Consider the following 363,884-nt stretch of genomic DNA (forward strand, 5'->3'; position numbering starts at 1 on the left):
CGGGTGTTCGCCGCCAACGTGTTCGGCAGTTTCCTCTGCTGCCGCGCGGCTATCGCCCGTATGTCCACCCGCCAGGGCGGCCAGGGCGGCGCCATCATCAACGTGTCCTCGATTGCCGCCCGCCTCGGCGCACCGGGCGAGTACATCGACTACGCCGCGGCCAAGGGCGCCGTCGACAGCATGACCCTGGGGCTGGCCAAGGAAGTGGCGGCCGACGGCATCCGGGTGAACGCCGTGCGCCCGGGGGTGATCAAGACCGAGATCCATGCCAGCGGTGGCGAGCCGGACCGCGTCAACCGGGTCAGCCAGAGCGTGCCCCTGGGGCGCGGCGGTGAAGCCGACGAAGTGGCGGCGGCGATCCTCTGGCTGGCCAGCGAACAGGCCTCTTACACCAGCGGCGCCCTGCTCGACGTCAGCGGCGGACGCTGATCAGGCGATCGACAGGCGCGGCGTATCGGGCACCTCGATGCCCAGCAGGGCGTCGATGCGCTCGCAGTCGTTTTCCCGCCGCAGCAGATTGAACAGCTCGGTGGCCTCGGGGTAGCTGCGGGTGAGCATCGCCAGCCACTGCTTGAGCCGACCGGGCGCGTAGCGCGGGGAAATCTTGCGCCGGGCCTGCAACCAGAAGTCTGCCAACACCGGCTGCAGCTCCGCCCATTGCATCGGCGCCACCTCGTCTCCAGCCCGCGCCGCAGCAATCTGTCGCGCCAGGTCCGGGCGCGCCACCAGACCACGCCCGAGCATGATGTCTTCGACACCGCTGACCTCACGGCAGCGGTGCCAGTCGTCCAGGGTCCACACTTCGCCATTGGCGAACACCGGCACCTTGACCACCTCTTGCACCCGCGCCACCCACTCCCAGTGGGCCGGCGGCTTGTAGCCCTCGACCTTGGTTCGCGCATGCACCACCAGTTGCGCTGCGCCGCCGTCCGCCAGGGCTTCGGCGCACTCCAGGGCATGGTCCTTGTGATCGAAGCCCAGGCGCATTTTCGCCGTGACCGGGATCGACGCCGGGACAGTGCGCCGCACCTCGCGCACGATTGCATGCAGCAGTTCGGGCTCTTTAAGGAGGATCGCCCCGCCCCGGGACTTGTTGACGGTCTTGGCCGGGCAACCGAAGTTGAGGTCGATCACCGGCGCACCCAGGGTGCAAGCGAACGCCGCGTTATCCGCCAGGCACTGCGGATCGGAGCCGAGAAATTGCACGCGCAGGGGGGTACCGGCCGCCGTCCGGGCGCCACTGAACAGCTCGGGGGCGAGCTTCTGATAGGTGCCAACCGGCAACACCCGCTCGGAGACGCGAATGAACTCGGTCACACACCAGTCGATGCCGCCGATGCGGGTCAGCACGTCGCGAAGGATTTCGTCGACCAATCCCTCCATCGGGGCCAGGGCGATTTGCATGGTCAGGCTCTCGAAAAAACGGCGGCCAGTGTACGCGCCAAGCCCCGGGCAATGAAGAGCCTCCCGAGGGAACGCAGACTGGCGCGCGACAGTCCACACTGCACGGACCTGTCGTCAAGGAGAGCGACCCGCATGCGCATTGTCCCACCGCTGATCGGCCTGCTGCTGAGCCTGGCCACCCTGCCTGCCCTGGCCGGAGCGCGCCCCGCCGAAGTGCCCCAGTTGTTGCAAAGCCCGGATGAGCTGGCCCGCCTGGTCATCAGCCGCGACCGCGACGCACCCAACGCCTGCAACGTGGAGGTTCGCCTGGGGGAACAGGTGCTGGTGCCAGTGCCGCTGGGCGAGTCGATCACCCTGGAGCTACCACCGGGCGAACACAGCGTGCTGCTGAACATCGAGCCAGGCGGCTATTGCGCCGACATTGCCCTGAGCAACAGCCAGTCGATCCTCATCGAACCGGCCAGTACCCGTTATTTCCAACTGGTGTACCAGGACGACGCACTGTTTCTCGCGCCACAGGACTGAGGTTCACAGTTCCAGCGGGTACGGAGCACGCAAGGCGCGGCCGTAGCCCTCGACGAACTCGGGCGGCATGCGCTTGGGCCTGCCCGAGGACAATTCGATGCAGACGAAGGTGGTCTTGGCCCGCAGCAGCGTGACCCCGTCCGCCGGACGCACCAGCTGGAATTGCCGGTCCATTTTCAGGCGCTGGTCGGATTCGACGATCCAGGTGCCCATCTGCAGGGTCTGGTCTTCGTAGGCCGCCGCCAGGTAGTCGATTTCGTGACGGACCACGGCCATGGCCCGGTCCAGCCGACGGTATTCGGTCAGGTCCAGGCCCAGGAACTGGGAATGACGCCAGGCACAGCGCTCCAGCCAACTGACGTAGACCGCATTGTTGGCATGCCCCAGGCCGTCGATATCCTCGGCAGTGACGCTGATATCGATCACGAACGGATCGGCTAGGTCCCAACTCATGCAGGCAAACTCCAGTCTGGCGACCGGCTGCGGGTATCGCGTTCGGTCAACGGGGATAAGGGCGGAGCGCGCTTCGACCAGCCCGCTCGCCGGACCATTCTAGGCGCTATCGCGGTCAGGCTCTACGGCCGCGCGCGAGCGCAAGCCATGGCGAGATGCCAGCAAGCTCTCGCCGATTCGCGCCCAGTCGCGTAATAATGCGCAACAACTTCGCCTTCTATCGAGAGCCTTTTGCGCTTGATTGCCGTTCTCCGCGCGCTGTTGCTGCTGTTGATGATGATGCCTGCGCTCAGCCAGGCAGACGTCATGCCCCTGCCCGCAACGGCACAATCCCTGCTGCCCGGCCCCTACATGGATGTCTGGGAAGACGCCGTGGGGAACGCGCGCATCGAAGACGTGCGTGACCTGCCGGACAGCGCCTGGCAGCCCGTGGCCCGCCGCGACGCCAGCTTCGGCTATGGCGGCAAGGCCTACTGGCTGCGCCTGACCCTGTACAACCCGGAAGACCGGGCCATGGACTGGATCCTGCTCGTGGCCAACCCCCTGCTCGATCAGCTGGAGGCCTACGGTCTGCAGGCCGACCGGGTGTTCCAGGCCGGTGACCAGTACCCGTTCGACAACCGCTGGATCGAACACCGGCAGCTGGCCCTGCCTCTGACCCTGGCCGCCGGCGAACAGCGCCAGCTGATCCTGCGCATGCAGACCGACGGCTCGGCCAACCTCAGCGCCAGCCTGATGACCCGGGAGCGCTTCCACCACGACGAGCAGCGGGCGCTGCTGCTGCAGGGCCTGTTCTTCGGCGCCCTGGCCGCCATGTTCATCTACAACCTGTCGATCTTCCTGATCACCCGGGACCGCAACTACCTGTGGTACAGCCTGTTCGTCGCCAGCTACAGCCTCTACCAGTTCATCCAGCTCGGCTTCGCCCTGCAGTGGCTGTGGCCGAATGCGCTGGCGTGGCACCAGTTGAGCTTCCCGCTGAGCTCGGCGGTGGCCACCCTGTTCGGCATCGTGTTCACCTATGGGTTTCTCGAACTCCGGCAAGGCCCGCCGTTCGCCCGATGGGCCACGGGACTGCTGGTGGCCTGCACCCTGCTGGTCATCCTGCTGGCGCTGGCAGGTCCCTACAGCGTGGCGCTGATCGGCAGCTTCGTGCTGGTGATCGCCTGCGCCGTGCTCGCCTGCCTGTTCACCCTGCTGCGCTGGCGCGACGGCTACCAGCCCGCCAAGCTGTTCGCCCTCGGCTGGTTCGTACTGATCACCGCCAGCCTGTTCAGCATCCTGAGCGGTACCGGTGTGCTGCCCTACTCCCAGTACACCCTGCACGCGCAGCAGGTCGGCGGCCTGATCGAAATGGTGGTGTTCTCCATCGCCCTGGCGGCACGTATCCGCCAGATCCAGCGCGAGCACCAGCAGGCCCACGACCGCCTGTACACCAATGAACACCAGCTGCGCCTGGAGCAGGCCAGGACCCTGGACCTGCAGAAACAGATCAACAGCGGCCTGGAAATCCGCGTCAAGGAGCGCACCGCCGCCCTCGAGTACGCGCTGAGCGAACTCTCCACCGCCAACAACAAGCTCTCCGAGAGCAACCGCCGCGATGGCCTGACCGGCCTGTACAACCGCCAGGCCTTCAACGACGCATTCAGCCGTGCCTTCGCCCAGGCCGAGCGCAGCCAGCGCCCGCTGGCCGTACTGATGATGGACCTGGACTACTTCAAGCAGGTCAATGACCAATACGGCCATGCCGCCGGCGATGCCTCCCTGCAACACGCGGCCGACCGCCTGCAGCAACGCCTGCGCGAAAGCGACATCCTGGCGCGCTATGGCGGCGAGGAATTCGTGGCCGTGCTCTGCGACACCGACCTGGCCGGCGCCCACGACCTGGCCAGGCACCTGTGCGCCGATCTGGTGGACGCCCCCTGCCCGTTCGAGGATCAACGCATCGAACTGAGCCTGAGCATCGGCATCAGCGCCGGCACGCCAGGGCCCGAGCTCACGGCAGAACGTCTGCTGCGCCAGGCGGACCAGGCCCTGTACCGAGCCAAGCACGCCGGGCGCAACCGAGTGGACTGTTACGAAGCGACCGCCCTCGACGACGCCTGATGCACCTCGCCCAGCAACTGCAGGATCGCCGCCTCCAGGCGTGGGTCGGCCAGTACCCGTTGGTGGCCGCCTGACGCCAGCAACAACAGACGGCTGTCGAACCAGGCCTCGTGGATCACCTGGGCTTCGCTGGCCGGTACCACGGGGTCGTCCGCGGCATGGACGACCAACCCCGGCACATCCAGCTGGTAGCGGTGCACGTCGAGCTGCCGCGCCGGGATTCCAGCCCGCTCCTCGACCAGCCGCACGAAATGCGCACCGGCCTCGGTCGGCAGCCCGGCATGGCGGGCAAAACGCCGCAACACGGTGCTGATGCGGCTCGGCGCGGCAATGCTCACCAGGGCATCGGTACGCAGGCCCATCTGCAACGCCAGCATCGCGCTGGCCCCGCCCATCGAATGGCCGATCACGGCACGCAACGGCGGCAACTCACCGGCGGCTTCGAGCAGTGCCCGGGCGAACAGCACCACATTCGCCTCCCGACCCGGCGAACGCCCATGCGCCGGCGCGTCCAGGGCCACCACACCATAGCCGGCCCGCACCAACGCGCGAATCAGCCCGGCGAACTGGGTCGGGCGCCCTTCCCAGCCGTGCATCAGCAGCACCGCCGGGCCACTGCCCCAGCGCAGCGCCGACAGGCCGAAGCGCAAGGTGATGCGCTCGGACTCCGCCAGCAGCGGCAATTCCCAGTCCCGTGGCGGCAACTCCCGTGGCGTCATGAAGGCGCGCCGCAGCTTGCTGGCCACCGCCTGTGGCGCCACCCGGCCGACGGCCGCATTGAAACCCCGAACCCACGTCATGTTGTTCATCAGCCGTCTCCTCAGACAATCGCCGCCTTGGCGGCTCGCAAGACCCGGTCGGACAGCTCGCTCGGGCCAAGCGCCCGGGCCAGCGCCACCCCGCCCACCATCAACGCCATGTCAGCCAGCACCTCGGAGGCGTCCTCCGGCGTCGCTGACAGGTGTGCCACCATCAATTCCACGTGTTCGGCCAGGGCCTGGCGAAACGCCTCGGGCAACCGGGCAATCTCCCCCACCGTGCTCGGCAGCGGGCAACCGTCGTCCGGGGTGTCGCGGTGCTTGCGCGACAGGTAGAACGCCGCCAGCAGCGCGCGCTTCTGGGCGGCCGGCAGATCGCTGTCGACCTGCGCCAACAGGCTGCGCCGGTGGCCGAGCAGCTGCCGGAACGCCTCCAGCATCAAGGCGTCCTTGCTGTCGAAATGGGCATAGAAGCCACCGACCGTCAGCCCGGCCGCGCCCATCACCTCACCGACACCGGGCTCCACCGGCCCACGCTGGAGCAAGGCAGCAGAGGCTGCCCTCAGGATGCGTTCGCGGGTTCTGGCCTTCTTCTCGCTCATGTCGACCTCCATTAGATTACAGTCACAATATTACGACTGTAATTTAATTAGGCAAGCGTTGATCGCGGCCATCGGTCGGTCAGGGAAAAATTCAGGAGGCTGAAAAACAAAAGGGCCATTCCGTAGAATGACCCTTAAAAAGCCCGCATAGCGGGTAAACTGGCGTCCCCTAGGGGACTCGAACCCCTGTTACCGCCGTGAAAGGGCGGTGTCCTAGGCCACTAGACGAAGGGGACGAAACCTTCGAAGAACAAGGCCAGCACCTGGCTGGTCTGTCGTGGAATTGGTGGAGCTAGACGGGATCGAACCGTCGACCTCTTGCATGCCATGCAAGCGCTCTCCCAGCTGAGCTATAGCCCCGGATTTAACGTCTCTCGACACGCATCGCCGAAGCAATGCGGCTGGAAATAGTGGCGTCCCCTAGGGGACTCGAACCCCTGTTACCGCCGTGAAAGGGCGGTGTCCTAGGCCACTAGACGAAGGGGACGCAAAAACCCTTCAAACGCAGCTGACATCAAGTCAACTGTGGCAAGCCTTTCGGCTTTGAGATTGGTGGAGCTAGACGGGATCGAACCGTCGACCTCTTGCATGCCATGCAAGCGCTCTCCCAGCTGAGCTATAGCCCCATCTCAAGGACGGGGCGCATGTTAAGTGCGCCCCTGGGCACTGTCAACAAAATTTTAACGCTCGAGCAGTTTTTTTTAGCTGACAGAACAATCACTTACCTGATTGCCGGGGAGATTGCCCTCGCCCTCCCCGACAGAAGGCCGGTCAGGCGATCGCTGCCAGCAGCTTTTCCCACTCCTTGTTTTCCTTCTTCGACACGCCACCGAGCAGCTCGATGGCCTGGCGCAGGCGGAAACGGGTGAGATCCGGACCGAGGATTTCCATGGCATCGAGCACCGACACGGAACTGGCCTGGCCGGTAATCGCGGCGAACATCAGCGGCATCGCATCGCGCAGCTTCAGTTCCAGGTGTTCCACCACCGACTGGATGCTGGCGGTGATGCGGTCCTTTTCCCACTGGCGCAGCGCTTCCAGCTTCCACAGGATCAGTTGCATGACCTGGCGTACCTGGTCGGCGGACAGTTTCTTGTGCTCGAACAGGCTCGCATCAGGGGTCACGCCGCCAGCGAAGAAGAAACTGGCCAGGGGCGCGATCTGGCTGAAGGTTTCCACCCGGCCCTGCACGTGCGGTGCGATGCGCATCAGGTAGTCGCTGTTGAACGCCCACTTCTGCGCACCGGCGGCGAATTCCTCGACGCTCAGCTCACGCATCCACTGGCCGTTGAGCCAGGACAGCTTCTCCAGGTCGAAGATCGGTCCGCCCAGGGAGACACGCTGGATGTCGAAGTGCTCGACCATCTCGTCCAGGGTGAACTTCTCGCGCTCGTCCGGCATCGACCAACCCATGCGGCCGAGGTAGTTGAGCATGGCCTGGGGCAGGAACCCCATGCGCTCGTAAAAGGTGATCGAGGTCGGGTTCTTGCGCTTGGACAGCTTGCTCTTGTCCGGGTTACGCAGCAGCGGCATGTAGCACAGCTGCGGCTTCTCCCAACCGAAGTACTCGTAGAGCAGGATCAGCTTGGGCGCCGACGGCAGCCACTCCTCGCCCCGCAGGACGTGGGTGATGCCCATCAGGTGGTCATCGACCACGTTGGCCAGGAAGTAGGTCGGCAGGCCATCGGTCTTCATCAGGACCTGCATGTCCATGCGATCCCACGGAATTTCCACCTCGCCGCGCAGCATGTCCGGCACCACGCAGACGCCCTCGGTCGGCACCTTCATGCGCACCACGTTGGGCTCGCCGGCCGCCAGGCGACGCTGCACCTCATCGGCCGCCAGGTGCATGCAGTGCCCGTCATAACGCGGGGTCTGCTTGGCTTCGGTCTGTTCGGCGCGCAGCTTGTCGAGGCGCTCGGCACTGCAGAAGCAATGGAAGGCATGGCCCTTGTCCACCAGCTCGGCGGTGTACTGCTTGTAGATGTGGCCGCGCTCGCTCTGCCGGTACGGACCGTGGGGGCCCCCGACGTCCGGCCCTTCGCTCCACTCGATGCCCAGCCAGCGCAGGGCGTCGAAAATCTGCTGCTCCGACTCGCGGGTCGAGCGCACCTGGTCGGTGTCTTCGATGCGCAGGATGAATTCACCACCGTGCTGGCGAGCGAAGCACAGGTTGAACAGCGCGATGTAGGCGGTGCCTACGTGCGGGTCGCCAGTGGGGGATGGCGCGATACGGGTACGAACGGTGGTCATGAAAGTTCTCGGCGAAGTGAAGCGAAAAAACGGTGTCGGCCCTGCGGCAAGCGGCCCCTGGGGGGCACCTCTGAAAACGTAGGCGAGGCAGTCAGCGCAAGCCTGTTTTTAACGCTGCGATGACAAAGTAGGTAGTTTTTAGAGGTGCTCCATGGGCGGTGATGTTACCAGCCCGACCATATCGGGCTCCAGCAGCCGACCGTCCTGGAACGGCAGACTCTGCATGAGGAAATCCAGAAAGGTTTTCACCTTCATGGCCTGGAAGCGCCGGGACGGATACACCGCGTACAACTCCCCGGCCGGCAGCCGGACCTCGGGCAGCAGCTCCACCAGACGCCCCTCCTGCACCGCCCGTTCGCAGAGCATGATCGGCAGCCCGGCGATCCCGGCGCCAGCGAGCACCGCCTCGCGGGCAAAGGTGATGTTGTTGCACGCCATCACCCGCTGGCAGTTGATGTTCTCGTCGATCAGCGGCCAGTAGCGCAGGCCGTCCTGGGGCAGCAGCACGGCGCGGTGCCCGGCCAGGTCTTCCACACTCCGCGGGCGGCCGTGCTGGCGCAGGTACTCGGGACTGGCATAGAAGCGCCGGCCGCTGCCGAACAGCTTGCGGGCGATCAGCGTGGAGTCCTGGGGCTGGCCCACCAGAATGACGATGTCCATACCCTCCTCCACCGGATCGACATGGCGCGAGGTCAACTCGACCTCGGCGGTGATCTGCGGGTACAGCCGCATGAAGTCACCCAGCACACGCCCGAGGAAGAGCTGGCCGAACTCGATGGGCGCGGAAATGCGCAACAGCCCGGACGGCTCCTGCTGCAACTGCATCACCGCCTGCTCGGCCTCGGCGAAGTCCAGCATGATCTGCCGACAGCGCTCGTAGTAAGCCTGCCCCACTTCGGTCAAGCGCAACTTGCGGGTGGTGCGGTTGAGCAGCCGCACACCCAGGCGTTCCTCCAGCAACGCAATTCGCCGGCTCACCGTGGATTTCTGCATCCCCAGCCCCTGGGCCGCCAGGGTAAAGCTGTGGCACTCGACCACGCGGGTGAAGATCAACGCATCATCCAGACCCATCATTGTTCCTCACAAGCAACAAAGTTTCTGAAGTCTACCGGCTACTATGGATAAAGGAACACTGATAAATTTTCTTACACTTTTACCCTGACTCGCTGAGCGACCATGCCTGCCCAACTGCAACGCCGCCTGTTCATCTTTCTGACCCTCCTCTGCCTCATCGCCGCCGCGCTGATCGGCCACTGGCTGCTGGTCGGGCGCTACCTGCAGAGCACCGACAACGCCTACGTCCAGGGCGAGATCACGCGCCTCTCCAGCCAGCTCGGCGCCCGGGTCGACAAGGTCCTGGTGAAGGACAACCAGCACGTCGAACAGGGTGAGCTGCTGCTGACCCTGGAACGCGCCGATTTCGAACTGGCGCAGCAGCGCGCCCTGGCCACCCTGGCTACCCGCGAAGCGGAACTGGTCCAGGCCCGCAGCGCCCTCGACCAGCAGGCCAGCCTGATCGCCGCCAGCCAGGCCGATGTCTCGGCCAGCCAGGCCACCCTGGGCCGCACCCAGATCGACCTGTCCCGCGCCCAGACCCTGCGCAAGCCCGGCTTCGTCTCGGAAGAGCGCGTCACCACCCTGGCCGCCGACAGCCGCATCGCCCGCTCCCAGGTGGCCAAGGCCGAAGCCGACCTGCAGGCCCAGCGCCAGCAGATCAGCACCCTGCAAGCCGAGATCAAGCGCCTCGAGGCCCAGATCACCAGCGCCCGCAGCGATGTGGCCCAGGCCGAGCTGAACCTGGAACGTACCCAGATCCATGCGCCCATCAGCGGCTTCGTCGGCCAGCGCGCCGCGCGCAACGGCCAGTTCGTCCAGGCTGGCGCTTACCTGCTGTCGCTGGTCCCGGACCAGGACATCTGGATCCAGGCCAATTTCAAGGAAACCCAGATCGGCCAGATGCGCCCCGGGCAAACGGCCGAGCTGCTCTTCGACAGCTTCCCCGACAGCCCCATCGAAGGGCGGGTCGAGAGTCTGTTCGCGGCGTCCGGCGCGCAGTTCAGCCTGTTGCCGCCGGACAACGCCACGGGCAACTTCACCAAGGTGGTGCAGCGCATCCCGGTGAAACTGACCTTCGCCGCGGATAACCCGCTCAAGGGCTTGATCCGCCCCGGCATGTCGGTAGAGGTCACGGTCGACATCCAGGCCGACCCGCACCATGGCGGGTGATACCCTGATCCGCCCCACCGGGGAGCCCAGCCGGCGCGACTGGATCGCGGTGATGAGCGCCATGCTCGGCGCCTTCATGGCGGTGCTGGATATCCAGATCACCAACTCCTCGCTCAAGGACATCCAGGGCGCGCTGTCGGCCACCCTGGAGGAAGGCTCGTGGATCTCCACGTCCTACCTGGTCGCCGAGATCATCATGATTCCGCTGACCGCCTGGCTGGTGCAGCTGCTGTCGGCGCGGCGCCTGGCGGTGTGGGTCTCGGTAGGTTTCCTGTTCGCCTCCCTGCTCTGTTCCATGGCCTGGAGCCTGGAGAGCATGATCGTATTCCGCGCCCTGCAGGGTTTCACCGGCGGCGCGCTGATTCCCCTGGCCTTCACCCTCACCCTGATCAAGCTGCCGGAACACCACCGCGCCAAGGGCATGGCCCTGTTCGCCCTGACCGCCACCTTCGCCCCGTCGATCGGCCCGACCCTGGGCGGCTGGCTGACCGAGAACTTCGGCTGGGAATACATCTTCTACATCAACGTGCCGCCCGGCCTGCTGATGATCGCCGGCCTGCTCTACGGCCTGGAAAAGAAAGCCCCGCATTGGGAGCTGCTCAAGCGCACCGACTACGCCGGCATCGTCACCCTGGGCCTGGGCCTGGGCTGCCTGCAGGTGTTCCTCGAAGAAGGCCACCGCAAGGACTGGCTGGAGTCCAGCCTGATCGCCGGCCTCGGCAGCGTCGCGGCGATCAGCCTGGTGCTGTTCGTGATCCTGCAGCTGTCGCGCCCCAACCCGCTGATCAACCTGGGCGTGCTGCGCGAACGCAACTTCGGCCTGTCGAGCATTTCCAGCGTCGGCCTGGGCATGGGCCTGTACGGCTCGATCTACGTATTGCCGCTGTACTTGGCGCAGATCCAGGGTTACAACGCCCTGCAGATCGGCGAAGTGATCATGTGGATGGGCGTGCCGCAGCTGTTCCTCATTCCGCTGGTGCCGCTGATGATGAAGAAGGTCTCGCCCAAGTGGCTGTGCGCCGCCGGCTTCGGCCTGTTCGGCCTGGCCAGTTTTCTGTCCGGAGTACTCAACCCGGATTTCGCTGGCGAGCAGTTCAACCACATCCAGATCATCCGCGCCCTTGGCCAACCGTTGGTGATGGTGACCATCTCGCTGATCGCCACGGCCTACGTCATGCCCCAGGATGCAGGCTCGGCGTCCAGCCTGTTCAACATCCTGCGCAACCTCGGCGGCGCCATCGGCATCGCCCTGCTGGCGACCCTGCTCGACGCCCGCGCCAAGGTCTACTTCGACTACCTGCGCGAGGCCCTGGTGCCGAGCAATCCGCAGGTCGCCGAACGCCTGGCACTGCTCACCGAGAAGCTCGGCAGCGAGCAGGCGGCCCTGGCCAAGCTCAGCGAAATCACCCACCAGCAGGCGGCGATCATGGCCTACAATGACGCCTTCCATTGCATCGGCATCGCCCTTGGCATCAGCATGCTCGCCGTGCTGCTGACACGAAAGCTGCCGGCGGGTGCCACCGGTGGCGCCGCACACTGACTATCCCCCACGCGCCGCCCTGCGGCGCGTTCTCGTTCCAGGTCGTCCATGCCTTCCATTATCCCTCGCACCCTGCTGCTGATCGGTGCATTCGCCATCCTCTACATCGGCTGGGGCACCACCTACCTGGCCAACCACTTTCTGCTGCTGGAGCTGCCGCCCTTCGTCATCGGCAGCCTGCGCTTTTCCTTCGCCGGGTTGCTGGCGCTGATCGGCGTCATTGTCAGCGGCCAGTTGCGCATGCAACGCAGCGACTGGACCGGCGTGGTGATCGGCGCCCTGGCGCTGATCGCGGTCGGCCAGGGTGCTCTGATCTATGCCAACCAGTACCTGCCCACCGGCATGCTGGCGATGCTCTACACCACCCTGCCGCTGTGGAGCGTGGCGCTGGAATGGCTGCTCGGTGAACGGCCGCCTTTGTGGGTGTTGTGCGGGCTGGCCCTGGCCTGTGGCGGCATCGTCCTGCTGATGAACAACGGCCTGGGCAGTGCGGCGTCACCCGAACAATGGCTGGCGGGCTTGCTGGTGGTCCTGGCGACGCTGCTATGGGCGGTGGGCGCCTGGCTGCTGCGCCAGCGGCCGCCCTTCCGCTCGAGCTGGCTGGGGCTGAGCCTGCAGATGCTGATCGGCGCCCTGCTGCTGGCCCTGCTCGGCCTGTGGCACGGTGACTGGCAGGCGCTGGACCTGGCCGGCATGAGCGCCCAGGGGTGGCTGTGGCTGGCGTACCTGGTGCTGCCGGTGAGCCTCGGGGTCTATCCGGCGTATTTCTGGCTGCTGCGCGAAGTGCGCCCGAGCCTGGTGGCGACCTTTGCTTTCGTCAACCCGGTGGTGGCGCTGCTGCTGGGGTACCTGCTGCTGGGCGAACGCCTCAGCCTGCTGGCGATGCTGGCCTGTGGCGTGACCCTGGGCGGGGTGATGCTGATCATCTTCGGCAGGCGTTGAGCCGAACGCAGCGGCGTTCGCACAAAGGGCGTCGACTGCATTCAAGAGCTCAAAAGCTCGCGGCTGAAGCCCCAGTGCCTTGTGGGAGGGGCTTCAGCCACGACGGAGCGTCCAGTTCACGCCCTGATCACACCTGCAGCAACCGATCCCGCAGTTTCTGGATTTCGTCGCGCAGCTGCGCCGCGGCTTCGAATTCCAGGTCGCGGGCCAGCTGGTACATCTTCTCTTCGAGCTGGCGGATACGCTTGGTGATCTCGCTCGGCGAGCGCAGTTCGTTCTCGTAGCGCGCGCTTTCTTCCGCGGCCTTGGCCATGCCCTTGCGCTTGTTGCTGCGCGAGCCCGGCACGGTAGCGCCTTCGAGGATGTCCTGGACGTCCTTGAACACGCCCTTGGGCACGATGCCGTTGGCTTCGTTGAAGGCAATCTGCTTGTTGCGGCGCCGCTCGGTTTCGCCGATGGCGCGCTCCATCGAGCCGGTCATGCGATCGGCATAGAGGATCGCCCGGCCATTGAGGTTACGGGCCGCACGACCGATGGTCTGGATCAGCGAACGCTCGGAGCGCAGGAAACCTTCCTTGTCCGCATCGAGGATCGCCACCAGCGACACCTCCGGCATGTCCAGGCCCTCGCGCAGCAGGTTGATCCCCACCAGCACGTCGAAGGCGCCGATGCGCAGGTCGCGGATGATCTCGACCCGCTCCACGGTGTCGATGTCCGAGTGCAGGTAGCGCACCTTGACCCCGTGGTCGCCCAGGTAATCCGTCAAGTCCTCGGCCATGCGCTTGGTCAGGGTGGTGACCAGCACACGCTCTCCGAGCGCCACGCGCTTGTTGATCTCCGAGAGCAGGTCATCGACCTGGGTCAGCGCCGGGCGCACCTCGATCTGCGGGTCGACCAGGCCGGTCGGCCGCACCACCTGCTCGATGACCCGGCCCGCGTGCTGCTCTTCATACGGCCCGGGGGTCGCCGAGACGAAAATGGTCTGCGGGCTGGCCGCCTCCCACTCTTCGAAACGCATCGGCCGGTTGTCCAGCGCCGAGGGCAGGCGGAAGCCGTATTCCACCAGGGTTTCCTTGCGCGAACGGTCGCCCTTGTACATGGCGCCGACCTGGGGCACCGAGACGTGGGATTCGTCGATCACCAGCAGCGCCTGGTCCGGCAGGTAGTCGTACAGGGTCGGTGGCGGCTCGCCCGGGCCGCGCCCGGACAGGTAGCGGGAGTAGTTTTCGATGCCGTTGCAGTAACCCAGTTCGAGGATCATCTCCAGGTCGAAGCGGGTGCGCTGCTCCAGGCGCTGGGCTTCCACCAGCTTGTTGGCACTGCGCAGGTACTCCAGGCGCTCGGCCAGTTCGACCTTGATCCGGTCCACCGCCTCCAGCAGCGTTTCACGCGGGGTGACGTAGTGACTCTTGGGGTAGAAGGTGAAGCGCGGCAGCTTGCGGATCACCTCACCGGTCAGCGGATCGAACGCCGACAGGCTCTCCACCTCGTCGTCGAACAGCTCGACGCGAATGGCCTCCAGGTCGGATTCCGCCGGGAAGATGTCGATCACGTCGCCGCGCACCCGGAAGGTGGCGCGGGCGAAATCCATGTCGTTGCGGGTGTACTGCAGGTCGGCCAGGCGCCGCAGCAGCGCACGCTGGTCCATTTTGTCGCCGCGGTCGACGTGCAGCACCATCTTCAGGTACGACTCGGGGCTGCCCAGGCCGTAGATGCACGATACCGTGGTGACGATGATCGCATCGGGGCGTTCCAGCAGCGCCTTGGTCGCCGACAGCCGCATCTGCTCGATGTGATCGTTGATCGAGGCATCCTTCTCGATAAAGGTGTCGGACGACGGCACATAGGCTTCAGGCTGGTAGTAGTCGTAGTAAGAGACGAAGTACTCCACCGCGTTGTTGGGGAAGAAACTCTTGAACTCCCCATACAACTGCGCCGCCAGGGTCTTGTTCGGCGCCAGCACCAGGGTCGGCCGCTGCACCTGGGCGATCACGTTGGCGATGCTGAAGGTCTTGCCCGAGCCCGTGACGCCCAGCAGGGTCTGGTGCGCCAGACCGGCTTCCAGGCCTTCGACCATTTGCCGGATCGCCTCGGGCTGATCGCCGGCTGGCTGGAATCGGGTGACCAATTGAAAGGTGGACATGACTGACCTCGACAAACGGTTGTGACGCACCCGCAAAGACTACGTCAAACCAGGCGAAAAGCGTGTCTGCGCTGTCGCAGCACTCGGTAGGGCTCGTTATACTACCGGGCCACTTACGCAACCCCTAGCCCCAGTCGTAGCGGGTGTTGCCTGATACTCACCTCTCCTCTTCGAGCTGCCGCATCCATGAGTCTGTTCTCTGCCGTCGAAATGGCTCCGCGCGACCCCATCCTGGGCCTCAACGAAGCGTTCAACGCCGACACCCGTAGCACCAAGGTCAACCTGGGCGTGGGCGTCTACACCAACGAAGAGGGGCGAATTCCGCTGCTCCGTGCCGTGGCCGAGGCAGAGAATGCGCTGACCGCCGCCCACGCACCCCGTGGCTACCTGCCGATCGAAGGCATCGCCGCCTACGACAAGGCCGTGCAGACCCTGCTGTTCGGCACCGACTCGCCGCTGATCGGCGAAGGTCGCGTGATCACCACCCAGGCCCTGGGCGGTACCGGCGCCCTGAAGATCGGCGCCGACTTCCTCAAGCGCCTGCTGCCCGACGCCACCGTCGCCATCAGCGACCCCAGTTGGGAAAACCACCGCGCCCTGTTCGAGTCCGCTGGTTTCCCGGTGCGCAACTACCGCTACTACGACGCCTTCAGCAACGGCGTGAACCGTGGTGGTCTGCTCGAAGACCTGAAGAACCTGCCGGCCCGTTCGATCGTCGTGCTGCACGCCTGCTGCCACAACCCGACCGGCGTCGACCTGACCCTGGAAGACTGGAAAGCCGTCCTCGAGATCGTCCGCGAGCGTGAGCACGTGCCCTTCCTCGACATCGCCTACCAGGGCTTCGGCGATGGCATCGAGCAGGATGCCGAGGCCGTGCGCCTGTTCGCCCAGTCCGACCTGACCTTCTTCGTCTCCAGCTCGTTCTCCAAATCCTTCTCGCTGTATGGCGAGCGTGTCGGCGCCCTGTCCATCGTCACCGGCTCGAGCGATGAAACCGCTCGCGTGCTGTCGCAGGTCAAGCGCGTCATCCGCACCAACTACTCCAACCCGCCGACCCACGGTGCCAGCGTGGTTGCTGCCGTGCTCAACAGCCCGGAACTGCGCGCCATGTGGGAAGCCGAACTGGGCGAAATGCGCGACCGCATCCGCGGCATGCGCCTGGCCATGGTCGAGCAACTGGCGGCACTGGGTGCCAAGCGCGACTTCAGCTTCGTCGCCGAGCAGCGCGGCATGTTCTCCTACTCCGGCCTGACCACCGAACAGGTCGAGCGCTTGAAGAGCGAGTTCGGCATCTACGCAGTCGGCACCGGCCGCATCTGCGTGGCGGCGCTGAACCAGCGCAACCTGCCGGTCGTGACCCGCGCCATCGCCGAAGTGCTCTGAGGCCATCAGGGGAAGTCGGCGAAGGCTTGACTTCCCCTTTTTAATCAGTAGGATACGCGTCGTTGTTCCGCGATAGCTCAGTCGGTAGAGCAAATGACTGTTAATCATTGGGTCCCTGGTTCGAGTCCAGGTCGCGGAGCCAAGTTCAAGAAACCCGGCCACTAGGCCGGGTTTTTTATTGCCTGCAGGACTCTCACCAGAGACTACTTCCCCGGTTATTCGCTGCGCTCACCCTTTCGGGGCCGCGCTGAAGCGCGTTCAGCTGCGCTGTCGAGTCCAGGTCGCGGAGCCACGTTCAAGAAACCCGGTCACTAGGCCGGTTTTTTTATTGCCCGCCGGACGCTCGCCAGGGACTGCGTCCCCGGTTATTCGCTGCGCTCACCCCTTCGGGGCCGCGCTGAAGCGCGTTCAACTGCGCTGCCGAGTCCAGGTCGCGGAGCCACGTTCAAGAAACCCGGTTACCAGGCCGGTTTTTTTATTGCCTGCAGGACGCTCGCCAGGGGCCGCTTCCCCGTTTGCTCGTCAGCCACGCCTCCTGATTTACCTCTCCCGCTTCGCCCCTCCCAGCCTCCCTAAAACCTTCAAAGCGATAAATGGCGCCACCTCACTCATGACACCTCATAAGTTCTCTGATAGTTTTTTACGTAACTCGTAAAGTTTCAATAACAGCCATGAGGTTCCATCATGCAACGTGAAGAAATCGAGGCGCTGTTCGACCAGCACGCCGCATCCTATGACGAGCAATGGGCCAACCTGGCCCCCATGCGCGATGCCCTGAACCTGCTCATCAGTTCGGCGCTGTCCGCCTTGCCAGCCGATGCCCATGTCCTGTGTGTCGGGGCGGGAACGGGCAGTGAAATCCTCTACCTGGCCCAGCAATTCCCCGGGTGGCGGTTCACGGTGCTCGAGCCCTCTGCCGCGATGATGGAGGCGTGCCGGCGCCGCACGGAAGCACACGGGATCGCCGCTCGCTGCGACTACCACACCGGCTACCTGGAAACGCTGCCATCGGGGCGGCGCTTCAACGGCGCGACGTCGCTGCTGGTGTCGCAGTTCATCCTGGACCGAGAAGAACGCACGGGCTTCTTCCGCGAGATTGCCGAGCGGCTTGTCCCTGACGGCTACCTGTTCTCCGCCGATCTTTCGGCCGATCAGGGAACGGACGACTACCGACGCCTGCTGGACGTCTGGCTGCGGATGCTGACACGGGCGGAGGTGCCGAAGGAGCGCGTGGATCAGATGACCCGGATGTATGCCCGGGATGTCGGGGTGCTGCCGCCCGAGCAGGTCGGCACGATCATCCGCGACGGCGGCTTCAATCCACCGACGCCGATTTTCCAGGGCGGACTGATCCACGCCTGGTTCACCACCCTCGCTCCTTTACCTGACTGATCGTTGCCGCCGGGCTTGTACCCGTACAAGCCCCTGGAAAGCAGAAAGGCCGGTCAGTGACCGGCCTTTCGTTTGTCAGTTGACGCTCAACTTGCTGCGGTTGCGCTCCAGGATCGCCTCGCCGATCCCCTTCACCTCCAGCAGCTCATCCACCGAGGTGAAGTTACCGTTGGCCTCGCGGTAGTCGACGATAGCCTTGGCTTTCGCCGCCCCGACGCCATTCAGCTCGCGGTCCAGGGTCGCCACGTCGGCGGTGTTCAGATTGACCATGGTCACGCTGACAGCCGATGGCGTTTCGCTGGTGGGCGCAGTGCCCTGCCCGGTTTGCGCCGAGACGGCCAGGGAGGTGCCGACCAGGCAGGCGAACAACAGGGTGCGGAGAGTGTGCTTTCGCATGATTGAACATTCCTTTGTATGAGAGATGACGCGACGTGAATGCGGAACATCCATGCGCCGCCTCTATCAATCTAGCCACGCTAAAAGTTTTGTCAAATAACAGTGCACTCATGATCGATCCACAGACTCTATCTCGATCATTCAAAAGATGCATTTCTTCAATCGAATGCCGCGCACTACCCTGAGCCTCACAGATAACAATTCTCATCCGAGGTGCGCCATGCTCAAGACCCTGACCTTCACCATCATGCACTTCTGCATCGCCTTCGGCGTGACCTACGCCTTGACCGGCAGCGTGGCGGCCAGCGGCCTGGTAGCAGCCATCGAACCGCTGTGCAACTCGGTCGGCTTCTACTTCCACGAGAAAGTCTGGCAGCGCATCGAGAAGGCCCCGAGCCGCGCCGCCGAGCGTCCGGCCCACGCCTGGTTGCACCACCAGGCGTAACCGCCGCAGCCGATCAATTCACCTCGCCACCTCTTTATCGAAGGGGGCTATCCCGCCCCCTTGAGCAATCCGCTAAGATGCCCGGCTTTGCCACCATGCGCGCCGATCATGCCAGCTACCGTCCGCTTTCCTGCCGTCAGCTACCTCATTGCCTGCTGTTTCGCCCTGCTTGCTCTGGCAGGCCTGTGGTACGGCATCGGCCGTCCCGTGGAGCTCGCCGATGCGGCGACGCCCACCCATAAACTGCAGTGCGCCTCGTACACCCCGTTCGACAAGGACCAGTCGCCGTTCGACCAGCCCCTGGCGATTCGCCCGGAGCGCATGGACGCCGACCTGGCCTTGCTGTCCCAGCGCTTCGAATGCCTTCGCACCTATTCGGTGACCGGTCTGGAAGAACTGCCGAACCTGGCGCGCAAGTACGGGCTGAAGTTGATCGTTGGCGCCTGGGTCAGCCGCAACCCGCAGGACACGGCCATCGAGATCGAAGGGCTGATCAAAATGGCTAACCGCCATCCCGACATCATCAAGGCGGTGATCGTCGGCAACGAAGCGCTGCTGCGCAAAGAGGTCACTCCGGGCCAACTGATTACCCTGATCGAGCAGGTCAAGGCGAACATCGCGCAACCCGTCACCTACGCGGACGTCTGGGAATTCTGGATCAAGCACCCGGAAGTCGGCCCTGCCGTGGATTTCGTCACCATCCACCTGTTGCCGTACTGGGAAGACAACCCCGCCGGTATCGACACCGCCCTGCACGAAGTAGCCGAGGTTCGCCAGGTATTCGGCAAGACCTTCGCGCCCAAGGACATCCTGATCGGCGAGACCGGCTGGCCGAGCGAAGGCCGCCAGCGTGAAACCGCCGTGCCGAGCCTGGTCAACCAGGCGAAGTTCGTGCGCGGCTTCGTCGCCATGGCGGAGCAGAACGGCTGGAACTACAACCTGATCGAGGCCTTCGACCAGCCCTGGAAACGCGCCAGCGAAGGCGCGGTGGGCGGTTACTGGGGGCTGTTCGATGCCGACCGCCAGGACAAGTCGATCCTGGCCGGTTCCGTTTCCAACCTGCCGCACTGGCCCCTCTGGCTCGGCCTGAGCCTACTGCCGTTCGCCATGACCCTGCTGCTCGCCGGGCGCCCGCACTCCACCCGCGCCGCCTGGCTGCTGCCGGCCCTCGGCGCCGTGGGGGCAGCGAGCATCATGCTGTGGGCCGAACTGGCCTGGGTGACGAGCCGTTACCTGGGTGAATGGCTGTGGGCAGCGGCTCTGCTGGGCTTGAACCTGATCGTGCTGGCCCATGGCGCCCTGATGCTGTCCGAGCGCAATGGCTGGCGTGCAGGGCTGTTCGAGTGGCTGGACCGCCGTGGCGCGTGGTGGCTGGCGGCAGCCGGCTTCGCGGGTGCGGTGATGATGCTGGCACTGGTGATGGACGCTCGCTACCGCAGCTTCCCCAGTGCCGCCCTGCTGTTGCCGGCGCTGGTCTATGCGTGCCGCCCGCCGTACGGGCTGCGCCGCGAGGTCGCCCTGCTGGCCCTGCTGATCGGCGCCGGCATCGCACCGCAGCTGTTCGAGGAAACCCTGGATAACCTGCAAGCCATCGGCTGGGCGCTGGTCAGTGCCCTGCTGGTGGCCGCCCTGTGGCGCAGCCTGCGCCGCCGGGCCGCCTGATTCCCAGGCTCAGACAGCCGCAGGACGCGGCGCGCGCACCAGACGCAACAGTGCCAGCACGATGGCGAAGACCGCCAGGCTGGCGCTGTACAGAATCAGCGCCGGCAAGCCAAGCAGCAGGCCGGGAACGGCCAGCCGGACGCCCCAGGTCCCTGGCAGCACGAAGGCCACCAGCGCACACAGCAGCGCGCCCCAGGCGATCACCCGGTGGTGGATCAACCAGCCCATCTGGCCTCGGATCTCACACGCCAGCACATCCGGGGTATCGGCGCAGATGCCGACCCACTGCGCCCCTTCCATCAGGCCATAGCGCAGCGCATAGCTGCCAACCACGCAAAGCACGGCGGCAACCGCCAACAGAATCCAGGGCAAAGGGCGAGACATGCGACACTCCGGCATGATGAACGGCGCCCAGAATAATCTTCACCACGGCGGATGCAAGCCCTTGTGAGGGCTCGGGCGCTTGCCATCGGCCCAACTGCCAGCGGTTCTCTCACCAGCGGCTGGCAAGCCGCCGACGTTCGCCCACCTCAAGAACAGCGAACAGACGCCAAGGTGTAGGATCCATAGCCCTTGGGCGGCTTGCGAAACACCATCCGGCAAAAAATTTATACCGGCAGGCACTTGGTTATCATCACGCGGTCATAGATGATCTGTTCATTAAGCACGTTCTCTTCTAAAGGGACTTAGCCATGTCGTTGTTCCCTCGCCTTGCTGTGTTCATTGGCGGTCTGATTCTCGGTGCGCCTCTCTGGGCCGCGGATATCGATGCCCAGACCTACGGCTACCCGCTGACCAATCCCTTCGAAGCCACCATCGCCACCACGCCGCCCGAGCTGCGCCCGCAGGTGCCGGCGGACGCCGATATCCGGCAGAACGATTACCAGCTCAAGCTGCGCCCCGAGCGCGAGTTCCAGCTGCCGGACAACTTCTGGCCGGTGACCAAGCTGCGCTACCGCCTGGCCGAGCAGGACGGCGCGGCGCCGCTGATCTTCATCATCGCCGGCACCGGCGCGCACTACGGCAGCACCACGGCCGAATACCTGAAAAAGCTGTTCTACGGCGCGGGCTACCACGTGGTGCAGCTGTCGTCCCCCAGCAGCTACGACTTCATGGCCTCGGCCTCGCGCTACGCCACCCCGGGCATCAGCAGCGACGACGCCGATGACCTGTACCGGGTGATGCAGGCGGTGCGTGCGCAGCACCCGCGCCTGGCCGTCACCGAGTTCCACCTGACCGGCTACAGCCTGGGCGCCCTGCATGCCGCGTTCGTCAGCCAGCTGGACGAAACCCGCCGCAGCTTCAACTTCAAGCGGGTGCTGCTGCTCAACCCGCCGGTCAACCTGTACACCTCGATCACCAACCTCGACCGCCTGGTGCAGACCCGGGTCAAGGGCATCGACAACAGCACCACGTTCTACGAGCTGGTGCTGGCCAAGCTGACGCGCTACTTCCAGGACAAGGGCTACGTCGACATCAACGACGCCATGCTCTACGACTTCCAGCAGTCCAAGGAACACCTCACGGACGAACAGCTGGCCATGCTGATCGGCACGGCGTTCCGCTTTTCCTCGGCCGACATCGCCTTCACCTCCGACCTGATCAACCGCCGCGGCCTGATCACCCCGGTGGAGCACCCGATCACCGAGGGCACCAGCCTCACGCCGTTCTTCCGGCGCGCCCTGCAGTGCGACTTCGACTGCTACATCACCGAGCAGCTGATTCCGATGTGGCGTGCGCGCTACGACGGCGGCAGCGTCAGCCAGCTGATCAACCAGGTCAGCCTGTACGCCCTCGAGGACTACCTGAAGAACAGCAGCAAGATCGCCATCATGCACAACGCCGACGACGTCATCCTCGGCCCCGGTGACCTGGGTTTCCTGCGCCGTACCGTGGGCGATCGCCTGACCGTCTACCCGCTCGGCGGGCACTGCGGCAACCTCAATTACCGCGTCAACAGCGACGCCATGCTGGAGTTCTTCCGTGGCTAAGACCTTCAACCGCATCGCGCTGCTGAGCCTGCTGTTCGCCGCCGGCCTGGCCCAGGCGCAACCCGTCGACGACGATGGCTTCAAGCAACCCCTGCAGAACCTGCAGTTCAACCCGGGCCTGGATCAGCGCGAATTCGAGCGCTCGACCCTCAGCGCGCTGGAGGTGCACGACCCGCTGGAGTCCTGGAACCGCCGCGTGTACCACTTCAACTACCGTTTCGATGAGTGGGTGTTCCTGCCGGTGGTCGATGGCTACCGCTACGTCACCCCGACGCTGGTGCAGACTGGCGTCAGCAACTTCTTCAGCAACCTCGGTGACGTCCCGAACCTGCTCAACAGCCTGCTGCAGCTCAAGGGCAAGCGATCGTTGGAAACCACCGCTCGCCTGCTGCTCAACACCACCATCGGTGTGGCGGGCCTGTGGGACCCGGCCACCCGCATGGGCCTGCCTCGGCAGCGGGAAGATTTCGGCCAGACCCTGGGCTTCTACGGCGTACCCAGCGGCCCCTACCTGATGCTGCCCCTGCTCGGCCCGTCCAACCTGCGTGACACCGGCGGGCTGGTGGTGGACTTCAGCGCCGAAAGCGCGATCAACTTCCTCAACGTGGCGGAAGCCAGCAGCAACCACCCCGAAATCACCCTGCTACGGGTGGTGGATCAGCGCTCGACTACCAATTTCCGCTACGGCCAGCTCAACTCGCCGTTCGAGTACGAGAAAATACGCTACTTCTATACCGAGTCGCGCAAGCTGCAGATCGCGGAGTAAGCCCGAGCACGCCTGAAACAAATCGATTTAATCGATAGGAATCAGGCGAATTTCGCACCCAACGATCTGTTTGATCCACGTAGCATGGGCACCACATGATCAATGAGGTGTCCCATGCAATCACCACGTCGCGTACTCGCCATCCAACCCGGCCAGCCGGCCTCCGACGGTGCGGGCGTTCGCCTGAACCGGGTGATCGGTGGCGCCGGCATCGAGCGCTTCGATCCGTTCCTGATGCTCGATGAATTCGCCTCGGAAAACCCGGACGACTACATCGCCGGCTTTCCGCCCCATCCGCACCGCGGTTTCGAAACCATCACCTACATGCTCGAAGGCCGCATGCGTCACGAAGACCACCTGGGCAACGTCGGCCTGCTCGGCAGCGGCGGTGTGCAGTGGATGACCGCCGCACGGGGCATCATTCACAGCGAGATGCCGGAGCAGGAAAGCGGTGCCATGCGTGGCTTCCAGATCTGGCTCAACCTGCCAGGCAAGGACAAACTGGGCGAACCGGGCTACCGCGACATTCCGGCCAGTGAAATCCCCCGCCTGACCACCGACCAGGGCGTCGAGGTGGTGGTGATCGCCGGGCAGTTCGACGACGGTCAGGTGCAGCAGGCCGGCGTGGTGCAGCGCCCGCATACCGAGCCCCAGCTCTTCGACCTGCGCCTACCGGCCGGCGCGCAGATCAGCCCGCACCTGCGCGATGGCCAGCGGGTGATGCTGTATGTCTACGAAGGCACGCTGGAACTGGCGGGCAGCAGCCCTCAGAGCGTCGGGGCCGGGCGACTGGTGCGCCTGTCGGATGAAGGCCTGCTGCAATTGAGCAGCGCCAAGGGGGCGAAGGTGTTGTTGCTGGGCGGGACGCCGCTGGGCGAACCCATCGTGCAGTACGGCCCGTTCGTGATGAACTCGCGGGAAGAGATCGAACAGGCCCTGCGGGACTTCCGCGACGGGGTGCTGGCGTGAAGCCCCGGGAGGGTTCGCGCCCTCCCCTTACTGCGCGTACTGGCGGTACAGGCCGGGCGGGATACCGCTGCTGTCGGTCGGCTGCCACGGACCATTGGGGTTGGTGGCCCAGCTCCAGCCCTTGTTCCACCGGTAGTAGGTGCGTTCGCGGTAGAACAGGTCGCGCTCGCTGCTGATCACGTAGACGCCCAGGCTGGCGTCCCAGTGGCTTTGCACGCCGGGTGGTGGTGCGAAGCGCGGATGGGACTTGGTGACGGGCACATCCTTGATCGGCGCGGTGGTCGGGGTGGTACAGCCCCCCACGACCATCAGCGCGGTCGCCAGCAACAGCGGCTTCAACGCGTTCATTGCCCTTTGACCTCCGCGGTATCGATCACCAGTTGCTGCGCCTCGCGGGTGCTGCTCGCCAACGGCGCACTGTTGCCTACCCACTCCCCGGCGGTTGCGTCGCCTTTGCGGGAGATGCGTGCCACCAGTTGGACCTGGTCGAAACCGGACAGTTTCAGTTGCGGCATCATCGCGTCGCTATCGGACAGGCTGACCTCGGCCGGCAGGTCGGCCACGGTCAGGCGCTTGACCGCCAGCGGCATGGGCGGGCCGGAGGCCGCACGGGCGAACACGAACACGCTGTCACCGGGCTGGACCTTGTCCTTCAACGCCGGCGCCAGGTACACCTGAACGGTCAGTTGCCCTTCTGTGGTGGCGGCTTCGGCGGTCGGTGCCTGAGGCGCTGCAGCAGCGGCGTCCGGGTTCACCTGGCTACGGGCGCGGTCGATGCCGCCCTGGATCGCCTGGCGAGACGGGTCCTGCTCAGGTAATACGGCCACCAGACGCTCCCAGAAACCGATGGCCTCGGCGAAACGACCGTCCTCGTAGGCGGCGATCCCCAGCAATCCCAGGCTCGTGGCATCTTCGGGGTCGGCCCGCAGCGCTTCGTCGGTCAGGCCCTGCAGTTGCTCGGTCCATTGTTTGTTGCCACCGAAGTACAGGGCCTGGGCCCATTGGCCCAGCAACTCGGGCTGACGCCCGGCCAGGGCCACGGCGCGCTCGAAGGCACGGGCGGCATCGCTGGCGCGCTCCTGGGCCATGTAGGTGCGACCCAGGAAGTACCAGCCTTCGGCCGAATCGGGGTTTTCCTTCAGCGAGGCTTCCAGACGCGCGGTCATCTCTTCGATGCTCTTGGGCTGCTGGACGAAGGAACGAACCTGCTCGACCTCTTCGATGGCGCCCCAGTGCAGGTACAAGGCACAGCCCAGCAGCGGCACCAGGATGGCCGAGAACAGCGGAATCTTCCCGCCCAGCACGCCCACGCCAACCTGGCGCTGCGTGCCTTCGGTGTCGGCCAGCAGTTCGCGGGCGGCTTCGTCGCGGCCCGCCTGGGCCTGCTCGTCGGTGAGGGTGCCGGCCTCGCGCTGGGCTTCCAGCTCGCGCAGGCGCTCCTGGTACAGCGTCACGTTGAGGGCGGTACGGTCTTCTTCAGCCTGGGCCTTGCGCCCACGGAGCACGGGGATCAGCAGAAAAGCCAGGGCGACCAGCAACAGCAGGCCGGCGGACAACCAGAAATCGATCATCAGTCTTTCTTATCCTGAGGCGTTTGAGGGGTAGACGGCTGACTGAGCAGCGCATTCAGGCGCTCCTGCTCGTCGTCCGACAGGCCCGGGGCGACGCTGGCCTTCTGGCCACGGCGACGCAGGACGATGAAACCGAGCAGCACGAAGCCACCGCCCAGCAGCACGGCCGGGCCGTACCACAGCAGCATGGTGCGGGGGGTGACCGGCGGCTTGTAGAGCACGAAGTCGCCGTAGCGGGCCACCAGGAAATCGATGATCTGCTGGTTGTCCTTGCCCTCTTCCAGCATGCGGTAGATTTCCGCCCGCAGGTCCATGGCGATCGGCGCATCCGAGTCAGCGATGTTCTGGTTCTGGCACTTCGGGCAACGCAGCTCTTCGATCAGGTTGCGGTAGCGTTCGCGCTCGGCCTGGGTGGCGAATTCATAGGTATCGATGGCGGCCTGGGCAGTGCCGACCACGGCCAGCCCCAGCAGCGCAGCGGCGAGCCAGCGTTTCATTGCGCGCCCTCGTCGACCAGTTCGCTGTAGATCGGCGCCAGTTGCTCGCGCCAGACGCGTTCATCGATGGTGCCCACGTACTTGTGGCGGATGATGCCCTTGGCGTCGATGAAGAAGGTCTCCGGCGCGCCATACACGCCCAGGTCCAGCCCCAGGCTGCCCTTGGCGTCTTCGATGTTGAGCTGATACGGGTTGTGCAGGTCGCGCAGCCACTTCTGTGCCGGTTCGCGCTCGTCCTTGTAATTGACGCCGTGGATCACCACGCCGGCTTCGGCCAGCTTGTTGAGCACCGGGTGCTCATGGCGGCAGGCCGGGCACCAGGTGGCCCAGACGTTGACCAGCGCCGGCTTGCCCTTGAGGTCAGCCTCGGTCAGCGTGCGCCCCGGCTCGTCCAGCGACGGCAGGGAGAACGCCGGGAACGGCTTGCCGATCAGCGCCGAGGGCAGCTCCGACGGATCGAGGAACAGGCCGCGGTAGAGGAACACCGCCACCCCGAGAAAGAGCACCAGGGGCAACAACAGAATCAGTCGTCTCATGCTTGCGCTCCAGCCATGCCCAGCGCGTCACGCACGCGGGTGCGGACCTTCATCCGGTAGCGTTTGTCGGCGGCCGCCAGGAAGCCACCCAGGCCCATCAGCAAGGCGCCCAGCCAGATCCAGCGAACGAACGGCTTGATGTGTACCCGCACGGCCCAGGCACCGTCTTCCAGCGGCTCACCCAGGGCGACGAACAGGTCGCGGGTGATACCAGCGTCGATGCCCGCTTCGGTCATCACCGCCTGCTGCACGGTGTACAGGCGCTTCTCGGGATGGAGCACGGCGATCTGCCGCTCGTCCTCGAAGATGCGAACGGTGCCTTTGTCCGAGGTGAAGTTCGGGCCTTCGTGATGGACCGCGCCTTCGAAGACGAAGCGGTAGCCGCCCATCTCGACGGACTCGCCCGGCGCCATGCGCATGTCGCGCTCGAAGGTGCCGACGCTGGTCAGCACCACGCCCAGGGCGCAGACCGCCATGCCCAGGTGCGCCAGCTGCATGCCCCAGTAGCTGCGGGTCAGCGAGCGCAGGCCCTTGAGCAGGCCGGCATGGCGGGTCTTGTCGAGAATGTCGCGCACCCCGGCCAGGATCACCCACGCCGACAGCAGCCAGACCGCCAGGACCGCCCAGTTGAAATCACCGACCAGGAAGGTCGCCACCACCGCCATCACCACACTGCCGATCAGCACCGGCGCCAGCATGCTCAGCAGCCATTTCACCGGCGTATCCTTCCAGCGCACCAGCACACCGACGGCGATCACCGCCATCAGCAGCGCCATCAGCGGGATGAACAGGGCATTGAAGTAAGGCGGGCCAACCGACAGCTTGGCGCCCGTCAGTGCGTCGAGCACCAGCGGATAAAGGGTACCGAGCAGGATCATCGAGGCCGCCACCACCAGCACCAGGTTGTTGACCAGCAGCAGCGTTTCCCGGGACCACAGGGCAAAGCCGACCTGGCTCTTGACCACCGGTGCCCGCAGCGCGAACAGCGCCAGCGAACCGCCGACCACCAGCAACAGGAAGGCCAGGATGAACACGCCACGCTCAGGGTCGCTGGCGAAGGCATGCACCGAAGTCAGCACGCCGGAGCGCACCAGGAAGGTTCCCAGCAGGCTCAGGGAGAAGGCGGCGATGGCCAGCAACACAGTCCAGCTCTTGAAGACGCCGCGCTTTTCCGTGACAGCCAGCGAATGGATCAGCGCCGTGCCGACCAGCCAGGGCATGAACGAGGCGTTTTCCACCGGGTCCCAGAACCACCAGCCGCCCCAGCCCAGTTCGTAGTAGGCCCACCAGGAACCGAGGGCGATACCGATGCCGAGGAAGGCCCAGGCGACGATGGTCCACGGGCGCGACCAGCGTGCCCAGGCGGCGTCCAGGCGCCCGCCGAGCAAGGCGGCGATGGCGAAGGCAAAGGCCACGGAGAACCCGACGTAGCCCATGTAGAGCATCGGCGGATGGATGATCAGGCCGAAGTCCTGCAGCAGCGGGTTGAGGTCACGGCCATCGGCCGGGGTGTTCATCAACAGGCGCTCGAACGGGTTCGAGGTGACGATCAGGAACAGCAGGAAACCGATGCTGATCCAGCCCATCACGCCCAGCACGCGGGCCAGCATCTCTTCCGGCAACTGGCGCGAGAACACCGACACGGCGAAGGTCCAGCCGGCCAGGATCAGCGCCCACAGCAGCAGCGAACCTTCGTGGGCGCCCCACACGGCACTGAACTTGTAGTACCAGGGCAAGGCGGTGTTGGAGTTGTTGGCCACGTAGGCGACGGTGAAATCGTCCACCATGAAGGCGTAGGTCAGGCAGATGAAGGCGAACAGCAGGAAGGCGAACTGCCCCCAGGCGGCCGGCTGCGCCAGGCTCATCCACTGGCGATCGCCGCGCCAGGCGCCGATCAGCGGCAGGGTGGCCTGTACCAGGGTCAGGCACAGCGCCAGGATCATGGCCAGGTGGCCCAGTTCAGGAATCATTTCGCGGCTCCCTGGGTGGCGGCATCATGCTGTTGCTTCATCCCGCTCTTCTCGAGCGCCTGCATCACTTCCGGTGGCATGTAGTTCTCGTCGTGCTTGGCCAGCACTTCATCGGCCACCAGCACACCTTCGGCGTTCAGGCGACCGAGGGCGACGATGCCCTGCCCTTCGCGGAACAGGTCAGGCAGGATGCCGGCGAAGCGGATGGTCACGGACTTGGCACCGTCGGTGACCACAAAATCGGTTTCCAGGGAGCTGTTGGAGCGCTTGACCGAGCCTTCCTCGACGAGGCCACCGGCGCGGATACGGGTGTCCTGAGGGGCTTCGCCGTTGGCGATCTGGGTCGGTGTGTAGAACAGGTTGATGTTCTGCTGCAACGCGCTCAGGGCCAGGGCGACGGCAATGCCGACACCGGCGAGAATCGCCAGAATGATGTACAGGCGCTTCTTGCGGACAGGGTTCACTTCGACTCCTCCCGGCGCAAACGACGCGCCTCGTCTTGCAGATAACGGCGGCGCGCCAGGACCGGCAACGCGACATTCAGAACCAGGATCGCCAGGCTGATGCCATAGGACGACCAGACATAGGCACCGTGGGTGCCCATGGCGAAGAACTCGGACAGCGAGGCGAAACTCATGCGGACCTCCCGACCTGGGCCTTGATCTCGGCCTTGGCCCAGCTGCTGCGGGCTTCGCGGCGGAGCACCTCGAGGCGCATGCGCAGCAACAGCACGGCGCCGAAGAAACAGTAGAAACCCAGCACCATGATCAGCAGCGGCAGCCACATTTCCATGGGCATGGCCGGTTTTTCGATGACGCTGAAGGTGGCGGGCTGGTGCAGGGTGTTCCACCATTCCACCGAGTATTTGATGATCGGGATGTTGATCACGCCGACGATCGCCAGCACGGCGCAGGCCTTGGCGGCGCTGTCGCGGTTGGTGATGGCCTGGGACAGGGCGATCACCCCGAAGTACAGGAAGAGCAGGATCAGCATCGAGGTCAGGCGCGCGTCCCAGACCCAGTAGGTGCCCCAGGTCGGCTTGCCCCAGATGGCGCCGGTCAGCAGGGCGATGGCGGTCATCCAGGCACCGATGGGGGCGGCCTGCTGCAAGACGACGTCGGCCAGTTTCATCTTCCAGACCAGGCCCACCACGCCGGCGACCGCCAGCATCACGTAGATCGACTGGGCGAGGAACGCAGCGGGAACGTGGATGTAGATGATGCGGAAGCTGTTGCCCTGCTGGTAGTCCGGCGGCGCGAACGCCAGGCCCCAGACCAGGCCGACGGCGATCAGCAGCACAGCCGCGATGCTCAGCCAGGGCAGCCAGCGGCCGCTGATCTCATAGAACCACTTGGGCGAGCCCAGTTTGTGAAACCACGTCCAGTTCATCAGTCTACTCACCAATCTCCGGGGTAAGGATCACACGCGGTGGCGCGACCGTCCCCGATAGCACGGTTATGGGTTACTCAGCGACGCTGATCGTCAGACCGGCGGCGATGGCAAAGGGTGTCAAGGTCACCGCCAGCGCGGTGAGGCTGGCCAGCCACAACAAGTGACCGACCGCCGGCAATCCCTGCAGGCTGGCCTGTAGCGCCCCGCTGCCAAGGATCAGCACCGGGATGTACAGCGGCAGAATCAGCAGCGCCAGCAGCAAGCCGCCGCGCTTGAGGCCCACGGTCAGGGCCGCACCCACGGCGCCCAGCAGGCTCAACACCGGGGTTCCGAGCAGCAGCGACAGAAGCAGTATCGGCAGGCAGCGCCCGGGCAGACCCAGCATCAGGGCCAGCAACGGTGCCAACAGCACCAGGGCCAGCCCGGAAAACAGCCAGTGTGCCAGCACCTTGGCCAGAACCAGAAGAGGCAGGGGGTGCGGCGAAAGGACCCACTGCTCCAGGGAGCCATCCTCGAAATCACTGCGGAAAAGCCCGTCCAGCGAGAGCAGCACGGCCAATAGCGCCGCCACCCAGACCAGGCCCGGAGAAAGGGTTTGTAACAACTGGGTCTGCGGGCCGACCGCCAGGGGGAACAGGGCGATCACGATGGCGAAGAACACCAGCGGATTGGCCAGCTCGGCTGGACGGCGGAACAGCAGGCGTGCCTCGCGGGCAACCAGCAGGGTGAAAACACTACTCATGGCTGGCGTTGCCCCAGGTCAAGCTCGCGGTAGCCGGCCGGTTTGACCGTCAGGGTGTGGTGCGTGGTCAGGACCACCAGGCCGCCCTGCTCGCAGTGCGCCGCCAGGTGGTTCTCCAGTTGCGCGACCGCCTGTTTGTCCAGCGCGGTGAAAGGCTCGTCGAGAATCCACAGCGAAGGGCCTTTGAGGTACAGGCGCGCCAGACCGACGCGGCGCTGTTGCCCGGCCGACAGGGTGTGGCACGGCACGTCCTCGAAACCGCGCAGGCCGACCGCCTCCAGCGCTGCCCAGATTTCCTCCCGGGAGGCCGGCTGGTGCAGGGCGCAGAGCCAGGCCAGGTTTTCTTCGGCGGTGAGCAGGCCCTTGATGCCCGCCGCATGGCCGATCCACAGCAGGTTGCGCGTCAATTCGCCGCGCTGCCGGGCCAGGGGCTGGCCGTTGAGAAGAATTTCACCCGCGGTGGGTTGCATCAGCCCGGCCAGCAGGCGTAGAAGACTGGTCTTGCCACTGCCGTTGGGCCCTGCGATCTGCAACATCTCGCCGGCTGCCAGGCGCACGTCCAGGCGCTCGAACAGCATGCGCCAGTCCCGCTCGCAGGTGAGCGCGACGGCTTCGAGAAAAGGGCTGGTCAAGGCATGGGTACCTAAAACGGTTCAAGTCGGCAGTGCCCCGGCCGCTATACTGATGCACGTTGAATGCATAGCCGGCCCGGACGGGGCGGCATTATACATGCCACGCCCTGCCCGTCGCAGCGGGCTTTTTCGACAGGTTGTAACCCGTCAATGAGCGAAATCAGCAGTCCCCGCCCGCTTCCCCCCACCGCACCGAGCAGCCGCCCCAATGCGATGGCCGCCGACATGGCGGTGAAACTGCTGCAACCGATGCAGGGCCTGCTGGCCAGCGGCGAAACCGCCAGCGCCGAGGTGATCACCGCCAAGGAAGTGGCCCAGACGTTTCAGGTGCTGCTCAAACTGACCCTGGAAAACGGCCGCCAGGCGACTTTGCAGGCCAGCAGCACCCGCCCCCTGGAGCAAGGCACCACCCTGGCGGTCACCGCCCTCTCGGACACGCGCCTGGCCATTGCCCTGCAACCCGGCGGCGACAAGGCGCTGACCAGTCTCGACCTGGACCAGTTTCCCGTCGGCACGCTGCTGCAGGGCAAGGTGATCGCCCGTGAGCAGATCGCCCAGGGCAAGGCCCAGGAAGCCGTGTACAAGGTGCTGGTCAACCTGCTGAACACCCCGCTGGCCGGCAGCAAACTGTCGCTGGAAACGCCGTTGCCATTGCCCTTGGGCAGTCTGCTGAGCGCCCAGGTCCAGGGCAGCCAAGCCCTGGCCTTCCTGCCCCTGAGCGGGCGTATGGACCAGTTGGAGCTGACCCAGCAACTCACCGCACAGCAGGGCCGCCAGGGCTCGCTGGAAGGCCTGTTCAAGGCCCTGCAGGGCATGCGCGGCCAGGAAGGCCTGCCGGAAGGACTGAAAGGCAGCATCGACCGCCTGTTCGCCGCCATGCCGACTGCCGACCAGCTGAGCTCCGGCAAGGGCCTCGGCCAGGCGCTGGAGAACAGCGGCCTGTTCCTCGAAAGCAAATTGCTCGGCGGCCAGGCCAGCGCCCTGCCCGCCGACCTCAAGGCCAACCTGCTGCGCCTGATCAGCCAGATACTGCCCAACCTGCCGGGCGGCACGCCACTGGCATCGGCCAGCGCCAGCGCGTCGCTGGCACAGGCCCTGCCGGCATTCGCCCGCAACATGCTGGGCAACATCGGCCAGGCCGGCGCACGCCAGCAGGCCCTGAGCTTCCCGCTGCCCTCGCGCGTGCTGCAGAACATGGAAGAGGAAGCCGACCTCGAAGCGCTGCTGAAACTGGCCGCCGCCGCGATCTCGCGCCTGCAGACCCACCAGCTCTCCAGCCTGGCCCAGACCCAGGTCGGCCCGGACGGCAACCTGCTGACCACCTGGCAGCTGGAAGTGCCGATGCGCAACCAGCAGGAACTGGTGCCGCTGCAGGTGAAGATCCAGCACGACGAACCCCAGCAGACCAGCAAGAACGAACAGAAAGAAGCGGTCTGGCGCATCGAGATGGCCTTCGACCTCGACCCGCTGGGCCCGCTGCAGGTCCAGGCCCAACTGATGCGCGGCAGTCTCTCCAGCCAGCTGTGGGCGGAGCGCCGGGAAACCGCCAGCCTGATCGACAGCCAGCTGAGCAACCTGCGCGAGCGGCTCATTGCCGCCGGGCTGCAGGTCGGCGAACTGGCCTGCAGCCAGGGCACGCCGCCCCAGGGGCCGCGCACCTCACTCGAACAACGCTGGGTGGATGAAACCGCATGAGCAGGAAAGCCGCCCCCCGCCAGGCCATCGCCCTCAACTACGACGGCAAGAGTGCCCCCAGCCTCACGGCCAAGGGCGACGACGAACTGGCCGAAGCCATTCTCGCCATTGCGCGGGAGTACGAAGTGCCGATCTACGAAAACGCCGACCTGGTGCGCCTGCTGGCGCGCCTGGAGCTGGGCGAGGCGATCCCGGAACAGCTGTACCGCTGCATCGCCGAAATCATCGCGTTCGCCTGGTACCTCAAGGGCAAGTGCCCGCCGGGCTTCGAGCGGGGTGACCGTGACGTGACGCCGCCCCGCCCCCTGCTTACCGGCCCCCGGACGTAAACGCCAGCGCCTGGGTCGCCTGCCCCTTGCCCAGGGGGTAATCGAGCAACTGCCAGGCGAAGTAGCCGCTGCGGAAGTAGAACACCTGCTGATAACCCCAGGTCACCGCCAGGTGCGATGCCAGCGCGCTGTGTGGGCAGACCTCGCTGTCGCAGTAGATCACCAGCGGGTACTCACGGGGCCAGTGCGGCTGCGCCAGGGCACTGAAGCGGTCGGCGAGGTCCAGGTGCACCGCCCCTTCCACATGCCCCCACTCCCACTCACGGGCAGAGCGTACGTCGACGAACAGCGCGCCGTAGTCGTAGAGAATCTTCGCCTGCCGGGCGTTGATGGTCATGGCCCCTTCCACCACCTGCGGCGCCTCCTGGGCCTGGGCCGTTGCGCCAAGCCAGATTCCCAACAGGAAAACCCAATGTGCGCGCATGGCCAGCCCTCCGCGAAATACCCAGCTTGAGCTTAGGTAGTGCGGCGCGACGGACTAGGAACGAATGGGCGCGGCGAACACGCCGGTAAAAACCGCCAGCGCTATGGACAGGTTGAAGGCAGGCTCAGCGCTTGGCCTGGTGCAGCTTGCTGACCAGCTCGGCCTCGGCCTTGGTCAGGCCGCAGGACTGGGTCAGGTCGTCGACGCTGGCACCCAGGCCCACCAGGCGGGCCGCCTGGGTGAACGACAGGCTGCTGGGGTCACGCTGCTCCATCTGGGTCAGCTTGTCCGGCAGCGGCGCCACGGTGCGCCGCAGCTCCTGGAGCTCTTCGCCCATGCGCACACTGCCGGTGAGGTAGGTGTCCAGGCGTCGGCTCAGGTCACGGATGCGCTGATCGCGTACGGCGTCACGCTCGGCCTGCAACTGCGCCGCATGGCGGAGTTGCGAAGCCAGCCAGACACAGGCGCCGACCAGCCCGAGGCAGATCAGCGCGAGTACGATCAGCACCACTTCGAGCACTCAGATGTTCTCCAGCTCGGACCACTCTTCTTCGCTCATCATCTTGTCCAGTTCGACCAGAATCAGCAGCTCGCCGTTCTTGTTGCAGACGCCCTGGATGAACTTGGCGGATTCGTCGTTGCCGACGTTCGGCGCGGTTTCCACTTCGGATTGGCGCAGGTAGACCACTTCAGCCACGCTGTCGACCAGGATGCCGACGACCTGCTTGTCCGCCTCGATGATCACGATGCGGGTGTTGTCGGTCACGTCGCTGGAGTCGAGGCCGAAACGCTGGCGGGTGTCGATCACCGTCACCACGTTGCCACGCAGGTTGATGATACCCAGCACGTAGCTTGGCGCACCCGGCACCGGCGCGATCTCGGTGTAGCGCAACACTTCCTGGACCTGCATCACGTTGATGCCGTAGGTCTCGTCGTCCAGACGGAAGGTCACCCACTGCAGAATCGGGTCTTCAGCGCCTTGTGCAGAACTTTTCTTCATGTCCCTAGCCTCGTCATTAGCCGCGCGGGCGGCGTGCGCGGATCAACCCGCTTGTCATCATCGACCGGGCCAACCCGGTCGTCATTCAATCAGTGCAGCTGGCCGTTGACCATCCGCTTGGCGGCGCCACTGGCGATCAGCTCCGCCAGCGAAGCGACGTCCAGCAAGGCACACATGTGTTCGATCACCGTACCGGCCAGCCATGGACGCTGGGTGCGCTGGGTGCGCCACTTGATCTCGCTGGGGTCCAGGCGGATGGAGCGGCTGACCTGGTGCACCGCCAGCCCCCACTCGTAGCCTTCCACGGAAATCACGTACTGCAGGCCCTGGCGGAAATCTTCGCGGTAACGGTCCGGCATCACCCAGCGGGCGGTGTCCAGCACCTTCAGGTTACCGGCCTGGCTCGGCAGTATGCCGAGAAACCAGTCCGGCTGGCCAAATAATGGCGTCAGGTCCTGCCCCGCCAGCGGGTAGATCGAGCCCAGGCACACCAGCGGTACGGCCAGGGTCAGGCCGGCCACGTCGAACAGCAGGCACTCGAACGGCTCCTCGGCCCATTCCGGCCGGCCATCGAGGTGCAGGCGAGGTACGACCGGCTCCTGGGAGGCCGGGCGATGCACCTCGGCCAACGGTTCGATCAGGGCTACCGGTGCCACCAACTCCAGTGCCGTCGCCGGCTGCGTTTCAACGATCACCGGGGCGACCACAGGCTCTGCCTCGACCCGCGCCTCGACCTGAACGGTCGGCATGAACACGGTTTCCAGGCGCGCATCACGCACCTGCTCCTCCAGCACGGCCGCTTCGAATTCATCCAGGCTGGTGGATTCCGCCAACTCGACCGCAGCGTCCTGCAGCAGGCCATCGAGATAGGACTGCAGGGCCAGTTGGGGACGGGTAGCGGTAGCGACAGAACGGCTCATGGGTGGAATCCGCAAAATGGGTCTGTACAGCCTATCGGCTGCACAGGGGACAGACTTGAGCGACAGCCTTCAGCATAGACGTTCACCTCAGGCGACCTGTGCCGAAGGCTGCTGGGCCAGCAGGTGCTTGAGCAACGCGCGGTAGGCGATGGTACCGCGGCTATTGTTATCGAATTGCGACGGCGTGAGCCCGGCACGGCTGGCATCGCGCAGGCGCGTGTCGACCGGAATGTAGGCTTGCCAGAGGTGCTCGGGGTAACTGTTGCGCAGCACTTTGAGGGTGCTCATCGAGGCCTGGGTACGGCGGTCGAACAGCGTGGGCACGATGGTATAGGGCAAGGCCTGCTTGCGCGACCGGTTGATCATCGCCAGGGTGCTAACCATGCGCTCCAGGCCCTTGACCGCGAGGAATTCGGTCTGCACCGGGATCACCAGCTGCTGGCTGGCGGCCAGGGCGTTGACCATCAGCACGCCCAGCAACGGCGGGCTGTCGATGATCGCGTGGTCGAAGTCCTGCCACAGCTGCGCGAGGCTCTTGGCGATCACCAGGCCCAAACCATTCTGTCCGGGGGACTGACGCTCCAGGGTGGCCAGCGCGGTGCTCGAGGGCAGCAGGGAAATCCGCTCGTGGCTGGTCGGCAGCAGCAGTTGCTGCGGCAGGCCCTGGGGCACGTTGCCCTGGTTCAGGAACAGGTCGAAGCAACTGCGCTCCAGCGAATCCGGGTCATGCCCGAAATAGCTGGTCATCGAGCCATGGGGATCGAGGTCGACCACGACCACCCGCTTGCCGGCATCCGCCAGCAGGCCCGCCAGTGCGATGGATGAAGTGGTTTTGCCGACTCCACCTTTTTGATTGGATACTGCCCAGACTCTCATCTTCTTCGTCCTCCCGGCCCGGGCTCAGCCCGACCGAGACTTGGTGCCCGCCCTCATGGGGCTGGCGACGTAGGATTGGCGGCACCCGATGACGGGGCCGGCGTTGCTGGCGTTGGTGCAGGTTGCGTGCCAGCCCGCTGCAGCGCGCCATCGGGGCTGGCGTTGGCACTGCCCACGCCGCTGACACTGCGCCGAACATCCAGGTTGCGGGAAATCACCAGCACCACCCGGCGATTGCGCGCCCTGCCCTCCGCCGTGGCGTTGTCGGCCACCGGCTGAAATTCTCCATAGCCCACGGCGGCCAGGCGCCCGGGGTCGACCCCGTCCATGGCCAACATGCGCACGATGCTCGCCGCCCGTGCGGCTGACAACTCCCAGTTGGTCGGGTACTGCGCCGTGCGAATGGGAAGGTTGTCAGTAAAGCCTTCGACGTGCACCGGGTTTTCATAAGGCGCCAGAATCTTGGCGACCTTCTCGATGATCTCGAACGCCGCGTCATCCGGCAGCGCATCACCGCTGGGAAACAGCAGGCTGGAGCTCAGTTCGATCTCGATCCACAGCTCGTTGCCGCGCACCTTCAACTGATCGCTTTCGATCAGGTCGCCAAACGCCTGGCTGACGCTGTCGGCGATGCTCTGCAGGTTGTCCGCCGACATCTGCGTCAGGTCCTCATCGACCATCGAGCGATCTGGCTCGGTGGTCCGGGGGCGTTCATCGCCCACTGGGATCGGCTTGATCGAGCGATCCGGCTGGTTGAACACCCCGGTCAGGGTTTCCGACAGAATCTTGTACTTGCCTTCATTGATCGACGAAATCGAGTACATCACCACGAAAAAGGCGAACAACAGGGTGATGAAGTCCGCGTAGGACACCAGCCAGCGCTCGTGATTCTCATGCTCCTCGTGGTGACGCCTGCGGGCCATGGCTTGCCTCCATCAGTCCATGAAGCCTTGCAGCTTCAACTCGATGGAGCGCGGGTTCTCACCCTCGGCGATCGACAGGATGCCTTCGAGCAGCATTTCCCGGTAACGGGACTGACGCAGGGCGATGGCCTTGAGCTTGTTGCCAATCGGCAACAGCAGCAGGTTGGCCAGGCCGACGCCGTAGATGGTCGCGACGAACGCCACGGCAATGCCACTGCCGAGCATGCTCGGGTCCGCCAGGTTGCCCATGACGTGGATCAGGCCCATCACCGCACCGATGATGCCGATGGTTGGGGCGTAGCCACCCATGCTCTCGTAGACCTTGGCGGCCTGCATGTCGCGGCCTTCCTGGGTGAACAGGTCCACCTCGAGGATGCTGCGGATGGCCTCGGGCTCGACGCCGTCGACCAGCAGTTGCAGGCCCTTGCGCGCATAGGGGTCGGCCTCGGCATCGGCCACGGACTCCAGGCCCAGCAAACCTTCCTTGCGCGCGGTCATGCTCCAGCCGACCACGCGGTTGATCCCACCCACCAGATCGATGTGCGGCGGAAAGAATATCCAGCGCAGGATAGCCAGCGCTCGTTTGAAGACGTTCACCGGCGCCTGCAGGAACGCCGCCCCCAGGGTGCCGCCGATGACGATCAGCGCCGCCGGACCATTGAGCAGCGCGCCCGCATGCCCGCCTTCGAGGTAATTGCCACCCAGAATGGCGACGAACGCCAGGATGACCCCGATTAGGCTCAGTACATCCATGCAGTCACGCTCTCGACGAGGCTCATCACATGCACGCCTCGGTCAGGTGCCGACCGATGTCATCCAGCCCGTAGACCGCATCCGCCAGGTTGGCCTTGACCACTGCCATGGGCATGCCATAGATCACGCAGCTGGCTTCGTCCTGGGCCCAGACCTGGCTGCCGCTCTGTTTGAGCAGGCGAGCGCCTTCTCGGCCGTCGGCGCCCATGCCGGTGAGCACCACTGCCAGCACCTTGTCGTGGTAAGACTTGGCCGCCGACCCGAAGGTGATGTCGACACAGGGCTTGTAGTTCAGGCGTTCGTCACCAGGCAAGATTTTGATCGCGCCACGGCCGTCGACCATCATTTGCTTGCCACCCGGCGCCAGCAGGGCCAGGCCCGGGCGCAGGATATCGCCGTCTTCCGCTTCCTTGACCGAAATCCGGCACAGCTTGTCCAGGCGCTCGGCGAAGGCCTTGGTGAAGGCCGCCGGCATGTGCTGGATCAACACGATCGGCGCCGGGAAATTGGCCGGCAGCTGGGTCAGGACCCGCTGCAGCGCCACCGGGCCACCGGTGGAGGTGCCGATGGCGACCAGCTTGTAGGATTTGCGCTTGGGCGCCGACGAGGTGCTGGCATGGGCATGGGCCGTGCTGCTGCTCGCGGGCGCAGACACGCTGACGCTCGGGCGGCTGAGGCTAGTCGGCGCTGCCGGCTTTCCCAGGGTGCTGGCACTCGGGGTCGGGGCTGGCGCCGGCATGCTGATGCTGCGGCGGTTGCTGCGCGCGATGCTGTGGACCTTCTCGCACAGGAGCTGTTTGACCTTCTCCGGGTTGCGCGAGATGTCTTCGAAGTTCTTCGGCAGGAAGTCGACGGCGCCTGCGTCGAGCGCGTCCAGGGTGACGCGCGCGCCCTCGTGGGTCAGCGACGAGAACATCAGGACCGGTGTCGGGCAACGCTGCATGATGTTTCGCACAGCGGTGATGCCGTCCATCATCGGCATTTCGTAATCCATGGTGATCACGTCGGGCTTGAGCGCCAACGCCTGATCAATGGCCTCACGCCCATTGGTAGCGGTGCCAACCACCTGGATATTCGGATCGGCCGAGAGGATCTCGGACACCCGCCGGCGGAAGAAACCGGAATCATCCACCACCAAAACCTTGACAGCCATAAACACTCCTAAACGGCGCTGGCCGTCGCCAGCGCCGCGAACAATCAGATGCGGCGTGCGTAACGCTTGAGCATGCTCGGTACGTCGAGAATCAGCGCAATGCGCCCGTCACCGGTAATGGTAGCGCCAGACATGCCCGGGGTGCCCTGCAGCATTTTGCCCAGGGGCTTGATCACCACCTCTTCCTGGCCGACCAGCTGGTCGACCACGAAGCCGATGCGCTGGCTGCCGACGGTGAGGATCACCACGTGGCCCTCCCCTTGCTCCTCGTGGGCGGCGCTGCGGATCAGCCAGCGCTTGAGGTAGAACAGGGGCAGCGCCTTGTCGCGCACGATCACCACTTCCTGGCCGTCGACGACATTGGTGCGCGACAGGTCGAGGTGGAAAATCTCGTTGACGTTGACCAGCGGGAAGGCGAACGCCTGGTTGCCCAGCATCACCATCAGGGTCGGCATGATCGCCAGGGTCAGCGGCACCTTGATGACGATCTTCGAGCCCTGGCCCTTCTGCGAGAAGACGTTGACCGTACCGTTGAGCTGGGAAATCTTGGTTTTCACCACGTCCATGCCAACACCGCGGCCGGACACGTCGGAAATCTCGGTCTTGGTCGAGAACCCCGGGGCGAAGATCAGGTTGTAGCATTCCAGGTCGGTCAGGCGATCCGCCGCGTCCTTGTCCAGCAGGCCCTTCTCCACGGCCTTGCCGCGCAGAATGTCGGCGTCCATCCCCTTGCCGTCGTCGGTGATCATCAACAGGATGTGATCGCCCTCCTGCTCGGCGGACAGCACCACGCGACCGGTACGCGACTTGCCGGCGGCCTCGCGTTCTTCCGGGGTTTCCACCCCGTGGTCGACGGCGTTGCGCACCAGGTGGACCAGCGGGTCGGCCAGGGCCTCGACCAGGTTCTTGTCCAGGTCGGTCTCTTCACCGACCAGCTCCAGGTTGATTTCCTTCTTGAGCTGGCGCGCCAGGTCACGGACCAGCCGCGGGAAGCGGCCGAAGACCTTCTTGATCGGCTGCATGCGGGTCTTCATCACCGCGGTCTGCAGGTCGGCCGTCACCACGTCCAGGTTGGACACGGCCTTGGACATGGCTTCGTCGCCGCTGTTGAGCCCCAGGCGCACCAGGCGGTTACGCACCAGCACCAGTTCGCCGACCATGTTCATGATCTCGTCCAGGCGCGCCGTGTCGACGCGAACCGTGGTCTCTGCTTCGCTGGCGGGCGCCTTCTCGGCAACCGGCGCAGGCGCGGCTTTCGCCGGCTCGCGGACAATCGGCTTGGCCGCGGCCTTGGCAGGCGCAGCAGCCGCAACGGGTTCAGGAGCCTTGGCAATGGCGGCGGGCTCGACGAACTTGCCCTTGCCATGCAACTGGTCGAGCAGTGCTTCGAATTCGTCGTCGGTGATGTCATCCCCTGCCGGAGCGGCAGCGGCACTCACCGGCGCAGCAGGTGCCGGAGTGGCCGGTGCAGCGAACTGCCCCTTGCCATGCAACTGGTCGAGCAGCGATTCGAACTCGTCGTCGGTGATCTCGTCACTGGCTGGCGCAGCGGATGCCGAGGCAGCAGCGGCCGGTGCCGCGGTCACGGCCGGCGGCACGAACTGGCCCTTGCCATGCAACTGGTCGAGCAACGATTCGAACTCGTCGTCGGTGATTTCGTCACTGGCGCTGGTCGGGGTGCTTTCGGCCGGCGTTTCACCCAGCGCGTCGAGCAACTGTTCGAACTCGCTGTCGGTGATGTCACCGGACGCCACGGCAGGCTCCGGCTCAGGTGCCGGCACGGGCGCGGGCGCTGCGGCCTGCACCGGGGCGGCTGTCGGGGTCGCACCGGCGGGCTCTGCCAGGCGCGACAGGGCCGCCAGCAACTCCGGCGTGGCCGGGGTGGGCTCGACCCGTTCGCGGACCTGGCTGAACATGCCATTGACGGCATCCAGTGCTTCGAGCACGACATCCATCAGCTCGGCGTCCACGCGCCGCTCACCCTTGCGCAGGATGTCGAACACGTTTTCGGCGATGTGGCAGCACTCCACCAGCTCGTTGAGCTGGAGGAAACCGGCCCCACCCTTGACGGTGTGGAACCCCCGGAAAATCGCGTTGAGCAGGTTCATATCGTCCGGGCGGCTTTCTAGCTCCACCAACTGCTCGGACAATTGCTCGAGAATCTCGCCGGCCTCTACCAGGAAATCCTGGAGGATCTCTTCATCGGCGCCGAAGCTCATATAGCGTGCTCCCTAAAATCCTAGGCTGGACAGCAAATCATCGACATCATCCTGATTGGATGCGACGTCCTCACGCTTATCGGCATGAATCTGCGGACCTTCACCCCGTGAAGGTTCTTTTTGTTTTTCCTGTTCGGCGCGCAGCACGTCGTGGTTGTGCTCGATACCGGCAAAACGGTCGACCTGGCTGGCCATCAGCACCAGCTTCAGCAGGTTGCTCTCGACGTCGGTCACCAGCTGGGTGACGCGCTTGATCACCTGGCCGGTCAGGTCCTGGTAGTCCTGGGCCAGCAGAATGTCGTTGAGGTGCCCGGACAGCTTGCTGCTGTCACGCTCGCTGCGGGCCAGGAACAGCTCGATGCGCTTGGCCAGCTCGCGGAAACCGTCGGCACTCATTTCCCGGCGCATGAAGCGGCCCCACTCGGCGCTCAGGCTCTGGGCCTCGTCGCTGAGGTCGTTGACCAGCGGCGCGCTCTGCTCGACCAGGTCCATGGTGCGATTGGCCGCTTTCTCGGTCATCGTCACCACGTAGTTCAGGCGCTCGGTCGCATCCGCGATCTGCGACACTTCGGTGGCATGCGGCACACGCGGGTCGAGCTGGAAGTTGACGATCGCGTTGTGCAGCTCGCGCGTCAGCTTGCCGACTTCGTGGTAGAGCCCACGGTCGCGTGCCTTGTTGAGTTCGTTGATCAGCTGCACCGCTTCGCCAAAATTGCCGTTTTCCAGGCTATCGACCAATTGGCGCGCGTTGGTTTTCAGGGTCGACTCGAGGTCACCCTGTGGGGAATCATCGTGTTCCATAACAACCTCGCGGCCGACATCAGCCGTTGACCCGCTCGAAGATTTTCTCAATCTTTTCCTTCAGCACCTGGGCGGTGAAAGGCTTGACCACATAGCCGTTCACGCCGGCTTGAGCGGCTTCGATGATCTGATCGCGCTTGGCTTCCGCCGTTACCATCAGCACCGGCAGATGCTTGAGGCGGTCATCGGCGCGCACGGCGCGCAGCAGATCGATACCGGTCATACCCGGCATGTTCCAGTCGGTCACCAGAAAATCGAAACTGCCGCTTTGCAGCATGGGCAGTGCGGTGGTGCCGTCATCGGCTTCCGCGGTGTTGGTGAACCCCAGATCACGCAGGAGGTTCTTGATGATCCGTCGCATCGTCGAAAAATCGTCAACGATGAGGATTTTCATGTTCTTGTCCAAGTCGACCTCCGTACAGTCCCAAACGCACCCAGCTCCTGGATACGCCCTTAATCGTGAAACCGGCCTGACGCGCCGCAACAGACCGCAGCACCTGGTATCAGGCGCGACGCTCGTTCACGATCCGTTTTATTCAAACTACTCAGTGTGCTCGCCACTCACCCAGCCGCGCCCGCAGACGTGCCGCACACTGACTGTGCAGCTGGCTGACGCGTGACTCGCTGACCCCCAGCACTTCGCCAATTTCCTTGAGATTCAGCTCTTCATCGTAATACAGCGACAACACCAGGCGTTCGCGCTCGGGCAGGTTGGCAATGGCATCGGCCAGGGCCGCCTGAAAGCGTTCGTCTTCAAGATCGCGTGAAGGCTCGAGATGATTGGTGCTGGCGTCTTCGCGCAAGCCACCGTGTTCACCGTCCTGCAACAAATCGTCGAAGCTGAACAGGCGACTGCCCAAAGTGTCGCCAAGAATGCCGTAGTAATCCTCGAGACTCAATTGGAGTTCGGCCGCAACTTCTTGATCTTTAGCGTCTCGGCCCGTTCTGGCCTCAATTATCCGAATGGCGTCACTGACCATCCGGCTGTTGCGGTGCACCGAACGGGGCGCCCAATCCCCCTTGCGCACCTCGTCCAGCATGGAACCGCGGATGCGGATGCCAGCGAAGGTTTCGAAACTGGCGCCCTTGCTGGAATCGTATTTCTTCGAGGCTTCGAGCAGACCGATCATGCCCGCCTGGATCAGGTCATCGACCTGCACGCTGGCCGGCAGACGCGCCAGCAGGTGGTAGGCGATACGCTTGACCAGCGGTGCATAGCGCTCGATCAACTGGTGTTGGGAGTCTTGTGCCTGCGCCTTGGTATACATACGAAGTCCAGAGGCTGCCGTCATATGGCCGTGTCCGCGGTCGGTTGCTGCACCAGACGCTCCACGAAGAATTCCAGATGACCGCGTGGGTTGGCCGGCAGCGGCCAGGCATCGACTTTCTGGGCGATGGCCTTGAACGCCAGCGAGCATTTCGAGCGCGGAAACGCTTCGTAGACCGCGCGCTGCTTCTGCACGGCCTTGCGCACGGATTCGTCGTACGGGACGGCGCCCACATACTGCAGCGCAACGTCAAGAAAACGATCGGTGACCTTGGTCAGCTTAGCAAAGAGGTTTCGACCTTCCTGCGGGCTGTGCGCCATGTTCGCCAGCACGCGGAACCGGCTCATGCCGTGGTCACGGTTGAGCAGCTTGATCAGCGCATAGGCGTCGGTGATCGAGGTCGGTTCGTCGCAGACCACCACCAGCACTTCCTGGGCGGCGCGCACGAAGCTCACCACCGAATCGCCGATGCCGGCTGCGGTGTCGATGATCAGCACGTCGAGGTTGTCGCTGATGTCGCTGAAGGCCTGGATCAGGCCGGCATGCTGCATGGGCGAGAGCTGCACCATGCTCTGCGTGCCCGAGGCGGCCGGCACGATGCGGATGCCGCCGGGGCCCTGCAGGACCACGTCGCGCAGGTCGCACTCGCCGCTGATGACATCGGCCAGGGTGCGCTTGGCGCTGAGGCCGAGCAGGACGTCGACGTTGGCCAGGCCAAGGTCCGCGTCCATCAGCATGACGCGTCGGCCGAGGTCGGCCAGCGCCAGCGACAGATTCACCGACACATTGGTCTTGCCGACGCCACCTTTGCCGCCGGTCACCGCGATCACCTGTACGGGATGCATACCCATGTTCTCTTTACACCTTGTCTACTTCGACTGGAGCCAGGTGGCCCATTGTGCCCTGTCAATCCACCGACGGGCCAGTTGTCGCCACCGTGCTACTGAACACCCTTCGTCATGCCGCTCAACCGGCGCGTCGTGCCGGCTGCTGATAGAGGCCGGCAAACATGTCGGCCATCGTGTCCTCGCTCGGATCTTCCGCCGACTGCAGGCCAACGGCGCGGCTCACCAGCTGGTGGCTGCGCGGCACGTGCAGGTCGTCCGGAATCCGCGGACCGTCTGCCAGATAGGCTACCGGTAGACGCTGGCCAATAGCCAGACCTAAAACCTCGCCCAGGCTGGTGGCTTCATCCACCTTGCTCAGGATGCAGCCCGACAAACCACAGCGCTTGTAACTATGGTAGGCGGCCTTGAGCACTTGGCTCTGGCTGGTTGCAGCCATCACCAGATAATTTTTCGCTTTCACGCCACGGCTGGCCAGGGCTTCGAGCTGCATGCGCAGCGCCGGATCGTTGGCGGGCAGGCCCGCGGTGTCGATCAGGACCACGCGCTTGCGCGCCAGCGGTGCCAGGGCCTGGGTCAGCGACTGGCCCGGATCGACCAGGGTCACCGACACGTCAAGGATACGCCCGAGCGTCTTCAATTGCTCCTGAGCGCCGATGCGGTAGCTGTCCATGCTGACCAGGGCGATGTGCTGCGCGTCGTACTTGAGCACGTAGCGGGCCGCCAGCTTGGCCAGGGTGGTGGTCTTGCCCATGCCGGCCGGACCGACCAGGGCGATCACGCCGCCCTCTTCCATCGGCTCCTGCTTGGGGGTCTGAATCGCGTGAGCCAAGTGCGCCAGCACCATGCGCCAGGCCTGACGCGGGTCGGCGATCGAGCCGACACGTTCGAGCAGCACGCGCGCCAGTTCGGCGGGCAGGCCCATGCGCTGCAGGCGGCGCCAGAGGTTGGCCTGCTGCGGACGACGGTTCTGCATCTGACCCCAGGCGATGGAGCCCAGTTGCACTTCGATCAGCTCACGCAGACCGTGCAGTTCGAAACGCATGGCGTCCAGGGCACGCTGGTCGGTGGCCGCCGGAGCGGCAACCGGGGCGGCCTGCGGTTTGCGCACGGCAGCCGCCAGGTTGTCGGCGGGTAGGCTCGGCTCGGCGCCAAACAGCTGACGATCCTTGCCAGCATCGACCTGGGCACGGGTGGTCAGCTCGGCCTGGGCCGAGGCGATGCGCGACTGGGTCTTGCGCAGCTCGGCTTCCAGCGCCGGGTTGGGCTGACGAACCGGGGCGGCCGGGATCTGGTAATCCAGGGCAGCGGTCAGCTCGATGCCGCCCGCGACCCGGCGATTGCCAATGATCACGGCATCGGCGCCCAGCTCATCGCGGACCAATTTCATGGCTTGACGCATATCGGCGGCGAAAAAGCGTTTGACCTGCATGGCCTGTAACCTCGGTTAGTTCTGCCCCACCGTCGCGACGATGGTGACCTGCTTGTTGTCCGGAATTTCCTGGTACGCCAGCACGTGCATGTTCGGCACCGCCAGTCGTGCAAACCGCGAGAGCATCGCCCGAACCGGTCCGGCTACCAGCAGGATCACTGGTTTGCCGAGCATTTCCTGACGTTGCGCCGCCTCCACCAGGGATCGTTGCAGCTTCTCGGCCATGCCAGGTTCCAGGAGGATTCCCTCTTCGGCGCCCTGACCGGCCTTCTGCAAGCTATTGAGCAATATCTGTTCCAACCTTGGGTCCAGGGTGATCACAGGCAGCTCCGGCTCTAGTCCCACAATGCTTTGCACGATTGCACGGGCCAGCGCGACGCGCACCGCCGCCACCATCGCGGCGGGATCTTGACTCTTCGGCGCCACGTTCGCGATGGCCTCGGCGATGGTGCGTATGTCGCGCACCGGCACCTGCTCCTGCAGCAACACCTGCAACACCTTGAGCAGGGTCGACAGAGAAATCAGGCCGGGCACCAGCTCTTCCGCCAGCTTCGGCGAGCTCTTGGCCAGCAGCTGCATGAGTTGCTGGACTTCTTCGTGCCCCAGCAGCTCGTGAGCGTGCTTGTGCAGGATCTGATTGAGGTGGGTGGCGACCACGGTACTGGCGTCCACCACGGTGTAGCCCAGCGACTGCGCCTGGTCGCGCTGGCTGGGGTCGATCCACACCGCTTCCAGGCCGAACGCCGGATCTTTGGCGGCCACGCCGTTCAGGGTGCCGAACACCTGGCCCGGGTTGATGGCCAGCTCGCGATCCGGGTAGACCTCGGCCTCGGCCACGCTGACGCCCATCAGGGTCAGGCGATAAGCGTTGGGTTGCAGGTCCAGGTTGTCGCGGATGTGCACCGACGGCATGAGAAAGCCCATCTCCTGGGAGAGCTTCTTGCGCACGCCCTTGATCCGCGCCAGCAACTGGCCGCCCTGGTTGCGGTCCACCAGCGGAATCAGGCGATAGCCGACTTCCAGGCCCACCATGTCCACCGGGGTCACGTCGTCCCAGCCGAGTTCCTTGACCTCCTGGGCACGCTGGGCCGGGATCAGCTCCTGCTGACGCTGGACCTCCTGGACCTCTTCCTCCTTGGCCTTGCGCTGCTTATGGGCGATCCAGTAGGCGGCACCCGCGGCCACCAGGCCCAGGCTGATGAACGAGAAATGCGGCATGCCGGGCACCAGGCCCATGGCGATCATGATCGCGGCAGCCACGGCCAGCGCACGGGGCGAGGCGAACATCTGGCGGTTGACCTGGGCGCCCATGTCTTCGGAACTGGACACGCGGGTCACCATCACGGCGGATGCCGTGGAGAGCAGCAGCGACGGAATCTGCGAAACCAGGCCATCACCAATGGTCAGCAGGGAGTAGATGCGCCCGGCCTCAGCGAACGGCAGGCCGTGCTGCAACATGCCGATGCCGATACCGCCGAGCAGAGTGACGAACATGATCAGCAGGCCGGCGATGGCGTCGCCGCGCACGAACTTACTGGCACCGTCCATCGAACCGTAGAAGTCGGCCTCCTGGGCCACTTCGACCCGGCGCTTCTTGGCTTCCGCCTGGTCGATCAGGCCAGAGTTGAGGTCGGCGTCGATGGCCATCTGCTTGCCGGGCATGGCGTCCAGGGTGAAGCGCGCGCTCACCTCGGAGATACGCCCCGCACCTTTGGTCACCACGATGAAGTTGATGATGATGAGGATCGCGAACACCACGATACCCACCACGTAGTTGCCGCCGATCACCACCTCACCGAAGGCCTGGATCACCTTACCGGCCGCGTCGTGGCCATCCTGACCGTGCAGCAGCACCACCCGGGTGGAGGCGATGTTCAGCGCCAGGCGCAGCAACGTGGCGGCCAGCAGGATGGTGGGAAACACGGCGAAGTCCAGCGGGCGCAGGGCGTAGATGGCGACCAGCAGGACCACGATGGACAGGGCGATGTTGAAGGTGAACAGCACGTCCAGCAGGAACGCCGGGATCGGCAGCATGACCATGGCGAGCATGACCAGCAGCAGCAGGGGAATACCCAGGCTGCCGTTGCGCAGCCCGGACAGGTTGCTGCGTACGTCACCGATGATTTGCGCGCGATTCACTGCCACTTCCGTACCCCGAGCCATTCAATCTTTTGACGCCCAAGGCGTCGCTACGCCGGTGTTTGCAAGAAGCTTTCCAGTTTTGCCAACTGGCCGCAATCACTGGGCTGCAGGCTGACAAGGACCGATCTTGGAAGGTTTGATCGCCGCCTCGGCCAGGGTGGGCAGCGGCCGCGTCATGAAAACAGCGAACCTCAGCGGCAAACGCCAGTCCCAGCACAGTGAGGCGCGCCACGCCCGTCGCGCCTTCCTGACAGCTACCAAGGAGTCAACGATGAAACGATGGATGATCGCCGCACTGGCCGGCTGCTGCGCCGCAAGCCTGCAGGCCGCCGACCGCTCGGTGGAACTCAATGCCGTGGATGCCAAGGGCCAGGGCGCCTCGGTCGGTACCGTGAGCATCAGCGAAAGCCCGTACGGCGTGGTGTTTACCCCCCAGCTGCACGACCTCGAACCCGGCCTGCACGGCTTCCATGTGCACAGCAAGCCCAGCTGCGACCCGGCACCCAAGGATGGCCAGCCCTCGGCCGCCGAAGCCGCCGGCGGCCACTGGGACCCGCAGAACACCGGCAAGCACGGCCTGCCCTGGGGCGATGGTCACCTCGGCGACCTCCCCGCCCTGCTGGTCACCGCCGACGGCAAAGCCAGCCAGCCGGTGCTGGCACCGCGGATCAAAAGCGTCGACGAGCTGAAAGGCCTGTCGCTGATGGTCCATGCCGGTGGCGACAACCACGCTGACCACCCGAAACCGCTGGGCGGTGGCGGCGCACGCGTGGCCTGCGGCGTGATCGAGTAACGCCCAGCGTGCAGCCGGGCCCGCCGGCTGCACCCGATCACTCGTCGCGGCGCAGGTCCGGCGGGATCGGCAGGTCCGCCAGCGGCGCCGGGCGCTTGCCCTTGCCGGCCTGATACTGGCGAATCTGGTAGACGTAGGCCAGGACCTGGGCCACCGCTAGGTACAGGCCGGCAGGAATCTCCTGGTCCAGCTCGGTGGAATAGAACACCGCCCGCGCCAGCGCCGGCGATTCCAGCAGCATCACCTGGTGTTCCTGGCCGATTTCACGGATCTTCAGGGCCGTGAAGTCAGCCCCCTTGGCCAGCAGCACCGGCGCGCTGCCCTTGGTCGGGTCGTATTTCAGCGCCACGGCGAAGTGCGTCGGGTTGGTGATGATCACGTCGGCCTGGGGCACGGACTGCATCATCCGCCGCTCGGCCATCTCGCGCTGCAACTGGCGAATGCGCTGCTTGACCTCGGGCTTGCCCTCGCTGTCCTTGTACTCGTCGCGCACTTCCTGCTTGGTCATCATCAGCTTCTGCTTGTTGTCCCAGAGCTGGAACGGCACATCCACCGCCGCGATCAGGATCAACCCGCAGGAGATCCACAACGCGCTCCAGCCCACCACCTGCGCCGCATGCAGAATGGCCGCCTCCAGCGGCTCATGGGCGATGGCCAGCAGGTCGTCGCTGTCGGCAGACAGCACCAGCAGGGCCACTGCCAGGATCACCACGAACTTGGCCAGGGCCTTGAGCAGCTCGATCAACGCCTTGAGCGAGAACATCCGCTTGAGGCCCGCCAGCGGGTCCAGGCGGTTGAGCTTGGGCGCCATGGCGTCGGCGGTGAACAACCACCCCCCCAGGGCAATGGGGCCGACGATGGAGGCGATCAGCAGGGCGACGAACAGCGGCAGCACCGCCTCGATGGCCGCCTGTCCCGATGCCAGCAGCCAGATGCCCATGGCGCGTTCGTCCATGATGGCCTCGCGCGGCAGGGAGAAATTGCCGCGCATGATGTCCAGCAGGTCGCTGCCCAGGCTGCCCCCCGTGGCCAGCAGCCCGCCGGCACCGGCCAGCATCACGGCCAGGGTGTTGAGTTCGCGGGAACGGGCGATCTGACCCTTCTCTCGGGATTCACGGAGACGTTTCTCCGTGGGTTCCTCGCTTTTATCGGCACCGCTTTCGGATTCGGCCATGGCTCATGCCTCCTCAGGGTGCCCGCGCGAGTTCGCGCAACAGTTGCAGGGCCTCGGTGGCGAAGACCTGGTATTGGGACAGGATATCCGCCATGCCGATCCAGACGATCGCAAACCCCAGCACCAGGGTCAGTGGGAAACCGATTGCGAAGATATTCAATTGTGGCGCCGCGCGGGTCATGACACCGAACGCCACGTTGACCACCAGCAGCGCGGTCACCGCCGGCAGCACCAGGATCAACGCCGCCCCCAGGACCCAGCCCAGCTTGTTGGCGATTTCCCAGTAGTGCCCGGTCAGCATGCCGCTGCCCACCGGCAGGGTGACGAAACTTTCGGCGATTACCTCGAACACCACCAGGTGGGCGTTCATGGCCAGGAACAGCAGCGTCACCAGCATCAGGAAGAACTGCCCGATGACCGCCACCGACACGCCATTGGCGGGGTCGACCATGGAGGCGAAGCCCAGGCCCATCTGGGTGGCGACGATCTGTCCGGCAATCACGAAGGCGTGGAAGAACAGCTGCAGGCTGAAACCGAGCATGGCGCCGATGAGGATTTCCTGGGCGATCAGCAAAAACGTCGACACGCTGATCGCGTCGACTTCCGGCATCGGCGGCAGGTTGGGCATGAGCACCATGCACAGCGCCAGGGACAGGTACAGGCGTACCCGCGTCGGCACCAGCTGGGTGCCGATCACCGGCATGGTCATCAGCAGTGCGGCGATGCGAAACAGCGGCAGCAGGAAGCTGCCGACCCAGCCGCCGATCTGCGCTTCGGTCAGCTCGAGCACGTCAGCCGATCAGCTGCGGAATGTTCATGATCAGGTTCTGCGTGTACTCCATGAGTTCACGCACCAGCCAGGGGCCGGTAAAGATCAGCGTCAATAGAACCACTATCAGACGCGGCAGAAAACTCAGCGTCTGCTCGTTGATCTGGGTCGCCGCCTGGAACATCGCCACCAGCAGGCCCACCAGCAGGCTGGGCATGACGACCACCGCAACGACCATCGAGGTCAGCCACAGGGACTCGCGAAACAGGTCGACCGCTACCTCGGGTGTCATGGTCAGGTTCCTCCGAAACTGGCAGCCAGCGTGCCCATGATCAGCGCCCAGCCGTCGATGAGGACGAACAGCATGATTTTGAACGGCAGGGAGATGATCAGCGGCGACAGCATCATCATCCCCATGGCCATGAGGATACTTGCCACCACCAGGTCGATGATCAGGAACGGAATGAAGATCATGAAGCCGATCTGGAACGCAGTCTTCAGCTCGGAGGTGACGAACGCCGGGACCAGGATGGTCAACGGCGCATCTTCCGGACTGGCGATGTCGGTGCGCTTGGACAGCCGCACGAACAGTTCGAGATCGCTTTCGCGGGTCTGCGCCAACATGAAGTCCTTGATCGGGATTTCGGCCCGGGCAATGGCGTCCTGGGCGCTCAACTGCTCGTTGAGGTAGGGCTGCAGGGCGTCGGTGTTAACCCGATCGAACACCGGCGCCATGATGAACATCGTCAGAAACAGCGCCAGACCGACGAGAATCTGGTTCGACGGCGTCTGCTGCAGGCCCAGGGCCTGGCGCAGAATGGAAAATACGATGATGATCCGGGTGAAGCTGGTCATCAGCATGACGAACGCCGGGATGAAGCTCAGCGCCGTCATGATCAGCAGGATCTGCAGGCTGACCGAGTACTCCTGCTGCCCTTCGGCGTCGGTGCTCAGGGTGATCGCCGGGATCGACAGCGGGTTGCTGCCCTGCTGGATCAGCGAACTGGCGGTCGGCGCATCCTGGGCGAATGCCAGGGAAGCGCCGACGCTCAACACCAGCAGCAGAAACAGACGCACCATCAGGATTTGTCCTTCTGATCCTTGCCCAACAGCTCCATCAGGCGCTGGGCAAACTCCGTGGTGGCCGGCTCGCCATCCGGCAGGTGCACCGGCTCGTTCATCACGTGCAGCGAGGTGATCCGCCCGGGCGACAGGCCGAGCAGCACCTGTTCGTTGCCCACTTGCACCAGCACCAGCCGATCACGCGGACCCAGCGCCTGGCTGGCCATGATGCGAATCACCTGGCCGCCACGGGGCCCCACCTGCTGCACGCGGCGCATCAGCCAGGCCAGCAGGAAGATCAGGCCGATGACCAGCAGCAGGCCGAGCAGCAGTTGCCCCAGTTGGCCGGCGATACCGCTGCCGGCCATGGGCGTCGCCGCCTGAGCCGCCGGTTCGGCAGCCAGGGCGGTCAGGGGCATAGCCAGGATGAAGCCGAAACGCTTGAACATGGGCGGGCCTTAGCGCAGCTTCTTGATACGTTCGCTGGGGCTGATCACGTCCGTCAGGCGAATGCCGAACTTCTCGTTGACCACCACCACTTCGCCGTGGGCGATCAGCGTGCCGTTGACCAGTACGTCCAGCGGCTCGCCCGCCAGGCGATCGAGCTCGATCACCGAACCCTGGTTGAGCTGCAGCAGGTTGCGGATGGTGATATCGGTGTTGCCGACCTCCATGGAAATCGACACCGGGATATCCAGGATCACATCCAGGTTGGGGCCGTCCAGGCTGACCGGCTGGCCGCCCTTGGGCGCACTGCCGAACTCTTCCATCGGCGCACGGGGCGCGGCGGGTTCGCTGACGCCGCCGGCGGCGAGCATCGCATCGATATCGTCCTGCCCGGCATCGCCGGCCTCCGACAGCGCGGCGGCCCACTCATCGGCCAGCGCCTGCTCCTCGGGGGAGGTGTTTTCGTCATCTGCCATCGTCTGTCCTCGGCTGGCTGAAAAAGGGTGCGCCGCGCATCAGCGCTGGCGATCGATCGGTTCAAGCACCTGCAGCGCCAGGTTGCCCTTGTGCGCGCCGAGCTTGACCTTGAAAGACGGCACGCCGTTGGCGCGCATGACCACATGCTCGGGCAACTCCACCGGGATCACGTCGCCCGGCTGCATGTGCAGGATGTCCCGCAGTTTCAGCTGGCGGCGCGCGATGGTGGCGCCGAGCGGCACGCTGACATCGAGGATGTCTTCACGCAGTGCCTTGATCCAGCGCTCGTCCTGGTCGTCGACATCGGACTGGAAGCCGGCGTCGAGCATCTCGCGAATCGGCTCGACCATGGAATACGGCATGGTCACGTGCAGGTCGCCGCCACCGCCGTCCAGTTCGATGTGGAAGGTCGAGACGACGATCACTTCGCTCGGGCTGACGATGTTGGCCAGCGCCGGGTTGACCTCCGAGTTGACGTACTCGAAGTTGATGTCCATCACCGCGTGCCAGGCTTCCTTGAGATCGATGAAGGCCTGGTCCAGCACCATGCGCACCACGCGCAGCTCGGTGGGGGTGAACTCGCGCCCCTCGATCTTGGCGTGACGGCCATCGCCACCGAAGAAGTTGTCCACCAATTTGAACACCAGCTTGGCGTCGAGGATGAACAGGCCGGTACCGCGCAGCGGCTTCATCTTCACCAGGTTGAGACTGGTCGGCACGTACAGCGAGTGCACGTACTCGCCGAACTTCATCACCTGCACCCCGCCCACCGCCACGTCGGCGGAGCGGCGCAGCAGGTTGAACATGCTGATTCGGGTGTAGCGGGCGAAACGTTCGTTGATCATTTCCAGGGTCGGCATGCGGCCCCGGACGATCCGGTCCTGGCTGGTCAGGTCATATTGCTTGACGCTGCCCGGTTCAGCGGCATCCTCGGTTTCGACCAGGCCATCGTCGACGCCATGCAACAGCGCATCGATCTCATCCTGGGAAAGCAGGTCTTGCACGGCCATGGGAGCTCCTGACTACTGCAACACGAGGTTGGTGAACAGCACTTGTTCGATGGCCAGCTTGCCGGTTTCCTTCTCTGCCAGCTCCTGAACACTGGCCGTGGCCTGCTGGCGCAGCATTTCCTTGCCCACCGGGGTGACCAGGGAATCGAAATCCTGACTGGAGAACAGCATCACCAGGCGGTTGCGCAGCACCGGCATGTGCACCTTGAGGGCGTCAAGGGCGGCCTGGTCGCGAGCCATCAGCGCCACGCTGACCTGCATGTAGCGACGGTTGTTCGACGAGAAATTGACCACGAACGCCGGGGCCAGCTCTTCGTAGATGGCCGGCTGTTTGACTGGCGCGGCGCTCTCGGCGGCCTCTTCGGCGGGCGCTTCGCTGCTCGCGCCCTTGTTCAGGAAGAACCAGGTACCGCCCACCGACAAGCCGACCGCGAGGATGAAGGCCACCGCGATCAGGATGATCAGTTTCATTTTCCCGGCCGGTTTAGCCTCGGCGCCAGCCGAGTCCTGCGGGGCGTTTTTCTTAGCCATGCCAATAATCCGTCACAGATCGGAGTTCTATCCGTTTTCAATGGGTTGGGAGCAAGTGTTATGCCAGCTTGTAGAAGACGACGGTAGCGCGCGTAACGCCAAACAGGTCCCATGCGCGGCATGCAGCCGCATGAGCACGGATATAAACAGGCATTTCCCTGACTGTCACCCGAAAACGACATCGCCCGGTGCGCACATGCGCACCGGGCGATAGGCAGTTTAGATCAGTGGCTGACCGGACTACAGCGTTAACGGCCTCAGGCGTAGAAATCGACCATCCCGCGGCCGCCGCTCAAGGGCGTGCTTCTCACCTCGGCAACCGGGTGCAGCGCGTCGTCCTCGTGACTGCCGAGCAGTTCATTGGAACGACCGCCCTGCCCCCTGCCGTTACCCTCCTGCCCCTGCCAGCCGCGGTTCGACTGGTCGGAGACGTTGACGTCGGCCAGGTTCATGCCCTGCTGCGTGAACATGTCGCGCAGGCGGTGCATCTGGCTTTCCAGGGCTTCGCGAACCCCGGCGTTGGCGCTGGCGAAGGTCACCTGGGCCTGGTCCTGGCTCATGTTGATCCGCACCTCCAGGCGCCCCAGCTCGGCCGGGTCCAGCTGGATCTCGGCGGATTTCAGGTTCTGACTGGACATCAGCATCACCCGGTCCACCACCGCTTCGCTCCAGCCGGCCTGCTGCATGGCCACGGGCTGGCCGACCATCGGGCGCGTGGCCGCGTTGGTCTGCTGGCCGATGGCCTGGCTCAGGGCGCTGAGCTTGCTGACGAAATTCTCCGGACGGTTATCGGCCACGCTCTCCTTCATCGTCTCCAGCACCTCCGTCGTCACCTCCAGGGTGGACAGATCAAGCGCGGGCTCCGTTTCGGTCTCGGCCTGCTGCACCCCCATGGCGGCCATGGCGCTGGCGAAACTCTGGCCAGTGGACAGCAGTGTCTGGCCGCTCGCCGTTCCCGGAGTGCCCTGTTCGGCGCTGGCGGCCTTGGCCTTGCCCATTTCCAGCGCCATCTGCACCGCCGGCATCTGGTTCAGGGCATCCAGTTCAGGGTCGAAGCTGGCCTCGGTCATGCTCGCCGGGCCGGAGCCCACCAGGCTGCCGGCCGGCACCTGCACGAGATCCCCCTCGGCCTCGCCTTCCGGTAGCAGGCCCGTGCCCTCGACGACATCCGTCGGGGGCTGGCCGGTGATACCGAACAGCAGCAAGGGATCGACCACGCCCTCTTCGTCCGTGGTGTCGGACGGCAAGGGCTTGCCGCTATCGGCAACCGCCGGTTGCGCAGCGGCATCGGCGGGCGGGGTCGGGGCATTGGCCGCGGGCTCGGGTCGAGTCTCTCGGCTGTGTTTGGCAGACGCATCATTGCGCTCTGCAGCTTTTGCCTGACGCTCCTTGGCATACACCTGAGCGAAGCTGGAGGCCTCGTTCTTGCGAGGTTCAGCCGAACGATCCGGGGCTTTGGCCGCGGAGGTTTTCGGCTTCATCTCGGGTGCAGGCTTGAGAAGCAGATCGGGGGCAACGGACATGGGCACTCTCCGTTAGGGTTGGGTCGTGCCAGGGAGACTGCAAAGGCTGGGCCAACTCGCTCAGAGGCGATAACGCTGGCGTTCGGACTTGAACAGAATACGTACGATGGCGAACTCGCGCTCGACCTGCTCGATCAGTTCGGGGACTTCGTCCAGCTGCTCGCGGCGGCCAAATTCCTCGAGCTGCTTGCACAACCCGGCCAGCATCGGCGCGCCCATGTTGCTGCAGCTGCCCTTGAAGCTGTGGGCCGCCAGGCGCAAGGCCTGGGCATCGCCGGCGTCCGCGGCCACATGCAGCAGGCGCAGGCGTTCTTCCGAGTCCGCCAGGAAGGTGTCCAGCAGCACCGGGTACTCTGCTTCCATGACATCCTGCAAGGACGCCAGCACCGTACTGTCGAGATGAATGTCGGACACTGCGAACTCCTGATCAAGGCGTGGATTATGCCCCATGCACCCAGGAAAACTCCACGTTGACCCCACGGCCGTCGGCGGCCCAGGAGCAACGCTCACTCAATTGCCGGACCAGCGTCAGCCCGCGCCCACTCAGCTTGTTCAGCCGCTGGCAGGCCAATATCGCCGCCCCGTCGAACCCCGGCCCGCTGTCCTCCACCGTGACCAGCAGGCGCCCGCCATGGCCTTCCGGCAGCAGCCGCAGGTGAAAGCGCACATAGCCGTCATCCAGCACGCTCAGGCGCTGACCGCGTTGCCGGTAATACTCGGCGAACCCCTCGGCATCGCATTTCAGCGTCGAATCCAGGCCCAGCACACCGTGTTCCAGGGCATTGGTGTACAGCTCGTTCAACACGCTGTACAGCGCGCCGCCCTGGGGACGCAGGCCCTTGACCTCGAGCAGGATGTGCAGGAGAAACGGAATCGGGTTGAAGCGCTGCAGGGTCTCGCCGCGAAACTCGAAGGTGGCCGACCAGTCCTGGGGGCTGCTCTGGTCGCTGTCGGCAAAGGCCAGCGGCGGCCGCTTCAGGGCCCCCTGCTCGACCATGCCGACCTCCACCAGGCTGACGTCATCCTGCAGCTCGCCACGAAAATCCGTCAGCGCCTGGACGATATCGGCGAACAGCTCGCCCGGTTGCCGGTTGTTGGCGAACACATCGAGCAGGCGCTCTTCACCGAACAGCTCGTCGTCGGCGTTGCGCGCCTCCAGCACCCCATCGGACAGCAGCACCACCCGGTCGCCCAGCTCCAGGGGGTAGACCTCGTAGGCATCGCTGAACTTGTGGGGCTCCAGTACCCCCAGCGGCAAGTGGCGCGAGACCAGCGGCATTCGCTGGCCGTCCGCCTGCAGCAGGTAACCGTCCGGCAGACCGCCGTTCCAGACCTCCACGACGCGGCGCTGGAAGCTGATGTTGATCAGGGTCGCGCAGCAGAACATGCCCAGCGGCAGGATGCGCTTGAGCTTGGCGTTGACCTCCCGGAGGATTTCCCGCAGCGAATGGCCCTTGGCCGTCATGCCATAGAAGGCTTCCGCCAGGGGCATCGCACCGATCGCCGCCGGCAGGCCGTGGCCAGTGAAATCGCCGAGCAGCACGTGCATGTCGCCCGAAGGCTGGAAGGCCGCCAGCAGCAGGTCGCCACTGAACAGCGCATAGGGCGATTGCAGGTAGCGGATGTTCGGCGCGTCCAGGCAGCCGGAATGGGCCACCCGGTCGAATACGGCCTTGGCCACCCGCTGCTCGTTGAGCAGGTAGTCGTTGTGCTTGGCGATCAGGTCGCGCTGGCGCAGGACGGTCTCCTGCAGGCGGCGCAGGCGGTCCATGGCCTTGATCTTGGCTTCCAGGATGACCCGGTTATAGGGCTTGGCCAGGAAATCATCGCCGCCGGCCTCCAGGCAACGGACCAGGGCTTCGTTTTCGGTGAGCGAAGTGAGGAAGATGATCGGCACCAGCGCGTCGCCGGCCGCCTGCTTGATCCGCCGGGCCGCCTCGAAGCCGTCCATGGTCGGCATCAAGGCATCCATCAGCACCAGATGCGGTCGCTCCTGCTGGAACAGGGCGACCGCTTCCAGTCCATTGCTGGCCGTCAGGACGCGGTGTCCCTGACGGCTCACGATGGTGGATAGCAGCATCCGATCAGCCGCGTTGTCCTCGGCAATCAGAATGGACAAACGCTTGGGCATCGCCGGCTGCTCAGGCTATTTGGAACAGCTGTTCGAAATTGGAAATGGCGAGAATCTTGCGCACGTCCGAATTGCAGTTGAGCAGACGGATCTGGGCATTGTCGCCACCGGCGTGATCACGCAGCAGCAACAGCATGCCAAGGGCCGAGCTGTCGAGATAGGTCGTCCCCTTGAGGTCGACCACATAACGCTTGGGGGTAAGGCTTACTCGCTCGTACGCGTCGCGAAACTCCTGGTGCGCACCGAAATCGAAACGTCCCTGAATCACAATGGTCAACTCTTGCCCGTCGTTCGACGGTTGCGAGGTGATGGCCATGAATCACTCCTTTTACCAGCCAGAACAGCGATCACGCAGCGGAGCGGTGCCCCGCCCACATACGCAATCCGTGTGAAGAAGATTTAGCATCCAGAACCGCGGGCGGCAACTGGCAATCAGCGGGAATCGCGTACCGGCAGGCGCTGAGCCAGCTCATCGAGGAGCTTCTGCTCGCGTTTGTCCTCCGCCATGCGCGCTTCTTCCTGATAACGCTGCACCAGCTTACGCAGGCCTTCCAGGCGTGCATAGCGCTGTTGCCAGGCCTCGCGGACCTTGTCCAGGTTGGAGCGGTGCCAGGCGACACTCTGCCGCTGCTGACCGATGGCGCTTTCCAGCTGCGAGAGAAATCGCTGGTAGTTCATCAGCCATTGGCCGGACACGCCGCGCTGCCCTTCGGTGATCCACTGCTGCTGGTAATCGGAGCGGTAGCGCTCGAGTTCGCCCAGTTTCACTTCCGCCTGGTTCACCAGCCCCTGGCAGCGTCCCAGCTGCACGGCGGCCTCGCGCTCGGCGCGTTCGGCCATGTCGACCACGGGCGCCAGACGGGCGGCACGGCTTTTCGACATGGGTTACTGGCCCGGCGCGGCGGGGGTGAAGGTCGCGGTCAACTGGCCGCTGCTGCTCGCCAGGTTGTCGCTTTCGTCCAGCCCCTGGTGCAGGTACTTGAGCATGGACGGGCGCCGGGCGATGGCCAGGTCGGTGTCCGGGTCGCCCCCGGCCACGTAGGCCCCCACGCTGATCAGGTCGCGGCTCTGCTGGTAACGCGACCACAGCTGCTTGAAGCGTTGCGCGCCGCGCAGGTGCTCCTTGGAGACCACCTGCGGCATCACCCGGCTGATCGAGGCTTCGATGTCGATGGCCGGGTAGTGACCTTCCTCGGCCAGGCGGCGCGAGAGCACGATGTGCCCGTCGAGCACACCCCGCGCGGCGTCGGCGATGGGGTCTTGCTGGTCATCGCCCTCGCTGAGCACGGTGTAGAAGGCGGTGATCGAACCACCGCCCTCTTCCGCGTTGCCGGCGCGCTCCACCAGCTTCGGCAGCTTGGCGAACACCGAGGGCGGATAGCCCTTGGTGGCCGGCGGCTCGCCGATGGCCAGGGCGATTTCCCGCTGGGCCTGGGCGAAACGGGTCAGCGAATCCATCAGCAGCAGGACGTTCTTGCCCTTGTCGCGGAAGTATTCGGCGATACGGGTGCAGTACATGGCCGCGCGCAAGCGCATCAGCGGCGCATCGTCAGCCGGTGAGGCGACCACCACGGAGCGCTTGATGCCCTCCTCGCCGAGGATCTCGTCGATGAATTCCTTGACCTCACGACCCCGTTCACCGATCAGCCCCACCACGATGATGTCGGCCTCGGTAAAGCGGGTCATCATGCCCAGCAGCACCGATTTACCCACCCCGGTACCGGCGAACAGGCCCAGGCGCTGGCCGCGGCCGACCGTCAGCAGGCCGTTGATGCTGCGAATGCCTACGTCAAGCGGTTCGCTGATCGGGTGGCGGTTGAGCGGGTTGATCGAGGGGCCGTCCATCGGCACCCAGTCCTCGGCCTTCATGCCACCCTTGCCGTCCAGTGCCCGGCCGGTGCCGTCCAGCACCCGACCCAGCATGCCCATGCCCATGGGCAGGCGCCCCGTGTCGGGCAGCGGCACCACCCGGGCGCCGGGAGCGATACCGGCCAGGCTGCCGACCGGCATCAGGTAGATCTTGCCGCTGGAAAAGCCCATCACCTCGGCCTCGACCTGCACCGGGTGATAGCTGTCATCGTTGATCACCAGGCAGCGGCTGCCCAGTGCGGCGCGCAGGCCTTCGGCTTCCAGGGTCAGGCCGACCATGCGCAACAGGCGGCCTTCGACGATCGGCTTGCCCGGCAGCTCCACCGCTTCGGTGTAGCCGGCCAGGCGCGTGGCGAAGCGCGTGCGCTCAAGGCGCATCGGGGTTCTCCGGCTTGCTCGGGACGGCGTCGAGGTCGACGCTCAGGTCGGCCGCGATCGGGTGCGTCGCCTGCTCGCGCTGCTGCTCGAACAGTTGCTTGATAGCCTGGTTCATGCGCGTCTCGACGCTGGCGTCGATGCGGGTGTGCTCGCTCTCGACCCGGCAGCCGCCGGGCAACAGCGAGTCGTCTTCGAGGATGCGCCAGGTTTCTTCGTGGCGATCACGCAGGGCCTTGATCATCTCGAAGTCCTGCGGGTTGATGTGGATGCGCACGTTCTCCGCGCCCATGGGCAGCAGCTTCAGCGCTTCGCGCAGTACGTGGCGGATTTGGCTGGAATCGGTGCTCAGCTCGCGCTGGATCACCTGGCGGGTCATGTGGCTGACCAGGGACACCAGGGCGGCCTCCAGTTGCTGATCCTGCTCGGCGATGGGGTCCAGCAGGTGGCTCATCACCTGTTCGAGGCTGGCCAGCTTGCCACCCAGGGCGGTATCGGCTTCCTGCTTGGCTTTCAGCTGGCCGGCACGAAAACCGTCCTTCTCGCCAGTGGCGAAACCTTCGTTGTAAGCGTCCTGGCGAATCGCCTCCAATTCGTCGAGCGTCAGGGGCTTGACGTCTTCGATGGCAACTTCTTCGCTCTCGACCGGGGCTTCTTCGACCGCAGCCGCTTCTTGCGCCGGGTGCTCGGCCTCGGGGTCCTGCTCGGGGGGCTCGACGTGTTCGTCGAAGCTGGGCAGCGCCCAGCGGTCGATCGCCCCGATATCCTTGGCGCGAATCAGCTCACTGGACACATCCTTGGCGGTCATGGAATCAGGGCCTGAAGAAATTGATCATGGGGCATGGCGCCCGTTGGGGCGCTTATACCATTTCCTCGCCGCCCTTGCCGCCGAGAACGATTTCCCCGGCCTCGGCCATGCGGCGTGCAATGGTGAGGATTTCCTTCTGCGCCGCTTCCACGTCGCTGACGCGCACCGGCCCCTTGGCCTCCAGGTCGTCGCGCAGCAGCTCGGCCGCCCGCTTGGACATGTTCTTGAAGACCTTCTCCTTGATCGCCTCGTCGGCGCCCTTGAGCGCCAGCACCAGCACGTCGGAGGACACTTCGCGCAGCAGCGCCTGGATCCCGCGGTCGTCCACGTCGGCCAGGTTGTCGAAGACGAACATCAGGTCTTCGATCTGCGACGACAGGTCCTCGTCGACTTCGCGGATCGAGTCCATCAGCTGGCCTTCGATCGAGCTGTCGAGGTAGTTCATGATGTCCGCGGCACGCTTCACCCCGCCCATGGTGGCGCGGGTGGTGTTGGCACTGCCGGAGAACTGCTTCTCGAGAATCTGGTTGAGTTCCTTGAGCGCCGCCGGTTGCACGGTGTTCAGCGACGAGACGCGCAGGACGATGTCCAGGCGCACCTTGTGGTCGAAATGGCCCAGCACTTCACCCGCCTGGTCCGGATCGAGGTAGGCGACGACGATGGCCTGGATCTGCGGGTGTTCGTAGCGGATCACGTCGGCCACGGCGCGCGGTTCCATCCACTTCAGGCTGTCCAGACCGCTGGTGCTGCCACCGAGCAGGATGCGGTCGATCAGGTTGCCGGCTTTGTCTTCGCCGAGGGCCTGGGTCAGCATCTTGCGGATGTAGCCGTCGGCGCCGACGCCCAGGCTGGTCTGGTCGCCGACGATCTCGACGAACTCGCCCATCACCTGTTCGACCTGCTCGCGGTGCACGTTGCGCATGCCGGCCATGGCCACGCCGACGCGCTGCACTTCCTTCGGCCCGAGGTGACGCAGAACCTGCGCGGCATCGGTCTCGCCAAGGGACAGCAGGAGGATGGCGGCCTTGTCGACCTTGGTCAGCTTGGCGGCGGTACGGTTATCATTCATCGGCGTTGATCCAGTCTTTCACAACCTGCGCTACACGGCCCGGGTCTTCGGCTACCAGGCTCTTGATCGCATTCAGTTGTGCATCATACCCCTCACTCGGGCTGGGCAGGAGGATGCTTTGCGGGCCGCCAATGCTGACCCGGTCGGCAGACAACTCGCCATCCAGTCCACCCATTTCACCCAGGTCGACATCGCCTTCACGGCCACCCGCTGCCAGCTCGCGGCCCTTGCCGCCACCGGTGATGTTGTTCAGCACCGGACGCAGCACGCCGAACACCAGCACCAGGATGAACAGCACGCCGAGCACCTGCTTGACGATGTCCCAGAACCACGGCTGGGTGTAGAACGGAATTTCGATGATCTCTTCGCCCAGGGCGGCCGAGAACGGGGTGTTGATCACGCTCACGCTGTCGCCACGGCTGGCATCGAAACCCACCGAGTCCTGAACCAGGCGGGTGAACCGCGCCAGGTCGTCGCTGCTCCACGGCACCCGGGTGGTTTCCCCGGTCGCGGCATCGACACGCACCTGGTCATCGACCACCACCGCCACCGACAGGCGGCGCAGACGACCCTGCTGCTGCTTGGTATAGCTGATCGACCGATCGAGCTCGAAGTTCCGCGTGGCCTGTTCACGTTTGTCGGCCGGATACGGTGCCAGCATCGGCAGGCCGGTCGCCGGGTCCATGATCTGCTCGCCATTGGCGTCCACCAGTGGCTGGCCAGGGGCGACCGGGCCGGCAACGGCGGCGGCACCACCGGCTTCCTCGGGAGCGGCCGCCGCACCAGGCGGCTGGTTGCTCAGGGCACCCGGCACGCCTTGCGGCGGCAGGCTGCTGGAGCGTTGTTCGTTGACTTGCTGCTCGCTGCGCAGCGCCGGCTGGTCCGGGTTGAACATCTCGGAGGTGGATTCCACCGCGCTGAAGTCGACGTCGGCCGACACTTCGGCCTTGTAGCGACCGGAGCCCAGCACCGGCTGCAGGATGTTGTGCACGCGCTGGGTGAACAGGCTCTCCATGCGGCGGCTGTAGTCGAACTGCTTGCCGGCCATGGTCAGTTCGGACATTTCCTGCTGATCGGACAGCAGGTTGCCCTTCTGGTCCACCACGGTGACCTGGCCCTTGTCCATCTCCGGCACGCTGCTGGCGACCAGGTTGACGATGGCCATCACCTGGCTCGGCTCCAGGCCGCGACCGGAATACAGCTCGACCAGTACCGAGGCGCTGGGCTTGCGCTCGTCACGGACGAACACCGAGCTCTTCGGAATCGCCAGGTGCACGCGGGCGGCCTTGACGTTGTTCAGGCTGGAAATGGTCCGCGCCAGCTCACCTTCCAGGCCGCGACGGTAGCGGGTGGCTTCCATGAACTGGCTGGTCCCCAGGCCTTGCTCCTGGTCGAGGATCTCGAAACCGACATTCTTGTCGCTCGGCGCCACGCCGGCGGAGGCCAGGCGCATGCGGGCCCGCGCCAGGTCATCGGCCTTGACCAGCAGCGCACCGGAGTTCGGCTCGACGGTGTACTTGATGTCGGCGGCGTTCAGCGTCTCCATGACCTGGGACGCATCCATGCCGTCCAGGCTGCCATACAGCGGACGGTAATCGGGCTGTTGCGACCACAGCACCACGGCAAAGCCGATGGCGACGCTGGCAGCCAGGCCGACCAGCAGGCCGATCTGGCGCAGCATCGACATGTCGGAGAGGTTCTCCAGGAACGTCAGGCCGAAGAGCGGTTTCTTCGGCTCGTTGCCTGTGGAGACGGGAACGTTTGTGGCAAGCACCTCGGCCATGATCTCAACCTACCCTTAAACCGGCATCTGCATGATGTCTTGATACGCCTGGACCAGCTTGTTGCGCACCTGGGTCATCGCCTGAAACGACACGCTGGCCTTCTGCGACGCGATCATCACATCGGTGAGGTCGACGCCGCCGGTGCCCATTTCGAAGGCGGTGGCGAGCTGGCTGGAGGCCTGCTGGGTCGCGCTGACCTTGTTCACCGCCTGGCCGAGCATGTCCGAGAAGCTCGGGGCTCCCGGCTCCGGTGCGCTGACGGCCGGCTTCTGGCGCGCCATCGCTTCGGTCTGCATGGACCGCATTTCCAACATCAGGCGATTGAACTCGACACCCTGGCTCATCACATATTCCTCCACTGCCCGCAGATTTTTGACGCTGTGCGGCGCTATGCAAGGGTATTTGCAACAAGGGTGCCAGGTATGCGATCAGGGCGTGAATGCCCCGGGAGACAAGGGCTCGGAGGACGCTGCCAGAAAACGGACAGCGGCCCGCCTTCCCGAGAGAAGACGAGCCTGCAGGGAATGGCCGCCGGGAACCGGCGGCGCGTCAATCAGCTGGCGTACAGGTAGGCTTCGACGTCCATGCCGGCATCACGCATCTGCGCCAGCTTGTAGCGCAGGGTGCGCGGGCTGATGCCCAGGCGCTCGGCGGCCTCCTTGCGGCGACCGCGCTCGGAACGCAGGGTGTCGATGATCATCTGGAACTCGCGACGACGCAGGTCTTCACCCAGGGCGCCCGCCTCGGCACCGACATTGCCACTGTCCACGGCCACCGGCTGGGGAATGCTCGGCACCACGACCAACTGCGGGTGGTGAACCGGCGCCGGTGCGGCGGGCGCGAAACCGATGGGCGAGGTCAGGCACAGGTCCTGGGGCTGGATGAGGCCACCCTGCTGCAGGATCAGCGCACGCTGGATGGCGTTGTCCAGTTCGCGCACGTTACCCGGCCAGGTGTGCTGCACCAGGCTGGCCTGGGCCTGCGGCGAAAGGCGGATCGGCGAGTGATTCATTTTTTTGACGTGCTTGGCCAGCAGCCGCTCGGCCAGCGGCACGATGTCGGCCGGACGCTCGCGCAGGGGCTTCCACGCCAGCGGGAAGACCGAAAGCCGGTAGTACAAGTCCTCGCGGAAACGCCCCGCCGCCACTTCGCTGGCCAGGTCCCGGTTGCTGGTAGCCAGCACGCGGATGTTCAGGGCGATCGGCTTGCGTCCGCCGACCCGCTCCACCTCGCGTTCCTGCAGCACGCGCAGCAGCTTGGCCTGCAGCCCCAGGGGCATTTCGGAAATTTCGTCGAGCAGGATGGTGCCGCCGTCCGCCAGCTCGAACTTGCCTGGCGCACTGGCGATGGCGCCGGTGAACGAGCCTTTCTCGTGGCCGAACAGGGTGGCTTCCAGCATGTTGTCCGGAATCGCCGCACAGTTGATGGCGATGAACGGCTTGGCGGTCCGCGGCGACTGCTGGTGGATATAGCGCGCCAGCACTTCCTTGCCGGTGCCCGACTCGCCGGTGATCAGCACCGTGGAATCGCTCTGCGCCACGCGGGCAGCCAGGTCCAGCAATTGCACGCTGGCCGGCTCCAGGGCGACCGGGCCGCCCTCCTCGCTCGCCCCCAGACGTCCCAGGGCATGGCGCTCGACCAGCGCCAGCAGCGCCTTGGGCTCGAACGGCTTGACCAGGTAATCCGCCGCGCCCTGGCGCATGGCATCCACCGCACGCTCGACCGCGCCATAGGCGGTCATCAGCAGCACCGGCAGTTGTGGCTGGGACTGACGAATCTGCGCCAGCAGCTGGTGCCCGTCCATGCCGGGCATGTTGACGTCGCTCACCACCAGGCTGAACGGTTCTTCGGCGATCGCCAGCAAGGCGGCTTCGGCGCAATCCACCGCGCGGTAATCGTGACCACCGATCGACAGGGTGTCGGCCAGGGCTTCGCGCAGGGCGCGGTCATCTTCGACCAGCAGGACTTTGGCAGCCATGGGTGGTTACTCCTGAATCATGGGTTGTGCCGCGCGGATCAGCGGCAGAATCAACAGCGCGCACGTACCGCGACCAGCGCGCGAGCGCAGCTGCAGCTCGCCCTGGTGGGCACGTGCCACCGCCTTGACCACAGCCAGGCCGAGGCCGGTACCGGTGGTCTTGGTGGTGAAGAACGGTTCGCCGAGGCGTGCCAGGGTGGCCGGCTCGATGCCCGGGCCGTTGTCGCTGACGCACAGGCGCAGGGTGTTGTCGCGGGTGTACAGGTGAATCTTCAGGGACGCTTCGCGGCCGCCGGCCTGGATGGCGTTTTCCACCAGGTTGAGCACGGTGCCGACCAGGGTGTCGCGATTGCACAGCAACTCACCCTCGCGGGCGTCGCACTGCCAGCGCACCGCCATGCCCTGGACGTGGACTTCGCCGGCCGCCCGCAGGCTGTCGAACAAGGCGCTGGGTTTCAGACGATCCGGCAGCGGCAGCTCGCCCCGGGCGAAGATCAGCATGTCGCGGACCTGGTGTTCCAGCTCGTGCAGGCGCTCTTTCAGGCGCCCGGCAAAACGCTGCTGCTGCTCGACTTCCAGCACCTGCTCGCTGAGGTGACTGGCATACAGCAGCGCGGCGGACAGCGGCGTGCGGATCTGGTGGGCCAGGGACGCGACCATGCGCCCCAGGGCGGACAGCCGCTCGTGGCGCGACAGTTGATCCTGCAGGCGACGGGTTTCCGTCAGGTCGGTGAGCAGCACCAGTTGGCCCGGCTCGCCGTGCAGCGACCGGGTGGCGATCGACAGGCGTCGACCGTCCTTCATGGAAATTTCATGGCCGTCGTCTTCACGGGGCGCGAAATTGCGCGCGATGACCTGGCGCCAGAGCATGCCCACCAGCGGTTGGCCCAGCAGGCTGCGCGCCACCGGGTTGGCCTCGCGCACCACGCCCTGGCCATCGATCACGATCACCCCGCCCGGCAACAGGTCCAGCAGACTCTGCAGGCGGTGGGCCAGGCGCTCTTTCTCCGCCAGCTCCTGCATGCGCTGGGCACTGACCAGGGCCAGTTGCCCCTTCAGCTCGCTGACCCGTGCCTCCAGCATGCTGTAGGACTCGCTGAGCTGGGTCGACATCTGGTTGAACAGGGCGAACGCCTGCTCCAGGCCGGCACGGCTGGCCTGCTCGACAGGTGCCGATGGCAGCTGTTCGGCAGTGGGGATCGGTTGGGTGTTGGCGTTCATATCATCTCTCGCGCAGCGAGCCGTCATAAGACAGTCAGTTGCGAGAGTGATAGCAATACCCGTGCCTAAAAAAATATTCTTTAGAAACAGGCGCTTGAAAAAACAAAGCCGGAGATCGTGTCAAATCTCCGGCTTTATCGGGGGACGCGGCGCCAAGGCCCTGACTGAACTCAGTCGTCGAACTGGCCTTCGTCGTCGCGGCGGCTCATGCCGTACTTGCGCATTTTCTCCACCAGGGTCGTGCGGCGAATGCGCAGGCGCTCCGCGGCACGGGCCACCACACCGCTGGCGTCGTCGAGTGCCTGCTGGATCAGCCCCTGCTCCAGGTTGCCCAGGTAGTCCTTCAGGTCCAGGCCTTCCGGCGGCAGCATGGCCGGCGTGTCCAGGCCCGGCAGGCCGGCCACGATGGCGGCGCGCTCTTCCAGCTCGTCGCGCAGGCTGGCCGCCAGTTGCTCATCTTCATCATCGACGTGGCGGAATTTCTTCGGCAGCTCGCCCACACCGATCACGCCGTAGGGGTGCATGATCGCCATGCGCTCGACCAGGTTGGCCAGCTCGCGCACGTTGCCCGCCCAGTCGTGGCGGCACAGCGACATGATGGCCGCCGAGTTGAAGCGGATGGAACCGCGCTTCTCGTGCTCCATGCGCGAGATCAGCTCGTTGAGCAGCAGCGGAATGTCCTCGATGCGCTCGCGCAGCGGGGCCATTTCAATGGGGAATACGTTCAGGCGGTAGTACAGGTCTTCGCGGAAGCTGCCGTCCTCGATCATCTTCTCGAGGTTCTTGTGGGTCGCGGCGATGATGCGCACGTCGGCGGTCTGCGTCTTGTTGCTGCCCACGCGCTCGAAGGTGCGTTCCTGCAGCACGCGCAGCAGCTTGACCTGCATCGGCAGCGGCATGTCGCCGATTTCGTCGAGGAACAGCGTACCGCCGTTGGCCAGTTCGAAGCGGCCGGCACGGCTGGTGATCGCACCGGTGAAGGCGCCCTTCTCGTGGCCGAACAGCTCGCTTTCCAGCAACTCGGCGGGAATCGCCCCGCAGTTGACCGGTACGAACGGTGCCTCGCGGCGCTTGGAATGGTAGTGCAGGTTGCGGGCGACCACCTCCTTGCCGGTTCCGGACTCGCCCAGGATCAGCACGCTGGCCTCGGTATCGGCCACCTGCTGCATCATCTGCCGGACCTGCTGGATGGCACGGCTGGTGCCGACCAGGCTGCGGAACAGGTTGGGCTCACGCTGGCGGCCGCGGTCGCGGGCCTGGTCGTACATCTCGCGGTAGACCTGGGCGCGGTGCAGGGAATCGAGCAGCTTGTTGTAGCTGGGCGGCATTTCCAGGGCGGCCAGCACCCGGCGACGCAGGTCTTCCGGCCACTCCGCGGGCGCGTGCTCGTCGAGCAGCAGCACCGGCAGGAACTCGTCCCAGGCCGCCAGCAGCTTCAGCTGCTCTACCGCACCGCCTTTGGCCTTGATCTCACCGAGCAGGACGCTCAGCACACCCCGGCTGGACTCCAGCTGAGCGACCGTGTCGCGCCAGTCGTCGCTGCTGCAGGCGAGGTGCTCTTCCCCCAGGAAATTCAAGATGACCGCCAGATCGCGGCGGCGCTCGCTGTTATCGTCAATCAGTAGGATTTTGGTTTCACGCCACATAGTGTTCAGTCTGATCCCGGGAGTGAAAGAAGCGCTGCGTCAAAAGCACGATATCGCCAGCATTTGGCCAGTAGTAAAGTCAATTTTTTGGACGCAGTCAATTTTATGACGTGAATTTTTTGCGTCGCCCGACGGGCTGTGCTGGCGGGAAGGTGAAGCGGGGAAATCCTGCCCGTCACGGGCGGCGTGCCCGACGCAGAGCGTGTCGGGCGACAGGCCCCGCTGTCGGGCAAGGCCTGGTGAAGCACCACGGGTCGATCAACCGAAGAGCTGATAGACCTTCGCACCCTGCTGAGCCTGGTTCAGTTGCACCAGCTCCTGGGCGATGCGGTGCTGTTCGGACTGGCAAACGCTGACCAGCTCGCGGTACAGCTCCAGCAGATCCTGCATGCGGGTGCGCAGCAGGTCTTCGTCCTGTACGGCTTCGACCATCGCTTCATCGATGGCCTGCCGGCACTGTGCATCCAGCTCGCCAATGGCCGACCAATCCTGATTGGCCAGCGCGACGCGCAATGCGCTGCCGGTCTGTTCGAGACGCTGGACAGGTGAATTCATCGACATGTGCTCCTCAAGCGCCGGGGGCGATCAACCGATCGCGTCCCACCCGGACTTCACATTACGCAGCAGACCGGCCACTTCGTCCAGCGGCTCGGCCTCATTTTTCATGTTGGCGTCCATCAGACGGGCAATCATGTACTCGTACAGGGCGTCCAGATTCTCCGCCAGTTCACCGCCCACTTCCATGTCCAGCGCGGCACGCAGGCCGGCGATGATGCCGATGGCCTTGCCGATCAGCTCGCCCTTGAGGCCGACCTGGTTGCGCTCAATGGCGCCACGGGCCTGGGCCAGGCGGGTCAGGCCGCCTTCCATCAGCATCTGGATCAGACGATGGGGGCTGGCATCGACTGCCTGGGCCTGGGTGTTGACGGTTTGGTACTGCTTGAGGGCCGCCATGGCGTTCATCGTCGTGCTCACTGAGTTGCTGACTGGATACCCTAGGTATCGGCGTCAGCCACCAAAGCTTTAACGAAAAATCAGTCCACGGTGGCCAGGGCGGGCTCCACTTCCGGGCCGATCGCGTCCCAGGCGTCCTTGATATTGCCCAGCAACGCCATGACTTCATCCAGGGTACGCGGGGTGTCGTCCAGCGGCACCCCCACCAAGCGGCGGGTCATGTAGTCGTAAAGCGCATCGAGGTTCTCGGCGATCTCGCCGCCCAGCTCCTTGTCCAGGCTGGCCTGCAGCACGCCCAGGATGGTGATGGTGCTGCCCACGGCCAGGCCACGGATCTCGGTGTCGCCTTCATTCATGGCCTGCTTGGCCAGCAACAGGCGCTCGAATGCGCCGTCCAGCAACAACTTCACGGTGCGGTACGGCGAAACTTCCTGGCTGGTCTTGACCTGCTTGTAGGTGTCGATCGGCTTCTTGCTCATGGGTCAGTCCTTCTTCACGGAGCCGGGCAGGTTGGCCAAGGCAGTTTCCAGGGCACCACCCGTGCGATTGAGGCTGGCCACCAGGCTTTCCATCGCGGTGTACTGCTTGACCAGACGATCCTGCAACCGTTCGATGCGCAGGGCCAGTGCCTCACGCTGATCGTCGATGCTGTTGAGCGTGCCCTGCAGACTGTCCGTACGCTGTTCGATCACCCCGCCAGACTTCGAATAGCCGTCTGCCGTTTTGCTCAAACGTCCCATCAGGCCGTTGTCACCCGTCAGGTAGCCGGCCAGTTCATCGAAGTTTTTCTCCAGGGCCTCGTTGAGTTGGTCACTGTCGATAATCAACGTGCCATTGGTGCCGGACTTGTCATTGGGTGAGAACTTCGAGCTGATACCCAGGTTGGCCAGGGCCTTGATTGTGCCGTCACCGGTCATCGCGACCATTTCGTTGCGCAAACTGGCCAGCACACTGCGCACGGTCGAGTCGCCCACCAGCGCCGCCGTCGCGGGGGCGTTGCCCTCGCCCATGTCGGCCACGGCGGTCAATTCCGCTGCTTTCGTGATCAGGGCGTTGTAGGCATTGACGAACTTTTCGATGCTGCCCTTAACCCCGGACTTGTCCACACCCACGGTGACCGTCAGGGTCTTGCCGTCGGCCAGGTCGGTGCTGGACTGGGTGCCCGCCAGGTTCAGGGTGACCCCTTCGATGGCATCGGTGATGGTGTTCGACGTGCGCACCAACTCGAACCCGTCGACGGTCAACTTGGCGGATTTGGCAGTGGTGATCACGCCCGCCGAAGTACCCGTCGGGCTGGGTGGCAGGAAGACGCCCGGTTTATCCGGGTCCGCGACCGGCGCGAAGGCCTGGGTCGTCAATGCATTGGGCCCCGTCGTCACGCCGTCCTCGGTGACCGCGACCTTGATGTCGTTGCCGTCGCCGGACTTGGTCGAGGTAAGGACCAGGCGCGAACCCGCGGCATTGGTCTGGATGGTGGCGCTGATGCCACTGTCCTTGCCGGCTGCGTTGATCGCATCACGCATACCCGCCAGGGTGTTGTTGCTCGACGTGATGTCGACATCGATGCTGGTCGAGCCGGTCGAAATGGTCATGGTGCCGCTGTTGAATTTCGCATCGGCGCCACCTTGCACCGCCTGCAGCGCCACTTTGCTGCCCGACGCCAATTGCTTGACCTGGACATCATAGACGCCGGCCGGCGCAGTTGCGCTGCCCGTGACCTTGAGCAGGCTGCTGTTGGAGCTCGACGCCGTGCGGGCGTCGAACAGCGACGCCTTGTTGAGCTCGTCAACGGCCGTCTTGAAGGTGCTGAGGGCCCCTCTGAGCTGGCCCAAGCCGGTAAATTTCGCGGTGGTCGCGGTTTCGAGGCGATCAAGCTGTTTGGTCTTGGGCGCTCTCTCTGCATCGATAAGTGCCGCGATGATCGTGTCAGTCGGAATATTACTTCCGCCTAAACCCAAGATTCCAACCATGGTTCACCTCGCCAAAATTATGACTTCTTAACGCGTCTGGAGCGTTAAACAATCAAAAGACATGCCAACCTGTCAGGCTTCGGCCTTGAACAACAGACTACGAACTTCCGAGAGATTCTCCGCGAGCTGCAGCGCTTCTTCCGAAGGAATCTGCCGAATCACGTCACCTGAGCCACTGTCCGTCACCTTCACCACGACCCGACCGCTGCCCTCTTCCAGGGAGAAGTTAATGTCACGGCGAACCGACTGGACGAAATCCTGGATGGTGGCGACTGCCGCCTCTACCTGGTCACGGGTTGTTGCCGCCCCCTGCTCCGTCTCGCTGGCCTTGCCGGCGACTTGCTCGCTGGCCGCCTCGCTGTCCGAGGGCTTGCCGCTGGCGGGGGCTCGGTCGAGCTTGGTGCCGGCAGCCGCGGTAGGGTTGAGCGAATTCTTGATTGAACTGACGTCCATTTTTTCACCTCACAATGAGGAAGCGGGGAGAAAGGCTGAGCCCGTCTCCCCGCAGTCTAGTGCCTCTAACCTTAGCCGAGGAGGCTCAGAACAGCCTGCGGCAACTGGTTGGCCTGCGACAGGATCGCGGTGCCGGCTTGCTGCAGGATCTGATTCTTGGTCAGTTCCGAGGTTTCGGCAGCGAAGTCGGTGTCGCGAATCCGGCTACGGGCAGCAGACGAGTTCTCCGCGATGTTCTGCAGGTTCGAGATGGTGTTCTCGAAGCGGTTCTGCACCGCACCGAGCTGGGCGCGCTGGCTGTCGATGTTCGAGATCGCACCGTTGATGATACCCAGAGCGTCCTGAGCACCGGTAGCCGTGCTGATGTCGATGTCCTTGACCGAGTCCAGGGCACTGAAGGTCGCGTTACCCAGACCACCAGTGGTCCCGGTTACCTGGAACGCATCGGCAGCTTCAAGCTGAACCTGACCGTCGACCCGTGCACCGCCGCCCGCTGCGATGGTAGCAGCAGTACCCACGTTGTTTTCATTCTTGAAGTCACGCGCGGTCAGTGTAGCGGCTTGCGACGCCTCACGGATCATGATCGCGTCACCGCGGTCGTTGACCAGCTCGATGGTCGAGCCTTTGGAAACAGCGGAGATACCGGTTTTGCCAGTTTCCTTGTTGATCGCGTCAGCCAGGGCCTGCAGGTCGCTCGTGTCGGAGACCACCGCCGAAACGGTCGACTTGTCGGTCTCAACGGTCTTGCTGTTGGCACCGTAGAGCGAGAAGGAGATGGTACCGGTAGCCGCGAAACCACCCAGGGTCGCCACGGTGCGGGCATTGGCGGTCACGCCGGTGGTGTCGCTCTTGGCGTTGATGGACTTGGCCACTTCACTGGCCGAACCGCTGGCGGTCAGCGCGATGGCTTCTGCGCCGTCGGACAGCTTGGAGGTGATGCTGAAGCCGGTGGAGGTGTAAGCACTGCCGGAAGTGGCGCTGAACGCAGCACCGCTGGCGATGGCGCCTGCGGCACCACCCGAAGTGGTCACACGGTTGATACCGATACGGTCGGTTGCTGCGGAGCCGATCGAAACGTTGATGTTTTCGTAGGCGTTGGCACCGACCTGGAAGCTCTGCGAACCGAAGCTGCCGTCGAGGATCTTGCGACCGCCGAAGCTGGTGGTGTCGGAAATACGGTTCAGTTCCTGTTGCAGCTGAGCCACTTCACCTTGCAGTGCCGCACGCTCGGTCGCACCGTTGGAGCCGTTGGCGGACTGCAGGGCCAGGTCACGCATACGCTGCAGGATACCGGTCGACTGTTGCAGAGCACCTTCAGCGGTCTGCGCCAGGGAGATACCGTCCTGGGCGTTACGGCCGGCAACGGTCAGGCCGTTGATCTGGCTGGTCAGGCGGTTGGTGATCTGCAGGCCAGCAGCGTCGTCTTTGGCGCTGTTGATGCGATAACCGGTGGACAGGCGCTGCAGCGAAGTGTCCAGGCCTTTGGAAGAGCTATTGAGGTTACGCTGAGTGTTCAGCGAGGCAACGTTGGTATTGACGGTAAGGGCCATGGTGATTTCCTCCAAAGGACCTGAATTAGTTTGTCTGAGCTTGCGAGCTCCGGGCCTGCATTGCTCAGACGCCCCATAAAGTTCGCATTCGATCTTTGTATCGGCGGTCTTTTGGGGAGCTTTAGGGAGATTCTTCGAAGATTTTTTCTTTAGCCAAAACAGAGAGTTAACTAAAGAAAACCAGAAATTCTGCCTGTTTGCCGTGTTTCCGACAGGCCTTTTGCAATCACCGCCCCTGTTGAAGAGGCCGGAAGCTGGCGCCCTGGCCCTGTGCCAGGACGCCAAGGGCACTCAGTCGGGGAGCCAGGCCTTGCGCCAGGCATCGACATTGGTCCCTTCGAGCATCCAGTCGCGATACACCTGCGACCGCAGCTCATCGCCCATCCGGGCCGTCGCATCCAGGTCATAGATGTGCGCACGAATCGCGTCCACCCAATCCTTGAAGCGGTTCTTCACCCGCGTGACCGGCAGATCACCCTGGTAGCACAGCAGATCACTGCAGACGACCGGAAAGCCACAGGCCCCGTACTCCAGCAGACGCAGGTTGCTTTTGCACTCGTTGAACAGGTTTCGCTCAACGGGCGCCAGCGCCAGGTCCAGGTCCAGGGCGGCGAGCGCGGCCGGGTACAGGTCTATATCGACGCCGCGGTGAACTTCATGAACGTAAGGGCGAATTTTTTCCGGGCACATGCCGAAGAACACCCACTCCACCTCGGAGGCCAGTTCCTTGACCACATCGGCGATCAGCTCCAGATCCCCCGTGTGGCTGACCCCGCCGGCCCAGCCGACCCGCGGCTTGCGGCCGCGGCGGCGCTGACTGCTTAGGCCCTTCCACCACTCCACCGGCAGGCGGTTCTCGACCACCCGGATGTCGTCGTGCAGGCCGCTGAAGGCGTCCGCCAGCGGCGCCGTGGACACCACGAAGCGGTCGACGAAGCTCAGACCGCGGCGCAGGGACTTGAGCACATCCCGGGGCATGTGCTCCCGGTGCAGGCTCTTGATGGGCAAGTTGGGCAGGTAGTCGTCCAGCTCATACACCTTGAACGCCCGGGAGAAAGCCTTGATCCGGCTCATCGCCTCCAGGCGCTCCTCGCCCAGCTGCCGCTGCAGGACCAGCACATCCGGGTCAAAACGCTGCAGATCGACCACCTGCAGCAGCCCCTCGGAAAGCAGGCCGTCGACCTGGCCTTCCCGTTGCAGCGCCTGGAACGGCTTGATGACCCGGTAGTTGCCGCAGCCCCAGGGGTCCGCCGGGTGAGCCAGGACCACCGGCACCGGCCGCCACGAGAGCGGGCGCCAGGTCAGTCCAGGGTCCGTCTCCAGCTCGAAGCCCGGGCCCGACAACGACAGGTTGCGGTTGTAGGCCGGGTCAGCGGCCAGCACGGGCAGCCATTTCTCGTACATGGCGTCCTGCTCAGCGACGAAGCGCTTGCGCTTGGCCTCCTGGGCACTGGTGTCGACCTTGGTCTGGCTGACGCTGCCTTCATGCAGCACCACCGCGTGCGGCGTCCAGACCGTCAGGTAACCGAGCTCACGTACCTTCAGGCACAAGTCGATGTCGTTATAGGAGACCTTGAAGCGGACCTCATCCAGGCCGCCCACTTCCTCATAGATGTCCTTGCGAATCATCAGGCACGCCGCCGTGACCGCGCTGTAGTTCTGATCCACCTGCAGGCGGTGCATGTAACCCGCGGCATCGATGGCCTCGCCGATGAACGGATGGTCAGCCGGCCCCCGCAACCCCAGGAGCACACCCGCATGCTGGATGCGTGCGTCCGGGTAAAGCAGCTTGGCGCCAACGATGCCGACCTCGGGCCGTTGCGCATGGTTGAGCAGCTCATCCAGCCAGGACTCGCTGATGACCGCCGTGTCGTTGTTCAACAGGACCAGGTATTCGCCCCGCGCTTCCCTGGCCGCCATGTTGTTGATGGCCGAGTAGTTGAAGGGGTGTGGGTAGCGAAGCACCCGCACCTTCTCCTCCCCCATGCTCTCGACACCCACCAGCCAGGCCTTGGCCTCCGGCGTTTCGCTGGCGTTGTCGACGATGAGCAGCTCGTAGTGGGCGTAGGTGGTTTTCTCCAGCAGGCTCTCGACACAGCGCTGCAGGATCGGCAACTGATCCTTGGTCGGAATGATGATGGAGACCAGCGGCTGGGCCGGGTGGCCGTAGTTGATCCGGTAACGCCCCGGCAGCGCTTCGCGCACCGTCCCGTTCTCATAGCCACGCCTGGCCAGGTGGCGCGTGATGGCAGACAGCTCTTGCGCGTTATCCGCCAGTGGCGACGCTTCAGAAATGACCAGTGGCTCGCTGATATGCCCCAGCCCGACCATGCCCCCCTGCTCGAGCAGCCGCAACAGCAGCTCGAACTCCAGGGCCTCGTCGTACTGGGCATCGAACCCGCCCGCGGCAATCAGGCAATCGCGTCGGTACAGCCAATGCCGGGACAGGATCGCCGGCATGCTGAGCAGCATGTCCAGGTTGAAATCCGGCCGGAAAACGGCGCCGAGAGAACCATCCGGCAAACGTTGCAGCTCATCGCCGTACACCGCCCGGCAATCATCCGGCACGCCCGCCAGCTCGAGTACGGCCATCATCAGGCCGCTGGCGGTGAACACCTCGCCCGCCCGAACCAGCATGAGCCAATCACCGGTGCCGTCGGCCACCAACTCGTTGAGCAGTTCGACCGGGTTGCGGGAGGCGATGCGGACAAAATGCAGCTTGTCATCCACTTGCGTCCCGGGTGCGTCGGCCATGGTCAGGACAACGATATTCAGCATGACCTGCAGTTGGTCGTCGCCAACCAAACTCTTGATCGTCTTCATCAGACCATCCGAGTCGCCCGCCAGATCGAGGACGTACACCGTGATGCGTACGGCTTTCTGCTCTTTCAGGTAACTGGCGATGAAATCACGCTGAACCGGGGTCGCCTGCCGGTGCGACAGCCACTGTTGAATATTGTCCACGGACGTATGCCGCGGCGTGTCCCCTTCATTCAGGGAGGCCAGACGGGCAAATTTGTTGCCGACCTGCGTCGCCCCCGCCAGGAGCCGGCTCCATGCCGCCAGGTCCGCCGACTCGGTGATACGCGCGAACAGACTGGCCAACTCCGGGTGAAACGGGTTTTTCCCGAACGCGGTTTCCAGCCGGGCTCTGAACCCAGGATCTTGAGGGTCGGCTGAGGCACCCTCCTCCAGCAAGGCGTCCTGCTCGACGAGGACATCCTTCAGTTGACTGACCTGCAGCTTTCCGACTGGCCGTACACGCATCAACAGGTCCAGCACCTCCAGGACGTTGAAGAAATGCCGGTTATAGAACGGCATTTCAACAAACTGCTCTGGCTGGAAACGCCACGCGGGCTTGTCGGAGAAGACCGCCCATTCGGAGTGGAATATTTCCTTGGCAGTCAACGAGTGCTGGTTGGCGAGGCAGGTTGCCAGCGACTCGATCGCTCCGCCGATGAGGCGATTGGCCACGGAAGAGGGAAAGCCCATGCCATCGAGCAGCGGGCCCATGAAGTCCCGGAAGCGCTCGCGCTCCTGGCTCAACGCACCCGACTCGGCAACGAGCGCAGCCAGCAGGTCCGTGCAGTGGTCAGAAACCGGGTAGTTGATCTCCCGGATCACGTAGGGTCTGTTGAGGATTTTCGCTTTGGCGCGAATCAGCAGGTAGAACGCGTGGCCGAACTCCTGAAACTCCATGCCCATCTCGTCAGGAATTTCGTCGTACCACGCCTTGATGATGTCGGTTCGCGAAACCGCGTACCACGGCGGAATGTAATTCGCCATGAAGGACAGCAGACGCTCGCCCGGCACATCACTGGAAAAGTCTTCAACGACCTTCTTGTCCCGCAGGAAGTAGTGGACCTTGTCGGCTTCCGGCAGGTACATCAGGCAATAGCCGTGGCACACACCGTAGTCAGGATGGTTCTTGAGGAATGCCACCGACTCGGCAAAGGCGTCATGCAGAACGAAATCATCGTCTGAGACGAACACCATGTAAGGCGTGCGAACGAGCGACACCCCTTTCTTCAACTTGTCCTTGAAGCCCTGATAGCCCAGTTCCGGACAGTGGACGTACTGGACATTCGCGTAGGGCGCGCAACTGTCTGCCGACGAGACGGCCGATGAATCCAGCACAATCAGGTCCACTTCCAGGCCGGCGTAGTACAGCAAGGATCGCTGCAGGAATTCCGGGCGCCCGTGCGTGCAAACCAGCAACGTCAGATCATGTCTCACCAGCACACCGTTCATCGCCAATCCCCGCTATCTTTTTTCGGCACTATAACCTTTTGCAACGGCAACCCCACTTCACAGGCCAGCGCATTCTCGTCTCCCCAGGCAGAGCGGGAAAACAGTCGCGAGACAGGATGGAAATCAATCAGGCAGCCAACGTTATCGGCTGCAACGACACGGCCTCTCATAACCGGAAAAAATCGGAAAGGATGTCGTGTTTCGGCGGTTTCATCACCAGCCGTCCTTCAGCGCCCTGGTACACGCAGGTGCCTCCGGGAAGATCCGTATTAATGACACTGACGCCTTGCGAGATGATGCTACCCGCGCCGACATGACAGCGACCAATGATCGCCGTATTGGGGTACAGGATGACCCCTTCGCCGAGCACCGGCGCCACACCGTGGTTCTTTCCAACGGTTGAATTCTGGTACAGCACGAGGAATTCGCCATAGGTCGCCTTGGCCAGCACGATGCCCACGGAATGGCCGATGAAGAACACCTCCGGCATCTCGATCTCATAAAACATGTCGATGCCGTTCAGCGTCTTGTTCAGGTAGAACAGCTTGGCGCACACCCGTAAATCGCCATCGGCGCGCCAGATCGAGTTGGACAGGTAATAGAGAAACAACGTGTATTGGGTGGAATGCAAGTAATCGAAGCTGTCCTGCTGCCAGACCCGTACGCCATTGATACAACGTCCTACCCGCGCCAATCCCTCGTCCAGGTGACGATCGAGCTCGGGTCGCACCACGGCACCATCGGGAAAGAAGGTATTCAACTGTTGGCACAGGTAGTCCAGCAAACCGGTGCGGTCCGTACCCTTAAGCTTCATGGGGGCTCCTGCGCAAGTGTTCGAGCATGGCTGGCAGGTGGTCGAGCAGTTGCCGCGGCCGGTATGCAAAATCGCGTTGCGCCTTGTCGATGGACACCGGTGCCGCCAGTTGGCGTTGCCGATGGCTGCAGCTTATCAGGCTGCCCGTGTGCGCCCGTATGGCGTCCAGCAGGTCTGCATTGTCGGTGTTGCTGCCTGCGGCGACGTTGTAGATACCCTGCGCATCATTTACCAGCAGTGTGCACAGCATGCTCACCACGTCCTCGACATGCACATAATCGCGGGTGAAATACGGCGAGCTCTCGATGGCAAACGACTCGCCCGTCGCCGCTCTGGGTAGCACCTGCGCGAGAAACCCGCCTTCCTTAAGCGCATCGCTGTAGACACAGGACAAACGTGCCACGCAGGCTCGACCTGCCGACTGGGTCAGGCAGAGGTTTTCCCCCAGCGCCTTGGACAGGTCATACAGGTGCCGGGGGCTCGTCGGATCCAGGCGCAGCACCGCCGCTTCCTCTCCGACGCCCTCCTCCAAGGAGTCATACAGACGGGTGGAAGACAGGTAGACCAGGCGTTCGAAGCGCCCTTCCCGCAGCAGACGGGCCAGCAGTGACACATGCCCCTCCACGGTATCGAAGGGACGGGCATGGTAGTCATTGGTCAATCCGGCACAGTAGAAGACATGGCCAAGGTCTTCTTTCAGCCAGCTTTCGTCATGTCGAGCCGGGGCGTACACCGTGCTGCCTTGTTCCTGCAGCCGCTTGAGCAGGTGCGACCCGACAAAGCCCCCGGCCCCCAGAATAGTAAAGTGCATCGCGGTGCTCAGTTCAGCGGATGGTGCAGCAGCGGGTTCTTGTGCCACAGCAGTTTTGGACTGACACCTGGGCAGTAGACCACCGGGAGCCCCGTCAGCACCTTGGGGTCCTTGACGGCGAGCACGTTGAAGCCATGGGGCGGGCCTTCCAGATAGACGTCGTCTACCGGGACCAGCTCAACCGGGCGGCCGCGCATGTCCGTGTTCGAGTTGAAGTCACGGATCGCATACAGCGTGTAGCCGAGGTCGGACAGGAAACGCGCAATCGGCGTTTTATCCAGCCCCTCGGACCAGTCGACATAATGCCGGTGCACTTCAAAGACAATGCTCGGCGCCTCGGGGGCCGGACGTGAGAGCTGCTCGATGGCACCGTTCAACACCTTGCTTTCCGCCCCCTCGATATCGAGCATGATCAGCCCGAGGCGCTCAACGCCGTGCTCACGGCAATAATCATCGATGGTGACGGTGGAGAAACTGTCTTCAGCGTCCCCGGTCGCCAGTTCGGAATACGCAAACGAGTCGTTGCCGACCAGGCGCAACTGCGCACTGCTCTCGGACCACAACCCCATCTGCCAGCCCTGGATGTTCTGGAGTCCGTTCAGTTGTGCGTTATGACGCAACATGGCGAACTGGTCCTTGTTCGGCTCGAACGCATGGCAACGGCCGTTCCCAGCCTGCATGGCACGCGCCATGAGCACGACCTGATCGCCAAAATACGCCCCACCCACCAGCACATCCGAGCAGGATTTCGCCAGATGAACGAGGAGCTTGGTGGTTTGCGGCTCCCAGACATGATCAGGGATGGCTGGCGTACTGAGGACAAAATCGCGCGCGATCTTCGTGCGGTAGAGAAAATCGAACACGGCACCGTCGGACAGCACCTTGCGCACCACCGTGTCCTCGTCGTGCAAGGCGTCGACCAGCGGGCCGACAACGTCGTCGCGCACGACACCCGGGTAGTCCGTCAGGTCCTTTTCAATGGCCTTGCAGAGCACCAGAAATTTTTCCCGCGCCGCCTCGTTCCCGCCAATCGCGCGCAACGCTGGCAGCAGCTGCTCAATCTCGAACTTCTCATTGCTCATACGCTTCTCCTTTGAATGCGCGGGCGCCAGTCTGTCTTACCACACCTGAATGTCTGGCATCGCGATCACCAGCTTGCCGCCCCAACTGCGTACATAGCTGAGCTGTTCTGAAACTTCGCTGCGCAAATTCCACGGCAGCACCAGCACATAATCCGGTTTTTCGATGGCGATCTGCTCAGGCTCTACGATCCGAATGCGGCTGCCTGGCAGAAACTTGCCCTGCTTGTGGGGGTTGGCATCGGCCACCCACGCCAGCAGGTCATCACGTACACCAGCATAGTTGAGCAAGGTGCTCCCCTTGGCCGCCGCACCGTACCCCACCACGGTCTTGCCCTCGGCCTTGGCCTGGAGCAGAAAGCGCAGCAACTCGAACTTGATGCGCGCAGCCGCCGGGGACAGGCTCGCGTAGAAGGCCTGGGTCTTGACTCCCCGTGCCTCCTCCCGAGCCAGCAGCGCACCGACTGCCGTCGATACAGGCTGCACGCCGTCGCTTCGCTGCGCGAACACCCGCAGCGAGCCACCGTGTGTCGGCAGCTCCTCGACATCGAACACGACCAGGCCATTGGCCGCGCACAACGTCTGCACGGCCGTCAGCGACAAGTAGGAATAGTGTTCGTGGTAAATCGTGTCGAACTGGTGTTCCTCCACCAGGCGCAGCAGGTGGGGAAACTCGAAGGTGGCCACCCCATTCGGATTGAGCAAGGCGACAAAACCGCGAAGGAAGTCATTGATGTCCGGTACGTGAGCCAGCACGTTGTTGGCCGCGATCAGGTCGGCACCCCAGCCTTCGGCTGCCAGCTGTTGCCCGACCTGCTCGCCAAAGAACAGCTCGCGAATCTCCAGCCCCTTCTCCCGCGCCGCCCGTGCGGTGCTGGCGGTCGGTTCGATGCCCAGGCAGGGAATGCCCCGCGCCGCCACGTACTGCAGCAGGTAGCCATCATTGGCGGCGACTTCCACCACCCGGCTGTGGGCCCCCAGGGCAAAGCGCTCGCTCATCGCGGCGACGTAGCGCTCGGCATGGGCCAGCCAACTGCTGGAGTAGGAGCTGAAATAGGCATAGTCGGCATCGAACAGGCTGTCGGCGCTGCGGTAATCCTCGGTCTGTACCAGCCAGCAGGCATCGCAGACCAGCACCCGCAGCGGCACCCACTGCTCGGCCTGGTTCAACTGCTCGGGGCTGATGTAGGCGTTGGACGGTGGCGCCGTGCCCAGATCGATCAGCGGCAGGTGCAAGGGCGCCCCGCAACCACGGCAGTTCATAGACGGACTCCTTGGAAATGCTCATCCACCGGAGGATGGCTGGCATCGCGGGTGGACAGATTCTTCACGGACAGCGGCCAGTCGATGGCGATGCGCGGGTCGGCGGCGGACAGCCCCCCTTCATGTCCCGGCGTGAAGTCGGCGCTGTGCAGGTAGAGCAATTCGGCGTCCTCGCTCAGTACCTGGAAACCATGGGCGAAGCCGGGTGGCAACAACAGGCTGCGGCCGTCGCCGGCCTCCAGGCGCTCGGCGTGCCAGCGCAGGAAGGTCGGTGATCCCTCGCGCACGTCCACCGCCACGTCCCAGACGGCCCCTTTCAGGCAGGTGATCAGCTTGCTCTCGGCATGCGGTGGGTACTGGAAGTGCAAGCCACGCACGGTGCCGCACTCATGGGTCAGCGACTGGTTGATCTGCCGCACGTGGAACGGTTGGCCCAGCCCCTGCAGGCTGCCTTCGCAAAACAGCCTGGCGAAGCGGCCACGCGTGTCCTGATGAACCTTGTGTTGCACGGCAAACAGCCCCTGCAAAGGCAGTTCGATCATGTGCAGGTCGCTCATGCTTGCCCTCGGTAGTCGGCCAACTGCGCCAGGGTCGCCACGCGCATATCGTCGCCCCGCTGCCAGGCCGTGTGCCAATCGACGGTGCGTCGCAGGCATTCGTCCAATGACCAGTGCGGTTGCCAGCCCAGCAACTGCCGGGCGCGGCTGCTGTCCAGCCGCAGCAGCCCGGCCTCATGCAGTTCGCTCGGCTCGATCTTCAGCCCGGCGGCCTGCGGCCAGCAATGGGCCAGGCGCGCCACCACGTCACCGACGTTACAGGTGTCGGCATCGCTGGGGCCGAAATTCCAGGCGCCGGCCATCGCGGGCCCCTGCTCGTACAGGCCCTGGGCCAATTGCAGGTAGCCGGCCAACGGCTCCAACACATGCTGCCAGGGACGTACGGCCTGCGGGTAGCGCAAGGTCACCGGCTCGCCCCGCGACCAGGCCGCCAGCACATCGGGCACCAGCCGATCGGCAGAGAAATCGCCGCCGCCCAGGACATTCCCGGCACGCGCCGTTGCCATGGCCACGCCATGTTCGGCGTGACGAGCCGCTGGAAAATAGGACGCGGCATAGGACTGGCTCAGCAGTTCGCAGCACGCCTTGCTGCTGCTGTAGGGGTCATGGCCGCCCAGTGGCTCGTTTTCCCGGTAAGGCCAGGCCCATTCGTTGTTGGCGTACACCTTGTCGGTGGTCACCACGACGCACGCACGCACGCCGCCAGTCCGGCGCATGGCCTCGAGCAGGTGCAGCGTACCCATCACATTCGTGGCGTATGTACCCAGTGGATCGCTGTAGCCTTCACGCACCAGCGGCTGTGCGGCCAGGTGCAGGATGATCTCCGGTTGCGCATCGGCCATAACCTGTTGCAGCGCGGGCAGATCGCGCAGGTCGCCGATGCGGCTGTCGATACCCTCATGGACACGCGCCAGTTCGAACAGGCTGAAGCGGGTCGCAGGCGCCAACGCAAAGCCGGTGACCTGGGCGCCCCAGCTCTGCAGCCAGAGCGCCAGCCAGCCCCCCTTGAAACCGGTATGCCCGGTCAGCAGAACGCGCTTGCCGAACCAGAATTCGGGACTCAGCTCCACTGCTTCCACGGGGCCTCTCCGCTCTGCCACAGTTGCTCCAGGTAATTCTTGTCGCGCAACGTGTCCATCGGGTGCCAGAAGCCTTCGTGCTGGAACGCCATCAACTGGCCTTCGCGTGCCAGGCTGTCGAGCGGGTCAGACTCCCAGGAGGTGGAGTCACCTGTGATGTAGGGCAGCACCTTGGGAGACAGGACAAAGAAACCACCATTGATCCAGCCACCATCCCCGAGCGGTTTTTCGACGAAGCCCGTGACCTGGTTCCCGTCACGCGCCAGGGCGCCGTAGCGTCCCGGCGGCTGTACGGCGGTCACGGTGGCGTGCTTGCCGTGCTGCTTGTGAAAGGCGACCAATGCGCTGATGTTCAAGTCGGTGACACCGTCACCGTAGGTGAAGCAGAACGCCTCGTCCTGTTCGAGAAAACGCCCGACCCGACGCAGGCGTCCCCCGGTCATGGTCTCCTCGCCGGTATCGACAAGGGTCACCCGCCAGGGCTCGCTGTAGTTCTGATGAACATCCATCTGGTTGTTGCGCATGTCGAAGGTGACGTCCGAGGTGCGCAGGAAGTAGTTGGCGAAGAAATCCTTGATCGCGTACCCCTTGTAGCCCAGGCAGATCACGAAGTCCTGAATGCCATGGGCCGAGTACTGCTTCATGATGTGCCAGAGGATCGGCTTGCCACCGATCTCGATCATCGGCTTGGGCTTGAGGTGCGATTCCTCACTGATGCGGGTACCCAGGCCACCAGCCAGGATCACAGCCTTCATTCTCACTCTCCTTGCGGGCAAAGGTACTGCCAGATACTGCATTGAACCCCATTCGCAGAGGCCGGAAAATCATCAGGTCACAACGCAGGTCGTCCCCCTCGCTCGACCCCGGGCGAACGGGAATCGGCAGGGGCTCATCCGGCGCTGAATCAGTCCTGCTGCCAAGGCTACCAATTAGCAAGCCCGGGATGTAGCCATCAATAGGCTATATCGCCGGGTAGCGCCAATAAGAACGCGTGCTAGCGCAACTGGTTGAACAGGTTCAACCCGGCGATCTTCACGTAGCTCTGCTGCGCGGCCTCCAGGATGATGGTCTGGAACGACAACCTGGAGAGCGCTTCGGCGTAGTCCAGCTCGCGCAGATCGGCCTGCACGGACTTGTTGACCAGGGTCACGTCCTCGTTGTCGATCTCGGTGGTGTCGATGAGGTTGAGGCGAGCGCCGATTTCCGTGTGGACTTCGTGCACCTGGCCCATGCCGTTGTCGAGGTTCTTCAGGGCGATGGCGACCTCGTCGCGAACGGCGAAGTTGCCGGCCTGGGAGCCCGGCGAGGCCTCCAGGGTCTGGCGCAGCCGGGAGATGGTGTTGAGGATGCTGCGCTGCTCCTGGAACTGCGGCTGCACCGCGAACTGGTCCCCGGTCGCCGGCGTGCCGGTCACCTCCAGGCTCACCCCGAACACGTTGATGGTGTCCGGGGGCCCCGCCGTTACCGGCGCGGTGGCCAATACCGGATTACCGGCCTTGTACGGCTGCGAGTAGACCTCGTAATCGGTGCCGTTGAAACGCAGCATCACCCCGGAGGTCGGGAAGCGCGCGTTGAAGTCCGCCTGATCCGCCGGTGTGGCGATGGCCGGGCTGGCCGGGCTCATCACCGCGCCTGGGGCGTTGGTCGAGGAGCGGGTCACGGCAAATTCGGTGGGTGCGACTCCCAGGGTGAAACTGTGGGTCCCCAGGCCCGGCGAACCCGGCAACGCCGGTGGCTGGATGTCGGCCACCAGATTGTCCAGGTCCTGGGCGTTGTCCCCTTCCTTGAGCACCACGTCGAGCTGGAAGCGAATACCGCGGAAGTTGATGGTGTTGCCGCCGCTGGCGTTCGGGTCGATGACCCCGCCGCCGGCGATTTCCGAGGTCACGTCGACGCCGTTGGCGTCGTACATGCGAAATTCCTTGCCGCTGACGAAGGTCAGGGAATAGGGCTCGCCACTGCGGAAACCGTTGGTGGCGTTGTTGAAGTCGCTTTCGTTTTCCACCAGGCCCGGGGACATGAACACCCGCTGTTCGTTGGCCGGCACACCCGGGATGTTGGTCGCCGGCAGCGGCGGCGTCGGCAGGTTGGCGTTGTTGACGCCGCCGTTGCCGGACACCCGGTTGGCATTGGTCACGTCTTCGAACAGGCTCTTGCCATTGTCGTTGATGGCCACCTGGGTGGAGCCCGCCACCTGCAGGCTGCGCTGGCCCTCGTCACCGAGGTAGGAATAGGTGCCGTCCGGGTTGCGTTGGAAGGGCTCGGTCTTGCCCAGGAAACCGCCAAACAGGTACTCGCCCCGGGCGTTCTTGCTGTTCATCAGATTGAGCAGCTCGTTCTCGCGCTGCTCCAGCTCCTGGGCGATGGAGCGACGGTCTTCCGCCGACAGCGCACCGCCACCGGCACGCACGGCCAGCTCACGCACGCGCTGCAGCACCCCGGTGACCGAGTTGAGGGTGGTTTCTTCCTGGGTCAGGCTGTTCTTGGCCGCCGTCAGGTTGCTCTTGTACTGGCCGAGCATGGCTTGCTGCTGCTCGAGCTGCAGCAGGCGCACCGAGGCGACCGGATCATCGGCCGGCGTCAGGATGCGGTTGCCGCTGCTGATCTGCTCCTGGGTGCGGATCAGGTTGGAGTAGTTGCGTCCCAGGCCGCCAACCCCATTGTTGAACGCCTGTACGGACGAAATGCGCATGACCATGAACGTAACCTCATTAGCGGGCGGCGTGTGCACCGCCGCCCTCTCTGCCCTGATGACCAGGGAACGGAATCATCAGAACGTGTTGATCAACGTATCGAACAAGTTGCGCGCAACTTGAATGATCTGGGCTGACGCCTGGTAGTACTGCTCGAACTGGATCAGCTTCGCCGCCTCCTCGTCGAGGTTCACCGCCGAGACCGAGTCCCGGTTGTCGGTGGCCTGTTTGAGGATAGACCCGGTGGCCTCGCCGTCGACCCGGGCCTGGCTGGTCAGGGTCCCCACCCGCTCCACCAGATCGCCATAGGCGTCGGTGAAACTGGCGCCAGTGGTTTCCGGGGAGGCCGGGTTGATACCGATCACCGTCTTGCCTTGCAGGTCCGCCAGCTTCTGGGCGTTGCGGTTGTCCGACACGCCGTTGGTGTTGAACGCCACCGAGAAGTTGTCGCCCGCCGTCGGACGGCCGTTGATCGTCACCTCGTACTCGAAGCTGCTGGGCACCGGGGGTGGCCCTGCGCTCGCCGGCACGGTGATCTTCACGGTGTTGTTCTGGCCGGGGGTGATGCTGCCGGTGTCGACCACGTTGCCGTTGATGTCGACCACTTCATAGGTCTGCGAGGCCCCACCGGCCGCGCCCATGACGATCCGCAGCGGCGGCGCGTTGCGCAGGCTGGTCTCCAGGTTGGCTCGCGCCACCGGGTCATAGATGTCGATTTCGGTGACCAGGCTGGGCTGGTTGATGGTGCCGGTCCCGGTGTTGGCCGGGCTCTTCTCGGCCTTGAGCGGACCGGCGAAGGCCAGCTCTTCCGGGCGCTTCATGTCCGCCCGGATATCGCCAGCGGCGTTGCGGGTCGGCATCAGGCGGAACTTGTCACCGTCGGCGAAGGTGCCGGCCGCGATGTTCAGGGTGAAGCCATCGATCTCTGCCGGCGGCACGCTGGTGATGTCGAACGGGCCGAAGTTGGTACCGTCGGACATCCGGCGCACGGTGTAGCCGGTGGCACTGTTGAACTCCACCTCGTAGTCGCTGGTGGTCAGCTGCGTGGTGTCGGTGATCAGTACGTTGAGGTTGGCCGAGGTGTCGCTGTTGCCGACCCGCGCCAGGCTGCGCTGGCCGACCAGCAACGGGTCGTTGATCGGGCGGAACAGCCCTTTGCCGAAGTTGCCGTTGAGGTCGAGCCCCTGGCCCATCTGGCGGTTGAACTGGTCGGTCACCGACATCGCCAGGCGACCGATGGCGTTCATGCTGGAATCGAGCACATCTTCGCGGTAACGCAGCAAGCCACCCAGCTCGCCGCCGGTGATCTGCGAGGTCACGCCCTGCCGGGAGTTGCCGCTGACGAACTGCACTTCGGCGCGCAACGGGTCGGCGGTGCCGGGCACCACCTCCAGGCGCGAGGCCTGGGCGCCCACCACCAGCGGCTGGCCGGAGCCGATGAACAGGTTGTAGCTGTTCTGGTCCTGGGGCACCACGGTGACGCCAACGAAGGTCGACAGCTTGCGCACTGCTTCTTCGCGAGCGTCCAGCAGGTCGTTCGGCGCCTGGCCGTTGGCCGAGGCCACGGCGATCGCCTCGTTGTAGCCGGCAATCGAGGTAGCCAGTTGGTTGACCTGGTCAGTGACCGCCGACAACTGCTTGTTGAGGAAGGCGTTCTGCTCGTTCAGCCGGTCGTACATGGTGTTGAAGCGCTTGGCCAGGCCCTCGGCCTCGGACAACACCAACTGACGTGCCGGAATATTGGCAGGGTCTTCCGCAGCGGTCTGCAGAGACGCGAAGAGCTTCTGGATGCTCGGGGTGATCCCCGTGGTGCTGCCGGCCAGCAGCGAGTCGAGCTGGTTGATCTGCCCCAGGTAGGATTGCACGTCGCTGTTGAGCGCCGTGCTGCTGCGCACCTGGGTATTGAGGAATTCGTTGTAGATGCGCCGAACATCGACCAGGGTGGTACCCGAGCCGACAAAGCCCGCCCCGGTGAACTGCGGGTTGCGCGTGGCCTGAATCGTCTCCTGGCGGGAGAAGCCGGGCGTATTGACGTTGGTGATGTTGTGGCCGGTGACCGCCAACGACGTCTTGTGTGCCGACAGGCCCGACAGGCCGATGTTCAATAAGCTAGCCATTGTTCAGCCTCAACTCCTTGTGGTGGGGCTATCGGCAGCAGCCACGGCTTGATAGGTCTGCATTTGCCGAGCGATCTGCGCCACTTTGCGGGCGTACTGCGGGTCGGTGGCGTAACCGGCCTGCTGCAACTCGCGCACGAACTGCTCTGGGTTATCGGTGGAACTCAGCGCTTCCTGGTAACGGCCATTGCCCTGCAGGAAACGCACGTAGTCATCGAAGCTGTGGGCGTAGGACTCGTAGGCGCGGAACGAGGCCGCTTCCTTCACGGCCTTGCCGCCCTTGTACTCGGTGGTCAGCACCCGGGCGGACTCGCCGTCCCAGTTGCTGTGGGTCTTGATGCCGAACAGGTTGTGGCTGCTGGAGCCGTCCTGCTGGCGAATGATGGATTTGCCCCAGCCGGTTTCCAGGGCGGCCTGGGCCACCAGGTAACGGGCGTCGACGCCCAGTTTCTCGGCGGCCTGCTCGGCCATCGGCAGCATGGTGGCGACGAACTCCTGCGGCGAACTGAACGCGGCCTTGCCCGGCGCCAGCGGCGGCTGGGCCAGACGGCGACCGGTGATGGCGTCGCTGCCATTCAGGCTCAGGGCCTTGTCGTTCGGGGCGGCGAAGGACCTGGCCGGAACCCAGTCGTTCTTTGCCAGCGGCTGGCCATCCACGCCGGTCGCGGCTTCGGCGGACGGCACGATGCCTGCCAGCAGGCGGTCGGTCAGCTTGCCCGGCAGCGACAGGCGACGCTGGTTGAGGAACGCCGAGTCATCACGCTGGCTGTCAACGTGGGCCAGGGGCTTGCTCGGCGCGCTCGGCACCGGCTTGTCGACCTGAGCGAACGGGTTGGGACGGTCGCTGACGTCCTTCATCTTCGACATCTGGCGCACCAGCACGTCGGCCAGGCCAATGCCGTTCTTGTTGCCCGACATGCTCACGGACAACTGCTGGTCGTACATGTCCTGGTAGGTCTTGCTCTCGTTGCTGTTCATGAAATTGCCCTCGCCGAACACTTCGTTCGCCGAGCGCATGGCTTTGAGCATTTCATTGAGGAACAGCGATTCGAACTCCTGGGCGACCTTGCGGATGTTCTTCTCGCTGTCACCGCCCACCTTGAACTGGTTGAGTCGGTTCAGGTCGGTGAACGCGCCGCTGTCGATGGCGTTGTGCGTACCGCCGAGCAGGCCTGCTGAGAGTCGTGAGTCCATGCTGTTCCCCTCCCCTTAGATCACGATCAGATCGGCTTGCAGCGCGCCGGCCTGTTTCAGGGCTTCGAGGATGGCCATCAGGTCGGATGGGGCTGCGCCCACCTGATTGACCGCCCGGACGATCTCATCCAGCGAGGTGCCCGGGGCGAACTTGAACATCGGCTTGGCCTCCTGCTCGGCGTCCACCCGCGAACGCGGTACCACCGCGGTCTGGCCGCCGGACAGCGCTTCCGGCTGGCTGACGATCGGGTCTTCGGTGATGGTCACGGTCAGGCTGCCGTGGGTCACGGCAGCGGGCTGCACGCGCACGTTCTGGCCGATGACGATGGTGCCGGTCCGGGAGTTGATGATGACCTTGGCCACCGCCTGGCCGACATCGACCTCGAGGTTTTCCAGGATCGACAGGTAATCGACGCGCTGGCTCGGGTCCAGCGGCGCGCTGACCCGGATCGAGCCGCCATCCAGGGCCTGGGCAACACCCGGGCCGAGCAGTTCGTTGATGTGGTCGACGATGTTCTTGGCGGTGGTGAAATCCGGGCGGTTGAGGTTCAGGGTCAGGGTATTGCCCTGGTCGAAACCGCTCGGCACCGGACGCTCGACCGTGGCCCCACCGGGAATACGGCCGGCCGACGGAACGTTGACGGTGATCCGCGAGCCGTCGCCGCCTTCGGCGTCGAAACCACCGACCACCAGGTTGCCCTGGGCGATGGCATAGACGTTGCCGTCGATCCCTTTCAACGGCGCCATCAGCAGGCTGCCGCCGCGCAGGCTCTTGGCGTTGCCGATGGAGGAGATGGTGATGTCGATGGTCTGGCCCGGCTTGGCGAACGGCGGCAGGTCGGCATGGATCGACACCGCTGCGACGTTCTTCAGCTGCACGTTGCCGCCCTGCGGCACCTTGATGCCGAACTGCGCCATCATGTTGTTGAAGGTCTGCACGGTGAACGGGGTCTGGGTGGTCTGGTCACCGCTGCCGTTGAGGCCGACCACCAGGCCGTAGCCGATCAACTGGTTGCTGCGCACGCCCTGGATGCTGGCCAGGTCCTTGAGTCGCTCGGCCTGGGACAGGCTGCTGAGCAGCAGCAGTGCGCAGGCGAACATCCATTTGCTCATGGTCATCGCATTCATCCTCAGAACGGCCACATCGGGCTGAGGAAGAACCGGCTCAACCAGCCCGGCTGGCTGGCATCGGCGAAGGCACCGGTGCCGGAATAGGTGATGCGCGCATCGGCGACCCGGGTCGAGGCCACGGTGTTGTCGGTGGCCACGTCGTCGGCCCGTACCAGGCCGGAAATCCGCACCAGCTCGTCACCGGTATTGAGGGTCATCCACTTCTCGCCGCGCACGGAGAGGATGCCGTTGGGCAGCACTTCGGCGACAGTCACGGTGATCGAACCGGACAGGCTGTTGCTCTGCCCCGCCTGGCCGGAGCCGCTGGCATCGCGCTGGGAGTTCCAGCTGGAATCCATGCTCAGGTTGTTGTTGGTCATGCCCAGGGCGCTGAGGCTGCGCAGCGGGTTATCCGGCGCCACGGTCATGCCGAACAGCGTGGGCGAACCCAGGTTGCCGCTGCTGTCCTTCTGGATGTTGCTGTTGGCGTTCTTGCTGGCCTGGGTCCGCTCGTTGAGCGTGATGGTGATGATGTCGCCGACGCGGTAGGCCTTGCGGTCATCGAACAGGTTGTTCTCGAACCCGGACTGATAGATGGAGCCGTTGTTCTGCGCGGCAGGCAGCGGGGTGCGCGGCAGTACCGGCGCGTAATAGGGGTCGTTCGGCTTCGCTGGCGGTGCCATGCAGCCGCTCAGGGCTGCCATGCCAAGCATCGAGAAAACACATACAAGCCGGTTCATAACCACTACCTCACGGCGTATCAGGCCAGGACGCTCAGGCGCCCGGAGCCATTAAAGATTCTGAGTAACGAAGGACAGCATCTGGTCGGCGGTGGAGATGACCTTGGAGTTCATCTCGTAGGCGCGCTGCGTGGTGATCATGTTCACCAGCTCCTCGACGACGCTGACGTTGGAGTTTTCCAGGGTGCTCTGCTGGATGGTGCCGAGGCCGTTGAGGCCGGGCGTGCCGACTTGCGGCGCGCCGCTGGAGCCGGTTTCCAGGAACAGGTTGTTACCGATGGCTTCCAGGCCAGCGGGGTTGATGAAGTCGGCGGTCTGCAGGTTGCCGATGATCTGCGGCTGGGCGTTGCCCACCGTGGTCACCGACACCGTGCCGTCTTCACCCACGGTGAAGGTCTTGACCTCGTTGGGCAGCACGATCGCCGGTTCCAGGGCGAAACCCTGGGAGGTGACCATCTGGCCGTCGGAGTTCAGGTGGAAGCTGCCGTCACGGGTGTAGGACACCGTGCCGTCGGGCAGCAGCACCTGGAAGAAACCGCGACCGTTGACCGCCATGTCCAGCGGCTGCTCGGTGGTCTGCAGGCTGCCAGCGGTGAAAATCTTCTGCGTTCCGACCACGCGCACACCGGTACCCAGCTGCAGACCGGACGGCAGTTCGCTGTCCTGGCTGGACTGACCGCCGGGTTGCCGGCGGATCTGGTACAGCAGGTCCTCGAACTCGGCGCGATCGCGCTTGAAGCCGGTGGTCGAGACGTTGGCCAGGTTGTTGGAAATGGTGGTCAGGTTCATGTCCTGGGCGGACAGACCGGTCTTGCTGACCCACAGTGCCGGAAGCATATCGATTCTCCTCGGGTGCCGTTTTCACGGCGCCGCGTGCTGATAATTAGCTAATCTGCAAAACTCGCGCCATCGCCGACGCATTGTCTTCGGCGGTACGCATCATCTTCACTTGCAACTCGAACTGGCGGGACAGCGAGAGGATCGCGGTCATCTCTTCCACGGCGTTCACGTTGCTGGATTCGAGAAAGCCGGAGGTCACCTGGACGGTGGCGTCGGCCTGCAGGGGCTGGGGCCCCTTGTAGCGGATCATGCCGTCGCTGCCCTTCTCCATCTGCTTGAGATCCGGGTTGACCAGCTTCAGGCGGTCGACCTCGGCCAGCACGTTCGGCGCTTCGCCGAGTGCACGGATGGTGATGGTGCCGTCCTGGCCGATCTCGATTTTCTGCTCGGGCGGTACGGCGATCGGCCCGGCATTGCCCATGACCGGCAAACCGTTGCCGGTACGCAGGATGCCCAGGGCATCCACATTCAGGCTGGCGGTACGGACATAGGCTTCGCTGCCGTCGGCGGACTGCACGGCCAACCAGCCCTTGCCACCGATGGCGACGTCCAGGTCACGGCCGGTTTCCTGCAGCGAGCCCGGACGGAAGTCGGTACCCGGGCGCTCGCTCATGGCGTACACCCGCGTCGGGTAGCTGTCACCGAACACCGGCATCGAACGCGCCTGCTCGAAATCCCGACGGAAACCGCTGGTGGAAATGTTCGCCAGGTTGTTGGCGTGGGCACGCTGGGCCAGGGTGTTGTTGTGGGCCCCAGTCATGGAAACGTACAGCATCTTGTCCATGGTCATTCTCCGAGATGGGCGTGTCGCCCGTGACTCTATGCAGGGTATTCAGCAAGCACCGTGCCAGACTCGAAAAATAACAATAAACAACTGATATAGAAGGGATTTTAAAAACAGAAAAGACCCCGAGCGGAGCCTTTTGCCGGAAAGTCGGCGAGCCGTTGCCGCCTGCGGCAACGGCCTGGCCGCCCCGGAAGCGGCGACACCTTGCCGGAGTGGCCGGCAAGGTGTCCCTGGTTCATCAACGCAGGTTGATGATGGTCTGGGTCACCGCGCTTTCGGTCTCGATGGTCTTGGCGTTGGCCTGGTAGTTGCGCTGGGCGACGATCAGGTTAACCAGCTGGTCCGACAGCTCGACGTTGGAGTCTTCCAGCGCGCCGCCCTGCAGAGATCCCATGGTGCCACTGCGCGGGGTGCCCACCACCGGCTCGCCCGACTCGAAGGACTGGACCCAAGCGGTCTTGCCGACCGGGGTCAGCCCCTGGACGTTGGCGAAGTTGGCGAGGATCACCTGCCCCTGCACCTTCGACTGCTTGTTGGTGTAGCGGGCGAAGATCACGCCACTGTCGTCGATTTCCAGGCCGGCCAGCTGGCCGGTGGTGTAGCCATCCTGGTCCACGGCGTTGACCGCGAACGCGCTGGAGAACTGGGTGGAGGAACGCATGTCGATCCGCACCCCGGTGGCGTTGGCAAGGGCGCCGTTCGGGCCCCATACCGGCGGCACGGAGTCATCCGCCGCGGCCGGCGTCCAGCCGTTGAGGGTGAAACGACCGGTGGCCGCGTCCACGGTGAAGTCCGGGCCGCCCGCACCGTCATAGTTGCCCGACACCAGGGTGGAGGTGTCCAACTGGCCGCTGGCGGTGAAGCCCACGGTCATGGTGTAAGGCGCGGTGGACGTCGGGTCAGCGGGGTTGCGGCCGTCGACCAGCACGTTCATCTGCCAGGTGTTGGCCCCGGTCTTGACGAAATACTGGGTCATGACGTGGGCGTTGCCCTGGGTGTCGTAGATGTTGGTCGAGGTCGACGAGTTGTAGGTGGTCGGGTCCGTCGGGTTGAACGTGGCGTTACCAGCCGCCCGCGCCGCCGCGATTTCCGCCGGCGTCGGGTTCGCCGGGTCGACGGCACCGGCGATGCTGGCGTCATAGGCCCCCTGCCAGGCCGTCGGCACGGTGTTGTTGGAGTTCAGGTTGAACGTTTGGTCCACGGTGCTGGTGGCACGCGGCGCCTGGTTCGTGGTGTCGATGCGCAGGTCACCGACCACCCCGTTCTGCAGGTTGCCGTTGCCGTCGACCGGGTAGCCCTGCAGGCGGTAACCGAAGTTGTTGACGATGAAGCCCGAACGGTCCGTGCCGAAATAACCGGCGCGGGTGTAGCCGATCTCGCCGTTGTTACTGGTCTGGAAGAAACCGTTGCCGTTGATGGCCAGGTCCAGCGAGTTCTGCGTGTAGTTGATGTTGCCCTGGTTGAACAGCTGCGACACGTTGGCCAGCAGCACACCGCTGCCCTGAGCGTTCTTGCCGGTACCCAGCATCGAAGACGCATAGAGGTCGGCGAACTCGGCGCGCGACTGCTTGAAGCCCGCGGTGCCGGCGTTGGCGATGTTGTTGCCGGTCACGTTGAGGTCACTGGTCGCGGAGCGCAGGCCACTCAAGCCAATATTGAAACCCATGGAAGTCTCCTTTACCGGGAAAACCGGCGGTTAAAACCTGTTGATTACTGACCGATGATCTGGACCTGCGAGAGCGGCACAGTGCCAAGCCCCGCCAGGTTGAGCATCAATTCGTTGCCACCGAGGGTCACGCTGTCGACGTTGGCCGGAAGCATGGTGTACAGCCCCTTGGTCTCCGCCCCGTAGGTGGCCTGCGCCTCGAATTTGTAGGTGCCCGGCGGCATGACTTTGCCGTCCGCGTCCTTGCCGTCCCAGATGAAGCTGACGTTGCCGGCTTCCTGGGCATCCAGGTTGATGCGGTTGACCACCGCGCCCGCGCTGTCATAGACGTTGACGTAGACGTTGCTGCTGCTGACCGGCAGCACCACGCTGCCCTTGAAGCTTTCGCTGGTGTCGACCACCGCCTTGTCGCTCGGGATGATGACCTTGCGGCCCACCAGCGACGAGGCCTGCAGGGCCTGGGAGGACTGGTAGCCGGAGAGCAGCGACTCCATGCTGGTGTTCAGCTTCTCGATCCCCTCGACCTGGCTGAACTGCGCCAGCTGGGCGATGAACTCGCCATTGCCCTGCGGCTCCAGCGGGTTCTGGTTGTTCAACTGCGCCACCAGCAGGTTGAGGAACTCGTTCTTGCCGAGGTTCTTGTTCTGCGTGGTGTCCTGCTTGATCTGGTACTGATCCAGTACCGAACCCGCGCCATTGACGGTGGTCATTCGCTATCCCCTTGTGGCTGCTTACTGACCGAGGGTCAGTACGCGCTGCAGCATCTGCTTGGCGGTGTTCATCATTTCGACGTTGGTCTGGAAGGCCCGGCTGGCGGAAATCATGTCAGCCATCTCTTCAACCACGTTGACGTTGGGGTAATACACATAACCGTTGTCGTCGGCGGACGGATGGTCCGGCTCGTAACGCGGCATCAGGCTGCTCTGGTCCTCGATGACACCGAGCACCTGCACGCCGCGGCCGGCTTCGTCCTGTTCGGCGAACAGCGAACCGCGGTCACCGTTCTGCGCCTGCTGGAACACGGTGGCGAACACCGGGTGACGGGCGCGGTAGGTCTGGTCGATGCTCGAAGAGACCGTCTCGGCGTTGGCGATGTTGCTGGAAATGGTGTTCAGGCGAGTACTCTGGGCACTCATGCCGGTTCCGGCGATGTTGAAGACACTGGCGAGTGACATGGCATCAGGCTCCTTTATTCGCCGCGCAGGGCGCTGACGAGCCCTTTGAATTTGCTATTGAGGAAAGTGAAGCTGGCCTGGAAATTGACTGAGTTTTCCGCGTAGTTCGACTGCTCCACCTGCAGGTCGACCGTGTTCTGGTCGATCGAGGGGTGGAACGGCGTGCGGTACTGCAGGCTCGCATCGGCGCCGGCAATGCCTTCAGCGGCAATGTGGCGGCTGTTGGTCATGTTCAGGTTGACCGGGCCACGCTGGGCCTTGGCGCTCTGCTCGGCCAATACCGACGCGAAGTCCAGGTCACGCGCCTTGTAGTGCGGCGTGTCGGCGTTGGCGATGTTGTTGGCCAGCACCTCGGCACGCTGGGCGCGGAAGCCCAGTGCTTTTTCGTGGATGCCGAGTGCGCTTTCGAAACTGATGCTCATGGTCAGGAACCTTTGCCTTGTGGCTTGCCTGTTTTCCGTGCAAGACATTTAGCAAGGGCCATGCCAATTTATTTAACCCTTTAAAATCAGCAATTTACAAAAAAACGCAGACCGTTTCCGGTAGAAAGCGGCAACGCCTTACCGCCCCCTGGCAAGCAAAGCGGCAATCCCCTCCGGTGTGGCTTGCCGCTCGAGCGGCAACCCTTCGCCACGCCATAACGCAAAACGGGAGGCCACTGGCCTCCCGTTTTTGTCACGGCATTCGCTGTTACTTGGCTTTATAGATGATGCCCGGGCTGCACTGGACCATCTGGTACTTCTCGGGCAGGCCGTTGAGCGCCTCGGACGCCCCAAGGAACAGGTAGCCACCCGGCTTCAGGGTCGCGTGAATACGGCTGAGGATGTCCTTCTTCACGTCGGCGGAGAAGTAGATCAGCACGTTGCGGCAGAACACGATGTCGAACTTGCCCAGCGCCGCGTAGCTGTCCAGCAGGTTCAGCGGGCGGAACTCGACACGGCTCTTGATCGCCGGCTTGACCACCCAGCGCCCCGGGCCCTTGGGGTCGAAATAGCGCTGCAGGCGGTCCTGGGACAGCCCCCGGCCCATGGCCAGGCTGTCGTACTCGCCGGATTTGCAGTTGATCAGCATCGAAGGTGACAGGTCGGTGGCGACGATCTGCACCCCGGCCTTGAGCTGACCGATGTTGGTCTTCTCGAATTCATCGATGGTCATCGACAGCGAATACGGCTCCTGCCCCGACGAACAGGCGGCCGACCAGATGCGCAGGCGCTGGCCGGGGCTGGCCTTGATCATCTCCGGCAGCACCCGGTTCTTCATCACCTCGAACGGGTAGGTGTCGCGAAACCACAGGGTCTCGTTGGTGGTCATGGCGTCCACCACCTGCTCGCGCAGGCCGCTGCGCGGCTGCGTCTGCATGCGCTGCACCAGCTCACCCAGGGTCTTGATGCTGTTCTGCTCCATCAGCTTGTTCAGCCGACTGGAAACCAGGTACTGCTTGTTGCTGCCCAGCAGGATGCCGCAGGCTTTTTCCAGGAATGTCCGGAACTGCTCGAAATCCAAATTACCTGAAGACACTCGCGAGGCCTCGCCAATCATGATCCTGTGCCGAGAAGCATGTCCTCGACCCCCATCGTGGGCCAGGTGAGTCACTCACACTGGCCGTTCCTTTATATAGCGTTACTGCTGGTCTGCCGCGTTGATCCGCTCGACCACCCGCGACGCCAGGTCATCCGGGCGAAACTTGGCCAGGAAGTCATTGGCACCGACCTTCTTGACCATCGCCTGGTTGAACACCCCGGACAACGAAGTATGCAGGAGGATATGCAACTTCTGCATGCGCGAGTCACCGCGAATTTCCGCCGTGAGCGTATAACCGTCCATTTCCGGCATCTCGATGTCGGAAATCACCATGAGCAGTTCCTTCTCCGGCGCCCGCCCCTCGTCGGCCATCTTACGCAGGTAATCCAGCGCCTGACGCCCGTCGTTGAGTGCGGTGACCTCCACGCCCACGGTCTGCAGGCAGCGCATCACCTGTTTGCGCGCCACCGACGAGTCGTCGACGATCAGCACGTGCTTGGTGACGGCCTTGTCCTGGGTGGCCACATCGATGACACCCGCCGAGATGACCTCGGAGGTCGGCGCCACTTCGGCGAGGATTTTCTCCACGTCGATGATCTCGACCAGTTGCTGATCCAGGCGGGTAACCGCCGTCAGGTAATGGTCGCGCCCGGTGCCCTTGGGTGGCGGATGGATGTCTTCCCAGTTCATGTTGACGATGCGTTCGACCGAATGCACCAGGAAGCCCTGCACCTTGGTGTTGTACTCGGTGATGATGACGAAGCTGTTTTCCACGTTGCTCAGCGGCGTCTTGCCGGTGGCCATGGACAGGTCCAGGATCGGAATGGTGCCGCCACGGATGTTCGCCACCCCACGCACCACCGGGCTGGATTTCGGCATGATGGTGAGCTTGGGGCACTGCAGCACCTCCTTCACCTTGAACACGTTGATGCCGTACAGCTGCTTGCCGTCCAGGCGGAACAACAGCAACTCCAGACGATTCTGCCCCACCAGCTGAGTGCGCTGGTTAACCGAATCCATTACACCGGCCATGCCCGATCCCCTTCAAATTCGAGTAGTGCGCAATTAATGCTTAGCGTAGCAGGCGGCACGAGCCTTGCTTTTCATTCTGTATGAACACTGAAACGACGTTTTTTCGACGCCTCACGGCCAGCGCTCGTCACCTGACGACCGCCCTGCCGGTTCTGGCACTGCTCGGCCACAGTTTGCCGGCCGCGGCAACCGCTACGTTGCCTGAAGACCTTATCGGCGCGAGCGAGCGCTTTCTTGAGGAGCTGGTCACTGACTATTTGCAGCGCAGCGACATTCAGGGGCGGCACGAGATCCGTATCAATCGCCTGGACCCTCGCCTGCGCATGCCGCTGTGCGACAGGGAATTGACGACCGCCCTGGAAAGCCCCGCCGAACCGATCGGCCGGGTGACCCTGCGCGTGCGTTGCGAAGGCAGCGCCCCCTGGACGGTCTTCGTGCCTGGCCAGGTGCGGCTGTTCCGCGACGTGGTGATCGCCGCCCGCCCGCTCAAACGGGACTTGGTGCTGTCGGAAACCGATGTCAGCCTGGCCGAACGTGACGTGGGCTTGCTCAACCAGGGCTACATGACCGCCCTCAAGCAGGCTGTCGGCAAAAAAATGACGCGTCCGCTGTTGCCCGACCAAGTGGTGACGCCCAGTGTGGTCCAGCTGGCCGAAGTGATTCGCCGCGGCGATCAGGTGGTGATCACCGCCCGTGGCTCGGGTTTCAACGTGCGAATGCCCGGCGAAGCCTTGTCGGACGGGGCTGTCGGGCGGCAGATAAATGTACGCAACCAACGCTCGCAACGGGTGGTCAAAGCCCGTGTGGTCGGTCCGGGGCAGGTGGAAGTGGCGATGTAGGCACGATTCTTGTTAGCCATTTAGCTGACGATTTTCGCACCGTGCTTTAGACTGAACGACGACAGATAATTTAATCGCCCATTAACGCTAAAGTTTTCCCGGGCATGGCCGACAAGCTAGGCAAGCGTCCAAATACTGCTCGAGGTTTTGCATCATGGTCATCGACTTCAACCGGCTTAACAATGCCGCTACGCCAGCCAATTCGGGGCGTACCGGCAGCACCCAATCCGGTACGGGTAATGAAGCCATCGGCAACAAACCGAATGCGGCTCCGGCCACACCGACTGCTCCGGCCGAAACCAGCAAGAGCGGTGAATCCGTTCAGCTGAGCCGTGAAGCACAACAATTGCAGAAGATCAGCGAAAAACTGCGTGATCAGCCAAGCGTCAATAAAGAGCGCGTGGCGCAGCTCAAGCAAGCGATTGCCGACGGCAGCTACCAGGTCGACAGCCAGCGCGTTGCGAGCAAGCTGCTCAATTTCGAATCCCAGCGCTAAAAGCCCCAGGGCTGCGCTGGGGGTGTTGGACGCCTAACCCCCAAAAGGCCCGCAATGAACGACACGACCCTGCTGCAACTGTTCAATGACGATATCGGCACCGCCACCCGGTTGCTTGAACTGATCGACATCGAATACCAGGCGCTGACCGATCGCGACCTGCCCCACCTGCAAAGCATCCTGGCGGACAAGCAACCCCTGCTCATCCAGCTCGATCAAAACGGCAAACAACGCACCCAGATTCTCCTCGGCCTCCAACTGAGCGCCGACCGTGCCGGCCTGCAGGCCCTGGCCGAGCGTTCGAGCGTGGGTGCCGACCTGCTGGCCCGCGGCGATGAGCTGAACGCCCTGCTGCAGAGCTGCCAGGCCGGCAACCTGCGCAACGGCCGGCTGATTCGCTCCGGCCAGGCCTCGACCCGCAGCATGCTCGGCATTCTGCGCGGCGGTGAAACGCCCAGCCTCTATGACAGCAGCGGCAGTGCCGCTAAAATCGGCCAACAGCGCCCGCTCAGCCAGGCCTGAAACCAACAACAAGGCACAGGGGACATACTGTCGTAATGCCAGTATGCTAGTGCCGTAGTATCTGCCTGGAGAGTCTTGGACCGTGTCCAGCCCCTTTACCGAGGGCGATGGCCCGCAACCCCCCAAGGTGCTGAAAGCACCTGTGGAAATCGTTGCCAACCTGCGCCTGCTGCAACAGCACCACGATCCGCTGATCATCACCTTCCACGAGCGCAACCAGCGCTTCCAGAGCTACGTGATCGACGTCGACCGTGATCGCAACCGCGTGATCCTCGACGAAATGATCCCCAGCGACGGTGAACGTTTCCTGCAGAACGGCGAACCCTTCCGTGTCGAGGCCTTCCATGAAGGCGTGCGCGTGGCGTGGGAATGCCTGAGCGCCGTACAGATCACCGAACACCAGGGCGAACGCTGCTATTTCAGCCCGATGCCTGACGAGGTGCTGTACCACCAGCGCCGCAACGCCTTCCGGGCCACGCTCAAGCAGGGTGAACAGATCAAGATCGAACTGGCGGGAGAAAAACTGCGCACGGCGCTGCAGGGCGTTTTGCTGGATATCTCGGCCACCGGCTGCAAGCTGCGTATGCCCGGCGATGTCAGCAGCAGCCTGCAAGCTGGCCAGGTCTACGAGCGCTTCACCGTGCGCCTGCCCTTCGGCGCGATGACCACTTCGATCGAATTGCGCCACGTGCAGTACGAAGAGAAGCTCGACATCACCTTCGCCGGCGCCCGCTTCTACCGCATGAGCGGCCTGGAACAACGCCAGGTCGAACGCTTCGTCTACCAGTTGCAGCGCGAAGCGCGTCGCTTCGAAAGCGACGGCCTGTTCTAGCACTACACCTCGACGAAAATCCCCAGCTCCGCCAGACGCGGCAGGTCTTCCGGCCTGTCGATGTCCCACAGCACCGGCAACAGCTCATAGCTCCAGTCCAGTTGCCGCAGGCGGACCTGGGTCATCGCCAACACCTGGTCGGTGCCCCAGGGCATGGCCTGGAACAGCGCCGGGTCCACGCGGCGCAGGCCCAGCAGCACACAACCGCCATCCTCCGCCGGCCCGAGCACCACGGGCTGACCGCTCAGCGCCTCGCACGCACCATCCAGGTAATGCGCATCCAGCGCTGGGCAATCGTTGCCGATCAGCATCACCGCATCACTCTCGGCCAAGCCCAGGGCCGCGATGCGCCGCATGCGCTCCCCCAGGTCCCCTGCCGGCTGCTCGACCAGCGTCCAGTCGAGCGCCGCGGCCAATGCCTGCAGGTCATCGTCGGAGCCGTCATCCAGCCACAGGAAGCGTTCGCTGAAACCTTCGGCGGGCAGGTGCAGGGCGCGTTCGAGCAACTGGCGCTGCAGGTCACAGGCGCCCTCCTCGCCCAGAGCCGGGATCAATCGGGTCTTGACCCGCCCGGGGACCGGCGAGTGCGCCAACAGGTGCAAGGAAATCGACAGACTCATAGCGTGGTCCTCGATGATGCAGGTGCGCCTGACGGCACACCCTGGCGCCACAAGCGTAGGCCAGCTGCAAGATCCTCATCGCCACCACGCTACGCCGAAAAAACCGAGACGCCCAGCATCATTTGCGGCCAGCCGCCCCGCCGAGGCCTGGGGCGGGCATCGCGGGCCTCAAGCCCGCGCACCATTGCCCCAGCCATTCAGAATACTGACTGACCAACGGTCACCCGATCAGGATCGCGGCACCGGCTCCTCCGGCCCGGCAGGCCCGACCACCTCTTCGCTCGGCGGTGCCGGCGGGTTGCCCTCCTGCATCTGCTCGTGCACCACCTGTTCGTCGACCCGGGGGTCGAGCGCGGCCACCAGGGGCGAGCTGGTCATGTTGTCCGGCATCGGAATGTGATGCAGCGGCGCGTCGTCGACCTGGTGCTGATGGGTGACCTTTTCCGGCCGAACGCGCCATACCGGGATCAGCGCGCAGAGGCAGAAGAAGGCATACAGCATGTTGGCGCCGTAGAAACGCATCAGCACCCCGGCCAGCAGCGGCCCGATACTGGCCCCCACGCCGAAGGTGACCAGCAGCATGGCGGTCAGCGACACCCGCCGCTCGCCCTCCACGTGGTCGTTGGCGAAGGCCACGGCCAAGGGGTACAGGCTGAACAGCAGCAGGCTGACCACAAACCCGACGCCGATCAGCATCGCTAGCGGTGCCTCCGGCATCAGCGCCAGCGGCAGCGCTGCCACCGCCAGCAAGGCCGCCGTGCCGCGGATCAGGCGGGCGCGGTCGTAGCGGTCCGACAGCCAGCCCAGCGGCCACTGCACCACCAGCCCGGCCAGGATGCAGCTGCCCATGAACACACCCACCTGCTCGGTGGGCAGGCCCATTCGCGTGGCGTACAGCGGCGCCAGGCCGTAGAACGAGCCGATCATCAAACCTGCCACGGCAATGGTGGTCAGGGACATCGGTACGCGGGAAATGAAGAAGCGCAGCTCCAGCGGCGCCGGATGCAGGGGGGCCGGGTGCAGCCGGCGGGTCAGTGCCACCGGCACCAGGCACAGGGCGAAGCACAGCGCCACCAGCATCAGCAGCTCGAGCCCCAGGGTTGGGTGCACCACCAGCACCATCTGCCCCAGGATCAGGCCCAGGTAGGACGCCGCCATGTAACCGGAGAAGACCTTGCCGCGCTGGCTGGTTTCGGCCTGCTCGTTGAGCCAGCTCTCGATCACCATGTACTGGCACATCATGCCCAGGCCGACCAGCATCCGCAGCACCAGCCACACCGGCAACCAATCGATCAGGCCATGCCCGAGCACCGCGGCCGTCACCACCCCGGCGCACGCCACGTAGGCACGAATATGACCGACCCGGCCGATCAGGCGGTGCCCCAGCTTGCCGCCGAGCACCAGGCCCAGGTAGTTGGCCGCCATCAGGGCACCAACCCACAGGCCGTCGACCCGATCGGCCAGGCGCAACGCTAGGTAGGTGCTCAGCAGACCGGACCCCAACAGCATCAGCACGGTGGCGAAATACAGCGAACCGAAAGACTTCCAGATCAGGCGCATAAGGCTACGGACATCTCCTTGTAACGGGCGCCAGCACCCCACGGGCACTGGACTCGGGTACCGGCAACGGCGTGTTCAGCAGGCGGCGAGTACACGCCGCTCCCACGGGGTGATCTCGTCGAGGAAGCTCTTGAGTTCCATCGCCTTGCTCGCCAGGTAGCCGTCGATGAACTCGCTGCCGAACAGCTCGACGGCCAGCTGGCTTCGTTTCAGACGCTCGATGGCGGCCTGCATGCTACAGGGTAGTAACAATTCGTCCGGGACCACGAACTCCCCTTGGACCGGTGCCGTCGGCAACAGTTGCTGCTCGATGCCATACAAACCGGCCGCCAGGCTGGCAGCCAGCGCCAGGTAAGGGTTGGCATCGGCACCAGGCAATCGGTTCTCCAGCCGGCGGGCCGCGGGCGAGCTGGCCGGAACCCGCAACCCCACGCCCCGGTTGTCCTCCGACCAGCAGGCGTTATTGGGCGAAGCGAAGGGGTGGCAGAGGCGCTGGTAGGAATTCACATGGGGCGCGAACAACAGGGTGAAATCCGCCATGGCCGCCTGTTGGCCGCCGATGAAATGCCCGAATGCCGGCGTCGCCTGGCCATCGGCCGCGGTGAAGATATTCGCCCCGCTGCCCTGCTCGATGACGCTCTGGTGAATGTGCATTGAACTGCCGGCCGTGTGGCCCAGCGGCTTGGCCATACACACGACGTTGAGCCCGTGCTTGAGGCCCACTTCCCGGAGCAGGTGCTTGAACAGAAAGGTCTGGTCGGCCAGCAGCAACGGATCCCCGTGCCACAGGTTGATCTCGAACTGGCTGACGCCCATTTCGTGCATGACCGTGTCACGGGGAATACCCAGCGCCGCCATGCAGGCGTAGACCTCGTTGAAGAACGGGCGCAAGCCGTTGCTGGAGCTCACGCTGAATGCCGAACTGCCATCCTCGCGTCGCCCATCGAGTCCCAGGGGCGGGCGGAAGTCCTGTTGCGGGTCCGGGTTGGGCGCAAAGATGAAGAACTCCAGCTCGGTCGCCACCACCGGCTGCCAGCCCCGGCTGGCGTAGCGCGCCACCACGCGCTTGAGCAGCCCGCGCGTGGACAGCCCGGAGCTTCGACCATCCAGCTCATCGGCATCACAGATGGCGAGCGCCCGGGGCTGATCGCTCCAGGGCAGCCGATGCACCTGGCTGGGTTCGGCGTTGAGCACCAGGTCGCCATCGTCACCGCCATAGAAACGGGCCGGCGGGTAGCCGCCCATGATGCATTGCAACAGCACGCCCCGGGCCAGCTGCAGGCGCCGCCCTTCAAGAAAACCCGCCCGGGTCATGACCTTGCCCCGTGGCACGCCATTGAGATCGGGCGTCACGCATTCGATCTCGTCGACATCACGCAGCCGTTCTTCCAGTGCCGGGCCGTCCATACGACTCATCGATCTCTGTCCTTGTCCGCGTAGCCGCGCGCTGCGGCCAGCCAAAAGGACTATGTACCACGCCCTCGAAACCCGAGCACCCATAGCCTTGGCCACAGGGGACGATACATAAAATCAATCGACTAAATCGATCATGTTTATCGATTTAAAAACACGCCAAAAGACCCACTAAAAGCGGACACAAATAAATTCATGCCATTGATAAATAACAATAAAATCAACTATCGATCACGTCGATTATTACCATGCCTGATTCGAACTTCTTGATCGAAATATTCTGAGTAGTATGGGTCCCGTACTCACTTACCGCCCCCTACGAGGAGCCCGACATGAAAAAGCAGATTCTTACCAGCCTCATCCTGGCCAGCCTCTCCGCTACCGTTCTGGCTCTTCCGCAAGCCAGCACCCTGGCCGAAGGGGGCGCTGACCGCCTGATCGAGAAGCGTGTTGCCGAAGGTGGTTCCGACCGCCTGATCGAGAAGCGTGTTGCTGAAGGCGGTTCCGACCGCCTGATCGAGAAGCGTGTTGCAGAAGGCGGTTCCGACCGCCTGATCGAGAAGCGCGTTGCCGAGGGTGGCTCCGACCGCCTGATCGAGAAGCGCGTTGCCGAGGGTGGCTCCGACCGCCTGATCGAGAAGCGTGTTGCCGAGGGTGGCTCCGACCGCCTGATCGAGAAGCGTGTTGCCGAGGGTGGCTCCGACCGCCTGATCGAGAAGCGTGTTGCTGAAGGTGGTTCCGACCGCCTGATCGAGAAACGTATCGCCGAAGGTGGTTCCGACCGCCTGATCGAGAAACGTGTCGCCGAAGGTGGTTCCGACCGCCTGATCGAGAAGCGCGTTGCCGAAGGTGGTTCCGATCGCCTGATCAACAGCCGCACCAGCTAACGATCCGTCCCCACAAAAAAGGCGCCTTTCGGCGCCTTTTGTTTTTCCGCAACGCTACGCCTCCAGCCGGGCCAGCCGCGCTTCGAGTTCGGCGACCCGGGCTTCCAGTGCCTCCAGACGGCTGTCCTGCGCCGCCCCGCCAGCCGGGCGGTCACCGTCCGCCGCGCGCTGCTCCAGCAAGGCCTGAAGGTCTGCCGCCTCGCCCAGTTGATGCATGTAGCGGTCTTCACGCTGCCCTGCCTGGCGCGGCAGCAGCAAGCCCAGGCCCCGAGTGATCAGGCGCTCCAGGTGATGCTGCACCTGCTCAGTGTCATCGAACGCGTGCATGCGGCTGCTGCGGGTCAGCAATTCATTGAGCGTCTGCGGGCCGCGCAACAGCAGCAGGCCGAGCAGCACGGTCTGCGGCGCCACCAGTTCCAGGGCCTTGTCGGCACGCTGCTCCCAGCGGTCGGCACGGCTGCCCATTACCAGACGCGCCAGGCCGCGCCCTTCCAGCGAGCGCAGGGCCTGCCCCACTTCGCCAGGATTGAGGTTCATCAGCGGCTCGCGGCTGGTTTTCTGGTTGCAGGCCAGCACCAGCGCGTTGAGGGTCAGCGGATAGACTTCGGGGGTGGTCGCCTGTTTCTCGATCAGGCTGCCGAGTGTCCGCACTTCGACGGCGGTCAGAGGGGCTTCGCTGAACGGGGTAGCGATCTCGTTGGACATGGCGGTGCTCTCAGGCTCAAAGGTGCTGCTAGCCTAGCCGGACTCGACGCCCGTGACCATTGAGCCGGATGCCTGCCGCCAGGCGCGTCGGTGTGCTAGAGTCGCGCGCTGTTTTTTCCAGCTCGGGCGCCGTTGAACCAAGGCCCCGATCATTCGCAGCCCATCCGTGTAGCCATCGGCCTGTTCGCCCAGGAGCACTTTGCACCGGCGGACCTGCCATTGCGGTGGATACAGGGACAGCCTGCGCACACCTGTCGAGACGCTCGTTATGACCGCTGCCCAACGCCCCCTTCTGCACCTGCTCACCCGCACCAGCCTGGTGTTGCAGATTCTGATCGGCCTGATCGCCGGTATCGCCCTGGCGCTGATCTTCCCCGCCGCCGCACTCAGCCTGGCCTTCCTCGGCACGGCGTTCGTGTCGGCGCTCAAGGCCGTCGCGCCGGTGCTGGTCTTCATCCTGGTGGCGGCCTCCATCGCCAACCACCAGCACGGCCAGCAGACCCACCTGCGGCCGATCCTGTTCCTGTACCTGATCGGCACCTTCAGCGCCGCGGTGATTGCCGTCATCACCAGCTTCGTCTTCCCCTCGACCCTGACCCTGGTCAGCGGCAGCGCTGAACTCAGCCCGCCCGGCGGCATCGGCGAAGTCCTCAACAGCCTGCTGATGAATGCCCTGGACAACCCGATCAATGCCCTGCTCAACGGCAACTTCATCGGCATCCTGGCCTGGGCCATCGGCCTGGGCCTGGCCATGCGTCACGCCGCACCGAGCAGCAAACAGATGCTCGCCGACCTGTCAGGCGCCGTGACCTCTATCGTCAAGATCGTGATCCGCCTGGCTCCGCTGGGGATCTTCGGCCTGGTCGCTGCCACCCTGGCCGAATCCGGCATGGGCGCGCTGCTCGAATACGCCCACCTGCTGGCGGTTCTGGTGGGCTGCATGCTGTTCGTGGCGCTGGTGGTGAACCCGGCCATCGTGTACTGGAAGATCCGTCGCAACCCCTATCCGCTGGTGTTCCTGTGCCTGCGCGAAAGCGGCATGACGGCCTTCTTCACCCGCAGCTCGGCCGCCAACATCCCGGTCAACCTGCAGCTGTGCCAGCGCCTGGGTCTGCATGAAGAAACCTATTCGGTCTCCATCCCGCTGGGCGCCACCATCAACATGGCCGGCGCGGCCATCACCATCAGCGTGCTGACGCTGGCCGCCGTGCACACCCTGGGCATCAGCGTCGACCTGCCGACCGCGATCCTGCTCAGCATCCTGGCGTCCGTCTGTGCCTGTGGCGCTTCCGGCGTGGCCGGTGGTTCGCTGCTGCTGATCCCGCTGGCCTGCAGCCTGTTCGGCATCCCCAACGATGTGGCGATGCAGGTGGTGGCGATCGGTTTCATCATCGGCATCGTCCAGGACTCGGCGGAAACCGCGCTGAACTCCTCCACCGATGTGCTGTTCACCGCTGCGGCCTGCATCGCCGATGAACCGCAAACGGCGTCCGAAGCGACCCGATAAGCAGTTCATAGCCGTACGAAATGAAAAAGGCCTGCGCACTGCGCAGGCCTTTTTTGTATGGCGTCCCCTGCTGGAATCGAACCAGCATCTAGCCCTTAGGAGGGGCTTGTTCTATCCATTAAACTAAGGGGACGTGCAGCGTGGGCCGGCAGGGCAGCCGACCGGGCGGCATGTTAACCAGCGCAGACGGATTTGTCATGCCGCTGCCATCTGCCGCTGGCCATACTGACCTGGAATTCGCCCAGGAGATCGCCATGTCCACGAATGCCGCGCAGTCCCTTCCCGATTCGCCCTTCAGCCACGTCGACGTCCGCAGCGCCTGTTCGAACGATGCCCCTGCCCTGGCCGACTTGCTGCAGCAACTGGGCCCGGACGAACCCCGGCCCGACACCGCCCTGCTCGCGCTGCGGCTGGCGGAGTTGCCACATGACCGCGTGGTGCTGGTGGCCGAACGCAACCGGCGTCTGGTCGGTACCTGCACCCTGCACCTGATCGAACACCTGGCCCATGGCTTCGCCCGCTCGGCGATTCTCGAAGACGTGGTTGTCGACCAGGATGCCCGCGGTCTGGGCATCGGCCAGGCGCTGACCGGCGCCGCCCTGGAACGGGCCCGCAGCTGGAGTTGCTACAAGGTGGCGCTGTCCAGCGCGCAGCACCGTGAAGACGCCCACCGTTTTTACCAGCGCCTGGGCTTCAAGCCCCACGGCATCAGCCTCACACTGACCCTGCACGCCTGAACCGTCGTTAGGGGCGGCGCCTGGCGCCGCCCTTGCGTTACAGCCCCTTGCCCAGGGTGAAACGCTGCTCGGCGAGCTGGTCCGCCACGTCCGTGGTGCTGCGCCCTTCCAGGTCGGCGCGCTGGAAGATCTGCGCCAGGGTGTCGCCAATGCCCTCGATATGCGTCTTCAAGGCCGCCGCACTGCCGCCGCTGCGTTCGTAGTACACGTCCATGATGCCGCCGGCGTTGATGGCGTAGTCCGGCGCGTACAGGCAGCCGTTGCGCTTGAGGGTGTCGGCCAGTTCCGCGTCCGCCAGCTGATTATTGGCTGCGCCAGCGATGATCGGTGCGTGCAGCGCTTCCAGGGTCTGGCGGTTGATGATGCCGCCCATGGCGCAGGGCGCGAACACGTCGACGTCCAGGCCATAAATGTCCTGCTGACTCACCGCCCGCGCGCCGAGTTGCTCGACCGCCCGCCGCACGTTGGCCTCGACGATATCGCTGACCCACAACTCGGCCCCGGCCGCCTTCAGGTGCTGCGCCAGGTGAAAGCCCACCTGGCCCACGCCCTGGATCGCCACCCGCAGACCGCTCAGGCTGTCACGGCGCAAACGGTGCCGCACCGCCACCTGGATACCGACGAACACCCCGTACGCCGTGGACGGCGACGGATCACCGTTGCGCACCCCGCCGCCGAAGGCTTCGCGCGGCACGGCGCCGGCCACATGGCGGGTGCGCTCGGCCATGATCTGCATCTCCGTCACGCCGGTGCCGGAGTCCGCGGCGGTGATGTAACGCCCGCCCAGGCTCTCGACGAAATCCCCCATGGCCTGGAACAGCGCCTCGCTCTTGCCGGTGTGCGGATCGCCGATGATCACCGCCTTGCCGCCGCCCAGGGGCAGGTTGGCCAGGGCCGATTTGTAGGTCATGCCCCGGGACAGGCGCAGCACATCGCGCAGCGCCTGCTCGTCGTCGGCATAGGGCCACATGCGGCAACCACCGAGCGCCGGGCCGAGGTTGCTGTTGTGGATGGCGATGATCGCCCTCAGGCCACTGGCCTTGTCATGGCCAAAGACCACTTGCTGGTGATGATCGAATTCGACATGGGAAAACACAGACATGAGTGCCTCGGGATTCTTGTTATAGGGGAATGAAGGCAGGTGCCCGCCGTCAGCGCCGGCATGCATCACATGCCAGCGCTGTTCAGCGGGTTCTACCAAGGGGAACGATCAGGCCGCGGGTTCGAACAGCTGCACCGCCTGAATTTCACTGACCAGCAGGCGCGCCCGCAGCTGGGTCGCCTGCTCCCGGGCGGATGCCACGGCGTGTTCCTTCACATGGCCATAACCGCGGATCTGCTCCGGCAGCTCCGCCAGGGCCACCGCGGTGCGGTAGTTGTCCGGGCGCAGCTCGTCGAGCACGTAGTCGATGTGCTGTTCGTACTCCGAAATCAGCTCCAGTTCCAGGCGGCGCTCGGCGCTGTAGCCGAACACGTCCAGCGGCGTGCCGCGCAGGCCCTTGAAGCGGGCCAGCACCGCAAAGGCCTTGAGCATCCAGGGACCGAAGCTGCGCTTGCGCGGCTCACCGGTGACCGCATCGGGCTTGCTCAGCCAGCTCGGGGCCAGGTGGAACTGCAGTTGGTAGTCGCCCTCGAACTGTTCCTCCAGGCGCTTGCGGAAGGTCGGCTCGCTGTAGAGGCGCGCCACTTCGTACTCGTCCTTATAGGCCAGCAACTTGAAGTAGTACCGCGCCACCGCCTTGCTCAGCAGCTGCTCGGGGTCGCGGTCGGCCTGGCGCACGCGCTCGACCAGCGCCCGATAGCGCTGGGCATAGGCGGAGTTCTGGTAGTCCGTCAGGCGCTGCACGCGGTCCTCGACAATCTCCTCCAGTGTCCGGCAGTGCGGTGCTTCCACCACTTTCGGCGCGGCCAGTTTCTCCACCGCGGCCAAGTCATGGGCGGCACGACGCCCCCAGAGGAACGCCTGCTGGTTCAGCGCAACCGACACACCATTGAGCTGGATGGCCTTGTCGATGGCCTCGGCCGACACCGGCACCAGGCCCTTCTGGTAGGCGTAGCCGAGCATGAACAGGTTGGTGGCGATGCTGTCGCCCAGCAGCCGGGTGGCCAGGCGAGTGGCGTCGACGAAGCGGGTCTTGTCCACGCCCACCGCCTCGCTGATCGCCTCGCGCATGGCAGCGCCAGGCACCTCGGCATCCGGGTTGCGGGTGAATTCGGCGGTGGCCGCCTCGTGGCTGTTGATCACCGCGTGGGCGATCTTGTCGTTGAGCTTGGCCAGCGCTTCTTCGCTGGCGGATACCACCAGATCGCAGCCCAGCAGCAGGTCGGTTTCACCGGCGGCGATACGCACCGCATAGATGTCACGCTGCCGTGCAGCAATGCGAATATGGGTGATCACCGGGCCGAACTTCTGCGCCAGGCCGGCCTGGTCGAGCACCGTACAGCCCTTGCCTTCCAGGTGCGCGGCCATGCCCAGCAACGCGCCAACGGTGGTCACGCCGCTGCCGCCGACGCCCGGCAGCAGGATGTTCCAGGGCCGTGTCAACGCCGGCTGCTTCGGCTCGGGCAGCGCGATGAACAGCGCGCCCAGGCCCACGGCTTCGGGCTTGCGCAGGCTGCCGCCGTGCACGGTAACGAAGCTCGGGCAGAAGCCTTCCAGGCAGCTGAAGTCCTTGTTGCAGGCGCTCTGGTCGATCTCGCGCTTGCGCCCCAGTTCGGTTTCCAGCGGCAGCACCGACAGGCAGTTGGATTTCACGCTGCAATCGCCGCAGCCCTCGCACACCGATGGGTTGATGAAGGCGCGCTTGGCCGGGTCGACCATCTTGCCGCGCTTGCGCCGACGGCGCTTCTCGGTGGCGCAGGTCTGGTCGTAGAGGATCACCGACACGCCCTTGAATTCGCGCAGCTCGCGTTGCACGGCGTCCAGCTCGCGACGGTGGTGGAAGGTCACGCCCGGCGCGAAGGTGGCACGGGTCGGGTATTTGTCCGGCTCGTCGCTGACCAGGGCAATGCGTTTGACGCCCTCGGCGTGCACCTGCTGGCTGAGCTGGTCGATGCGCAGTTCGCCGTCGATGGGCTGGCCGCCGGTCATGGCCACGGCATCGTTGTAGAGAATCTTGTAGGTGATGTTGACCCCGGACGCCACCGCGGCACGCAAGGCCAGGTGGCCGGAATGGAAATAGGTGCCGTCGCCCAGGTTCTGGAACACGTGCGGGGTGTCGGTGAACGGTGCCTGGCCGATCCAGGTAGCCCCCTCGCCGCCCATCTGGGTGAAGGTATCGGTGCTGCGGTCCATCCACTGGGTCATGTAGTGACAACCGATGCCACCCAGGGCACGGCTGCCTTCCGGCACCTTGGTCGAACTGTTGTGCGGGCAACCGGAGCAGAAGTGCGGGGTGCGCGCGGTCTTGTGCTTGGGCGCGGCCAGGGCTTTTTCCTTGGCATCGAGAAAGGCCAGGCGCTCTTCGATGGTCGGGCTGCTGTAGATCGGCGCCAGGCGCTTGGCGATCACCCGGGCGATCATTGCCGGGGTCAGTTCACCGAGGTTGGGCAACAGCGAATTGCCCTGCTCGTCGAACTCGCCGACCACCCGCGGGCGCTTGCCCACCGGCCAGTTGTAGAGCTGCCCGGTGAGCTGGTCCTCGATGATGCTGCGCTTCTCCTCCACCACCAGGATTTCGTCCAGCCCTTCGGCGAAACTATGCACCGACACCGGTTCCAGCGGCCAGCTCATGCCGACCTTGAGCACCCGCAGGCCGACCTTGGCGCACAGCGCTTCGTCCAGGCCGAGGTCGTCCAGGGCCTGGCGCACGTCCAGGTAGGACTTGCCGGTGGTGATGATGCCCAGGCGCGGGTTGGGCGAATCGAGCTTGACCTGGTTCAGGTTGTTGGCCAGGGCGAACGCCCGGGCGGCGTAGATCTTGTAGACGTTGAGGCGCTTTTCCTGCGCCAGGGGCGGATCCGGCCAGCGGATGTGCACGCCGTCTTCCGGCAGCTGGAAGTCCTCGGGAATCTTCACCTGGATGCGCAGCGGGTCGACGTCCACCACGGCGGAGGAATCGACGTTCTCGGCAATGGTCTTGAGCGCCACCCAGCAACCGCTGTAGCGCGACAGCTCCCAGCCGATGATGCCGTAGTCGAGCACTTCCTGGATGTTGGCCGGGTTCAGCACCGGCATCGAGGCGGCGATGAACGCGTGCTCGCTCTGGTGGGCGATGGTGGACGACTTGCACCCGTGGTCGTCGCCAGCCAGCACCAGCACACCGCCGTGCTTGGACACCCCCGCCGAGTTGCCGTGCTTGAACACGTCGCCGCTGCGGTCCACGCCCGGGCCCTTGCCGTACCACATGGCGAACACGCCGTCGTAGCGCGCGCCGGGAAACAGGTTGGCCTGCTGGCTGCCCCACACGGCAGTAGCGCCCAGCTCTTCGTTGACGCCGGGCTGGAAGTGGATGTGGTTGTCCTTGAGGTACTCGCGGGCATCCCACAGGCTCTTGTCGAGCCCGCCCAGGGGCGAGCCGCGGTAGCCGGAAATGAAGCAGGCGGTATTCAGGCCGTGGGCTGCATCGCGTTGCTTCTGCAGCATCGGCAGGCGGGTCAGGGCCTGGGTACCGGTGAGGTACAAGTGGCCCGTGGCAAGACGGTATTTGTCATCCAGGCGGATTTCGGCCAGTGACATAAGCGCTCCTTTTATTGTTATGGCGAGCACAGGGAACGCGACGGTAGGCACGTTCCATCGGGTAGCCGCCGCAGGATCACTGCGACAGATTTGCCTAAATCATGACCGGACGGTTCGGCTTTTTTCTTTCTATTTTTCAGCCGCAGCGGCAATACTGCGCATGATCCTTCCAATAATCACAAGAATAGGGAAACAGTCATGCAGGACAAGCTGAGCCCCATCGACCGGCGGATTCTTCGCCTGCTGCAACACAACGCCGACCTCTCCGCCGCCGAGATCGCGGAAAAGGTCGAGCTGTCGCAATCGCCCTGCTGGCGACGTATCCACCGCATGCAGGAAGAGGGATTGATCGAGCGCAAGGTCGCCCTGCTCAACCACAAGCGCCTGGGTTTCGGCATCACCGTGTTCGTCGACATCAAGCTGTCGGCCCACGGCCGAGGCAACCTGGATGAGTTCGAACAGGCGGTGGTGGGCTATCCGCAGGTGCTGGAGTGTTACAGCATGGCCGGCGGCTCGGACTACATGCTGAAGATCGTGGCCCGGGACATCGCCGACTACGAACGCTTCCTGCGCGACCACCTGCTGCAACGCCCGCACGTCCAGGAAGCGCACTCGCACATTGCGATGAGCGAGGTGAAGAGGACGACGGAGTTGCCGTTGGATTGAGCTCGGTGTGCATCACGTGATGCCGCCGCTGTCGGCAAGTCGGAAAACCTGACCCAGTCGATGGAATCGGGTTGGCAGCCTTGACCACCCACAAGGCCTGTCACTAGATTCATCCATCCTCTTCTCGCTGGGCCTGTTGCCCGGCGGTGGTCACACCCGCAAAGGATTGTCCTGCCATGCGTGCATCTCTGAGGCATGTACTGCCTACCCTGCTCCTCTGCACTGCGTTTACCGCCCAGGCGGATGTCCCGCCTACCGGCGATTTCTGGATCGTCCATCAGGAGACGGCGGAGTCTGGCTACCGCCACAATTACTACATCGATGATCGTGCCGGGAACACTGCCAGCCGCCCAGGGGGAATTCGCACGGCAGGCGTTTTCCAAGCGGAAAGTCGGGAAGGCGGAGCAGCGTGGGTCGGTTTCCTCGATATCGAAGTGGACTGTGCCAAGCAACGAGCACGCGTCACCAACATCCAGGTGCATAACAGCTGGGACAACACCTGGTCCGGCAAGGATGTAGAGGGTGAATGGCTCAAGAAACCGGAAGACTGGATGATCAAGAGCCGGGACTTTGTCTGCAAGCCACAGGGACGCGCATCGAGCGGTGCGTACCATCTTGGAAAAATGCACGTTTCGGCCTTGCACGAGCAGTCCCGCGCGCTGTTCATCGCTCAAGGGCGTCAACTGGCAAAAGAGGCCATCCTGAAGAAAATCGATGAAGCTTTCGACATGATGCCTCAGCAGGGAGCTAGCGGCTCGAAGGAGAAGGTGCAATGAAAAGGATCATCGCGCTCGGAATGACGAGCATGCTGCTGAGCGGCTGCGCGGGTATGAACGTACCGGATACCCTGGCCCGGAATTACTGGAAGGATCGACCGGTGTCCGAGGTCATCGATTACTTTGGCGCCCCGCACCAGATAGGCGGGATGGTCGACAGGCAGTGGGTCGTATTGGTGTATGGCTACGACACCTCGTACACGACTCGCCAAGCCCTCGGCACTTACACAGGCCCGGTGAATGGGCAAGTGGTGCATCAGGAATACTGGGGAGACGTGTTCACGTCGGCCAACTGTGAAATGCGCGTCGCGATCAACCGGGACCGGCGGGTCGATATGATCGCCACCAAGGGCCGCAACTGCGGCAGCGTCGACCTGGTTCCGCCCAGGTAACCTCGGCGACCGTCGCTGACACAAGGGAGCAGGTTCGCTGCGCGAACCCTCCCTTTTTGCCCGGCACGGCCATCTCCCATCCGCTCCCTGCCCCGCCGCGGGTGTCGCTCCGATAGCCGTCAGCGTGTCCCACGCTGAATGGCTTCGTTCTCCAGTTGCCGCTCGCCCCCTTCTTCGCCTGAATCAGCCGCAGTCACCTCCACACCAACCCCGGACCATCCGTTGCTAGAGCCGCATGCCATCGCTGGCGAGGGTGACGCCGGGGGGCAAGGCATCGGGGTGATCGAGCAGCCAGGCGTCGAAGCTGTGGCCGATATGCGTGAGCACGGACTTCACGGGCCGCAAGCGATCGATCACCTCCAGCGCTCTGGTCAGGTCATTGTGATTGCGCGGTGCGGTGGGCTGCGGCGCGGTGGAGCAGTCGAGCACCAGCAGATCCAGCGGTGCGCGCTGCAGTTCCGCACAGCTGGCCTCGGGCACACCAACGGTGTCGGTGAGATAAGCGATACGCCTGCCCAGCCCTTCGACCCCCTGCCCCTCGAACCCCTGCCCCTCGAACAAATAGCCGAAGGTCGGCTTCGAATGCGTCAGCGGCAAGGCGGTGACCTTGAGTTCCCCCAGCTGGCGCCGCTCGAAGGCGACAAAGGGCTGGCTGAAATCCAGGATACCGGGGTGCTTGTACAGATCGGCCAGGCCGTCCGGATCATCCGGGCCATGCACAGGAATCACCAGCCCCTGCCCCCAGCGCAGGTGCAGCAGGCCCTGGGCGTGGTCAGCGTGGTAATGGGTCTGCAGGATGCCGCTGAGGCTGTGCGGTGGAAACTGCTCACCGAGGTCCATCAGGCCGCTGTCGATCAGCCAGCGCTGATCGCCGCATTCGATCAGCGCACAACAGGGGCCGCGCCGCCGCGAGGGGTAGACGCGCGCCGCATCGCAGGCCGGGCAGCTGCAGTTGTACACCGGCACCTGGCGGGCATCACCGCTGCCGAGCAGGGTCAGGCGCATCGCTGCTCCCGCTCCAGCAGGCGCAGCAGCTTGGCAACGGTGTTTTCCAGCGGCCCGGAATTATCGAGGATTGCCAGGAACTCCCCTGTGGCAGGGGCTTTAGCCGCGACAGTCGCCGCTGAAGCGCCTCCCACAGGGGTAAAGCTGCGGCTACGCGCCAAGCGCTGTTCGATCTGCTCCGGCGTCTCGCGGCCGCGCGCCAGCAGACGCTGGCGCAGAACCGCTTCATCCACCTGCAGAAGTACCGGCAACAGGTGCGGGTAGCGCTGCCGCGCCACCTCCAGGTAGCCCCGCGAACCATTGACCAGCACATCCTGGCCGGCGGCCAGCCAGTCGTCGATCTGCCGGGGAATGCCATAGGCCAGGCCGTTGGCACGCCAGGCCATGGCGTAGGCGCCGGCCCGTTCCTGGGCGTCGAACTGGTCGAGGGAAACCGCCAGCGCCTCCTCGCCGACGGCTTCGGCGGAACGCGTGATCACCCGCCGGGCGATCTGGCAGCCTCGGGCCGCCAGGCGCTCGCGCGCCGCATTCAACAGGCTGTCCTTGCCCGAGCCCGAAGGGCCCATCAGATAGATCAACCGGCCTTGCATCAGAACACCCTTTTCGCTTGTCGCCAGACCTGCTGGATCATCGCCTGGCCGTCATGCACCCGTGCGTGCACGAGGTCGGCGCGCAGGCCGACACGGATTTCGCCGCGATCGTCCAGCCCCGCCGCCCGGGCAGGTACCCGGCTGACGGTGGCGATCGCCTGGGGCAGATCATACCCGTTGTCCTGGCCGGCCAGCAGCAGCGCGGCTTGCAGCAGGCTCGACGGGTAGTAGTCGCTGGAGAGGATATCCAGCACACCGTGACGCGCCAGTTCGGCGGCGGCGATATTGCCCGAGTGGGAGCCACCGCGCACGATGTTCGGCGCCCCCATCAGCACCTTGAGGCCCAGCTCATGGCTGGCCTTCGCAGCTTCAAGGGTAGTCGGAAACTCGGCGATGGACATGCCGAAGCCCGCCGACTCCTGCACGTGGGCCAGGGTCGCGTCGTCATGGCTGGCCACCGACAGGCCACGCGCGCCGCAGTCCTCGACGATGGCGCGGCGGTGGCGGTCGCTGAATTCCCGGGAGTTGGCCATCTGCTCCTCGATGAAGCGGTCCATCTCCTCGGTACTCAGGTGGTACTTGCCCATGTAGTACTCGCGGTACTTCTCTTCCTTGGCGAACTGGCGCTGGCCCGGCGAGTGGTCCATCACCGACACCAGTTGCACCAGCGGGTGCTCCACCAGGTCGCGGAAGGCGGCGAGGGTGTCCGGGTGGCCCAGCTCGCAGCGCAGGTGCAGGCGGTGCTCGGCGCGGGTGTGCCCGGCCTGCTCGGCAGCGGCGATCGCCTCGAGCATGGCCGGCAGTTGCTGCATGCGTTTGCCCCGGGGGTTGATGTCACCGATCGCCAGGGCGTCGAACACCGTGGTGATGCCGGCGGCGACGATCTGCGCATCGTGGGTCAGCACCGCCGACATCGACGGCCAGTCCACTCCCGGTCGCGGGCTCATGTGCTTTTCCAGGTTGTCGGTGTGCAACTCGATCAAACCGGGCAGCAGATAGTCGCCACCCAGGTCGAGGGCACCTGGCACCTGGCAGGGCCCCTCCTCCACCGCGGCGATCAGCCCGTCGCGCAGCAGCACGCTGCCGAGGAACTCGCGATCGGCGGTGACGATGCGGGCATTGCCGAGAATCTGTTCAGCCGACATAGACGTACTCCTGCTTCGGCGCCGTGGCCGCGCTCATGTCCAGGTAACGGTCCGCCACCGCCTCGCGGGCGGCGCGGTCATGGAAGATGCCGATCAGCGCACTGCCCGCCGCCTTGGCCTCGGCGATCAGTTCCAACACCACCTGGCGGTTGGTTTCATCCAGGGAGGCAGTGGGCTCGTCGAGCAGCAGCACCGGCCACGCGACCATGAAGCCGCGGGCGATGTTGACGCGCTGCTGCTCACCGCCGGAGAAGGTGCCAGGCGCCAGTTGCCACAGCGCCTCCGGGATGTTCAGCCGGGCAAGCAGCGCCTTGGCCCGGGCCTCGGCATCTGCTCGCGCCCAGCCCCGCGACAGCGCCGGCTCCATCACCACGTCCAGGGCGGAGACCCGGGGGATCACCCGCAGGAACTGGCTGACGTAGCCCAGGGTCTGCCGGCGCACCGCCAGCACCTGGCGCGGCTCGGCACCCACCAGTTCGGTCCAGCCCTCCTGATGGCGAACACGGATGCTGCCGCCCGCCGCCAGGTAATTGCCGTACAGGGTGCGCAGCAGAGTCGACTTGCCGGCCCCGGACTGGCCGTGCAGCACCAGGCATTCGCCGGCCCGCACGCTGAAACTCAGGCCGTCCAGCACGTTGAGCACCACGCCGTGCTGCTGGTGCAGGGTGAAGGTCTTGCTGAGGTCGGTGACCTCGATCAGGTTGTTCATGTGAAGGTCGCTCCTACAAACGGGTTTTGCCGCTAGCCGTAGGGTGGATGGCGCTTTTTCCATCCACCGTTTGCTGGTTCCCGATCAGGGCTGCAGCACCGACGACACCAGCAGCTGCGAGTACGGATGCTGCGGGTCGTCGAGGATCTGGTCGGTGAGGCCGGCCTCCACCACATGGGAGCGACGCATCACCATCAACCGGTCGGCCAGCAGGCGCGCCACCGCCAGGTCGTGGGTGACGATCACCACCGCCAGGTCCAGCTCGCGCACCAGGCCGCGCAGCAGGTCAAGCAGGCGTGCCTGCACCGACACGTCGAGGCCGCCGGTGGGTTCGTCCATGAACACCAGGCGCGGGCTGGACACCAGGTTGCGGGCGATCTGCAGGCGCTGCTGCATGCCACCGGAGAAGGTGCGCGGCAGGTCGTCGATGCGCAGCGGGTCGATTTCCACCTGCCGGAGCCAGTCGATGCCGGCCGCCCGCAGCTCGCCGTAATGGCGCACGCCCTGGGCCATCAGCCGCTCGCCGATGTTGGCACCGGCAGACACCGCCATGCGCAGGCCGTCCCGCGGGTTCTGCTCGACGAAGCCCCATTCGGTACGCAGCAACGTGCGGCGCTCGGCCTCGCTGGCGCGGTACAGGTCGACCGCGGTGCCGTTGCGGTGGCGGTAGGTCACCGTGCCCCGGTCCGGCTGGCCGCGTCCGGACAACAGGCTGAGCAGGGTCGACTTGCCCGAACCGGACTCGCCGACGATGCCCAGCACCTCACCGGGGTACAGGTCGAAGCTGACACCCTGGCAGCCCTTCTCCGGCCCGTACAGGCGAGTCAGGTCACGCGCGCTGAACAGCGGTTGCGCCGGCTCCGGGTGCGGGTTCAATCGTTCGGCGGCGCTCATTGCAGGACCTCCCCGGCAGCACCCTCATCGTCGCGGCGCTGCATGCAGTAATCGGTGTCGGAGCAGACGAAACGCTTGCTGCCGGCGTCATCGACGATCAGTTCGTCCAGGTAGGAATCGCGGCTGCCGCAGAAGGCGCAGCACTCCTCCCACTGCTGGACGGCGAACGGGTGATCGTCGAAGTCCAGGCTGACCACCCGGGTGTAGGGCGGCACGGCGTACAGGCGCTTCTCGCGGCCGGCGCCGAACAGCATCAACGCCGGGCTCATGTGCAGCTTGGGGTTGTCGAATTTGGGAATCGGCGACGGGTCCATCACGTAGCGGTCGTCCACCGTCACCGGGTAGGCGTAGCTGGTGGCGATGTGGCCGAAGGTGGCGATGTCCTCGTACAGCTTCACGTGCATCACCCCGTAGTCGCCGAGGGCGTGCATGGTGCGCGTCTCGGTTTCCGAGGGTTCGATGAAGCGCAGCGGCTCCGGGATCGGCACTTGGTAGACCATGATCTGGTCGCCGGTCAGCGGGGTTTCCGGAATCCGGTGGCGGGTCTGGATCACCGTGGCTTCCGGGGTACGCAGGGTGGTGCGGACGCCGGCAGTGCGGGCGAAGAAGCGGCGGATCGACACGGCGTTGGTGGTGTCGTCGGCGCCCTGGTCGATGACCTTGAGCACATCGTCGGCCCCCAGGATCGCGGCGGTCAGCTGCATGCCGCCGGTGCCCCAGCCATAGGGCAGCGGCATCTCGCGGCCGCCGAACGGCACCTGGTAACCGGGTACCGCCACGGCCTTGAGCAGGCCGCGGCGGATCATGCGTTTGGTCTGCTCGTCGAGGTAGGCGAAGTTGTAGCCACGCTCGGGGGCTTGGGTGATCGGCATCTGGACGGTCATCGGGCAGGCTCCTCGGCGCGTGGCGTGCGCAGTTTGCGGATCAGCTCCAGCTCGGACTGGAAGTCGACGTAGTGCGGCAGCTTCAGGTGCGAGACGAAGCCCGCGGCCTCGACGTTGTCGCAGTGCATCAGCACGAATTCCTCCTGCTGGGCCGGCCCCTCCACTTCTTCGCCGTACTCCGTGGTGCGCAGGGCGCGGTCCACCAGGGCCATGCCCATGGCCTTGCGCTCGGCGTAACCGAACGCCAGGCCATAGCCGCGGGTGAACTGCGGCTCGATGCCCTTGCCGCCGACGAACTGGTTGACCATTTCGCACTCGGTCACCTCGATATCCCCCAGCGGCACGGCGAAGCCCAGTTCCTCCGGCGCCATCCACACCTCGGCCCGGCCGATGCGGATCTCACCGGCGAACGGGTGGTTGCGCCCGTAACCGCGCTGGGTGGAATACCCCAGGGCCAGGAGAAAGCCCTCGTCGCCACGGGCCAGGGCCTGCAGGCGCTGGGCGCGGTTGGTGGGAAAGTCCAGGGGCTCGCGGGTGATGTCCGCCACCTCGCCGCCCTCTTCCGTTTCGCGCGTCATCAGCCCTTCATCGGCCAGGAAATCCAGCACCCGCGGGCAGTCGGTGGGCGCTGCCGAGACTGCTGCCTGTGGCCCAGGGTGTTCGCCCTCGGCCAGCAGGGCGAAGTCCAGCAAGCGGTGGGTGTAGTCGAAGGTCGGCCCCAGCAACTGGCCGCCCGGCACATCCTTGAAGGTGGCGGAAATGCGCCGGCTCAGGGTCATCGCCGTGGTGTCCAGCGGCTGCGTGGCCCCGAAGCGCGGCAAGGTGGTCCGGTAGGCGCGCAGCAGGAAGATCGCTTCCATGAGGTCACCGGCGGCCTGCTTGATGGCCAGGGCCGCCAGTTGTTCGTCGTACAGCGAGCCTTCGCTCATCACCCGGGCCACGGCCAGGGGCAGCTGCTGGCGCACCTGCTCCACATCGAGCTCGGGAATGGAGGTATCGCCGCGGCGCTTCTTCGCCAGCAGCAGGTGGGCGTTGTCGATGGCGCGTTCGCCACCTTTGACGGCGACATACATCAGGCGGCCTCCTCGGCAGGGGTCAGCACATGGGTGCTGCGCGGCAGGCCGATGATCTGGCTGCCCGCAGCGAAGAAGGCATCCAGCCCGCGTGGGAAGGCACTGCGCGCCTGGCGCTGCTGCCAGAACACCGCTGGCAACGGCAGGCTCACGCTGCGCACGTCCTTGATTCCCGGGCCGCGCCAGCGCAATGGCGCGCTGCCGTCGAGGGCCTCGAGTTGGATCAGCAAGGTGCAGGACTGGTCGGGGTAGCGTTCGCTGCCGTTGTCGAAGTCGCTCAGGTCGTGCAATTGCGGCTCATCGAGCAAGGCGAACAGCGCCAGCTCGCGCGCTTCGACGATCGGGCAACCGCAGTGGAACGCCAGGTTGGCGCGGATCAGCGGGGTGTCGAAGGACGGTGCCAGCCACAGCGGCGTGTCGCCGTCGAGAAACGCCAGGCACAGTGCATAGGTCGCCGGCGCCAGGCCGTCCAGGGCCAGGGCGCGGTCCAGCGGCTGGACCAGGCCGGGCTCGGCCAGCGCCTTGAGCGCCACGCGGAAACTGGCCTGGGCATCCAGCACCGGATCGTTGAAGGCCGGTTGCAGCCATTCGGAGCTGTAAAGCGCAGTCATCAATCCTCTCCTCTGACCAGGGTGAAGAATTCCACCTGGGTTGTTGCGGTGTCCGCCTCGGTACTGGCCCGTGCCGCCTGCTGCTCGGCCGCCAGGGGTTCGATCAGTTGTTCCAGCCAGTGCTGTTGCTGCGCGCCCTGCAGGTGGGCGTCCGCCAGGGCGGCGAGTTCGGCGTGGCGCTTGTCGCGCCCCGCCACGTAGCTGTAGCCGGTGCGTCCGTCCCCCAGGCGTACCACGCAGCGGGTCACGGTCATTTCGCCGAGGTTGAAGGCGCTGCCGGTGCCGCCCATGCGGCCGCGTACCAGGGTCATGCCGACCTCGGGGGCGCGAATCAGTTGGTAGTCAGCGTCCATCAGGGCCGCCTCGAAACGCGGCAGGTGCTGGCCGGCGCGGGCGAGCACGCCCATCCAGCGCTGGCGAAGGGCGATCTGCGGGTCGTGGTGCATGGTCGGGTTCTCCATCAGGGGGCGACCTGGTACTGGAAGCGGTCGGCACGGCTGGTCGACAGCGCCAGCTCCACCGGCCGCCCGGCAACGTCGCGGGACAAGGTGAGTACGGTGAGCAGCGGCGCGTGCTGTGGCATCAGCAGGCGCGCGGCCTCTTCGCGGCTGGGCAGGCGCGCACCGATCAGGCTGAAGGTGCGGGTCAGGTGCAAGTCGCGCTCGGCCAGGTGCTGGCGCAGCGAGCCGCCCTGGTAGTCGGTGAGCAGGCCGGCGCGGCTGGCACAGAAGCGGTGGCGGATCAGGCTGACCGGCTGGCCGTCGAGCAGGCGCAGGGTGCTCAGCTCGATCAGCGGCGCGGCGTCTGGCAGTTGCAGGTGCTGACACTCCTCCTGGCTGGCCGCGCGCTGGCGGCGCTCCAGCAGCTGCGCCTCCACACGGTGCCCCAGGGCAGACAGCGATTCGCTGTAGGCACTGCCCGCCTCCACCGGGTAGATCAGCGGCTTGGCCAGCACCCGCGTGCCCTTGCCCTGCTGGCGCAGCAGGCGGCCTTCGAGCACCAGCTCGTCGACGGCCCGGCGCACCGTGTGGCGGTTGACAGAGAAGCGCGAGGCCAGCTGGATTTCCCCCGGCAGGTAATCGCCCGGGGCCAGGTGACGCAGCTCCTCGCGGAGCACGGCGGCCAGCTCGCGGTACAGCGGTTCGGTTTGTCTAGACAAGTGCATGCTTGAAAAAAGGCGCTCACCGCGCCCCCTCGATCAGATGAACTGTTTGCGCAGGCGCTGCGACAGGATGTCGATCAGGCTGACCACCACGATGATCACGATCAGCAGGGCGCAGGTCTGGGCGAACTGGAACCCGCGGATCGCCTCCCAGAGGATCACGCCGATGCCGCCGGCACCGACCATGCCCACCACCGTGGCCGAGCGCACGTTGGACTCGAAGCGGTACAGCGAGTAGGAAATCCACAGCGGCAGGACCTGGGGAATGACCCCGAAGATCACTTCCTGCAGGGCGCTGGCGCCGGTGGCGCGCACCCCTTCCACCGGGCCCGGATCGATAGCCTCCACCGCTTCGGCGAACAGCTTGGCCAGCACCCCGGTGGTGCCGATGAACAGCGCCAGCACCCCGGCGAACGGCCCCAGGCCGACCGCGACCACGAACAACATGGCGAACACCATTTCGTTGATCGACCGGCAGGCGTCCATCACCCGCCGTACCGGCTGGTAGACCCACCAGGGCACGATGTTGGCGGAGCACAGGATGCCCAGCGGGATGGCGCAGACGATGGCCAGCACCGTGCCCCACAGGGCGATCTGCACGGTGATGATCATTTCCTTGAGGTACAGCTCCCAGTTGCTGAAGTCCGGCGGGAAGAAGTCGGCGGCGAAGGTCGCCATGTTGCCCGCGTCACGGATCAGGCCGAGGGGGTTCATCTCGGCGCCCTTCCAGGACCAGGCCAGCAGGGCGAAGAACAGGCCCCAGCCGATCAGTTGAGGCCAGGAGCGCTTGGCGCTGGCATCGAGGCCGGAAGCGGAAGTCAGAGTGGTCATGACAAAGTCTCGACGAAAAAGGCGAAGTCAGCCGCCCTGCCCGGCTGGGCAAGGCGGCTAGCGGAATCAGCCAGCGTTGGCAGCGTTCTTCTGCTCACGCTCGGCCATGCGCTGTTCCAGCGTGGCCAGTTGTTCGTCCAGCTCCTTGAGCTTGGCCTGCTTGTCGCCGTCGGACAGCTTGTCGTTGTTGGCCACGTCGCTGCGCTGCTTGAACAGCTCCAACTGGCGAACCGGCAGCAGCTGGTCGTCATCGGCAGCGCGGAACTTGCCCCACTGCAGGCCCTCGAGCACTTTCAGCTCATCCGGCTGGTCGCCGTAGGTCATGAAGAATTCACGCAGGGTGGCCTTGTCGCCGGCGCTGAGGTTCTTGCGCCAGACCATCGGGTCGGACGGAATCAGCGGCGAGGTCCAGATCACCTTCAGTTGCGCGGCCTTGTCCGGCGCGGTGATTTCCAGGCGCTCCATGCCTTCGCTGTTGAAGGTGCCGATGTCCACCTGCTTGTTGGCCACCGACAGGGCGTTGACCTCGTGGCTGCCGTTCAGCGCGCGCTTGAAAATGCGGTTGGCGTCGACCTTGTTCTGGGCGAACACGTAGTAGCCGGGCACCAGATAACCGGACGTGGAGTTCGGGTCGCCGTTGGCGAAGGTCAGGTTCTTGGCGTTCTTGAGCATGTCCTCGACCGAATTGATCGGGCTGTCCTTGTGCGCCACCATCAGGCTGTAATAGCCCTGCGAGCCGTTGGCCGCGACGGTCTGGGCGAACACCTCGCCACCCGCCCGGTCCACCGCCTCCATGGCGGCCTTGTTGCCGTACCAGGCCACGTCGACCTTGTCGAAACGCATGCCCTGGATGATCCCGGCATAGTCCGGGGCGAAGAACGCCTTGATCTTCATCCCGGTCTTCTCGCTCATGGCCTTGAGGAACGGGTCCCAGGTGCTTCTCAGGTTCTGCGACGACTCGGTGGAAATGATGCCGAAGTTGATTTCCTGGTCGGCGGCCTGGGCAGTGCCCAGGACCGAGCCGGCCAGCAGCGCCGACGCGGCGAATACATGGCTGATGCGTTTGAACATGCAAAGCACTCCTGCGAAGGATGGGCGTTCGGGAACAAGCGGAATTCGGGGGCGGTCAGGCTTTCGCCAGGGTCAGCGACACGTCGCGGGGCCGTGGGCGGCGCGCGGCGTCGCTCAGCAGCAGGCTGGCGTCGAGGTCGGCGCCATAGAGGTCATTGAGGAAGTTCGGACTGAGCCCGGCGGTCGGGCCGTCGAAGTGGATGCGCCCGCCTTTCAGGGCCACCGCGCGCTGGCAATAGCGCATGGCATAGTCCACCTGATGCAGGGTCACCACTACGGTCTTGCCGTCTTCGCGGTTGATGTCCGCGAGGATGTCCATGACCTTGCGGGCGGACTCGGGGTCCAGCGAGGCGATCGGCTCGTCGGCCAGGATCACCTCGGCCCGCTGGCACAGCGTGCGGGCGATCGCCACGCGCTGTTGCTGGCCGCCGGACAGGGTGGAGGCGCGCTGCTGGGCCAGATCGACCAGGCCGACACGCTCCAACGCATGCAGCGCGCGCTGCTTCTCCTCGACGGTGAACAGGCCGAAGGTGCCGCGCCAGCGCGGCGTGCGCCCCAGGCAACCGAGCAGCACGTTCTGCAGGACGCTCAGGCGCCCCACCAGATTGAACTGCTGGAAGATATAGCCGATGTCGGCACGCAACCGGCGCACGTCGCCGTTCAGCCGGCCCTGGGCCTGCACTTCACGGCCCAGCACCTCGATGCGCCCGCCGTCCGATCGGTCGCAGCAGGCCAGGCCCGCCACATGGCGCAGCAGCGTGGATTTGCCGGAGCCCGAGGCGCCGATCAGCGCCACCATTTCGCCGGGCTGGATCGACAAGGCGAGGTCGAACAAGGCTTGCTTGCGACCGAACGATTTGTTCAGCCGCTCGACCTGGATCACTGCGCTCATGGGATGCCCCCTCTTGTTTTAACGGTTGCTCGGCGACGCCAGGCCACCTGCTGGTGTAGACCAAGCTAGGCAAATCCTGTGTCAGCCCCGTTAACGGGCCATGACGCTTGAGTGACGATTCGTTGAAGGTTTTTCGGAATAGGCGGAACGTTTTGTCGAGTTTGTGTCCAACTACACGAATTTCGGATAACTGGTGCTGGCAAAAAGCCGGTACTGGCGTCAGAATTCGACACGTATTTGACGTCAAAGAATTGTTTGCGTGACCAAAAGGTTATAATGCGGCAAATGGCGAATCTGGTTGAACGGCTAGTGCTAAAGATGGTCAAACCGGTGACAATCTCGACGCTCATGCCAGCATCGCTTCCCTGAACTAACCGGTTTAATGTATGCGCCCTATGAAACAGGCTATCTATTCCAGCCGCACGGCTGACAAGTTCGTCGTTCGTTTGCCCGACGGCATGCGTGAACGCATTGCTGATGTAGCGCGTAACCATCACCGCAGCATGAATTCGGAAATAATCGCCCGCCTGGAGCAGAGCATGCTTCAGGAAGGCACGCTGGGTGATGACGTCAACCTGCGTCTGGACAGCCCCGAGCTGTCCCTGCACGAACGCGAATTGCTGCAACGCTTCCGCCAGTTGTCTCGCCGTCAGCAGAATGCCCTCGTGGCATTGATCGCTCACGACGTCGAAATGGCTGCCGAAGAAGCCTAAACAGCAGCAACAAAAAAACCGGCTCTGGAGCCGGTTTTTTTGTTGCCCGCGTTTTTTGCCTACAGCGCCAGGCCACGCTCCGCGCCCACCGCCGGGGCCAGCGACAGCAAAGCCTTGAGATGGCGCACCTCGTGCCCGGGTGCTCGGCCGAACAACCGCTTGAACTCGCGACTGAACTGCGACGGGCTTTCGTAGCCGACCCGCTGCGCCGCACTGCTCGCACTCAGTCCTTCGCGAATCATCATCAGCCGCGCCTGGTGCAGCCGCACGGTCTTGAGGTACTGCAACGGCGAGGACGACGTCACCGCCTTGAAGTGCACGTGGAAGGCCGGCACGCTCATGTTCGCCGCCTCGGCCAGCGTGGTGACATCCAGGCTCTGGTCGTAGCTCGAATGAATGCGCTGCAGCACCCGGGCGATCCGCCCGAAGTGCCCGCCCTGTGACAGGGTAGCGCGCAGTCCCCCGCCCTGCTCCCCCATCAGCACCCGAAACACGATCTCCCGAATGATCGACGCCCCGAGCAAGCGCGCCTCTTCCGGCGAACTCAAGGCCTCGAGCAGGCGCAGCGTCGCATCGGCCAGCCGGCTGTCCATCGGCGTCGAATGCAGGGTTTGTGGCAGGGGCTGGGTCGCGCCGCGGACTTCCTCCAGCCCCATCGCCAGCTCGGCAACCAGTTGCGGGTCGACACGCAAGGCCAAGCCCAGCAGCGGCTCCGCCTCGCTCGCTTCGGTCTCGATGGTGAACGGCAGCGGCACCGACAGCACCAGGTAGTGCTGGGCATCGTAGACATAGAGTTTGCCGCTGTGCAGGCCGCGCTTGCGCCCTTGGATCACGATCACGATGCTCGGCTCGTACAGCGCCGGCGTGCTGGGCAGCGCGCGGTTGGAGCGCATGAAGGTTACGCCGTCGTGCAGGGCACGGGTGTAGCCCTCTTCGGGCGCCAGGCGCAGCATCAACTCGACCATGCGCCGCCGCTGGTCTTCAGGTATCACCGTCATCGTTCAGGCAACCGCATCGCTCAGGGATGAGACGGCATTCTAGGGGTCACTCGATAGAAACAGGCAAGGTCGAAAGAGTAACCGGACTTAGCAACCAGCGCGCCCCTGCCTAGCATGACCCTGACGACCACAACAGGAGAACCACCCCATGCGCCCATTCCACCACGCGAGTGCCTTGCTGCTGAGCGCCCTGTTGAGCCTGCCGACCTGGGCCGGCAGCAGCGAGTCCGAGAACACCGCCCTGGTGCAACAGGCCTTCGACAATTGGCGCAACGGCACAGGCAGCGTGTTCGACCTGCTGGCCGACGACGCCGAATGGACCGTTGCAGGCAACAGCCCGGTGTCCGGGATCTATCGCACCCGGGAATCCTTCATGAACGATGCGGTCAAGCCGATCACCGACCGCCTGGCCACCCCCATCACGCCCACCGTGCGCCAGATCGTCGCTCAGGGACCGCACGTGGTGGTGATGTGGGATGGCAGCGCGACCGCACGGGATGGCAAGCGCTACGAGAACAGCTACGCCTGGCACCTGCAGTTCGAGGAAGGCCGCATCACGCGGGTCGTGGCCTTCCTCGATACCTGGCGACTGGTGGAGCTGATGGAATAGGCCTTACAACAGGAAGATCGAGGCCAGGCCGAGGAAGATGAAGAAGCCACCGCTGTCGGTGACGGCGGTGATCATCACACTGGCCCCCATGGCCGGGTCGCGCCCCAGGCGCGCCAGGGTCATGGGGATCAGCACCCCCATCAGGGCGGCCAGCAGCAGGTTGAGCGTCATCGCCGCGGTCATCACCACGCCCAGCGACCAGCTGTCATAGAGCACGTAGGCGACCACCCCGATCACCCCACCCCACAACAGGCCGTTGATCAATGACACACCCAGCTCCTTGCGCACCAGGCGCTTGGTGTTGCCAGTGCCCACTTGGTCCAGGGCCATGGCGCGCACGATCATGGTGATGGTCTGGTTGCCCGAGTTACCACCGATACCCGCCACGATCGGCATCAGCGCCGCCAGGGCCACCAGCTTCTCGATGGAGCCCTCGAACACGCCGATCACCCGCGACGCCAGGAATGCCGTCATCAGGTTGATCGCCAGCCAGGCCCAGCGGTTTCTCACCGACTTCCAGACCGAGGCGAAGATGTCTTCTTCCTCGCGCAGACCGGCCATGTTGAGGACTTCGCTTTCGCTTTCCTCACGGATCAGGTCGACCATTTCGTCGATGGTCAGGCGGCCGATCAGCTTGCCGTTCTTGTCCACCACGGGCGAGGAAATCAGGTCGTAACGCTCGAATGCCTGGGCCGCATCGTAGGCGTCTTCGTCCGGGTGGAAGCTCACCGGGTCGGTGGCCATGACTTCGGCCACGTGTTTGTCCGGGTCATTGACCAGCAGGCGCTTGACCGGCAGCACACCCTTCAGCACGCCGTCGTAGTCGACCACGAACAGTTTGTCGGTGTGGCCAGGCAGTTCCTTCAGGCGGCGCAGGTAGCGCAACACCACTTCCAGGGTGACGTCTTCGCGGATGGTGACCATCTCGAAGTCCATCAGCGCGCCGACCTGGTCTTCCTCGTAGGACAGGGCCGAACGCACGCGCTCGCGCTGCTGGGCGTCGAGGGACTCCATCAGCTCATGGACAACGTCGCGCGGCAGTTCGTGGGCCAGGTCCGCCAGTTCGTCGGCGTCCATCTCCTTGGCGGCCGCGAGGATCTCGTGATCCTCCATGTCGGCGATCAGGGTTTCACGAACCGCGTCGGACACTTCCAGGAGAATGTCGCCGTCACGCTCGACCTTGACCAGTTGCCAGACGGTCAGGCGCTCTTCGAGCGGCAAGGCTTCGAGGATGTAGGCCACGTCGGCGGAGTGCAGGTCATCGAGCTTGCGCTGCAGCTCGGCGAGATTCTGGCGATGGACCAGGTGTTCGACCCGGTCATTGTGCTGGCCTTCCTGACGGTGCGTCAGGTCCTCGACCAGCTTGTGACGATGCAGCAGCTCGACCACCTGAGCGAGGCGGTCCTGCAGGCTTTCTTGCGGTTTTTTGGCGTCTACTTCAGTCATGGCGCGCTCCACCCCCAGTGGCGGCGCACGCCAGAGAGGGTCAATCAGTCAATACGCGATTGCACAATCGGGATTCAGAGTAACTACTGGGTAAGTCCATGGTGGTGTTCCACAAGCCCCGGCGGGGCTGACGCGGCAAATGATAACACTGCCAAGCCGCTTTGCACGTGACAAAAGCGCGGCAAGAACAAGTGCTTGCAACACACTCTTGAGCACGATTTAAAACTTCGCAACTGCGACGCCCGCCAACCGCACCAAGACACCCTGGCGAACGAAAGAGGCGCGACTATGCTTGAGGAGCAATCGTCAAGGAGGACGACCCCATGCATGGACTACAGTGCGCAGCCTTTGTCTGCATCATCTCGCTCTACCCCACCACTTCCCTCTCGGCAGCCACCGTCTTTCGCTGCGAAGACGCCAACGGCCATATCACCTTCACCTTTCACGGGTGCCCGACCGACCAGCAGCAACAGCTGCAGGACGCGCGCAATCACACACCCAGCAGCGGCGAAACCATCCCCTTGGCCGACACCAGCAGGCCCGAAGGCGCTCGCCAGCAACCGCGCGAGCGGCTTACCAGTTTGACTGTAGTCGGTGAGCGCACCGACGGCTGCGGCGACGTGCTGACCGGCCATGCCCGTCGCGACGCCATGGTGAAGCGACAGGTACGCAGCGGCATGACCCAATCGGACGTGGAAAGCATGTTCGGCAAACCCGACCGGGTCAGCAGCCGCAACGGCGAAACCCGCTGGCACTTCCTCGACCCCAAGGGCAATACGCGCCAGGTGAGTTTCGACGAAGCCGGCTGCGTGAAGAACTGACGGCGAAAAATCGCGGGCAAAGAAAAAGGGCCTGCATTTCTGCAGGCCCTTTCGGTATGGCGGACTCAGGAGGATTCGAACCTCCGACCGCTCGGTTCGTAGCCGAGTACTCTATCCAGCTGAGCTATGAGTCCGTTTGGCGCTTTTAGACCAGATCACCACTGGTTGAAACAACATGACCCGCATCGCTGCAGTGCCATTCGATATGGCGGACTCAGGAGGATTCGAACCTCCGACCGCTCGGTTCGTAGCCGAGTACTCTATCCAGCTGAGCTATGAGTCCGTTTGGTGTTTTTAGACCAGATCACCGCTGGTTGAAACAAAATGGCTTGCACTGCTGCAAGCCATTTCAATATGGCGGACTCAGGAGGATTCGAACCTCCGACCGCTCGGTTCGTAGCCGAGTACTCTATCCAGCTGAGCTATGAGTCCGTTTGGCACTTTTAGACCAGATCACCACTGGTTTTTTTCAACCTGACTGACAGCCAGATTAGTCAAATAATGGCGGAGAAGGGGGGATTCGAACCCCCGACACCCTTTTGAGGTGTACTCCCTTAGCAGGGGAGCGCCTTCGGCCACTCGGCCACCTCTCCGCAACACGGGGCGCATGATAACCATGTTTTCCCCGTTTGCAAAGCCAAAATTTCGATAAAAATTAGTGGCTTGGTTCTTCGCCTTTCTCTTTCTGGATGCGCTGGTAAATCTCCTCACGGTGCACGGCAACTTCCTTCGGCGCGTTAACGCCAATGCGCACCTGATTACCTTTCACGCCCAACACGGTGACAGTGACTTCGTCACCCACCATCAGGGTCTCTCCGACCCGGCGAGTCAGAATCAGCATTCCTTTCTCCTTACGGATTTAAGTTCAGGACAACAGCAGTCTGCAAAGATGAAATGGTGGCAGCTCCCTGCAATATCAAGCAGAGCTTACACCCAAGTATTGACCAGAGTGGACAGAAAGAAAGTTCCTTCCCTACCAGCCAAAAAAGACAAAAGGCGCGGATGAGCCGCGCCTTTTGGGTATACCTCGATCAGTCGCCCTGTCGAGCAGGTGCGTCGAGCTCGAAAGCGGTGTGCAATGCACGCACTGCCAGCTCCAGGTATTTCTCCTCGATCACCACCGATACCTTGATCTCCGAGGTGGAGATCATCTGGATGTTGATGTTCTCCTTGGCCAGGGCTTCGAACATGCGGCTGGCAACGCCTGCATGGGAACGCATGCCCACGCCGACGATGGAGACCTTGGCGATCTTGGTGTCACCGATCACTTCACGGGCACCCAGCTCGCGCGCGGTGTTTTCCAGCACTTGCTGAGCGGCGGTGTAATCGTTGCGGTGCACAGTGAAGGTGAAATCGGTGGTGTTATCGTGGGCCACGTTCTGCACGATCATGTCCACTTCGATGTTGGACGCACTGATCGGGCCGAGAATCTTGAAGGCCACGCCCGGGATGTCCGGCACGCCACGGATAGTCAGCTTGGCTTCGTCGCGGTTGAAAGCGATGCCGGAGATGATCGGCTGTTCCATGGATTCCTCTTCATCAAGGGTAATGAGGGTGCCCGGCCCCTCTTGGAAGCTGTGCAACACGCGCAGCGGGACGTTGTACTTGCCGGCGAACTCCACCGAGCGGATCTGCAACACCTTGGAGCCCAGGCTGGCCATTTCCAGCATTTCCTCGAAGGTGATCTTTTCCAGGCGCTGAGCCTGGGGCACCACACGCGGGTCAGTGGTGTAGACACCGTCCACGTCGGTATAGATCTGGCACTCATCGGCCTTCAGCGCGGCAGCCAGGGCCACACCGGTGGTATCGGAACCGCCACGGCCCAGGGTAGTGATGTTGCCGTGCTCGTCGACGCCCTGGAAACCTGCCACCACCACCACGCGACCTGCCTTGAGGTCGGCACGCAGCTTCTGATCGTCAATCTGCAGGATGCGCGCCTTGTTGTGCGCGCTGTCGGTGAGGATACGCACCTGGTTGCCGGTGTAGGACACCGCCGGCACGCCACGCTTGATCAGCGCCATGGCCAACAGGGCAATCGTCACCTGCTCGCCGGTGGAAACCATCACGTCCAGTTCACGCGGGACCGGCTGGTCGTCGCTGACCTGTTTGGCCAGATCGATCAGGCGGTTGGTCTCGCCACTCATGGCCGACACCACGACGACGATGTCGTCGCCTTTCTCGCGGAACTTCTTCACCTTCTCGGCCACTTGTTGAATACGCTCAACGGTGCCGACGGAGGTGCCCCCGAATTTTTGTACGATCAAAGCCATTTCAAAGCCGCCTCAGCCCGTGAAGGGCGCCCATTAAACATTCAACTCGAGAGACTGCCAAGGCCCACCGGGCGTGATCCGGGCCTTGGCAGCCTGCGTCCGGGTACCGGACGTTACAGGCCCTGCTCGGCGAAGGTCTGGGCCAGGCCCAGCGCTTCGTCCAGCTTGCCGGCTTCGGTGCCGCCGCCCTGAGCCATGTCCGGGCGACCACCGCCCTTCCCGCCCACGGCTGCCGCCGCTTGCTTCATCAGGTCGCCGGCCTTGAGCTTGCCGGTCAGGTCCTGGGTCACACCGGCGACCAGTACGACCTTGTCGTCCTGTACACCGCCGAGCAGGATGACGGCGCTGCCCAACTTGTTCTTCAACTGATCGACCATCGCCAGCAGCGCCTTGCCATCCAGGCCGTCGAGGCGCGATGCCAGGACCTTGACGCCTTTGACGTCCACGGCCGAGCCGGCCAGGTCGTTACCAGCCGCGCTGGCGGCCTTGGCCTTGAGCTGCTCCAGTTCCTTTTCCAACTGACGGTTGCGCTCCAGCACGCCGGCCAGTTTGTCCAGCAGGTTGTCGCGGCTGCCCTTGACCAGTGCGGCGGCTTCCTTGAGCTGCTCTTCGGCACCGTTCAGGTACGCCAAAGCCGCTGCGCCGGTGACCGCTTCGATACGGCGCACGCCGGCGGCCACGCCGCCTTCGCTGGTGATCTTGAACAGGCCGATGTCGCCGGTGCGGGAAACGTGGGTACCGCCGCACAGCTCCACGGAGAAGTCGCCGCCCATGCTCAGCACGCGAACCTGGTCACCGTACTTTTCGCCGAACAGCGCCATGGCGCCCTTGGACTTGGCGCTCTCGATGTCGGTTTCTTCGGTCTCGACCTCGGAGTTCTTGCGAATCTCGGCGTTGACGATGTCTTCCAGGGCCTTCAGTTGCTCCGGCTTGATCGCCTCGAAGTGGCTGAAGTCGAAACGCAGGCGCTGGCTGTCGACCAGCGAGCCCTTCTGTTGCACGTGCTCGCCCAGTACCTGACGCAGCGCAGCGTGCAGCAGGTGGGTGGCGGAGTGATTGAGCGCAGTGGCCTGGCGCACGGTGGCGTCGGCCTCGGCCTTGACGCTGGTGCCGACGTTGAGGCCGCCCTTGGCCACCACGCCGTGGTGCAGGAACGCACCGCCGGCCTTGGTGGTGTCACGCACGTCGAAACGCACGCCAGCGCCTTCGAGGTAGCCGCAGTCACCGATCTGACCACCGGATTCGGCGTAGAACGGGGTCTGGTCCAGCACCACCACGCCCTCTTCGCCTTCAGCCAGGCTGTCCACGGCCGCGCCGGCCTTGAACAGCGCAATGATCTTGCCGTTGCCGCTGGTGCCTTCGTAGCCCATGAAGCGGGTATCAGCGTCGACCTTGACCAGGTTGTTGTAGTCCATGCCGAACGCGCTGGCCGAACGCGCACGCTCGCGCTGGGCTTCCATCTCGCGCTCGAAGCCGGCTTCGTCCAGGGTCAGCTCGCGCTCACGGGCGATGTCGCCAGTGAGGTCCATCGGGAAGCCGTAGGTGTCGTACAGCTTGAAGATCACTTCGCCTGGGATGACGGAGCCTTTGAGCTCGGCCAGGTCCTGCTCGAGGATCTTCAGGCCCTGTTCCAGGGTCTTGGCGAACTGCTCTTCTTCGGTTTTCAGCACGCGCTCGATGTGCGCCTGCTGCTGTTTCAGTTCTGGGAAGGCTTCGCCCATCTCGGCGACCAGGGCCGCAACGATCTGGTAGAAGAAGCTGCCCTTGGCGCCCAGCTTGTTACCGTGGCGGCAGGCGCGACGCACGATGCGACGCAGCACGTAGCCACGGCCTTCGTTGGACGGGGTCACGCCATCGGCGATCAGGAAGCCGCAGGAACGGATGTGGTCAGCCACCACTTTCAGCGAGGCCTGGCCTTCGTTGGCGCAGCCAATGGCCTTGGCTGCCGCGTTCAGCAGGCTCTGGAACAGGTCGATCTCGTAGTTCGAGTTGACGTGCTGCAGCACGGCGCTGATGCGCTCCAGGCCCATGCCAGTGTCCACGCTCGGTGCCGGCAGCGGGTGCAGCACGCCGTCAGCGGTCCGGTTGAACTGCATGAATACGTTGTTCCAGATTTCGATGTAGCGGTCGCCATCTTCCTCGGGCGAACCGGGCGGGCCGCCCCAGATGTGGTCGCCGTGGTCGAAGAAAATCTCGGTGCACGGGCCGCACGGGCCGGTATCGCCCATGGTCCAGAAGTTGTCGGACGCGTACGGCGCGCCTTTGTTGTCGCCGATGCGGATCATCCGCTCGGCCGGTACGCCGATTTCCTTGTTCCAGATGTCGTAGGCTTCGTCGTCGGTGGCGTAGACCGTGACCCAGAGCTTGTCCTTGGGCAGGTTCAGCCAGCGATCGCCGGTGAGGAATTCCCAGGCGAAGTGGATCGCGTCGCGCTTGAAGTAGTCGCCGAAGCTGAAGTTGCCCAGCATTTCGAAGAAGGTGTGGTGACGCGCGGTGTAGCCGACGTTTTCCAGGTCGTTGTGCTTGCCGCCGGCACGCACGCACTTCTGGCTGGTGGCCGCACGGGTGTAGCTGCGCTTTTCCAGGCCGAGGAAGCAGTCCTTGAACTGGTTCATCCCTGCGTTGGTGAACAGCAGCGTTGGGTCATTGCCCGGAATCAGGGAGCTGGAAGCGACACGGGTGTGCCCTTTCTCTTCGAAGAAGCTCAAGAAGGCTTCACGGATTTCTGCGCTTTTCATAGGGTTTCCCACGGAATCAGGCGGCCACGGCAAAAGCCGGCAAAGGGCCGCATTATATCGGGCCTAACGCCCGCGGCTAGTGCCTTTATCGATAGATGGTGGCTATTGCGCGGGGCGGGCATGGCGGCGTCTCGCCCCTGGCCTGTCGCCGGGACAGCGAACCTACCCCGGCATTGGGGAAGCCTCAGCGGCGTACGAAGGCGGCAAATGCCTCGATGACGCGGCCGATGTCGTCGCTGCGGACATCCAGGTGGGTCACCATGCGCAAGCGGGCGGCGGCAGAAAGGGTGATGCCCCGCTCGGCGCAGAACGCCTTCAGCGCGCCGGCCTGCTCACCCACCTGGACGTACACCATGTTGGTTTGCACCGGCTCCACCGAGAAGCCCAGTTCGCGCAGCCCGGACGCCAGCTGCTCGGCATGGCGGTGGTCATCGGCCAGGCGCTCGACCTGGTGCTGCAGGGCGTACAGCCCCGCCGCCGCCAACCCGCCGGCCTGGCGCATGCCGCCGCCGACCATCTTGCGCAGGCGACGTGCCTTGGCAATCAGCGCGACGCTGCCACACAACACCGAGCCTACCGGTGCGCCGAGGCCCTTGGACAGGCACACCGACACCGAATCGAAATGCCGGGTGATCTCGCGGGCGTCCACGCCCAGCTTGACCGCCGCGTTGTACAAACGGGCGCCATCCAGGTGCAGGCCCAGGCCACGGCGGGTGGTCAGTTCGCGGGCGGCCGCCAGGTAGTCCAGGGGCAGCACCTTGCCCTGCATGGTGTTTTCCAGGGCCAGCAGGCGGGTACGGGCGAAGTGGAAGTCGTCCTGCTTGATCGCCGCCTCGACCTTGGCCAGGTCCAGCGAGCCATCGGCTTCACCCTCGATCGGTTGCGGCTGGATCGAGCCGAGCACCGCGGCGCCACCACCTTCATATTTATAGGTGTGCGCCTGCTGGCCGACGATGTACTCGTCGCCGCGCTCGCAGTGGGCCATCAGCCCCAGCAGGTTGCTCATGGTGCCGCTCGGCACGAACAGCGCGGCGGCGAAGCCCAAGCGCTCAGCCAGGTAGGCCTCCAGGCGGTTGACCGTCGGGTCCTCGCCGTACACGTCGTCGCCCAGCTCGGCCACGCGCATGGCCTCGCGCATGCCGGCGGTGGGCTGGGTAACGGTGTCACTGCGCAGATCGATAAGTGCCATGAAGGATTTCCCTGAACCGGTCGAAAACACCGATGCTAAGGCCCTCGCTGGTGGCAGACAAGCGACAGATCGCAACGATACGGGGCGAACAGTTCGAGCGGCAGCAACAGGCCGTCAGGCCAGGTAATCGCCATCGGCCGGCACGATCAGGATGCCGGCCCGCAGGCCGTTCTTGACCTTGGGATTGGGGAAGATGATGCGCGCGCCCTCCTCCTCCACCACCCAGCGGGTGCCGGCCACGTCATCGGCCAGCAGGTAGCCCACCGGCAATTCGCTGAAGTTCTCGATATCGGCCGGCAGGTGCAAGTGGAAGGCGTCGCTGTGCTTGATGATTTCCCTTGCGACGGAAAACAGCTGCAGGCCATTCAAGTCGTGGTCGTCCGATTCCGGCTCACGCCCCTCGATGATGGCGTGCAGGCGCGCTTCCAGCAGGTCGAGGTTGACCGCCTCGTTCTGGCCGAAGGCGCGGGCCTTGCCCAGCTCCAGGGTGAAGGCCTCGGCGCCGAGCTGCGAATAGGTGTAGGCACTGAAGGTAATCGAGCTCTTGTTCTGCAGCAGCACCGCGTCGATGCCCGCCGCATTCAACCGCGCCAGCTCGCGGCGCGAATGCACGCGCCCCTCGTGCCAGGGGTAGAGGGCGAACTGTTCGATCTTCGAGGCGCGGATCGCCGTGTGCAGGTCGTAGTGCAGGCGGGTGCGCTCGGGTTTGCTGAAGAAACTCGCAGCCAGGTGTTCGAGCTCACAGGCGCGAATGGCCTCGAAGCCACTGGTCTGCTCGTGCCGGCCATTGAACAGCCGGTTGATGTCCTGCTCGATGTAGCGCTCGCCCTTGCGGATCGCGGGCGGGTTGCCCAGCAGGAACAGAATGCGCACCCGGGGTTTCAGTTCATTGCGCGCGATGCTGCGCAGCAAGCGGTCGAGCAATTCGATGGGGGCGGTTTCGTTACCGTGTATCCCGGCGGACAGCAACAGGTCCAGGCCGTTGTCGCTGGCCACCGGCGGCGTCACTTCCAGGGCGCCTTCGGCCAGCCAGCGCAACCGCGAACCCTCGGGGGTCAGCTGAATCTTCGCTGCCGGCTCGTAGCCGGCGAGTGTCAGGTCGAGCAGTTTGCCGAGGGCGAGCATGGGAAGTTCCTCAGTCGTGATTGCAGTCAGGGCCATGCACGTGGCCGTGCTCCTCATCGCCGCCGTCAGCCGGCTCCATTTCCAGCTCCAGGCTGACCAGGTTGGTCGCCAGCGGGCGCAGCAGCAGGTTGGCGTACTCGGTATCGCCTTCCGCCACATCGACGCCGATCATCAGTTGGCCGTTACCGACCTGCTGGATCCACACTTCCTTGCCCTGCCAGATCACGGCGAACCGGGTGCAGGAGGTTTCCAGCTGGGTGCCGTCTTGGTCTTCGAGGATCAGTTGCAGGGCATCGGACATGGGTGCGAAATCTCTTCAGGGCAATGGGAAAGGCAGGCTGTCGGGGCGGCCGCTACGGCGACCCGCCCGACTACGCTAATTGAAAAGGATAGACGGCGCCCAGTTCAAGGATCTGTGTCAATTCATCCAGTGCCGTCCGGCACTCGATCAACAGCTGGGGGTCTGCCAGGTCGTTCTCGCTGAGGCGATCGCGGTAATGCTTGTCGACCCAGGCATTGAGGGTGTCGTACAGGCTCGGGGTCATGATCACCCCCGGATTGACCGCCGCCAGCTCGCTGTCCTTGAGCGCCACCCGCAGGCGCAGGCAGGCCGGGCCGCCGCCGTTCTGCATGCTCTGCTTGAGGTCGAACACCTGCACGTCGCGAATCGGGCCGTTGCTGCTGGTCAGTTGTTGCAGGTAGGCCCACACGTTGGCGTTGTTGCGGCACTCCTCGGGCACGATCAGCAGCATGCTGCCGTCGCCGCGGCTGAGCAATTGGCTGTTGAACAGGTAGGAGCGCACGGCGTCTTCCACCGCCACGGCACTGCGCGGCACGCACACGGCGGTAAAGCCAGCACCGCGACGGGCGAGCTTCTCGGCCAGTTCGGCCAGCACGCGGTCGGTGTCGAGGAAGGCATCCTGGTGGTAGAACAGCACCTCGCCATTACCCACCGCGATCACGTCGTTGTGGAACACCCCCTGATCAATGACCCAGGGGTTCTGCTGGGCATACACCACACCGTCGTCGCTCAGGCCATGCAGCCGTGCCACGGCCTGGGAGGCCTCCAGGGTCTGGCGCGCCGGGAAGCGCTCGGGCTGTGGCAAGCGGCTGTCGAATGCGCTACGGCCGAACACGAAGAACTCCACGCCGGCATCGCCATAGCCCTTGCAGAAGCGTGTGTGGTTGGCCGCGCCCTCGTCGCCGAACTGCCCCACCGCCGGCAGGGCCGCGTGGTGGGCGAAATGCCGGTCGTTGGCGAACATCGCCTCCAGCACGCGGCTGGTGGTCGGGTGTTCGATGGAGCGGTGGAACTTGCAATTGAGGTTGGCGGCGGTGAAATGCACGCGACCATCGGCGGTGTCGGCGCTGGGGCTGACGGTGCAGGCGTTGGCCGTCCACATGCTGGAGGCCGAGCAACTGGCGACCAGCAGCGGCATCGCCGCCTTGGCGGCCTTTTCGATCACCTGGGCATCGCTGCCGCTGAAGCCCAGACTGCGCAGGGCCGCGACATCCGGGCGTTCCTGCGGGGCGAGCACGCCCTGCTTGAAGCCCATGTCCATCAGCGCCTTCATCTTCGCCAGGCCCTGGCGTGCCGCCTCCCGGGGGTTGGACACCGCCTGGCTGTTGCTCTGCGACGCCACGTTGCCGTAGGACAGGCCGCCGTAGTTGTGCGTGGGCCCGACCAGGCCGTCGAAATTCATCTCATAGGCGGACATCACAAGCTCACTCCCGGGGTCAGGGTGGTGGGCAGGCTCAGGCTGTCGCTTTCCAGCGAGGCCACCGGGTAGGCGCAATAATCTGCCGCGTAATAGGCACTGGCGCGGTGGTTGCCGGACGCGCCGACGCCGCCGAACGGCGCGCTGCTGGCGGCGCCGGTGAGCTGCTTGTTCCAGTTGACGATGCCGGCGCGGCTCTGCAGCCAGAACTGCTCGTAGCGCGCCTTGGAGTCGGACAGCAGGCCGGCCGCCAGGCCGAAGGCCGTGGCGTTGGCTTCGGCGATGGCCGCATCGAAGTCGGCGTAGCGAATCACCTGCAGCAGCGGGCCGAAGAATTCGTCATCCGGACGATCCTCCACGTCAGTGACGTCGATGATGCCCGGCGTCAGCAGCGCCGCGCCGACCAGCGGCTGGGTCATCTCCAGCAACGGCGCCGCGCCCTTGGCGATCAGATGTTCCTGGGCCTTGATCAGGTGTTCGGCGGCCGCCAGGGAAATCACCGCGCCCATGAATGGCGCCGGCTGGGCATCGAAGGCACCGACCTTGATGCTGGCTGCCACACTGACCAGGCGCGCCAGCAGGGCGTCGCCCCAGGCGCCCTGGGGCACCAGCAGGCGACGCGCGCAGGTGCAACGCTGCCCGGCGGAAATGAAGGCCGACTGGATGATAGTGTAGACCGCCGCGTCGATGTCCGCGACCTGGTCCACCAGCAACGGGTTGTTGCCGCCCATCTCCAGGGCGAGGATCTTGTCCGGGCGCCCGGCGAACTGCTGGTGCAGCAGGTTGCCGGTGCGGCTGGAGCCGGTGAAGAACAGGCCGTCGATGCCCGGGTGAGCCGCCAGCGCCGCCCCCGTCGTGCGCGCGCCCTGCAGCAGGTTGAGCACGCCCGCCGGCAGGCCGGCCTCCTCCCAGCAGCGAACCGTGAACTCGGCCACCTTGGGCGTCAGTTCGCTGGGCTTGAACACCACGGCGTTGCCGGCCAGCAGCGCCGGCACGATATGCCCGTTGGGCAGGTGGCCCGGGAAGTTGTAGGGGCCGAACACCGCGACCACGCCATGGGGCTTGTGCCGCAGCACGGCGGTGGCGTCAGCCAGGGGCCCGCTCTTCTCGCCGGTGCGCTCGCGGTAGCTCTGCACCGAGATGGCCACCTTGTTGACCATGCTGGTCACTTCCGTGGCCGACTCCCAGAGTGGCTTGCCGGTCTCTTCGCCGATGCAGTGCGCCAGCGCCTCGCTTTTTTCCTTGAGCAACGCAGCAAAGCGCTCGAGCACGACTATGCGCTCGTCCAGGGAGCGCGAGGCCCAGGCCGGGAAGGCAGCCCGCGCCGCCTGCACCGCAGCATCCACCTGCTCGGCGCTGGCGGCACGTCCTTCCCACAGCGCCTGCTGGCTGACCGGATTGAGCGATTCCAGGGTTTCACCCAGGCCCGCGAGCCAGGTACCGGCAATGAAATGAGTGCTCATGGTGGTTTTATCACTCCCAGCGTGTTCAGCACCCGGCAGGCCAGCCGGGTGGGCTATTTCGTACGCGGCGCCAGGCAGCGCGCCGTTGCCGGCTCAGCCGCCGGCGGACAGCGGCACGGCGCGGATCTGGTCGCCGGCGGACAGGCGCAGGCGCTTGGCGGTCAGCGGATCGACCACCAGGGTGCCCGCCGCCAGGCGCGCAGGCGCCGCCGTGATGCGGCAGTCCTCGCGCTTGCGGTTGTGCATCAGGTAGGCCGGGGCATCGTCGCCCGGGGTGCCGATGGCCAGCACCAGGGTCTGGCTGTCGCGCACCGCGCGGATCTTCGCGGTCTCGGCCTCGATCGCCGGGCCGGCGTCAAAGATGTCGACATAGCCCTGGTAGCTGAAGCCTTCGGCCTTGAGCATGGTCAGGGCCGGCTCGGTGTCGTGGTGCACACGGCCGATGACGCTGCGTGCGTCCTCGGACAGGAAGCAGGTGTAGAGCGGGAACTTGGGCATCAGCTCGGCGATGAACGCCTTGTTGCCCACACCAGTCAGGTAGTCGGCCTGGCTGAATTCCATCTTGAAGAAGTGCCGGCCCAGGCTCTCCCAGAACGGCGAACGCCCCTGCTCGTCGGACATGCCGCGCATCTCGGCGATGATCTTCTCGCCAAACAACTGGCGGAACTCGGCGATGAACAGGAAACGCGCCTTGGACAGCAGGCGGCCGTTGAGGCCCGTGCGGTGGTCGGCGTGCAGAAACAGCGAGCACAGTTCGGAGTTGCCGGTCTGGTCGTTGGCCAGGAACAGCGTCGGAATCTGCCGGTGGATGTTCAACTCCTGGGAGGCGCTGACCGTCAGGCCCACCCGGTAGTTGTACCAGGGCTCGCGCAGGCCGACCGCGCCGGCCACGGCGGAAATCCCCACCACCTTGCCGTCATCCGCTTCGAGGACGAACAGGTAGTCGGCGTCGGCCCGCTCGGCCTGGCCGTGGAATGCCTTTTCCGCCCACTGCACGCGGTGCGCCAGGCGCTCCTCGTTGGCAGGCAGGGTGGTCAGGCCGGCACCCGTGCTGCGCGCCAGGTCGATCAGGGCCGGAAGATCGGCACTGCGTACGGGACGAACGATCATACGGGCTCCTTAAACCGCGACCAGGCGCACGCTGGCGCCTTCACCGACGCCCAGGGCATCGGCGGTGGCAAGACTGAGGGTGACGGGCTTGCCGGGCACCCAGTCGAGTTCGGCGACCACGGCGCGGAAATCCTGCAACTGGCTGTTGCTCACCAGGTACTGGCGGCCGCCACTGCCCGGCTCGCCGATGCGCACCGGCACCATGCGGCTCTGGGCGATGGAACGGATGCCCGAGGTGCGTGCATGCAGGGTCGGACCGCCATCGAAGATGTCGATGTAATGGTCGGTCTCGAAACCCTCGCGCATGAGGATGTCGAAGGTGATCTGCGCCCGCGGGTGCACCTGGCCCATGGACTCCTGGGCCTCGTCCGGCAGCAGCGGCACGTAGATCGGGTAATGGGGCATCAGTTCGGCGAGGAAGGTCCGGCTCTTCAACCCGCACAGGCGCTCGGCCTCGGCATAGTTCATGTCGAAGAAATTGCGCCCCACCGCGTCCCAGAACGGCGACTCGCCGGCGTCGTCACTGTGACCGACGATCTCCACCACCACCGCATCGGCGAAACGCTCCGGGTGGTTGGCCATGAACATCAGGCGCGCCCGGGAATTCAGCTCCGACGCCGCGCTGCCCACCAGCGGTCGCTCGACGTAGAAGCTGGTCAGCAGGCTGTTGCCGGTCAGGTCGTGGCACAGCGAGAGCACGTGGATCTTGTTGTGGATCTTCAGCTCGCGGGAGTTGTGCACGAAGGTTTCGTTACGGAAGCTGTAGAACGGCTCGGAATAGCCGGCCGAAGCGACGATGCCGGCGCAGCCGACCAGGCGGCCGCTTTCGACATCCTCCAGCACGAAGAAATAGGTTTCCTCACCGTTGAAGCTCACCTCGGCGGAGAACGAAGCCTCCGAGGCGGCGATCTTGTCGCGCAGGCGGCCGGCGTCATCCGGCAGCGAAGTCACACCAACCGGGCTGTCCGCGGCGAGACGCTGCACTTCCGCAAGGTCGGCCATTTGCGCGGGGCGCATCACCAGCATGGTGTCACTCCTTTATTGATCTCGAAAAACACCCGGTCACTCGGACCGGGCAGGCCCCGGCAGACGCCGAGGCCGACAGAACCGTCATCCCTGGGTAGAACACGGCGCGTCCCTGCGCCGGCTTGCGAATCAGGCCTTCTGGATCAGACCCGCGATGGCCTTCTCCAGGCGTGCCAGGCCTTCGTCGATATCGGCATCCTCGACCACCAGGCTCGGGGCGAAACGCACCACGTCCGGGCCGGCCTGCAGCACCATCAGGCCTTCGGCCGCGGCGGCGTCGAGAATGACCTTGGCCTTGCCTTTCCATTCGTCCGACAGCACCGCACCGATCAGCAGGCCCATGCCCCGGGTCCCGGTGAACACGCCGTACTGCTCGCCAATCTGCTCCAGCTTGCGCTTGAAGCGCTCGTGCTTGGCCTTGACGCCTTCGAGCACCTCGGGGGTGTTGACGATGTCGATGACCGCCTCGCCCACCGCACAGGCCAACGGGTTGCCGCCGTAGGTGGTGCCGTGGGTGCCGACCGTCAGGTGCTTGGCCAGCTCGGTGGTGGTGAGCATGGCGGCGATCGGGAAACCGCCGCCCAGGCTCTTGGCGCTGGACAGCACGTCAGGCACCACACCGTAATGCTGGTAGGCGAACAGCACACCGCAACGGCCCATGCCGCTCTGCACTTCGTCGAAGACCAGCAGCGCGTTGTGCTTGTCGCACAGCTCGCGCGCGCCCTGCAGGTAGGCCAGGTCCGCCGGCAGCACGCCGCCCTCGCCCTGCACCGGCTCCAGTACCACGGCGCAGGTCTTGTCGGAAATGGCGGCCTTCAGCGCATCCAGGTCGTTGTACGGGATGTGGGTGATGCCCTGGATCTTCGGGCCGAAGCCGTCGGAATACTTGGGCTGACCACCGACGCTGACGGTGAACAGGGTGCGCCCGTGGAAGCTGTTGGTCGCGGCGATGATTTCGTATTTTTCCGGGCCGAACCGGTCGTGGGCCACGCGGCGGGCCAGCTTGAACGCGGCCTCGTTGGCCTCGGCGCCCGAGTTGCAGAAGAACACACGCTCGGCAAAGGTCGCGTCGATCAGCTTCTTGGCCAGGCGCAGGGTCGGCTCGTTGGTGAACACGTTAGAGATGTGCCACAGCTTGTTGGCCTGCTCCGTGAGGGCCTTGACCAGCGCCGGATGGGCATGACCGAGCACGTTGACGGCGATGCCGCCGGCGAAATCGATGCGTTCACGACCTTCCTGATCCCAGACTCGGGAGCCCTCGCCTCGCACCGGAATGAACGCGGCAGGCGAATAGTTGGGCACCATGAACTGGTCGAAATCGGCGCGTTGCACCGGGTCGTGCTGAACGGACATCGGAACTCTCCTCACGGAAAACACCGCCTTGAACGGCAGGTGATGAAGGGATTGTAGGGACTGAACCAGGGGCGGCATTGCCGCCATGCGACAACTTCTTATAGCGCCAACCCCAGGAAAACCGGAGCTTTCGCAAATGCGACAGAAAGCGTCGGGAAGGCGCAGTTTAAACACTGTTCACCCGGTTGGCGTACAGGTCTGCGTAATTTATCCATGGGCTGACCGCCGGGTATTCGACAACCGCCCGGCATGGACGCAAGCAGGCGGCTACCGGGCCTCAGGCCGTGACCGGCTGCTCCGGGGCCACCGCCGAACTGGACAGCCCGAGGAAGCTGCTCAGGGCCGCCTTCTGAGCCATGGCGTCCTGGTACCCGAGTTCGATCAGCTCGTTGCAGTAGCCCGGCTCGAACAGCAGGTAGCTGAGCACCCCGGCGCCGCTGGCCTTGGTCGCCCCGGGACCGCGCAGGAACATGCGCAGGGCCGCCGGCAATTCGTGGCGATGGCGAGCGGCGATGACATCCAGCGGCTGGCTCGGCGACACCACCAGCACCTCCACCGGGTTCAGCCCCAGGCCACGCGGGCGCTGCTCCGGCGGCACCAGGCGGCTCATCTGGTTGAGACGTTCGAGCAGCTCGATGTCGCCTTCCAGGCTGTCGATGAAGGTGCTGTTGAGCATGTGCCCGCTGATCTGCGCCAGGCTGGGCGGCTTGTTACTCACTACCCGCGGTATCGGCGAGGACGCATGCAGCCCCTGCGGGTTGCCGCTGACGCCCACCACCAGCACCTTGCTCGCGCCCAGGTGCAGCGCCGGACTGATCGGCGCGGACTGGCGCACGGCGCCGTCGCCGAAATACTCGCGACCGACCTTCACCGGCGGGAAGATCAATGGAATCGAGGCGCTGGCCAGCAGGTGCTCCAGGGCCAGGCGGGTCGGCACCCCGACACGGCGGTGGCGGAACCACGGGTCAATGGCAGCGCGCCCCTGGTAGAAGGTCACCGCCTGGCCGGAGTCATAAGCGAAGGCCGTTACCGCCACCGCCCGCAGCTGGCGCTGCCGCACGGCAGCGGCAATCCCGGAGAAATCCAGCTCACTGGCCAGCATCTCGCCCAGGGGCGAACTGTCGAGCAGCGCCACCGGCGCCTGGCCGCCCAGGCCGAGCAGGCTGTGGCCGACGAAGCGCCCGGCCTGGCGCAACACGCCGGGCCAGTCGCTACGGTACACCTGATGGGTATGGAAGCTCTGCCAGACCGTGGTCAGCCGGCGGATCGCCTCGCCGAAGTGCAACGCCCCGCAGGCCAGGCTGACGGCGTTGATCGCCCCGGCCGAGGTGCCGACGATCACCGGGAAGGGATTGTGGGTCGCATCCGGCAGCAGGTCGGCGATCGCCGACAACACCCCGACCTGATAGGCCGCCCGCGCGCCACCGCCTGAAAGAATCAGCCCGGTCACGGGCTGGGTTGCGGGGGCGATCAACGTCATGGGCAGGTTCCGTCTTTTTTATCCAGTATAGAGAGCAGCGCCCCCGCCCTTGCAACACCGGCTCCGATCAGGGCCGGCGCTTGCCGTAGAGCTTGGGCTCGCCTTCAGGGCGGGTCTTGAAGCGGCGGTGGGCCCACAGGTACTGCTCGGGGCAGGCCGACACCGCCTGCTCGACCCACTGGTTGATCAGCAGGCAGTCGGCCTCTTCGCTTTCCGCCGGGAAGCCGGCCAGCGGCGGGTGGATCGTCAGGCGATAGCCGCTGCCATCCGCCAGGCGCTCCTGGGTGAACGGCAGGACCCGGGCACGGCCCAGGCGGGCGAACTTGGTCGTCGCCGTGACCGTGGCGGCCTGGATGCCGAACAGCGGCACGAACAGGCTCTGCTTGCGGCCGTAGTCCTGATCCGGCGCGTACCAGATCGCCCGGCCGGCCCGCAGCACCTTGAGCATCGCCCGCACGTCCTCGCGCTCGATCGCCGTGGCGTCCAGGTTGTGACGCTCGCGGCCGGTGCGCTGGATGTAGTCGAACAGCGGATTCTTGTGCTCGCGGTACATGCCGTCGATCGTGTGCACCTGGCCGAGCAGCGCCGCGCCGATTTCCAGGGTGGTGAAGTGCAGGGCCATGAGGATCACCCCCTGCCCTTCGGCCTGGGCCTGCTGCAGGTGCTCCAGGCCTTCTATATGGGCGAGTCGCGCCAGCTTGGCCTTGGGCCACCACCAGCTCATGGCCATCTCGAAGAAGGCGATGCCGGTGGAGGCGAAATTCTCGCGCAGCAGCCGCTCCCGCGCCGGCTCGGACAGCTGTGGGAAGCACAGCTCCAGGTTGCGCCGGGCAATCCGCCGCCGCGAGCCGGCCACGCGGAACATCAGCGCGCCCAGCACACGCCCCAGTCTGAGCAGCGCCGGGTACGGCAACTGCACGATCAGCCACAGCACACCCAGGCCCAGCCACAAGGGCCAGAAGCGCGGGTGCAGGAAATAGCCACGGAAAGCTGGACGATTCATGAACGGTCCCGGACAAGGCATAAAGCGCGGCATTCTATCAGGACTTGCCCGCCGCCGACGTGCGGCACGCCCCGCTCCAACCCCCTCGCCGCGGGGCGCAGCTCCCACACGCCAATCACGGGCGCCCGCGTCACCTTTTTGCTATTGCTCATGAACCCCGGCATCCGCACGTGTTTCTGTAGGAGCCCCGCCCCGGGGCGAATCGGGAATACCCGGCATAATCGTACCGGGCCACATTTCGCTGCGGGGCGCAGCTCCCACAAATCCTCTCCTGACTCGAATGGCGCCCCATACCGGTAGTCCCTCGGTCTGACCGACAGCCACAAGCCCACCAGCTTCCGCCACACAAGCGCCTGCCGGCCGGCAAGCCGCTTGCGGCTCACCGGCGTTCTCGCTATAAGTCCCGGCTATCTTCGTTACCGGCCGTATCAGGCAGACCATGAGCCAAGCTGACCTCCTCGACAAAGACCCCGTGTTCCAACTCAAAGGCAGCATGCTGGCCATCACCGTGATGGAGCTGACGCACAACAACCTCGAGCGCCTCGACCAGCAACTGGCCGAGAAAGTCGCCCAGGCCCCGGCCTTCTTCAGCAACACCCCGCTGGTCCTGGCCCTGGACAAGCTGCCCGAAGGCGAAGGCGCCCTTGACCTCAGCGCGCTGATGGCGGTCTGCCGTCGCCATGGCCTGCGCACCCTGGCGGTGCGCGCCAACCGTGCGGACGACATTGCGGCCGCCACCGCCCTGGACCTGCCGGTCCTGCCGCCGTCCGGCGCCCGCGAACGCCTGCTCGAAGTCGGCACGCCGGCGCCGAAGAAACCGGAAAAGCCCGTCGAGCCGGAAGTCAAACCCAGCAAGGTGATCACCTCCCCCGTGCGCGGCGGTCAGCAGGTCTATGCCCAGGGCGGCGACCTGATCGTCCTGGCTCCGGTCAGTGCCGGGGCGGAACTTCTCGCCGATGGCAATATCCATGTTTACGCACCGATGCGCGGCCGGGCGCTGGCCGGCATCAAGGGCAACACCAAGGCACGCATTTTTTGTCAGCAAATGGGTGCGGAACTGCTGTCGATCGCCGGCCAGTACAAGGTCGCCGAAGACCTGCGCCGCGACCCGCTCTGGGGCGATGCGGTACACGTCAGCCTGTCGGGTGATGTGTTGAACATCACCCGCCTTTAACGGATACTGCCGCCAATTTTCAGGGACACAAAAAGGGCATCTGGAAGCCTCTTTCGGCTACGGATTACCGCTTTTATCTTCACATTTTGGGGTGAATCACCTTGGCCAAGATCCTCGTAGTCACTTCCGGCAAAGGTGGCGTCGGTAAAACCACCACCAGCGCCGCCATCGGTACCGGTCTCGCCCTGCGCGGCCACAAGACAGTCATCGTCGACTTCGACGTCGGTCTGCGTAACCTCGACCTGATCATGGGCTGCGAACGCCGCGTGGTGTACGACTTCGTCAACGTCGTCAACGGCGAAGCCACCCTCACCCAGGCCCTGATCAAAGACAAGCGCCTGGAAAACCTCTACGTCCTGGCCGCCAGCCAGACGCGCGACAAGGATGCCCTGACCCAGGAAGGCGTCGAGAAAGTCATCACCGAGCTGGGCGAGAACTTCGAATACGTGGTCTGCGACTCCCCGGCCGGTATCGAGAAAGGCGCCCACCTGGCCATGTACTTCGCTGACGAAGCGATCGTCGTGACCAACCCGGAAGTCTCCTCGGTCCGCGACTCCGACCGCATGCTCGGCCTGCTGGCCAGCAAATCGCGCCGCGCCGAGAAAGGCGAAGAGCCGATCAAGGAACACCTGCTGCTGACCCGCTACAACCCCGAGCGCGTCACCAAGGGCGAAATGCTCGGCGTGGAAGACGTCGAAGAAATCCTCGCCATCCGCCTGCTGGGCGTGATCCCCGAATCGCAAGCGGTGCTCAAGGCCTCCAACCAGGGCGTGCCGGTCATCCTCGACGAGCAGAGCGACGCCGGCCAGGCGTACAGCGACGCCGTTGACCGCCTGCTGGGCAAGGACGTGGCCCACCGCTTCCTCGACGTTAAAAAGCAGGGCTTCCTGCAACGGCTATTTGGAGGTCGCGAATGAATATTTTCGACTTCTTGCGTTCGCGCAAGAAGGAATCCACGGCCTCGATCGCCAAAGAGCGCCTGCAGATCATCGTCGCCCACGAGCGCGGCCAGCGCAGCCAGCCGGACTACCTGCCGGCCCTGCAACAAGAGCTGGTCGAAGTGATCCGCAAGTACGTCGCCATCGACTCGGACCAGGTCCAGGTCGCCCTGGAAAACCAGGGCAGCTGTTCGATCCTGGAGTTGAACATCACCCTGCCCGATCGCTGAAAATCTATTTGGGCTTGCTGCGCGTCGGCCCTGCTGCGTTAAAAACAGGCTCGGAATGCTCATGTACAACAGTACACTCCGCTTCCTCAACTGTTTTTGCCTTGCAGGGCTCTAGCTCGCAGAGCCCAAGATAGATTTTTTGCCAAGTTGAACGAATGGCGGCCTCGATGGCCGCCTTTTCGTTTTCACTGCCCCACACAGCCAGAACGCCCATGCCCCTCAGCCAGATCGAAATTATCCACCAGGACGCCGCCCTGCTGGTGATCAACAAGCCCACCCTGCTGCTCTCGGTGCCAGGCCGTGCCGAGGACAATCGGGATTGCCTGGTCACCCGCCTGCAGGAAAACGGCTACCCCGAAGCCCGCATCGTGCACCGGTTGGACTGGGAGACCTCGGGCATCATCGTCCTGGCCCGTGATGCCGACAGCCACCGCGAGCTGTCCCGTCAGTTCCACGACCGCGAAACGGAGAAGGCCTACACCGCCCTGTGCTGGGGCCACCCGGAGCAGGACAGCGGCAGCATCGACCTGCCCCTGCGCTACGACCCACCCACCAAGCCGCGGCACGTGGTCGACCATGAGCGGGGCAAGCACGCCCTCACTTATTGGCGCGTGCTGGAACGCCATGCCGAGCATTGTCGGGTGGAGCTGACGCCGATCACCGGCCGTTCGCACCAGCTGCGCGTGCATATGTTGTCCATCGGTCACCCGCTGCTCGGCGACGGGCTCTACGCCCACGAGAAAGCCCTCGCGGCCTACCCGCGCCTGTGCCTGCACGCCAGCATGCTCAGCCTGACCCACCCGCAAAGCGGCGAACGCCTGCGCTTCGAGTGCCCCGCGCCGTTCTAGATGCGACAGCCCCTATCTGTAGGGGGCTTTAGCCGCGACAATCTCGAAATCGATGGTGCCGCCAACGCCCTGAAAGCTCGGGGCTGAAGCCCCTCCCACATCCGAGCACCAGCCGTCAAAGCTGCCCTTATGCCTGGCGACGCGGCCAGACCAGGCTGAAGTGCGCACCGCCCAGGGCTTCGCTGCGGCCGAGTTGGGCGCGGCCGCCGTGCCAGTAGATGATGCGCCGCACGATGGACAGGCCGAGCCCGTGGCCGCCGGAGGCGCGGGTGCGGCTGTCGTCAAGACGCAGGAACGGGGTGAAGATATGCTCCCAGGCCGATTCCGGCACGCCCGGGCCGTCATCCTCGACATCCAGCCGACAACGCTGCCAGCCCACCTGGTAGCTGATGCGCACCCGGGATTCGGCATGGCGCATGGCGTTGGTCACCAGGTTCTGCAAGGCCCGGTGCAGGTAGCGCAGCTCCGCCTCGACCACCGCCCCGCCGCCATCCTGCGCATGCAGCGACGGCCCGCGCTCGACCCGGACACTGGCACGCAGCGGCGCCAGTTCGGTGATCACCTGGTCGATCAGGCCGTCGAGGTCCACCTGCTGGAAATTCAGCGCCGGCGAGCCCTGCTCCAGGCGCGCGTAGGTCAGCATCTCGTCGACCAGCTTGTCGAGGTCCTGGATGTCGTTGTCCATGCCCTCCATGTACTTGCGCCGGGCGGTTTCCGTTTCGGCGTCGCCGATCATTTCCAGGCCGAAGCGCAGGCGCGCCACCGGCGTGCGCAGCTCATGGGACACCGCCCGCACCATCTCGCGCTGGATGCTCAGCGAGCGCTGCAGGTGTTCGGCCATGGCGTTGAAGGCGGCCGCCAGGCGCCCCACCGAGTCGGTCCCCGGCGAGGGCACCCGCGCGTCCAGACGACCGCTGGCGATGCGTGTGGCCGCCCCTTCCAGCTCGCGCAGGCGCTGCTCCAGGGGGCGCACCAGCAGGTACAGCATCAGGCCGATCAGACTCAGGCCCACCGCCCCGATCAGTACCAGCAACTGCGGCGGATAGGGATTCATCTGGTACAGCGGGCCGATCTCCAGCACCCAGGGCGTATCGACGATGCCGGAGTACACATGGATGGTGTCGCCACCCTTGCCCAGGGCCATCACCGTATCGCCCTCGTCCACCCGGCGGCGCTGGTCGACGTCCAGGTTGGCCTCGTCCAGCCGCACCAGACGCAGGTCGAAACCGAACTGCTTGGCTTCCTTCAGCTCGGCCAGGCGCTGCGGCTGCTCCTCAACCGGGTAGCGGACCAGCTCATCGACCAGCAGGTAGATGGTGGCGCGGGCCAATTGCTCGCTGACCTGCTGAACTTCGCCGGTCAGCACCAGTTGTTCGTCTTCGCTGATCAGGCCGTAGACCTCGGCCGCATGGGGGCCGGTCTGCTGCACCAGCACCTGGCCGCGCTGCACCGCCGCCCGCGCGCCGCTGTCGGTCACCGCCTCGGTCAGCGGCTGGATGGTCAGCGGGATGCCCAGCAGGCGCCCCCAGACCGTCACCGCCATGCGCCGCTCCACCTCGCTCATGGGCTGCAGGTTGTCCGCCATCAGGCGGAAGGTGCCCCGGGCCAGGCGCTCGCGGTACTGGTCCGAACGCACCTCGTTGACCAGGTGCAGGGCGCCCACGCCCAGCAGCGCCACCAGCACCAGCACGCTGAGCATGCCGCCATAGATGCGCAGGAAGATCGAGTTCATCGGGTAGGCCGCCCGCACAGGCTGCGCCGCAGGGTCATTGCGCGGTACCACTTCATTCGTTCGACCACAGGCCCTCCTTAATAAGCGCCCGATTGCGGCTTACGCCTCGGCAATCCCCAGGGCCTCGGCGGCTTCGGCGACGAACAGGTAGCCCTTGCTGCGCACGGTCTTGATCAGGCGCGGGTGCATGGGGTCGTCGCCGATCTTGGGGCGAATCCGCGAAATGCGCACATCGATGGAGCGGTCCTGGCCGTCGTACTCGATGCCGCGCAGGGCGTTGAAGATTTCCTCACGGGAGAGAATGCGCCCGGCATTGGAAGTCAGCAGCCACAGCAGGTCGAACTCGGCGCTGGTCAGCTCGATGCTCTGCTCGCCCAGCCAGGCCTCGCGCATGGCGCTATCGATGACCAGAGGGCCGAATTCCAGGCGCCGCTGCTCGGCCGGAACCGCCGGCTCATTGCCCTCGCGGCGACGCAGCAGTGCACGGATGCGTGCCAGCAGCACCCGCGGGCGCACCGGCTTGCACACGTAGTCGTCGGCGCCCATTTCCAGGCCCAGCACCTGGTCCATGTCGTCGGTGCGGGCGGTCAGCATCAGGATCGGCCCGTCGTAGCGGTCACGCACCTTGCGGCAGATCGACAGGCCGTCTTCGCCCGGCAGCATCAGGTCGAGGATCACCAGGTCCGGGCGCAGCGACAGAATGCGTGCGGCGGCCTGGCCGCCATCGGCCTCGATGCTGACCGTCAGCCCGTTGCTCTGCAGGTACTCACGGGTCAACTCGGCCAGGCGCTGGTCGTCTTCGACGATCAGGATGTGCCACGACTCTTGCTCCACTCCTACCTCCCGGGCGACGGCAATCGAAAAATGCCCGGCATTGTAGCAACGCCGCACCGCCAGCGGCGCTCAATCTGTGGCCCACACCAGGGCCACGGCACCGTTGCATAAAGCAGGCCCATTGCCCTGAAAAAACCCTACATGTTGTGTTCCTGTGATCGACTCAGAAACTTGCGCGATGAAATGTAAAAAAGCGTCGGTAGACTGACCGACGGTGTAAAACGACGTATCCCAGCAGCCATGCGGCCTTGGGCGCCTTACCCCAAGATAACCCACAGATTATCCACAGGCGAACCCACGTTTTGTTGACTTGCCATCCCCAGACGACCGCACTATCTTGTATCCCCATCGCGCCAAACCCCTACATCTTGGGTTTTGATGACGAAAACGACACAAGCACATCTGCACCGTAAAGGTCCAGACAAAGAACTAGAACAGTGCAGGTGGAACGCTTCAATGGTCGCATCGTGCGTCACAACGTCGACACAGGCCCTCTGGCGTGATGATCACGCCCCGTCGCGTCGATCACCGCATGAAACCCTTGCAGCGATACCACTACATATAGTAGTGCCGGCCATGACCGGTCACGACTCGAAAAGCCAGGGACGGGCTTCAAGCAACACCCTTCCTGCCCAGTTTGCAAGTCCCAGCCGCCCGGCCGTTTCCGGGCGTCTGGCGTTGTGGAAATGGAATGAACGGCCCCTGTGCCCCGGCACTCAAACGGCTTAGCGCTCAATCAAACGTATAAAGAACACGGAGACATCCATGCATACCGACACAACTCGCGAGAACCCGCAGGCCACAGCGCCGCAGGCCGCCGATGCCAGTCAGGAGCTCAGCGCCACCGCGCCGGGCCAGCTGCGTGTGATCAAGCGTAACGGCACCGTCGTGCCGTATACCGATGACAAGATCACCGTTGCCATCACCAAGGCGTTTCTCGCTGTTGAGGGCGGCACTGCCGCCGCGTCGTCGCGTATCCACGAAACCGTGGCCCGCCTGACCGAGCAGGTCACCGCCACCTTCAAGCGCCGCATGCCGTCCGGCGGCACCATCCACATCGAAGAAATCCAGGACCAGGTCGAACTGGCCCTGATGCGCGCCGGCGAGCAGAAAGTCGCCCGCGACTACGTGATCTACCGCGAAGCCCGCAGCCAGGAGCGCAAGAGCGCGGGCGCCGGCAGCGAGATCGCCCAGCCGCACCCGAGCATCCGCATCACCGCCGCCGACGGCAGCCTGCAGCCGCTGGACATGGGCCGCCTGCAGACCATCATCCGCGAAGCCTGCGAAAGCCTGGCCGAAGTGGACGGCGGCCTGATCGAGCGCGAAACCCTGAAGAACCTGTACGACGGCGTTAACGAGAAAGACGTCAACACCGCCCTGGTGATGACCGCCCGTACCCTGGTCGAGCGTGAGCCGAACTACTCCTACGTGACCGCCCGCCTGCTGATGGACAACATCCGCGCCGAAGGCCTGGGCTTCCTGGGTGTCGCCACCAGCGCCACCCACCACGAAATGGCCGACCTGTACGCCAAGGCCCTGCCGGCCTACATCGAGAAAGGCGTCGAGTTCGAACTGCTCGATCCGAAGCTCAAAGACTTCGACCTGGAAAAACTGGGCAAGGCGATCAACCACGAGCGCGACCAGCAGTTCACCTACCTGGGCCTGCAGACCCTGTACGACCGTTACTTCATCCACAAGGACGGCATCCGCTTCGAACTGCCGCAAGTCTTCTTCATGCGCGTGGCCATGGGCCTGGCCATCGAAGAGAAGCAGAAAGAAGACCGTGCGATCGAGTTCTACAACCTGCTCTCCTCGTTCGACTACATGTCGTCCACGCCGACCCTGTTCAACGCCGGTACCCTGCGTCCGCAGCTGTCCTCGTGCTACCTGACCACCGTGCCGGATGACCTGTCGGGCATCTACAACGCCATCCACGACAACGCCATGCTGAGCAAATTCGCCGGCGGTCTGGGCAACGACTGGACCCCGGTGCGCGCGCTGGGCTCCTACATCAAGGGCACCAACGGCAAATCCCAGGGCGTGGTGCCGTTCCTGAAGGTGGTCAACGACACCGCCGTTGCCGTGAACCAGGGTGGCAAGCGCAAGGGCGCTGTCTGTGCCTACCTGGAAACCTGGCACATGGACATCGAAGAGTTCATCGAGCTGCGCAAGAACACCGGTGACGACCGCCGCCGCACCCACGACATGAACACCGCGAACTGGATTCCGGACCTGTTCATGAAGCGCGTGTTCGACGACGGCCCATGGACCCTGTTCAGCCCGAGCGAAGTGCCGGACCTGCACGACCTGACCGGCAAGGCCTTCGAAGAGCGCTACGAGTACTACGAAGCCCTGACCCAGTACGGCGGCAAGATCAAGCTGTTCAAAACCATCCAGGCCAAAGACCTGTGGCGCAAGATGCTCTCCATGCTGTTCGAGACCGGCCACCCGTGGCTGACCTTCAAGGACCCGTGCAACCTGCGCAGCCCGCAGCAGCACGTGGGCGTGGTCCACAGCTCGAACCTGTGCACCGAGATCACCCTGAACACCAACAAGGACGAGATCGCCGTCTGCAACCTGGGTTCGGTCAACCTGCCGAACCACATCGTCGACGGCAAACTGGACCTGGCCAAGCTGGAGAAGACCGTCAAGACCGCGGTGCGCATGCTCGATAACGTCATCGACATCAACTACTACTCGGTCGACCAGGCGCGCAACTCCAACTTCAAGCACCGTCCGGTCGGTCTGGGCATCATGGGCTTCCAGGACGCGCTGTACCTGCAGCACATCCCGTACGGTTCCGATGCCGCCGTCGACTTCGCCGACAAGTCCATGGAAGCGGTCAGCTACTACGCCATCCAGGCCTCCTGCGACCTGGCTGACGAGCGTGGCGCCTACTCCACCTTCGAAGGCTCGCTGTGGAGCAAGGGCATCCTGCCGCTCGACTCCCAGCAGATCCTGATCGAGGCCCGTGGCCAGAAGTACATCGACGTCGACCTGACCGAGTCCCTGGACTGGGCACCGGTCCGCGCCCGCGTGCAGAAAGGCATTCGTAACTCGAACATCATGGCCATCGCGCCGACCGCGACCATCGCCAACATCACCGGCGTGTCGCAGTCCATCGAGCCGACCTACCAGAACCTGTACGTGAAATCGAACCTCTCGGGCGAATTCACCGTGATCAACCCCTACCTGGTTCGCGACCTCAAGGCGCGCGGCCTGTGGGACAGCGTCATGGTCAACGACCTGAAGTACTACGACGGCTCCGTGCAGCAGATCGAGCGCATCCCGCAAGACCTGAAAGACCTGTACGCCACCGCCTTCGAAGTCGAAACCAAGTGGATCGTCGATGCCGCCAGCCGTCGCCAGAAGTGGATCGACCAGGCTCAGTCGCTGAACCTCTACATCGCCGGCGCCTCGGGCAAGAAGCTGGACGTGACATACCGCATGGCCTGGTACCGTGGTCTGAAAACCACCTACTACCTCCGTGCCCTGGCCGCGACCAGCACCGAGAAATCCACCATCAACACCGGCAAGCTCAACGCCGTGTCCAGTGGTGGCGGCGAAGGCCTGAGCGCGGCTCCGGCCAAGGCTCCGGCGGCAGAAGCGGCGCCGGCACCGGCTCCGGTTCCAAAGGCGTGCGCCATCGACGAACCAGACTGCGAAGCCTGCCAGTAAGGTGTTCGGCAACGCGCGGATCTGAGCGGCGCCCGCGTTGTTGCCGTGTGAACCGACCCCGGTCATGTACAGACGTACACTCCCGGGGCCGGCCCACCCGGCGCCTAGCGCTCACTCGCTCAGCTTCGCGCTCGGGCGTCGAGCCAAAGCTAGAGTCAACTGAGCGGTATCCCCTCTCCTTCTGGAGCGGGCGGGAGGCAAGCCTCCCACGAACAATCTGCCCCTGCCCGTCGCGGCGGGGGTATCGGGAGCCGGAGCGGCAAGCCGCCCGCCCCGATCCGTTTTGCCCTTGCGCGCAGTACGCAACGCAGAATTACGACTATCCATACCGACCGGCCCCATTCGCCGGTCCTCACGCAGGAGCCAAGCCATGCTGAGCTGGGATGAATTTGACAAGGAAGACGGCGCCGAAGCGGCTGCCGCCACCAAGAACACCAACGCCCAACAGGCGGACATGAGCCTCGACAAGCTCAACCAGGTCGGTGGCAACGCTGCCATCGAAGCACGCGCCGTGTCCTCCGAGGACTCCGACGCCGTTGCCCGCGCCAAGAAAGCCCTGAACGACCTCGACATCCAGGAAGGCCTGGACGACCTCGAAGGCGCCAGCGCCCGCGTGCACGTCGGCGACAAGCAGATGATCAACGCCCGTGCCGACCTCAATCAGCTCGTGCCCTTCAAGTACGACTGGGCCTGGCAGAAATACCTGGACGGCTGCGCCAACCACTGGATGCCGCAGGAAGTGAACATGAACGCCGACATCGCGCTCTGGAAGAGCACGGACGGCCTCACCGAGGACGAGCGCCGCATCGTCATGCGCAACCTCGGCTTCTTCTCCACCGCCGACAGCCTGGTTGCCAACAACCTGGTGCTGGCCGTGTACCGCCTGATCACCAACCCCGAGTGTCGCCAGTACATCCTGCGCCAGGCCTTCGAGGAAGCGATCCACACCCACGCCTACCAGTACTGCATCGAATCGCTGGGCATGGATGAAGGCGAGATCTTCAACATGTACCACGAGATCCCGAGCGTCGCGAAGAAAGCCTCCTGGGGCCTCAAGTACACCCGCTCGATCTCCGACCCCGAGTTCAAGACCGGCACCCCGGAAACCGACCGCCAGTTCCTGCGCAACCTGATCGCCTACTACTGCGTACTGGAAGGCATCTTCTTCTACTGCGGCTTCACCCAGATCCTCTCCATGGGCCGCCGCAACAAGATGACCGGCACCGCCGAGCAGTTCCAGTACATCCTGCGCGACGAATCCATGCACCTGAACTTCGGTATCGACGTGATCAACCAGATCAAGATCGAGAACCCACAGCTGTGGGACGCCCAGATGAAGGACGAAGCGACCCAGATGATCCTCCAGGGCACCCAACTGGAAATCGAATACGCACGCGACACCATGCCGCGCGGCGTACTGGGCATGAACGCCGCGATGATGGAGGACTACCTCAAATTCATCGCCAACCGCCGCCTGACCCAGATCGGCCTGAAAGAAGAATACCCTGGCACCACCAACCCCTTCCCGTGGATGTCGGAAATCATGGACCTGAAGAAAGAGAAAAACTTCTTCGAGACCCGTGTGATCGAGTACCAGACCGGTGGTGCGTTGAGCTGGGATTGATACCAGTTTGAAATCACGCTAGATTCCTAAGCACAACTAGGGCTTAGTGACATCTTAAAAGCCCCCGTTAATCGGGGGCTTTTTTATTACTACATTTAAAGGAATATAAAAATGGCTATAGTTCCCGGAGCCAGAAAAAAAGATGTATTCACAGATTCACTCACAGGAAGTTATGGTCGATTTAAAACAAACCATAGTTTCAGACTCGACTACTTAATGACCAGCGTACCAATAAAAAGAATCAACACCCTATATACAGCATCAGACATATTTCCTATAGAAGAAATCAACTTTGAAGCACTGATACAGCGAAGCATTGACAAAAGGCGCGTACAAAAAATAGCAAATGAATATCTTGAACAAGGTGCAGGGAAAGTCGTTTTCTTCCCTCCTCTCCTAGCATGCGTAATTTTATTAGACAAGGAAGAGGCAATAAAAGAAAGATATGAAAAAATCGATTTTTCGCACACATCAACTGTAGGCGACCCCTTAAAGATCACGTGGGATATTGACGGATTTCAGTTTGAACTCCCGATCGCAGAATCGACAGAATCTGACAGGCAGGCTGAATTTGATGGATGTAACTATCATTATTTTGAATACGCAGCCTCATTAAAGCTAAATCCAACAAGAGCCAAGCTGGTAGTTCTAGATGGTCAACACAGACTTGAGGCCATAAAGCTGCTCTGGGGAAATAAAGAAAAAAAACATATCGTTTCCGAGATAGAAGTTCCGATATGCGTTGTTTGGGCGCCGAGTGCTGATCACTCGACTATAGAGTCGATGAGCAAAGACTTCCGAGAACTGTTCGTAAGAGTCAACCACGAAGCCAAAACTGTTAGCGGGCACTTCATCACGCTATTAAAAGACAACAGCTACTCTGCATGCACCATTCGAAAACTTGCCGACCGCTGGAAAAATCAATATTCACCTGGAAACTGGAATCGCTTACATTTACTGGAATGGAACGAACGGGAAGACAACAAAGTAGATCAAAGGACTCGTCAATTTTCCATCACAACCATATCTATAATATCTAGATTTCTTGAAGATTACATATTCAACAATAGTAAGGCCGCATCAATACTTGAACTTACAGAAGTGCGCGAGTCTCTAGAGTCTATAGAGCCAGAAGTAAACTGGGCAGAAATAAATGACGCCACCACATCTAAAGAATTCGACAAAATCATAGAGACTCAAATAGACAAGACTTTGGTAAGCGCTCTTAACACAATCTTCCGATTATCAGCCCCCTATCTAAAACTGGAGTCCAACGTAGGCAATGCATTTGAAAAATTACAAAAAAAGGTAGACGAAAATACAGAGTCCTTTATCTCCCTAAAACAAAACTATCTAGGCAAATATATTTACAAAAAAGCTGAGTATTTTGAAGCACCTGCACTAGGCGCACTAGAAGAGTTCCAAAGCTGGATAAAGACGGATGACTCGGATAGAATTTTTTTCTATCAAGTATTTCAGCAAGCCCTCCTGCGACTATGGGCCAACGTCGCCGCTGACCTACATAATTACAACATATCCACAGAGAACTCCACCCAGGCGCTAATAAACTCTTTAAACAACTTCATTTTCAGCAAGGGAAAAGAGTTCTTAACATCCGGAAAAAGATACACAAACCGCATGCTTTGGCGTAACGAGTCAATACTGCAGGGGACTACCGGCGCAAGGAACAACTGGCTAAATGCACTAACAGCGACTCTATTAAGAGAAAGCTGTAGAGAAGATATACACTCATACCTTGAATCAAAAACTCAAGACTATAGACGTGCAGAGATAGATAAATGCCTCCAATCACTGGCAGCAAAATCAACCAGAGATTATGTCAGTGCATTACGAATTGAAATACTGAAAGAAACAGATAAAAATTTTGACGATTACTTTGAGAGTGAAGAAAAAATCAGATCCCTGCAACTCTTAAAATTATCAAACAAAAAAGAAGACAAAGAAAATTTCAAAGAAGAAATAAACAAAAAATCCGAACAACGTCTATTCCTAGCCCTAACCGAAATGAGCAACAACCTAGGAATTGCCATTGAAGAAATTTCAGATCAATGAATCTATTTTCTCCAATCCAACTTTGGACTCCGGGCGATAACTTTGTCGCCCCGGAGGTTGTGTTTCATAGCGATGACCACAATCAACTAAAAAGACTGTATCGTAGAGCCACTCAAAAAAAAGCTTCAATTCAACACTGTCGTTTTTATAAAATTCTCCCAAATGGAAAAAATTATGAAAACTTAATACAAGCATACATCCTGCATAAAAATGAACACAGCATCCAATGGATCAACTCAACAGCTTCCGCTTTAAGACACTGGAAGATTAATCTTGAGCTAGTAAACGATCTATGCAGGGCTTTCAACGAGCTAAACCATGAAACCTATACTAACTTAGCCGGAAAAATAGACAAAGAAACAATACTACCAGAGACTGGCACAGCAATAGATTTACTTAATGAAATATGCAATGAGATTATTTATATACTTTGCGATAAGACGCCATATTGCTTTACAAAATTCGACCACAACCACAAGGCGTGGTGGTTATACCAGACGTCTATAAAATCCAAAATCAAAGACACCTTAGCAAGAATCAATAAGACATATCAAAAAAAACCGCCAGAGCGCCTAACTCCGTTAGTCGCATGGCTAACAGAACTTGAGAAACAATTTGACAAATTTCTAGCAAATGAAGCAATGAACTGGCCACGCCAAGATGCAATTAAACATGCATCAGCATACTGCTGGGCACTTTGCGAGAGGCAAATTTCCTCCGGAAATCCTAGCCTAGCTCTATTGATGGCTCATCGAAGCATTGATCTTCTTCTACTTTCAGAATGCATATCGAACAATCTTATAAGCTTCGCGAAAGACAAATCGGGATCATACACAACAAGCACTGAAAAAATATCAATATCGGAATCCCTAAGAGTCCTGAACAATTATCTTTCACCCAACGCCAAGAGGGACGAGCTTTTCACAAAAATAAACTCCTGGAGAAATCAGCTTCTATACACTCATTATTTCACAGGAACAGAAGAAAGCCATACATTACAGATGCTATTAACAGCTAGACTCCATATGGAAAGCATTGGGGGCAGAGCCTGGAAAAGGACACAAGAATTCTTCTTATCCCCACCGACCATACTGCCTTTCAACCTACTAAACGTGGAAAACAACCTAGATAAAATGTATGAAGAAATAGAACTAAGCTAAGATAAGCGAATCAACAATGTAATCGTCATATTTACCTGCAAGATACGACAACCCTCTATGGAGATGAGAGAAGCATGCTTTCTTCACATCCTCAATCCCTATGCCTAATCCGTCCTGCCTGAGACGGAGCATCAATAAATTCAAATAAAGTTCCTCGTTCCCGCCTGTAAAAGTACGCCAATCTATTTCAATACCACCATGAAAATTAAACTCTTCTTCTGGCGGCATCGACGGATTAGCAAGTGAAATACATAACGCATGCCGACAAATCGAGTTGTAATGCTCGATACCCGTCTTGCGCTTGAGGGTCGATAGCTGGATCTTGGCGGCAGCCGTCAGGCGAATTCGGTCGATCATAATGCGGCTTCTAACTGGAACTGATGGGCTTTTACGCTGGCAATACTGCGGCGGCTTTCGTCGTCGAAGGTCAGGGCGTATTCACGGTTCATATGCTGTTCAAGTGCGGTATGCACGCTGCCTTCCACCTCCTCGTCGGTGGAAAGTACCAATACCTGGTGCGAGACCTTGGCGAAGAAGTTATGGATCAATGCCTCACGGTGCGAGCGATCCAGACGAGCCAATGGCGTGTCCACCACCACAGGGAAGCGGCCTTTGCGCTCACGGATCAATGCACTGAGTACAGCAACGGCCAGGATCTGCCGCTCACCAGCAGACAAGCGCTCCATGGCCAGGCTGTGTCCGTTTACGTCCTCGATGGATACGGCGTAGGTTTGCGGCTCCACCAGTACGCGCGATATCAGGTTACGCTTACGCAGCAGTTGCTTGAATTCGGCGGTGATCATCTCCGATAGCCACTGCGCCTTCGAAGCCAACAACCGCTCACGGAATATGGCCAGCGCCTTCTTGGCGCGCTCTGCAGCTTCAAACGCCTTGAGCTGGAACTCGCTCTCACGCGATTCGGTACGCAGCTTTTGGCGCGCGGCATTCACGCGGCTCTCGACATGCTTCTGGCTTGTACGGGCCTCTTCCAGGCCACGCGACAACTCTTTCAGTTGCAACTCTGAGCTAGATACTGCTTGGGTATATGCCTCCATCCGCGCAAACACATCGGCGAGCTGCCCTTTCTCTGGAATCTGATCAACCGCCTTCTGAGCCTTGTCGACCTCGTGCTGAGCCTCTTCGACGGCCTGCTGCGTCTGCTTGAGGCGGGCCTTGGCCTGCTGCAGGCGCGGCTCTATCTCTGCAGGGTCACCGCCCGGCAACAGCAGCGGCTCATGTTGCTTCGCTGCCTCCAACGCTTGGAGATCCTGGGCAAGCAACGCAGCTACGGCCTGCCTGGCTTGTGGCGCTTGAGTGTCGAGCAAGGCCAACACGCGCTGATCGCGCTTACTGAATTCATCGCTCAACAAGGCCGCATGCTGCGCCTGTTTGTCCTGTTGCCACTGAGCTTTGTAGCTATCCCACAGTGGTCCCAGCCAGGCCAGCGGCAATGTGGGGTCTTCGAGGGCGGCCACTCGCTCGCTCTTCGCGGTGGCATAGCGCTCCTGGCACAGTTTCAGTCGCGCCTTGAGTTCGGCGGCCTGTTGATAGGCCTGCAGACCGCTACGTTGCGCCTCGACCGAGAAGGTTTGCAAAGCGCGTTGGGCATTGTCCAAATCGGTTCGGGCTGCGCCCTGCTGTTGTGTCAGGAGGGCAATACGCTCGTTGATGGCATCCAGTTGCGTCTGGTGCTGCTCAAGCTGCGTTTGCACCTCGCTGATCTCGCCCGAGATCGACTTCTTACCGCCGGCCCGCTTCTCGACTGCCTTGAGATCAGTGGCCAACGCATCGATACCGCCCAGCCCCAGAAAGACTTCCGTGGCTCGCCGAAGCAGTTGCGGCAGACGCTCGGGGTTGGCCAATGCTTCAATCTTCTCGCCGTCGAACAGGAACAGGTGCACCAGCTCGACCGGCAGAATGCCATTGATAAAGTCATCCCACTCTTCGGCTAGCGCGATATCCTCACGGCTCTGCTGGTACACGCGGAACACTTCACGGAGCGATGCGCCCTTAGCGATCCACTCGCGGCGGATCGTCAGCACCTGTCGCTCATCACCTCGTTCGATGGTGAGGACTATCTCGATACGCGAGTTGCCCGTTGCATCCTGCCGCTGCAAGCCGGCAATGAGCTGTTCGTACTCGGAACGCCGGGCAATGTTTACGGCTTTGTAGCCGTACAGGCCAACTTGCAACGCAGTCAGCAAGGTCGTCTTGCCGCTGCCGTTAAGGGCCTTGATAAGGATGACCGGGCGCGTTTCCGCAACGCTGAAATCGAAGCTTTGTTGCTCGCGGAATGGCCCCAGGTTCTCGATGGATATGTGGTTAATCGTGAGCTTGGCCATGGTTACTCTTCAACTTCTTCTTCGACCAGCGGGATCAGCTCCAGCTCTTTGTCTTCATCAATGTCTTGTTCATGGCTCGCCTCGTCGGGCGCTATCTGGTCGCGGTGACTGAGCGCAAACGCCAAGGCCTCGTCTTCGGTGCGGAATGCATTGGCCTTGAGCACGGCATCGAGCCGATCCAGATGCAGGGAACGCTTTTGCGACTGCATGGACTGAAACTGTACGGCCAACAGATTGCGAGTAAGCCGATACAGGCGATCAGCCGCCTCGGGGTCGAGCTCAGCCGCGACCGCCTTCAAGAGGTCAAGGTCTTCGTTTTCAAGGGGGTGTTGTTCCAAAGGTTTACCCGGATATGGCTCACCGAAAACACGCTCATAGATCTGCGGCACCAGATCTTCGATTTCCCCTTTTTCCTCAACCCAGATACGGCGAATGGCGTCCATCTCATCGAGCGGGATAAGTTCGATTTGGTCATGCCCCGGCACTTTTGCATCGCGCACGGTCTTCTGAGTACGCAGCAACTCTTCCAGCAAGGTGGCGCGGTATTCCTGAAGGTAAGGACCGTGAATCAGCTCATCGCGCTCGTTCATAACCTTGATGCGGCCATTCATACGCTGGAAGTCGCGCTTGTCCCAATCCTTGATCGTCAGGTAGGTGTTGCGGAAATCAAGGATCGGCTGCATCCACGACTTTTGCTCGTCGTTCTGAATCATTGCGGCCATGGATTTGTCCTGCGACACCATGGTGCAGACATAACAGCCAAAGCGGCTATCGCCACAGCTCGGCGTAGATTTGTCGACCACCACCGGGCACTCGGCATCGGGCGTCGCGCCCTTGTAGATGTCGAAAAGATCCTGGTTATCGACGCCCCAGGGATTCGGAGAAGTGAGGACGTACATCCACACGTCATCACTAGTCCAGGTTTCAATCGGCAGGTAGACCCATACCCGGGACAACTTGGGGTTGGCATTACGGCTCAGGCGATCGCGGGAGCTACCGCTGTAGGCGTCCATTACCTTGTCACGCGCGGCGCTTTCCCCACGGCGCTGACCAAGCACCAGAATCGCTTCGTTGTTGGCTTCGGAAAGCTCCTGGATGAACTTCTCGGAGGCACTGATTTTCAGGCGATCGGTGCACCAGCGAAAACGATTGCGGGGGGTCGGGTACCCCTTGCCAATCAGGTTTACCCAGAAGCGGCTCTCCAGATCAGGCGTCAGACGATGAGGGTGGATTGGGAGCTTCTGGCGCTGCGCTTCGTACTCCATGGTACGCAGCGAGCTGACTACCCATGCGGCAATCACCGGGTTTTCCACCAGCGTGTCAGTGCTGATAACGTGAATATCTTTGGTGCGCTGCTCGGCCGGCAAGGCTGCGACCGCTTTCCAGATCAGTTGCAAAGAGGCAGTCGAGTCCTTGCCACCGCTGTAACCGACAATCCACGGCAGGGAGTCGGAACAGTACAGTGACTGGATTTCTTCGATAATGGCCTCGGGTGGAGTGCTCATGTGGGCTTCCGCTTAAAACTCAAGATCTTTCCCGCTGAGCAGCGAGAAAGGCATTTTCGATTTCCTGCTCTTCCTGGGTCAGGGGTAACCCAAGGGAGCACTTGATTTGGTTGCAGGTCAGGGTGACGTTCTGGCTGTTCTTGGTCATGCGCCCGCCAGTCATCGCCCTGCCCTCCCAGGTGCCGATATTCTTGCGTGACCAGTCGATCTCACCAAGCTTGCTCAGCGCCTGCTGCAGATCGGATTGGCCGCTTTGGTAAACGTACTTGCCTACCCGCCCCAGCGCCTGCAGCACAATGGCGTGCGAATGGATAAAATCCTGCCGTACCTCGCCAGCCGTCATCTTGCCGTTACGCACATGTACCCACTCGGGGATCAGCTCGCCGACGGTTTCCCAGTAGGCCAGACACTTTTGAGAGGCGCTGGTGAAGTCCTCCAGCTCTTTTTCGCTGAGCATTTCCAGAATGGCAAAATGTAAAGCGCTCAACGTGAACAGTTTCCGTGACCGCGCCGAGAGAGAAGAGCGCTCGCTCTCAATCAGGTTACGGAATACGCGAGATGTAAGCCCGAGGTGCTTCGCTACATTGGCAGCGGCACTACGGTGCTCATACAAAACCCCCAAGGAAGGAGACGGCTTGACCGCATGCCGGTTGAGGTCGGCAAACATCTGCTGGCAACGCTGTAAGCCGCGATCATGGAAGAACACGACCGCTATGGTTTCGTCACCAAGCTCCGGCTTGGCTTCAAGAGCCTGCTCAATGGCGGCTCGCCGATGCTGACCATCGTTAACGATGAATCTGGCATCCAGATCCACCTTGAGGGTGCCCATACGAAAGCTATTCGTATCTCCAGCCCCGACAGGCTCGAAGGTCACCTTTCCGTCAATGGACGCAGTGATCGCCGAAAAGGTGTAGTTATCTGGGTTCGCAACGATGTAACGAGCGATCTCAGGCACTCGAGCCTTGTTGATTGAGCGCTGGGCACGCAGCTCAGGCATGAGCTCTTCGTTATCGAACACAAAAATCTTGGCGAGCAGCCTGAGGGGGCACATCGAGACGTAGAACTCACGCCCCGCCTGCACACCGCGAATTGCTGGAAAGGTATAGAAAAAGGCGCTGGTCATAGGGCGCAAACTTTAACAGTTTTGTTTGTAGCCCCACAAACAAACACCCCTAAAAATCAGACAAACAGCTACTAGCCAAATTGCCATCATCTACCACAGCTTGACCCCCTCCCACATGCCTCATACCCTAGCCGTCGGCGCCTAAGAAACGCCTTTTCACACAGCGGCCCGCCCGCATCCGACATTCGCGGCTTTTTTGTGCCTACGGCTTGCCCGTGCGCGCAAAAAAACACCTCTGATATGTCGGGAGTGGGCTAATACAAAACCCGAAAGGGGAATATGTCCGGCCCTCTGTGTGGGGTTTCTTAGCTCCCGGCACCCAGCCCTAAGAAAGCTGGCCACATCACACAGAGGTAATGGATATGCCTATCACCCCAAGCCTTCGGCCCGAAGGCACTTCGCTGCACGCCCCCTCCATCGTGGAGGTGCGCCATGCCTGAAGACCTGCTGACCCCCACCGTATTCACCCGCCACAAGCGCCAGCTACGCGCGGTGCTGCTGGAAGACCAATGCTGGTTCTGCGCCCACGACCTGGGCCGACTGACCGGGTTTGCACAACTGGCCGAGCGGGTCACGCGCAACCTGGACGATGACCAACACCGCCAGGCCTGGGTGCGCGACGGCAATGGCGACTATGTAGACGAGCTGCTGCTCAGCGAATCGGCGGTGTACGCCACCCTGGTGCACTTCTTCCACCCGGAGAACCGCTGCATTCGCCAATGGCTCACGCAACACGTCATCCCCACCCTGCGCGACCAACACCGAACGGCGCCTGACCAACCCCGCCGGGAAACCCTGCACGGCCCGACGCAATCGCTCACGCTGCTGCGCTGGCAAGGCGTGCTGTGGGTGCCCTATCGGCAATGGCCAGAACTGAGCGCCAGCGCTGAACGCTGACGTAGGATGGGTGGAGCGGAGCGATACCCATCGCTCCGCCGCCCGAGGACTTAGTAGAAAGCCCAGGCACTTTTAATGCGCGATTTAAGCCGTATGCCTAGCATCAATACCCTTTATCCAGCTCGCGCAAAATATCACGCACGGGTATACGAAGAACGTCAGAGTAATAGGCTTTGAAACCGTAAGCAGTAAATCTCGCAATACAGGGTACTGACTGCTTAGCGCTGAGAGCCATACGCAACTCTTGCGCTTCCAACGGGCGCTGAGTGCGCCCTTCATTAATATTTTCAACAAACGTAAGTGACGAATAAAACACGAAGGATTCAGACCTAGGCTGAATGGCATGAACCACTCCATCTGCTCCGTATCGCTCAACCCCATATTCCTTTGGTGCGTTATCGCCATCAAGCGAACAGAGCAGCAGGCCACCTATAAGTGAACCCTCGGGTTTGAAAACACTTAAAAGTTCGGTATCAGAAGAAAATTTGACTGTATAAGAATATTCATGCGTCCTTGAAAGCTCAAGATAATCAAGTTCTGCGGGGGTAACGTTATGGCCTTTGGCACACCCCCATAAGAAAGGCAACTTCACCATCCACATGTATCTAGGCACGATAGTACCCCAACACACTTTCCACTCCGAATATTTTCAACCTTATTTATCCAGCTCGCGAAATATATCCGCAACAGGTATCTGCAAAATTCCAGAACGATATGGTTTGAAACCGTAAGCAGCAGCCCAATACACGCAAGACACTGATTGCCTAGCACCCAATATCTCCCGCAAATCCTGCACTTTCAAATCTCGATAACTACGCCCATCATTAATATTTTCGACGAACAAAAGTTCTGACTGAAAGACAAACGGCGCCATACTTTCCCCAGATGTAGCGGCGGAAATCAATCCTTTTGCCACATACCGTTCAGAGCTGTGTTCATTTGGCGTATCGCTAACGAGCGAACACCTTAACAGACCGCTTACAGACGACCCCTTGGACTTGAACACATTCGAAATATCGGCATCAGAGGTAAAGAGGACTTTATAAATATCTGCACTCCCCCTCGAGCTATCAAGATAATCAAGCTGCGCGGGAGGAATATTGTGGTTTTTAGCGCACCCTAAAAAAAACGGCAATGCCATCAACCATAAATACCTAAACATGACAACCACCTACGATATAACTGGTAACTGACTCGAAAAGAATATCCGCTGCCGACACACCGTCTCGAACAGGACTCTTGAACATGCTGAGTGCATCTTCATGATTAATATCCACACGAGCATTGATATCTGGCCCACTTACGACCTGCCATTGCTCACCGAACTTGGCAATCGCATCAGAGGCATTTGGATTTGTAGAGGCAGCTCGAACATTTATCCAAAATCCACTCACTGGCTCAGGCTTGCTGAAATAAATGTCAGAGCCTAGCCAAACCAGGGCGCCCTCCCCGACAGGATCCAGGGTAATGAGCATTTCAACCTTATACCCCTTATCACTGAGATTTTTTGAAAGGTGTGCCCCATTCCACCCCCCAAGACTGTGCCCAACAATATAGACAGGGGCCGAAATATCTGGAATACCCTTATACACATACTTATCAATATCCCAGCCGCCGCGAACGTCACTATATCCCAAATAATGGGATGTATAGGAATCCAAGTGGCCAGCACCTTTAATACGCGCTTTAAAATAATCATGCGCTGATTCAATATTATGATAGGCACCAGCAAAGTAATACGACTCCGTATCCCCTGCCCCACCAACGAAGAAAACAACTACCCGACAGTTATTGACCTCAACGACCTTGGGGGTCTGGTTTTGCGGTGGCGTCAGCATGACGGGTGTCGTCATGGTGCCGGTTTTTCCGTTTGGGAATACCAGTTTGTAAGCTTCCATGCTCAGTCCTCGATATAGATTTCCACGGTTTCACGAACGGAATTGGTAATCAGCTTGGTAAAGCCTTCTGCGTCCGACTGGCCGTATTCGATGCGTCCGTCTTCATGCTTGACCGCATAGTTGCGGTAGGTGAGCGGCCTGCCGCTGCGTTTGTCTACCAGCTTGAATCGATCTTTGAAGGCGGCCTGAATATCCAACGGCAACACCGGGACAAACGGCGCACCGCCGCCGCTGTTGCCGATGATGACGGTACCCGAGCCCGCAATGACGGTATTGCCATGCCCGCCCACGCTGCCGAGGGTGGCGGCGTTCAGGCCATTGATGAACACGGTGGAGGACACATTGCCCGCGATCGGGCTGCCGCAGGCCGATACGTCGCTGAGTCGCGCGGCGCTGAGACCGTCGAACAGCACATCACCAGAGCCGGTAACGATGGGGTTGATGCCATGCCCGGGGATTGGGCAGGCGGTGGGGTCGCTAAGACGCGCAGCTGGTTTGCCGCTCATTCATGCACTCCTTGGTCCGAGACCTTCGATGAGAAACGCTGTACTCCAGCCGGCCATTGTACGGATGAACGGCATCACTCGGTATTGAAGCGCTGCACAAGCCAGGCATTGATGTGCAACAAACCTGTACGGTTGCAGCGCCAAACGCTCAAGAACGACAGGCGTTACAATGCCCCGCCGTTTTATCAGAGCCCGTCCCTCGATGTTCACCCTCACGCACCTGACCACCCCGCCGCCCGAGTCCCTGAAGAGCCAGGTGCTGCAGATGGTGGTGGACTATTTCAGCGATATCAGCCCGGTGCCGCTGACGCCCAGCAACCCGCTGTATCAGCTGTACCAGTACGTGATCGGCTACGAGGTGCACCTGTATCTGCAGGCCATGAACGGTGCGGAGGACAGCCCCACGCAGCTGATGCTGGCCCTGGATGACCAGGACCCGTCCCAGGTGCTGGGCTTTGCGCTGTACCTGCCGAGCCAGGATGACTCCGAGGCGTGTACCTTGGCCTACATGGCGGTGCAGGCCAGCCACCGGCGACGCGGCATCGCGCGTGCCATGCTGCAGCAGGTGGTGGCCGAGCGCCCCCACGTCGAGCTGGCGTGCGTGGCCGGCAAGGTGCCCTACTTCGAGGCCATGGGCTTTCAGGTGTTGGCGGCGAAGGGACCACAGGTGCTGATGAACACCCGCGCCCAGCGCTCGGACGGCATGGTCGCGGTGCAGGACCTGGCGCCGGTCTTTCAGTCCATCGAGGTGCGGCAGATCCATGCCTACCTGGTGAAACAGCACGGCCAGAAGGCCATGGGCGAGGCCGAGAAGAAACGCGACCGCCACCTGGATCAGCTGGCTTACCAGGCCGAGCAACTGGTCCGTGAACGCCTGACGCCGACCCTGCACTGAGCAGGATACCCCGCCGACCTAATCGCGGACGGCAGGCGCCTGGGTACCTTCGGTGGAAAACGCTTCGCGGTTTTCCACCCTACGCATTGGTGTCCATCACGTGCCGCGAGCTGATCCGCAGCGTTTTGCGTGGCCGGTCACGCGGCCCCGCAGGCCGATGCCCTACCCTGCTCCGATTCCCCCGGAGCAGACCGCGATGAACGACGGTAGCAACCTGATCCTCTTCCTCGCCACCCAGCTCCTGCTGCCCGCTGACCTGGGTTACGCCTATTGCCGGAGCAAGGGCAGTGCCACGCAGTCCTCGCAGGCAGGCGGTATGGCGATGGGCTTTCTTGCACGGCGTTTCGAGAACCCAGGCAAGTAGAACCGGCAGCAGCCTGCCCTTTTCCGAACTGATCCGCACACTGTTCACGCTGGCAAGGAACCTGAAGATGGACATCCGCTTTCTGACCCTCATGGAGTTTCAACGGGTCTATTTCTACCGATTCATCACGCTGGCCATTCTGGCGGCGATTGGTCTGGTGATCCTGTTCGGCGCTGCCACCGCGCCTGTTTCCGATCTGCTGTTCGTCGGGGGCGTGCTGCTGCTCATGGGCTGGCGTTTCGGCGTGGAATGCCTGCGCCTGAAAAAATGCGGGCCGGCCTTTATCCACAACGATGAGCTGGTTATCTCCCGCGACGCCAATCGCCGGCAGATTCCGCTGACGAACATCCGCTCGGTTACGTCGAAGCACAGCTTCTTCATGGTCCGGCGTTACCAGTCCTGGAGCGATCACCTGGCGTTTCTGGAGTTCACGCTGAACACCGGGGAGCGTGTCTACACGCTGGTCGAAAGTGCCGTTTTCGAGCGACCGGCAGCCAAGCAGAGCCTGGCCGCCCTTCAGGCCGCGGTGCTCGCCGCCAAGGTGAAAAACACCTGACGGCTACTTCTTCACGCAGGCAAACAGCGCGTTCCCGGACGCGTTATCCCAGGGAGTCAGCTTCTCGTAGTCATGCGCCAGCACGTGCACCTCGAAGTACGGTTCCAGCAACGTCTGCAGCTCGGTGAAGCTCACGGCGACCATGGGGTGCTCGTCGTGCCAGACCTGGGTTTCGCCTGCCACGGTGCGTTCGATACGCAGCCTGAGCGATTGCCGCTCGCCCTCCCCAGCGTAGTGCCAACCGGAGCTGAAGCTGAACAGACCGTCTTCGTGCCGGGCGGTGTGGGTAACGAACGAGGCATTGTCGATCCGCCGCTTGTCGACGGCGTTGAAGCAGAACACGCCGCCCGCGGCCAGCGCCTCATGCACGCTGGCGATGCAGGCCTTTAGCCGGTCGAGGCTGCCGCTGTAGTGGATGGAGTACAGGAAACAGGTGATCAGGTCCGCCGGCTCATCCACGGTGAAACCGCACATGTCCTGCCGGGCGAAGCGCGCTTCCGGGCAGCGGATGGCAGCCCTGTCCAGCATGGGCTGGTTGATGTCCAGGCCGCCGCTCGTATAGCCGGCATCGATGAAATGCCGGACATGGGGGCCGGTGCCGCAGGCCAGGTCGAGGTGGCGCTTGCCGCCATTGCCGAACAGCTGGTGCAGCCGGTGCACGCAATGGCTTTGCGCTTGGTAGTCGATATCGGCGCACATCAGGTCGTAGTAACCCGACAGGTCGGTGTAGAGGGCATTGCCAGACATGGGAGACCTGAGGGGGGTGTTAACCGGGGTGCGGCGGGCGCGCATCATATATCACGCCATGGCCGGGAGGCACCGGTGGTGGAAAACGCTTCGCGGTTTTCCACCCTACGGGAAGATCACCCATCCCGCTGACACCGCCGCAAACGGTGCACTAGACTGCCACGGCAGCGCCCCTCGGCCTGTCTTGTATCCCTTTGCCGGCTGACATCCGATGCCCAAGCTCCACCACTACCTGATCCGCTACCCCTCGGCGAGCCTGCTGTTCGTGCAGTTGCTGGGGATCGTGCTGTACCCGTTCATGGAGACGCTGTCTGAAGGCCGTGCCATCATCGGCGCCTTCGGCATCGTGGTATTGGCCATGTCGCTGCGCATGGTGCGGCGCGGCCCGACCATCAAGTGGATCGCCTTCACCCAGGCCGCGTGCATCCTGGCATTGACCGTGGCCGCCGAATTCGATGACAGCAAGCCGCTGGTATTGCTGCTGGCGGCCCTGGAATCGAGCTTCTACTTCTACGCCGCCGCCAGCCTGATTGCCTACATGATGGAGGACCAGCGCGCGAGCACGGACGAGCTGTTCGCCGTCGGCGCCACCTTCACCCTGCTGGCCTGGGCCTTCGCCCATGCCTACTCGGTCTGCCAGTTGCTGATTCCTGGCAGTTTCACCGCCGCCCTCAACCCCGAGGCCGCACGCACCTGGGTCGAATTGCTGTTCCTGAGCTTCAGTACCCTGTCCGGCGTGGGCATGGGCGACATCCTGCCGATCAAGCCCTTCGCCCGGGCGCTGGTGATGCTCGAGCAGTTCACCGGGGTCATGTACATCGCCCTGGTGGTCACCCGCCTGATCGGCCTGACGATTCGCACGCGGCAATACTGACCCACTGATGCCGTCGCGTCGCCCGCTCTTCGCTTGCTGCATGCAAAGCAGGCGGCGCTGCAGGTTGCCATCACCAAGTCATCACACAACCACACCAGCACCCGAGTCATAGCGGTATCCAACAAAAATTATTAATTCATTAAATATCAGATAGTTAAACAACAGCCAGCTGCTGTGTTTTTATAAATCAGACGAAAGCACGCACAAAGTCATCGTACATCTTGTAGGTTTATTGGCGCCGCGTACGCGGCTCGACAACAACAATAAGGACTACCTCCCATGCACGATGAACGACATCCTGACGACTCGCGTCGCCGGTTTCTCAAGCAATCGCTGGTCTGTTCCGTCGCCGTTGCCGGTGCAGGCATGCTGCTCCCGCGCCTGGCCGCTGCCGGCGATCCCCTGAGCCTGCGCTACCCAGATCCCTCGGTCAGCGTACTGGACGACAGTTTCCTGGACTTGCGCCTGTTTAACGCCAGCGTCGAGAAGCTCGCCGATGGTTTGCGCTGGGCCGAAGGTCCGGTGTGGTTTGGCGATGGCCGCTACCTGTTGCTCAGCGACATTCCCAACAACCGCATCGTGCGCTGGGACGAGATCAGCCAGTCGCTGGGGGTCTATCGCGAGCCATCGAACTATTCCAATGGCCTGGCCCGGGACAACGAAGGCCGTCTGATCGCCTGCGAGGGCTCGACGACTCAGGGACTGGGCCGCCGTATCACCCGTACCGAACACGACGGCAGCATCACCGTGCTCGCCGACAACCACGAAGGCAAGCGCTTCAACTCACCCAACGATGTCGTGGTCAAGCGCGACGGTTCGATCTGGTTCACCGACCCACCTTTCCAGGCCGGCAACGAATACGAAGGCCACAAGATCCAGACCGAACTCCCCCATGGCGTGTACCGCATCGACGGCCAGAGCCTGAAGGTCACCCGCGTCATCGACGATCTCGCCGGCCCCAACGGCCTGTGCTTTTCCCCGGACGAGGCGACCCTTTACATCGTGGAAGGTCGTGCCAAGCCCAATCGCCTGGTCTGGGCCTACCCGGTCAATTCAGACGGCACACTGGGTCAGCGCAAAACGCATATCGAGGCGAGCGCCTTCGGTGCGCTCGATGGCATCAAGTGCGACGAGGCTGGCAACCTCTGGTGTGGCTGGGGCAGCAACGGTTCTCCCCAGGCCAAGCCGGAAGAGCTCGACGGCGTTCGCGTATTCAACCCTCAAGGCAAGGCCATCGGCCACATCAGCCTGCCGGAGCGCTGCGCCAACCTGTGCTTCGGCGGGGCGAGTGGTAATCGGCTCTTCATGGCCAGCAGCCACTCGATCTACTCGCTCTACGTGAACACCCGCGGCGCCACGTTCATCAAGTAAGGCCGGTCTGTTACGGCGAACCAGAGGCCGCTTTCCTGGTTCGCCGTGCCTGGGACCAGGCGTGCGCGGCAACAACCCACCCTCTCCGCTAGGCATGACGAGCAGCCCTGCGTACCATCCGACGCACCACACGCTGTCGACAAGGATGTTCGTAGATGACCCGCTGGATAGACAAACCGTCGCTGGACAGCAGCGATCTCATTGATCAAACCGTCGAAATCTCGCAGCGCTTTCTCAAGCGCTACGCATCCCTGATCATCAAGGCGGGCCCGCCCCTGATGGGGTTCGCGATCTTCCTGTTCTACTTCCACCAGCACCGTTTTTACCCGACCTTCGACCTCTTTCAGTTTTCTTCCCTTTTGCTGGCGGCATCGGTCATCGGGTTTGCTGTGGTAGGAACATCGGTTGCGCTGCTGTTCATCGCCGGCAGTTGGATGTTTCATGGCTATCTCAACTCACCGACAATCAAGGAAGAGCTGAAGTACCAGCGTCCTCGCGATGATCGGCAAAGCACTCACTTTGTCTTGAAGCTGTTTGTCTTACTTTATTTCCTGCCTTTTGCTGGCACGGCAGTGACGCTTACTTATGTGACGTTCAACCACGCATCGTTATTCAACAGCGCCCTTCTTATCCTTCCAGCCCTGATGACGCTGATTTCAGGACTGATTCTACAAAAGCTGTTCGCACTGGACCGCTTCAGTTTTCTGCGTTTCATGTGGGCGAGCTACTTCTCAACGCTGGTCATCGCCTTTTTCAGCATACTGACCATTCGTGATGCCTCCAGCCATCTTGAGACTATATCCAACGACCTGTTCCAAGTTGCATCCGTATACGCCGTCCCGCTCGCCGTCAGCGTGGTGGCCAGCGTATGTGCGCTGAGCTATGTCGCAGGCTGGAACTATGCGTTGCATGTCTGCTGTTTTTTCGGACTGTTAATCGCCTTCTACAGTGGCGCACTCACCGTCCTGCCCGAAAGAACCGTCAGCAGTCTGGGCCTTGGCCATTACCAGGCCGAACAGATCATTTTCAACGACGCCTACTGTGATACGCCCACCCGGCAAACATTGGCGTTAAGCGAAAGCTGCACGCTAAAAGATGTGCACGTTGTCTGGCTGATGGGCGACACGCTCTCCTACAAGGCCACCAAGACAAGCGAGCAACTGATCCAGGTGCCGACGCGGTTCATCAAGGCGGTGATCAAGGCGGTGGACTGACGCACAACACCACTGGCCGGAAGATCGTTCCCACGCTCCGCGTGGGAATGCAGCCCCCGACGCTCTGCGTCGGCTACGCAGCTCAAGGCTCGGCGCGTCCCAAGAAGCGCACCTACACAGAGCCTGAGCACGATCAGGCGATTTCCAACGCCCCACCTACCCAATCACCACCGTCCGGCACATGCCGGATGCCGTGCTGGCGGTAGGTCGGTACAATGCGCGTCTTGACCGTGCCTCAGCCCCTATAAAGAAAAATCATGTCCTTGCCCAAACACCACCTGGAACTGCTCAGCCCTGCCCGTGACGTGGCCATCGCCCGCGAGGCGATCCTGCATGGGGCGGATGCCGTGTATATCGGCGGCCCGAGCTTCGGCGCCCGTCACAACGCCTGCAACGAGGTGAGCGATATCGCCGGGCTGGTGGAGTTCGCCCGGCGCTACCACGCCCGCGTGTTCACCACGATCAACACCATCCTGCATGACGACGAGCTGGAGCCGGCGCGCGCGCTGATCCACCAGCTCTACGACGCGGGTGTGGACGCGCTGATCGTGCAGGACCTGGGGGTGCTGGACCTGGACATTCCCCCCATCGAGCTGCATGCCAGCACCCAGACCGACATCCGCACCCTGGGCCGGGCCAAGTTCCTCGATCAGGCGGGCTTCTCCCAGCTGGTGCTGGCCCGTGAGCTGAACCTGCAGGAAATCCGCGCCATCGCCGATGAAACCGATGCGGCCATCGAGTTCTTCATCCACGGTGCGCTGTGCGTGGCGTTCTCCGGGCAGTGCAACATCTCCCACGCCCAGACCGGCCGCAGCGCCAACCGCGGCGACTGCTCCCAGGCCTGCCGCCTGCCCTACACCCTCAAGGATGAGAAAGGCGGGGTGATCGCCTACGAGAAGCACCTGCTGTCGATGAAGGACAACAACCAGAGCGCCAACCTGCGCGCCCTGGTCGAGGCCGGTGTGCGCTCGTTCAAGATCGAGGGGCGCTACAAGGATGTGGCCTACGTGAAGAACATCACCGCCCACTACCGCCGCGAACTCGACGCCATCCTCGAAGACCGCCCGGATTTGGCCCGCGCCTCCAGCGGCCGTACCGCGCACTTTTTCGTGCCCGACCCGGACAAGACCTTCCACCGGGGCAGCACCGATTACTTCGTCACTGAACGCAAGGTGGACATTGGCGCCTTCGACTCGCCGACCTTCACCGGCCTGGCGGTCGGCCATGTGGAGAAGGTCAACAAGCGCGACCTGATCGCCGTCACCCATGAGCCGCTGTCCAACGGCGACGGCCTCAATGTGCTGGTCAAGCGCGAGGTGGTGGGTTTCCGCGCCAACATCGCCGAGCCCAAGGGCGAGTTCGAGGAAGACGGCGAGAAGCGCTACCGCTACCGCGTCGAGCCCAACGAAATGCCCGCCGGCCTCTTCCGCCTGCGCCCGAATCACCCGCTGAGCCGCAACCTCGACCACAACTGGCAGCAGGCTCTGCAGAAGACCAGCGCCGAGCGCCGCATCGGCGTGCAGTGGAAGGCCGAGCTGCGCGAAGAGCGCCTGACCCTGACCGCCCTCAGCGAAGACGGCGTGCGGGTCAGCGTCAGCCAGGACGGTCCCTTCGGCGCCGCGAACAAGCCGGAGCAGGCGCTGGAAGGCCTGCGCGACCTGCTGACCCAGCTCGGCACCACCATTTACCACGCCCAGGGCGTCGAGCTGGATGCGCCGCAAGCGTTCTTCGTGCCCAACTCCCAGCTCAAGGCCCTGCGCCGCGAAGCCATCGATGCGCTAACCGACGCCCGCGTCGCCGCTCACCCGCGCGGCAGCCGCAAGGCCGAAAGCAGCCCACCGCCAGTGTACCCGGAATCGCACCTGTCGTTCCTGGCCAACGTGTACAACCACAAGGCCCGCGAGTTCTACCATCGCCATGGTGTACAGCTGATCGATGCGGCCTACGAGGCCCACGAAGAGCCAGGCGAAGTGCCGGTGATGATCACCAAGCACTGCCTGCGCTTCTCCTTCAACCTGTGCCCGAAACAGGCAAAGGGCGTTACCGGCGTGAAGACCAAGGTCGCGCCGATGCAGTTGATCCACGGCGACGAGGTGCTGACCCTGAAATTCGACTGCAAGCCGTGCGAAATGCACGTGGTCGGCAAGATGAAGGGCCATATCCTCGACCTGCCGCAACCCGGTAGCGCGGCAACTCAGGTAGTCGGGCACATTTCGCCGGACGACCTGCTCAAGACCATCCGCCCCCGCGCGCCGCACTGACCGCACCGGGGCGGCCCAGGCCGCCCCGCCTTGCGTAACACCCTGGACGCGAACCACCTCGTAAAATCGCCACCCGACTTTGGGCAACCGCGGCGATTACGGGTATAAACACCGCCGCAACCGGCCCCTTCCCCCGACATCAGCATGGAGCGCTATGTACTACGCACGCGAAGCCGAAAGAGACCACCTCTACACCCGTTCGATCTGTTCGATCCTGTTGATGATCCCGCTGCTGGTCATCATATTCCTGTCGAAAGACCACGGCATCCGCTATGGCCTGGTCACCGCCAGCCCAGTGCCTGTTACCGGGGTGGTGACAGAAGTGGAACTCCCGGAAGGCATGGATACCCAGAAGCACGTCTTCTACACCTACACCACCGCTGACGGCGACACGCAGGAAGGCAGCTACCGCTACCCCAAACGCCTGGAAGAAAGCGTCTTCGAAGTGGGCCAGCCGCTGGAGATTACCTATTCGGGCTGGAGCGCGATCCAGAGCTACCCCAGCGACCAGATCGAAAACCAGGACGTCAACTTCTACCTGCTCGTCGGCTGCTTCATCGGCCTGCTGATCCTCGCCCTGACCTTCGCCCGGGGCGTGGCCGCCATCTTCACCCACAAGGAAGAAGATCGGCGGTACTGAGGCAGGGGTTCTAGCACCAGGACCTGAGAGTCGTCCGGATCTAGAAGCTCGCGGGCAAGCCCGCTCCTACAAAGGCGACCGGGCCCGACTGTAGGAGAGGCCTTGGCCTCGAGCTTGATCGTTCCCACGCTCCGCGTGGGCACGCATCCAAGGACGCTCTGCGTCCGCTACGGAATGTCGGTTGCCCGATCTACCGCTTGTGACGCAGACCGTCACGGGATTTTGGCTACCACGCAGAGCGTGGGAGCCATCAGTTATCCGCCACCCCTTCATCTGATCGTTCCCACGCTCCGCGTGGGAATGCAGCCCCGGACGCTCTGCGTCCGCCACGGATTGCAGGTTGCCAGCTCCTGCGTTGGTGATAAGCAATGCATGCCGGCAAACCTCTCATGTCAAGGTTCGCCGGCGAGAAACCCTTGATCTAGAGCCTCCAGACAAACCATTGCCGGCGTCGATGTTTACCATCACCCCAATGAAGTTCTCTTAAAAATCCACGCCCGTAACATCTGCTCCATACCAACCCAATACACCCCGGAGCACACCATCATGAAACGCCAACTCATCCTCAGCGTTGCTTTCACCGTACTGGCCGCCAACGTATTCGCTGCCTCTTCCGCTCAACCTGTCGTTGTCGAAGGCGGTGCTGATCGCCTGATCGAAAGCCGTGTTGCTGAAGGTGGCTCGGATCGCCTGATCGAAAACCGTGTCGCTGAAGGTGGCTCGGACCGCCTGATCGAGAACCGCGTCGCTGAAGGTGGCTCGGACCGCCTGATCGAAAACCGCGTCGCTGAAGGTGGCTCGGACCGCCTGATCGAAAACCGCGTCGCTGAAGGTGGTTCGGATCGCCTGATCGAAAGCCGTGTTGCCTGAGAACGTACCGACCCGTGATAGAGACTTCAGCATGATCCCAGCGCAGTGGCTGACATAAAAAAACCGGCTTATTCAGCCGGTTTTTTTATGTCCCGCCCGTAGGATGGGTTGAGCGAAGCGATACCCATCGCTGCCCTCACGACCTGCAACGCCGTCAGACGTAGATACTTACCCCGCCCTTCTCTTGCAGCCACTGGCGGTAGGTTTCCAGCGAGTCGGTTTCCTTGCCTTGGTTGGTACCGGTGAAGTTGACCTTCTTGTCCAACCCCAGGTCGATCAGTTCCTGCACCTGCCCCAACAGCTTGTTGGCTTCGTCGCGGTCCAGGCTGGCCACGTCCGGCAGGGGGATGGTCAGGGTCGTGTTTTCCGTTTCCGGCTTCGGTTTTGGCACGACGCCAGACGACGCCGCTGGCGCGCTGCCGCCGTGCAGGGCGCGCAACAGGCCACCTTCGCTGCGCGCAACCACCTGACTGGCGTAGCGGCGCAGCTCGGCAATGGGGTCGCGGCTGGCCTCGCTGCCGCTGCTGCCACCGGCGTTGGCGTTCGCCGCCTGGGCATTCGCCTGGCTGGAGTAGTAGCTGACCATGGCGGGCATGCTGTTGTTGATGCTGGTCATGAGGTGCCTCCTGGCAAAGTCATGCCCCTGCGTAGCAGGATATGGGCCAGCTTCTGCAGCCCAGTAGTTACGGGGCTTTCAGCACACATGGGCGGCATCAGGTTGCCACCTGGGGCAAGGCGTTGCCGGTCAAGAGCGGGAAGAGCCGCGTGGGCGAAGAGCTCGCGGACAAGTCCGCTCCTACAAAAGCGACCACGCCCCACTGCAGGAGAGGCCTTGGCCTCGGCTTGATCATTCCCACGCTCCGCGTGGGAATGCATCCTCGGACGCTCTGCTTCCGCTACGGAATGTCGGTTGCCAGATCTACCGCTGGTGACGCAGAGCGTCACGGGATTCTGGCTACCACGCGGAGCGTGGGAGCCATCAGCTATCCGCCACTCCGTCATCTGATCGTTCCCACGCTCCGCGTGGGAACGCAGCCCCGGACGCTCCGCGTCCGCTACGCACTGCAGGCTTCCAGCACCTTCATGTAAAGGTTCAATAGACAAAGAACCCCGCACTAGAGCCTCCCGACCAACCATCTCCAGCGTCGATGTTTACCATCATCTCAATGAAGTTCTCTTAAAAATCCACACCCGTAACATCTGCTCCATACCAACTCACAACACCCCGGAGCACACCATCATGAAACGCCAACTCATCCTCAGCGTTGCTTTCTCCGTACTGGCCGCCAACGTATTCGCTGCCTCTTCCGCCCAACCTGTCGTCGCCGAAGGCGGTGCTGATCGCCTGATCGAAAGTCGCATTGCCGAAGGTGGCTCGGACCGCCTGATCGAAAACCGCGTTGCCGAAGGTGGTTCCGACCGTCTGAACGAAAACCGCGTTGCCGAAGGTGGTTCCGACCGCCTGATCGAGAATCGCGTCGCTGAAGGTGGCTCGGATCGTCTGATCGAAAATCGCGTCGCCGAAGGTGGCTCGGATCGCCTGATCGAAAATCGCGTCGCCGAAGGTGGCTCGGATCGCCTGATCGAAAACCGCGTTGCCGAAGGTGGCTCGGACCGTCTGATCGAGAACCGCGTTGCCGAAGGTGGTTCCGATCGCCTGATCGAGAATCGCGTAGCTGAAGGTGGTTCCGACCGTCTGATCGAGAATCGCGTAGCCGAAGGTGGTTCCGACCGTCTGATCGAGAATCGCGTTGCCGAAGGTGGCTCGGATCGTCTGATCGAAAGCCGTGTTGCCTGAGACCTCACCGACCACGTGATCGAGACTTCAGCATGACCCCAGCGCAGTTGCTGACATAAAAAAGCCGGCCCACTCAGCCGGCTTTTTTATGCCTGCAGCATTCAGCAGCCCGTAGGGTGGACAACGCGAAGCGTGTCCACCGGCACTCGCGGTTGTTCGAGCCCCTACCGGCCGCCTTATGGCATGCCGAACATGGCCGTCCAGTAGATGCCGGCATCGCTCTTGGGGTCGGTGGCGTAGGCGGCGCCCAGTTCGGTGAACTGGGGGTTCATCAGGTTGGCGCAATGACCGGGGCTGGCCAGCCAGCCGTCGACCACCTTGTCGGAAGCGTCCAGTCCAGCGGCGATGTTCTCGCCGATACGCTGCCCCACATAGCCCGCCAGTTCGGCCCGGTCCCCCGGGGTGCGGCCGTCGGCGTCCTGGTGGCCGAAGAAGTTGCCGTTGGCCATGGCCCGGCTGTGGACTTCGGCAGTGCCGCCCAGGGTGGCGTTCCAGGTCAGGGGGGCAGCGGCCGAGAAGGATTGGTTGCCGCATTGCCGCGCCTGGGCGCGCACGGCGTTGATCCGTTCGAGCAGCTTCTGCCCTTCCGCCTGCCCGTCGCCCAGGCGACCCACCATCAGCGGGCGCGCCAGCACGATGCGCCAGTCGCGAACGTTGCGGCTGATGCCGATGTCGACGAACTGCGGGTCGAGCACCACCTGGCAGAAGCTTTCACGCAGCACCTGTATCGCGGCCGTGGCATCACGCGGGCCGGACAGGCGGATCGCCTGAACGTTGACCATCGGGTACCCCGTGGCACTCAGCGCCTCCTGCAACCCCGGGCCTTCCACCGGCAGAGCCAGGCGGGAATCGGGCGTCAGGGGCGGCAGTTCCTCGGAGGCCTGGGCCCCGCAACGCTGCACCTCGCTGCGGTAGGTATTGATCGCCTCGACCAGCAGCGCCTCTTCACTGGCGCTGGCCAACGCGGCCGACAGTGCCAACGGCAACACCACCAGGCGGACGAGCCAGGTTCTGACGCCCATGGAAATCTCCTTCATCCTCGCGGTTCCTCATGCTGAGTGCTCGGGCAATGGACAACGTCGGCCATCGAAAGTCGCGTGCGGCCCTGTCTCCAGGCCGTTATCCGATGCCTTACACAATAGCGGCCTTGTGCTAGCATCGCGCGCCCTCCCACCACTCCCGAAAGGACTCACATGCTCAAGCACCTCGTGCCGCTCGCCATCATAACCCTCGTTCTGCAAGGCTGCGGCGTCGCCATGCCGCGCTACGAACCGAATTTCGACAACGTCCAGATGCTGAAAAAGGAAGCGCCGCTGGCCAAGCTCGCGTCGCCAAGCGTCACGGCCGACAAGGGCCAGGATTCGGTGTCCACCCGCAACAACCCGCTGCGCAGCCCTGAAGGTTCGCTGAGCAAACATGTGCAGAAAGCCCTGGCGGACGAACTGCGCCTGGCCGGCCTGCTCGATCCCAACGCCTCGCGCCACCTGGACGTGCGCCTGCGCCAGAACCGCCTGAGCGCCGGCATGGCCACGGGGGATGGCGAGATCGCCGCCGAATTCAACCTGCGCGATGGCAACACCTCGCTCTATAACAGCCGCAAGACCGTGACACATGTCTGGGACAGCAGCTTCATGGGGGCTGTGGCAATCCCGGCAGCCGCCAACGCCTACAACCCGCTGGTGCGCAAGCTGCTGGCAGAGCTGTACAGCGACCCGGCGTTCATTCGGGCCATGCAGCAGTAACCGGAGAAAGATGGCGCGCCGTGCGGCGCGCCAGTCTGATCAACCGCGTGGCGGTTGTACGCCTTGCGCGTAGTGCAGGACCTGCTTGTCCAACAACTGCTTGAGCAACGCGTTGAACTGACGGCGGAAGCTGTCCTTGACTGCGTCGGCCGGGGTGTAGGCCATCATCGGGATGAACACCAGGCCGATCCAGGTGCGCACCGACTCATTGTTCTGCCCGCTCTGCAGCGGCTTGCCCTCACCATCCAGCACTTGCAGGGTCATGGTGTACTCATCCTTGCCGGTGGCCGGGATGATCAGCAGGGTGAAGCCCGAGATGAAACCACCGACTGCGGCCGCCGCGGACGAACCGCCGTTGTACACGTCCAGCTTGAGGGTGTAGTCACCCGGCTGCTTCTGGAATTCGTCCAGGGTGTAGCGGCTGAACATCCCCGATTCACGCAGCGACGCTTCGAGCTGTGGCTTGAGCAGATCGCGTGCTTGCGGCATCTCCACGGCCTTGGCGCTGCCGGCTTCACCCTGGTAGAAGGTGAAATCGACGAACACACCGGGGCGTTCCTTGTAAGCGGCCATCGACGGCAAGGTGGTTTCCGGCACCTGATCACCCGGGAAACTGGCACAACCGGCAAGCGTCAGAACCAACGCGATGCCCAACATCTTCAACTTCATACGGACTCATCCTTGTTTACGAGAACGCCACCCTCGCGGCGGCGGGCGACACTCTATGCAAAGCGTCGCGCCATGGCAATTTGCCTCTATCTATTGATAGAGCGCCCCGTCGCTTGCCAGCTCTCACCCGCCTTTGTAGGGTGAACGGCACCACTGCCCGCCAAGGACCCTCGCGCCCATGAAGTTCGATACCGCCTACTGCATCAGCCTCGACGACAAGCTGTCGATCTATGACGTACGCGACCTGAACTTCGACGAAACGGTGGCCTTCGATTCGGACCACGAATACTTCCTCTGCCCGCATGATGCCTGCCGCGCCGCCTTTGCCGACGAGAACAAGCTGGGCACCTTCAACGCCAAGAACGTCAGCTACATCCGTACCCCGCACTTCAAGGACCTGCCCAGCACCCAGCACATCGTCGGCTGCCCCTACGGCAATACCCGTGTGTCCGCCACCGGGTTGCCGGAACAGGGCGCCGAGGCGGAGGTCGAGCGCGAGGAGCACTTTCCCAGCGAGTTGCTGCTGACCCGTCGCCAGTACGTGCGCAACCCCGTGAGCACCGCAGCCGCCCAGGACCTGCCGCCGCTGACTCCGCCCGCCCCGAGCACCACCCCGCCCGCGCCCCGGGCCACCGCCAGTACGCCGCTGGACAAGACCAGCGTGTTCGCCCACCCGGTCGAGTGCTTCGTCTCCAACTACGACGACAAGGAGCGCCTCAAGCGCATGCCGCTGAAGATCGGCGAGCAGACCGCGCCCTACTCCGGGTTCTTCAAGAAGATCGAGTACCTGCAGGACAACAAGGGGCTGATCTACTGGGGCAAGGTCAAGGAAATAAAGGATTACACCCACAGCTTTCGCGTGGATTTCGAGAAGAAGGTCTGGTTCGAGGGCAGGCCGTATTCGGTCAACGTCTACCTGAGCAAGCAACTGATCGAGGGTTACCGCAAGCGCAAGGCGTTCATGGAGGAAATCCGCCTGGCGATCGCCAACGAGCGGCAGCTGTACTGCTTCTTCTACGGCGTCACCCCGGCCCTGAAGCAGGTGCCGAGCAAGAAGGACCCGAGCAAGACTTTCGGCGTGTTCAGTGCAGACATCCCCAACCTGGACCATTTCCTCATCCGCGAGGCGCCGGGGCTGGATGAGAAGTAGCCGCTGCGCATGAATAACGAGGCCATCAGGGAACCTTCGGCCCGCTGACGGCACTAATCTCGCACCGTTTTCCCCCACCGGACCTGCCACCATGCACACCCTTCTTCGCCTGTTCCTGCTGGGCTCCATCGCCCTGTCCCTGTCGGCCTGCTTCAAGGATGACGCGCAGAACACCCAGAGCAACCTGTGTACCTTCAACACCGACCCGCAGGCCGAACGCTGCAAGGCCGGGCAGATGGCCTGGTTCCGCCCGGACGACGGCCAGCTGATCAGCGAGCAGATGGCCCTGAGCGTGGCCGCCGCCTACTGCGACTTCAACCACCCGGTGATGCACAACCGCGCCGGCGTGCTCTGCGTGTTCACCGACCAGCGCCTGCACACGGTCAAGTAAGACCGCCCTGCCTCACCCGTGGCGCTCTGCTGAAAGGCAGGGCGCCAGCGTCCGTCGCGGCTGAAGCCCCTCCCACGGACAGTCGCCAGCCCAAGCACCGTCAAACGCGCCCACGAACTCAACCCCGCGAGCACGGTCATTAGTGAAAGCACCGCCGTTGGCGGGCAGCATCCGCCAATGGCCGGCCCAGACACGGTTAACCCTGTGGAGGACGCGCCATGTTCCAGGTTATGCGTAACGGCAACGACCGTATCGATGTGGAAATGTCCGGCCAGCTCGACAGCAACGAGATGCGGGCCGCGCTGGATGAGCTGAGTCAGAAGTCGGAAGGGATCGCCCACGGCCGCCTGTTCTGCCGGGCCCACGACATCCACCTGCCGACCCTCGCCACCATGGGCATCGAAGTCTCGCGCCTGCCGAAGATGTTCACCTTCGTCCGGCGTTTCGAGCGCATGGCCGTGGTCGCCGACCAGGGCTGGGTACGCAAGACCAGCGAAATCGAAGGCGCGCTGATCCCCGGCCTGACTATCAAGGCCTTCGACCCGAAGCAGGTGGTGGAGGCGGAGCGGTGGTTGTACCAGTGAGGGCAACGGGCCTGTGCGGTCGACCTCGGCTCACAGGCTGAAACCACATGCACCGTTGGGACGCGGAGCGTCCCGGGAGGCATTCCCACGCGGAGCATGGGAACGATCGGTGCCGCCCCGCCCCCTGTTGGAGCGGACTCGTCCGCGAGCTTTTTAGCCACCGAACGCAGATCGTTCCGGCGGCATCCCCACGCGGAGTATAGGAACGATCGGTGCCGCACCGCCTCTTGTAGGAGCGGACTCGTCCGCGAGCTTCTGCCGTAGGGTGGACAGCACGAAGCGTGTCCACCTGCGCCAGCCTCACCCCAACTGATCGACCATCACGGCGTTGGTGTACACCAGGCTGCCGTCACTGGCGCGATGGCCGACGAGGTGGAACTGCCCGCGCATGTCTTCGCCGCCGCGGTACACACGGATCTTGCAATCGGACAGCGGGCCGCATTCCGGCGGGGTGCTCAGTTCGATTTCCTCGGCGTCGACGTCCACCATGATTTCGGTTTCATCGCTGCTGGCCAGGCGTTCCTCGGCCTCTTCCAGGCGCCGGTGATGACGCTCGTTGAGGTGGAAGCTGAAGGTGCCCATCGGGCTGGATTTGGTAGCGCCGATGCTTTTGCACCAACCCTCGGCAGTCACATTGTTCATGGCAAGACCTCCTGAGTGTTTTGCCGGCTGAATGTGCCGTTGCCCAGGGTTAGACCCAGCGCAGCGGCACTTTACTCCCCGCTGCGTACCGTCAGGCGCACCAGCACCATGACCAACGGACGAACGAACATCACGCAGCAGAAGGCCACCGGCATCGCCAGCTGGTACGCCGTGAGCACCCGCAGCACGTAACCGTCGGCAAAACCGGTGTTGGCGGCGGTGATCACCAGGCACATCAGGAACGCCATGATCCCGGACATGAAAAACGCGAAGATCACCGGGGTCAGGCGGGGCGACAGTTTCCAGCTGGAACGCGTGGTGTTAGAAATCTCAGGCATCAGGCAATCCCATCAAATGAACAGAAGCCACGACTGTAGCGGCGCACCCGTTGCCGCAGTAGAGGCCTGCGGCTATGTTGAGCCACAATCAAAACTTACGAATAGCTCAGCCATTAGAAACCCTATCCATGGAAAACCTGCGCGGCATCGAGAGCTTCGTCAAAGCGGTGGAACACGGCAGCATCGCCTCGGCTGCCCGCCAGCTCGGCATCAGTGCGGCGGCGGCCAGCCAGAACATTGCGCGCCTGGAAAGCCAGCTGGGCGTGCGCCTGCTGACCCGCACCACCCGCCGCCTGGCGCTGACCGACAGCGGCACGCTGTATTACGCCCGGGTGAGCGGCATCGTCCGCGACCTGGAGCTGGCCCATGCCGCCGTCACCGCGCAGCACACCCAGCCCCAGGGGCGGCTGCGCATTGCCGCCAGCGCCGCGTTCGGCCGGCACGTGCTGGCACCGCTGATTCCGGCGTTCAGTCGTCTATACCCACGGGTGATGTGCGAGGTGGTGACCACCGACCGGGCGGTGAAACATATCCAGGAGTCGGTGGACATCAGCATCCGCATCGCCCAGCAACTGGAGGACGGCCTGGTGGCCCGGCACCTCGTCACCGTGCCGTCGATCTACTGCGCCTCTCCCGCGTACCTGGAGCGGGCCGGCCGCCCGCAGGAGCCGGAAGACCTGCGCGACCATGATTGCCTGGTGTTCCGCATTCCCGTGGACGGCCGCCTGATGCGCTGGGGCTTCGTGCGCGACGGGGTGCCCTTCGAGGCGCCGGTGCGCACCAGCATGATCAGCGACGACATCGACGTACTGGCCAAGGCAGCGGTCGCCGGTGGCGGCATCACCCGCCTGGCATCGTTCGTCGCCCGCCCCTACCTCAGCAGCGGCCAGCTGGTGGAGGTGTTCCCGCCCCGGGGCACGACCGGCAGCCAGGCGCAGACCGACCCGCTGGAGTTCTACCTGTGCGTGCGCGACCGCCATGAACTGACGCCCAAGGTGAACGCCTTCATGGCGTACTTCGCCAGCGCCCTGCCCAGGGAATGGTGAGGAAGGGGCGCGGCGGTCGGGAGAGTTTGACTGAGGCGGCGATTGCGGTAGGCTCGGCACCTTCTATGAAAGGAGGTATCCCCAATGGCCCGCGCCACTGCCCGTCACATCCTGGTTGCCACTGAAGACAAGTGCAACGAACTGAAAGCCGCTATCGAAGGCGGTGCCGACTTCGCCCAAGTCGCCAAGGACAACTCCACCTGCCCGTCCAGCCGCAACGGCGGTGACCTGGGTTCGTTCGGCCCGGGCCAGATGGTCAAGGAATTCGACACCGTGGTGTTCAGCGCCCCGGTCAACGTGGTGCAAGGTCCGGTGAAGACCCAGTTCGGCTACCACCTGCTGGAAGTCACCAGCCGCCAGGACTGATCACCGTCCTGCTGCATCGCGGCCCTGCCTATCAGCGGGGCCGTTTTGTTTCCGGGCCTCGAAGTTTCGAGCGCGCGGAGCCGGTTTCCCCGGGTATCGTTTCGCTCAACCCAGGCTACGCTGCGGCCACAATTCGCCGCGGGGCGCGGCTCCCACAATCATCCGTGCCCGCCACCAAGGTGTAGGAGCCCCCGACCCGGGGCGAAGTTTTCGCGGGCAACAGGGTGCAGGAAGGCCTACGCGGCCACCCGCGGCCGCAGGCGCTCCAGCAGTCGCCCGCCCAGCACATTGACCAGCAGCCCAAGCATCACCAGCAAGGCGCCGGCCATCTGCAGGCTGCTCAGGCGCTCGTCCAGCAGCACGGCCGAGGAACTCAGGCCGACCACCGGCACCAGCAGCGAGAACGGCGCCACCTGGCTGGCCGGGTAGCGCGACAGCAGCCGGCTCCACAGGCCGTAGCCAAGAATGGTCGCGCCGAAGGCCAGGTAGGCCAGCACCAGCACGCCGTTGAGGCTCAGGTCGCGCACGGCGGAGACCATCAGCTCCGGCCCTTCCAGCCACCAGGACAGCGCCAGGAACGGAATCGGCGGAATCAGGCTGCCCCACACCACCAGGCCGACCAGGTTGACCTTGCCGATCTTGCGCGTGACCACGTTGCCCAGCGCCCACATCACCGCCGCGCAGAGGGTCAGGGCGAAGCCCGCCATGGTCATGCCGCGGTCGCCCTGCAGGCCGATCAGCACCAGGCCGCTGGCCGCCACCAGCAAGCCCAGCAGGTTGACCAGGCGCAGGCGCTCACCCAGCAGCATCGCCGCGAAGAACAGGGTGAAGAACGCCTGGGATTGCAGCACCAGCGACGCCAGCCCCGCCGGCATGCCCACCGACATGGCGTAGAAGAGAAAGGCGAACTGCCCCAGGGAAATGGTCAGGCCGTACAGCAGCAGCCAGCGCAGCGGCAGGTCCGGGCGGCGCACGAAGAGGATCGCCGGGAACGCCGCGAGCATGAAGCGCAAGGCGCCCATCAGCAGTGGCGGCATGTCGTGCAGGCCGACCTTGATGACCACGAAATTCAGGCCCCAGACCACGACCACCACCAGTGCCAGCATCAGATCCTTGGGCGACATGACAGACTCTCGACAGAAACAGACGCCCATTAGAGCAGGTGCCGGGTGCGCCCCATATGCACAGTCGGCCGCTAAAAAGGCCAGACAGTAGCCTCTCCCCAGCGCCCCCGCCGCTTTGCTACCCTGCGCGCTTTGCCTGCGTAGCCCACCGCGATGACCCTGACCGATTTTCTGCTGTTCGCCGTGCCGGCGGTGTTCCTTACCGGTTTGTCCAAGGGCGGCTTCGGCGGTGCCCTGGGCGGTATCGCGGTGCCGTTGCTGGCCCTGGCCGCCACCCCGATGCAGGCGGTGGCGATCATGCTGCCGATCCTGTGCCTGGCCGACGTGGTGGGACTCAAGGCCTATTTCGGCAAGTGGGACACCGCCAATCTCAAGGTGATGATGCCCGGCGCCCTGATCGGCATCGTCATCGGCTCGCTGACCTTCGAGCTGCTCAACGAGAACACCATCGGCCTGCTGATCGGCATCATCGCCATCTCGTTCGTGCTGCTGGGACTGATCAACACCAACCAGGAACCGCGCCCGTTGCAGAAAGGCCGTGGCACCGTGCTGTCGACCCTGGCCGGTTTCACCAGCTTCGTCGCCCACGCCGGCGGCCCACCGGTGATGATGCACCTGCTGCCGCAGCAACTGGACAAGGTGCGCTACGTGGCCACCATCAACATGTTCTTCCTGCTGACCAACGCCCTGAAGCTGATCCCCTACACCGCCCTGGGTCAGTTCACCGCGGACAACCTGCTGATGAGCCTGGCGCTCGCGCCGATCGTGCCGCTGGGGGTCTACAGCGGCCTGTGGCTGCAGTCGCGCATCAACCACACCTGGTTCTACCGCATCGCCCGCCTGGGCATGCTGCTGGCGGGTATCCAGCTGATCTGGCACAACATCTGAGCCGCACGGAGCCGTCATGAGCCGAGCCGAACTGCACCAGCAACGCGCCGCCGAGGCCGAAGCAGAAGCCCGTCGGCTGCTGGCCGACCGTGACGCAATGGGGCCGCGCTGGCTGCCCTGGGTGGCCAGCGAACTGTACCGCCTGAGCCCTGCGCCCTATGCGGCGATGGTGCGGCGCGAGCTGGAGCGGCTGAGCGCGAACAACCCCTGATCGTGACCGCTGGGGATTTGCAGGGTGCCAGGAACGCGCGAACAGACTAAAATCCGCCACCAACTTTGTCATGCCGGCTTTCGGCGGGTGCCAGCCCTCGGGTTCGTACCGCCGCAGAACCGGGCCATCGACCCCCTTACCGACCCGCACAGATCGAGAGAACGAGCATGGGCGCACAGTGGAAAGCCAAACCTAAAGAAGCCGCCGCCAACGCCAGGGGCAAGATTTTCGGCCGTCTGGTGAAAGAAATCATGATCGCCGCGCGCAACGGCGCCGACCCGGACATGAACCCCAAGCTGCGCCTGGCCGTGCACCAGGCCAAGAAAGCCTCGATGCCCAAGGACACCCTGGAGCGCGCGATCAAGAAAGGCGCGGGCCTGACCGGCGAGACCGTCAACTTCGAGCGCACCACCTACGAAGGCTTCGCCCCGCACCAGGTGCCGGTGATCGTCGAGTGCCTGACCGACAACGTCAACCGCACCGTGGCCGAAGTCCGCGTGCTGTTCCGCAAGGGCCAGATGGGCGCCAGCGGTTCGGTGACCTGGGACTTCAACCACGTCGGCATGATCGAAGCCTCCAGCGACAGCGGTGCCGACCCGGAAATGGCCGCCATCGAAGCCGGTGCCCAGGATTTCGAGCCGTCCGATGAAGGCAACACCCTGTTCGTCACCGACCCGACCGACCTCGACGCCGTGTGCCGCGCGCTGCCGGAGCAGGGTTTCACTGTCAACTCGGCCAAGCTCGGCTACATGCCGAAGAACCCGGTCAGCGGCCTGAGCGCCGAGCAGCTGGAAGAAGTCGAAGCCTTCCTCGAAGGCCTCGACGGGCACGACGACGTGCAGAACGTCTACGTCGGCCTCAGCGGCTAAACAGGTTTCAACGCACCGCGTGGTCTGCGGACCGCCCGGTGCGCGTTTGTGGACATTGGTCACAGGCCATCGAGCATGATGGCGTTACAATGGCCAGCTGCCGTGTCGCCACCCCAACGAAACAGGCGACACCGCACGCATACATGGATGTAGTCATTCAGGAGTGTCACCGTGCATAAGTTCTTTACCCTGGCCGCGTGCCTGCTGCTGGGCGCCTGCGCCAGCAACCCCCAGGCGACCTACGAGCAATCCGTGCAGTCGGGCACCAGCCCGATCGCCAAGAGCACCCTCGAGGCCATTCACAACGCCGAGGCGATCCCGCTGCCGGTCAATCCGGGCCTGCTCGCCCCCCGCTGGAGCATCGACGCGGACCAACCGCGCATGGACTTCGGCAGCTCCATCTCCAACTACCGCGTGTTCTCCCTGGAACTGAAAAAGGGTGAGCGCTACACGCTGAACGTCAATTCGCTGTGCAACGACGCGTGCCTGGGCATCAACAAGTTCGCCCTCAAGCCCCGTGCCCTGCTGCTCGACGCCTATGGCGTGGTGATCGCCAGCAAGCCGACGCGCACCTCCGCCGTGGTCGGCGTGGTGAGCATGGGCTGGGACGGCGAGGCACCGGAAGACGGTACCTACTACCTGCTGGTGGCCGCGGACAACGAAGATGTCGGCAAGACCATCGTGATCGACGACGTGTGGGTCAACAACTCCCCACTGATGGCGGTCAAGGTCGGCATGAACAGCGCTCCGTTCGGCAAGATCAGTGCGTTCTCCAGCACCCACTGACCGCCCGACCCTGAGTATCGCAGCGGCCTGCCTGTTCGACAGCGCAGGCCGTTTGCTGCTGGTACGCAAGCGCGGCACCTGCGCCTGGATGCTTCCGGGCGGCAAGCTCGAACCCGGCGAAGACGCCCTCAGCGCCCTGAGCCGCGAACTGCAGGAAGAGCTGGACCTGCACCTGCCGGCGGATGCCCTGGGCTGGCTCGGCCATTTCCAGGCCATGGCGGCCAACGAGGCCGACACCTGGCTCGACGCCCAGGTCTACCACGCCCACCTGCCCCACCCCGTGCACCCCGCCGCCGAACTGGAAGCCCTCAGCTGGCTGGACCTGCGCGCGGAACTGCCGGCGGACCTGGCGCCGCTGCTGCGTGAACAGGTATTGCCGCGCCTCGCCGATAGCCACTATCGAGCCGAATGATTTCTGCCTGAGCCTGCCGCCCTCTAGCCTGTGCGTACTCCATCAACGCGCTCGCCTACAGGTGCTCCGATGCAACGCTCACTCGCCCTTACCCTCGCTGCTTTCGCCCTCGTCCTCACTGGTTGCGCCAGTCAGCCCGAGCCTTACGAACGTCCGTACACCGACGCCGAGATCAAGCAGTTCGCCCTGGAAATGCTCAGCCGCAGCAACCTCTCGTACGAAGACTACGAGAAGATCCGCGCCGCGCTGATGAAGCCCTCACACCGCATGTCCAACGCCATCCGTGACGTGGAACCGCAAGAGCCAGCCGGCGCACGCCGCGGCTGATAGCCCGCCTGATCGCCCGGGAGCGGCTTCGGCCGCGACGGCCCACTGTAGGCTCAAGGGCCTATCGCCGCTAAAGCGCCTCCCACGGGCGTGCAATTCCTCACAAACCGCACAACCACGGGCCACCACGAACCTGTGGGAGGGGCTTTAGCCGCGAGCGATCGCTGCCGGCTCAAGGCCAATCGCCGCTGAAGCGCCTCCCACGGGCATGCAACTCCGCGCACGCCGCACAACCACGAACTCCACGAATCCGTGGAAGGGGCTTTAGCCGCGAGCAGTCGCTGCCGGCTCAAGGCCAATCGCCGCTGAAGCGCCTCCCACAGGGGTACCGTCCTTACTGAAAACGTTTCCCATCTGCAGCACGCTCCATTGATCCGGAGCAAGGTGTGATGCGCGGGAAGCCGTAGCCTGTGATGCCCACCCACCGTCACTGCGAGGTTCCCATGAGCATCACATCCGCCGGCATCTGCGAGGCTGCCGATCAGTTGCAGGGGTTTGTCGGTTTCAATGCCAAGACCGGCCAGTATATCGTGCGTTTCAGCGAGGATTCCTTCGGCCTGGATGTGCCGGAAGGCCGCATCACGCCGACCTGCGAATTCGTCTGGCAGGAACAGTCGGACAACCTGATGAACCTCAAGCGCGAGCGCATCCAGCTGTTGCTCGACCTGCGCATCGATGAGCGCCTGAACATCACCGAACCGTTGCGGGTGTACATGCGCCGCCAGGACCTGCCGGAAATCAGTGCCGAACGTCGCCTGCTGAGTCAATGAGCCGCCACGGCACCGGGCTAGAGCAGAAAACTGGCGGCCGCGCCGCCGATCACCAGCACCAGCAGCGCCAGCAACCACAGCCGCCCATTGCCGGCGGCCTTGGCCGGTGCCCGCGCCGGGTTGGCGGTGGCCGTTGCACGCAGCGGGTTGGCAGCGCTGACCTGCGGTTTCGGCGCAGGCGGCGCCGCGGGTTTGATCGGCTTGGGCACGTCCACCGCACGCATGAACACCGTGGCGTCTTCGTCCACCACCGGGGCGGCCTCGGTTTTCGGGCCGATCACCAGCAGCGTGACCGAACCCATTTTCAGCTGGTCGCCCGGCTGCAGCACCGCCATGCCGACTTTCTGCTGGTTGACCAGCACGCCGTTGGCCGACGCCAGGTCCTTCACCTCCAGCACGTCACCCTTGAGGATGAACTCGCAGTGGCGGCGCGACAGCTCCATGTCGCTGAAGCACAGCTCGCACTTCACCGAACGGCCGAAGGTCATCGAACCGCTGATGTGGAATTTCTTGCCCTCGTGCTCGCCCTTGATCACCTGCAGGAACCAGCGCTGGGTGGCGCCGGCCTTGGCCTTGCTCTTGGCAGGGTCGACGAACAGCAGCTCGACGCCGCCCAGGCGCACGCGGTCGTCGGCGCGAATCTGGAAGCGCGCGCCGATCCGCTCGTCGTTGACGAAGGTGCCGGCCGGGCTGCCGAAGTCGGTCAGGTAGTAGAAACCGTGGTCCTGACGGATCTCCGCGTGGAGGGGGCCGATGTCGGCGTCCTCCAGCACCAGGCTGTTGCGGCTGTCCTGGCCGATGGTGAAGCGCTCGTCCACCAGCCAGATCGGGGCCTGGCGGTTATCGCTGAAGTGAATCCTGAGCATGTCGGGCCTGTACCTCGGGTCAGAAGCAAGGGGCGGCGCGGGACGAACCCCGCACCACTCAGTTACTGAAAATGTTGTCCCACAGACGCTTGATCGGGCTTGGCTCCGCTCCGCTGCGCGGCTTGCCGGCCGGCGTACGCGGTGCCTGGGCCAGGCGCACGCGGCGCCCGTGATCGTCGAGCCGTGCCAGCAAGGCTTCGTTGGCCGGCGCGACCTCCAGGCCGTGCTTGATGTATTCCAAGGCCAGGGCGTGCTCGCGGCGGCCATAGGCCTGCTCGCTGAGCTCGACGAAGCGTTGCGCGACCCGGTCGAGCCCGGCCAGGGCCAGCAGGTTGTCCGGCTCCCAGGCCAAGACCTGACGGAAGTAGAACGTCGCGCTGTCATCCTCGGGCAGCAGCAGGCGCTCCTCGGCGATGCGCTGCTCGGCCAGCGCCAGGTAGTCGGTGATGCGTGCCTGCAGGATGCGGTTGAGGCCATCCACCGCCTGCGCGTTGTCGGCGTCCAGGGCCAGCACCTGGCGGAAGTAGTAATCGGCGTTGTCCCTGGCCGGCTCCAGCAACTGGCCCTCCCCCAGGCGCTGCTCGCCCAGGGCCAGGTAATCGTTGATACGCACCTGCTGGTAGCCGTAGTAGCCGCCACCGGCGCCCAGCACGAGCAATACCGCAAGCACCGCCCAGAGCAGCGGACGCCCCGTGCGGCGCGGCGGCTGGGCAGCTTTGATCCTGACCGCGGGCGCGATACGTGTACTGTCGACGTCCTGCTCGCGCAACTCGTCGAGGCTGGCCAGCAGGATGGTGCAGTCGGCGAAACGCTCGTCCGGTTCCTTGGCCAGCATACGGTCGAGCAGCCACTGATAGTCGCCCAGGTGCGCCGGCAGGTCCGGGATGTCCATCTGCACGTGGTTCATCACGGTCTGGGTGTAGTTCTCGCCGCGGAACGGATTGGTGCCGGTGAGCATTTCCAGAAGGATCACGCCCAGGCTGTAGATGTCGCTGCGCGCATCCAGCGGCTGGCACTGCGCCTGTTCGGGGCTGCTGTAGGCCGGACTGCCAACGGCGATACCGAACTGGGTCAGGTCCTGGTCCAGGCTGACTTCCTTGGCCACGCCAAAGTCAGTGATGACCGCCGTGCCGTCGTCGCGGAACAGGATATTGGCCGGCTTGATGTCGCGGTGCACCAGGCCCTTGCCGTGCACCACGGCCAGGCCGCTGGCCACCTGCTGGACCACCCGCAACGCCTGCTGCGGCTCGAACACCTCGCCCTTGTGCTGCGCCAGGTCGCCGCCAGGCACAAACTCCATGGCCAGGTAGTAGCGGCCGTCGGCCAGGCGGTCGATGTCATGGATGGTGATGATCGAGGGGTGATGCAGGGAGGCGACGATATGGCCTTCCTTGATGAAACGCTGGCTGAACGCCTCGTCGTCGGCGCTCAGCAGCACTTTTACCGCCACCTTGCGGTGCAACGATTCCTGGGTGGCGAGGTAGACCTCGGCCATTCCGCCTTTGCCGAGGCGGCCATGAATGCGGTAACCCGGAATCTCGATCAAGCGTTCTGTCATGGCATCGAATCAGGAAGGTTTGAGGGGTTTCAGCAGTTTGCTGAGAAAGCCTCGGGGGCGTGCGTCGACCGGTGGTTCGGTCAGGGCGCGGCCGAGGACGATACACGAAATATTGTCTCTGCCGCCCATCTGGTTTGCCAGTGCGATCAGTTGCTCGACCACCGCTTCCAGGGTGTCGGCGGTGGTGCACAGCTGCTGGATCTGCTCGTCCAGCAGTTCGCCCGTCAGGCCGTCGCTGCACAGCAGCAGGAGTTCGTGGGTGCCCAGGCTGCCGCAGACCAGGCCGACATCGAGGCGCTGATCGCCGCGTCCCAGGCACTGGAAGATGACATTGCGTTGCGGGTGGTGGCGCGCGTCCTCGCGGCTCAGTTCGCCTGCGTCGACCATGGCCTGGACCCAGCTGTGGTCGTGGGTCAGCTGCTCGATGTAGGCGGCGCTGATCCGGTAGGCCCGGCTGTCGCCGATCCAGGCGACCTGGAAGTCCGATTCAGTGAACTGCGCCGCCACCAGGGTGGTGCCCATGCCCCGCCCGCGCTGTTCGGCGGCGGCCAGCACGGCACGGTTCGCCGCATTCACCGCCTCCACCAGGTCTTCGCCGGCGGCGCAGGCGGTTTCCAGGGCCTGCAGGGCCACGGCGCTGGCCACCTCACCGTACTCGTGCCCGCCCATGCCATCGGCCACTGCCCACACATGCAATGCGGGGCAGCAGAGAATGGCATCTTCGTTGTGGGTTCTTACCTGGCCGGCGACGCTGTGCGCGGCGTACACCAGGTGTTCTTCAACGGGTGTCATCGACATGGTGCAGCTTGACCTTGTGAAACGCTGGACGCGGTGCAAGCGCCCATGATGCGGCCGGTGCGGCCGGCTGTCATCGGTCCGCCAGGCTTTTGCCGCGAAGTGTTAACCAGTCGATCCCCCGTCGCCCGGCGGCCCCCCCGGGAAATGCAGGTCACGCAGCGGCCAGCTATGCTCAAGAACAGTGTACTGGCGGGCTCGACGGGCCTGGGAGGTGACGATGGCCAAGCGATTCTGATCCACAACGGCGATCCCAACCCAGCACATCCGAGGTGATCATCATGAGCAAAGGTCTCGACGCGAAAAAGCAGGCCAAGAAGAAGCCCCTGAAAACCGCCCACGAAAAACGCATGGCCAAGCGCGACAAGCGCACCGGCCGTACCCTGCTCGGCAGCCACGCCACCGAGTGACAACCTCTTGCCCAGCGCTCGCCAATCGGTGACGCTGGGCACCTTCTCCCAGGCCCACGATCCTCGTTGCATGCCCGACCTGCATTATCGCGCCCTGCCCGCCCATTTGCGCCCCCTGGCCGAAAAGTTCTACCGCACGCATCGCAGCGCCATGCGCCCCCGGCACGACGACACCGTGTGGGTGGCCCAGCAGGGCGACATCCTGGCCGCGCGGTGCCTGGCACCGGTGGAAGACGGGCGCTGGCTGACCGGCCTGTTCGTCGCCCCGGCCTTCCGCGGCCAGGGCCTGGCCGGGCAATTGCTGAGCACGGCCCTCGCCGACGCCGACGGGCCGACCTGGCTGTTCTGTCACCCGGACCTGGCGAGCTTCTACCAGCGCCTCGGTTTTGCACCAACGTCCCAGTTGCCGGCGCTTCTGGCCCAGCGACTGAGCCGTTATCAGTGCAACAAAAACCTGATCGCCCTGTCAGCATGACTATGGCCACCGGCCAATGAATGGCGAAACCGCCGGTTATCCATCGGCGTGGCATAAATACTGGCACTTTGCCCATCTTTCACCCTTGCCAGGGCCAGGCAAAGCTCTGCATGCTAGTTGACATAACAACGACTAGAACCGGTAGAGGCTATGTTGAGCTCTCGACTTCTCAAGCGCCTGCGCAAGGATTTCCAGCTCTCCATCATCACCCTGATGGGGCTGATTGGCGTTCTGGGCATTTCGCCTTATGCGGTGTACCGGCTTCTGGAGGGCAATTACCTGGTGAGCCTGGCCGACACGGTAATCGTGCTTTCGACCATCTCTGCGGTGATCTACGCGTGGCGTACCGGAGACACGGTCAAACCCGGCATCTACCTGGCGGTGATCTTCTGTGTCGGCGCGACGCTGATCGCCATCAACCTGGGGGTCAACGGGCTGTTCTGGATCTACCCGCTGATCCTGTTCAACTTCTTCATGGTGTCGCCGATCAAGGCCCTGGTGGCCACCGCGCTGGTGATGCTCAGCCTGGCGGTGCATGCCGTGCTGGTGCCCGGCTCGGTGTTCGAAAGCGCCTACCAGATGGTGTCGTTCCTGGTGACCGGCCTGATGGCCAGCGTGCTCACCTTCATCTTCGCCTACCGCACCAGCAGCCAGCGTGACCAGTTGCAGCTGCTGGCCAGCCAGGACCCGCTGACGGGTACGCGCAACCGCCGGGCGATGAACGAAGAACTGAAGATCGCCATGTCCAGCCACCGTCGCCATGGCATTCCCTATGCCGTACTGCTGATGGACCTCGACCATTTCAAGCAGATCAACGACCGCTTCGGCCATCAGGCCGGCGACCAGGTGCTGATCGCCTTCGCCGGCCTGATCAAGAGCGCCTCGCGCCAGGAAGACCGGCTGTTCCGCTTCGGCGGCGAAGAGTTCCTGCTGCTGATGCCCAATACCGACCGCAATGGCCTGCAGGCCGCCGCCGCGCACCTGCAACAGAGCATCGCCCAGCACCTGAAAAGCCCCGGTGGGCCGGTTACGGTGTCCATGGGCGGTGCCACCCTGCGCCACAACGAGCACTGGGAAGGCTGGCTCAAGCGCGCGGACCTGCACCTGTACCAGGCCAAGAGCGCCGGGCGTAACCGGGTGATCATCGACGAACCCGCCCGGGCCGGCGACAGCCTCAAGCAGCACTGAATCGGCCTCGCCCTGCTCCCCCAGCGACCATCCCCTTTCCTCTGACCGATACGCCAGCGCAACGTGTGCCCACGGGCCTGGCGCTTGCAGGCTGCTGCCCGGGGAAACGTCGCGTCGTGAAGGCCTAGAGCGGACGCTTGTGTCCACCGATCGTAAAGACGTGTGCCGCAAGCGTGGTGGTCAATGACGTTCTGGCCCTGAGCCACGGTTCCCGGGTATCGCTGCGCTCAACCCAGGCTACGGGAAGCCGGGTCGCGTCGAAATGGACAGAGCCCGCACATGGTTATTTTCGGCCATAAAAAAAGGGCAGCCCGCGGGCTGCCCTTTTCTTCATGCCGGCTCGCTATCAGTGAGCGACGGCACCGCTGGCACCGAGACCGGTGTGGGAGCGGACGAACTGCGGCAGGAAGCGAGCACGCTCGTCAGCAGCCGCGGTGGACTTGTCGGTGATCGAGAAGAACCAGATACCGATGAAGGCCACGATCATCGAGAACAGCGCCGGGTACTCGTACGGGAAGATTGCCTGGGCGTTGCCCAGGACCTGTACCCATACGGTTGGGCCAAGCACCATCAGGGTCACTGCGGTGATCAGGCCCAGCCAGCCGCCGATCATCGCGCCGCGAGTGGTCAGGTTCTTCCAGTACATGCTCAGGAACAGGACCGGGAAGTTGCAGCTGGCCGCGATCGAGAACGCCAGGCCGACCATGAAGGCGATGTTCTGCTTCTCGAACAGGATGCCCAGGCCGATGGCCAGGACGCCCAGTGCCACGGTGGTGATCTTCGAAACGCGCAGCTCATCCTTCTCGTTGGCCTTGCCCTTCTTGAACACGCTGGCATACAGGTCATGGGACACTGCCGAAGCGCCTGCCAGGGTCAGACCGGCAACCACCGCCAGGATGGTGGCGAAGGCGACCGCGGAGATGAAGCCCAGGAAGATGCTGCCGCCCACGGCGTTGGCCAGGTGCACGGCGGCCATGTTGTTGCCGCCCAGCAGCGCGCCGGTGGCGTCCTTGAACATCGGGTTGGTGCTGACCAGCAGGATCGCGCCGAAGCCGATGATGAAGGTCAGGATGTAGAAGTAACCGATGAAGCCGGTCGCGTAGAACACCGACTTGCGGGCTTCCTTGGCGTCGGAGACGGTGAAGAAGCGCATGAGGATGTGCGGCAGGCCGGCGGTACCGAACATCAGTGCCAGGCCGAGGGAGATCGCCGAAATCGGGTCTTTCACCAGGCCGCCGGGGCTCATGATCGCTTCGCCCTTGGCGTGCACTTTCACGGCTTCGGAGAACAGGGTGCCGAAATCGAAGTTGACGTGTTTCATCACCATCAGCGCCATGAACGAGGCACCGGACAGCAGCAGCACCGCCTTGATGATCTGTACCCAGGTGGTGGCCAGCATGCCGCCGAACAGCACGTACAGCACCATCAGGATACCGACCAGGATCACCGCCACGTGGTAGTCGAGGCCGAACAGCAGCTCGATCAGCTTGCCGGCACCGACCATCTGGGCGATCAGGTAGAAGGCCACCACGACCAGCGAACCGCTGGCGGACAGGGTACGGATTTCCTTCTGCTTCAGGCGGTAGGACGCCACGTCGGCAAAGGTGTACTTGCCCAGGTTGCGCAGGCGCTCGGCGATCAGGAACAGGATCACCGGCCAGCCGACCAGGAAGCCGATCGAATAGATCAGGCCGTCATAGCCGGAGGTGAACACCAGGGCAGAAATCCCCAGGAACGAGGCCGCCGACATGTAGTCACCGGCGATCGCCAGGCCATTCTGGAAACCGGAGATGCTGCCACCGGCGGTGTAGAAGTCGGACGTCGAGGTGTTGCGCTTGGACGCCCAGTAGGTGATGCACAGGGTGCCCCCGACGAATGCCAGGAACATCACGATGGCCGAGGTGTTCAGCGCCTGGCGCTGCACCTCACCCTCCAGCGCACCGGCCGCCCACAACGCAGGCGCGGCGACCATCAGCGCGATAAGACCGAACAGGCGCGCCATCATTTCTGCACCTCTTCCAGAATCAGCTTGTTCAGGTCATCGAACTCGCCGTTGGCGCGGTACACGTAGATACCGGTGAGGACGAACGCGGACAGGATCAGGCCAACGCCCAGGGGAATACCCCAGGTGATGGTCGAATCGGCACTGATTCGGGTACCCAGCAATTCGGGTACGAAAGCGATCAGCAGGATAAACGCAAGGTACAGGCCAAGCATGGCAGCAGACAGAATCCAGGCGAAGCTTTCGCGCTTGGAAACGAGTTCCTGAAAGCGTGGACTCTGTTCTATCTGTCGGTAGAGGGTGTCACTCATTTTTTGTTCTCCCACAGCAAAGGGCGCTGGTGGTGGCCACTCTAAATCGACGGTTTCAGCGCGACAGACGACCTTAGTCGAAGCACCGGGGCATTCGAGACGAAAGTCTAAAGCGGCAGAAATCCGGCACTTCCACCGACACTTGAAAGCCCCAGAATCCTCAGCCGACAATTTTCTGCCTTGCGACACACGGGCCGTGCGTGGTCGGCTGCGGGGCTACACTGAACAGTGTCTGAAACACCACCGAGCAACAGGGGGAATTGCGTCACCACACGAACGCGAGGTGCACCATGAACCGGCACTACTACATCAGCGAAAACCTGGACGACCTGGAGCGCGTGGAGCGCGAACTGGAAGCCAGCGGCATCAGCACCGATCAGATCCACGTGCTGAGCGAAAACGATGCCGAAGTCGAGCAGCATCACCTGCACGACGTTCCTTCTCTCATGAAAAAAGACGTGGTCAACACCGGCATGCGCGGCGTGGCGATTGGCGTCGGCCTGGCCATCCTGGTACTGGCCGTGGCCTATTCCAACGGCTGGACCGACAGCGCCGCCGGCTGGACACCCTTCCTGTTTCTAGCCGTGGTCGCCCTGGGTTTCTGCGCCTGGGAAGGCGGCTTCCTGGGCATCCAGCAACCCAACAGCTACTTCAAGCGCTTCGAAAGCCAGCTGCACGAAGGCAAGCACGTGTTTTTCGTCGACGTCAAAGACAATCAGGAAGAGGTCCTGACCCGGGTGGTCGGCCATCACCCGATGCTGCAGATGGCGGGCACCGGTGAAGCGAGCCCGCACTGGCTGGTGGCCTGGCAACAGAGATGGCGGGCGTTCCGCCGGATGATCTGACGGGCATGGCCGGGCGCACTGACGGCGCCCTGGCCTCAGCCCCATCAGCGAATGCGTTCGCGCTGGTAGCTGCCGCTGCCCGGCGACCGTTCGATCACATGCCCACCGGGGTACTCGATCGTCTGGCGGATACCGCCACGGGTTTCGATCGACTGATTGCCGTACTGGTTGCTCTGGCGGGTCGGCGTATCGGGAAGGCGCTGGCCACCGTACAGGTCGTGGCGCTCGTAGCGCTCGGAGGTTCCGACACTACCGCTGGCACCCGGACTCACATAGCTCTTGGGAATGGCCCGGATCGGCTGCTGCTGAGTCGGCTGGCCGGCCCACACCGGAGCGGCGACCAGCGCCAGCACCAGGGCTCCTCCCATCATCCATTTCACCATGACGTACACCTCCAGCTGCAGGGCGAATACACCCTACCGCATCAGGCAGCAACGCCAGCCCGGCGTTCATCCCGCGGGATGAATGGCACGCTGGCGCTGGCCGGCAGGGCCACACGTCACGCCACTGTACAGCATTCGGCCTGTTCGGCCTTGCGCTCGCCGTAGTGGGCTGCCAGGCGCATGACGTAGCCGATCTTCAGCAGGGTCGGACCGACGATCGTGCCGGCGTGGGCGACGATCAACTGGAACAGTGTCAGGTGCTCTTCGAGGCCGTAGGCCGCCACCGTGCCACCCACCAGCATCACCAGCCCGGCCAGCAGCAGTTGGTTGGAGACGCGGCGAACGTTCGCGATATCGCTGAAAAACGTGAGAATAAAATCAAGCATGATGCATCCTCCAGTCGCTGAATGAAGAACCCCTCGGGTTCTCCTTGCCTGATCTATTCCATCTTTCGTGCCAACTAATTTTTCCTTTAAAAACAATTAACTAAAAATACATAGGTAAAAATGACCAACTCAATAAAAAGTCATTAAGACCTACAAAAAGTCAAAATAACCAAACAATCATCTGCGCGGGCGCCCAGAGCGCCACTCGGTGCGAGCCAGCGTGAGCACGCGCTCAGGAACAGGCGTATTGCGGGCCACACAGGCCACTCGCTATCATGCGAATAATTCTCACCTACAAAGCCAGGGTCGTGCCCTCGCTACGAGCTTGGGCATGTCCGCGGCCGAACCTCCCTTCCAGCAAGCCATTCACGAACTCTACAGCGACCACCATGGCTGGCTGTTCGGCTGGCTGCGCCGCAAGCTTGGCTGTGCGCACAATGCCGCCGACCTGGCGCAGGACACCTTCGCGCGCATCCTGTCGTCCCGCGAGATTCTCGGGACCGTGCGCGAACCGCGGGCCTTTCTGACCACCACTGCCCGGCGCCTGGTGATCGACCGGGTACGGCGCCAGCAGATCGAAGACGCTTACCTGCGAGAGCAGGCGATGACCGCCGAAACCCTGGCGGGCTTCCAGTCGCCGGAACAGATTCTCACCACCCTCGAAGCCCTGGAACAGATCGCCTTCGTCCTGGAAGAGCTGAGCGCCAAACAGCGCCAGGCGTTCCTACTGTACTTCCTCGACGGCCACACCCAACCCCAGATCGCCGCGCAGATGGGCATTTCCGAGCGCATGGTGCGCAAGCACCTGATGCAGGCGCTGCTGCAGTGCAGCCACGCGCTGGACGTCTGAGCCATGGCCACGCCCGAACCGATCAACGAACAGGCCGCCAACTGGCTGATCCAGCTCAACGAGCCGGACGCCGACGACAGCCTGCGCGAAGCCTTCGACGCCTGGAAACGCCTCGACCCGCGCCATGCCGCCGCGGCCGAGCGGCTGCAGGGTTTCGTCGGGCAGATGTCCGCGTTGCGTCCGCAGAAAGCCTCGGTGCATGCCGCGCTGGACGCCGCCTACGGCAGCCGCCACAAGCCCTACACCAACAAGCGCAGTGTCAGCGCCCTGCTCCTGTTGATCGTTCTGCTGCTGCCTGGCTGGGCGCTGTGGCGCAGCGAACTGCCGGACTACCTGCTGGCCGACCTGCGCACGCGCCCGGCGCAGTGGCTGGAACAACGCCTGCCGGACCGCTCGCTGCTGACCCTCAACGGCAACAGTGCCGTGGACCTGCGCTTCGATAATGAGCGACGGCGCATCCAGCTGATACGCGGCGAAGTACTGGTGGATGTCGCTCATGATCCGGCGCGGCCGTTCATCGTCGAAACCGAACACGGGCAGATGCGCGCCTTGGGCACGCGTTTCGTGGTCACCCGGGAGAACGGCGTCACCGTGCTGACGATGCTCGAGTCGCGGGTCGCCGCCAGGGCCGTCGACAACCCGACCCCGGTCGAGGTCAGCGCCGGCGAGCAGGCACGCATCACCCAGGCGGACGTGCAGCTCGTCGCGCCGATCGACACCCGCAGCGTCGAAGACGCCTGGCGTCATCACCAACTGGTGGTCAAGGACCGGCCGCTGCCGGAGGTGCTCGACCAGTTGGCGCGGCAGTTCCCCGGCCACGTGCAGTTCGACCGCGAGGCCCTGGCGGACCTGCGGGTGTCCGCCGTGCTGCCGCTGGACGACAGCACCCGGGCGCTGAACCTGATCGCAGAGGCCTTGCCGGTGCAGGTCAGCACCTTCACCCCGTGGCTGATACGGGTGACCCGCGCGCCCTGAACAAAAAAGTGTGCAACCGGGGTTCCGGGTTTTCCGCCTGGTCCGTCAAGGACGGTAGACACTCATCATTCAAGGCCTTCCGACCATGCGCACCACCCTCCCCCGTACCGGCTACGCGCCGCTCGCCCAGGCGGTCAGCCCGCTTGCCCTGGCCATGCAGCTGACCTTCGCCGCGCTGCTCGGTGCCACCGTTGCCGGGCCCGCCCTGGCGCAGAACGCCGAGCAGGCCCAGCAGCGCTTCGACATCGAGGCCGGCCCGCTGGCCGAGGTGCTGAACCGCTTCGCGCAGCAGGCAGGCGTGGCCATCCTCTTCGAACCGCAGCGCATCGCCGGGCGCAACAGCCCCGGCCTGCACGGCGCCTACAGCGTGGACGGCGGATTCGCCACGCTGTTGCAGGGCAGCGGCTTCGCGGCCACCCGCAGCAGCAATGGCTACGTGCTGTCGCCCTTGGGCACCAACGGCAGCCTGGAGCTGAGCGCCACCACCGTCAGCGGCATCCTCGACGAGCGCCCCACCACGCACGTCGCCGGCTACGTGGCCACGCGCAACCTGAGTGCTACCAAGACCGATACGCCGATCATCGAGACACCGCAGTCGCTGTCCGTAGTCACCAGCGACGAAATCCGTGATCGCCAGGCGGAAACCCTGTCCCAGGCGCTGGCCCTGACCCCGGGTTTCACCAGCCAGCCGACCAGTTTCAACCGCACCTCCGACCGTTTCCGTATCCGCGGTTTCGATGTGGAATCGGGCACCGGCGGCTCGCTGCGCGACGGGCTGCGCCTGCAGAACAACTCCTACGATGGCGTTCAGGAACCCTACGGCCTGGAGCGCGCCGAAGTGATCCGCGGCGCGGCCTCGGTGCTGTATGGCCAACTGTCGCCGGGCGGGCTGGTCAACGCGGTGAGCAAGCGCCCCACCCGCACGCCCTACCGCGAAGTGAACCTGCAACTGGGCCAGGACGACCGCCGGCAGATTTCCCTGGACCTCAGCGGCCCGCTGGGTGACAGCGAGACCCTGAGCTACCGCCTGACCCTGCTCAACCGCGACAGCTCGACCCCGCAGGACCACATCGACAATGACAAGCTGTACATCGCCCCGGCCCTCACCTGGCGGCCGAACGACGACACCTCGCTGACCCTGTTGTCGTTCTACCAGAAGACCAAGACCGGCTTCTCCGCGCCGCTGGCCTACCAACTCGTGGACGGCGTCGGCGACGGCCCGTTCACCATCGGCCGCAACGATTTCATCGGCGAGCCGGACTACGACAAGATGGACGGCGAGATGTCGGCCGTGGGCTATGAGTTCGAGCACCGCTTCGATGAGCAGACGCGCATCGCCCACAAACTGCGCTACTACGAGTCCGAGGTGGAGTGGGATTACCTGCAGATCAACACCGGCGGCACCAATATCCGGGATGCGCAGAACACCGGCCTGCTGCGCCGCCAGTACAGTGACCGCACCGAACGCTCGCGTGGCATCGCCAGCGACACCAACATCGAGTCCACCTGGCAGTTCGATGACTGGCGCCATGTGCTGCTGATCGGCTTCGACGGCTACGACACCTCCTACGACTCGCACAACTTCCGCGGTACTGCGCCGACCCTCGACCTGAGTCGCTACAACTACGGCCAGCCGGTGGTGGTGGACAAGCGCCAGGCCGTTGACCGCGGTTCGCAGATCGACACCCTGCAGAAAGGCGTGTACCTGCAGGACCAGATCACCTTCGATGAGCGCTGGATCGCCGTGCTCGGCGTGCGCCATGACTGGGCCAGCCAGGACATGCAGGCCCACCGCGGCGGCGCCCCTTCCAGCGCCGATAACGAGGCCACCACCTGGCGCGCCGGCCTGGTCTACAAGGCGGACAATGGCCTGGCGCCGTACCTCAGCTACAGCGAGTCGTTCTTCCCGGTGTCGGTGGCGGACGCACCCGGCCAGACCTTCGCACCGACCGAGGGCAAGCAGTATGAAGTGGGGGTGCGCTACCAGCCCGACGGCAGCAACCTGCTGCTCAGCGCGGCGGTGTACGAGCTGACCCAGCGCGACGTGCTCAAGCTGAACCAGTTGACCAACACTTACAGCCAGACCGGCGAAGTGCGCTCCCGTGGCCTGGAACTGGAAGCCAAGGCCGACGTCACCGCCAACACCAGCCTGATCGCCTCCTACGCCTACGTCGATGCGCGGATCACCGACAGCGTCATCGTCACCGAAGTCGGCCAGCGCAGCGAAGACACGCCCTACCACCAGGCCGCCCTGTGGGCCGACTACCGCTTCACCGACTTCGGCCTGCCGAACCTGCGCATCGGCGGCGGCGCCCGCTACAAGGGCAGCACCCAGGCCTCGGGCATCGATTCGGGCCTGCCGCCCTATACGCTGTTCGACGCCATGGCCAGCTACAGCATCGACGACAGCTGGGAGGTGACGGTGAACGCGACCAACCTGGCCAACAAGGAATACACCTACTGCGAGTTCGCCATCTGCCGCTACGGTGACGAGCGCCAGGTCGTCAGTTCCGTGAGCTACCGCTGGTAGGTGCAATGCCGGCCGTCCGCATCATGCGGCCAAGGCACTCAGTCGACCCGGGCCAGCGCCTGGTCCAGCTCGCCACTGAGGAAACGCTGGACATAGTGCGAGGCCGGCTCGGCACGCAGCACTGCCGGGCTGGACCATTGTTCCAGGCGGCCCTCGCGCATCACCCCGATCTGGTCGGCCATGGCGAACGCCTCGTCCTGGTTGTGGGTGACGATGATTGCCGTGTGGTTGGTGGCCTTGATGATGTCACGCACCTCGCCAGCCAGGCGTTCCCGGGTGTTCACATCGAGGTTGGAGAACGGCTCGTCCAGCAGCAGGATTTCCGGCGCGGGTGCCAGCGCGCGCGCCAGGGCCACGCGCTGCTGCTGGCCGCCGGACAGCTCGTGCGGGTAGCGGCTGCCGACATCCGGCAGGCGCACGGCATCGAGCATGTCTTGCACCCGCTGCCGGCGCGCCTCCTTCGACACCCCACGCACGCCGAAGCCGACGTTTTCGCTGACCGTCAGGTGCGGGAAAAGCGCGTAGTCCTGAAACATCATGCCGATTCGCCGATCCTCGGGCGCCACGTGACGAGCCGAGGAAGACAGGAGCCGACCGTCCAGGCAAAGCGAACCGGCGAGTACCGGCTCGAAGCCGGCGATGGCCCGGAGAACGGTCGACTTGCCGCAACCGGAAGGTCCGAGCAGGCAACCGACCTGCCCCCGCTCCAGCGACAGGGAGAAATCGTGGATCACGTCCACCATCCCGCGCGGCGTGTCATAGGCGACCCGAAGGTGCGACAGCGCCAGGTAGGCCTGGGAAACGGAGGCCTCGTCGGGCGCCTGGGGGTGTCGATCTGAAGGCATGGGTCAGTGTCCGAAAGAAAGTTTGGTTCGCGCCAGCAGCACCACGGGCAGCAGCCCGGCCAGCACGATGGCGATGGCGGCAATGGCGCCTTCCTCGTAGGTGCCCCGCGATGCCTCGGCGTACAGCCGCGTGGCCAGCGTATCGAAATCGAGCGGCCGCAACAGCAGGGTGGCCGACAGCTCCTTCATGGCGTCGACGAACACCAGCAGCGCGCTGGCGGCCAGCGCGGGGCGGATCAGTGGCAGGTGCACGCGCCGCAGCGTCCCGCCCGGCCGCTCGCCCAGGGTCCGCGCCGCGTGCTCGATGGACGCCGGCACCCGGGTCAGACCGGCCTCCACGGCACCGATAGGAATGGCCAGGAAACGGATGCAGTAGGCGATCACCAGCAGGCCGATGGAGCCCATCAGGAACAGCTTCTGGGTTCCCAGCAGCCCGCCGATGGCATTTTCGATAAGCATCACCGGGGTCATCAGGCCGATCGCCAGAACGGTGCCGGGGATCGCATACCCCAGGCTGCCGACACGGGCCAGCCCACGGGCCGGCTGGCGCCAGGCACTTTCGCGCAGGGTTCTGCCGGCCCAGGCGATCATCAGACCGGCGCATACCGTAATCACGGTCGCAATGGAGGCCACCAGCAGCGTGTTGTAGAGGCTGCGGATCAGCGCATCGGACACGCCCGCGACCCGGTTCAGTCGTTCCCAGGCCTCCACGGCCAGATAGGCGGCCGGCACCAGGAAACCGATCAGCACCGGGATGAAGCCGAGCGAAAAGGCGAAGGCCGCCGCCGGCCCGTGCAGGGTACGGGGCCGCATCGGCTGCATCTTCTGGGTGTTGGAAAAGCGCTGGCGCTCGCGGCCCTTGCGCTCCATGAGGATCAGGCCCACTACCACCACCAGCATGGTCAGGGCAATCTGCGCGGCGGCGGCCAGGTCGGAGCGCGCGGTCCAGGCGGTGTACACCGACACGGTGAGGGTCTTTACCCCGAGAAAGCTGGAAGCGCCGATGTCGTTCAGGGTTTCGAGCAGGGCCAGGCTCAGCCCCACCGCCCAGGCCGGTCGCGCCAGGGGCAGCACGATGCGCCGGAACACCTCGCGGCGCTTGGCGCCCAGGGTTCGCGCGGCCTCGATCAGGTTGGCGGCCTGGGTGAGGAACATCGCGCGCATGGTCAGGTAGACGTAGGGGTACAGGACAAAGCCCAGGATCAGGATCGCGCCGAGCATGTTGCGCACATCGGGCAGGCGGAACTCACGCGGGCTGCTGTAGCCCAGCAGTTCGCGCAGGGTCGATTGCACCGGGCCGATGGGATGCAGGATGTCCAGGTAGGCGTAGGCCATGATGTAGGTCGGCACGGCCAGCGGCAGCAGCAGCGCCCAACCGAGCAGGGCCTTGCCGGGAAAGTCGTAGGCGGTCAGCAGCCAGGCGCTGCCGACGCCCAGCAGCGTCACCACCACCCCGACCCCGGCCAGCAGGATCAGCGTGTCGCGCAGGGCAACGGGAATCACGTTGTTCAGCAGGTGCTGCCAATGGGCGACATCGCCGGCAAGGGCATGCCAGAGCAGCGCGGCGATCGGCGCGACGACCATGGCGGCCACCAGCAGCGCACCGCTGGGAGCCCACAGGCCGCGTACCGCGCGGGAAAATCGAAGGGTGTAGAGGTTCATCGGTTACGACGGCATGGCAAGCGAGCCTCGAGACCGGCACGGCCGACTCGGTGATCGTGAATGGCGAAACGCCCAGCCCTGGCCGACAGGCGACCGGAGCCGGGCGTTCCGGACGGTGGCGTCAGTTGTCGAAACCGACCTTGTCCACCAGCTCGCTGGCCTGTTTGCGGTGCTTGGCCACCTCCGCCACGTTCAGCGTGTCCGCCTTCAGCGGACCGAGTTCGGCGATGACCGGGTCGACCGCCACGCCTTCGCGCACTGGGTACTCGTAGTTGGCGTTGGCGTAGAGCTTCTGGGCATCAGCAGAGACCAGGTATTCCAGGAAGGCGACCGCGTTATCACGGTTCGGCGCGTTCTTGGCGACCGAGGCGCCGCTGATGTTCACGTGGGTGCCGCCATCGGTGGCGCTGGCGAAGGTCGGACGGATGACCTTGATCGCGTCACCCCAGGAACGGTCTTCGGTCCCCGGCTTGGCGTTCTTCATGTGGCCCACGTAGTAGGCGTTGGCGATGCCGAGGTCGCAGATGCCGCCGAGGATGTCCCGGGCCACGTTGCGGTCGCCGCCAGCCGCCGGGCGCGCCAGGTTCTGCTTGACGCCTTCGAGCCAGGTTTGCGTGGCCTCGACGCCATCGTGGGCGATCTTGGCGGCGATCAGCGCGGTGTTGTACGGGTGCTGGCCCGAACGGATGCAGACCTTGCCCTTCCACTTCGGATCGGCCAGTTCCTCATAGGTGAACGAGGTGATCGGCAGGTCCTTGTCCGCGTACAGCACGCGGTCGCGCATCGACAGGCTGAACCACTGGCCATCGGCACCGCGCAGGTTGGCCGGGATGACCTGCTCCAGGGTCTCAGACTTGACCGGTTGGGTGACGCCACCCTCGACCAGGTCCATCAGGTTGCCGATATCGACGGTCATCAGCACGTCGGCCGGGGAACGATCCCCCTCTGCCTTGACCCGCTCCAGCAGGCCTTCCGCGACAAAGATGGTCTTGACCTGTACGCCGCTCGACTGGGTGTAGGCATCCAGCAGCGGTTGGATCAGCGCCGGCTCGCGGGTGGTGTAGAGGTTGAGCTCTTTCGCATAGGCACTCCCGGTAGCGCCGACCGCGGCGGTGACCGCCAGGGCAGTGGCTGCCAGTTGAAGCCCCAGAAACTTCTTGGACATGTTCTTCTCCTTGTTGAGTCAGTCAGAAACGATCAGCGTCGGCTTGGCAGCGCCAGTCCCTCGGCCCGTCATCACGCGCGAACCCGCCTTTGTAGAGGCGTGGAGCGGCAGACAGGCGAAGGGTCGAAATACATCCGTGAACAGCAAATTATAGGCATTCTCGATTGGCCCCGATTCGGCGAATTTGTGTCAAATCATCAAGCCGAACGGCACGCCCCTTCTGCCTTGGAATGGAGAACCGGCCACCGGCCCGCTTTCTGGCAAGACCGGGGGTCGGCGAGGACGCACGCCGCAAGACTTCCCGCTGAAAACCCGGATAATGGCGACCACTTCGTTCTGCTCGTTCTGGTAACCCCGCATGGAAATCAAGGTCAATTTTCTCGACAACCTCCGACTCGAAGCCAAGTTCGACGACTTCAAGGTGATTGCCGACCAGCCCATCCGCTACAAGGGCGATGGCTCGGCACCCGGTCCGTTCGATTACTTCCTGGCTTCGTCGGCGCTGTGCGCGGCCTATTTCGTGAAGCTGTATTGCCAGACCCGCGACATCCCCACCGAAAACATCCGCCTGTCGCAGAACAACATTGTCGACCCGGAGAACCGCTACGCGCAGATCTTCAAGATCCAGGTCGAGCTGCCGGCCGATATTTCCGAGAAGGATCGCCAGGGCATCCTGCGCTCCATCGACCGCTGCACCGTGAAGAAGGTGGTGCAGCAAGGGCCGGAGTTCATCATCGAGGAAGTGGACAACCTCGACGCCGATGCCCAGGCGCTGCTGATGCCGGTGACCGATACCACGACCTACATCCCGGGCAAGGACCTGCCGCTGGAGCAGACCATCGCCAACATGTCGGGCATCCTTGCCGACCTGGGCATGAAGATCGAGATCGCCTCGTGGCGCAATATCGTGCCCAACGTCTGGTCGCTGCATATCCGTGATGCGCAGTCACCGATGTGCTTCACCAACGGCAAGGGCTCGACCAAGGAAAGCGCCCTGGCCTCGGCCCTGGGCGAGTTCATCGAGCGGCTGAACTGCAACTTCTTCTACAACGACCAGTTCTGGGGCGAGGACATCGCCACTGCCGAATTCGTCCACTACCCGAACGAACGCTGGTTCAAGCCGGGCCCGAAGGATGCGCTGCCCGAGGAAATCCTCGACGAGCACTGCCTGGCCATCTACAACCCGGACGGCGAGCTGCGCGGTTCGCACCTGTACGACACCAACTCCGGTAACACCCTGCGCGGCATCTGCTCGCTGCCCTTCGTGCGCCAGTCCGACGGCGAGACGGTGTACTTCCCGTCCAACCTGATCGAAAACCTGTACCTGTCCAACGGCATGAGCGCCGGCAACACCCTGGCCGAAGCCCAGGTGCAGTGCCTGTCCGAAATCTTCGAGCGCGCGGTGAAACGTGAAATCCTCGAAGGCGAACTGTGCCTGCCGGATGTACCGCAAGAGGTGCTGGCCAAGTACCCGGGCATCATCGCCGGCATCCAGGGCCTGGAAGAACAAGGCTTCCCGGTGCTGGTGAAAGATGCCTCCCTGGGCGGCGAATTCCCGGTGATGTGCGTGACCCTGATGAACCCGCGCACTGGCGGCGTGTTCGCCTCCTTCGGCGCCCACCCGAGCCTGGAAGTGGCGCTGGAGCGCAGCCTCACCGAGCTGCTGCAGGGCCGCAGCTTCGAGGGGCTCAACGACCTGCCGCAGCCGACCTTCGACAGCCTGGCGCTGACCGAGCCGAACAACTTCGTCGAACACTTCATCGACTCCAGCGGCGTGGTGTCGTGGCGCTTCTTCGGTGCCACGCCTGACTTCGAATTCGTCGAGTGGGATTTCTCCGGCGAAGGCAGCGATTCCAACGAGCAGGAAGCCGCCACCCTGTTCGGAATCCTCGAAGACCTGGGCAAGGAGGTGTACGTGGCGACCTACGACGACCTCGGCGCCAACGCCTGCCGCATCCTGGTGCCGGGCTACTCGGAAATCTATCCGGTCGAGGACCTGGTCTGGGACAACACCAACAAGGCGCTGCTGTTCCGCAAGGACATCCTCGAGCTGCACCGCCTTGGCGACCGCGAACTCAAATCGCTGCTGCGCAACCTCAACAACACCGAGGTCGATGACTACACCGACATCACCACGCTGATCGGCATCGAATTCGACGACAACACGGTGTGGGGCCAGCTGACCATTCTCGAGCTGAAGCTGCTGATCAACCTGGCGCTGAAGAAATACGACGACGCCAAGGAACTGGTCGAGGCCTTCCTGCAGTACAACGACAACACCGTCGAGCGCGGCCTGTTCTACCAGGCCGTGAACGCGGTGCTGGAAATCCAGCTGGACGATGACCTGGAACTGGCCAACTACGAGCACAACCTGCGGCGCATGTTCGGCAGCGAGCGGATGGACGCGGTGATCGGCACAGTGGATGGCAGCGTGCGCTTCCATGGCCTGACACCCACCAGCCTGGCGCTGGAAGGCCTCGACCGGCACCAGCGCCTGGTCGACAGCTACAAGAAGCTGCACGCGGCACGGGCCCGGGCGGCCGGTCTGGCGGGCTGACCGCACCCACGAAAAAAGCACCTTCGGGTGCTTTTTTCGTGTTGGCCGCCCTTGAAACACAAAGCCCGCACGAGGCGGGCTTGGTGAATGGCTGGTGCCGGAGATAGGAATCGAACCTACGACCTTCGCGTTACGAGTGCGCTGCTCTACCGACTGAGCTACACCGGCGGGTGCGTGCATTATTGGATGACGCCGCGTCGCCGCTCAAGTGGTTTTTACCGGGCCGTGCCCCGATGCCTCGGTGGATTATTTAGTCGCCAGTTCGATGCGGTCGTCGTGGATGACGATCAGCCCCTGCTTGTACAAACCGCCGATGGCCTTCTTGAAATTGCCCTTGCTGGTACGGAACAGAGCGGTGATGGCCTCAGGGGAGCTCTTGTCGCTCAGCGGCAGGCTGCCGCCCTTTTCCCGCAGCGCCGCGAGGATCTGCTCGCTGAGGCTCGACGCCGCCTCCTGGCCGACCGGCTGCAGGCTCAGGCTGATCTTGCCGTCGGCGCGCAGCTCCTTGATGAAGCCCTTTTCCTGCATGCCGCTGCGCACGAACTTGAACAGTTCGTTCTTGTGGATCAGGCCCCAGTGCTTGCCGTTGATGATGGCCTTGAAGCCCATGTCGGTGGCGTCGGCCACCAGCAGGTCGACTTCCTGACCGACCGTGTAGGTCGCCGGGGCGCGGTCCAGGTAACGGTCGAGGCGCGCGGTGGCGGTGATACGCTTGCTGCGCTTGTCGAGGAAGACGTGCACCACGCAGTAGTCACCGACCTGCAGCGGGCGCTTCTCTTCCGAATGCGGCAGCAGCAGGTCCTTGGGCAGGCCCCAGTTGAGGAACAGGCCTACACGGTTGATGTCCACGACCTTCAGGCTGGCAAACTCGCCGACCTGGACCTTGGGTTTTTCCGTGGTGGCGATCAGTTTGTCATCGCTGTCCAGGTAGATGAATACGTTCAGCCAATCGTCTACCTCGGTCTCGATATCCGTGGGGATGTAACGCTTGGGCAACAGGATTTCGCCCTCGGCGCCACCATCGAGATACAGACCGAAGTCGGTGTGCTTGACGATCTGCAAGCTATTCATACGTCCAATTACAGCCATGGTGCCCTACCCTCTTCGCAAGGCCGGCATTCTACCCGACTTGAGGCGGGCTTTCCTGACGTTGTGCGGCGCCGTATCCGGGCTGCACGGGGTCGATCCGACCAACGGACCCGGCGGTATCCGCCTATCGCCATGCTGAGCACAGCACCTGCGAAAACAATGGCTTACTGGCTGCCGGCAAAAGGCCAGTCGACTCGACGGACAGCCCGCGTCAGCCGGCGACAGCCCGCCGCAGGCCGGTTTGCCGGACAGGAGGGGCCTCGATCAGGTACAATGGCCGGCCAACTTTGATATGTAAGGTCAATGGCCGCCATGCGCGTTAAAGCATCCCACAGCAAGCCCAAGCCAGCCCCCGCCGTAGAAACCAGCGCCTCGATCGACGCCCAGGTCGCCGCCTTCCTCAAGGCCGGTGGTGAAATCCAGCAGATCGCCAAAGGCGTCAGCGGCCAGACTTACGGCGGCTCCAAGCAGATCACCATCAGCAAAAAGTAATCCCGTTCGGCCCGACAGCGCTTTGCTCACCTGACCGGAGCGCTGGGCACCCGCCCTCTCGTCTTGTTTTTCCCCCTGTACCCCGTCTTTTAGCCGCCGCCACTGGCGCTTAGCGCATTCCTGTTTCAGAATTATGTCAGACCGCTCTGCGGTGGGCTCGGCACTGCCGTTGAAGTCGAATGGCAATTGCCTCTGGAGTACTTGTGCGCACATACAGCCGCTGGCTGCACCACCCGACCAGTTCCCTGCTGGCCCTGGGTTTTCTTGTGCTCGCGGTGCCCTTGCTCAGCCGCTACGCCCTCGGGTGGTCCCACCCCTTCGGCTACCTGTCTGACCTCGCCATTGGCAGCCTGCTGCTGGTTGCCCTGCACCAGCGCGCCTGGCTGCTGACGCTGCCCCTGCTGCTGGGCTGGAGTCTGTTCACGCTGGGCACTGTCGAGCTGGTCAGCGCGGTGGGGCGCATGCCGGAACCCTCGGACCTCGAATACCTGGGCGATCCGCAGTTCGTCAGCCATTCCACCCAGGGCGGCGGCCTGAGCCACCCCTGGATCGCCCTCGGCCTGGCAGGGTCGCTCGGTCTCTACCTGCTGCTGCGCTGGCGCCAACCGGCCCGGACCCGCCGCCCCCTGGCCCTCGCCTGGCTGCTGGTGCCGCTGCTGTTGCTCGGCGCCCATGCGGTCTACCAATACCGCACGCCCAGCGAAGCCAGCCAGTGGATGCAGTTCAACCTGCCGCACAAGCTGCTGGCGGAAAGCCTGAGCGCGGCCCAGCTGCACCTGGAGGACTGGCAGGCCGGCGGCAAGCCCGCCAGCCCGCCGGACATCAGCCCGTTCAACCAGCTGGACCTCAGCGGCACGCCCCTGCTGGCGGACCCCGGCAAGGCGCGCAACGTTCTGATCATCACCCTGGAAGGCATTCCCGGTGCCTACCTGGCCGCCAGCCGCCAGGCCATCGGCAGCCGCTACGACGAATCGCTGATGCCGCGCCTCAGCCAGTGGGCCGAGCGCGGCATGCTCACCCCGGACTACGTGCTGCACAGTCACCAGACCATCCGCGGCCTGTACGCCATGCTCTGCGGCGACTACAGCAAGCTCGACTCCGGCACGCCAAAAGGCATCGAGCTGCTGAACAACCCGAAACGCAGCGACCTCTGCCTGCCGGCCCAGCTGCGCCAGCACGGCTTCAGCACCCACTACCTGCAGGGCGCCGGGCTGCGCTTCATGGCCAAGGATCAGATCATGCCGCGCATGGGCTTCGACAAGACCCTCGGCCGCACCTGGTTCAAGAACAAGCCCTACCTGGAATTCCCCTGGGGCATGGACGACAAGGCGTTCTTCGAGGGCGCCCTGGGCTACGTGAAGCAGCTGCGCCAGCAGAAGAAACCCTGGATGCTCACCCTGCTCACGGTCGGCACCCACCAGCCTTACTCTGCACCAGCGGACTACCTCAAGCGCTACCCCGGGGCCAAGCAGGCCGCCATCGCCTACCTCGACGATGCCGTGGCCGACTTCCTCACCGCCCTGGAAAAACAAGGCGTGCTCAAGGACACCCTGGTGCTGGTCACGTCCGACGAATCCCACGGGCTGGAGAACGTCCGCCTGGCATCGGCGTGGGGCTTCAACCTGATGCTCGCCCCCGAGCAGGAGAAGCTGCCGTTCATCAAGGACGGGGTCTACGGCCATGTCGACCTGACCGCCTCGGTGCTGGATTACTTCGCCCTGACCGTACCGGAAGGCATTGCCGGCCGCTCGCTGCTGCGCAGCTACACACAGGGGCGCTCGATGATGTCGTACACCAACGGCCTGCTGCGCCAGCACGACGGCCAGGGCACCTTCATCGAATGCGATTTCCAGCAGGTCTGCCGCCGCTACGCCAGCCCGGGCTTCATCGCCGACCGGGCCGATTACCTGGGACGCTTCAGCGGACGCGAGGCGCGCCTGGTCAGCCAGCGCGCCGCCCTGCTCGACCAGTCCTTGCACAATGGCCTGCTGGACCAGCAGTACCAGTTCGCCAACCGTGAACGCATGCTGCTCAAGCCCAAGGCGGGAGATGACTGGGCGGACAACCTGGTCGGCGCGCAGTACCTGGAATTGCCGTCGGGCACCCAGACCACCGTGACCCTGAAAATTCGCCCGGTGCGCATGAGCGCCGAGGGCGCCACGCTGCAGTTGAAGACCAAGGAGTTCGACCGCGACGTGGCCTTGCCGATTCCTCAGCTACCACGGCTGATGCCGGGCAAGCCGCTAGAGGTGACCTTCAGCTTCGACAACCTCGACACCCGCAAGGCCTTTTCCTTCCACCTGCTCGGCCAGGGCCGCGGGGCGATCGAAATCGTCGACTTCAGCGTGGTCAGCAAGCCGTTGGAAACCGACCTGCTGGCCGCGCAGAACGAAGACGACGAAGCCCTGACCCGCTAGGCCCGCTTACGGCTGCAGGCCTACACGCAGCAACTGACCGCTGGGCGTATCGGTCAGCACGTAGAGGAAGCCGTCGGGGCCCTGGCGCACGTCGCGAATCCGGGCATCGAAGTCCAGACGCTCTTCATGGGTGATCTGGTCGCCCTCCAGTTCCAGGCGAATCAGCACCTGCCCGGACAGCGCGCCGATAAACAGGCTGTGCTGCCAGGCCTTGAAACGTTCGGCGTCGTAGAACGCCATACCGCTGATCGCCGGCGACTTTTCCCAGACGTGATGCGGCGGCTCCGTGCCCTCGACGGTTTCGCCCTCGGCTTCGGGAATCGGCAGCATCGAATAGTTCACGCCGTGGGTCGCCAGCGGCCAGCCGTAGTTCTTGCCAGCCTGGGGAATATTGACTTCGTCGCCGCCGCGCGGCCCGTGTTCATGGGTCCAGAGCCGCCCGCTCCAGGGGTTGAGCGCCGCCCCCTGCTGGTTGCGGTGGCCATAGGACCAGATTTCCGGGCGGGCACCCGACTCATCGACGAAGGGGTTGTCGCTCGGCACCTTGCCGTCGGGGTGCAGACGCACCACCTTGCCCTGCAGCTTGTCGAGGTCCTGGGAGGTCGGGCGCTGGTTGTTGTCACCCAGGGCGATAAACAGATAGCCCTCGCGGTCGAACACCAGGCGCGAACCGAAATGCGCGCCGGTGGAGAGTTTCGGCAGCTGCTGGAAGATCACCTCGAAACCCTCCAGGCGACGGTTGTCTGCCGACAGCGTGCCGCGGCCGACCGTGGTGCCGGCCTGATCGTCGTCACCCGCCTCGGCGTAGGACAGGTAGACCAGGCGATCGGTGGCGAAGGTCGGGGACAGCACCACGTCCAGCAAACCGCCCTGGCCCCTGGCATAGACAGCCGGCACACCGGCAATCGGCTCGGACAACGCGCCCTGCAGACTGACCAGGCGCAGGCGGCCCGGGCGCTCGGTCACCAGCACGCCCTGCTCATCGGGCAGGAAGGCCATGCCCCAGGGGTGCTCCAGGCCGTCGAGCAGCGACGACACCTGCACGGTGCCGCGCTCGCTGGAAAAGGTGCGTTCTTCGGCCATGGCCGAGGCGGCTGCCAGGGCAGCGGCAAATCCCATGATCGGTAACAGGTAGGTGTGCGACATCGAAGGCTCCATGCAAGGGCGGCAGATCGGCAGCCGCTGATAGTGCATCAGCCAGGACTGCCATTCAGCTCCGAGACCATTACCGTTGATGTCAGAAGGTGTCTGCAGCGGGCGTTTCAGTAGATCGCATAGCGCCGTTCAATGGCCTCGTACTCGCCACTGGCACGAATGTGCTCCAGCCCCTGGTTGAAACGATCACGCTGCTCGGCCAGGCGAAAGCCGACCTGGTAGGCCGTCAGCGGGAACACCCGGTACACGGTCACCGGCTGGCTGACATCGACCTGGGTGTACACCTCGCGGTTGAAGTAGCGCAGGACCCGCAGGTCGCCGACCACCACGTCGATCCGCCCGCTGTACAGCAGGCGGTTGCGCGCAATCTGGTGCGCTTCCTCGCGGTAGCGCGGGTTGCGCTCGCTCATCGCCTGGAACTCGCTGCCGAGCAGGTAGCGGGCACGCTGGAAAGCACTGACCGAATGGGCCTCGAGGTCGGCGATGCGTTCGATCTTCAAGTGCCGCGCCTGCAGCGCCACCGCCACGTTTTCATAGAGGATATGCGGCGTCGAGTAGTGCGCCGGCACGCCACTGAATTCGTTGGTGGGGGTAATCGCGTCGATCTCGCCACGGCGCAGCAACAGGTGCAAGCGCTCCAGCGGCAGGTAGTGGATCTCCGTCGTATAGCCGGCCGAGCGTGCCGCCGCGACGACGATGTCGTACTCCAACCCTTTCGCTTCCCCCTCGAAGATGTAAGGCGGCTTGTGGGTTCCGAACCCGATACGCAGCGTCTCTGCCCCCGCCGTCAGGCTGGCCAGGCACAACACCACCACTCCAATCCACCTCATGCCTACTCCTTTGACTGACTTACAGGCAGCATAGCGTGCCCGGTTGGCGCTTCCTACGCGTACTGAACATCAGCCGCCGCTTCGAGTCAGAGCAACGTCAGCCCCATGCACAGGTACCCGATGCCATGCCCCTCATCCGCCCCCTTCTCGCCACGCTCCTGGTCGCCTCTGCCTGCGGGAGCGCTTACGCCGCCGACCCCCTGCGCCTGAGCAACCTGAAGCGCTGCGGCGACCTGCTGGTTTCGGAGACCCTGACCTTCTGCCTCGACACCCGAGGCCTGGGCAGCGGCCCCCTGGAGGTGAAGCTGGGCGGCAAGCGCCTGCCGGACGCCACCTTCACCCATGAAGGACAGACGGTGCGCCTGACGCTCAAGCGCAAGGACCACACCAGCGGCCCGCTGTGGCTGGAGCAGGACGGCAAGCCGAGCAACCCGGTCTGGCTGACCCTCAATGGCAGCCACGTGCTGGCGGCCACGCCCCGGGAAGTGACGAAGAACATGGACGGGCTGACCACCTACATCGACCTGGTCAGCCTGATTATCGAGGAGGACGCCGACGGCCTGGAGGTGTCCCGCAAGCTGGCGAAGAAATACGGTGCCGAGGTGGTGGGCGCGATCCCGCCGCTCAACACCTACCAGCTGCGCCTGCCGGCAAAAGACCTCACCGAGCGCGACGCCATGGTGCTGCGCCTGGGCAGCGAGATCAGCGTAGACGCCGTGGTGATCGAGGAGTCGTCCGCCGAGGAAAACGAACGCACGCCGGCTCAACTGGAAAAGACCCCGAACGAAAACGAGTGGGCGGCCAACCGCTTTCTCGACGCGGTGAACTACTACCAGCGGCGCATCCCTGCCAAGGCCGCGCCGATCCCCACCACCCCGGTGCGCATCGGCATCATCGAGCGCAACGTCGACTTCGATGCCGCCGACTTCAACGATTACCTGGGGGATGCACCACGCGACGCGAAGCGCACCCCGCACACCCGGGTCTACGCCCGTGATGCGCAAGCCCCGGACGGCCACGGCACCACCGTCACCGGCATCCTCGCGGCGCGCTGGGACAAGGGCGGCAACACTGGCTTCCTGCGAGGGCTGGACGGTGCCGGCCCCGGCTTCGAGGTGATCGTCGAGCGCAACTCGGACGCCGGCATCACCGCCAACATCGCGGCCTCGGTCAACCTCATCGAAGACGGCGTGCGGGTGCTCAACTGGAGCTGGGGCATCCACCGCATCGGCGCCAGGAACATCCAGGGCGACGAGATCGATTCCCTGGTGCGCTCCGGCCTGGCCATGAGCGGCTACGAAGAGCTGCTCGAGGAATTCTTCCTGTGGCTGCGCCGCGAGCATCCGGACGTGGTGGTGGTGAACTCGGCCGGCAACGGCTCGTCGCTGTCGGGTGCCGACGAATACCGGCTGCCCTCCTCCTTCGTTACCGACCAGTTGCTGGTGGTCGGCGGCCACCAGCGCAGCGAGCGCGAGGACGTCTCGGTGGACGACCCGGCCTACGTGGTCAAGCGCAACTCCTCCAATATCGACACCCGGGTCGACATCAGTGCCGCGGCCTGTGCCCGTGCCTCGACGCTGAAGGAAGATGAACAGGGCGACACCCACTGCGGCACCTCCTACGCCACGCCGATGGTCACCGGCATCGTCGCCGGGCTGCTGTCGATCAACCCGGAACTGAAGCCGGAACAGCTGCGCATGCTGCTGCGGCGCAGCGCCATGACCCTGGGCGAGGAATTCGACTTCGAACCCACCGACGCCGAAGACCTCACCGCGCCGATCCTGCCCTCGGAGCGCAACTTCGAGCTGAACAACCCGGACATCGGTCTCTCCGCGCGCCTGGACATGCAGAAAGCCCTGGACCTGGCGGTGAAGAGCCGCGACCGGGTGCGCTGAGCCGCGCCCGATCACCCGGATCGATAACGCGGGATTCGTCCCGCGACGGCCGCTGCCAGCTAGACTCAACGGCTCACCAATCCCCTATCGCCATCGGAGAACTTCCATGCTCAAAGCCGAATACCAGCGTCGCGGCCCCGTTCCGCAGGACGTCATCGAAGCCGTCGAACTGACACTGGCGGCGCCGGCCCAGGGCGAAGTACGGGTCAAGGTCGAAGCTGCGCCCATCAACCCCTCGGACGTGCTCACCCTGACTGGCGAATACGGCATGCTGCCGCCGCTGCCCGCGGTGGGCGGCAATGAAGGCGTGGGGCGGGTCGAAGCCCTGGGCCCGGACGTCAGCCACCTCAAGGTCGGCCAGCTGGTGCTGCTGCCGGTGGGTTGCGGCACCTGGGTCAGCCACCTGAACGCCCCGGCCAACAAACTGATCCCGCTGCCGGAAGCCGATCCCCAGCAACTGGCGATGATGACCGTCAACCCGCCGACCGCCTCGCTGATGCTCAGCGAGTTCGTCGACCTGCAACCGGGCGACTGGGTGATCCAGAACGCCGCCAACTCCGGGGTCGGCAGCTACCTGATCCAGTTGGCCAAGCTGCGCGGCTTCAGGACGCTGAACGTGGTGCGCCGCGAATCGGCGGTGGCCGCGGTGGAGGCCGAAGGCGGCGACGTGGTGCTGGTCGACGGGCCGGACCTGGCCAAGCGCGTGCGCGCCGCCACCAACAATGCCCCGGTACGCCTGGGGATCGACGCCGTGGGCGGCGCCTCCACCGATCACCTGGCCGCCAGCCTCAGCGACGGTGCCGTGCTGGTCAACTACGGCATGATGAGCCGCCAGCCCTGTCAGGTGTCGCCCGCCTCCTTCGTGTTCCGCGACGTGACCCTGCGCGGCTTCTGGCTGGCCAAGTGGTTCCGCAACGCGACCCCGGCCGAGCAGATGAAAGTCTTCGGCGAGCTGACCCAGCTCATCGCCGCCGGCAAGCTGCGCACCCGGGTGGCCGCCACCTACGACATCAGCCAGATCAAGGACGCCGTGGCAGCCGCCGCCAGCGGCGAGCGCGACGGCAAGATCCTGATCTTGCCGAAATGAAGCCAACAAAAAGCCCGCGTCATGCGGGCTTTTTGTATCACTGGCGAGGGGCGGCTCGCCCTTACTCCGCCGCTGGCTTGCGGCGCTTCAGCGGCGCCAGGCCGTCCTGGCTGACCACCGGGGCGTCGCTCTTCGGCTTGTTGGCCGTGTTGCGCTTACTCGGGGTCTTGGCCGGCGCCTTCTTCGCCGCGCCTTTCTTCACCGCCTTGCCATCGACCTTTTTCTTCTTGGTGCCCGCGGCCTTGCCGGACGCCTTGAGGTTCTTCGGCCCCTGGTAGGTACCCTTCAGCTCCTTGATGGTACGGCGCTCGAAACGCTGCTTGAGGTAGCGCTCGATGCTCGACATCAGGTTCCAGTCGTTGTGGCAGATCAGCGAGATCGCCAGGCCGTCGCCACCGGCACGGCCGGTGCGGCCGATGCGGTGCACGTATTCGTCGCCGGAGCGCGGCATGTCGAAGTTGATCACCAGGTCCAGGCCGTCCACGTCCAGGCCGCGGGCCGCGACGTCGGTGGCCACCAGGATCTTCACCGCGCCCTGCTTGAGGCGGTCGATGGCCAGCTTGCGGTCCTTCTGGTCCTTCTCGCCGTGCAGCACGAACACCTTGAACTCACGGGCGACCAGCTTGCCGTACAGGCGGTCGGCCTGGACCCGGGTGTTGGTGAAGATGATCGCCTTGTCGTAGGTCTCGTTGGCCAGCAGCCAGTCGACCATCTGCTCTTTGTGGTGGTTGTGGTCGGCGGTGATGATCTGCTGGCGGGTGCCTTCGTTGAGCTGGCTGACGCGGTTGAGCAGCAGGTGCTCCGGCTCCTTCAGGACCTTGCCGATTACCTCGCGCATGGCGTTGCCGCCAGTGGTGGCGGAGAACAGCAGGGTCTGGCGCTGGGCATTGCACAGCTCGGCCAGGCGCTGCACGTCTTCGGCGAAGCCCATGTCGAGCATGCGGTCGGCTTCGTCCAGCACCAGCACCTCGACTTCGTTCAACTGCAGGTTGCCGGCGTTGGCGTGTTCGATCAGGCGCCCCGGGGTGCCGATCAGGATGTCCACCCGGCGCAGCATCGCGGCCTGCACCTTGAAGTCCTCGCCGCCGGTGATCAGGCCGGCCTTGAGGAAGGTGAACTGGGCGAAGCGCTCGACTTCCTTGAGGGTCTGCTGGGCCAGCTCGCGGGTCGGCAGCAGGATCACCGCACGGATGCTCAGGCGCGCCTGGGACGTACCATCGCCCAGCAGGCGGTTGAGCATCGGCAGCACGAAGGCTGCGGTCTTGCCGCTGCCGGTCTGCGCGATGACCCGCAGGTCCCGCCCCTGCAGTGCTGCCGGAATGGCGGCCGCCTGCACCGGAGTGGGCTCGACAAAGTTCAGCTCGGCCACGGCTTTCAGCAGGCGTTCATGCAGGGCGAATTGGGAAAACACGGGTAGGACCTCGGCGAAAAACGAAATATCAGCTGCATAGCGTAACGGTTTCCCGCGCCGGGGCCGAATTTCTTTGCGTCCGCAGCCATACTGTTGATCGGAGAACCGAGGAACGGCACTGGCTGCCGGGCCTACCCCCAGCACTGACACAGGAGTTCGCCATGAGAAAAACGCTAGCCCGCGGCCTGCTGATCGCCGTCAGCCTGGCCGTCAGCGTCGGCGCCCAGGCCGCGCCCAAGGATCATCCCGGCAAGCACGGTGGCCATAACGGCGAGGCCCACGGCAGCCAGCACGGGCCCAGCATCGACCTGGATGCGGTGCGCCTCATCCTCGGTGACAACCGCCACCTGATCGGCCCGACCAGCGCCCTGCCGCCCGGCATCGCCAAGAACCTGGCCCGCGGCAAGCCGCTGCCACCGGGGATCGCCAAGCGCTTCGACAGCCGCCTGCTGGGCAAGCTGCCCCGCTACGACGGCTATGAGTGGCAGCAGGTCGGTACCGATGTGGTTCTGATCGCGATCGCCACCGGGATCGTCTACGAGGTGCTGCGCAACGTCCTGGATTGAACGCGGGCCCTACCCGCGCTGCTTGATCAGCAGGCGGGTGCTGTCCCAGCCCACCAGCACCACGGCCATCCAGATCGGCAGGTAGGTCATCCATTGCTGGGCATCGAAGACCTCGCCCAGGAACACCAGCGCCACCAGGAACAGCAGCACCGGCTCGACGTAACTGAGGATGCCGAACAGCCCCAGCGGCAACAGCCGGCTGGCCGCCATCATCGAGGCGAATGCCAGGGTGCCGAGCAGCGCCATGCCCGGTAGCAGCCACCAGAGCTGCGGCGTGGTCTCGAAGACCCCGGGCGGCGACCAGGCGACGATCAGCCAGATGGCCAGCGGCGCCAGCATCAGCATCTCCAGGATGAAGCCGGACAGCGCATCCAGGCTCATCCAGCGGCGCAGCATCAGGTACGGCGGATACCCCAGGGCGGTGGCCAGCGTTACCCAGGAGAATGTCTGGGCACGCCACAGTTCGTGGGCCACACCCAGGCAGGCGCAGAACACCGCGACCTTCAGCAACGGCCGCAGGCGTTCCCCATAGAACACGCGGCCGGCCAGCACCGCCACCAGCGGAAACAGGAAATACCCCAGGGACAGGTCGAGCATGTGCCCGATCAGCGGCGCCCAGACGAACAGCCCCCACTGCACGCCGATCAGCGCGGCCGACAGGGGCAAGGCGGCCAGCAGCAGCGGCTCGCGGCGAAAACGCCCCAGGGTCGCGCGCAGCACCGCGCCCTGGCGGGCCAGGACCACCAGCAGCAACACCGCCGGGATCGACCAGAGCACGCGCTGGGCAAACACCTGCACGCCATCGAGCGGCTCCAGGTGCCGCACGTAGCCGGGAATCAGGGCGAACAACACCGACGCCAGAACCGACAGCGCCACGCCACGTCCGGACAGATCCATCGTGTCACCTCATGCCGTATTCGCCCGTGAACCGCCACGGGGCCTCGCCATCGGCAGACTGCCGTGGGCCAGCGACCTTAGCCGGTTCGGGGCTGTCCGACAATTATCGACATTGCCCGGCCGGCGGGTCAGGCCAGACACGACCCTTTCAGGTGAACACGCGCCATAAAAAAGCCCGGCCGGTCATTCAGGCGACGGGCCGGGCAAGGTGGTCCCCGGAACAAGGACACACATGGAGTAGACGTGAGGCGAAAGCAGGTGGCGATCAGGCCAGTTGAGCGACCTGGGCGGTGGCCTGGGCCAGGCCCCTTTGCATGAACTCGTTGCCCAGGTTCAGGCCTTCGGCATGGATGAAGCTGACGTCGTGGATGCCGACGAACGCCAGGGCCTGGCGCAGGTAGGGCTCCTGGTGGTCCATGGCACTGCCGGCGTAGATGCCGCCGCGGGCGGTCAGCACCACGGCGCGCTTGCCGCCGAGCAGGCCTTGCGGGCCGTTCTCGGTGTATTTGAAGGTCACGCCGGCACGCAGCACGTGGTCGAGCCAGGCCTTGAGGGTGCTGGGGATGGCGAAGTTGTACATCGGCGCCGCGAGCACCAGCACATCGGCGGCCAGCAGCTCGTCGGTGAGGGTGTTGGACAGCGCCAGGGCAGCCTTTTCCGCCTCGCTCTGCTGCTCGCTCGGGGTCATCCAGCCGCCCAGCAGATTGGCATCCAGGTGCGGCACCGGGTTTGCCGCCAGGTCACGTACGGTCAGGGTGTCGGCCGGATTGGCCGCGCGCCACTGGGCAATGAACTGCTCGGTGAGCTGACGGGAAACCGAGCCCTGTTGGCGGGCGCTGCTTTCGATAACCAGAATGCGGGACATGGGGTGTGCTCCATCGAAGGGGGTGCGAAGTGGATGGAGCAGAGAATAGAGACACATATATCGATTAAAAAGCGTAAAAATCCGCTACAAATAATCGATTAAGTTGATTTATAGAAAAGACCGCACTAGGCTCGATGGCAAATGCGGCGCGTCACTTGAGCTCGCAGGTCAGGTTCACGCGCAGGCGGATGATGCTGCGGTTGAACTTGATCGTCATGCTGCTGTTCTGCCCCGGTGCCAGCACCACCTTGCGCGTACGGGGCGCTTCGGGGCCGTTGCGGAACACCCCACGGCATTCGGCCGCGGTTTCGCCGTAGTTGTAGAGCAGCACGGCCCCCATGTTGTGATCGATTTCCTGTGTGGACGCCGAAACCTCGGCACCATTGAGCTGTTTCTCCAGGTCGATCGGATACGCCAGGGCGCCCAGCGGCAACGACATGAGCAAGGCGCAGCAAAGTTTTTTCATGCGGCAGTCTCCAACCAAGGGGCTGCCAGTTTAGGTCGAGTTCGCCGGGTTTTGCACCCGACCGCTGGCGTGAATAGGAAGGAATAATGAAAGCACCCCGTGTCACCCTGGATCAGTGGCGCACCCTGCAGGCCGTCGTCGACCAGGGCGGATTCGCCCAGGCGGCCGAGGTGCTGCACCGCTCGCAGTCCTCGGTCAGCTACACCGTGGCGCGCATGCAGGACCAATTGGGCGTGCCGTTGCTGCGCATCGACGGGCGCAAGGCGGTGCTGACCGAGGCCGGCGACGTGCTGCTGCGTCGCTCGCGGCAACTGGTGAAACAGGCCAGCCAACTGGAAGACCTCGCCCACCACATGGAACAGGGCTGGGAGGCCGAGGTGCGCCTGGTGGTCGACGCCGCCTACCCCACCGCCCGCCTGCTGCGCGCCCTCGCCGCCTTCATGCCGCAGAGCCGCGGCTGCCGGGTGCGCCTGCGTGAAGAGGTGCTGTCGGGGGTCGAGGAAGTGCTCAAGGCCGGGACCGCCGACCTGGCCATCAGCGGTTACAACATTCCCGGTTTCCTTGGTTCGGAAATGACGGCCGTGGAATTCGTCGCCGTCGCCCACCCCGACCACGCCCTGCATCGCCTGCAGCGCGAACTGAACTTTCAGGACCTGGAAACCCAGATGCAGGTGGTGATCCGCGACTCCGGCCGGGAGCAGCCGCGCGATGTCGGCTGGCTCGGCGCCGAACAGCGCTGGACCGTCGGCAGCCTGGCCACCGCCGCGACCTTCGTCGGCAGCGGCCTGGGCTTCGCCTGGCTGCCGCGCCACATGATCGAGCGTGAACTCGCCGACGGCCTGCTCAAGCCCCTGCCGCTGGACAAGGGCGGCACCCGCAGCCCGACCTTCTTCCTTTATTCGAACAAGGACAAACCCCTCGGCCCGGCCACGCAGATCCTCACCGACCTGCTGCAACGCTTCGACGCCGCGCCGCTCAATGCCGCCTTCGGTGCACCACTGCCACCGGCCTGACAGGATGTCGCCCCATGCCCTATTTCGATAATGACGGTTGCCAACTGCACTATGAAGAATACGGCCAGGGCGCGTCCGTCCCGGTGCTGCTCATCCACGGCCTGGGGTCGAGCACCCGCGACTGGGAGTACCAGATCCCCGACCTGGCGGCGCACTACCGGGTGATCGCCCTCGACGTGCGCGGCCACGGGCGCTCCGACAAGCCCCGGGAACGCTACCGCATCGCCGATTTCGCCGACGACGCCGTGGCCCTGCTCGATCACCTGGGCCTGGAGCAGGTGCACCTGGTGGGGATTTCCATGGGCGGCATGATCGGCTTCCAGCTCGGCGTGGATAACCCGCAGCGGCTGAAAAGCCTGACCATCGTCAACAGCGGCCCGGAGGTGAAGCCCAAAAGCCCCCGCGACTGCCTGGAGATCGCCAAGCGCTGGACCCTGTCGCGCCTGCTCAGCCTGGAGGCCATCGCCAAGGCGCTGGGCAAGCTGCTGTTCCCCAAACCGGAACAGGCCGAGCTGCGGCGCAAGATCGAAGAACGCTGGCCGCAGAACGACAAGCGCGCCTACCTTGCCAGCCTCGACGCCATCATCGGCTGGGGCGTGCGGGAACGCCTGTCACGCATCACCTGTCCAACCCTGGTCATCAGCGCCGACCGCGACTACACACCGGTGGCGCAGAAACAGGCTTATGTAAACGAACTGCCGAACGCCCGCCTGCTGGTGATCGACGATTCGCGGCACGCCACACCCCTGGATCAACCCCAACGCTTCAATAGCAGCCTGCTCGCCTTCCTCGCCGAAGTCGAAACGGCCGCCCAACCCCACGACAAGGACCATTGAGAATGTTGAAGAAACTCGCCCTCGGCGCCTGCTCGCTGCTGTTCGCCACCAGCCTGCTGGCCGCCGAAAACCCCAAGGTACTGCTGACCACCAGCTTCGGTGACATCGAGATCGAGCTGGAGGCGGAAAAAGCGCCGATCAGCAGCAAGAACTTCCTCGCCTACGTCGACAGCGGCTACTACGCCGGCACCCAGTTCCACCGCGTGATCCCGGGCTTCATGGTGCAAGGCGGCGGTTTCGACGCCAACCTGCGCCAGAAGGACACCGAGTCGCCGATCAAGAACGAAGCCGACAACGGCCTGCACAACGTGCGCGGCACCCTGGCCATGGCCCGTACCCAGGCCCGTGATTCGGCCACCAGCCAGTTCTTCATCAACCACAAGGACAACGCCTTCCTCGACCACGGTTCCCGTGACTTCGGCTACGCGGTATTCGGCAAGGTGGTCAAGGGCATGGACGTGGTCGACAAGATCGCCCAGGTACCGACCGCCAACAAGGGCGGCCACCAGAACGTGCCGCTGGAGCCGGTGCTGATCATCGAAGCCAAGCGCCTCTGACGCTGTGACTGAAGCCGGTAGAGGGCCCGCCAGCGCGGCGTGCCCTCTACCGCGCGCCCTTCCCCGCCGACATCGTCGGCCCATCGCGCAACATTCGCCCCGGCAAACTCGCTAGAATCAGGATTCATTCTCGACTAGGTCGGATGCCTGTCATGCTGTTTCGCCGTTTCGAAGCCCTGATCGACGTTTTCAAACCCAGCCCCGATGTGGAGCCGCCCGCCGGCATCCTGCCCTTCTACCTGCACTACGTGCGCCAGGTCTGGCCGCTGATGATCGCCGTGCTGGTGATCGGTTTCTTCGCCGCGCTGATCGAAGTGGCGTTGTTCAGCTTCCTCGGCCAGCTCATCGACATGACCCAGAACACGCCCAGCGGCGAGTTCTTCGAGCAGCACCAGGGCACCCTGCTGTGGATGCTGCTGGTGGCGCTGATCATCCGCCCCCTGGTGTTCGGCCTGCACAACCTGCTGACCCACCAGACGATCAACCCCGGCCTGACCAACCTGATCCGCTGGCAGAACCACCGCTACGTGCTCAAACAGAGCCTGGGCTTCTTCCAGAACGACTTCGCCGGGCGCATCGCCCAGCGCATCATGCAGACCGGCCCGTCGCTGCGCGATTCGGCCATGCAGGTGATCGACGCCCTGTGGCACGTGGCGGTCTATGCCGGCAGCGCGCTGTACCTGTTCGCCTCCGCCGACATTCGCCTCGTCGTACCGCTGCTGCTGTGGATCGCCGGCTACTGCTGCGCGCTGTGGTACTTCGTGCCGCGCATCAAGAACCGCTCGGCCGCCGCCTCGGCCGCGCGCTCCAAGGTCATGGGCCGGGTGGTGGACGGCTACAGCAATATCGCCACCCTCAAGCTGTTCGCCCACACCCAGGTCGAGGAGCACTACGCCCGTGACGCCATGCAGGAACTGCTGGAAAAATTCCGCCTGCAGTCGCGCACCATCACCACCCTGGACTTCGTCATCACCTGCCTCAACGGCGTGCTGATCGTCGGCACCGGCGCCCTCGCCCTGTGGCTGTGGAGCGGCGACCTGATCAGCACCGGGGCCATCGCCCTGGCCCTGGGCCTGGTGATCCGCATCAACAACATGGCCGAGTGGATCATGTGGGTGGTCAACGGCATCTTCGAGAACGTCGGCACGGTGCAGGACGGCATGAAAACCATCGTCCAGCCGCGCCACGTGCTCGACCAGGAGCAGGCCAAGCCGCTGACGGTCAGCCAGGGTGGCGTGCACTTCGAGAACATTCACTTCCACTACGGCAAGCGCCACGGCGTGATCGGTGGCCTGGACCTGCAGGTGCGCCCCGGCGAGAAGATCGGCCTGGTCGGCCCTTCGGGCGCGGGCAAGTCGACCCTGGTCAACCTGCTGCTGCGCCTCTATGACCTGGAGAGCGGGCGCATCCTCATCGACGGCCAGAACATCGCCGAGGTGACCCAGGAAAGCCTGCGCGCGCAGATCGGCGTGGTCACCCAGGACACCTCGCTGCTGCACCGTTCGATCCGCGACAACCTGCTGTATGGCAAGCCCGACGCCACCGAGGACGAGCTTCTGGAGGCGGTGCGCAAGGCCCGCGCCGACACCTTCATCCCGCGGCTGGACGACAGCCAGGGTGGTATCGGCTTCGATGCCCAGGTGGGCGAGCGTGGCGTGAAGCTGTCCGGCGGCCAGCGCCAGCGCATCGCCATTGCCCGCGTGTTGCTCAAGGATGCACCGATCCTGGTGCTCGACGAAGCCACCTCGGCGCTGGACTCGGAGGTCGAAGCGGCGATCCAGGAAAGCCTGGACAACCTGATGCAGGGCAAGACGGTCATCGCCATCGCCCACCGGCTGTCGACCATCGCGCGCATGGATCGCCTGGTGGTGATCGACCAGGGCCAGGTCGTCGAAAGCGGCAGCCACGACCAGTTGATCGCCCACGGCGGGCTCTATGCCCGGCTGTGGCAGCACCAGACCGGCGGCTTCGTTGGCATCGACTGAAGCCTCGCAAGCGTTGTTGGTATGAGACTAATAGATAGGTTGCTTTCCAATTCCTATCGTCATAACCTCGGACTGGCAACGCCTTGCGATTCCTGTTGGAACAACTGCTCGGGCAATGCCCGGTAGACCCTGCCGCTCTCGGCAGGTTTGCAGCGTTCCAGTGGCTCAAGATCGATCCCATCAAGAGGAACGGCTGTCATGAAACTAGCATCCATGGTCACCGCACTGCTCTCCAGCCTGGCCCCGAGCGTATTCGCCGAAGACGCCAGTCGCACCCCGGGAGCCGGCATCCCGCCCACCGAATACCACTACGGCATGGACGTCGACGTCAAAAAGGTCCTGCACCGCACCGACAACTCCAGCAAGGCGGGTGTCGTGCCGGTCATCGTCGTGTACGAAGACAGCCAGGGCGAAGTCCACAAGCTCAAATACCTGGAATGGGGCGGCCGCCATCTGCACGGCTGATTCCGTTCCGACCCCGACCGCGCCTTTTCAGGCGCGGTTTTTCTTTCACGCCTGCCGATACGGCAGTAGCGTCACAGCCTCTTCGGCGTAGGCCTGGATACCCACCCGCTCCTCCTCGAGGAATGCGGCCACCGCATCACGCAGCCCCGGGTGGCAGAGGTAGTGCCAGGACCGGGTGATCACCGGCTCGAAGCCGCGAATCAGTTTGTGTTCCCCCTGCGCCCCCGCGTCGAAGCGCTGCACGCCCTGGGCGATCGCGTACTCCATGCCCTGGTAGAAGCAGGTCTCGAAGTGCAGGCGGTCGAACTCCGCCAGGCAACCCCAATAGCGCCCGTACAGGCTGCCGCCCCCCATCAGGCTGAAGGCCATGGCCACCCGCCGGCCCCCCTGCACCGCCAGCACCACGCGAATGGCTTCCGGCATGCGCTCGGCCAGCAGGCTGAAGAACGCCCGCGTCAGGTACGGCGCCTGGCCGCGCACTCGGTAGGTGTTGGCGTAGCAGTGGTAGACGAAATCCCACTCGGCCTCGCTGAGCTGATGCCCCTCGCGCCAGTCGAAACTGATGCCCTGCCCCGCCACCTGCTCGCGCTCCTTGCGCATCTGCTTGCGCTTGCGCGAGCTGAGGTTGTCGAGAAAGTCCTGGAAATCCCGGTAGCCGCGGTTGTTCCAGTGGTACTGGCAGCCCAGGCGCTCCAGCCAGCCGTCACGCCCGCGCAGCAGGGTGTCGGCGGTGTCTTCGGTGAAGTTGATGTGCAGGCTGGACAACCCCTGGGGCTGCAGGCTCGCCGTCAGCTCATCGAGCAACCGCGACGCGGCCTGCGGGTCCCCCAGCAAGCGTGGGCCGGTCACCGGCGAGAAGGGAATCGCTCCCAGCAGCTTGGGGTAGTACTCGATGCCGGCCCGGTGGCAGGCGTCCGCCCAGCCGTGATCGAACACGTATTCGCCGTAGGAGTGGTACTTCACATAGGCCGGCAGTGCCGCCAGCGGCTCGCCGTGTGCATCGAGCAACAGCTGGTGGGCCGGCTGCCAGCCGCTGCGACCGCCGACGCTGCCGCTGTCCTCCTGCGCACTGAGGAAGGCATGGCGCAGAAAAGGTTGCGCGCTGGGCAGCAGCGCGTCCCACCGGTCCGCCGGCACATCGAGCAGGGAGTCTGCGAAAAGCAGGGTCACGACAACACTCCGCGAAATAATCCGCTCAGGGAAATGGCCCCTCTCATGGGTCTTTATCGAGGGGAGCGAACAGCGTTCGAACACCCGTAAAACCGGATGTCATCAACTTTATCGATGACAACTTACCGCGATTCTCGAAACTTTAACATTCACCCTTTAGGGTCGCCACGGGCACTTCCGCGCCCACTCGAATTGCCCTGAAAACCCACTCGAACATGACCCCTTATACACCGTAATTCATTGTTTTTAAAAAAGTTCCGCTGTCTCCAAAATGTCATGTAGCAGCAAGCCTTCTGTCATATCGGATTTCCATAATCGCCTCCGTCCAAACAGACACCGTCACGGCATTCGCAAGACGGCGTTTCATAAAACGAAGGAGTTTTTCGATGAAGAAGAAGTTGATTGCGATTGCTGTTGGTTCTGCACTGGCGGTACCGGCTGTCGCACTGGCTGATGTAACCGTATATGGCCGTGCACACGTTTCCGTGGATTTCCTCGATGACGGCGCCAAGTACTCCGAAACCAACCTGTCGAGCAACTCCTCCCGTCTGGGCTTCAAAGGCAGCCATGACATCAACCCGGATCTGAAAGCCTTCTTCCAGATCGAGCAGCAGATCAACTTCACCACCGGCGCGTCGAACGGCGGTACCGACTTCTCCACCCGCGACACCTTCGTCGGCCTGGGCAGCAACTTCGGCTCCCTGCAGATCGGTCGCTTCGACAGCCCGTTCAAGGTAGCCCGCGGTCCGTTCAACCTGTTCGGCGACCAGGTCGGCGACATGAACAACCTGGCTCGCGTCACCGCCAGCCGCCTGGACGAGCGCTACGACAACACCATCCAGTACACCACCCCGGACTTCAACGGCTTCAACGCCAAGATCGCCTACTCGATGTACCAGGGCCAGTCGGTCAACATCAACGCTGCCGGCAACAACGAAGACAGCGACGCCTTCAGCCTGTCGTTGAACTACGCCGGTGGCCCGCTGGAAGCCTCCCTGGCCTACGAGCAAGTGGAAGACGACACCCTGCGTTCGACCACCGTCGGCACCAACCGCGGCGAAGCAGACTCCTACCGCGCCGCCGCTGCCTACAAGCTCACCGATTCCTTCAAGCTGGTCGGTTTCTACCAGACCACCGACTTCAGCGGCATCAGCGGTACCACCAGCGCCCAGCGTGACGCCGGTACCTTCGACGTCTACGGCATCGGTGGCGAGCTGGCGATTGCCCAGAACACCGCACTGAAAGCCACCTACATGACCCATGACAGCGACGCCGACAACGCCGACGCCGACATGTGGGTAGTCGGTATCGAGCACAAGCTGGACAAGGCCGTTCGCGTCTACGCCAACTACGCGGTAGTCGACAACGACGACAACGTTGCCTACACCCCGTGGAGCCAGTCCCGTACCGCCAACCCGACCAACCAGTCGATCGTCAACGGCGTGAACGAAGCGCTGGGCGAGAAGGCTTCGGGCTTCACCGTAGGTCTGCGCTACGACTTCTGATCCCTTTCGCGGACCAGATAAAACAAAGCGGGCTGCTCCCTTCGGGACAGCCCGCTTTGTCATTTAACTGACACTTACCCGTCTTATTCTTGTTTCCAGACTGTAATCGACCCCAGACCGCCGGGTATCGGCGGGCCTTCGCACCTAGGAGTTTCCATGCGCCGCTTGTTCGTAATCACCATGGCCTGTCTGATGGCCGCCTGTGCCCAGCAACCTCAAGTCCAACTGTATTCCGGCGCACCGTTGCCGCAGAGCCAGGTGCTGACGGTAGTGGTGCCCGGTGAGCTGGAAATTCGCAGCATCAACGGCCAGCCCTACTCCGCCGCCAACGCCGCCTTCGGCCTGGACGACAAGCAACTGCTGCTGCAACCGGGCGCCTATCAGGTGCATGCCTTCTACAAGAACGGTTTCGACATCGCCGGTGGCATGAGCCATGAAGTGGTGCGCGGCCGCACCGCCATCTTCAACATCGAAGGCAAGGCCGGTGAGCTGTGGCGCCTGGACTTCGACCGTCCGAGCAACCTGGCCGAGGCCAAGAAGTTCGAAGACGACTTCCCGGCCTGGGCCGTGAACACCCGCACTGGCGAGCGCAAGGAAGCCCAGGCAGGCAACCGCAACGTCTCGGCCTTCAGCGTGATGATGGGCTCCAGCGAAGTCGCCCCGCAGGCCACCAGCGTCGCCCCGCTGGGTGCGGCCCCGGCCGCTGCCGCTCAGCCCGTGGCCCTGAACCCGGCGCCGGCCCAGGCCTCTGCCCTGCCGCACAGCGACGCCACCCTGACCACCCTGCAACAGATGTGGAACCTGCTGACCCCGGAAAGCCGCAGCGCCTTCCTGAAGTGGGCCCAGCAGTAAGCTGCCCCCCGGGCTGAACAGCGCTCCTGCACACCGCGGCAGGAGCGCCTCCCGCCGGCCACACCGCTCCCCTTGCCGTACGCGCCAGCCTGCTGGCCCCTCCCCCGCGACACCCGCCGAACCCTTCGGCCATCATCCAAACAGCACGCGGCCATCTGCACAGCCAGGCCAATGACCTTGCCGGCATTCGACGTCTGTCGGGTTCTATGGCGCGGGTGCGCTACTCGGCGCCGCGCAGGCGCTTCGGCGTCAGGCCCAGGTAGCGGCGCATGGCCGTGGTCAGGGCGCTCTGGCTGGAGAAACCACACTCTTCGGCAATGCGAATCAGCGGGATGTTGCTCTCGCGCAGCAGGCGCGCGGCACGGTCGAGACGGGTCTTCAGCAGGTACTGGTGCGGCGTGAGGCCGACGCTGTCCTTGAATTGGGCGTGGAAGTGGCTCGGGCTCAGGCACACCACCTGCGCCAGCTCCGCCACGCTGATGCGCCGCGCCAGGTGCTCGACGATGTAGCCGTCGAGCCGCTCCAGGTTGAGCGGCCCCTGGGAGCGGTTGCGCTGCTCGCCGAACAGCCGCAGGTGCAGAGCACGCAACAGCACGCTCCCCAGCGAACGCGCCAGCAGCGGGTCGCTGCCGTAGCGCTCCAGCTCGGCGCCGGCGTAGCTCAGCAGGTTCTGGAAGTCCGCGTCCAGCTGCGGGTAGCGTGGCATCTCGAACAGCCGGGTCAGCAGCGCCAGGTCTTCACCGGAGGCGTCCTGCTCATCCAGGTCGATGATCAGCATGCGGTTGTCGCCCATGCCGGCGAACTGGTGATCGGCATCGCCAGGCACCAGGCAGGCCCGCATCCGGCACACCTCGCCGCCGCGTCCGTTGACGTCGAACTCGGCGCGCCCGGCCAGCGACAACACCACTTGGTGGTGGTCGTGGGTATGCTCGTGAGCTTGATCGTCCAGGCGCATCAGACGGGCATTGAACATGACGGATTTCAATTTTGCGGAAAAGGCTGGCACTTTACCGCTTTAACCGGCAAAACAGCACCCTGCACGACAAGCGGGAGCCTTTGTCGGCAGGCTGCACATCCGGCAGGTCCAGGCGGCATCGAGCGCATAACCTGGCACGCGTTGTACCCGTACTCCGGCAGGCGAAGGAGCCGTCCATGGAGCTCAACATCACCCTGGTGTTCACGCTGGGGGTCACGATTCTCGGTCTCTGGGTGCTGTACCGTTCCCGACGCCGTCATCACCAGGCGATCAGCGCGCTGGAGAGCGCCACCCTGAGCCTGAGCCTCGACCTGCTGCAGGCCCTGCAACGGCACCGCGGGCTGGGCGCCCAGCAGGACGCCTGGAGCTGCGAGCGGCGCGCCGAGCTGGCCGAACAGCTGAATCGCCTGTGGCAGGAGTGGCCCGCCGAGGCCCTGCACCTGCCGCCCCTGCAGCTCGACTGGCCGCTCCTGCTGCGCAAGCCGGCGGACTTCTCGGCCCATTGCCGGTTGATCGACAACCTGATCGGCATCATCGAACAGCTGGAGGATCACCTGACCCAGGGCGGCCATCGCCGGCTGCGCGGATTCGGCCAGTCCTGCCGGGCCCTGGAAGACCTGGCGCGGCTGCGCGGCCTGGCCACCCGGGCCGCCAACTACGCCCACTGCCCGGTGGGCCTGAAGATGCAGATCCGCTTTCTCTGCCAGCGCCTGCGCCAGCCCGGCACCAGCGAATCCCAGCTGGCGCTGATGGATCACCTGGAGCAGGCGCTGATCGACACCCCGCGCATCACCCTCACGCCCCAGCACTGCTTCTCCCTGGTCACCCCCCTGATCGACAAACGCCTGCACGAGCTGCGGCATGTGCTGTCACAGGCTGTGAACAGCGATTGAAAAACCGCCAGCGCTGCCCCATCTAGCATTTAACGTGCAACGACAGGTGCCGCATGAACGACCCACAGGACATCGAAATCGTCGTAGAACAGCCTGACCAGGCCGCCACCGGCCACAGCCTCGTTCTCCCAGGCCAGCAACTGCCTGACAAACTCTATGTGATCCCGATTCACAACCGCCCCTTCTTCCCGGCCCAGGTGCTGCCGGTCATCGTCAACCAGGACCCCTGGGGCAAGACCCTGGAACGCGTGGGCAATACCGAGCACAAGTGCCTGGCGGTGTTCTACATGGACACCCCGCCCAGCGACGGCGCCGAGTTCGACCCCGACAGCCTGCCCGAGCACGGCACCCTGGTGCGCGTGCACCACGCCAGCGAAGAAGGCGGCAAATTGCAGTTCGTGGCCCAGGGCCTGACCCGCGTGCGCATCCGCGGCTGGCTGAGCCGCAAGCCGCCGTACCTGGCGGAGGTCGAGTACCCGAAAAGCCCCAGCGCGCCGGGTGACGAGGTCAAGGCCTACGGCATGGCGCTGATCAATGCGATCAAGGAGCTGCTGCCGCTCAACCCGCTGTACAGCGAAGAACTGAAGAACTACCTCAACCGCTTCAGCCCCAACGATCCGTCGCCGCTGACCGACTTCGCCGCCGCCCTGACCAGCGCTCCGGGAACCGAGCTGCAGGAAGTGCTGGACACCGTGCCGATGCTCAAGCGCATGGAAAAGGTCCTGCCGCTGCTGCGCAAGGAGGTCGAGGTCGCCCGCCTGCAGAAGGAGCTGTCGGCCGAGGTCAACCGCAAGATCGGCAAGACCCAGCGTGAGTTCTTCCTCAAGGAACAGCTGAAGATCATTCAGCAGGAACTGGGCCTGAGCAAGGACGACCGCAGCGCCGATATCGAGCAGTTCGAGCAGCGCCTGGCGGGCAAGACCCTGTCGGACCAGGCGCGCAAACGCATCGACGAAGAGCTGAACAAGCTGTCGATCCTGGAGACCGGTTCGCCCGAATACGCGGTCACCCGCAACTACCTGGACTGGGCCACGGCGCTGCCCTGGGGCGTGTTCGGCAAGGACAAGCTCGACCTGTCCCACGCCCGTCAGGTGCTGGACACCCACCACGCTGGCATGGACGACATCAAGGAGCGCATCACCGAGTTCCTTGCCGTGGGCGCCTTCAAAGGCGAGATTTCCGGCTCCATCGTGCTGCTGGTCGGCCCACCCGGTGTGGGCAAGACCAGCATCGGCAAGTCCATCGCCGAATCCCTCGGCCGGCCCTTCTACCGTTTCAGCGTCGGCGGCATGCGCGACGAAGCGGAAATCAAGGGCCACCGCCGCACCTACATCGGCGCCCTGCCTGGCAAGCTGGTGCAGGCGCTGAAAGAGGTCGAGGTGATGAACCCGGTGATCATGCTCGACGAGATCGACAAGCTCGGCGCCAGCTACCAGGGCGACCCGGCCTCGGCGCTGCTGGAAACCCTCGACCCGGAGCAGAACGTCGAATTCCTCGACCACTACCTGGACCTGCGCCTGGACCTGTCCAAGGTGCTGTTCATCTGCACCGCCAACACCCTGGACTCGATTCCCGGCCCGCTGCTCGACCGTATGGAAGTGATTCGCCTGTCCGGCTACATCAGCGAGGAAAAGCTGGCCATCGCCAAGCGCCACCTGTGGCCCAAGCAGTTGGAAAAGGCCGGCGTGCCGAAGAAGCGCCTGAGCATCAGCGACGCCGCCCTGCGCGGGCTGATCGAAGGTTACGCCCGGGAAGCCGGCGTGCGGCAGCTGGAAAAACAGCTGGGCAAACTGGTGCGCAAGGCGGTGGTTAAGCTGCTCGACGACCCGGACAGCGTGGTCAAGATCGGGCCCAAGGACCTGGAAGGCTACCTGGGCATGCCGGTGTTCCGCAGCGAGCAGGTACTGTCCGGGGTCGGCGTCATCACCGGCCTGGCCTGGACCAGCATGGGCGGCGCCACCCTGCCGATCGAAGCCACGCGCATCCACACGCTGAACCGGGGCTTCAAGCTCACCGGGCAACTGGGTGAGGTAATGAAGGAGTCGGCGGAAATCGCCTACAGCTACATCAGCTCGCACCTGAAGCAGTTCGGTGGCGACACCGCCTTCTTCGACCAGGCCTTCGTCCACCTGCACGTCCCCGAGGGCGCCACGCCCAAGGACGGCCCCAGCGCCGGTGTCACCATGGCCAGCGCGCTGCTGTCCCTGGCACGCAACCAGGCGCCGAAGAAAGGCGTGGCCATGACCGGCGAACTGACCCTCACCGGGCAGGTCCTGCCGATTGGCGGGGTGCGCGAGAAGGTGATCGCGGCGCGCCGGCAGAAGATCTTCGAACTGATCCTCCCGGAAGCCAACCGCGGCTCGTACGAGGAACTGCCGGACTACCTGAAGGAAGGCCTGACCGTGCATTTCGCCAAGCGCTACAGCGACGTGGCCAAGGTATTGTTTGGCTGACGGTCACCCTGGGTGTCGGCATACGGCACCCAGGTTAAGCCCCCCCTACCGACGCACAGCGCAATCCCTCACGCAAAGCCCAAACCCGTAGGAGCGGACTTGTCCGCGAGCTTTCCCATTCGACCTGCTGATCATCCTATGCCACAGGCCGCCGAGCTCGCGGCCAAGGCCGCTCCTACAGAGGCGTGTCGTCCCGTAGGGTGGATCACGCTCCATCGATCCACCGCAGCGCCGCCATGGTGGATGTAAACAGCGACATCCACCCTACAGCACAGCGCAATCCCTCACGCGGAGCCCAAACCCCGTAGGAGCGGACTTGTCCGCGAGCTTTTCCATTCGACCTGCAGATCACCCTATGGCGCAGGCCGCCGAGCTCGCGGCCAAGGCCGCTCCTACAGAGCCGTGTCGTCCCGTCGGGTGGTTCACGCTCCATCGATCCACCGCAGCGCCGCCATGGTGGATGTAAACAGCGACATCCACCCTACAGCACAGCGCAATCCCTCACGCGGAGCCCAAACCCCGTAGGAGCGGACTTGTCCGCGAGCTTTTCCATTCGACCTGCAGATCATCCTATGGCACAGGCCGCCGAGCTCGCGGCCAAGGCCGCTCCTACAGAGCCGTGTCGTCCCGGTGGATCGCGCTTCATCGATCCACCGCAGCGCCGCCATGGTGGATGTAAACAGCGACATCCACCCTACGCGCACGGCGCATCCGGGCGTTGATTCGCTGCAATTAAAACGCGCGGGTTATCCTGACGGGCGTCAGGCGCTATGCTGGCAGGCCTTTGGCCAATCACCGGAGCCCTCGATGATCAATGCGCCCCGCTCGCTGCTGTTGCTCGGCAGCGCCCTGCTGACCGCCTGTGCTCACCAGGGCGGTACCCTCACCGTGCAGAAACAGAGCCAGTGCCCCCTGAGCCTGAGCCCGGGCCAACAACTGGTGCTGACCCTGCCCAGCAACCCCACCACCGGCTTCCGCTGGACCGTGCGCGACGATGCCGGCGCCCTGTTGGAAAGCCTGGGTCCGGAGGTCTACAGCAATTCGGAAGACGCCGGCCTGGTCGGCAGCGCCGGCCAGTCGACCTGGCGTTTCCAGGCCAAGCAGCCTGGCGAAGGCCACCTGCTGCTGACCTACCAGCGCCCCTGGGAGCCGGAAGTGGCGCCCGAGCAGACCTTCGACTGCGCCATCCGCGTGCGCTGAAGCTGTCTAGGCCTGCTTAACCGGCTTGCCGGACAGCTCGCTGCGGTACAGACACAGGCGGTTGCGGCCGCTGCGTTTGGCCTCGTACAGCGCGCTGTCGGCGGCGCTCAGCAGCTGTTCGGCGGTGTCGCCGTCTCGCGGGTACAGCGACATACCCAGCGAGATGTTGATCGCCCCCAGGGCCTGGCCGCCGTAATGCACCTGCAGCGCCGCCACCGCTTCACGCAGCGCCTCGCACCGTTCGATCGCCGCCTCCTGGCTGATCTCCGGCATGACCAGGGCGAACTCCTCGCCGCCGTAACGACAGGCCAGGTCGCTGGCCCGCACTTGGCGCTTCATCTCCAGGGCCAGGTGGCGCAGCACCAGATCCCCCGCCTCGTGACCGAAGCTGTCGTTGAAGCGTTTGAAATGGTCGGCGTCCAGCAGGACCACCACCACGTTGGTGCGATTGCGTGAGGCGCGCAGCAGTTCGCGACGCAGGCTTTCGTCGAGGAAACGCCGGTTGTACAGGCCGGTCAGGGCATCGATCACCGACTGCTTGCGCAGGTTGTCGCGCAGGGTCAGGTTGGCCACCGCCAGCGACACTTGCTCGGCGAGGGTTTCCGCCAGTTCCTGGTCGATCGAGCCATCGCCCCTCAGCGTCAATACCCCGAGCGGTTCACCCTGGGCCATCAGCGGCACACAGAGGTAACCGCTCTCCAGCAACGGGCTGTTGCGCAGGTGCGGACAGGGCAGGTCCTTGTCCGCGTCGTGCACGGCATGGGTATGCCCGCGGCGCAGCGCCCAGCACTGGTCCGGCTCGAACAGCGTGAGGCCCTCCGGCCATTCGCCCCAGTGCGCGACGTCTTCCAGAACATCATGGGATGGGTGGTAGAGGAACATGCAGCCGGCGTTGTTGGGGAACAACTGCTGGGCGAAACGCCCGATGATCATGAAGCACTCGTCGAAGTTGTTGACCGAGTGCAGCGCACCCGCCATGCGGCTGAGCAGGGAAATCTCGTGGTTGCGCAGCTCGACCTGCTGCTTGCCGCCGGCGAGCTCCTCGCTGAGATGCTCCAGCTTGCGCCGACTCGCGCGCCCCTCGCGCAGTACGCTGAAGGTGAAGTGGAACAACAGCGCAATCACCAGCAGGTTCAGCAGGGCCACGCCGATCAGGATCACCCGACCGACCCGTTCACGCTGGGCGATCTCCTGCTCCAGCACCAGCAGGCGCGCATTCATGTCTTGCTGCAGGGCCTCGATCCGGCCACGGATGTCGTCCATCAGCATCTTGCCGCGCCCGCTGCTGATGCGCTCGCTGGTGGCGATCAGGCCTTCGGTGCGGCGGCTCTCCACCGAGGCGGTGAAGTACACGCGCTGCTCCTCGATCACCGGCCGCAGGGCGACCAGCCGCTCGTGCAATTCGGGGGTTTTGGCCAGGTCGACGTCGAGCGTCTTGTAGAGGCGATCCACGGTCTCGTACCCCTGGTACAGGGGCGCCAGGAAGTCTTCGCGACCGGTGATGACGAAGCCCCGCTGGCCGGTCTCGCCGTCCTTGAGCGCCGACAGCATCAGCTGCAATTGCCGGCTCTGCTGCTCCTGGGCATCGTGCCCGACCCAGGCCGAGGCGGCCCATCGGGCGTTGAGCATGGGCACCAGCATGTTCACCACCAGCATGACGATGGCGATGACGAAACCGATTTTCAGCCCTCTGGCGGCTTTGATCATGGAGGTACGCTTCCTTGGTCGACTCGGCGCACGCGGATCGGCGGCGCGAAATGCTCCTGCCCCTGGCGTTTGCTGCCTGGGCTGAATAGCAGGTATCGCCCATAGTGCCAGATAAATCCAGTCGGACGAGGTGACGGATGCGCGAGTTGAGCGTGGCGGTGGTGGCGGCGGTGCTGTTTTTCCTCGGGCAGGCCTGGGACCTCCCCTGGTTGAGCCTGGTCACCAAGGGCATTCCGGTGATCGTCCTGTGGTGGTGGCTGCGCCGGGCGGCCGATGGCCACTACCGGCGCTGGATTGGTATCGGCCTGCTCTGCTCGCTGGCCGGCGACCTGCTGCTGGATTGGCCGGGCGATCTGTTCGTGCCGGGCCTTGCCGCCTTCCTGCTGGCCCACCTGGCCTACCTGCGCGCCTACCTGAGCGACTGCCGGGAACCCGCCATCGCCGCCCTGCTGGGTGCCGCCGTGATCGGCGCGAGCATGTTCGCCGTACTCGCCAGTGCCGGCCTCGGCGGGCTGCTGATTCCGGTCGCCCTGTACGCCCTGGCCATCAGCGCCATGCTCTGGCGTGCCCTGGCCCGGCTGGGCCATGCCGGCCTGACACGGCAGTCCACGGTGCTGGCGGCCGCGGGTGCCGCCTCGTTCGTGCTGTCCGACAGCCTGATCGGCATCGACCGCTTCGTCGCACCGTTCGACGCCGCGCCCTACGCCATCATGCTCACCTACTGGCTGGGCCAGTGGGCGATCACCGCCTCGGCCATGAATCGCACCACGGCCACCTGATTCCAGGGGCGCCGGGGGCTTTTCCGACCAATTGAGACAATCGCAGTTTGGTTGCGCGCCGCACTTGGCTAAAATGCCGGGCTTTTCCGCAGCCTGTTCGGATTCCCCGTGAGCAAACAACCCGACCGCCTCTTCGCCCAGCCCCTGGATCAGGTGCCGGACTTCGTCTTCAACGAAGACGTGGTGCGGGTGTTCCCGGACATGATCAAGCGCTCGGTGCCGGGTTACCCGACCATCGTCGAGAACATCGGCGTGCTGGCCGGCCAGTTTGCCCAGCCCCACAGCGTGCTCTACGACCTGGGCAGCTCCCTGGGCGCGGTAACCCAGGCGCTGCGCCGTCACGTGCAGATCGATGACTGCCGGGTGATCGCCGTGGACAACTCCAGTGCCATGGTCGAGCGCTGCCGCGAGTACCTGCATGCCCAGGACGCGATGTTCCAGGAGCTGCTGCCGGTCGAGGTGATCGAGGCCGACATTCTCAACCTCGAACTGCAGCCGGCGTCGCTGGTGGCGCTGAATTTCACCCTGCAGTTCATTCAGCCGGAACAGCGCCTGGCCCTGCTCGGCCGCATTCGCCAGGCCCTGCTGCCAGGAGGCGCGCTGATTCTCTCGGAGAAACTGCGCTTCGAAGACAGCGCACAACACGACCTGCTGACCGACCTGCACATCGCCTTCAAGCGGGCCAACGGCTACAGCGAGCTGGAAATCGCCCAGAAACGCAGCGCCATCGAAAAGGTGATGCTGCCCGACAGCCTCGAACAACACCGTGAACGCCTGCATGCCGCGGGCTTCAGCCGCGTCATCCCGTGGTTCCAGTGCCTGAACTTCGCCTCGTTGATTGCCCTGCCATGATCCATCGTCTCGACCTCGACGCCCTGCAAGCCCAACTGGCGGGCACGCCCCTGCAAGACTGGGCCGCCGGCCTCCCCGGCCAGATCGACGCCAAGCTGGCCATCGGTCATGGCGACCTGCAACGCTGGTACGGCGCGGTGGAAGCCCTGCCGACGCTACCGGTCGAGCGGGTGGAGCTGAACCAGGCTTTCACCTTCGACGGCAGCTGTGACGAGCCGACCCGGGCAGCCCTGAAGAGCGCGCTGCAGGGGCTGATCCCCTGGCGTAAAGGCCCGTTCCACCTGTTCGGCGTGCACGTGGACACCGAATGGCGCTCCGACTGGAAATGGCAGCGCATCGCGCCCTACCTCGACCTCAAGGGCAAGCGGGTGCTGGATGTCGGCTGCGGCAACGGCTACTACATGTGGCGCATGCTCGGTGCCGGCGCCGACAGCGTGGTCGGGATCGACCCGAACTGGCTGTTCCTCTGCCAGTTCCTGGCCATGAAGAACTACCTGCCGGACCTGCCGGCCTGGCACCTGCCCCTGGCGGTGGAAGAACTGCCGCCGCGCCTTCTCGGCTTCGACACGGTGTTTTCCATGGGGGTGCTCTACCACCGCCGCTCCCCCATCGATCACCTGCTCGACCTCAAGGACTGCCTGGTCAAGGGCGGCGAGCTGGTACTGGAAACCCTGGTGGTGGAAGGCGACGCCCAGCACGTGCTGGTCCCCGAAGACCGCTACGCGCAGATGCGCAACGTCTGGTTCCTGCCTTCGGTGCCGGCGCTGGAGCTGTGGCTGCGGCGTGCCGGCTTCGTCGACATCCGCTGCGTGGACGTCAGCACCACCACCGTGGACGAACAGCGCGCCACCGATTGGATGCGCTTCCAGTCGCTGCCCGAATTCCTCGACCCGGCCGACCACAGCCGCACGGTCGAAGGCCTGCCGGCACCCAGTCGAGCGGTACTGATCGCCCGCAAGCCCTGAGGCCTCAACTGCGGCGACGGCGCTCGGCAATCCGGGCGGCGATCACCGCCAGGTCCTCCTGCGCGCCCCGCTCCACCGCCGCCCGGTCGGCGCCCAGGCGGGCCAACCCGCGTTCTTCATCCTGCAGCAACCGCCGCAGCCCGCGCCGCCAGCGCCAGGCGGCCCAGGTATCGGCAATCCGGTGCTGCAGGCCGAGCGGCCACATGGCCGGCAGGTAGAACGCCGGAACCGGTTCTTTGCGTGGGGTCTTGTACGACTTGGCAGGGGACATGACGCACCTCCTCATCTTCGCTGACAGGACCTTCCGGTGTCCGGCGACGGCCGGTACCGAGAAGACTTGCCCCGAGGATGCGACGCGCCTATCGTTCAATCAAACGACTAATATCAAACACTGCATTTAGCCAAACTGAACGAAAGCCATGAACGAACTCGCCCGCCCCTTGCCGCTGAATACATTGCCGCTGCTGGAAAGCGATGTGCTGAAGACCTTCGTCGGCATTGCCGAAAGCGGCAGTTTCACCCGCACGGCCGCCCAGGTGTACCGCAGCACCGGGGCTGTCAGCATGCAGATCAAGCGCCTGGAAGAAACCCTCGGGCGCAGCCTGTTCACCCGCGAGGCCCGGCGCGTCCAGCTGACGCCAGACGGCGAAGTGCTGCTGGGTTATGCCCGGCGTCTGCTCAAGCTCAATGAAGAAGCGGTCGCCCATTTCCTCACGCCGGCGCTGTCCGGTCGGCTGCGCTTCGGCATTCCCCACGACCTGGGCACGCCGGTGCTGCCCAGCGTGCTGACGCTGTTCGCCCGCAGCCACCCGGCGGTGCAACTGGAAGTATCAGCGGGACGCAGCGTGGATTTGATCGAACGCCTCGATGCCGGGGAACTGGACCTGACGCTGGTCAATGCCGGCAATGACGGTATGGACGACTCGCGGGGCGAAATCATCTACACCGAGTCTCTGGTCTGGGCCGGGCGCGACGGCGGCCTGGCGGTTCAGCGCACACCCCTGCCTCTGGCCCTGGCCAGCACCGGGTGCGCCTGGCGGCGAATGGCGCTGGATGCCCTGGATCGCAGGGGGCGGGACTACCGCATCGCCTATTCCTGCGAGCAATGCGCCGGGCAGGAAGCGGCCATGCTCGCCGACCTGGCCATCGCGCCGTTCCCCCAGAGCCTGATCAAGGCACCCCTGAAACGCCTGGGCGAGGAACATGATCTGCCGCCCCTGGGGGATTTCCACATCAAGCTGATGCGCGGCAGCAACCGCGAAGACCCCGCCGAGGCCCTGGCCGCCCAGCTGATCCAGGCATTCGGTGCCTACCGCTGAGTGATTCACTGCAGACAGGGCATCGCCGCCCTGCCCAGCGGTCGGTCAGCCGCGTTGCGCGGCCGCCACGATCAACCCTTTCATTTCCGCCACGGCCTGCTTGAAACCGACGAACAGGGCATGGGCCACCAGGGCGTGACCGATGTTCAGCTCGTTGATTCCGGGGATCGCCGCCACCGGCTCGACGTTGTGGTAGTGCAGGCCGTGCCCGGCGTTGACGATCAGGCCGTGCTCCAGGCCGAACGCCACGCCATCGCGAATCCGCGCCAATTCGCGCGCCGCCTCTTCCGGGGTGTGGGCATCGGCGTAACGTCCGGTGTGCAGCTCGATGGCCGGCGCACCAACCCGTTTGGAGGCAGCGATCTGCTGCTCGTCCGCGTCGATGAACAGCGAGACCTCGCAACCGATCTTGCTCAGGCGCTCCACTGCCGCGCGAATCCGCGCCTCCTGTCCGGCCACGTCCAGGCCGCCTTCGGTGGTCAGCTCCTGGCGGGTTTCCGGCACCAGGCACACGTGCTCGGGGCGAATGCTCTCGGCGAAGGCGAGCATCTCCTCGGTGACGCCCATCTCGAAGTTCATCCGCGTCTGCATCACCTCCTTGAGCAGGCGCACGTCGCGCTCCTGGATGTGCCGACGGTCTTCGCGCAGGTGCACGGTGATGCCGTCGGCACCGGCCTCCTCGGCGTCCAGGGCGGCCTTGACCGGGTCGGGGTAGCGCGTCCCCCGGGCCTGGCGCAGGGTGGCCACATGGTCGATGTTCACACCCAGCAGAATACGATTGGCATCAGTCACGGGTCGGCTCCTTGAGCGTCATGAAGAGTTCGCGGCTGACCAGGGGTCGACCGCCTAAATGGGGGGCCAGGGCCTGGCGCATCAGGCGCTTGGCGGCAGCCAGGGCGCCGGGTGCGGACCAATCCGCCTCAGCCATGGCCAGCAGCTCGGCGCCTTGGAACAGGCCGGGCTGCAGTTGAGCCACCGGCTCCAGGCCGGCATCGGCCTGCAGGCGGTACAGGCCGCCTTCGACGATCGGCTGGCCATGCAGATCGATGTCCAGGGCAAAACCATAGCCCAGCTCGTCCAGCAAACGCCATTCGAACGAACGCAGCAGCGGTTCCAGCGCCCGGCCAGCGGCCAGCGCCTGCACGGTGGCGGCGTAATGCTCGAACATGGTCGGGTGCGGGTCTTCGGCGGGCAGCAGGCGAATCAGCAACTCGTTGAGGTACAGGCCGCTGAACAGTGCCTCGCCGCTCAACAGGTGGGGGATGCCATTGGCTTCCAGGCGGCCGACGGTCTTCAGCTCACCGCGGCCACGCAATTCGATATCCAGCGGCACGAACGGTCGGGCCAGACTGCCGGCTCGCCCCCGGGCACCGCGCAGCACCGCACGAAAGCGGCCCTGAGGCGTGAGGAAGTCGACCAGGGCACTGGTTTCCCGGTAAGCGCGGCTGTGCAGGACATAGGCGGGCTGGCTGACCGGGAGCATGGTGGGTGGCTACTCGTAATGGCGGCCGCGGGTCACGCCCTGCCTGGGGTGGATTCGATATCCAGCACAGCAGGGCCAACACACGGCGGGCGCAGGAGAGGTTCTCAGATGTCGTCGAAACCCAGGGACCGCAGGGCGCGCTCGTCGTCCGACCAGCCGCCTTTGACCTTGACCCAGAGGTTGAGCATGACCTTGGAGTCGAACATCACCTCCATGTCCTTGCGCGCCTCCTGGCCGATGCGCTTGATGCGTTCGCCCTTGTCGCCAATGATGATTTTCTTCTGGCCGTCACGCTCGACCAGGATCAAGGCGTGGATGTGCAGGATGCGCCCTTCGCGCTTGAATTCCTCGATTTCCACGGTGATCTGGTACGGCAGCTCGGCGCCGAGCTGGCGCATGATCTTTTCGCGCACCAGTTCGGCGGCGAAGAAGCGGCTGGAACGGTCGGTCACCTGGTCTTCGGGGAAGAAGTGCACACCTTCCGGCAGGCGGTCGCCCACCAGCTTTTCCAGGGTATCGAGGTTGTGCCCCTGCTGCGCCGACACCGGTACGATCTCGGCATTGGGCAGTTGCTGGGCCAGCCACTCGAGGTGCGGCATCAGCTCGGCCTTGTCCTCGATGCGGTCGGTCTTGTTGATCGCCAGGATCACCGGCCCCTGCACGTACTGCACGCGCTCGAGCACCATCTGGTCCTCGTCGGTCCAGCGGGTGCGGTCCACCACGAAGATCACCACGTCGACGTCTTTGAGCGCCGAGGCCGCGTTCTTGTTCATGTAGCGGTTGAGGGCTTTTTCGTTGTTCTTGTGCAGACCGGGGGTGTCGACGTAGATCGCCTGCACCTCGCCTTCGGTCTTGATCCCGAGCATGTTGTGCCGCGTGGTCTGCGGCTTGCGCGAGGTGATGGCCAGTTTCTGGCCGAGAATGTGGTTGAGCAGCGTCGACTTGCCCACGTTGGGCCGGCCGACGATGGCGACGTAGCCACAGCGTGTTGCAGGTGAATCAGTCATTCCCATTCTCCACACCCAGGGCGATCAACGCGGCGGCAGCGGCAACCTGTTCGGCGATGCGACGGCTGGCGCCCTGTCCCAGGGTCTTGTCATTCAATAAAGTCACCTGACATTCGACGACGAACGTCCGGCAGTGCGGCTCGCCCTGGATGTCCACCACGTCATAGCGCGGCAACTCGCAGGCACGCGACTGCAGGAATTCCTGCAGACGGGTTTTCGGGTCCTTGTTGGTATCGACCAGGGTCAGGCCGTCCAGTTCGGTGGTCAGCCAGGCGAGCACGCGTTCGCGGGCGACGTCCATGCCGGCATCCAGGTAGATGGCACCGATCAGGGCTTCCAGGGCATCGGCGAGAATCGACTCACGGCGGAAGCCGCCGCTTTTCAGCTCGCCCGAGCCCAGGCGCAGGTATTCGCCCAGGTCGAAACCACGGGCCAGCACCGCCAGGGTCTCGCCCTTCACCAGGCGCGCGCGCAGGCGCGACAGCTGGCCTTCACGGGCCTGCGGGAAGCGCTCGAACAGCGCCTCGCCGGCCACGAAGTTGAGGATGGCATCCCCAAGGAACTCCAGGCGCTCGTTGTTGCGCCCGGCGAAACTGCGGTGAGTGAGGGCCAGGATCATCAGATCCTGGTCTTTGAACGTATGACCGAGCTGACGCTCGAGGCGGCCTAACGAAGAACTCACGGCATGCGCACGCGGAATTCTTTGTCGAAATGCACCACCAGATCGAGGTTCTCGATCATCGGCTCGCGCTTTTCGTACTTCAGGTGGGCGAGGAACTCGTTGTTCTCGACGGTCACCGTCAATACGTCTTCCAGTTTCAGGTCGCGGATGCTGTTGACCGTCATACCCTTGCTGACGTGGGTGTAGAAGTCGCCGACCGTGCGGATATCCGAGGCTTTATCGGTTTCGACCGAGGTGATGATCTTTTCCATCGACATGTAGTCGAGGTAGTGCGGCAGCACCTTGAACGCGGTACTGGCCAGGAACGCCAGGACCGCCAGCACCACCAGCCAGCTGAGAATCGACAAACCTTTTTGCGAGCGCGCAAATGTCATAGTTTGATTCCAAAGTTCGAGTTTGTTTTTTTAACGCACTGCAAGACTATATATAGCGCGTGGCGCTGCATTGAACAGCGCCACAGAATCAGCAGGCCGTCAGTGAATCAGGCCGACGCGGGAGAAGTTGGGCAGGTTGCGCAGCTTCGGATCGGGCCAGCTCATCCACACGGCAAAGGCTTTGCCGACGATATTGCGGTCCGGCACCATGCCCAGCACGTCCTTCGGAATGCTCGGGTCATTCCAGTAACGGCTGTCGTTCGAGTTGTCGCGGTTGTCGCCCATCATGAAGTAATGCCCTTCCGGCACCACCCACTCACGACCCGGCTCGACCCGGTAGCGTTTCATTTCCTTGCGGATCTGGTGCTCGGCCTCGCCCAACTGCTCATTGTACAGCGTGGCGCTGCCCAGGCTGCGCGGCTCTTCGCCGATCAGGGTCTCGGCCACCAGCGTGTCGTTGATGTACAGGCGCTTGTCGCTGGTGTAGCGAATGCGATCACCGGCCAGGCCAACCACGCGCTTGATGTAGTTGATGTTCGGGTCGCTGGGGTAGCGGAACACCATGACATCGCCACGTTGCGGATCACCCACGTCGATGACCTTGGTGTCCAGCACCGGCAGGCGGATGCCATAGGCGAACTTGTTGACCAGGATGAAATCGCCCACTTCCAGGGTCGGTTTCATCGAACCGGACGGAATCTGGAACGGCTCGACCAGGAACGAACGCAGCACCAGAACGATCGCCAGCACCGGGAAGAACGACTTGCCGTATTCCACCAGCAGCGGCTCTTTGTTCAGGCGCTCAATCACCGCGTCGTCGGCTTGGCCGACCTGGCCCTGATAGCTGGCAATCGCCGCACGACGGCGTGGCGCCAGGAATACCAGGTCGAACAAGGCCAGAGCGCCGCACACGAAGACGGCGATGACCAGCAACAACGGGAAATTAAATGACATAGGCCCTAGCTATCCAACCTCAGTACGGCAAGGAAGGCTTCCTGTGGAATTTCCACGTTGCCCACTTGCTTCATGCGCTTCTTACCGGCCTTCTGCTTTTCCAGCAGCTTACGCTTACGGCTTACGTCACCACCGTAGCATTTGGCCAGGACGTTCTTTCTCAGAGCCTTGACAGTCGTACGCGCCACGATCTGACCGCCGATGGCGGCCTGGATTGCCACGTCGAACATCTGCCGAGGAATCAGATCCTTCATCTTCTCGGTCAATGCCCGACCTTTGTAGTGGGCATTGTCCTTATGCACGATCAGCGCCAGCGCATCAACCTTGTCGCCATTGATCAGCACGTCCAGCTTGACCAGGTTGGCCGACTGGTAGCGGTCGAAATGGTAGTCCAGGGAGGCATAGCCACGGCTGGTGGATTTCAGGCGGTCGAAGAAGTCGAGCACCACTTCGTTCATCGGCAGGTCGTAGCGAACCTGAACCTGGGAACCGAGGAACTGCATGTCGCGCTGCACGCCACGCTTCTCGATGCACAGGGTGATGACGTTGCCCAGGTGCTCTTGGGGCACCAGGATGGTCGCCTGCACGATCGGCTCGCGGAAATCCTCGACCGAGGAGACATCCGGCAGCTTGGACGGGTTGTCGACGTAAATGGTTTCGCCGGTCTTGAGCACGACCTCGAAGATCACGCTCGGCGCGGTGGTAATCAGGTCCAGGTCGTATTCGCGCTCGAGGCGCTCCTGGATGATCTCCATGTGCAGCATGCCGAGGAAACCGCAACGGAAGCCGAAGCCCAGCGCGTCAGAGCTTTCCGGCGAGTACTGCAGCGAGGAATCGTTGAGGGTCAGCTTCTGCAGGGCATCGCGGAAGTCTTCGAAATCGTCGGAGCTGACCGGGAACAGGCCGGCATAGACCTGCGGCTGGATGCGTTTGAAACCGGGCAGGACTTCGACGTCCGGCGTCGAACTCAGGGTCAGGGTGTCACCCACCGGCGCACCGTGGATGTCCTTGATGCTGGCGATGATGAAGCCCACTTCGCCCGCCTTGAGGTCGGCGGTCTGGGTGTGCTTGGGGTTGAACACGCCGACGCTGTCGACCAGGTGCACCTTGCCGGTGGACTTCACCAGGATCTTGTCACCCTTCTTCACGCGGCCGTGACGCACGCGCACCAGGGAGACGACGCCCAGGTAGTTGTCGAACCAGGAGTCGATGATCAGCGCCTGCAGGGGCGCCTCGATCTCGCCTTCCGGCGCAGGGATGGTCTGCACCAGGCGCTCGAGCACCTCGTCGACGCCCATGCCGCTCTTGGCGCTGCAGGCCACGGCGTCGGTGGCGTCGATGCCGATGATCTTCTCGATCTCGTCCTTGACGCGATCCGGATCGGCCTGAGGCAGGTCCATCTTGTTCAGCACCGGCATGACCTCGAGGCCCTGCTCGATGGCGGTGTAGCAGTTGGCGACCGACTGCGCCTCGACGCCCTGGCCGGCATCGACCACCAGCAGCGCGCCTTCGCAGGCTGCCAGCGAGCGGCTGACTTCGTAGGTGAAGTCGACGTGCCCGGGGGTGTCGATGAAATTCAGCTGGTAGGTCTTGCCGTCCTGCGCCTTGTAATACAGGGTGACGCTGTGGGCCTTGATGGTGATCCCGCGCTCACGCTCCAGGTCCATGGAATCGAGCACCTGGGCCTCCATCTCGCGATCGGCCAAGCCACCGCACATCTGGATGAAACGGTCAGCCAGGGTCGACTTGCCATGGTCGATGTGGGCGATGATGGAAAAATTGCGGATATGACTCAGGTCACTCACAGGACAACACTCGAAAAGGCCGCAGGCGACTGCCCGCCGAAAATAGCCGCGGAGTGTACCCGATTGACGCCCCGCACGTCACGCCCAGGCGCCTATCGGCGCGCATGAAAAAGGGCGACCGAAGTCGCCCTTTTTCAGTGCCTTGGAGGCTGTTCAGCCAGGCCTGCTCGGCCAGACTTATTCAGCCAAACCTACTCGGCCAGTTTGAAGGTAATGAAGCTGGCGCGCCCCTGGCGCAGCACGCGCATCGACACGGAGCGGTTCTTCGGCAGGGACTGGGCGACCTCGGTGAAGGTCTTCGCCGAGCCGATGGCTTGATTGTTCAGGTGCGTGACCACATCGCCAGGCCGCAGGCCGATCAGCGCCGCCGGGCCATCCAGCACTTCGCTGATCACCACACCGCCCTTCAGGTCCAGGCTCTTCTTCTGCTCGTCGGTCAGCTCGGCCACCTTGACGCCAAGGCGGTTGCTGGCGGCCTCGCCACCACCGGCCGGCGTGCTGGCAATGGCATCGCCATCTTCGGGCAGCGCACCGATGGTCAGGGTCAGCTTCTTGCGCGAACCGTCGCGAACGACGTCCAGCACCGCCTTGCTGCCCGGTTTCATGCTGCCGACCAGGTGCGGCAGGTCGCCGGACATGATGATCGACTTGCCATCCAGCGCGAGGATCACGTCACCGACCTGCAGGCCGCCCTTGGCCGCCGGACCGTCGTCCAGCACCTGGGCTACCAGGGCGCCGGCCGGCTTGTCCAGGCCAAAGGATTCGGCCAGATCCTTGTTCACTTCCTGGATCACCACGCCCAGCCAGCCGCGGCTGACCTTGCCGTCGCTCTTGAGCTGGTCGGCCACATCCATCGCGACACTCATCGGAATGGCGAAGGACAGGCCCATGAAGCCGCCGGAACGGGTGAATATCTGCGAGTTGATGCCCACCACTTCCCCAGCCAGGTTGAACAGCGGACCGCCCGAGTTACCCGGGTTGATCGCCACGTCGGTCTGAATGAACGGCACGTAGCTCTCGTTCGGCAGGGTACGACCCTTGGCGCTGACGATACCGGCGGTTACCGAGTGGTCGAAACCGAACGGCGAACCGATCGCCAGCACCCACTCGCCGACCTTGAGATCTTCGGACTTGCCGAGCTTGACGGTCGGCAGGTTCTCGCCCTCGACCTTGAGCAAGGCGACGTCGCTGCGCGGGTCGGCCCCGATCAGCTTGGCTTCCAGCTCGCTGCGGTCGGACAGGCGCACGATGATTTCATCGGCATCGGCCACCACGTGGTTGTTGGTCAGCACGTAACCGTCGGCGGAAATGATGAAGCCCGAGCCCAACGATTGCGCCTCACGCTGGCGGCCGCCCGGCGAGCGCGGCACCTGCGGAATATTGCGCTCGAAGAACTCGCGAAACATCGGCGGCAACCCTTCGAGATCAGGCATGGCCTGACCTCCGGACGCCACGCGGTCCGGCACTTTCTGCCGGGTACTGATATTCACCACCGCTGGCGAGGCTTCCTCGACCAGTTGGGTGAAATCAGGCAGATCCGCCTGCGCGGACACCGCCTGCCCCAGCATCAGGGTGGCGAACAAAAAGATAAAAGAACGTTTCAGGCTAGGCATCGGCTACAACTCCCCATCCAGAACAACACAAGCCAAGAGACTCAAAAAGCTGCGACAGCACACGAAGCCCGCAAAAACACAGGCCGATGAGCCGCATCGCCGAAAAGACGCGCACTGCAACAGCGCACGCCAGCCCCGACGACGAACAGCCCTACGCATACAGACAGAACTTCCCCAGGGTGGCCCGGGAAAAAGGAATCGGCCAGGACGGCCAAGACGAACAGCACAAGAAAAGGCGGGAATGCATCCCGCCCTGCCCTGCTTGCAACAACCATCACGGGTGTCTCCCGCCGGTTTGATTGCGCGGGATGCGGTGCGGGTCGAGCCGCGCAGCATTCAGACCCGGCGTACGCTCGAATCCTCTACCACGGCTCGCCCCCCACTCCCCGATCATTGGACCGCCTGCACCTCAGTGCCGTTGGTGCGCATCGACAGGGCGACCCGTTCGGCCGTCCCCAGTGGAATCTCACCCACCACCGTGACCATGACGTCGCCGTCGTCGGTCTTCAGGCGGCGCGACACGGCAACGGTCGGTCCGAGCTGCGTGCGGGCGTCTTCGACCGTGATGCCATGCAGCGGCTCGAGGAACACCGAGAACCGCGCCAGGCCATCGTCGTACACCAGGCAGGCGACCGATTCGTCGGACGCCGGGCTCTGGCGCTGGCTGATGGTGCGCAGCTCGAAACCAGGCGGCAGCCAGTCGGAACGCCAGTTACCGGCGACCGTCGAGCTGGCCTCGGTAATGCGCACCGGACGGCAGCTGGCGGTGGGCTGCAGCGCGTCGGGTTCAGGCGCCACGGCAACATCCAGCTCGGTGAACTGGAAGCGTTCGAGCAACTGCCCCTTGTCATTGATCAGCAGGGATTTCAGCGGCAGACCGCTGGCTTCATCTAGATGCAGTTCGATGCCGTAGCGGTGCTGGTCACGCGGCAACAGGCCAAGAACGACGGCCTTGCGGCCAGCGACCCGTGATTCACCGATCACTCGCAACTCGTACCATTCGGCCAGCTGGGCGGCGTTCAGTTCGCGGGCCGGCCAGGCCTGGCCATCGATCACCTGGTCGGACAGGCTGCCACTCACGCATTGCGCCTGGCCGTTGACCCGCACCACTTCCTGGGCGGGGCCATCGAGCTGCAGCAGGCGCTCGTGCACACCGCCACCCTCCTCTACCCGGTGCCAGATGCGGTGGGTAGAGAAGCTGCCATTGCGTTCGTAGACGAAAGTACCTTGAAAACTCTGGGACCGTTCGGCATCCGCCAAACGTTGCAACCAGTTCTGCGCCTCGGCGGCAGCGGCCGGCAGTGCCAGCCAACTACCGACCAGAAGGGCGGTAAAAGGAATAAAGCGCATGCGCCTCCTTAACGGTCTTCCAGACTGGCTGCACGTGCATAGGGAAGTGCGCTTTCAGTGCCGTTGATCGCGCCTTGCTGCGCATGCTGGCGCAGGTACGCCGGCAGACGCTGCTCGTGCCAGCCAGACTCGGCTTCACCGGAAACGGTGCTGACCGCTGCCTGCTCGCCTTCCGACACGTTGAAACCTGCCAGCATGGCCGGGCCTTGCAGCTGCGGAACAGCCAGAGCCGGTTGAGCCGCCTGCTGGGCCATTTGCGCACCGGCTACGTCGTCCTGGTTGTACAGGCGAACACCGGCCAGTACAGCGACAGTTACCGAGGCAGCTACCGCCACACGACCGACCATGCGCCATGGGCCACGGGAGGCCTTGTCAGCAACCGGCACGGCTTCGTCAGCCAGGGCAGCGGAAACGGCAGCAGCGATATCCAGACGCGGCTCCAGCAGCTCTTTGTGCATCACGGCACGAGCGATCTGGTAACGCGACCAGGTAGCGCGCATTTCGGCGTCGTCGCTCGCACTGAGCACACGCCGCAATTCCAATTCATCCGCTTCGTTATCCATCACCGCGGACAGCGATTCCTGCAGGGCTTCACGACTCATGGCGGTTCCTCTCTTGGCTGTAGCCGCTGTCTCAGGTTTCCTGCAACAGAGGTTGCAGGGATTTATCAATAGCCTCGCGTGCCCGGAAAATCCGTGAACGCACTGTACCCACTGGACATTGCATGACGCTGGCAATGTCTTCGTAACTCAGACCATCGAATTCGCGTAACGTTAGCGCGGTACGCAAATCTTCTGGTAACTGCTGGATGCTACGATGCACAGTGGCTTCGATCTCATCCCGCAATAACGCACGTTCCGGTGATTCGATGTCCTTGAGGGCATGGTCACCATCGTAAAACTCCGCATCCTCAGAGCTCACATCGCTATCCGGCGGACGCCGACCGCGCGAAACCAGATGGTTCTTCGCAGTGTTGATGGCGATGCGATACAGCCACGTATAGAACGCACTGTCACCGCGAAAATTCCCTAACGCCCGGTAAGCTTTTACGAAAGCTTCCTGCGCCACATCTTGAGCCTCATGGGTGTCGTGCACGAAACGCACGATCAACCCGAGGATCTTGTGCTGATACTTCAGCACCAACAGATCAAACGCTCGCTTGTCACCGCGCTGCACGCGCTCGACCAGCTGCTGATCTTCTTCCTGGGTCAGCATGAACACTCCTCATTGAATTCAAAGGGGTTCAGCATCGGCCAGCAAGTTGGCTTGCCAGAATAGACTCGGGCGTTGCGCAAAAGTTCTCCCCTCCGAACAAGCTTCCTGCAGAATCCTTTCGATCCTGCACGGAACAACGCAGCAGAGGCTCTGCCTCGCTGCGGAATTGTCTTAGATTCGCCTGCTCTGCCGCCCCGCAGTCCTATAAGAACCTGCAACCACCACGACACAGCAAACACTGTCCCTCTCTGGGCGACCGCTTTTGGAACCTGTAACGCTAAGAAAGTTCCTAAGCCCCACCGTCGGCCATAAGCCGGCTATTGTGCCGTTCAACCCCTCTATATACTAGGGGCCGCTTACTTGCGGAATCCGGACATGAGCCAACATTACCAACACGACGTTCTGGTCATCGGCAGCGGTGCGGCTGGCTTGACACTGGCGCTGACCTTGCCTGCCCATCTGCGCGTCGTCGTGCTGAGCAAGGGCGACCTTTCCAACGGCTCGACCTACTGGGCCCAGGGCGGCGTCGCCGCCGTGCTGGATGACACCGACACCGTAGAATCCCATGTCGCCGACACCCTGAACGCCGGTGGCGGGCTGTGCCGTGAAGACGCCGTGCGCTTCACCGTCGAGCATAGCCGCGAAGCCATCCAGTGGCTGATCGACCAGGGCGTCCCCTTCACCCGCGACGATCAGCACAGCCGTGAAGATGGCGGCTTCGAATTCCACCTGACCCGCGAAGGCGGCCACAGCCACCGGCGCATCATTCACGCCGCTGATGCCACGGGTGCGGCAATCTTCAACACCCTGCTGGAGCAGGCCCGACAGCGCCCCAATATTGAGCTGCTGGAACAGCGGGTCGCGGTCGACCTGATCACCGAGCGCAAACTCGGTCTGCCGGGCCAGCGCTGCCTCGGCGCCTACGTGCTCAATCGCAACAGCGGCGAGGTCGACACCTACCGCGCGCGCTTCGTGATCCTCGCCACTGGCGGCGCAGCCAAGGTCTACCTCTATACCAGCAATCAGGACGGTGCCTGCGGCGACGGCATCGCCATGGCCTGGCGCGCCGGTTGCCGGGTCGGCAACTTGGAGTTCAACCAGTTCCACCCGACCTGCCTGTACCACCCCCAGGCCAAGAGTTTCCTGATCACCGAAGCCCTGCGTGGCGAAGGCGCCCTGCTCAAGCTGCCGAATGGCAAGCGCTTCATGCAGCGTTTCGACGAGCGCGCCGAGCTGGCCCCGCGCGACATCGTCGCCCGGGCCATCGACCATGAGATGAAGCGCCTGGGCGTGGACTGCGTGTACCTGGATATCAGCCACAAGCCGGCCGAGTTCATCACCACGCATTTCCCCACCGTTTATGAACGCTGCCTGGACTTCGGCATCGACATCACCCGCGAGCCCATTCCGGTGGTCCCCGCGGCCCACTACACCTGCGGTGGCGTGGTGGTCGACCAGAACGGCCAGACCGACGTGCCCGGCCTCTACGCCATCGGCGAAACCAGCTTCACCGGCCTGCACGGTGCCAACCGGATGGCCAGCAACTCGCTGCTCGAGTGCTTCGTCTACGCCCGCTCGGCGGCCGCGGACATCGTGGCCCAGTTCGACGACGTGGCCGTGCCCAGCGACCTGCCCAGCTGGGATGCCAGCCAGGTCACGGACTCGGACGAAGACGTGATCATCGCGCACAACTGGGACGAGCTGCGGCGCTTCATGTGGGACTACGTGGGCATCGTGCGCACCAACAAGCGCCTGCAACGGGCCGAGCACCGGGTGCGCCTGCTGCTTGACGAGATCGATGAGTTCTACAGCAACTACAAGGTGAGCCGGGACCTGATCGAGCTGCGCAACCTGGCCCAGGTGGCGGAGCTGATGATTCATTCGGCCATGCAGCGCCGGGAAAGCCGCGGCCTGCATTACACCCTGGACTACCCCGAGCAGTTGCCCGAGGCCCGCGACACTATTCTGGTGCCGCCCACCTTCGGCGACTGAACTTCAGGCGTACGCGAAGGCGGCGGTGCATATCCGCCGCCATGGCGTCACGCACAATGCACAGGCCGCGCACGCGACGCTCCCCCACCAGGCGAAAACGCAGCACCACGGCAAATGGCAGAGCCAGGCTGTCCGGGCGCAGTTGGACCGGCTGCCACCCGGCCTCCTCGCTCCACACCTGCCAACCACCAGTGTCACGGCGCAAACGGCGAAAGGCCCGGGGCGAACCGAGCAGGATGTGCCGCGGCAAGACCCAGCAGGCATGCCCCAGGCACAGGGCCAGACCACTGGCGATCACCCAGCCCGGCGCCTCGATCAGCCCCAGGACCAGCAACGCCAGCGATAACAGGATCAGGTAGAGCGCCAGCAGCAACCGGGACGGCTGCCAGTGGCACTCGAAACCGTCACTTGGGCTGGACACGATCCAGAATCATCCGAACCATGCGCTTGAGGTCCGCATCTTCCGGCTCGCCGCGCTGCATGAACCAGCCGAACATGTCCTGGTCTTCGCACTCGAGCAGCTTGCGGTAGCGCGCCTGGTCCTCGGCATCGAGGGTGGCGTACACCTCCTTGACGAAGGGCACCAGCAGCACGTCCAGCTCCAGCATGCCGCGGCGGCTGTGCCAGAACAGGCGGTTGAGTTCTGTCGAATCGACCATGGAAGGGTTCCTATCAATAGCCCGGCAGTGAAAAGGCCCGGCAGTATACCGGCGAAAAACCCAACTGTTGACCTTGCCGGACGACGGACCCGGCAAACAATGCGCACGGCATGACGGCAATCGCTGACAAGCCCCAGGCCGCACTCTATGATGGGTGCCCTGACTTTTAGCCACTGAATTCCCCTATCCCATGGCCGACACCGCGTTTTTCTGCACCCTCAGCCACGAAGGCCTGCTCGCCGTTCGCGGCCCCGATGCCAGCAAGTTCCTCCAGGGCCAGTTGACCTGCAACCTCAACTACCTGAACGACACCACCTCCAGCCTGGGTGCCCGCTGCACGCCCAAGGGCCGCATGCTGTCGAGCTTTCGCATCGTCAGCGTCGCCGACGGCTACCTCATGGCCATGGCCAGCGAACTGGTGCAGTCGCAACAGATCGACCTGCAGAAATATGCCGTGTTCTCCAAATCCAAGCTGGGCGATGAAAGCCAGGCCTGGGTGCGCTTCGGCCTGAAGGGTGGCGACAACGTCCTGGCCGCTCTCGGCCTGGCGCTGCCGCCGGAAGCCGACAGCGTGGCCCGCAACGACACCCTGCTGGCCGTACGCCTGGCCGATGGCCGTGCCGAACTCTGGGCGCCGGCCGCCGACCGCGATCGCCTGCAGCAGGCACTGACCGCCGAACTGGCGGAGGCACCGCTGAATGCCTGGCTGTTGGCCCAGGTGCGCGCCGGCGTCGGCCAGGTGCTGGGCGAGACCCGCGAACTGTTCATACCGCAGATGCTCAACCTGCAGGCCCTGGGCGCCGTCAGCTTCAAGAAAGGCTGCTACACCGGCCAGGAAATCGTCGCGCGCATGCAGTACCTGGGCAAACTCAAGCGTCGCCTGTACCGCCTGAAGCTGGACGACCAGCGCATGCCCGACCCGGCTACCGAGCTGTTCTCGCCGGTACACGGCAGCAGCGTCGGCGAAGTGGTGCTGGCCGCCCGCGGCGAAAGCGGCATCGAGCTGCTCGCCGTGCTGCAGGAAGACGCCGTCACCGATGGCCGGGTCTTCCTTGGCGCACCGCAAGGACAACCGTTGGTGCTACTCGATCTGCCGTACACCCTGGATAGCAACCGCGAAATCCAGCGCTGATTACACTTCCCCCGCCGATTTGCCACAGAGAACGCGCAATGAGCAAACTTGCCGATAAAGTCCTCCAGGAACTGCTGCACGCCATCGACAACGATGAGCTGGTCCTGCCTACCCTGCCCGAAGTCGCCCTCAAGGTCCGCGAGGCAGCCGAAGACCCGGACATCGGGATTCCGCAGATCAGCAAGGTGATCGGCAACGACGCGGCGCTGACCGCGCGCATCATCAAGGTGGTGAACAGCCCGCTGCTGCGCACCAACAAGGAAATCACCGACCTGCAGATGGCCGTCGGCCGCCTCGGCATCAACTACACCTGCAACCTGGCCACCGGCCTGGCCATGGAGCAGATGTTCCAGGCCACCAGCGACGTGGTCGACCGCAAGATGCGCGAAGTGTGGAACAAGAGCACCGAGATCGCCGGCATCTGCCACGTGCTGTGCCGTCACTACACCCGCCTGATGCCCGACCAGGCGACCCTGGCCGGCCTGGTGCACCAGATCGGCGTGCTGCCGATCCTCACCTATGCCGAAGAGCACAGCGAACTGCTGGCCGACTCGATCAGCCTCAACCACGTGATCGAGAAGATCCACCCGGTGATCGGCGACAAGATCCTGCGCGCCTGGGAGTTCCCCGAGCTGATCGCCATGGTGCCGAGCCAGCACCTGGACTTCACCCGCGACAGCGCCAAGGTCGACTACGTGGACATCGTCCAGGTCGCCACCCTGCAGAGCTACCTGGGCAGCGAGCACCCCTACACCCAGCTGGACTGGGGCAAGGTGCCGGCGTTCAGCAAGCTGGGCCTCGACCCGAACGTCGACATGCAGGCCGACGAAGACCTGTCCGCCGCCATGGAAGCCGCGACCAGCATGCTGCAGTAAGCCAACATCGGCGAGCGGATGCGGCTTTTTGCCACTAGACTCGAACCCTGCCCGGTTCAAGGAACTACCGCATGCGCTCGCTCCTGCTGATCCTCTGTCTGCTGTGCAGCGGCCTTGCGGCTGCCTCCCCCCTGCGCCTGACCAATGGCGAATGGTCCCCTTACCTGGGCCAGCACCTGCCGCACCAGGGTGTCGCCTCGCGGATCATCCGCGAAGCCTTCGCCCTGGAAGGCCTCGACGTCGAGTGGGAATTCCACCCCTGGGCGCGCTCGCTGCAAATGGCCGAACTCGGCCAGCGCGATGGCACCGCCGTGTGGCTGCGCAGCGAAGAGCGCCAGCAGCTGTTCTTCATCAGCGATCCGGTGGTCGAAAGCGTCTACTACCTGTTCCACCGCAAAGGCCAGGCCTTCGACTGGAAGCACGTGGCCGACCTGCAGGGCCTGCGCATCGCCGCGACCCGTGGCTACGACTACGGCACGGCCTTCCAGCAGGCGGAAACCAGCGGCCACCTGGACGTCAACCGCATCACCAGCGATGAACTGGGCTTTCGCCAACTGCTGGCCGGACGCGTGGACCTGTTCCCGCTGGACAAGGTGGTGGGCTTCGACCTGCTGCACCAGCAGTTCAGCGCCGCCGAGCGGGCCCAGCTGAGCTTCCACCCCCTGCCCCTGCGCCGCGACAGCCTGCACCTGCTGCTGTCACGGGCCGTGCCCGGCAACGCGGAGCGGATGCAACGCTTCAACCGTGGGCTGGCCCAGCTGCGCGACAGCGGCCAGATCGCCAAGTACCTGCTGGACGTCCAGCAGCCCCTGAGCCTGGCGCCCTGATCAACCGCCCAGACCGGAAAATTCGACCCTTACCAGCAAGCCCTGTGGCTGCCCCTGATGCAGGCTGATGGCCGCCTGATGGGCGCGGCAGATCTCCCCGACGATGGCCAATCCCAGGCCGCTGCCTTGGGCCCGGCGCCGGTAGAAGCGCTCGAACACCCGCTCGTGCTCGTCCTCCGGAATCCCCGGCCCGTCGTCCTGCACCTCCAGCACACCAGGCGCCAGCACCCGCAGCACCACGTTGCCGCCTTCCGGCGTGTGGGCCAGGGCGTTGTCCACCAGGTTGCACAGCAGTTCGTTGAGCAGCGTCGGCTCGCCGCGTATCCACACCGAGTGCTCGGCCTCCAGGGCCAGGGCGATGCCCCTGGCATGGGCCAGCGGTGCCAGGGCCAGCCCCAGTTCGCGGGCCAGTTGGCTAAGGTCAAGGCGCATCGCGCCGCCCTCGGCGATCGCCCGGGCACCGCTTTCGATACGCGCCAGGGACAGCAACTGGTTGGCCAGGTGCGTCAGGCGATCGGTGTTCTGCGCCGCCTGCTGCAGGGTGCTGTGCCAGACCTCGGGCTCCTGCGCGCGCAATCCCAGCTCGATCCGCGCCTTGAGCGCCGCCAGCGGCGTGCGCAACTCGTGGGAGGCATCGGCAATGAACTGCGATTGGCGCTCGAACAACCCGCGCAGCCGATGGTTGAACTGGTTCAGGGCATTCACCAGTGGCAGCAACTCCCGGGGCAAGCCCGTATCGGGCAGCGGCTGCAGGTCATCGCTGGCACGCTCGGCCACCGCGCGACGCAGCGCATCCAGCGGGCGCAACGCCGCGCTCACCGCCAGCCACACCAGCAACAGTGCGCTGAATGCCAGCAGCCCCATGCGCCACAGCGTGCCATAGAGCAGGTCCCGGGCCATGCGCTCGCGGGCGCCCTGGGTTTCCGCCACGCGGATTTCCACCATGCCCGTGAAGCCGGGTTCGCTGACCGGCTGCAGGAAGCTCACCACCCGCACGCCCTGATGGCGGTATTCGCCATCGTAGAACGTGGCCAGCGCGGGATAATCGTTGGTGCGTTGGGCGCCAGGCGGTGCGGCAGGCAGGTCTTCGTAGCCGGACACCAGCTCGCCGCCGGGGCCGATCACCTGGTAGTAGATGCGCCCGGCGCTGTCGTAGGCGAAGGTGTCCAGGGCGATGTAGGGCACGTTGGCGCTGAGCGTCCCTTCGACCGCGTAAAGGCCATCGGAAATCGCCCGGGCCGAGGCCAGCAGGGTGCGGTCATAGGCGGTATCGGCGGCGTGGCGGGCGCTCCAGTAGGCGCTCATGCTGCTGACCAGCAGGATCACCGTGAGCAGCAGGGCCAGCCGCCGGATCAGCCGTCCGCGCAGGCTGCCCGGCTTATCCACTCACGGCCTCCAGCAGGTAGCCCAGGCCGCGGAAGGTGACGATGCGCACCGCCGCCCCTTCGAGTTTCTTGCGCACCCGGTGGATGTAGATTTCGATGGCGTCGGCGCTGGCTTCCTCGTCCAGGCCGAACACCTGGGCCGCCAGTTGTTCCTTGCTCATCACCCGCCCGGGCCGGGCAATCATCGCCTCCAGCACCGCCTGTTCGCGGGAGGTCAGGTTGAGCACCTCCTCGCCGACACTGAAGCGCCGGGTGCTCAGGTCATAGGCCAGGTCGCCGCAACGCTGCACCTGCTCGCCGCCCAGCACGCTGCGGCGCAGCAGCGCCTTGACCCGCGCCTCCAGCTCGCTCAGCTCGAACGGCTTGGCCAGGTAATCGTCAGCCCCGAGGTTCAGGCCATGCACCCGGTCCTTCACCTCGCCGCGGGCAGTGAGCATCAGCACCGGCAGGGTCTTGCCCCGCTCGCGCAGGCGCGCCAGGACCTCGAAGCCGTCCATGCGCGGCAACCCGATATCGAGGATCGCCAGGGCGTATTCCTCGCTGCTCAGGGCCAGGTCCGCCGCCACCCCGTCGTGCAAGACATCCACCGTCCACCCGCCGCTCTTCAGCGCCTGGGCCACGCTTTCAGCCAACTGCGGGTGATCTTCGACCAGCAGAATTCGCATCGCCATCTCCAACTGAATCGACGCCGTCGGCCGTCATCGGCCCCGTCGCCCGTAGATTCGAGCGCAGGAGTTTACAGACGTCTCCTGCGCTGTGAATCGCCCAAATGCCGGCCCGGAAAAACTTTCAGTGCTGAAAGGCTGGCGAAAGCTTCACCCCCTAGCATCGCTCCAGGGTGGCTCGATCCACCCGCCAGAACGGTCCGCGCAGTGGTGCACGGCCGTGACAAAAACAAAAAACGGAGACCACACGATGCCCATCGCATCCCGTCAGGCACGTTCGCCTGCTCACCTGCTCAGCCTAGCTGTATCCACTGCCTTGCTCGCTCCCTCGGCCCACGCCGCCTTCATCGAAGACAGCTCCGCCAGCCTCACGACCACCAATATCTACCTGAACCGTGATTTCCGCGAAGGCACTGGCCAGAACAAGCGCGAGGAATGGGGCCAGGGTTTCCTGCTCGACCTCCAGTCCGGCTACACCGACGGCACCGTCGGCTTCGGCGTCGACGCCCTGGGCATGCTGGGTCTCAAGCTGGACTCCGGCGGTGGCCGCACCGGCACCGATCTGCTGCCCGTGCAGGATGACGGTGGCACCCCGGATCAGTTCGCCCGCCTGGGCATGACCGCCAAGGTCAAGGTCTCCGAAACCGAATTCCGCTACGGCTCACACATCCCCGAACTGCCGGTGGTCAAGGCCAGCGACAGCCGCCTGCTGCCGCAGGTCTTCGAAGGCGGCCTGCTGACCTCCTCCGAACTCGACGGCCTGACCTTCACCGGCGGGCGCCTGGACAAGGTCATCGACCGCGCTTCCACCAACTCCGAAGACATCGTGCTCAACAGCAAGAACGGGCGCTTCGCCGGTGGCATCACCGCCGACCACCTGGACCTCGCCGGCCTCGACTACGCCTTCAGCAAGGGCGTGACCGGGCGCTACTACTTCGCCGAGCTGGACGACATCTACCGCCAGCACTTCTTCGGCCTGCAGACCACCCACGCCCTAGGCAACGGCGTGCTCACCGCCGACCTGCGCCTGAGCATCAGCGACGACACCGGCGCCTCCAACGCCGGCAAGATCGACAACCGCGCCCTCAACGGCCTGGTCAGCTACGCCATCGCCGGCCACAAGTTCGGCCTGGGCTACCAGGACATGAGCGGCGACACCGGCTTCGCCTACATCGATGGCAGCGACCCGTTCCTGGTCAACTTCGTGCAGATCAACGACTTCGCCAACGCCGACGAGCGCTCCTGGCAAGCCCGCTACGACTTCGACTTCGCCAAGGTCGGTATCCCCGGCCTGAGCTTCATGACCCGCTACATCAGCGGCGACGACGCGAAGATCGCCGGCAGCACCCAGACCGGCGGCGAGTGGGAACGCAACACCGAAATCAAATACGTGGTCCAGAGCGGCGCGCTGAAAGACGTCTACGTCCGCCTGCGCAACGCCAGCTTCCGCTCCGACTTCGCCCGGGACGCGGACGAAAACCGGATCATCGTCGGCTACACACTGCCGATCTGGTAACCCACAATAAGAATTCAGAGGAAAACACCATGAAAACTGCCTTTTCGCGTATTGCCCTGGCGGCGGCCTGCATGGCCTTCGCCGGCCCCCTGCTCGCCGACGAGCCGCGCCGCCCCGAATGCATCGCCCCGGCCGCACCGGGCGGCGGCTTCGACCTGACCTGCAAGCTGGCACAGAGCGCCCTCCTGGAAGGCAAGCTGCTGAAATCGCCAATGCGCGTGACCTACATGCCCGGCGGCGTCGGCGCGGTCGCCTACAACGCGGTGGTGGCCCAGCGTCCGTCCGAGGCCGGCACCATCACCGCCTTTTCCAGCGGCTCGCTGCTGAACCTGGCCCAGGGCAAGTTCGGCCGTTTCGACGAGAACGCCGTGAAGTGGCTGGCCGGCGTCGGCACCAGCTACGGCGCCCTGGCCGTGCGCCAGGACTCGCCGTACAAGACCCTCGACGACCTGGTCAAGGCACTCAAGGAAAACCCGGGCAAGGTGGTGATCGGCTCCGGCGGCACCGTCGGCAGCCAGGACTGGATGCAGACCGCCCTGATCGCCCGCGCCGCCGGCATCAACCCGCGCGAACTGCGCTACGTGGCAATGGAAGGCGGTGGTGAGCTGGCCACCGCCCTGCTCGGTGGCCACATCCAGGTCGCCAGTACCGACATCTCCGACTCCGTGCCGCACATCGAGAGCGGCGACATGCGCATCCTCGCGGTGTTCTCCGAAGAGCGCCTGCCGGGCGACGTGGTCGAGTCCATCCCGACCGCCAAGGAACAGGGCTTCGACGTGGTCTGGCCGGTGATCCGTGGCTTCTACCTGGGCCCGAAGGTCAGCGACGAAGCCTACACCTGGTGGAAGAACTCCTTCGACCAGCTGCTGGCCTCGGAAGACTTCGCCAAGCTGCGTGAGCAGCGCGAGCTGTACCCCTTCGCCATGACCGGCGACGAACTGGACGCCTACGTGAAAAAGCAGGTCGCCCAGTACAAGGATCTGGCTCAGGAATTCGGCCTGATCCAGTGACCCTGGGTGGGAGGCGCTTCAGCCGCGACCATCGCCGCTGAAGCGCCTCCCACGAACCGCAACGACAACACCGTTCCACCCCTCAACTGCCTGGAGCCGCGCGCTCACGGGCTGGCGTCGTTCGCGCCAGAAACCCCGCAGGCATCAGCAAACCACGAGGACCTCCTCATGTCTCAACGAATATTCGGTGTGGTGCTGCTCCTGGCCTGCGTGGCCTTGGGCATCGTTGCCTGGGGCTACCACGCCCCCTTCTCCTATGAGCCGGTCGGCCCCCGCGCCTACCCGATGCTGCTGCTGATCCTGATGGGGCTCGGGGCGATCTACCTGCTGGCCAAACCGGCCAGCGCCACGGCGCACAGTGATGAGCCGCCGCTGGACAGGCACGTCATTCGCAAGGTGGTCGGCTGCGTGGTGCTGCTCACCATCTACGCCGCCCTGTTCGAACCGCTCGGTTTCATCCTCGCCAGCCTGGTCTTCGGCATCGCCATGGCCCGCCTGTACGAAGGCACCTGGATCGCCAGCGTGGTGTCCGGCGTGGCGCTGGCCATCGGTCTGTACGTGCTGTTCGACAAAGTCCTCGATGTGCCCCTGCCCCTCGGCATCCTGTCCGGCCTGGAGATCTGACCCATGGATACATTCGCCTACCTGGGCCAAGGCTTCGGCGTTGCCCTGAGCCCCTACAACCTGTTCACCGCCCTGTGCGGCACACTGATCGGCACCGTCGTCGGCCTGCTGCCGGGCCTGGGCCCGATCAACGGCGTGGCGCTGCTGATCCCCATCGCCTTCGCCCTCGGCCTGCCGCCGGAAACCGCGCTGATCCTGCTCGCCGCGGTGTACCTGGGCTGCGAATACGGCGGCCGCATTTCCTCGATCCTGCTGAACATCCCGGGCGAAGCCTCGGCGGTGATGACCACCCTCGACGGCTACCCGCTGGCGCGCCAGGGCAAGGCTGGCGTGGCCCTGTCCATCTCGGCCTGGAGCTCCTTCATCGGCGGTCTGATGGCCACCTGCGGCGTGGTGATCTTCGCCCCGCTGCTGGCCAAGTGGGCCGTGGCCTTCGGCCCCGCCGAGTACTTCGTGCTGATGGTGTTCGCCATCGTCTGCCTGGCCGGCATGGCCGGCAACAAACCGATGAAGACGGCCATCGCCGCCTGTATCGGCCTGTTCCTGTCCTGCGTCGGCATCGACTCCAACAGCGGCGTGTACCGCTTCACCTTCGGCAGCCTCGGCCTGAGCGACGGCATCCAGTTCGTGGTGCTGGTCCTGGGCCTGTTCTCGGTCAGCGAGATCCTGGTCTTGCTGGAACGCACCCACCACGGCCAGAAGGCCCTGGATGCCAGTGGCCGGATGCTGTTCAACGTCAAGGAAGGGATGTCGGTGCTGGGCACCAACCTGCGCAGCGGCGCGGTCGGGTTCTTCCTGGGCATCCTGCCGGGTGCCGGTGCGACCCTGGCCAGCGCCGTGGCGTACATGAGCGAAAAACGCCTGGCCCTGAAAGACAACAAGTTCGGTGACGGTGACCTGCGTGGCCTGGCCGCTCCGGAAACCGCCAACAGCGCCTCGGCCTGCGGTTCCATGGTGCCGATGCTGACCCTGGGCGTGCCCGGTTCCGGCACCACCGCGGTGATGCTCGGCGCCCTGACCCTGTACAACATCACCCCGGGCCCGCTGCTGTTCCGCGACCAGCCGGACATCGTCTGGGGCCTGATCGCCTCGCTGTTCGTGGCCAACATCATGCTGATCGTGATGAACGTGCCGATGATCAAGATCTTCACCAAGATCCTCGCCGTGCCCTACTGGGCGCTGGTGCCGGCCATCGCCATCATCACCTCGATCGGCGTGTACGCAATCCACGCCACGGCCTTCGACCTGTACCTGATGATCGGCATCGGGGTCGCCGGCTACATCCTGCGCAAGATGGACTTCCCGCTGTCGGCGATCCTGCTGGGTTTCATCCTCGGCGGGCTGATGGAGCAGAACCTGCGCCGCGCCCTGTCGATCTCCAACGGCGAGCTGGGCATCCTGTTCGCCAGCCCGATCACCTGGGGCGTCTGGACCCTGATCGTCGGCATGATCGCCCTGCCCTTCTACCGCAGCTGGCGCAAGCGCAGTCAACGCAAGGCCGAACTGGCCAATGCCTGACCCATCGTTCAACCCGAAACACCCGCGTCACTGGTGGCTCACGCCACTGGTGGGCGCGGTCGGCGGGTACCTGGCCAGCCTCATCGGCTGGCCATTGCCATGGATCATCGGCTCGCTGCTGGCAGTGATCGCCCTGCGCTGCAGTGGCGTGCTCAGCCGCGAGATGCCCGGTGGTCGCCAGGCCGGTCAATGGCTGGTGGCCACCGGCATCGGCCTGCACTTCACCAGCGAGGTGCTGGAACAAGTGCTGAGCAACATGGCGATCATCGTCCTCGGCGTGCTCGCCACCCTGCTGCTCAGCGTCATCGGCATCGCCGGCCTGCGCCGCGCCGGGGTCGACCGGGCCACGGCGTTCTTCGCCAGCATGCCCGGCGGCGCCAGCGAAATGGTCAACCTGTCCCTGCGCCATGGCGCGCAACCGGCGCGCATCGCGGCGGCGCACAGCATGCGCCTGCTGCTGGTGGTGCTGCTGATTCCAGCTCTGTTCACCTGGGGCCTGCCGGCCATGGAGCCACCACCGGCAGCCGCCGTGGACTGGACCTGGCTGGCCATCCTGCTGCCGGCCGGCGCGCTGGTGGCGGTGCTCTGGCGCAAGTCGGGGCAACCCAACCCGTGGATGCTCGGCCCGCTGACCCTGTGCGCGGCGGCGGCCGTCACCTTCGACCTGCACATCGGCATGCCCCAGGGCGTCGGTCAGTTCGGCCAGTGGCTGATCGGCTGCGCCCTGGGCTGTCACTTCGACCGGGCGTTCTTCCGCAGCGCCCCGGGCTTCCTGGCGCGGGTGCTGCTGTTCACCCTGCTGGCGATGGTCTGCACCGCACTGTGCGGTGGCCTGATCGGCTGGCTGGCGGGCATCGATTCGGTGTCGCTGGTGCTCGGCATGATGCCCGGCGGCATCACCGAACTGTCCCTGACCGCCGAAGCGCTGCACCTGTCGGTGGCCCTGGTCACCGCCCTGCAGGCCTTGCGGCTGTTCATGGTGATGTTCCTCGCCGAACCCCTGTTCCGGTTCTGGCAACGCAACGCATGAGGACGGGCCACTGTGGTGGCCACGAACCTCCTTTAGCCCGCCTTCGTGCGGGCTCTTTTTTAGCGGATATTTCAGTCCCGACCTCAGCCCTGCTCGACCGGTCTAACCTCAGGTCATTTCCTGAACGAGGCCGTGCACGGATGAAACGCCCGCTCCTGCTACTCCTGATCCTGAGCCTGCTGAGCGCCTGCAGCAGCGTCGGCCTGGCCTACCGCAACCTCGACTGGCTGATTCCCTGGCGCCTGAACGACTACCTGACCCTTACCAGCGAGCAGAAGGCCTGGCTCAAACCGCGCATCCAGGCGCACCTGGCCTGGCATTGCAGCACCGAGCTGCCCCATACCCTGGGCCTGCTGGAACACGCCAGAACCCTGCTGGCGCAGCCCGAGGGCGCCAGCCCCGAGCAGTTCGGCGAGCAGCTGGCCGAGTTCGATGCCGCGGTCAAACGCATCGCCGTGCAGATCACCCCCACCGCCATCGAGCTGCTGCAGGGCCTCAACCCGAAACAGGTGGCCGAACTCCAAGCGGCCATCGATGAAGACAACCAGGAGGACCGCCAGGACTTTCTCGAACCCGAGCTGGCGGTGCAGATCACCGAGCGCGCCGAGCGCATGGAAGAACGCCTGCGTCCCTGGTTCGGCCGGCTGAGCGAGGCGCAGCAGGCGCGCATCCTGCAATGGTCAACGGGGCTGGGCGAACAGAACCGGATCTGGCTGGAGAACCGCCAGCAGTGGCAGCAGGCGTTCAGCCAGACGCTGGACGCACGCAAGGGTGCGGATTTCAGCGAACGCATGACGCGCCTGCTGCAGGACCGCGAGGCCTTCTACACCGACGCCTACCGCGCGGCCTATCCGAAGACCCGGGCAGCGCTGGCCACCCTGTTCAGCGACCTGCTCGGCAGTGCTGACGCCAAGCAGCGCGAACGCCTCGACCACCGCCTGCGCGACCTGCACCGCGACCTCGCCGCACAGGCCTGCAGCACTGGTTAGAGCGGCGGCAGGCGCCAGTCGATAGTGGGCAACCCGTGCTGATTCAGGAACTTGTTGGTATGGCTGAAATGGCCATTGCCGATGAACCCGCGGTGCGCCGACAAAGGCGACGGATGGGGAGACTTGAGCACTAGGTGTTTGCTGGTGTCGATCAGCTTTTCCTTGCTCTGGGCATGACTGCCCCACAACAGGAACACCAGGCGCGACTGGTGCTGGCTGACCACCTCGATCACCTTGTCAGTGAAGAACTGCCAGCCCTTGCCCGCATGGGAACCGGCGTTGGCCCGCTCCACCGTCAGCGAGGTGTTGAGCAGCAGCACGCCCTGCTCCGCCCAGGACTGCAGGTAGCCGTGGGGCGCGATGTCGATGTTCAGGTCGCGCTTGAGCTCCTTGTAGATGTTCACCAGCGAGGGCGGCGTGGCCACCCCCGGCTGCACCGAGAAGCACAGGCCGTGGGCCTGGCCGGGACCGTGGTAGGGGTCCTGGCCGATGATTACCACCTTCACCTGGTCCAGCGGCGTGGAATTCAGCGCATTGAAGATCAACGAACCCGGCGGGTAGATCTCCTTGCCGGCGGCCTTCTCCTGCCGCAGGAAATCGCCCAGCGCCTTCATGTAGGGCTTGTCGAATTCCTCGTGCAGGGCCTGTTTCCAGCCGGCTTCGAGCTTGACGTTATCTGCAGCGGACATGCGTGATTCCTGGAACACAAAACGAAGGCCGTACGTTAGGGGCTGGCGGCGCCTCAACGCAAGTCGCGCCGCCGAGTAATTTCCAGTAGCGCACGCCACGCTCGTGATGCCCGACCATCACACCGCTGGATGCAGATTGCCGGATCGCCCGGCGCGGCCAAGACTGGGAAACATCCCCCTCCGGAGACTGACCATGAACGCTGTTGCCATGACCCGCGAACGCCTGGAACAGGCTCTGGAGCACTCGCCCTTCGCCCAGATGATCGGCTTCAGCCTCACCGCTTTTGCCCCTGGACGGATCGAGATGGAAGTGCTGCCGCGCAAGGAACTGACCCAGCACCACGGTTTCGTCCACGGGGCGGTGGTGGGCTTCATGATCGACAGCACCTGCGCCTGGGCCGCGGCCAGTGTGGTCGGCGACGTGGTCACCAGCGAGTACAAGGTCAACCTGCTGGCTCCGGCACTGGGCGACAAGCTGATCTGCCGCGGCGAGGTGATCAAGGCCGGACAGCGCCAGGTGGTGACCCGGGCCGACGTGTTCGCCCTGCGCGACGGCCAGGAGAAAATCGTCGCCACCGGCCTGGCGACCATCGCCCGGGTGTAGGGCCGGGCAGCCGGCACATTAGCCCTGGTGCAGCGCCCGGTAATGACTGGGCGCCATGCCCACCACCTTGCGGAACAGCCGCGAGAAGTAATACACGTCCTCGTAGCCCAGTTGCTCGGCGACCTGGCGGATGCCCTGGCCGCCTTCGTCGAGCAGGCGACAGGCATGGGCCATTTTCAGCTGGATGAAGGCCTGGATCGGCGCGTGGCCGGTCAGGTCGCGATAAGTCTTGGCGAAGTGGAAGCGCGACAGCTTGAACTGCGCCGCCAGCTCGTCGAGGTTCAGCGAATCATGCAGGTGCGCGCGCATCACCGCCTCTACGGCGTCCACGTCCAGCACCCGCCCGGATTTCAGCTTGGCCCGCGCCGGCAGCACCGCCAGCGAGGTCAGCAGCGCCTGCAACTGGTGCGCGGCGTAGATGAAGTGCGGCAGGCTCAAACCCTGCTTGCGCACGTTGAGCAGCGCATCGAATTCTGCCAGCAGCCGCGGCTGCACGCCGATGCGCCACAGCGGCCCCTTGCCCAGCGGCCGCAGGAAATCCGCCACCAGCTCGCCGTCGAAGTGCACCCAGTAAATCGTCCAGGGCTTGTCGGGATCAGCACCGTAGGCGTGGGCCGCGCCCTTGGGCAACAGCAACAGGTCGCCACCACCAACCATCAATCGTCCATCCGCTGTTTCCAGCCAACCCTGGCCGGCGCGGCAGTAGATCAGCAGGTGATCGTCCGGCGCCGGGCGGCTCATGCGATGCCCCTGCGCCTCGGGGTAATAGCCCAGTGCCAGCGGGAAGCAGCCCTGTGTCAGGGGGCTTCTGGCCAGCAGGCGGCGCAGGCGAGGCGGCGTGATGAAGCGCACGCCATTGGCCGGCAGGGGCCAGTTGGAGGTTTCGACAGCGGAGCGCATGGTGCTCTCTTGTTGTTGTACTTATCCCAAGATAGTCCATCCAGCGCACAAGATCGTCAATTCCCCCGCCCTACTCGCCCCGCTATAACTCTGGCAAAACAACAAACGGGCCCGCTGAGGTCCGCAGTGGAGGATGGGATGAGCAAGGCAATTGCCCAGTTGATCGACGGCGAATGGCGTGAAAGCCGCACCCGCGAGTTCATCGAAGTCACCGACCCGGCGACCCAGGACGTCCTGGCCCTGGCGCCCAAGGCCACCGCGGAAGAAATCGAGGCGGCCATTGCCAGCGCCAAGACGGCCTTCCTCACCTGGCGCGAGGTGCCGGTCCCGGAACGCGCCCGTCTGATGCTGCGCTACCAGCATCTGCTCAAGGAACACCACGACGAGATCGCCGAGCTGCTGGCCAGCGAGACCGGCAAGACCCTGGCCGATGCCAAGGGCGACGTCTGGCGCGGCATCGAAGTGGTGGAACAGGCGGCCAATATCGCCAGCCTGATGATGGGCGAGACCGTGGAGAACGTCGCCCGCGACATCGACACGTCAAGCTGGATTCAGCCCCTGGGCGTGTGCGTCGGCGTCACCCCGTTCAACTTCCCGGCAATGATCCCGCTGTGGATGTTCCCCCTGGCCATCGCCGCCGGCAATACCTTTATCCTCAAGCCGTCCGAGCAGGACCCGCTGACCCCCAACCGCCTGGCCGAACTGTTCATCGAGGCCGGCGCGCCCAAGGGCGTGCTGCAGGTGCTGCACGGCGCCCGGGAGGTGGTCGACAGCCTGCTGACCCACCCCGATATCCGCGCCATTTCCTTCGTCGGTTCGGTGCCGGTCGGCCAGCACATCTACCGCACCGGTACTGCCCACCTGAAACGGGTGCAGGCCTTCGCCGGCGCGAAGAACCACATGGTGATCCTGCCCGACGCCAACAAGGAGCAGGTGCTGAGCAACCTGGTCGGCGCCAGCTGCGGCGCCGCCGGCCAGCGCTGCATGGCGATCAGCGTGGCGGTATTCGTCGGCGAATCGAAGCAGTGGATCGAGGAGCTGCGCGCGCAGATGGCCGAGTTGCGCCCCGGCTACTGGAACGACGCCCAGGCCGCCTACGGCCCGCTGATCAGCCAGCAGGCCCGGCAACGGGTGCTGCGCCTGATCGCCGAAGGCAAGGCGGAAGGCGCCGAGTGCCTGCTCGACGGCTCGCAGTGCAGCGTGCCCGGCTACCCCAACGGCAACTGGCTGGGCCCGACCCTGTTCCGCGGTGTGACCGCGCGCATGAGCCTGTACCGCGAGGAAATCTTCGGCCCGGTGCTGGTGTGCATGGAGGTCAACACCCTGGACGAGGCGATCGCGCTGGTCAACGCCAGCCCCTACGGCAACGGCACCTCGCTGTTCACCCGCTCCGGCGGCGCCGCACGGCATTACCAGCACGCAGTGGAAGTCGGCCAGGTGGGGATCAACGTGCCGGTGCCCGTACCCCTGCCGTTCTTCTCCTTCACCGGCTGGAAAGGCTCGTTCTACGGCGACCTGCACGCCTACGGCAAACAGGGCGTGCGCTTCTTCACCGAGACCAAGACCGTCACCAGCCGCTGGTTCGATGAAAGCCCCGTCGCTGGCGGGCCGAACATGACTATCCAGCTGAAATAGCGGAGTCCGTCACAATGCAGCGCAACAGCCACGACATACCGGCCATAACCTGGCCACTCCATGGCTGGAGCGCTGTTTTCTTAGACCAAAAGACGACTCGAAAAGCTGTACAAGCGCGTAAAAGTTCTCCTCGCTCCAACAACAAAAACAAGGAGAACCACGATGCAACGATTGACTACCGCCCTGGCCCTCTGGGTCGGGTTCAGCCTGTGTGCGCAAGCTGCCGAGCCCATCACCCTGGGCCTCAACTACCCGCGCACCGGGTCGTATAAGGAAGAAGGATTGGCACAGATGCGCGGAGCCTTGCTGGCCATCGACGAAATCAACGCCCAGGGCGGGGTGTTGGGTCGTCCGCTGCGACTGTCCAGCCGGGACGATGCCTCGCGTCCGTCCAAGGCCATCAAGAACGTCGACAAACTGGCCAGCGAAGGTGCGGCCATGCTCTTCGGCGGCGCCTCCAGCGCCGTGGCCATTGCCTCCGGCAAGCGCGCTGCCGAGCACGGCCTGCTGTACTTCGGCACCCTCACCTACTCCAACGACACCACCGGCAAGGACGGCCACCGCTACATGTTCCGCGAGTGCAACAACGCCTGGATGAGCGCCCGCGTGCTCGGTCAGTACCTGCACAAGACCCTGCCGGACAAGCGCTACTTCTACGTCACCGCCGACTACACCTGGGGCCACACCAGCGAAAGCTCGCTGCGCCAGACCACCAACAGCGAAGACGGCGCGCAGCACCCGAGCGTCAAGGTGCCCTTCCCCGGCGCACGCCTGGCCGATTACCAGGACGCCCTGACCCAGGCCGCCTCGAGCAACGCCGAAGTCCTGGCCCTGGTGCTGTTCGGCGAAGACCTGGTGCGCGCCATGCGCATCGCCAAGGACCTGGGCCTCACCGAGCGCATGCAGATCGTCGCCCCCAACCTGACCCAGAGCATCGTCGAGCAGGCAGGCCCGGGTCTGATGGAAGGCGTGATCGGCACCGAGCCCTGGACCTGGCGCGTACCGGCCCTGGAGAAATCCGCCCGTGGCCAGGCCTTCGTCAACGACTACGCCAAACGCTACGAGATGTACCCCTCCAGCTCCGCCGCCTCGGCCTACAGCATCGTCTACCAATGGGCCGACGCCGCCAAGCGGGCCAACAGCCTCAGCAGCGAAGCGCTGATCAAGGCCCTGGAAGGCCATCGCTACCAGTTGCTGAAGGACACCCAGGAGTGGCGCGCCTTCGACCACCAGAACATCCAAACCGTCTACGCGGTCAAAGTGAAAGCGCGCGACGAGGTGCTCAAGGACCCGCTGAAACAGGACTACTTCGAAATCGTCGACCGACTCGACGCCAACCAGGCGGCCCCCAGCCTTGCCGAATGGCAGGCCGAGCGGCGCAACGCCGGCCAACCCCTGACCCTGCAATGAGGACTTATGGACTTCGAACTCAGCGATGAACAACGCCTGCTGGTAGACAGCGCCCGCGCCTTCGCGACGCGGGAGCTGGCGCCCCATGCGGCGGACTGGGACCGCGACCACCACTTCCCGGTGGACGTGATCAAGCGGGCGGCCGAACAGGGCTACCTGGCCCTGTACATCGACGAAGACGATGGCGGCCTCGGGCTGTCACGGCTGTCCGCCTCGCTGATCTTCGAACAACTGTCCGCCGGCTGCATCGCCACCACGGCCTTTCTCACGATCCACAACATGGCCTCGTGGATGCTCGCCTCGTTCGGCGACCAGGCGCTCAAGGACGCCTGGCTGCCGCGCCTGGTCAGCGGCGAGCTGCTGGCCTCTTACTGCCTCACCGAGCCGGATGCCGGCTCCGACGCCGCCCACCTGCGCACCCGTGCCCGGCGCGACGGCGACGACTACGTGATCGACGGCAGCAAGTGCTTCATCTCCGGCGCCGGCAGCACCGACGTGCTGATCGTCATGGCGCGCACCGGCGAAGACAGCGGCGCCAAGGGCGTGTCGTGCTTCCTGGTACCGGCTGACGCCGAGGGCGTGAAGTACGGGCGCAACGAACTGAAGATGGGTTGGCGCGCGCAACCCACGCGCAGCATCACCTTCGAAGGCGTGCGCATCCCTGCCAGCCAGCGCATCGGGCCGGAAGGCCAGGGCTTCGTCTACGCCATGAAAGGCCTGGACGGCGGCCGCATCAACATTGCCAGTTGCTCCCTGGGCGCGGCCCAGGCGGCGCTGGAGCAATCGCTGCGCTACGCCGAGGAGCGCAAGCAGTTCGGCAAGCCCCTGAGCGACTTCCAGGCGCTGCAGTTCAAGCTCGCCGACATGCTCACCGACCTCACCGCCAGCCGGCAGATGGTGCGCCTGGCCGCGCACAAGCTCGACCACGGGCACAGCGAAGCCAGCCTGTACTGCGCCATGGCCAAGCGCTTCGCCACCGACCACTGTTTCACCCTGTGCAACGAGGCGCTGCAGCTGCATGGCGGCTACGGTTACCTCAACGACTACCCGCTGGAGCGCTGGGTGCGCGACAGCCGTGTGCACCAGATTCTCGAGGGCACCAATGAAATCATGCGCGTGATCATCGCCCGCCGTCTGCTCGACCAGGGCGGCATGCTCGATCGCCTGCTGTAACACCGACGGAACGCGCCCTGCTGCAGCCGGGCGCCATCAGCATGGAAACGAGGACACTATGAGTACTGCCGTAGAACCCTACAAACCCGGTGTATTCGACCTGACCCACAAGATCACCGTGGAAAAGCACGGCCACACCGCGCTGATCACCATCAACCACCCGCCGGCCAACACCTGGGACCGCGAATCGCTGATCGGCCTCAAGCAACTGGTCGAGCACCTCAACCGCGACGACGACATTTACGCCCTGGTGGTGACCGGCCAGGGCGGCAAGTTCTTCAGCGCCGGCGCCGACCTCAACCTGTTCGCCGATGGCGACAAGGCCCGCGCCCGGGAAATGGCCCGGCGCTTCGGCGAAGCCTTCGAGGCGCTGCGTGATTTCCGCGGTGTGTCGATCGCCGCGATCAACGGCTACGCCATGGGCGGCGGCCTGGAATGCGCCCTGGCCTGTGACCTGCGCATCGCCGAACGCCAGGCACAGATGGCTCTGCCGGAAGCCACGGTGGGCCTGCTGCCCTGCGCCGGCGGTACGCAGAACCTGGCCTGGCTGGTCGGCGAAGGCTGGGCCAAGCGCCTGATCCTCTGCGGCGAACGCATCGACGCGGAAACCGCCCTGCGTATCGGCCTGGTCGAACAGGTGGTGGACACCGGCGAAGCCCGCGGCCATGCCCTGCTGCTGGCGGCCAAGGTGGCGCGCCAGAGCCCGGTGGCGGTGCGCACCATCAAACCGCTGATCCAGGGCGCCCGCGAGCGCAGCCCGAACACCTGGCTGAGCGAAGAGCGCGAGCGCTTCGTCGACCTGTTCGACGCCGACGACACCCGCGAAGGGGTGAACGCCTTCCTGGAAAAACGCGACCCGCAGTGGCGCAACAAGTGAACCCCTGGTGGTGGAAAACGCTTCGCGGTTTTCACCCTACCCGGCGTACACCGATCACGATAAACCGCAGGCTGGCTCGGGCGATGCTGCCTACCACCCTGACCGCACACGACGACGGACACCCTGATGAACGTGCAATTCGAAGAACGCGCCAGCCTGCATGGCTACCGCATCGGCATCGCCAGCCTGGATGCCGAGAAAAGCCTGAACGCCCTCTCCCTGCCAATGATCGAGGCCCTGGACGCCAAGCTGAGCGCCTGGGCGGACGATCCGGATATCGCCTGTGTGATCCTGCGCGGCAACGGCCCCAAGGCCTTCTGCGCCGGCGGCGACGTGGTGCAGCTGGCCCGTCAGTGCCACGAGCAGCCCGGCGAGGTGCCGGCTCTGGCGCGGCGCTTCTTCGCCGATGAATACCGCCTCGACCACCGCATCCACACCTACCCCAAACCCTTCATCTGCTGGGCCCACGGCCACGTGTTGGGCGGCGGCATGGGCCTGATGCAGGGCGCGGGCATCCGCATCGTCACCCCGAGCAGCCGCCTGGGCATGCCGGAAATCAATATCGGCCTGTACCCTGACGTCGGCGGCAGCTGGTTCCTGGCGCGCCTGCCGGGCAGCCTCGGGCTGTTCCTCGGCCTCACCGCCAGCGGCATGAACGCCCGGGACGCCCTCGACCTGGGCCTGGCCGACCGCTTCCTGCTCGACAGCCAGCAGGACGCCCTGATCAACGGCCTGGTGCAACTGAACTGGAGCGAGCAGCCGACCCTGCAACTGCACAGCCTGCTCAAGGCCCTGGAAAACGAAGCCCGCGGTGAGCTGCCCGAGGCCCAGTGGCTGCCGCGCCGCGAGCGCCTCGACGCCCTGCTTGACCAGGCCGACCTGCCCACCAGCTGGCGCGCCCTCACCGCCCTGGAAGGCGACGATGACCCGCTGCTGGCCCGCGCGGCCAAGACCCTGGCTGGCGGCTGCCCGCTCACCGCCCACCTGGTCTGGGAACAGGTTCGCCGCGCCCCACAGCTGTCCCTGGCCGAGGTGTTCCGCATGGAATACGCCATGAGCCTGAACTGCTGCCGTCACCCGGAATTCCCAGAAGGCGTGCGCGCTCGCCTGATCGACAAGGACCACGCGCCCCGCTGGCACTGGCCGGACGTGACAACGATCCCGCAGGCGGTGATCGACGCGCACTTCGAGGCGGTCTGGGACGGCGAACACCCGCTGGCGGACCTGTAACACCGTAGGAGGGGCCGGGCGGCGCTCCGTTTCAGCGGCGATTGGTCAGTGGTTCCAGTCGCGGCTGAAGCCCCTCCCACAATTTGAACGGCAACCAAGGCGAACTGCCCACCTGGACTGATCACGAGGAGAACAACAATGACAACGATCGCGTTCATCGGCCTCGGCCACATGGGGCTGCCCATGGCCCGCAACCTGCTCAAGGCCGGCCATGAGCTGAAGGTATTCGACCTGGTGCAGAGCGCCATGCAGGAACTGGCCGCCGAAGGCGCGCAGGCGGCCAGCAGCGCCGAGGCTGCCGCCAAGGGCGCCCAGGTGGTGATCAGCATGCTGCCGGCCAGCCGCCATGTGGAAGGCCTTTACCTGGGTGACAAGGGCCTGCTCGCCGCCCTCGAACCCGGCACCCTGGTGCTGGAGTGCTCGACCATCGCCCCCGAGGTGGCGCGCAAGGTGCACCAGGCCGCCCAAGCCCGCGGCATCGAACTGCTCGACGCGCCGGTATCGGGCGGCACCGCCGGCGCGGCCGCCGGCACCCTGACCTTCATGATCGGCGGCACCGCCACCACCCTGGAAAAGGCCCGCCCGCTGTTCGGCCTGATGGGCAAGAACATCCTCCACGCCGGTGCCGCCGGCGCCGGCCAGGTGGCCAAGGTGTGCAACAACCAGGTGCTGGCGGTGCAGATGATCGCCACCGCCGAAGCCATGGCCATGGGCGTGGCCAACGGCCTGGACCCCAGCGTGCTGGCCGAGATCATGCGCCAGAGTTCGGGCGGCAACTGGACCCTGGAAAAGTACAACCCCTGGCCCGGGGTGATGGAAGCGGCGCCAGCCAGCAAGGGCTACAGCGGCGGTTTCATGGCCGAACTGATGGCCAAGGACCTGGGCCTGGCCCAGGAGGCCGCCCAGCACAGCGGCAGCAGCACCCCCATGGGCGCCCTGGCACTGCAGATCTACCGCCTGCTGCTCAAGCAGGGCAAGGGCAAGAAGGACTTCTCGGTGGTGCAGCAACTGTTCATCGAGTGAGGCTCAGCGCAGCGCCGGCAGGTGCAGCATGCCGAACAGCAGCACCTGCGTGCGCTCCCACCACGGGCTGGGCCGTGTATTGAGGCGCCGGGCGAGCAACGCCACTTCCGCCACATGGGCCAGCAGCACCAGGCCCGCCGCCCAGTTGACCCAGGCATTCAGCGGTGCGGCGAAGGGATAGAGCAGGTTGAGCAGCGCCACCAGCCAGAACATGGCCAGGGCGCCCTTGGCAAAGGACAGCAAGTGCATGGTTAACCCCCTGATCGGACACGGAAGGCTGCCGGTGCAACACCGGCCAGCCCATTCAGTGTGCCTATTCCACGCCAGGCGGTCGGCCGTACTTACGTTTGGAAGCGCGCCGCCCTCGCCACTCAACGCACCGTAAGCGCAATCGGCGCATCCTCGAAATCGAAGCTGCCGAGGAAGGTCTTGATGTCCAGCAGGTTGCCATCGACCTTCACATCCCCCAGTAGCGCACCCTTGAGCAGGCCGTTCTCGCCACTCATCACGGTATCCAGGTAGGCCTTGTCCAGGGTCAGCCGGAGCGAGGTGCCTTCCGGAATGCCCTCGTGCAACTGGACCACCCCACGGCGGATCTCCAGCGCCCACTCCTCGTCGATATCCGGGAAACGGAAGCCCAAGGTCAGGTTCACGTCCGCGCTCTTTTGCGGGTCGATGCGGGTCACCCAGTTATGCAGGAAGACCCGGGGCGGGAAATTCTTCAGCATATCCGCCGACAGGAAGGCACTGCGCATGGCCTGGGCCATCTGCCGCGCCTTGTCTTCGTCGAACTGCCCTTCCAGCTCCATGGCGCTCATCAGGTACCAGTTGCGCCAGTTGATGTTCATGCTGGCGTAGCCGAGCTTGCGGAACGCCCTCGCCTTGATCTGTCGCGCCAGCGGGTCGTCGGCATCCACGCGGATCGCGTAGCTGGCCAGCTCCGCCGCCCACTGGTTGTCGCCCTTGAGGTAGGCCTCGCCGGCGGCCATCAGCAGCTTGTCGCGGCCGCCCATCAGCGCCATCAGGCGCTTGGCCTTCTCCGCTGGCGGCAGCGGGTCGAGGTCCACCGGGTCGCCTTCGAACCAGCCCAGGTAGCCGGTGTAGATCTGCCGCACGCTGTGCTTCACCGTGCCGTAGTACTCGCGCAGGTACGGCGTGTAGCCCGCCAGGTGCGGCGGCAGCTGGACCTTCTCCACCAGCTCGTCCGGGGTCAGGCCCTTGTTCATCCAGCGCACGGTCTGGTCATGGATGTAGGCGATGCCGTCGCGGGTCATGCGCAGCACCTCTTCCACCTCCTTTTCACCACTCACCGGGCGCCCGTGCAGCGGCACCATGTGCTCGGCCTGGTAGGCGCGCATGCGGTCCAGGCTGTCGACCCACAGCACCGGGTCGCGGAACTTGGTGCCCCGCAGGGTGTGGATGTTCGGCAGCGTCGGCCCCTGCACCACCTCGGCGCTGATCAGCACGCGGTTGAGCGGCAGGTACAGGATGATCTCGTCCGGCGCCTCGCTCGGCACGTGCAGGAACTGCACGTCGAGCCCGGCAATACGGGTGTCGAGTTTGTCGCCGAAGGTCACGGTCGGGGCGATGAAGGTCGAGGCATCCGCCTTGGCCAGGGGTCCGATGCCGGCGTTCATGTGTTGCTGATCCGAGGCCGGCAGCCCGGCGCCGAAGCTGTAGCCCGAGCGCACCGAGAGGATCGGCCCGACCAGCGCGCCCTGGGCCACCACGTTGTCGAGCAGGCTTTCGTGGGCGTAAATCGCCACCTCGCCACTCTTGACCTGCTCTTCGCTGACGAAGGCCTTCACCCCGTTGATGTGGTCCGGGTGAAAGTGGGTGTAAACCACCGCCTTGACCGGCTTGTCGGTGATCTTGCGGAATTCCGCCATGATCCGCCGCGACTCGCTGACCGACTCGCCGGTGTCGACGATGATCAGGCCTTCCGGCGCCTCGATCATCACCACGTTGCCGAGTTGCCAGCCCACCGCCGAATAGACGTTGTCGGCCACCTTATAAAGGGTCTGGGCGAAATGCTGGGTGTGGGCCGCCAGCTCGGCGTTGATCGACGGTTCGATCCGCTCCGCGGGCAGTTCGGCCTGGACGGCCAGGGGCAGTGCAGCGGCCAGGCACAGCTGGCTGAAACGGGACAGGGAGCGCATGGGCGTCCTCGATTGTTGTTGTAAAGGCACTGGCAGCCTGACAAAGGCCCTTGCATAATGCCAATGCATTCCAAACCAACAATCGATGCGGAACACGCATGAACGACCTGCGCCAGCTACGCCATTTCGTCGCCCTTGCCGAGCACGGCCACTTCGCCCGCGCCGCCGAAGCCGTCAACCTCAGCCAGCCGGCCCTGAGCCGCAGCGTGCAGGCCCTGGAGGCCAATCTCGACTGCCGCCTGCTGGACCGCCACAGCCGTGGTATCAGCCTCACCGCCCATGGCCGCCTGGTGCTGGAACACGCCCAGCGCCTGCTGGCCGGCAGCCGGGCGCTGAAGAACGCGGTAAGCCAGCTGGGCAACCTGGAGGCAGGCGAACTGCGCCTGGGCGCTGGCCCCTACCCCGCCGCGCGCCTGGTGCCCCGCGCCCTGGGCAGCCTGGCCCAGCGTTACCCGCGGGTGCGGGTGCACCTGCGCATCGACAACTGGCTGGAGCTGCGCGACAGCCTGCTGGACGACGCCCTCGAGCTGTTCGTCGCCGACACCCGGGAGTTCCAGGACGACCCGCTGCTGCACATCGAACCCCTGCACCAGCACCCCGGCGTGCTGTTCTGCCGGCCGGGGCATCCGTTGCTGCAACGCACGAAGTTGCGCCTGCGCGACCTGCTCGACTACCCCCTGGCCGGCACCCAGCTGCCACTCCAGGTGGAGCAGAGCCTGATCGCCGCCAGCGGACGCGAGCAGCCGCTGAGCATCCAGTGCGACAACTTCATGGTGCTGAAAACCCTGGTCGGCGACAGCGACGTGCTGAGCATGGCGCCCTGGGACGTGGTGGCCACCGACATCGAAGCCGGCCGCCTGGCCCGCCTGCCGCTCGAAGCGGGCGCGCTGAACCAGCAGTCCGCCTACGGCCTGGTGAGCCGCGCCGGACACAGCCTGTCGCCGGCGGCGCTGGCCATGTGCGAGGCCATCCGCGAGGAAGATAGCGGGTTCGATGCAAAACGCCACGCCTGAAGGCGTGGCGTGCGGGCGGGCGAGCTAGCGGTGGTAGCGGTGCTGCGGGGAGCTGTTGATCAGGCCCCGGGGCACGTTGTTCGGCGTGCGCTCGCGCGGCTGGTAATGGCGGCCATTCCAGCCCGGACGCGGCTGGGCCGACCGGTAGTCGTGGCGGCGATGGTCGTCACGGCGCTCGTAGCGACGGTCGTTGTAATAGCGCGGCGGAGGGGGCGGCGCGTAGCGGCGCTGGTCGTAATAGGGACGGTTGTCGTAGTAGCGGCGATCGTCGCGGTACCGGTCGTAGCGGCGGTCGTGGTAGCTGTTGAAACGCGGCTCCACGTACACCGGATGGCGCTGCACCTGGCTACCGCCGCTGTAGTAGCCACGGTCGTAGCTGCGGTAGTAATCCCGTTCATAACTGTCGCCGTACACCGCGCAACCGGTCATCGACAGGCCCAGCACTGCAAAAAGCATGGATTTGAATGACATGGCGGCCTCCTTCGACCGCTGGAACAACGCCGACCGCAGTCGGACCCCGGGATCGCTCCCTGCAGCATCTGACAACGCCACCCCGCTTCCGGTGCGCCGCAGCTGGTCGGCTTATTCGATGACAAATTATTTCCTCGATGAGCCCGGGGACGCCTGTGACGCAATGCACAGTTCAGTCAGTACCCTGCATACAAGCGCCGACCTGGCACGCCATTCGCTTCGCCGATACGCAGGAAAGCCCGTTACGGCGGGTCGCGGTAGCACATCACAATGGCCGACTAGGGTTCCGGCTCGCCTGGCGAGCGCTGGTCCGAGAGTCGGCGACCTCAGGTCATGGGGTTACACGGCGGGATAAAAGCCCGGGAGAACGCGCAGCACGGCTGCCCGCTTTCCTGTACCCGTTCATTGACCCGAGGTTGCCATGCCACCGATCCCCCGTCTTTTGTCCTCCGGCCTGCTCGCCCTGCTGCTGGCCTTCCCCCTGGGCGCCAGCGCCGAACCGAAAACCTTCAAGCTGTGCTGGTCGATCTTCGCCGGCTGGATGCCCTGGGGCTATGCTGCCGACGAAGGCATCGTGAAGAAGTGGGCCGACAAGTACGGCATCCGCATCGAGGTCACGGAGGTGCCGGACTACGTGGCCTCCATCGAGCAATACACCGCCGGCCAGTACGATGCCTGCAGCATGACCAACATGGATGCCCTGACCATCCCCGCCGCCGCGGGCGTGGACAGCACCGCGCTGATCATCGGCGACTTCTCCAACGGCGCCGACGGTGTGCTGCTGCGCGGCGGCAACCAGAAGGTGCAGGACCTCAAGGGCAAGACCGTGCTGCTGGTGGAAAACTCGGTGTCGCACTACCTGCTCAGCCGTGCCCTGGAATGGGCCATGCTCAAGCCCGAGGACGTGAAGGTGCAGCACGTCTCCGACCTGGAAATCGCCGACGCCTTCCTCAAGGGCCAGGGCGATGCGGTGATCACCTGGAACCCGATTCTGTCCAGCATCAAGAACAAGACCACCGTGTCCCAGGTGTTCACCTCCAACCTGATTCCCGGCGAGATCATCGACCTCACCGTGGTCAACAGCAAGACGCTGGCCGCCCACCCCGAGCTGGGCAAGGCGCTGACCGGCGCCTGGTTCGAAACCCAGCGCCTGATGGGCATGCCCACCGAAGCGGGCCGCGCCGCGCGGGCCAAGATGGCCCAGGCCGCCGGCACCAGCGAAGCGGACTTCGCCGAACAGCTGAACACCCTGCGCTCGTTCTATTCGCCGCGCTACGCCCTGGCCTTCGCCCGGGAAAACCGCATGCCCGAGCGCATGCAGCGGGTGGTGCAGTTCGCCGACGGCCAGGGCCTGCTCGGCACCTCCGGCAGCGGCCTGGATAACCTGGGCATCTCGTTCAGCGGCGAGCGCACCCTGGGCAACCCGGACCGGGTCATGCTGCGCTTCGACGACACCTACATGCAGATGGCCGCAGACCGTCAGCTCTGAGCGAACGCCCCAGGAAGCAGCACGCACCGCGCCACGCGCACTATCTCGGCGCAGCCCGAGGTGCGCCGCGCAGCGCGACCTGGCGCAAAGGCCCGGCCTGAGGCGTCCGGGCCACCTGGCACGATGTTCGCTATGCCATAGGTGTGCAGGAACAACCCGCTGTGGCGGGATCGCGGCACGACAATTTGCAATAGCCGACTAGGGTTCCGGCCCGCCGATCGACGATCGACGGGTGACTGGTCCGAGAGTTGGCGACCTCCTTCGAGGTTACACGGCGGGACAAAAGCCCGGGAGAACGCGCCCCAGTGATGGGGATACCGCCGCGCACTCCTGCCCGCCCTTTCTCGAACTGGAGGTTCCTTATGCGTACGCCCCGTCTGTTCTCCGTTCTCGCTGCCGGCCTCGCCGCCGCCATCAGCTTCAACAGCCACGCCGCCCAGAAAGACAGCTTCAGCGTCTGCTGGACCATCTACGCCGGCTGGATGCCCTGGGAATACGGCGCCGCCGAAGGCATCGTCGACAAGTGGGCGAAGAAGTACGGCATTTCCATCGACGTGGTGCAGCTCAACGACTACGTCGAGTCGATCAACCAGTACAGCGCCGGCCAGTTCGATGGCTGCACCATGACCAACATGGACGCCCTGACCATTCCCGCCGCCGGTGGCATCGACTCCACCGCGCTGATCATCGGCGACTTCTCCAACGGCAACGACGGCATCGTCATCAAGGGCGAGAAAAAGACCCTGGGCGACCTCAAGGGCCAACCGGTCAACCTGGTCGAGCTGTCCGTGTCGCACTACCTGCTCGCCCGTGGCCTGGAGAAGGCCGGCCTGAGCGAAAAAGACCTGAGCGTGGTCAACACCTCCGACGCCGACATGGTCGCCGCCTTCGCCACCCAGGACGTGCAGGCCGTGACCACCTGGAACCCGCTGCTGGCGGAAATCGAAGCCACCCCGGGCGTGACTAAGGTCTTCGACTCCAGCCAGATCCCGGGCGAGATCATCGACCTGATGGTGGTCAACAGCGACACCCTCAAGGACAACCCGGCCTTCGGCAAGGCGCTGACCGGTGCCTGGTACGAAATCATGGCCACCATGAGCGCCGACAACGCCGCCGGCAAGGCCGCCCGCGAGCACATGGCCAAGGCCTCCGGCACCGACCTGGCCGGCTATGAAGCACAGCTGGCCGCCACCCGCATGTTCTACACCGCCAAGGACGCCGTGGCCTTCGCCACCAGCCCGAAACTGCCGGACACCATGGGCAAGGTCGCTAGCTTCTCCTTCGACCACGGCCTGCTCGGCGAGGGTGCCCAGAGCAGCGAAGCCATCGGCATGAGCTTCGCCAACGACGTGGTCACCGGCGACAGCGGCAACCTCAAGCTGCGCTTCGACCCGAGCTACATGCAGATGGCGGCCGACGGCACGCTTTAAAACGGTACCTCGTAGGGTGGGCCGGGGCGCGTGGCTGACGCGTTCCCCATCCACTACCTCGCACTCCCATGGTGGATGAAAAAAGCGTCAGCTACGCGCCCCGATCCACCCTACGTTCGACGAGATAACCATGCGCCTGATCAACCGCCACCCCGACCGCAGCAGCAAACTGATGCTGGTGTTGCTGCCCTTCGCCCTGCTGCTGTTCGCCTACTTCACCAGTTCGGCGCAGCGCCTGGCGGAGAACCCCAACGACAAGCTGCTGCCCAGCGCGGCGCAGATGGTCGCGGCGGTCGATCGGCTGGCCTTCACCGAAGACAAGCGCACCGGCAACTACCTGTTCTGGCAGGACAGCGCCTCCAGCCTGAAACGCCTCGGCATCGGTCTGGGCATAGCGGCGCTGCTGGGCCTGTGCCTGGGCATCGCCGCCGGCACCCTGCCGCTGTTCAGTGCACCGCTGTCGCCGCTGCTGACCGTGCTGTCGATGGTGCCGCCGCTGGCGATCCTGCCGATCCTGTTCATCGTCTTCGGCCTGGGCGAGCTGTCCAAGGTGATGCTGATCGTCATCGGCATCACCCCCTGCATCGCCCGCGACCTGGAACAGCGCGCCCGGGAAATACCCCGGGAACTGCTGATCAAGGCCCAGACCCTCGGCGCCAGCACCTGGACCCTGATCCTGCGCGTGGTACTGCCACAACTGATGCCACGCCTGCTGATCTCCCTGCGGCTAATGCTCGGCTCGGCCTGGCTGTTCCTGATCGCCGCCGAGGCCATCGCCTCTACCGACGGTCTGGGCTATCGGATCTTCCTGGTGCGCCGCTACATGGCCATGGACGTGATCCTGCCCTACGTGCTGTGGATCACCCTGCTCGCCTGGCTGATAGACCTGGGCCTGCGCCAGACCATCCGCCTGTGCTTCCCCTGGTACGAAGGAGCCAAGGCATGAGCTCGCTGAAGAACACGTCGAACCCCTTCATCCAGGTCAACAACGTCTGGCAGGAATACGGCGACCAGGTCGTGCTGGAGCGCCTCAACCTGTCCATCGCCGAGGGTGAGTTCTGCACCCTGGTCGGTGCCTCTGGGTGTGGCAAGTCGACCTTCCTGCGCCTGCTGCTGGGCCAGGAGCGCGCCAGCCGGGGCGAAATCCTGCTGGCTGGCCAGCCCCTGGCCGCCGAACCGGACGCCAGCCGCGGTGTGGTGTTCCAGCGCTACTCGGTGTTCCCGCACCTGAGCGTGCTGGACAACGTCGCCATCGGCCTGGAGCTGCCGCGCTCACCGCTGCTCGGTCGGCTGTTCGGCGCCGGCAAGCGCGAGGCACGGGAGCAGGCAGCGCAGATGCTGACCAAGGTCGGCCTCGGCCATGCCCTGGACAAATACCCCAGCCAGCTGTCCGGCGGCATGCAGCAACGCCTGGCGATCGCCCAGGCACTGATCATGAAGCCCAGGGTGTTGTTGCTCGACGAACCCTTCGGCGCCCTCGACCCTGGCATCCGCAAGGACATGCACGAACTGCTGCTGGGCCTGTGGCGCGAAACCCGCCTGACCGTGTTCATGGTCACCCATGACCTCAGCGAAGGCTTCAGCCTGGGCACCCGCCTGCTGGTATTCGACAAGTCGCGCATCGATCCGCACGCGCCCAATGCCTTCGGCGCGCGCATCACCTACGACATTCCCCTGAACAGCGACCGCCGCACCACCCGTGCCGCCGTCGACGCGCTGCCGGCGCACATCGCCGGCACCCTGCAACCTGCCGTCCAAGGAGCCTCTGCATGACTGCCTCGCTCACCCTGCGCCCCAGCCTGTACGACGAAGTCGTGCCCGGCGGTGGCCATACCTCCTTCGTCCTCAAGCGCGGGCAACTGCTGCGCATCACCGACCTCGAAGGCGGCGCCAACGTCAGCCTGCTGCTGCTCAATGCGGCGGAGAAAAGCGAGCGGCTGAACCTGCCCGACTCGCTGAAATGCCAGCACACCGCCAAGCTCACCGCCGGCCACTGCCTGTACTCGGACATGGGCCGCGTGCTGGCCGCCATCACCGCCGATACCTGCGGCTGGCACGACAGCTTCGGCGGCGTACTGAACGCCGATGAGGTGCAGGAGAAATACGGCGCGGGCCGCTACCAGGAACGGCGCAACGGCTTCTTCCGCAACGGCGTGGACAACCTGCTGGTGGAAATGGGCAAGTGGAACCTCAACCTGCAGGACCTGCTGATGTGCCTGAACCTGTTCAGCAAGGTCACGGTGGACAGCGACGGCTGCTTCCATTTCCAGCCGGGCAACAGCCAGGCCGGCGACTACGTCGAGCTGTACGCACCGATGGACACCCTGGTGGTGCTCACCGCCCTGCAGCACCCGATGGACCCGGCCCCCGAATACTCCCCCAAGCCGGTGCAACTGAGCTGGAGCAGCGTCGCCAACGACGGCATCAGCGTGCTCTGCCGCACCTCGCGTGCCGAAAACGGCCGCGGCTTCCACAACACCGAACGCCTGTACATCTGAGGGCCGCCACCATGTACCTGACCCAGAGCGAGAAACACCCGGAAGCCGCCGTCTATCGCGCCACCATCCCGGCCGGCGAGCCGTTCATGACCGAGGTCAAGGCCGGCCAGACCCTGCGCCTGCTCGACCTCGAAGGCAACCAGGCGGTCGACACCCTGTTCTACAACGCGCGCAACCCGCGCGAGCGCTACGACGTGCAGCGCACCCTGCGCAAACAGAACCGCGTCTACCTCACCACCGGCTCGGTGCTGTACTCCAACCTCGGCCAGCCGATGCTGACCATCAGCGCGGACACCTGCGGCCGCCACGACACCCTCGGCGGCGCCTGCGCCCAGGAAAGCAACACCGTGCGCTACGCCCTCGAGACCCGTTACATGCACAGCTGCCGCGACAACTTCCTGCGCGCCAGCCTGCACGACGGCCGCCTGAACAAGGCCGACATCAGCGCCAACATCAACTTCTTCATGAACGTGCCGGTCACCCCGGAAGGCGGCCTGACCTTCGAAGACGGCATCTCCGCCGCCGGCAAGTACGTCGAGCTGGTCGCGCACATGGACATCATCGTGCTGATCTCCAACTGCCCGCAGCTCAACAACCCCTGCAACGGCTACAACCCGACCCCGGCGGAGGTGCTGGTATGGGACTGACTCATCGCTTGCGCCGGTGGCTGTACGCCCTGTGCCAGAGCCGCTCCGGCCAGTGCCTGGAGCGTAAAGATCACCCGTAGGGTGGATGTCGCTTTTTACATCCACCAGCCGTGCCCGCAGAACCAGACGGTGGAAAACGCTTCGCGGTTTTCCACCCTACGGCGGGAGCCAAACCGTAGGGTGGATGACGCTCTTTTCATCCACCCGCTGTTCCCGCAGGACCTGGCGGTGGAAAACGCTTCGCGGTTTTCCACCCTACGCGCGGGAGCCAGACCGTAGGGTGGATGACGCTCTTTTCCTCCACCAGCCGTGCCCACAGGACCTGGCGGTGGAAAACGCTTCGCGGTTTTCCACCGTACGGGCGGGAGCCGGACCGTAGGGTGGATGACCGCTACACACCTATTTCCCACCACGGACGACCGTGGTGCAGACCCAATACCGGCGGGACGGCCCGCCTCCTTCGAGGACACCTCGAATGTTCAACACACTGCTGATCGCCAACCGTGGCGCCATTGCCTGCCGCATCTTGCGTACCCTGCGTGCCCTCGACGTCAACGGGGTCGCGGTCTACTCCGAAGCCGACGCCGCCAGCCTGCACATCCAGGAGGCCGACCAGGCCCTGAGCCTCGGCGACGGCCCGGCCGCGCAGACCTACCTGGTGGTGGACAAGATCCTCGCCGCCGCCAAGGCCAGCGGCGCCCAGGCGATCCACCCGGGCTACGGCTTCCTCTCGGAAAACGCCGCCTTCGCCGAAGCCTGCGAAGCGGCCGGCATCGCCTTCGTCGGCCCGACGCCGGAGCAACTGCGGGTGTTCGGCCTCAAGCACACCGCCCGTGCGCTGGCCCAGCGCCACGGCGTGCCGATGCTCGAAGGCACCGAGCTACTGGAAAACCTCAACGCGGCCCTGCTCGCCGGTGACCAGGTCGGCTACCCGGTGATGCTCAAGAGCACCGCCGGCGGTGGTGGTATCGGCATGCGCGTGTGCCGCTCGGCCGAGGAGCTGAGCGAGGCCTTCGAGGCGGTGAAGCGCTTGGGGCAGAACAACTTCAGCGACAGCGGTGTGTTCATCGAGAAATACATCCAGCGCGCCCGCCACCTGGAAGTGCAGGTGTTCGGCGACGGCCAGGGTGACGTACTGGCCCTAGGCGTGCGCGACTGCTCGGTGCAGCGGCGCAACCAGAAGGTGCTGGAAGAAACCCCGGCGCCGAACCTACCGGCCGGTATGGCCGAGGAACTGTGCGCCGCCGCGATCAAGCTGGCCAAAGCGGTCAACTACCGCAGCGCCGGCACCGTGGAATTCGTCTTCGACAGCGACGCCCAGCAGTTCTACTTCCTGGAAGTGAACACCCGCCTGCAGGTCGAACACGGCGTCACCGAACAGGTGTGGGGCGTGGACCTGGTGCGCTGGATGATCGAACTGGCCGCCGGTGACCTGCCGCCGCTCAGCGAGCTGGCCCAGGGCCTGAAACCCAGCGGCCATGCGGTGCAGGCGCGCCTCTATGCCGAAGACCCGGGCCGCGACTTCCAGCCCTGCCCCGGCCTGCTCACCGCCGTGCAGTTTCCGCCGGCGGACGGCAAGGCCCTGCGTATCGACAGCTGGGTCGAGGCCGGCTGCGAAATCCCCCCGTACTTCGACCCGATGATCGCCAAGGTCATCACCTGGGCGCCGACCCGCGACCAGGCCAGCGCCGCCCTCAGCCAGGCCCTGGCCGACACCGTGCTGTACGGCGTGGAAAGCAACCGCGACTACCTGCGGCAGATCATCGGCGACGCGCCCTTCGCCAGCGGCGCACCCTGGACCCGCTGCCTGGAAGACCTGGTATATAACGCTACGACCTTCGACGTGCTCAGCGCCGGCACCCAGACCACCGTGCAGGACGTGCCCGGCCGCATCGGCTACTGGGCAGTCGGCGTACCGCCCTCCGGCCCCATGGACAGCCGCGCCCTGCGCCTAGGCAACCAGCTGCTCGGCAACGACGAGCGCGCCGCTGCCCTGGAAGTCACCATGAGCGGCCCGGTCCTGCGCTTCAACACCGACGCGGTGGTGGCCGTCACCGGCGCGCCGATTCCGGTCAGCCTGGACGGCGTCGAACAGCCGCTGAACACCAGCCTGCTGATCAGCGCCGGCAGCACCCTGAGCCTGGGCACCATTCAGGGCGCCGGTGCGCGCAGCTACCTGTGCCTGCGCGGCGGCGTGCAGGTGCCGGACTACCTGGGCAGCAAAAGCACCTTCACCCTTGGCCAGTTCGGCGGCCACGGCGGCCGCGCCCTGCGCGCCGGCGACGTGCTGCACATCCCGGCCCTGAGCGACCGCCAGGCGGGTGACAGCCTGCCCGAGGCGCTGTGCACGCCGCTGCCGGCGGTGCGCGACATCCGCGTGATCTACGGCCCCCATGGCGCGCCGGAATACTTCACCCCGGCCTACATCGAGACCTTCTTCGCCACCGACTGGGAAGTGCACTTCAACTCCAGCCGCACCGGCGTGCGCCTGATCGGGCCCAAGCCCGAATGGGTGCGCGACAGCGGCGGCGAGGCCGGCCTGCACCCCTCGAACATCCACGACAACCCCTACGCCATCGGCGCGGTGGACTTCACCGGCGACATGCCGGTGATCCTCGGCCCGGACGGCCCGAGTCTGGGCGGCTTCGTCTGCCCGGTGACCATCATCGAAGCCGACCTCTGGCAGCTCGGCCAGCTCAAGGCCGGCGACAAGGTGCGCTTCCACCCGGTGGATATCGCCACGGCGAGAGAGCTGGCACAAAGCCTCGCCGCTACCTGTAGGAGCCGGCTTGCCGGCGATCAACCTTCTGCCCAGATCGCCCGCAAGCGGGCTCCTACAGAAACGCTGACCTCCCCCATCGTCCTCGACATCGGCCAGGACGACACCCGCCTGGTGGCGCGCCTCTCCGGCGACACCCACCTGCTGCTGGAAATCGGCGCCCCCGAGCTGGACTTGGTACTGCGCTTCCGGGGTCATGCCCTGATGCAGGCCCTGGAAGCCAAGCAGCTCGACGGGGTGATCGACCTCACCCCGGGCATCCGCTCCCTGCAAGTGCACTACCAGCCGGAAACCCTGCCCCTGCAGCGCCTGCTCGAGATCGTCGCCGGCGAGTGGGACGCCGTGTGCGCTGCGCAGGACCTCAAGGTGCCGTCGCGCATCGTGCACCTGCCGCTGTCCTGGGACGATCCGGCCTGTCAGTTGGCCATCGACAAGTACATGACCACCGTGCGCAAGGACGCCCCCTGGTGCCCGAGCAACCTGGAGTTCATCCGCCGCATCAATGACCTGCCGAATCTGGACGAGGTCTACCGCACGGTGTTCGACGCCAGCTACCTGGTCATGGGCCTGGGCGACGTTTACCTCGGTGCACCGGTGGCCACGCCGCTGGACCCGCGCCACCGCCTGGTCACCACCAAGTACAACCCGGCCCGCACCTGGACCGCCGAGAACTCGGTGGGCATCGGCGGCGCCTACATGTGCGTGTACGGCATGGAAGGCCCCGGCGGCTACCAGTTCGTCGGCCGTACCCTGCAGATGTGGAACCGCTACCGCGACGTCGCCGCGTTCGACGGCAAGCCGTGGCTGCTGCGCTTCTTCGACCAGATCCGCTTCTACCCGGTGACGGCGGACGAACTGCTGCGCATCCGCCGCGACTTCCCCCTGGGTCGCTTCGATCTGCGCATCGAGCACAGCGAACTGGCCCTGGCCGATTACCAGGCCTTTCTCGACAAGGAGGCCGAGGGCATCGACGCCTTCCGCCAGCAGCAACGCGCGGCCTTCGACGCCGAGCGCCAGCGCTGGATCGCCTCCGGCCAGGCACACTTCGAGAGCGAGGAAGCCCCGGTCGAGCTGGGCGAAGACGCGGCCCTGGCCGCCGGCGAGCACAGCATCGACAGCCACATCGCCGGCAACCTCTGGCAGGTGCAGGTCGACGTGGGCGACCGCGTGCAGGCTGGCGACGTGCTGGTAATCCTGGAGTCGATGAAGATGGAAATCCCCCTCACCGCCCCGCGCGATGGGGTCATCAAGGACGTGCGCGTGCAACCCGGCTCACCGGTGCGCGCCGGCCAACGGGTGGTGGTGCTGGAAGAGGCCTGACGTCCCCTCAAAAACTCGCCGCCAAAGCGCCTCCCACAAAAGAAGGACCGCATGCCCCTTGTGGGAGGGGCTTTAGCCGCGACGGAACACTGCCGATCCCACCGTCAGATCATCTGCCTCTCTGGAGGTAGGGCTGAGCAATGATCTGGTGGTAGTGCTGAAGGAAGACAGATACCCCAAAAGCTCGCCGCTGAAGCGCCTCCCACAAAAGAAGAATCGCAGGCGCCCTGTGGGAGGGGCTTTAGCCGCGACGGCCTCCCGGCCCGAATGCATCGCGCAATACACAGCCCCCGGCTGTGATCACAACTGGCGCTTTCCCCACTCGGCACGCTAGCATCACGCCATTCGCCCGGTCCCGGATTCACCCATGTCCCTGCGCCCCAAACGGCACATGCAAACCTCGCTGGTGTTACTGCTCCTGTTCCTCCTGGGCAGCGGTTTTCTGACCACGTCGCTGCTGAGCTACTACGCCTCGCGCGACAGCATTCGGCAGAACATCGTCAACACCGAGCTGCCGTTGACCTCGGACACCATCTATTCCGAGATCCAGAAAGACCTGATCCGCCCCACCCAGATCGCCTCGATGATGTCGCGCGACACCTTCCTGCGTGACTGGGCGCTGGCCGGCGAGCAGAACCCGGAACCCGTCACCCGCTACCTGCGTGAAATCCAGGACCACTACGGCACCTTCACCGCCTTCTTCATTTCCGAAACCACCCGCACCTACTACCAGGCCAAGGGCGTGCTCAAGGAGGTGCAGGAAGGAGAACCGCGCGACGCCTGGTACTTCCGCGTGCGCAACATGGACGAACCCTACGAAATCAGCGTCGACCCGGACATGGCCAACGCGGACCGGCTGACTTTCTTCATCAACTTCAAGGTGTTCGACTACCAGGAACGCTTCATCGGCGTGGCCGGTGTCGGCCTTACCGTGGATGCCGTGGTCAAGCTGGTGGACGACTACCAGAAGCGCTACGACCGCAACATCTTCTTCACCGACCGCCACGGCAACCTGGTGCTGACCGGTGCCGAAGGCGGCCCCATGGGTGCCCGGCGTGGCCAGCACCTGAGCGACGTGCCCGATATGGAAAAGCTGCTGGCCGTGCTGCCGCAGCCCAAGAGCGGCAACTACCGCTACGACGAACACCAGCGCAACCACTTCCTCAACGTGCGCTACATCCCCGAACTCGAGTGGTTCCTGTTCGTCGACAAGCATGAAGAAGGGGCGCTGGCCGGCGTCCGCCACAGCCTGTACCTCAACCTGTTGATCTGCCTGCTGGTCACCGTCATCGTGCTGACCCTGGTCAGCCTGGTGATCCGTCGCTATCAACAGCGTATCGCCGCCCTGGCGACCACCGACAGCCTGACCGACCTGCCCAACCGCCGCGGCTTCGAGCTGCACATGGAGCAGGCCCTGCAGGAGGCGCAGCGCGACAGCAGCCCGCTGTGCGCGGTGCTGCTGGACCTGGACAACTTCAAGCAGATCAACGACCGGCACGGCCACCTGGCCGGCGACGAGGTGCTGCGCCGCTTCGCCGAGAATCTGCGCGGCACGCTGCGCCAGTCCGACATCCTCTGCCGCTGGGGTGGCGAGGAATTCATCCTGCTGCTCAAGAACACCGACCGTCACGCCGCCCATGAGCTGGCCGAAAAACTGCGTCAGCACTGTGCCGGACAGCGCTATTCGGTGGGCGGTGAAGCGCTGCAGGTCACCGTCAGTGCCGGCCTCAGCCAGTGGCAGTCGGGCGAAGGCCTGCATGACCTGCTCGGCCGCACCGACCGTGCCCTGTACCGGGCCAAGCAGGCCGGGCGCGACCGCGTCTGCGAAGAACACTGATGGACACCCTGCACTGCCCCCTGTGTGGCAACAGCAACCAGTGCAGCGTGGCAGCCGGCCGCGACGACGAGCCCTGCTGGTGTTTCACTGCACGCATCGACCCCGCTGCCCTCGAACGCCTCACGCCCGAACAACGCGACCAGGCCTGCCTGTGCCCGCGCTGCGCGGGCGTGGTCGCAGAGTCCGGCGACACGGTGGACTGAACGGCGATGCGCCTGGACCGTTTTATCAGCAACTTCCCCCGTTTCAACCGCCAGGACAGCCGCCTGCTGGTCAGCGCCGGGCGCGTGCGGGTGGACGGCGCAATCGTGCGCGACGGGCGCCACGAGGTGCGCAGCTTCCAGCGCGTCGAACTGGACGACGAACTGCTGCAGGCCGGCCACAGCGCCCAGTACTGGATGCTGCACAAGCCGGTCGGCGTGGTCAGCGCCACCGAGCACGACGAACACCGTACCGTGCTCGACCTGCTGGATGTGTCGGACAAAGGCGACCTGCACCTGGCCGGGCGCCTCGACCTCAACACCAGCGGCCTGCTGCTGATCACCAACGACGGCCAATGGTCGCGGCGCATCACCCAGCCGCAGCAGCGCAAGCCCAAGGTCTACCTCGTCACCACCGAACAACCGATCACCGATGAGTACGCCGAGGTGTTCGCCCGTGGCCTGTATTTCGCCTTCGAAGACCTCACCACCCTGCCCGCGCAGCTCCAGCTGCTCGGCAGCCACAGCGCCCGCCTGACCCTCTTCGAGGGCCGCTACCACCAGGTCAAGCGCATGTTCGGCCACTTCCGCAATCGCGTGGTCGCCCTGCACCGGGAAAGCATGGGCGAGATCATCCTCGACCCCGCCCTGCAGCCTGGCGAGTACCGGGCGCTGACCGCCGACGAAATCGCCAGCGTCTAGAAACCGACCAGCGGTCAGCCATTCAGCGAGAAAGATGTGACTCACTCTTGCGGAGCGCAAAGGCGGCTGCTTAACTCGACTCACAAGGACTAGAAGTGACCAGACGGTCACTATCGACATCCAACCGCGCCACCCGATTTCCGGCACGCTGTGCCAATGGATTCCTGCCTGGAAAAACACCCCGCATTCCGCCTTCACGAGGCCGGGAGCGTCGTGTCGTTTCAATCCTAAACCGTTGAAAAATAAATAATTATAAAAATCTCCGCCTGACATCAGCGTGTCATGTCCGGGCGTTTTCCTGTCTGTCTGAATCCTGCGAACGGCACCCCGTTCGCCTCGTCCTACTTGCGCCAGGAGGAAACGACATGAGGCCAGCAACCGCAGTCGTCGAGATCAAAGGGAAATACAACGTACACACGGAGTTCTACGGCAACCCGGCAGCAAGCAAGACCATCATCCTGGTCAACGGCTCCCTGGCCACCACCGCCTCCTTCGCGCAGACGGTCAAGTACCTGCAGCCGCAGTTCAACGTGGTGGCCTTCGACCTGCCCTACGCCGGCCAGTCCAAGGCGCACAACCGCGACTTCACGCCCATCACCAAGGAAGACGAGGCGGCGATCCTGCTCAGCCTCATCGACCACTACGGCGCCAACTACCTGATGTCCTTCTCCTGGGGCGGTGTGGCCTCCATGCTCGCCCTGGCTCAGCGCCCGTCGACGCTGGAGAAGGCGGCAATCTGCTCCTTCTCGCCGATCCTCAACGTGCCGATGCTCGATTACCTGCACAAGGGCCTGCGCTTCCTCAACGCGGTGGACCGCGACAACATCGCCCTGCTGGTCAACAGCACCATCGGCAAGCACCTGCCGTCGCTGTTCAAGCGCTTCAACCACAAGCACGTCAGCACCCTGGACGAGCACGAGTACCGGCAGATGTACGCGCACATCAAACAGATACTCAACATGGAAGCGCACTGCCGCATGGAATGCCTGCAGGCCATCGACGTACCGGTGCTGTTCGTCAACGGCGAGCGCGACGAATACACCTCGGTGGAAGACGCCTGCCTGTTCGCCCAGCACATCGAGCAGTGCCAGTTCTCGGTGATCGACAACGCCGGCCACTTCCTCGACATGGAACACAAGGCCGCCTGGCTGCAGAGCCAGCGCGTGCTGCTGGACTTCTTCAACGCCCCGACCAAACGCCTGCACAAACCCGGCACGGGTGACCTGCGCGACCTGCAGGCCATGGCGGTATGACAGCGGCCCGTCGCGAAACGAATGTGGCGGCACAGCGTTTGGCGCTTCATTTCCGCAGCAGGTTCCGGTATAAAGGCACCCGCTGCGGGTGTCGTATAATGGTAATACCCTAGCTTCCCAAGCTAGAGCCGTGGGTTCGATTCCCATCACCCGCTCCAGCTCTCAACAAAAAAGCCCCGTCAGTGATGACGGGGCTTTTTCGTTTCTGGGGGTTGGGAGGGTTTTGGCCGCAAAGGTTTGAACCGGAAAAGATGGCGCTTTGCGATCAGGTAGAAAAGGCGTTAGACAGGAAAATAAATCTGCCCTCTTTTTCCTCAAACGGTTTAACCACTTGTTAGGAATTTGCGGGCTATGGAAAGGCAATCTTCCCAGCCTCAGCTAGGAGGATAGTTTGAGGTGCATAGTAATGACTTATGTGATGATTTTGAGGGGAGATTTCTACCCAAGCGCTTAACATGTCCTTACCGCCCTGCATTTTCCCGAAAAGCTCACAGAAAAACTCACTAAACCCGCTACCATTTCGATCAAACGTGAATACTATATTTGCTGTTTTAGGACCTGGAAGTATTGCTGCGTTCTGGATAGAGGCTGCATCATTCGGGGAGGCAAGTACGACAATTGCTGCATTCGTGAGTTGAACTATCTGGCGAACTCCAGAGGAGGCAACACCTTTAATAGTTCCATCCTCATTTAGATGGGCATAAACGAAGAGTATTTCTGCACTCGGAATTTGGTGATCAGGCACGGTAACTGATTTGAAAAATAGCGGTGATAGAGCTGTCGCATCTTCAGATAAAATGGCGCTAAGATCAGCGCCGGAAAGGTTGGCGAAGCCTATTGTTAGTGGGATTTTTGCATGCACAGCTGTTAGATTTTTTTTGCTCAAGCGATAAATTAAGTGCTGATGAATGGCCCGAAGGTGTTCCGATTTTAAATAGACCGTTTTTTCTATTCGCGCCGATAGCATGGACGCGAGGCCAAGTGCTCCGCCAATTAACCCCAGGAAAATGATAACTTTAGATTGGCCGCCCATGATTTTTATAGAAACACCTGCTAACAGCGCAACCCAGCACAGAACAGCCAAGCTGATTTTTAGATATTTTAGTATTCGAAGGCGTCTCCCTACTGAAATAGTATTTGATACAAACTTTTCAAAAAACACATCCGACTCTGATGGCAAAGAATTATTCCTTATGTGTCAATTGCATAGAGCAGCTGAAATCCTATTTTTCACGCGCCATGCGAAAGCGCGCTTATTGCTTAACTAATTAGGCTGTCGCATAACGCCCATTGAAGTACCTGGTAACACTCTTAGCCATGCAGCAGGCCCTTGATTTGCAAAGAAGTAATAATGAGAAACGCGATTCAGGTAGACAGATAACAACATGGATGCCCACGCCTGTTCTCCTTTCATTCCCTAGCGTTTGCATAAGAGCCGGCTCCAGCCCGTGCCAGCGAGCGAAGCGAACGACCTATAAGCTTTACAGTAGCGATGCGATATTTTTAGCCGCGTAAGCTCCAGCCTTAGCGATAGTCTGTACAGGCTTATATAAAGCGTAGTCGCTGCCAGCTAGTCGCTCCCCTGAGTCTTGGTGTTGTTTTTCTTCTTGCTGTATTGCGCGTAGCAATTCACATACATGAGGCTCCCCCTTGAACTTCTTCAGCACCACATCAATTTCAAGGTTCACGACCTCCTCAATTGCGGACGTACTTGCGCCAATTGCTTTGATTCCTAGCAAACCAATTAAGGCACCGTAAATCAGACCCGCAAAGAAAAACAATCTATATGCAAGACACGGGCGTGCACTTCTGCTTACGAGAAGGCTCATGAAAATAAAGTATGGTCTTTTTCATGAAAACGCATATTGTCCAGATCAGGGATGGATGATCTAAAAAAATACCTGGCAACGCATTTATGCCCCCTGTAGACACCAGTGGCTCCTACCTCACATGCATGCTTTACCCTTAATTCTCTATCAAGGCTCACTGAGGTTTCTCCAGTTCCAACAACCCTTCATAGGAGACCAAGGGACCAATTATTGGCAAGGAAAATTCGACATGAAAACGGTACAGATCATCGGCAATCGTCTTATATGCATCCGTATGTGGCATCAGCCATTTTGGAACTGGCATACCGAGAAAGCGAACACTTAAACAACGCCAGTACCAACCACCATCGACAACATCCACCGTCAATTTCATTTCTAGAGGCCCGGTTGACTCAAGCCAATAGCCAGACTCTATATTTCCGACGGCCTTGAACAGTGAGGTAACCGGGGTTTGATTGTTGAATGACCGCTTCCAAAACAACCCGTCAATGTCATGAGAAATAGTGATTCTTAACTGGTGTGTGCCAGGCCCAGGGAAGCGCATTTTTTTAGCCAGCCTACGTCCGATCAGTCCAGCCATTCCCGTCCCAAAAGATATGCGGACGTCGCCGGATAGTTGGCCGCCTCCCACATGCAATTCCTGAAGCAGGGGGTGGAGATTATTAAATTGTTCCCCAAACCAACTCTTGACTACATCAGCGTGCATTTTTGGCCTATAGGGTTAGTGCTTGGTTGAGAGGGAGCTTAGTCGGCACCTGCGAACAGAAGCGCAGGGAACCACAAGCGCAGCTTGTGGCCGCCCCTCTCGACGGCAGGGTTAGACGTTTTTGCTGGCTTCATAACTGGCGAATGGGCCGACAAACGAGAAGCCACTATCAAGCTCGCTGACCACCTGGGATTGCTTAGGAAAGTGTTGCTCGAAATCTACCCAAGCTTCCTTCACGAAGGCATCCCACTTGCGAGGATCAAGCTCATGAATTTTTCCATCGGAGATATCGACGAACTCGAACCCTTGAGACGTGAGCTTTGAAACCGCTGCGAAAGCCGCAGCCTCATGATCTGCTGCGGCGACGAATACTGGAACGTGCGCTCCGACCAAATTTTGAGGCATCTCTTTATTGCTGCCGCGCAAGACATGCAGAGTGAGCCTAAAGAGCTTGGCATTGCTGGATGGTTGTTTGGATTTGAACAGTCCAAGCATGATGATTTAAACGCCCAACAGTGATTAGATAGTCTTCCGCACTAATCCAATAGCATAGAAGGCGGTATAACTACGAAAAATATCGATCTAAAAAATCAAAAAAAGCTATTTTCAAAAAATCACAAAGCAACTCATGAGCCAAAGCGTATTAGTTTGACTTCCACATTCCACGCTCTCACTACTACTAAACAGATATACACGGGACGCTAGGTATCGCGCAAGACAGACAAAGCAACGTGTCGAAAACACTGCAAGAGATAGCGGAAAAATGCCGCCGTGTGCAGCCTGCAAGGCTAGGAAAGTCGGTTGTTGCGGATCACAGCAAGGGGCCGGAAAGCGTTCAATTCCCATCACCTGCTCACCACTTAGGGTTCTGACGAAGAAAGAGGATGCTTTAGAGCATTCAAGAAGGTGCTAGACAGGAAAATAAATCAGCCTCCTTTCTCAGCTCAGTCAATAGAATCGACGATCAGCTGAGCCTCAGACCCAACCGCTTGACCCGTGACGTACTCTCGAATCATCGCTCGGTTGGCTGCACTGATAGAGGCCCAGCCGCTGAGCCATAACTTGTAGGCTTGCCAAGAGTAACCAAGACGCTTCTCCTTGCTCATAGTAACCATGGAGCGTCTCACCGCCTTCAAGTAGATGTCCCTGATCGAGCTATTGCCGACCTCGAAAACAGTACCCAAATGAATGAGCCAACTCGCAAGGTGATCGTACTGCTCCCAAGCCCCTGCCTCTAAAGTGAAGCCTCGCTTGCGCTCCAAGAAATCACCAATGACCTCCACCACACGTGGGTCTTTCAGGCTAAATCCCTTCGCTGGCAACGAGGCGATGACACGGAAGAATGAATCCTCCAGTTTTATGTAGGTGTCTGTGAAACGCATCCCTTTTTCGATGACATTCGATATCGACCTCAATGACTTCTCAGCAACATCGGAAGCCAAACGGGCGCTCCGATTCAGCTGGGTGAAAAATTCCTTGACCTCCAAACCGTCCACCACCCGGATGCCGAAGCTATGGAAATAGAAATCTTTAACTATTTGATCAACCTTTCTTCTAGACACAAAAAATAAGTTAGACCCTATAACATGGTTATTCGCAAAAGCTTTGTAGTCATTGATTATTCGCTTTAGATTAGTATCGCCCAAGGAATACCCAATAATAACCACCGTATTTTCGTGCAAGATAGTGCTCAATTTCCTTGAAAAATATGAGTCGCTGCCCATGAAACGAAAATAATCATCGGATGTCACCACCATATTCTCCGGCGAATCAATTGATCCGTGAACGTGGTAAACCTTTATGGGTGCAGAGGAACGCGGTATCGGCCTGCCAGGAGCAATGCTTTGAACCCTGTCGATTCCAGCCAACGCCTCAGACAATTTATCGTAATTCGTTGTAACGACCCTAAAGGCATATTTCTGATAAAACTTCTCAACCTCATCGATATCACCCTTAACGGAAAGACATTCGATAATATCCTTAATTTTGGTTTTGATATTTTCGTTGTGTCGACTCAACCTAAGCTCAATTACTTGAGCAGCCTCTTCAAGGCTCAGAGGCTTGTCGCCCTTGGATGGGAACAAAGCGACTTTTAAGTCAGCACCCTCTGGCAAGTCGTCGCACACTTCCTCAAGTAAATCCTGCCATCCTGGCGCTTCTTGGTCTGAAATTGCTTTAGAAAATCCTGTTCCGGTGAATAGGCACAGGCGCTGTGTCGCGGCGGCATAGGCGATCTCAAACATGCTGCTGTCCAAACTCAAACCTTTTTCCTCGATCTGAAAATCTTTGATGGATGACTCCGAGATTCAGAAAATGTCGGACGATGACATCACCCCCGAAGATGCAAACTCAGAATGCTAGCATTTAGCCATCCTGGCAAGAAGAGCTAGCGTTTAACTCTATTTGCCATACAACCATCCGTGGTTCTGGCCAATAAGGGCTCGACTTTCCACCACCCAGCCCTGTATCCAATCAAAGCACCACTTACCGCTGCGCTTTTTCACTACTGCGGTTTGATCCTCCCCGACCACTCACCCATTCCCCGGAACTTCTCACCCCCAACGCCCACAGAAAACTATGCGTCTTTTTCTGGAGGCCCCTGGCAATGGAACAATGGAATATCTGGCTTGACCGCGATCTCTGGCTCGGTATCGGGATCGTGCTGGTCGCCACAGCGGTGATCTACACCGTCCTGCGTACCGTGGTGAGTACCCTGCACAAGCGCCTGCTGGCCTGGTCGAAGGGCCAGGAGAGCAACTGGCCGCACTTCCTGGCGATGGTGATCGGGCGCACCAGCCGGCTGTTGCTGCTGGCGTTTTCCCTGTTGCTGGCGCTGCGCCTGCCGGAGTTGCCTGGCAACTGGCAGAGCGCCCTGAGCCACACCTGGTTCGTGGCGCTGGCCCTGCAGATCGCGCTGTGGGTCGATGCCGGTGTGCGCCTGTGGTCGCGCAGCCTGGTGACGGGCAAGAACGGTGGCAGTTTCAACCCGGTGATGACCACCATCGTCAGCATCATGGTACTGATCGTGGTGTGGTCGGTGATGCTGCTGTCGATTCTCGCCAACCTGGGCGTGGACATCACCGCCCTGGTCGCCAGCCTGGGGGTCGGCGGTATTGCCGTGGCGCTGGCGGTGCAGACGGTGCTCAGCGACGTGTTCGCCTCGCTGTCGATCGGCGTCGACAAGCCCTTCGAGATCGGCGACTTCGTGGTGTTCGGCGAGGTGGCCGGCAGCATCGAGCATATCGGCCTGAAGACCACGCGCATCCGCAGCCTCAGCGGCGAGCAAGTGGTGTGCGCCAACGCCGATCTGCTCAAGCAGGTCGTACACAACTACAAGCGCATGAACACCCGACGCATCGTCTTCAAGTTCGGCATCAACTTCGACACCCCGAGCGACAAGGTGCGCCAGGTGTCGGAGAAGGTCGGCGACATCATTCGCGCCACGCCGAACACCCGCTTCGACCGCGCGCACTTCCTCGGTTTCGACGAGAGTCAGCTGACCTTCGAGGTGGTGTATATCGTGCAGGGTTCGGACTACAACCAGTACATGGACATCCAGCAGGAGATCAACCTGCAGCTGCTCGATGCCCTGCGCGAGCTGGATGTACGGTTCGCCATGCCGCGCCGTGACCTGCGCCTGGTGGGTGACCGGATGCCGGAACTCAGGGTCGCCGGCGTGCCGCAGCCGGTTGAACAAGAAGGCCGGGAAGCCAACCAGCGGCTGCCGAGGTTCAACTGAGCGCAGACACGACCGGCGCAGCGCCCTTCTCTCTGAGCGCAACAAGGAACCCCGCAGAGAGCAGGGTTTGGCAGCCGTCGAAAGCGCGCACTTTCCCCACGCTCCGGCTGACCGCAAAATAGGCATGCCCGCTCCCTAGGCGGGCCTCGCCACCACCGATCAAAGGACTGCCGTGGAGCTCTTTCATTACACCGACACCCACGGCCTGATGGGCATCATCAACGCCCGGGCGCTGTGGGCAACCGACATCAACTTCCTGAACGACTCGAATGAGTTCCATGCCGGGATCAAGACCCTCACCGCCTTCTGCAAGCACCAGGCGTTGAGAACGGCGCAAAGCGCTGACCCGGTGATGCAGGCCGCCACTAGGCTCTATGAAATCCTTCCGGGCATCATCCAGAGCAACTTGACCAACCGCGACCTGTACATCACCTCGTTTTCCAGCCAGGGCGACAGCCTTCGGCAGTGGATGTCCTACTCCCCGCAGAACGCGGGGTATTGCCTGGTGTTCGACAGTGAGCGGCTGCTGATTCCAAGCGCACGCGCCAACGCACTCAGACTCCGGTGCCGGGTGGAGGACGTCGACTATGGCATGGGCCAATTCGGACGCCTCGCCTCCCCCGAGGTACTCATCGAAGCCATCGAGAAAAAGATGAAGGTGGAGGGGGCGCTCGATAAGCTGACGCTCGAAATCGCCAACACGCTCATGTTCCACTGCTGCGCGATCAAGAACGGCGAATTCTCCGATGAGCGCGAAACCCGGCTGGTCATCCAGTCGACGATGGAACGGGACCATCAGACGCGCCACCGGGCGCGATCCGGCGTGATCATTCCCTATATCGAATACCCCATCGAGCCGAGCTGGATAAAGAAGATCATCATCGGCCCGAACATCAACATGCCGCTGGCGCGAAGGGGCCTGGCCGATTTCCTGACAAAGAACGCGCTGGATCCGGCCATTATCGAAGAAAGCGTCTGCTCGCTGCGGGCCTTTTAGACCAGGGCCCGTTTCGGGGAAACGGGCCTTCCCAGCTGGCACCAAATGCTTACCCGCCGGATTTCGATGGCGGAGCATTGCCTCGACCACTGCCGGATTGATTACCGGTGGTGCTCGGCCAATTACCGCCTGTCCCGGGGTGGCTGGAGGGCCCGCGAGCCCCTCCACCGCTACCGGATTTACTTCCACCACTGCCTTTTGAACTGCCGCTGCCCTTGGCCATGGCGTTGCCCTCCACTGTTGATGTCACACCCGGTAGGTATAGCGCACAGCACGCATGCCTATCCGGCAGGTTTCGTCTCATGCCTGCAGTGCCCCAACCGTTTCACGACTGAAACACCCGCCCACCACGCCTGCCCTCGAACCTGACCTCAAAAAGCCATCACTCCCTTCGCCGCAGCCCTTCAACCACGGGGCTTATAGCGAGGTATTTCAGAATGTGACAATCCGATAAACGGTCTGTAGCCGCGCGCTGCCATGCCGAAATAACGCATATCCCGGCCAGTGCGACAGCCCGTTCGCAGGGGACCATCCTTGAGGAACCACCATGCTCATTCGCAACATGCGCGTCGCCCCGCGGGCGGCTATCTGTTTTGCACTCATTGCCCTGATCGTTGCCCTGCTCGGGCTGTTTGCCATCCGGCAGATCGAGGCCATGCATGGCACGGCAATCGAGCTGCGTGAAAACGGCATGGCGAGCTACGCGCGCCTGGGCGAGATCAACGAGAAAATGCTGCGCCTGCGCATCGTGTCGTTCCGCCTGCTGGTGGACCGCGAGCCCGAGGCCGTGCGCGTGACCGTGGCCCGCGCCGATGAGCTGGCCCGTGAGCTGGCGACTGCCAACGACCGCTACAAGGAACTGCTCAACTCCGACGACGAGCGCCGCCAGTACGACATCTACAACGGCCTGCTGCGCGACTACCTGATCGTCAACAAACAGGCCGCGACCCTGTCCTCGGAAAACCGCCTGGACGAGCTGCGCACCCTGCTCGGTGGCGACTACAAGCGCCAGTCCGATGCCCTGGGCGAGCAATTCAACAAGCTGCTCGGCATCAACCGCACGCTGGCCGATGCCTCGGCCGCCAATGCCGATACGGTCTACAACAGCTCGATTACCGGGGTGATCGTCTTCATCGCCGTGGCTGCGAGCCTGACCGTGCTGTTCGCCATCCTGCTGACCCGCAGCATCGTCGCTCCATTGCGCGAAACCGTCGCGGTGGCGCAGCGCATCGCCTCGGGCGACCTGACCCAGCAGATCCGCGTAGAAGGCAACGACGAGCCGGCCGAGCTGCTGCAGGCCGTCGCCCACATGCAGGACAACCTGAAGGAAACCATCCAGCGCATCGCCAGCTCCTCGGATCAGTTGGCCTCGGCCGCCGAAGAACTCAACGCGGTGACCGAAGACTCCAGCCGCGGCCTGCACCAGCAGAACAACGAAATCGAGCAGGCAGCCACCGCCGTCACCGAGATGTCCACCGCCGTGGACGAAGTGGCGCGCAACGCCGTGGCCACCTCCGAAGCCTCCCGCGAGTCGGACCGCATCGCCCACAGCGGGCAGCAAGAGGTCAACAAGGCGGTCGAGTCGATCAACGAACTGGCCCAGGACGTGAGCAACACCGCCGAGCAGGTCGAAGGCCTGGCCGAGAAGATCAACGGCATCACCGGCGTGCTCGACGTGATCCGCGCCATCGCCGAACAGACCAACCTGCTGGCCCTCAACGCCGCCATCGAAGCCGCCCGTGCCGGTGACGCCGGCCGTGGTTTCGCCGTGGTGGCGGACGAAGTGCGTGGCCTGGCCCACCGCACCCAGGAGTCCACCCGCGAGATCGAAACCATGATCAAGGGCGTGCAGCAGAACACCACCGACGCCGTGCGCGCCATGCAGAGCAGCAACGACCGCGCCCATTCAGCCAAGGAAATCGCCCAGGCCGCCGGCCGCGCCCTGGACCAGATCACCCAGGCGATCAGCCACATCGTGGAACGCAACCTGGTGATCGCCAGCGCCTCGGAAGAACAGGCCCAGGTGGCCCGCGAAGTCGACCGCAACCTGGTCAACATCCGCGACCTGGCCCTACAGACCAGCGCCGGCGCCAACCAGACCAACGCCGCCAGCCAGGACCTCTCCCGCCTGGCCATCGACCTCAACGGTCTGGTGGCACGCTTCAAGTTCTAAGCGAAGGCGTCAAACGAAAGGGCCGGCTACGATTTCGCAGCCGGCCCTTTTTGTTGGAATGCTCTTTAAAGAGGCTGAACGTTCCGAGTGATCACGCAGCACCGAACGCCGGCAGGTACATCGCGACTACACACAACGCCACGCTGACCAGCATGCCCACGAATCCGGCCAGGCAGGCAATCCATTCGCCCCACCGCGTTTTCGGCCATCTGAACGCCATGACAATGACCGCCAGCGGAAGCAGCCAGAGCAAAAAGCTGTAATACAGATAGGACGCCGTGAGGATGGGCAGCCCGGTGCTCAACGACTCATGGATCGTCCTATACGCCGGCACGAACCACATCGCAAAAACGGGCGCCACGCTGGCGAACAGCACGCCGAGCACGCCGGAGAAGATCCTTGTCAGTGACATCGTTTCGTCCTTGTTTGAGTCATGTCCGCCATCGTGGCGGTGTAATCGGGCAGCGGCACGAACACCTACAAGTGACACCTGAGAGCGGTTAATCAACGATTATCCGGAATACAGGCCGACCGATCTGCGCACTTGGCAGCACGCTGGTTATCTGATCGAGGGGAATGAGTCGCTCGGCTACTTCGAGAGATGTGTCTGTGGTAAACCACGGTGGACTGGCTTCGCGTTGTCCACCCTACGAAATCAGATCGCCCCGTAGGGTGGATGACGCTCTTTTCATCCACCACTGTGACCGCAGCTACCTAACGTCCTCCTTGCTCGCTACTTCTTGTCGTCAGACTCCGCGTCTATGACTTGATAAGTCGTTTTCACATCCGGCTTCTTGCCAGTGAGTTCCTCATAAAGGACACCGACAAACGCTGCTCCCGCGCCGAAGACAACCCAAAGAGGGACGCCGACAGCCGTACCGAGTGCGGCAATACCAGCACCTTGGCCACCAAAAAGCGCCAGCCCGACGACAGCCCCTCCAATCCCCAGCCGCCCCTTCAGACTTCGTTCATCCCATGCCAGGCGCTTCGTTTCACGAGCGATTATTTTGACCGTCGGAAGCACAACGTCGCTGCTGCCAGTGACCGCTATGGCTTGCTTCGCTTTTTGGGCCGCTGGGAGATCTGAGTCTTTGATTTCCAACAGGCGTTCAATCCAGAGACGAAGCGCTTCCTTTTCAGAAGCATTCGCCGTTGAAGCAATACGTTCGGCTAATTTTTTCTCAGGGCTGAGCTCAGTCATAACGTTTCCTTTTTACGTAACTATGTGAGCTGGATTTTTCTCAGGAAAACCTAAGTGCACTCAGGGCCACACTCAATTTGAGTGAAAACCAACCTTACGATTTCTTGCTTACCCTCACGGCCGCAGACTGCTCACGCAAAAAACTCAACCACCTGCCTGTCTTCCGCCACGATGTGGTCGGTGATGTGAAAGACCTCCTTGATCCAGGGATGCCGCAGCGCATCCTCGCGATCCAGCACGTTGCCGAGGAAGGTGACATGCCCCCAGGGCGAGTCGGCCCTGTCGGTAACGGTTACCGCCCAGCTACCGTTGTCATCCCAGATATTCACGGCAAAGGCTGTTCGGTCTTCAGGCTCGCCGCCCTCACCCCACTCCCCCAGGCCAACCAGCGCGTAGGCGACCCTGTCTTCGTGGCCTTCGGTAAAGGCCACGTAGTACACAGCATATGCATCACCATCCCGGTACACGAACCGGGTCAGTCGGGTCGATGTGTTCCCGCAGCACTTGCACCGCTCTTGGTGGGGTTCTTCGAACTCGATTTTGATCATCACTCGTTACTTACGATAGTGAATAAAGAATGCTGCACTAGCAGACTACTGTAGAGTGCCTGGAGCACTTTATCCACCCTCGAGATCATCAGTACGAATCTGCCGCTCGTCCTGCACATCGCAATAAAAGCTAATTGACCTTATAAGTCACACCATCAATATAAAACCCAAAATACGTCATCTTACCTGAAAGGTAAAACTCTCCTTTAGCAGGAAATTTATCATAGAGTTTTTCTGAGACACAAATGCGAGAAGGAACTACCTCCTCCAACACATAGCCTACCAACTTATAGTCACAACTTCTCCTGCTGGATGAATATTTCTTCTCCAGTGTTACTTCCACAACCTGCCGGCTGCCGATAACACTTGTCACAACACCGCCCACTCCATACACAACACCACTAAAAAAAAAAGAAAAGCTACCATCAAAGCCATAAATAGAACCTGGACAACCCGACCAATACGAGAATTAAATCTTTTAACTACTGCTCCCGGTATTGTCACATGAAAAAAAACTGAAACATAAACGACCGAAAATAGTACTGACACACACCCACCAATGACTCGCCAAGCAGCGTTCATCACGAAATCCAAGTGCCACGCATAGAAACAAAGCGCTAAAAGAACATAGAAAAAACCAACTACCACTACGACCAGGGTTGATGGCCGCTCCACACCAAAAACTTGCTTCACCAAAGACATGCGTCACCCCACAAAAATACGCTTTGACATCGTAGCTGCAACATAGCCGATAGAATTCTCTATGAAAGCCCTACAAAAAATACACTTACATTAACAACCAGCTCAACAACACAACTATCAATAAAACCGCCTAAACTAATTACTGGAAGCCTTAGGTGACTTTCTGTACACAAAACCAAAAGCCGACGCCAAAGAAAACATCAATGCAAATTTCAACGTGGCAATGAGGGTAAAACCAAGTTGCGAGAGCTTTTCCTGCAGCCCATAGGTTTGGCCAGATATCAGCGCCATTCCGACGAGGCAGAAGATCAAACCATAAAGCGTGCCGGCAACTGCGCCATTTGTCAGCGGGGTGGACCTAGACTTGCACCCTGCAACAAAGCCACCTATCAACCATGGAAGACTATAGATGGCCTCCTGCAGAAACCAGCAAGGTGGTTTCCTAAAGAAGTGCCGACAAGCTTTATCACTAAATAGGTAACTACTGCTGCGCCTAGACCAAGCAGCATTGGATGGCGTTCCATCTGATCAAGGCTCCAAAACTTTATTTTTATTCCTGAGAACCAAATAACTTACGCATATACATTAAATCGATTGTAAAAATACTTAACGGATACTGCTTCGAATTTCATCCAAACGATCTTTAACGTATTTCGCCAAACCTACCTCAAGTAAAACATCAGCCGACCCGCCATATCTCCTCTGTTCCAAAACAATGCTTTCATTTTCAACGTCCTTCCCAATCCTTGACTGACCGCGCAGAAAAATTGGGTCACCCAAGCTCCAAGGTTCCTGAACAGAAACATGAGTATTTATAAAGAAAACCTGTTCGGACTCATACCATATTTTTTCAACCAAAAGCCCCCATTCCAAAGCAATTGGCTGATGCCCCACCTCCTTTAAATACTCTCTACAGCAAAGCGATTTCACGACCAGACCCTCTGACTCCAGCGAAGCTTTGCAGTCATCCAGGGCAGCATCAAGCAACTTTTCGTATTTTCTAAACACTGCGATTGTTTGCGATCCACGCGTCATATTCAATACTACTCGCAGCAGCAATCAGGAGAGATACAATACATTAACGCCCAGTAGCGCAAGGTGGATGACGCTTTTTCATTCACTGCCTTTACCAAGGATATCCAGGCTACTTGCTATACACATACCGGCCCAGTAGCACAACCCAGAAATATAATAAAAGGCAAATATAGCATACAGAGCAGTACCACCCCAGCAACGATCCAAACCAGCAAAGCAACCAGCCCAACCCCATCTTGATTAACAAAACAATTGCCAAAGCGAAATACAGAACTAAAGAAGCACATAACCCAACGCTAATCGAGTGCTGCTGGATGACAAGATGGAGGACCAGCTCCAAAGAAACAAACACCAAAAGAGCAAACACAACTGAACATAGCGCATAAACCGGTGCCCGCCCGTAGACCAACCCTTTAGCCGTTATAAATAAATAAACTAATGCGCCCGAGAGGGCCAGCACCGTCATAGCCATAAAAATCAGGACATTTGCTGTTAATGCATAATACACATGCACCTCTCAAATAGTGGCGAAATGGCCAACGTCAGCCGTTTTAGAACTTAGATAACCCCCTAGCGCCCAGCGGCAGAACCACCGTTTCGTGAAAACTGCTCTTTCAAACCTATCTTCAGCCACAGGGTGCCGCCTGATTGGATGGCGAGTGCCTTCATTTTCTTGCTCTTGCGCTTGAGGGCGGACGGTTTTTCGTAGTAGCCATATCGACGTTTGTGCCAGCGTCGATCCGTTTCGCTTTTGACTTTTCTGTTTAGCTTCCGAAGCGCCAAATCGATTGAGTCGCCACTTTCAACTTCTATTTTCACTGCCATCATTCGCGTTTTATGGACTGACGCCTGTCCTTTTTATAAAAACTCAAGCCAGCAACGCCGACCGGCCACCAACAACGTTAAAATCTAAAAATCTCAAGAAACCAACTTTTCGATCAATCGAAAAACTTCACTGCAATCAGTAAACAGAGCGCCCCGCGCCATATGATTAACTTACTGCACACCGCCCCAATAGCTGAAGAACCAATTAAAAAATTCAGCCATACCGTACTTGGGAAAATACGCAAACAACGCAGTTATGCCCAAGCAGACAATCACAATTAAAAGACAGGTAAAAATCTTCTCCCTATTAGACATTAACGCATTAGGTGAGCCATACTTATTTTTTACTTTTCTACCTGGCAAAAGGACCAACGGCAGCATGATCAAAAGCCCTATAAATGGAAGCATAGCGATGATCCCCCACGCAGGGCTCCAGCTCAGATCACGAGCACGGCGCATCAATAGAGTTGTAGAAAGCAAACAGGAAAAAACCAGCACAGTGACGGCAGCTAAAAATAGAACCATTGGTTGAGGCTGCAGGCCGAATATGAAAAATGCCAACAAGCAGGTAGGTACACCCACGACAAAAGCCATATGAAACAACCAATAGTTTGACAGGGAAATTCGCCCTGAAAGATCAAAAACCCTTGGCTTTGAAAATGTCACCACATCGTCGTCAACCAACTGAGCTTCGCTCAACTGGTAAGGATTTTCTACTTCCTCGCTTACGCCGCTAAGTGTTGGTTCTATCCTTGGCATTAGTTCTTCCTTGTAATTTTATGGAAACACGTTTTTCGTTACCCCAGCATTAGGCCGGCGTGAAACGAGGCATGTAATAGCTAGACGCTACTATCCAGCCATATAGCTGTCTAGCAGGCCTGTCGAAAAATCACTGCATGATCAGCAAAAATGGCTGCAAAGCCCTGAGAAAACGTTAGCGAAGCTGACTCTGCACATTCGCAAGGCAGCTAAAGGACGGCAATATCCTTTCGTTTTGGTATGAATCAGCCTATACCCCCGCCTCTCCCCCACCTTGCCTCCCAACCCCACCCGCGCCTATAGTTCGCCCGTCGCTGCCAATTCAGCGGCCGGGTTTGGCGACCCGAGTATCTCTAGGCGCACAGGCGCCCACCATCCGATCAGCAGGCGCTTTTTTTGTGCCTGCACGTTCGTGTTATGGCGGCTGTGCGTGGGACTCCTTCGGGGGTGCCGGGTAGCCTAGAGTCCCGGTTCGCCAACCTGCGCACAGCTGCCACCCCATTTCGTTTGGCGACGAAGGCTGGCAGCTCCAACTCTAGGAGCTCCACCATGACGGACCATCCCACCCCGCTTCACACTCTTCCCTGCACGCCACGCATGGCCACGACCACCCACACCACCTTTCACCCGTGCAATGCCGCGCGGCAGCCGTTGTTCGCCGTGCAAGCGGGCGTGCCGGTGGCGGATGCGTTGGGCAGTGTGTATTGCCTGCTGGATGTGGCGGAAAGCCTGGCAATACGACTGAACGAGCCGGGCGCGCCCGACAGCGAGCAGGTCGGCCAGGCTTGTGCGTACCTGGTGGAGATGGCCAAGGCCACGGTGCGCACGTGTATCGAGGGGTTGGAGCAGGAGGCGCGGCAGCCCTTGGTTTGAGCGCTGCCGCTTTGATGGCCGGGCGTATTCACGCGCCCGGCCAGCTTGGATCGGTTACCGACCGGCCCGCTGCTGATACGCCTCGGGCGAGATGCCCTGCTGATCGAGAAACCTCACGGCCCGGAGCTGGGTTTCAGTGTAGAGCGGCTTGCTCTTGAAGAAGCCGTGCCCGACCCCGGCATATTCCTGCAGCTGACACACCGCGTCGCTGGCCTCGGCGCGTTGGCAGAAGTCGCGCACGGTCTGGATGGGTACGGTGAGGTCTTTGTCGCCGTGGAACACGATGGTCGGCGGCATGCCTTGGGTGGGCATTTCGCTGGGTGAGATTTCACTGGCTCGCGCCTTGAGGTGTCTCGGCGCCGGGGCCACGAGGTCGACCACCGGGTTGAAGAGGATCAGCGCGGCGGGCTTCTCCGCCTCGGGTGCACGCAGACCGGTGGCCAGGGCCAGGTGGCCGCCGGCCGAGTCGCCTGCCAGCACCAGGCGTTTGGGGTCGATGTTGTAGGCCTCGGTGTGGGCGCGCAGCCAGGCGTAGGCGGCTTCGGCGTCGTCCAGCGAATCCAGCGGGCTGGAGCCGTCGCGGCATTGCACGCGATAGTCGGCCAGCACGGTGACGTAGCCCAGTTCGGTAAAGGCCTTGGCCGGCTGCACGAAGGCGTTGATGGTGCCGGTGCGCCAGCCGCCACCGAAGAAGAACAGGATGGCCGGGCGCGGCTTGGCGTTGTCGGCGGGGGCGAACACGTGCAGGCGAAGGTCGCGTTTGCCGGTGTTGCTGTAGGTGGTGCTTTGTGCGCCGGGCAAGGTATCCGGCTGGGGCCCGGCCTTCTCGCAACCACCGGGAAATGCCGCGGCGTGGCTGAGGTTCGCCACCGGCAGCGCGTAGCTGCCTACGACAGCGGCCTGCAGCAACAGGGCACAGGCCCATCCAATCGTACGTTTCATTGTTGTTCTCCCTCACTGAACCGACATGGAACGGCTCGGCGAGCGTGCTGGCTGCCCTGGGCAGCACGGGAGAATCGCCCCTTGTTACGGCCCCTCCCCCAGCTCGCGCAATCGCCGCTGCAAGAACTGTCGATCCGCATTCTGCTGGGTAAGTTCAAGCGCGCGTTGGTAGGCGGCGCGCGCCTCGGCCACGTTGCCGAGGCGGCGGTGGAAGTCGGCCTGGGCGGCGTAGGCCAGGTGGTAGTCAGTCAGTTCACCCCGCTCGAACAGCGCCTCGACCCGCGCCAGACCGGCCTGCGGCCCCTCGTACATGGCAATGGCCACCGCCTGGTTGAGTTCGATGACCGGCGACGGCGTGCGTTGCAGCAGGGCGTCGTAGAGGCCGACGATCTGCGCCCAGTCGGTTTGCGCCACCGACGGGGCTTCGGCATGCACGGCAGCGATGGCCGCTTGCAGGGTATAGGCACCGAAGCGCCCGCTGTTGAGCGATTGCAACACCAGCGCCTCGCCTTCGGCGATCAGCTCGGCGTTCCACAGGCTGCGGTCCTGCTCGTCCAGCAGAATCACTTCGCCGCTCTCGGAGGTGCGCGCGGCGCGGCGGGATTCGTGCAGCAGCATCAGCGCCAGCAGGCCCATGACCTCCGGCTCGGGCAGCAGCTCATGGAGCAGCCGGCACAGGCGGATGGCTTCGCTGGAGAGGTGGCTGCGGGTCAGCGAGTCGCCGGAGCTGGCGAAGTAGCCTTCGTTGAACACCAGGTAGATGACCCGCAGCACGGCCTCCAGACGCCCCGGCAGTTCGCTGCGGGCCGGTACTTCATAGGGGATGCCAGCGTCACGGATCTTGTTCTTGGCACGCACGATGCGCTGTGCCACGGTGCTGGGCGTGCTGAGGAAGGCCCGGGCGATTTCTTCGGTGGTGAGGTCGCAGATTTCCCGCAGGGTCAAGGCCACCTGGGCGTCGCTGGCCAGGGCCGGGTGGCAGCAGGTGAAGATCAGGCGCAAACGGTCGTCTTCGACGCTCTCGGCCAGCTCCACCGTGTCGTCGGCGGGCAGCTCGTCGTGGTCGTCCAGCGGGGTGAAGCGCGCCTGGCGGCGGATCTGGTCGATGGCCTTGAAGCGCCCCGCCGACACCAGCCAGGCGCGGGGGTTGGCCGGCACGCCGTCGCGGGACCACTGTTCCAAGGCCGCACGAAAGGCATCATGCAGCGCCTCTTCAGCGAGGTCGAAATCCCCCAGCAGGCGGATCAGGGTCGCCAGCACCCGCCGCGATTCCTCGCGGTAGAGGGTGGCCAACAACTGCTGCATGTCGGTATTCATGGCCTGCTCCACACACGCACAGTGGAAACGGCCCGCCCGTGGCGCTCGGCCTACGGGCGGGCATGCCGCCTCAGTTCTTGAGGCGGTAACCGGTCTTGAAGATCCAGCCCACGGCGAGGATGCACAGCGCCAGGAAGCCGAGGATCATGCCCAGGCTGACCACCACGTTGACGTCCGACACGCCGTAGAAGCTCCAGCGGAACGCACTGATCAGGTACACCACCGGGTTGAACAGGGTCACGGTCTGCCAGGCCGGCGGCAGCATGCTGATCGAGTAGAAGGCGCCGCCGAGGAAAGTCAGCGGAGTGACGATCAGCGCCGGAACGATCTGCAGTTTCTCCCAGCCGTCGGCCCACACGCCGATGATGAAGCCGAACAGGCTGAAGGTCAGCGCGGTGAGGATCAGGAACGCCGCCATCCAGATCGGGTGCTGGATCTCGAAGTCGACGAACAGACGCGCCGTGATCAGGATGATCAGGCCGAGGATGATCGACTTGGTGGCCGCCGCCCCGACGTAGCCGATGAGGATTTCCAGGTAGGACACCGGCGCCGACAGCAGCTCGTAGATGCTCCCGGAGTACTTGGGCATGTAGATGCCGAACGAGGCATTGGAGATGCTCTCGGTGAGCAGCGCCAGCATGATCAGCCCCGGCACGATGAAGGCGCCGTAGCTGACACCGTGCACCTGGGTCATGCTCGAGCCGATGGCCGAGCCGAACACCACGAAGTACAGCGAGGTGGAGATCACCGGGGTGGCGATGCTCTGCAGCAGGGTGCGCCAAGTGCGGGCCAGCTCGAACAGGTAGATGGCGCGGATCGCGTAGAAATTCATGCCCGTGCCCCTTTGACCAGTTCCACGAAAATCTCCTCCAGCGAACTCTGGCTGGACTGCAGGTCCTTGAAGTCGATGCCGTGCTGCGCCAGGTTCTTCAGCAGGTCGGCGATGCCGGTGTGCTCGCGCTGGGTGTCGAAGGTGAACACCAGGGCGTGCCCCGAATCGGTGAGTTCCAGCGGGTAGCTGGCAAGCTCCGCGGGAATGCACGACAGCGGGTGCTGCAGGTGCAGGGTCAGCTGCTTCTTGCCGAGTTTGTGCATCAGCACCTGCTTGTCTTCGACCAGGATGATGCGGCCCTTGCTGATGACCCCGATGCGGTCGGCCATTTCCTCGGCTTCTTCGATGTAGTGCGTGGTGAGGATGATGGTCACCCCGCGCTCGCGCAGGCGCCGCACCATGTTCCACATGTCGCGGCGCAGCTCCACGTCCACCCCGGCGGTGGGTTCGTCGAGGAATAGGATCTGCGGCTCGTGGGAGAGCGCCTTGGCAATCATCACCCGGCGCTTCATGCCGCCGGACAGTTCCATGATCTTGGCGTTGCGCTTGTCCCACAGCGACAGGTCCTTGAGCAGCTGTTCCAGGTAGGCGGGGTCAGGTTTCTTGCCGAACAGGCCGCGGCTGAAGGTCACGGTGGCCCAGACGGTTTCGAACACGTCGCTGACCAGTTCCTGCGGCACCAGGCCGATCTGCGAACGGGCCGCGCGGTACTCGCGGACGATGTCCTTGCCGCCGACCAGCACACGGCCGCCGCCCGGGTTGACGATGCCGCAGATGATGCTGATGAGGGTGGTCTTGCCCGCGCCGTTGGGCCCGAGCAGGGCGAAGATTTCGCCCTTGTGGATATCCAGGTCGATGGTTTGCAGGGCCGGGTGGCCGCTGGCGTAGGTCTTGCTCAACTGTTGGATCGAGATCACCGAGTGCACGGGACCTCCTTAGGCAGGAAAAAAGACGATTGTAAATCCATGTGACAGCGCACGCACAATACCGGTGCGCCTTCACAGTGCAGACAGGCGCCTGGCCAGTTGGTGCGGCTGAAAATGCCTCGCCTCCCGGGGCGCGTCTCGACCTGACGCTGCGGGCTTTACCCAAAACGTGACGGCGGGGCAGCATGCGCCAGCGGTCTGCGGTATTGTGCTGCTGACTTCGTGCCTGATCACCTGCACGGCCCCGCTCAAGCGGCCGCGGGCGATGCACGGCAGGATTGCCAAGGCGCCGTTTCTCGGGCGCACCGTTATGAGGAGTTCACCATGCGTTTCACACACCTTTCCGCCTTTGCCCTGGTCGCCGTCCTGGCGGGTTGCAGCTCGGTCGACACCCCGGAGCAGGCCGACAAGCCAGCCAACCCGGACGGCCGCTGCAATGCCGAAGCGGTGCAGGACCTGCTGGGCCAGACCGTGACCCGCGAGCTGGTCGACCAGGCGCAGTCCCAGGCCGGCGCGCAGACCACCCGCGTGCTCTCCCCCGGCGACGCGGTGACCATGGACTACAACTCGCAACGCCTGAACATCGATATCGACGAGGCCGAATCGATCGTTCGCATCACCTGCGGCTGAGTACAACTAATGGCTTAATCTGTGTGCCGCGCCAATGCGGCACACTGGGCCTTCGTATTCGCTTCAAGGCCAGGGACGATGCTGATCGACGAAGAACTCACCCTGAAAAAGCTGGAAATCTTTCTGGCATTCATGCGCAGCGGCAACCTGGCGCGGGCCGCCAGCGAGCTGAACACCAGCAACGTCAGCGTGCACCGCGCCATCCACTCCCTCGAAAGTGCCCTGCGCTGCCCGCTGTTCAAGCACGAAGGGCGCAACCTGATCCCGCTGGAAAGCGCCTACGTGCTGGAAGAACGGGCCCAGAAGCTGGTGCAGGAAGTGGTCGACACGGTGCGCCAGACCCGCGAGGCGGCGGGGTTCTCTGCCGAGCGCTTCAAGCTCGGCGCGCTGTACTCGCTGACGGTGAAGACGGTGCCGCAGCTGATCATGGGCCTGAAGCTGCGCCGCAGCGCGCTGAACATCGACCTGATCCTCGGCTCCAACGTCGACCTGCTGTACAAGCTCAAGAACATGGAGCTGGACGCCATCCTAGTGGCGCTGCACGACACCGGTAACGACCCGGACTGCGAACAGCTGCCGCTGTTCACCGACGACATCTTCCTCGCCGTGCCGGTGGATTCGCCCTTCGCCGAACAGCGCGAAGTGGACCTGGCGGACCTCTGCGATTCGACCTTCATCACCCTGACCCAGGGCTTCGCCACCCACCAGGACGGCGCCCGGGTGTTCCAGCAGGCCGGCTTCGAGCCCAAGGTGGCGATGCAGGTTAACGACATCTTCACCCTGCTCAGCATGGTCAGTTCCGGGGTGGGCTATGCCCTGCTGCCGGGACGGATCGCCGCGGTGTACGAAAACCGCGTGCGGCTGATTCCCCTCCAGGCGCGTTACCGCCTGCAACAACAGATCGGCGTGGTGTTTCTGAAGGCCAAGGAACGCGACCCGAACCTCCTCGCCCTGGTCGCCGAATGCCGCATGTACCAAAGCCGCCGCCCCTCTGCCGTCGACGCTCCCGCTGACCATTAACCTGGCCGTAATGGTCACGGGGGGTGCTTAATTGATCCGTTCTCCCCCGCCGGCTAGTTTGACACCCAGTTCGGGCCACGCCCGCACGACGCACAACAAGAAAGACCCGGTGACCTGAAATAAAAACAACTATGAGCCGCCACGCGTGGTTCTGATGCGTCAACTAGGAGAAACCTCATGAACGCCCTCCTCCGCACTTCCGCAGCCGCCATGCTGCTGGCCGCCAGCGCTGCTGCCGTGGCCCAACCCGTCACACTGCGCGCGTCCCACCAGTTCCCTGGCAACCAGGGTGACCCACGCGACGAAATGGTCCAGATCATTGCCCGCGAAGTGGCCGCCGCCAATGTCGACCTGAAGATCCAGATCTTCCCGGCGTCCTCGCTGTACAAGGCCAACGAGCAATGGGGCGCGATGACCCGCGGCCAACTCGACATGACCGCCCTGCCGCTGGACTACGCCTCGGGCCGCGTGCCGCAGTTCTCCGCCACCCTGATGCCGGGCCTGGTGCACAACTACGAACACGCCGAGCGCCTGAACAAGTCGGACTTCATGAAGGAGATTCATGCCCTGGCCGAGAAAAACGGGGCGATCATCCTCGCTGACGCCTGGCTCGCCGGCGGTTTCGCCTCCAAGCAGCAGTGCATCACCTCACCGGACACCATCAAGGGCCAGGTGATTCGTGCCGCCGGCCCGGCGTTCGAGAACATGCTGTCTGCCGCCGGGGCCTCGATCTCCTCGATGCCCTCCTCGGAAATCTACACTGGCATGCAGACCGGCGTGCTCGATGCCGCCAACACCTCCAACGACAGCTTCGTGTCGTACCGCCTGTACGAGCAGGTGAAGTGCCTCACCGCACCGGGCGAAAACGCGCTGTGGTTCATGTACGAGCCGGTGCTGATTTCCAAGAAGACCTTCGAACGCCTGAACCAGGCGCAAAAGGACGCACTGCTGGCGGCTGCGAAAAAAGCCGAGGCGTACTTCACCGAGGAAGGTCCGAAGGGCGAACAGCGCATGGTCGAGACCTTCACCAAGGCCGGCGTGGAGGTGGTGAAACTGAGCAAGGAACAGCACGACGCCTGGATGCAGGTGGCGCGCGAATCGTCGTACAAATACTTCGCCGAGAAAGTGAAGGGCGGCCAGGAACTGCTGGACAAGGCCCTGGCCGTGCAGTGATCGCCTGAGCGGGCCGCGCTGCGCGGCGGCCCTGTGAACGTGCCCCTCCCCGGCACCGTGCCGGGGAGCCGAAGTGTCAGCCCCTGTTCGACGTCCCCGCGAGCCGGAACCTGCACCTGATGCAGGAGCGACATGCGATCGACGTTGGATGGGTTCTCAAGGAGTTCCCATGTCCAGACGCCTGATTCTCGCCGTCGAGACCCTGTCGCGTGCATGCGGCGCCATATCCGCGCTGCTGCTGATCGTGGCCATGGTGATCATGTGCCAGATGATCCTCATGCGTTACCTGTTCAAGTCCCCGACGATCTGGCAGACCGAGGTGGTGGTGTTCTCCGCCACTGCTGCCATTTTCATCGGCGCACCGTATGTACTGATGAAAAAAGGCCATGTCGGCGTGGACGTGGTGGAGCTGCTGCTGTCCTCTGGCAAGCGCCGCTGGCTGCGGTTGCTCAGCTCGCTGCTGGGCCTGCTGTTCTGCGCCCTGATGAGCATCGCCAGCGCCATCTACGTGTTCGAAGCCTGGGAAGGCGGCTGGACCACCCCGACCATCACCGCCATCCCGCTGTGGATTCCCGCCACGCCGATGCTCGTGGGTTTCGCCCTGCTGTGCCTGCAGTACGTGGTGGAGATCATGAAGCTCTGGCACCCCGAGGAGGAGCCGGCGCCAACGCTGGAGCACCCCGCGCCGGCCCAACGTGACGACGCCGTTCTGCATCCTCAGCCGCTGGGAGACGTGAAATGACCCCAACCATGGCAGGTATCCTCCTGATCTGCGCCCTGTTCGTGTTTCTCGGCACGGGCATGCCGATCGCCTTCGCCCTGGGCCTGGCGGCCATGGGCGGGCTGTTCATGGCGATGGGCCCCGACGTGATCGGGGTGGTCGCCGAAACCATGTTCGCCGGCATCGGCAACCTGGCATTCGTCTCGATTCCGATGTTCGTGCTGATGGGCGCCATCGTCGCCGGCACACCCGCCGGCGCGGACCTGTACCGCGCCCTGGACCGCTGGATGTACAAGGTGCCGGGCGGCCTGGTGCTGTCGAACATTGGCGCCTGCGCGGTGTTCTCCGGCATGACCGGGTCGAGCCCGGCCACCTGCGCGGCCATCGGCAAGATGGGCATCCCGGAGATGGTCAAGCGCGGCTACCCGGATTCGGTAGCCACCGGTTCGATCGCCGCCGGCGGCACCCTGGGCATCCTGCTGCCGCCGTCGGTGACCATGATCGTCTACGGCATCGCCACGGAAACCTCCATCGGCCGCCTGTTCCTGGCCGGGGTGGTGCCGGGGTTGATGCTGACCGCCATGTTCATGTGCTGGTCGCTGATCGACGCCCGCCGCAAGGGGTACCGCTTCGACGCCAGCGCGGTGGTCTATACCCTGCGTGACAAGCTGGCGATCCTGCCTCGCGTGCTGCCGCTGCTGCTGATCATCGTCGCGATCCTGTATGTGCTCTACGGTGGGGTGGCAACGCCGTCCGAAGCCGCCGGCGCCGGGGCCATGTTGACGCTGCTGGTGGTGGTCGTGGTCTATCGCCTGTTCAAGATGCGCACCTTCAACGAGATCTTCGGCTCCGGCATGCGTGAAAGCGTCATGATCATGATGATCATGGCCTCGGCCGAACTGTTCGCCTTCTCGCTGTCGTCGCTCTATATCACCCAGACGCTGGCCGAAACCATCGCCGCGCTGGAGGTGAACCGCTGGGTGCTGATGGGCGTGATCAACCTGTTCCTGCTGGTGGCCGGGCTGTTCCTGCCGCCAGTGGCGGTGATCGTGATGTCGGCGCCACTGCTGTATCCCATCGTCATCCAGGCGGGCTTCGACCCTTACTGGTTCGCGGTGATCCTGACCATCAACATGGAAATCGGCCTGATCACCCCGCCGGTGGGGCTGAACCTGTTCGTCATCAAAGGGATCGCGCCACAGATCGCGACCCGCGACATCCTCTGGGGCGCCCTGCCCTATGTGCTGGTGATGGTGCTGGCGATCCTGATCATGTGTGTATTCCCCCAGATCGCCACCTTCCTGCCGGACTACGTGATGGGCCCCGCCATCACGTAAATCGAGCTGCCGATTCGGGGCGGGCTTTCGCAAGAAACCCGCCCTTTTTTTATGGCTGGGGAATGGGGTGGAGCGTAGAAGCACGGTGGATGAAAAAAGCGTCATCCACCCTACGGACTGCGGTAGGACGAATGATGCTGCTCTACCGTGGGAGGGGCTTTAGCCGCGAGCTTTTGCTTCACCCGGTAGATCAGCGGCGAGGCAGATACCGCCGAGCTCGCGGCTGAAGCCGCTCCTACAGATGTACGCCCACGTGCGAAGTTCTGCATACCTGTAGGAGCGGGCTTGCCCGCGAGCTTTTTTGTCTTACCGATATATCTACGGCGCGGCGCAGGACGCCGAGCTCGCGGCTGAAGCCGCTCCTACAATGAGCCGCGTTTGCGGTGGAGGTCCCTGAGGGGTTTGGTGCTGCGCTACCGTGGGAGGGGCTTCAGCCGCGAGTTTTTCGTTTCAACCGGTGGATCAGTGGCGCGACACAGGCCGCCGAGCTCGCGGGCAAGCCCGCTCCTATGGGTGGGCGCATCTGTGTTCCGGAGGGCTCAGGCGCGCTGCTGTTCGTCGCGCATCAGGGCGAGCAGGCTGTCGAGGCGGGTGGCCTCAAAGGCGGCGACGCGGCCTTCGGTGAACACCGCGCGGGCCAGGCCGGTGAGCACGGTGCCGGGTGGCAGTTCCACCTGCAGGCGCACACCGCGCTCGTAGGCGCCGACCAGGGTGCCGGCCCAGTCGATGGGGCGGCACATGTTGAAGGCCAGGTCGTCGCGCAGGGCCTCGGCGTCACGCAGCAGACGCGCGGTGGAGCCGCTGAGGTAGCGCAGGCGCGGCGCCTGCCAAGCAATGTCGGCCATGGCTTCGGCCAGCTGTTCGGCCTGCGAGGCGAGCAAAACACAGTGCGACGGCGTGCTGACCGCCAGCCGCCGTGCGCAGGTGGCACCACGCTCGCGGGCCGCTTCGGCGAGGCGAGCCATGGCCGCGTCCGCACCGGACACCACCAGTTGCCGGGTGGCATTGATATTGGCCAGGTACACCGCGTCACCGGCGGCCTGGGCCTGCTGCAACAACGGCTCCAGTTCGCCCACCTCCAGGCCGAGGATGGCGGTCATGCCGTAGCCCTGGGGATGGGCGTCGTGCATCAGTTGTCCACGCAGGCTCACCAGGCGCAGGGCATCCTCGAACGCCAGGCTGCCCGCCGCGACCGCCGCCGGATAGGCGCCGATGGACAGACCCGCCACGTAGTCGGCCCGTCCGCCTTCCTGCTGGATGCGCTGCCAGGCCTGCACCCCGGCGATCAGCAGGCACAGCTGCACGGCGCGGGTGGAGCGCAGGGCCTCGGCGCTGTCCAGCTGCTGCACGGGCTCGCCCAGCACCTCGCTGCAGTGCTGCAGAAAGGCCCGGGGCAGGTCCTGGAGCATGCCCACACGCTGGGCGCCCTGCCCGGGAAACACCAGCAATGTGCTCATGCCGGAACTCCCTCCCAGGGATCGGTCACCAGCAGCGGCCCCTGCTCGCCCTTGACCATGACCCGCGCCGGCGCCCTGGCCCATTCGGCCAGGGCCACGCCGCCAAGGGGGGTCTGCAGTTGGATATCGACCTTGCACGGTGTTGCGCCCAGTGCGTCCAACAGTTGCCGGGCAGTCGATCGCGCCAGGGGTTCAGGGGTACGCAACAGCAGGTCGAGGTCGCTGCCGGCATGGGTTACCGGCAAACCGCTGGCCAACTCGAAGCCGGCGCTGCCGGTCACGCCCCAGCCCAGGCGACTGGCATCGAGCAGCGGGCGCAGCTTCACCAGCGTCTGCCACACCGGCAGGTGCATGCCGCGCTCAGGCAGGCGCTGGGACAGGTGTTCAGGGGATAACAGCGCGCGGACCGCCGACACGGGCAACCAGGCCGGGCAGCGTTCGGCGCGCCCGCTGCCGCGCAGGCCGACCGCCACCCAGCCCCGGCGTGGCGGTGCACGGCGCACCACCACCGGCGGCGCGTCGAGCAGGGCCGCCCGGCACCAGGCCGGCGCATCCGCTGGCAGGTGTTTGGCGGTGAAGCCCCACAGCAGGTCGTGGGGCCGCAGGTTCTCTACCACTGTTCGCGCAACCGCTCCCGCACCTTGCGGGAGGCCGCACGCAGCGGCGAACCCAGGCGGCCGGACAGGTCGCGCGGGCCGTGATAGATGTCGTCCAGCGCCTGTTGTAGGGCCGCCGTCACCGTGGCGACGTCGGTTTCGGACGGCTGCAGCACGCTGCCCACATCCAGGGTTTTCCACAGCAGGCCCAGCGCCGCGTAGCTGTCGACGTCGTAGGCCATGGGCGGGTTCTCCACCGCCAGCGCTTCGAGGGCCTCCACGGTGCGCAGGGTGATGCGCGCAGCGGACTCCTTGCCCATGGCGTGCACCATCACCCCGGGATCGCGCAGGGCGATCATGCGGTTGGCCTGGTAACCATGGGCGAGAAAACCACCGGACATCGCCTTGCCCACCAACAGGGCAATCACCGGGTGCCCGGCCAGGCGCGCCCGAGCGTAACTGTCCACCGCCGCGGCCAGGGCCTGGTGGATGCCCAGGGCCTCTTCACGCCGTCCATAGGCCTGGCTCGGCACGTCGACGATGACCACCAGCACCCGCCGCGCCGCAGCACTGGCATCGGCCTGGATCACCTCATCCACCGCACGGGCCAGGCCCCAGCCTTCCAGCAGGCCGGCTTCACCCTGGCGGGCACGGGGGAACGGGTTGGCCGCATCCGGCACCAGCGCCAGGTAGCGGGCCGGCAGGTCGCCAAGCAGGCCGTCGGCGACCCGGATCGACGCCGGCAGCCCCGGGGTTTCCCCGCTCTGCTCGCTGAGGGCCTGGAACCAGGTCATCCCACGGCTCGGTTGTGCAAGGCTCATGGCGTTTCTCCTGTGAGCAGGCGGCGTGCACCGTTGGCGTCGAGCTGCCCCTCGGGCAGGCGTTGCAGGCGCGCGAGGTAATCGGCGTGGCGCTGGCTGCGCAGCACCGCCGGTTGCCCCTGTGCGAACAGGCTGAGCAGTGCCTGGCGCAGGGCATCCACGTCATCTTCGGCGTAATGGTCCGCCAAGCCGCTGGCGTGACGCTGCTCGCCGCCGGTCAGGCTCCAGATGAAGGGCCGGTTGCGCGAGTCGTACTCCTCCACTCCGGCTTCCTGTTCGATCACCTGCGGGCCGTTCAGCCCCAGGCGCGCTTCGCGGGTGACCAGCAGGTAGCTGCACAGCCCGGCGGCGATGCCCATGCCACCGAAACAGCCGACACTGCCGGCGATCAGACCGATCACCGGCTGGTACTGACGCAGCTCGACGATGGCCGAATGGATTTCGGCGATGGCCGCCAGGCCGAGGTTGGCCTCCTGCAGGCGCACGCCACCGGTTTCCAGCAGCAGCACGGCGCGGGTGGGAATGCCCTGGCGGTTGTCCTCCACGGCCAGTTCCAGGGCGCCGGCGATCTTCGCCGCGCCGACTTCGCCCATGCTGCCGCCCTGGAAGTTGCCCTCGATGGCAGCGATCACGGCCGGGTGGCCGTCCAGGCTGCCCTTGGCGACTACCACACCATCGTCGGCCTGGGGCACCACGCCCTGGCGCGCCAGCCAGGGCGACATGATGCGCTGGAAGGGGTCGAGCAATTCACGAAAGCTGCCAGGGTCGAGCAAGGCGCGGGCCCGCTGGCGGGCGTCCAGCTCGACGAAGCTGCGGTGCTTGAGCAACTGGGCGGTGTCAGTCATGGGCGATCTCCTCCAGCCCTTGTTCGAGGCGCAGGCGCACCACCCCGGGGGTCGCCCCGAAGTCGTGGATATCGATGCGCAGCGCCGGCAGCACCTGGCCGGCGAACATGCGCTCGAACAGGTGCTGCCAGCGCGCGGCGGCGCCGTTCACCGAGGTCACCACCTGGATTGCCAGGGTGCCGGTTTCACCCGGTTCCAGCAGGACCTCCAGGTCACCGGAACCGACGCAGCCGACCTGGGCGCGGCCTCGGGCCGGCTGGCCGGCCGGGAATGCAAAGGACAGGGTTTCCATGTGCAACGTCTCCTATATCTGCGCTGGCGCGGGGGCCAGGCGGTCGAGCATCAGGGTGGCGGCCAGCAGATCGGCGGCGCCGCCGGGCGAGGCCCGCAGGCGCAGCATGTCGTGCTCCAGCTGGCGCAACGTGCGGCGCCCGGGCAAGGTGCCGCTGCCGCCCGCCTCCAGCACCGCCCGGGCGCCGCGCTGCATGCAGCTGAGCCCGGCCAGGCCGGCGCGGTAGAGCACGCAGGTGTCGCTGAGGGTGGTCATGATCGCCAGCAGTGCATCGAGCCGGGCGTTCTGCTCGCCCGCGCCCTCGGCACGGCTGCGTTGCAGTTGCGGCAGGGCCAGTTGCACCACCGCCGGAAAGCCCAATTGGGCTTCCTCCCGGGCACCGCGCACGCCGTACAGGCGGCAGACCTGGGCACCGTGGCTATCACCGCTGGTGGGTGCGCCCGGGTCGCCGAGGCGCGCCAGGCGGGCGGCGCGACTGGCCACCGCCTGCGGCTCCAGGGCCGAAGGGTCCAGCGCCGCGGCGGCGCACAGCAGGCCGAGGGCCCAGATCGCGCCACGGTGGGTGTTGACGCCGCCGGTGACGCGCAGCATCTCCACTTCACCCTCTCGGCCAATGCGGCCCAGGGCCTCGCGCAGGAACGGGCACACCTCGCCAGTGACCTGCGCGGCCTCAGCCATGGCACCAAAGGTCGGCCACAACGACAGCGCCGAAGCATGCATCAGCCCCAGGTGCAGGTCGGTGTGGGCGCCACTGCCGCGACGATCGACCAGGCCCGGCTTGGGCGACAGGTCGGCCTCGTCGATCAGCGCCTCCACGGCCAGGTCCGCCAGGTAGTCGGGGAACGACAGCGGTTGAATGACTGAACGTGCGCTCATCACCAACTCCTGAACTTGGCGGGCGGGTTGTAGAGGCCACCGGACCACTCGACCAGTTCGGCGATGCTCTTGGCGGCCAGCAGCTCGCGGGAGGCATCGGTGCGGCGGATGCCGAGGTCTTCCGGCAGTGCGATCAGCCCTTCACGGCGCATGCGTTCGGTGTGTTTCGGGTCATGGCGCAGGCCGATGGCCGTGATGCCGGCCACGGCGGCGATCATCGCCTGGCGCTCTTCCAGCGATCGCGCCTTGTACAGGTAGGCGATGCCCTCTTCGGTGAGCAGGTGGGTGACGTCGTCGCCGTAGATCATGATCGGTGCCAGGGGCATGCCGGCTTTCTTCGCCACGTCCACCGCGTCCAGGCGTTCGACGAAGGTGGGTTTGCCGCCTTCCTGGAAGGTCTCGACCATCTGCACCACCAGTTTCTTGCCGCGCTCGAGCAGGGTCACCGGGCCTTCGCCACCCGGCGTCGCCATGTCCAGCCAGGCCGGCGTGCTGTGGCGGCGGCCACGCGGGTCGTGGCCCATGTTCGGCGCCCCGCCGAACCCGGCCAGGCGCCCACGGGTCACGGTGGAGGAATGGCCGTCGCCGTCCACCTGCAGGGTCGCGCCAATGAACAGGTCCACGGCGTACTGCCCGGCCAGCTGGCACATCAGGCGGTTGGAGCGCATCGAGCCGTCGTGGCCGGTGAAGAACACGTCCGGGCGCTGGGCGATGTAGCCTTCCATGCCCAGCTCGGTGCCGAAGCAGTGCACGCTCTCCACCCAGCCGGTCTCGATGGCGGGGATCAGGGTGGGATGCGGATTGAGCGTCCAGTTGCGGCAGATCTTGCCTTTCAGGCCCAGGGACTCGCCGTAGGTGGGCAGGATCAGTTCGATGGCGGCGGTGTTGAAGCCGATGCCGTGGTTGAGCGACTGCACGTTGTGTTTTTCATAGATGCCACGGATCGCCATCATCGCCATCAGCACGTGCACCGGCTTGATGTGGCGCGGGTCGCGGGTGAACAGCGGCTCGATGTAGAACGGCTTGTCGGCCACCACCACGAAATCCACCCAGGACGCCGGGATGTCCACCCGGGGCAGCTCGTCGACGATTTCGTTGACCTGGAAGATGACGATGCCGTCGCTGAAAGCGGTGGGCTCCACCAGCGCCGGCGTGTCCTCGGTGCTCGGCCCGGTGTAGATATTGCCGTGACGGTCGGCCTGGAATCCGGCGACCAGGGCGACGTTGGGGATCAGGTCCACCAGCAGGCGCGAATACAGCTCGATGTAAGTGTGGATGGCACCGACTTCCAGCAACCCGTCTTCGAGCAACTGGCTGATGCGCAGGCTCTGCGGCCCGGCGAAGGAGAAGTCGAGCTTGCGTGCGATGCCGCGCTCGAACAGGTCCAGGTGCTCGGCGCGGCTGACGCTGGGCATGATCATGTGCAGATCGTGCAGGCGCCCGGGGTCGACCTGGGCCATGGAACGCGAGAGAAAGTCCGCCTGCTTCTGGTTGTTGCCCTCGAGCACCACGCGGTCGCCGGGAGCGATCAACGCTTCCAGGGCCTCGACGATCCGCTCACGGGGCAATACCACGCCGTCGGCCAGGGCACGCACCTGGTCGAGACGCCGGTTCTTTTCGGCCCGGCGGCGCGACCACTGCGGGGGTGGGGAGAGTGTTGTTGGCATTGAAGACTCCACGAATTCCGCTGTCGTGGACGTACCTTAGGAGGACGGTACGCGAGGCATCAATCAAGCCCGCCGGCGTTCTCTTACGCTCAGGTTAACGATGCCGCTGCCACGCCATTCTCACGGCCTCGGTTAACTAAGCCAGGCAGACCGGGCATACTGCTGCCCCTGTATTTGGCTAGCGTCATTCTCCATGCGCATTCACGTGACCTTCATCGACCGCGTCGGCATCACCCAGGAAGTCCTGGCGCTGCTCGGTGGGCGCAACCTGAACCTGGATGCGGTGGAAATGGTGCCGCCGAACGTCTACATCGACGCGCCGACCCTCAGCGCCGATGTGCTCGACGAGTTGCGCGAAGCCTTGTTCAAGGTGCGCGGCGTGCAGGCGGTGACGGTGGTCGACATTCTGCCGGGGCAACGCCGGCGCCTGCAGCTCGACGCGCTGCTGGCAGCGATGACCGATCCGGTGCTGGCGGTGGACGGCAAAGGCGATGTGCTGCTGGCCAACCCGGCGCTGATCGCCCTCTGTGAACGGGACCCCGAAGGCCTGTCGCTGGGCGAGCTGTTCGCCGACCCGGCGCTGCTCAATGCCCTGCTGGAGCAGCAGTTCCGCCTGCCGCTGCGCGAGGTGACGCTCAACGGCCAGGCGCTGCTGCTCGACGCCATGCCGATCAGCGAGGCCGCCGACGCCGATCAACTGGCCGGCGCCCTGCTGACGCTTTACGCGCCGAACCGCATCGGCGAACGCCTGGCCGCCCTGCACCATGACCATGCCGAAGGTTTCGATTCGCTGCTCGGCGACTCCGCGCCGATCCGCACCCTCAAGGCCCGCGCCCAGCGCGTCGCGGCCCTGGATGCACCGCTGCTGATCCAGGGCGAGACCGGCACCGGCAAGGAGTTGGTGGCGCGGGGCTGCCACGCCATCAGCGCGCGCAGTGCCGCGCCCTTCCTCGCCCTGAACTGCGCGGCGCTGCCGGAGAACCTCGCCGAGAGCGAGCTGTTCGGCTACGCCCCAGGCGCCTTCACCGGCGCCCAGCGTGGCGGCAAGCCGGGCCTGCTGGAACTGGCCAACCATGGCACGGTGTTTCTCGACGAGATCGGCGAGATGTCGCCCTACCTGCAGGCCAAGCTGCTGCGTTTTCTCAGCGACGGCACCTTCCGCCGGGTCGGCGGCGAGCGCGAGGTGAAGGTGGACGTGCGCATCCTCAGCGCCACCCACCGCGACCTGGAAAAGATGGTCAGCGAAGGCGACTTCCGCGAAGACCTGTTCTACCGCCTCAACGTGCTCAACCTGGAAGTGCCGCCGCTGCGCGAGCGCGGCCAGGACATCCTGCTGCTGGCCCGTCATTTCATGCAGCAGGCCTGCGCGCAGATCCAGCGCCTGCAATGCCGCCTCGCCCCGGACACCTACCCGGCGCTGCTGGGCAACCGCTGGCCGGGCAACGTGCGCCAGCTGCAGAACGTGATCTTTCGCGCGGCGGCGATCTGCGAGAGCAACCTGGTGCAGATCGACGACCTGGACATCGCCGGAACCGCTGTCGCTCCCCAGGCGCTGGACGGTGAAGTCGGCAGCCTGGAAGCCGCCGTGTCGGGCTTCGAAAAGGCCCTGCTGGAAAAGCTCTACGCCAGCCACCCCTCCAGCCGCCAACTGGCCGCCCGCCTGCAGACCTCCCACAGCGCCATCGCCATGCGTCTGCGCAAATACGGGATTCCCGGGAAGTCCTGAGCAGCGGTGCAGAGCCGCGGCCGTGATCATGATCGTTCCCACGCTCCGCGTGGGAACGCAGCCCCAGGACGCTCTGCGTCCGATCACAGAACGCCGGCCTTCATCCCCACCGCTGGCGACGCGGAGCGTCGCGGGATCCGGCTACCACGCGGAGCGTGGGAGCCATCAACATAAAACAGAAGAGCTCGCGGGCAAGCCCGCTCCTACGGTGAGCGCGATGTCTTTACTGATCGTTCCCACGCTCCGCGTGGGCATGCAGCCCGGGACGCTCCGCGTCCCCAACGCCCCCCAGCCTGCCTAGGAAACCGGTTTGCCCGCTCGCCCCTGCCCTGCCGCGAAACGCTGGGCGCCTGCCTGGGTTTCGCCGCTCGCGATCACGGACAGGCCGCCGCGAAATTCGTTGGCAAGCGCCTCGTCGAACGGCAGGTCCCACTGGGCATAGGCACTGGCCCGGTCGGCCAGCAGGCAACGCTGGGGCAAGGCGGCCAATTCTCGCGCTAACTGCCGGGCTGCTGCCAACGCCGAGCCTGCCGGCACCACCCGATTGACCAAGCCCATGGCCAATGCCTCGTCGGCCAGCACCGCACGGCCAGTGAGGATCAGGTCCAGCGCCCGGCCCTGGCCGATGATCCGCGGCAAACGCACGGTGCCGCCGTCGATCAGCGGCACGCCGAAGCGCCGGCAGAACACGCCAAGCACGGCGTCGGCTGCCATCACCCGCAAATCCGCCAGCAGCGCCAGCTCCAGGCCACCCGCCACGGCGTGGCCTTCAATGGCGGCGATCAGCGGTTTGGCCAGTTGCATGCGACTCGGTCCCATGGGGCCGTCGCCGTCGAGCTCCAGGCGGTTGCGCCGCTCGCCGCCTTCGGCCACGGCGGCCAGATCAGCCCCGGCACAAAACGTCCCACCAGCACCAGCCAGCACCGCCACCAGCGCCTGCTCATCTGCCTCGAAGGCCCGCAACGCGGCGACCAGGGCCTCGGCGGTGGGCCGGTCGACCGCATTGCGCACGGTGGCGCGGTGGATCAACACGGTAGTGACCGGGCCGTTTTTCTCGACAATCACAGACATGGCTACCTCGATACGACGGGCATGAAAAAGGCCGGCAGATGCCGGCCTTCACCTTAAATCCCTACTGCCGGGAAATCAGCCCGCTGGCCGATCTCCCCGACAGGCTGGCGCGATCAGAGGGCGAACTTCTGCAAATTGGCCATCATTTCCTTGAGCGCCTCGACGTTATCGGCCGGGTGCGCCGCGCCGTCGAAATCGCAGATCTGCTGCCAGTGGGCGGCCACGTCTTCCGGGCTGAAGCCCTGGCGCGGGTCGAAGCCGGCGCCCAGGCTGCGTTCCCAGCGTACCTTGCCGACCCAGCCGCCACCGACTTCGAACAGGCCCGAGGTTTCATTGCAGGCTTGGCTGGCCAGGTACACCACCAACGGGCTGACCAGCTCGGGCTTGAGCTGCTCGAACACCTGGGGCGGGATCAGGCCTTCGGTCATGCGCGTGCCGCCAGTGGGCGCGATGGCGTTGACCAGGATGTTGTTCTTGCGCCCTTCGATGGCCAGGGTACGGGTCAGGCCGTACAGGCCGAGCTTGGCCATACCGTAGTTGGACTGGCCGAAGTTGCCGTAGATGCCGGACGTGGACGAGGTGAAGATCACACGGCCGTAGCCTTGCTCGCGCAGGTGCGGCCAGGCGGCGCGGGTCACCTTGTAGGCGCCCTCGACATGCACCTTGTAGACCAGTTCCCAATCAGCATCTTCCATCTTGTGGAAGGTCTTGTCGCGCAGGATGCCGGCGTTGTTGACCACGGCGTCGATACGGCCGAAAGCGTCAAAGGCGTTCTGCACGATCTTGTCGCCGTCGGTCACCGAGTCGTGGTTGGCCACGGCGGTGCCGCCCGCTTCGCGGATTTCCGCGACCACGCGATCAGCCGCCGAGGCATTGGCGCCTTCACCGTGGGTGCTGCCGCCGAGGTCGTTCACCACCACCTTGGCGCCATGCTTGGCGAACAACAGGGCGTGGGCGCGACCGAGGCCACCACCGGCTCCGGTGACGATCACGACCTGGTCTTGAAAACGAATGGCGTCGCTCATGCTGCAGCTCCTGGGCAGGTTGACTATGTCCCGGAGTGTCCAGCAGGCGATCTTTGGTCACAACAGATACGAGTGACGCGAATAGTGTTCGATAAGGCGACAGGATAATCACATCATCCTGTCGCCCACCGATTCAGTTACTGGCCACCGCCACCGGCGCCACTGCCGGAGCCGCCGGTACCACCACCGGTGCCGGTGCTGGAGCCGCCCGTGCCAGGGCCGGTGCCGCCGTCGACACCACCGCCATTGTTACCGCCCGGATTGCCAGGCGCGGTGCCGGTGCCATCGCCGGTGTCGTCACCGGTGCCGGTGCCGATGCCTCGGCCGTCACCGCTCGGGTTGGTATCGGTACCATTATTCATGTCGGTATCGCTATCGACCGGCGGGATGCTGGGCGGGGTTGGCGAGGTGGGGCCTGCCGGATCGGTAGGACCGCTGCTCGCAATGGCAGGCAACGCAGAGAAGGCCAGAAGGCCGCTGAACATCAGTGCGCACAACTTGGTTTTATCAGTCATCGTTCCATCCTCTGGTTTCGGGTGCATACACAGAAGACGACCTCCCGTTCGTTCACGGGGTTCGATGTTTTTGATCAGCGGTGCGGCGCCGACCCCGACGCAAAACCACCGGGGCGCGTGACGTTCAGGGGACTAAGATCAGGCCGGGCGAATCAGGCTCATGTGGTTGTAAAGGTGCATGACATGGGCCTCGGCGTAGTCGGCGTGGCTCAATGCGCCATAGGCGAAATGCGGCCGCAACTCGCCCTGGTGCGCCGCGAAGTCTGAAAAAGCTTGTTGCAAACGGGCCAATGCCAACGCCTGGCTGGATGGCTCATCGAGCGCCGCCGCCCCGGGAATCGCCTCGTCCAGCGGGTGACGCATGGCGCCCCGCGCGGCGAACACGCTGAAGGCCAGCGGGCCGACACTGCTGCGGAACCAGGCCGGTTTGAGTTCCGGGTAGCCGATGATCGAGTACTCGATGCTCTGCGCGCAGTGGTTGAACACCTCGGTGGGCGTCCAGCCCTTGAGGCTGGTGAGGGATTGCCCTTCCAGGCTGCGCAACAGCGCCTGCGCGCTACTGATGCTCAGTGCCCCCGGCTGTTCGCCGGTGGTCAGCGCCCAGAAGCCTGCCCCCGCTGCCGCCACGCCACCCAATGCCGTCCATTTCAAGAGTTGACGCCGTTTCATCGTTATTGCTCCAGAGCCCGGCGAAACGCCAGGTAATGCGTGAGCACCTGCTCGGGTGCCTCGGTTTGTGGGTAATGGCCGATGCCGTCCAGCAGCACGGTATCGGGCTCGGGAATCAGTTCGCGGTAGCGCGCCACCATGTGCGCACCGGAAATCGGGTCGACCGCGCCGTCGATCACCCGCAACGGCACCCCGCCGCGCTGCATGGCCGCGACCCAGCGATCACGTTGCTGGCGGCGTTCCGGCATGTAGCGGATCAGGCGGTGCATGATAGCCGGACCGTTGCCCCGCTGGATCAGCGACCAGAAGCTGTCCAGCTCCTCGGTACTGGGCTGGGTCTGCGGGCCGAACACCTTGGCGAAGTTGGTCGCCAGGCTGGCGCGCGAGAACAGCCGGCCGATCAGCGGCCCCAGCGGGCTGAGCAGCAGCTTTTGCGTCAGCACCGGGTGGTGCGTCTCGGGAAACAGGCCACCGTTGAGGAACACGCAGCTGGCCAGATGAATACGCCCCTCGTGGTGCCGCGCCAGCAGTTCCTGGGCCACGCTGTCGCCGTAGTCGTGGGCCAGCACGTGCAGCGGCCCGTCGATGCCCAGGTGCGCCAGCAGGGCCTGCTGCAAGTCGGCCTGCTCAAGCAGGCTGTAGGCATGCCCGCGGGGCTTGGACGAGTCGCCGAAGCCGAGCATGTCGCAGGCTATCACCCGGTAGCGCTGGGCCAGCGGCTGCCAGAGGTAGTGCCAGTCCCAGCTGGCGGTGGGAAAGCCATGGATCAGCAGCAGCGGCTCCCCCGCTCCGGCCTCCCAGTAGCGAATGCGCTGGCCCGCCCACGGCAGCTCGTGGCCCTGGGCGCGCCAGGCGTCCAGGGTGATCCCGGCCAGGGCCATCAGTTGGCGTAGCCCGGCATCTGCTGGTCGAGCTTGCGCAGCAACGCCGGCCAGGCCAGCGCGCCGCCCATGCCCTGGGAACTCTTCATCACGCCGGCCACCATGGCCTTGGCGCCGTCGAGGATCTGCTGCGGGATATGGATCAGCTCGCCACCGCCGCTCTGCGCCATGATCTGGGCCTCGCAGGCGCGCTGCAGGGTGAACATCATCAGGAAGGCATCAGCGATGGTGTTGGCGGCGGTCAGCAGGCCGTGGTTGGGCAGGATCATGAAGTTCTTGTCGCCGAGGTCGGCCTGCAGGCGGGCCTTCTCGTCGTGGTTCAGGGCCACGCCTTCATAACCGTGGTAGGCCAGGCTCGACAGAACGAACAGCGATTGCTGCGACAGCGGCAACAGGCCCTGTTTCTGCGCGGAGACCGCGATACCCGCCGGGGTGTGGATGTGAAGCACGCACTCGACCTCGTGGCGCACCTCGTGCACTGCACTGTGGATGGTGTAGCCGGCCGGGTTGATGCTGTAGGGGCTGTCCATGAGTTTGTTGCCCGCCAGGTCGATCTTCACCAGGCTGGAGGCGGTGATCTCATGGAACATCAGGCCGAAGGGGTTGATCAGGAACTCCTCGGTCCCCGGCACCTTGGCGGAAATGTGTGTGAAGATCAGGTCGTCCCAGCCGTGCAGGGCGATCAGGCGGTAGCAGGCCGCGAGGTCGACGCGGGTCTGCCATTCGGCGGCGGATACCTGGTTCTTGACGTTCAGGGTGGACATCACGGTCATCGCATACACCTCGGTAGTTCTTGTTATGAAGTGCAAGGAGTCTAGCGAGCCGAATGCAGAACGGGAGTTGCCTTGGTAGCCAGCTTAGTGACTGTGCGAGTCACCGATGGGCTCGGCGAAGGCCGGCGGGGCATAAAACAGTCGCGGCTGAAGCCCCTCCCACAGGTTTCATCGGTCCGTGGGAGGGGCTTCAGCCGCGATAACACCACATCGATTCAGCCACGCAGCGCGGCGATGAACTCGGCCAACCAGGGCTCGGCATCGGTTTCCGGGGTGACGCTTTCGCTGCTGTCCAGGCGCAGCATGCCGATCACTTCGCGAATGCCCAGCTCGGCGTAGAGCTCGCGCACCAGCTCGCCGCCACCGCAGAAGGTGTCGCCGTAGCTCGAGTCCCCAAGGGCCAGTACCGCACCGGGCAGGCCGCTCCAGGCCGGCAGGCTATCGCGGATGGCGTAGTACAGCGGCTGCAGGTTGTCCGGCAGCTCACCCAGGCCCGTGGTGGAGGTCACCACCAGAAATGCCTGCGGCGCGAAGGCCTGGATGTCCGTCAATGTGGCGCGCGGGTTGTGCCACGCGTCGAAACCGGCGTTACTCAACAGTTGCTGGGCGTGCCGGGCGACTTCTTCGGCTGTGCCGTAGACCGACCCGGACAGGATGGCGACTTTCATGAAAAACTCCGAAACATGCAGAAAACGCGCGCATTATGCCGCAAGTGGACAGCCGGACCGGATGTTTTAGAATGCAACGAATAGAACGGGAATAGCACGTCATGATCAACGCCAAACTGCTACAGCTGGTGATCGAGGCATCGAACGACGGCATCGTGGTTGCCGAGCAGGAAGGCGAGGACAACATTCTCATCTATGCCAATCCGGCGTTTCAGCAACTCACCGGTTACCCCAGCGAAGACATCCTCTACCAGGACTGCCGCTTCCTGCAGGCTGACGACCGCGATCAGGCCGGTCTAGAAGTCATTCGCGAAGCGGTGAGATCGCAGAAGCCCTGCCGCCAGATTATCCGCAACTACCGCAAGGACGGTTCCTCGTTCTGGAACGAGCTGTCGATCACCCCGGTGTTCAATGAAGGCGATCAGCTGACCTACTTCATCGGCATCCAGAAAAACGTCACCGAGCAGGTCGAAGCCCTGGAGCGCGTCACCGCCCTGGAAGCCGAAGTGGCAGCGCTGCGCAACGAGCTGACGCAGCTGAAAATGCGACAAACGGAATAAAACCAATTCCAAAAATGTAGGTCGAACTGTTCTAGCCAACCCTCTGCGCAGAACACGACCATGCTAGAGCAACCGCTCCTCACGCAAGCGGAGCTGGAGTTTATCCAGCACCTCAATACGCCGTCGGCCGCTCCCAAGCCCAAGCCGATGGAGAACTTGCAAGTCGATGCCGGCGGGCCGCTCAAGGCCTTGCTGGCGCACTGCGCGGCCAACGAACAGCTGACCATCGATGCGCATTTTGCCAACCACCGGCTGACCTTTACCGCCCACCTGATCGAAGACGCCGAGCACATCCAGCACCTGGAGCTCGGCATTCCGCAGATTTTCGACGAAGGCCCCTCCCCCCGCGCCTGGCGCCTGCCGCTGGCCCCGGCGGTGGCCTTGCGGCAGCGCAACTCGAAACCCAGCGACCTGCTGGTGCATGAAATCTCCATGAGCGGCCTGCTGGTCGAGTACCGCGGCCAGGGCGAAGCGCCCGAACGCTTCAGCCTGATCCTGCCGCTGATCGAGCAGAAGCCCATCGCCATCGAAGGCACCTTGGTGCGCGAAACCCTCGACGGCCTCTTGGCCTATAGCCTGGAGCCGCTGGACAAGCGGGGCCACGAGCGCCTCCAGCAATTCATCTACCAGCGCCACCGCGAACTGCATCCCCACGCCCACAAGGCCTGAGCCCGAATCCCACGCAAAAAAGACCCGCCACCAGGCGGGTCAAATGCTTTCAGGGACCAAATGTTCAGATAAAAAACCGATAGCCAGAAAACAGGGGAAGCGTGGCTATCGGGTTGCGCAGTCGTGATGGCTAGCGGGCCCGGCAGACGTCCTGAAAAAAGAACGAGCACGTCCGAACGCGGCAGGAAATCAGCTCGCAGCTATACAACACACTCACCGTGTATAGATTCTGTATAGCTCAAAATGCACGATTGGCAAGTCGACGGACGGCAATCGCTGGCCGTCAGGTGTCGAGATGGCCTGCCAGAAACTGCTGCAGGCGGCGCTGCATCAGGCGGCCTTCGTTGCCCAGGCAGGCAATCGGCGAGCCACTCAGGGAATCCTCGGCCAGATCCGAACCATCACCGGCCAGCACCAGCGGGCACTCCAGGGCCAAGGCCAGGCGCGTGAGCTGGCGCGGCAGGTCTTCGCTGGGCGGATGGTTGGAAAACAGCACCAGCGCCAACGGCTGGATCTTTTCGCAGACCAGGGTCAGTTCCGACAGCGGCTGGCCCATGCCCAGCAGGTTGACCGCCAGGTCCGGGCTGCTGAGCAGCAGGCCGGCGACCAGCAGTTCCAATTCGCGGCAATGCCCGGGGATGGGCGCCAGCAACACGAACTCATCGACCTCGGCACGGGATATTTGCAAACGCTGCAGGGTGCGGGCCCGCAGGAAGGTATCGAAAAACAGCCATTCGCTGGTCTGGCCGAACTCTTCCTGGCGGATCAGCAGTTCCTGCCAGAGCGGCATGAGGATGTCCTGGAACACCACGTTCAGCGGATAACTGGAGAACACCTGGCCATACAGGCGATCGAGACGGCCTTCGTCGAAGGCGCTGATGGCCCGACGCAGCTGGGTCTGCCATTCACCCCACTCCCCCGACGACACGTTCTCGTAAAGCGGCGACACGGCCACCTTGGGCGAGCTGCTCTTGGCGAGGATCTTGCCCACTTTGCTGACCGCCACGCCCCGCTCGATCCAGGCCAGGATGCTGCGCACCGCCTCGACATCCGACTGCGAATACAGGCGGTGGCCGCTGTCGGCGCGTGTCGGCTGGATCAGACCATAGCGCCGCTCCCAGGCGCGTAGGGTGACCGGATTGACGCCAGTCAGCCGGGACACTTCGCGAATGGGGAACAGTTCTTCCTGCTTGAGCGCATCCGAAGTCAGGAACGACGTACCGGAGAGATCGTGCATAGTCGGAAACGCCATGGGGGAGACATGAGCCAGCAGTGTAACCCAGCAATCGCCCCGTCACCGCCTTGACGGGCAGAAAATCCGCACTTGCCATGACATTGGTCAATCGCCGAGCGCCGCGTGCCCCCTGCCGGTGCAGCCGGTCGCCCCAGCGACCTGTATGGGGGCGCCGCCCAGGCACCTGAACGCGCTACATGAAACCGATACGCGGCCAGATGCCGGACTGGCTTATTTCGCAAAAAACGGAATAATCCTTGCCTGTCTTTTCCTGCCCCTCACCACCCCGAGCGGCAAGAGCGCGTCGCCACACCCCGGCCATGCGCGAGACTCATTGGAGATACACAATGTCTGCAGAACCCGTCACCCTGATGGTGGCGCGCCGTGTCGCCAACGGCCGCTATCACGATTTCATGACCTGGCTGCGCGAAGGTGAGCAACTGGCCACCGACTTCGCCGGCTACCTGGGCTCCGGCGTGCTCGCCCCGCCCCCTGGCGACGATGAATTCCAGATCGTTTTCCGCTTCGCCGACGAACAGACCCTCGCCGCCTGGGAACATTCGGCCTCGCGCACAGCCTGGCTGGCCCGTGGCAGCGGCCTGTTCGCCCAACCGCACGAGCAGCGCATCACCGGCCTCGACAGCTGGTTTGGCAGCGCCACGCGGCAGCCGCCGCGCTGGAAGCAGACCATCGCCATCTGGCTGGCGTTCTTCCCGGTGTCGCTGGCGTTCAACCTGCTGTTCGGCAGCTCGCTGTCGGACCTGTCGCTGGTCACCCGCGTGCTGCTCAGCACCCTGGCCCTCACGCCGCTGATGACCTACCTGTTCATCCCCCTGGCCACCCGCCTGCTCGCCCCCTGGCTGCAAGGCACCTCACAGCGCCTGCTGCGCCGCACCACCAGCACCGCCGGCAGCCGCTGACCACCGCGCGGGCGGGCCTGCTCCCGGGCAGGTCGCTCGCCGGCTGGCGCTTGGCGCAGTAGCCCCACGCCCCGCATGGTTGTAGCGCTGCACGCGCTGGGTTAACGTCCTTTCCACGGCGCCGCGCTGGCGCATTGCCCTTCCCTGTTCCTGCGAGTTCACCATGAGCGCCTCCCCCGCTCCGATCCTGATCACCGGCGCCGCTCAGCGAGTCGGCCTGTATTGCGCCGAACGCCTGCTCGATGACGGCCACAGCGTGATCGTCACCTACCGCAGCGACCGGCCGGGCCTGGCCACGCTGCGCGAACGGGGCGCCCTGGTGCTGCAGGCGGACTTTTCCAGCGAGCACGGCATCCTCGCCTTCATCGCCGAACTGAAAGGCCACACCGACAGCCTGCGCGCCATCGTGCACAACGCCTCGGACTGGCTGACCGAAACGCCGGGCGATGAAGCCGCCGCGTTCCAGGCGCTGTTCAGCGTGCACATGCTCGCGCCCTACCTGATCAACCTGCACTGCGCCGACCTGCTGCAGCGCAGCACACCAGCGGACATCATCCACATCAGCGACGACGTGGCGCGCAAGGGCAGTGCCAAACGCCCGGCCTACTGTGCCAGCAAGGCCGGGCTGGACAACCTGACCCTGTCCTTCGCGGCCCGCTTCGCCCCGCGGATCAAGGTCAACGGCATCGCCCCGGCTCTGCTGATGTTCAACCCCGAGGACGATGCCGCCTACCGCGCCAAGGCCCTGGACAAGTCGGCCCTGGGCATCGAGCCTGGGCCCGATGTGCTCTACCAGAGCCTGCGCTACCTGCTCGACAACCCGTACGTCACAGGGACCACCCTGACCGTGAATGGCGGCCGCCACCTCAAGTAAGGCAGGCGGTGAGGACACAACCATGGCCCGTGCATTACCCGACCACTACCGCGCGATCCTCCTCGGCATCGGCGAAGACCCCGAGCGTGAAGGCTTGCTGGACACGCCCGAGCGCGCGGCCAAGGCCATGCAGTATTTGTGTCATGGCTACCAGACCAGCCTGGACGAGGTGGTCAACGGCGCGCTGTTCGCCTCGGACAACGACGAGATGGTCATCGTCCGCGACATCGAACTGTATTCGCTGTGCGAGCACCACCTGCTGCCCTTCATCGGCAAGGCCCATGTCGCCTACATCCCCACCGGCAAGGTGCTGGGGCTGTCGAAGGTGGCGCGCATCGTCGACATGTACGCCCGGCGCCTGCAGATCCAGGAGAGCCTGACCCGGCAGATCGCCGAGGCGGTGCAGCAGGTTACCCAGGCCGCCGGCGTGGCGGTGGTGATCGAAGCGCGGCACATGTGCATGATGATGCGCGGGGTGGAAAAGCAGAATTCGTCGATGAACACGTCGGTGATGCTCGGCGCGTTCCGCGAATCGTGTAACACTCGCCTTGAATTCCTGCAGCTGATTGGACGGAGCACGTAAGTTATGCCACGCCTGGAACCTGGGATGGCACGGATTCGGGTCAAGGACCTGCGTCTGCGCACCTATATCGGAATCAAACAAGAGGAGATCGACAACAAGCAGGACGTGTTGATCAACCTGACCATTCTCTACCCGGCGGTGGAAGCGGTCCGCGACAACGACATCGAGCATGCGTTGAACTACCGCACCATCACCAAGGCCATCATCCAGCACGTCGAAGGCAACCGCTTCGCCCTGCTCGAGCGCCTGACCCAAGAAATCCTTGACCTGGTCATGGTCAACCCGGCCGTGCGCTACGCCGAGGTGGAGGTCGACAAGCCCCACGCCCTGCGCTTCGCCGAGTCGGTGTCGATCACCCTCGCCGGCCACCGCTGACCGCATGGCGGGTCACCCGGCGCACAGCGCGCCGGGCCATTGCCGCCACGCCAGCAGCCTCTTATCATCGCCGGCACCATGCCCAGCCTGTATTCGAGAGCATCGCCATGACCGAGCAAGAACGCCTGGAACTCGAAGCTGCGGCCTTCCGCAGCTTGGTGCAACACCTGCGCAGCCGCCCCGACGTGCAGAACATCGACATGATGAACCTCGCCGGTTTCTGCCGTAACTGCCTGTCCAAGTGGTTCAAGGCTGCTGCCGATGACATCGGCGTGCAGGTCAGCCCGGACGAGGCCCGTGAAGAGATCTACGGCATGCCTTATGCCGAGTGGAAAGCCAAATACCAGAAGGAAGCCTCTGCCGAGCAGCAGGCCGCCTTCGACAAGGGAAAGAAACATGAGTGACCTGAACACCTTCCGCGCGCGCCTGCACGACGAGCAGTTCGCCTTCGCCGAAACCCTGGATTTCGTTGCCCAGCACTACCTGTACCAGCCCAGCGCCTTCACCAACGGCAGCGTGGAAAACGCCGCCGGGCAGAACGAAGGCTCCTGCAAGACCCTGGGCCTGGCCCTGATCGAGGGCTTCAGCGACCAGGAAGCCCTGCTCTGCTTCGGCGAACACTACCGCAGCGTGCTGGCCACCCCGGACGGCAGCGACCACGCCAACATCCGCGCCCTGATGCGCACCGGCCTGGAAGGCGTGCGTTTCACCCAGATCGCCCTGGCCCGCAAAGACTGAGCCCTCGCTGAACAAAAACGCCCCGGATCGGCAGCTACCGATCCGGGGCGTTTTCATTTCAGGTGTAGGGTGGATGATGCTTGCTTGATCCCCACACGGGCCGTCACCAGACCAACTGCGCCCCTGTAGGAGCGGGCTTGCCCGCGAGCTTTTCTGCACCCGCTCGGATCGCCGCGAGGCATAGGTCGTCGAGCTCGAGGCCAAGGCCTCTCCTACGAGGACCGCTATCCCCGGGTGTCGCTTCGCTCGACCCAGGCTACGCTCCCTGTAGGAGCGGGCTTGCCCGCGAGCTTTTCACTCCCGCCCTCAGATCAACGCCAGGCAACCACCGCCGAGCTCGAGGCCAAGGTCTCTCCTACAGGCCCCTATCCCCGGGTATCGCTTCGCTCGACCCAGGCTACGCGCCCTGTAGGAGCGGGCTTGCCCGCGAGCTTTTCTTCACCCGCTCGGATCGCCGCGAGGCATAGGTCGTCGAGCTCGAGGCCAAGGCCTCTCCTACGAGGACCGCTATCCCCGGGTGTCGCTTCGCTCGACCCAGGCTACGCCCCCTGTAGGAGCGGGCTTGCCCGCGAGCTTTTCTTCACCCGCTCGGATCGCCGCGAGGCATAGGTCGTCGAGCTCGAGGCCGAGGCCCCTCCTACAGCCCCCTATCCCCGGGTATCGCTTCGCTCGACCCAGGCTACGCACCCTGTAGGAGCGGGCTTGCCCGCGAGCTTTTCGCTCACGCCGTCAGATCAACGCCAAGCCAGCACCGCCGAGCTCGAGGCCAAAGCCTCTCCTACGGGGACGGCTACCGCCCGGGTGTCGCTCCGCTCGACCCAGGCGACGGACTGTTCGCAGGGTGGATGACGCCCCGTCCGATCACTGCCCGTCCAGGTAGCGCTCCACGTCCAGTGCCGCCATGCAGCCGGCGCCGGCCGAGGTGATCGCCTGGCGGTACACGTGGTCGGCCACGTCGCCGGCGGCGAACACGCCCGGGATGCTGGTGGCGGTGGCATTGCCGTCGCGGCCGCCGTTGACCACCAGGTAGCCGTCCTTGAGCGCCAGTTGGCCCTCGAACAGCGAGGTATTCGGCGTATGCCCGATGGCCACGAACAGGCCGTCGACCTTGAGCTCGTCGAGGCTGCCATCGCTGTTCTTCACCCGCACGCCGGTCACGCCCATGGCGTCACCCAGCACCTCGTCCACCTCGGCATTGAGCTTGAGGATGATCTTGCCCTCGGCAACCCGCGCCTGCAGCTTGTCCTGCAGGATCTTCTCGGCGCGGAAGGTATCGCGGCGGTGCACCAGGGTCACGGTGCTGGCGATGTTGGCCAGGTACAGCGCTTCTTCCACGGCCGTGTTGCCGCCACCCACCACCGCCACATCGCGGTTGCGGTAGAAGAACCCGTCGCAGGTGGCGCAGGCGGAGACGCCCTTGCCCATGAACGCCTCTTCACTGCTCAGGCCCAGGTAACGGGCGCTGGCGCCGGTGGCGATGATCAGCGCGTCGGCGGTGTAGGTGCCGCTGTCGCCGATCAGCATGAACGGCTTGCCCGCCAGGTCCACGGCGTTGATGTGGTCGTAGACGATCTCCGTCTCGAAGCGCTCGGCATGCTCCTGCATGCGCTGCATCAGCGCCGGGCCGGTCAGGCCGTGGACATCGCCCGGCCAGTTGTCCACTTCAGTAGTGGTGGTCAGCTGGCCGCCGGCCTGCAGCCCGGTGATCAGCAACGGCTTGAGGTTGGCCCGTGCGGCGTACACCGCTGCGCTGTAGCCCGCAGGCCCGGAGCCGAGAATGATCACGCGAGCGTGACGGGATGCTGACATGACTGAGACCTCCAACCGGCGTACCGGTACGAATAAAAAGGGGCGATCCGAGTGCCAGGGGAAGGCGTTCAGAAAGGGGACGCCCCGCAAAGTGATAAACGGGTGTGGAACATGCGGCGAACGTTACCCAGACGCCCGGGATTACGGAAATACCCTTTGCCAATCCGCGGCATAGACGGCCCCTATGGCCCGTGTCACGGGCTTTCCCCTGTCACGCAAAGCCGGTAAGGTCGGCGCACGATCAACTCTGGAGAACCCCATGCCCGCTCCCGTCCTGTCCGGCCCGCAATACCTCGGCGAGGGCCTGAAACTGGTCCTGAGCCCTGGCCTGCGCCTGTTCGTGCTGCTGCCCCTGGCGATCAACCTGATCCTCTTCGTGGGCCTGATCAGCCTCGCCCTGCAGCAATTCGGCGGCTGGGTCGACACCTTCATGCCGAGCCTGCCGAGCTGGCTGGGCTTTCTCGAATACATCCTGTGGCCGCTGTTCGTGGTGCTGGTGCTGCTGATGGTGTTCTTCACCTTCACCATGCTGGCCAACATCATCGCCGCGCCGTTCAACGGCTTTCTCGCGGAAAAGGTCGAGGTGGTGGTGCGCGGCGAAGACAACTTCCCGCCGTTCAGCTGGGGCGAACTGGCCGCCATGGTGCCGCGCACCTTGGGCCGCGAGGCGCGCAAGCTGGCCTACTTCCTGCCCCGGGCCATCGGCCTGCTGATCCTCTCGTTCATCCCGGTGGTCAACCTGGTCGCCGCGCCGCTGTGGCTGCTGTTCGGCGTGTGGATGATGGCCATCCAGTACATCGACTACCCGGCGGACAACAACAAGATGAGCTGGCAGGACATGCTCGCCTGGCTGCGCGAGAAGCGCTGGCAGAGCCTGGGCTTTGGCGGCGCCACCTACGCCGCGCTGCTGATCCCTTTCGTCAATATCGTGATGATGCCGGCTGCCGTGGCCGGCGCCACGCTATTCTGGGTGCGTGAGCGCGGCTGATCGCGCGTCACAATAACGCCACCCAATCGTCACAGTTGCTACATGGCGGCGGCGCACACTGCCGTCATGAGCACATCCTCGCTGTCCATCGCCCTGATCACCGAGACCTTCCCGCCAGAAATCAACGGGGTGGCCAATACCCTGGGCCGCCTGGTCGACGGGCTGCGCAACAAGGGCCACCGGGTCCAGCTGGTGCGCCCCCGCCAGGATATCGACAACGGGCGCAAGAGCGATGAGCACCTGCTCCTGACCCGCGGCTGGCCGCTGCCCGGCTACCCCGGGCTGCAATGGGGACAGTCGGCCCTGCACAAGCTGCTGCGCAGCTGGAAGCGCCAACGCCCGGACGTGCTGTACATCGCCACCGAGGGCCTGCTGGGCTTGTCCGCTCTGCGCGCCGCCGGGCGCCTGGGCATTCCGGTGGTCAGTGGCTTTCATACCAACTTCCAGCAGTACACCGGGCACTACGGGGTCGGCCTGCTGACCCGGGCCATGACCAACTACCTGCGCTGGTTCCACAACCGCACGCGCATCACCCTGGTGCCCAGCGTCAGCCAGAAGATCGACCTGGAGCGCCGCGGTTTCGAGCGCCTGGAACTGCTGGCCCGCGGCGTCGACGGGCAATTGTTCCACCCGAGCAGGCGCTCCCCCGAGCTGCGCCGGCAATGGGGCCTCGAGGACGACGACATCGCCGTCCTGCACGTGGGCCGCCTGGCGGTGGAAAAGAACCTCGGCCTGCTGGTCCGCAGCTTTCGGGCGCTGCAGGCGCGCTACCCGCAACGCATCCTGAAACTGATCCTGGTGGGTGACGGCCCGCAGCGCGCCAGCCTCCAGCAGCAACTGCCGGACGCCATCTTCTGCGGGCTGCAGCGGGGCGAGGAACTGGCAACGCATTACGCCTGCGGCGACCTGTTCATCTTCCCCAGCCTGTCGGAGACCTTCGGCAACGTGGTGCTCGAAGCCCTGGCCGCCGGCCTGGCGGTGGTGGCGTTCGACCAGGCGGCCGCCGCCCAGCACATTCACCCGGGGCACAACGGTGCCCTGGCCAGCGCAGACGACGAATACGGCTTCATCGAATCCGCCTGCTGGCTGCTCGAAACCCCGGAAACCCTGCGCCGCGTCCGCCTGAATGCACGCCAGCATGCCGCCCGGCAAGGCTGGCCGGCGATCGTCGAGCTGTTCGAGCACCACCTGCGCAGCGCGATTCTCCCACCCCAGGAGTTGCCGGCTGGCCGTACCTTGCCCTGACGACCGACCGCGCGCTTCCTGGGCGCCTGCATCGATCCCAAAAACAACGCTCGCGGGCAAGCCCGCTCCTACACAAGCCACCCCACCCTACGGACGAAAAAAAGCCCCGGGGGTACCGGGGCTTCGAAGGAGCGTGCCGGGGTACGGCACGCCGGGGATCGGGTTCAGACCAGGCTCATCAGGGCCTCACGGCTGAACGGCAGGATGTCCTGCTCGCGGCCGTCGCGGACCTTCACGGCCCAGTCGGCGTCGACCAGCAGTGCACGGCCGACCGCCACCAGGTCGAATTCCTGCTTGTTCAGGCGCTCCAGCAGGTTCTCCAGGCTGGCCGGCTCGGCCACCTTGTCGGTGTTGACCATGAACTGCAGGAACTCGCCGTCCAGGCCGACGCTGCCCACGGTGATGGTCGGCTTGCCGGTCAACTGGCGGGTCCAGCCGGCCAGGTTGAGGTCGGAGCCGTCGAACTCCGGCTCCCAGAAGCGGCGGGTCGAGCAATGGAAGATATCCACGCCAGCGTCGGCCAGCGGCTTGAGGAACGCGCCCAGGGCTTCCGGGGTTTCCACCAGGCGGGCGCTGTAGTCCTGCTGCTTCCACTGGGAGAAGCGGAAGATGATCGGGAAGTCCGGGCCCACGGCCGCGCGTACGGCCTGGATCAGTTCGATGGCGAAGCGCGAGCGCTGGGCCAGGTCGCCACCGTATTCATCGGTGCGCTGGTTGCTGCCGGCCCAGAAGAACTGGTCGATCAGGTAACCGTGGGCGCCGTGGATTTCCACGCCGTCCATGCCGATTGCCTGGGCATCCTTGGCGGCCTGGGCGAAGGCGGCGATCACCTCCTTGATGTCGTCCTGGGTCATGCCGTGGACCACGACCTTGCCGTCCTTCAGCTTCTCGCTCGGGCCATAGCCCGGCACGCTGGCATCCGGCTCGGTGCCCAGCTTGCGCACATTGCCCACGTGCCACAGCTGCGGGACGATCTTGCCGCCTTCGGCGTGCACCGCGTCGACCACCTTCTTCCAGCCGGCCAGGGCGTCTTCACCGTAGAAGCGCGGCACGTTCGGGTAGCCGTTGGCCGCCTTGTGGCCGACCGTGGTGCCTTCGGTGACGATCAGGCCGACGCCCGCCGCCGCACGACGGCGGTAGTACTCGATGACCTTGCTGTTCGGCACGCCGCCAGGCGAGAAGGACCGGGTCATGGGCGCCATCACCACACGGGTCGGCAGTTCGAGTGCGCCGAGGCTGAACGGTTGGAACAGCGCTTTTACCGGATCATTCATCATCATTCCTCTGTCGGCCGACGGGCCGATCGTCATGTTCGCTAAAGGGGTCGGTCAGGCGTGGAGCAGGCGCTGCAAACGCAGCATGAAATCGTCCAGCACGCGGGTGTTGCTGGCGACCTTGAGTCGGGTCAGCGCGCCCTGCCAGGCATTGGCGATGAAGCCTGCCAGGTTGCGGCAATCCTCGTCGGCCGGCAGTTCGCCCTGGGCCTGGGCCTCTTCCAGGCAGGCCTGGAGGATATCGGCGGAGCGTTGCAGGATCGCATCGACCTCGGCCCCCAGGCTCGGCGACAGCTCGGCCATTTCGAAACTGAGGCTGCCGATGAAGCAGTGGTATTCGAGTTTCTCCTGGCGCGAGAAATGCTCCACCAGCTCGGCGTAGTAGCCGAGGATGCGCTCGCGCGGGCTCGCCGCCGGATGGGCCAGGGCCTGGGCATAGCGCTGCAGGCGCGGTCCGTAGACGTGCTGCAGGGCCTGCAGGGCGAAGTCTTCCTTGCTGGCGAAGTAGTGGTAGAAGGAGCCCTTGGGCACGCTGGCGGCCTGGACGATCTCCTGCACACCGGCGCCGTGGTAGCCACGGCGGGTCATCACTTCCGCGCCTTTGGCAAGGATCAGGTCGCGCTTGTCGAGTCGGTTGCTGTTCATGGCGCCGAGCATATGACCGGTCGTCTAGGATCGCCCAGTACTATTGATGCCCGTGATTGAGCGCCACAAGCGCGGCTCACAACCAGGTGACGTGCTGCTCCAGCGGAAAACGCAGCCGCGGGTTGTAGACGCCCTTCTCACCCTGGCGCCCCACCGCCAGCAGCATGATCGGAATGGCCTGGCGCGGTATATCCAGGACACGGCGCAAGCGCACCTCGTCGAAGCCCTCCATGGGACAGGTCGCATACCCGTGGCTCTGGAAAGCCAGCATCAGGTTCTGCGCCGCCAGCGCCGTGGACTTCACCGCCCACAGGCGCATCTGCCCATGGCTGTTGGGTGCGCGCATCAGCGGTTTGCGCAACGCCGCCACCCGCAGCAACTGGCGCTTGAAGAAGCCCAGCACGCCCAGCGGCCCCTGGTTGTACTGGAACGGCGCGGTCTTGGCGTAGAAGTGGCGGACACGGGCCGGCACCTCGGGCTCCGGCCAGTGCTCGACGATGTTCGCACACGCCTGCCGCCAGGTGTCCGGGCGCGCCAGCACGGCGATGATCAGCGGCGCCTTGGCCGCGTTCTGGCTCATGCACACCGGGTGCAGGCGCGCCAGCAGCGCCGGGTCGCGGATCACCTGAAAGCTCCAGGGCTGCAGGTTGCAGGAGTTGGGGGCGAGCACCGCCAGTTCCAGGCAGTCGCGCACCACGCTGTCGGGCACGGGTTCGGCGGTGAAACGGCGCACCGCGCGGCGGCTCTCGATGAGCGCGCGCAAGGCGGCGGGCGATGTCGGCGGGGTATCGGTGGGAAAAAGCGTCATGGGCGGCGATCCTCACAAGATCGCCCGATTAAGCCGCCATGGGCCAAGGCCTACAAGCCCCCGCGAGGGAATGGCCGCAGCCTTGGCGGTTATGGCCTTGGCGAATCAGCTCAGGGACTTTTCGATGGCCTGGATCAGCGCCGGGTCATCCGGCGCGGTACGGGGCGAGAAACGCGCCAGCACGCGGCCGTCCTGCCCGACCAGGAATTTCTCGAAGTTCCAGGTGATGTCCCCGGGAAACTCGGCGCCCTCGCCCGCCAGCAGGCGGTACAGCGGGTGGCGCCCCGGGCCGTTGACTTCCAGCTTGCTGCCCAGGGGGAAGGTCACGCCGTAGTTGAGGCTGCAGAACTCACGGATCGCCTCTTCGCTGTCGGGCTCCTGGCCGGCGAACTGGTTGCACGGCAAGCCGAGCACGGTGAACCCCTGGGAACGGTATTGCTGGTACAGCTTTTCCAACCCGGCGTACTGCGGGGTCAAGCCGCATTTGGACGCGACATTCACCACCAGTACGACCTGCCCCTTGAACGGCGCCAACGGCAGGTCCTGGCCATCCAGCGCACGCAGATTGAGATCGTGAAAGGCACTCATGACGTGACTCCTAGGAAACGTTTGCGGTTGCGCGCAGCGGATAAAAAAGGCGCCTGAAAAGGCGCCTTTCTTTGACTCAGCTTAGCAGCAGACGGCCGGTGCAACACGACCATAAGTCGAATTGCGTTACCGCCATACGGCTGCTGGATCAGTGGTGATGACCACCTTCACCGTGGATGTGACCGTGGGCCACTTCTTCGGAGCTGGCGTCACGCACGTTGACGACCTTGACCTTGAAGTTCAGGCGCTGGCCGGCCAGCGGGTGGTTGCCGTCGACGATCACGTCATCGCCGTCCAGCTCGCGGATGGTGACGATCTGCATGCCGCCGTCCGGGCCGGAAGCGTGGAACTGCATGCCGACTTCCAGCTCGTCGACGCCTTCGAACATCGAACGGTTCAGGGTGGCGACCAGTTCAGCGCTGTATTCGCCGTAGGCTTCTTCCGGCTCGACGGCCACGTCCAGCTCGTCACCGACCTGCTTGCCCAGCAGGGCCTTTTCCAGACCTGCGATAATGTTGCCTGCGCCGTGCAGGTAAACCAGCGGCGCGCCGCCAGCGGAACTGTCGATCACCTCACCGGCATCGTTGGTCAGGGTATAGTCGATGGAGACAGCCTTGTTGGCGGCGATCAGCATGGGGCGAGACCTTTTGCATAGGAATAATGAACGGACAAGTTTAACCAAGGGTGCGCGCGAAAGCGAACCAAGCACTGACGGACGGCCTGCGACACCGCGCGCAGACGCCCAGCCAGACGCTGGCGCGGTGCGCGTGCTTGATTTTCGTCAGGACGAGGACGGCCACTGGGTGGCAGTCTTGTCTTGCGGCCATACTCAACACCTGCGTCATCAGCCGCCCTGGCAGAATCGCGAGTGGGTCATCGACCCCGCCAGGCGACGCGCCCAGGTTGGCCAGCCGTTCGCCTGCGGCTGGTGCGCGGCCGAGGCCGACACGCTTTCAGGTAGTCACGATAAGGAATCATAAATGCCGGCACGCAACATTCTGGTGATCAACTGCGGCAGCTCATCGATCAAGTTCGCCCTGGTCAACGAAGCCCACTCGCAATTCCCCCTGAGCGGCCTGGCCGAGCGCCTGGGCGGCCCCGACGCCGTGCTGCACTGGCAGCGCGGCGGTGAGCGCGACAGCCTGATGATGCCCAACGGCGACCATCGCAGCGCCCTCGCCCAACTGCTGCCGCTGGTGCAGGGCGCCGCGGGCGGCAAGCTGCACGGCATCGGCCACCGCGTGGTGCATGGCGGCGAACACTTCACCAGCGCCAGCCGCCTGGACGACAGCGCGCTGCGGGCGATTCGCGCCACCGCACCGCTGGCGCCCTTGCACAATCCGGCCAACCTGCTGGGCATCGAAGCGGCGATGAAGGTCTACCCGGACCTGCCGCACGTGGCGGTGTTCGACACCGCGTTCCACCAGACCCTGCCCGAACACGCGTTCCGCTACGCCCTGCCGGAATCCCTGTACCGCCAGCACGGCGTGCGCCGCTACGGCTTCCACGGCACCAGCCACCGCTTCGTCAGCCACCGCGCCGCCGAGTTGGCAGGCCTGTCCATCGGCGACAGCAGCTGGCTGGTGGCGCACCTGGGCAACGGCTGTTCGACCTGCGCCATCGTCAACGGCCAGAGCCGCGACACCAGCATGGGCCTCACGCCCCTGGAAGGCCTGGTGATGGGCACCCGCAGCGGCGATGTCGACCCCAACCTGCACAGCCACCTGGCTCGCACCCTGGGCTGGAGCCTCGAGCAGATCGACACCCTGCTCAATAAAGAAAGCGGCCTGCAGGGCCTGTCCGGCCTGTCCAACGACATGCGCAGCCTGGAACAGGCCCGCGACCAGGGCCACGCTGGCGCCACCCTGGCCATCGAGGTGTTCTGCTACCGCCTGGCCAAGTCCCTGGCCGCCATGAGCTGCGCCCTGTCCACGCTCGACGGGCTGATCTTCACCGGCGGCATCGGCGAGAACTCGCCGCTGATCCGCAGCAAGACCGTGGCCCACCTGAAACTGCTCAACCTGACGCTCGACAGCGAGGCCAACGCCCGGACCATCCGCGGCATCGGCGGTCCGATCCACGCCAAGGGGCACCCGCGCGTGCTGGTGGTACCGACCAACGAAGAGCGCCAGATCGCCCTGGACACGCTGGCGCTGCTGAGCGCCTGACCGAGCGGCACGGTGCGCCGTGCCAGCCGCCCTAACGGAGATTCCATGCACACATTCTTCATTGCCCCCACCGGTTTCGGCGTCGGCCTCACCTCCATCAGCCTCGGGCTGGTCGGGGCGCTGGAGCGCGCCGGCCTCAAGGTCGGCTTCTTCAAGCCGATCGCCCAACCGCACCCCGGCGATCTCGGCCCGGAGCGTTCCAGCGAACTGATCGCGCGCACCCACGGCCTGCATTCGCCCAAGCCCCTGGGCCTGTCCCACGTGGAGCGCATGCTCGGCGACGGCCACCTGGACGAACTGCTCGAAGAAATCATCAGCCTTTACCAGCAGGCCGCGGCCGGCAAGGACGTGGTCATCGTCGAAGGCATGGTGCCCACGCGCCAGGCCAGCTACGCGGCCCGGGTCAACTTCCACCTGGCCAAGAGCCTGGACGCCGACGTGATCCTGGTGTCGGCGCCGGAGCAGGAAACCCTCAGCGAGCTATGCGACCGGGTGGAAATCCAGGCCCAACAGTTCGGCGGCCCGAAAGACCCGAAAGTGCTCGGCGTGATCCTCAACAAGATCCGCAGCGACGACGGCATCGAAGCCTTCGCCGATCGCCTGAAGGAACTCACCCCGCTGCTCAGGACCGACGATTTCCGCCTGCTCGGCTGCATCCCCTGGCAGGAAGAACTCAACGCCCCGCGCACCCGTGACATCGCCGACCTGCTCGGCGCCCGGGTGCTGAATGCCGGTGACTACGAGCAGCGGCGCATGATGAAGATCGTGCTCTGCGCCCGCGCCGTGGCCAACACCGTGCAACTGCTCAAGCCCGGCACCCTGGTGGTGACGCCGGGCGATCGCGACGACATCATCCTCGCCGCCAGTCTGGCCGCCATGAACGGCATGCCCCTGGCCGGCCTGCTGCTGTGCAGCGACTTCGCCCCCGACCCACGCATCATGGAACTGTGCCGCGGCGCCCTGCAGACCGGCCTGCCGGTGATGACCGTGAGCACCGGCTCCTACGACACCGCCACCAACCTCAACCGCCTGAACAAGGAAATCCCGGTCGACGACAAGGAGCGCGCCGAGAAGGTCGCCGACTTCGTCGCCAGCCACATCGACCACGAATGGCTGGGCAAGCGCTGCGGCACCCCGCGCGAATTGCGCCTGTCGCCACCGGCCTTCCGCTACCAGTTGGTGCAGCGCGCCAAGGCCGCGGACAAACGCATCGTCCTGCCGGAAGGCAGCGAACCGCGCACCGTGCAGGCTGCTGCCATCTGCCAGGCCCGGGGCATTGCCCGCTGCGTGCTGCTGGCCAAGCCCGAAGACGTGCACGCCGTGGCCAAGGCCCAGGGCATCGAGCTGCCGCCGGGCCTGGAAATCCTCGACCCGGACCTGATCCGCGAGCGCTACGTGGAGCCCATGGTGGAATTGCGCAAAGGCAAGGGCCTGAACGCGCCGATGGCTGCCGCCCAGCTGGAAGACACCGTGGTCATGGGCACCATGATGCTGGCCCTGGACGAGGTCGATGGCCTGGTGTCCGGTGCCATCCACACCACCGCCAACACCATCCGCCCAGCCCTGCAGCTGATCAAGACCGCACCGGGCTACAACCTGGTGTCCTCGGTGTTCTTCATGCTGCTGCCGGACCAGGTGCTGGTGTACGGCGACTGCGCCGTGAACCCGGACCCGAGCGCTGCCGAGCTGGCGGAAATCGCCGTGCAGAGCGCCGCCTCGGCGGTGGCCTTCGGCATTCCGCCGCGGGTGGCGATGCTCAGCTATTCCACCGGCGATTCCGGCAGCGGCGAGGAAGTCGAGAAGGTGCGTGAAGCCACGCGCCTGGCCCGGCAACAGGCGCCGGACCTGCCCCTGGACGGCCCGCTGCAATACGACGCCGCGGCCATCGAAAGCGTCGGCCGGCAGAAGGCACCGAACAGCCCGGTGGCCGGGCGTGCCACGGTGTTCATATTCCCCGACCTGAACACCGGCAACACCACCTACAAGGCGGTGCAACGCAGCGCCGACTGCGTCAGCGTCGGCCCGATGCTGCAGGGTTTGCGCAAGCCGGTGAACGACCTGTCCCGCGGGGCCCTGGTCGATGACATCGTCTACACCATCGCCCTGACCGCCATCCAGGCCGCCAACCTGCCGAGCTGATTGCCTGGCGGGCGGGTCCCCGGACCTGCCCGCCTGCGCGATACCGGAGCGGCTCTACGGAACGAAACGACGCCATCAAGCGGCTATATGCCGCGATCACCAGCATTTGGAAAGGCTTGAAGTTCATCGAACAGTCGGTAATCTGTGCGCCGAACGCCCCTCGGTAGAAACCGCGGGCCATGAACACAAGACAGGGCCCCGGCCCCATTTCTGGAGGCATCTGCCCCCATGCTGCACATTCTGCCTGCCGCCCTGCGCGGCCCGATCGGTGCCAGCCTGCTCGCCCTCAACACCCTGTTCTGGTGCTGGCCGCTGTTCGCCGTGACCTTCTTCAAGATCTGCCTGCCCTTCGCCGCCGCCCAACGCGTGCTCGACGTCTGGATGAATTTCATCCACGAATCCTGGGTCAGCGGCAACAAGGTGTGGATGGACCTGGTGGGCAAGACCCGCTGGCAGGTCAACGGCTTGCAGGGCCTGGACTACCAGCACTCCTACCTGGTCACCAGCAACCACCAGAGCTGGGTGGACATCCTGGTGCTGCAGTACGTGCTCAACCGCGAGATCCGCCCGCTGAAGTTCTTCCTCAAGCAGGAGCTGATCTGGGTGCCGGTGATCGGCCTGTGCTGGTGGGCGCTGGGCTTCCCCTTCATGAAGCGCTACTCCAAGGCGTACCTGGCCAAGCACCCGGAGAAAAAGGGCAAGGACCTGGAAACCACGCGCCGCACCTGCGCCAAGTTCCGCAACAGCCCAGTGGGCATCTTCAACTTCCTCGAAGGCACGCGTTTCACCCCTGCCAAGCACGCCGAGCAGAAGTCGCCCTTCAAGTACCTGCTCAAACCCAAGGCCGGTGGCATCGCCTTCGTGCTCGACGCCATGGGCGAGCAACTGAACAGCATCGTCAACGTCACCATCCACTACCCCCAGGGCAACCCGGGCTTCTGGGCGCTGCTCAGCGGCGAGATCGACAACGTGGTGGTGAACATTCAGGAACTGCCGATCCCGACCGACTTCATCGGCCGCAACTACGACCAGGACGAAACCTACCGCCTGGCCTTCCAGCAATGGGTCAACCGGCTCTGGGAAGAGAAGGACGCCGAACTGGCTCGCCTGCACCAGACCAACCCGGCCAGCTGAGGCCGTCAGGTAACGGGCTGCGAAGGCCCCGGACTGAAACGGAACTGCCGCCGGCCACTGCGCTTGGCGGCATACATCGCGGCATCGGCGGCACGCAGCACATCCTCCACGGTGCCACCGCTACCCGGCAGGAAGGTGATGCCGATACTCGCCCCCAGGTGGAAAACCTCGCCCTCCAGGTCGTACTGGCGGGACAACTGCTCGATCAGCTTCTCCGCCACACAGCCCGCATCGTCCGGGCTGTTCAGGCTGTCGAGGATCACCGTGAATTCATCCCCGCCGATGCGCGCCAGGCGATCGTAGGGCCGCAGGATGGCCCGCAGCTGGTCGCTGACCCAGCGCAGCAGCTGGTCACCCGTCTCGTGCCCCAGGCTGTCGTTGATCTGCTTGAAACCGTCCAGGTCCAGGTACAACACCGCCGTCAGTTGCTCGGCCCGCTCGCTGCGTGCGATGGCCGCCTGCAATTCACGAACGAAACCGCGCCGGTTGAGCAGGCCGGTCAGCGCATCGGTGATCGCCAGGGACTCGAGTTGCTGGTGCAGGTCGCGCACCCGGGTCATGTCCAGGGCCAGCAGCACCATGGCCTGCTGGTCCCCCGGCAAGGGTGAGCAGGACAGCGTCACCGGAATGACCCGACCATCCAGGGTGCGTAGGCTGGCGTCGTGCAGGCGCAGGGTGTCCTGGCGCTGCCAATGCAGGTAGAACTCGGATTGCTGCCAGTGCACCGCATGGGGCGTGGCGATCCAGTTCAGCAGCTCGCTGCCCTTGAGGTCGTGGATCGAGCAGTCGAGCATGCGCGTGATCGCCGGGTTGGCAAAACGCACCTGACCGTCCTCCCCCACCACCATGATGCCTTCGGCAGTGTTATCCAGGATCGAGGCGTTGAAGGCCCGGGCGCTTTCCAGCTGCCGGGTGAGGCGCAGCAAACCGCTGCGGTAACGCTCGTGCTCGAGCAGCACCTGGACCTTGTGCCGTAACACCGTGGGCTGCACCGGCTTGGCGATGAAGTCCACCGCACCGGCGATGTAACCCTCGTCGAGCATGTCGGCGGTCTGGGCCAGCCCGGTGATGAAGATGATCGGCGTGAAACGCGTGCGCGGGTCGCTGCGCATGCAGCGCGCCACCTCGAAGCCATCCATGTGCGGCATGTGCACATCCAACAGCACCAGCCCCACCTCGTGTTCGGCCAGGCATTGCAGGGCTTCTGCACCGGACTCGACGCAGCGCACCCGCCAGTTGCCGCCCTCCAGCAACTCCTCCATGGCCTCCAGGTTGTCACGCTGGTCATCCACGACCAGGATCACCTGGACCTCCTCCTGCAGTTGCCCCAAGTTGTCTCCCCTTCCACTGCCGCGGTCTCATGCCCAGCACGGCACGCTGCCTTTCCTGGCCTGTCCCGGGCCGCATCCGGGCATCGCCGACAACCTGTTTTCACTCAGTCTAGCCGCCCCCTGCCGGATAGCCATCTGCTAGCAACGCCACGAACAGGCACAAAAAAGCCCCCTGACGGGGGCTTCTTCAACGCAGAGGCAATGCTTACAGCGGACGCAGGTTGATCTCGACCCGACGGTTCTGTGCACGCCCCGATTCGTTGGCGTTGCTGGCGATCGGCTGGCTCGGACCGGCGCCGTAGGCGGAGATGCGCGAACCGGCCACGCCGTTGGCGCTGAGGTAGGACGCCACGCTCTGGGCACGACGGTTCGACAGGTTCTGGTTCAGCTCGAGCGAACCGGTGCTGTCGGTGTGACCCACGATGTTCACGCCGTTCTTGTTGAACTCCTTGAACACCAGGACCAGGGAATTCAGGGTCGGGTAGAAGCTGCTGGAGATGTCAGCCGAGTTGCTGCCGAAGGTGATGTTGCCCGGCATGATCAGCTTCAGGTCATCGCCATTGCGCTGCACCTGAACGCCGGTGCCTTGCAGGGTCTGACGCAGCTTGGCTTCCTGGGTGTCGACGTAGTAGCCGTAGCCACCACCGGCGGCACCACCGACGGCGGCGCCGATCAGGGCGCCCTTGCCGCGGTCCTTCTTGCTGGAAGTGGCCGCACCGATGACCGCGCCGGTCACCGCGCCAACGCCACCGTAGATGCCGGCCTTGCCCGCTTGACTCTCACCGGTGTAGGGGTTGGTGGTACAGCCGGCCAACAGAGCCACACCGACAGCCAGGGCGGTCAGATTACGCCAGTTCTTCATAGGGAATTCCTTAACAGTTGTTCGCATGTCGCGCTTCGCGCCGAGAGCTTCGAACCAGACAGGCGTCCGAAGTTCCAGCCGAGCTTACCAGCCCGTGGCCGGGCTGGCTGATACCTGGCGCAAATCCGTCGGCTATTGCACACCCTGCGACGGCCGCAGGGTCACCTCGACCCGGCGATTCTGCGCGCGGCCATCGGCGGTGGCATTGCTCGCCACCGGTTGGTCCGGCCCCATGCCACGGGAGCTCAGGCGAGTGGCATCGACGCCCTGGGCCTGCAGGTAGGTCACCACGCTTTGCGCGCGGCGTTGCGAGAGCGTCATGTTGTAGGCATGGGCGCCGGTGCTGTCGGTGTGGCCGACCACTTCGATATCGTTCTGGTTGTACTGGCGGAACGAGTTGGCCAGGTTGTTCAGCGGCGTGTAGAAGCTGCTGGCGATCTCCGCCGAATCGGTGGCGAAAGTGATATTGCCCGGCATGATCAGCTGGATCACGTCGCCCTGGCGCTGCACCTCGACCCCGGTGCCTTCCATGCTGCGGCGCAGCTCAGCCTCCTGTTTGTCGGCGTAGTAGCCATAACCAGCGCCAGCGGCACCGGCCACCGCCGCGCCGATCAGCGCGCCCTTGCCGCGGTTGTCGTGGTTGATCAGCGCACCGGCAGCGGCGCCGGCCAATGCGCCCAGACCGCCATAGGTGGCCGTGCGGTTGCTGCTTGGGGCGCTCTGGTCATAGGGGTTCTGCGAGGCGCAGCCGGCCAGCAGCGCGCAGGCACACAGGAAAATCACAGGGGTACGAAACATGAGGGTCCTCTCCACGGCAGGTAGATGACCCTTTGAGCCTAGACGCCGGAAATCGTGCGCCATCAGGCGCGGATAAACGGGTTCTCGCGCATCTCGTCACCCAGGCGCGTATCCGGGCCGTGGCCGGTCACCACCGTGGCGTCTTCGTCCAGCGTGTACAGCCGCTGCTTGATCGAGCGCTCGATGGTCGCGTAGTCCCCGCCCCACAGGTCGGTACGACCGATCCCACGACGGAACAACGTATCGCCGGCAATCAGCAGCTTGGCCTGGGGGAACCAGAAGCTCATCGAGCCCGGCGTGTGCCCAGGCGTATGCAATGCCACGCCACAGCCGCAATCCAGCGCCTCGTCGTCCGTCAGCCACTGGTCCGGCGCCGGCACCGGCGTGTACGGCACGCCGAACATGCGGCACTGCATCTCCAGGTTGTCCCAAAGGAACTGGTCCTCCTTGTGCAGGTGCAACGTCGCGCCGGTCTTCTCCTTCATCTGCCCGGAGGCCAGGAAATGATCGAGGTGCGCATGGGTGTGGATGATGCTCACCACCTTCAGACCATGGGCCTCCAGCCGCGCCATGATCACATCCGGATTGCCACCCGGATCGACCACGATCGCCTTCTTCGTCACCGGATCGCCAATGATCGTGCAGTTGCACTGCAACGGGCCGACGGGAAAGGTTTCGCGGATGAGGGTGGGCGCTGGGGTGGTCATGGGTAATCCTGCCGAATTGGACGTGCAATTGGGGCACAGCGAACGTGGCGGTGGCAACCGTCACGGCCAGATCCGGCAGGTGGCAGCCCTCAATGCCGCATGAATTCCAGACACGCCACATCAGGCTGCAGGCGCAGCAGCAGGCGGTTCCACAGGGGGCTGGTGAGGTTGTTGGTGAGGGCTTCGTCGCCGCCCCATTGCGTGCTGACGAACCACACGCCGTCGTGCCGTTGATCGAGTTCGCACGACACGCAGCCGGGTTCGGCGCGCAGGCCGTCGACCAGTTCGGTCAGGCCGTTGCCGAGCATGGTGGAGCGGCCGCGGCGGGCGTGGGCCAACAGGACGGTGGTAATTTCGCTGGTCATCGCTGGATATCCTTCTGGGCGGGATATGGAATGAGCACATCGCAAGGCGGAGCGATCTCGTGTCGGACGCTGCCGCGGGTGTTGCTGCGCGAGCCCTCTCGCGCGACAGGCCGCCGACATCGGGCAACCCGTGGAATACGGAAAAGGAGGCGCTGACTGGTCGCAATCAGGCCTCCCTGCAGCGGGTCATTCGTGAACCAGGCGGATGCCTTCGACGCGCACCTGGTCACCGGGTGCGAAGGTTTTGCCGGGGGTGCGCACGCGCTGGAGCGAGCCGTCGTCGTTCTCGACCACGTAGGCGTTCTCGGCGAGGCCGGCCGACTCTTGGACCGCACTGCCACCGAACACGCCAACCAGCGCCCCGGCCACCGCACCGATCGGCCCACCGATGGCACCGACCATGAGGCCGCTGATGCCACCGAAGACCTTGCCGGTGGAGGTGTCTTCCTGAGCAGAAATCACTTCCGCAGCCATGGCCTGGGAGGTGGTTGCAACGATGAGCAGCGCGCAAAGCAAAGGACGTTTCATAAGGTTCTCCAAAGAGTAAGAGTGAGTTGCACGCTAGACTTATCACGTTCCATGCCAATTATTTTTCACTTGGAAATCAAATAGATATACGAACAAGCAGTCGATATGACCCAAAACAAAAAGCTGTCTCATTGACTACAGAAAGTCATATCGACCAATTTTCACGCGCCGTGCGAAACACTGAAAAAGCCGTCGATAACGCACTGCGCACGCCTCGCCGCCCAAGTCGCAGACAGCCGAACGACACCGCCGAGACGCGCCCGGCGGCGGGTGATCGAAAACAGGAATTCCTTCGCCGACGATTGCGGCGAAGGGACGGAAATCAGGCGTCGGTCGCCCGATGCGCCTGGCAGGCGGCGCGGTTGCCAGCGACAAAGCTGACGCTGAGCGCCACGACCTGCGGGTCGAGCAACACCTTGCTGTGGCCCAGGCCGCTGACCTGGATCAGCACGGAGCCCGCCCATGCCGCGTTCAACGCCTCGGCAGCAGCGAACGGCACGACCTTGTCATCGGCGTCGTGAATGATCAGCCCCGGGTGGCGCAGCCCCCGCTTGAGGATCGGCAGGTCGGCCGCCGCCACGGGTTGCTCGATGAAGCCTTCGACCCAGTTATGAAACGCCTGCGCCTGGGCCGCGTCCAAGCCGAAACCGGCGGCCATGCCATGCACCATCGGGCTCAGCGACGACGGGCCGTTCAGGTGCACGCTGGCCGTGACCTCGAGGCCATGGTTGAACGCCCACAAGGCCGCGCCGGCACCGGCGGAATGCCCGATCACGCCATGGATCTCGCCCAGTGACTGGCACAGGAACAGCAAGGCACGCCCCATGTGCACCACACTGCTGGCCGCGTCGCCGGACTCCCCATGGCCAGGAAAATCCAGCAGGGTCACGCTGTAGCCCGCCGCCACCAGGGGCGCGATGAAGGCGCTGAGGTGCGCGCCTCGGCTGTTCCAGCCATGGGCCAGCACCACCCGGGGTCCGCTCCCCAGGGTCCAGCACACGAGGTCCACGCCATGGTAGTCGAGCACCGTTCGCTGGGCGCCAGCGAGCGCTTGCAGCTGCACGTCGCTCGCGGCAACCCGCTTGGGCATCGAGAACGCCTGGCGGATGGCGGTATACGGACCATCTGAATCGGTCGTAGTCATCTGGTGATTGCCTGGTTACAGGTTGAAGGGAGCAGCCCCTGACGGAGCTGCAGAGGGTGCATGATCGGCACCGCCTGGAACAGTCGTGGCAATACGCCACCTCAGGGACGTGTCTCGTCCGTCAGGCGATCGACCAGGCGGCGGAGCCAGGGGGCGATCAGCAGGACCACGGGCACCATCATCAGCCAGGACACCAGCCAGGCACTCGACCAGTGCGCGATGAAACGCTCGACGGGAAACACCGGCCCGCTGGCCACGGCAGCCGCCACGGCGCAGGTAATGGCCGACTGCACCACCCCGAACAGGTAATGACCATGGCGCCTGGACAATCGGATCATGCGGCTTACCCCTTGTACGGGGCGCCTGAGCGCCCCGGGTGCGGTTGGCTCACGGCTTGGCCGCAAGACGCTTGACCACCTCGTCCGTCGTCCACAGCGCGTTGGCGATGAAGCGGTAGTTGATCAGCGCCGCCAGGTAGCCATCGCCATCGGGCAGGGTCGGGCCGGCGGTCGCATCACGCACCACCGCTACTTCGAAACCCAACTCGAGGAACTCGCGCAGGTGCGATTCCACGCACAGGTTCGCCGCCATGCCGGCCAGGATGATCTGCGACACGCCGTGCTTGCGCAGTTGCAGCGCCAGGTCGTTGGTTTCCGGGCCGTAGACCTTGTGCGGCGAAGCGATGATGGTCTTGCCGTCGAGGATGTACGGCTTGTACTGCGGCATGAAGTCGGCGCCGGAGCCTTCGAACCCCTCCAGGGTCAGCGGGCCCTTGCGGTCGAACATGCAGATGCTGTGCATGACCTTTTCCAGCGGGCCGCCGAATTGCCACTCGTGGTCGCAGGGGTAGTAATAGTGCGGCGACACCGCGACGGTGATGCCGGCCTCCTTGGCCGCGGCGAACAGCTCGCCGATGTGGCGCACGGTGTCGTGCTCGGTGATGCTCTTGCCGAACACCGGCCAGCTGACGCCTTCGGGGCTCAGGAAGTCGATCTGCGGGTCGATTACCACCAGCGCCGCCCGCGACAGGTCCAGCTTCATGCCCGGGTCGGGCAGCGCGGGTTCCGCAGGGTCGGCATACGGGTGGGGAACAGCATGCGAGTGGGTGTGTTCGTTGCTCATGGAAACCTCCAGCCAGTGATAGTCAGCTCGTACCGGCGGGCTTCCCATGAAGCGGCCAGCGAGGACTCCATGCTAGGGCGAGGCGTTGGCGCGGTTTTTCCTGAGCGTGCAGAAGCTTTGATCGTTCGTCCCCATCTGCATCGCCTCGCCCAATCAAGTCATATCGACCATAAAGCAGTCATCCGGACAACTCTTGCGCCGCTGTCATTACGACAACAAATCTCATAACTAGCTGTTTTTAATATAATTATTAATTGGCATGGTTCGTGACACCTTCCTGACGTCTCTATCACTCAGGAACGGACCACCATGTACAACGAATTCGACAACCGCCTTGCCGTCGTCACCGGTGCCAGCTCCGGCATCGGCTTCGTGTTGACCGACAAGCTGCTGAAAGCAGGCGCCAGGGTGCTCGCCATGAGCCGCAACCTCGGCGAGCTGGAAGGCCTGCAGGCGCAGTACGGGGAACGGCTGGTCTGGCTGAAGGGCGACATCACCCGCGATGCCGATCTGGATGCGCTGGCCAAACAGGCCAAGGCCCTCGGCCCCGTGCATTACCTGGCGCCCAATGCGGGCATCGCGCAGCTGGGGGATCGCCTGGATACCGAGGCGTTCGACCGGCAGTGGGCGGTCAATGGCGCGGGTGCATTGAAGACGGTCGCCAAGCTGCAGGATTGCCTGGCCAAGCCGGCGTCGATCGTGTTTACCGGGACCTTCCTGTCGCAGGTGACCTTCCCCGGCCTGGCGGCCTACATCGCCTCCAAGACCGCGCTGAAAGCCTTCGCCCGCAACCTGGCGGTGGAAATGTCCGCCGATGGCATCCAGGTCAACATGGTGTCGCCAGGGCCGACCGCCACACCGATCTGGGGCACCCTGAAACTCAGTGACGTGGAACTGGCCTCCGTGGCGCAGGCCGTGGAGCAACGCCTGCTGACCGAGCAATTCCTGGAGCCGGCTATGGTCGCCGACGCCATGCTGTTCCTGCTGTCGCAGGGCGCGCGCGGCATCTATGGCCAGGATCTGGTGGTCGACAACGGTTACACATTGCGCTGATCACGCCATGCACCGGCAGGGCCTGTGCCCTGCTGTGCATGTACCGCGTGGCAAGGCCGCCCTTGGGCGGCCGTCAGGCGTATTCAGGCAAACTGGCTGAACGACATGCGGTCGTCCACATCACCGCCCCTACCCGTAGCCACCTGGCCACCCACCTGCTGAGCGCCCCAGGGGTTGGACTTCTGCCCCTCGTTGCCCTCATTGATGGCGACTGCCGACCGCTCCTTGATGCGCTGAACGATCTTCTCTTCGATGGCAGCCTGCTGCTCGGGCGGCAGCGACTTCAACTCGTCCTCGGTCAGACCCAGCTCCTTGAGGACGCTGTCGCGCATCTTCTCGGCCGGGGTCATTTCCATGTACTTCTTGAACTCGTCGAGTGCGACGTTGCTGCCCTCACCCAGCGGCTTGCTCAGCACGCCCTGAGTGACACCGACTTCCTTGCCTTTGCTGGCCTCTTCCAGACGCAGGCGAATACGAGCGAAGCCCTCATTGATCGCCTGCTCGGCCCGGTAGGATTCACCGTTATCGTTATTGCCACGGAACGCGGTCGGTGCCGGCACATTCGCGGTGGAAAGCGACAGCAGCTCTTCCTCGCGAAACTCACTCTTGCCTTTGTTGCCCAGGAGCGACAGCGCACTGTAGCCGCCCAGGCCTCCTATGCCTCCAATCGTACTCATACCTCCTCCCTCATTGGTTGCGCACTGCGCGCACGCGCCTTGCTGAGCAAATTTCGCACCCAGTCGAAAATCCCCTTCAGATTCAATCAGTTAAACGAAACATTCGGTTTTCGGCCTCTTCCAGGGTGGCAACGCGCCGCCCGGTAGCGGCAACCGTTTGCCGCTACCGGGCACGGCACACAAGCAAAAAACAACGGCAAGAGGGCAGCCAGCCAGGCTGCAGGCCACGCCAACCGTGCTTATGCAAAAAGCAAAGGTATATATAAAAAATAAGTGAAAAATTTATCTTGCGCACAAAATAAATCAGGCATAGAGTTCGCTCCATGAACTGATTAGCGCGCAATAAGTTAGCTAGCAAATCAAAACACACCGAATCATCGCTTTGCACACACAACCCAACACGCCATAC

The 363,884-nt window shown here is 63.9% G+C and carries 363 protein-coding genes, 12 tRNA genes and 2 riboswitches (1 of these 377 running past the window's edge); of the genes, 143 read left to right on the forward strand and 232 right to left on the reverse strand.

What is annotated here, in order from left to right:
- On the forward strand, window positions 1-429 hold the 3' portion of the coding sequence (locus tag N5C28_RS01855) for an SDR family oxidoreductase (RefSeq protein WP_279819458.1). Its footprint begins 318 nt before the window's first position; the window shows 429 of its 747 coding nt (coding positions 319-747); its start codon lies beyond the left edge, outside the window; it ends in the stop codon at window positions 427-429.
- On the opposite strand, the gene N5C28_RS01860 is transcribed toward N5C28_RS01855, so the two are convergent.
- A complete protein-coding gene (locus N5C28_RS01860) occupies window positions 430-1,404 on the reverse strand; it encodes a tRNA-dihydrouridine synthase family protein (RefSeq protein WP_279819460.1) in 975 nt (324 codons plus the stop codon).
- A 132-nt stretch (window positions 1,405-1,536) separates the two neighbouring features.
- Between N5C28_RS01860 and N5C28_RS01865 the strand changes: the two genes are divergently transcribed.
- A complete protein-coding gene (locus tag N5C28_RS01865; protein WP_279819461.1) occupies window positions 1,537-1,929 on the forward strand; it encodes a hypothetical protein in 393 nt (130 codons plus the stop codon).
- 3 nt (window positions 1,930-1,932) lie between these two features.
- On the opposite strand, the gene N5C28_RS01870 is transcribed toward N5C28_RS01865, so the two are convergent.
- On the reverse strand, window positions 1,933-2,382 hold the full coding sequence (locus tag N5C28_RS01870; RefSeq protein ID WP_279819464.1) for a thioesterase family protein: 450 nt from the start codon (window positions 2,380-2,382) through the stop codon (window positions 1,933-1,935).
- Between the two features lie 237 nt (window positions 2,383-2,619).
- Here N5C28_RS01870 and N5C28_RS01875 point away from each other — a divergent pair, with 237 nt between their 5' ends.
- Window positions 2,620-4,488 carry a sensor domain-containing diguanylate cyclase gene (locus tag N5C28_RS01875; RefSeq protein WP_279819466.1) on the forward strand — a complete coding sequence of 623 codons (1,869 nt, stop codon included), beginning with the start codon at window positions 2,620-2,622 and terminating at the stop codon, window positions 4,486-4,488.
- On the opposite strand, the gene N5C28_RS01880 is transcribed toward N5C28_RS01875, so the two are convergent.
- From N5C28_RS01880 to N5C28_RS01915, 8 genes are all read right to left on the reverse strand, one after another.
- Complete coding sequence (locus N5C28_RS01880) at window positions 4,458-5,297, reverse strand: alpha/beta fold hydrolase (protein ID WP_279819468.1); 840 nt, start codon at window positions 5,295-5,297, stop codon at window positions 4,458-4,460. The two genes, N5C28_RS01875 and N5C28_RS01880, sit on opposite strands and share 31 nt — an antisense overlap.
- A gap of 11 nt (window positions 5,298-5,308) precedes the next feature.
- On the reverse strand, window positions 5,309-5,848 hold the full coding sequence (locus N5C28_RS01885; RefSeq protein WP_279819470.1) for a TetR/AcrR family transcriptional regulator: 540 nt from the start codon (window positions 5,846-5,848) through the stop codon (window positions 5,309-5,311).
- A gap of 160 nt (window positions 5,849-6,008) precedes the next feature.
- Window positions 6,009-6,084: transfer RNA gene (locus N5C28_RS01890), tRNA-Glu, on the reverse strand.
- Between the two features lie 48 nt (window positions 6,085-6,132).
- Window positions 6,133-6,208, reverse strand: a tRNA-Ala gene (locus N5C28_RS01895).
- 51 nt (window positions 6,209-6,259) lie between these two features.
- Window positions 6,260-6,335 (reverse strand) — tRNA-Glu (locus N5C28_RS01900).
- 63 nt (window positions 6,336-6,398) lie between these two features.
- A tRNA-Ala gene (locus tag N5C28_RS01905) sits at window positions 6,399-6,474 on the reverse strand.
- A gap of 145 nt (window positions 6,475-6,619) precedes the next feature.
- On the reverse strand, window positions 6,620-8,101 hold the full coding sequence (gene gltX, locus N5C28_RS01910) for a glutamate--tRNA ligase (RefSeq protein WP_279819472.1): 1,482 nt from the start codon (window positions 8,099-8,101) through the stop codon (window positions 6,620-6,622).
- Between the two features lie 138 nt (window positions 8,102-8,239).
- Window positions 8,240-9,172, reverse strand: coding sequence for a LysR family transcriptional regulator (locus N5C28_RS01915; protein WP_279819474.1), 933 nt, complete (start codon window positions 9,170-9,172; stop codon window positions 8,240-8,242).
- A gap of 105 nt (window positions 9,173-9,277) precedes the next feature.
- Between N5C28_RS01915 and N5C28_RS01920 the strand changes: the two genes are divergently transcribed.
- From N5C28_RS01920 to N5C28_RS01930, 3 genes are read left to right on the forward strand one after another with little or no spacing between them, the layout of a single operon-like run.
- Complete coding sequence (locus N5C28_RS01920; RefSeq protein ID WP_279819475.1) at window positions 9,278-10,327, forward strand: HlyD family secretion protein; 1,050 nt, start codon at window positions 9,278-9,280, stop codon at window positions 10,325-10,327.
- 49 nt (window positions 10,328-10,376) lie between these two features.
- Window positions 10,377-11,867 carry an MDR family MFS transporter gene (locus N5C28_RS01925; protein ID WP_279820316.1) on the forward strand — a complete coding sequence of 497 codons (1,491 nt, stop codon included), beginning with the start codon at window positions 10,377-10,379 and terminating at the stop codon, window positions 11,865-11,867.
- A 48-nt stretch (window positions 11,868-11,915) separates the two neighbouring features.
- Complete coding sequence (locus N5C28_RS01930) at window positions 11,916-12,809, forward strand: EamA family transporter (RefSeq protein WP_279819477.1); 894 nt, start codon at window positions 11,916-11,918, stop codon at window positions 12,807-12,809.
- A gap of 127 nt (window positions 12,810-12,936) precedes the next feature.
- Here the strand turns inward: N5C28_RS01930 and uvrB are convergent, their stop codons facing one another.
- Entirely contained in the window at window positions 12,937-14,952 is a 2,016-nt protein-coding gene (gene uvrB / locus N5C28_RS01935; protein ID WP_279819479.1) for an excinuclease ABC subunit UvrB, read from the reverse strand.
- 186 nt (window positions 14,953-15,138) lie between these two features.
- On the opposite strand from uvrB, the gene N5C28_RS01940 reads away from it, so the two are divergent.
- The 3 genes from N5C28_RS01940 (at window position 15,139) to N5C28_RS01950 (ending at window position 17,727) form a co-directional block, all read left to right on the forward strand.
- Window positions 15,139-16,335, forward strand: a complete 1,197-nt coding sequence (locus tag N5C28_RS01940) for an aspartate/tyrosine/aromatic aminotransferase (RefSeq protein ID WP_279819481.1) — start codon at window positions 15,139-15,141, stop codon at window positions 16,333-16,335.
- A gap of 66 nt (window positions 16,336-16,401) precedes the next feature.
- A tRNA-Asn gene (locus tag N5C28_RS01945) sits at window positions 16,402-16,477 on the forward strand.
- Between the two features lie 542 nt (window positions 16,478-17,019).
- Entirely contained in the window at window positions 17,020-17,727 is a 708-nt protein-coding gene (locus tag N5C28_RS01950) for a class I SAM-dependent methyltransferase (RefSeq protein ID WP_279819482.1), read from the forward strand.
- Between the two features lie 75 nt (window positions 17,728-17,802).
- On the opposite strand, the gene N5C28_RS01955 is transcribed toward N5C28_RS01950, so the two are convergent.
- Entirely contained in the window at window positions 17,803-18,123 is a 321-nt protein-coding gene (locus tag N5C28_RS01955; protein WP_279819484.1) for a ComEA family DNA-binding protein, read from the reverse strand.
- A 220-nt stretch (window positions 18,124-18,343) separates the two neighbouring features.
- On the opposite strand from N5C28_RS01955, the gene N5C28_RS01960 reads away from it, so the two are divergent.
- Together N5C28_RS01960 and N5C28_RS01965 are read left to right on the forward strand one after the other, a co-directional pair.
- On the forward strand, window positions 18,344-18,568 hold the full coding sequence (locus N5C28_RS01960) for a DUF2061 domain-containing protein (RefSeq protein ID WP_279819486.1): 225 nt from the start codon (window positions 18,344-18,346) through the stop codon (window positions 18,566-18,568).
- 108 nt (window positions 18,569-18,676) lie between these two features.
- Window positions 18,677-20,230, forward strand: a complete 1,554-nt coding sequence (locus N5C28_RS01965; RefSeq protein ID WP_279819488.1) for a glycosyl hydrolase family 17 protein — start codon at window positions 18,677-18,679, stop codon at window positions 20,228-20,230.
- Window positions 20,231-20,239: 9 nt separating this feature from the next.
- Here the strand turns inward: N5C28_RS01965 and N5C28_RS01970 are convergent, their stop codons facing one another.
- On the reverse strand, window positions 20,240-20,614 hold the full coding sequence (locus N5C28_RS01970; RefSeq protein WP_279819490.1) for a hypothetical protein: 375 nt from the start codon (window positions 20,612-20,614) through the stop codon (window positions 20,240-20,242).
- Between the two features lie 308 nt (window positions 20,615-20,922).
- Between N5C28_RS01970 and N5C28_RS01975 the strand changes: the two genes are divergently transcribed.
- The 3 genes from N5C28_RS01975 (at window position 20,923) to N5C28_RS01985 (ending at window position 23,956) form a co-directional block, all read left to right on the forward strand.
- Complete coding sequence (locus N5C28_RS01975) at window positions 20,923-22,221, forward strand: serine/threonine protein kinase (RefSeq protein ID WP_279819493.1); 1,299 nt, start codon at window positions 20,923-20,925, stop codon at window positions 22,219-22,221.
- A 13-nt stretch (window positions 22,222-22,234) separates the two neighbouring features.
- On the forward strand, window positions 22,235-22,987 hold the full coding sequence (locus N5C28_RS01980) for a VacJ family lipoprotein (protein ID WP_279820318.1): 753 nt from the start codon (window positions 22,235-22,237) through the stop codon (window positions 22,985-22,987).
- A gap of 114 nt (window positions 22,988-23,101) precedes the next feature.
- Window positions 23,102-23,956 (forward strand): pirin family protein, encoded by an 855-nt coding sequence (locus N5C28_RS01985; RefSeq protein WP_279819495.1) that lies wholly within the window; start codon window positions 23,102-23,104, stop codon window positions 23,954-23,956.
- A gap of 27 nt (window positions 23,957-23,983) precedes the next feature.
- On the opposite strand, the gene N5C28_RS01990 is transcribed toward N5C28_RS01985, so the two are convergent.
- From N5C28_RS01990 to ccmA, 10 genes are all read right to left on the reverse strand, one after another.
- A complete protein-coding gene (locus tag N5C28_RS01990; RefSeq protein WP_347881251.1) occupies window positions 23,984-24,265 on the reverse strand; it encodes a hypothetical protein in 282 nt (93 codons plus the stop codon).
- Between the two features lie 35 nt (window positions 24,266-24,300).
- Window positions 24,301-25,527: a c-type cytochrome biogenesis protein CcmI gene (ccmI, locus tag N5C28_RS01995; protein ID WP_279819499.1), complete on the reverse strand. Its 1,227-nt coding sequence runs from the start codon at window positions 25,525-25,527 to the stop codon at window positions 24,301-24,303.
- Window positions 25,527-26,024 (reverse strand): cytochrome c-type biogenesis protein CcmH, encoded by a 498-nt coding sequence (locus N5C28_RS02000; protein ID WP_279819502.1) that lies wholly within the window; start codon window positions 26,022-26,024, stop codon window positions 25,527-25,529. Before N5C28_RS02000 ends, ccmI begins: the two co-directional genes overlap by 1 nt.
- Window positions 26,021-26,560 (reverse strand): DsbE family thiol:disulfide interchange protein, encoded by a 540-nt coding sequence (locus tag N5C28_RS02005; protein WP_279819504.1) that lies wholly within the window; start codon window positions 26,558-26,560, stop codon window positions 26,021-26,023. The genes N5C28_RS02000 and N5C28_RS02005 overlap by 4 nt, the downstream gene beginning before the upstream one ends.
- Window positions 26,557-28,530, reverse strand: a complete 1,974-nt coding sequence (locus tag N5C28_RS02010; RefSeq protein ID WP_279819506.1) for a heme lyase CcmF/NrfE family subunit — start codon at window positions 28,528-28,530, stop codon at window positions 26,557-26,559. Before N5C28_RS02010 ends, N5C28_RS02005 begins: the two co-directional genes overlap by 4 nt.
- Window positions 28,527-28,994, reverse strand: coding sequence for a cytochrome c maturation protein CcmE (gene ccmE, locus N5C28_RS02015; protein ID WP_279819509.1), 468 nt, complete (start codon window positions 28,992-28,994; stop codon window positions 28,527-28,529). The genes N5C28_RS02010 and ccmE overlap by 4 nt, the downstream gene beginning before the upstream one ends.
- A complete protein-coding gene (gene ccmD, locus N5C28_RS02020; RefSeq protein WP_279819511.1) occupies window positions 28,991-29,167 on the reverse strand; it encodes a heme exporter protein CcmD in 177 nt (58 codons plus the stop codon). Before ccmD ends, ccmE begins: the two co-directional genes overlap by 4 nt.
- Window positions 29,164-29,922: a heme ABC transporter permease gene (locus N5C28_RS02025; protein WP_279820319.1), complete on the reverse strand. Its 759-nt coding sequence runs from the start codon at window positions 29,920-29,922 to the stop codon at window positions 29,164-29,166. Before N5C28_RS02025 ends, ccmD begins: the two co-directional genes overlap by 4 nt.
- A gap of 70 nt (window positions 29,923-29,992) precedes the next feature.
- Complete coding sequence (gene ccmB, locus N5C28_RS02030) at window positions 29,993-30,664, reverse strand: heme exporter protein CcmB (protein ID WP_279819514.1); 672 nt, start codon at window positions 30,662-30,664, stop codon at window positions 29,993-29,995.
- Window positions 30,661-31,296, reverse strand: coding sequence for a cytochrome c biogenesis heme-transporting ATPase CcmA (ccmA, locus tag N5C28_RS02035; RefSeq protein WP_279819517.1), 636 nt, complete (start codon window positions 31,294-31,296; stop codon window positions 30,661-30,663). Before ccmA ends, ccmB begins: the two co-directional genes overlap by 4 nt.
- Window positions 31,297-31,446: 150 nt before the next feature.
- On the opposite strand from ccmA, the gene N5C28_RS02040 reads away from it, so the two are divergent.
- The gene (locus N5C28_RS02040; protein ID WP_279819519.1) at window positions 31,447-32,991 is read left to right on the forward strand and encodes a flagellar hook-length control protein FliK; all 1,545 of its coding nucleotides are present in this window, start codon (window positions 31,447-31,449) and stop codon (window positions 32,989-32,991) included.
- The gene (locus N5C28_RS02045; protein ID WP_279819521.1) at window positions 32,988-33,320 is read left to right on the forward strand and encodes an EscU/YscU/HrcU family type III secretion system export apparatus switch protein; all 333 of its coding nucleotides are present in this window, start codon (window positions 32,988-32,990) and stop codon (window positions 33,318-33,320) included. Before N5C28_RS02040 ends, N5C28_RS02045 begins: the two co-directional genes overlap by 4 nt.
- On the opposite strand, the gene N5C28_RS02050 is transcribed toward N5C28_RS02045, so the two are convergent.
- The 15 genes from N5C28_RS02050 to flhA form a co-directional block, all read right to left on the reverse strand.
- A complete protein-coding gene (locus N5C28_RS02050; protein ID WP_279819523.1) occupies window positions 33,301-33,744 on the reverse strand; it encodes a rhodanese-like domain-containing protein in 444 nt (147 codons plus the stop codon). The two genes, N5C28_RS02045 and N5C28_RS02050, sit on opposite strands and share 20 nt — an antisense overlap.
- 124 nt (window positions 33,745-33,868) lie before the next feature.
- Window positions 33,869-34,264, reverse strand: a complete 396-nt coding sequence (locus N5C28_RS02055) for a DUF2802 domain-containing protein (RefSeq protein ID WP_279819526.1) — start codon at window positions 34,262-34,264, stop codon at window positions 33,869-33,871.
- Window positions 34,265-34,744, reverse strand: coding sequence for a chemotaxis protein CheW (locus N5C28_RS02060; protein ID WP_279819528.1), 480 nt, complete (start codon window positions 34,742-34,744; stop codon window positions 34,265-34,267). It abuts the gene before it with no gap.
- A gap of 89 nt (window positions 34,745-34,833) precedes the next feature.
- Window positions 34,834-35,664: a CheW domain-containing protein gene (locus N5C28_RS02065; protein ID WP_279819530.1), complete on the reverse strand. Its 831-nt coding sequence runs from the start codon at window positions 35,662-35,664 to the stop codon at window positions 34,834-34,836.
- 87 nt (window positions 35,665-35,751) lie between these two features.
- Complete coding sequence (locus tag N5C28_RS02070) at window positions 35,752-36,540, reverse strand: ParA family protein (protein ID WP_279819532.1); 789 nt, start codon at window positions 36,538-36,540, stop codon at window positions 35,752-35,754.
- 53 nt (window positions 36,541-36,593) lie between these two features.
- Window positions 36,594-37,463: a flagellar motor protein MotD gene (gene motD, locus N5C28_RS02075; RefSeq protein ID WP_279819534.1), complete on the reverse strand. Its 870-nt coding sequence runs from the start codon at window positions 37,461-37,463 to the stop codon at window positions 36,594-36,596.
- A gap of 12 nt (window positions 37,464-37,475) precedes the next feature.
- Window positions 37,476-38,216 carry a flagellar motor protein gene (locus N5C28_RS02080; RefSeq protein ID WP_279819536.1) on the reverse strand — a complete coding sequence of 247 codons (741 nt, stop codon included), beginning with the start codon at window positions 38,214-38,216 and terminating at the stop codon, window positions 37,476-37,478.
- Window positions 38,217-38,241: 25 nt separating this feature from the next.
- Window positions 38,242-39,369 (reverse strand): chemotaxis response regulator protein-glutamate methylesterase, encoded by a 1,128-nt coding sequence (locus N5C28_RS02085; protein ID WP_279819539.1) that lies wholly within the window; start codon window positions 39,367-39,369, stop codon window positions 38,242-38,244.
- A gap of 44 nt (window positions 39,370-39,413) precedes the next feature.
- On the reverse strand, window positions 39,414-41,588 hold the full coding sequence (locus tag N5C28_RS02090) for a chemotaxis protein CheA (RefSeq protein ID WP_279819540.1): 2,175 nt from the start codon (window positions 41,586-41,588) through the stop codon (window positions 39,414-39,416).
- A gap of 12 nt (window positions 41,589-41,600) precedes the next feature.
- Window positions 41,601-42,389: a protein phosphatase CheZ gene (locus N5C28_RS02095; RefSeq protein WP_279819542.1), complete on the reverse strand. Its 789-nt coding sequence runs from the start codon at window positions 42,387-42,389 to the stop codon at window positions 41,601-41,603.
- Window positions 42,390-42,408: 19 nt separating this feature from the next.
- Complete coding sequence (locus N5C28_RS02100; RefSeq protein ID WP_176947307.1) at window positions 42,409-42,783, reverse strand: chemotaxis response regulator CheY; 375 nt, start codon at window positions 42,781-42,783, stop codon at window positions 42,409-42,411.
- Window positions 42,784-42,934: 151 nt separating this feature from the next.
- A complete protein-coding gene (gene fliA, locus N5C28_RS02105) occupies window positions 42,935-43,681 on the reverse strand; it encodes an RNA polymerase sigma factor FliA (RefSeq protein ID WP_279819545.1) in 747 nt (248 codons plus the stop codon).
- On the reverse strand, window positions 43,678-44,508 hold the full coding sequence (gene fleN / locus N5C28_RS02110) for a flagellar synthesis regulator FleN (protein WP_279819547.1): 831 nt from the start codon (window positions 44,506-44,508) through the stop codon (window positions 43,678-43,680). The genes fliA and fleN overlap by 4 nt, the downstream gene beginning before the upstream one ends.
- 115 nt (window positions 44,509-44,623) lie before the next feature.
- The gene (flhF, locus tag N5C28_RS02115; protein WP_279819548.1) at window positions 44,624-45,934 is read right to left on the reverse strand and encodes a flagellar biosynthesis protein FlhF; all 1,311 of its coding nucleotides are present in this window, start codon (window positions 45,932-45,934) and stop codon (window positions 44,624-44,626) included.
- Window positions 45,935-45,949: 15 nt separating this feature from the next.
- On the reverse strand, window positions 45,950-48,073 hold the full coding sequence (gene flhA / locus N5C28_RS02120; protein ID WP_279819550.1) for a flagellar biosynthesis protein FlhA: 2,124 nt from the start codon (window positions 48,071-48,073) through the stop codon (window positions 45,950-45,952).
- Between the two features lie 274 nt (window positions 48,074-48,347).
- Between flhA and sodC the strand changes: the two genes are divergently transcribed.
- Complete coding sequence (sodC, locus tag N5C28_RS02125; protein ID WP_279819551.1) at window positions 48,348-48,869, forward strand: superoxide dismutase [Cu-Zn] SodC; 522 nt, start codon at window positions 48,348-48,350, stop codon at window positions 48,867-48,869.
- A 37-nt stretch (window positions 48,870-48,906) separates the two neighbouring features.
- On the opposite strand, the gene flhB is transcribed toward sodC, so the two are convergent.
- From flhB to N5C28_RS02365, 48 genes are all read right to left on the reverse strand, one after another.
- Complete coding sequence (gene flhB, locus N5C28_RS02130) at window positions 48,907-50,043, reverse strand: flagellar biosynthesis protein FlhB (protein ID WP_279819553.1); 1,137 nt, start codon at window positions 50,041-50,043, stop codon at window positions 48,907-48,909.
- A 13-nt stretch (window positions 50,044-50,056) separates the two neighbouring features.
- Window positions 50,057-50,833 (reverse strand): flagellar biosynthetic protein FliR, encoded by a 777-nt coding sequence (gene fliR, locus N5C28_RS02135; protein WP_279819555.1) that lies wholly within the window; start codon window positions 50,831-50,833, stop codon window positions 50,057-50,059.
- Window position 50,834: 1 nt separating this feature from the next.
- On the reverse strand, window positions 50,835-51,104 hold the full coding sequence (fliQ, locus tag N5C28_RS02140) for a flagellar biosynthesis protein FliQ (RefSeq protein ID WP_279819557.1): 270 nt from the start codon (window positions 51,102-51,104) through the stop codon (window positions 50,835-50,837).
- A 2-nt stretch (window positions 51,105-51,106) separates the two neighbouring features.
- On the reverse strand, window positions 51,107-51,892 hold the full coding sequence (gene fliP, locus N5C28_RS02145) for a flagellar type III secretion system pore protein FliP (protein WP_279819559.1): 786 nt from the start codon (window positions 51,890-51,892) through the stop codon (window positions 51,107-51,109).
- Window positions 51,892-52,323 (reverse strand): flagellar biosynthetic protein FliO, encoded by a 432-nt coding sequence (gene fliO / locus N5C28_RS02150; protein ID WP_279819561.1) that lies wholly within the window; start codon window positions 52,321-52,323, stop codon window positions 51,892-51,894. The genes fliP and fliO overlap by 1 nt, the downstream gene beginning before the upstream one ends.
- Window positions 52,324-52,332: 9 nt before the next feature.
- Complete coding sequence (gene fliN, locus N5C28_RS02155; protein WP_279819563.1) at window positions 52,333-52,797, reverse strand: flagellar motor switch protein FliN; 465 nt, start codon at window positions 52,795-52,797, stop codon at window positions 52,333-52,335.
- 39 nt (window positions 52,798-52,836) lie between these two features.
- A complete protein-coding gene (gene fliM, locus N5C28_RS02160; RefSeq protein ID WP_279819565.1) occupies window positions 52,837-53,808 on the reverse strand; it encodes a flagellar motor switch protein FliM in 972 nt (323 codons plus the stop codon).
- A gap of 12 nt (window positions 53,809-53,820) precedes the next feature.
- Window positions 53,821-54,339: a flagellar basal body-associated protein FliL gene (gene fliL / locus N5C28_RS02165; protein WP_279819566.1), complete on the reverse strand. Its 519-nt coding sequence runs from the start codon at window positions 54,337-54,339 to the stop codon at window positions 53,821-53,823.
- 257 nt (window positions 54,340-54,596) lie between these two features.
- Window positions 54,597-55,862 (reverse strand): flagellar hook-length control protein FliK, encoded by a 1,266-nt coding sequence (locus N5C28_RS02170; protein ID WP_279819568.1) that lies wholly within the window; start codon window positions 55,860-55,862, stop codon window positions 54,597-54,599.
- A gap of 60 nt (window positions 55,863-55,922) precedes the next feature.
- On the reverse strand, window positions 55,923-56,276 hold the full coding sequence (locus N5C28_RS02175; RefSeq protein ID WP_279819570.1) for an Hpt domain-containing protein: 354 nt from the start codon (window positions 56,274-56,276) through the stop codon (window positions 55,923-55,925).
- A gap of 25 nt (window positions 56,277-56,301) precedes the next feature.
- Window positions 56,302-57,993: a fused response regulator/phosphatase gene (locus N5C28_RS02180; RefSeq protein WP_279819571.1), complete on the reverse strand. Its 1,692-nt coding sequence runs from the start codon at window positions 57,991-57,993 to the stop codon at window positions 56,302-56,304.
- 10 nt (window positions 57,994-58,003) lie between these two features.
- Window positions 58,004-58,309, reverse strand: coding sequence for an STAS domain-containing protein (locus N5C28_RS02185; RefSeq protein ID WP_279819572.1), 306 nt, complete (start codon window positions 58,307-58,309; stop codon window positions 58,004-58,006).
- Window positions 58,310-58,425: 116 nt separating this feature from the next.
- The gene (gene fliJ / locus N5C28_RS02190) at window positions 58,426-58,875 is read right to left on the reverse strand and encodes a flagellar export protein FliJ (protein WP_279819574.1); all 450 of its coding nucleotides are present in this window, start codon (window positions 58,873-58,875) and stop codon (window positions 58,426-58,428) included.
- Window positions 58,876-58,878: 3 nt separating this feature from the next.
- Complete coding sequence (fliI, locus tag N5C28_RS02195; protein ID WP_279819577.1) at window positions 58,879-60,240, reverse strand: flagellar protein export ATPase FliI; 1,362 nt, start codon at window positions 60,238-60,240, stop codon at window positions 58,879-58,881.
- A complete protein-coding gene (fliH, locus tag N5C28_RS02200) occupies window positions 60,230-61,045 on the reverse strand; it encodes a flagellar assembly protein FliH (RefSeq protein ID WP_279819580.1) in 816 nt (271 codons plus the stop codon). Before fliH ends, fliI begins: the two co-directional genes overlap by 11 nt.
- Before the next feature lie 52 nt (window positions 61,046-61,097).
- The gene (gene fliG, locus N5C28_RS02205; protein WP_279819582.1) at window positions 61,098-62,114 is read right to left on the reverse strand and encodes a flagellar motor switch protein FliG; all 1,017 of its coding nucleotides are present in this window, start codon (window positions 62,112-62,114) and stop codon (window positions 61,098-61,100) included.
- A complete protein-coding gene (gene fliF / locus N5C28_RS02210) occupies window positions 62,107-63,897 on the reverse strand; it encodes a flagellar basal-body MS-ring/collar protein FliF (RefSeq protein ID WP_279819585.1) in 1,791 nt (596 codons plus the stop codon). Before fliF ends, fliG begins: the two co-directional genes overlap by 8 nt.
- A gap of 15 nt (window positions 63,898-63,912) precedes the next feature.
- Window positions 63,913-64,242: a flagellar hook-basal body complex protein FliE gene (gene fliE, locus N5C28_RS02215; RefSeq protein WP_279819587.1), complete on the reverse strand. Its 330-nt coding sequence runs from the start codon at window positions 64,240-64,242 to the stop codon at window positions 63,913-63,915.
- Window positions 64,243-64,451: 209 nt separating this feature from the next.
- Window positions 64,452-65,876 carry a sigma-54-dependent response regulator transcription factor FleR gene (gene fleR, locus N5C28_RS02220; protein ID WP_279819590.1) on the reverse strand — a complete coding sequence of 475 codons (1,425 nt, stop codon included), beginning with the start codon at window positions 65,874-65,876 and terminating at the stop codon, window positions 64,452-64,454.
- A 6-nt stretch (window positions 65,877-65,882) separates the two neighbouring features.
- On the reverse strand, window positions 65,883-67,097 hold the full coding sequence (locus N5C28_RS02225) for an ATP-binding protein (protein ID WP_279819593.1): 1,215 nt from the start codon (window positions 67,095-67,097) through the stop codon (window positions 65,883-65,885).
- Window positions 67,098-67,267: 170 nt separating this feature from the next.
- The gene (locus tag N5C28_RS02230) at window positions 67,268-68,743 is read right to left on the reverse strand and encodes a sigma-54 dependent transcriptional regulator (protein WP_279819594.1); all 1,476 of its coding nucleotides are present in this window, start codon (window positions 68,741-68,743) and stop codon (window positions 67,268-67,270) included.
- A 258-nt stretch (window positions 68,744-69,001) separates the two neighbouring features.
- Complete coding sequence (locus N5C28_RS02235) at window positions 69,002-69,298, reverse strand: flagellar protein FliT (RefSeq protein WP_279819597.1); 297 nt, start codon at window positions 69,296-69,298, stop codon at window positions 69,002-69,004.
- Window positions 69,299-69,328: 30 nt separating this feature from the next.
- The gene (gene fliS / locus N5C28_RS02240) at window positions 69,329-69,706 is read right to left on the reverse strand and encodes a flagellar export chaperone FliS (protein WP_279819599.1); all 378 of its coding nucleotides are present in this window, start codon (window positions 69,704-69,706) and stop codon (window positions 69,329-69,331) included.
- Between the two features lie 71 nt (window positions 69,707-69,777).
- On the reverse strand, window positions 69,778-70,176 hold the full coding sequence (fliS, locus tag N5C28_RS02245; RefSeq protein ID WP_279819602.1) for a flagellar export chaperone FliS: 399 nt from the start codon (window positions 70,174-70,176) through the stop codon (window positions 69,778-69,780).
- A gap of 3 nt (window positions 70,177-70,179) precedes the next feature.
- Window positions 70,180-71,667: a flagellar filament capping protein FliD gene (gene fliD / locus N5C28_RS02250; RefSeq protein WP_279819605.1), complete on the reverse strand. Its 1,488-nt coding sequence runs from the start codon at window positions 71,665-71,667 to the stop codon at window positions 70,180-70,182.
- Between the two features lie 72 nt (window positions 71,668-71,739).
- Window positions 71,740-72,120: a flagellar protein FlaG gene (locus N5C28_RS02255; RefSeq protein WP_279819608.1), complete on the reverse strand. Its 381-nt coding sequence runs from the start codon at window positions 72,118-72,120 to the stop codon at window positions 71,740-71,742.
- 71 nt (window positions 72,121-72,191) lie between these two features.
- On the reverse strand, window positions 72,192-73,670 hold the full coding sequence (locus N5C28_RS02260) for a flagellin (RefSeq protein WP_279819610.1): 1,479 nt from the start codon (window positions 73,668-73,670) through the stop codon (window positions 72,192-72,194).
- 291 nt (window positions 73,671-73,961) lie between these two features.
- Window positions 73,962-77,906 (reverse strand): TIGR00180 family glycosyltransferase, encoded by a 3,945-nt coding sequence (locus tag N5C28_RS02265; protein ID WP_279819612.1) that lies wholly within the window; start codon window positions 77,904-77,906, stop codon window positions 73,962-73,964.
- A 181-nt stretch (window positions 77,907-78,087) separates the two neighbouring features.
- Window positions 78,088-78,735, reverse strand: coding sequence for a hypothetical protein (locus N5C28_RS02270; RefSeq protein WP_279819614.1), 648 nt, complete (start codon window positions 78,733-78,735; stop codon window positions 78,088-78,090).
- Window positions 78,725-79,546: an NAD(P)-dependent oxidoreductase gene (locus N5C28_RS02275; RefSeq protein WP_279819616.1), complete on the reverse strand. Its 822-nt coding sequence runs from the start codon at window positions 79,544-79,546 to the stop codon at window positions 78,725-78,727. Before N5C28_RS02275 ends, N5C28_RS02270 begins: the two co-directional genes overlap by 11 nt.
- A gap of 8 nt (window positions 79,547-79,554) precedes the next feature.
- On the reverse strand, window positions 79,555-80,628 hold the full coding sequence (locus tag N5C28_RS02280; RefSeq protein ID WP_279819619.1) for an FkbM family methyltransferase: 1,074 nt from the start codon (window positions 80,626-80,628) through the stop codon (window positions 79,555-79,557).
- A 36-nt stretch (window positions 80,629-80,664) separates the two neighbouring features.
- Window positions 80,665-81,888, reverse strand: coding sequence for a class I SAM-dependent methyltransferase (locus N5C28_RS02285; RefSeq protein ID WP_279819621.1), 1,224 nt, complete (start codon window positions 81,886-81,888; stop codon window positions 80,665-80,667).
- A complete protein-coding gene (rfbC, locus tag N5C28_RS02290; RefSeq protein WP_279819623.1) occupies window positions 81,885-82,445 on the reverse strand; it encodes a dTDP-4-dehydrorhamnose 3,5-epimerase in 561 nt (186 codons plus the stop codon). The genes N5C28_RS02285 and rfbC overlap by 4 nt, the downstream gene beginning before the upstream one ends.
- Window positions 82,442-83,524: a CDP-glucose 4,6-dehydratase gene (rfbG, locus tag N5C28_RS02295; RefSeq protein ID WP_279819625.1), complete on the reverse strand. Its 1,083-nt coding sequence runs from the start codon at window positions 83,522-83,524 to the stop codon at window positions 82,442-82,444. Before rfbG ends, rfbC begins: the two co-directional genes overlap by 4 nt.
- Window positions 83,506-84,279 carry a glucose-1-phosphate cytidylyltransferase gene (rfbF, locus tag N5C28_RS02300; protein ID WP_279819628.1) on the reverse strand — a complete coding sequence of 258 codons (774 nt, stop codon included), beginning with the start codon at window positions 84,277-84,279 and terminating at the stop codon, window positions 83,506-83,508. The genes rfbG and rfbF overlap by 19 nt, the downstream gene beginning before the upstream one ends.
- Window positions 84,280-84,518: 239 nt before the next feature.
- Window positions 84,519-86,222, reverse strand: a complete 1,704-nt coding sequence (locus tag N5C28_RS02305; protein ID WP_279819631.1) for a flagellar hook-associated protein 3 — start codon at window positions 86,220-86,222, stop codon at window positions 84,519-84,521.
- A 72-nt stretch (window positions 86,223-86,294) separates the two neighbouring features.
- Window positions 86,295-88,334 (reverse strand): flagellar hook-associated protein FlgK, encoded by a 2,040-nt coding sequence (gene flgK / locus N5C28_RS02310; RefSeq protein WP_279819634.1) that lies wholly within the window; start codon window positions 88,332-88,334, stop codon window positions 86,295-86,297.
- A 9-nt stretch (window positions 88,335-88,343) separates the two neighbouring features.
- Window positions 88,344-89,528, reverse strand: a complete 1,185-nt coding sequence (flgJ, locus tag N5C28_RS02315) for a flagellar assembly peptidoglycan hydrolase FlgJ (RefSeq protein ID WP_279819637.1) — start codon at window positions 89,526-89,528, stop codon at window positions 88,344-88,346.
- A 15-nt stretch (window positions 89,529-89,543) separates the two neighbouring features.
- Complete coding sequence (locus N5C28_RS02320; protein WP_279819640.1) at window positions 89,544-90,647, reverse strand: flagellar basal body P-ring protein FlgI; 1,104 nt, start codon at window positions 90,645-90,647, stop codon at window positions 89,544-89,546.
- Window positions 90,648-90,658: 11 nt separating this feature from the next.
- A complete protein-coding gene (gene flgH / locus N5C28_RS02325; protein WP_279819643.1) occupies window positions 90,659-91,378 on the reverse strand; it encodes a flagellar basal body L-ring protein FlgH in 720 nt (239 codons plus the stop codon).
- Between the two features lie 51 nt (window positions 91,379-91,429).
- Window positions 91,430-92,215: a flagellar basal-body rod protein FlgG gene (flgG, locus tag N5C28_RS02330; protein ID WP_279819645.1), complete on the reverse strand. Its 786-nt coding sequence runs from the start codon at window positions 92,213-92,215 to the stop codon at window positions 91,430-91,432.
- A gap of 46 nt (window positions 92,216-92,261) precedes the next feature.
- The gene (locus tag N5C28_RS02335) at window positions 92,262-93,002 is read right to left on the reverse strand and encodes a flagellar basal body rod protein FlgF (protein WP_279819647.1); all 741 of its coding nucleotides are present in this window, start codon (window positions 93,000-93,002) and stop codon (window positions 92,262-92,264) included.
- A gap of 241 nt (window positions 93,003-93,243) precedes the next feature.
- Window positions 93,244-94,671: a flagellar hook protein FlgE gene (locus N5C28_RS02340; RefSeq protein WP_279819650.1), complete on the reverse strand. Its 1,428-nt coding sequence runs from the start codon at window positions 94,669-94,671 to the stop codon at window positions 93,244-93,246.
- A 44-nt stretch (window positions 94,672-94,715) separates the two neighbouring features.
- Window positions 94,716-95,381 (reverse strand): flagellar hook assembly protein FlgD, encoded by a 666-nt coding sequence (flgD, locus tag N5C28_RS02345; RefSeq protein WP_279819653.1) that lies wholly within the window; start codon window positions 95,379-95,381, stop codon window positions 94,716-94,718.
- 21 nt (window positions 95,382-95,402) lie between these two features.
- Complete coding sequence (flgC, locus tag N5C28_RS02350; RefSeq protein ID WP_279819655.1) at window positions 95,403-95,846, reverse strand: flagellar basal body rod protein FlgC; 444 nt, start codon at window positions 95,844-95,846, stop codon at window positions 95,403-95,405.
- Window positions 95,847-95,860: 14 nt separating this feature from the next.
- Window positions 95,861-96,268 (reverse strand): flagellar basal body rod protein FlgB, encoded by a 408-nt coding sequence (flgB, locus tag N5C28_RS02355; protein ID WP_279819658.1) that lies wholly within the window; start codon window positions 96,266-96,268, stop codon window positions 95,861-95,863.
- A gap of 268 nt (window positions 96,269-96,536) precedes the next feature.
- Window positions 96,537-97,364, reverse strand: coding sequence for a protein-glutamate O-methyltransferase CheR (gene cheR, locus N5C28_RS02360; protein ID WP_279819661.1), 828 nt, complete (start codon window positions 97,362-97,364; stop codon window positions 96,537-96,539).
- A gap of 102 nt (window positions 97,365-97,466) precedes the next feature.
- Window positions 97,467-98,399 carry a chemotaxis protein CheV gene (locus N5C28_RS02365; RefSeq protein WP_279819664.1) on the reverse strand — a complete coding sequence of 311 codons (933 nt, stop codon included), beginning with the start codon at window positions 98,397-98,399 and terminating at the stop codon, window positions 97,467-97,469.
- A gap of 80 nt (window positions 98,400-98,479) precedes the next feature.
- Between N5C28_RS02365 and flgA the strand changes: the two genes are divergently transcribed.
- The 4 genes from flgA (at window position 98,480) to N5C28_RS02385 (ending at window position 101,088) form a co-directional block, all read left to right on the forward strand.
- On the forward strand, window positions 98,480-99,238 hold the full coding sequence (gene flgA, locus N5C28_RS02370) for a flagellar basal body P-ring formation chaperone FlgA (RefSeq protein ID WP_279819667.1): 759 nt from the start codon (window positions 98,480-98,482) through the stop codon (window positions 99,236-99,238).
- Window positions 99,239-99,392: 154 nt separating this feature from the next.
- The gene (gene flgM, locus N5C28_RS02375; protein ID WP_279819669.1) at window positions 99,393-99,734 is read left to right on the forward strand and encodes a flagellar biosynthesis anti-sigma factor FlgM; all 342 of its coding nucleotides are present in this window, start codon (window positions 99,393-99,395) and stop codon (window positions 99,732-99,734) included.
- A gap of 54 nt (window positions 99,735-99,788) precedes the next feature.
- Window positions 99,789-100,256 (forward strand): flagellar protein FlgN, encoded by a 468-nt coding sequence (locus N5C28_RS02380; RefSeq protein ID WP_279819671.1) that lies wholly within the window; start codon window positions 99,789-99,791, stop codon window positions 100,254-100,256.
- Between the two features lie 82 nt (window positions 100,257-100,338).
- Window positions 100,339-101,088 (forward strand): flagellar brake protein, encoded by a 750-nt coding sequence (locus tag N5C28_RS02385; RefSeq protein WP_279819673.1) that lies wholly within the window; start codon window positions 100,339-100,341, stop codon window positions 101,086-101,088.
- Between the two features lie 2 nt (window positions 101,089-101,090).
- Here N5C28_RS02385 and N5C28_RS02390 read toward each other — a convergent pair whose 3' ends face one another.
- From N5C28_RS02390 to N5C28_RS02400, 3 genes are all read right to left on the reverse strand, one after another.
- Window positions 101,091-101,708, reverse strand: coding sequence for a TIGR04282 family arsenosugar biosynthesis glycosyltransferase (locus tag N5C28_RS02390; protein ID WP_279819675.1), 618 nt, complete (start codon window positions 101,706-101,708; stop codon window positions 101,091-101,093).
- Window positions 101,709-101,936: 228 nt separating this feature from the next.
- Window positions 101,937-103,268 carry an MFS transporter gene (locus tag N5C28_RS02395; RefSeq protein ID WP_279819677.1) on the reverse strand — a complete coding sequence of 444 codons (1,332 nt, stop codon included), beginning with the start codon at window positions 103,266-103,268 and terminating at the stop codon, window positions 101,937-101,939.
- 75 nt (window positions 103,269-103,343) lie between these two features.
- Window positions 103,344-104,582 (reverse strand): glutamine synthetase family protein, encoded by a 1,239-nt coding sequence (locus N5C28_RS02400; protein ID WP_279820332.1) that lies wholly within the window; start codon window positions 104,580-104,582, stop codon window positions 103,344-103,346.
- Window positions 104,583-105,013: 431 nt separating this feature from the next.
- Here N5C28_RS02400 and N5C28_RS02405 point away from each other — a divergent pair, with 431 nt between their 5' ends.
- Window positions 105,014-105,568 (forward strand): phage infection protein, encoded by a 555-nt coding sequence (locus N5C28_RS02405; protein ID WP_279819679.1) that lies wholly within the window; start codon window positions 105,014-105,016, stop codon window positions 105,566-105,568.
- A gap of 54 nt (window positions 105,569-105,622) precedes the next feature.
- On the opposite strand, the gene N5C28_RS02410 is transcribed toward N5C28_RS02405, so the two are convergent.
- Complete coding sequence (locus tag N5C28_RS02410; RefSeq protein ID WP_279819681.1) at window positions 105,623-106,273, reverse strand: DUF480 domain-containing protein; 651 nt, start codon at window positions 106,271-106,273, stop codon at window positions 105,623-105,625.
- A 268-nt stretch (window positions 106,274-106,541) separates the two neighbouring features.
- Here N5C28_RS02410 and sstT point away from each other — a divergent pair, with 268 nt between their 5' ends.
- Window positions 106,542-107,780: a serine/threonine transporter SstT gene (gene sstT / locus N5C28_RS02415; protein ID WP_279819683.1), complete on the forward strand. Its 1,239-nt coding sequence runs from the start codon at window positions 106,542-106,544 to the stop codon at window positions 107,778-107,780.
- A gap of 58 nt (window positions 107,781-107,838) precedes the next feature.
- Here sstT and N5C28_RS02420 read toward each other — a convergent pair.
- A tRNA-Arg gene (locus N5C28_RS02420) sits at window positions 107,839-107,913 on the reverse strand.
- Between the two features lie 121 nt (window positions 107,914-108,034).
- On the opposite strand from N5C28_RS02420, the gene N5C28_RS02425 reads away from it, so the two are divergent.
- Window positions 108,035-108,517 (forward strand): GNAT family N-acetyltransferase, encoded by a 483-nt coding sequence (locus N5C28_RS02425; protein WP_279820334.1) that lies wholly within the window; start codon window positions 108,035-108,037, stop codon window positions 108,515-108,517.
- A gap of 37 nt (window positions 108,518-108,554) precedes the next feature.
- Here the strand turns inward: N5C28_RS02425 and N5C28_RS02430 are convergent, their stop codons facing one another.
- Both N5C28_RS02430 and N5C28_RS02435 read right to left on the reverse strand, forming a co-directional pair.
- Entirely contained in the window at window positions 108,555-109,619 is a 1,065-nt protein-coding gene (locus N5C28_RS02430; RefSeq protein WP_279819686.1) for a Glu/Leu/Phe/Val dehydrogenase dimerization domain-containing protein, read from the reverse strand.
- Window positions 109,620-109,727: 108 nt separating this feature from the next.
- Window positions 109,728-113,195 (reverse strand): indolepyruvate ferredoxin oxidoreductase family protein, encoded by a 3,468-nt coding sequence (locus N5C28_RS02435; protein WP_279819689.1) that lies wholly within the window; start codon window positions 113,193-113,195, stop codon window positions 109,728-109,730.
- 198 nt (window positions 113,196-113,393) lie between these two features.
- Between N5C28_RS02435 and N5C28_RS02440 the strand changes: the two genes are divergently transcribed.
- The 3 genes from N5C28_RS02440 to N5C28_RS02450 all read left to right on the forward strand — a co-directional run bounded on the left by N5C28_RS02440 (window position 113,394) and on the right by N5C28_RS02450 (window position 115,029).
- Window positions 113,394-113,861, forward strand: a complete 468-nt coding sequence (locus N5C28_RS02440) for an Lrp/AsnC family transcriptional regulator (protein WP_279819692.1) — start codon at window positions 113,394-113,396, stop codon at window positions 113,859-113,861.
- Window positions 113,862-114,037: 176 nt separating this feature from the next.
- The gene (locus N5C28_RS02445; protein WP_279819695.1) at window positions 114,038-114,637 is read left to right on the forward strand and encodes a hypothetical protein; all 600 of its coding nucleotides are present in this window, start codon (window positions 114,038-114,040) and stop codon (window positions 114,635-114,637) included.
- Window positions 114,634-115,029, forward strand: a complete 396-nt coding sequence (locus N5C28_RS02450; protein ID WP_279819698.1) for a hypothetical protein — start codon at window positions 114,634-114,636, stop codon at window positions 115,027-115,029. Before N5C28_RS02445 ends, N5C28_RS02450 begins: the two co-directional genes overlap by 4 nt.
- A gap of 225 nt (window positions 115,030-115,254) precedes the next feature.
- Here N5C28_RS02450 and phnP read toward each other — a convergent pair whose 3' ends face one another.
- The 13 genes from phnP to phnC all read right to left on the reverse strand — a co-directional run bounded on the left by phnP (window position 115,255) and on the right by phnC (window position 125,896).
- A complete protein-coding gene (gene phnP, locus N5C28_RS02455) occupies window positions 115,255-116,034 on the reverse strand; it encodes a phosphonate metabolism protein PhnP (protein ID WP_279819701.1) in 780 nt (259 codons plus the stop codon).
- Window positions 116,025-116,624 (reverse strand): phosphonate metabolism protein/1,5-bisphosphokinase (PRPP-forming) PhnN, encoded by a 600-nt coding sequence (phnN, locus tag N5C28_RS02460; protein WP_279819704.1) that lies wholly within the window; start codon window positions 116,622-116,624, stop codon window positions 116,025-116,027. Before phnN ends, phnP begins: the two co-directional genes overlap by 10 nt.
- Window positions 116,624-117,769, reverse strand: a complete 1,146-nt coding sequence (locus tag N5C28_RS02465; RefSeq protein WP_279819707.1) for an alpha-D-ribose 1-methylphosphonate 5-triphosphate diphosphatase — start codon at window positions 117,767-117,769, stop codon at window positions 116,624-116,626. Before N5C28_RS02465 ends, phnN begins: the two co-directional genes overlap by 1 nt.
- Window positions 117,759-118,478 carry a phosphonate C-P lyase system protein PhnL gene (gene phnL, locus N5C28_RS02470; RefSeq protein WP_279819710.1) on the reverse strand — a complete coding sequence of 240 codons (720 nt, stop codon included), beginning with the start codon at window positions 118,476-118,478 and terminating at the stop codon, window positions 117,759-117,761. Before phnL ends, N5C28_RS02465 begins: the two co-directional genes overlap by 11 nt.
- Before the next feature lie 84 nt (window positions 118,479-118,562).
- On the reverse strand, window positions 118,563-119,372 hold the full coding sequence (gene phnK, locus N5C28_RS02475; RefSeq protein ID WP_279819713.1) for a phosphonate C-P lyase system protein PhnK: 810 nt from the start codon (window positions 119,370-119,372) through the stop codon (window positions 118,563-118,565).
- Window positions 119,369-120,256, reverse strand: coding sequence for an alpha-D-ribose 1-methylphosphonate 5-phosphate C-P-lyase PhnJ (locus N5C28_RS02480; RefSeq protein ID WP_279819716.1), 888 nt, complete (start codon window positions 120,254-120,256; stop codon window positions 119,369-119,371). Before N5C28_RS02480 ends, phnK begins: the two co-directional genes overlap by 4 nt.
- Window positions 120,253-121,329, reverse strand: a complete 1,077-nt coding sequence (locus N5C28_RS02485; protein WP_279819718.1) for a carbon-phosphorus lyase complex subunit PhnI — start codon at window positions 121,327-121,329, stop codon at window positions 120,253-120,255. The genes N5C28_RS02480 and N5C28_RS02485 overlap by 4 nt, the downstream gene beginning before the upstream one ends.
- Window positions 121,329-121,940 carry a phosphonate C-P lyase system protein PhnH gene (gene phnH / locus N5C28_RS02490; protein WP_279819721.1) on the reverse strand — a complete coding sequence of 204 codons (612 nt, stop codon included), beginning with the start codon at window positions 121,938-121,940 and terminating at the stop codon, window positions 121,329-121,331. The genes N5C28_RS02485 and phnH overlap by 1 nt, the downstream gene beginning before the upstream one ends.
- Complete coding sequence (phnG, locus tag N5C28_RS02495) at window positions 121,940-122,386, reverse strand: phosphonate C-P lyase system protein PhnG (protein ID WP_279820335.1); 447 nt, start codon at window positions 122,384-122,386, stop codon at window positions 121,940-121,942. Before phnG ends, phnH begins: the two co-directional genes overlap by 1 nt.
- A 14-nt stretch (window positions 122,387-122,400) precedes the next feature.
- Window positions 122,401-123,105 (reverse strand): phosphonate metabolism transcriptional regulator PhnF, encoded by a 705-nt coding sequence (phnF, locus tag N5C28_RS02500; RefSeq protein WP_279819724.1) that lies wholly within the window; start codon window positions 123,103-123,105, stop codon window positions 122,401-122,403.
- Window positions 123,106-123,138: 33 nt separating this feature from the next.
- Complete coding sequence (gene phnE, locus N5C28_RS02505) at window positions 123,139-123,933, reverse strand: phosphonate ABC transporter, permease protein PhnE (protein WP_279819726.1); 795 nt, start codon at window positions 123,931-123,933, stop codon at window positions 123,139-123,141.
- Window positions 123,934-123,999: 66 nt separating this feature from the next.
- A complete protein-coding gene (gene phnD / locus N5C28_RS02510; RefSeq protein WP_279819729.1) occupies window positions 124,000-125,004 on the reverse strand; it encodes a phosphonate ABC transporter substrate-binding protein in 1,005 nt (334 codons plus the stop codon).
- Window positions 125,005-125,059: 55 nt separating this feature from the next.
- A complete protein-coding gene (phnC, locus tag N5C28_RS02515; RefSeq protein ID WP_279819731.1) occupies window positions 125,060-125,896 on the reverse strand; it encodes a phosphonate ABC transporter ATP-binding protein in 837 nt (278 codons plus the stop codon).
- Window positions 125,897-126,282: 386 nt separating this feature from the next.
- Here phnC and N5C28_RS02520 point away from each other — a divergent pair, with 386 nt between their 5' ends.
- Window positions 126,283-126,609 carry an Arc family DNA-binding protein gene (locus N5C28_RS02520; RefSeq protein WP_279819733.1) on the forward strand — a complete coding sequence of 109 codons (327 nt, stop codon included), beginning with the start codon at window positions 126,283-126,285 and terminating at the stop codon, window positions 126,607-126,609.
- Window positions 126,610-126,668: 59 nt separating this feature from the next.
- On the opposite strand, the gene N5C28_RS02525 is transcribed toward N5C28_RS02520, so the two are convergent.
- The gene (locus tag N5C28_RS02525) at window positions 126,669-127,574 is read right to left on the reverse strand and encodes an AraC family transcriptional regulator (RefSeq protein WP_279820336.1); all 906 of its coding nucleotides are present in this window, start codon (window positions 127,572-127,574) and stop codon (window positions 126,669-126,671) included.
- Window positions 127,575-127,755: 181 nt separating this feature from the next.
- Between N5C28_RS02525 and N5C28_RS02530 the strand changes: the two genes are divergently transcribed.
- A complete protein-coding gene (locus tag N5C28_RS02530) occupies window positions 127,756-128,217 on the forward strand; it encodes a nuclear transport factor 2 family protein (protein WP_279819734.1) in 462 nt (153 codons plus the stop codon).
- A gap of 3 nt (window positions 128,218-128,220) precedes the next feature.
- On the opposite strand, the gene mgtE is transcribed toward N5C28_RS02530, so the two are convergent.
- The gene (gene mgtE, locus N5C28_RS02535; protein WP_279819736.1) at window positions 128,221-129,663 is read right to left on the reverse strand and encodes a magnesium transporter; all 1,443 of its coding nucleotides are present in this window, start codon (window positions 129,661-129,663) and stop codon (window positions 128,221-128,223) included.
- A gap of 323 nt (window positions 129,664-129,986) precedes the next feature.
- Between mgtE and N5C28_RS02540 the strand changes: the two genes are divergently transcribed.
- Window positions 129,987-130,484 carry a DUF4124 domain-containing protein gene (locus tag N5C28_RS02540; protein WP_279819738.1) on the forward strand — a complete coding sequence of 166 codons (498 nt, stop codon included), beginning with the start codon at window positions 129,987-129,989 and terminating at the stop codon, window positions 130,482-130,484.
- A 57-nt stretch (window positions 130,485-130,541) separates the two neighbouring features.
- On the opposite strand, the gene N5C28_RS02545 is transcribed toward N5C28_RS02540, so the two are convergent.
- The 17 genes from N5C28_RS02545 to N5C28_RS02625 form a co-directional block, all read right to left on the reverse strand.
- Window positions 130,542-130,618, reverse strand: a tRNA-Arg gene (locus tag N5C28_RS02545).
- A 72-nt stretch (window positions 130,619-130,690) separates the two neighbouring features.
- A tRNA-Arg gene (locus tag N5C28_RS02550) sits at window positions 130,691-130,767 on the reverse strand.
- 72 nt (window positions 130,768-130,839) lie between these two features.
- Window positions 130,840-130,916 (reverse strand) — tRNA-Arg (locus tag N5C28_RS02555).
- A gap of 70 nt (window positions 130,917-130,986) precedes the next feature.
- A tRNA-Ser gene (locus N5C28_RS02560) sits at window positions 130,987-131,077 on the reverse strand.
- 62 nt (window positions 131,078-131,139) lie between these two features.
- Window positions 131,140-131,325: a carbon storage regulator CsrA gene (gene csrA / locus N5C28_RS02565; protein WP_025165378.1), complete on the reverse strand. Its 186-nt coding sequence runs from the start codon at window positions 131,323-131,325 to the stop codon at window positions 131,140-131,142.
- 190 nt (window positions 131,326-131,515) lie between these two features.
- Entirely contained in the window at window positions 131,516-132,754 is a 1,239-nt protein-coding gene (locus N5C28_RS02570; RefSeq protein ID WP_279819739.1) for an aspartate kinase, read from the reverse strand.
- A gap of 113 nt (window positions 132,755-132,867) precedes the next feature.
- Window positions 132,868-135,492 (reverse strand): alanine--tRNA ligase, encoded by a 2,625-nt coding sequence (gene alaS, locus N5C28_RS02575; protein ID WP_279819741.1) that lies wholly within the window; start codon window positions 135,490-135,492, stop codon window positions 132,868-132,870.
- Window positions 135,493-135,676: 184 nt separating this feature from the next.
- Window positions 135,677-136,681 (reverse strand): low-specificity L-threonine aldolase, encoded by a 1,005-nt coding sequence (gene ltaE, locus N5C28_RS02580; protein ID WP_279819743.1) that lies wholly within the window; start codon window positions 136,679-136,681, stop codon window positions 135,677-135,679.
- A 114-nt stretch (window positions 136,682-136,795) separates the two neighbouring features.
- Window positions 136,796-137,806 carry a succinylglutamate desuccinylase gene (gene astE, locus N5C28_RS02585; protein WP_279819744.1) on the reverse strand — a complete coding sequence of 337 codons (1,011 nt, stop codon included), beginning with the start codon at window positions 137,804-137,806 and terminating at the stop codon, window positions 136,796-136,798.
- 10 nt (window positions 137,807-137,816) lie between these two features.
- Window positions 137,817-138,107 (reverse strand): topoisomerase II, encoded by a 291-nt coding sequence (locus N5C28_RS02590; RefSeq protein ID WP_279819746.1) that lies wholly within the window; start codon window positions 138,105-138,107, stop codon window positions 137,817-137,819.
- A 70-nt stretch (window positions 138,108-138,177) separates the two neighbouring features.
- Window positions 138,178-139,524 carry an N-succinylarginine dihydrolase gene (astB, locus tag N5C28_RS02595; RefSeq protein ID WP_279819749.1) on the reverse strand — a complete coding sequence of 449 codons (1,347 nt, stop codon included), beginning with the start codon at window positions 139,522-139,524 and terminating at the stop codon, window positions 138,178-138,180.
- On the reverse strand, window positions 139,524-140,987 hold the full coding sequence (gene astD, locus N5C28_RS02600; RefSeq protein ID WP_279819750.1) for a succinylglutamate-semialdehyde dehydrogenase: 1,464 nt from the start codon (window positions 140,985-140,987) through the stop codon (window positions 139,524-139,526). Before astD ends, astB begins: the two co-directional genes overlap by 1 nt.
- Window positions 140,988-141,080: 93 nt before the next feature.
- On the reverse strand, window positions 141,081-142,097 hold the full coding sequence (astA, locus tag N5C28_RS02605) for an arginine N-succinyltransferase (RefSeq protein ID WP_279819753.1): 1,017 nt from the start codon (window positions 142,095-142,097) through the stop codon (window positions 141,081-141,083).
- Window positions 142,098-142,106: 9 nt separating this feature from the next.
- Window positions 142,107-143,123, reverse strand: a complete 1,017-nt coding sequence (gene aruF, locus N5C28_RS02610; RefSeq protein ID WP_279819756.1) for an arginine/ornithine succinyltransferase subunit alpha — start codon at window positions 143,121-143,123, stop codon at window positions 142,107-142,109.
- 129 nt (window positions 143,124-143,252) lie between these two features.
- Window positions 143,253-144,476 (reverse strand): aspartate aminotransferase family protein, encoded by a 1,224-nt coding sequence (locus N5C28_RS02615; RefSeq protein WP_279819759.1) that lies wholly within the window; start codon window positions 144,474-144,476, stop codon window positions 143,253-143,255.
- 277 nt (window positions 144,477-144,753) lie between these two features.
- The gene (locus N5C28_RS02620; RefSeq protein WP_279819762.1) at window positions 144,754-145,956 is read right to left on the reverse strand and encodes a patatin-like phospholipase family protein; all 1,203 of its coding nucleotides are present in this window, start codon (window positions 145,954-145,956) and stop codon (window positions 144,754-144,756) included.
- Between the two features lie 67 nt (window positions 145,957-146,023).
- Entirely contained in the window at window positions 146,024-146,959 is a 936-nt protein-coding gene (locus tag N5C28_RS02625; RefSeq protein ID WP_279819765.1) for a lipid A biosynthesis lauroyl acyltransferase, read from the reverse strand.
- Window positions 146,960-147,398: 439 nt separating this feature from the next.
- Here N5C28_RS02625 and minC point away from each other — a divergent pair, with 439 nt between their 5' ends.
- The 4 genes from minC to N5C28_RS02645 all read left to right on the forward strand — a co-directional run bounded on the left by minC (window position 147,399) and on the right by N5C28_RS02645 (window position 150,149).
- A complete protein-coding gene (gene minC, locus N5C28_RS02630; RefSeq protein ID WP_279819767.1) occupies window positions 147,399-148,133 on the forward strand; it encodes a septum site-determining protein MinC in 735 nt (244 codons plus the stop codon).
- 101 nt (window positions 148,134-148,234) lie between these two features.
- Window positions 148,235-149,050: a septum site-determining protein MinD gene (minD, locus tag N5C28_RS02635; protein ID WP_279819770.1), complete on the forward strand. Its 816-nt coding sequence runs from the start codon at window positions 148,235-148,237 to the stop codon at window positions 149,048-149,050.
- On the forward strand, window positions 149,047-149,301 hold the full coding sequence (gene minE, locus N5C28_RS02640; RefSeq protein ID WP_279819772.1) for a cell division topological specificity factor MinE: 255 nt from the start codon (window positions 149,047-149,049) through the stop codon (window positions 149,299-149,301). The genes minD and minE overlap by 4 nt, the downstream gene beginning before the upstream one ends.
- A 167-nt stretch (window positions 149,302-149,468) precedes the next feature.
- Window positions 149,469-150,149, forward strand: a complete 681-nt coding sequence (locus tag N5C28_RS02645) for an RluA family pseudouridine synthase (RefSeq protein WP_279819775.1) — start codon at window positions 149,469-149,471, stop codon at window positions 150,147-150,149.
- A gap of 127 nt (window positions 150,150-150,276) precedes the next feature.
- Here N5C28_RS02645 and N5C28_RS02650 read toward each other — a convergent pair whose 3' ends face one another.
- Window positions 150,277-151,881, reverse strand: coding sequence for an ATP-binding protein (locus tag N5C28_RS02650; RefSeq protein ID WP_279819778.1), 1,605 nt, complete (start codon window positions 151,879-151,881; stop codon window positions 150,277-150,279).
- 99 nt (window positions 151,882-151,980) lie between these two features.
- Window positions 151,981-152,715 carry a response regulator gene (locus N5C28_RS02655; protein WP_279819779.1) on the reverse strand — a complete coding sequence of 245 codons (735 nt, stop codon included), beginning with the start codon at window positions 152,713-152,715 and terminating at the stop codon, window positions 151,981-151,983.
- Window positions 152,716-153,480: 765 nt separating this feature from the next.
- Here N5C28_RS02655 and N5C28_RS02660 point away from each other — a divergent pair.
- The 4 genes from N5C28_RS02660 (at window position 153,481) to N5C28_RS02675 (ending at window position 161,250) form a co-directional block, all read left to right on the forward strand.
- Entirely contained in the window at window positions 153,481-156,393 is a 2,913-nt protein-coding gene (locus N5C28_RS02660; protein WP_279819781.1) for a ribonucleoside-diphosphate reductase subunit alpha, read from the forward strand.
- 370 nt (window positions 156,394-156,763) lie between these two features.
- Entirely contained in the window at window positions 156,764-158,017 is a 1,254-nt protein-coding gene (locus N5C28_RS02665; protein WP_279819783.1) for a ribonucleotide-diphosphate reductase subunit beta, read from the forward strand.
- 111 nt (window positions 158,018-158,128) lie between these two features.
- Window positions 158,129-160,090, forward strand: coding sequence for a DNA sulfur modification protein DndB (locus tag N5C28_RS02670; RefSeq protein WP_279819785.1), 1,962 nt, complete (start codon window positions 158,129-158,131; stop codon window positions 160,088-160,090).
- A complete protein-coding gene (locus tag N5C28_RS02675; RefSeq protein ID WP_279819786.1) occupies window positions 160,087-161,250 on the forward strand; it encodes a hypothetical protein in 1,164 nt (387 codons plus the stop codon). The genes N5C28_RS02670 and N5C28_RS02675 overlap by 4 nt, the downstream gene beginning before the upstream one ends.
- Here the strand turns inward: N5C28_RS02675 and dndE are convergent.
- From dndE to dndB, 4 genes are read right to left on the reverse strand one after another with little or no spacing between them, the layout of a single operon-like run.
- Entirely contained in the window at window positions 161,242-161,607 is a 366-nt protein-coding gene (gene dndE, locus N5C28_RS02680) for a DNA sulfur modification protein DndE (protein ID WP_279819789.1), read from the reverse strand. The genes N5C28_RS02675 and dndE overlap by 9 nt on opposite strands.
- Window positions 161,604-163,592, reverse strand: coding sequence for a DNA sulfur modification protein DndD (dndD, locus tag N5C28_RS02685; protein ID WP_279819792.1), 1,989 nt, complete (start codon window positions 163,590-163,592; stop codon window positions 161,604-161,606). Before dndD ends, dndE begins: the two co-directional genes overlap by 4 nt.
- 2 nt (window positions 163,593-163,594) lie before the next feature.
- Complete coding sequence (dndC, locus tag N5C28_RS02690; RefSeq protein ID WP_279819794.1) at window positions 163,595-165,097, reverse strand: DNA phosphorothioation system sulfurtransferase DndC; 1,503 nt, start codon at window positions 165,095-165,097, stop codon at window positions 163,595-163,597.
- 19 nt (window positions 165,098-165,116) lie between these two features.
- On the reverse strand, window positions 165,117-166,220 hold the full coding sequence (gene dndB, locus N5C28_RS02695) for a DNA sulfur modification protein DndB (protein ID WP_279819796.1): 1,104 nt from the start codon (window positions 166,218-166,220) through the stop codon (window positions 165,117-165,119).
- Between the two features lie 432 nt (window positions 166,221-166,652).
- On the opposite strand from dndB, the gene N5C28_RS02700 reads away from it, so the two are divergent.
- Window positions 166,653-167,117: a Bro-N domain-containing protein gene (locus N5C28_RS02700; RefSeq protein WP_279819798.1), complete on the forward strand. Its 465-nt coding sequence runs from the start codon at window positions 166,653-166,655 to the stop codon at window positions 167,115-167,117.
- A gap of 103 nt (window positions 167,118-167,220) precedes the next feature.
- Here N5C28_RS02700 and N5C28_RS02705 read toward each other — a convergent pair whose 3' ends face one another.
- Genes N5C28_RS02705 through N5C28_RS02720 form a run of 4 tightly spaced genes read right to left on the reverse strand, consistent with a single transcriptional unit; the run spans window position 167,221 to window position 169,521 of the window.
- Window positions 167,221-167,712, reverse strand: a complete 492-nt coding sequence (locus N5C28_RS02705; RefSeq protein ID WP_279819800.1) for a hypothetical protein — start codon at window positions 167,710-167,712, stop codon at window positions 167,221-167,223.
- Window positions 167,713-167,772: 60 nt separating this feature from the next.
- Window positions 167,773-168,258, reverse strand: coding sequence for a hypothetical protein (locus tag N5C28_RS02710; protein WP_279819802.1), 486 nt, complete (start codon window positions 168,256-168,258; stop codon window positions 167,773-167,775).
- Window positions 168,259-168,271: 13 nt separating this feature from the next.
- Window positions 168,272-169,015 (reverse strand): alpha/beta hydrolase, encoded by a 744-nt coding sequence (locus tag N5C28_RS02715; RefSeq protein ID WP_279819803.1) that lies wholly within the window; start codon window positions 169,013-169,015, stop codon window positions 168,272-168,274.
- Between the two features lie 2 nt (window positions 169,016-169,017).
- Complete coding sequence (locus tag N5C28_RS02720; RefSeq protein ID WP_279819805.1) at window positions 169,018-169,521, reverse strand: PAAR domain-containing protein; 504 nt, start codon at window positions 169,519-169,521, stop codon at window positions 169,018-169,020.
- 202 nt (window positions 169,522-169,723) lie between these two features.
- Between N5C28_RS02720 and N5C28_RS02725 the strand changes: the two genes are divergently transcribed.
- The 3 genes from N5C28_RS02725 (at window position 169,724) to N5C28_RS02735 (ending at window position 171,336) form a co-directional block, all read left to right on the forward strand.
- A complete protein-coding gene (locus N5C28_RS02725) occupies window positions 169,724-170,416 on the forward strand; it encodes a GNAT family N-acetyltransferase (protein ID WP_279819808.1) in 693 nt (230 codons plus the stop codon).
- Window positions 170,417-170,612: 196 nt separating this feature from the next.
- Window positions 170,613-170,780, forward strand: a complete 168-nt coding sequence (locus tag N5C28_RS02730) for a hypothetical protein (RefSeq protein WP_279819811.1) — start codon at window positions 170,613-170,615, stop codon at window positions 170,778-170,780.
- Window positions 170,749-171,336, forward strand: coding sequence for a hypothetical protein (locus N5C28_RS02735; RefSeq protein WP_279819813.1), 588 nt, complete (start codon window positions 170,749-170,751; stop codon window positions 171,334-171,336). The genes N5C28_RS02730 and N5C28_RS02735 overlap by 32 nt, the downstream gene beginning before the upstream one ends.
- Before the next feature lie 3 nt (window positions 171,337-171,339).
- On the opposite strand, the gene N5C28_RS02740 is transcribed toward N5C28_RS02735, so the two are convergent.
- A complete protein-coding gene (locus N5C28_RS02740) occupies window positions 171,340-172,083 on the reverse strand; it encodes a class I SAM-dependent methyltransferase (RefSeq protein ID WP_279819817.1) in 744 nt (247 codons plus the stop codon).
- Between the two features lie 211 nt (window positions 172,084-172,294).
- Between N5C28_RS02740 and N5C28_RS02745 the strand changes: the two genes are divergently transcribed.
- From N5C28_RS02745 to N5C28_RS02770, 6 genes are all read left to right on the forward strand, one after another.
- Complete coding sequence (locus tag N5C28_RS02745) at window positions 172,295-172,957, forward strand: ion channel (protein ID WP_279819820.1); 663 nt, start codon at window positions 172,295-172,297, stop codon at window positions 172,955-172,957.
- Window positions 172,958-173,236: 279 nt separating this feature from the next.
- Window positions 173,237-174,328 carry an SMP-30/gluconolactonase/LRE family protein gene (locus N5C28_RS02750; protein ID WP_279819823.1) on the forward strand — a complete coding sequence of 364 codons (1,092 nt, stop codon included), beginning with the start codon at window positions 173,237-173,239 and terminating at the stop codon, window positions 174,326-174,328.
- Window positions 174,329-174,483: 155 nt separating this feature from the next.
- Window positions 174,484-175,542 (forward strand): hypothetical protein, encoded by a 1,059-nt coding sequence (locus N5C28_RS02755; RefSeq protein WP_279819825.1) that lies wholly within the window; start codon window positions 174,484-174,486, stop codon window positions 175,540-175,542.
- A gap of 257 nt (window positions 175,543-175,799) precedes the next feature.
- Entirely contained in the window at window positions 175,800-177,803 is a 2,004-nt protein-coding gene (locus N5C28_RS02760) for a U32 family peptidase (protein WP_279819826.1), read from the forward strand.
- Window positions 177,804-177,957: 154 nt separating this feature from the next.
- The gene (locus N5C28_RS02765) at window positions 177,958-178,443 is read left to right on the forward strand and encodes a hypothetical protein (RefSeq protein WP_279819829.1); all 486 of its coding nucleotides are present in this window, start codon (window positions 177,958-177,960) and stop codon (window positions 178,441-178,443) included.
- 546 nt (window positions 178,444-178,989) lie between these two features.
- Window positions 178,990-179,313 (forward strand): hypothetical protein, encoded by a 324-nt coding sequence (locus tag N5C28_RS02770; RefSeq protein WP_347881248.1) that lies wholly within the window; start codon window positions 178,990-178,992, stop codon window positions 179,311-179,313.
- Window positions 179,314-179,467: 154 nt separating this feature from the next.
- On the opposite strand, the gene N5C28_RS02775 is transcribed toward N5C28_RS02770, so the two are convergent.
- From N5C28_RS02775 to N5C28_RS02785, 3 genes are all read right to left on the reverse strand, one after another.
- A complete protein-coding gene (locus tag N5C28_RS02775) occupies window positions 179,468-179,929 on the reverse strand; it encodes a hypothetical protein (RefSeq protein WP_279819831.1) in 462 nt (153 codons plus the stop codon).
- 561 nt (window positions 179,930-180,490) lie between these two features.
- Window positions 180,491-181,126, reverse strand: coding sequence for a hypothetical protein (locus N5C28_RS02780; RefSeq protein ID WP_279819832.1), 636 nt, complete (start codon window positions 181,124-181,126; stop codon window positions 180,491-180,493).
- Between the two features lie 161 nt (window positions 181,127-181,287).
- Entirely contained in the window at window positions 181,288-182,133 is an 846-nt protein-coding gene (locus N5C28_RS02785) for a CAP domain-containing protein (RefSeq protein ID WP_279819834.1), read from the reverse strand.
- 171 nt (window positions 182,134-182,304) lie between these two features.
- Here N5C28_RS02785 and N5C28_RS02790 point away from each other — a divergent pair, with 171 nt between their 5' ends.
- Entirely contained in the window at window positions 182,305-182,853 is a 549-nt protein-coding gene (locus N5C28_RS02790) for a hypothetical protein (protein ID WP_279819836.1), read from the forward strand.
- A gap of 39 nt (window positions 182,854-182,892) precedes the next feature.
- Here the strand turns inward: N5C28_RS02790 and N5C28_RS02795 are convergent, their stop codons facing one another.
- Complete coding sequence (locus N5C28_RS02795) at window positions 182,893-183,522, reverse strand: hypothetical protein (protein ID WP_279819839.1); 630 nt, start codon at window positions 183,520-183,522, stop codon at window positions 182,893-182,895.
- 178 nt (window positions 183,523-183,700) lie between these two features.
- Between N5C28_RS02795 and N5C28_RS02800 the strand changes: the two genes are divergently transcribed.
- The 3 genes from N5C28_RS02800 to N5C28_RS02810 all read left to right on the forward strand — a co-directional run bounded on the left by N5C28_RS02800 (window position 183,701) and on the right by N5C28_RS02810 (window position 185,647).
- A complete protein-coding gene (locus tag N5C28_RS02800; protein ID WP_279819841.1) occupies window positions 183,701-184,672 on the forward strand; it encodes a hypothetical protein in 972 nt (323 codons plus the stop codon).
- Between the two features lie 91 nt (window positions 184,673-184,763).
- Window positions 184,764-185,063 (forward strand): hypothetical protein, encoded by a 300-nt coding sequence (locus N5C28_RS02805; protein ID WP_279819843.1) that lies wholly within the window; start codon window positions 184,764-184,766, stop codon window positions 185,061-185,063.
- Window positions 185,064-185,281: 218 nt separating this feature from the next.
- Window positions 185,282-185,647: an STAS/SEC14 domain-containing protein gene (locus tag N5C28_RS02810; protein WP_279819845.1), complete on the forward strand. Its 366-nt coding sequence runs from the start codon at window positions 185,282-185,284 to the stop codon at window positions 185,645-185,647.
- Window positions 185,648-185,947: 300 nt separating this feature from the next.
- Here N5C28_RS02810 and N5C28_RS02815 read toward each other — a convergent pair whose 3' ends face one another.
- A complete protein-coding gene (locus N5C28_RS02815) occupies window positions 185,948-186,289 on the reverse strand; it encodes a hypothetical protein (protein ID WP_279819848.1) in 342 nt (113 codons plus the stop codon).
- A gap of 71 nt (window positions 186,290-186,360) precedes the next feature.
- Entirely contained in the window at window positions 186,361-186,627 is a 267-nt protein-coding gene (locus N5C28_RS02820; RefSeq protein ID WP_279819850.1) for a DUF2798 domain-containing protein, read from the reverse strand.
- 128 nt (window positions 186,628-186,755) lie between these two features.
- Between N5C28_RS02820 and N5C28_RS02825 the strand changes: the two genes are divergently transcribed.
- Both N5C28_RS02825 and N5C28_RS02830 read left to right on the forward strand, forming a co-directional pair.
- On the forward strand, window positions 186,756-187,673 hold the full coding sequence (locus tag N5C28_RS02825) for a LysR family transcriptional regulator (RefSeq protein ID WP_279819852.1): 918 nt from the start codon (window positions 186,756-186,758) through the stop codon (window positions 187,671-187,673).
- Between the two features lie 84 nt (window positions 187,674-187,757).
- The gene (locus tag N5C28_RS02830; protein ID WP_279819854.1) at window positions 187,758-188,039 is read left to right on the forward strand and encodes a peptidylprolyl isomerase; all 282 of its coding nucleotides are present in this window, start codon (window positions 187,758-187,760) and stop codon (window positions 188,037-188,039) included.
- A gap of 236 nt (window positions 188,040-188,275) precedes the next feature.
- Here the strand turns inward: N5C28_RS02830 and N5C28_RS02835 are convergent, their stop codons facing one another.
- Window positions 188,276-189,163, reverse strand: a complete 888-nt coding sequence (locus N5C28_RS02835; RefSeq protein WP_279819857.1) for an EamA family transporter — start codon at window positions 189,161-189,163, stop codon at window positions 188,276-188,278.
- 153 nt (window positions 189,164-189,316) lie between these two features.
- On the opposite strand from N5C28_RS02835, the gene N5C28_RS02840 reads away from it, so the two are divergent.
- The 7 genes from N5C28_RS02840 (at window position 189,317) to N5C28_RS02870 (ending at window position 193,426) form a co-directional block, all read left to right on the forward strand.
- The gene (locus tag N5C28_RS02840; RefSeq protein ID WP_279819859.1) at window positions 189,317-190,051 is read left to right on the forward strand and encodes a sulfite exporter TauE/SafE family protein; all 735 of its coding nucleotides are present in this window, start codon (window positions 189,317-189,319) and stop codon (window positions 190,049-190,051) included.
- 16 nt (window positions 190,052-190,067) lie between these two features.
- The gene (locus N5C28_RS02845; protein ID WP_279819860.1) at window positions 190,068-190,262 is read left to right on the forward strand and encodes a hypothetical protein; all 195 of its coding nucleotides are present in this window, start codon (window positions 190,068-190,070) and stop codon (window positions 190,260-190,262) included.
- A gap of 167 nt (window positions 190,263-190,429) precedes the next feature.
- Complete coding sequence (locus N5C28_RS02850) at window positions 190,430-191,131, forward strand: YebC/PmpR family DNA-binding transcriptional regulator (RefSeq protein WP_279819862.1); 702 nt, start codon at window positions 190,430-190,432, stop codon at window positions 191,129-191,131.
- Window positions 191,132-191,302: 171 nt separating this feature from the next.
- Entirely contained in the window at window positions 191,303-191,917 is a 615-nt protein-coding gene (locus N5C28_RS02855; protein WP_279819864.1) for a hypothetical protein, read from the forward strand.
- Window positions 191,895-192,329, forward strand: coding sequence for an NUDIX domain-containing protein (locus N5C28_RS02860; protein WP_279819866.1), 435 nt, complete (start codon window positions 191,895-191,897; stop codon window positions 192,327-192,329). The genes N5C28_RS02855 and N5C28_RS02860 overlap by 23 nt, the downstream gene beginning before the upstream one ends.
- A 69-nt stretch (window positions 192,330-192,398) precedes the next feature.
- On the forward strand, window positions 192,399-192,656 hold the full coding sequence (locus tag N5C28_RS02865; protein WP_279819869.1) for a hypothetical protein: 258 nt from the start codon (window positions 192,399-192,401) through the stop codon (window positions 192,654-192,656).
- Between the two features lie 443 nt (window positions 192,657-193,099).
- Window positions 193,100-193,426 (forward strand): DUF2025 family protein, encoded by a 327-nt coding sequence (locus N5C28_RS02870; protein WP_279819871.1) that lies wholly within the window; start codon window positions 193,100-193,102, stop codon window positions 193,424-193,426.
- Window positions 193,427-193,443: 17 nt separating this feature from the next.
- Here the strand turns inward: N5C28_RS02870 and N5C28_RS02875 are convergent, their stop codons facing one another.
- From N5C28_RS02875 to N5C28_RS02885, 3 genes are read right to left on the reverse strand one after another with little or no spacing between them, the layout of a single operon-like run.
- A complete protein-coding gene (locus N5C28_RS02875; RefSeq protein ID WP_279819873.1) occupies window positions 193,444-194,292 on the reverse strand; it encodes an FHA domain-containing protein in 849 nt (282 codons plus the stop codon).
- A 58-nt stretch (window positions 194,293-194,350) separates the two neighbouring features.
- Entirely contained in the window at window positions 194,351-195,850 is a 1,500-nt protein-coding gene (locus tag N5C28_RS02880) for a serine/threonine-protein kinase (protein ID WP_279819875.1), read from the reverse strand.
- Between the two features lie 9 nt (window positions 195,851-195,859).
- A complete protein-coding gene (locus tag N5C28_RS02885; RefSeq protein WP_279819877.1) occupies window positions 195,860-196,648 on the reverse strand; it encodes a protein phosphatase 2C domain-containing protein in 789 nt (262 codons plus the stop codon).
- Between the two features lie 278 nt (window positions 196,649-196,926).
- Between N5C28_RS02885 and N5C28_RS02890 the strand changes: the two genes are divergently transcribed.
- The 3 genes from N5C28_RS02890 to N5C28_RS02900 all read left to right on the forward strand — a co-directional run bounded on the left by N5C28_RS02890 (window position 196,927) and on the right by N5C28_RS02900 (window position 198,718).
- Complete coding sequence (locus N5C28_RS02890) at window positions 196,927-197,055, forward strand: hypothetical protein (protein WP_279819881.1); 129 nt, start codon at window positions 196,927-196,929, stop codon at window positions 197,053-197,055.
- 70 nt (window positions 197,056-197,125) lie between these two features.
- On the forward strand, window positions 197,126-197,530 hold the full coding sequence (locus tag N5C28_RS02895; protein ID WP_279819882.1) for a GNAT family N-acetyltransferase: 405 nt from the start codon (window positions 197,126-197,128) through the stop codon (window positions 197,528-197,530).
- Window positions 197,531-197,680: 150 nt separating this feature from the next.
- A complete protein-coding gene (locus N5C28_RS02900) occupies window positions 197,681-198,718 on the forward strand; it encodes a GGDEF domain-containing protein (protein WP_279819884.1) in 1,038 nt (345 codons plus the stop codon).
- 346 nt (window positions 198,719-199,064) lie between these two features.
- On the opposite strand, the gene N5C28_RS02905 is transcribed toward N5C28_RS02900, so the two are convergent.
- Both N5C28_RS02905 and N5C28_RS02910 read right to left on the reverse strand, forming a co-directional pair.
- Window positions 199,065-200,723 carry a cation acetate symporter gene (locus tag N5C28_RS02905; RefSeq protein ID WP_279819886.1) on the reverse strand — a complete coding sequence of 553 codons (1,659 nt, stop codon included), beginning with the start codon at window positions 200,721-200,723 and terminating at the stop codon, window positions 199,065-199,067.
- Window positions 200,720-201,031, reverse strand: coding sequence for a DUF485 domain-containing protein (locus N5C28_RS02910; protein ID WP_279819888.1), 312 nt, complete (start codon window positions 201,029-201,031; stop codon window positions 200,720-200,722). Before N5C28_RS02910 ends, N5C28_RS02905 begins: the two co-directional genes overlap by 4 nt.
- A gap of 290 nt (window positions 201,032-201,321) precedes the next feature.
- Between N5C28_RS02910 and N5C28_RS02915 the strand changes: the two genes are divergently transcribed.
- Window positions 201,322-201,876 (forward strand): magnesium transporter, encoded by a 555-nt coding sequence (locus tag N5C28_RS02915; RefSeq protein WP_279819889.1) that lies wholly within the window; start codon window positions 201,322-201,324, stop codon window positions 201,874-201,876.
- A 44-nt stretch (window positions 201,877-201,920) separates the two neighbouring features.
- Here N5C28_RS02915 and N5C28_RS02920 read toward each other — a convergent pair whose 3' ends face one another.
- Together N5C28_RS02920 and N5C28_RS02925 are read right to left on the reverse strand one after the other, a co-directional pair.
- Entirely contained in the window at window positions 201,921-202,259 is a 339-nt protein-coding gene (locus N5C28_RS02920) for a hypothetical protein (RefSeq protein WP_279819891.1), read from the reverse strand.
- Window positions 202,260-202,375: 116 nt separating this feature from the next.
- Window positions 202,376-202,645, reverse strand: coding sequence for a transmembrane sensor/regulator PpyR (locus tag N5C28_RS02925; protein WP_279819894.1), 270 nt, complete (start codon window positions 202,643-202,645; stop codon window positions 202,376-202,378).
- A gap of 331 nt (window positions 202,646-202,976) precedes the next feature.
- Here N5C28_RS02925 and N5C28_RS02930 point away from each other — a divergent pair, with 331 nt between their 5' ends.
- The 3 genes from N5C28_RS02930 to N5C28_RS02940 all read left to right on the forward strand — a co-directional run bounded on the left by N5C28_RS02930 (window position 202,977) and on the right by N5C28_RS02940 (window position 207,000).
- Window positions 202,977-203,495, forward strand: coding sequence for a sigma-70 family RNA polymerase sigma factor (locus N5C28_RS02930; protein WP_279819898.1), 519 nt, complete (start codon window positions 202,977-202,979; stop codon window positions 203,493-203,495).
- Window positions 203,496-203,498: 3 nt separating this feature from the next.
- Window positions 203,499-204,470 carry a FecR domain-containing protein gene (locus N5C28_RS02935; RefSeq protein WP_279819900.1) on the forward strand — a complete coding sequence of 324 codons (972 nt, stop codon included), beginning with the start codon at window positions 203,499-203,501 and terminating at the stop codon, window positions 204,468-204,470.
- An 85-nt stretch (window positions 204,471-204,555) separates the two neighbouring features.
- Window positions 204,556-207,000 carry a TonB-dependent siderophore receptor gene (locus N5C28_RS02940; RefSeq protein ID WP_279819903.1) on the forward strand — a complete coding sequence of 815 codons (2,445 nt, stop codon included), beginning with the start codon at window positions 204,556-204,558 and terminating at the stop codon, window positions 206,998-207,000.
- Window positions 207,001-207,038: 38 nt separating this feature from the next.
- Here N5C28_RS02940 and N5C28_RS02945 read toward each other — a convergent pair whose 3' ends face one another.
- From N5C28_RS02945 to N5C28_RS02955, 3 genes are all read right to left on the reverse strand, one after another.
- A complete protein-coding gene (locus N5C28_RS02945; protein WP_347881249.1) occupies window positions 207,039-207,845 on the reverse strand; it encodes an ABC transporter ATP-binding protein in 807 nt (268 codons plus the stop codon).
- A gap of 3 nt (window positions 207,846-207,848) precedes the next feature.
- Window positions 207,849-209,507 carry an iron ABC transporter permease gene (locus tag N5C28_RS02950; protein ID WP_279819906.1) on the reverse strand — a complete coding sequence of 553 codons (1,659 nt, stop codon included), beginning with the start codon at window positions 209,505-209,507 and terminating at the stop codon, window positions 207,849-207,851.
- A gap of 121 nt (window positions 209,508-209,628) precedes the next feature.
- Window positions 209,629-210,672, reverse strand: a complete 1,044-nt coding sequence (locus tag N5C28_RS02955; RefSeq protein WP_279819907.1) for a Fe(3+) ABC transporter substrate-binding protein — start codon at window positions 210,670-210,672, stop codon at window positions 209,629-209,631.
- A 358-nt stretch (window positions 210,673-211,030) separates the two neighbouring features.
- Here N5C28_RS02955 and N5C28_RS02960 point away from each other — a divergent pair, with 358 nt between their 5' ends.
- Window positions 211,031-213,229 (forward strand): OsmC domain/YcaO domain-containing protein, encoded by a 2,199-nt coding sequence (locus tag N5C28_RS02960; protein WP_279819910.1) that lies wholly within the window; start codon window positions 211,031-211,033, stop codon window positions 213,227-213,229.
- 92 nt (window positions 213,230-213,321) lie between these two features.
- Here the strand turns inward: N5C28_RS02960 and N5C28_RS02965 are convergent.
- Both N5C28_RS02965 and N5C28_RS02970 read right to left on the reverse strand, forming a co-directional pair.
- A tRNA-Thr gene (locus N5C28_RS02965) sits at window positions 213,322-213,397 on the reverse strand.
- Between the two features lie 78 nt (window positions 213,398-213,475).
- A complete protein-coding gene (locus N5C28_RS02970) occupies window positions 213,476-214,318 on the reverse strand; it encodes a S1-like domain-containing RNA-binding protein (protein ID WP_279819912.1) in 843 nt (280 codons plus the stop codon).
- 303 nt (window positions 214,319-214,621) lie between these two features.
- On the opposite strand from N5C28_RS02970, the gene N5C28_RS02975 reads away from it, so the two are divergent.
- Together N5C28_RS02975 and N5C28_RS02980 are read left to right on the forward strand one after the other, a co-directional pair.
- The gene (locus tag N5C28_RS02975; RefSeq protein ID WP_279819913.1) at window positions 214,622-214,810 is read left to right on the forward strand and encodes a hypothetical protein; all 189 of its coding nucleotides are present in this window, start codon (window positions 214,622-214,624) and stop codon (window positions 214,808-214,810) included.
- 203 nt (window positions 214,811-215,013) lie between these two features.
- Window positions 215,014-217,227: an LTA synthase family protein gene (locus N5C28_RS02980; protein ID WP_279819914.1), complete on the forward strand. Its 2,214-nt coding sequence runs from the start codon at window positions 215,014-215,016 to the stop codon at window positions 217,225-217,227.
- Window positions 217,228-217,233: 6 nt separating this feature from the next.
- On the opposite strand, the gene N5C28_RS02985 is transcribed toward N5C28_RS02980, so the two are convergent.
- Together N5C28_RS02985 and N5C28_RS02990 are read right to left on the reverse strand one after the other, a co-directional pair.
- Entirely contained in the window at window positions 217,234-218,346 is a 1,113-nt protein-coding gene (locus N5C28_RS02985; RefSeq protein ID WP_279820337.1) for a PQQ-dependent sugar dehydrogenase, read from the reverse strand.
- 143 nt (window positions 218,347-218,489) lie between these two features.
- Window positions 218,490-219,212 (reverse strand): transporter substrate-binding domain-containing protein, encoded by a 723-nt coding sequence (locus tag N5C28_RS02990; RefSeq protein ID WP_279819916.1) that lies wholly within the window; start codon window positions 219,210-219,212, stop codon window positions 218,490-218,492.
- 125 nt (window positions 219,213-219,337) lie between these two features.
- On the opposite strand from N5C28_RS02990, the gene N5C28_RS02995 reads away from it, so the two are divergent.
- Entirely contained in the window at window positions 219,338-221,107 is a 1,770-nt protein-coding gene (locus tag N5C28_RS02995; RefSeq protein WP_279819918.1) for a S8/S53 family peptidase, read from the forward strand.
- 106 nt (window positions 221,108-221,213) lie between these two features.
- Entirely contained in the window at window positions 221,214-222,194 is a 981-nt protein-coding gene (locus N5C28_RS03000) for a zinc-dependent alcohol dehydrogenase family protein (RefSeq protein ID WP_279819919.1), read from the forward strand.
- Between the two features lie 61 nt (window positions 222,195-222,255).
- Here the strand turns inward: N5C28_RS03000 and N5C28_RS03005 are convergent, their stop codons facing one another.
- Entirely contained in the window at window positions 222,256-223,605 is a 1,350-nt protein-coding gene (locus tag N5C28_RS03005) for a DEAD/DEAH box helicase (protein WP_279819921.1), read from the reverse strand.
- A gap of 161 nt (window positions 223,606-223,766) precedes the next feature.
- On the opposite strand from N5C28_RS03005, the gene N5C28_RS03010 reads away from it, so the two are divergent.
- Entirely contained in the window at window positions 223,767-224,171 is a 405-nt protein-coding gene (locus N5C28_RS03010; RefSeq protein WP_279819922.1) for an anti-virulence regulator CigR family protein, read from the forward strand.
- 9 nt (window positions 224,172-224,180) lie between these two features.
- Here N5C28_RS03010 and rarD read toward each other — a convergent pair whose 3' ends face one another.
- From rarD to N5C28_RS03025, 3 genes are all read right to left on the reverse strand, one after another.
- Window positions 224,181-225,068: an EamA family transporter RarD gene (gene rarD / locus N5C28_RS03015; protein WP_279819925.1), complete on the reverse strand. Its 888-nt coding sequence runs from the start codon at window positions 225,066-225,068 to the stop codon at window positions 224,181-224,183.
- Window positions 225,069-225,333: 265 nt separating this feature from the next.
- Entirely contained in the window at window positions 225,334-225,933 is a 600-nt protein-coding gene (locus tag N5C28_RS03020) for an FMN-dependent NADH-azoreductase (protein ID WP_279819927.1), read from the reverse strand.
- Window positions 225,934-226,084: 151 nt separating this feature from the next.
- Window positions 226,085-226,399, reverse strand: coding sequence for a 3-phosphoglycerate kinase (locus tag N5C28_RS03025; RefSeq protein WP_279819928.1), 315 nt, complete (start codon window positions 226,397-226,399; stop codon window positions 226,085-226,087).
- Between the two features lie 86 nt (window positions 226,400-226,485).
- Here N5C28_RS03025 and N5C28_RS03030 point away from each other — a divergent pair, with 86 nt between their 5' ends.
- The 5 genes from N5C28_RS03030 to N5C28_RS03050 all read left to right on the forward strand — a co-directional run bounded on the left by N5C28_RS03030 (window position 226,486) and on the right by N5C28_RS03050 (window position 231,255).
- The gene (locus tag N5C28_RS03030) at window positions 226,486-227,412 is read left to right on the forward strand and encodes a LysR family transcriptional regulator (protein WP_279819930.1); all 927 of its coding nucleotides are present in this window, start codon (window positions 226,486-226,488) and stop codon (window positions 227,410-227,412) included.
- A 14-nt stretch (window positions 227,413-227,426) separates the two neighbouring features.
- Window positions 227,427-228,248: an alpha/beta fold hydrolase gene (locus N5C28_RS03035; protein WP_279819932.1), complete on the forward strand. Its 822-nt coding sequence runs from the start codon at window positions 227,427-227,429 to the stop codon at window positions 228,246-228,248.
- Window positions 228,249-228,250: 2 nt separating this feature from the next.
- The gene (locus tag N5C28_RS03040; RefSeq protein ID WP_279819933.1) at window positions 228,251-228,805 is read left to right on the forward strand and encodes a peptidylprolyl isomerase; all 555 of its coding nucleotides are present in this window, start codon (window positions 228,251-228,253) and stop codon (window positions 228,803-228,805) included.
- Between the two features lie 152 nt (window positions 228,806-228,957).
- Window positions 228,958-230,790 (forward strand): ABC transporter ATP-binding protein, encoded by a 1,833-nt coding sequence (locus tag N5C28_RS03045; protein WP_279819935.1) that lies wholly within the window; start codon window positions 228,958-228,960, stop codon window positions 230,788-230,790.
- A gap of 198 nt (window positions 230,791-230,988) precedes the next feature.
- Window positions 230,989-231,255 (forward strand): DUF2790 domain-containing protein, encoded by a 267-nt coding sequence (locus tag N5C28_RS03050; protein ID WP_279819937.1) that lies wholly within the window; start codon window positions 230,989-230,991, stop codon window positions 231,253-231,255.
- Window positions 231,256-231,300: 45 nt separating this feature from the next.
- Here the strand turns inward: N5C28_RS03050 and N5C28_RS03055 are convergent, their stop codons facing one another.
- The gene (locus N5C28_RS03055) at window positions 231,301-232,425 is read right to left on the reverse strand and encodes a GNAT family N-acetyltransferase (protein WP_279819940.1); all 1,125 of its coding nucleotides are present in this window, start codon (window positions 232,423-232,425) and stop codon (window positions 231,301-231,303) included.
- 386 nt (window positions 232,426-232,811) lie between these two features.
- On the opposite strand from N5C28_RS03055, the gene N5C28_RS03060 reads away from it, so the two are divergent.
- Together N5C28_RS03060 and N5C28_RS03065 are read left to right on the forward strand one after the other, a co-directional pair.
- Window positions 232,812-233,930: a porin gene (locus tag N5C28_RS03060; protein ID WP_279819943.1), complete on the forward strand. Its 1,119-nt coding sequence runs from the start codon at window positions 232,812-232,814 to the stop codon at window positions 233,928-233,930.
- Between the two features lie 156 nt (window positions 233,931-234,086).
- Entirely contained in the window at window positions 234,087-234,782 is a 696-nt protein-coding gene (locus tag N5C28_RS03065; protein ID WP_279819944.1) for a DUF2057 family protein, read from the forward strand.
- A gap of 220 nt (window positions 234,783-235,002) precedes the next feature.
- Here the strand turns inward: N5C28_RS03065 and N5C28_RS03070 are convergent, their stop codons facing one another.
- The gene (locus N5C28_RS03070) at window positions 235,003-235,755 is read right to left on the reverse strand and encodes an AraC family transcriptional regulator (RefSeq protein ID WP_279819946.1); all 753 of its coding nucleotides are present in this window, start codon (window positions 235,753-235,755) and stop codon (window positions 235,003-235,005) included.
- A 179-nt stretch (window positions 235,756-235,934) separates the two neighbouring features.
- Between N5C28_RS03070 and N5C28_RS03075 the strand changes: the two genes are divergently transcribed.
- The 3 genes from N5C28_RS03075 (at window position 235,935) to N5C28_RS03085 (ending at window position 240,304) form a co-directional block, all read left to right on the forward strand.
- A complete protein-coding gene (locus tag N5C28_RS03075) occupies window positions 235,935-236,651 on the forward strand; it encodes a hypothetical protein (protein WP_279819947.1) in 717 nt (238 codons plus the stop codon).
- Between the two features lie 53 nt (window positions 236,652-236,704).
- Window positions 236,705-239,104 carry an endopeptidase La gene (gene lon, locus N5C28_RS03080; protein WP_279819949.1) on the forward strand — a complete coding sequence of 800 codons (2,400 nt, stop codon included), beginning with the start codon at window positions 236,705-236,707 and terminating at the stop codon, window positions 239,102-239,104.
- Window positions 239,105-239,911: 807 nt separating this feature from the next.
- The gene (locus N5C28_RS03085) at window positions 239,912-240,304 is read left to right on the forward strand and encodes a protease inhibitor I42 family protein (protein WP_279819951.1); all 393 of its coding nucleotides are present in this window, start codon (window positions 239,912-239,914) and stop codon (window positions 240,302-240,304) included.
- 6 nt (window positions 240,305-240,310) lie between these two features.
- Here N5C28_RS03085 and N5C28_RS03090 read toward each other — a convergent pair whose 3' ends face one another.
- Complete coding sequence (locus tag N5C28_RS03090; RefSeq protein ID WP_279819955.1) at window positions 240,311-242,011, reverse strand: diguanylate cyclase; 1,701 nt, start codon at window positions 242,009-242,011, stop codon at window positions 240,311-240,313.
- Window positions 242,012-242,148: 137 nt separating this feature from the next.
- Between N5C28_RS03090 and N5C28_RS03095 the strand changes: the two genes are divergently transcribed.
- The 3 genes from N5C28_RS03095 to cmoB all read left to right on the forward strand — a co-directional run bounded on the left by N5C28_RS03095 (window position 242,149) and on the right by cmoB (window position 244,607).
- Window positions 242,149-242,790 carry a lysoplasmalogenase gene (locus tag N5C28_RS03095; protein ID WP_279819957.1) on the forward strand — a complete coding sequence of 214 codons (642 nt, stop codon included), beginning with the start codon at window positions 242,149-242,151 and terminating at the stop codon, window positions 242,788-242,790.
- A gap of 108 nt (window positions 242,791-242,898) precedes the next feature.
- Window positions 242,899-243,642, forward strand: a complete 744-nt coding sequence (gene cmoA / locus N5C28_RS03100) for a carboxy-S-adenosyl-L-methionine synthase CmoA (protein ID WP_279819960.1) — start codon at window positions 242,899-242,901, stop codon at window positions 243,640-243,642.
- Complete coding sequence (cmoB, locus tag N5C28_RS03105) at window positions 243,639-244,607, forward strand: tRNA 5-methoxyuridine(34)/uridine 5-oxyacetic acid(34) synthase CmoB (protein WP_279819961.1); 969 nt, start codon at window positions 243,639-243,641, stop codon at window positions 244,605-244,607. Before cmoA ends, cmoB begins: the two co-directional genes overlap by 4 nt.
- A 4-nt stretch (window positions 244,608-244,611) precedes the next feature.
- Here cmoB and N5C28_RS03110 read toward each other — a convergent pair whose 3' ends face one another.
- Entirely contained in the window at window positions 244,612-244,878 is a 267-nt protein-coding gene (locus tag N5C28_RS03110; RefSeq protein WP_279819964.1) for a hypothetical protein, read from the reverse strand.
- 148 nt (window positions 244,879-245,026) lie between these two features.
- Here N5C28_RS03110 and N5C28_RS03115 point away from each other — a divergent pair, with 148 nt between their 5' ends.
- Window positions 245,027-245,926, forward strand: coding sequence for a LysR substrate-binding domain-containing protein (locus N5C28_RS03115; RefSeq protein WP_279819967.1), 900 nt, complete (start codon window positions 245,027-245,029; stop codon window positions 245,924-245,926).
- Window positions 245,927-245,971: 45 nt separating this feature from the next.
- Here N5C28_RS03115 and pdxJ read toward each other — a convergent pair whose 3' ends face one another.
- The 11 genes from pdxJ to rpoE form a co-directional block, all read right to left on the reverse strand.
- Window positions 245,972-246,718 (reverse strand): pyridoxine 5'-phosphate synthase, encoded by a 747-nt coding sequence (gene pdxJ / locus N5C28_RS03120; RefSeq protein WP_279819969.1) that lies wholly within the window; start codon window positions 246,716-246,718, stop codon window positions 245,972-245,974.
- Window positions 246,711-247,409, reverse strand: coding sequence for a DNA repair protein RecO (recO, locus tag N5C28_RS03125; RefSeq protein WP_279819971.1), 699 nt, complete (start codon window positions 247,407-247,409; stop codon window positions 246,711-246,713). The genes pdxJ and recO overlap by 8 nt, the downstream gene beginning before the upstream one ends.
- Before the next feature lie 104 nt (window positions 247,410-247,513).
- A complete protein-coding gene (era, locus tag N5C28_RS03130) occupies window positions 247,514-248,416 on the reverse strand; it encodes a GTPase Era (RefSeq protein ID WP_279819973.1) in 903 nt (300 codons plus the stop codon).
- Window positions 248,409-249,098 carry a ribonuclease III gene (gene rnc, locus N5C28_RS03135; RefSeq protein WP_279819975.1) on the reverse strand — a complete coding sequence of 230 codons (690 nt, stop codon included), beginning with the start codon at window positions 249,096-249,098 and terminating at the stop codon, window positions 248,409-248,411. Before rnc ends, era begins: the two co-directional genes overlap by 8 nt.
- Window positions 249,095-249,472, reverse strand: a complete 378-nt coding sequence (locus N5C28_RS03140; RefSeq protein ID WP_279819978.1) for a DUF4845 domain-containing protein — start codon at window positions 249,470-249,472, stop codon at window positions 249,095-249,097. The genes rnc and N5C28_RS03140 overlap by 4 nt, the downstream gene beginning before the upstream one ends.
- A gap of 99 nt (window positions 249,473-249,571) precedes the next feature.
- Window positions 249,572-250,426 carry a signal peptidase I gene (gene lepB, locus N5C28_RS03145; RefSeq protein WP_279819980.1) on the reverse strand — a complete coding sequence of 285 codons (855 nt, stop codon included), beginning with the start codon at window positions 250,424-250,426 and terminating at the stop codon, window positions 249,572-249,574.
- Window positions 250,427-250,431: 5 nt separating this feature from the next.
- Window positions 250,432-252,231 (reverse strand): translation elongation factor 4, encoded by a 1,800-nt coding sequence (gene lepA / locus N5C28_RS03150; RefSeq protein ID WP_279819982.1) that lies wholly within the window; start codon window positions 252,229-252,231, stop codon window positions 250,432-250,434.
- A gap of 191 nt (window positions 252,232-252,422) precedes the next feature.
- Window positions 252,423-253,844 (reverse strand): DegQ family serine endoprotease, encoded by a 1,422-nt coding sequence (locus tag N5C28_RS03155; RefSeq protein ID WP_279819984.1) that lies wholly within the window; start codon window positions 253,842-253,844, stop codon window positions 252,423-252,425.
- A gap of 390 nt (window positions 253,845-254,234) precedes the next feature.
- Window positions 254,235-255,194, reverse strand: a complete 960-nt coding sequence (locus tag N5C28_RS03160; protein WP_279819986.1) for a MucB/RseB C-terminal domain-containing protein — start codon at window positions 255,192-255,194, stop codon at window positions 254,235-254,237.
- A gap of 8 nt (window positions 255,195-255,202) precedes the next feature.
- Entirely contained in the window at window positions 255,203-255,796 is a 594-nt protein-coding gene (locus tag N5C28_RS03165) for an RseA family anti-sigma factor (protein WP_279819987.1), read from the reverse strand.
- A gap of 31 nt (window positions 255,797-255,827) precedes the next feature.
- Window positions 255,828-256,409 (reverse strand): RNA polymerase sigma factor RpoE, encoded by a 582-nt coding sequence (gene rpoE, locus N5C28_RS03170; protein WP_279819989.1) that lies wholly within the window; start codon window positions 256,407-256,409, stop codon window positions 255,828-255,830.
- 375 nt (window positions 256,410-256,784) lie between these two features.
- On the opposite strand from rpoE, the gene nadB reads away from it, so the two are divergent.
- Window positions 256,785-258,401, forward strand: coding sequence for an L-aspartate oxidase (gene nadB / locus N5C28_RS03175; RefSeq protein WP_279819991.1), 1,617 nt, complete (start codon window positions 256,785-256,787; stop codon window positions 258,399-258,401).
- On the opposite strand, the gene N5C28_RS03180 is transcribed toward nadB, so the two are convergent.
- Window positions 258,370-258,822 carry a protein YgfX gene (locus N5C28_RS03180; protein WP_279819993.1) on the reverse strand — a complete coding sequence of 151 codons (453 nt, stop codon included), beginning with the start codon at window positions 258,820-258,822 and terminating at the stop codon, window positions 258,370-258,372. The two genes, nadB and N5C28_RS03180, sit on opposite strands and share 32 nt — an antisense overlap.
- On the reverse strand, window positions 258,806-259,060 hold the full coding sequence (locus N5C28_RS03185; RefSeq protein ID WP_279819995.1) for a succinate dehydrogenase assembly factor 2: 255 nt from the start codon (window positions 259,058-259,060) through the stop codon (window positions 258,806-258,808). Before N5C28_RS03185 ends, N5C28_RS03180 begins: the two co-directional genes overlap by 17 nt.
- Before the next feature lie 190 nt (window positions 259,061-259,250).
- Between N5C28_RS03185 and N5C28_RS03190 the strand changes: the two genes are divergently transcribed.
- The 3 genes from N5C28_RS03190 to N5C28_RS03200 all read left to right on the forward strand — a co-directional run bounded on the left by N5C28_RS03190 (window position 259,251) and on the right by N5C28_RS03200 (window position 261,894).
- Window positions 259,251-260,192, forward strand: a complete 942-nt coding sequence (locus N5C28_RS03190) for a folate-binding protein YgfZ (RefSeq protein ID WP_279819998.1) — start codon at window positions 259,251-259,253, stop codon at window positions 260,190-260,192.
- A gap of 38 nt (window positions 260,193-260,230) precedes the next feature.
- Window positions 260,231-261,067, forward strand: coding sequence for an HDOD domain-containing protein (locus N5C28_RS03195; protein WP_279820000.1), 837 nt, complete (start codon window positions 260,231-260,233; stop codon window positions 261,065-261,067).
- 71 nt (window positions 261,068-261,138) lie between these two features.
- Window positions 261,139-261,894, forward strand: a complete 756-nt coding sequence (locus tag N5C28_RS03200) for a transporter substrate-binding domain-containing protein (RefSeq protein WP_279820002.1) — start codon at window positions 261,139-261,141, stop codon at window positions 261,892-261,894.
- Here the strand turns inward: N5C28_RS03200 and N5C28_RS03205 are convergent, their stop codons facing one another.
- Window positions 261,895-263,280, reverse strand: a complete 1,386-nt coding sequence (locus tag N5C28_RS03205) for a sensor histidine kinase (protein ID WP_279820006.1) — start codon at window positions 263,278-263,280, stop codon at window positions 261,895-261,897.
- A complete protein-coding gene (locus N5C28_RS03210) occupies window positions 263,273-263,944 on the reverse strand; it encodes a response regulator (RefSeq protein WP_279820008.1) in 672 nt (223 codons plus the stop codon). Before N5C28_RS03210 ends, N5C28_RS03205 begins: the two co-directional genes overlap by 8 nt.
- A gap of 250 nt (window positions 263,945-264,194) precedes the next feature.
- On the opposite strand from N5C28_RS03210, the gene N5C28_RS03215 reads away from it, so the two are divergent.
- The 6 genes from N5C28_RS03215 to N5C28_RS03240 all read left to right on the forward strand — a co-directional run bounded on the left by N5C28_RS03215 (window position 264,195) and on the right by N5C28_RS03240 (window position 270,631).
- Window positions 264,195-265,460, forward strand: coding sequence for an OprD family porin (locus tag N5C28_RS03215; protein ID WP_279820011.1), 1,266 nt, complete (start codon window positions 264,195-264,197; stop codon window positions 265,458-265,460).
- Window positions 265,461-265,489: 29 nt separating this feature from the next.
- Complete coding sequence (locus tag N5C28_RS03220) at window positions 265,490-266,470, forward strand: tripartite tricarboxylate transporter substrate binding protein (protein ID WP_279820013.1); 981 nt, start codon at window positions 265,490-265,492, stop codon at window positions 266,468-266,470.
- A gap of 168 nt (window positions 266,471-266,638) precedes the next feature.
- On the forward strand, window positions 266,639-267,094 hold the full coding sequence (locus tag N5C28_RS03225; protein WP_279820015.1) for a tripartite tricarboxylate transporter TctB family protein: 456 nt from the start codon (window positions 266,639-266,641) through the stop codon (window positions 267,092-267,094).
- A gap of 3 nt (window positions 267,095-267,097) precedes the next feature.
- Entirely contained in the window at window positions 267,098-268,612 is a 1,515-nt protein-coding gene (locus N5C28_RS03230) for a tripartite tricarboxylate transporter permease (protein WP_279820017.1), read from the forward strand.
- Complete coding sequence (locus N5C28_RS03235) at window positions 268,605-269,642, forward strand: AbrB family transcriptional regulator (RefSeq protein WP_279820019.1); 1,038 nt, start codon at window positions 268,605-268,607, stop codon at window positions 269,640-269,642. Before N5C28_RS03230 ends, N5C28_RS03235 begins: the two co-directional genes overlap by 8 nt.
- A 140-nt stretch (window positions 269,643-269,782) precedes the next feature.
- The gene (locus N5C28_RS03240) at window positions 269,783-270,631 is read left to right on the forward strand and encodes a DUF6279 family lipoprotein (protein WP_279820022.1); all 849 of its coding nucleotides are present in this window, start codon (window positions 269,783-269,785) and stop codon (window positions 270,629-270,631) included.
- Here N5C28_RS03240 and ung read toward each other — a convergent pair.
- A complete protein-coding gene (gene ung / locus N5C28_RS03245) occupies window positions 270,628-271,320 on the reverse strand; it encodes a uracil-DNA glycosylase (protein WP_279820025.1) in 693 nt (230 codons plus the stop codon). The two genes, N5C28_RS03240 and ung, sit on opposite strands and share 4 nt — an antisense overlap.
- Before the next feature lie 193 nt (window positions 271,321-271,513).
- Between ung and N5C28_RS03250 the strand changes: the two genes are divergently transcribed.
- A complete protein-coding gene (locus tag N5C28_RS03250; RefSeq protein ID WP_279820027.1) occupies window positions 271,514-271,924 on the forward strand; it encodes a PaaI family thioesterase in 411 nt (136 codons plus the stop codon).
- An 18-nt stretch (window positions 271,925-271,942) separates the two neighbouring features.
- Here N5C28_RS03250 and N5C28_RS03255 read toward each other — a convergent pair whose 3' ends face one another.
- Window positions 271,943-272,824, reverse strand: a complete 882-nt coding sequence (locus N5C28_RS03255) for an AraC family transcriptional regulator (RefSeq protein ID WP_279820029.1) — start codon at window positions 272,822-272,824, stop codon at window positions 271,943-271,945.
- Window positions 272,825-272,962: 138 nt separating this feature from the next.
- Here N5C28_RS03255 and N5C28_RS03260 point away from each other — a divergent pair, with 138 nt between their 5' ends.
- The 6 genes from N5C28_RS03260 to mmsB all read left to right on the forward strand — a co-directional run bounded on the left by N5C28_RS03260 (window position 272,963) and on the right by mmsB (window position 280,172).
- The gene (locus tag N5C28_RS03260; protein WP_279820032.1) at window positions 272,963-274,459 is read left to right on the forward strand and encodes a CoA-acylating methylmalonate-semialdehyde dehydrogenase; all 1,497 of its coding nucleotides are present in this window, start codon (window positions 272,963-272,965) and stop codon (window positions 274,457-274,459) included.
- Between the two features lie 162 nt (window positions 274,460-274,621).
- On the forward strand, window positions 274,622-275,869 hold the full coding sequence (locus N5C28_RS03265) for an ABC transporter substrate-binding protein (RefSeq protein ID WP_279820034.1): 1,248 nt from the start codon (window positions 274,622-274,624) through the stop codon (window positions 275,867-275,869).
- Between the two features lie 6 nt (window positions 275,870-275,875).
- Entirely contained in the window at window positions 275,876-277,042 is a 1,167-nt protein-coding gene (locus N5C28_RS03270; RefSeq protein ID WP_279820035.1) for an isobutyryl-CoA dehydrogenase, read from the forward strand.
- 58 nt (window positions 277,043-277,100) lie between these two features.
- Complete coding sequence (locus tag N5C28_RS03275; RefSeq protein ID WP_279820037.1) at window positions 277,101-277,919, forward strand: enoyl-CoA hydratase; 819 nt, start codon at window positions 277,101-277,103, stop codon at window positions 277,917-277,919.
- A gap of 126 nt (window positions 277,920-278,045) precedes the next feature.
- Window positions 278,046-279,149 carry an enoyl-CoA hydratase/isomerase family protein gene (locus N5C28_RS03280; RefSeq protein ID WP_279820038.1) on the forward strand — a complete coding sequence of 368 codons (1,104 nt, stop codon included), beginning with the start codon at window positions 278,046-278,048 and terminating at the stop codon, window positions 279,147-279,149.
- Between the two features lie 138 nt (window positions 279,150-279,287).
- Window positions 279,288-280,172 (forward strand): 3-hydroxyisobutyrate dehydrogenase, encoded by an 885-nt coding sequence (gene mmsB / locus N5C28_RS03285; protein ID WP_279820040.1) that lies wholly within the window; start codon window positions 279,288-279,290, stop codon window positions 280,170-280,172.
- Between the two features lie 3 nt (window positions 280,173-280,175).
- On the opposite strand, the gene N5C28_RS03290 is transcribed toward mmsB, so the two are convergent.
- Entirely contained in the window at window positions 280,176-280,421 is a 246-nt protein-coding gene (locus tag N5C28_RS03290) for a DUF1145 domain-containing protein (RefSeq protein ID WP_279820043.1), read from the reverse strand.
- A 122-nt stretch (window positions 280,422-280,543) separates the two neighbouring features.
- Window positions 280,544-282,331, reverse strand: a complete 1,788-nt coding sequence (locus N5C28_RS03295; protein WP_279820047.1) for an alkyl sulfatase dimerization domain-containing protein — start codon at window positions 282,329-282,331, stop codon at window positions 280,544-280,546.
- 98 nt (window positions 282,332-282,429) lie between these two features.
- Here N5C28_RS03295 and N5C28_RS03300 point away from each other — a divergent pair, with 98 nt between their 5' ends.
- Window positions 282,430-283,344, forward strand: a complete 915-nt coding sequence (locus tag N5C28_RS03300) for a LysR substrate-binding domain-containing protein (protein ID WP_279820050.1) — start codon at window positions 282,430-282,432, stop codon at window positions 283,342-283,344.
- Window positions 283,345-283,368: 24 nt separating this feature from the next.
- On the opposite strand, the gene N5C28_RS03305 is transcribed toward N5C28_RS03300, so the two are convergent.
- Window positions 283,369-283,815, reverse strand: a complete 447-nt coding sequence (locus tag N5C28_RS03305) for a hypothetical protein (RefSeq protein ID WP_279820055.1) — start codon at window positions 283,813-283,815, stop codon at window positions 283,369-283,371.
- A gap of 267 nt (window positions 283,816-284,082) precedes the next feature.
- Window positions 284,083-284,183: riboswitch (guanidine-I (ykkC/yxkD leader) on the forward strand.
- Window positions 284,184-284,236: 53 nt separating this feature from the next.
- On the opposite strand from N5C28_RS03305, the gene N5C28_RS03310 reads away from it, so the two are divergent.
- From N5C28_RS03310 to N5C28_RS03365, 12 genes are all read left to right on the forward strand, one after another.
- On the forward strand, window positions 284,237-285,304 hold the full coding sequence (locus N5C28_RS03310) for a putative urea ABC transporter substrate-binding protein (protein ID WP_279820060.1): 1,068 nt from the start codon (window positions 284,237-284,239) through the stop codon (window positions 285,302-285,304).
- Window positions 285,305-285,491: 187 nt separating this feature from the next.
- A riboswitch (guanidine-I (ykkC/yxkD leader) is annotated at window positions 285,492-285,600 on the forward strand.
- Between the two features lie 66 nt (window positions 285,601-285,666).
- Entirely contained in the window at window positions 285,667-286,734 is a 1,068-nt protein-coding gene (locus N5C28_RS03315) for a putative urea ABC transporter substrate-binding protein (RefSeq protein ID WP_279820066.1), read from the forward strand.
- 130 nt (window positions 286,735-286,864) lie between these two features.
- The gene (locus N5C28_RS03320) at window positions 286,865-287,680 is read left to right on the forward strand and encodes an ABC transporter permease (protein WP_279820072.1); all 816 of its coding nucleotides are present in this window, start codon (window positions 286,865-286,867) and stop codon (window positions 287,678-287,680) included.
- Window positions 287,677-288,507 (forward strand): ABC transporter ATP-binding protein, encoded by an 831-nt coding sequence (locus N5C28_RS03325; RefSeq protein ID WP_279820074.1) that lies wholly within the window; start codon window positions 287,677-287,679, stop codon window positions 288,505-288,507. Before N5C28_RS03320 ends, N5C28_RS03325 begins: the two co-directional genes overlap by 4 nt.
- Entirely contained in the window at window positions 288,504-289,232 is a 729-nt protein-coding gene (locus N5C28_RS03330; RefSeq protein WP_279820075.1) for an urea amidolyase associated protein UAAP1, read from the forward strand. The genes N5C28_RS03325 and N5C28_RS03330 overlap by 4 nt, the downstream gene beginning before the upstream one ends.
- Before the next feature lie 11 nt (window positions 289,233-289,243).
- A complete protein-coding gene (locus tag N5C28_RS03335) occupies window positions 289,244-289,879 on the forward strand; it encodes an urea amidolyase associated protein UAAP2 (protein WP_279820077.1) in 636 nt (211 codons plus the stop codon).
- A gap of 475 nt (window positions 289,880-290,354) precedes the next feature.
- Window positions 290,355-293,978, forward strand: coding sequence for an urea carboxylase (gene uca / locus N5C28_RS03340; protein WP_279820081.1), 3,624 nt, complete (start codon window positions 290,355-290,357; stop codon window positions 293,976-293,978).
- Between the two features lie 367 nt (window positions 293,979-294,345).
- Complete coding sequence (locus tag N5C28_RS03345) at window positions 294,346-295,815, forward strand: sensor domain-containing diguanylate cyclase (RefSeq protein ID WP_279820085.1); 1,470 nt, start codon at window positions 294,346-294,348, stop codon at window positions 295,813-295,815.
- On the forward strand, window positions 295,815-296,018 hold the full coding sequence (locus N5C28_RS03350; protein ID WP_279820088.1) for a cysteine-rich CWC family protein: 204 nt from the start codon (window positions 295,815-295,817) through the stop codon (window positions 296,016-296,018). Before N5C28_RS03345 ends, N5C28_RS03350 begins: the two co-directional genes overlap by 1 nt.
- Before the next feature lie 6 nt (window positions 296,019-296,024).
- Window positions 296,025-296,717: a pseudouridine synthase gene (locus N5C28_RS03355; protein ID WP_279820090.1), complete on the forward strand. Its 693-nt coding sequence runs from the start codon at window positions 296,025-296,027 to the stop codon at window positions 296,715-296,717.
- Window positions 296,718-297,082: 365 nt separating this feature from the next.
- On the forward strand, window positions 297,083-297,970 hold the full coding sequence (locus tag N5C28_RS03360) for an alpha/beta hydrolase (RefSeq protein ID WP_279820092.1): 888 nt from the start codon (window positions 297,083-297,085) through the stop codon (window positions 297,968-297,970).
- Between the two features lie 84 nt (window positions 297,971-298,054).
- Window positions 298,055-298,128 (forward strand) — tRNA-Gly (locus N5C28_RS03365).
- Window positions 298,129-298,319: 191 nt separating this feature from the next.
- Here N5C28_RS03365 and N5C28_RS03370 read toward each other — a convergent pair.
- The 5 genes from N5C28_RS03370 to N5C28_RS03390 form a co-directional block, all read right to left on the reverse strand.
- Entirely contained in the window at window positions 298,320-299,150 is an 831-nt protein-coding gene (locus tag N5C28_RS03370; protein ID WP_279820095.1) for a hypothetical protein, read from the reverse strand.
- 301 nt (window positions 299,151-299,451) lie between these two features.
- Window positions 299,452-299,799 (reverse strand): demethoxyubiquinone hydroxylase family protein, encoded by a 348-nt coding sequence (locus tag N5C28_RS03375; protein WP_279820097.1) that lies wholly within the window; start codon window positions 299,797-299,799, stop codon window positions 299,452-299,454.
- A gap of 154 nt (window positions 299,800-299,953) precedes the next feature.
- Window positions 299,954-300,505 carry a DUF4166 domain-containing protein gene (locus N5C28_RS03380; protein WP_279820098.1) on the reverse strand — a complete coding sequence of 184 codons (552 nt, stop codon included), beginning with the start codon at window positions 300,503-300,505 and terminating at the stop codon, window positions 299,954-299,956.
- A 111-nt stretch (window positions 300,506-300,616) separates the two neighbouring features.
- Complete coding sequence (locus N5C28_RS03385; RefSeq protein ID WP_279820100.1) at window positions 300,617-301,000, reverse strand: hypothetical protein; 384 nt, start codon at window positions 300,998-301,000, stop codon at window positions 300,617-300,619.
- Between the two features lie 449 nt (window positions 301,001-301,449).
- Window positions 301,450-302,748 (reverse strand): SIR2 family protein, encoded by a 1,299-nt coding sequence (locus tag N5C28_RS03390; RefSeq protein ID WP_279820102.1) that lies wholly within the window; start codon window positions 302,746-302,748, stop codon window positions 301,450-301,452.
- A 362-nt stretch (window positions 302,749-303,110) separates the two neighbouring features.
- Between N5C28_RS03390 and N5C28_RS03395 the strand changes: the two genes are divergently transcribed.
- The 3 genes from N5C28_RS03395 to N5C28_RS03405 all read left to right on the forward strand — a co-directional run bounded on the left by N5C28_RS03395 (window position 303,111) and on the right by N5C28_RS03405 (window position 307,414).
- The gene (locus N5C28_RS03395; RefSeq protein WP_279820104.1) at window positions 303,111-304,244 is read left to right on the forward strand and encodes a mechanosensitive ion channel family protein; all 1,134 of its coding nucleotides are present in this window, start codon (window positions 303,111-303,113) and stop codon (window positions 304,242-304,244) included.
- 172 nt (window positions 304,245-304,416) lie between these two features.
- Window positions 304,417-305,241, forward strand: coding sequence for a DUF2971 domain-containing protein (locus N5C28_RS03400; protein WP_279820107.1), 825 nt, complete (start codon window positions 304,417-304,419; stop codon window positions 305,239-305,241).
- Between the two features lie 547 nt (window positions 305,242-305,788).
- On the forward strand, window positions 305,789-307,414 hold the full coding sequence (locus tag N5C28_RS03405) for a methyl-accepting chemotaxis protein (protein WP_279820110.1): 1,626 nt from the start codon (window positions 305,789-305,791) through the stop codon (window positions 307,412-307,414).
- A gap of 91 nt (window positions 307,415-307,505) precedes the next feature.
- Here the strand turns inward: N5C28_RS03405 and N5C28_RS03410 are convergent, their stop codons facing one another.
- The 7 genes from N5C28_RS03410 to N5C28_RS03440 form a co-directional block, all read right to left on the reverse strand.
- Window positions 307,506-307,826 carry a hypothetical protein gene (locus N5C28_RS03410; RefSeq protein ID WP_279820113.1) on the reverse strand — a complete coding sequence of 107 codons (321 nt, stop codon included), beginning with the start codon at window positions 307,824-307,826 and terminating at the stop codon, window positions 307,506-307,508.
- A 321-nt stretch (window positions 307,827-308,147) separates the two neighbouring features.
- Window positions 308,148-308,615, reverse strand: coding sequence for a hypothetical protein (locus N5C28_RS03415; protein ID WP_279820116.1), 468 nt, complete (start codon window positions 308,613-308,615; stop codon window positions 308,148-308,150).
- Window positions 308,616-308,746: 131 nt separating this feature from the next.
- Window positions 308,747-309,163 (reverse strand): hypothetical protein, encoded by a 417-nt coding sequence (locus N5C28_RS03420; RefSeq protein ID WP_279820118.1) that lies wholly within the window; start codon window positions 309,161-309,163, stop codon window positions 308,747-308,749.
- Between the two features lie 369 nt (window positions 309,164-309,532).
- On the reverse strand, window positions 309,533-309,865 hold the full coding sequence (locus tag N5C28_RS03425; RefSeq protein WP_279820121.1) for a hypothetical protein: 333 nt from the start codon (window positions 309,863-309,865) through the stop codon (window positions 309,533-309,535).
- A 606-nt stretch (window positions 309,866-310,471) separates the two neighbouring features.
- Window positions 310,472-310,906: a hypothetical protein gene (locus tag N5C28_RS03430; RefSeq protein ID WP_279820124.1), complete on the reverse strand. Its 435-nt coding sequence runs from the start codon at window positions 310,904-310,906 to the stop codon at window positions 310,472-310,474.
- Between the two features lie 564 nt (window positions 310,907-311,470).
- Window positions 311,471-311,728 (reverse strand): 30S ribosomal protein S21, encoded by a 258-nt coding sequence (gene rpsU, locus N5C28_RS03435; protein ID WP_279820127.1) that lies wholly within the window; start codon window positions 311,726-311,728, stop codon window positions 311,471-311,473.
- Between the two features lie 168 nt (window positions 311,729-311,896).
- A complete protein-coding gene (locus tag N5C28_RS03440; RefSeq protein ID WP_279820129.1) occupies window positions 311,897-312,484 on the reverse strand; it encodes a DUF805 domain-containing protein in 588 nt (195 codons plus the stop codon).
- Between the two features lie 549 nt (window positions 312,485-313,033).
- Between N5C28_RS03440 and N5C28_RS03445 the strand changes: the two genes are divergently transcribed.
- Window positions 313,034-313,357 (forward strand): DUF3077 domain-containing protein, encoded by a 324-nt coding sequence (locus N5C28_RS03445; RefSeq protein WP_279820157.1) that lies wholly within the window; start codon window positions 313,034-313,036, stop codon window positions 313,355-313,357.
- Window positions 313,358-313,411: 54 nt separating this feature from the next.
- On the opposite strand, the gene N5C28_RS03450 is transcribed toward N5C28_RS03445, so the two are convergent.
- From N5C28_RS03450 to N5C28_RS03465, 4 genes are all read right to left on the reverse strand, one after another.
- A complete protein-coding gene (locus tag N5C28_RS03450) occupies window positions 313,412-314,299 on the reverse strand; it encodes an alpha/beta hydrolase (RefSeq protein WP_279820159.1) in 888 nt (295 codons plus the stop codon).
- 84 nt (window positions 314,300-314,383) lie between these two features.
- On the reverse strand, window positions 314,384-315,616 hold the full coding sequence (locus N5C28_RS03455) for an RNA polymerase sigma factor (RefSeq protein WP_279820161.1): 1,233 nt from the start codon (window positions 315,614-315,616) through the stop codon (window positions 314,384-314,386).
- A 70-nt stretch (window positions 315,617-315,686) separates the two neighbouring features.
- The gene (locus tag N5C28_RS03460; RefSeq protein WP_279820164.1) at window positions 315,687-316,448 is read right to left on the reverse strand and encodes an ABC transporter permease; all 762 of its coding nucleotides are present in this window, start codon (window positions 316,446-316,448) and stop codon (window positions 315,687-315,689) included.
- Window positions 316,445-317,374, reverse strand: a complete 930-nt coding sequence (locus N5C28_RS03465) for an ABC transporter ATP-binding protein (protein ID WP_279820166.1) — start codon at window positions 317,372-317,374, stop codon at window positions 316,445-316,447. The genes N5C28_RS03460 and N5C28_RS03465 overlap by 4 nt, the downstream gene beginning before the upstream one ends.
- A gap of 324 nt (window positions 317,375-317,698) precedes the next feature.
- Here N5C28_RS03465 and N5C28_RS03470 point away from each other — a divergent pair, with 324 nt between their 5' ends.
- The 5 genes from N5C28_RS03470 (at window position 317,699) to N5C28_RS03490 (ending at window position 322,255) form a co-directional block, all read left to right on the forward strand.
- Entirely contained in the window at window positions 317,699-318,004 is a 306-nt protein-coding gene (locus N5C28_RS03470; protein ID WP_279820168.1) for an I78 family peptidase inhibitor, read from the forward strand.
- Between the two features lie 78 nt (window positions 318,005-318,082).
- Window positions 318,083-319,024, forward strand: a complete 942-nt coding sequence (locus N5C28_RS03475) for a LysR substrate-binding domain-containing protein (RefSeq protein ID WP_279820171.1) — start codon at window positions 318,083-318,085, stop codon at window positions 319,022-319,024.
- Between the two features lie 177 nt (window positions 319,025-319,201).
- A complete protein-coding gene (gene dctP, locus N5C28_RS03480) occupies window positions 319,202-320,197 on the forward strand; it encodes a TRAP transporter substrate-binding protein DctP (RefSeq protein ID WP_279820175.1) in 996 nt (331 codons plus the stop codon).
- Between the two features lie 169 nt (window positions 320,198-320,366).
- Window positions 320,367-320,939 carry a TRAP transporter small permease gene (locus tag N5C28_RS03485; RefSeq protein WP_279820177.1) on the forward strand — a complete coding sequence of 191 codons (573 nt, stop codon included), beginning with the start codon at window positions 320,367-320,369 and terminating at the stop codon, window positions 320,937-320,939.
- An 8-nt stretch (window positions 320,940-320,947) separates the two neighbouring features.
- Window positions 320,948-322,255 carry a TRAP transporter large permease gene (locus N5C28_RS03490; RefSeq protein WP_279820180.1) on the forward strand — a complete coding sequence of 436 codons (1,308 nt, stop codon included), beginning with the start codon at window positions 320,948-320,950 and terminating at the stop codon, window positions 322,253-322,255.
- Window positions 322,256-322,794: 539 nt separating this feature from the next.
- Here the strand turns inward: N5C28_RS03490 and mdcH are convergent.
- The 7 genes from mdcH to mdcA are packed head-to-tail and all read right to left on the reverse strand — an operon-like array spanning window position 322,795 to window position 328,809.
- Window positions 322,795-323,712, reverse strand: coding sequence for a malonate decarboxylase subunit epsilon (gene mdcH / locus N5C28_RS03495; RefSeq protein WP_279820184.1), 918 nt, complete (start codon window positions 323,710-323,712; stop codon window positions 322,795-322,797).
- Window positions 323,709-324,329 (reverse strand): malonate decarboxylase holo-ACP synthase, encoded by a 621-nt coding sequence (locus tag N5C28_RS03500; protein WP_279820186.1) that lies wholly within the window; start codon window positions 324,327-324,329, stop codon window positions 323,709-323,711. The genes mdcH and N5C28_RS03500 overlap by 4 nt, the downstream gene beginning before the upstream one ends.
- On the reverse strand, window positions 324,323-325,129 hold the full coding sequence (gene mdcE / locus N5C28_RS03505; protein WP_279820187.1) for a biotin-independent malonate decarboxylase subunit gamma: 807 nt from the start codon (window positions 325,127-325,129) through the stop codon (window positions 324,323-324,325). The genes N5C28_RS03500 and mdcE overlap by 7 nt, the downstream gene beginning before the upstream one ends.
- Window positions 325,126-325,974, reverse strand: coding sequence for a biotin-independent malonate decarboxylase subunit beta (locus N5C28_RS03510; protein ID WP_279820188.1), 849 nt, complete (start codon window positions 325,972-325,974; stop codon window positions 325,126-325,128). The genes mdcE and N5C28_RS03510 overlap by 4 nt, the downstream gene beginning before the upstream one ends.
- Entirely contained in the window at window positions 325,967-326,266 is a 300-nt protein-coding gene (locus N5C28_RS03515) for a malonate decarboxylase subunit delta (protein WP_279820189.1), read from the reverse strand. Before N5C28_RS03515 ends, N5C28_RS03510 begins: the two co-directional genes overlap by 8 nt.
- Before the next feature lie 12 nt (window positions 326,267-326,278).
- Entirely contained in the window at window positions 326,279-327,142 is an 864-nt protein-coding gene (locus N5C28_RS03520; protein WP_279820190.1) for a triphosphoribosyl-dephospho-CoA synthase, read from the reverse strand.
- The gene (gene mdcA / locus N5C28_RS03525) at window positions 327,142-328,809 is read right to left on the reverse strand and encodes a malonate decarboxylase subunit alpha (RefSeq protein WP_279820191.1); all 1,668 of its coding nucleotides are present in this window, start codon (window positions 328,807-328,809) and stop codon (window positions 327,142-327,144) included. The genes N5C28_RS03520 and mdcA overlap by 1 nt, the downstream gene beginning before the upstream one ends.
- 193 nt (window positions 328,810-329,002) lie before the next feature.
- On the opposite strand from mdcA, the gene N5C28_RS03530 reads away from it, so the two are divergent.
- On the forward strand, window positions 329,003-330,535 hold the full coding sequence (locus N5C28_RS03530; protein WP_279820192.1) for a sigma-54-dependent transcriptional regulator: 1,533 nt from the start codon (window positions 329,003-329,005) through the stop codon (window positions 330,533-330,535).
- A 297-nt stretch (window positions 330,536-330,832) separates the two neighbouring features.
- Here the strand turns inward: N5C28_RS03530 and N5C28_RS03535 are convergent, their stop codons facing one another.
- The 7 genes from N5C28_RS03535 to N5C28_RS03565 form a co-directional block, all read right to left on the reverse strand.
- Window positions 330,833-331,606 carry a crotonase/enoyl-CoA hydratase family protein gene (locus N5C28_RS03535; protein WP_279820193.1) on the reverse strand — a complete coding sequence of 258 codons (774 nt, stop codon included), beginning with the start codon at window positions 331,604-331,606 and terminating at the stop codon, window positions 330,833-330,835.
- Between the two features lie 113 nt (window positions 331,607-331,719).
- Window positions 331,720-332,631: an SDR family oxidoreductase gene (locus tag N5C28_RS03540; RefSeq protein ID WP_279820194.1), complete on the reverse strand. Its 912-nt coding sequence runs from the start codon at window positions 332,629-332,631 to the stop codon at window positions 331,720-331,722.
- Between the two features lie 137 nt (window positions 332,632-332,768).
- The gene (locus N5C28_RS03545; RefSeq protein ID WP_279820195.1) at window positions 332,769-332,993 is read right to left on the reverse strand and encodes a hypothetical protein; all 225 of its coding nucleotides are present in this window, start codon (window positions 332,991-332,993) and stop codon (window positions 332,769-332,771) included.
- A 291-nt stretch (window positions 332,994-333,284) separates the two neighbouring features.
- Window positions 333,285-333,815: a DUF1569 domain-containing protein gene (locus N5C28_RS03550; protein ID WP_279820196.1), complete on the reverse strand. Its 531-nt coding sequence runs from the start codon at window positions 333,813-333,815 to the stop codon at window positions 333,285-333,287.
- A 2-nt stretch (window positions 333,816-333,817) separates the two neighbouring features.
- Window positions 333,818-334,696, reverse strand: a complete 879-nt coding sequence (locus N5C28_RS03555) for an alpha/beta hydrolase (protein ID WP_279820200.1) — start codon at window positions 334,694-334,696, stop codon at window positions 333,818-333,820.
- Entirely contained in the window at window positions 334,696-335,469 is a 774-nt protein-coding gene (locus N5C28_RS03560; RefSeq protein ID WP_279820203.1) for a class II aldolase/adducin family protein, read from the reverse strand. The genes N5C28_RS03555 and N5C28_RS03560 overlap by 1 nt, the downstream gene beginning before the upstream one ends.
- Window positions 335,470-335,684: 215 nt before the next feature.
- Window positions 335,685-336,137 carry a flavodoxin gene (locus N5C28_RS03565; protein WP_279820207.1) on the reverse strand — a complete coding sequence of 151 codons (453 nt, stop codon included), beginning with the start codon at window positions 336,135-336,137 and terminating at the stop codon, window positions 335,685-335,687.
- 101 nt (window positions 336,138-336,238) lie between these two features.
- On the opposite strand from N5C28_RS03565, the gene N5C28_RS03570 reads away from it, so the two are divergent.
- On the forward strand, window positions 336,239-336,697 hold the full coding sequence (locus tag N5C28_RS03570; RefSeq protein ID WP_279820211.1) for a PAS domain-containing protein: 459 nt from the start codon (window positions 336,239-336,241) through the stop codon (window positions 336,695-336,697).
- Between the two features lie 60 nt (window positions 336,698-336,757).
- Entirely contained in the window at window positions 336,758-337,366 is a 609-nt protein-coding gene (locus N5C28_RS03575) for a PilZ domain-containing protein (RefSeq protein ID WP_279820213.1), read from the forward strand.
- Window positions 337,367-337,649: 283 nt separating this feature from the next.
- On the opposite strand, the gene N5C28_RS03580 is transcribed toward N5C28_RS03575, so the two are convergent.
- Entirely contained in the window at window positions 337,650-338,603 is a 954-nt protein-coding gene (locus N5C28_RS03580) for a MerR family transcriptional regulator (protein WP_279820217.1), read from the reverse strand.
- Window positions 338,604-338,947: 344 nt separating this feature from the next.
- Between N5C28_RS03580 and N5C28_RS03585 the strand changes: the two genes are divergently transcribed.
- The 6 genes from N5C28_RS03585 to N5C28_RS03610 all read left to right on the forward strand — a co-directional run bounded on the left by N5C28_RS03585 (window position 338,948) and on the right by N5C28_RS03610 (window position 342,090).
- The gene (locus N5C28_RS03585) at window positions 338,948-339,520 is read left to right on the forward strand and encodes an antibiotic biosynthesis monooxygenase (protein ID WP_279820222.1); all 573 of its coding nucleotides are present in this window, start codon (window positions 338,948-338,950) and stop codon (window positions 339,518-339,520) included.
- 163 nt (window positions 339,521-339,683) lie between these two features.
- The gene (gene folM, locus N5C28_RS03590) at window positions 339,684-340,394 is read left to right on the forward strand and encodes a dihydromonapterin reductase (RefSeq protein ID WP_279820227.1); all 711 of its coding nucleotides are present in this window, start codon (window positions 339,684-339,686) and stop codon (window positions 340,392-340,394) included.
- A gap of 22 nt (window positions 340,395-340,416) precedes the next feature.
- Window positions 340,417-340,977 (forward strand): GTP cyclohydrolase I FolE, encoded by a 561-nt coding sequence (gene folE, locus N5C28_RS03595; protein WP_279820230.1) that lies wholly within the window; start codon window positions 340,417-340,419, stop codon window positions 340,975-340,977.
- Window positions 340,978-340,980: 3 nt separating this feature from the next.
- Window positions 340,981-341,352, forward strand: a complete 372-nt coding sequence (gene folX / locus N5C28_RS03600) for a dihydroneopterin triphosphate 2'-epimerase (protein WP_279820232.1) — start codon at window positions 340,981-340,983, stop codon at window positions 341,350-341,352.
- Between the two features lie 107 nt (window positions 341,353-341,459).
- Window positions 341,460-341,756, forward strand: a complete 297-nt coding sequence (locus N5C28_RS03605) for a DUF1244 domain-containing protein (RefSeq protein ID WP_279820233.1) — start codon at window positions 341,460-341,462, stop codon at window positions 341,754-341,756.
- On the forward strand, window positions 341,749-342,090 hold the full coding sequence (locus N5C28_RS03610) for a HopJ type III effector protein (RefSeq protein ID WP_279820235.1): 342 nt from the start codon (window positions 341,749-341,751) through the stop codon (window positions 342,088-342,090). The genes N5C28_RS03605 and N5C28_RS03610 overlap by 8 nt, the downstream gene beginning before the upstream one ends.
- A gap of 861 nt (window positions 342,091-342,951) precedes the next feature.
- Here the strand turns inward: N5C28_RS03610 and trxB are convergent.
- Window positions 342,952-343,899 carry a thioredoxin-disulfide reductase gene (trxB, locus tag N5C28_RS03615; protein ID WP_279820237.1) on the reverse strand — a complete coding sequence of 316 codons (948 nt, stop codon included), beginning with the start codon at window positions 343,897-343,899 and terminating at the stop codon, window positions 342,952-342,954.
- Between the two features lie 259 nt (window positions 343,900-344,158).
- Between trxB and cysZ the strand changes: the two genes are divergently transcribed.
- Both cysZ and N5C28_RS03625 read left to right on the forward strand, forming a co-directional pair.
- Entirely contained in the window at window positions 344,159-344,887 is a 729-nt protein-coding gene (gene cysZ, locus N5C28_RS03620) for a sulfate transporter CysZ (protein ID WP_279820240.1), read from the forward strand.
- Window positions 344,888-344,929: 42 nt separating this feature from the next.
- Window positions 344,930-346,132 carry a glycosyltransferase family 1 protein gene (locus N5C28_RS03625; RefSeq protein ID WP_279820242.1) on the forward strand — a complete coding sequence of 401 codons (1,203 nt, stop codon included), beginning with the start codon at window positions 344,930-344,932 and terminating at the stop codon, window positions 346,130-346,132.
- Window positions 346,133-346,296: 164 nt separating this feature from the next.
- On the opposite strand, the gene N5C28_RS03630 is transcribed toward N5C28_RS03625, so the two are convergent.
- The 5 genes from N5C28_RS03630 to N5C28_RS03650 form a co-directional block, all read right to left on the reverse strand.
- Window positions 346,297-347,406, reverse strand: coding sequence for an NADH:flavin oxidoreductase (locus N5C28_RS03630; protein WP_279820244.1), 1,110 nt, complete (start codon window positions 347,404-347,406; stop codon window positions 346,297-346,299).
- Between the two features lie 54 nt (window positions 347,407-347,460).
- Window positions 347,461-348,051, reverse strand: a complete 591-nt coding sequence (locus N5C28_RS03635) for a TetR/AcrR family transcriptional regulator (RefSeq protein ID WP_279820247.1) — start codon at window positions 348,049-348,051, stop codon at window positions 347,461-347,463.
- Between the two features lie 76 nt (window positions 348,052-348,127).
- Window positions 348,128-348,859: a nitroreductase family protein gene (locus N5C28_RS03640; protein WP_279820249.1), complete on the reverse strand. Its 732-nt coding sequence runs from the start codon at window positions 348,857-348,859 to the stop codon at window positions 348,128-348,130.
- A gap of 105 nt (window positions 348,860-348,964) precedes the next feature.
- Window positions 348,965-349,447 (reverse strand): glutathione peroxidase, encoded by a 483-nt coding sequence (locus N5C28_RS03645; RefSeq protein ID WP_279820250.1) that lies wholly within the window; start codon window positions 349,445-349,447, stop codon window positions 348,965-348,967.
- A gap of 148 nt (window positions 349,448-349,595) precedes the next feature.
- Window positions 349,596-350,081, reverse strand: coding sequence for a peptidylprolyl isomerase (locus N5C28_RS03650; protein WP_279820252.1), 486 nt, complete (start codon window positions 350,079-350,081; stop codon window positions 349,596-349,598).
- Between N5C28_RS03650 and N5C28_RS03655 the strand changes: the two genes are divergently transcribed.
- The 4 genes from N5C28_RS03655 to N5C28_RS03670 all read left to right on the forward strand — a co-directional run bounded on the left by N5C28_RS03655 (window position 350,050) and on the right by N5C28_RS03670 (window position 354,888).
- On the forward strand, window positions 350,050-350,427 hold the full coding sequence (locus tag N5C28_RS03655) for a DUF3565 domain-containing protein (RefSeq protein ID WP_279820254.1): 378 nt from the start codon (window positions 350,050-350,052) through the stop codon (window positions 350,425-350,427). The genes N5C28_RS03650 and N5C28_RS03655 overlap by 32 nt on opposite strands.
- A complete protein-coding gene (locus N5C28_RS03660; RefSeq protein WP_279820256.1) occupies window positions 350,428-351,615 on the forward strand; it encodes an acetate kinase in 1,188 nt (395 codons plus the stop codon).
- Window positions 351,616-351,660: 45 nt separating this feature from the next.
- Entirely contained in the window at window positions 351,661-353,754 is a 2,094-nt protein-coding gene (pta, locus tag N5C28_RS03665; RefSeq protein WP_279820258.1) for a phosphate acetyltransferase, read from the forward strand.
- A gap of 228 nt (window positions 353,755-353,982) precedes the next feature.
- Window positions 353,983-354,888 carry an acyltransferase gene (locus N5C28_RS03670; protein WP_279820261.1) on the forward strand — a complete coding sequence of 302 codons (906 nt, stop codon included), beginning with the start codon at window positions 353,983-353,985 and terminating at the stop codon, window positions 354,886-354,888.
- A gap of 5 nt (window positions 354,889-354,893) precedes the next feature.
- Here N5C28_RS03670 and N5C28_RS03675 read toward each other — a convergent pair whose 3' ends face one another.
- The 9 genes from N5C28_RS03675 to N5C28_RS03715 form a co-directional block, all read right to left on the reverse strand.
- Window positions 354,894-356,219, reverse strand: coding sequence for a diguanylate cyclase (locus N5C28_RS03675; RefSeq protein ID WP_279820263.1), 1,326 nt, complete (start codon window positions 356,217-356,219; stop codon window positions 354,894-354,896).
- A gap of 205 nt (window positions 356,220-356,424) precedes the next feature.
- Window positions 356,425-357,081, reverse strand: coding sequence for an OmpA family protein (locus tag N5C28_RS03680; RefSeq protein ID WP_279820265.1), 657 nt, complete (start codon window positions 357,079-357,081; stop codon window positions 356,425-356,427).
- Between the two features lie 132 nt (window positions 357,082-357,213).
- A complete protein-coding gene (locus tag N5C28_RS03685) occupies window positions 357,214-357,879 on the reverse strand; it encodes an OmpA family protein (RefSeq protein WP_279820268.1) in 666 nt (221 codons plus the stop codon).
- 62 nt (window positions 357,880-357,941) lie between these two features.
- Window positions 357,942-358,586 carry an MBL fold metallo-hydrolase gene (locus N5C28_RS03690; RefSeq protein ID WP_279820270.1) on the reverse strand — a complete coding sequence of 215 codons (645 nt, stop codon included), beginning with the start codon at window positions 358,584-358,586 and terminating at the stop codon, window positions 357,942-357,944.
- A gap of 89 nt (window positions 358,587-358,675) precedes the next feature.
- A complete protein-coding gene (locus N5C28_RS03695) occupies window positions 358,676-358,951 on the reverse strand; it encodes a hypothetical protein (RefSeq protein ID WP_279820273.1) in 276 nt (91 codons plus the stop codon).
- A 186-nt stretch (window positions 358,952-359,137) separates the two neighbouring features.
- Complete coding sequence (locus tag N5C28_RS03700) at window positions 359,138-359,479, reverse strand: hypothetical protein (protein WP_279820275.1); 342 nt, start codon at window positions 359,477-359,479, stop codon at window positions 359,138-359,140.
- Between the two features lie 322 nt (window positions 359,480-359,801).
- The gene (locus tag N5C28_RS03705) at window positions 359,802-360,623 is read right to left on the reverse strand and encodes an alpha/beta hydrolase (protein ID WP_279820278.1); all 822 of its coding nucleotides are present in this window, start codon (window positions 360,621-360,623) and stop codon (window positions 359,802-359,804) included.
- A gap of 101 nt (window positions 360,624-360,724) precedes the next feature.
- A complete protein-coding gene (locus tag N5C28_RS03710) occupies window positions 360,725-360,961 on the reverse strand; it encodes a DUF2798 domain-containing protein (RefSeq protein ID WP_279820281.1) in 237 nt (78 codons plus the stop codon).
- A 49-nt stretch (window positions 360,962-361,010) separates the two neighbouring features.
- Window positions 361,011-361,745, reverse strand: coding sequence for a cysteine hydrolase (locus tag N5C28_RS03715; protein ID WP_279820284.1), 735 nt, complete (start codon window positions 361,743-361,745; stop codon window positions 361,011-361,013).
- A gap of 309 nt (window positions 361,746-362,054) precedes the next feature.
- On the opposite strand from N5C28_RS03715, the gene N5C28_RS03720 reads away from it, so the two are divergent.
- Window positions 362,055-362,798 (forward strand): SDR family NAD(P)-dependent oxidoreductase, encoded by a 744-nt coding sequence (locus tag N5C28_RS03720; protein WP_279820287.1) that lies wholly within the window; start codon window positions 362,055-362,057, stop codon window positions 362,796-362,798.
- An 83-nt stretch (window positions 362,799-362,881) separates the two neighbouring features.
- Here N5C28_RS03720 and N5C28_RS03725 read toward each other — a convergent pair whose 3' ends face one another.
- The gene (locus N5C28_RS03725) at window positions 362,882-363,475 is read right to left on the reverse strand and encodes a hypothetical protein (protein WP_279820289.1); all 594 of its coding nucleotides are present in this window, start codon (window positions 363,473-363,475) and stop codon (window positions 362,882-362,884) included.
- Window positions 363,476-363,884 lie beyond the last annotated feature (409 nt).

The organism is Pseudomonas sp. GD03944 (genome assembly GCF_029839275.1).
Taxonomy (GTDB): domain Bacteria; phylum Pseudomonadota; class Gammaproteobacteria; order Pseudomonadales; family Pseudomonadaceae; genus Aquipseudomonas.

Coding starts and splice junctions, on each gene's coding strand:
- N5C28_RS02820 (WP_279819850.1), bottom strand. CDS start 186,627: ATGCCTGAGATTTCTAACACCACGCGTTCCAGCTGGAAACTGTCGCCC.
- N5C28_RS03460 (WP_279820164.1), bottom strand. CDS start 316,448: ATGAATTTCTACGCGATCCGCGCCATCTACCTGTTCGAGCTGGCCCGC.
- N5C28_RS02955 (WP_279819907.1), bottom strand. CDS start 210,672: ATGTCCAAGAAGTTTCTGGGGCTTCAACTGGCAGCCACTGCCCTGGCG.
- N5C28_RS03210 (WP_279820008.1), bottom strand. CDS start 263,944: ATGCGAATTCTGCTGGTCGAAGATCACCCGCAGTTGGCTGAAAGCGTG.
- fliO (WP_279819561.1), bottom strand. CDS start 52,323: ATGTTCAAGCGTTTCGGCTTCATCCTGGCTATGCCCCTGACCGCCCTG.
- N5C28_RS03470 (WP_279820168.1), top strand. CDS start 317,699: ATGCGTTTCACACACCTTTCCGCCTTTGCCCTGGTCGCCGTCCTGGCG.
- phnG (WP_279820335.1), bottom strand. CDS start 122,386: ATGCACCACGACCCGCAGATCGCCCTTCGCCAGCGCTGGATGGGCGTG.
- fleR (WP_279819590.1), bottom strand. CDS start 65,876: ATGGCTGCCAAAGTCCTGCTGGTCGAAGATGACCGCGCCCTGCGCGAA.
- N5C28_RS03165 (WP_279819987.1), bottom strand. CDS start 255,796: ATGAGTCGTGAAGCCCTGCAGGAATCGCTGTCCGCGGTGATGGATAAC.
- N5C28_RS02720 (WP_279819805.1), bottom strand. CDS start 169,521: ATGAGCGGCAAACCAGCTGCGCGTCTTAGCGACCCCACCGCCTGCCCA.
- astD (WP_279819750.1), bottom strand. CDS start 140,987: ATGAGCACTCATTTCATTGCCGGTACCTGGCTCGCGGGCCTGGGTGAA.
- dndB (WP_279819796.1), bottom strand. CDS start 166,220: ATGACCAGCGCCTTTTTCTATACCTTTCCAGCAATTCGCGGTGTGCAG.
- folM (WP_279820227.1), top strand. CDS start 339,684: ATGAGCGCCTCCCCCGCTCCGATCCTGATCACCGGCGCCGCTCAGCGA.
- recO (WP_279819971.1), bottom strand. CDS start 247,409: ATGCTCCCGGTCAGCCAGCCCGCCTATGTCCTGCACAGCCGCGCTTAC.
- N5C28_RS02880 (WP_279819875.1), bottom strand. CDS start 195,850: ATGACAGAACGCTTGATCGAGATTCCGGGTTACCGCATTCATGGCCGC.
- N5C28_RS02570 (WP_279819739.1), bottom strand. CDS start 132,754: ATGGCTTTGATCGTACAAAAATTCGGGGGCACCTCCGTCGGCACCGTT.
- N5C28_RS02395 (WP_279819677.1), bottom strand. CDS start 103,268: ATGCGCCTGATCTGGAAGTCTTTCGGTTCGCTGTATTTCGCCACCGTG.
- N5C28_RS02995 (WP_279819918.1), top strand. CDS start 219,338: ATGCCCCTCATCCGCCCCCTTCTCGCCACGCTCCTGGTCGCCTCTGCC.
- N5C28_RS02875 (WP_279819873.1), bottom strand. CDS start 194,292: ATGCTCAGGATTCACTTCAGCGATAACCGCCAGGCCCCGATCTGGCTG.
- N5C28_RS03455 (WP_279820161.1), bottom strand. CDS start 315,616: ATGAATACCGACATGCAGCAGTTGTTGGCCACCCTCTACCGCGAGGAA.
- N5C28_RS03715 (WP_279820284.1), bottom strand. CDS start 361,745: ATGAGCAACGAACACACCCACTCGCATGCTGTTCCCCACCCGTATGCC.
- N5C28_RS03680 (WP_279820265.1), bottom strand. CDS start 357,081: ATGAAGAACTGGCGTAATCTGACCGCCCTGGCTGTCGGTGTGGCTCTG.
- trxB (WP_279820237.1), bottom strand. CDS start 343,899: ATGTCAGCATCCCGTCACGCTCGCGTGATCATTCTCGGCTCCGGGCCT.
- mdcE (WP_279820187.1), bottom strand. CDS start 325,129: ATGAGCCTTGCACAACCGAGCCGTGGGATGACCTGGTTCCAGGCCCTC.
- N5C28_RS03045 (WP_279819935.1), top strand. CDS start 228,958: ATGCTGTTTCGCCGTTTCGAAGCCCTGATCGACGTTTTCAAACCCAGC.
- N5C28_RS02725 (WP_279819808.1), top strand. CDS start 169,724: ATGTTCACCCTCACGCACCTGACCACCCCGCCGCCCGAGTCCCTGAAG.
- N5C28_RS02870 (WP_279819871.1), top strand. CDS start 193,100: ATGAGCATCACATCCGCCGGCATCTGCGAGGCTGCCGATCAGTTGCAG.
- fliQ (WP_279819557.1), bottom strand. CDS start 51,104: ATGACACCCGAGGTAGCGGTCGACCTGTTTCGCGAGTCCCTGTGGCTG.
- N5C28_RS03185 (WP_279819995.1), bottom strand. CDS start 259,060: ATGGTCGATTCGACAGAACTCAACCGCCTGTTCTGGCACAGCCGCCGC.
- N5C28_RS03265 (WP_279820034.1), top strand. CDS start 274,622: ATGCAACGATTGACTACCGCCCTGGCCCTCTGGGTCGGGTTCAGCCTG.
- mdcH (WP_279820184.1), bottom strand. CDS start 323,712: ATGAGCACATTGCTGGTGTTTCCCGGGCAGGGCGCCCAGCGTGTGGGC.
- csrA (WP_025165378.1), bottom strand. CDS start 131,325: ATGCTGATTCTGACTCGCCGGGTCGGAGAGACCCTGATGGTGGGTGAC.
- flgK (WP_279819634.1), bottom strand. CDS start 88,334: ATGGCTAGCTTATTGAACATCGGCCTGTCGGGCCTGTCGGCACACAAG.
- N5C28_RS03335 (WP_279820077.1), top strand. CDS start 289,244: ATGTACCTGACCCAGAGCGAGAAACACCCGGAAGCCGCCGTCTATCGC.
- N5C28_RS03550 (WP_279820196.1), bottom strand. CDS start 333,815: ATGAAACGGCGTCAACTCTTGAAATGGACGGCATTGGGTGGCGTGGCG.
- N5C28_RS02915 (WP_279819889.1), top strand. CDS start 201,322: ATGAACCGGCACTACTACATCAGCGAAAACCTGGACGACCTGGAGCGC.
- N5C28_RS03220 (WP_279820013.1), top strand. CDS start 265,490: ATGAAAACTGCCTTTTCGCGTATTGCCCTGGCGGCGGCCTGCATGGCC.
- N5C28_RS02090 (WP_279819540.1), bottom strand. CDS start 41,588: ATGAGCTTCGGCGCCGATGAAGAGATCCTCCAGGATTTCCTGGTAGAG.
- mdcA (WP_279820191.1), bottom strand. CDS start 328,809: ATGCCAACAACACTCTCCCCACCCCCGCAGTGGTCGCGCCGCCGGGCC.
- ltaE (WP_279819743.1), bottom strand. CDS start 136,681: ATGGCACTTATCGATCTGCGCAGTGACACCGTTACCCAGCCCACCGCC.
- N5C28_RS03420 (WP_279820118.1), bottom strand. CDS start 309,163: ATGATCAAAATCGAGTTCGAAGAACCCCACCAAGAGCGGTGCAAGTGC.
- N5C28_RS02085 (WP_279819539.1), bottom strand. CDS start 39,369: ATGGCTGTCAAGGTTTTGGTGGTGGATGATTCCGGTTTCTTCCGCCGG.
- N5C28_RS03375 (WP_279820097.1), bottom strand. CDS start 299,799: ATGAGCCTTCTCGTAAGCAGAAGTGCACGCCCGTGTCTTGCATATAGA.
- era (WP_279819973.1), bottom strand. CDS start 248,416: ATGACTGATTCACCTGCAACACGCTGTGGCTACGTCGCCATCGTCGGC.
- flgD (WP_279819653.1), bottom strand. CDS start 95,381: ATGACCACCGTCAATGGCGCGGGTTCGGTACTGGATCAGTACCAGATC.
- N5C28_RS03670 (WP_279820261.1), top strand. CDS start 353,983: ATGCTGCACATTCTGCCTGCCGCCCTGCGCGGCCCGATCGGTGCCAGC.
- N5C28_RS03660 (WP_279820256.1), top strand. CDS start 350,428: ATGCCGGCACGCAACATTCTGGTGATCAACTGCGGCAGCTCATCGATC.
- N5C28_RS02255 (WP_279819608.1), bottom strand. CDS start 72,120: ATGGACGTCAGTTCAATCAAGAATTCGCTCAACCCTACCGCGGCTGCC.
- N5C28_RS03195 (WP_279820000.1), top strand. CDS start 260,231: ATGAGCAAACTTGCCGATAAAGTCCTCCAGGAACTGCTGCACGCCATC.
- phnN (WP_279819704.1), bottom strand. CDS start 116,624: ATGCAAGGCCGGTTGATCTATCTGATGGGCCCTTCGGGCTCGGGCAAG.
- N5C28_RS01940 (WP_279819481.1), top strand. CDS start 15,139: ATGAGTCTGTTCTCTGCCGTCGAAATGGCTCCGCGCGACCCCATCCTG.
- N5C28_RS03000 (WP_279819919.1), top strand. CDS start 221,214: ATGCTCAAAGCCGAATACCAGCGTCGCGGCCCCGTTCCGCAGGACGTC.
- flgM (WP_279819669.1), top strand. CDS start 99,393: ATGGTCATCGACTTCAACCGGCTTAACAATGCCGCTACGCCAGCCAAT.
- N5C28_RS03520 (WP_279820190.1), bottom strand. CDS start 327,142: ATGAGCGCACGTTCAGTCATTCAACCGCTGTCGTTCCCCGACTACCTG.
- N5C28_RS02275 (WP_279819616.1), bottom strand. CDS start 79,546: ATGCACTTTACTATTCTGGGGGCCGGGGGCTTTGTCGGGTCGCACCTG.
- fliS (WP_279819599.1), bottom strand. CDS start 69,706: ATGAACGCCATGGCGGCCCTCAAGCAGTACCAAACCGTCAACACCCAG.
- rfbC (WP_279819623.1), bottom strand. CDS start 82,445: ATGAGCGACCTGCACATGATCGAACTGCCTTTGCAGGGGCTGTTTGCC.
- N5C28_RS02305 (WP_279819631.1), bottom strand. CDS start 86,222: ATGGTCATGCGCATTTCGTCCGTACAGGCGTTCAACAATGGGGTTGGC.
- N5C28_RS03415 (WP_279820116.1), bottom strand. CDS start 308,615: ATGACTGAGCTCAGCCCTGAGAAAAAATTAGCCGAACGTATTGCTTCA.
- N5C28_RS02700 (WP_279819798.1), top strand. CDS start 166,653: ATGCCTGAAGACCTGCTGACCCCCACCGTATTCACCCGCCACAAGCGC.
- N5C28_RS03030 (WP_279819930.1), top strand. CDS start 226,486: ATGAAAGCACCCCGTGTCACCCTGGATCAGTGGCGCACCCTGCAGGCC.
- phnH (WP_279819721.1), bottom strand. CDS start 121,940: ATGACTGCGCTTTACAGCTCCGAATGGCTGCAACCGGCCTTCAACGAT.
- N5C28_RS02835 (WP_279819857.1), bottom strand. CDS start 189,163: ATGTCGCCCAAGGATCTGATGCTGGCACTGGTGGTGGTCGTGGTCTGG.
- N5C28_RS03020 (WP_279819927.1), bottom strand. CDS start 225,933: ATGTCCCGCATTCTGGTTATCGAAAGCAGCGCCCGCCAACAGGGCTCG.
- N5C28_RS02530 (WP_279819734.1), top strand. CDS start 127,756: ATGCGCCCATTCCACCACGCGAGTGCCTTGCTGCTGAGCGCCCTGTTG.
- N5C28_RS03545 (WP_279820195.1), bottom strand. CDS start 332,993: ATGAATAATGGTACCGATACCAACCCGAGCGGTGACGGCCGAGGCATC.
- N5C28_RS01975 (WP_279819493.1), top strand. CDS start 20,923: ATGTCGTTGTTCCCTCGCCTTGCTGTGTTCATTGGCGGTCTGATTCTC.
- N5C28_RS02885 (WP_279819877.1), bottom strand. CDS start 196,648: ATGTCGATGACACCCGTTGAAGAACACCTGGTGTACGCCGCGCACAGC.
- fliE (WP_279819587.1), bottom strand. CDS start 64,242: ATGAGCCAGGGTGTCGAGTTCAATCGCCTGATGTTGGAAATGCGGTCC.
- N5C28_RS03540 (WP_279820194.1), bottom strand. CDS start 332,631: ATGAGCGACGCCATTCGTTTTCAAGACCAGGTCGTGATCGTCACCGGA.
- N5C28_RS02270 (WP_279819614.1), bottom strand. CDS start 78,735: ATGAAGCTTAAGGGTACGGACCGCACCGGTTTGCTGGACTACCTGTGC.
- fliA (WP_279819545.1), bottom strand. CDS start 43,681: ATGACGGCAGCCTCTGGACTTCGTATGTATACCAAGGCGCAGGCACAA.
- N5C28_RS02335 (WP_279819647.1), bottom strand. CDS start 93,002: ATGGACAAGATGCTGTACGTTTCCATGACTGGGGCCCACAACAACACC.
- N5C28_RS02485 (WP_279819718.1), bottom strand. CDS start 121,329: ATGTATGTCGCCGTCAAAGGTGGCGAACGCGCCATCGACAACGCCCAC.
- flgJ (WP_279819637.1), bottom strand. CDS start 89,528: ATGGACTCACGACTCTCAGCAGGCCTGCTCGGCGGTACGCACAACGCC.
- N5C28_RS03090 (WP_279819955.1), bottom strand. CDS start 242,011: ATGATCAAAGCCGCCAGAGGGCTGAAAATCGGTTTCGTCATCGCCATC.
- N5C28_RS02905 (WP_279819886.1), bottom strand. CDS start 200,723: ATGATGGCGCGCCTGTTCGGTCTTATCGCGCTGATGGTCGCCGCGCCT.
- N5C28_RS02890 (WP_279819881.1), top strand. CDS start 196,927: ATGAGCAAAGGTCTCGACGCGAAAAAGCAGGCCAAGAAGAAGCCCCTG.
- fliF (WP_279819585.1), bottom strand. CDS start 63,897: ATGGCCGAGGTGCTTGCCACAAACGTTCCCGTCTCCACAGGCAACGAG.
- N5C28_RS02625 (WP_279819765.1), bottom strand. CDS start 146,959: ATGAATCGTCCAGCTTTCCGTGGCTATTTCCTGCACCCGCGCTTCTGG.
- N5C28_RS03190 (WP_279819998.1), top strand. CDS start 259,251: ATGGCCGACACCGCGTTTTTCTGCACCCTCAGCCACGAAGGCCTGCTC.
- phnK (WP_279819713.1), bottom strand. CDS start 119,372: ATGAGCGCCGCCGAACGATTGAACCCGCACCCGGAGCCGGCGCAACCG.
- N5C28_RS02170 (WP_279819568.1), bottom strand. CDS start 55,862: ATGTCCGTTGCCCCCGATCTGCTTCTCAAGCCTGCACCCGAGATGAAG.
- N5C28_RS03260 (WP_279820032.1), top strand. CDS start 272,963: ATGAGCAAGGCAATTGCCCAGTTGATCGACGGCGAATGGCGTGAAAGC.
- N5C28_RS02740 (WP_279819817.1), bottom strand. CDS start 172,083: ATGTCTGGCAATGCCCTCTACACCGACCTGTCGGGTTACTACGACCTG.
- N5C28_RS02260 (WP_279819610.1), bottom strand. CDS start 73,670: ATGGCCCTTACCGTCAATACCAACGTTGCCTCGCTGAACACTCAGCGT.
- N5C28_RS02805 (WP_279819843.1), top strand. CDS start 184,764: ATGCACACCCTTCTTCGCCTGTTCCTGCTGGGCTCCATCGCCCTGTCC.
- N5C28_RS03395 (WP_279820104.1), top strand. CDS start 303,111: ATGGAACAATGGAATATCTGGCTTGACCGCGATCTCTGGCTCGGTATC.
- uca (WP_279820081.1), top strand. CDS start 290,355: ATGTTCAACACACTGCTGATCGCCAACCGTGGCGCCATTGCCTGCCGC.
- N5C28_RS02410 (WP_279819681.1), bottom strand. CDS start 106,273: ATGTCCAACGAGATCGCTACCCCGTTCAGCGAAGCCCCTCTGACCGCC.
- N5C28_RS02775 (WP_279819831.1), bottom strand. CDS start 179,929: ATGACCAGCATCAACAACAGCATGCCCGCCATGGTCAGCTACTACTCC.
- N5C28_RS03390 (WP_279820102.1), bottom strand. CDS start 302,748: ATGTTTGAGATCGCCTATGCCGCCGCGACACAGCGCCTGTGCCTATTC.
- N5C28_RS02715 (WP_279819803.1), bottom strand. CDS start 169,015: ATGGAAGCTTACAAACTGGTATTCCCAAACGGAAAAACCGGCACCATG.
- N5C28_RS03475 (WP_279820171.1), top strand. CDS start 318,083: ATGCTGATCGACGAAGAACTCACCCTGAAAAAGCTGGAAATCTTTCTG.
- lepB (WP_279819980.1), bottom strand. CDS start 250,426: ATGTCATTTAATTTCCCGTTGTTGCTGGTCATCGCCGTCTTCGTGTGC.
- N5C28_RS02010 (WP_279819506.1), bottom strand. CDS start 28,530: ATGATTCCTGAACTGGGCCACCTGGCCATGATCCTGGCGCTGTGCCTG.
- N5C28_RS02400 (WP_279820332.1), bottom strand. CDS start 104,582: ATGACCCGGGCGGGTTTTCTTGAAGGGCGGCGCCTGCAGCTGGCCCGG.
- N5C28_RS03290 (WP_279820043.1), bottom strand. CDS start 280,421: ATGCACTTGCTGTCCTTTGCCAAGGGCGCCCTGGCCATGTTCTGGCTG.
- N5C28_RS03140 (WP_279819978.1), bottom strand. CDS start 249,472: ATGACATTTGCGCGCTCGCAAAAAGGTTTGTCGATTCTCAGCTGGCTG.
- N5C28_RS02280 (WP_279819619.1), bottom strand. CDS start 80,628: ATGAGCAATGAGAAGTTCGAGATTGAGCAGCTGCTGCCAGCGTTGCGC.
- N5C28_RS03200 (WP_279820002.1), top strand. CDS start 261,139: ATGCGCTCGCTCCTGCTGATCCTCTGTCTGCTGTGCAGCGGCCTTGCG.
- N5C28_RS02845 (WP_279819860.1), top strand. CDS start 190,068: ATGAGCCGAGCCGAACTGCACCAGCAACGCGCCGCCGAGGCCGAAGCA.
- N5C28_RS02235 (WP_279819597.1), bottom strand. CDS start 69,298: ATGAATTCACCTGTCCAGCGTCTCGAACAGACCGGCAGCGCATTGCGC.
- N5C28_RS03225 (WP_279820015.1), top strand. CDS start 266,639: ATGTCTCAACGAATATTCGGTGTGGTGCTGCTCCTGGCCTGCGTGGCC.
- flhF (WP_279819548.1), bottom strand. CDS start 45,934: ATGCAGGTCAAACGCTTTTTCGCCGCCGATATGCGTCAAGCCATGAAA.
- N5C28_RS02660 (WP_279819781.1), top strand. CDS start 153,481: ATGCATACCGACACAACTCGCGAGAACCCGCAGGCCACAGCGCCGCAG.
- N5C28_RS01965 (WP_279819488.1), top strand. CDS start 18,677: ATGCCAGCTACCGTCCGCTTTCCTGCCGTCAGCTACCTCATTGCCTGC.
- N5C28_RS02520 (WP_279819733.1), top strand. CDS start 126,283: ATGCGCCCTATGAAACAGGCTATCTATTCCAGCCGCACGGCTGACAAG.
- N5C28_RS03580 (WP_279820217.1), bottom strand. CDS start 338,603: ATGCACGATCTCTCCGGTACGTCGTTCCTGACTTCGGATGCGCTCAAG.
- N5C28_RS02285 (WP_279819621.1), bottom strand. CDS start 81,888: ATGAACTGCCGTGGTTGCGGGGCGCCCTTGCACCTGCCGCTGATCGAT.
- N5C28_RS02070 (WP_279819532.1), bottom strand. CDS start 36,540: ATGAGAGTCTGGGCAGTATCCAATCAAAAAGGTGGAGTCGGCAAAACC.
- astA (WP_279819753.1), bottom strand. CDS start 142,097: ATGATCGTTCGTCCCGTACGCAGTGCCGATCTTCCGGCCCTGATCGAC.
- N5C28_RS03255 (WP_279820029.1), bottom strand. CDS start 272,824: ATGCGCTCCGCTGTCGAAACCTCCAACTGGCCCCTGCCGGCCAATGGC.
- N5C28_RS02760 (WP_279819826.1), top strand. CDS start 175,800: ATGTCCTTGCCCAAACACCACCTGGAACTGCTCAGCCCTGCCCGTGAC.
- sstT (WP_279819683.1), top strand. CDS start 106,542: ATGACCGCTGCCCAACGCCCCCTTCTGCACCTGCTCACCCGCACCAGC.
- N5C28_RS03050 (WP_279819937.1), top strand. CDS start 230,989: ATGAAACTAGCATCCATGGTCACCGCACTGCTCTCCAGCCTGGCCCCG.
- N5C28_RS03635 (WP_279820247.1), bottom strand. CDS start 348,051: ATGAACAGCAACCGACTCGACAAGCGCGACCTGATCCTTGCCAAAGGC.
- phnC (WP_279819731.1), bottom strand. CDS start 125,896: ATGAGCGCAGTGATCCAGGTCGAGCGGCTGAACAAATCGTTCGGTCGC.
- N5C28_RS03410 (WP_279820113.1), bottom strand. CDS start 307,826: ATGTCACTGACAAGGATCTTCTCCGGCGTGCTCGGCGTGCTGTTCGCC.
- N5C28_RS03160 (WP_279819986.1), bottom strand. CDS start 255,194: ATGCGCTTTATTCCTTTTACCGCCCTTCTGGTCGGTAGTTGGCTGGCA.
- N5C28_RS01930 (WP_279819477.1), top strand. CDS start 11,916: ATGCCTTCCATTATCCCTCGCACCCTGCTGCTGATCGGTGCATTCGCC.
- N5C28_RS03040 (WP_279819933.1), top strand. CDS start 228,251: ATGTTGAAGAAACTCGCCCTCGGCGCCTGCTCGCTGCTGTTCGCCACC.
- rpsU (WP_279820127.1), bottom strand. CDS start 311,728: ATGATGGCAGTGAAAATAGAAGTTGAAAGTGGCGACTCAATCGATTTG.
- N5C28_RS01885 (WP_279819470.1), bottom strand. CDS start 5,848: ATGAGCGAGAAGAAGGCCAGAACCCGCGAACGCATCCTGAGGGCAGCC.
- phnL (WP_279819710.1), bottom strand. CDS start 118,478: ATGAACAACCTGATCGAGGTCACCGACCTCAGCAAGACCTTCACCCTG.
- N5C28_RS02320 (WP_279819640.1), bottom strand. CDS start 90,647: ATGACCATGAGCAAATGGATGTTCGCCTGCGCACTGCTGCTGCTCAGC.
- N5C28_RS03355 (WP_279820090.1), top strand. CDS start 296,025: ATGCGCCTGGACCGTTTTATCAGCAACTTCCCCCGTTTCAACCGCCAG.
- flgA (WP_279819667.1), top strand. CDS start 98,480: ATGAACACTGAAACGACGTTTTTTCGACGCCTCACGGCCAGCGCTCGT.
- N5C28_RS02440 (WP_279819692.1), top strand. CDS start 113,394: ATGCAGGACAAGCTGAGCCCCATCGACCGGCGGATTCTTCGCCTGCTG.
- N5C28_RS01865 (WP_279819461.1), top strand. CDS start 1,537: ATGCGCATTGTCCCACCGCTGATCGGCCTGCTGCTGAGCCTGGCCACC.
- N5C28_RS01985 (WP_279819495.1), top strand. CDS start 23,102: ATGCAATCACCACGTCGCGTACTCGCCATCCAACCCGGCCAGCCGGCC.
- fliJ (WP_279819574.1), bottom strand. CDS start 58,875: ATGTCGAAAAGCCGTGCCGCCCGTCTGGCGCCCGTGGTCGACATGGCC.
- N5C28_RS01920 (WP_279819475.1), top strand. CDS start 9,278: ATGCCTGCCCAACTGCAACGCCGCCTGTTCATCTTTCTGACCCTCCTC.
- phnF (WP_279819724.1), bottom strand. CDS start 123,105: ATGCACTTGTCTAGACAAACCGAACCGCTGTACCGCGAGCTGGCCGCC.
- N5C28_RS02225 (WP_279819593.1), bottom strand. CDS start 67,097: ATGAACGCCAACACCCAACCGATCCCCACTGCCGAACAGCTGCCATCG.
- astB (WP_279819749.1), bottom strand. CDS start 139,524: ATGTCCGCCTATGAGATGAATTTCGACGGCCTGGTCGGGCCCACGCAC.
- N5C28_RS02895 (WP_279819882.1), top strand. CDS start 197,126: ATGCCCGACCTGCATTATCGCGCCCTGCCCGCCCATTTGCGCCCCCTG.
- N5C28_RS03685 (WP_279820268.1), bottom strand. CDS start 357,879: ATGTTTCGTACCCCTGTGATTTTCCTGTGTGCCTGCGCGCTGCTGGCC.
- minC (WP_279819767.1), top strand. CDS start 147,399: ATGAGCCAAGCTGACCTCCTCGACAAAGACCCCGTGTTCCAACTCAAA.
- N5C28_RS02675 (WP_279819786.1), top strand. CDS start 160,087: ATGAATCTATTTTCTCCAATCCAACTTTGGACTCCGGGCGATAACTTT.
- N5C28_RS02900 (WP_279819884.1), top strand. CDS start 197,681: ATGTTGAGCTCTCGACTTCTCAAGCGCCTGCGCAAGGATTTCCAGCTC.
- N5C28_RS03450 (WP_279820159.1), bottom strand. CDS start 314,299: ATGAAACGTACGATTGGATGGGCCTGTGCCCTGTTGCTGCAGGCCGCT.
- N5C28_RS03705 (WP_279820278.1), bottom strand. CDS start 360,623: ATGACTACGACCGATTCAGATGGTCCGTATACCGCCATCCGCCAGGCG.
- cysZ (WP_279820240.1), top strand. CDS start 344,159: ATGCCCGCTCCCGTCCTGTCCGGCCCGCAATACCTCGGCGAGGGCCTG.
- N5C28_RS02065 (WP_279819530.1), bottom strand. CDS start 35,664: ATGAGCCGTTCTGTCGCTACCGCTACCCGTCCCCAACTGGCCCTGCAG.
- N5C28_RS03095 (WP_279819957.1), top strand. CDS start 242,149: ATGCGCGAGTTGAGCGTGGCGGTGGTGGCGGCGGTGCTGTTTTTCCTC.
- N5C28_RS02830 (WP_279819854.1), top strand. CDS start 187,758: ATGGCCCGCGCCACTGCCCGTCACATCCTGGTTGCCACTGAAGACAAG.
- N5C28_RS02380 (WP_279819671.1), top strand. CDS start 99,789: ATGAACGACACGACCCTGCTGCAACTGTTCAATGACGATATCGGCACC.
- lon (WP_279819949.1), top strand. CDS start 236,705: ATGAACGACCCACAGGACATCGAAATCGTCGTAGAACAGCCTGACCAG.
- N5C28_RS02960 (WP_279819910.1), top strand. CDS start 211,031: ATGGAAATCAAGGTCAATTTTCTCGACAACCTCCGACTCGAAGCCAAG.
- mgtE (WP_279819736.1), bottom strand. CDS start 129,663: ATGACTGAAGTAGACGCCAAAAAACCGCAAGAAAGCCTGCAGGACCGC.
- N5C28_RS02750 (WP_279819823.1), top strand. CDS start 173,237: ATGCACGATGAACGACATCCTGACGACTCGCGTCGCCGGTTTCTCAAG.
- N5C28_RS03250 (WP_279820027.1), top strand. CDS start 271,514: ATGAACGCTGTTGCCATGACCCGCGAACGCCTGGAACAGGCTCTGGAG.
- N5C28_RS03060 (WP_279819943.1), top strand. CDS start 232,812: ATGAAGAAGAAGTTGATTGCGATTGCTGTTGGTTCTGCACTGGCGGTA.
- N5C28_RS02650 (WP_279819778.1), bottom strand. CDS start 151,881: ATGAACTCGATCTTCCTGCGCATCTATGGCGGCATGCTCAGCGTGCTG.
- N5C28_RS02100 (WP_176947307.1), bottom strand. CDS start 42,783: ATGAAAATCCTCATCGTTGACGATTTTTCGACGATGCGACGGATCATC.
- flgC (WP_279819655.1), bottom strand. CDS start 95,846: ATGTCACTCGCCAGTGTCTTCAACATCGCCGGAACCGGCATGAGTGCC.
- N5C28_RS03440 (WP_279820129.1), bottom strand. CDS start 312,484: ATGCCAAGGATAGAACCAACACTTAGCGGCGTAAGCGAGGAAGTAGAA.
- N5C28_RS01960 (WP_279819486.1), top strand. CDS start 18,344: ATGCTCAAGACCCTGACCTTCACCATCATGCACTTCTGCATCGCCTTC.
- N5C28_RS03625 (WP_279820242.1), top strand. CDS start 344,930: ATGGCGGCGGCGCACACTGCCGTCATGAGCACATCCTCGCTGTCCATC.
- uvrB (WP_279819479.1), bottom strand. CDS start 14,952: ATGTCCACCTTTCAATTGGTCACCCGATTCCAGCCAGCCGGCGATCAG.
- N5C28_RS01950 (WP_279819482.1), top strand. CDS start 17,020: ATGCAACGTGAAGAAATCGAGGCGCTGTTCGACCAGCACGCCGCATCC.
- N5C28_RS02710 (WP_279819802.1), bottom strand. CDS start 168,258: ATGGCATTGCCGTTTTTTTTAGGGTGCGCTAAAAACCACAATATTCCT.
- N5C28_RS02435 (WP_279819689.1), bottom strand. CDS start 113,195: ATGTCACTGGCCGAAATCCGCCTGGATGACAAATACCGTCTTGCCACG.
- flgB (WP_279819658.1), bottom strand. CDS start 96,268: ATGAGCATCAGTTTCGAAAGCGCACTCGGCATCCACGAAAAAGCACTG.
- N5C28_RS02910 (WP_279819888.1), bottom strand. CDS start 201,031: ATGAGTGACACCCTCTACCGACAGATAGAACAGAGTCCACGCTTTCAG.
- N5C28_RS02000 (WP_279819502.1), bottom strand. CDS start 26,024: ATGAAACGCTGGCTCGCCGCTGCGCTGCTGGGGCTGGCCGTGGTCGGC.
- N5C28_RS02045 (WP_279819521.1), top strand. CDS start 32,988: ATGAGCAGGAAAGCCGCCCCCCGCCAGGCCATCGCCCTCAACTACGAC.
- N5C28_RS03445 (WP_279820157.1), top strand. CDS start 313,034: ATGACGGACCATCCCACCCCGCTTCACACTCTTCCCTGCACGCCACGC.
- N5C28_RS02840 (WP_279819859.1), top strand. CDS start 189,317: ATGACCCTGACCGATTTTCTGCTGTTCGCCGTGCCGGCGGTGTTCCTT.
- fliP (WP_279819559.1), bottom strand. CDS start 51,892: ATGGTGCGTCTGTTTCTGCTGCTGGTGTTGAGCGTCGGCGCTTCCCTG.
- fliD (WP_279819605.1), bottom strand. CDS start 71,667: ATGGTTGGAATCTTGGGTTTAGGCGGAAGTAATATTCCGACTGACACG.
- dndE (WP_279819789.1), bottom strand. CDS start 161,607: ATGATCGACCGAATTCGCCTGACGGCTGCCGCCAAGATCCAGCTATCG.
- N5C28_RS02770 (WP_347881248.1), top strand. CDS start 178,990: ATGAAACGCCAACTCATCCTCAGCGTTGCTTTCACCGTACTGGCCGCC.
- fliS (WP_279819602.1), bottom strand. CDS start 70,176: ATGAGCAAGAAGCCGATCGACACCTACAAGCAGGTCAAGACCAGCCAG.
- N5C28_RS03690 (WP_279820270.1), bottom strand. CDS start 358,586: ATGACCACCCCAGCGCCCACCCTCATCCGCGAAACCTTTCCCGTCGGC.
- N5C28_RS02525 (WP_279820336.1), bottom strand. CDS start 127,574: ATGGTCGAGTTGATGCTGCGCCTGGCGCCCGAAGAGGGCTACACCCGT.
- fliM (WP_279819565.1), bottom strand. CDS start 53,808: ATGGCCGTGCAAGACCTGCTTTCCCAGGATGAGATCGATGCGCTGTTG.
- N5C28_RS03305 (WP_279820055.1), bottom strand. CDS start 283,815: ATGTCATTCAAATCCATGCTTTTTGCAGTGCTGGGCCTGTCGATGACC.
- pta (WP_279820258.1), top strand. CDS start 351,661: ATGCACACATTCTTCATTGCCCCCACCGGTTTCGGCGTCGGCCTCACC.
- N5C28_RS02005 (WP_279819504.1), bottom strand. CDS start 26,560: ATGAGACGACTGATTCTGTTGTTGCCCCTGGTGCTCTTTCTCGGGGTG.
- N5C28_RS03650 (WP_279820252.1), bottom strand. CDS start 350,081: ATGCTGATCGCCGCCAACAAGGCTGTCTCCATCGACTATACCCTGACC.
- folX (WP_279820232.1), top strand. CDS start 340,981: ATGCCACGCCTGGAACCTGGGATGGCACGGATTCGGGTCAAGGACCTG.
- N5C28_RS02790 (WP_279819836.1), top strand. CDS start 182,305: ATGCTCAAGCACCTCGTGCCGCTCGCCATCATAACCCTCGTTCTGCAA.
- N5C28_RS02945 (WP_347881249.1), bottom strand. CDS start 207,845: ATGCCTTCAGATCGACACCCCCAGGCGCCCGACGAGGCCTCCGTTTCC.
- N5C28_RS02865 (WP_279819869.1), top strand. CDS start 192,399: ATGCAACGCTCACTCGCCCTTACCCTCGCTGCTTTCGCCCTCGTCCTC.
- N5C28_RS03555 (WP_279820200.1), bottom strand. CDS start 334,696: ATGGCCCTGGCCGGGATCACCCTGGACGCCTGGCGCGCCCAGGGCCAC.
- N5C28_RS03085 (WP_279819951.1), top strand. CDS start 239,912: ATGATCAATGCGCCCCGCTCGCTGCTGTTGCTCGGCAGCGCCCTGCTG.
- N5C28_RS01880 (WP_279819468.1), bottom strand. CDS start 5,297: ATGAACAACATGACGTGGGTTCGGGGTTTCAATGCGGCCGTCGGCCGG.
- N5C28_RS02925 (WP_279819894.1), bottom strand. CDS start 202,645: ATGCTTGATTTTATTCTCACGTTTTTCAGCGATATCGCGAACGTTCGC.
- N5C28_RS02095 (WP_279819542.1), bottom strand. CDS start 42,389: ATGGAACACGATGATTCCCCACAGGGTGACCTCGAGTCGACCCTGAAA.
- N5C28_RS03295 (WP_279820047.1), bottom strand. CDS start 282,331: ATGCGCTCCCTGTCCCGTTTCAGCCAGCTGTGCCTGGCCGCTGCACTG.
- dndD (WP_279819792.1), bottom strand. CDS start 163,592: ATGGCCAAGCTCACGATTAACCACATATCCATCGAGAACCTGGGGCCA.
- N5C28_RS02445 (WP_279819695.1), top strand. CDS start 114,038: ATGCGTGCATCTCTGAGGCATGTACTGCCTACCCTGCTCCTCTGCACT.
- N5C28_RS03345 (WP_279820085.1), top strand. CDS start 294,346: ATGTCCCTGCGCCCCAAACGGCACATGCAAACCTCGCTGGTGTTACTG.
- N5C28_RS02615 (WP_279819759.1), bottom strand. CDS start 144,476: ATGTCCGTTCAGCACGACCCGGTGCAACGCGCCGATTTCGACCAGTTC.
- N5C28_RS03115 (WP_279819967.1), top strand. CDS start 245,027: ATGAACGAACTCGCCCGCCCCTTGCCGCTGAATACATTGCCGCTGCTG.
- cmoB (WP_279819961.1), top strand. CDS start 243,639: ATGATCCATCGTCTCGACCTCGACGCCCTGCAAGCCCAACTGGCGGGC.
- N5C28_RS03035 (WP_279819932.1), top strand. CDS start 227,427: ATGCCCTATTTCGATAATGACGGTTGCCAACTGCACTATGAAGAATAC.
- N5C28_RS02930 (WP_279819898.1), top strand. CDS start 202,977: ATGTCCGCGGCCGAACCTCCCTTCCAGCAAGCCATTCACGAACTCTAC.
- N5C28_RS02480 (WP_279819716.1), bottom strand. CDS start 120,256: ATGACCGTCCAGATGCCGATCACCCAAGCCCCCGAGCGTGGCTACAAC.
- N5C28_RS02465 (WP_279819707.1), bottom strand. CDS start 117,769: ATGTCGGCTGAACAGATTCTCGGCAATGCCCGCATCGTCACCGCCGAT.
- N5C28_RS02940 (WP_279819903.1), top strand. CDS start 204,556: ATGCGCACCACCCTCCCCCGTACCGGCTACGCGCCGCTCGCCCAGGCG.
- N5C28_RS02800 (WP_279819841.1), top strand. CDS start 183,701: ATGAAGTTCGATACCGCCTACTGCATCAGCCTCGACGACAAGCTGTCG.
- N5C28_RS03720 (WP_279820287.1), top strand. CDS start 362,055: ATGTACAACGAATTCGACAACCGCCTTGCCGTCGTCACCGGTGCCAGC.
- N5C28_RS02970 (WP_279819912.1), bottom strand. CDS start 214,318: ATGGCTGTAATTGGACGTATGAATAGCTTGCAGATCGTCAAGCACACC.
- N5C28_RS02765 (WP_279819829.1), top strand. CDS start 177,958: ATGTACTACGCACGCGAAGCCGAAAGAGACCACCTCTACACCCGTTCG.
- gltX (WP_279819472.1), bottom strand. CDS start 8,101: ATGACCACCGTTCGTACCCGTATCGCGCCATCCCCCACTGGCGACCCG.
- N5C28_RS03275 (WP_279820037.1), top strand. CDS start 277,101: ATGAGTACTGCCGTAGAACCCTACAAACCCGGTGTATTCGACCTGACC.
- fleN (WP_279819547.1), bottom strand. CDS start 44,508: ATGGGTATGCATCCCGTACAGGTGATCGCGGTGACCGGCGGCAAAGGT.
- N5C28_RS02365 (WP_279819664.1), bottom strand. CDS start 98,399: ATGGCCGGTGTAATGGATTCGGTTAACCAGCGCACTCAGCTGGTGGGG.
- nadB (WP_279819991.1), top strand. CDS start 256,785: ATGAGCCAACATTACCAACACGACGTTCTGGTCATCGGCAGCGGTGCG.
- N5C28_RS03490 (WP_279820180.1), top strand. CDS start 320,948: ATGGCAGGTATCCTCCTGATCTGCGCCCTGTTCGTGTTTCTCGGCACG.
- flhB (WP_279819553.1), bottom strand. CDS start 50,043: ATGGCCGAATCCGAAAGCGGTGCCGATAAAAGCGAGGAACCCACGGAG.
- N5C28_RS03330 (WP_279820075.1), top strand. CDS start 288,504: ATGACTGCCTCGCTCACCCTGCGCCCCAGCCTGTACGACGAAGTCGTG.
- flgG (WP_279819645.1), bottom strand. CDS start 92,215: ATGCTTCCGGCACTGTGGGTCAGCAAGACCGGTCTGTCCGCCCAGGAC.
- rarD (WP_279819925.1), bottom strand. CDS start 225,068: ATGGATCTGTCCGGACGTGGCGTGGCGCTGTCGGTTCTGGCGTCGGTG.
- N5C28_RS03235 (WP_279820019.1), top strand. CDS start 268,605: ATGCCTGACCCATCGTTCAACCCGAAACACCCGCGTCACTGGTGGCTC.
- N5C28_RS03610 (WP_279820235.1), top strand. CDS start 341,749: ATGAGTGACCTGAACACCTTCCGCGCGCGCCTGCACGACGAGCAGTTC.
- N5C28_RS02405 (WP_279819679.1), top strand. CDS start 105,014: ATGAAAAAGCAGATTCTTACCAGCCTCATCCTGGCCAGCCTCTCCGCT.
- phnP (WP_279819701.1), bottom strand. CDS start 116,034: ATGCGCCTGACCCTGCTCGGCAGCGGTGATGCCCGCCAGGTGCCGGTG.
- N5C28_RS03230 (WP_279820017.1), top strand. CDS start 267,098: ATGGATACATTCGCCTACCTGGGCCAAGGCTTCGGCGTTGCCCTGAGC.
- N5C28_RS01860 (WP_279819460.1), bottom strand. CDS start 1,404: ATGCAAATCGCCCTGGCCCCGATGGAGGGATTGGTCGACGAAATCCTT.
- N5C28_RS02620 (WP_279819762.1), bottom strand. CDS start 145,956: ATGACGTTGATCGCCCCCGCAACCCAGCCCGTGACCGGGCTGATTCTT.
- N5C28_RS02050 (WP_279819523.1), bottom strand. CDS start 33,744: ATGCGCGCACATTGGGTTTTCCTGTTGGGAATCTGGCTTGGCGCAACG.
- dctP (WP_279820175.1), top strand. CDS start 319,202: ATGAACGCCCTCCTCCGCACTTCCGCAGCCGCCATGCTGCTGGCCGCC.
- ung (WP_279820025.1), bottom strand. CDS start 271,320: ATGTCCGCTGCAGATAACGTCAAGCTCGAAGCCGGCTGGAAACAGGCC.
- fliN (WP_279819563.1), bottom strand. CDS start 52,797: ATGGCAGATGACGAAAACACCTCCCCCGAGGAGCAGGCGCTGGCCGAT.
- N5C28_RS02180 (WP_279819571.1), bottom strand. CDS start 57,993: ATGCCCAAGCGTTTGTCCATTCTGATTGCCGAGGACAACGCGGCTGAT.
- N5C28_RS03025 (WP_279819928.1), bottom strand. CDS start 226,399: ATGAAAAAACTTTGCTGCGCCTTGCTCATGTCGTTGCCGCTGGGCGCC.
- N5C28_RS03570 (WP_279820211.1), top strand. CDS start 336,239: ATGATCAACGCCAAACTGCTACAGCTGGTGATCGAGGCATCGAACGAC.
- N5C28_RS03315 (WP_279820066.1), top strand. CDS start 285,667: ATGCGTACGCCCCGTCTGTTCTCCGTTCTCGCTGCCGGCCTCGCCGCC.
- N5C28_RS03075 (WP_279819947.1), top strand. CDS start 235,935: ATGGAGCTCAACATCACCCTGGTGTTCACGCTGGGGGTCACGATTCTC.
- N5C28_RS03300 (WP_279820050.1), top strand. CDS start 282,430: ATGAACGACCTGCGCCAGCTACGCCATTTCGTCGCCCTTGCCGAGCAC.
- N5C28_RS03320 (WP_279820072.1), top strand. CDS start 286,865: ATGCGCCTGATCAACCGCCACCCCGACCGCAGCAGCAAACTGATGCTG.
- fliG (WP_279819582.1), bottom strand. CDS start 62,114: ATGAATGATAACCGTACCGCCGCCAAGCTGACCAAGGTCGACAAGGCC.
- rfbF (WP_279819628.1), bottom strand. CDS start 84,279: ATGAAGGCTGTGATCCTGGCTGGTGGCCTGGGTACCCGCATCAGTGAG.
- dndC (WP_279819794.1), bottom strand. CDS start 165,097: ATGAGCACTCCACCCGAGGCCATTATCGAAGAAATCCAGTCACTGTAC.
- N5C28_RS03485 (WP_279820177.1), top strand. CDS start 320,367: ATGTCCAGACGCCTGATTCTCGCCGTCGAGACCCTGTCGCGTGCATGC.
- N5C28_RS02815 (WP_279819848.1), bottom strand. CDS start 186,289: ATGAACAATGTGACTGCCGAGGGTTGGTGCAAAAGCATCGGCGCTACC.
- rpoE (WP_279819989.1), bottom strand. CDS start 256,409: ATGCTGACCCAGGAAGAAGATCAGCAGCTGGTCGAGCGCGTGCAGCGC.
- motD (WP_279819534.1), bottom strand. CDS start 37,463: ATGGCCCGCAGGCGTCACCACGAGGAGCATGAGAATCACGAGCGCTGG.
- N5C28_RS03655 (WP_279820254.1), top strand. CDS start 350,050: ATGGAGACAGCCTTGTTGGCGGCGATCAGCATGGGGCGAGACCTTTTG.
- alaS (WP_279819741.1), bottom strand. CDS start 135,492: ATGAAAAGCGCAGAAATCCGTGAAGCCTTCTTGAGCTTCTTCGAAGAG.
- N5C28_RS03310 (WP_279820060.1), top strand. CDS start 284,237: ATGCCACCGATCCCCCGTCTTTTGTCCTCCGGCCTGCTCGCCCTGCTG.
- N5C28_RS02425 (WP_279820334.1), top strand. CDS start 108,035: ATGTCCACGAATGCCGCGCAGTCCCTTCCCGATTCGCCCTTCAGCCAC.
- N5C28_RS03695 (WP_279820273.1), bottom strand. CDS start 358,951: ATGACCAGCGAAATTACCACCGTCCTGTTGGCCCACGCCCGCCGCGGC.
- N5C28_RS01915 (WP_279819474.1), bottom strand. CDS start 9,172: ATGGGTCTGGATGATGCGTTGATCTTCACCCGCGTGGTCGAGTGCCAC.
- phnD (WP_279819729.1), bottom strand. CDS start 125,004: ATGTTCAAACGCATCAGCCATGTATTCGCCGCGTCGGCGCTGCTGGCC.
- N5C28_RS02755 (WP_279819825.1), top strand. CDS start 174,484: ATGACCCGCTGGATAGACAAACCGTCGCTGGACAGCAGCGATCTCATT.
- ccmD (WP_279819511.1), bottom strand. CDS start 29,167: ATGAGTTTCGCCTCGCTGTCCGAGTTCTTCGCCATGGGCACCCACGGT.
- N5C28_RS02745 (WP_279819820.1), top strand. CDS start 172,295: ATGCCCAAGCTCCACCACTACCTGATCCGCTACCCCTCGGCGAGCCTG.
- N5C28_RS02185 (WP_279819572.1), bottom strand. CDS start 58,309: ATGGCCATCACCTCGCAACCGTCGAACGACGGGCAAGAGTTGACCATT.
- N5C28_RS01870 (WP_279819464.1), bottom strand. CDS start 2,382: ATGAGTTGGGACCTAGCCGATCCGTTCGTGATCGATATCAGCGTCACT.
- ccmB (WP_279819514.1), bottom strand. CDS start 30,664: ATGAGTAGTGTTTTCACCCTGCTGGTTGCCCGCGAGGCACGCCTGCTG.
- N5C28_RS02590 (WP_279819746.1), bottom strand. CDS start 138,107: ATGTCCGATGCCCTGCAACTGATCCTCGAAGACCAAGACGGCACCCAG.
- N5C28_RS02230 (WP_279819594.1), bottom strand. CDS start 68,743: ATGTGGCGTGAAACCAAAATCCTACTGATTGACGATAACAGCGAGCGC.
- aruF (WP_279819756.1), bottom strand. CDS start 143,123: ATGCTGGTGATGCGCCCCGCGCAAATGGCCGACCTTGCGGAAGTGCAG.
- N5C28_RS03560 (WP_279820203.1), bottom strand. CDS start 335,469: ATGACCGTGATGTCCACCCTGAACGTCAAGAACCAGGTATCCGCCGCC.
- N5C28_RS02040 (WP_279819519.1), top strand. CDS start 31,447: ATGAGCGAAATCAGCAGTCCCCGCCCGCTTCCCCCCACCGCACCGAGC.
- N5C28_RS03535 (WP_279820193.1), bottom strand. CDS start 331,606: ATGTCTGTGATTGTCGAGAAAAACGGCCCGGTCACTACCGTGTTGATC.
- sodC (WP_279819551.1), top strand. CDS start 48,348: ATGAAACGATGGATGATCGCCGCACTGGCCGGCTGCTGCGCCGCAAGC.
- N5C28_RS03350 (WP_279820088.1), top strand. CDS start 295,815: ATGGACACCCTGCACTGCCCCCTGTGTGGCAACAGCAACCAGTGCAGC.
- N5C28_RS02990 (WP_279819916.1), bottom strand. CDS start 219,212: ATGAGGTGGATTGGAGTGGTGGTGTTGTGCCTGGCCAGCCTGACGGCG.
- N5C28_RS02785 (WP_279819834.1), bottom strand. CDS start 182,133: ATGGGCGTCAGAACCTGGCTCGTCCGCCTGGTGGTGTTGCCGTTGGCA.
- N5C28_RS01970 (WP_279819490.1), bottom strand. CDS start 20,614: ATGTCTCGCCCTTTGCCCTGGATTCTGTTGGCGGTTGCCGCCGTGCTT.
- N5C28_RS03515 (WP_279820189.1), bottom strand. CDS start 326,266: ATGGAAACCCTGTCCTTTGCATTCCCGGCCGGCCAGCCGGCCCGAGGC.
- N5C28_RS02975 (WP_279819913.1), top strand. CDS start 214,622: ATGGCCGCCATGCGCGTTAAAGCATCCCACAGCAAGCCCAAGCCAGCC.
- N5C28_RS03405 (WP_279820110.1), top strand. CDS start 305,789: ATGCTCATTCGCAACATGCGCGTCGCCCCGCGGGCGGCTATCTGTTTT.
- ccmI (WP_279819499.1), bottom strand. CDS start 25,527: ATGATCGATTTCTGGTTGTCCGCCGGCCTGCTGTTGCTGGTCGCCCTG.
- N5C28_RS03645 (WP_279820250.1), bottom strand. CDS start 349,447: ATGAGTGCCTTTCACGATCTCAATCTGCGTGCGCTGGATGGCCAGGAC.
- N5C28_RS02450 (WP_279819698.1), top strand. CDS start 114,634: ATGAAAAGGATCATCGCGCTCGGAATGACGAGCATGCTGCTGAGCGGC.
- N5C28_RS02705 (WP_279819800.1), bottom strand. CDS start 167,712: ATGGTGAAGTTGCCTTTCTTATGGGGGTGTGCCAAAGGCCATAACGTT.
- N5C28_RS03640 (WP_279820249.1), bottom strand. CDS start 348,859: ATGACGCTTTTTCCCACCGATACCCCGCCGACATCGCCCGCCGCCTTG.
- N5C28_RS02810 (WP_279819845.1), top strand. CDS start 185,282: ATGTTCCAGGTTATGCGTAACGGCAACGACCGTATCGATGTGGAAATG.
- flgH (WP_279819643.1), bottom strand. CDS start 91,378: ATGAACCGGCTTGTATGTGTTTTCTCGATGCTTGGCATGGCAGCCCTG.
- N5C28_RS02645 (WP_279819775.1), top strand. CDS start 149,469: ATGGCCGCCTTTTCGTTTTCACTGCCCCACACAGCCAGAACGCCCATG.
- N5C28_RS02540 (WP_279819738.1), top strand. CDS start 129,987: ATGCATGGACTACAGTGCGCAGCCTTTGTCTGCATCATCTCGCTCTAC.
- fliI (WP_279819577.1), bottom strand. CDS start 60,240: ATGCGCCTTGAGCGCACGCGCTTCGCCACGCGCCTGGCCGGCTACACC.
- N5C28_RS03360 (WP_279820092.1), top strand. CDS start 297,083: ATGAGGCCAGCAACCGCAGTCGTCGAGATCAAAGGGAAATACAACGTA.
- N5C28_RS03010 (WP_279819922.1), top strand. CDS start 223,767: ATGAGAAAAACGCTAGCCCGCGGCCTGCTGATCGCCGTCAGCCTGGCC.
- N5C28_RS02950 (WP_279819906.1), bottom strand. CDS start 209,507: ATGAACCTCTACACCCTTCGATTTTCCCGCGCGGTACGCGGCCTGTGG.
- N5C28_RS01990 (WP_347881251.1), bottom strand. CDS start 24,265: ATGGTCGTGGGGGGCTGTACCACCCCGACCACCGCGCCGATCAAGGAT.
- N5C28_RS03065 (WP_279819944.1), top strand. CDS start 234,087: ATGCGCCGCTTGTTCGTAATCACCATGGCCTGTCTGATGGCCGCCTGT.
- folE (WP_279820230.1), top strand. CDS start 340,417: ATGGCCCGTGCATTACCCGACCACTACCGCGCGATCCTCCTCGGCATC.
- N5C28_RS03155 (WP_279819984.1), bottom strand. CDS start 253,844: ATGCCTAGCCTGAAACGTTCTTTTATCTTTTTGTTCGCCACCCTGATG.
- N5C28_RS03725 (WP_279820289.1), bottom strand. CDS start 363,475: ATGAGTACGATTGGAGGCATAGGAGGCCTGGGCGGCTACAGTGCGCTG.
- N5C28_RS03575 (WP_279820213.1), top strand. CDS start 336,758: ATGCTAGAGCAACCGCTCCTCACGCAAGCGGAGCTGGAGTTTATCCAG.
- N5C28_RS02390 (WP_279819675.1), bottom strand. CDS start 101,708: ATGAGTCTGTCGATTTCCTTGCACCTGTTGGCGCACTCGCCGGTCCCC.
- N5C28_RS03510 (WP_279820188.1), bottom strand. CDS start 325,974: ATGACTGACACCGCCCAGTTGCTCAAGCACCGCAGCTTCGTCGAGCTG.
- N5C28_RS02850 (WP_279819862.1), top strand. CDS start 190,430: ATGGGCGCACAGTGGAAAGCCAAACCTAAAGAAGCCGCCGCCAACGCC.
- N5C28_RS02730 (WP_279819811.1), top strand. CDS start 170,613: ATGAACGACGGTAGCAACCTGATCCTCTTCCTCGCCACCCAGCTCCTG.
- N5C28_RS03710 (WP_279820281.1), bottom strand. CDS start 360,961: ATGATCCGATTGTCCAGGCGCCATGGTCATTACCTGTTCGGGGTGGTG.
- N5C28_RS01955 (WP_279819484.1), bottom strand. CDS start 18,123: ATGCGAAAGCACACTCTCCGCACCCTGTTGTTCGCCTGCCTGGTCGGC.
- N5C28_RS02665 (WP_279819783.1), top strand. CDS start 156,764: ATGCTGAGCTGGGATGAATTTGACAAGGAAGACGGCGCCGAAGCGGCT.
- N5C28_RS03700 (WP_279820275.1), bottom strand. CDS start 359,479: ATGAAACGTCCTTTGCTTTGCGCGCTGCTCATCGTTGCAACCACCTCC.
- N5C28_RS03280 (WP_279820038.1), top strand. CDS start 278,046: ATGAACGTGCAATTCGAAGAACGCGCCAGCCTGCATGGCTACCGCATC.
- N5C28_RS03585 (WP_279820222.1), top strand. CDS start 338,948: ATGTCTGCAGAACCCGTCACCCTGATGGTGGCGCGCCGTGTCGCCAAC.
- N5C28_RS03630 (WP_279820244.1), bottom strand. CDS start 347,406: ATGAATGATCCGGTAAAAGCGCTGTTCCAACCGTTCAGCCTCGGCGCA.
- N5C28_RS03240 (WP_279820022.1), top strand. CDS start 269,783: ATGAAACGCCCGCTCCTGCTACTCCTGATCCTGAGCCTGCTGAGCGCC.
- fliL (WP_279819566.1), bottom strand. CDS start 54,339: ATGGCTAAGAAAAACGCCCCGCAGGACTCGGCTGGCGCCGAGGCTAAA.
- N5C28_RS03215 (WP_279820011.1), top strand. CDS start 264,195: ATGCCCATCGCATCCCGTCAGGCACGTTCGCCTGCTCACCTGCTCAGC.
- N5C28_RS03605 (WP_279820233.1), top strand. CDS start 341,460: ATGACCGAGCAAGAACGCCTGGAACTCGAAGCTGCGGCCTTCCGCAGC.
- N5C28_RS03425 (WP_279820121.1), bottom strand. CDS start 309,865: ATGTCTTTGGTGAAGCAAGTTTTTGGTGTGGAGCGGCCATCAACCCTG.
- N5C28_RS02920 (WP_279819891.1), bottom strand. CDS start 202,259: ATGGTGAAATGGATGATGGGAGGAGCCCTGGTGCTGGCGCTGGTCGCC.
- N5C28_RS03110 (WP_279819964.1), bottom strand. CDS start 244,878: ATGTCCCCTGCCAAGTCGTACAAGACCCCACGCAAAGAACCGGTTCCG.
- mmsB (WP_279820040.1), top strand. CDS start 279,288: ATGACAACGATCGCGTTCATCGGCCTCGGCCACATGGGGCTGCCCATG.
- N5C28_RS02060 (WP_279819528.1), bottom strand. CDS start 34,744: ATGAAGAAAAGTTCTGCACAAGGCGCTGAAGACCCGATTCTGCAGTGG.
- N5C28_RS02340 (WP_279819650.1), bottom strand. CDS start 94,671: ATGGGTTTCAATATTGGCTTGAGTGGCCTGCGCTCCGCGACCAGTGAC.
- N5C28_RS02935 (WP_279819900.1), top strand. CDS start 203,499: ATGGCCACGCCCGAACCGATCAACGAACAGGCCGCCAACTGGCTGATC.
- N5C28_RS03530 (WP_279820192.1), top strand. CDS start 329,003: ATGCGCATTCACGTGACCTTCATCGACCGCGTCGGCATCACCCAGGAA.
- N5C28_RS03565 (WP_279820207.1), bottom strand. CDS start 336,137: ATGAAAGTCGCCATCCTGTCCGGGTCGGTCTACGGCACAGCCGAAGAA.
- N5C28_RS02080 (WP_279819536.1), bottom strand. CDS start 38,216: ATGGATGTACTGAGCCTAATCGGGGTCATCCTGGCGTTCGTCGCCATT.
- N5C28_RS02430 (WP_279819686.1), bottom strand. CDS start 109,619: ATGTCTGTGTTTTCCCATGTCGAATTCGATCATCACCAGCAAGTGGTC.
- fliH (WP_279819580.1), bottom strand. CDS start 61,045: ATGACCGCCAAGGATGTGTCCAGTGAGCTGATTCGCGCCAAGGATATC.
- N5C28_RS03325 (WP_279820074.1), top strand. CDS start 287,677: ATGAGCTCGCTGAAGAACACGTCGAACCCCTTCATCCAGGTCAACAAC.
- astE (WP_279819744.1), bottom strand. CDS start 137,806: ATGCTCGCCCTCGGCAAACTGCTCGACCTGACACTCGCCGGCTACGAG.
- N5C28_RS03070 (WP_279819946.1), bottom strand. CDS start 235,755: ATGTTCAATGCCCGTCTGATGCGCCTGGACGATCAAGCTCACGAGCAT.
- N5C28_RS03270 (WP_279820035.1), top strand. CDS start 275,876: ATGGACTTCGAACTCAGCGATGAACAACGCCTGCTGGTAGACAGCGCC.
- minE (WP_279819772.1), top strand. CDS start 149,047: ATGAATATTTTCGACTTCTTGCGTTCGCGCAAGAAGGAATCCACGGCC.
- N5C28_RS02670 (WP_279819785.1), top strand. CDS start 158,129: ATGGCTATAGTTCCCGGAGCCAGAAAAAAAGATGTATTCACAGATTCA.
- N5C28_RS02985 (WP_279820337.1), bottom strand. CDS start 218,346: ATGGGATTTGCCGCTGCCCTGGCAGCCGCCTCGGCCATGGCCGAAGAA.
- N5C28_RS02795 (WP_279819839.1), bottom strand. CDS start 183,522: ATGAAGTTGAAGATGTTGGGCATCGCGTTGGTTCTGACGCTTGCCGGT.
- N5C28_RS03385 (WP_279820100.1), bottom strand. CDS start 301,000: ATGCTTGGACTGTTCAAATCCAAACAACCATCCAGCAATGCCAAGCTC.
- phnE (WP_279819726.1), bottom strand. CDS start 123,933: ATGACCACTCTGACTTCCGCTTCCGGCCTCGATGCCAGCGCCAAGCGC.
- N5C28_RS02825 (WP_279819852.1), top strand. CDS start 186,756: ATGGAAAACCTGCGCGGCATCGAGAGCTTCGTCAAAGCGGTGGAACAC.
- N5C28_RS03380 (WP_279820098.1), bottom strand. CDS start 300,505: ATGCACGCTGATGTAGTCAAGAGTTGGTTTGGGGAACAATTTAATAAT.